The organism is Herbaspirillum lusitanum (assembly GCF_026127345.1).
Lineage (GTDB): Bacteria > Pseudomonadota > Gammaproteobacteria > Burkholderiales > Burkholderiaceae_D > Herbaspirillum > Herbaspirillum lusitanum.
Genome location: NZ_QXFG01000005.1, coordinates 1 through 461373 on the forward strand (window position 1 = coordinate 1; position 461373 = coordinate 461373).

The following is a 461373-nucleotide window of genomic DNA, read 5'->3' on the forward strand; positions in this document are numbered from 1 at the left end:
ATCGGCCAGAGGCGGCCATCCTGAGAACGAGAATGAAATGAATGCAGGAATATGTTTCACCAAGATATGGTCGGATGACGATCTGCTGGAACTACGAATCGAAATCAATGAAGGCCGCTCCCGATTTCAGACTGAAGTCTATGCAGGGCACGAACAACTAGGCCAGCTTGTTTTAGCCTTGGAGGCATTCAAGGGGGAGGCTCCTGGCAGCCAATATGACTTACGGTTCGGAGAGTTTGATCCGCAATTCGCTGCAGGGGCTTGTCATTTTCTGCTGAAATTCAATGCGCGAGGGATGCTGATCATCACCGCACATTTGCAGTCGCAATTTTTCGACTGTGACGGGAAGAAAGTTGCCAACGAAGGAAAACTTCATCTGCGATCCCATCCTGCGCAACTAGATGATTTTTTACGAGGTTTGGCAGCAATTCACAATCAACATAGTGATACCGCAGTGTTGAATATCGAGTGACTGCAATCGGCCAGAAGCGGGCATTCGGAACTGTCGCTATCGCGGATATGAAGCGTTGACTGGTTTTGTGTGGAAGGTAGTGACGCCGGCAACTAGCCTATCGCTTCCCTTCCTTCTTGCGCATCTCCTTCAACCGTACAGCCGCGCGCTCCACGGTCATTTTCTGCGCCTTGTGCTTCATGCTCTTCCATTCCGTGATTTCAGACTTGGAGCGACCACATCCAGTGCAGACATCGTGTTTCAAATGACAGAGTGAGACGCAAGGGCTCTTAACTTCTTTACTCACCTTGGATTCCTGGATGTTTCGATTGAGATATCTACAGACATGCTAGCGGAAAATAGTTTTTCAATAGTAAGTCCAGAGTGGCGCTGGATGCCAGGCGAGTGCTCGAAGTTGGTACATCATTCGGCATCCGGCGATTTTTCCCACGCGTCGTCGGCTGACTTCCCGCCCGATTTCAGTGAGTGTCACGGCGCGCGTGAGGTCTTGAGCCATCTTGCCGCGGCCAAGTCCTGGACCGGGTGGAGTGAACCCCTCGGGCTGGAGCAAGGCCACCCGAGAGATTCACGCTATCGCGATTATGCTATTTACGGCCGCCAACTTTTCGTTTCGATTTGATATCACGCTGGTATTTCGACTGAAGCTGGGTTAGGGCGAGCCTCAATTCTATGCAGGAACGTGCGAGCAGCTGATTCGCATTTTGCACATCCTTAAGGTTCTTCTTCAGACCATCTATCGTTATGCTTTTTTGTTTTTTACGAGCAGCGCGAGCAGTAGCACTGAATTCATCAATAAGTTGAGGAAACGATGCATAGACGTGGGCCCGGCTGATCGCTGCTTCTTTACATATTGCACTGACGGAAGGCGCTTTTCCTCCTTTTTTTTGAAGCACTTTTTTCGCACTAATCAGAGATTTTCTGACGTTTTCTTCCGTCATTTTTGGTTTTGACATCACTAAGGCCTTTATGAGATGCAAGCGAATTAAGAAGATCTTTTGATTGCGAAGCCCTTATTGCTGAAATGGACCGAGTCATTTCCGGCAGGTCGGTACGCTTTAAAAATTCTATATTCACGTCAAGCCGATCCTTCCACCAAGATTCGTGTTTTTCGGTAATGCAAAAATTCTGGCAATCACCGCATGTGCCTGGTTCGCGATTGACAACGTTGGGGCCACTGTCGTCACCTCGACAGGCAGATAAAGTCTTGCGGTAAAGGCAATAGCCATAATTGCACGGGGCGAGCGTAACGCCGTTTTTAATCATTCGTTCCACCTCTGCTCGGATATGCGTCTGCCCTCTGAATTTTTTCCGATAGAACGCACTCTCTCGAATATGTTCGCTAGCTTTACCTCCTATACGTGGAGAGGTTATGAGATCTTCTAGGCCGGCAGCTAGATCGTTTAATCCTTCCTCTTCCAAAATAGTATTAAGGTCAATATCTGTACCGATATATCCTTGGTCAGTAATGCCTTCTTGTGCATGTCCATAGTATCCAGCCAACGCGCCAAGAGCGGATTTGTCTCTCGCTCCCACGAACTTGGCAAATGATTTTCGACCTTGATGAGCGTGAATCCTGGTAGTTTTTGGCAGTTTTCTTGTTCGATGTTCAGAGAGACAAAAATATTTGAGTAAATCATTGATGTCACGAGAACCTTTTAGGTTGAAATTTGTTTCAGGTCTCGGAAGTATTGTGGAGCCTTTCATCGATGTGAAAAGTGCAGTCATTCCAGACAGTTCGCGTAGCGGCAAGGAAATGCGGGATAGCAGATTTATCGCCTCAACTACCAATTCATTTGCAATCCAACGATGCTGTCGTTTTGTGTTCTTCCATAGGTTGCCCACTAAATACGGATAACTGGTGCCGTCAGAATGAGGGTGATGCATTATGCAATTAACATCTAATTTGATCAGGCTGCCGACGCGCAATCCAGTCATATAAAAAATTATGAAGATACATGCTCCATACGTTTCTCTTTTTCCACTAAGGAGAAGCTTGCCAATTTTTATCGTAGGAGGACGTTTAAGAAGTGAACACAAGTAAATTTTCTGCTCATCGCTGATAGCAGATTTAAAAATCTTGAAGTCATTATCGTGATTCAATGCATTTCCTCCCCGTGCTTTCTTCAAGGCGGCGCATTCATCTATCGCATCGAGAAACTTCAGCCCAGGAGAGCGTATCCAGTTTATCGCGTCGTGCAGATGGGATAGAACGACGTCTTCTGGAAGAGATGTGTACTGGTCTCTTGGCGCTTTGGCATGAAGATGGTCAAGATCGACTTCGACTTCGGGATCGAACGATAAACCGAAAGAGCGATGTAAATAAAATTGATGTAGATACTTCAATAACTGGAAGCGACCGCTGATACTCCGTCTTTGCAGCTTTTGCTTAGAGAAAAATCTGCTCGCTTCAACTCGAAAAGAGAAAAATTGCTCTATCCGATCCGGGGCAATATCGTCAAAGCGACCATATTTCATTGATGCCATCCATTTTAAGAGGGATCGGAGTTCATCAAATTTATGCACGATTGTCGATATTTTGTTGCGACGACGTCGAGATCCAAGCGATATTATTAGCCAAGCAAAAAATTCCTTTGCTTTTTCTATAAGCTGAGAGCGGGCCGATGGGGATAGATGCGACTTAGCAAGAATCGGCGCCCAATGAAATGAAATAGTAGAGGTTTGCCCGTCCTCCGTTTTTTCGCTGTGAACCCATGCATCGGCACTCCGCCGAAGATTGGGATAAAGCTTTGCGAGATGTCGGATATCTTGCTGTTTCACGTGGCTACTCCAGATCTGGAAGCGGCGGTAACGAGTCGACCATTGATTTAGCTAGTGGGCGAGTGTGCATCGGTACCAGCGGAAGTATTTCTCTATCAATAATGTCGAACGTGTCTTGGTATATTTTTATAAAACGCGTCCCCCATCCCCTCGCATTTGCAATAGACCGCCAATTCGTTAAATGTGAATGTGCTTGAAGAAGCTTTGCGATGATGAGTGGGTCATCTAATACAACAATAGATCCTGAGCACTCCGCGCAATTTTTGAACTGATTGCATTTTTCTCCTTTTCTAGAGCCAGGAGCGATTCCAGCAAGCGGGTCTTTGCAGTCAAATCCAAAAGTCGTCGCACGACGACCGTCGGTGGCGATGCGTTCTGAATTTGAGCTGTGTAATTTCTGTGCACTATCTACGAGAATGCCTTGGAACTTCCAAATTAGTTTGTCTTGCGCTTCTTCAACGCGCTCTTTGTTCAAATATCTCTCTGTAGTGGTTACCTTCTTCTGGTTGAGAACTTTCTTGGCCGCATGGATGCCGGCGACCTGTGCATGTAAATCTCCTACCGACGGACGAAGGTCATTCGGGTCAAAATTAGGAAGCTTATGTTTTTTTATGAAAGTTTCGAGTCGTTGATGAATTGTCGCCCACGATAATTGCTTAGATCCCGTGGCACCGTAATAGTGAAGAAAGACTTTGTTCGCATCTTGTGGCGGTGCAAGTTTCACCAACGACTCCGTCATCATGAACAACTTACGGAGTAAGTTTGGAGCGGCATTTTTCTTTCTTTTGTCAAACGCTCTGCTTTGATGCTTACTTCTTCCCTTGGCCCAGGTAACTATTTCACTGTTTTCGAGAATTTCGTGATTGATAATGCAATCTCTGCTGATGTCAAAGACCGCAAGAGCATTGCCAGCTAGTTGTGCCGTTATATGCAGATAAAACGGAAGGGCGGAATCAGCCGTTAGATGGATAAAAGTCCTTAAGTAGTCAATTCCCCCTGCTTTCCCAGCTTGATAAGCAAGGCCATGAGCCGCTATATCCTTTTGCCTAGGAATAAATCCGTTTCCGATAGTTGTCAGTGTCGATAACAGCTCTGCCAGCTGCTCTTCTTCGCGATTACTGAATTTCCCCTTGAGCAGTTTCTTTCCAAGTTGAAACCGCTCCCAATACATATCAATTTCTTCTTCGCACGCGCGCATGATGCGGCGTAGCACTTCGTCGCTATGATGGGTTTTTTTTCGGCCGATAGTGCCGTCATCTGTGAATGACTCGACGGTAAGAATGGCGTTCCGCGCAATAGACTTATTGCGATGTCGATGTATCCATGTCAGAACCGCTGCGCATCGATGCACTATTACGTTTCTTGAGCTCCAATGTAGATTCCCTTCTTCGGCTTTTTCTCGAAGACGATTAAGAATGTCGCCCGGAAAGACTTTGGCTGTTCGGAGTTGAGTGTCGTCTTCCATCATCTTTACGAGCACGTTCACTCCATACATCAAAGTCATTAAGGTTTTTCTTCTATAGCCGCCTCCGATGCTGCAGATTGCAGAAAATATTGCCTCTTTTAGAGTGGCCGAGAAAGATGCTTGTGAAAGGTCGACCGTGTAATCATTTGCAGTTTCGAACCGGAATGTTTTGATAAAGGGGGAGTTCGATTTAGTCATCGGAAACTCCGGCTGCCAAATCAACATTTTTGAGCGTGCTTCCATATAAATAGTCGAGCACCTTTACCACTTCTGCTGAATTTATATCCAACGCTTTGAGGTATATTTCTACTGAAGATATTTGGCTGTGTCCTAAGAGGATCTGCAGAATTTTTAAGGGGTTTATCTGACGCCCTTTTCTGGCCATGTCATCTAACATTTTTAACGCGCAGGTAGCATACGTATGTCGAAGATCATGGGGGGTGCAATCGATATTGCATTGACGAGCATATGCTCTGAAGCGAGCCCCAAAGTGATCGCCAGAAAATCTATTCCCCTGTGAGTTTACGAATACCGGTTGCGCGTCAATTTCTCGATCTGATATTTTTCTTCTTTTCAGCTCCGGCAATCGTTCTAAGGCGATATACCAATTCAATTCTTCGATCAAATGAAAAGGAACTTTTAACGGGGCGTATTTTCCACCTTTACGCCGTATTCGAATGTCAAATATTGGTGTGATTGAGGGGTCAGCGTCGCTGACATCTGGGACGTCTCCAATGTTAAATGCGCATGTTTCAGAACGCCGCGCTCCCGTGCATAGCATCCAGCGGTATGCCAAGCGCTCCGACTTCGTGGCCAATGAGAGAATTCTGTGAAAAGTGGAAGTCGGGACTAATTGCGGTATTTGTTCGTCTTGGTTTAACTTCAATCTGTAGCTTTCATTGGCTTGATTTTCCAGATAGCCAGAGTAGTACTGGCTCGGGGAATATCTAAGCCTCGACGAGAAAAATCCTTTCTTATCGGCCCAAATATAAAAGCGTTCTATGGCCGAAGTGCGATCGTTAATTGTGGAGGTCTCCAGCGGTTTGCCTGTTCGCTCAGAAATTCCATCACGCATTCCATTTCGCAGAGCGAGTAGCGTCTCTTCGGTCGCATCCTCAATACGGCCTTCTAATGAATCTATGGTTGACTCGGAGATATTTGACGGGTGCCTTTCTAGGAATCTCAACCAACAAACCATGTGCTCGGTATACGTTTGAATGGTTTTCTTCGAGCCACTGGCCGATTTGATGCCTGCTGAATGAACCCAAATGGTGGCTGACCAAATTATTTCCCCTAATGCGGAAATGAATATTGGAAAGCGTCGGTCGTTAGGCAGGTCGAACGCAATGTCGAGGGCCTTTAGCTCATTCAAGACGGTTAGTGCTGGCCTGCCGAAGGTGCCTGCAGGAGGTGAAGATAAGCTTGAGTAGACAACCGTAACCATAAGTGGACAATTTTTGCAAAAAAATTGATATTGATGGAGGGTAAATGCCAGACATTTTTATCTTATCCTAATTGAATGCGGTCGAGGTGGCGCCGCTGCTGGTGGCTTGCTGGTAGGGAATTTCTTCGCCCTGTTCGATCAATGCCGGTTGCTGGTCGGCGGTGACCACGCGCGGACTGGAGACGATCTTGCCTTTGCCGTCGGCTTCCAGCGCCGACAGTTCGAGCGTGAGGAAACGATTGGCGGCGGCATTGAACAGGCTCAGCGCGAAACTGCCCGCCGCTGCACCGCCGATCCCTTGCGCCGGCAGATTGACGGCGTGGTTGGCGCTGTACGAATTGGCCGCCGCCGGGGTCAGGCCGGCTACCTCGCCGACCTGGTTGTAGCTGCTGCCGGCGGCGATGCCGTTGGCCTTGGCGGAAAATCCCAGGCGCGCGCCGAGGTTGCGGCTGAAGCTGTCGTCGGCTTCGACAATGCGTGCTTCGATCAGCACCTGGCGCGAGGCGACGTCGATCTTTTCCAGCAGTTTGCGAATGTTGTCGAGCACCGATGGCGTGTCGGTTACGAACAACTGGTTGGTGCGTTGATCGACCACCGCGCTGCCGCGGCGCGACAGTAGCGTGGGACGGCGTTCGCTGGCCGGACTGATGCCGGCGGCAACGTCTTCGCCGAATATTTTGCGGAAAGCTTCGGCCTTCTGGTAGTTGAGCTGGAACACTTCGGCGCGCAGCGGCTCCAGCTCGGCGATCTGGGCGCGCTGTTCCAGTTCGAGCCGCTCGCGCGTCAGCAGTTCTTCGCGCGGCGCCACCCACATGACGTTGCCGTTGCGACGCATGTCCAGCCCGCGCGCCTGCAGCACGATATCCAGCGCCTGATCCCACGGCACCTCCTTCAGGCGCAGCGTCAGTGCACCGCCGACGCCGTCGCTGGCGATGATGTTGATGCCGGTGAAATCGGCCAGCACCTGCAGGATGGCGCGCACTTCGATGTTCTGGAATTGCAGCGACAGCTTGTCGCCGCGATAGGGTTGCTGGCGTTGCGCCGCCCGTTTTTCTGCGTCGGCCGGGTTGCGCACTTCAATCACCAGTTGCGCCTCCTTCTGGTAGGCGTGGTACTCCGCCAGCGCCTCGGTGTCGATCAGCAGCCGCACATCCGCGCCGCGGTCGCTGCTGGCGATGGTCTTGACCGGTGTTCCGAAATCGCTGACGTCCAGGCGTCGCGGCGCGCGCGCCGGAACGCCGGCATTGAGAATGTCGGCGACGATCTGTCGGCCTTGCTGGCGGATGTCGAGTGCTGTTTCCGGTCCGGGCAGATCGATGATGATGCGGCCTTCGCCTTGTGCGCCGCGACGGAAGTCGATGCTGCCGATCAAGGGCCTGGCGCCGGTCGGAGGGGCCTCATTGCCGGCGCTGGCGGCAATGGTGGTAATGGTGGCAATGACGGTGTCGCCTTCGGTACGTACGGAGTAGGGCGGCATGTGCCTGAGGTTGAGCACGACGCGGCTGCGGCCCGCGGACGAGGCGATCGTGACGCCGCGCAAGGCGCCGGAGTTGTTGCCGGCGCCTGGAGTCTGCACATCGGCGCTGTTGTCGGTGTCGGCAAGGTCGATGACGATGCGAGCCGGCGAGGCAGTTGAAAAATGCGCGGGCGAGGTTGCGGGCGGCGTACGCAGCTTGATGCGGACCTCGATGCGCGCATCGCGTTGCGCGACGTCAATCGCGACGATGGCATTGCGCTGCGCCTGCGCATGTACATGTATATGTGCGCCGCTGCCTGCCAGCAAACAGAACATCGTCAGCAGCGCCAGCCGACGGATCGAATGCGTCATTTTCCGCGTCCTTGCAGTTCCAGTGTGGTCATGCGCTTTTCCCAGTCGCCGTTGCTGCGGATAAGTTCCTCCAGTTCGACGCGCCCCTCCGCGACACGGCGGATGACGCCGAAATTCTGTCCCAGGTAATCGCCGGTGCGCGAGGGATGCACAATCTTGTCAACCTGCAGCAAGGCGTCAGTACGGCCATCGCGCGACAGCGTACCGACCATGCGTATCGATTCCAGCGGGACGTCTTCGAGCGGCTGCTTCGTGCCGCGCTGCCGGGGGCGTTCGTCAGCAGTCGCGTCGATGGGGGCAATGGCAGGCCGGCCAAATGGCGTCATGGCATTTTCATCCGCTGCGACGGCGTACGTGTAGGGGACGACATCATTTTCCGGCAGGATGGGCGGCGCTGGTGCAGGCGTGTCGCGACGGATCGTTTCAAGTTGCGCGCGTAACTGATCCGGTGTCTCGCGCTCGGCGCAACTTGCCAGCAGCAGTGCAAGAAGGAGTGCGGATGACGACGTGCATGCCGATTTTCGGTTCATGATTTTTCTTCTTTGCGGGGAGCCATGCGATAGGCCAGGGCGATCGCTTCCAGCCTTACCTGGCCGGGACGGTCGGCGCTGCTCACGCGCATGTCGCCCAGGATCACGAGATGCGTCATCGCGGCGATGTCGGCGGTAAAGCGGACGACGTCGTGATAATCGCCGCTCAGGCGGATGGCGATCGGCGCCTCGACGTAACCGTGTTTCGTCTCGGTATGCCCCGGTCTTGCGAACTCGAATTGCAGCCGGTTTTGCAGCGCGGCGTCGCCGATGCCGTCCAGCACCAGATCAACGTCGATGAAAGTCTTCAGTTGCTGTTCGAGCGTCTTCACGCGTTGTTCCAGATCCTGAATACGCCGTGCGGAGTGCGCGAACGCCATGGCCCGGCGATGCTTTTCCGGATAGGTGGATTTCACTGCGGCGTAATCATGTTCGCTGCGTTCCAACGCAGCGATTTCCGGCATCAGATAAAGTTGCCAACCCGTCAGCACGATCGCCACGAACAGCATCAGCAACAAGGCGTTGCGCCACGCGCGCGGCCAGCTTGATGGATGGCTGCCGTTGAGCTCGCGCCACTGCACGATCAGCGCCGTGGCGTTCATTGCGTCGCCCCGGCGAGATGGCCGACGATCACGAAATCATGGAGCCGACCCGGAGCGATCGCTGACGGTGCGGCATTTGTCGGGACTGCGCTCGCGGCACTGCGCGCCTCCTGCAATTCAATCTGCTGGAAGAATTGCGCGCCCTCGGCGTCGCGCAATGCGTCCAGCAATTGCATGACATGCCGATGCGACGGAGCCGATCCGTTGAGCGTAAAGTTGCGTCCTTGCTGGACCAGCGTGGTGAGGAAGACTTGCGGCGGCATGCGCTGTGCAAGTTCGCCCAGCAATTGCGGCGCATCGTTGCGTTGCTGTTGCAGCGTTTCAAGATGGCGCCGCTTGCGTTCAAGTTCGTCGATTTTTTCGTCTTGCTGCCTGCCGAGGCTGATCGCGGCATCAAGCCGCGCGTGTTCGGTGCGCAACAGATTGAGCAATTGCTGCTGTTGTGCGGCTTGACCGGCGATGTGCCATGCCAGGGCCAGAACGACTGCGAGCCCACCGGTCGCCGTCGCAGCCAGCAGCAGGTGGAAGCGTCGATGCGCGCCTGCTGCCTGATGGCGCTGCGCCAGAAAGTTGAGGCCGCTCATCGGTCGAAGCGCCGCAAGGCCAGGCCGCATGCCGTTGCGCAAGCGGGGCCGTCCATCGCAATTTGCGCGCGGTCAATGGCGGGCGGCGGCACCATGCCGGCGAAAGGTGTCGCTACGGCGGTGCTGATGGTCGTGCGCTTGTGCACGGCTTCCTCCATGCCGGAAATGGTCGCTCCGGCGCCGGTCAATACGATATGCGTCGGCACGCACGATGTCTGCTGCTGCAGCGTCTGCAAGGCCCCGGCAAGGTGAGCAGCTGCCTGCGCCAGATAACCGGCGAGAACATCGGACTGGTCGCCGTCGTATTGCTGCAAGTCGTGCTGCAATTGCCGGTGGCCGATGTCCAGTTGCCGTTCTCCGACGACGCGGCCGGCGCAACACAGCGACAGGAGCGCTCCGTGCGTCTCGAGGTTCGCCATAGCGAAGACGGAAGAAGCCGGCGCCGCGGGCAGCGTTCTGTTCAGTGCCGCCGCTGCCGCATGGCTTTCGATGTCGGCAACCACGGTCTGCAAACCCAGCGACTCCGCCACGGCGATGCGGTCTTCGACGTCATCCCGGCGTACTGCGGCGATCAGCATATCGAGCTGGTCGGGCGCATTGTGCGTCGGTCCGATGATGCGGAAATCCAGCAAGGCCTGCGCCGGAGGATAAGGCAGCAGGCTTTCGGCATGTCGCTCGGCCAAGGCCGCACGCTGTGCCTGGCTGCTGTGCGCGGGGATGGCGACTATTTGCGTGAGCGCGCGCGAGGAGGGGATCGCGATGGCGACTTGCCTGGCCTGCGATCCGCTTTTTCCCCACAGACGCGACACGGCTTCCATGACCTGACGCAGATTGCCGATGCCTTCATCGCCGATGGCGCCGTCGGGCAGCGCTTCACGCGCGCAGCATGCGAGTTGCGCGGTCTGTATGCGGCTTCCGGAGAATTCGACCATCCTGACCTCGGACCGGCCGATATCCAGGCCGGCCATTGGAGAAACATCGCGGGACAGGACGCGGAAAAAGGCGGGGGAAAAGAATCGGGCGAGCTTGGACAAGATTGCATTTCGGAAACAGGTATTCGCATGGCGCAGTTGCGAACTACCCCGACCGGGCAACTGAGAATGATTGTTGTTAAGACAACATGCGGCATCCTAGCAACAACGTTTGTTGTCTGTAAAGCAATTTTCGGGGCGGCATCACATCAGGCTTAAAACGGCCCGTGCGAAACTTCCCCGCGCAAACGGTTTCAGAGCAACGATTCCGCGGCGGCGGGAATTTCGTGCGCACGCCCCGACGCCGGGGTTCAGTCCGTTTCCGGAGAATTGCCGGATTTCACCTTCCCGCAAGTCGTTATAATGCGGGGATTGTCTTTCTCACCAGTCTCACACGCATGACCACCCCAGAAAACAACGGCAAAGCGCCAGCTTCGCAACCCGCTGACGCAACACCGAATCCTGCGAGTGCTTCCGCACCTGCAGCTACTGCCGCCTCCGCTCCCGTCAAGAAAGTCAGAAAGCGCCTGCACCCTGTCCTGCGCGTGCTGCTGGGCGGCATCGGTGTGCTGGTGGCGCTGGTGCTGATGGCGGTGCTGGTGCTGGGGTTTGTCGTCACGCTGGCGTATCCCAAGCTGCCTGACCTCGACACGCTGACCGACTATCGTCCCAAGATTCCGCTGCGCGTGTTCTCCGCAGATGGCGTGCTGATCGGCGAGTTCGGCGAAGAGCGCCGCAACCTGGTGCACATCAAGGACATCCCCGACATCATGAAGAAGGCGGTGCTGGCGATTGAAGATGATCGCTTCTATGAGCACGGCGGTGTCGACTATCAAGGCATCGTGCGGGCATCGGTCGCCAATCTGTCGGGCGGCGGCGGCGGCGCCAGCACCATCACGCAGCAGGTGGCGCGCAATTTCTTCCTGACCAGCAACGAGCCGACTTTCCTGCAAAAGGCTTCGCGCAAATTCCTCTACGAAATTCCGCTGGCCTGGAAAATCGAACGCAACCTGACCAAGGACCAGATCCTTGAGGTTTACATGAACCAGATTTATCTGGGGCAGCGCGCCTACGGTTTTTCTTCGGCGGCGCAGATCTACTTCGGCAAGCAGCTCAAGGAGCTGACCATTGCCGAATCCGCCATGCTGGCCGGTTTGCCGAAGGCGCCGTCGGCCTACAATCCGGTGGTCAATCCGAAACGCGCCCATGCGCGCCAGCAATACATCTTGCTGCGCATGCGCCAGCTGGGCTACATCACCGACGCGCAATACACCCAGGCCAAGGATGAGGAACTGAAGGTCAAGACCGACAGCACCGCCTTCGGCGTGCATGCGGAATACGTCTCGGAAATGGCGCGCCAGCTGGTCTACGCGCAGTTCAAGGACGACACTTACACACGCGGCCTGAATGTTTTCACCACCATCACCAAGGCCGACCAGGACGCCGCCTACCTGGCGCTGCGCCGCGGCATCATCGACTACGAACGCCGGCATGGCTACCGCGGTCCGGAAGGCTACATGGAGATCCCGACCGCGTCGAAGGAAGAAGCCGACGACGCCATCGAATCCGAACTGGCCGACCATCCCGACAGCGACGACCTGATCGCCGCCGTCGTGCTGGAAGCCACCACCAAGGAAATCACCGCCGTGCTGGCGACCGGCGACGAGATCAAGATTTCCGGCGCCGGTCTCGGCTTTGCCGGCAACCTGCTCAGCGAAAAAGCGCCACCGCAGAAAAAGATCAAGCGCGGCGCCATCATCCGCGTGTTCCAGGACGGCAAGAACTGGATCGTCACGCAAATGCCCGAAGTCGAATCGGCATTCATCTCGCTTGATCCCAACGACGGTTCGATCCGTTCGCTGGTGGGCGGCTTCGACTTCAACCGCAACAAGTTCAATCACGTGATCCAGGCGTGGCGTCAGCCGGGCTCGTCGTTCAAGCCGTTCATCTATTCGTCTTCGCTGGAAAAAGGTTTGTCGCCGGCCACCATCATCAACGATGCGCCGCTGACGTTCACCCAGACCGGCGGCCAGGTGTGGCAGCCGAAGAACTACGGCGGCAAGTTCGAAGGTCCGATCTCGATGCGCCGCGCGCTGCAGAAGTCGATCAACCTGGTGTCGATCCGCATCCTCGAACGCGTCGGCGTCAAGTATGCGCAGGAGTACATCACGCGCTTCGGTTTCGACGCCGACAAGAACCCGCCTTACCTGACGCTGGCGCTGGGCGCCGGCGCGGTGACGCCGCTGCAGATGGTGGGCGCCTATTCGGTGTTCGCCAATGGCGGCTACAAGATCAATCCTTACCTGATCTCGAAGATCACCGACAACAACGGCAACACCTTGTCCGAAGCGCATCCCGCCCGTTCCGGCGATGAAGCCAACCGTGTCATCGACCCGCGCAACGCCTTCGTGATGGACAGCATGCTGCGCGACGTCGTGCGTCATGGCACCGCCGTCAAGGCGCTCTCGCTCAAGCGCACCGACCTGGCCGGCAAGACCGGCACCACCAACGATTCGATGGACGCCTGGTTCGCCGGTTATCAACCGAACCTGGTCGGCATCGCGTGGATGGGCTACGACCAGCCGAAGAGCCTGGGCGACCGCGAAACCGGCGGCGGCCTGGCGTTGCCGATCTGGATCAGCTACATGCAGAAGGCGCTCAAGGATGTGCCGATGGTTGACCGTACGGTGCCGGGCGGTCTGATCGAATCAGGCGGCGAATACTATTATTCGGAATATCCGCCGAGCGCCAGCGTGCGCGATCTGGGCCTGGGCGAGCATGGTGCTGCAGCGTCGCCGGAAGAAGAAAAAGCCAAGAACCAGATGAAGAACGAATTGTTCTGACGGCCGCCATATCGGCAATTCGACAGTGCAAAAAAAACGGCAGGGGCGACCCTGCCGTTTTTTTACGCCTGAGATGTCGGCATCAGGTGCTCATGCGGCCTGCACGTATTGCTGGTAACCGCGCGCCCGCAGGTCGCAGGCCGGACATGTGCCGCAACCGTAACCCCAGTCGTGCAAGGCACCGCGCTCGCCCAGATAACAGGTGTGCGTATCCGCGCGGATCAGGTCGACCAGCGCCTTGCCGCCGAGTTCTTCCGACAGGCGCCAGGTGGCTGCCTTGTCGATCCACATGAGCGGCGTCTCGACTTTGAGCTGCGTCGCCATGCCGAGGTTGAGCGCAACCTGCAAGGCCTTCATGGTGTCATCGCGGCAATCCGGATAACCCGAGAAGTCGGTCTCGCACATGCCGCCCACCAGCACATCCAGTCCGCGTCGATAGGCCACCGTCGCCGCCACCGTCATGAACAGCAGATTGCGGCCCGGCACGAAGGTGTTGGGCAAGCCGTTTTCCTGCATCGAGATGGCAACGTCGCGCGTCAGCGCGGTGTCGGAAATCTTGCTGATCAGGGACAGATCGACCATGTGATCTTCGCCGAGCTTGTTGTTCCACTCGTCCGAAAAGCCACGCATTTTTTCCAGCAGCGCCGGGCGCACTGTCAGTTCGATGGCGTGACGCTGGCCATAGTCGAAGCCGATGGTTTCGACTTTTTCATAGCGCGAGAGCGCCCACGCGAGGCAGGTGGCGGAGTCCTGGCCGCCGCTGAAAAGGACCAGCGCGCGGTGCGGCAGGGAGGGACGTGGTGTTGTTGCGATGTTCATGTTTCCGTCTTTTTATTGATGGGGTGTGGATGCCGTTGCCGTTATTTTTTGCTGACGTTATCGAGCGTCTGTTCGATGAAGTCGCCATCCGGATCGGTGAAGCGCAGGCGCACCGGATACCAGTCCGACGACGGCGCCAGCCAGATGTCGAGCTTCTGGCTCTTGTCGTCCGGCGGCGGCGCGCGGAAGATGTGCACGGCGTTGACCTCGCCTTGTTTCGTCTTGATCTTTTCGCGGCCGACCACCTTGAAGCTCCATTGTTCGGCGTCGCGCGGACCGGCCACGAAGAACTGCCATTCGGAACCGTTGGTGAACTTGTCCGGCGCACCGCGCGCCACCGAGATCAGTTGCCAGATGATGCTGGTGCGATCCTGTTCTCCTCCCTTGAGGGGATAGGTTTCAGTCGATTGCGTGAAATTGATGGCGTGCGTTTCGCGGTTGAAGGTGGTGGTGGACGCTTCGCGGCGGAAGCGTTTTTCCACGAAGCGCGCCGGCGCCAGGCCGAACGCATCGATGTCGCCTTCGCTGGTGGCTTCGAGAATTTTGCCGACCAGCATCGCGCGCGTTTCGGCGTTGACGCTGTATTTGCCGTTGGCGTTGCTCCACTTGACCGTCGATTCGCCGGTGACTTGCAGGCCGCTTTGCTTGGCTTCGATGTTGTAGTGGAGGTCGGCCGACGGCGGCAGGCTGACCTTGCGCTTGAGCACCGGATGTTCGGCCGGATCGGCTGCCAGCGCGAGGGGGCCGATGGCGGCGGTGGCGCTCAGCAGCAAGGCGCAGACCAGGCGCGACAGGAAGCGCTGCGAGGAAGTGTTGACGGTTTGACTATGCATGTGGGATCACTTGAAAATTCGGCAACTGTCCGGCGGCGATGTCGATGTATCTGCCGGGACGATGCATGCCTACGGTTTTTCGGAGCGTTGCTGGTTTGTTCGACCACGCTCGATGGCGCTAGTTTATAGAGTTTTTTATAGAGTTTTTATTGCCGGGTTTTTGCCGTAGAGTTTTTCGTCACGGCGTCTTGAGCTTGGACAGCGACAGTTCCAGATAGTCTCCGTTGGTTTCGGTAAAGCGCAGCCGCGCCGGATACCATTGCCGGCCCGGTTCCAGCCAGATGTCGAGGCGCTGCTCGTACGATCCCGGGCGCGGCTGGCGCACGACGTGCCAGACCTGGGCGGCGCCGGTGATGAGGCGGATTTCTTCCTGGCCGACGACTTGCATGCGCCACACTTCACCATCGCGCACGCCGGCTACGAACATGTCGATGACCGCGCCGGGCGCGAATTTGGCACTGTCGCCGCGGCCGATGGCGGCCAGTTGCCAGATCAGGCTGGCGCGGTCCTGTTCGCCGCCGGCGCGCGGATAATTGGTGGTCGAGGCGGAAAAGCTGACAAGATTGCGTTCGCGGTTGAAGTGCGTATTGGTGACGGGGCGATTGCGTTTCTTCTCGGTGTACAGCTCGGGCTCGACGCCGAACGTGCCGATCTCGCCGCTGCTGGTGAAGTTCAGGAAGGCGATCTTGGCGAACAGGCGCGTATACACCTCGCCGTCGACTGTGTAGCGGCTGCCGTCGGTTTTCCAGTCCAGCGTGCTGGTGCCATGCCAGGTGAGGTTGTCGGAGAACGCCAGCACGTCGTATTCGAGTTCGGCGGAGGGTGGCGGATCGATGTGATATTGCGTACCCTGAACGGCGGGCGGGCTGTCGTCTGTGGGAGGTGCGGATGCGGGCGCGGGTTCGGCAGAGGCGGCGGCGTGCACCGGTTCCGGCGCAACTGCGTTCACGGTCGACGGCGTGTCGCTGATGGCGTCGACGGCAGCAACGGCATTGGAGACCTCTGGTGCCGGTGAGGCCGGCGGACGCGGCTTGACGGTTTTCGGCAGCTTCCGTGCGGCAGCCACCGGCAACGACACCGGCTGCCTGGGCAACTCCAGCGGACGCAGCGTGACGCTCACGCTGGACGTCGCGTGTGCATCGGTGTCGGTCGCGTTGAAATACGCCTTGCCCCAGTGGATGGCCAGTACGTGCAGCACGATGGTGAGCAGGATCAGCGCGGCAATGCGCCAGCGCCTGGTGGGTGGAAAAGCCGTTGCTTCTGTCATGGCGCAAGTGTATCGCGCCCTCGCGATCGGGAGGCGAGGAATGCGTTGCTCGCCTGTGCAAACCACGTACAATCGTCGCAACCCTTACGTGATCATTTTGCCGATTGGAGACTGCAATGCTGAACCACAACAACATGCCCGGCGCCGGATCGATTTCCGACACCATGGAATTCATGCGCAAGATGTGGGGCAGCATGGGCACGCCGGCGATCGGCATCCCGTCGCTGTCGGTGGAAGAAATCAACAAGAAGATCTCCGACCTCAAGACGGTCGCCTCCTGGCTCGAACTCAACATGAACATGTTGCGCGCCACGATACAAACGCTGGAAGTGCAAAGCGCCACGCTGACGACGTTGCAGGCGATGGGCGCGATCCTGACGGCGCGTGAAGGCGAGGGCGCAGCAGCCGCGAAGACGGGCTCGCCGTTCGGCTTCCCGGCATGGCCGCCGCAAGGCAAGCCGGCGGCGGAAGCTGCACCGGCCCCTGCGCCCCAATCCGAACCGGAAGTTGCACCTGAAAAGGCGCCTCAGCCTGACGCCGCCGCGCCGGCCGCTTCAGAAGCCAAGCCCGACCCCGCCGCGCCCGATTTCCAGGCGTCGATGGCCAATCCGACGGCATGGTGGAACTTGCTGCAGGAGCAATTCCAGCAGGCGGTCGGCAACGTGCTGGCCGATCAGCCGCCAGCCGGGAAAGATGCCAAAGCACCAGCCCCGGCCGCTCAGAAAAAAACAACAAAAGCCAAGCCCGCAGCCAAACCGCGAACACGCGCCAAATCGACTGTTGTACAATCTCGCAAACCCAAGCCAGCCCCCCGCAAGCCAAAATCCCCTTGATCGGCGCAAAACAACAACATTTGTCCGCATAATTTGCGAGACTTTGCCGCTTGTCATCATTCTGAAATGAAGCCGTTTTAGTATGGGGACGGGGAAAATTCTTGGTAAAATCAACAAGTTAAATCATAGGCAAGGTCAGAATGCTGTACCCAGAACTGTTTAAATCGCTCGAGCAAGTCCGCTGGAACATGGATAAAGATATTCCTTGGGACAAATTCGACGCTTCTCTGCTCTCCGACGAGCAAGCCCAGACCATTCGCATGAATGCGATCACTGAATGGTCGGCGTTGCCCGCGACGGAAATGTTCCTGCGCGACAATCGCGGCGACAGCGACTTTTCCGCCTTCATGTCGGTATGGTTCTTCGAAGAGCAAAAACACTCGCTGGTGCTGATGGAATACCTGCGCCGCTTCAAGCCGGAGTTCGCACCGACCGAAGAAGAGCTGCACAACGTGCGCTTCGAATTCGATCCGGCGCCGCCGCTGGAAACGCTGATGATGCACTTCTGCGGCGAAATCCGCCTGAACCACTGGTATCGCTGCGCCTCCGACTGGCACACCGAGCCGGTCATCAAGCAAATCTACAAGATCATCAGCCAGGATGAAGCGCGCCACGGCGGCGCTTACCTGCGCTACATGAAAAAAGCCCTGGTCGAAGTCGGCGACACCGCGCGTGCCGCCTTCGCCAAGATCGGTGTGCTGATGGCCTCCGCCCGCCGTACCGAAAAGCCGCTGCACCCGACCAACCTGCACGTCAATCAGGCGCTGTTCCCGAACGACACCGTGCAGAGCCGTCTGCCGGATCCGGAGTGGCTGGAGCATTGGCTCGACACGCAGATCAAGTTCGACAGCGAGTGGGAAAAGAAGGTCGTCGACCGCATTCTGCACAACATGTCGCTGCTGTTTGAGCGCACGTTCGAGACCGTGCAGGAGCTCAACCGCTATCGCAAGGAAATCGTCACGCGCATGGCGCCGCCGGCACGTCCCGCCGCCGCCTGACCGGGTCGCTTCCGAATCGGCAAAGCCGCACTCAGGTGCGGCTTTTTTACATGTGAATGTGACTGTGCAACGCAACCTAAGCAATCGTTAAGCAACCGTACAACGCAACTGTTATCTGGAATTTCCCATGAGTGATTTCGAGAAGAAAATCTGCAGCCGCGCCGATCTGCAAGCGCGCGTCGCCGCCTTGCCGCAGCCGGTGGTGCTGACCAATGGCGTGTTCGACATCCTGCATCGCGGCCACGTGACCTACCTTGCGCAGGCGCGCGCCGAAGGCGCCTCGCTGGTGGTGGCGGCCAACACCGATGCCTCGGTCAAACGTCTCGGCAAGGGCGATGATCGTCCGATCAATACCTGCGAAGACCGCATGGCCGTGCTGGCCGCGCTGGAGTCGGTGTCGCTGGTGGTGCCCTTCGATGAAGACACGGCGTTGGAAGTGGTTCAGGAGGCGCGCCCACAGATTTACGTCAAGGGCGGCGATTACGACATGTCGGCGATTCCGGAAGGGCAGGCCGTGGCGGCCTACGGCGGAAAATCCGTGGCGATCGCGTTCGAACACGATCGCTCGACCACCAAGCTGCTGGCCAAGGTACGCAAGTAAAAGTCAGCCCGGCGCTGCGGCGCTCAGGGCGCGGATGAAAAAAGCGGCCCGTGGGCCGCTTTTTTTCTGGTCGCGGTCAGCGCACGCGGCACATCAGTGATGCATGTGCTCCATCCCGTCTTTGGCGTCCTTCGCGTCCTTGCCGGCGGTCTTGTCTTCGACGTAGATCGACACCTCCAGCTTGCCGGCTTTTTCAAACGTCAGCGTCAGCGGAATCTTGTCGCCCAGCTTGAGCGGCTGGCTCAGGCCGATCAGCATGATGTGATAACCGTTGCCGGGCTGCATGGCGATTTTCTCGGATGGCTTGATGTCGATGCTGCCGACTTCGCGCATCTTCATGACGTTGCCGTCCATGGACATGGTGTGGATTTCAGAGGATTTTGCAACAGGCGAGCTGACCGACAGCAGCTTGTCGCCGGCCTTGCCCTTGTTTTCGATGCTCAAATAAGCGCCGCCGGACGGCTGGCCGGGCACGGTCGGACGTGCCCACGGGTGGCCGACCTGAAGGTCGCCGGCTTTGTAATCATGAGCGGAAGCGGCGCCGCTCAGCGCGATGCCGGCGATCAGGGCCAGGCGGGAAAATAAATGACGATGGGACATGGATATCCTTGGAAAGTGAAAGAGGGAGGTCGGTCTTGCGGTGCGTCCCTCAGGCTGGCGGCGCGCGCGCCCAGCTGTCTTCGCGCAATCGCTGCAGTTGCGACACGCGTTGGCGCACCGGCGCCGTGGTGTAGACCAAAGCAGCGCGGAAGGCATCCACATTGCTGTCCGGAAAATCCAGGTGATATGGCTGGCCGCCGCTGCAGTACAGGCAATGCGCATGCGTCATCTGCCCGGGCGTCCCGGACTGGCTTTGCCATGAAGCAGAAGTCGAGCAGATCGCCATGGCCATGTCGGGCGAGGACTTGACCGCAGCGACCGACGCCAGCGGCAGCAGGCTGCCAATCGCCAGGCAGGCGATGGCGATCCAGGCAGCGACGGGGCGGAGGAAGCTCGGCATAGGGCGCAGATTATAGCAAGCGGGTTTTTCTTGCACGGCGGCAGCACCCTGGCGGTAAGGCGTTTCGCCGTAGACAACGCGCCGCCGGGATGGATTTCGGGGAAATACGAACGGATGTGCGAAAGATCGCATCGGATGAAGTCTTTTGATCGAATCGGCCCGCTTTTATGTGATTTCATGCGATTTTGCCGCAGCGCCGAAATCGCCGACGCAAATTGATTGTTGGCAGGCGCTAGGCTAGACTTACCGTCTTTTGCCGGTTTCATCTAATAATTTTGAGGAGACATTCATGTCCAGCATGAAAAAACTGTCGTTGAGCACCCTGGTTGGCACCCTTGTATTGGCTGCGGTTTGCTCCGCGCCGGCGCTGGCTGCGGACAAGGCAGTTCTGGTTACCGCGATCGTCGAGCATCCTGCTCTGGATGCCGTCCGCGACGGCGTCAAGGACGAGCTGAAGGATGAAGGCTTCGAAGCCGGCAAGAACCTCAAGTGGGAATACCAAAGCGCCCAGGGCAACACCGGCACTGCGGCACAGATCGCCCGCAAATTCGTCGGCGACAAGCCTGACGCCATCGTCGCCATCGCCACGCCTTCGGCCCAGGCCCTGGTCAGCGCCACCAAGACCATCCCGGTCGTCTATTCCGGCGTGACCGATCCGGTCGCTGCACAACTGGTCAAGGACTGGAAGCCGTCCGGCACCAATGTCACCGGCGTGTCCGACCTGCTGGAACTGGAAAAGCAAGTCGACCTGATCAAGCGCGTCGTGCCCAGCGTCAAGCGCGTCGGCATGGTCTACAACCCGGGCGAAGCCAATTCCGCCGTGGTCGTGAAGGCCATGAAGGAATTGCTCGGCAAGTCCGGCATCACGCTGGTCGAAGCCGCTGCGCCGCGCACGGTCGATGTCGGCTCCGCCGCCAAGAGCCTGATCGGCAAGGTCGACGTGATCTATACCAACACCGACAACAACGTCGTGTCCGCTTATGAAGCGCTGGTCAAGGTCGGCAACGACGCCAAGATCCCGCTGGTCGCCTCCGACACCGACAGCGTCAAGCGCGGCGCGATTGCTGCGCTGGGCGTGAACTACTATGACCTGGGCCGCCAGACCGGCAAGGTCGTCGCACGCATCCTGAAGGGCGAAAAACCGGGCGACATCGCTTCGGCCACCAGCAGCAAGCTGGAACTGTTCGTCAATACGACCGCTGCGCAAAAACAAGGCGTGACCTTGTCGGCTGACCTGATCAAGTCGGCCAAGACAGTCATCAAATAAATCGGTCATCAGCGAAAAAGCAAGCGCCCGCCTAGAGGCGCTTTTTCATACACAGCATCACAGAGGAGAGGATATGTTCACATTGAGTAAAACTTTGCGCGCCATTACCGGCGCACTTGCACTGGCGGCTGTCTGCGCTGCGCCGGCATTGGCCGCGGACAAGAGCGTCATGGTCACATCGATCGTCGAGCATCCGGCGCTGGACGCCGTACGCGACGGCACCCGCGACGAGCTCAAGGCCGAAGGCTACGAGGGCGGCAAGGGTTTCAAATTCGAGTTCCAGAGCGCCCAGGGCAATGCCGGCACCGCCGGCCAGATCGCCAAGAAATTCGTCGGCGACAACCCTGACGTGATCGTCGCCATCGGCACCCCGTCGGCGCAGCCGCTGGTGGCGTCGACCAAGACCATCCCTATCGTCTACTCCGGCATCGCCGATCCGATCGCGGCGCAACTGGTCAAGGACTGGGGCCCGTCCGGCACCAACGTGACCGGCCTGTCGCACATGCTGGATCCGGTCAAGCAGGTCGAGATCATCAAGAAGGTCCTGCCAAGCGCCAAGCGCATCGGGATCGTCTACAATCCGGGCGAATCGAATTCCGTCTCGGCGCTCAACGCCATCAAGGCCGTGCTGGAAAAGCAGGGCATGACGCTGGTGGAGGCCGCTGCGCCGCGCTCGGTTGACGTCGCGCCGGCCGCCAAGAGCCTGATCGGCAAGATCGACCTGATGTACACCACCACCGACAACGTGGTCGTCTCGACCTTCGAGTCGCTGGCCAAGGTCTGCAACGACGCCAGGATTCCGCTGCTGGCTTCCGACACGGGCAGCGTCAAGCGCGGCGCCGTGGCTGCACTGGGCGTGAATTTCTACGACCTGGGCCGCCAGACCGGTAAAATCGTGGCGCGCATCCTCAAGGGTGAAAAGCCGGGCGACATCCCATCGTCGACCAGCAAGAACCTGGAGTTGTACATCAACACTTCCGCCGCACAGAAACAAGGCGTGACACTGTCGCCTGAGTTCCTCAAGTCGGCAACCAAGGTCATCAACTGATCGGAGCAATCCGTTCGGCGCAGTAATCTTGAAGCACGGCATGCGGCGTTACCGACGGCGCATGCCGTGATTTTCAGAGGACATTCGGCATTGGCGTGTATTTACCCATACGTGCCCATGCCGAATGTGTTTTTTTAGAAAGACCTTTTTATGTCGCTGTATACGCTGTTGGGCGCACTGGAAATCGGCCTGATTTTCAGCCTGGTCGCCCTCGGGGTGCTGATTTCCTTCCGCATCCTCACCTTTCCCGACCTGACCGTCGACGGCAGTTTTCCGCTCGGCGGCGCTGTTGCAGCCACCATGATCGCCGCCGGCTACAACCCGTTCCTGGCCACCGGCGTGGCCATCCTGGCCGGCGCGCTGGCCGGTTTCACCACCGCGTGGCTGAACGTGCGCCTGAAGATCATGGATCTGCTGGCCAGTATTCTCATGATGATTGCGCTGTATTCCATCAACCTGCGCGTGATGGGCAAGCCTAACGTGCCGCTGATCAACGAACCGACCATTTTCAGCATTCTGTTGCCGGACTGGATGCCCGACTATGTCGAGCGTCCGCTGGTGTTGCTGGTCGTGGTGATTGTCGCCAAGCTGCTGCTGGACTGGTTCTTCTCTTCCGAAATCGGCCTGGCCATGCGCGCCACCGGCGCCAACGCCCGCATGGCGCGCGCCCAGGGTATCGCCACCGGCCGCGCCACGCTGGCCGGCATGGCGCTGGCCAACGCATTGGTCGCATTGGGCGGCGCGCTGTTTGCGCAGACCCAGGGCGGCGCCGACATTTCCATGGGCATCGGCACCATCGTGATCGGCCTGGCGGCCGTCATCATCGGCGAGAACATCCTGCCGGCGCGACGTCTGGTGCTGACCACGCTGGCCGTGATCCTCGGCGCGATCCTGTATCGTTTCTTCATCGCGCTGGCGTTGAACAGCGATTTCATCGGCCTGCAAGCGCAAGACCTGAACCTGGTCACCGCCGTGCTGGTCATGCTGGCGCTGGTGCTGCCGATGGGCAAGCGCAAGCTGAAACTGCTGCGCAAGGGAGCCTGACATGTTGAAGGCCAAAGAACTCAAGATCACCTTCAATCCGGGCACTCCGATTGAAAACCCCGCCCTGCGCGGCCTCAACCTGGAAATCCCGACCGGCCAGTTCGTCGCCGTGATCGGTTCCAACGGCGCCGGCAAGTCGACTTTCCTCAATGCGATTTCGGGCGACTTGCTGGTGGATACCGGCAGCGTTGAAATCGACGGCGTCGACGTCACCAGAAAGCAAGCCTGGGATCGCGCCGGCATGGTGGCGCGCGTGTTCCAGGATCCGATGGCCGGCACCTGCGAGGCGCTGACCATCGAAGAAAACATGGCGCTGGCGATGGCGCGCGGCAAGCGCCGCGGCTTCGGTTTCGCCATCAAGCGCAACATGCGCGAGCTGTTCCGCGAAAAACTGTCGATCCTGAACCTCGGTCTGGAAAAACGCCTGACCGACCGCATCGGCCTCTTGTCCGGCGGCCAGCGCCAGGCCGTCAGCCTGCTGATGGCGTCGTTGCAGCCGTCGCGCATCCTGCTGCTGGATGAGCACACCGCCGCGCTCGATCCGAAGACCGCCGCGTTTGTGCTGGAGCTGACCGCCAAGATCGTCGCCGAAAGCAAGCTGACCACCATGATGGTGACCCACAGCATGCGCCAGGCACTCGACTACGGCGACCGCACCGTGATGCTGCACCAGGGGCAGGTGGTGCTGGATGTGTCGGGTGAAGAACGCGCCGGCCTGGACGTGCCGGACTTGCTGAAGATGTTCGAGCGTACGCGCGGCGAAGTCTTGTCCGACGACGCATTGCTGCTCGGCTGAGCTTAGTCTCTGCACAATGAAAAAGGCCGCGATTGCGGCCTTTTTCATTGGGCGCTCACATTCTATGCGCCGCCGGCAAAGCCGTTCTGCCGCCATGCCTCATAGACCACCACGGCTACCGTGTTGGACAGGTTGAGGCTGCGGTTGTCGGGCCGCATCGGCAAGCGGATGCGCTGGGTGGCCGGGAAGGATTCGCGCAGTTCCGGCGCCAGGCCGCGCGTTTCGGCGCCGAACACGAACACGTCGCCGGGACGGAACGCCACGCTCGCAAACGGCGTCGACCCATGCGTGGTGAGCGCAAACATGCGCGCAGAGTCGAAGTCCGGATCGGATTTGCGTTTCTCGATGAAGGCATCCCAGTCCGGATGCACCTGCATGCTGGCGTAGTCGTGGTAATCCAGTCCGGCGCGTCGCATCTTGGCGTCGTCGAGCGGGAAGCCGAGTGGTTCGATCAGATGCAATTGCGCGCCGGTATTGGCGCACAGGCGGATGATGTTGCCGGTGTTGGGCGGGATTTCCGGTTCTACCAGGACGACGTGGAACAAATAACTCTCCTTGATGAGGTGACTACTTCGCCGCGGTGCGGGCGAACACGATATTGGTCACGCGCCGCGCACCGAAGCGCTTGAGGGTTTCGGCAATTTCATTGAGCGTCTCGCCGGTGGTGATGACGTCGTCGACCACGCCGATGTGCGCGCCGCGCACGTGATTCATGGCGGTGGTAGGCACCACGAAGGCGCGCCGCATGTTGCGTTTGCGCTCGTCGTTGGGCAGCGTCGCCTGCGCCTGGGTGTCGCGCAGGCGCACCAGCAATTGCGGCTCCAGGCGGACATCCAGTGCGTGCGCCAGCGGCCGCGCGATTTCCAGCGACTGGTTGAAGCCGCGCTCCTGCAGGCGTCCCGGGCCTAGCGGCACGGCCGTCATCAAGGTCGGCAGCGGCAGGCCGCGTTCAGTGTAATGACCCAGCGCCTCGCGCAGCATGTCGGCCAGCAGCGGCGCCAGCGGCAGCGTGGCGCCGAATTTCAGCGCCAGCACCAGCTGGTCGGCCGGTGCGGCATAGTCGCCGGCGACCACGGTGGCGTCGAAGGCGGGCTTGTGCCTGAGGCAGTCGCCGCAGCGGATTTCCCTGGCGGTGGTCGGGATCGGCGTCGCGCACTGCACGCAGCGCCGCGGCCGGATCGAAAAATAGCGCGTCCGGCACGACTGGCACAGCGCTTCACGGTCGGTCTGCCCGCACAGCACGCAAGACGACGGCAGCAGGCGTCCGAAGGGAAGCAGGCGGCGGGAAATCGTCAGCAGGCGCGAGAGCATGGGTTGTGGATTGCGTGAGTGTGCGTATGTGCGTACGTGCGAGGAACCGGTCCGGATTTGGGGCCGCGTCGCGGCGGCGGCGCACCCGAAAAGAGGAATTGGACTAAACTAGCGCCGATTATCTCATCTTGTCCGTCCGAATTTTTCATGTCTTTGCCACCGCCCAATGCCAGCGCCAAATTGAGCGCGCCCATCGATTTGCCCCTGGTGCGCCGCCTGTTCTCGACACCGGCGCGCGTGGCGGAATCCGATTTCCTGCGCCGCGAGGTATCGGCGCGCATGCTCGAGCGCCTGCTGCTGATCAAGATCGAGCCGCAGCGCGTGCTGGATGCAGGCTGCGGCGAGGGCGCCGACATCGCCGCGCTGCAAAAGCGCTTTTCGGACGCCCAGGTCGTCGGTCTCGACGGCGCCTTCAACATGGTGGCCCTGGCGCGCGAGCACCAGCTTGCCGCGCAGTCCGCCGTCAATCGCCTGCTCAACAAATGGCTGCCCGCGGCCAATCCGGGCGGCGGCGCCAGCCTCGCCTGTGCCGATTTCGCGCAGCTGCCGTTTGCGCCCAACGCGCTCGACATGGTCTGGTCCAACCTGGCGTTGCACTGGCATCCGCAGCCGGACCGGGTCTTCGCCGAATGGCGCCGGGTCTTGCGGGTCGAGGGTTTGCTGATGTTTTCCTGCTTCGGGCCGGATACCTTCAAGGAACTGCGCACGGCCTTCGAGGCCGTCGATGCCGATCCGCACAGCCTGCCCTTCGTGGACATGCACGATTTCGGCGACATGCTGGTCAATGCCGGCTTTTCGACGCCGGTCATGGATATGGAGGCCATTACGGTCACGTATGACTCTCCGCAACGCCTGCTGGCCGATTTGCGCGCCTGGGGCGGCAATCCGCTGGAAAGCCGGCGGCGCGGCCTGCTCGGCCGCGCCGGCCACGCCCGCCTGCTGCAGGCGCTTGACCGGCAGCGCGGCGCCGACGGCAAGATACCGCTGAGCTTCGAGGTGATTTACGGCCATGCCTTCCGGCCCGTGCCCAAGACCACGGCCGGCGGCGAAGCCATCATCCGCTTCGATTTGCCCAGAAAGTAGCCGGGCCGCCGCCGAAGGAGCCGCCGATGAATGCCGTGAAGTCGAACTGCCGAGTCATTGCAGGGCGCGCCGAAGGTGGATTTCGGGACGCGGAATTGATTGTTTCAGGGCCTGAAAAGGCATTGTGTCAAGAGCGAAAAAGCGACTTTATTCCGCTTGATAACATTTACTGTTACCCCTTATACTCCGAGGGTTTTAGCTTGTGCGGACGTGCTCGGCCCAACGGCCTGGAGAATGTCCGATGGTAAAGCGGGAGTGGCTGTTGAAGCGCAACTGTTCGATTGCGCCGCGCCAATTGGGGCAGGTTTTCGCGATCCTCTGCGCGGTTTCACTGACAGCAGCGTTGGTTTTCACTTTGCGTGGAGCCTGGTACATATTGGTTTTTTCCGTACTTGAGTTGTCCGCAGTCGGTTTTGCTTTTCTGATTTATGCACGTCATGCGACTGATCGCGAATATATCGCGCTGGTCGAAGATTGTTTGCTGGTCGAATGCGTACAGGCAGGAAAAACGAGTCGTTACAGGCTCGATCTGCAGCATGTGCATATTGGGCCGGCAGGGTCTCACTCAGCTGGGAAACTGGTGAGGCTGGAGTCCTCTGGAATACGAGTCGATGTAGGTCGGCACCTGACGGAATGGAAGAGACGCGAATTCGCACTGGAGCTGGAACGCGAGTTATCAGCAAGCAGTAACGTCAGGTAGTCGGCACAATTCTTATAATTATTTTGGGCTTTTGAGGAAATCATGATAATTGCGAAGCGCCTTCACTCTTTGCTACTTGGTGCATCGCTCCTGGCGGCTTCCGTGCCGTCATGGGCGTGGGGTGATAAAGTCGTCGACAGCCAGGGTGGTCCGGCCGTGTTGCAGACCAATTTCCAACCGCCGGTCACGCAGATCGCGGAACAGATCTACGATTTGCATCATCTGATGCTGATTATCTGTCTGGTCATTTTCGTCGCCGTGTTCGGCGTCATGTTTTACTCCATCCTCAAGCACCGCAAGTCCCTTGGCCACAAGTCGGCCAGTTTCCACGAAAGCACCACCGTTGAAATCGCCTGGACCGTGGTTCCGTTCCTGATCGTGATCGGCATGGCGCTGCCGGCGACCAAGACCGTGGTCGCGATGAAAGACACCTCCAACGCCGACCTGACCATCAAGGCCACCGGCATGCAATGGAAGTGGGGCTACGACTACCTCAAGGGCGAAGGCGAAGGCATTTCCTTCCTGTCCAACCTGGCCACGCCGCGTGAACAGATCACCGATGCTTCGCTGAAGAAAAACGACAATTACCTGCTCGAAGTCGACAACCCCGTCGTCGTGCCGGTCAACAAGAAAGTCCGCATCATCACCACCGCCAACGACGTGATCCACTCGTGGACCATTCCGGCGTTCGGCGTGAAGCAGGATGCGATCCCCGGTTTCGTGCGCGACACCTGGTTCAAGGCTGAAAAGATCGGCACCTACCGCGGTCAATGCGTTGAACTGTGCGGCAAGGATCACGCCTTCATGCCTATCGTGGTCAATGTCGTCAGCGACGCCGACTACAAGACCTGGGTCGACGGCAAGAAGAAGGAAATGGCTGCCAAGGCTGACGATCCGACCAAGGTCTGGACCATCGACGAACTCAAGCAGCGCGGCGAAAAAGTTTACACCTCCAATTGCGTAGTCTGCCACCAGGCCAACGGCAAGGGCGTGCCGGGCGCGTTCCCTGCACTGGACGGCGATCCGGTCGTGAACGGACCGAAGGCTGCGCAGATCGCGGTCGTGCTGAACGGCAAGAACGCCATGCCGGCATGGAAATCGGTCTTGAACGACACCGAAATCGCTGCCGTGATCACCTACACACGCAACAGCTGGTCCAACAAAGCACAAGAAAACATCGTCCAACCGGCCGAGGTCCTGGCTGCGCGCAAGTAACTGAACTAAGTGAGAACCTGCGCGCCGGGAAGGCGCACATGTATCGAATTGGGAGACTGAAATGAGCACAACAGTAGTCGATCACGGCCACGATCATTCGCATGCACATGATCACGGCGCACACAGCCATGATGATCACGGACATCACGATCATCCGCACGGCTGGCGCCGCTGGATCTTTGCAACCAACCACAAGGACATCGGTACGCTGTACCTGTGGTTCTCGTTCACCATGCTGCTGTCCGGCGGCGTGCTGGCACTGCTGATCCGCGCCGAACTGTTCCAGCCCGGCCTGCAATTCTTCCGTCCTGAATTCTTCAACCAGCTGACCACGATGCACGGCCTGGTGATGGTGTTCGGCGCGATCATGCCGGCCTTCGTCGGCTTCGCCAACTGGATGATTCCGCTGCAGATCGGCGCCTCCGACATGGCGTTCGCCCGCATGAACAACTTCTCGTTCTGGCTGCTGCCGCCTGCGGCGCTGCTGCTGGCCAGTTCCTTCCTGGTGCCGGGCGGCGCGACTGCCGCCGGCTGGACCCTGTATGCGCCGCTGTCGACGCAAATGGGCCCGGGCATGGACATGGGCATCTTCGCGATGCACATCATGGGCGCCTCGTCGATCATGGGTTCGATCAACATCATCGTCACCATCCTCAACATGCGCGCTCCCGGCATGACGCTGATGAAGATGCCGATGTTCTGCTGGACCTGGCTGATCACCGCCTACCTGCTGATCGCCGTGATGCCGGTGCTGGCAGGCGCGATCACCATGACGCTGACCGACCGCCACTTCGGCACTTCCTTCTTCAACGCAGCCGGCGGCGGCGATCCGGTGATGTATCAGCACATCTTCTGGTTCTTCGGCCATCCCGAGGTCTACATCATGATTCTGCCGGCCTTCGGCATCGTGTCGCAGATCATCCCGGCCTTCGCCCGCAAGCAATTGTTCGGTTATGCATCGATGGTCTACGCGACCGCATCGATCGCGATCCTGTCGTTCATCGTCTGGGCCCATCACATGTTCACCACCGGCATGCCGGTGACTGCGCAGCTGTTCTTCATGTACGCCACGATGCTGATCGCCGTGCCGACCGGCGTGAAGATCTTCAACTGGATCGCCACCATGTGGCGCGGTTCGATGACATTTGAAACACCGATGCTGTTCTCGGTCGGCTTCATCTTCGTGTTCACCATGGGCGGTTTCACCGGCCTGATCCTGGCCGTGACCCCGATCGACATCCAGATGCAGGATACCTACTACGTGGTGGCCCATTTCCATTACGTGCTGGTGGCCGGTTCGCTGTTCGCGCTGTTCGCCGGTTTCTACTACTGGGGTCCGAAGTGGACAGGCTTCATGTACAACGAATGGCGCGGCAAGTTCCACTTCTGGGCTTCGCTGATCACCTTCAACGTGACCTTCTTCCCGATGCACTTCCTGGGTCTTGCCGGCATGCCGCGTCGCTACGCCGACTATCCGGCACAGTTCACCGACTTCAACATGGTGGCCTCGATCGGCGCGCTCGGTTTCGGTTTGTCGCAAGTGTACTTCCTGTTCTTCGTGGTGATCCCGTCGATCAAGGGCGGCGTCAAAGCCGAAGCCAAGCCATGGGAAGGCGCCGAAGGGTTGGAGTGGACCGTGCCGAGCCCGGCGCCGTTCCATACATTCGAAACGCCACCGACAGTTAAGTAAAAAAGGAGCGGCGGGCTGGTCCCGCCCACTTTGTATGACAGATCGTAAAAAGCCGAATAATCTGCGCACGGGTTTGTTGCTGGCGCTGGTGGCGTTTGTATTCTTTGCCGGCATCTTCATCAACCGCATCTGGTTCCGCTGATGAGCGATTCCGACAAGAACGATGCCTCGCCGGAGCGCAGCCTGAACCGCCGGATGCTCGGCAAGCTGCTGGTGATTGCGGTGTTGATGTTCGGTTTCGGCTATGCGCTGATCCCGGTGTATAAAAAGATTTGCGAAGTGACCGGCGTCAATTTCCTGACGCCCAAGGATGTGACGGTCGAAGCGCCGAGCAACAGCCAGATCGACAAGAGCCGCACCGTGACGATCGAGTTCGACGGCAATTCGCAGGGACCGTGGCGTTTCCGCCCGACCGTGGCCAGCATGAAGGTCCATCCGGGCGAGATGACACAGGTGGTGTACGAGGTGGTCAATACCCAGGCGCGCAGCGTCGACGCCCAGGCCATCCCGAGTTACGCGCCGCAACAGTCGGCAGCCTTCTTCAAGAAGGTGGAATGTTTCTGTTTCACGCAGCAGACGCTGGGTCCGAACCAGGCCAAGCAAATGCCGGTGGTGTTCTACATCGATCCGGCGCTGCCCAAGGATGTAACGACGATCACGCTGTCTTATACGTTCTTCGAGATCGGTGGGCAGGCCAAAAAGGCCAGCTGAATCAAGGCCGAAAAGGTCGATAACGTAAGCTGAAGTCGTAGGCAACAGGAAGGAAACGGCACATGAGCGACTTGAAGGATGCATCACAGCGCAAGGCGTCATTTGCGGCAACGATGAAGGCGGTGTTCTGGTCGTTCTTCGGTGTGCGCAAGCGCAGCGATTACGAAAGTGACGCAGCCAAGCTGAATCCGCTGCACGTCATCATCGCCGGCGTCATCGGCGCGGCGATTTTTGTGACGGTATTGGTATTGATCGTGAAAATGGTAGTGGGCTCGGCGGTTTCTTCGTGAAGCAGCCGCAGTCGGGCAGCAAGTCATGGCAGGTCATAACGGATGTGGCAGTGCAGGTCAGAAGCAGTCATTTATAAAAGATCCGAATTTTGTATTGGGAGATGGAGATGAGTTCTCAACACGCTAAAGCGCCGTACTATTTTGTACCTGGTCCCTCGCAGTGGCCGGTGCTGGCGGGTATTGCAATGCTGGCCACCATGGCCGGCGCATCGGCATGGGTCAACAGCTATTCCTGGGGCATGCCGCTCAACCTGATCGGCATTGTCGCCGTGCTGGTGGTGCTGTACAAATGGTTCGGCCAGGCCATCGGCGAGTCCGAATCCGGTCAGTACAGCGCGCGCATCGATGCCTCGTTCCGCTGGAGCATGGGCTGGTTCATCTTCTCCGAAGTGATGTTCTTCGCGGCGTTCTTCGGTGCGTTGTTCTATGCCCGCAGCATCACCATGCCGTGGCTGGCCGATCTGGATCACAAGGTGATCTGGCCCGACTTCGCTGCGCACTGGGGCAACATCGGTCCGGCCCGCACGATCGAATCGTTCCAGACCATGGGCCCGTTCCCGATCCCGACCATCAACACCGCATTGTTGCTGACTTCCGGCGTGACGCTGACGATTTCGCACCATGCGCTGCGCGCCGGCCATCGTGCGCAAACCGCGATCTGGCTGTTCGCCACCGTGCTGCTGGGTGCGATTTTCATGGGCTTCCAGGCTTACGAATACATGCATGCCTACAGCGAGCTGAACCTCAAGCTCACCTCCGGCATCTACGGTTCGACCTTCTTCATGCTGACCGGCTTCCATGGCTTCCACGTGACCATGGGCGCGATCATGTTGTCGGTGGTGCTGTACCGCGTGCTGCGCGGCCACTTCACGCCGGAACACCACTTCGCCTTCGAAGGCGCCGCCTGGTACTGGCACTTTGTGGACGTGGTCTGGCTGGGTCTGTACGTCGTCGTCTACTGGCTGTAACGACTACCCGCTCGGCCAACAAAAAAGCCGCACTTCGGTGCGGCTTTTTTACGGGCCAAACATTCGTCGAAAAATCAGGAAAGCGCGCGCGGCATCGTGTAAGCTGTGGCGGCTCGGGCAGTAGTGGCAGTATTGGTGGCAGCGGCGACAGCAGTCAGCGAATGCCGGTCGGCTGTATCCAGCCCAGGCGATAAGCGATCAGCAGCAGGATGAACAGCAGCACCGAAAATCCCACGCGCATCGTCAGCGCGTACACCGTGCGATTGCTCTTGCCCTTGTCGCGCATCATGAACAGCAGGGCCGATGCAAGGCTGCCGATGATGAGCACGAAAGCGATGGCGACGATGATTTTCATGGCGGGTGCAGGTGAGTAAAGAGGAAGGCGCCGCAGCGTGCGGAGCGGGTTGAATAAAGTGACATTGTAATGCCAATCAGATTCCGTATTCGATGGATTCCGCTGTTGGCCACCCTGATCGTGGCGGCCATCGGCGTGTCGCTGGGCCAGTGGCAGACCAGGCGCGGCGACGAGAAGCAGGCGATCCAGGCGAAGATGGCGGCGCGCCAGTCGGCCCCGGCCATGACGCTGGAAAACGCCGCCGGGATCGCCGTCGCCGAGGCCGAATTCCGCCACGTCAAACTGCGCGGCCGCTTCGTGCCCGCGTGGGTAACTTACCTGGAAAATCGCCCCTACAATGGCGTGCCCGGATTCTATGTGCTGATGCCGTTTAAAATAGCCGGCTCCGCAGAGTCGGCAATCCTGATCGAACGCGGCTGGACGCCGCGCGATGCAAATGACCGCACGCGCGTGCCGACGGTGCCGACACCGGCGGATGAAGTTGAAATTGAAGGCGTGATCCGCAGCGACGCCGGCCACTTGCTGCAGCTCGGCACGGCCGAGGCGCCGCGTCCCGGTGCGATCATGCAGAACCTCGACATCGCCGCCTACGCGCGCGCCAGCCAATTGCCGCTGGCGCCGTTCGTGGTGGAACAGTCGGGCGAGATCAAGGATGGCTTGGTGCGCGATTGGCCGGCGCCGTCGCTGGGAATAGACCGTCATCGCGGCTACGCCGTGCAATGGTATGCACTGGCCTTGATGGCCGTGATTTTTTTCGTTGTCACAGGATTCCGAAGTGGAAAAAAACAAAGAGCAGAGTAAGGATCTATCGCGGGATCAACCGCAGGATCAACAACGCAAGAGCGGCCGCTGGAAGCTGCTGCTGGTGGTGGCGGTGTGCGCCGCGCCGATGATCGCATCGTATTTGACCTATTACGTAATCAAGCCGGAGAGCCGCACCAATTACGGCACGTTGCTCGACCCGCGCGAATATCCGATCCCGCCGCTGGGCAGTACCGCACTCGACGGCAAGCCGGCCAGGCTGGAAGACTACAAGGGCAAGTGGGTCCTGTTGCAGGTGTCAGGCGGCGAATGCGACAACGCCTGCAAGACCCGCTTGTTTGCCATGCGCCAGCTGCGCCTGATGCAGGGCAAGGAAATGGAGCGCATCGAGCGCGTCTGGCTGATCACCGACGCCCAGCCGCTCGACACCATGCTCATGCGCGAATACGACGGCACCGACATGCTGCGCGTGGATCCGAAACTGCTCAAGGCCTGGCTGCCGACCGACGCCGGCACCAGTGTGGAAGACCATCTCTACATGATCGACCCGCGCGGCAATCTGATGATGCGCTTCCCCAAGGACGCCGACCCCAACAAGGTCAAGAAGGACATCAGCAAACTGCTGCGCGCATCGAGCATAGGATAAGGTTGTCATGCTGATTCAACTTGCCGTCATGGGCCTGCTGGTCGCGCTGATTCCGCTGACGCTGACCTGGGTGTCCAACGATGCCGACAAATACCGCAAGCTGGTCTGGATCACGCTGTTCCTGACCTTCGACCTGATCATGTTCGGCGCCTTCACGCGGCTGACCGATTCCGGCCTGGGCTGTCCCGACTGGCCGGGTTGCTATGGCCATTCCAATCCGCTGCTGGCGCATGAACATATCAGCGCCGCACAGGAAGCCATGCCGACCGGGCCGGTGACGGTTGCCAAGGCCTGGATAGAAATGATCCATCGCTACCTGGCGATGGCGGTCGGCGTGCTGATCATCACGCTGATGGTGATTGCATGGCGGCGCTGGATCAAGTCGGGGCGGACCGAGCTCAAGTTCCGGCCTTGGTTTCCGACGCTGCTGTTCCTGTTCGTCTGCCTGCAGGGCGCGTTCGGCGCCTGGACCGTGACGATGAAGCTGCAGCCGGTGATCGTCACGATACATTTGCTGCTCGGCCTGACGCTGCTGGCCATGCTGACCTGGTTGGGCGCGCGCCAGAATGTGCATGCGCCGGTGTCGTCGCCCGGCCGTGCGCTGGCGTTGCCGGCGCTGCTCGGCCTGTTGCTGCTGACGGTGCAGGTTGCGCTGGGCGGCTGGGTCAGCACCAACTATGCGGCGCTGGCGTGCAACGATTTCCCGCTGTGCCACGGCGCGCTGATTCCGCAGATGGATTTCGACAACGGCTTCACGCTGTGGCGTCACCTGGGCAAGACTGCCGACGGCGAATACCTGCCGTTTCCGGCGCTGACCGCGATCCATTGGGTGCATCGCACGTTCGCCTTCGTGGTGGTCGCCTACATCGCCTGGCTGGCGCACAAGGCGCTCAGCGACGGCGGCTTGCGCAAGACCGGACGCGGGCTGCTGATCGTGATCGCGTTGCAGCTGGTCACCGGATTGGCGACAATTTACCTGAACTGGCCACTGGCCATTGCCGTCGTGCACAACGGCGGTGCGGCGCTGCTGCTGCTTTTGCTGGTCATGTTAAACTACAAGACCAGACATGCCCCCGCCGTCGAGGCCGTACGCGTCGTTCCCGCACCGTTTTGAAGACATGACCACATTGACCGCACAACCCAATCGCATCGCCCAGTACTGGGCCTTGACCAAGCCGCGCGTGACGCAGCTGGCGGTATTCTGCGCCGTCATCGGCATGTTCCTGGCGACGCCGGAATTGCCCGACTGGCGCAAGGTCGTGTTCGCCACCATCGGCATCTGGCTGTTGGCCGGCGCCGCTTTCGCCATCAATTGCCTGGTGGAACGCGAGATCGATTCGCGCATGGCGCGCACCGCACGCCGTCCGATGGCGCGCGGCGAAATCACCGTGGCGCAGACGCTGGTGTTTTCCGGCGTGATCGGCGGCATGGGCATGTGGGTCCTGTACAGCCTGGTCAATCCGCTCACCATGTGGCTGACGCTGGCGACCTTTGTCGGCTACGCCATCATCTACACCATCATCCTCAAGCCGTCGACGCCGCAGAACATCGTCATCGGCGGCCTGTCGGGCGCCATGCCGCCGGCGCTGGGCTGGGCCGCGATTGCCAACGACGTGCCGATGCAGGCATGGATCCTGGTGCTGATCATCTTCATCTGGACGCCGCCGCACTTCTGGGCGCTGGCGATGTACCGCCGCGACGACTACGCCAAATCCGGCCTGCCGATGCTGCCCATCACGCACGGCATGAAGCTGACGCAATTCCATATCCTGCTCTATACCATCGCGCTGATCGCCACCACCATGCTGCCGTTCGCGGTCGGCATGAGCGGCTTGATCTACCTGGGTACGGCGATTGTGCTGGGATTGATTTTCTTCCATTACGCCTGGCAGATCTACCGCCACTACACCGATCTGATCGCGCGCAAGGCTTTCACATTCTCGATCATCTACCTGTCGATCCTGTTCGCCGCGCTGCTGGTCGACCATTACCTGCTGTTCAGGACTTTCTGATGAAACGTTTGCTGTCTTTCCTGCCGGCCGCGCTGCTGGCCCTCGGCATGCTGTCGCTGGCTGGTTGCCAGCAAAGCGCTGCCGAAAAATTCGTCAACACCGACGTCACCGGCCTGGAATACGCCAAGGACTTCGCGCTCACCGACCACAACGGCAAGCCGCGTACGCTGGCCGATTTCAAGGGCAAGGCGGTGGTCATGTTCTTCGGCTATACGCAATGCCCGGACGTCTGCCCGACCACCATGGCCGAGATGGCGAACGTGATGAAGGAACTCGGCCCGCAAGCCGACAAGGTGCAGGTGCTGTTCGTGACTGTCGATCCGGCGCGCGATACGCCGCAGATCCTGTCGCAGTATGTACCGGCCTTCGACAAGCGCTTCCTCGGCCTGTACGGCGACGAGGCCGCTACCGCCAAGGTGGCCAAGGAATTCAAGGTGTTCTACCAGAAGGTGCCGGGCAAGACGGCGGGCAGCTACACGATGGACCACACCGCCGGCAGCTACGTGTTCGATCCGCAGGGACATATCCGCCTGTTCGTGCGGCACGGCCAGGGTGCCGAGCCCATCGTGCATGACCTGAAATTGCTGCTGTCCTGAACGGACTTTGCGGACAAAAGAAAAGGCGCTCAATCGAGCGCCTTTTTCATTGCTGCGGGTTTGCCTGCTGATCAGTATCAGGCAAAAGCCTGCAGCGAACCCTTCATCTTCTTCAACGCCACCGCTTCGATCTGACGGATACGCTCGGCGGACACGCCGAACTCGTCAGCCAGTTCGTGCAAGGTAGCACCGCTACCGTCGTCATTGGCCAGCCAGCGTGCTTCCACGATGCGGCGTGAGCGGTCGTCGAGCTTGCTCAGCGCGGCTTCCAGGCCTTCCGATTGCAGCCGGTCGTATTGCTTGGCTTCCATCACGCGGGTCGGTTCGTTGTTGTCCGAAGACAGGTAAGCGATCGGAGCGAACTTGTCGTCGTCATCGTCGGTCGGCGCTTCCAGCGCAACATCGCGACCGGACAAGCGGGTTTCCATTTCAATGACTTCTTCGCGCTTGACATCCAGCGTCTTGGCCAATGCGTCGACTTGCGCCGGCGTCATGGCGTCGAGGCCCGTCTTGTGGCTGCGCAGGTTGAAGAACAGCTTGCGTTGGGCCTTGGTCGTCGCGACCTTGACCAGACGCCAGTTCTTCAGGATGTACTCGTGCATTTCGGCCTTGATCCAGTGCATCGCGTAGGAAACGAGACGAACGTTTTGATCGGGGTCGAAGCGCTTGACCGCCTTCATCAGGCCGATATTGCCTTCCTGGATCAGGTCGGCGTGCGGCAGGCCGTAGCCGAGATAGCCACGGGCGATCGACACCACCAGGCGCAGATGGGAAAGCACCAGCTTTTGAGCGGCGCCAAGGTCATTCTTTTCGCGCAGGGCGCGGGCCAGCGACACTTCTTCAGCTTGCGTCAGCATCGGCAGGCGATTGACGGCCGAAATGTAGGCGTCAATGTTGCCCAGGCTGCCGGAGAAGCCGAGCGCAAGCGCATTGGTCTCGACGGGCATGAGTGCAGTAGCTGATTTCATTGATTCTCCTTGGTTCCTGTGAGGAAGCGATGCGTAAATTTGGCAGTTGCCTTAAAGCCGCACTATTTCTATCAACTATTCTAGCACTCCTCAATTGAGAGTGCTAATAACGAATCTGGAAGAAAGAAATAGCTAATTTCTATGGCTGTTTTTTTGCCAATTGGCATTTCATCGCAAGAATTAGAGGAAATCTGGGGGCCAAAGTTGCTTGTTTCAAGCATAAAGCTGTAACAAATTTTGCAGAGCAACATTGAAAAATGGCAACAACTCCATCAAAGGAGCTGTTGCCATTTCAAGAGGAGATTGGACGAGGGCTCAGGCCAGCCGCGACAAGTGCCGTTTGACCGACAGCATGGCGCCGATCAGGCCGAGCAGGGCGCTGACGCCGAGCAGGAAACCGATGGCCGAGAGGCTGGGTGGCGCCAGGCGGAATTCGGAGGCATACAGGCGGGCGAAGTCGGTGATCGCCAGGTTTAGCGGCTGCAGCGCCAGCACCACCAGGCCCAGCGCCACTCCGCCCGCGCACACGCCGAGCAGGGCGCCGGTGTAATAAAACGGCCGGTGAATGAAGGCGTTGGTGGCACCCAGCAGGCGCGAGACTTCGATTTCCTCGTATTGCGTCATGACCTGCAGGCGAATGGTGTTGAACACCACGGCCACCACCACCGCACCCAGCGTGATGCCCAGGAACAGCAGCACCAGCCGCAAGATGCGCAGCAGCGCAGCCAGCCGCTTGACCCAGGCCGAATCGATCTGCACCGTGTCGACGCCTGGCATGGCCTTGAGCTTTTGCGCGATGTCGTCGACGCGGGTGGCGTCCATGGCGTCCTGGAAGCCGGACATCTTAAGCACATAGCTGTCAGGCAAGGGATTGGCGCCCAGCGTCGCCAGCACGTCGTTGAGGCCGGTCTTGCTCTTGAGCGTGTCAAAGGCCTTTTCGCGCGGGGTAAAACTGACGCGTGCGGCGCTGCCATTGTCGGCCAGCACGGCGCGGATGTTGCCGGCCAGCGCGATGGCCTTGTCGCGCGAGACGTCCATTTTCAGGAAGATGCTGATCTCGGGCTCGACCGCGAGTTGTTCCGAGACCGGACGCACGTTTTCAAGCACGGTCAGGCCGGCGAACGGCAGTGCCAGCGCGATCGACACCACCAGCACGTTGAGGATGAAGTTGCCGGGCGAGCGCAGCAGATGGTGGAAGGCGTCGGCGAAGGCGAAGAAATGTTGGCGCAGCCAGTTCATTGCGAAATCTCCACCGGATTGCTGACGCCGTTGTGCCAGCCGTCGACGATGCGGCCGCGGTCGAGATAAATGATGCGATCCGCGCCGGTCAGGTATTGCTCGTCATGGGTCGAGATCAGGCAGGTCACGCCGACGCCGTGGAAGGACTTGAGCGCAGCCAGCACCTTGTTGGCGTTGTCGCGGTCGAGGTTGGCGGTCGGCTCGTCGGCCAGGATGATCTGCGGGCGGTTGACGATGGCGCGCGCGATCGCCACGCGCTGCTGTTCGCCGCCGGACAGTTCCTGCGGGCCGGAAGTCGCCTTGTCGAGCAGGTCGACCTTGTCCAGCGCCGCGCGGGCGCGCTTTTCAGCGTCCGAACGCGACGCGCCGGTAACGATCAGCGGCAGCATCACGTTGGCCAGGATGTTGCGATCCTGCAGCAGGCGTTGTTGCTGGAAAATCAGGCCGAGGTTGCGGCGCAGGTAGGGCATGCCCGAAGGCTTGATGGTGTTGATGCTCTGGCCGTTGACGCTGAGCGTGCCGGCGCTGGGGCGTTCCATCGCGGCGATCATCTTGAGCAGGGTCGACTTGCCGGCGCCGGACGGGCCGGCCAGGAACAGCAGCTCGCCCTTCTGAACCGAAAGCGTGATGTCGCGCAACGCAAAGACGTCGCGCGAATATTGTTTGGAGACCTTGGCGAATTCGATCATCGGCGGTGGTGGATTTGTTTTTCCTGGGCGTGGTTCAATTTTGCTTAGCTTAGCAAGGCGTCTACGAATTCTTCAGCGTCGAATGCCTGCAGGTCGTCGATCGACTCGCCCACCCCGATGAAATACAGCGGCACCGGGCGCGTCCTGGCGATGGCCGCCAGGATGCCGCCCTTGGCGGTGCCGTCCAGCTTGGTCACGACCAGGCCGGTCAGGCCGAGCGCGTCGTCGAATGCCTTGACCTGCGCCAGCGCATTCTGGCCGGTATTGCCGTCGATGACCAGCAGTACTTCATGCGGCGCCGTATCCATGGCCTTGCCGATGACGCGCTTGATCTTCTTGAGCTCGTCCATCAGGTGCAACTGGGTCGGCAGGCGGCCGGCGGTGTCGACCATGACGACGTTGGTGCTGCGCGCCGTAGCCGAATGCACGGCGTCGTAGGCCACCGCCGCCGGATCACCCGACTCCTGCGAAATCACGGTGATATTGTTGCGCTCGCCCCAGATCGTCAACTGCTCGCGCGCGGCGGCGCGGAAGGTGTCGCCCGCAGCGAGCAGCACCGATTGATCGTGCGCCTGCAGATGCTTGGCCAGCTTGCCGATGGTGGTGGTTTTGCCGGCGCCGTTGACGCCCGCGATCATCATCACCAGCGGTTGATGGCGACCCAGCACCAGCGGCTTCTGCAATGGGCGCAGCATCTCGATGAGCAGCGCGCGCAAGGCCTGGCGCACCTGATCGGCCTCGGTCAGCTTCTCGTCCCTGACTTTTTTCTTGAGCGCATCGAGCAGGAACCGGGTCGCGTCGACGCCGGCGTCGGACACCAGCAAGGCCGATTCCAGTTCTTCATACAGCTCGTCGCCGATCTTGGCGCCGACGAACAGCGTGGTCAGGTTGCTGGACGTTTTGGACAGGCCGCTCTTGAGGCGGGCCAGCCAGGAACGCTTGGCCTCGGCCGATGGTGGTGCGGCTTCGACGATCTCTTCGGGCGTAGGCGGAACCGTTGCAGCCGGCGCCGGGATGGATGCGGCAGGAGGCGCTGCTTCTTTGGCAACGGCGGGTTCGGGCTGGGGTTTTTTCTTGAAGAAACTAAACATCGGATGCTGGGCTGGCTCTGTCGAAAGTGGCTGCGGTGTCTGATGGAGGGCGTTTCCGGCCGTTTTCCAGGCGGGAAATCGCAATGAACAAGGTACAATTGGCCAGCCTCATGCCCGGATACTGCCGTCCGGGCGGTCCTTGGCCAGCCCCCGCATTCTATCAGAGCACAGCGCATGAAATTGAAGATCAGAGCAATCCTGTCGACCGGTTTGGTGTTTGCGTCCCTGGCGGGCTACGGCCTGGCGGTCCGGGCCCAGTCTTCCGGCCCGGCGACGGCTCAGGCGTCCACGCCGGCAGCCGCGCAGGCTACTGAATTCACGCTTAAAAACGGCATGAAAATCATCGTCAAGGAAGACCATCGCGCGCCCACCGCGGTCCAGATGGTCTGGTACAAGGTCGGCTCAATCGACGAGACCAACGGCACCACCGGCATCGCCCACGCGCTGGAACACATGATGTTCAAGGGCACCAGAAAGCACAAGGTCGGCGAGTTCAGCCGCCTGGTCGCCGAACTCGGCGGTCGCGAGAACGCCTTCACCAACCGCGACTACACCGCCTACTTCCAGCAGGTCGAGCACGGTCGCCTGGAAGCGGTGATGGCGCTGGAAGCCGACCGCATGCGCAACCTGCAGTTCGACCAGAACGAGTTCGCCAAGGAAATCCGCGTCGTCATGGAGGAGCGCCGCTGGCGCACCGACGACCAGCCGCAAGGCCTGATGAACGAAGCGCTGCACGCCGCCGCCTTCGTGGCCCATCCCTATCATCATCCGGTGGTCGGCTGGATGGACGACCTGCAGCACATGACCATCCGCGACATCGAAGACTGGTATCGCCGCTGGTACGCGCCCAACAACGCCACGCTGGTGGTCAGCGGCGACGTCAGCGCGCCAAAGGTGGCGGCGCTGGCGGAGAAATACTTCGGGCCGATTCCGTCCAGAACCATCGTGCGCGGCAAGCCGCAGAACGAACCCGAACAGAACGGCCTTCGCCGCGTGACAGTCAAGGCGCCGGCGGAGAATCCCTACGTCATCCTGGCGTTCAAGGTGCCCACGCTGCGCGAAGTCGAGAAAGACCAGGACGTCTATGCGCTCGACGTGCTGTCGGCGGTGCTCGACGGCTACGACAACGCGCGCCTGAACGACAAGCTGGTGCGCACCGACAAGGTCGCCAACAGTGTCGGCGCGGGCTACGACGACATCACGCGCGGCCCGACCCTGTTCACGCTGGAAGGCAGTCCGGCCGCCGGCACCACCACCGCGCAACTGGAAACCCTGCTGCGCGCCGAAGTTGAACGCATCGCTCGCGACGGCGTGTCGGAGCCGGAATTGCAGCGTGTCAAAACGCAATTGATTGCATCGCAGGTCTACAAGCGCGACTCCATTTTCGGCCAGGCCATGGAAATCGGCGTGATGGAAATGTCCGGCCTGTCGCACAAGAACATCGACCGCATCGTCGAGCGCCTCAAGTCGGTCACGCCGCAGCAGGTGCAGGCAGTGGCGCAGAAGTATTTCAGCGACGACAAGCTGACCGTGGCGACGCTGGAACCCTTGCCTCTGTCCGGCAAGAAGACGGGGCCGCCGCCAGGTCCGCTGCGCTGAACGCAGTTTGGCCAGGTCAAGCTGCAATACACGAACACCCTGACCTGCAGATTGATCTTCAGTTGCACTCTTACGGAGGAATAGCATGCCAGTGATCGTCGTTGCGAACCCCAAAGGCGGCGTAGGTAAAAGCACTCTCTCGACCAACCTCGCCGGCTACTTCGCCAGCCGCGGCCACGGCGTGCTGCTGGGCGATACCGATCGCCAGCAGTCGGCGCGTGCGTGGCTCAACATCCGGCCGCCGGCAGCGCCGCCGATCGCCACCTGGGAGATCAGCGAAGACTACATCGCCAAGCCGCCCAAAGGCACCACGCACGTCGTGCTGGACACGCCCGCAGGCTTGCATGGTTGGCGCCTGAACGACGTCCTCAAAATGGCGGACAAGGTGATCGTGCCTTTGCAGCCGTCGATTTTCGACATCCTGGCGACACAGGATTTCCTGCGTCGGCTGGCGGACGAAAAAGCCGTGCGCCAGGGCGACATCGACGTCGGCATCGTCGGCATGCGCGTCGACGCACGCACGCGTTCGGCCGATCAGCTGCATCGCTTCATCGAAGGCCTTAACCTGCCGGTGCTGAGTTATCTGCGCGACACGCAGAACTACGTGCAACTGGCGGCGCACGGCCTGACCCTGTGGGACATCGCGCCGTCGCGCGTGCAGCGCGATATCGAGCAATGGCAGCCGATCATTGAATGGGTGGATGGCAAGGCTGTCGCCGCTCCTGTCGGCGCAGCGGCCGCTCCGGCCGGGCAGGATGGATGAGCAAGAGTGCAGGTCGTTTCCGTTTATTTTGAAGTAGATTGGTCCGGTATCAAGATGAAAAAATACTTGTTGTTGTGCGCTGTTGTTCTCGGCGGCTTTGCAGTGCAGGCGCAAGCGGCCCTGCAGATCCAGTCGTGGTCGCTGCCCAATGGCGCGCGCGTGCTGTTCGTGGAAAACCACGCGATTCCAATGCTCGATCTGAGCGTGGAATTCGACGCCGGTGCGCGCCGCGATCCCGACGGCAAATCCGGACTGGCCGCGCTGGCCAACGCTCAACTCACGCGTGGCGTAGCCGCTTCAGGCGACAAGCCTGGGTTGACTGAAGCGCAGATACTCGACGGCCTCGCCGACGTCGCCGCCCAGCGCGGCGGCGGCGCCAGCATGGATCGCGCCGGCGTGACCATGCGCATGTTGTCGAGTGCCGCCGAACGCGACGCTGCGATCGGCTTGCTGGCGCGCACGCTGGCGCAGCCGAGCTTCCCCGAGGCGTTGTTCGCCCGCGACAAGGCACGCACCATCGCCGACGTGCGCGAGTCGCAGACCAAGGCCGAAGATATCGCCGCCAAGGCATTCTGGGCGGCGCTCTACGGAACGCATCCCTACGCGCGCCAGGAAAGCGAAGACAGCGTTGCCGCCATTACGCGCGACGACCTGGTCGCCTTCCATCGCACGCACTATGTCGCCAACCGCGCCGTGGTCGCCATGATCGGCGACGTCACGCGCGCCCAAGCCGACCAGATCGCGCAAAGGCTGACGCAGCAGTTGCCGCAAGGCCTGGCGTTGCCGGCCTTGCCGGAAGTCGCGCTCGCCGCGCCCAAGGACCAGCGCATCAGCCATCCCGCTTCGCAGTCGCATATCCTGATCGGCATGCCGGCGCTGGTGCGCGGCGATCCGGATTTCTTCGCGCTGACGGTCGGCAACTACATCCTCGGCGGCGGCGGTTTCGTCTCGCGCCTGACCAATGAAGTGCGCGAGAAGCGCGCGCTGACCTACAGCGTCTACAGCTACTTCTCGCCGCTGGCGCAGAAAGGGCCGTTCCAGATCGGCCTGCAGACCAAGCAGGAGCAGACCGCCGAAGCGCTCGGGGTAGTGCGCCGCACGCTGGCCGACTACCTGCGCGACGGTCCGACCGCGGCAGAGCTCAAGGCGGCCAAGGACAACCTGGTCGGCGGCTTCGCGCTGCGCATCGACAACAATCGCAAGATTCTCGACAACCTCGCGGTGATCGGCTATTACGGCCTGCCGCTGGACTATCTCGACACCTGGACCGCCAATATCGGCAAAGTCACCGTGGCGCAAATCCGCGCTGCTTTCAAACGTAAAATCGCCCTCGATCAACTCAGTACGGTCGTGGTCGGCGAGGCAAAATAAAAACATGAGCAAGACAGCAAGAAAACATGGCGTGGCCGCCGGCGGCCACCACAGCAATCGCGCTCCGCACCAGGTGCGCATCATTGGAGGATTGTGGAAGCGCACGCCGCTGCCGGTGCTTGACGCCGAAGGCCTGCGTCCGACGCCGGACCGCGTGCGCGAGACGGTGTTCAACTGGATCACGCACCTGATCGACGCCGACTGGCAAGGCGTGCGCTGCCTCGACCTGTTCGCCGGCACCGGCGCGCTCGGCTTCGAAGCCGCCAGCCGCGGGGCCCAGCGCGTGGTCATGGTGGAGAGTTACGGTCCCGCCGCCCGTCAGCTCGACGCCAGCAAGGAAAAATTGAAAGCCGCGCAGGTCGAAGTACGGCGCGGCGATGCGCTGGCCCTGCTGCAGGGATACAAGGCGCCAAGCCTGACGCCGGCAAATTCAACCGCGGGATTCAACCTCATCTTCGCCGATCCGCCGTATCATCAGGATTGGCTCGCCAGGATCTTGCCCGTATGCGAGCAAGTGCTGGCCGACGGCGGCCTGGTGTATGTCGAATCGGAGCACGCGCTGGAAGGCGAGGATCTGCCCGCCTGGATGGCGCCGTGGGAAGTTGTCCGGGCCGACAAGGCGGGCATGGTGTTTTATCATTTATTGCGGCGCAAAAACATCGACTAATTCAGGCATAATGCGCGTTCTGATTGCTTAGCTGGTGAGGAGAGACCCTGATGGTGACAGCTGTTTATCCGGGAACATTCGATCCGTTGACGCGTGGCCATGAAGATCTGGTAAGACGCGCATCGGGATTGTTTGACAAGTTGGTCGTAGGCGTAGCGGACAGCAAAAACAAGAAGCCGTTTTTCTCCCTCGAGGAGCGCCTGTCGATAGCAAATGAAATACTCGGACACTACCCGAATGTCCAGGTGGAAAGTTTTTCCGGGCTGCTCAAGGATTTCGTGCGGCAAAACAATGCCCGCGTGATCGTGCGCGGCCTGCGCGCGGTATCGGATTTCGAATACGAATTCCAGATGGCCGGCATGAATCGTTATCTGTTGCCCGACGTGGAAACCTTGTTTCTGACGCCGTCGGACCAATATCAATTCATATCGGGCACCATCGTGCGCGAAATCGCCCTGCTGGGCGGCGACGTGTCGAAGTTTGTATTTCCCTCGGTCGAAAAATGGCTGAAGGAAAAGATGGCCAAGATGGATTTGTAATGTCTGCATTGCCTGCCGGAACGAAACCGGTCGGCAGTCCGACGGCATGCTGCATGTAAAGGAAGCGTTTGTATGGCACTGATGATCACCGATGATTGCATCAATTGCGACGTCTGCGAGCCCGAGTGCCCGAACGAGGCGATTTACATGGGGCCGCAGATCTATGAAATCGACCACAACAAGTGCACCGAATGCGTCGGCCACTTCGATGAGCCGCAATGCCAGCAGGTCTGCCCGGTCGCCTGCATCCCGTTCGATCCCGCCTGGCGCGAATCCAAAGAGCAACTGATGCTCAAGTATGAAACGTTGCAGGCCGCGGCCAAGAGCTGATCGTTCCTCCCGCACTTCCTTTCTTCTTTTCCTTTCTTCTTTTCCTTCGTCTCATAAGAAAAACCTGCTTGCATATAGGCAGTTGGTATTTCTGCCGTGCGCTGCTGGCGCGGTATCATCGTCGCTCGCCACTTTTTTCGCAGTTTCACGCGCGCGCCGATGGATTCCAGCGGCCGCCCCGCCGGGAAAACAGCCATGCCCAATCATCAGCGCCTGCGTCATTTCATCACTTCCTTTTCTGCCTTGCTCGAGCGTGAACACGGCGAAGCGGCGATACTGCGCGACGGCGCCGAGCTCCTGCGCGACCTGGTCGCAGTCGACGACTGGCTGCCGGAAGCCTATGCCCAACCTGATCCGGAACGCTATCGCCAATACCTGCTGCATGTCGATTCGGCCCAGCGTTTTTCGGTGGTCAGCTTCGTCTGGGGACCGGGCCAGCAAACGCCGGTGCACGACCATACCGTATGGGGCCTGATCGGCATGCTGCGCGGCTCGGAATATTCGCAGTCCTACCGTTGGGACGAGGGTGACGGCAAGCGCTCGCTCGCGCCGCACGGAGAACCGATACAATTGACGCCCGGCATGGTGGAGCCGATTTCGCCCAATGTCGACGGCCTCGACGATATCCACCGCGTGCACAATGCGCATGCGGACCAGGTGTCGATCAGCGTGCACGTCTACGGCGCCAACATCGGCGCGGTGCATCGTTCGGTGTATCAGCCGGACGGCACGCGCAAGGCCTTCATCTCGGGTTATTCGAACGACACGCTGCCCAACATCTGGGATTTATCCAAGGAGACGAAGACGACATGAGCAGCATCCGCATCCCCATTGGCGTTGATACACGAAACTTTCAACAAGTCCGCGACGATCTCCTGGCGCGCCGTGAAATTGCACTGCTCGACGTGCGCGAAGAAGCGCCGCACGCCGAAGCGCATCCGCTGTTCGCCTCCAATCTGTCGTTCTCGCACCTGGAGCTGCTGGCCTACGCGCGCATCCCGCGGCGCGACACCGCGATTGTCGTGCTCGACGACGGCGAAGGCCTGGCGCAGAAGGCTGCCGGCCGTTTCGTCGCGCTCGGTTACAGCAACGTCAGCGTGCTCGACGGCGGCGTGGCGGGGTGGAAGGCCGCCGGCGGCGAACTGTTCCAGGACGTCAACGTGCCTAGCAAATCCTTCGGCGAACTGGTGGAAAGCAAGCGTCACACGCCTTCGCTGTCGGCGCCCGAGGTAAAGGCTCTGCTCGACGCGAAGGAAAACGTGGTGGTGCTCGATGCGCGCCGCTTCGACGAATACCAGAACATGAACATCCCGACCTCGATCAGCGTGCCCGGCGCCGAGCTGGTCTTGCGCGTGCGCGAGCTGGCGCCGGATCCGAACACGCGCGTGATCGTCAACTGCGCCGGCCGTACGCGCAGCATCATCGGCACGCAATCGCTGGTCAACGCCGGCATTCCCAACCCGGTCCACGCGCTGCGCAACGGCACCATCGGCTGGACGCTGGCCGGGCAAGAGCTCGAACACGGCAACAGCCGCCAATTCCCGGTTGAGCTGACGGCGGCAACGCGCGTACAGGCGGCGGCCGACGCTCTCGCCGTGGCGGAGCGCGCCGGCGTCAAGCGGCTGGATGCGCAGGGTTTGCAAGCGCTGCGCGCCGACACCGCGCGCACCACCTATCGCTTCGACGTGCGCACGCCGCAGGAGTATGAGGCAGGTCATCTGCCCGGCTTCCTCAGCGCGCCCGGCGGCCAGCTGGTGCAGGAGACCGAATCCAACGCCGCCGTGCGCGGCGCCCGCATCGTGCTGGTCGACGACGACGGCGTACGCGCCAACATGACGGCGTCGTGGCTGGCGCAAATGGCGTGGGAAGTCTACGTGCTCGATGGCGCGACCGCGCCGCAGTTCAGCGAGCAAGGCCCGGCGCCGCGTGAATTGCCGCCGGCGCCGTCCTCTGAAAAAATTACGCCGCAGACATTGGCCGGCTGGCTGGAACAAGACAAAGCCAAAGGCAAGGCAGGCAAGGGTACTGTGGTGCTGGATTTCTCCACCAGCGCGAATTACGTCAAACAGCATATTCCCGGCGCCTGGTTTGCCTTGCGCTCGCAACTGGCGCAAGCCTTGCAGAAGGTACCGGCAGCCGAGCGTTACGTGGTTACCTGCGGCAGCAGCCTGTTGGCGGCATTCGTCATCGGCGACCTGGCGGCGCTGACCGACAAGCCGGTGTTCCTGCTGGAAGGCGGCAACAACGGCTGGAAGGTCGCCGGCCTGCCGCTTGAGACCGGCGCGACCTCGCTGGCCTCGCCGCGCATCGACCGCTACCGTCGTCCCTACGAAGGCACCGACAATCCCGCCTCCGCCATGCAGGCCTACCTCGACTGGGAGTTCGGCCTGGTCGAGCAGCTCGGCCGCGACGGCACTCATGGGTTCCAGGTCATATGAGGTATTGCTGAGCAACAGACGAAGAAAGCACGCGACCCGATTACAATGACGGTCGCGTTTTCTTTTGAAACGGTATTCATGCAACACATCCCGCCGCGCGCAGTCGGCGCACTGCTCGTCAACACCACCATCTGGGGCTTGTCCTGGATCGCCTTCAAATCGCTCCAGCAGCAGGGCATCCATCCGCTGTGGGCGACCGCGATCATCTTTTCCTGCTGCACGATCTGGATGCTGCTGCTCAAGCGCAAATCGCTGCGCGAGATCGGCAAGCATCCCGAGCTGGTTTACGTGGCGATTGCATCCGGCCTGACCAACACCGCCTTCAACGGCGCGGTGGCGTTCGGCGACGTGGTGCGCGTGGTGCTGCTGTTTTACCTGATGCCGATCTGGGCCGTGATCCTGGCGCGACTGGTGCTGCACGAGCCGATCACGCAGCGCGCCTTGCTACGGATTGCACTGGGCCTCACCGGCGCCGTCATCGTGTTGTATCAGCCGGCCATCGGTGTGCCCTTGCCGCACGATCTGGCCGACTGGGTAGCGCTGGCCGGCGGTTTCTTCTTCGCCGTCAACAACATCATGTTGCGTCGCCTGCATGGGGTTGCCGACGGCGCCCGTGCGGTCGCCATGCTGAGCGGCGGCGCGCTGCTCTCGATTATCCTGGGTGCGGCGCTGGCGGCATCCGGATTGATCGCCTGGCCCGGCGCCATCGGCGCGCCGTCGGTGCCGACGCTGGCCTTGTGGTCGGTGCTGTTCATGGTGTCCAACCTGTGCCTGCAATACGGCGTGGCGCGGCTGCCGGCGAACATCACGGCGGTGGTCATGCTGGTGGAAATCATCATCGCCTCGGTATCGGCGTGGCTGTTCGGGGCGGCGGAATTGCGCGTCCAGGATCTGATCGGCGGCGCCTTGATCATCGCCACGCCGTGGCTGGTGCGTGACCGCGCAGCGAGATCCGGCTGAGGCGTTTTCAGCCGGCCAGCATCACCCGGTTGCGGCCGCCTTCCTTGGCGCGGTAGAGCGCTTCGTCGGCGCTGGCGATCAGTTTCTGGCGCGCCTGGTCGGCCGGCATGCTGCGGTCGGGCGGTGTTTGTGAGGCGGCGCCGATGGAGACGGTGACTTGCAGCGCTTCGTCGGCGCCGACGATCTCAATGGCTTGCTGGGCCACACTGGCGCGGATGCGTTCGGCGATGCGTTCGGCATCGTGCAAGGTCGCCTGGGTCAGCAGCACGATGAATTCTTCGCCGCCGTAACGGCCGAGCGAATCGCTCAGGCGCAATTCCTTCTTGATGCGTGTGGCCACTTCGCGCAACACGTCGTCGCCGCTCTGGTGGCCGAACTTGTCGTTGACGCGTTTGAAGTGGTCGATGTCGATGAACAGGCAGGACAGCGCCGAGCGGTCGCGTTGGGCGCGGCCGATTTCTTCCTGCATGCGTTGTTCGATGTAGCGGCGGTTGTTGACGCCGGTGAGCGGGTCGGTCAATCCGATGTGCTTGAGGCGCTCATTGTTGATGACGTTTTCCAGGCAGATCGCCACCACCGAGGCCAGCCGTTCGATGAAGTCGGTCGCCAGGTTGCCGGTGAAGCGGCCTTCATGGGCGCTGCCCAGGGCCAGGTAGCCGATCAGTGTCTGATGACGCGTCAGCGGCAGGATCGCCACGCTGGCGGGCCGGTAGGTCGGGAACAGCGATTGGTGCACGTCATCCTGATAGGGGCCGAGCGTGGGTTTTTCCAGCGGCAGGGCGGGGCCGTCTTCGGCCCGGAACAGCAGGTTGGGATATTCGTCGAGGCCGATTTGCAGGTCGTGCAGGATGCGGCGCACGTCGAACGCGTAGTCGACCAGCGAGAGCGTGACGATTTCCAGGTTGAAGGTGTTGGGCATCAAGAGCGACACCGTTTCGATCAGGTCGCGGAATTCGCTTGAGCCGATCAGGCGCAGGTCGAAAGCCTGGTGGCGCTGCATGATTTGCTGGTTGATCCGGGCCTGCTCCAGCAGGTCCTGCAACTCGGCGTGCAACTGCTGGTTTTCTTCCATCAGTGCCTGGGTGTCGACAGCGCTATTCATCGTGGTCCGGTCTTGTGCCGTTTTTGCTTGTTTCCCTTGATACCCTCAACGCTGGCCTGAGCCGCGTTCCCCTTGCCCGGCAGCGGATTTGCTGCGGACGCACAAGCTTACCACCAGCGCGCCGCGATTGGCTTACAGCGTGCTGAAAAAACGCTCGCCCATCTCTTCCAGACCGAGCGACTGCAACACGTCCTGCAGGCGTTCGGTTGGCCGCTTGCGCGGCAGGTCCTTGTAGCGGGCGATGATCAGTTCATTTTTCATCGAGTGTTCCCAGCCGACCAGTTCCGTGACGCTGACCTGGTAGCCGTGCGCCTCCAGTTGCAGGCAGCGCAGCACGTTGGTGACCTGGCTGCCGAATTCGCGCGTGTGCAGCGGATGGCGCCATAGCTCGGTCAGCGAAGTGCGGCCCAGCGAGGCGCCCTTGTTGCGGTTGAGCACGGAGGCGACTTCGGCCTGGCAGCACGGCACCAGCACGATGAACTGCGCGTGTTTTTTCAGCGCGAAATGGATGGCGTCGTCGGTCGCCGTGTCGCAGGCGTGCAGTGCGGTGACGACGTCAATCTGTTCGGGCAGGGCGGTCGAGCCGATCGAGTCCGCCACCGACAGGTTGAGGAAGGACATGCCCGGGAAGCCCAGGCGTTTGGCCAGCGCGGTCGATTTCTGCACCAGTTCTTCGCGCGTCTCGATGCCGTAGATGCGCGAATTGCCTTCCAGCGCCTTGAAGAACAGGTCGTACAGAATGAAGCCGAGGTAAGACTTGCCGGCGCCATGATCGACCACGCTGACATCGGGATGCGTGTTGCGTATTTCCTGCAGCAGCGGTTCGATGAACTGATACAGGTGATAGACCTGCTTGAGCTTGCGGCGGCTGTCCTGGTTGAGCTTGCCGTCGCGCGTCAGGATGTGCAATTCCTTGAGCAGTTCGACCGACTGGCCCGGCCGGATTTCCGGGATCGTTGCGACAGGGCTGGCGCCGCTGGAACCTGCGGCGCCAGTGGCAGGCGCCGCCGCAGGTTTGTTGTGCTTCTTGCTGCTCATAAGAACGACGCTGACTCAGACGTTGAACAGGAAGTTCATCACGTCGCCGTCCCTGACCACGTATTCCTTGCCTTCGGCGCGCATCTTGCCCGCTTCCTTGGCGCCGTTTTCACCCTTGTAGGCGATGAAGTCTTCATAGGCGATGGTCTGCGCGCGGATGAAGCCGCGTTCAAAGTCGGTGTGGATCACGCCGGCGGCTTGCGGGCCGGTGGCGCCGACCGGCACGGTCCAGGCGCGCACTTCCTTGACGCCTGCGGTGAAGTAGGTCTGCAGGCCGAGCAGCTTGAAGGCGGCGCGGATCAGGCGATCCAGACCCGGTTCTTCCATGCCCATGTCGGCCAGGAACTCGGCCTTGTCGGCGTCGTCGAGGTCGGCGATTTCCGATTCGATGGAGGCGCAGATGGCGACGATCGGAGCGCCTTGTTCCGCCGCGTATTTGGTCAACAGGTCCAGCAGCGGGTTGTCGGTGAAGCCGGTGTCGGAGACGTTGGCCACATACATGGCCGGCTTGGCCGTGATCAGGCACAGCGGTTTGATCAGCGCCATTTCTTCAGCGTCGAGGCCGAGTGCGCGCACCGGCTGGGCATCGTCCAACGCCGGCATGATGCGTTCCAGCAGCGCCACCAGCTTGGCGGCGTCCTTGTCGCCCGAACGGGCTTTTTTCTGTTCGCGGTGGATTGCCTTCTCGACGGTGCCCATGTCGGCCAGCGCCAGTTCGGTCTGGATCACGGCGATGTCGTCCAGCGGGCTGACCTTGCCGGCCACGTGGATCACGTTCGGATCTTCGAAGCAGCGCACCACGTTGACGATGGCGTCGGTTTCGCGGATGTGGGACAGGAACTGGTTGCCCAGGCCTTCGCCCTTGGAGGCGCCCGCCACCAGGCCGGCGATGTCGACGAACTCCACGGTTGCCGAAAGAATGCGTTCCGGCTTGACGATTTCTGCCAGCGCCTGCAGGCGCGGATCGGGCACTTCGACCATGCCGACGTTCGGTTCGATGGTGCAGAACGGGTAGTTTTCAGCGGGAATGCCCGCCTTGGTCAAGGCATTGAACAGGGTCGATTTACCGACGTTGGGCAGGCCGACGATGCCGCATTTGAGGCTCATGACAAAATTCTTTCTTAATCAAAAGCGGTATTGTATCAAGTCGGGCGGCCGGTCCGCAGCTTTGCTGTGGCCGGAGCGGCATCCTTGGCAAGCTTTGTGCTGCGGCGCGGAAACATAAAAAGCGTATCTCAAGTCGCTGGAATTGGTCAGTTAAAGTGTTGCCTGTTTGTTTCAAGACGTTAAATGCCCAGCTTGCCGTTGGATTGTATTTACACTGCCTATTGTCTCGCCGAAAGCAATTGCTGTTTTTGCTCTACAATGTCGCCTTTGGAGAATTCTTGGTATTCGTCTTGCCTAACATCGTAGAAATCCGCGACTTGCACTTTGGTTATGGGGACCGCCCGATCCTGTCGGGCCTCCGCATGGACTTCCCGCGTGGAAAAGTGATTGCCGTCATGGGCGGATCCGGCTCCGGCAAGACCACCATCCTGCGCCTGATCGGCGGTCAGTTGCGCCCGCAGTCGGGCACGCTGACGGTGGACGGCGAGAACGTGCCGTCGCTCGACACGCGCGACCTGTACCGCCTGCGCCGCAAGATGGGCATGCTGTTCCAGAACGGCGCGCTGTTTACCGACATGACGGTGTTCGACAACGTCGCCTTCCCGCTGCATGAACACACCGACCTGCCGGAAGAACTGATCCGCGACCTGGTGCTGCTCAAGCTCAATGCGGTCGGCCTGCGCAATGCCGCATCGCTCAAGCCGGCCGAGATTTCCGGCGGCATGGCGCGCCGTGTGGCGCTGGCGCGCGCGATCGCGCTGGATCCCGCGCTGATCATGTATGACGAGCCGTTCGCCGGGCTCGATCCGATTTCCATGGGCGTCACCGCCAACCTGATCCGCAAGCTCAACGACGCGCTCGGCTCGACCTCGATCCTGGTGTCGCATGACGTCAACGAGTCGTTCGGCATCGCCGACTACGTCTACTTCCTGTCGGCAGGCAAGATCGTCGCGCAAGGCACTCCTGATGAAATGCGCGCCTCGCAAGACCCGTATGTGAAGCAATTCGTGCACGCCGAGGCCGACGGCCCGGTGCCGTTCCATTATCCGGGCCGCTCGTTGGCAGAGGACGTCGGCCTGGGAGGTCGTCAATGATCGCTGGTTTCCTGGGCGGCATCGGCCGCTCCGTGCGCGAATTCGTGCTCGGCCTCGGTTTCGCCGCGCGCATGTTCTGGACCGTGATCCGCTCGTCGGGCGGCCTGTGGCGGCGTCCGCGTCTGATCACCGACCAGATCCACTTCATCGGTAATTATTCGCTGGTCATCATCGCCGTGTCGGGCCTGTTCGTCGGCTTCGTGCTGGGCCTGCAAGGTTATTACACGCTCAACAAATACGGTTCCGAACAGGCGTTGGGCCTGCTGGTGGCTCTGTCGCTGACGCGCGAGCTGGGGCCGGTCGTGACGGCCTTGCTGTTCGCCGGCCGCGCAGGCACGTCGCTGACGGCGGAGATCGGCCTGATGAAGGCCGGCGAGCAATTGTCGGCAATGGAAATGATGGCCGTCGATCCGCTGCAGCGCGTGGTCGCGCCGCGCTTCTGGGCCGGTGTTGTTGCCATGCCAGTGCTGGCCGCGATTTTTAGTGCCGTCGGTGTGATCGGTGGTTATATTGTGGGTGTACTGATGATCGGCGTCGACGAAGGCGCGTTCTGGTCGCAGATGCAGGGCGGCGTGGATGTGTGGAACGACATCGCCAACGGCGTGCTCAAGAGCATCGTTTTCGGTATTGCGGTAACCTTTGTTGCCCTGTATCAGGGCTATGAAGCCAAGCCGACCCCCGAAGGCGTCTCGCGCGCCACCACGCGCACGGTCGTGATCGCTTCGCTGATGGTGTTGGGATTGGACTTCCTGCTGACGGCGCTGATGTTCAGCTAAGGCAGGGCGGTCAGGATAATGAGGGCAAGTCCGCAACGAACTTCATCGCGGGCTTCGGATTGATTTTTAGGATGGCAGTGTATGCAACGTAAAACATTAGACGTGTGGGTGGGTTTGTTTGTCTTGCTGGGAGCGGCCGCGCTGGTTTTCCTCGCGCTCAAGGCGGGCAACATGAGCTCGTTCTCGTTCAGCCAGAAGACCTATTCGATTACCACCAAGTTCGACAACATCGGCGGCCTCAAGCCGCGCGCAGCGGTCAAGAGCGCCGGCGTGGTGGTCGGACGTGTGGACGCGATCCGCTTCGACGACAAGACATTTCAGGCATCGGTGACGCTCAACATGGACGAGCGCTACCAGTTTCCAAAGGATAGTTCCGCCAAGATCCTGACTTCAGGCCTGCTTGGCGAGCAATACGTCGGTATCGAACCGGGGGGTGATGTAAAAAATCTGGCGGCAGGCGACACGATCAAGATGACGCAATCGGCGATCGTGCTGGAGAACCTGATCAGCCAGTTCTTATATAGCAAGGCAGCAGAGGGAAAGGATAATTCAAAATGAAAATAGCAGCTCGCATTGCGGCGCTGGCCATGGTCGCCGCGCTCAGTGGTTGCGCGACGTCGCAAAACCCGAACGACCCGCTTGAAGGCTTCAACCGCGCGATGTTCAGCTTCAACGACACCGTCGACAAGGTGGCGCTGAAGCCGGCCGCGCAGGCATATCAGTTCGTCCTGCCGAATTTTGTGCAGACCGGCATCGGCAATTTCTTCGGCAATATCGGCGATCTCTGGTCGGCGGTGAACCAGGTACTGCAAGGCCGCATTGAAACCGGCGTCACCAGCTTCATGCGTGTGGCGGTCAACACCACCTTCGGTCTGGTCGGCGTGCTCGACGTCAGTACCGAGGCCCGCCTGCCGAAGCAAAAGTCCGACTTTGGTCAGACACTGGGCAAATGGGGCGTAGGCTCCGGTCCGTACGTCGTGCTGCCGTTGCTGGGACCGTCGACGATTCGCGACACTGCAGCGCTGCCTGCCGATTTCTACGGCGATCTGTGGTCGTACAAGAAGCCGGTGCGCTGGCGTAACGTCGGTTCGGTGGTGCGCGTGATCGACAAGCGTGCGCAGTTGCTGGACGCTTCCAACCTGCTGGAAGACGCCGCGCTGGACAAGTATGACTTTGTGCGCGACACCTATCTGCAAAGCCGTCAGTCGCAGATCGACGGCACCAAGGACGATCATCGCAGCAAGGAAGAAGTCGTCAAGCCGTAACCGGCGAGCGACCTGCATTACAGGTGAAACCGGCCGGGCGCGTTCATCGCGCCCGGCCTCACTTGAAAATCCGGAGAATGCAACCACGTTGTATATCCGGTATCCGTTTGGATGCCTGCCGGACACGCGCCGTATTTTTATGGCAAAGTGGACCGACAACAGCGCGCCGGATCATGTCCGGGGCGGCTTGAGCGGTAACGAGAAACGGATCGTGGCGCCTTATTTATGAATGGATCGTAGATTATGAACATGCTTACCAAATTCCTGGCGATTGCCGTGTCGGCTTCCGCGCTAACGTTTGCCTTCGCTTCCACCGCTTCGGCGCAGGAAGCGCCTGACGCGCTGGTCAAGCGCATCAGCGACGACGTCATCAACACCGCCAAGAGCGACAAGGAAATCCAGGCCGGCAACATCAACCGCATCGTTGCGCTGGTGGAAGAAAAAATCCTGCCGTACGTCGATTCCGAGCGCATGACTTCGCTGGCGGCCGGCCGCTACTGGCGTCAGGCCACACCGGAACAGCAAAAACAGCTGATCACCGAATTCCGCAGCCTGTTGATCTACACCTATTCCGGCGCGCTGTCGCAAATCCGCGACCAGAAGGTCGAATACAAGCCGCTGCGCGCCGATCCGGCCGACACCGAAGTGGAAGTGCGTTCGCAAGTGATCCAGTCGCGCGGCGAACCGATCCAGCTGAGCTATCGTCTCGAGAAGCTGTCGTCGGGATGGAAAATGTACGACGTCAACGTGATGGGCGCCTGGCTGGTTGAGGCCTACAAGGGCACCTTCAACAGTGAAATCACCAAGGGCGGCATCGACGGCCTGATCAAGAGCCTGTCCGACAAGAACAAGCAGCTGGCTGCGCGTTCGGGCAAGAAGTAACCGGGACCGACAGGGAACCGACATGTTCAAACCCGGCACCACCCTTACCGCCGACAACGCCAGCGCCACGCTGGCGGCAGGCCTGCAGGCGATTGCCGGCGGCCAGTCGGCAATCGACCTGAGCGGCGTCGCGACCGTCGATTCGTCCGCTGTCGCCACCTTGCTGGCATGGCAACGCGCCGCCCGGCAAAAGGGCCTGGCACTGCAATTCGGCCCGCTGCCGGCCAACCTGCAAAGCCTGGTCGACCTGTACGGCGCCGCGTCGCTGCTGGGTGCGCCGACTTCTGCATCCGACCGACACCACTGATCTCCTGAAGGCCGCCGGCAATGCCGGCAGCCGCTTCCCCCCATTCCGGCTGCAAGAGCGGAAATCCCCTATAATCCAACGTTTCGCTGCATCGCTTGTTGCCTTGATGCAAAAGGCCGGCAGCCTGATTCGTTCCCTTTTGCTTACTCTGACGCGTCCCGAATGCGGACCAAATAATGGCAGCTCTACAGATCAATAATGTCGAAAAACGCTATCAGTCGCTACAGGCGCTGGGCGGTGTTTCGCTCTCGATAGAAGAGGGTGAATTTTTCGGCTTGCTCGGCCCCAATGGCGCCGGCAAAACCACGCTGATTTCCATCGTGGCCGGCCTCAATCGCGCCGACTCCGGTTCGGTCACCATTCATGGCCACGACGTCGTCACCGATTACCGCGCGGCGCGCACCAAGCTCGGCGTAGTGCCGCAGGAGCTGGTGTTCGACCCGTTCTTCACCGTGCGTGAAACGCTGCGCATGCAGTCCGGTTATTTCGGCCTGAAGAACAATGACCGCTGGATCGACGAGGTGATGGACAACCTGGACCTGACCAACAAGGCCGACACCAACATGCGCGCGCTGTCCGGCGGCATGAAGCGGCGCGTGCTGGTGGCCCAGGCGCTGGTGCACAAGCCGCCGGTGATCGTGCTCGACGAGCCGACCGCAGGCGTCGACGTCGAGTTGCGCCAGACCTTGTGGAAATTCATCGGCCGCCTCAATCGCGAAGGTCACACCATCGTGCTGACCACGCATTATCTGGAAGAAGCCCAGGCGCTGTGCAATCGCATCGCCATGCTGAAGTTCGGCAAGGTGGTGGCGCTCGATTCGACGGATGCGCTGATCAAGCGCATTTCCGGTTCGCAACTGGTGTTGCGTTTGAAGTCGGGCAGCTTGCCCGACAGCCTGCGTCCGCTGGTGACGCATCCCGAAGAATTGTTGTCCGGCCTGAAATACACGCTGCGCGTCAACGACTACAACGATGTCGAGCCGATCCTGTCGGCGCTGCGCGAAGGCGGTGCGGTGATCGACGACATGCAGTTGCAACAGGCCGATCTGGAAGATGTCTTCATCCAGATCATGGGAGGCGTTAAATGACCGGTTTTCAAACCCTGTTTTACAAGGAAGTGCTGCGTTTCTGGAAGGTCGCCACGCAAACCGTGACGGCGCCGATCATGACGGCCATGCTGTACCTGCTGATCTTCGGCCACGTGCTGCAAGACCGCGTGCAGGTGTATCCGGGCGTGCAATACACCGGTTTCCTGGTGCCCGGCCTGGTGATGATGAGCGTGCTGCAGAATGCCTTCGCCAACAGCTCGTCCTCGCTGATCCAGTCCAAGATCACCGGCAACCTGGTGTTCGTGCTGTTGACGCCGCTGTCGCACTGGGAGATGTTCGGCGGCTACGTGCTGGCGGCGGTCGTGCGCGGCCTGATCGTCGGCGCCGGCGTATTCGTGGTGACGGCGTGGTTCGGGCACCTGAGCTTCGTGGCGCCGTGGTGGATCGTGATCTTCGCTTTGCTGGGCGCGGCCATCCTCGGCACCATGGGATTGGTCGCCGGCATCTGGGCGGAGAAGTTCGACCAGTTGGCGGCGTTCCAGAATTTCCTGATCGTGCCGCTGACCTTCCTGGCCGGCGTGTTCTATTCGATCCACTCGCTGCCGCCATTCTGGCAAACGGTCTCGCATTTCAACCCGTTCTTTTATATGATTGACGGTTTCCGCTACGGCTTTTTCGGGCAGTCCGACATCAATCCCTTTATCAGCCTGGCGATTGTCTCGGTGTTCTTCATTGCGCTGTCGACGCTGGCCGTACGGATGTTGAAGAGCGGCTACAAACTGCGCGCGGGCGCACATTGACGCATATTGATGGCAACGTCCGACGTTTGCCATTTACCTTGATTACCTAGTGAAGAGCCGCCTCATGCTACCCACACCTGAACTCGTTAAAAATTACATTGCTGCCGGCCTGGCCTGCTCGCACCTCGAAGTCGAGGGCGACGGCCAGCACTTTACCGCCGTCATCGTGTCCGACTCCTTCGCCGGCAAACGCCTGATCCAGCGCCATCAACTGGTCTACGCAGCGCTCGGCGATCGCATGCGCGAGGAAATTCACGCTCTGTCGATGAAGACCCTCACTCCCGAAGAATTCCAGAAATAAGGCCCAGGTTTCCCTATGGACAAGCTCTTAATCCGCGGCGGCAACCGCCTTTCCGGCGACGTCGTCATCTCCGGCGCCAAGAATGCAGCGCTGCCAATTCTGTGCGCAGGCCTGCTGACTGCCGACAACCTGCACCTGTCGAATATCCCCAACCTGCAGGACGTCAGCACCATGCTCAAGCTGATGCGCCAGATGGGTTTGCGTATCGAGCAGGAACAGGACGGCAACACGGTCACGCTCAACGGCGGCGACATCACCAGGCTGGAAGCGCCGTATGAACTGGTGAAGACCATGCGCGCCTCGATCCTGGTGCTTGGTCCGCTGCTGGCGCGCTTCGGTGAAGCCAAGGTCTCGCTGCCGGGCGGCTGCGCCATCGGTTCGCGTCCGGTCGATCAGCACATCAAGGGTTTGCAGGCGATGGGCGCGGAAATCACCATCGACGCCGGCTACATCTACGCCAAGGCCAAGCGCCTCAAGGGCACCCGCATCGTGACCGACATGATCACCGTCACCGGCACCGAAAACCTGCTGATGGCGGCGGTGCTGGCCGAAGGCGAAACCGTACTGGAAAACGCCGCGCGCGAACCTGAAGTCAGCGACCTGGCGCACCTGCTGGTCGCGATGGGCGCCAAGATCGACGGCATCGGCACCGACCGCCTGGTGATCCAGGGCGTCGACAAGCTGCACGGCGCTTCGCATACCGTGATCGCCGACCGCATCGAAACCGGCACTTTCCTGTGCGCGGTGGCGGCCGTGGGCGGCGACGTCACGCTCAAGAACACCCGCAGCAACCTGCTCGACGCCGCGCTCGACAAGCTGCGCGAAGCCGGCGCCATCCTGACTACCGGCGAGGACTGGATCCGCGTGCAGATGGCGCGCCGTCCGAAAGCAGTCAGCTTCCGCACCACCGAATACCCAGGCTTCCCGACCGACATGCAGGCGCAATTCATGGCGCTGAACTGCATCGCTGAAGGCACCAGCCACGTCACTGAAACGATCTTTGAAAACCGCTTCATGCACGTGCAGGAAATGAATCGTCTGGGCGCCGCTATCGACGTCGAAGGCAACACGGCGATCGTCAAGGGCGTGGAAAAATTCATCGGCGCGCCGGTGATGGCGACCGATCTGCGCGCATCGGCCTCGCTGGTGATTGCCGGCCTGGCCGCGCAAGGCGAGACGCTGATTGAGCGCATCTATCACCTTGATCGCGGCTACGATCGCATGGAAAACAAACTGTCGTCGATCGGCGCACAGATCGAACGCGTTAAATAATCGATAGCAAAAAATGACTCAGCAACTCACTCTCGCTCTGTCCAAGGGCCGCATCTTCGAAGAAACACTGCCGCTGCTCAAGGCCGCCGGCATCGAAGTCACCGAGGATCCCGAGACCTCGCGCAAGCTGATCCTGCCGACCAACGATCCGGCCGTGCGCGTGATCATCGTGCGCGCTTCCGATGTACCGACCTACGTGCAATACGGCGCCGCCGATTTCGGCGTGGCCGGCAAGGACGTGTTGCTCGAGCATGGCGGCGAAGGCCTGTACCAGCCGATCGACCTGAACATCGCCAGGTGCCGCCTGTCGGTGGCGGTGCAGGACGGTTTCGACTACGCCAGCGCGGTGCGCCAGGGTGCGCGCCTGCGCGTGGTCACCAAGTACGTCAAGACCGCGCGTGAACATTTTGCGTCCAAGGGCGTGCACGTCGACCTGATCAAGCTGTACGGCTCGATGGAGCTGGGCCCGCTGGTCGGCCTGTCCGACGCCATCGTCGACCTCGTCAGCACCGGCGGCACGCTGCGCGCCAACAAGCTGGTTGAAGTCGAACACATCATGGAAATTTCCTCGCGTCTGGTCGTGAACCAGGCCGCGCTGAAACTGAAGCGCGAACGTCTGCAACCGATCCTGGAAGCATTTGAAAAAGCGTCGCAGGCAAACGCATAACAGACGCATACGCAGAACACGACAGCACTGAAAGCAACGAAGGCGACATCATGGGCATAGCAATCCGAAAACTCGATTCCACCGACGCCGGCTTCAGGCAAACGCTGTCGTCCGTGCTGGCCTTTGAAGCCGGCGAAGACGAGGCCATCGATCGCGCCGCCGCCGGCATCCTGGCCGACGTCAAGGCGCGCGGCGATGCCGCCGTGCTGGAATACACCAACCGCTTCGATCGCCTGTCCGCTACCGCCGTGTCCGCACTGGAAATCGGCCAGGACGAGTTGAAAAAAGCATTGGACGGTTTGCCCGCCGCGCGCCGCGCCGCCTTGCAGACCGCCGCCGACCGCGTGCGCGCCTACCATGAGCGCCAGAAGAAGGAATGCGGTTCCGACGGTTTCCTCTATACCGAAGCCGACGGCACCGTGCTGGGCCAGAAGGTCACGCCGCTGGATCGCGTCGGTATCTATGTGCCGGGCGGCAAGGCCGCCTATCCGTCGTCCGTGCTGATGAACGCCATCCCGGCCAAGGTGGCCGGCGTGCAGGAAGTCATCATGGTGGTGCCGACCCCGGACGGCGTGAAGAACGAACTGGTGCTGGCTGCTGCGGCGATTGCCGGCGTCGACCGCGTGTTCACCATCGGCGGCGCCCAAGCCGTCGGTGCGCTGGCCTACGGCACCGGCACGATTCCGCAGGTCGACAAGATCGTCGGTCCTGGCAACGCCTACGTCGCCGCCGCCAAGCGCCGCGTGTTCGGCACGGTCGGCATCGACATGATCGCCGGTCCGTCCGAGATCCTCGTGATCTGCGACGGCAGCACCGATCCCGACTGGATCGCCATGGACTTGTTCTCGCAGGCCGAGCACGACGAACTGGCGCAATCGATCCTGCTGTGCCCGGATGCCGATTACATCGCCAAAGTTGAAGCCAGCATCAACAAGCAACTCGACGCCATGCCGCGCAAGGACGTGATCCGCACTTCGCTGACCGATCGCGGCGCGCTGGTCAAAGTGCGCGACATGGACGAAGCCTGCGAGATCGCCAACGCGATCGCCGCCGAGCATCTTGAAATCTCCACCGAGCAGCCGCAGCAATGGGCTGACAAGATCCGCCACGCCGGCGCCATGTTCCTCGGCCGTTTTTCATCCGAAGCGCTGGGCGATTACTGCGCCGGTCCCAACCACGTGTTGCCGACCTCGCGCACCGCGCGTTTCTCGTCGCCGCTGGGTGTCTACGATTTCCAGAAGCGTTCCAGCATCATCCAGGTCAGCGAAGCCGGCGCCCAGGCATTGGGCAAGGTCGCCGCCGAACTGGCTTATGGCGAAGGCTTGCAGGCGCATGCCCGCTCCGCCGAGTTGCGCTTCAAATGACGACACTGCGCGTCCAGCCAATCCAGCCCGCCCTGCCAGGTCGGCGATGATCTGGCGCGACCGCGTTTTTTGCGAAGATGCGCTGGACGGCCTGGCGCGCATTCCCGATGGCGAGATCGACCTGCTGATCGCCGATCCCCCTTACGGTCTCGGCAAGGACTACGGCAACGACTCCGACAAGCTCGACAACGACGCTTACCTGGCCTGGACCGAGCAGTGGATCGATGTCGCGCTTCCCAAGCTCAAGCCGAACGGCAGCCTTTACATTTTCCTGACCTGGCGTTACTCGCCGGAAATTTTCGTCATGCTCAAGCGGCGCATGACCATGCTCAATGAAATCGTCTGGGACCGTCGCGTGCCGTCCATGGGCGGCAGCACGCGCAAGTATTCCTCGGTGCATGACACGATCGGTTTCTTCGCGCGCGCAAAAGATTATTACTTTGACCTCGACGCCATCCGCATTCCTTACGATGCCCAGACCAAGAAGGCGCGCTCGCGCTCCATTTTCGTTGGCGCCAAATGGCTGGAGATGGGCTACAACCCGAAAGACGTCTGGAGCGTGTCGCGCCTGCATCGCGAGCACAAGGAGCGCGCCGACCATCCGACCCAGAAGCCGCTCGAAATCGTCGAGCGCATGATCAAGGCGTCGTGTCCGCCCGGCGGCGTGGTGCTGGATCCCTTCATGGGCAGCGGCACCACGGCGGTGGCGGCAAGACGCTGCGGCCGCCAGTTTGTCGGCTTTGAACTGAACCCGGCCTATTGCGCGCTGATCGATCAGCGCGTGGCCGACCTTGACCCTATTTCGACACAGACCTCCGATGAGCAAGTCCCTGGTTGAACGCATCATCCGCGCCGACGTGCGCGCGCTGTCCGCCTATCCGGTGCCGGACGCCGCCGGCTTCGTCAAACTCGACGCCATGGAAAACCCGTACACGCTGCCGCAGGCCTTGCGCGACGAGCTCGGGCAACGACTGTCCGCAGTGGCGCTGAACCGGTATCCGGTGCCGTCCTACACGCTGCTCAAGGAAAAGCTGTGCCGCCACATGGGCGTGCCGACAGGTTTCGACGTGCTGCTGGGCAATGGTTCGGATGAGCTGATTTCCATTCTCTCGGTGGCATGCGCTCAAGCCGGCGCCAAGGTCCTGGCGCCCGAGCCGGGCTTCGTGATGTACGCCGTGTCGGCGAAATTCGCCGGGCTGGAGTACATCGGCGTGCCGCTCAAGACTGACTTCACGCTCGACCGCGACGCCATGCTGGCGGCGATCGCCGCGCACCGGCCGGCGATTACCTATCTGGCTTATCCGAACAATCCGACCGGCACCTTGTATGACGCCGCCGACATCGAAGCGGTGATCCGCGCGGTGGGTAACGACGGCATCGTGGTGGTCGATGAGGCCTACCAGCCGTTCGCGCAGGAGAGCTTCATGCCGCGCTTGCCGGAATTCAATAATCTGGTGGTGATGCGCACCGTCTCCAAGCTCGGCCTGGCCGGCATCCGGCTCGGCTATATGGCTGCCGGCGCAGCTTTGTTGCAGGAATTCGACAAGGTGCGGCCGCCCTATAACATCAATGTGCTGACGCAGGCAGCGGCCGAGTTCGTACTTGATCACACCGCCGAACTGGACCGTCAGGCGGCGGCATTGCGCAATGCGCGCACCGATCTGGCGGCGACGCTGGCGGGGCTCGGCGGTGTTGAAGTGTTCCCCTCCGCCGCCAATTTCCTGCTGATCCGGCTGGCAAATGCGGATAAAGTATTCGCCGGGCTGCTGCAACGTAAGGTATTAGTCAAAAATGCCGGTAAAATGCATCCATCGCTGCAAAATTGCCTGAGAGTCAATGTCAGTACGCCCGAAGAGAATTCCCTGTTCCTGATCGCCTTGAAAGAAACGCTTCAAGAGCGCGTCCAGGAATCACCTTTGTCATTTTTGTAATGTCTGTTTTACCCTGATCATGTCAACTCCACGAACTGCAGAAGTCGTCCGCAACACCAACGAGACGCAAATCCGCGTCGCGATCAACCTGGATGGCACCGGCCGGCAAAAGCTGGACACCGGCGTGCCTTTCCTCGATCACATGCTGGACCAGATCGCGCGTCACGGTTTGATCGACCTCGACATTGAGGCCAAGGGCGACCTGCACATTGACGCGCATCACACCGTGGAAGACGTCGGCATCACGCTCGGCCAGGCTTTCGCCAAGGCCATCGGCGACAAGAAGGGCATCCGCCGTTACGGCCACGCCTACGTGCCGCTGGACGAGGCGCTGTCGCGCGTGGTGATCGACTTCTCCGGCCGTCCCGGCCTGGAATATCACATCCCCTTTACCCGTTCGATGATCGGCGGCTTCGACGTCGACCTGACCAGCGAGTTCTTCCATGGTTTTGTCAATCATGCGCAAGTCACGCTGCATGTGGACAATCTGCGCGGCATCAACGCGCACCATCAGTGCGAAACCGTATTCAAGGCTTTTGGCCGCGCCCTGCGCATGGCGATCGAACTCGATCCGCGTTCGGCGGGAACGATTCCTTCCACCAAAGGCAGCCTGTAATGTGAGCCGGGCGGGACAGTCCGTTCCGCCATTGACACTTTCCATGCGTTTGCATTTTTCGATATGAATAAAATTGTTGTAGTGGATTACGGAATGGGCAACCTGCGCTCGGTCGCGCAAGCCCTGCGTCATGTCGCGCCCGAAGCCGACGTGCGCATCTCCGGTGAAGTCGCCGACATCGAAGCGGCCGACCGCGTGGTGCTGCCGGGCCAGGGCGCCATGCCGGACTGCATGCGCAGCCTGCGCGAGTCCGGCGTGCAGGACGCGGTGATTGCCGCCGCGCGCAGCAAGCCCCTGTTCGGCGTGTGCGTCGGCGAGCAGATGTTGTTCGACTGGAGTGAAGAAGGCGATACGCCCGGCCTCGGCTTGTTGCCCGGCAAGGTGGTGCGCTTCCGGCTCGACGGTCAGGTCCAGGAAGACGGTTCGCGTTTCAAGGTGCCGCAAATGGGCTGGAACCGCGTGCATCAGAAAGTCGCCCATCCGCTGTGGCAGGGTGTCGACGAGCAGGCTTACTTCTATTTCGTGCACAGCTACTACGCGCAGCCCGGCGAGAGCGCGCACACCGTCGGCGAGACCGTCTACGGCGCGCCGTTCGCTTGCGCCGTGGCCCGCGATAATATTTTTGCAACACAATTCCATCCGGAAAAAAGTGCCGCTGCGGGTTTGCAGCTGTACCGGAATTTCGTACACTGGAAACCCTGATTTTTGCTTAATTTTTGCGCAGTACTTTTTTCACCGCCAGGCCACGCGCATCGTGAACATCTTGCGCTGATCTGTCCCTTTACTTACTCAACGTCATTACCGTAGCCATGCTGCTGATACCTGCCATCGACCTGAAAGACGGTCATTGCGTTCGCCTGAAGCAAGGCGATATGGACCAAGCCACCGTATTCTCCCAGGACCCCGCCGAAATGGCGCGGCACTGGCTGCTGCAGGGCGCGCGTCGCCTGCATCTGGTCGACCTCAACGGCGCCTTCGCCGGCAAGCCGAAGAACGAATCGGCCGTCAAGGCCATCCTCAAGGCGGTGCGTGATTTCGCCGTCGAGAACGAGGTCGAGGAAATCCCCGTGCAACTGGGCGGCGGCATCCGCGACCTCGACACCATCGAGCGCTATCTCGACGACGGCCTGTCCTACATCATCATCGGCACCGCCGCGGTGAAGAATCCCGGCTTCCTGCACGATGCCTGCAGCGCGTTCCCGGGCCAGATCATCGTCGGCCTCGACGCCAAGGACGGCAAGGTCGCCACCGACGGCTGGAGCAAACTGTCCGGCCATGAAGTGATCGACCTGGCGAAGAAGTTCGAAGGCTACGGCTGCGAAGCCATTGTCTACACCGACATCGGCCGCGACGGCATGATGGGCGGCGTCAACATCGAAGCCACCGTGCGCCTGGCGCAGGCGGTCGCGATCCCGATCATCGCCTCCGGCGGCGTGCACAACATCAAGGACGTCGAAGCCCTGTGCGGCGTGCAGGACGAAGGCATCGAAGCGGTCATCTGCGGCCGCTCGATCTATGAAGGCACGCTGGACCTGAGCTCGGCGCAGGATCGCGCCGATGAATTGACGGCGTCCGAAGGGTCCGACAGCGAACCATCATGACACTCGCAAAACGCATCATCCCTTGTCTCGACGTGACGGCCGGACGGGTCGTCAAGGGCGTCAATTTCCTCGAGTTGCGCGACGCCGGCGACCCGGTTGAAATCGCACGCCGCTACGACGAGCAGGGCGCGGACGAAATCACCTTCCTCGACATCACCGCTTCTTCGGACGGCCGCGGCTTGCTCCTCGACATCATCGAAGCGGTGGCGTCGCAGGTCTTCATTCCGCTGACGGTCGGCGGCGGCGTGCGCGCGGTCGACGACGTGCGACGCTTGCTCAACGCGGGCGCGGACAAGGTCGGCATCAACACTTCTGCGGTAACCAATCCGCAACTGGTGGAAGACGCGGCGAGCAAATACGGTTCACAATGCATCGTGGTGGCGATCGATGCCAAACGTACCGGCGAAGGCAAGTGGGAAGTCTTCACGCACGGCGGCCGCAACGCCACCGGGCTGGACGCAGTCGAGTGGGCGCGCAAGATGGCGCAACTCGGCGCCGGCGAAATTCTGCTGACCAGCATGGACCGCGACGGCACCCGCAGCGGCTTCGACCTGGCGCTCACGCGCGCGGTGTCGGATGCGGTGGCGATTCCCGTGATTGCCTCGGGCGGCGTCGGCGGCCTGCAGGATCTGGCTGACGGCATCAAGCAGGGCAAGGCCGATGCCGTTCTGGCGGCGAGTATTTTTCACTATGGCCAACACACCGTGCAGGAAGCGAAACGTTTTATGGCGGATCAGAACATCCCGATGAGGCTGGCATGAGCATCAGTGCAAAATGGCTGAACAAGGTGAAATGGGATGAGGTCGGCCTGGTGCCGGTGATCGCCCAGGAAGTCGGCTCCAACGACGTGCTGATGTTCGCCTGGATGAACCGCGAAGCATTGGCCCGCACCGTGCAGACCGGCGAAGCGGTGTACTGGAGCCGCTCGCGCAAGAAGCTGTGGCACAAGGGCGAGGAATCCGGCCATTTTCAGAAGGTGCATGAAATCCGCCTCGACTGCGACGAAGACGTGGTTTTGCTCAAGGTTGAACAGGTGGCCGGCATCGCCTGCCACACCGGCCGTCATTCCTGCTTCTTCCAGAAGTTCGAAGGCAATGCCGAGACCGGCGAATGGCAGACCGTCGAGCCGGTGCTGAAAGACGAAGCCGCGCCCGAAAAAGAAAAGCCGAAGCGCGTGCGCAAGACAATGACCAAGACAGATCCCAAGGTAACGCCATGAGTGAAACACTGCGCCGCCTGGCCGAGGTGATCGAGTCGCGCAAGCTGGCCAACGGCGGCGACCCCGCCACGTCGTACGTCGCCAAACTGTTCTCCAAGGGCGACGACGCCATCCTGAAAAAGATCGGTGAAGAAGCCGCAGAAACCATCATGGCCGCCAAGGATGCGCGCGTCAGCGGCGATGCATCGAAAGTGCTCTACGAGTGCGCCGACCTGTGGTTCCACTCGATGGTCATGCTGGCGCATTTCGATCTCAAGCCGCAAGACGTGCTCAACGAACTGGCGCGCCGCGAAGGCTTGTCCGGCCTCGAAGAGAAGGCTGCTCGTCCGGCGGACGCATAACGATCATCAGCAGAATCAACGCCTAAGAATTCACGACCGTAAAACGGCAATTGACCGGGACACCCCAGGAGGAGCAGCTTTGGATAACTGTATTTTTTGCAAGATCGCCGCCGGGGAGATTCCGTCGAAGAAGGTTTACGAAGACGACGACGTGCTGGCGTTCCACGACATCAACCCGGCCGCGCCGGTGCATTTCCTGATCATCCCGAAACTGCACGTCGCCACGCTGGCCGATTGCGGCGAGAAACATGCGGCGCTATTGGGTAAAATGGCCTTGCTTGCGCCAAAGCTGGCGCAGGAACAGGGATGCGGTTACCAGCTTGACGCGACCGGCAACAAGACCGGCGGTTTCAAGACGCTTTTCAATACAGGCCCGGACGGCGGCCAAGAGGTGTACCATCTCCACATGCATGTCATTGGCGGCGCCCATCCGTGGCGCACCAAGTCCGTGCTGCAGGGATAAGGACAACGCATCCGGCCTGGCAGGAATATTGCAACAAAGATTTATTTGAATACAGGGCACGCGTGTCCGCTTAGGAGAGAAAAATGGGTTCGTTCAGTATCTGGCATTGGTTGATTGTTCTGGTAATCGTCATGGTGGTGTTCGGCACGAAGAAGCTGGGCAATATGGGTTCCGATCTCGGCAAGGCCGTCAAGGGTTTCAAGGATGGCGTCAAGGGCGAAGAAGAAGACAAAGACAAGCCTGTCGCCAAGGATCAGACCATCATCGACGTGCAAGCCAAAGACAAAGAAAAATCCGGCAGCTGAGTCTTCCGCCGACGCCCGCACCGCTTCGCCGCTTGTGGTTTGGCGAGGTTGCGCGGGCTATCGTTGTTCCTGATGCCCCGCCAGCCCGGCCTCGCGCACGCTGATTTTTTCGGCATTCACTTTCGATTGTTACCCTCGCAATGATTGATATCGGTCTTTCCAAGCTGGCTCTCATCGGCGTTGTCGCGCTGGTCGTGATTGGTCCTGAGCGCCTGCCCAAGGTGGCGCGCATGGCCGGTTCGCTGTTCGGTCGCGCGCAACGCTACATCAACGAGGTAAAGACGGAAGTCAGCCGCGAGATCGAGCTGGAAGAATTGCGCAAGATGCAAAAGGACGTGCAGGACGCCGCCGGCGATGTCCACAATAGCATCTCCAAAAGCGTCGCCGACGCCGAGAATTCCATCCACGACGCCTGGAACGACAGCAGCTCCGGCAGCAGCACGAGCTGGAGCACCGCGTCTGGCAGCGGCGCCAGCCCGGAAGCGCTGATCATCAAGGCAAAGAATTTCCGCAAGAAGAAACTGGCGCGCACTTCCGGCGTTCCTTCCTGGTACAAGAACCAGAGCGGTCGCCGCACCCGCGTGATTTCCGCCGCGGCGCGCGTAGCCAAATATCGTCCTATCGGCGCCGGCAAATCGGCCGGTTTTTTCTAATCCCGATGGACTTGTTTTCCATCCCATTCCTGCAGTAATTCCATGGCCGAAGAACAGAAAACGTCAGGTAGCGAAGAGTCCTTCATTTCGCATCTGATCGAATTGCGCAGCCGCGTGGTGAAAGCGTCGGCAGCGGTGCTCATCATTTTCCTGTGCATGATGCCGTGGTCCGCGCATATCTTCGACCTGCTGGCGGCGCCGATGATCAGCGCCTTGCCGGTCGGCAGCAAGATGATCGCCACCGGCGTCATCACGCCGTTCCTGATCCCGGTCAAGGTCACCATGCTGATGGCCTTCATGATCGCGCTGCCGTGGGTGCTGTACCAGATGTGGGCCTTCGTCGCGCCGGGTTTGTATTCGCACGAGAAGCGCCTGGTGGCGCCGTTGGTGATTTCGTCCTCGCTGCTGTTTCTGATGGGCGTGGCGTTCTGCTACTTCTTCGTTTTCGGCGTGGTGTTTCCGTTCATCAACAATTTCGCGCCGAAGTCGGTCTCGGTGGCGCCGGATATCGACAGCTACGTCGACTTCGTGCTGACCATGTTCCTGGCGTTCGGTATTACCTTCGAAGTACCGATCATCGTGATTGTGCTGGTGCGCATGGGCCTGGTTCCGCTGGCCAAGCTCAAGCAGATCCGTCCTTACGTGGTGGTTGGCGCTTTCGTCATCGCCGCCGTGGTGACGCCGCCGGACATCATGAGCCAGCTGATGCTGGCCGTGCCGCTGTGCCTGCTGTATGAAGTCGGCCTGCTGGTGGCGCCGATCTTCGAGAAGGCGACACGCGCGCCGGAAGAACGGGAAGACGCCGTCGGCAGCTGACCGGCGCAAACCTCAGGCATTAAAAAGGCCACTGCATGCAGTGGCCTTTTTGTTTTTTGTTGGCGGCGGAAGCAGATCTTTCTCAGCTTCACTCCGCAATGATCAGTGGCACCTGGCGCAACCAGCTCACCAGCGGATACGCATCCTTGAATCCGGCCAGCACTTCCTTGCCGATATCGGCCGGAATTTTTTTCTTGATGCTCGATTCCTTCCAGACGATGAAGTTCTTGAGTTTGATGTATTCGAGATGCGGGCTGTCGGCGTCGAAGCCCTTGGGAGGACGGGTCAGCTTGCCTTCTTCCTGCAAGCCGCCATAGTTGTCCTTGATGGCCTTGTTCCTGAGCACCTTGCTGAAGCCGGCGGCGTCTTCGATGACGCGTTGGCGAATCGCGCGCAGGCGGTCCGACGGCGGCATGTATTCGCCGCCCGCGATCAGCAACTGGCCGTCGGCGTCAATGTGGAAGTAGTAGGCCGGGCCGCCGCCCGAACTCGGCTTCTTCAGGCCGCTCGCCGTCAGCGAAGCGGAGAAGTGCGTCTTGTATGGGCTCTTGTCATGCGAGAAGCGCATGTCGCGGTTGATGCGGAACAGCGCTTTTTTCGGATTGCAGCTGGCCATGATGGGGTCGAACTTGCTGATGTCGGCGATCAGTTGCGTCACCAGTTCGAGGAACTCCGCACGCAGGATGTCGTAGCGCGGCTTGTTCATCACGAACCACGCGCGGTTGTTGTTCTCCGACAGCTCGGCGAGGAATTGCGTCAGGTCACGGATATGCATGTTGCGTTCTTTCCTTACTCTCGTTCTTCGCGTTTCAGCGGAGGGCGTTTGCCGACGACGATTTCCAGCGTGGTCTCCTGCGCCTTGCGCAGCACTGTCATCCTGGCCTTCTGGCCCGGAATCAGTTGGGCGATGAGATTCAGCATTTCAGTGGTGTCGGTGACCGCTTTGTTTTCCACGCTGATGAGAATGTCGCCCGGCTTCATGCCGGCCTTGTCGGCAGGACCGTTCTTGAGCACGCCGGCGATGATGGCGCCGGTCTTCTTGGTCAGGCCGAAGCTTTCGGCCAGCTCAGGCGTGATGTCCTGCGGTTCGACGCCGATCCAGCCGCGCACCACCTGGCCGTGGTTGATGATGGCTTCCATCACGGTCTTCGCGGTCGACACGGGAATCGCAAAGCCGATCCCGAGATTGCCGCCGGTACGCGAATAGATTGCCGTGTTGATGCCCAGCAGGTTGCCGTTGGTGTCGACCAGCGCGCCGCCGGAGTTGCCGGGATTGATGGCTGCATCGGTTTGGATGAAGTTCTCGAAGGTGTTGATGCCGAGGTGATTGCGGCCCAGCGCCGAGATGATGCCCATGGTCACGGTCTGGCCGACGCCGAACGGATTGCCGATGGCCAGCACGATGTCGCCGACCGTGGCTTGTTCGACGTGCGCCAGCGTGATCGCAGGCAGGTTCGGCAGGTCGACCTTGATGACGGCGAGATCGGTCTCGGGATCGGTGCCGACCACCTTGGCGGAGGCCTTGCGGCCGTCGGCCAGGGCTACCTCGATTTCATCGGCGGCTTCGACCACGTGATTGTTGGTCAGGATGTAACCCTGCGGGCTGACGATTACGCCTGAGCCGAGGCTGGACTGCTTGTCGTCCTGTTGCTGGTCCTCGAACTGATCGCCGAAGAACTTCTTGAAGAACGGGTCATCCATGAACGGATTTTTTTGCGGCCGCGCTTCGGTCGTGGTGAAGATGTTGACCACCGAAGGCATGGCCTGGCGGGCGGCGTCCCGATAGGAGTTTGGCGTTGGCGTGCCCGATGCGGCTTCCTGCATTTGTACGGTGGAGGAGGCGGGTCGGACCCGGGAACCGAGCGTACCGCTCGCCCAATCGGGCTTCAAGGTAGCTACAATGAACCAGACCGCCAAACCGACAGTCACGGTTTGAGCAAACAACAGCCAAAAACGTCGCATATTGAAATAAAGATGAGGATGAAAGATGACCCTGCGCACAGCAAATAGGGACGAGCTTGCCAAGTACCTGGCGCAAACGCTGAATATCGCACAATACCGCGATTATTGCCCAAATGGGCTACAGGTGGAAGGGCGCGGGGAAATCGGCCTGGTCGTCAGCGGCGTCACCGCCAGCCAGGCGCTGATTGAAGCGGCGCTTGATCTCAAGGCCGACGCCATCCTGGTGCACCACGGTTATTTTTGGCGCGGCGAGGATGCGCGCGTGACCGGCACCAAGCACAAGCGCCTCAAAGCGCTGCTGGCCAACGACGTCAACCTGTTTGCTTACCATCTGCCGTTGGACGGCCATCCGGAACTGGGCAACAACGCGCAACTGGCGCGCCACTTGAGCCTGGTCGGCAGCGATCGTTTCGGCGAAGACAAGCTGGGTTGGCTCGGTGTGCCCGAAGCCGACGCCAACATCGTCACGGTCGGCGACCTGGCGCGCCTGATCGAACGCCGTCTCGGTCGCGCGCCGCTGTTGATAGGGGATGCCGGCCAGCCGCTCGGCAAGATCGCCTGGTGCACCGGCGCCGCACAAGGTTTCCTGGGCGACGCCATCGCCGCCGGCGCTTCGGTGTACATCAGCGGCGAAATCTCCGAACCGACCGTGCATCTGGCGCGCGAGACCGGCGTCGCCTACATCGCTGCCGGCCATCATGCGACCGAGCGCTACGGTGTACAGGCGCTGGGCGCACATGTGGCGGACCACTTCGGTATCCGGCACCAGTTCGTCGATATCGACAATCCGGTCTGATTTCCGGCGTCGGGGCGTGGAATGGAAAAAGCCCGCAGCGTGCGGGCTTTTTCATTGGAGCAGCGTCAGCGTGCGCTTATTTCTTCAGCGAATCGCGGATTTCACGCAGCAGCACGATATCTTCCGGCGGTGCGACGGGTGCTGCTGGTTCTGCCGCCTTTTCGTGCGTGGCCAGGTCGCGCGCCTTGTTGATCATGCGCACCATCTGGAAGATGATGAATGCCAGAATCAGGAAATTGATCAAAATAGTCAGGAAATTGCCGTAGGCGAACACCGCACCGGCTTTCTTCGCTTCAATCAGCGTCAGTTGGGTTCCCTGGCCGTTGAGCGGCAGATAATAGTTGGCGAAATCCAGTCCGCCGAAGATACGGCCCACCACCGGCATGATGATGTCTTGCACCAGCGACTCGACAATTTTGCCGAATGCGCCGCCGATAATCACGCCCACGGCCAGGTCGACGACGTTTCCCTTCAGCGCGAAAGTGCGGAATTCTTGCATCATGCCCATCTTTTTCTCCTAGAAATTGTTGCAAAACAATGCAGTCGGTTATATCGTGCTTCGATTAAAAAGTAAATTGCTGGCAATTTATTGCACAATATAAAGCACGAGACATTCCCTGTGGAAGACTTGAAATATTAATAAAATTCCATAAATTGCGTTTCCCGAATTTTATTCGCTTCAAAAGGCATCCCAGGTTAGTTATAATCTAGGGTTGCTGGAAGTTCCGTGCAGTTTTCGTATTTTCACTAATTGGGGTTGGTATGAGTAACGAAAAACAGGTCGACTCCAGTCGACGCGGATTGCTCGTCGCGACTTGTGCGGCGGGCGGTGTGGCTGGATTGGCTACAGCGGGGGCGTTTGTTTCCACCTTTCAACCATCCGAGCGCGCCAAAGCCGCCGGTGCACCGGTTGAAGTAGACATTTCCACGCTCGTGCCGGGCGAAATGCGCACCGTAGAGTGGCGCGGTAAGCCGGTGTGGATCCTCAAGCGTACGCCTGAAATGCTCGAGACCCTGAAGAAGGTCGACGCCCAGGTGGCCGACCCGGAATCCAAGCGCACGGAATTCTCGACCACGCCTGAATATGCGCTCAACGAATGGCGCTCGATCAAGAAGGACGTGCTGGTCGTGGTCGGCATCTGCCCGCACCTCGGCTGCTCGCCCAGCTCCAAATTCCAGACCGGCGCACAGCCGTCGCTGCCTGACGACTGGCAGGGCGGTTTCCTGTGTCCCTGCCACGGTTCGACGTTCGACCTGGCGGGCCGGGTCTACAAAAACAAACCGTCCCCAGACAACCTCCAGGTTCCACGGTATATGTTTGAAGGTGACACCAAGCTGGTCATCGGCAAAGATGAGAAAGGCGAGGCGTAATCATGGCTGCATTCCAAGAAAAACAATTGCCCAAAGACGCACCGGTATCCGCCAAAGCATTGAACTGGGTTGACGCCCGCTTCCCCCTGACTTCCACTTGGAAAGCACACCTTTCCGAGTACTACGCTCCCAAGAATTTCAACTTCTGGTACGCCTTCGGTTCGCTGGCGCTGCTGGTGCTGGTCATTCAGATCGTGACCGGGATTTTCCTGGTGATGCATTACAAGCCCGACGCCACGCTGGCGTTCGCTTCGGTCGAATACATCATGCGCGACGTCCCGTGGGGCTGGCTGGTGCGCTACATGCACTCCACCGGCGCCTCGGCGTTCTTCATCGTGGTCTACCTGCACATGGTGCGCGGCCTGCTGTACGGCTCCTATCGCAAACCACGCGAACTGGTCTGGCTGTTCGGCGTCGCCATCTTCCTGTGTCTGATGGGCGAAGCCTTCATGGGCTACCTGCTGCCGTGGGGTCAGATGTCCTACTGGGGCGCACAGGTGATCGTCAATCTGTTCGGCGCGATTCCATTCATCGGCCCTGACCTGTCGCTCTGGATCCGCGGCGACTACGTTGTTTCCGACGCCACGCTGAACCGCTTCTTCTCGTTCCACGTGATCGCGATTCCGCTGGTGCTGATCGGCCTGGTCGTGGCGCACATCATCGCGCTGCACGAAGTCGGTTCGAACAACCCCGACGGCGTTGAAATCAAGGAAAAGCTGGACGCCAACGGCATCCCGCTGGACGGCGTGCCGTTCCATCCTTACTACTCCGTGCATGACATCATGGCCGTTGCCGTGTTCCTGATCGTGTTCACCGCCGTCGTGTTCTTCGCGCCGGAAATGGGTGGCTACTTCCTCGAATACAACAACTTCGTCCCGGCCGATTCGCTGAAGACGCCGCCGCACATCGCGCCGGTCTGGTACTTCACGCCGTTTTACTCGATCCTGCGTGCAACCACGTCGGACTTCATGGCCTACCTGATGGCCGGTGTCGCCGCCTACGTCGCGCTGCTGGTGTTCCGCTCCCAGCGCAGCAGCATCTTCAAGATCGCCGCCATCGTGATCGGCGTGGCCGTGATCGCCGGCATGGCCATCTTCGACGCCAAGTTCTGGGGCGTGGTCCTGATGGGCGTGTCCGTCATGATCCTCGGCGGCCTGCCGTGGCTCGATCATTCGCAAGTCAAGTCGATCCGCTATCGTCCAAGCTGGCACAAATATGTCTACCTGGTCTTCGGCGTCGCTTTCGTGGCCCTCGGCTACCTCGGCGTGCAACCGCCGACCGCCGTCGGCACCACGATCGCCCAGATCGGCACCTTCATCTATTTCGGCTTCTTCCTGTTGATGCCATGGTGGAGCGCATTGGGCCGGTTCAAGCCGGTTCCCGACCGCGTTACCTATCATCCGCACTAAGCCAGCCGCCAAGAGGATAAAAATGACATTGCTGAAAAGACTGATCGCGACTCTCGTGCTGCTGCCGGCGCTGGCTTACGCCAACGAAGGCGGCTACCCGCTGGACAAGGCGCCGAATCGCACCACCGATGTATCGTCGCTGCAAAACGGCGCCAAGCTGTTCGTCAACTACTGCCTGAACTGCCACTCGGCGTCGGCCATGCGTTACAACCGCCTGCGCGACCTGGGCCTGACCGAAGACCAGATCAAGAACAACCTGCTCTTCACCGGTGAAAAAGTCGGCGACCTGATGAAGACCACCATGCTGCCGCAAGACGCCAAGGCATGGTTCGGCGCGGTTCCTCCGGACTTGTCCGTGATCGCCCGCGCCAAGGCTTCCGACGCCGGTTCCGGTCCTGACTGGATCTACACTTACCTGCGCACCTACTACAAGGACGACACCCGTCCGACTGGTTGGAACAACATGGTTTTCCCCAACGTCGGCATGCCGCACGTCCTGTGGGAACTGCAAGGCATTCGTGCGCCGAAGTTTGCAGAAGAGAAAGATCCGCATGAAGAAGGCAAGACCATTCACAAATTTGTGGGTTTTGAACAGTTGAAACCAGGCAAGTTGTCCGCGGTCGAATACGACAATGCGGTGGCTGATCTGGTCGGCTACTTGCAATGGATGGGCGAACCCGCGCAAAATACGCGTAAACGCCTCGGCGTCTGGGTTTTGCTGTTCCTCGGCTTGTTCCTCGTGTTGGCATGGCGTCTGAACGCTTCCTTCTGGAAAGAAGTCAAGTAAAGCAGAGTTTTTCGTGCCCGCGCAGTCTGCGGGTGTACGTATCGGGGTGAGGCGTACGGCGTCTCGCCCCTTTGTTTCTAAGGCACTACAAAAATGATGGTTCTCTACTCGGGCACAACCTGCCCATTCTCGCAACGTTGCCGCCTTGTCCTGTTCGAAAAGGGCATGGACTTTGAAATTCGCGACGTCGACCTGTTCAACAAGCCGGAAGATATTTCGGTCATGAACCCATACGGTCAGGTGCCCATCCTGGTCGAACGCGACCTGGTGCTGTACGAATCCAACATCATCAACGAATACATCGACGAACGTTTCCCGCATCCGCAACTGATGCCGGCTGATCCGCTGATGCGCGCGCGTGCACGCCTGATGCTGTTCAATTTCGAAAAGGAATTGTTCATCCACGTCCACACGCTGGAAAACGAAAAGACCAAGGGCGCAGAAAAAGCCCACGAAAAGGCCCGCTCGGAAATCCGCGATCGCCTGACCACATTGGCGCCGCTGTTCCTGAAGAACAAGTACATGCTCGGCGACGAGTTCTCCATGCTCGACGTCGCCCTGGCGCCGTTGCTCTGGCGTCTCGACCACTACGGCATCGAACTGTCGAAGACCGCGGCGCCGCTGATGAAATACGCCGAACGCATCTTCTCGCGTCCGGCCTACATCGAAGCACTGACGCCTTCCGAAAAGGTCATGCGTCGTTAATCTGTAGCCGAGCAACACGCAGCATCCAGCATCATCGCGCCTCGCCGGTTGATCCACACAAGGGACAATCGGCGAACGCATTTAAGACTGTCGCCTGAGCGCAAGCAAGCGCAGTCCGTCTTTCCGGATCGGTTTACGTCATGCCAGAAGTGTCTACCAAACCCTATCTCCTGCGCGCCATTTACGAATGGTGCACGGACAACGGCTATACGCCGCACATTGCAGTTGTCGTGGACGCCAGCACGCGTGTCCCCATGCAATTCGTCAAGAACGGCGAGATCGTCCTGAACATCAGTTTCGAAGCCACCAGCGGCCTCAAGATGGACAACGACTTCATCAATTTCAGCGCCCGTTTCGGCGGCGTCTCGCGCGACATCTCGGTCCCGGTCGAAAACGTCATCGCGATTTACGCTCGTGAAAACGGCCAGGGCATGGCCTTCGAAGCCCCGGCCGTGCTGGCCGTCGGCGACACCGAAGACGCCCCTGAATCCGCGCCGGGATCCGTGCAGGCGCCCGGCCTGGCATCGGTCCCGACCGCTGACAAAGCCAACGCAGGCAGCAAGTCCGCACCCGACGATGAGCCGGAACCACCAAAAAAAGGTGGAAGGCCTGTACTAACCAGAATTAAATAGGTTATAATCGCCGTCTCAGTTTTTGCTGGCTTAGCTCATCTGGTAGAGCACCTGACTTGTAATCAGGGGGTGGCGGGTTCAAGTCCTGCAGCCAGCACCAGTATTCAAAAGAAAAGGCCCACCGCTCGGTGGGCCTTTTTCGTTTTGCTTCGCAAGCGCATGGTTGCTCCGCAATTCCAAATCCTCCCGTTGTTTTTCCTATCCTCGCTCGTATTTCGCAATAGCCGTCATTGCATCGCTAAGGCATGCAATAACTTGTGCTAAAGTACATACTATAGGGGGGTATGGTATGTCTCACGTGAGAAGTAACAAAGAAAGTTTGCTGAAACGAGTGCGTCGGATTCAGGGGCAAATGCAAGCCATTGAGCGAGCGCTCGAATCCGATGCCGACTGTGCAAAGACATTGCACTTGGTTGCAGCTACGCGCGGTGCGATGAATGGCCTGACCGACGAAATCATCGAGGCGCACGCACGCGAGCATGTCGCCGATCCAAAACTATCTGATGCCGAGCGCGCTCAAGGCGTCGAGGAATTGCTCGAAGCTATTCGCCGCTATTCCAAATGAAAAGAAATTCCATGGCCAACACACACACAAGCTACGCACACGAGCACGTCTTTTTGAGCCCGGCGCACGACGAAAGCGCCCGGCGCACCCGATGGGTCGTCATACTGACAGCTGCGATGATGATTGCTGAGATTGCCGCTGGATACATCACAGGCTCTATGGCGCTGCTAGCCGACGGCTTCCATATGGCGACGCACGCCGGTGCGCTTGCTATCGCTGCGATGGCCTACAGTTTTGCGAAGCGCAACGCCGCCAGTGCAAAATACAGTTTCGGAACGGGAAAGGTCGGAGACTTGGCCGGATTTGCATCGGCGCTCATCCTCGGCATGGTGTCGATAGGAATCGCAGTTGAGTCAGTCATGCGCGTTATAACGCCGACTACCGTCGCCTTTGACGAGGCGATCTTTGTTGCCGTTATCGGTCTGCTGGTCAATATCGTAAGTGCATTCATGCTGTCCGGCGGATCGCACGGCCACCACGATCACGGCCATGCGCACGACCACCACCACCACCACCACCACCACCACCACGGCCATGACAACAACTTGCGGTCTGCTTACGTGCATGTCTTGGCCGATGCGCTGACCTCCGTTCTTGCCATCGCCGCTCTGCTGGCGGGACGCTACTACGGCATGATTTGGCTCGATCCGGCAATGGGTATTGTCGGCGCGATTGTTATCGCACGATGGGCATATACCCTCATGAAGGACACGGCAAAGATGCTGCTCGACACGACTGACGAAAGTGTCGCTGACAGTATCCGCCGCAAGCTGGCTGCATTCGACGGCACAGCAATTACCGATCTTCATGTTTGGAAGGTAGGGCCACAGGCCCGCGCTGCGATCGTCAGCTTAACCATCTCAGCGCCGGAAGTGGAACCGGAGATTCGCGCCGCGCTGCTGACGATAGACAACCTCGATCACCTCACCATAGAAGCGCACAAGTAAACAGGCGTAGGGCATGGCAGGTAAGCGGCTGAGCATCTTCATTCACGATCAGCCGTACTACAGGCATCGCCGGAGTCGCGGCATCAGGTCCTGGGACGATTTCGGCCTCGGGCTCGCGGCCTTTTTTTGCTGCCGGACTGATGCCGGCATGAGACTCTCTGCCGTCGGCTTGATGCAAGGCATCAACGCCGTGTCATCACGCAACAGCCCCTGATCGTTTTCGGGACAACCAATAACGCTTTGGGGACAAGCGCCGCCGGCGACGAATCAAGCCTGCGGCGCTCATGCAGAATCCAGACATCCGGTGACACACCGCATCCCACATGGAGTCTGTATGGAAACTGCCTCAACCAGCCGCGCCGCGATCCCGGCAGCGCGCACGCAATCTGTTCGCCACTTGCCGATCAGCCTGTTCGGTTCCGTCATGAGCATCGCCGGCCTCGCGCTGGCCTGGCGCCTCGCCGGCAAGGCCTACGGCGTGAACCTTGCCGTGTCGGACGCTATCGGCGTCGTTGCGTTGGCCTTGTTCGTCGTGCTGGCGCTGTCCTATCTCGGTAAACTGGTCCTGCATCCGGAGATTGTGAAGGCAGAATTTTCGCATCCGGTCATCGGCAGTTTTTTCGGCACCGTCGGCATCAGCATCATGCTGCTCTCGAGCGTGATCGGCAGTTACAGCAGCGCGACGCAACTGGTGGTCTGGTGCATCGGCAGCCTGATCACACTGGCCTTGAGCGTGCTCATGATCTCGCGCCTGCTGAATGGCAACGCCGCGCCGGCGAGCGTGGTGCCGGCGTGGCTGATCGGCGGCGTCGGCAGCCTCGACATCGTGGTGACGGGCGGCAGCTTCACGGCGAGCTGGACGCATGAAGTGAACCTGTTGGCGGCCGCCATCGGCAGCGTCAGCGCGATTGTCTTCTTCATCCTGATCTTTTCGCGGCTGATTCATCACGATCCGCTCGGCGCGGCCATGCGTCCGTCGAAGATGATCCTGATGGCGCCGTTCGCGGTGGGCTTCATCGCCTACGTCAACCTGGCGCAGAAGGTGGACATGTTCGCCGCGCTGTTGTTCTACTTCGGGCTGTTCCTGTTTGCGATCATCCTGTATCGACTGCTGGTGAAGCCGGCGCCATTCTCGTCGACATGGTGGGGCATCGGCTTCCCGATGGCGGCGATGACCAACGCAGCGTTCATCTACGCCGGTGCGGTGGGAGGAAAGGGACTGGGATTCATCGCGGCGCTGCTGCTGTTCGTGCTCACGACCTCGATCATCGTGCTGTCATTCCGCACGCTGCATGCCTTGCTTGCCGGCCGCTTGCTGAGCGCTTAGTTTCAGTTCCAGTTTCAGGTGCGATTCGCGCGAAAGCCGTCTCTGTATGTTCTCGGCGTAGTGTTCAGCTGACGCGAAAAAATCATGCGCATCTGCGTCGCATTGCTGAAGCCGCAGCGGAACGCCACGGTCTTCAGCGGCACGTCGGTTTCCTCCAGCAGCTTGCGCGCGAAGTCGATGCGGACCTGCTCGACGAACACCGACGGCGTCACGTTTGCGTGCTTGGCGAAGGCGCGTGAAAAGGTGCGGCGGCTGACGCCGACCGCATCGGCGATTTCCTCGATAGTGAGGGCGTCGCTGATGTGGTCGGTGACGTATTTGAGGACCTTGGCAACCAGCGAATCCTCATCCGGCCCGACGGCGAGATAAGGGCTGTATTGCGATTGCCCACCCTCGCGGCGGATGTAGACGATCAGGCGCTTGGCCACCTTGATGGCAAGTTCGTGGCCCCAGTCTTCAGCTACCAGCGCCAGGCATAAATCGATGCCGGCGGTGACCCCGCCGCAGGTGAACAGATTGCCGTCGCGCACGAAAATCTTGTCGGGCCGGACGTTCAGTTCGGGAAATTGTCTGGCGAGGCGCTCGGCGTGATCCCAATGCGTCGTCACTTCGCGCCCGGCCAGCAACCCGGCGTGTCCCAGCAGGAAGACGCCGTTGCAGACCGCGCCGAACTTCGCGGCGCCGCGCACGCGTTCATTGAGCCAGTTCATGAAGGCCGGATCAGGCCGATATTCCGGCACGCGAGGTCCGCCCGCCACCAGCAGCAAGTCGCTGTCGGCGTGGAAATTCGGATAGTCGACATGCACCCGGAACTCCATGCCGCTGGAACACATGACGCTGTCGGGACGTTCGCCCACCAGCGTGATCTGGTAATGATCCTTGGCCGGCAGCAACAGGTTGGCCTCCGAGAACACATCCAGGGGACCGGCCACGTCCAGCGCTTGCACGCCGTCAAAGACAACCAGGGTCAGCTTCTTCATCACATCGTTCCTTGCGGCTTTGCATGCCGGGTTTTTATTGTTGGTTCGGCGCACGTATGCGGCCGGGGTCCGACTTTATCAGGAATCGGCAGCGTTTTTCTCTTGCTTCTTTCATTTCTCCCAGCCGCGCGGACGCGACAATGCAAAGTTGGCGTCGCTGCGCGTGCGGCCATACCAGTCGCCGCCCATGCGCGCCAGCAGATTGAGTTTGGCCGGGTCGGGCAGTTGCTTGTCGTTGAGGATGCTCTCGTCGAAATGCGCGGCCAGCACGCGGCCCAGCAGGATGTGGCAGGACGGCGCATCGGCGGGGTAGGGCGTGCAGCTGACCAGTTCGCATTCGAGGCTGACCGGCGCTGCCGCGACGCGCGCCGGCCGCACCAGCGTCGAGGGAGCGGCAGCAACGCCGCAGCGTTCGAATTCGCTGATGTCGGCGTCGTACGAAAAAGAAGTTTCGTTCATGGCGTCGGCCATGTCGAAGCCGACCAGGTTGACCACCAGCTGGCCGGTTTCCTGCGCGTTGCGCACGGTGTCCTTGATGCCGCCGTCGCGCTGCACCAGCGGCGAAATCATCACCGTCGGCGGCTTGCCGGTGATCATCTGGAAGAAGCTGAACGGCGCCAGATTGCTCACGCCCGCCGCCGATACGGTAGACACCCAGGCCACCGGGCGCGGGATGACGGCCGAGGCCAGCCAGCTATACGCCTGGCGCGGATCAACCTGGGAAAAATCAAGGTACATGCAGACTCCATTGTTGTTGTGACGGGCGCACGGGACGTTTGGCGGCGCGGCATCGTATACTCTAGCCCAATATTCGCCGACGGCGTACCTGCACGCCGCGTCGCCGTCCTCCGGTAAATGCATGCAATGACTTTTTCCAGCCTCGCAGTACAACTGATCAACGGCCTCGCCGATGCCTCCGCCATGTTCCTGGTGGCGGCCGGCTTGTCGCTGATTTTCGGCGTGACGCGCATCGTCAACTTCGCCCACGGTTCGTTCTACATGCTCGGCGTGTTCATCGCCTATACGCTGGTGAGCCTGATCGGCGCCAGCGGCGTCGGCTTCTGGAGTGCGGTGCTGTTGTCGGCCTGCGCGGTGGCGCTGCTCGGTGCGCTGGTCGAGATCACCATCCTGCGCCGGATTTATCGCGCGCCCGAGCTGTTCCAGTTGCTGGCGACATTTGCCGTGGTGCTGGTGCTCAAAGACGCCGCCCTGTACCTGTGGGGACCGGAGGACCTGTTCGGTCCGCGCGCCCCGGGTCTGGCCGGATCGGTGGAGTTGCTCGGGCGTCGCCTGCCGCAATACGACCTGGTGCTGATCGTCATCGGCCCGGTCGTGCTCGGCCTGTTGTGGCTGCTGCTCAACCGCACGCGCTGGGGCACGCTGATCCGCGCGGCGACCCAGGATCGCGAAATGGCCGGCGCGCTCGGCATCAACCAGTCGTGGCTGTTCACCGGCGTGTTCGCGCTCGGCTGCTTCCTCGCCGGCCTCGGCGGCGCGCTGCAGGGGCCGCGCATGCCGGCCACCCTGGCGCTCGACCTGGAAACCATCGGCAACGCCTTCGTGGTGGTCGTGGTGGGCGGCATGGGCTCAATCGGCGGCGCCTTCCTGGCGGCCTTGCTGATCGCTGAAATCAAGGCGTTGTGCGTGGCCTTCGGCCAGGTCTCGATTGCCGGCGTGGCGGTCTCGCTGTCCAAGTTGACGCTGGTGGCCGAATTCCTTGTCATGGCGCTGATCCTGGTGCTGCGCCCGTGGGGCCTGCTCGGCAAACCGCAGGTCGCCAATCGTGTCGCCGGTCCGCCGGAAGCGCCGCTGCGCCCGGCAAACACCATGCAACGCCGTCTCGGTCTGGCTGGTCTGGTCTTGCTGCTGGCGGCGCCGCTGCTGGCCGGCAGCTTTCCTTACCTGAGCGTCTTGCTGGTGGAAATATTGATCGCGGTGCTGTTCGCCGCCAGCCTGCATTTCATCATGGGGCCGGGCGGCATGCATTCCTTCGGCCATGCGGCGTATTTCGGGCTCGGCGCCTATGCGGCGGCGCTGGTGCTGACCGGCCTGCGCCTGCCGATGGAGATAGCGCTGATCGCCGGCCCGCTGGCGGGCGCGTTTGGCGCGTTGCTGTTCGGCTGGTTCTGCGTGCGGCTGTCGGGCGTCTACCTCGCGATGCTGACGCTGGCTTTCGCGCAGATCGTCTGGGCCATCGTGTTCCAGTGGGATGAGTTCACCGGCGGCAGCAACGGCCTGGTCGGCATCTGGCCTTCGGCCTGGGCTGCGTCGCCGACAGCGTTCTACTATTTGGCGCTTGCCTTCAGCGTGGCCGGTGTACTGCTGCTGCGGCGCGTGCTGTTTGCGCCGTTCGGCTACGCCATGCGCGCCGGCCGAGATTCGTCTCTGCGCGCGGAAGCGATCGGCATCGACGTCAAGCGCGTGCAATGGATGGCCTTCATCGTCGCGGGCCTGTTCTGCGGCATGGCCGGCGCGTTGTTTGCATTTTCCAAGGGCAGCATTTCACCGGAAGCGATCAGCGTGAGCCGCTCAGTCGACGGCCTCGTGATGGTCATGCTGGGCGGCATCCAGACGCTGTTCGGGCCGGTCGCCGGTGCGGCGGTGTTCACCTGGCTGCAGGACGTCGTCGCGCGCGAGACGGATTATTGGCGCGCCCTGCTGGGAGCGGTCATCCTGGCGCTGGTGCTGTTGTTCCCCGCAGGGATCGCCGGCTTCTCAGGTAAATCCTCAGGCAGATTCTCAGGCAGATGGCGCAAGAACCCAGGGGAGGTCGCATGAGCCTGCTGCAAGTACGCGACCTCGGCAAGAGTTTCGGCGGCGTCAAGGCGCTCGATGATGTGTCGTTCGACCTGCCCGAAGGTCAGCTACTGGCCTTGCTCGGACCGAACGGCGCGGGCAAGTCGACCTGTTTCAACATCCTTAACGGCCAGTACAAGCCGGACGCCGGCTCGGTGCATTTCGACGGGCGCGAGATCAGCAATGCACGCAGCAGCATGAAGCCGCGCGAGGTCTGGCGTCTCGGCGTTGGCCGCACCTTCCAGATCTCCGCCACCTTCAGCTCCATGACGGTAGTCGACAACATCCGGATGGCGCTGATCTCGCGCGAGCGCAAGCTGTTCAGTCTGTGGCGTCCGGCGGCCAGCATGTATCGCGATGAAGCGATGGAACTGCTGGCCCAGGTCGGCATGGCCGCGCAGGCGCAGCGTCCTTGCGGCGTGCTGGCCTACGGCGACGTCAAGCGCGTCGAGCTGGCGATCGCGCTGGCCAATCGTCCGCGCCTGTTGCTGATGGACGAACCCACCGCCGGCATGGCGCCCGGCGAGCGCAACGACCTGATGGCCTTGACCAAGGAGCTGGTGGTCGCACGCAAGCTCTCGGTGCTGTTTACCGAGCACAGCATGGACGTGGTGTTCGCCTTCGCCGATCGCATGATCGTGCTGGCGCGCGGTCGCATCATCGCGCAAGGCGACGGCGAAACCATCCGCAATCATCCGCAAGTACAGGAGGTCTATCTGGGCACCGGCAAGACGTTCGGGAAGGAAGCGCGATGAGCGGCGTGCAGGCAGACATCTTGCTGCGCGTGGAGCATCTCAACGCCTGGTACGGCCAGGCCCATATCCTGTTCGATGTCGGTTTCGAGGTCGGTCGCGGCGAAGTGGTGGCGCTGATGGGCCGCAATGGCGCCGGCAAGTCGACCACGATGAAGGCCGTCATGGGATTGCTCGACCATGCCGACGGCAAGGTCAACTTTCGCGGCCGGGACATCAGCCGTGCGCAACCGCACAAGATCGCGCGCATGGGCATGGGCTACGTGCCGGAAGACCGCCGCATCTTTTCCGAGCTGAGCGTGCTGGAAAATCTCGAAGTCGGCCGCCAGCCGCCGCGTCCCGATGCCTTCGCCTGGACGCCGCAGCAGCTGTTCGAATTGTTCCCCAACCTCGGTGAAATGCCGCAGCGCGCCGGCGGTCGCATGAGCGGCGGCGAGCAGCAGATGCTGACCGTCGCGCGCACGCTGATGGGCAATCCCTATCTGGTGCTGCTGGATGAACCGTCCGAAGGCGTGGCGCCGGTGATCGTCGAGCAGATGGCCGAGATGATCCTGCGCCTGAAGCAGGCCGGCATGGCGATCCTGTTGTCCGAACAGAACCTGCATTTCGCCGGATTGGTCAGCGACCGCGCCTACATCCTTGAGAACGGCCACATCCGCTATCAAGGCACGATGGCGGAACTGGCGCGCGACGAAGCGGTGCGGCGCGCTTACCTGGCGGTGTAGATTTGCCAGGCTGCGCAGTTGTCAAAACTACGTATCAAAACTACGTATACTTCCGCTCATGACTACGCATACTTCCTCGGCCTCTTCTCTTGCATCTTCTTCAATCTCAGCTGCGCGCCATGTTGTCGTCATCGGCGCCGGCGCAGTCGGCCTGATGAGTGCGCTGCATGCACTCGACCAGAGGTTCCAGGTGACCATCGTCGATCCGGGCCAACCCGACGGCGAGCAGGCGTCAAGCTACGGCAACGCCGGCTGGCTGTCTTCGCATTCGGTGCTGCCGCCGTCCGAGCCGGGCGTGTGGAAGAAGGTGCCCGGTTTCCTCGCCGATCCGCTCGGGCCGCTCTCGGTGCGCTGGCGCTACCTGCCGCGCACCTTGCCGTGGCTGCTCCGCTATCTGGTGGCCGGTTCCACCACCGCGCGCATCAGCGCGACTGCGGCGGCATTGCGGCCGCTGCTGCATGGCGCCGCACCGCTGCACAAGGCGATCGCGGAGCAGGCCGGCGTCGGCGATCTGATCGACCTCGGCGGTTTGCTGCACATCTATCGTTCGCGCGCGCATTTCGAAGCCGATGCAAGAGGCTGGGGCATCCGTCGCAAGCTCGGTATCGGCTGGCAGGAATTGTCGGCGCAGGAACTGCATGCACGCGAGCCGGATCTCGATCCGGCCTACGGCTTCGGCGTGCTGATTCCGGAAGCCGGACATTGCCGCAATCCCGGCGCGTATATCGCAGCGCTGGCGGCGCATGCCTGTGCGCGCGGCGCCCGTCTGACGGCGGTGACGGCAACGGGTTTTCGTTTTGAAGGGAATGGACTGGCGGCCGTGCAGACCGACGCCGGCGACATCCTTTGCGATGCCGCCGTCATCGCCGCCGGCGCACAGTCAAAAGCATTGGCCGCGAAAGCCGGCGACAAGGTGCCGCTGGAAACCGAGCGCGGCTACCACGCCATGGTGCTCGCGCCCGAAGGCCGGCCGCGTACGCCGATGATGATCATGGACCGCAAGGTCATCGCCACGCAGACGGAAGAAGGTTTGCGCGTGGCGGGACAGGTCGAGATCGCTTCCTTCGACGCCGCGCCGGACTGGCGTCGCGCCGAGATCATGCGTGACCTCGCATTGAAATTGTTCCCGGCGCTGCCGCGCGACCTGCCTGCAAATCGCGTGCGCTATTGGCTGGGTCGTCGTCCCAGCATGCCGGACGGCTTGCCCTGCATCGGGCGATCGTCGCGCAGCGTGGACATCATCCACGCTTTCGGCCACGGCCATATCGGACTCGGTTCATCGGCACGCACCGGTCGCCTGGTCGGCCAGTTGCTGGCCGGGCAATTGCCCGAGATCGACATGGCGCCGTTCAGTGCGCAGCGCTTCTGATCCGTTACTGATCGGAAGCGCCGGTTTCAATTCAGGTAAGAAAAAAATTCTTCCGCCGCCACCGGCCGCGCGAAGAAGCATCCCTGCACTTCATCGCAGCTCCATTCCTTCACCAGACCCATGATCTCTTCCGCATCGACGCCTTCGGCGACGATGCGGTGGTCGAGGTCCTTGGCCATGTCAAAAAAACACTGATTTCCCTGAAGAAATCATGTTGTTTCATCCACTCAGGAAAAGCCCGATATTTGCTCGCGTCGATTTATCTGAAAATCGGTTCACCCACTAGCAACACCCGGAAGTCCCAGCCAGTCCCCTCACACAATCCAGAGAGAACAACATGAAGAATTGGAAAATCGGCATCCGTCTTACCATCGGTTTTGGCATCGTCCTGGCATTGCTGGTCGCTGGAGCCATGTTCGGACTGCGTCAGGTCGCGAAGCTGAACGACCGCGTCGAATTCATTACCTCTGTCGACGAAGGCAAGCTGTTGACGTTGAGCAAAGTCCAGTTCGCCGTCGGCCTGCGCGCCATCGCCGCCCGCAACCTGGTGCTGGTGACTGACCCGGCACTGCAAAAAAGCGACATCGAACTGGTCGCCAAGGCACAGAAAGACATCGACAGCGGCATGGCAGAGCTGACCGCGCTGATGAAGAATCCTGCTGACGCCACGGCCCAGGAGCGCAACATGCTCGAACAGCTGCGCGCGCTGGAAGCCAAATACCTGCCGATCGCCACAAAGATCGGCGCATTGGCGACCACCCAACAGACGGAAGCGGCCAAGGCCGCGCTGGTCGCCGATTGCATGCCGCTGCTCAAGCAAGTGATCGCCCATATCAATGAATTCAATGTCGTCATGCGTGCCAGCACCACCGAGAGCGTTACGGCGGCGCAAGAAGCCTACGAAGTATCGAAGTGGACCATGCTTACCCTGAGCGCCGTCTCGCTGCTGCTCGGTTCGCTGATCGCCTGGTGGCTGACCCGCTCGATCTCGGGTCCCCTGAAGGAAGCCGTGACGATTGCACAAAACGTCAGCGCCGGCGACCTGACCAGCACCATCACGGTCGACAGCAAGGATGAACTGGGTCAACTGAAACTGGCGCTCAAGGAAATGAACGACAACCTGTTGCGCATCGTCGGCGATGTCCGCCACGGCACCGACACCATCGCCACCGCTTCGGGCGAAATCGCCAGCGGCAACCTGGACCTGTCGTCCCGTACCGAACAACAAGCCGGCTCGCTGCAGGAAACTGCTTCGGCGATGGAAGAACTGACCGCCACAGTCAGGCAAAACGCCGAGAACGCGCAACAAGCCAACAAGTTGGCGACAACCGCCTCCGACATCGCCGTCAAGGGGGGCGCGGTGGTGGCCCGCGTAGTCGAAACCATGGCCTCGATCAACGAATCGTCGAAGAAAGTGGTCGACATCATCGGCGTCATCGACGGCATCGCTTTCCAGACCAACATCCTGGCGCTCAACGCGGCAGTTGAGGCAGCGCGTGCCGGTGAACAAGGCCGCGGTTTTGCGGTGGTTGCTTCGGAAGTGCGCAGCCTGGCCCAGCGCTCGGCCTCGGCAGCCAAGGAAATCAAGCAACTGATCGGCACCTCGGTGGCCAAGGTCGACGCCGGCGCAGCGCTGGTGGATGAAGCCGGCGCCACCATGGGCGAGATCCTCGACAGCATCCAGCGCGTCACCGGCATCATGGGCGATATCAGCTCGGCCAGCGACGAACAGACGCGCGGCATCGAACAGATCAACCAGGCCATCACCCAAATGGATCAGGTCACGCAGCAAAACGCCGCGCTGGTGGAAGAAGCCGCCGCCGCAGCAGCATCGATGCAAAGCCAGACCAGCAGCCTGGCCGAACTGGTCAGCGTGTTCAAGCTCGACGAGCAGCACATGCAGTACGAAACAGCGCAGGCGGCGCCGTCCATCGCGCTCAAGCCTGGCCGCCATGCCGTGTCGGCTCCGGCGACCCAGGTGCATCACCTGCCCAAGCCGGTCAGCGCACCGTCCTTGTCGATGGATCACCTGAGCTACGCCGCATGAGGCGACAGGCGCAGAAGGCAGGCCAATGAATTTGTAGTGGGGGTAGTAGCAGTGAGTAGTGGGGTGAGGGAATGAGGTGCAGCATGCGCAAGCAAGGCCTCATGAACCGACGTGATGAACGTCGGTGTGCAGGCGGTTCGCAGCGATGCGATCCGCCTTTTTTTTGGCGCCGACGGCCGGGCCGGATCAGCGCGGCAGGTTGCCCAGCGGCAGCGCGGTCTTGTACTTGACCTGCTTGAGCGCGAAGCTGGAGCGGATGTTCTTGATGCCGGGAATCTTGGTCAGATGGTCCAGCACGAAATGCTCGAGCGCCTGCAGGTCCGGCACCACCAGGCGCAGCAGATAGTCTTCGTCGCCGGTCATCAGGTAGACCTCCATGACTTCGTCGAAGGCGCTCACCGCTTGTTCGAACTGCGCCAGCGTGGCCGACTCCTGTTTCTCGAGACTGATCTTGATGAAGACGTTGACCTTGAGCCCGAGCAGGTGCGGATTGCCCAGCGCGACGTAGCGCGAGATGATGCCTTCATTCTCCAGCCGCTTGACGCGCGCCAGCGTCGGCGACGGGGAGAGGTTAATCTTGGAGGACAGTTCGAGATTGCTCAGTGCGCTGTTTTGCTGCAGCGTGCTCAGAATACGTAAATCGATGGCGTCGAGTTCCATATGCAGAATTTATCTCCGTGAATTTTCGGTGGGCGGCATATTGTACTGTTTATTGTATGTCAAAGCATCGATTTCAGTGACTCATGCGGCCTGGTCAGGCGTACAGTCGTCAATTCACCCGGAGGAGACCAGAAAGTGGATCTGTCATCAGCAAGCGGCATCGCCAAAGACATCGATATCGACGCCCAAGAAACCCAGGAATGGCTGCAGGCGCTGCAAGGCGTATTGCAGGAAGTCGGACCCGACCGCGCGCGCTTCCTGCTGTCGCGCATGTCGGCCGCAGCCCAGCAATGGGGCATCAACTGGCGTGACGCCCGCAACACCCCCTATATCAATACCATTCGCCCTGAACAGGAGCCGCCGTTTCCGGGCGGATCCGACGCCCAGGCGATTGAAGAACACCTGGCCTCGGTCATGCGCTGGAACGCGCTGGCGATGGTGGTGCGCGCCAACCGCGCCTATGGCGAACTGGGCGGCCACATCGCCAGTTATGCTTCCGCCGCGGACTTGTTCGAAGTCGGCTTCAACCATTTCTTCCGCGCACGCGACGCGCAGTTTGCCGGCGACCTGGTCTACTTCCAGCCGCATTCCGCGCCCGGCATTTATGCACGGGCTTTCCTCGAAGGCGCACTGACTGAAGACGACCTCGGGTTCTACCGCCGCGAGATCGAAGCCAAGAAGCACGGCAAGCAAGGCTTGTCGTCGTATCCGCATCCGTGGCTGATGCCGAACTTCTGGCAGTTTCCGACCGGCTCGATGGGCATCGGTCCGATCAATGCGATTTACCAGGCGCGTTTCCTGCGCTATCTCGAACATCGCGGCCTTCTGCAAGACCAGGGCCGCAAGGTGTGGGGCGTGTTCGGCGACGGCGAAATGGACGAGCCGGAATCGCTGGCCGCCCTGAGCCTGGCCTCGCGTGAAAAACTCGACAACCTGATCTTCGTGGTCAACTGCAATCTGCAGCGCCTGGACGGGCCGGTGCGCGGTAACGGCCACATCGTCGACGAACTGGAAACCATCTTCGCCGGCGCCGGCTGGAACGTCGTCAAGCTGCTGTGGGGTTCTGACTGGGACAGCCTGTTCGCGCGCGACAAGGACGGCGAACTGATCGATGCGCTCAACCGCACCGTCGACGGCCAGCTGCAGACTTTCGCCGCCAACGACGGCGCCTTCAACCGCGAGCACTTCTTCGGCCAGACCGCCGGCACGCGCCGCATCGCCGAGACGCTCACCGACGAAGAGATCAATCGCCTGCGCCGCGGCGGCCACGACATGAAGAAGATCCATGCCGCCTATCACGCCGCCGCCAGCCATCGCGGCCAGCCGACCGTGATCCTGGCGCAGACCAAGAAGGGCTACGGCATGGGCGCGGCCGGCGAAGGCAAGATGACCACGCACCAGCAAAAGAAGCTCGACGAAGAAGTGCTGATCGCCTTCCGCAATCGCTTCAAGCTGCCGATCAGCGACGAGCAATGCAAGAGCCTGGCGTTCTACAAGCCGGCCGCCGACAGCGCCGAGATGAAGCATCTGCTGGCGCGCCGCGCCTCGCTGGGCGGACGCATGCCGCGCCGCGTCGCCAACGCCGACGACAAGGCCCAGCTGCGCGTGCCGCCCATCGAGACCCACGCCAGGTTCGCGCTCGACGCCGAAGGCAAGGAAATGTCGAGCACCATGGCGCTGGTGCGCATGCTCGGCAGCATGCTCAAGGACGCCGACCTCGGCCGCTACGTGGTGCCGATCGTCGCCGACGAAGCGCGCACCTTCGGCATGGCCAACCTGTTCCGCCAGGTCGGCATCTATTCTTCGCAAGGCCAGTTATATGAGCCGGAAGACATCGGCTCCATCCTGTCCTACCGCGAAGCCAAGGATGGCCAGATCCTCGAAGAAGGCATCACCGAAGCCGGCGCGATTTCGTCGTGGACGGCGGCGGCAACCAGCTATTCGGTGCACGGCCTGCCGATGCTGCCGTTCTACATCTACTATTCGATGTTCGGCTTCCAGCGCATCGGCGACCTGATCTGGGCTGCCGCCGACCAGCGTGCGCGCGGCTTCCTGATCGGCGCCACCTCGGGGCGCACCACGCTCGGCGGCGAAGGCCTGCAACACCAGGACGGCAGCAGCCACGTGACTGCCGCCGGCATTCCCAATTGCGTCTCCTACGATCCGGCCTACGCCTATGAAATGGCGGTGATCGTCGACGACGGCATGCGCCGCATGTTGGAGCGCAACGAAGACGTGTTCTATTACGTCACCGTCACCAACGAAAACGAAAATCAGCCGAGCTTGCCGCAAGGCCGCGACGTCAAGGACGGCATCTTGCGCGGCATGTATTGCCTCGCACCGCAAGCCGATGCGCAGGTGCGCCTGCTGGCGGCCGGACCGATGCTCAAGGAAGCGCTGTCGGCAGCACGCATGCTGCAGGAGCAGTTCGGCGTCACGGCCGAGGTGTGGAGCGTCACCAGCTTTACCGAGCTGGCGCGCGACGGCATCGCTGCCGAACGCCAGGCGCGTTTGCAACCGGGCGCCAAGGGCGCACTTCCGTATGTCACGCAACAGTTGACGCAGCAGCTGCAATCCGGCCAGGCGCCCGTCATCGCCGTCAGCGACTACGTACGCACCTTGTCCGAAAGCATCCGCGCCTACGTGCCGGCGCGCTACGTCACGCTGGGCACCGACGGCTTCGGCCGCAGCGACACGCGCGCCAACCTGCGCGATTTCTTCGAAGTCGACGCACGCTGGATCGCCTACACCGCGCTGACCGAAGTCTTCGGCGCCGATGCCGCCAGGCTCAAGGACGCAGCGGCAAAGCTGGGCGTCGACCTGGACAAGCCTTTATCGACCTCGGTCTGAACGTTTTCCAGCTGCAACCGGATTCGCCGCTTACCCGAGCGGCGAAGTGAACGCCACCTGTCGCCACGAGCGCAGGTGGCGATTTTCTTTGCTGACGCCGGCCTGACTTAATTCGAGAAAGTCCCGCCCAGGAAGCGGACTTTGGCGCAAAACCCCCACCTTCCGCGCCAAGCCAGTAAAATGCTGAATTCGCCCGGTCTTGCCGCCGGCAAACACGGATTTCCACTCATTTACTTTCCCTTACTCTCCCTCAGCATGGATACTCTCCTCGCGCTCAAAGCGCTCATCATGGGCATCGTAGAAGGCCTGACCGAATTTCTGCCGATTTCTTCCACCGGACACCTGATCCTGGCGGGCAGCCTGCTCAATTTCGCGGGTCCGGGCTTCTCCAAGGAGAAGGTCGACGTCTTCGAAATCGTCATCCAGGCCGGCGCCATCCTCGCCGTGTGCTGGGAATACCGCGTGCGCATCGCATCGGTGCTGGTCGGCATGTTTTCGGACCGCAAGGCGCAGCGGCTGGTGATCAACCTCATCATCGCCTTCCTGCCGGCGGCGATCCTCGGTTTCCTGTTCAGCAAGAAGATCAAGGCAGTGCTGTTCGCGCCGGTGCCGGTGGCGATCGCCTTCATCGTCGGCGGCCTGGTCATCCTGTGGGTCGAGCGTCGCAACAAGGGCCGCATGGGCTACGCGTCGTCGCGCATCGATTCGGTCGACGACATGACGCCGCTGGACGCCTTCAAGGTCGGCTGCGCGCAAGCCTTCGCGCTGATTCCCGGCACCAGCCGTTCCGGCGCCACCATCATCGGCGGGATGATGTTCGGCCTGTCGCGCAAGGCCGCCACGGAGTTCTCGTTCTTCCTGGCGATCCCGACGCTGTTCGCCGCCACCATCTATTCGCTGTACAAGGAGCGCGCGCTACTGAGCGCTGCCGACGTACCGCTGTTCACGGTCGGCACCGTGGCCGCCTTCGTCTCGGCCTTCCTGTGCGTGCGCTGGCTGCTGCGCTACATCAGCTCGCATGATTTCACCGTGTTCGCGTGGTACCGCATCCTGTTCGGCCTGGTGATTCTCGGTACGGCATACACCGGCGTGGTGGCCTGGGTGGAATAAGCGAGACGAACAGGCAAGCAACAAGGAAAGCATCGTGGCAAATGTGTGCAGCGCCGGTCTGGATATCGGCTTCGCTTCTCTGGATTATCTGCAGATCGGTTTTCTCGGCGTGGTGCAAGGCATCACCGAGCTGCTACCGATCTCGTCGACTGCGCACATGCGCATCGTGCCGGCGGTGCTGGGCTGGCACGATCCGGGCTCGGCGTTTTCGGCGGCGATGCAACTGGCGGCGCTGGCCGCAGTGGTCAGCTATTTTTGGCGCGACGTTACGGCGGTGACCAGTGGCAGCATCACCGCGTGGAGGCAGCGCGATTTCAACAGCCCGATGTTTCGTCTGGCGGTCGCCATCGTCCTCGCGACGATTCCGATCGGCATCGCCGGGCTTGTCTTGTCGCATGTGCTCAACGCCTGCGGTTCGCCGTTGCGCAGCCTGTCGGTCATCGGCTGGTCGTGTATCGCCATGGCGATCCTGCTGGCGATTGCCGAGCTGGTGTGCCGCCATCGCCGCACCGTCGACCAGATGCGTTTGTCCGATGCGCTGATCGTCGGTATCGCGCAAGTCGGCGCGCTGATTCCAGGCGTGTCGCGCTCGGGTTCGACCTTGACGGCGGCGCTCTTCCTCAATTTCAAACGCGAAGAAGCGGCGCGCTTTTCCTTCCTGCTGGGTTTGCCGGCCATTGCGCTGGCCGGCCTCAAGGAACTGGCCGTGCTGCTGCACGCGCATATCCCGCTGCACGCATGGTCGCTATTGTTGTTCGGCCTGCTCGTCGCGAGCGTCTCGGCGTTTTGCGCCATCTGGGGATTGATGAAATTCCTGGAGCGTTTCTCCACCTGGCCTTTCATTGTTTACCGCGCCGCACTTGGCGTGTTTTTGCTGGTTGCGGTCAGCAAGGGATTTTTGCAATAAATGTCAGAACTCGTTCAGGAGCAGCAAGGCAAAGCGCTGCACATACTCGAAACCGTCTTCGGCTACTCGTCGTTCCGCGGCCAACAGGACGAGATCGTCCAGCACGTCGTGCAAGGCGGCGATGCGCTGGTGCTGATGCCGACCGGCGGCGGCAAGTCGCTGTGCTATCAGGTGCCGGCGCTGGTGCGCGACGGCGTGGGCGTGGTGGTGTCGCCGCTGATCGCGCTGATGCAGGATCAGGTCGATGCGCTCGCTGAAGTCGGCGTGCGCGCCGCCTTCCTCAATTCCACCCAGACCTTCGACGAAGCGATGCAGATCGAACGGCGCGTGCGCAGCGGCGATATCGACCTGCTCTACGTCGCCCCTGAACGGCTGATGACGCCGCGCTGCCTCGAACTGCTGGAAGCCGCGCACATCGCGCTGTTCGCCATTGACGAAGCGCATTGCGTATCGCAGTGGGGCCACGATTTCCGTCCTGAATACATCAAGCTGTCGGTGCTGCACGAGCGTTTTCCGAACGTGCCGCGCATTGCGCTGACCGCAACCGCCGACCAGCAGACCCGCGAAGAAATCATCCATCGCCTGCAGCTCGAAGACGCACGCCAGTTCGTCTCGTCCTTCGACCGTCCCAACATCCGCTACCAGATCGTCGAAAAGGCCAACGGCCGCAAGCAGCTGCTCGACTTCATCGAGAGCGAACATGCCGACGATGCCGGCGTGGTGTATTGCCTGTCGCGCAAGAAGGTCGAAGAGACCGCCGAATTCCTCAAGCAGAGCGGCATCAACGCGCTGCCGTATCACGCCGGCATGGACTACGCCAAGCGCACCGCCAACCAGGCGCGCTTCCTGCGTGAAGACAAGATCGTGATGGTCGCCACCATCGCCTTCGGCATGGGCATCGACAAGCCCGACGTGCGCTTCGTCGCTCATCTGGACCTGCCCAAGAGCATCGAAGGCTACTACCAGGAAACCGGCCGCGCCGGCCGCGACGGCTTGCCCGCGAATGCCTGGATGGCCTACGGCCTGCAAGACGTGGTGCAGCAGCGCCGCATGATTTCCGAATCCGAAGCCGACGAAACCTTCAAGCGCGTGCTCGGCGTCAAGCTCGACGCCATGCTCGGCCTGTGCGAGACCCTGCATTGCCGCCGCGTGCGCCTGCTCGACTATTTCGGCCAGCACGGCCAGCAAGCTTGCGGCAACTGCGACATCTGCCTGACGCCGCCGGTCTCCTTCGACGGCACGCTGATGGCGCAAAAGCTGTTGTCGACCGTCTATCGCGTCGAGCAGCGTTTTGCCGCCGGCCACGTGCTGGATGTCTTGCGCGGCATTGACGGCGAGCGGGTCAAGCAATGGCGCCACGACCAATTGTCGGTGTTCGGCATCGGCAGCGAGTACGGCGAAGCCGAATGGCGCGCCGTGCTGCGCCAGGTCATCGCCCTCGGCCTGCTGACCGTCGACCATGAAAACTACAGTTCGCTCAAGCTGACCGAAGAAGCCAAGCCGGTCTTGCGCGGCGAGCAAAAAATCCAGCTGCGCCAATACCAGAAACCGGTCAAGCCCAAGCGCAGCTCCAGCTCCTCCAAATCCAACTACGTCGAGACCGATCTCTCGACCGAAGAACAGACCATCTTCGACAAGCTGCGCTGGTGGCGCGTCGAGACCGCGCGCAAGCACAACGTGCCGGCCTACGTCATCTTCCACGACGCCACCATGCGCGAAATCGCCAAGGCCAAGCCGTCCTCGCTGGACGACTTGCGTGGCGTCACGGGAGTTGGAGAGAAGAAACTCGAAACCTACGGCGCTGAAATTATTTCCCTGATTCGGGAAATTTCAGGCTAGAGCCTTCAGCGGCGCACTCGTCCTGCCGTTAATCCCTATATTCTGACAACCAACCGTTGGCCATCGCGCAGCCGACGGTTTTCGTGCGTCGCCCTGGTTCCGCGCTAACAAGCATGGGGGGATATATGAAGCTGACCAATTTAAGGATAGGCACACGTCTCGGTTTGCTGGCGGCATTGCTGCTGCTGGCGACCATCTTCGTCGGGGTGAGAGGCTGGATGACGCTCAACGAAAGCTTTGAGCAAAACACGCAGGCGATGCAAAAAGCCGGCACCATCGAAAAAGCCATCGACTCCGCCCGCAGCGCCCAGGTGCAATTCAAGATCCAGGTGCAGGAGTGGAAGAATACCTTGCTGCGCGGCAAGGATGACGCCACCTTCAATAAATACCGCCAGGCCTTCATCGACGAAGGCAAAGCCACGCAGATTAATCTCGATAAGCTCACTACCTTGTTGCCGGCGCTCGGCATCAGCATCGACAAGCTCAAGCAGGCGCAGCAGGCGCACGCCGAGCTCGGCGCCCACTACCTCGCCGCACTCCAGAAAGAATACAAACCGGAAGACCGCGACAGCGTCGCTCGCGTCGATGAAGCCGTCAAAGGAGCGGATCGCCTGCCCACGCAGATGATCGACGACATCGTCGCCGAAGTGCGCAAGTCCGCCGACAGATTCCGTGAAGAGATCGCCCTCGATGCAGCCGCCGATTATCGCGAGGCGCGCCTGACGCTGGTGGTGTCGATCGTACTGGCGCTAATCCTCGGCAGCATCGTCACGGTCTGGCTGGTGACCAGCATCACGCGTCCACTCAACACCGCCGTCCTGATCGCGCAGACCGTGGCCGCGGGCGACCTGCGCTCCGAAGTCATCGTCAGCGGCAAGGACGAGACCGCGCAACTGCTGCAAGCGCTCAAGGACATGAACGACAACCTGGTGCGCATCGTCAGCGAGGTACGCAGCGGCACCGACACCATCGCCACCGCCTCCACCGAGATCGCCACCGGCAACCAGGACTTGTCCTCGCGCACCGAACAGCAGGCCGGTTCGCTCGAAGAAACCGCCGCCTCGATGGAAGAGATCACCGCCACCGTGCAAAAGAACGCCGAGAACACGCAGCAGGCCAACAAGCTCGCCGCCGATGCCTCGGGCGTCGCCGTCAAGGGCGGCGAAATGGTCGCCGCAGTGGTCGACACCATGAACGCCATTGAGCAGAGTTCGCACAAGATCGTCGACATCATCGGCGTCATCGACGGCATCGCCTTCCAGACCAACATCCTGGCGCTCAATGCTGCTGTTGAAGCAGCACGTGCCGGCGAACAGGGCAGGGGCTTCGCCGTGGTTGCATCGGAAGTGCGCACGCTGGCCCAACGCAGTGCCACCGCCGCCAAGGAAATCAAGGAACTCATCGGCGACTCCGTCGCCAAGATCAATAGCGGCACCAGCCTGGTCGGCAACGCCGGCCAGACCATGCAGGAAATCGTCGGTGCGGTCGCGCAGGTGGCCGGCATCATGGACCAGATCACGCGCGCCAACCGCGAGCAAAGCGCCGGTATCGACGAAGTCAATCGTGCGGTGGTGCAAATGGATATGGTCACGCAGCAGAACGCGGCGCTGGTGGAACAAGCCGCCGCCGCTGCAGAAAGCCTGCAGGATCAGGCGGCCGGATTGGCGCGCACAGTCAGCGTATTCAAACTGCGCACGGCATGAAGCGAAAGAGAATGCAGGTCAGAGGCCTGATCAGCCCTGTTTGATGAAAACCAGGTCCCACACCCCGTGGCCGAGTCGCAGGCCGCGGTTTTCAAACTTGGTGACGGGACGATAGTCGGGACGTGGCGCATAACCTTCGGCGGCATCGGTGCTGTTCTTCAGCGCCGGTTCCGCGCCCAGCACTTCCAGCATCTGGATCGCATACTCTTCCCAGTCGGTCGCGCAATGCAGGTACCCGCCCGGCGCCAGACGCGACGCCAGCAGGCTCACCAGCGGCCCCTGGATCAGGCGGCGCTTGTTGTGACGCGCCTTGTGCCACGGATCGGGGAAAAACACATGCACGCCCGCCAGCGAGCCCGGCGCAATCATGTTGGTCAGCACTTCCACCGCATCATGCTGGATCAGACGCATATTGGAGAGGCCCTGCTCGCCGATCTGCTTCAGCAGACTGCCCACGCCCGGCGTATGCACTTCCACGCCGATGAAATTCTTCTCCGGCATATCCGCCGCAATCTTCGCACTGGTGTCGCCCATGCCGAAACCGATCTCGAACACCGTCGGCGCCGAGCGTCCGAAAGCCGCATCGATATCCAGCGTCTCCTTCGCATACGGCAACAGGAACTTCGGACCAAGTTCCTCAATGGCGCGCGCCTGCGCACCGGATAAGCGCCCCGCACGCGTGACGAAGCTGCGGATGCGATGTTCGGTCGGATCGTAAAAAAGCGGTTTGCCGGATTTGTTTTCTGACATGAATGACTCGTGAAGCGAAAGATCGGAAGATGGATTGTTATGCGGCGTGCAAAAGGCAGGCAAAAGGCAAGTAGAGCAGCGAAGAAAAACGCCTGATCCTCTAGCACCCTGGAGCGGGTGAAGGGGATCGAACCCTCGTCGTAAGCTTGGGAAGCTTCTGCTCTACCATTGAGCTACACCCGCGAACCCCGCATTTTACGCGGGATTTGGGGTGTTTTGTGAACTTGAAGGTTGTTCAGTGTGATGGATTCTGTGGTGGCCGATTGCTTTAAGCTGTTATCGCTTTCCCAAAGCACTGCAGGGAAGTGTTGTTGTAAGACCGAGAGCCAAGAAGCTTATTCGAAATATGTTCGTTCACAACGTTCCGTAATGCTATTTTGCATTACCCCTTCGTCGTCTCGAGCTTTATTTACGAGTCCCATGTCTTTTAATTTTCCAGTACGCCGGCCAATGAGTTGATGAGTTGTGTCCAGAAGCGCTGCAATTTCTCCTGCTCGCATCTCTCTTCCTTCATCATTAATTGTGGAAACGATTTCAAGCTCGATCGGTTCCAGCATGATGCCTTTGTCTAACAACTCGACTTCATGTTTAAAATTATCAGATAGGTTCACAACCGAGCACGTTCCATCCCCACATTCTGGGCAACGCCATTTGTATAAGGCAATGCTGTCTTTGCTGTCCATCGGAAAACACTGAGAGCAATCGGCACACTTGATTGTTTGGCTCAACGATAGATATTCATAAACGGCCCTCGTATAATCGAAACAGCGCTGAACAAAATAATTTCTAAACTCTCTTCCATCGGGAAATCCCCAAGACATTCGTTCGGTCTCTGTCATCCCCATAAAAAAAGCATAGACGATAACTGGCTGTCCTTCTTTATCTCTGGTATTTTTATATCTGCTAACAAAAAAATTTGATTCAAGAGACGAAAATACATCCTCGAGCTCGGGCTTCACAATAAAATGGCTTGTAGGTGGGTTCGTCAGTCCAGAAAAATAGCGGCCACCCACATCCCCGTCGATAATTTTTTTTCTGATACCACGGGCTTCTTTAAGCAGGTGGTCTAATATTTGTTTTTGATTGTGCCGATCCAATTTATTTTCAAATGGTTCAAGCGCAAATCTATTCATTTTTTCGAAATATTTAAGCACCGTATTTTCGAAATATTTTCTTGCTGCGAGTCTAATAGACGCGACTGTGATTTTTTGCCCTTTCGAAACTCGATCCAAATAGCATTGATGTAGTAAATGTCCCATGATTCGTGGAACATTAAAAGATGCTTTGAACATCATGTTCATATGATCGTCTACGTTTACTGAAGAACTCGTTTCAAAATAATCGGCCAAGGTTAGGCCAAATGCCTTAAACCTTGCAGCGAGCAGTCGTGAAGTGTAATCCGTAGCTGAACGTTCCATTTCCTGAACTTCGGCAGCTTCATACAGTGCTGAGAAATCGAGTGGAATCGTATCGGTTTTTCCTGGATCAATGCGGCCGTAATAAACACGCCCTGGATAACCAGCGACTTTTAACTTTACTGATTCATTGCTCGAATTGTTGAGTGGCGACAAAATTACATCTACGAATAGTCGCTGATCCAACAGTTTTAATTCCGAAAAATCGTCGAAAAATATTACTAATCTTGTTAGTCCAGATTCTGCAAGAATCGTTTTTATTTCAAATAAGATTTCGTTAAAAGGAAAAGAGCGGATAACGATGTCGGAATATTCGTTATAGACATCATTATCATCTAGGGTTTTATCGAAATCGGAAGTCGAGTCGTCGCCCCCAATGGCGGCTTCAACACCTTTGTTGCTGACTTTGATTCCTACGTTGTCTTTGGAGGTATTCGTAATGGATTTTTCTTGTTGACGTTTTACCCGAAGCTGCCGAGTAATTTTTTGCAAAATTGGTATTTCATGAGTTTCTAACTTTGCATTTTTTACCTGAGTAGCAATATTCTTCATCGAGGTTTTCAGCTCGTCGTATTGCCGTTTTGAACCTAACCATCGATCAAGAAGGGACATGTTGTCGCAGACTGTTCCAATTTCCTTCAAGAGCTCAGCAATTAGGTTCCCAAGTAGCACTTTACGAAGCATGTGCGCGCGGTACGTGCCGAGTGAAATTCCATAGCCCGTAACGTCAATATCCTCTATGTCGTTTGACGCCAAGATGTCATAGAGCGATTTGACGTCGATGTAGATAGAAATAACGTCTTTTTTCTGTCTAATAATAGACTGCGCTTTGGCAAATACTGTGCTTTTCCCCGTTCCTTTTCGGCCTAGTAGAAAAGTTGTGTTGCCTGATAAAACTGAATTTAAAATGGCATTTCCTGGCAACGGATCAACATATAGCTGATCAATCGGTTTCGTTCCGATTTCTGCTTCAAAATCTTTAAGTTCTGCTCTTCTGTATTGCCGAAGCGACTCGGCGACTTTGGCAAATTTCTCGATGTTCATTCAAATTCCTATTTTTGATATGTTGAGTTGCCGTCTCTATCGACAGCCAAAAAGGATGCGTTCAAATTGCTTCGCTAAGCGGGAATTTCATGTGAGCGTGCATCGACTTCGTATGGTGCATTTGCATATTCATAGTCAACGATCTGTTGGAGATAAACAGGAAGAAAAGCCGCTATTGATCCCATTTGTTCATATTGATGAACGTGACGAAGTTCATGTGATAACAAACGTATAGATTCATGGGGGCGGCAAATGCAAATGCTGTGGCCGAGAGTGATGCCTGCCATGTGGGGGCCAAATAGGCCTGTAGCTAAACCTGCCTGCCGAAGGGCCAAATCTGATGGCAATGGGAGTTGCCCGTGTACTATGGAAATACGAACTTTCTCTGGTTCAGAAACACCCACACGCTTTGCCAGAGAAATTTCGTATTCGGTAAGAGGAATTCCGGTATTCAGAATTTCTTTTTCTCGTTCTTGAGCCCAAGAAATCGCTTTGGGTAAAAGGAACGGCAATGCTGATCGTAAATCGAAAGTCATAATTGCCTTCGGCTATGTGGGAGGTTAAGTGCGCGTATAGAGCACTCTAAGATGTAGACGCTGTAGCTCGGCACCATTACTTCGTGAGTGAAGTTGATAGCCTCTTTTTTGCAGTCGAAACTTGCTTCTTTGCTTTTTCAAATTGTTCTTCCGCAACAGCAAGTTCAGCCATGCAGGCTTCAATCTCAGACCCTTTTAACCATGCGAGTATTTTGGGGATTTGGTCTAGGCTTCCACCAATAATTCCGGGGTCAGACCCTGCCAATATCGACAGACGGTGTTTGCATGCAGTGCCACTAGTCCCGGCAGCGCAAGTACAAAACGCACCTAGTCTCTTTTCTTCGTATATAAAGCTGACCGTATAAGGTGTCGCAGATGAACCTTGAACGGTGAATTCAACTGATTCCATTTCTTCCCCTTCGGCTTTGTTTTTTGGTTTTTAATTAATAGCCACGAATAATTCTTTTTCCCTTGTTGCCGTTTCTCACAACTATAGGGAATGTGTCTGGATCATTCCTAACGACAATGCGTGATGCAAACATTATCACTAGAACAAAAGAATACACTGGTCCAAGCTATCGCGGAAGATAGCGGTTTGAATTTGGACTACTACGGTTTTTTTGAAATACTACTCGGGATGTTTGAGGATGTTCCAGGCTTCGAAATCGACAAGCCGAAAGTTAGCTTGCTCAACGAAATGTGGTAAATGTATAGCTTGCTGAAGTCGCCATCGGCATAAGCAAGTCTTATTTTTTTGCAGCTAACTTTTAGCCCAGACCTGCAACTGTTCCACCAAGACAGGATAGAGCCAAGTTGAGCTGATTTTCTATAAGCTAATAATAGATTCATCACTACTAATAAAGAAGCAATGGGAAAGATGAAATTGATCGCACGAGTTGTGTTTCTGAGTTTATCTGCGTTGTACGTCGCGGCTTGTGCGCCACTCGCAGGTCATGGGGTGCTTAAGCCTGGAGAGACTGCGGTCGCCGAGGATGAGTCTATTGTCGTCATCGGAGTTCGACAGCCATACTATGAAGTCAACTTCAAGACCATCGATTACAACGGTCCCAAAAACACCCCCTCCAACAGATGGCTCATAGGCGCACCAAGCGATGGCTATCTGGTTGGTCGCGTCGCAGCTGGAATTACCATGGAAGGGACATCCGTACGTCGTACTCTCAACTCTGAAAAGGGACTTTTTGGGAAGGTATATTATCCCTGCGGAGGAGGCGATAAAGCGGTGTTTGATATTCCTCGGGGCAAGGTGCTTTATATCGGTGATTTTGACTTTAGTCGGTCGGAGAGCGAAGAGGTATTGCCCAATTCAGTTCTTAGGTTGTTTTTTGAGTACGACAGCAATATCGTGGCGGCCAGAGCTTATTTGAAGAAAGCTTATCCAGATCTAGCCGAACGTTTGGAGAGCGCAGATGTTCAGATTATGAAGGCGCGAAATCCTTGTCCGAAAACGACTACGCAAATGCTGATTCTGATCCCCTCAAAAAAATGACTTCGGCACGTTTATCAATCTGAACAAGCCGGATCTATAGCAGCTTTACTTCCTGTTGATCTTCAACAGATTGTTGGCTATGAATACGTAAATGCAGCAGTCGTGAAGAGTCCCCAATAACCTCCGCCCGTCAGTGCCGGAGATTGAAACGACCTATACCTAAACGTCTGGCAATCTGTGCCATGCCCCCTTTATCCGAGAGGCCGGCTTTCAATTTTTCTTTCACCAGTTGTCGGGCTGCCGGTTCTGTAGGTAAGTTTTCAAGCCGCACAAGAGCCTATCCCACTTCGAACAATTGGGCTGTAAGCAGTAAAAATGAGAAGCATTCTTAGAAAACATTTACAATGCGGCTTCCAGTTTTTCTTCAATAGCCAGCCCGGTTCCGGTTGCCGCAATTATCTGCGGTGTGCTTGAACATTCACTGCCAGCGACTTCATTTCTTAAAGGAAGCGACATGGCAGAACGGACGACAAAGCAACACCACGCATATCGGCAACAGGGCATCGGGTATCGGGGCAGGCAACAGCGTGCTTGGCGCCCCGGCCTCTTGCCGGTGACATTTTCTGCACTGCTGGCCGGGGCCGTATTGCCGCAGGCGCAGGCGCAAGAAACTTTGCCGCAGATCGACGTCACGGCAGAAAGCGACAAGGAAACCGCCAAAGGCCCGGTGCGCGGCTATGTGGCGCGGCGCAGCGCCACCGGTTCCAAGACCGACTCCGCCCTGATCGAAACGCCGCAGGCCATCAGCGTCATCACGCGCGATCAGATCGAAGACCACGGCGCGCTCAACCTGCAGGAAACCATGCGCTACAGCGCCGGTATTCGCGCCGAGGCTTACGGCTTTGACAATCGCGGCGACTGGAGCACTGTGCGCGGTGTCGCGCCGGTGATTTATCTGGATGGTCTGCAGATGTCCTTCGGCAGCTATACCAATATTCGTCCCGACGTCTACATGCTTGAGCGGGTCGAAGTCTTGCACGGCCCGTCTTCGGTGTTGTACGGCCAGGGCAGCGTCGGCGGCATCGTCAACATGACGTCGAAGATGCCGCAGGCCGAGCGCATGAACGAGATCGGCCTACAGCTCGGCCTGAACAATCGCAAGCAGATATCGGGCGACTTCACCGGCGCCTTTGATGACGACGGCAAGCTGCTGTACCGGCTGGTGGTGGTCGGTCGCGAGAGCGATACCGATGTCGATTATGTACCCGACAACCGCACCCTGGTTGCGCCTTCGCTGACCTGGCGGCCGAACGCCGATACCTCGCTGACGCTGTATGCACGCTATCAGAAAGATGTCAGCGGCTCGTCGGTGGGGTTCTTCCCGTGGCGCGGCACCTTGTACGCTGCACCCAATGGCCAGATCTCCACCAGCCGCTTCATCAGTGAGCCCGGCTTTGACGATTTCACCGCCAAGCAGCGTTCGGCCGGCTATCAGTTCGAACACAAGTTCAGTCCCAATCTGGCGTTTCGCCAGAACTTGCGTTATACCAACAGCGAGGTGAATTACCAGAGCATCTACGCGCGCTTCAGTCCGGCGCCAGCGCTCAATGCAGACAATCGCAGCATCAACCGCACGGTTTACATCAATCGTCCGCAAGTCATCAGCGCGGTGGCCGATACGCAGATGGAAGCGCGCCTCAATAGCGGCGCCCTGCAACACACCGTGCTGGCCGGGCTCGACTATCAGCGCGCCGTGACCAATGGCGTCAGCGGTTCCGGCAACACCACGGCGATCGATGTCTACACCCCTGTCTATGGTAATTACACGTTGCCGGTGCTGCGCCGCGCAGCCGAGGCAACCCAGCGCCAGACCGGCGTCTATCTGCAGGATCAGATCAAGTTCGGCGCCTGGACCGCCTTGCTGGCGGTGCGTCGCGACTGGTCCAAGTCGGACACCGCCAATACGCCGAGCGCCGCGCGTGACGACACCGCACTGACCAAGCGCGCCGGTCTGGTGTATCAGTTCGAGAACGGCATTGCGCCTTATATCAGCTATGCCGAATCGTTCCAGCCGCTGGGCGGCTTCGACTTTTACAATACGCCGTACAAGCCTACGCGCGGCAAGCAGACCGAAGTCGGCGTCAAGTTCCAGCCGGCCGGCAGCCGCTCCTCATACACTGCCGCGCTATACGATCTGAGCGAGCTCAATCGCAAGACCACCGACCCGACCAACCCCAGCAACAGCATTCAGATCGGTGAAGCGCAGGTGCGCGGACTGGAGCTGGAGGCGACCACCGAGCTGAACCGGCAGTGGACCATGACGGCCGGCTACAGCTATACCGACGCCAAAGTGGCGCGCAGCAACGGCACCGATAACGGCAAGCGTCTGGCTGGTATTCCTGAACACATGGCCTCGCTGTGGGCGACCTATCGTTTCAACGGAGCGTTGGCCGGCCTGACGCTGGGTGGTGGCGCACGTTATGTCGGCACATCCTATGACGGCATGGACAACAATCCGATTCCATCGGTCACATTGGCCGATGCGATGATGTCGTATAACGCGGGTTCATGGATGTACCGCTTCAACGTCAACAATCTCTTCGACAAGACTTATGTCAGCGTCTGTTTGGCGCGTGGCGACTGTTTCTACGGCGCCCGTCGCAGCGCGGTGCTGAGCGCCACCTATCGCTTCTGATCGGTTGCTGCCGACATGAACGAGGCCGTCTGCGGACGGCCTCGTTTTTTTGCGCGGTGAAATTCCGTCCCACGTTGACCAGTTTGGCAACAGGCCTGGAAAGAGTCGGAAATATTCAATCCTTGATTACTACATCAAGGCAGGTGGGTGCTTTCGCTGTGCAAAATTCATTGTGACTGTGTTCCCGAAGCCTCGATGTTCGCACCCGTCACTGATGTCATAATATCGACCCTCAGACATGCATCGCGCATTCCGCGTTCCAACCACAGAAAGCACCACGATGACACGTGCGGCCCAAGAAACCAAGCCTGCCAAAACAGCATGGATCAGCTTGCCCGACAGAAAGATCAGCGCCAACCGGATGACCATTGCCTATGCCGTTGGCGTGGCGGTGACGGTGCTTCTGTTCCTGGCGGCGTACTTTCTGCTCGACAACATCATCATCGAGCAACGCAGCGCCGCACAGCGCGTTCATGTCGTCGAACAGCAGCGCGTGCTGTCGCAACGTATCGCGCTGCTCAGCACGGACCTGTATGTCGGCGACACGTCCACCAGCGAGGCCTTGCAGGATGCCGTCACCCAGATGGAGCGCTTGCAAGATACGCTCAGCGGCAAGGCGAACACTGCCGGCTATCAGCTCACCGCTGCTGAACATGAACTGTATTTTGGCGGCAGCACTCCGCTTGATGCCGACGTCCGCGGTTTCCTGGACGACACGCGCCGTTTCATTGGTGCAACGAACATGAACACCGGCAACGAGGCTTATCGGGCGTTGCAACACCATTCCCGCGATCTGCTGTTGCCTGCGCTCGATCGTGCGGCTGCGTTGTTCTCCGGGGAAGCGGATGGGCGCATTGAACAGGCACGTATGGGGCAACGGGTTTTGCTGGTCGTGCTGCTCATTGCACTGGTGCTGGAAGCGTTGCTGATCTTCCGTCCCCTGATCACGAAAATCCGCCTCTACAATGCGCACCTCTACGAGATGGCTACCCGCGATCCGCTCACCGGGCTCGCCAACCGGCGTCAATTCGATGAATATTCCAATCGCGAATTCCGGCTGGCGCGCCGCACGGCAAAGCCCTTGTCGATGGCGGTCTGCGATATCGATCAGTTCCAACAGATCAACGACAAGCATGGACGCGCTGTCGGCGATGCCGTGCTGCGCCGCTTCGGCGAACTGGCGTCGCGCATCTTGCGCGACACGGACATCATCAGCCGCGTCGGGGGTGAAGAATTTGCCTTGGCGCTGCCGGTCATGAATCTGCACGGCGCGATGATCATCGCCGAAAAACTGCGTCGCGGCATCGCCGAGGATCGCAGCGACAATCTGCCGCCTTTCACCATCTGCGTGGGCGTCGCCGTCAGTGAGCACGGCGACAAGAAAATGGATGACCTCTTGCAGCGTGCCGACAGCGCGTTGCAGATGGCCAAATCAGAAGGACAGAATCGGATTTCCTGTTTGAACAGACCGATGACGGAAAGACCAACACCCAGCGACGCTGCGCCTCAAAATACCGAGATTACATCCTGATTCTGACGTAGCAGCAGAGTCTTGCGGGATGGTCCGGCACACAGCTATTGCCGCCGGCCGTCCCATCGATTTGGTTTCAGGCATAGCGGTTGCGCCGCGCAGGCGTTTTCTCCGGAGAAGGATTTATTCGAAACCGCGAATGTCCTTGTCGTTGAATTTCGGCAGCGTCCAGTGATAGCGGATCGCCAGCAGCCGGAACAGAAATCCCACGCCCAGCGCCGTCAGCGTCGACACCGATGCATCGGTGTTCAGCCATAGCATGCCGACGTACAAGCCGCCCGTAACGAGCGAGACGCTGGCATACACTTCGCGTTGCAGCACCAGCGGGATTTCATTGCACAGCACGTCGCGCAACAGGCCGCCGAAGACGCCGGTGATCATGCCGAATATCACCACGACAAAGGGATTGAAATGCGCGAAGCCGCGCGCGATGTCGCAGCCGATGATGGTGAAGGCGACCAGGCCGAGCGCGTCGACGACCAGGAAGGCGGATTTGAAATGATGCATCTTGCGCGCGGCCACGGCGGTGACGACAGCGGCGCAGATGGTGAAGGCGAGGTATTCCGGATGCGCCACCCAGCCCAGCGGATAGTGGCCGATCAATATGTCGCGCACGGTGCCGCCGCCGAGCGCGGCGACCGTGCCGATGAGACAGATGCCGAACAGGTCCATCTCGCGGCGGATGCCCATGATGGCGCCCGACATGGCTTCGGCGGAGATGGCGATCAGGTAGATGGTGTATAGCAGCATCGGCGTTGGCCTCGTTTTGTCATGATCAAAGAATACCGGAGATGCCGGTTCTGCACCGCCTCACGTTCGGATCACGCCAGCAAGTCCTGCCGCTCCTGCACGACCTCCGCCACCAGCTCGGCGATGCGTTGCACGCGCGGCGAGCGGCGCAGGTCGGGGTGCACGGTGAGCCACAACTCACGCTGCCACGGCGGCTGGCCGCTGTCGAACCCGGTCAGTTCGGCGTCGCCGCGCGCGATGAAGTGGGGCAAGATGGTCAGGCCGAGTCCGGCGCGGCAAGCCTGGTGCAACAGGGAAAAATCATTGGCCGTCATGACATATGGCGCGCCGTCGGCGTACTGCGCCAGCCAGGCTTGGTGCGGGCCGCCTTGCAACGCTTCGCCGTAACCGATGAACTGGCGTTTGTTGCGGGCAGTGCGCTTCCAGCGCACGTGGCCGTACAAGCCATAGCCGGCGTTGCCGAGGCGGCGCGCCATCAGGCCCGGATCGTCCGGACGCGACAGCCGCAGCGCCAGGTCGGCGTCGCGCCGGTGCAGGTTGGCGGCGCGGATTTCGCCGACCACGTCGAGATGGATTCCTTCCCAGCGTTTAAATTGCTGCGCCATCAACGGCATCAGGAAGTGACTGGCCAGCGCCGGCGGCGCCGACAACCGGACCGTGCCCTGCATCGCCGTCATGCCTTGCACGGCGCGACCGAAGGCGTGCGCTTCCAGCTCAATGCGTTCGGCGGCGTCGAGCAGGGTCTTGCCTTCATCGGTCAGTTGCCAGCCGCGCGGCAGGCGGTCGAACAGGCGCAACTGGATCGCGCCTTCCAGCGCGCCGATGCGGCGCGACACGGTGGAGTGTTCCACCGCGAGTTCGCGCGCCGCCGCCGACAAGCTGCCGCCGCGCGCGAGGCTGAGGAAATAGCGCACGTCGTCCCATGAGAGCTGTTCCAGGGAAAGCACGGATTTCGATGATTTTTGCACAGGACTTGCGCCTAAATAGGGGATTCCGTTCGATTTTGCACGAAGTTATTCTGAGCGTCCACTTTCCTCATTCAACACAGGAGCACAGACATGACTACTACCGCCACCGCCACCGCCACCGCCACCGCCACCGCCACCTCAACCGCCACCCAGCTCATCGAACTGACCGCCTATGGCGATGCCGCCAACTTCGAACTCGTCACGCGCACCTTGCCTCCACTTGCAGCGGGTGCGGTGCGGGTGCGCCAGCACGTTGCCGGCGTCAACTATGTCGACGTGTACCAGCGCGTCGGCCGCTACCCTTTGCCTTTGCCGGCGGTGCTCGGTGTTGAAGGCAGCGGCGTGATCGTGGAGGTCGGCGGAGGAGTGGATGCTTCGCGCGTCGGCCAGCGCGTAGCGTGGTCGGCGACCAACGGCAGTTACGCGAAGCTGGTCGACGTTGCCGCCGAACGCGCCATCGTCTTGCCGGATGAGGTCTCGTTCGAGCAGGGCGGCGCCGGCTTGTTGCGCAGCATGACCGCCTACCTCCTGCTGAATCATTACGGCCGCCTGCAATCGGGGCAGACGGTGCTGGTGCATGCCGCCGCCGGCGGACTCGGGCTGGTGCTCACGCAATGGGCCAAGGCCATGGGCGCGCACGTGATCGGCACCGTCAGCAGCGACGAAAAAGCGGCATTGGCGCAGTCGCGCGGACTCGACCAGGCGATCAATTATCGCGAGCAGGATTTCGTTGCGGCGGTGCGCGAGTACACCGGCGGCCTCGGTGCGGACATCGTGGTGGACGGCATCGGCGGCGCGCATTTCCTGCGCAGCATCGAGGCGACCAGGAGCGGCGGCATGGCCGTCACGATCGGTTCGATTTCAGGCGAAGGCGCACCGGCCGAGGCGCTGGCGGCAGCGCAGTTGCGCGGCGTATTGATGGAGCGTCCGAGCATCCTGGCCTTCAGCAAGGACCTTCCGCAATATCGTCTCGCCACCGCGGCCGCGATGATGCAATTGCAAGCAGGACTGGTCATCGACGTCGCCGGACGTCTGCCGTTGGCGCAGGTTGCCGAGGCGCACCGTTTGCTGGAAACGGGTGCGGCGCAGGGCGCATTGTTGCTTGAGATGAATTGAGCGCAGACGGTACCAGCGTGCAGTTGTGATTGTTGTGGTCGTTGTGGTCGTTGTGGTTGTTGCACAACGCTGCGTGCGGGGCGCAGCTTCAGAATAGAAGGAGCAATACCGCGTTCATTGTCGTAAAGACAATTCGCGGCGCGCGCACAATGAATCGATTACCAATGAGGCCGCAGTTCTAAAGCGCGGAAGCGGGGGAATTCGATGAAACTGAGCATCTTGTTGCCGGCGCTCTTCTTGGCCGGCGCGGCGCACGCCCAATCTATTGGCGCGAATGAACAGCTGGTGCTGGTGGGTGTCGCCGCGCCGCTGACATCGCCGCGTACGGAGAGCGGCATCGCCGCCGTCAGGTTGGCGTTCGATGAAGCCAACCGCCGCGCCATTCGCATCGGCGGCAAGCAACTGGTGTTTCGCCTGCTGGTGGAGGACGACAAGGGCGACGCCATGTTCGCTGCGCCCATCGCGCAATACTTCATCCGTTCCAAAGTGGTGGGTGTGATCGGCCATTGGAACAGCGGCCCCAGCATCGCCGTGGCGGGGCTCTATAGCGCGGCCGGCATTCCGCAGATTCCGATGGCGACCACCAGCAGCCGCTTCACTCAGGACGGTCTGCGCAGCATCTTCCAGGTGCAGGGACACGATGGCGTCGGCGCCGTGCGCCTGGCGGAATTCGTGGTCCGGCATCTGCAGGCCGCCCGGATAGCCGTGATCGAGGACGGGACCGCATACGGCACCGATTTCGCCGATTCTTTTGTCTCCGGAGTGCGGCGCGCCGGCGGCCTCATCGTCAGCCGCGAGGCCATCAGCAGCAAGACCTCGGATTTCAATCCTGCGCTGAACAACGTGCAGAAAGCCAATGCCGATGTGATCGTGTTCGGCGGCGTCGTGACGCAAAGCGCCTTGCTCGCGCGCAGCATGATGCGGCGGGACATGAACATCCGGCTGGTGGGCACCGGCGGTACTGCGACCGGCCTGTTCCTGCAACTGGCGGAAGGGGTGCAAGGCAATGTATGGGCGCTGGAGACCGGCGTGCCGCGCGATCGTCTTCCGGGCTGGCGCGAGTTCAACGACAAGATGCACAGCCGCTTCCAGGGCGAGATCACGCATTATGCCCTGTTCGCCTACGATGCCGCCAACGTCCTCGTCGCCGCCATCCAGAAGGCCGGCTCGCTCGACCCGAAAGCCGTCACGATCGCCTTGCACGAAATCCGCTACCCCGGATTGACCGGCATCCTGTCCTTCGATGCGAACGGCGCGCTGATCAACCCGGTGTACACGATCTATCGCCTGGATCAGGGCAAATGGTCGGTGGAAAAAATGCTGCAGGAAAAATGAAGCACTGAGGGAGGCAGAGAAGCAATCAGCCCGCGCGCGTGAGGCGCTGCAAACCGCGCCATGTGGCCTGTGGCGACAAGCGCACCGGATGCTCGATCTGTGCTGCTTCGATGCACAGCATGCGCGTCCAGTCCTTCGCCGGCATGTCGCCGAGCTGGGCGGCCTTGGCCGGACCGGGATTCCAGATTACGCTGTCGGCGAAACCTTGCTGTTCGAGTTGCAGGAACGGCTTGCCGTCTTGTTGCAGCGCCAGAGCCGCCGGCGCAGCCCAATAGATGTTGTCGGTTTCGTCAGCGATGCGCAGCACGCTGCCGTCGTGGATCGCTTCATCATTGCCGGCGGTGGTGTCGGTAAACCGCACCTTGCCGAGTTGCGTCACGCCGGCGTTGCGTACGTCGGGCGTGGCCAGATAGGTATGCAGCGCCGTGGTGAAATCGAAGGCGCCGGCGCCGGTGTTGGTGACGTTGAACGCGATGCTGACCCAGCCGGCGCCGAGTTCGATCTGCAGTTGCAAGGCGAAGCTGTGCGGCCACAGTGCGCGCGTGGCGTCCGAGTCCGACAGCGACAGGCGTGCACAGGCGACGTCCTGGCCGGCGCCGCTCAATACCTCGCCATCGATCTGCCAGACCAGGTTGCGCACCAGGCCGTGCTTGGGCAACGCGCCGCGTCCGGAAAATTGCGGGAAGCAGACCGGCACGCCGCCGCGGATGGAAGCACCGGCTTTGAGCGAAGGCTCGGGTGTGCAATACAAGTGTTCGCGGCCGTCGGCGCTTTGCCACGACAGCAATTGAGCACCATACAGGCTGATGACGGCGCTGTCGCCGTGGGCATTATGTAACTGAAGCAGGCCGGCGACGTCGGGAAGTTTGGCGGTAGGCAAGGGAAGTCTCCGTAATGAAAGCATGAGTGCAAGCCCGTATTTTTACACATGGGTGGTTGTGACGTGCCGGAGCTTGTCGTAAAGTGGCTGCTCCGCATTGCCGGACCCAGCACAATCAAACAATCCGGAGACGACTTCATGACCCTTGTTCGCCGCGCGTTCTGCTCATTGACGTTTTTTGTTGCGCTGTCAGCCTTTTCCGGCGCGGCCTTTTCCACGCAGCAGTTGCAAGCACGACAACCGCAGCCGCCGCTGTCTCAATCGCCGCAATCGCCGCAGCCGCCGCAAGTGCAACCGGCGCACAGTCCGGCGCCGTTGCCGCTGGTGACCAAACAGGTTTTCACGCTGCCGTCCTACACCACCGTCGGCGGCCAGGAAATCCGCAACGTGCGCGTCGGCTATGAAACCTATGGCAAGTTGAACGAGGTCGGCGACAACGCCATCTTCGTCGCGCACTTCTATTCGGGCACTTCGCATGCCGCCGGCAAATACAAGGACAGCGACGCCGCACCCGGCTACTGGGACAGTCTGATTGGTCCCGGCAAGGCGATCGACACCGACAAGTATTTCGTGATCAGCGCCGACACGCTGGTCAACATCAACACCAAGGACCCGATGGTGACCACCACCGGTCCGGCTTCGATCAACGCCGCCACCGGCAAGCCCTACGGCATGAGCTTCCCGGTGGTGGCGATGCGCGATTCGGTGCGCGTGCACAAGCAACTGCTCGACAAGCTCGGCGTGCGCCAGCTGGTGGCGGCGGTGGGTGCGTCGGGCGGTTCCATCCAGGCGATGGAATGGGCGGCGCTGTATCCGGATTTCGTCAAGCGTGTGGTGCATGTCATCGGTCCCGGATTCGACATCAGTCCTTACGTGATCAGCCTGCTTGACGTCTGGTCGCTGCCGGTGCGGCTCGATCCGAAATGGCGGCAGGGGGATTACTACGGTAGTGGCGATCCGGACGACGGCGTGGCCGCCGCGCTCAAGGTGGTGACGGTGCAGACGCGTCACTGGGACTGGGCGCAAGCCGCGTTCGGCTACGCCCCGGCCGATGCCGCCAAGCCGCCCGGCGCCGCCATGGGCAACCAGTTCAAGATCGAGGCGGCGCTGGAAGCCGGCGCCCGCGCACGCGCCAGGGTGGCCGACGGCAACAGCATCATCTACATGTCGAAGGCGAACCAGCTGTACCACCTCAGCGACGACGAGGTCAAAGGCATCAAGGCCAAGATCCTGTTCATCCCGAGTTCGACCGACCTGGTGTTCCCGCTCAAACTGTCATCGGAGGCGCTGCAGCGCTTCAAGAAACTGGGCGGGCGCGGCACGCTGTATTTGCTGCAAGGGCCGGGCGGTCATCTGGAAGGTGTGCTCAATATCGACAAGGCGGCCGCCATGATCGAACGCTTCATCAACACACCTTGATCCTGACGATCTTCAGGTTTACAAATCTTTAAATGGTTTTACCTGGAATGACGCCTGCGCGGGTTCCGGTCCGCGCAGCGAATGGCTATGCTGAATGCAGAAAAAATCATCAACAACCTGCAGGGAGTCAGCCATGAGCATTTCATCAGTCACCTCGTCCTACAGCAACGCCATTTACGACAACGTCGTTGCGCCCGTAAAAAACGCCGTCGCCAAAGTCGGCGATGAAATCAGCGGCACCGTCGACACCGCAGTCGACGCCGTCAAGTCCGCCGCGCACACCGTGGTCGATGAAGTGTCGGACGGTTTCAAGGCGATCGGCAGCATCATCGATACATCAGCTTGAATACGTCGGCCTGAATACTTCCGACTGAGCACGGATGCGCAGCGATGGTAGTTGATGCGCATCCGTGAATTATTTTCAATGCGGCAAAAGCGGCGATTTCTGTATGATGTGGCATCCATTGCCAAGAGGAAATCCCGTGAAAAATCTCTCCCGCCGTTCGTTGCCTCGTTCGCTGTCTCTCTCCTTGTCCGCTGCCTGTGTTGCCGCAGCGATGCTGTGCTCCGCACCGCTGCAAGCCGCTGAAGTCAGCGTCGCGCAAACCGCTGCCGCCGCCAAAGGCACGTTCAAGGAATGGGTCGAAGCGATTGCCATCCCCAACGATTCCATCGTCGCGGCCGACATCCAGCGCAACACGGCCTGGTTCGAGCAGGCGTTCCAGCGCCGCGGTTTCCGCACGCGCCAACTGGCCAACGACGGCAAGCCGATGCTGTTCGCCGAACTGCCGGGCAACAAGGCAGGCGCCACTACGGTGCTGTTTTATGCCCACCTCGACGGCCAGGCGGTGACGCCGTCCGAGTGGCAGCAGGAAAGCCCGTGGAAGCCGACGCTCAAGCAACGCAACGCCGCCGGCCAGTGGGAAGCGCTGCCGATCGAGCAACTCTACGGCGCCAATCCGAATCCGGAATGGCGCTTGTTCGGCCGTGCAGCGGCTGACGACAAGGCGCCGATCCTGATGATGCTGGCTGCCTTCGATGCGCTGAAGGCGAGCGGCGTGACGCCGTCGGTCAACGTCAAGATCATCCTCGATGCGGAAGAAGAAAAAGGTTCGCCCTCGCTGGGCAAGGTGATCGACCAGAACCAGGCGCTGCTCAAGGCCGACCTGCTGGTGGTGCTGGACGGCCCGATGCACGCCAGCAATTTGCCGACGCTGGTGTTCGGCAATCGCGGCGTCGCCCAAGCCACATTGAAGGTGTTCGGCCCGCGCCAGGACAGCCATAGCGGCCACTACGGCAACTACGCCGCCAATCCGGCGCAGACCATGGCGCGCCTGCTGGCGTCGATGAAGGATGAAGACGGCCGCGTGACGGTTGCCGGCTACTACGACGCCGTCAAGCTCGACGACGAATCGCGCCGCGTCATGCGCGCGGTGCCCGACGATGAAGTCGCGCTGCGCAAGCGCCTCGGCATCGCTCAGGCCGAGAAGGTCGGACAGAATTACCAGGAAGCGATGCAGTATCCGACGCTCAACGTGCGCGGCATGCAGGCTGCCGATGTCGGCGCCAAGGCGCGCACCATCGTGCCGGGCGAAGCGATCGCCGAGCTCGATCTGCGCACCGTGCCCGAGACCGATCCGCAAGTGCTGCTCGGCCTGGTCAAGGCGCATATCGAGAAGCAGGGCTTCCACCTCGTCAACGGTCAGCCCACCGACGATGAGCGCGCGCGCTATCCAAAACTGGCCTCGTTCGATTACGCTCGCGTGTCGGCGTCCAGCATGGCGGTGCGTACCGACCTGGCGTCGCCGATCGGCAAATGGCTGCGCGGCGCCTTCGTTAAGACCTACGGCAAGGAACCGGTGCAGATCCGCATGATGGGCGGCACCGTACCGACCGGCGCCATGGTCGGCGCGCTGAAGATTCCATTCGTGATCGTGCCGCTGGTGAACGCCGACAACAACCAGCACAGCGCCAACGAGAACATGCGCCTGGGCAACTACATCGACGGCGTGCAAAGCCTGACCGGCATCCTCACCGAACTGTTCCCGGCAAAATAGCACGCGAGGAAACGGACAGCCGGCGAAACAAAATGTCGTCGCCGACGCAGTATTTCGTGGTTGCGCTAGAATCCCCTGAGGCTCAAATACTTCGGGGGATTTATTTTGCAGGTCGACGCACAGATCGTTAACGCCTTCATCGATGGTGTAGCCGGTGGCAATCCTGCCGGTGTTGTCCTCGACGCCGATGCACTCACGACCGAACAGAAACTCCACATCGCCCGCCAGCTCGGCTTGTCCGAGACCGCTTTCGTGTCTGCCTCGCAAAGCGCCACCGTCAAGCTCGACTTCTTCACACCGACGCGGCAGATCCCGCATTGCGGCCACGCCACCATCGCCACCTTCTCGCTGCTGCGCAAGCTCGGCATCGTCGGCGAAGGCAATTTTTCCAAAGAGTCCATCGACGGCAACCTCGATATCCTGATTGCCGGCGAGATGGTGTTCATGGAACAGCGCGCACCGCAGTACCGTGTGCTCGATGCCGGCACGGGACTGATTGCGCGCATCGCGGGCTCGCTCGGCCTTGCGCCCGGACAGTTGCACGCCGACCTGGCGCCGACCGTGGTCAACACCGGCAACGCTTTCCTGATCGTGGCCTTGCCGGATGAACAGACGGTCTCGGGCGTGCGCCCGGACATGGCGCTGATCGAAGCGCTCAGCGACGAACTCGACGTGATCGGTTATTACGTGTACTCGGACATGACTACGGTGAGCGGACGCCATGCCGGCGTACGCATGTTTTCACCGCGTTTCGGCATTCCGGAAGAATCGGCCACCGGCACCGCGGCCGGACCGCTGGCCTGTTACCTGCATGAACACGGCGGCGTGAAGGATTGCGAAATCATCATCGAGCAGGGCTACCTGATGCAGCCGCCCTCGCCGAGCGTGATCAAGGTCAAGCTGACCGTCGCCGACGGCCGCATCACGCAGCTGATGGCAGGCGGAATCGCCAAGGCGACGCGCCTGATCAGGCTGGACGTATAAAAATCTTCTTATTGGCTCCGTTCCACCTGGAACATCAATCCCTGTTGAATAATCTCTGCCGACAACAAACGCTGGCCGACGGCGATCGTCATGCGCTGGCCGGGATTGTTGATGGCGTTGTTGACCAGGCGCTTGAGCTGGTCGGGCAGCTTGGCCTTGTCGCTGTCGGTGACGATGCGGGCCACCGTTTCGGCGCACAGGAAGAATTCATCGCGCGCGCCTTCGGTGCGGCTGGCCAGCAAGACGCCGATGGTCTTGAGGTCGCCGTCCTTGGCCAGGCTGCCCATCAGCGACGTTTGCGCCGGCCCCACCTGGGTCTGGAAGGTATGCTTCTCGCCGCCCTTGTGCAGTTGCGTGACGTCGATCGCATACAGCGGCGCCATGCGTGCGGCGTTGTCGTCCTTGCGGTCTTCCAGTACGTCGCGCACGCTGCGGTTGAATTTTGTGGCGAACAGCGTTGGCGAAATCTCCAGCGATTTTTCGGCGCTTGCCTGCGCGCTCAGCTTCTCATCGACCGAGCGGTCGCAGGCGCTCAGCAAGGCCAGCGGCGGTAGCAAAGTCAGCAAAGCCAGCAGCACCGGCGTGCCGCGGCGGATGATATTGTTCTTCATGATTTCCCCTCATCGATTTTTCTTCCTCTTTCCTGCCGTTCGTCACTGTCATGCCTCAATCCAGTCGAAATGCAGGCTCCCTTCAAGCATACTCAAATTTCAGGAGTTTTATTGCTGAAAATAAACATGCTTTCCCATGCGGCCGTGCTCAGAGTCGCAGGGACGCTCTGATATGCAATACGAATTACAGGTCATCGAATCATATATTGGACAACTTGCCGATGGCACGGCATTCTTGCGCTCTTGATTCATAGGCAATTTCCATTTTCATTCCACCCTGCATTCTGAGGAGACACCCACCATGCCCGTCTATCGTTCCCGCACCACCACCCAAGGCCGCAACATGGCCGGCGCCCGCGCATTGTGGCGCGCCACCGGCATGAAAGACGGCGACTTCGACAAGCCGATCGTCGCGGTGGTCAACTCGTTTACCCAGTTCGTGCCGGGCCACGTGCATCTGAAGGACCTGGGCCAACTGGTGGCGCGCGAGATCGAAGCATCCGGCGGCGTCGCCAAGGAATTCAACACCATTGCCGTCGATGACGGCATCGCCATGGGCCACGGCGGCATGCTCTACTCGCTGCCGTCGCGCGACCTGATCGCCGATTCGGTGGAATACATGGTCAACGCGCACTGCGCCGACGCCATGGTGTGCATCTCCAACTGCGACAAGATCACCCCCGGCATGCTGATGGCGGCCATGCGCTTGAACATCCCGGTCGTGTTCGTCTCCGGCGGTCCGATGGAAGCCGGCAAGGTGGTCAAGGTCGTCAACAATGATCGCAAGGTCATCAAGCTCGATCTGATCGACGCCATGATCAAGGCCGGCGACAGCACCGTGTCGGACGCCGACGTCGCCGAAATCGAACGCTCCGCCTGTCCTACCTGCGGTTCGTGCTCGGGCATGTTCACCGCCAACTCGATGAACTGCCTGGCCGAAGCGCTGGGCCTGGCGTTGCCGGGCAACGGCACCATCGTCGCCACCCACGCCGACCGCAAGGAACTGTTCCTGGGCGCCGGCCGCCTGATCGTCGAACTGGCCAGGCGCCACTATGAGCAGGACGACTACTCGGTCCTGCCGCGCAGCATCGCCAGCAAGGCCGCGTTCGAAAACGCCATGGCGCTGGACGTCTCGATGGGCGGCTCCACCAATACCGTGTTGCACTTGCTGGCCGCCGCGCATGAAGCGCAGGTCGAATTCACCATGGCCGACATCGATCGCATTTCGCGCAAGGTGCCGTGCCTGTGCAAGGTCGCGCCGATGACCGACAAGTACCACATCGAAGACGTGCATCGTGCCGGCGGCATCCTCGGCATCCTGGGCGAGCTGGCGCGCGCCGGCCTGCTCGACACTTCGCTGCCGACCGTGCACAGCAAGACCATGGGCGAAGCGATCGAAAAATACGACATCCGCGTCAGCAGCGACGCCGCCGTCCACAAGCTGTTCCGCGCAGCGCCGGGCGGCGTGCCGTCGCAGACTGCGTTCTCGCAGGCCGAGCGTTACGAGCACGGCGACCTCGACCGCAGCGCCGGTTGCATCCGCGATCTGGCGCACGCGTATTCGAAGGACGGCGGCCTGGCGGTCCTGTACGGCAACATCGCCGAAAAGGGTTGCATCGTGAAGACCGCCGGCGTGGACGAAAGCATCCTCAGGTTCTCCGGCAAGGCGCGCGTGTTCGAGAGCCAGGACGCCGCTGTCGAAGGCATCCTCGGCGACAGCGTGCATGCCGGCGACGTCGTCATCATCCGTTACGAAGGTCCCAAGGGCGGCCCGGGCATGCAAGAGATGCTGTACCCGACCTCGTACATCAAGTCCAAGGGGCTCGGCAAGGCGTGCGCACTGTTCACCGACGGTCGTTTCTCGGGCGGTTCGTCCGGCCTGGTGATCGGCCACGCGTCGCCGGAAGCGGCCGAAGGCGGCGCCATCGGCCTGGTGGAAGAGGGCGACATGATCGACATCGACATCCCGGCGCGCACCATCAACCTGCGCGTGAGCGCTGAAGTCCTGGCGCAACGCCGTGCTGCGATGGAAGCGCTTGGCCATGATGCTTGGCAGCCGCTGGGCCGCGAACGCGTGGTGTCGCAGGCGCTGCAAGCCTATGCCGCGCTGACTACCTCGGCCGACCGCGGCGCCGTGCGCGACTTGTCGCAACTCAAGCGCTGAGCCCAGCAACTGAATGCAGCAACTGAATGCAGCAACTGAATGGCAACTGAGCAGTAGGTCAACAGCAGTTGAATAGCTGACCCGCATCCAGCCGCGTGATTTCACGGCGCGGATGCGGGCAGTGCAGTCCATCCCCCATCGTTTATTTTCAAGTCGTCTCAGCGATGCGTCAGCCGATTTGAACGTGTCGTCGGCGCGGCGCGGCTGTCGGCCGGCTGTTCCCGGCGGACCCGCATTGAAAAAACGGAGAGGATGCGCTTAGTGACGATATTTCCGCTGCAGCGGCAGCAGCATGTCGAGCAGTGCGGCGAAGGCGCCGCTGCCATGATGGGAATGCTGTTTCTTGTCTTCGTACATGCGCGCATCGGCGCGCTGCATCAATTCTGCGATCGGGGTCGCGGCGTCGCTGTCGACGTGGCCGACGCTGTAGCACAGCTTGTAAGCGCGTTTGGCGCTGCGGTTGTGCAGCTTCACGGCCTTTTCCAGGAAGCGCAGCGCGACTTCGGCCTGCTGCTTGCCGGTGTTCGGCAGCAGCACCGCGAACTCGTCGCCGCCGAGCCGTCCGACAATGTCGGACTGGCGGAAGTTGCGCGACAGGATCGCGCTGAAATCCTGCAGTGCGCGATCGCCTTCGGCGTGGCCGAAACGATCATTGATCTGCTTGAACAGGTCGAGGTCGAAGTAGAACAGCGAGACCGGCTTGTCGAGCCGTTTGCACAGGCTCAGCGCTTGCTCCGACATGGCTTCGAAGCCGCGCCGGTTGGGAATGCGGGTAAGTTCATCGACAGTCGCCAGTTCCATGGCGAACAATTCCTGCTCGGCCATTTTGGCGAGATCGCGCAGCAGCGCCTGGTCGTCATCGTCGAACGCGCGCGGCTGGTCGTCGATCAGGCATAGCGTGCCGAGCTGGTCGCCATTGCCGACCCGGATCGGGCAGCCGGCGTAAAAGCGCACGCGCGATTCGCCCATGCGCAGCGGATTGCCCTGGAAGCGCTGGTCCAGCACCGTGTCCTGCATCACCAGCAGATCGGCGGCGGCGAAGGCGTGCCGGCCGTCATCATGTTTTTGCAGCGGCCACCGGCGATGCGCCTCCACCAGGCTGACGAACGCCACCGGCACGTTGAACAGCCGCTTGGCCAGGCGCGTCAGGCGCTCGAAGCGTAGTTCCGCGGACGAAGCGAGCAGGCCGAATGCATGCGATGCGTTCACTTGATAAAAATCATGCGGCGACATGTCAGGCATCTTCATGGGCTGTACTCGATTCATGGCAACGGGCTAATCAAACTTGTCTTTTGCTCTGCATGTTTTGCAACATTCTGAGCAGAAGGTATTCCCGGTAACGACAGGCTTGCCGTTTTCTGAAGCGAGACGGATGAAATTTACACTTGTAGCGACGGCATGTTTTTATGGAAATATTTTTAAAAGGAAATTATTTGCCGCCATGAAATGATGCGCTGATGCGATTCAGTCAGGCGCGAAGCGCCGCAGCACCGCGAACGCTTCATCACCCATCAGCGGCCCATCCACGGTCATTGCCGGCGTGGCCGCGGCCAGCACCTCGGCGCTGCGCAGCGGCAGCAGCGGACCGCCGAGCGCTTCGGCGATCTGCGCGGTCGACGCGGCATACACCACGCGCCGCACGCCGCCCCAGAACATCGCGCCGCAACACATGGCGCAGGGTTCGCCGCTGGCGTAGACGGTGCTGCCGCGCAGGGCGCCGAGGCCCAGCTGTTTTTGCGCGGTGCGCACCAGCACCATTTCTGCGTGGCCGGTGCAATCGGCGGCGCTGTTCTGGTTGTTGGCGGAGATCAGCAGGATCTCGCCCCGGGCCGACACCAGCGTCGCGCCGAACGGCATGTCGCCGTTGGCCAGCGCCTCCCCGGATGCTTCGATGGCCAGTCGCATGGCCTTGCTGTCGCTGTCGTTGAATGTCATTTTATTGGTCCCATTATTCTTCTCACATTTCGTCGATGGGAGTGGAACTGGCCTGCGCCTTCTCCAGCGAAAACCGCTCGCCGGTCTTGATGTAAAAACTGGCGCCGAAACGGCCGACCGGATGATAGTCCTGCAAACGCACGCGCCACAGTTCGGTGTCCACCAAGCCGTCGCGCGCCGCCAGCCATTGTACGCGGCCGATGAAAATGTAGCGGCTGGCGGTCTCCAGCTTCTCATGCAGCACGCATTCGAAAGCCACCGGCGCTTCGGCGATGCGCGGCGGCGCCACGCTTTGCGACGGCACCGCATGCAGTCCCGCATGCGCCAGTTCGCTCACGCTCGACGGCAGCGCATCGCCGCAGGCATGCATCTGTTCGCACATGGCCTCGTCGGTCAGGTGGACGACGAATTCTCCGCTCCTGAGGATGTTCGCAGCGGTATCCTTCAAGCCGCCGTCCTGCAGGCGATTGATGCTCACCATCACGATCGGCGGATCTTCGCCGACCATGTTGAACATGCTGAACGGCGCCGCGTTGATGGTGCCGTCTTCGCCCAGCGTGGTGATCAGCGCGATCGGCCGCGGCACGATCAGGCTGGCCATCAGCTTGTAGCGCTGGTAGACGCCGAGCGCGGAGAAATCGATTTCCGTCATGGTTGTTTTCCCTGTATGCCTTCCACGTACCACTTCATGGTCCATAGCTCCGACTCGGGCACGGTCTTGCCGGCCGCGACTTGCAGCTGTCCGGCCTGGTTGTTGACCGGACCGGCGAACGGTTGCAGCGTGCCCGCGATGATGGCCTTGCGGCGTTGTTCCACCAGCGCGACGACATCCTTGGGCAGCGCCGGATTGAGCGGCGCCAGTTGCACGATGCCTTCTTTCATGCCCCATTTTGTATCTTCGGATTTCCATTTTCCTTCCAGCACCTGGCGCACCTTGTGAACGTAGTACACGCCCCAGTTCAGCACGTTGCCGGTCAGGTGCGCATCGGGGCCGAAGCGCGTCATGTCCGAGTCCTGGCCGAAGGCGTACAGCTTGCGGCTTTGCGCGACCTGCACCGGCGCCGGCGAATCGGTGTTCTGGTACAGCGTGTCGACGCCTTGCGCCACCAGCGTCTGCGCGGCGTCGCGTTCCAGTCCGGGGTCGTACCAGGAGTTGATCCACACCACCTTGGCGGTCACTTTGGGATTGACGCTGCGCGCCCCCAGCACGAAGGCGTCGAGGTTGCGGATCACTTCCGGGATCGGGATCGGCGCGACGTAGCCGAGCGTGTTGGTCTTGGTCATGCGGCCGGCGATGGTGCCGAGCAGGTAAGCGCCTTCGTAGAAGCGCGTCTGGTAAATGCCGACATTGCGCGCGCTCTTGTAACCGGAGCAGTGCTCGAAGATCACGTCGGGATATTCCGCCGCCACCTTGATCACCGGATTCATGAAGCCGAACGAGGTCGCGAAGATCATCTTGCAACCATCGTCGATCAGCTGGCGCATCACGCGTTCGGCTTCGGGGCTTTCCGGCACGCGCTCGACGAACACGGTTTCAATGCGCGTGCCGAATTCGCGCTCGAGCATGCGACGGCCGAGATCGTGCTGGAACGACCAGCCGATGTCGGCCACCGGACCGGGATAGATGAAGCCGATCTTGAGGCGCGGTGTACTGGTGGCGGCAATGGTCGGTGCGGACAAGGTTGACAGGGCTGACAGTGCAGTTGCGCCCGAGGCGAACAGAAATTGACGGCGTTTCATGGCGGGAAGCTCCTTGCATGGATGGACAATGGTCGGGGCTGGGTTGCCCTTGAATTGTATACATGCAAATTAAATGCCAGCCATTATATGTATTTAACTATTTGATTTATATATGATTATTTTAATATTATAAATTGTATACATTTGTTGAATTTGGTGCAAAAGACGTGTTTGCACCAAGCGCGGGCGCGCAAATGGGGCGAAGCGGGAGAACGTGAACGTGAAAAGGCAGAAGAGACGAAATCAGGCCGGCAATTGCAGCCGCGCTTCCAGCGCCAGCAGATGGCGCTCCATTTCGTCGGCGGCGGCGTTGCCGTCGCGCAGCGACAGCAGCTCGACCAGGCGTGCATGTTCGTCGTGTTCGCAACTGGCTTCGCCGGGCGTTTCGTACAGGGCCACGATCAGCGAGCAGCGCGTCATCAGTTCGGTCAGCATGCGTTGCAGCACCGCATTGCCCGACAACTCCGCCAGCGCCAGATGGAAGCCGCCGGCCAGCGCTACCCAGCGCGGATGGTCCTGCTCGTGCAGCGCATCGTGTTCGGCGCGCAGGCGCTGCTTGAGGCGTTCGATGTCGCCATGTTCAATGCGGCGTGCCGCTTCGCGCACGATGGCGCCTTCGATGGCGCGGCGGGCGGCAAAGACGTCGCGGGTTTCCCTGGGACCGGGCGTGGCGACGGCGGCGCCTTTGTTGGCAACGATCTCGACGATCTGCGCTTCCGACAAGCGGCGCAGCGCCTGGCGCACCACCGTACGGCTGACGCCGAACTGTTCGCACAGACTGGCTTCCTGCAGGCGCGTGCCGGGCTTCAGGCGGCCGTGCATGACGCCGTTGAAGATGGCTTCGTAGACGCCCTGGTCGAGCGTTTCAGGCGGTTCGGCGGGACGCGATGCTTTCATGGGGACGGACTGAGGTGCAAATGATTGGGTGCCATCATAGCCTGATTCAACCTGCGTAACGGTTTCAGGACTTGGCCTCGTAAAACGCGCCGCCCATGCCGTCGACAGTAAACTGCATGCGCAAGACGCGTTCGGCGCCGCAGAAGTATACGTGCCAGTTTTCAGTCCAGCTGCCCTGCACCGGATAGGTGCCGGCCACCAGCGGTTGTTTGAGCGGCAGCCAGACGGCGTCGCCGACTGCGCTGACGTCCTTGATCGACATCAGGCGGAAATCCTTGCACAGCGTCGAGTTCGGCGTTCCGCTGCGTTCCGCCGCCAGTCCTGCCGCCGTCATGACGGTGGGGATGGCGTCGGCGATCAGCTTGGGCGCGGCACGCGATGGTCCAAGCGTGTCCACCTGCTGCGCCAGCGCCAGGTATTTCCGGTGATCGGGCGACAAGTTGGGAATGCCGTCAAGCAACGTGCGGATCTGCTTGGTGGTGCCGGCGCCGCTTTGCTCCAGCAGCAAGGTCGCCAGCATCAGTCGCGCCGGCAGGTAGCCGGCGGCAGCGGCGCCGGCCAGGCCGTCGATGGCTTCGATCTGGTCGCCGCGCTCGGCGATGCTGCGGCGGGCGATGGCGTTGTACTTGCGGTCGTCGGCCTTGCCGTTGACCATGAACTGGTTGGCCGGATCGAGCGTGTAGGCCTGCCACAAGCCGTAGCCGGCGCGCTGGTCGCCGCCGGCGATGGCCTTGCGCGTCCACGCGCGCGCTTCGGGGAAGTTGACCGGCAAGCCCTTGCCCGGCAGGTTGAGGTCGCCATAGATCGCGGCGCAGGTCGGCTCGCCGCCTTCGGCGCATTCGCGCGCCAGCTTCGCGCCTTGCTTGACGTCGCGCGCGGTGCCGAGGCCGCGCAAGGTCATCAGCGCGAGGAAGGACTTGGCGCGGTTGTCGCCCTGTGCGGCGAGTTGCGAAAACTCGCGGTAGGCGGCTTCGTACTTTTGTTCGCCGTAGGCGTTGACGGCGCTGTTGATGTCGGCGTGCGCCGGCAGTGCGGCAATGGACAGCAAGCCGCACAACAAGGAGGGCAAGGCGGCGCGGATGAAGGACTGCTTCATGGTGATTCCCGGAGAGGCGAAACCGTCTATTCTAATCCGGCTCGGAGATCGAGCTCCGGTTGCGCTTCAATACTGGTCGTACTTGCGCGATTGGCCCCTGACCTTGTCGGCCGGATATTTCTCGCGGTTGAGTTGCATCTTCTCGATCACGGCGTCGTAGAGGTCGACGTCGAGGCGATCGGCCAGGCGGATCAGATAGACCAGCGAATCGGCCAGCTCATGGCGCACGCCGGTGCGGCGCGCGTCGTCTAGCTCATCCTGTTCGCCGGTCTTGAGCCACTGGAAGTGCTCGACCAGTTCGGCCACTTCGACCGACAAGGCCATGGCGAGATTTTTAGGCGTGTGGAATTGCTGCCAGTCGCGTTCTTCCGCGAACTGGCGCACGATGTCGCGCAGGGCGACGAGGTCGGAAGAAGGAGTGGGAGAGGGGGAAGGAGAGGGCATCGGGCTGATTGATCCGGTTGAAGTGAAGAAGGATCAGAGACTATAGCGCCGATTGCATCCGGCGGCGCAATGATCATTGCTACCGCCGGACAATCTTCAGAACGTATAGTTGACGGCAGCCATGGTGCCGTAGTTGGTGCGCGCCTTCACGATCGGGCTGTCGCCGGCTTTCGTCATGTAGCGGGTCGCTTCGGTAGCGGCCAGCAGCGACCAGTTGTCGTCGAAACGATGGGTCCAGGTGATCGCGGCCTTGACGGCGTACAGCCCGGAGCCCGGCGTATATTTTTTGTAGCCGCTGGTCGCGCTCTGGTTGGCGGTGACGCCGAAATAACTCTGGTTGTAATCGTTGCTGCCGAAGAGCGCGCTGCCGGCCACGGCGAGTTTGTCCCTGGGCATGGTCATCACCGTGGCGTCGACCTTGGCGTAATAGTTGCGGCCACGGTCGCGATTGCTCAGCGGCTGCGAAGCGCCGGCACTGAGCGTCAGGTTTTGCGTGAGACGATAGCCGAGGCTGAGGTTGAGCAGCGTCGCGCCCTTGACCTCGCCCATGCCCCTCAATTTGTCGGAACCGGGCTTGAGGCTCTGGTTGGAATCCTTGCGGCCGGCATCGTAGCCGAGCGCCGCCGAGGCGATGAACTTGTCGCCGAAGCCGTGGCGATAACCGATGCCTTCGCCGGCGTCGATGAAGCCGCCCCACGGGGTGACCACGTTGATGACAGGCAATGCGATAGCCTTGTATTCATCGCTGCCGGCGTAGCGCGGCATGTAGGCGGCGCCCAGGCCCAGCGTGATTTTGGTTTCGCTGCCGGCAGCAGCAGTCTGTTGCGCCGATGCCGGAATGGCGACGGCCGCGGCAAGCGCGGCCGCTGCGGCTGCATTCGCTGCGATGGCGATGCGGCGATGTGAAGATGTCATGGTTTCTCCTGTGATGAATGAGCGCCATTGTCGGCATCTGCAGCGTTGCGGTCTGTGGGAGTTTGGTGAGGAAAATGTGTGGCCGTGTGTCAACATGTGTTTGTTTGTAATGCGCCGGCACACGTGCTTGCGACGCAGCTATCATGCGCACGGGAAGCACATTGGAAAGCCATCGGGGATGAAGAAAATACTGTTGATCGAAGACGATGTACGTCTTGCCGAATTGATATCGGAATATCTGTGCCGCTACGATTTTGAAGTGGCGGTGGTGCTGCGCGGCGACCAGGCACTGGCCGCGGTCGCGCGCGAGAAACCGGACGTGGTGATCCTCGACCTGATGCTGCCGGGCATGGACGGCATGGATATCTGCCGCCAGTTGCGCAAGGATTCTTCGCTGCCGGTGATGATGCTGACCGCGCGCGCCGACATTTTCGATCAAGTCGCCGGCCTTGAAATCGGCGCCGACGATTACATGCTCAAGCCGGTGCAGCCGCGTCTGCTGCTGGCGCATCTGCGCGCCATCCTGCGCCGTCACGAAGGCCAGTCCGAAGCGGTCGAAGTGCGCCAATTGCAATTCGGCGAACTGCAGATCGATCTCGCCGCGCGCCAGGTGTGCTGGAAGGGCGAAGAGATTGATCTCAAGACTTCCGACTACAACCTGTTCGTGATCCTGGTGCAGGCCGCCGGCAAGGTGCTCAGCCGTGACGAACTGCTGCGCCGTTGGCGCGGCATCGACTTCGACGGCATGGACCGGACTGTCGACGTCAGCATTTCGCGCCTGCGCAAACGCTTCAACGACGATGCGCAGGAACCGCGCAAGATCAAGACGGTGTGGGGGCGCGGTTACCTGTTCAGTCCGATCGCCTGGGAGGAGTAAGTGCTCCGCAATCTGGTTCGCTTGTATCTGGTTATCGCTGCCCTGGTGGTGGCCTCCATTCTTGTCGTCAACTACGGTTTCCCGCATCTGTTCGCGGGCCAGTTCGCCAAGGCCGTGCGCGCCGGTTTCAATGGCGAAAGCTTCATGCTCAATCGCCTGTTGTCCGGCCGCAGCCAGGCAGATCAGGAAGCGTTGCTGGCGCAGTTGCGCGCGGCAGCTCCTGAACGTTACAGCCGCCCAGTGCAGACGCTGGAGCAATTGCCGCCGTCCGTGCGCGAACAGCTGGCGCAGTATCCCGTCGGCTGGGAACTCACCGGCAGCAAATGCTGTGTGGTCTACGTCAGACTCGACGACGGCGGACTGGTGCGGGTGCAGTCGCTGGAAGAATTGCCGATGGTGGAAGTAGTAGCCTACGTGCTGGTCTTCAGCACCATCCTGGCGGCGGTGTGCATCTGGCTGATCCCGCATTGGCGCGACCTGGAAAAGCTGCGGCTGGCGGCGGCGCGTTTCGGCGGCGGCAGGCTCGACGCCCGCGTCGGGTTGTCGGGACGCTCGTCAATCCGGCAATTGAGCAGCCACTTCGACCGCATGGCGGATCGCATCGGCAAGCTGATTCATGCGCAGCGCGACATGGTCAACGCGGTCTCGCACGAGTTGCGCACGCCCTTGTCGCGACTCGAATTCGGCCTCGACATCCTGCAGCATCACGCACAGGATGCCGCCACGGAAAATCGCATCCTCGGTCTGCGCAAGGATGTTGAAGAGCTCGAGGCGCTGGTGGCCGAGCTGCTGACGCTGGGCATGCTGGAGCACGACCGCCAAGGTGTTTTCACCGAGACCGTGGCCTTGCCGGAATTCCTGCGCGATACCTGCGGCGTCACTGCCGAAGCGCTGGCGTTGGGCAAGCTCGAACTGCGCTGCAGCGTCGACGCGCAACTCGCGACCGTGGTTACCGAAGCGCGCACCCTGGCGCGCGCCTATTCCAACCTGGTGCGCAATGCGGCGCAACACGCGAATTCAGTCATCCGCATCCGCGCCGAGATGGCGGCGCCGGATGCATGGACGCTGGTGGTGGAAGATGACGGCGCCGGCATTCCGGAGGCTGAGCGCGAGCGCGTGTTCGAATCTTTTTACCGGCTCGACCAGAGTCGCGATCGCGCTACCGGCGGCTACGGCCTCGGCTTGTCGATCGTGAAAAAAATCGTTGCGCGCCACGGCGGCAGCATCAGCGTCGGCGGCAGCGAACTGGGCGGAGCGATGTTCATCATGCGTTTACCGCTGCGGCAACTGCCGCCCTGAATACGGACCCGCGCAGAATCCAAATCAAATCAGAAGCCGAATTCCGGACGGAGGTAGGCGGCCAGCCAGATCAGCATGGCAATCGTGGCGGCAAGCAGAATCTTGTTGCTCGGCATGGCGAGGGTTTTTGTTGTTGGGGTGCCCGGCATTCTAGGCTGGTAAAGGCCGCGCAGGTATGTCTATCTGTGGGCTAACTGTTTAAATTTGTGCGAACCGGGGCATTCCTGCGTCCTTTTCAAGAAAATTGGTCTGACCTTTTTACCTTCCCGTCGGTATCTCGCTGGCAGCGCCGGCAGCACGTTCAGCGCGCCGTCAGGGGCGGTGACAATCGCCGGATACCAGACCGTGGCAGGGCGTCGCCGGAGAGAAAGACGCAAGCCGCCGATTCTGCGACACTGCGGGTTCTGCCAACCAGCGAAAACAGACCCATGAACGGCAACTGGACCGACGGCTATGTCACCGACATCGGCTATACCCACGGCTACTATCCGCAACTCAATCCGGCGCGGCTGCAACTGGCGTTCGCCGCCGCCGGCCTCGACAGTCCGCTGGTGCGCACTGCCTGCGAACTCGGCTTCGGCCAAGGCCTGAGCATCAACATCCATGCCGCTGCATCGCCGGTGACCTGGTACGGCAACGACTTCAACGCGGCCCAGGCCGCGCATGCGCAGACGCTGGCGCAGGCGGCCTGCAGCGGCGCGCAACTGGAGCAGGCCAGCTTCGCCGAATTCTGCACGCGCGAGGATCTGCCGCAGTTCGATTTCATCGCCATGCACGGCATCTGGAGCTGGGTCTCGCCCGACAACCGCGCACTCATCCGCGACTTCGTCGACCGTCGCCTCAAGCGCGGCGGCGTACTCTACGCCAGCTATAACACCCAGCCCGGCTGGGCTGCGTTCATGCCCTTGCGCGACCTGCTGCTGCGCCATTTCGATATGCCGTCCAACGCCGGCAAAGGCAGCGCCGAACGCATCGATGCGGCGCTCGATTTCGCCGAGCGCATGTTCGCCGCCGAACCGGTCTACGCACGCGCCAATCCTTTCATGCAGGAGCGCATCGCGATCCTCAGGAAACAGAGCCGGCATTACCTCGCGCATGAGTATTTCAACCGCAACTGGCACGTCGAGTCCTTCGCCGACATGGCGGCGACCTGGTCCGGCGCCGGGCTGGAGTTCGCTTGCTCGGCGGATTTTCGCGACCATCTCGACATGGCCAACCTGACCCCGGCGCAGCGCGAATTCTGCGACGCCGTCGACGATCGTCACCTGCGCCAGAGCGTGCGCGACTTCATGGTGAACCAGCAATTCCGTCGCGACTACTGGGTGCGCGGTGCGCAGGCGCTGGACGCCGCCAGCCACCAGGCGCTGCTGGCGCAACAACGGGTGACCTTGCTGACCGTACCCGGGCAGATCCCGATGACGCTCAAGACGGTGTCTTCCGAGATCACGCTGAACCAGCATATCTACGGCCCGGTCATCGCCGTGCTGGCCGACGGGCTGCCGCATTCGCTGGGCGAGATCGCCGGCATCGTCGGCAGCCGCAACCTCGGCCTGCAGCAGGTGCTCGACACGCTGATGATGCTGATCGGCAACGGCCACGCGGCGCCGGTGCAGGCGGATGCCGACATCCTGCACGGCCGCGGCGGCAGCGCCGCGTTGAACCGTCACCTGATCGCGCAGGCCGTGCACGGCAACGCCGACGGCGACATCGAACACCTGTGCAGTCCGGTCACCGGCGGCGGCGTGCCGGCCGATCGCATCCAGCAACTGTTCATGCTGGCGGTGCTGGAAGGGCAAGAGGCGCCGGACGCCATCGTCGGTTTCGTCTGGCGGCACATCTCGGCCGGCGGCAAGAGGATCGTGCGCGACGGCATCCGCCTGGAGGACGAACAGGCGAACATCGACGAACTGAGCCTGCAGGCGCAGCGTTTCTTCGTCGAGCGGCTGCCTTTGCTGCAAGCGTTGCAGGTGATCTGAGATAACCTGTTTCTTTTTGGAAACTCGCAAAGTCATGAATTTTTTGCAAGGTCTTCCGGGGATAGGGGCCTGCAAACTCGGGTAACATTGAGCCGGTTTCTGGACAGAATCCATCTGCATTTCCGAGAAGAAAAAATATTTTGAACAATCTGTTGCGAGTCAAATGGACGCTCAAAGCCAAGGTCATTATGGTCGTGGTTGCCGCCGTCCTGGTGACGACCGCCGTGATCGTGGCGGTCTCGCTGACCATCATGCAGCGCGACATCAAGACCCTGATCGGCGCGCAGCAGTACACCACGATCAAGATGATCGCCACCGCCCTCGATGAAAGTTTCAATACGCGTCGTGTCGCCCTGCGGTCGTTGTCGCAGGGCTTGCCGCCGGAAGGGCGGCATGACGCACATCAGCTACAGGTCTATCTCGCCAGCCACACCAGTTTGACCGAGATGTTCTTCAACCTCTCGGTGTTCGACTCCAACGGCCAGCTGGTCGCCAACTTCAATGACACCAGCGCCATCGGCCGCTTCAACGTGGCCGACCGCGAATACATGCGACGCACGCTGGAGCTGAAGCACGGTGTGATTTCCGAGCCGCTGCGCAGCCAGATATCCAAGCGCGCCATCGTGCTGATGACCGAGCCGGTATTCGACGACAGCGGCAACATCGCGATGGTGTTCGTCGCCAGCATCGACCTGCAACAAGCCAACTTCCTCGGCCAGTTCACCAACACCAGGATTGGCAGGACCGGCTTCATCTACATCATTACCTCCAAGGGCATCATCGTCGACCACGTCGACAAGGCGCGCATCCTGCAGCATGTCGACCACGTCGGCGGCAAGAGCGGCGGCACCGAACAGGCGCTGGCCGGTTTCGAAGGCAGCATGGAAGGCCTCAGCCGCAGCAACCAGCCGGCGCTGTTCTCGTTCAAGCGCATGAAAACGGTGGACTGGATCATCGGCTCAATCTACCTGCGGGAGGAGGCCTTCGTGCCGGTCCGCGACATGCAGAACAAGGCGTTGCTGGTGTCGTTGTCGCTGGCGGCGCTGGCCGGCTGGCTGGCCTGGCTGATCATGTCGCGCCTGATCGATCCCTTGCTCCGGCTGCACGGCCACATCCAGAAAATCCGCACCTCCAAGACCTATGACGAAGTGCCGCTGTCGTATCGCGACGATGAGATCGGCGACCTCGGCAGCGCCTTCAACTCGCTCATGCGCGAACGCAAGGACGCCGAGATGGATCTCGACCAGGCACGCGTCAACCTGGAAAGCATGAACAAGGCGCTCGAACGGCTGGCGCTGGAAGACGATCTCACGGGGCTGGCCAACCGCCGCCAGTTCGATCTGAGCCTGCAAGAAGAATTCAGCCGCGCCATGCGCAACGGCGTGTCGCTGGCGCTCGTGATGATCGACGTCGACCACTTCAAGCAATACAACGACATCTACGGCCACCTCGCCGGCGATCAGTGCTTGCGCAAGGTCGGGCGTGTGATCAAGGCGCAGCAGACGCGTCCGGGCGACCTGATGGCGCGTTACGGCGGTGAGGAAGTAGGCATCCTGCTGCCCGGCGCCGACGAGGCCGGCGCGATGGCGGTGGCCGAACGCATCCGCCTGGCGGTGCGCCAGCTCGGTCTGCTGCATGAAGGCAATGACGCAGGCATCGTCACCATCAGCGCCGGCGTCAGCGCGTTCGTGCCGATCCGCGACATCGACGCCGCCGACAAGCTCATGCGCGCGGCCGACAAGGCGCTGTACCTGGCCAAGGCGCAGGGCCGTGATCGCATCTGCAGCAGCAGCGAACTGTCGACATCCGCGTAAGGCTTCTTTCAGTTTTTCTTGTACTGGCGTGTGATCTTCTTCGCCAGGTCGAGGAAATTCTTTTCCGCCGGCGAGATGCTGGCGGTGCGACTCACCAGGGTGATCGGCGCCACCAGCGCCGGTTTTGCATCGCGGATACGGCAATACACCACGCTGTCGCGATGGAAATCCTTCATCGACGCCGGGACCACCGAGATGCCGCCGCCGGCTGCGACCAGGCTGATGTTGGTCAGCATGCGTTCGACTTCGGAGGCGATGTACGGAGTGAATCCAGCGTTCTCGCACGCCTCGATCAGGCGTGAATACATGCCCGGCGCACCGTGCCGTCGCACCAGGATGAATTGTTCGTCGGCCAGTGCGCGCAGCGACACGGTCGGCATGTCGCCTTTCTGCTGCTTCTCCAGCAGCGCATGTCCCATTGGCAGGATCAGCAGCATTTCTTCATCCAGCAATTGCAGGAAGCCGATGCCGCGTGGCTGGCTGACCGGTGCACGCAGGAAGCCGAGGTTGACCTTGCCTTGTTCGATCTCTTCGGTGAGTTCCGCCGCATTGCCTTCGCGCAGGTCGAGGTGCACGCCGGGGTAGGCGTCGCGATACGCGCGGATGATGCCGGGGATCAGCGGATGCGCGGCGGCCGAGCTGGTGAAGCCGATGACGATGGTGCCTTCGAAGCCTTGCGCGGCGCGTGCGGCCTTGGCCGAGGCCAGTTCGACGCTGCGCAGGATGGCTTTGGCTTCCTGCAGGAACGCGGCGCCGCCGGCGGTCAGCTCTGCGCCTTTCGGGTGTCGCCGGAACAGGTCGAAGCCGAGTTCCTTCTCCAGCATCCTGATCTGGTGGCTCAACGGGGGTTGCTGCATCTCCAGCCGTTCCGCGGCGCGGGTGAAGTGCTGTTCTTCGGCGACGACGAGGAAGTAGCGGAGGTGGCGGAGTTCCATTGTTGTTATCTCTTTTTGGTTTGGAAGTCGGGATGTGGATACATTTTACATCTGGTGTGTATGCAGTCGGCCCGTGCATTGTTGATGACTATTTTTCTTCGGTCTGCCAAGCCGGGCTATCCCCGGCGAAGGGTGATCGAAGAAAGAACCACCCAAGCTACCGATAAACGGCAAGTCGGAACAAAACAAGAACCACAATAGCGGATAACCCTAATCCCCTCCATTCCCCGCACCTCCCTCCAAACGTATAAAATTTCACCCAATCAATAAATCACAATCTGGAGACCGCCTGCCGCCCAACCAGCCAGGCCGCCCATGAAGCAACCCCTCTATAAAAACGCCTTTCTGCACATGGTCGTCGCCATCGCCATCGGCATTGCGCTGGGCCACGCCGATCCGCAACTGGCGGTGCAGATGAAGCCGCTCAGCGACGGCTTCGTGCGCCTGATCGGCATGCTGATCGGTGTGGTCATGTTCGCGCTGGTGGTGTCGGGCATCGCCGGCATGCAGGACAAGAGGCATGCCGCCAAGGTCGGCGGCAAGGCCATCGTCTATTTTGAAATCATGACCTTCGTCTCGCTCGGCTTCGGCATGCTCGCCGCCGACCTGCTGCAACCGGGTGCCGGCTCCCATCTCGATCTGTCGCATGTCGCCGACGGCGCGCACTATGCGGCAAGGCTGTCGACCTCGGGCGTGGCGGACTTCCTGCTCAACATCATTCCCAACAGCTTCTTCGAAGCATTCACGCGCAACAGCAGCCTGCAGATTCTGCTGCTGGCGGTGTTGTTCGGCGTCGCGCTGTCGCGCATGGGCGAGCGCGGCCGCAGCCTGCTCAATTTCATCGAAGCCAATCTGCGCATCCTGTTCGGGATGATCAACATCATTCTCAAGGTTGCGCCGCTGGCCGCGTTCGGCGCCATGGCCTACACCATCGGACGCTACGGCGTGGCGTCGGTGCTGCCGCTGCTGCATTTCGTCGGGGCGATCTATCTCGCCAGCATCGCCTTCATCTGCGTGGTGATGGGACTGATCGCACGCGTGGCTGGCGTCAACATCTTCCGCCTGATCATCTTCATCAAGGAAGAACTGCTGCTGGTGTTTTTCACCACCTCGTCCATGGCGGCGTTGCCGGGACTGACAGAAAAGATGGAACGGCTCGGCTGTTCGCGTGCGGTGGTGCGGCTGGTGCTGCCGACAGGCTATACCTTCAATCTCAACGGCACCAACATCTATCTCACCATGGCGGCGCTGTTCCTGGCGCAGGCCGGCGGCATCGAGGTGAGCCTGTGGCAGCAACTGTCGCTGCTGGCGATTTGCATGCTGACGTCCAAGGGCGCCACCAGCGTGACGGGCTCCGGCTTCATCGCGTTGGCGGCGACGCTGAGCACGTTGCAAATCGTGCCGGTGGGCGGCATCGTGCTGCTGCTCGGTGTGGAGCGGCTGATGAAATGCCGCTCGCTGAGCAACGTGATCGGCAATTGCCTGGCCTGCGTGGTGGTTTGTGCGTGGGACAAGGCGCTCGATCGTGAACGCATGACGCGAGCCTTGCGCGCGTGAGAAAGTCCCGGACTGGCCGGGACTGGGAACCTGCTCCTGTTTCTGCTCTGAGAATCTTCCGATTCGTCGTGCCGACTTATTTGCCCAGCTTGTAGAACGTCTGATCCAGCTTGGCAGATGCCGCCGCCAGCTTCTGGCGCTGCTGCGCCAGCCATGCCTGATCCTTGGCCAGCTTGTTCTTTTCCACACCGAGCATGCGCTCGACTTCGGCGCGTTGCGGACCGCCCAGGCCCTTGCTTGAGTCCAGCATGTTCTGCGCCGTCAGCGACTTCTTGTACTGTTCCTGCGTCAGCGGGAATTGGTTGCGCTCGAAGTCGAATTTCTTGACCGCTTCGGTATAAATCTGCTGCACCACGTCGAACGGAATGTCGGCCGGTTTCATCTTGTTGGTGCGGCCGTAGGTCACCAGGTCGGAGGCGAAATGGTGGCCTACGCGGAACGGCACATCGGAGTCGCGTTGCAGGATGTCGGCCAGCTCGGTGGTGGTCGAATAATCGGCATCGACTTCCTGCAATGCACGGGCCTTGTCGATGACCAGGTTGTCGAGCAAATCGGCCAGCTTGACGAAGGCGTTGGAAGTCAGCTCCAGGGTCTTCTCGACCTGGTCGCGCTTGTAGTCGGGCATGCCGGGTGAAACGTTGTGCGCCTCCAGCTGGAAGGTCATGGCGCCGCCTACGATATCGCTGGCCTGCAGGCGCAGCACGTTCAGTCCATAGGGATTGCGCTTCTGCGGCATGATGCTGCTGGTGCCGGTGAGGCGGCCTTCCTGGATCATGATCCACGGATAGGGCTGGTGATATTGGGTGTGGAAGTCCTGTATCAGGATACCGATGGTCAACGCGGCGTTGCTGCACAGGCTGACCAGTTCCATGCCTTGGTCGAGCGCGCCGAGTTGCGCGGCGTCGTAGGAGTTTTCAATCGGACCATCGAAGCCGAGCAGTTCCGCCAGGCGCTTGCGGTCGACCGGGAAGCTCGAGGTGCCCAATGCGCCGGCGCCGAGCGGACTCAGGTTCAGGCGCGCATAGGATTCCTGAAGACGAGCGCTGTCGCGACCGAACGCCGAGGAGAACGCCAGCAGGTAGTGGGCAAACGTGGTCGGCTGCGCCTGCACGCCATTGGTGTAGGCCGGCACGATGGTGTCGAGGTTTTTTTCGGCCAGCTCCAGCACTTCCGCCTTTGACTTGTTCATCGCTTCCATCAGATCCAGCGTACGCTCGCGCTGCATCAGGCGGCGGTTGGTCGACAGGATGTCCTGGCGGCTGCGGCCGGAGTGCATGCGCGAACCGTCGGGGCCGGCGATGGCCAGGATCAGCGGTTCATATTGCAGGTAATCGGACGGCCGCTTGGCGTTGGGCAGGTCGCCGTTCTTGATGACCTGGTCCACCGCCGAGACGATCTTCTTGCCGAGCTCGGGCGGCACGATCTTGTTCTCGATCACCATCACCGTTGACGCCTTGTTCATCTCGCCGAGGAAGTAGAAGTAATCGTGGTACGGCGACTTCTTGCCGGCCGGCGCGGCATGGGCCGCACTGGCCATCGTCATGGCCGCCAGCGCCAGTGTGGCGATGCGAAGGGAAAAAGGTTTATTGAGCATTGTCGTTACCTTGAGTGCTGGAGTTGGATGAGGAAGAATTGCCTGCCGGTTCGCTCGCCTGGCCGGCCGTGGCGACATCAATGGTCAGACGGCGCACGCTTTCGTTGAACGGCGAGAACACGTTGCTGTTGCCGCTCGGCCGGTTCCAGGCGTTGGCGACCTGATCGGTTTGCAGCGCGGCGGTGACTGGCGCGGTGGCGGCGTTGGTGAGCAGGTTGCTGATGCCGCGGCCGAAGTTGTAGATCACCACGCCGCTGCCGCTGGCGGCGAAGGTGGTGGCGTCGCCGCTTTGCACGATCGGCGAGCCGTTGGGTGCATTGACGTTGACCAGCAAGACGCCGTCGACCACCTTCAGGGAATTGGTGCCGCCGGTGAAGCGTATCCCGGCGGCGCCGTTGCTGCTGACGTTGAGCGTCATGCCAGCGCTGCCGCCGGTGCTGAGGGTATTGAAGCCGTTGGTGCTGCTGCCGACGAAGGCGATGCCGTCGCCGCCGCCTTTGGCGGTGCCGTTGAGCGCAATGGCGCCGCTGTTCGATGAGATATTTACTCCGGCCGCGGCGCCCGAACTCGGACTGCGGATCGTGATGCCGGCGCTGCCCGACGCACTGCCGCTGGTGCCGTCCAGCGTCAGCTTGCCGGTATTGGTGGAGATGCTTGTGCTGCTGGCATTGGTGGACGGATAGATGGTGATGCCGCCGGCGTTGGTCGACATGCCGGTCACGGTGACCGAGCCGCTGCCGGTGGCGCGCAGCGAGTTGGTGCCGGTCAGGATGCTCACGCCGTCGCCGTAGACGCTGGAGCCGGTCACGTTCAGGGCCCCGTTCTCCACGCTCACCAGCGCGTTGCCGCTGCTGTAGAAGCTGACGCCGTCGCCCTGGTCGGCGGCATTGCCGATCAGCGTGACATTGCCGGAACCGGTGGTCTGGATCTTGTTGGTCACGCCGAGGATGGCGATGCCGTGATCCAGCTCGGGCACGTTGGGTGAATGGAAGTTGCCGTTGAGCGTGATGTTGCCGCCCTGCGACGAGATATTGTTGACTGAGGCGGTGCCGTTGCCGCCCAGCGCGATGGCGTCCGAAGTGCCGACCGAGTCTCCGCGCAGCGTGATGTCGCCGCTGACCGTGGTGACGCTGACGCCGATGGCGCTGCCGCTTGAATTGAAGAAGATGCCGTAACCGCCGAAGCTATTGGTGCTGTTGCCGTTGATGGCGACGTTGCCGCTGGTGGCGCCGATATTGACGACGGCGTTCAGCGCCGACGGCGCGATATCGACGCCGCGTCCCGATGCGCTGGTGCCGTTGAGGCTGATGTTGCCGGTGGTGGTCTTGACGTTGACTGCGGCATATTGGCCGCCGACATCGATCGACAGCGCCTTGAACGAGCCGCTCGAATTGTTGATCACCGTGTTGTTGCCGGTCATCGTGATGTTGCCGGCGGTGCTGGTGACATTGACCTGCGCACCGGCCGCCGAGCTGGAGCCATTGCCGGATGCAATCAGCGCCAGCGCCGGCGTGGTGCCGCCCGAGGTGTTGCCGGTCAGGTTGATGTTCCCAGAGGATGAGAGATTGATCAGCGAACTGGCGCCGGTGGAGTTGAGCACCGTGCCATAGCTGCCGGTGCTGCTGCCGTTGATGTTGATGGCGCCGCCAGCGGTGGCGTTGAGCGTGACCGAACCGGTGCCGCTGGCTGCCAGGTAGACGCCGCGGCTGGCGCCGGCGAAGCCGCCGCTGTTGGCCTTGACTGTCAGGTTGCCGCTGCCGACGGTGAGCGTCTGCGACGACGTTGCCGCAGTCGAGCAGACCAGCACGCCGAAGCCCGAACTGGCGTTGCCGCTGACGGTCAGGTTGCCGGAGCCGGTGGCGGCGATGGTGTTGTTGGTGCTGAAGATGCGCGTACCGTTGCCGCTGCCCAGCGTGGTGCCGTCGACCACGATCGAGCCGCTGCCGTTGGTGACAATGCGGCTGCCGCCGGTCACCACGAACGCATCGGTGGCGACGGAGACGTTGGCCTGGTTGGCGACCATGTTGATGTTACCGCCGCCGGCGTCAATGGTCGATCCGGAAACGTTGATCGTGTTGCTGCTGGTCGTGAGGTTGCCGCCGTTGGTCGAGATGGTGCTGCCGGAGAGCGCGATCGAACCGTTGCCGGTATTGCCGAAGTTGGCGATCAGGGAGACGTTGAGCAACTTGCCGGTGGCGTTGCTGATCACATGATTGCTCATGTTGATACTGCGATGCGCCTGCAAGGTCAGCGACGAATTGCCGACCGCCTTGACGTCGTCGAGCACGTTGATGTCGCCGCCATTGGTGGGACTGCCTGCTGCGGTGAGGACAACCACGTTGGCGCCTTCCGACAAGGAGGCGTTAAGCGTCGCCGAGCTCAGGGTGGAGTTGGCCGCGCCGCTCGAAGTGAAGGGGGAGGACGCCGTCATGTTGACGCTGGCGGCGCTGGTGATGTTGAGGTTGTACGGATCGATGAGCCAGTCGCCGCCCTGTCCGGATACGGCGCCAACGTGCACCAGGCCGCTGGCCTGGAGATCGTGGCCGGAGGTTTCCACCGTGCCGCCGCGCCCCGTCGCGCCGCCAGCCTGCGCACTGATGTCGCCATGGAAGCGCGTGCTGCCGGTCGACCACAACACCACCGTGCCACCGTTGCCGCTGTGGACGGCGTCGGCCTTGATGGTGGCGTCGCCGCCCATGAAGACGGCGTCGGACTGATGCTCCGTGCCGTTGCCCTGGTAGTTGCCGCCAACCAGCACGGTGCCGCCGCCGGCGTCGCCGGACGCGTCGATGCGAGTGCCGTCGAACAGGCCGACGTACTGGCCGAGGACTTTGGCACTGCCGCCGGTTTCGCCGCTGCCGAGGCCGGATACATTCAGCGTGCCGCTGTTGGCGACTACGCCGCTGTTGTCACCCGTACCGCCGTCGAGCAGGATGCTGCCGTTGCGGTTCCGCAGGCTGCGGGCTTCGATCACACCGCTGTTGTTGACCACGTTGGACAACATCGCATCGGTGGCGCGCGCGGTCATGATCACGGCGCCGCCGTCGGCTTGCAGCAAACCGCTGTTGAGCACGTTGGCGTTGAGGGTGGCGTTGTTGACTTCGACGTTGATGAGGCCGTCGCCGTTGAAGTCGAGTGTCATCTTTTCACCGGCCGCGAGCACCACGCGGCCGAGCCGCGCGATGATGTTGCCTTCGTTGCGCACCTGCGCGCCAAGCAAGGCGACGTAGCCGCCGTCGGCGGCAGTGATGTTGCCCTGGTTGATGACCGAACCGGTTGCGCCTTCCAGATCGAAGGCGTTCTTGCCGGCCATGAAGTTGGCGTCGGAAATGTTCAGCGTCGACGCCACCAGGCCGCCGACGTTGACCGAGGAACCGGCGCCGAACAGGATGCCGGATGGGTTGATCAGGTAGACCTGGCCGTTGGCGTTGAGCTGGCCGAGGATCTGCGAGGCGTCACCGCTGGTGACGCGATTCAGCGCTACCGACGACGAAGTCGGCTGGACGAAATTCACGGTTGCATTGGCGCCGATATTGAAGGTGTTCCAGGTCGCGGCCATGCGGTCGCTGGTTTGCGTGACCGTCATGGTGGTGCCGCTCTGGCCGATGCTGCCGCTGCCGGCGGTGATCTGGCCGTTGGTCGGCAGCGCGCCGGCGTCGAGCGCGTGCGCCGGCAACACCGTCAGGCCGCACCAGGCGGTGAGCACGGCGACGCACGCCGGCTTCAGCGCCGGGTGGATCTTTTTATTGCGATTGTTTCGGGAAGCTTGTGTCATCGCACACCTCAGAACGTGTAGTTGAAGCCCACGCCGAGGGCGCGGATCGTGGTGCCCACGCCAGCCGACAGGCCGGTGGCGCCGAGCACGCCGGAGACGGCGTAGTTGTAGTTCGCCAGCGCTTCATTGCGCAGGATCACGTACTGGCCGAAGAAGCGCGTTTGCTTGCTGTACTTGTACGAGAAGCCGACCGCCTGCGATGTCGCCCCCATGCCGTCGGTGGAGCATTTGACATTGTTTCCTGAAATCATGCTGCAGTCGCCGGCCAGCGCCTTGGCCGTGCTGGCGCGCAATTCGAGCGCGCCGATCTGATGCGAGATGCCGACCATATACGCGCGGCGGCGATAGTTGGACATGTCGGTCGAGGTCGTGCTGGTGTTGACCACGCCGGATTCCGAATACGACAGATCGTCGGCGATCAGCGAGATCTTGGTCTTGCCGAAATCGTAGGCGACGCCGTAGCGGAAGCTGAAGTCGCTCGACGAGGTGCCGGCGGTCACATGCGTGCTGCTGCCGACGCCGCGGGCGTCGCGGCCGAGACTGGCGATGCCGAAGTAATTGACGTGCTGTTCCGCTGCGACCACGGCGGAGAAGCCGCCGTTTTCATACGCCAGGCTGCCGCCGTAGAGGTAGCCGGTGGCGACGTCCGAGGCTGCCTTCATGCTGTTGTTGGAGTACGCCAGCTTGAGCTGGAAGCCGTATAGCTTCGGCGACCAGTAACCGATCAGGCCGTCCTGGCGACGGTTGAAGGCGGCGTCGTCGTTGTTGGAATTGATGGCGTCGCCGGCGGGGCCCGAGTTCTTGGTGATGCTGGTGACGAAGCCGGGCGAGCCGATGATGTTGTAGTGCGCCGCGCTGGTCAGGCCCTGGAACGGATCGAAGGAGGTGGTGCTCTCCTTCATCGGCGTATCCCAGCGGCCGTACATCAGCGTACCTGCCGACGGATGATTGAACGCCACGCCGGTGTTGCGCAGGTCCTGCGAGTGGGTCCAGTCGGGTACGGCTTCGGCGCTGCGGTTGGTGTAGTTCAGCGACAGGCCCATTTCGAGCTGCCACAGGAACTTCCATTGGTCGTACAGCTGGATGCCGCTGTGCGCACCGATGTAGGAGACGTTGTCGCGCACGCGCCAGAAGCCCGGCATGTTGCGGCCGTTGGGCGTGGCCAGTTTGCTCTGGTCCGCGGCGGCCGCCGGTGTGGCGCCATCGCGGTTTACGTATTCCGGCACCAGGCCGAGCGAGCCGTAGATAACGAAAGCGGTTTCCGGTTCTTCGAAATCCTCGCCCTTGCCGGTGGTGTCGGAACCGAACGCCGAGAAGGCCTGCGGCGAACCCGAGACCGAGATCCACAGGCGGCGTGCATTGCGTTGCTCGGTGGTCGGATTGACGCCGGGCGAGTACGCTGCAGCGGCGTTGAAGACCAGGTCCTTGTTGTAGACGTTGACGCCGACGCCGTAGCCCGAGCGCGACTGATGGTTTTCGCTGGAGTCCCAGGGATTCTTGTTGACGGTGACGCGGCCGGCATCGGCGAACAGCGCCGCTTCGACGACGGAGTTGCCGTACACCCCGATCAGCTTGCGCAGCTCGATGCGGCCCACTATGCCTTCGTCGCCGGCGGCTTCGCCGACCGGATAGGCGCGCACGCCGTTGGGGCCGCCCAGGCTCATTTTTTCGGAAGCGTCGAGGTTCTTGTTGGCGAACTGCGCGTTGACCGCCGCCAGCAGCGAATAACCGCCGCCCAGTTGCTGCAGGCGGCTGAACGAGACATTGCTCTTGCTGTAGTTGCCGGCGGCCTTGGACGTGATGGCGTCGAGCGCAGCGTCGTTGGCGGTTTCCTTGTCGAGCTGGCCGCGCCCGTAGCGCAGGCTCCACATGTTGTTGCCTTGCGCGCCGAGCAGGTTGTCGCGCCAGTCGCCGTACAGCGTGGCGCTCCAGAAGCGCGCCGACTTGCCGACCACCGTGGCTGAAGTGATGTCCTGGAAGTGGCGGAATTCCGCCGCCAGCGACAGGTTGACGTTGGCCTTGCGGCTGCGGTACAGCGCGTCGTTGATGAAGAAGCTGGACACCTTGGCCGAACCGCTGGCTTGCGCATCCTTGAGATTCTTGCCGACGTTGTATTGCAGTTCGGCGACGCTGGCGCCGACCGATACGCCGCTGGCGCCGATCGGCATGGCGAAGCTGAGGCCGGCGATGCGCAGGCCTTCGAACGAGTTCTGGGTATTGATGCCGAAGCTCTCGCCGAGGCCCAGCGCATCGTTCAGGTTGATGTTGGCGGACAGGCGATTGGCGCCGGTGTAATAGTTGCCGTAGTTGTCGATGGAGACGCGCGACGTAATTGCAGTCATTTCGCTGACGCGGATCACGATGTCGGTCGCACCGGCTTGCGTCGATGGGCGCAGCACTGCTCGCACCGAGACGCCGGCCAGGTCGGCCAGGCGTAGCAGGGTGCCTTCCAGTTCGCTCTCGCGGATGACCGTGCCGGGCTGGAGTTCGTCGAGGTAGCGCTGCAGCACCGCCTTGTTCAGGCGCACGTTGTTGTCGGTGTCGGCGCTGACCTGGCCGATGACGCCTTCGCGCACCGCGATGGCGATCTTGCCGTCGCGGATTTCCTGCGCCGGCAGATAGGCGCGCGCAACGATGTAGCCGCGTTCGCGGTACAGGTTGGTGACCTTGGAGGCGGCGCGGCGCAGGCCGTTGAAATCCAGCTCCTGGCCGATGAATTCCTGCAGTTCGGTTTGCAGGCGGGCATCGTCGATGGCGGCGTTGCCGCTGAGCGTGAAGCCGCTCACCTTGACGTTGACGGCGGGCTGCTGTTCCGGTGTCGGCGCAGGAGCAGGAGTAGAGGCATCGTCGGCGTCCTGGGTTTCCTTCTCGATCTGCACGCGGCGGCGCGGTTGTTCCTGCGTTTGCAGGCGCTCGCGGTCGTTCGGCGTGAGTTGTTGGCGATTGGCGTCGAAGATGCTGCCGGAGCTCGGTGGCGGCGTCTGTGCATGAGCGGCCAGCGGCGCTGCGGCCAGCATGGTCATGACCTGTAGCGCCAGCATTTGCCGGCGTTGCGCGGCAAAACGTGGTTTGTTCATTTCCCTGTCTCCTGATTTTTATCTTTGCGGCGGTTTGTCGAACCGGCTTTATTGTTGTTGTGCCGTGTTCACCGCTCCATGCTTGTTGCGTTTTCTCGATGCCTTACTGCGCCGGGAAGATCTTTTCCACGGCGATATCCGAGTTGAACAGTCCCGCCGCCTCGTGACCGACGCCAGGTACTTCGAAGTCGGGGTGATGCACCGGCGTCTTCCATTTCTGCGCCAGGAATTGTTCGTAGCGCACGTAGTTGTCGTGCCGCTCGACGCGCGTGGCGCCTTGCAGGCGCGCGCCGCAGGCCTTGTCGAGGAAACGGTGGTTGGGGTTGTTGTCCTTGCTGCCGACCATGTAGATGACGTCGCGTGCAGCGTAGCGCCTGAACAGTTGCTCGCCGCTGATCTTGCCGTCGGCGCCGAGGCCGTAGGGGATCATCTCGCCGAGGCCGTAGCGGTAATTGTCGTAACCGGGACAGAGGATGCCGCCGGCCGGTGCGAAGCCGTTGTCGCCGGGGCGGTTGTTGTCGAAGTAGAGATAGGACGAGGGGCTGGAGATCACGTAGCGCACCTTGATGCCGGCCTGTTTCAGTTTCTCGTCGCTGTTGTTGAGCACGGCGTAACGCTGCATCAGCTGGCCGCCGGCCGAGTGGCCGATGAAGACGATTTCCTTCAGCGCCGGGAAACGTCCCGAGCTCAGGTAGGTGGCGATGTCGTCGAACACGCGAAACGAGCTGATGCCGGTCTTGCCGTGCGTGGAATCTTGCCCCTGCATCCAGTTGTCGCCGCGCCAGAGGGCCATCTTGTTGTCGGACAGGGCGTCGCCTTCGGTCAGGAAGTTGGGCGTGAGCAGCAGCGTCTGCGTCGGGTCGAGTCTGGCCTTGCGCAGGAAGGCCAGGCCGGTTTCAAAGTAATGGTCGCCGTCGCGCTTGACGCCGTGTTCGAGGATGACGGCGCGGGTGATGGAACTATTCGCGCTGTTTTCCTGCGTCAGTGAATTGTTGGCGTAGATCGCGAAAGCGTATTGCTGCGCGCCGGCGCCGAGCGTGACGACTTGCGGCGGACCGGCTTCGTCCGTGGTTTTTTTTGCATGCGCCACAGGAGGCAGCGCCGACGACATGGCGGCTGCCAGCAATGCGGTATTCCAGAATTTTGCGCCAACGGCCATGATCGACTTCCCTTGCATCTGTGCGGAGCGGAACGGCAGGGACGATCATTGGCGGACTGCGGCGGGCGGGAGTCTGGCGCACAGATGCTGCTGCGCGGTTACGGTCTCCTGCTCATGCCACCGGTCACCGGCGCTGTATCCATCCCTGAGCATGCTTGTTCTTCTTTTGGCCCGATTATAGGAGTCGTATATTGCTATGTAAAATATCTTGATTTATATATGTCGATACTAAATAAGTATCGAGTGATGCGGAGATTGCCACCCTGATTCAATCCGGACGCGCCTGTCGCCGATGCTGGCCGGGGCCGATGCCGAAATGGCGCTTGAAGATGCGGTTGAACGAGGCTTCGGATTGGTAGCCGACCGCTTCGGCGACGGCGGCCACGGTCTGCTGGCGGCCGGCCAGCAATTGTGCCGCCTGCGCCATGCGGGTGCGCGTGAGGATCTCGCCGGGTGTGGCCCCGGCCGCCGCCCGGAACAGCCGGGCAAAGGTGGTGCGCGACAGATGGCAGGCCTCGGCCAACTGGTCCAGCGACCAGGCCCGGCCCGGTTCGGCCAGCATGCAGTGCAGCGCGCGTTGCAGGCGCGGCGAGGCCAGCAGCGTGAACAGTCCGGGTGTTGCCGCAGTTTCCTGTTGTTCCAGCCAGGCGCGCATCAGCAGCGCAAACAGCGCCGACGACAATTGCGTGACCACCGCATGCGCGCCGGGGCGGGCAGGGTCGGCTTCGATCTCGACCTGCAGCATCTTCATCAGCGCCTGCAGCCCGGCAAAATCGGCGCGTCCCGCGGTGCGCACCAGCAGCGTTGCCGGCAGCGACGGTAACAGCGCGGCCGAGGCCGCGGCGTCGAAATGGAACTGGCCGCACAGGATGTCGGTGGCCGCGCCGGCGCCGCCATTTTCCATGCGTATCAATAAATCATCGCTGCGCGTGGCGACCTGCTGCGCGATCGCCTTTCCCCGCCCCGCGTGCAGCTTGTGCGCGCTGCCGCGCGGAAACACCACGATGTCGCCGGCCTGCAGCGCCACGCCGCGTTCGCCGTTGGCTTCCATCAGCGCGTCGCCGGACACGATCATGTGATAGCGCACCACGCCGGGCGCCGACGTCGGTTCGGGCAACTGCCACGGCGCGCCGAAGTGGCAGCGAATGTCGAGCGTGGTGCGTACGGGATAGAGCTGGAGCAGGCGGCTCAGGGTGTCGGTGGCGTGGTTCATGGCGGAAAGATCCGGAAAAGTCTGATTGGTACGATTGGTCAATTAATTGGCGTATTTTGCCATTAAAAATTCCATTCGGTCTCCTTATACTTCTTCCATACCGCGCTCGATTGCAACGGCGCCGGTTGTGAACACATTCCAATTAATTTGTTTGCTCTTATTTTTTCTTACTGAAAGGAAGCATCATGCCCCGTCTCCATACTCAAGATATCTCCACCGCCACCGGCCCGGCCGCGCAACTGTTTACCGCCATCAAGGGTGCGGTCGGCAAGGTGCCGAACGCCTACGCCGACATCGGCTCCAACAGCCCGGTAGCGCTGGAAGCCGCACTCAACCTGGATACAGCGCTGCGCAAGAGCTCGCTCAAGGGCAAGCAGGTCGAAGCCATCAAGCTGGCGGTCAGCGAAGCAGTGGAGTGCGATTACTGTCTCGCTGCGCACTCGCTGATGGCCAAGAAGTTGGGCTTCTCGGCCGAAGCCGTGATCGGCCTGCGCCGCGCCGAAGCATCCGGCGACGCGCAACTGGATGCATTGACCTTGTTCGTGCGGGAGCTGGTGACCACTCGCGGCACCGTGCCGGCGGCATCCGTCGCCGCGGTCAAGGCGGCCGGCTACAGCGACGCGCAGATCGTCGACACCTTGCTGGCGGTGACCGCGATCACCTTCACCAACCTGTTCAATCGCGTCAACGACACGGTGCTGGATTTCCCGGCAGCGGATTGATCGGTATTGCAGAAAAGAAAACGGCCTCAGCATGAAGCGAGGCCGTTTTTTTGCATTCTGAGTGCGCAAGCGTTATTGCTTGCCCGGCACCAGGTACTTGGATTTGGCGCAGTAGATCTTGGCCTTGGTATCGGCGTAGGCGATCACGCTGCCGGCCTGCGACTGGCGCAGCGAATATTTGGTGGCGTCATCCAGCGTGAAGCGGATGCCGACGCTCTTGGTGATGGCATCGCTCAGTGCTTGCGGCGTGCCGTTGATATTGGCGCCGATGAAATCGGCCGGGCTGCTGCTGTCGTTGACCAGGATATCGGTGACTTCCATGCCCCAGAGATTGCTGCCGGCGGCCTTGAACCAGTAGGCGCCGCCTTCGGTCTTGTACGGCTTGCCGAAGGCTTCGAAAAGATAATCGTAGAAATATTTGCTGTTGAGCTGATTGAGGCACAACAGCGCGTTGCCGACTTCAATGCCGAAGGTCGCCGCGGGCGCCGCGTGGGCGACGCCGTTCATGCCGGCAAGGCCCGGCGCCAGCAGCGCGCAGGCAAGCGCGATGCGATGGATGGTTTTCAAACAGACTCCCTGGTGCGCGTGGCGTCGCTAGCTGATGCTCCGACGCCATCGAATAATCGAAACGGTGATGATGCGTTGCGCAGATTGTAGGGGGCTTTTGAGTTTTTGGCTAACGGCCTCGCAGGGAGAGATGGATCAGGCGTGCCGTCCGGATTTGAGCACGGTCTCGCCGCGTTGCGAAGACGACAACTTGCCGCTCAGGCTGCCGAGTCCGTCGATGAAGGAGGCGATGCCGGTGCCCTTGACCATGACGCAGGGCTTGCCCAGTTTCTTGCAGAGTTGTTTGACCAGGTGGTAGGCGTTGTGGCTGATGTTGCCGGAAGCGCACAGCACCATGTCGGCGCCGTTCAGCATCGGTTGCAGGCGGTGCAGGCTGTCTTCGCGGCCGCCGTCGTGGTGGATGAACTTGCCATGGCGCTCTTCGATGGCGACGCGATAATGATTGCGCGCGCCGGTCAGGCCGCCGACGCACAAGACACAGCGGTCGGCCAGGCTGAAGCCGGCGTTGGCTGCCATCGCGGATGAAGAGATTGGCGAAGAAGCGGATGCAGTAACCGGATTGTTCTTGTTCGTCGCGCGGTGCATGGAGACCTCGGCCTGGTTGTCGTGACTTGCAGACTAAACCGAAGCCGCGCCGATGCGAACGAAGAAATCGGCATCTGGTTATGCGGAATCCTGATACTGCGATTTACGTACGGCGCGCACGAAGTCGGCCAGGCGCTTGCCGCTCTCGTCCGGATAGGTGTGCGCCGGCGTCATCGCGCGCACGCGATCGAGCCGGAACGAACGAAAGTCGCTGCGCGTTTCGCACCACGCGGCGATTGACCAGCCGCCGCCCCAGAAGTACAGCGCCAGCGGCCACACGATGCGCTGCGTGGCCTGGCCGCGCGCGTCGACGTAATCGAGTTGCAGCGTGCAACGCTTGCCGATGGCCTGGCGGATTTCTTCCAGCCGCTCGCCATGGGCCTGGTCGATGTGGAAGCTGGGCGCAAACAAGGCGGTGTTTTCGACGAAGTCGCGTTTGTCCTTGGGCAGCGCCAGCACGATCTTGGCCAGCGAGGCCGCCGCCGACGCGGCCAGTTGCGGACCGCCCCAGGCCTGCACCATGCGCATGCCGATCACCAGCGCGTCGATTTCGTCAGGCGAGAACATGAGCGGAGGGAGATCGAAACCGGTCTTGTTGATGCGATAGCCGACACCCGCCTCGCCCTGCACCGGCACGCCCGACAGCGACAGGTCGCGGATGTCGCGATACACCGTGCGCTCCGACACCGACAGCCATTCGGCCAGCTGACGCGCCGTGGTGAGACGGCGCCCGCGCAGGTACTGGGTGATCTGGAACAGGCGGTCGGCTCGGCGCATGGATTTTGGCAACAGGGGAAATGGCTGCCATTCTGGCATGAGTCGCAGGCGCCGCCCACCACGATCTGTTGATGCAGGTGGGCATGGTTGCAGGCGCTTATTGTTTCTTTTACTTCATCGCGTGCAATGCGACGCGGTTGCCTTCGGTGTCGATGAAGTGGGCGATGTAGCCGAGCTGCTTCGGCAGTTCCAGCTTGTCGAGTACGACCTTGCCGCCGGCCGGCGCGATGCGGTCGATGGCTTGCTGGATCGATGCGCCGGCGTCGAGATACACCAGCACGCCGTCGGTGCTGGCCTTGAAGGCCTGGGTTTCGGTCAGGCAGCCGCAGCTTTCCTTGGCGGCGTTGTGGAAGATCGCCATCGGCGCCGCGTCGAAATCGGTTTCGACGTGCAGCTTGGCATCGAATACGGCTTCGTAGAACTTGGTCGCACGCGACAGGTTGGTGACGGGGATTTCGAACCAGTTGATTTGCGTTGTCATGATGTCTTCCTTTTTGGTTGAGAGATATGCCGGAGGGCATGGAAGACATCATGATCCAGGGCTACTGACACCATCCTGTCAGTAGCCTTTGGAGGAGGCAAGCGATCAGGCGGTTTGCGCCTTGCCGTCGGCGGCGGCCTGCAACAAATCATCGGCATCCTGACGTTCCGCATAGCGCCGCGCCAGTATCGCGCACAGCATCAGCTGCATCTGGTGGAATACCATAATGGGCAGCAGCACGATGCCCACGCCGCTGCTGCTGAACAGCACCGACGCCATCGGGATGCCCGAGGCCAGCGATTTTTTCGAGCCGCAGAACACCAGCACGATTTCATCGGCGCGCGCAAAGCCCAGCGCGCGGCTGCCGAAGGTGGTCAGCGTCAGCACGCCGCCCAGCAGAATGGCGTTGACCAGCACCAGCAGCGCCAGCTGTTGCGGCGGAAACAGATGCCACACGCCCTGCGCCACCGCCACGCTGAACGCGGCATACACCGCCAGCAGGATGCCGCCGCGATCGACCACCGCCAGCAAGCCTTTTTTGCGCAGCACCCAGTCGCCGATCCACGGCCGCAGCACGTTGCCCAGCACGAACGGTAGCAACAGTTGCAGCAGGATGCCGCTGACTTGTTGCAAGCCGCCGCCGTCGTGATGGCGGTGCAGCAGCAGCGTCACCAGGACGGGCGTGAAGACGATGCCCAGCAGGTTCGAGGCGGTGGCGCCGCAGATCGCCGCCGGCACGTTGCCGCGCGCAATCGAGGTGAAGGCGATCGACGATTGCACGGTCGACGACAGCGTGCAGACGAACAGCACGCCCAGCCACAACTCCTGCGTCAGCAAGCCGGGAAACAGGTGCTGCAGGGCCAGCCCGAGCAGTGGAAACAGCACGAAGGTACAGGCCAGCGTCAGCAGGTGCAGGCGCGGCTGCTTGAAACCGGACAGCGCCGCTTCGCGCGACAGCCGCGCGCCGTGCAGGAAGAACAGCAGCGCGATGGCGGTGTTGCTGGCCAGGTGCATGAGTTCTTCGAAGCGGCCGGTGGCCGGCAGCAGCGTGGCGAGCAGGACGGTGCCGAGCAGCATCCGGGTGAAGGTGTCGGGGAAGTAGCGTTTCATGATGGCAAGAAGGAAGAAGGAAGAAGGCCGAAGCAGCCTTTGCCACATGATAGGAAAAAGGCCTATCATCGGGAACCCCTTTAATCATCCGAACTGTAATCGGATATGCCGATAAGCGGATGCATATGTGTCAGGAGCACCCATGTTCAATCCGGTCTGGCTCAAGACCTTCACCACCGTGGCCGCTTCCAGCAGCTTCAGCGAGGCCGGTCGCCGGCTCGGGCTGACGCAGTCGAGCGTGAGCGACCACATCCGCCGTCTCGAGGACGGCAGCGGCCGACGGTTGTTCGTGCGCGACACGCATTCGCTGGCGCTGACCGCGGACGGCGAGAGCCTGCTGGTGCACGCGCGCCTGATTCTCGAAGCGCACGCCCGCGCCGAGGCCCAGTTCACCGCGCCCAGGCTGCGCGGGCGGGTGCGCTTCGGCGCCCCGGACGATCTGGCGATGGGACCTTTGCCGGACATGCTGGCGGCGTTCCGCAACAAGCATCCCGAAGTCGAGCTGGAAATCACCATCGGCCTCACCGGCGAGCTGTACCAGCGCCTCGACAACGGCGACCTCGACCTGATCGTCGGCAAGCGCCGTCCCGGCGAGCAGCGCGGGCAGGCCATGTTCCGCGTACCGCTGGTCTGGCTGGCGCGGCCGGAAACCGTGGTCGACCTGGCGCAACCGCTGCCGCTGATCCTGCTGCCCGAGCCGAGCGTGACGCGCGCGGCGATCCTGGCCACCCTGGGGGCGGCAGGACGTCACTGGCGCATCGTCTGCACCAGCGGCAGCCACGCCGGCTGCATGGCGGCGGCGCGCGGCGGCCTCGGGCTGACCGTGCTGCCGCAGCACCTGGCGTCACGCGAACTGAGCCTGCCGGTCAACCATGCCAGCCTGCCGGTGTTTCCCGATGTCGAGTATGTGGCCTTGGCGGCAAAACGCCTGAGCCGTCCGGCCGACACGCTGTTCCAGATATTGATGGCGAGCGAACTGCATGCGCGGAAGTGACGAAATGAGTTAGCATCGACGAACAAAAAATACAGGAGACAACGATGACAGGAACGCTTGTGGAAGCAGTGGATGCGGACATGATCCGCCGCGTCGAAGAGAGTTTTTCACGGCAGGGCGCGCTGCGCACCATCGGCGCGCGGCTGCACAGCGTGACGCCGGGACTGGTCGAGATCCGTCTCGATTTTCGTCCCGAGCTGGGCCAGCAGAACGGTTTCCTGCACGCCGGCATGAGCACCACGATTGCCGACACTGCGGGCGGCTATGCCGCGATGAGCCTGTTCGATGCCGGCGAAGAAGTGCTGACCACGGAGCTCAAGCTGAATCTGCTGGCGCCGGCGCAGGGGGAGTATTTCATCGGCCGCGGCAGGGTGGTCAAGAGCGGCAGGACGCTGACCATTTGCCAGATCGAAGTGGGCGCGGTGCGCGACGGAAAGGAAACGCTGTGCGCCTACGGCATCATCACCGCGATGCGCATGAAGGCTTAAGAAAGCGCCAGGGCGGCGTCGACCACCAAGGCCGGCCGGTTCAGCGCACGGATGCGGCGGTCGACAAAATAGCCTCCCGCTTCGGTATAGCGCAGATAGCAGCGGCCGCAGACCTTGCAGGCGGCGACATTGCAGCGGTTGTAGGGAAAGTGGCGCGGCGCCACCGGCGCGTCGGCCGATTCGTAGCGGGTGCCGCCGGGATGGTATTCGGCGAAGCCGGGTTCATCGTAGGGATCGGGCAGCAGCGTGCCGATGTCTTGCAGCAGGGTTTCGGGAAAGGACAGCGGCGTGCTGGTCCACGCTGCGAGGCTTGCTTCGTTGCAGGCGCAGGCGACCGTCACGGCCGCGCTGCGTTCGGCCAGGGCACGCAAGCCGGCGCCGTCCAGCACGGGTAAATCAACCATCGCTTGCTTCCTTATTTTCCGCCGAAGGAAATCTTGCCGCCCTGCAGCTGCGCGGTACCGCCGCCGAGGTCGCTGAGCACTTGCCAGACCTGTTTTGCGATGCGCATTTCCACGCCTTCGTAGACGGCCTTGACGGCGACGATGCGCGCCGATTCCGCTGCGACCAGATCTTCCTTCATCTCGTTTTGCTCGGCCACCAGGTCCTTGACCTCTTGTGCCAGCAGCTTGCGATTGAGTTCGGCTTCTTCGCCGGCGCCGTTGCGCGCTTTCTCGGGATTCTGCTTGTAATGGGCCAGCTGCTTGATGACGCGGTTGAGGTCGTCGAGTTTGCGCTGGAATTCCTGTTCCTTGGCGCGCAGCTTTTCTTCCAGATAGGGATCGAGGCCGACCTGGATCCTGGTGGTGGCGGCGCTTGACGAGCCGAACGCGACCGCCTTGATCAGCATGGTGGCCTGGGCGCGGCCACCGATGATCTGGCCCAGCTTCGGATTGGTCTTGCCGACCAGGATCTCGTTGCCGGCGAGCATTTCGCACTGGCGCGCATTGCCGGCCAGCATGATGCTGTCGCCCGCTTCGATGTGCGCGCTTTCGGCGAACAGCGCCTGCACGCAACCTTCCGCCTTGACCTTGGCGACGATGGACGCCATGCCGGGTTGGGTTTCGGCGTGGCCGATGATGCCGCCTTTGACGGTGATGTTGCCGCCGGCAATGATCTCGGCCGCTTCCACCGTGCCGCCGACGAAGACATCGCCGGACACGCGCAGGCGCATGCCGGTCTTGACGTCGCCCTTGATCTTGACCGTGCCGGAAAACTCGACGTTGCCGGTGCTCAGGTCGACATCCTCGATCTCGACGATGGGGTTGATCTTGACGCCGTTGGTGATCAGCTGCGGTTGGCCGGCGATGGCCGCGACCAGCAGGTCGGGGTCGTCCTTGGAGGGTTCGGCGCCGACGCAATCCTTGTTGAAACCGAGATCCGGAACCGGCAGCGCAGGCACCGCCTGGCCCTTGATGTTGACGCCGTTGACGCCCGGCACCGGCGGCGTGCGCCGCATCAGCGGGTCGCCGACGTTGATCAGCAGCAGGTGACCGAGGTCGGCATAATGCACCACGGCATCGTCGTCGATTTCGGCGAGTTCTTCTTCCTTCTTGTCGAGCAAGGATTCGAAGCGGGCGTGTTCGCCCTGCACCGGATCCTCGCCGCGCGCGATCAGCAGCCTGGAACAGTGACCGACGCCGAGCGCGCCGCGCAGCTTTTCGTGCAGGATGCCTTGCGTGATGCCCTGGGCGCGGATTTCATTGACGACGTCGACGGCGCGCGCGCGTCCGCCTTGCGGCGGCACCAGTGTCAGGTATGCTTCCATGAGGTCGTCGGAGATTTCAATCACGAACTCGCCGTCGCGCCGTTCGCCGATCTTTTGCGAGTGCGCTTCCTTGCCGTCGGCGATCTTGGCGGCAAAATCGCCGAGAGCCGCTTCATCGATGTACAGCTTGGTGAAGCCGCCATCGGCAAGGGTCTGTTTCAGCATCACGAGATTGGGGACTTGAACACCCGCCACCGGGGTGAATGCAGCGACCAGTTCTCCGCTGACTCTGTCGAAGTTGAGCGACAGCGATTGCGGGCTTGTTTGTTCCATGTTATTTCTCGGAAGTCCTTGTGCAGAACTCATCGGCAGGATTCCCGGTTCCTTTAGGTGAATTGTTATGTGGCAAGATGATCCTGTAAATCGCGGTGAAGTACAAGGGTTGTTTAAGCTCAAAAGTACAAATTGTCAATATGCTAATTATCGATAAGAACGACACCGCAAGTGCCGACCGCCGCTATCTCGCGGGGCGCCAAAGCACCTTGGTCAGCATCGTCGTCAACGTCGTGCTGACCACGTTGCAGATCATCACCGGACTGTTTTCCGGCTCGCAGGCGCTGGTCGCCGACGGCATTCATTCGCTGTCGGATTTGGTGGCCGATTTCGTCGTGCTGTTCGCCGCGCGCCAGAGCCGCAGCCCGGCCGACGCCGATCATCAGTACGGCCATCAGCGCTTCGAGACCGCCGCGTCGCTGGCGCTGGGCGGCGCGCTGCTGGCGGTCGGCATCGGCATGCTGGTGTCGGCCGTCTTCAAGCTGCAGGCGCCCAATGTCCCGCAGGTGCATCTGGCGGCCTTGTGGGTGGCGGTGGCCACGCTCGTCAGCAAGGAGGTGCTGTTCCGTTACATGCTGGGCGTCGCCGAGCGCGTGCGTTCCAGCATGCTGGTGGCCAACGCCTGGCATGCGCGTTCGGACGCGGTGTCGTCGCTGGTGGTGGCGCTGGGGATTGCCGGCAACCTGCTCGGTTTCCCCTTGCTTGATCCGATTGCGGCGCTGATCGTCGGTCTCATGATCGTGCGCACCGGCGCGGTGTTTTTCTGGCGCGCGCTCAACGACCTGATGGACAAGGCTGTGTCGGAAGAAGAATCGCAGGCGATCCGCCGCACGCTGCTGGAAACGCCCGGCGTCTTCGGCCTGCATGATCTGCGCACGCGCAAGATGGGTGACCTCACCATCGTCGACGTGCATCTCGAACTGGACGGCGAACAGACCGTCACGCAAGGCCACGCCATCGCCACGCTGGCGCGCCGGCGCGTCATGGAACAGCATCACGTGCTCGACGTCATGACCCACGTCGATCCGGTGCAGCAAAGCGCTGCTGCGGACCTCGGATAAACAGTACATGGACTCTCTCATTGCCGCGTCCGCGCGGGCGCTCGCGCAAGGCGATGCGCTCGGCGCCCTCAAGCGCGTCGCCTTGCGCGACGATCCGCCGGCGCTGGCCTTGCGCGGCATCGCCATGGCCCAGCTCGGCGAGCATCCGCGCGCACGGGAACTGTTGCGCCGCGCCGCCCGCGGTTTCGGCGCGCATGAAGAACTGGCGCGCGCCCGTTGCATCGTCGCCGAAGCCGAGGTGGCGCTAGCCGTACGCGACATCGGCAGTTCGCCGCGTGCACTGGCGGCGGCCACGGTCGCGCTGGACGCCCACGGCGATCGCGCCAACGCCGTGCAGGCGCGGCTGATTGCGGTGCGGCGACTGGTATTGCTGGGTCGTCTCGAGCAGGCCGAAGCCGCGCTGGCGCGGCTCGATGCGCGCGGCTTGTCGCCGGCGCTTGCCGCGGTGGCTGCGTTGACGGCGGCGGAACTGGCTCTGCGTTCGCTGCATATCGATGCCGCCCACGCGGCGCTGACGCGTGCGCATGATGCAGCGATGCAGGCCGGCGTGCCGGCTTTGCTGGCCGAGGTGAAGGAAACGCGGTCGGCGCTTGCTCGTCCCGCGGCCCGGCGTGTTTCCGCAGGTCGCGAGCAGACTTTACGGCTGGATCAGGTTGCTGCACTGTTGGCGTCGGAGGCGTTGGTGATCGATGCTTGCCGACGCGGTGTGGCGGTAGGGGATGGGGATGGGTCTGGATCAGGATCAGGATCAGCGTGGAAACCGCTGGCGCGCAGGCCGGTGTTGTTCACGCTGGTGCGCGCACTGGCGGAAGCCTGGCCTGGCGACGTCGATCGCGAAGCCTTGATCGCCCGCGCCTTCAATACACGCCGTCCGGACGAATCGCACCGCGCACGTTTGCGCGTGGAAATCGGTCGCTTGCGTGCGCTGGTCGCGACGCTGGCGCAGATCGAGGCCACCCCGCGCGGCTTCGTGCTCAAGCCGCTGGACGAACGCGAAGTCGTGGTGCTGGCGCCGCCCATTGCCGGCGACCAGGCCGCGTTGCTGGCTTTGCTTGCCGACGGTGAAGCATGGTCGACGTCATCTCTGGCGTTGGCGCTTGGCGTCAGTCAGCGCACCTTGCAGCGCGCACTGGCCGGACTGGAAGCGGCTGGCCATGTACGCGCCATCGGCCAGGCGCGCACGCGCCGCTGGCTGTCGACGCCGCTGGCCGGAGGCGCTGGAATCACGACAATCTTGTTACTCCCTGCTGCGCTGGCGATGGACTAAAGTTGTCTTGCCGCGCCGATCACGGCGCATCAACAGGAGACCGCAATGACCAGCAACACCACTCTGAAAACCAAACCTGAAGCGGGCGTGCATGCCGCCGAGATCGTGCGCGAGTACGGCCCCTTTCCCGGCGTCGAGCGCGTGCACGGCGTCACCTGGGATGGAAGCAATGTCTGGGCCGCTACCGGCGCCAGCCTGATCGCCTTCGATCCCGCCAGCGGCGACGCCACGCGCACGTTGCAGCGCGCCTGCGACGCCGGCACCGCCTTCGACGGCACCTATCTGTACCAGATCGCCGAGCAGCGCATCGACAAGATCGATCCCGCCAGCGGCAAGGTGCTGGCATCTATTCCGGCGCCCGGTCAGGGCTTCGACTCCGGCTTGACCTGGGCCGAAGGCAGTTTGTGGGTGGGGCAGTATCGCGACCGCAAGATCCACCAGATCGATCCGGCCACGGGCAAGCTGATCCGCAGCATCGATTCCAACCGCTTCGTCACGGGCGTGACCTGGGTCGATGGCGAACTCTGGCACGGTACCTGGGAGGGAGAAGAGAGTGAAATCCGCCGTATCGATCCGGCCAGCGGCGCCGTCATCGAACGGCTGGCGATGCCGCGCGACACCGGCGTCAGCGGTCTTGAGTCGAACGGGGCGGATCTGTTCTATTGCGGCGGCGGAGCCAGCGGCAAGGTGCGTGCGGTGCGGCGTCCGAAAGGCGCGGCCGCCTGAGGCCGCGGGAGGCAAGGTAAGAGCGGTTACTGCGCCAGGATCGCCGTCAGCAGTCCCGGAAAGCGGCTGTCGATGTCGGCCCGGCGCAGCGTATTCATGTGGCTGGTGCCGGTGGTTTCGGTCAGCACCAGGCCGGCTTCGCGCAACACCTTGAAATGATGCGACACGGTCGATTTCGGCCGGCCGCCGTCCAGTTCGCCGCAGGTCGCGGCTTCCACGCGCGCCAGATGCCGCACGATGTCCAGGCGGATGGAGTCGCTCAAGGCATACAGCACGCGCTCAAGGGCCAATTCGCTGACGGCAGGGTGTTTGTAGGGACGCATGTGCGCATGATACACCTTGGGGTATAATTGTTCCATTGTTCGTATATATTCGAAATAACGAACAAATTGGCCAATCTCATTCCCCCCTATTTTGTTTAATAAAGGTGTTCCATGTCCGCATTGTTCCAGCCCTTCAAGCTCAAAGACGTCGCCTTGCGCAATCGCATCGCGGTGCCGCCGATGTGCCAGTACTCCGCCATCGACGGCAAGGTTACCGACTGGCACCTGTCGCATTACGCCGGCATGGCGCGCGGCGGCGCCGGTCTGGTGATCGTCGAAGCGACCGGCGTGTCTCCCGAAGGCCGCATCACCCCGGGCTGCACCGGCATCTGGTCGGACGAACTGGCGCAGGCTTTCGCGCCGATCGTGCGGGAAATCAAGGCAGCCGGCGCGGTGCCTGGCATCCAGATCGGCCATGCCGGCCGCAAGGCCAGCGCCAACCGTCCATGGGAAGGCGACGACCATATCGCAGCGGACGACGCGCGCGGCTGGGACACCATCGCGCCGTCGGCAATTGCTTACGGCAAGGATCTGGCCAAAGTGCCGCGCGCTATGACGCTGGACGATATCGCCCGCGTACGCCAGGACTTCGTCAATGCCGCCGTGCGTGCGCGCGACGTCGGTTTCGAATGGCTGGAACTGCATTTCTCGCATGGCTACCTGGCGCAGACTTTCTTCTCGGCGCACTCGAACCGGCGCGACGACATCTACGGCGGCAGCGTCGAAAACCGCAGCCGCTTCCTGCTCGAAACCCTGCGCGCGGTGCGTGAAGTGTGGCCGGAAAACCTGCCGCTGACCGTGCGTTTCGGCGTGCTCGAATACGACGGCCGCGATGAGCAGACATTGGCGGAATCGATCGGCCTGGTGCGCGAATTCAAGGCCTCCGGCATGGACATGATCAGCGTCACGATGGGCTTCACCATTCCCGAGACTTCGATTCCCTGGGGCCCGGCTTTCCTCGCGCCGATCGTCGAACGCGTGCGCCGCGAAGCGGATGTGCCGGTATCGTCGGCCTGGGGTTTCGGTACGCCGGAGATCGCCGAGCGCGTGGTCAAGGAGCAGCAGCTCGACCTCGTCATGGTCGGTCGCGCGCATCTGGCCAACCCGCACTGGGCGTATTTCGCGGCGAAGGAGCTGGGTGTGGAACGCGCCTCGTGGACGTTGCCGGCGCCGTACGCGCACTGGCTCGAGCGCTATTGATTATGGATTGTTGATGTGACGGGTGAGCGGCACTCTGCAGCGCCGGTTGCGCGTCCTTCAGTGCATCAGTCCAGCGGCGGAGCGTCGCGCTCAACGCGATTGCGTCCGCCGTGCTTGGCCTTGTACAGCGCCGCGTCTGCGCGCGCATAGGCATTTTCAAAGTCACTGCCGGCCTTGCTCCAGGACACGCCGAAGCTGGCCGTCACGGGACGCGACGGCAGACCGGAAAACAATTCCCCCGCAATCGTCAGCCGCACCTTCTCCGCCAATTGCACCGCTTCGTCCAGCGAGGCATTGCGCAGCAGCACCGTGAACTCTTCACCGCCGACGCGGCCGATTTCACCTTTGCCGTCGAGCGACTTGCGCAGGCGGTTCACCAGTTCGCGGATCACGGCGTCGCCCGCAGGATGGCCGAACTCGTCGTTGATGCGCTTGAAAAAATCGATGTCGAGCACGATCAGCGACAGCGACGAATCTTGCAGGAAGCGATGCGCCAGATCGAACACCGCGCCGCGATTGAGCGCGCCGGTCAGGTTGTCGTGCCTGGCCTTGTAATCGAGCTCGTCGCTGAGTTGCTTGAGGCGTGAATTGAGCAGGTTGAGCTCGCGCTCGGTGCGGTCGCTGCGCGCAATCAGGCGGCGGCTTTCGCGCATCAGCCGGCCGTAGCCCTGCACCAACTCCTTGAGCGCGACGCGATATTCATTGGCGCTGACGACATCGCTGGCCAGCACATCGTTGGCGTTGGCCAGCACTGCCGTTTCGGCTTCAAACAGGTCGATGTCGCTCATCAGCTTTTCACCGCATGGTCGTTGAACACCAGATCGGGAAAGTCTTCCTTCAACTCCTGGCCGAACTCGAAAATGGTGTCGTCGTCTTCGTCGTGGTACCAGTTGAGTACGACTTCAGTGCCGGCCTTGGCCTTGTCGTTAAGCGTGCCGAACAGCGAGAACAGCATCTTGGTGCTGGAACTGTTGAAGTAGGCCAGCGCAACGTTGATCGTCACTGCCGTGGTGCCGGCGTCTTCGGACAGGAAGCTGCGCAGCGCGGCAATGATGTCGCCCCAGAACTGCGCCGCGTTCTCCGGATAGGATTCGCCCTTCAGTGATAGTTGCCGTTCGTCGAAACGAAAATCGACTTCGGGGGAACTCGGGCTTGCCGCTATAAATAAATTGTCCATATACTCATTCTTGATAGGCAGACAGGCGATGGCGCCCGTCGCTGTTTTTCGTTTTCTGATGTGTCCTGCACGTCTTCAGATGGTCGCCCGCAAATAGAACATCGAGGTGCCGCTGTCCTTGCCTTCGCCGCTGGCCGGTGACAATTCAAATTCCAGCGGTGCGCTGGCGTCGCGCGCCATGGTCAGGAATCCCAGTCCCGCACCCTTGCTGTCGGCCGGCGTTTCGGCGCGCAGCGTTTCCTTGTACTCGAGCTTGATCTCGTCAATGGTCAACGAGCGCAGGTGCTCCAGCTTCTCACGCAATTTCTCCGCCACGACCGCATTGACGGGGTTGGCGCAGTGCAGGTAATAGCGCTCGTCGGTCAGTGAAATGAACACTGCGCCATGTCGCATGGAGGCCTCGCTGTTGCCTTCTTTTTCATATGAATCCGCCGAGTAGTGCACGATATTCTGGGCCATCTCGATGAATGAAGAAAACAGTTTGCGCCGCGTCTGCGCCACCGCGCCGGCATGCTCGACGCGCAGCTTCACCGCGTCGGCCATGGCCGCAATGATGGTTTGCGAAAAATAGCCGACGTAATAAAAGATGACGTCGCGTCTCTCGACGTAACTGTGGAAATCGTCCCATTGTCGCTGAATGCCGTTCATGCCGCTCATGCCGTTCCACTGCGTTGTTGATGATTGATGAAGGATCCGCCCACGCGGAAACCGAAAAAGGTCAGGTCGTCGCGACGGCGTTGCTGGCCTTGATAGAGGCGCTGTTCCTCCATGATTCTTTTGCCGACCTCCGCCATCGGGAAATCACGATGTTCCAGCAATGACTTGCGCAGGCGCTGTTTGCCGAAGGCGATATTTTTCGGACCGCCGATCTGGTCGATGATGCCATCAGTGGCGATCATGACGATGGCGCCGTCACCCAGCTGCACCTCGCGGTTGCTCCATTGCATGTCGTCGGGCGTGTCGACGTAGCCGAGTCCGGTGCGCTCGCCGTCGAATGTCTGCACGGCGTCTTCACCCGACTGCAGCGTGAGCAGCGACATTTTGGCGTTGGCGCAGGTGAGCCGGTGCGACGCCGCATCGAACCAGAAGAAGCAGGCATCCATGCCGTCGTCGGATTCGGACAATTGCGTCGCGGAGGCGTGCTGCCCCAGCACCTGCTTCATGCTGCGATTGACTTCGCCCATGACCAGCGCCGGATCGCGCGGACCGTGTTGCTCCAGCGCCTGCTTGATGGCCGACGAGGCGATCAGCGTGAGGAAGGCGCCCGGTACGCCGTGGCCGGTGCAATCCGCGACCGCGGCAAACCAGCCGTCGGGGAAACATTCAAGATGATAAAAATCTCCGCCGACCACGTCGCGCGGTTCCCAGACCAGGCAGGCATCGCCGATGGCCTGCGCCATTGCCGTGCGCGAGGCGCTCAGCATGGCGCGCTGGATCACGCTGGCGTAATCGATGCTTTGCATCACCTGGCGATTTTTTTCGGCTTGCAGGTCGACCAGCATGCGCATCAATCCGAGACCGGAACCGAGACCGGCGAACTTGCCGCCGTCGACGATGAGGAACCCGTCGGCCAGCGTCTTGTCGCCCGAGGCAACCGCCAGCGCGCCGAGCATTTCGATTGGCGTATCGGCTTCGACGATCAGCGGATCCTTGTCCATGAAGGCGATGCAACTCTTCTTTTCATAGAGCTCGCGGTGATACGGCTTGGACATCTGCGACATGAAGATATTGCGGCTGATCAATCCGATCGGACGGTCGTTCTCGAGCACCGGCAGACTCACCAGTTCGCGATGACAGCCGAAAATTTCCAGCACCCTGGCGTTGTTTTCCTCGAAGGTAATCACCGGCACGTCCACTGCCAGGGCCTCGGCTGTCGGCTGCTGCAGGTGGCGCCCCATCATCGGTGCGAGGCTGAAATCGATCTGAGGCTGGTTCATATCCGGGGGGTAAATAAGCTAAGCGAGCGAGGCAAGCATGTTGTTCAACATGCAATCTTAGTGCGCTTGTATGACAGCGATATGACGTTCACTGGCGCCAGGGGCATCAGGCGATGGGCGACCGGAAACGGAAAGGTACGGAAATAAGCGGATATGAAGAAATGTGGTGCCGGTATGTTTCCCGACCGCCGGCTCCGGTAGGTGCAATGCAAATTGCGCTTGATCGGGATTGTAGGGAGCGATTTTGACAGGCATGTGACAGCATTCCCCGGCGGGATGCCCATCGGGGGGAGATTCAGACAACAGCTTAGGCTGGTTTCGGCGTGATCACGATTTCAGGCAATTTGTCGTCATAAAACGCCAGCCGCCCCTTGAGCGCCTGGTGCTCATCGTACGGCTGCTCGTACGACCAGACGGCATCATTCAGGACTTTGCCGTCGAGCACCAGATGATAGTAAGTTGCGGCACCCTTGAACGGGCATGCCGAGGTGGTGTCCGAACGCTGCAGCAACTCGCTTCTGACGGCCGACCGCGGAAAATAATAGCGCGGCGGGTTGCCATCTTCTCGTACGAAGATGACGTCGCCCGAATCGACGAGCATTTGCGTGCCCACCGCGACCCTGACGTTTCCCTCGACAGCGGTTTCTTCCACCTTGTGGTTGGGATGCTGCTGATGTCCTGGGGATTTGCTCATGCTGATCTCCTCGGTTGATGACGTTCTCTGCAGTGTGCAGAGAAGTGAATGGATGCAAGGACTCGGAGGGCGATTCACGCCCTTGCTGCTCAGGCGGTGCGGTCCTTGATGTCGCTATGACCGGCATGCCCCGCGCAATGCGCGCAGCAATAGAACTTGCCGGCTGCTTCGATGCCATGGCCGATGATGCGGCATTGGCAATGTGCGCACTGCGGAGCCATGGCGTGTATTGCACATTCAAAGCTGTCGAAAATGCGGCTCTCGCTACCTCTCTGAATCGTGAAGGCCTTGTCGTAGTCGTTGCCGCAGACGGAACAGATTGCCATGATGCTTCTCCTTCAAAAAAGATCGGAACAGGAAGCGGCGCATGTCGTATCACGAACATGGGCCACGCACGCAACGACGATTGGATGCGAAGCCATCGGCGGCTGCAAGCCTGCCTAGTCGTCGTCACAGATGTTGTAGCCGATGCCGTGCGGCATGTTTTCCCGGGCGAACGCCGACGTTGCGTCAGGCTTGGACGACAGCGCCGTTTTACCTGCCTCGCCGGTGGGGCGCTGGTCGCTGTTCCGCTCAGCCGCGTCAGCCTGTTCGGAGCGGCCGTCACGGGGATCCCGGGGCGGATTCCGGTCGGGAGAGTTGGCGGGTTGATTCCTGCGGCCATCCTGCTCCGCCTTGGCGTGGCCCTGGTAACTGCTGCCACGGGTATTTTCGCTGGACATGTTTTTTCCTCCACAGATGATCGCGCCTGAACGACGTGGCTTCATCAGCCTAGAAAGAAACAGTCAGTTTTTGAAGGTGGTAATTTTCTCTTTTGCTTGTAGGTTATCGCTGTCGGCGTTGTCAGCGAGCCCGTCTTCGCGCCGGTTTTACCTTGGTTCGCTGCGGAAAATATTCTTGACGATCTCGGCAAAATTCTTCAAATCGATGGGTTTCTGCAGATGCGCGGTGAAGCCGCTTTCCATGGCCGTCTGAACATCAATCGCACGGCCGAAGCCCGTCAAGGCGATCACCGGAACGGCACCGCCCTGCGGCTGTTGTCGGAGCAACGCGATGAACTGATACCCATCCATTTTTGGCATGGCGATATCGGAGACGACCAGATCGAATTGCCGGCGCGCTGTTTCCGCCAGTGCTTCGACGCCGCTGGATTTGGCGGTGACGATAGCGCCATGCGAGCTCAGCAGGTCGCGCAGTGTTTCCAGGTTCTCGATATGGTCATCGATCAACAGCAGTGTTTTCCCTTGCAGCAGGTCGAGGTCTTCGTCAATCGGCTGCAAGGGCGCGTCGGCATGGTCGCCATCATACAGCGGTAGCCAAACGGAAAATTTCGCCCCTTTCTCCAGTCCGTCGGACTCGACCTCGACACGCCCGCCGTGACTCTCGGCAAGCTGGCGCACAAGGGCCAGGCCGATACCCAGGCCGCCGTGTTCGCGTGTTGTCACGGCATCAGCCTGCTCAAACATTCTGAAGATATGCGGCAGGAAGTGCGAGGAAATCCCTTTTCCGGAATCCGATACCGTAATCAACGCATTGCTACCCTCTACGCCCAGAGTGACGAAAATCTTGCCGCCGGACGGCGTGAATTTGACTGCATTGCTCAACAGATTCCAAAGAATCTGTTCCAGCCGGGTCGTATCCCCGAAAACCAGCAGCGAGGGAACCGCGCTTTGATAGCGTAATTCAATGCCCTTGTTTTGCGTGTCCGTCTCAAAAACACGGGTAATTTTTTCTGTGATGCCGACAATGTCGACCAGGGTCTTCCTGAGGGTGAGTTTCCCGGTTTGTGCTCGGGACAGATCAAGCAGGTCGTCAATGATTTTTGCCTGTGTCTGTACGGTCGAACGGATGACGTCGGCAATGCGCGTTATTTTCCCCTGATCCTGCGTCAATGGAATGCGCTTGAGCAGTTCAGCGTTGAGCTGGATCAGATTCAGCGGATGCTTCAGCTCATGGGACAGCACCGCCAGGAATTCTTCGCGCAGGCGCACTGCTTCCTCGGCCTTCAACCTGGTCGCTGTTTCCAGCGCCAGCCGGGCTTCGCGCTTGGTTTCCAGCTCCTTGCTGCTGGTGAGATCCCGGGCTATTTTGGCATAGCCCTTCATTTCCTCATCGTCGAGCCTGGTGAGAATGCCGCTGCAGAATACCTTGGTGCCGTCTTTGCGCAGATGCCAGCGCTCGTCCGAGGCGTGTCCTTCTTTTTTTGCGGTGGTCAGTTCCTGCGCCGGCACCATGTTATCCCGGTCTTCCGGCGTAAAGATGCGATCCAGGTGCTGTCCGAGGATTTCTTCCTCGCTGTAACCGAAAATACGCTCGGCGCCGTTGTTCCAGAACGTGATCTTCCCCGTCGGATCCATTGTGATGATGGCGTAGTCGCGCGTACTTGCCGCTACTACCCGCATACGCAATTCTTCCGCCGCAAGTTTGCTTTGCGCCAGGTGCAGGCTGGTGATGTCAATGAAAGTCAGCACCAGTCCGCTGATCTGGTCTTCATTCGTGCGATAGGGGATCAGCCGCGCGATGTAGCGATGGCCGGTATCGCTCTTTACCTCGCGTTCACAGGGACGCAAGGTTTCGAAGACACGGGCAGCATCCTCTTCCAGCAATTCATACTCAAGGCGATGGCTGATGTCCAGCAACGGCCGGCCGACATCCGTTGGAATCAGCTTGAAAATGTCCGCCGAGCGCGGAGTATAGCGTTTGATGCGCATCGACCGGTCAACAAATATCGTGGCGATCTCCGTGGCCGAGATGAAGTTCTGAAGATCGTCGTTGCTCTTCCCGGTTTCGTCGACCTTCATTTTCAATTCGTGATTGACGGTGATCAGTTCTTCATTGATGGACTGCAGCTCTTCCTTGCTTGTTTCCAGCTCTTCGGTGGTCGATCTCAGTTCTTCGTTGATCGCCTGCAATTCCTCGTTGGACGCCTTCAGTTCTTCGGCGGATGTTTCATATTGCTCAATGGTCGTTTGCAGTTGTCCCTTGGTGATGAAAAGTTCGTTTTCAAGCTGCTTGGCAATGAACGAGGTCCCCGATTCTTCGTGGTGGTCAATCGGCTCGTCCGTTGCGGACTCATTGAACAGGATCAGGATGAACTGATTCTGCAGGCCTTCATCGGGAATGATCCGCAGGGTCAATGCAATATTCGAGCGCTTGCCATCGCGCTCGACGGAGACTTGCCTGGTTTCCGCATTGGTGTTGTTTTGCTGGACTTGAAACAAGGCCGTCCGCAGTTCCAGCCGCAATTCGGGAATGATCAGCGCCACCAGATCGTGCGACGGTTCGCCGGTCGGATAGCGCAGATATATTCCTGCCGTCTTGGAAACATGCACCACCTCTCCCGTGCGATTGATGAGCACGCTGGGCGGCGCGTATTGCTCGATGAGCCGCTGGTGCAACTCAGCGTAACGCACGGCGGGACGCGACTCGACCTCGATGTAATTGCGGATCTCGGGAGCGCCATGACGGCGATAAGGCAGCGGCGGCACGTAGTGCGCACCGGGCGTCATGACGACGGCGCGATAGATGCGGTTCTTCTTGTCGACCGGGGTGAAGTACTTGGACGCCACCTCTGCGGACTCCGAACTGCCCAAATAAAGATAGCCGCCGGGAACGAGTGCGAAATGAAACATTTCGAACACTTTTTCCTGCACCTCCCGATTGAGATAGATCAACAGGTTGCGGCAACTGATGAGGTGCACCCGCGAAAAGGGCGGATCCCTCAGGATGTTATGCGCCGCAAAGAGCACTTTCTCGCGCAGCGTTTTCTTGATGCGGTAATGCCCGTCTTCGCGGATGAAGAATTGCCGGAGCTTGCCAGGAGCGACATCAGTCACGATCGACTCCGGATAGAGTCCCTGGCGCGCGATGCTGATGGCGCGATCATCGATGTCGGTGGCGAAGACCTGGATATCGACCGACGAATTCAACAACGCGCGCTGTTCCGCCAGCAGCATGCCCAGCGAATACGCCTCCTCGCCGCTGGCGCAGCCCGCAGACCAGACGCGGATTGGCGCGCCTTTCTCGGCGCCGGCGAAGATGGCCGGAATGTATTCGCGTTCCAGTGTCTCGAAGCTTTCCCGGTCACGGAAAAAATTGGTGACGCTGATCAGCATGTCCTGCAGCAGGGATGGCGTCTCGTCCGGATGCGTCGTCAAATATCGAAAATATTCCTGCAACGATGCCGTCCTGCTGACTTGCATGCGTCGTTCGATTCGCCTGAGGACCGTTGCTTTTTTATAATGAGAAAAATCATGGCCGCTGCGCGTCCTGAGGAGATCCATGATGGAAATCAATGTATCTTCAGCCGATTTTTCGTCGTGCGGATTCTCATCTGAACATCGATGTTCAGAGCGGAAGCAGATGGCAGCTTGATCTGAACGCGATTGTCGGCTACTTCCATCAGGCGCTGCGGGATTTCCGTCACCGGAAGCACGAAATCGATCGCCCTGGTTTCGATGGCGTTCTGCGGCATGCCGTCGTATACCGCATCTTTGGGATCTTGCGCGATGGTGATGCCGCCGGCTTCCTTGATGCGAGCGATGCCGACCGCACCGTCGGAGCCGGTCCCGGACAAAATGATGCCGACGCTGCGTACCGTGTGCGTGTCAGCCAATGTGCGGAAAAACATGTCGATGGCGACCGCGCGTCCACGCGGCCGGACCATCGGTTCCACCACCAATTGGCCGTCGCGCATTAAAAGGCTTTTGGATGGGGGAATGACGTAGACATTATTGTTCTGGATGGTGATCGGTTCATTGACCTGTCGCACCGGCATTTTTGTACTCTTTTGCAAGAGCAGCGCAATGTTGCTTTCGTGTTTCGGGGACAGATGAAGAACGATGACAAACGCCATCCCGTTTGCCGCCGGCATATTCTCGAAAAGACGCAACAATGCATCCAGTCCGCCGGCGGATGCGCCAATGCCGACAATGGGAAACTGCAGCGAGGAGGGAGGAGTCAGGGTTTGTTCTAAATCATTCATTGCTAGCCTCGATGGGGACGACTTCATTTTTTTTAAACGTCGTCGGAGCGCCAAAGAGGCGATGACTTTGTCTTTTCATTATTTTATCGGATTCGGAGAGGACGTCTGGATAACAGCCCGTCCCGCAAGAAAAAGCGAAAGGCTTTTCACCCCGAAAATAGTCTTTTTCAAGAAAAATACTTGTAGGTCGAATGCTTAAACGATCGTCAGAAAAAGACGACAGGCAGATCCCGGCCGCCGGTGTATCTGCCATTCAGGCTGCCCGGGAAGATCCCGGCGTTTTCCGTTAGGTATTCGTCCTACATATCTCTGCGAATTTCGCTGCTGGCCGCTTGCCTTGTGACGCTCGACAATAGTCATTCCCGATATGGCGGAGGATGCCATGAATATTGACTGGTCCGAGCTCTTTCGTTTTAGCGTTCCGATTGAAGAGATCGTGGTGCGGGGGACCTTGATGTATGTCTTCCTGTTTGTTCTATTTCGCCTGGTTCTGCGACGCGATGTGGGCAACGTCGGCATCAGCGACTTTCTGCTCGTGGTCATCATCGCCGATGCCTCGCAAAACGGAATGAGCGGAGACGCCAACAGTGTGCCCGATGCCATGCTGCTTGTGCTTACCCTTACCTTCTGGAACTATGCCATCGATTTCGCCAGTTACTACTCCAGGCCATTGCGACGCCTGCTTGAACCAAGACCGCTGGTGCTGATTCGGGATGGAAAGGTCCTTCGCCGCAACATGCGCAAGGAGTTCGTCACGATGGATGAGATCGAATCGAAGCTGCGGGAGAACGGCGTTACCCAGATCTCTCATGTCCGCGAAATGATCATGGAACGCGATGGAGAAATAAGCGTCATCAAGAAGGATTGAAAAATGAACTCGTTCCTGCAAGTTGCCAACTATCTGCATGCCAATTCAATACGCCTGGCGACCGCGGAATCCTGTACGGCGGGTCTTGTGGCTTCCATGCTGGGAGCAATCGACGGTTGCGGAGATTGGCTGGAGTGCGGCTTCGTCACTTACTCCCCGGCCGCCAAGATCCGCGTGCTCGGCGTGAACCCGGCAACCATTGAACGATACGGACTCAGCAGCGAGGAAGTGGCGCGAGAAATGGCGGAAGGAGCGCTGAAGAAAAGTGGCGCTAACGTCGCTATTGCCAACACGGGAGTGGCGGGGCCCGACGATGCGCCCGATGGAACCAGGGCCGGCACGGTCTGTTTTGCATGGGGCTTGCAACGCGAAGATGGCGCGATTCGGATTCATTCGGAAACGAGACTGTTTGAGGGCGACAGGAATGCCGTACGGCACGCAGCCGCCACATACGCCATTGAAAATCTCCGACGGCATTGTTGACCTGTCACCAACTGGTGTCGCGCTCCGCCGTCGACGAAATCTTGTGGATCGACAGATCGGCGCCTTCGAATTCCTGCTCCGGATCGAGGCGGATGCCGATGGCTTTCTTGAGCAGGCCGTAGACGATCCAGCCGCCGATGACGGCGATGCCGATGCCGAGCAGCGAGCCGCACAATTGCGCCATGAAGGACACGCCGCCGAGGCCGCCCAGCGCTTTCATGCCGAAGATGCCGGCCGCCAGTCCGCCCCAGGCGCCGCACAGGCCGTGCAGCGGCCAGACGCCGAGCACGTCGTCGATTTTCCATTTGTTTTGCGTGCGGGTGAACATCCACACGAAGATCGCGCCGGCGATGCCGCCGGTGACCAGTGCGCCTAGCGGATGCATCAGGTCGGAACCGGCGCATACCGCCACCAGTCCCGCCAGCGGACCGTTGTAGACGAAGCCGGGATCGTTCTTGCCCATCACCAGCGCCACCAGCGTGCCGCCGGCCATCGCCATGAGCGAGTTGAGCGCAACCAGGCCGTTCATCTTGTCGAGGGTTTGCGCGCTCATCACGTTGAAACCGAACCAGCCGACCGTCAGGATCCATGCGCCCAGCGCGAGGAAGGGAATGTTCGACGGCGGATGCGCGGCGATCGCCCCTTCGCGCGTGTAGCGGCCACGGCGTGCACCCAGCAACAGCACCGCAGGCAGCGCGATCCAGCCGCCGACCGCATGCACGACGATGGAGCCGGCGAAGTCGTGGAACTCGGCGCCGAATGCGTCCTTGAGCCAGGCTTGCACGCCGAAGTGCTGGTTCCAGGCGATGCCTTCGAAGAAGGGATACACCAGGCCGACCAGCACCGCCGTGGCGATCAGTTGCGGATGGAATTTGGAGCGCTCGGCGATGCCGCCGGAGATGATCGCCGGGATGGCGGCCGCGAAGGTCAGCAGGAAGAAGAACTTCACCAGTTCAAAGCCGCTGCGGGCCGACAGGACTTCGGCGCCGCTGAAAAAGCTGACGCCGTAGGCGACGTAATAACCGACGAAAAAGTAAGCGATGGTCGATACCGCGAAGTCGGCCAGGATCTTGACCAGCGCATTGACCTGATTCTTGCGCCGCACCGTGCCTAGTTCGAGGAACGCAAAGCCGGCATGCATCGCCAGAATCATGATTGCGCCGAGCAAAACGAAAAGCGCATCGGCACCATTTTTGTGATCGTCCACGGAAAAATCTCCCAATAATTGTGCAAAAATATTTTAAAAGCACTTTATTAAGCAAAATTCATTCCATTTCGGTGCAAATTATTAAGCGCCTGAATTTAAAAGGGATTTTTTCGAGGTTTTGGAAACCATTTGAAAATTGCACGTAAATCGTGCGAAATGGTGCGTCTGCTTGGTGCGCGGCAAAGACGAGCAGTTTGCGCTGATGTTGGCGTCCCGCTGGATTTATGGGAAGGGAGTGGAAGTAATTCAGGGTTTGCGTGGAGCAACATCGAGAATCCGAACACGAGTGGACTTGGGGCTGCACAGCCAGCATTTGTTCATGGAACGGTCACATTGCATTGCTACATTGCAATTTTCCATGTCATCAGCCAAGGAGTCCGCCATGTCCGACGATGCAGCGTCATCCTCTTCGCCGTCTTCCCCCTCATTGCCTTCGTCCCCCTCATTGCCTTTGTCTCCGTCCTCCCGTCGCGATTTTCTGCGTGATGCGGCGCTCGGCGCCGGCACACTGTTGACCGCGGGTTCGCTGACGCCCGCGTTCGCCCAGCAGGCGCCTGCGGTCGTGACGTCGGAGCGCTTGCGCCCGCAGGTCGACAGCGGCGCCATGAGCGGCGACATCACGCGCGATACGGCGATGCTGTGGAGCCGCACCGATCGCGCGGCGCGCATGGTGGTGGAGTATTCGGTCCACGAGAATTTCAAGAACGCGGTCACCATGGTCGGTCCTGCGGCGCTGGTGCGCAACGATTACACCGCGCGCGTGGATCTGCGCGGTTTACCGGTGTCGCAGCGGTTGTATTACCGCCTGCGCTTCCAGGACCTGCAGCATGAGTCGGCATGGAGTGCGCCGGTGACCGGTAGCCTGATCATTCCCGGCGGCGGTGAACTCGACATCAGCTTCGCGTTTTCCGGCGACGAGGCCGGGCAGGGGTGGGGCATCAACGAAGCCTGGGGCGGCTATCGCGTGTATGAAACCATGCGCCGCTTCAAGCCGGATTTCTTCATCCATTCGGGCGACCAGATTTATGCCGACGGGCCGATCCAGGCCGAAGTGAAGCTCGATGACGGCAGCATCTGGCGCAATCTGGTGACGCCGGCCAAGTCCAAAGTCGCGCAGACGCTCGACGACTATCGCGGCAACTTCGCCTACAACCTGATGGACGTCAACAAGAAGCGCTTCATGGCCGAGGTGCCGTTCCTGGTGCAATGGGATGACCACGAAGTGCGCAACAACTGGTATCCGGGCCAGGTGATCGGCGCAGCGGAGAAGCGCTATCAGGAGCGCGAGCTGGATGTGCTCAGACAGCGTGCACGGCAGGCGATGTTCGAGTACAACCCTTTCCGCATCGACGTCGCCGATCCTGAGCGCATCTATCGTTCCTTCAACTACGGACCCTTGCTGGAAGTGTTCATGCTCGACGAGCGCAGCTATCGCGGCGCCAATTCGCCGAATCGCCAGCCGCTGCAAGGACCGGATGCGGCTTTCCTCGGGGCGGCGCAAATGCGCTGGATCAAGCAGGCGTTGCTGCGCTCACGCTCGACATGGAAAGTGATCGCCAGCGACATGCCGATTTCCATCGTCGTACCCGATCTGAATGCGGATGTGCCGCAGGGCACCTTCGAGGCGTGGGCCAATGCCGACAACGGCAAGCCGTCCGGACGCGAGCTGGAAGTCGCAGAGCTGCTGCGCTTCATCAAGCGCCACAACATCAGGAACGTGGTGTGGGTGACGGCCGACGTGCACTACGCGTCGGCGACTTACTACATGCCGGAGAAGGCGCAGTTCACCGACTTCAAACCGTTCTGGGAATTTGTCGGCGGGCCGCTGCATGCCGGCACTTTCGGTCCCGGCGAGATCGACCGCACGTTCGGTCCGGACGTGCGCTATGTGAGCATTCCCGCCGACATGAAACAGAACCGCTCGCCGGCGGATCTGTATCAATTCTTCGGCATAGCCAAGATCGACGCCAGGACCAAGGTCATGACGGTGTCTTTGCACAATGTCGAGGGAAGCAAATTGTATGGCGTGGAGATCGCGCCGGAGGCGTGAGCGGATGGCGTGATCAGCGTCAGCGGGGGGCCGCGTCAGGGGCGGCGTTAGCGTTAACGTCAGCGACCAGGGCCGGACAGTTTCTGCGTGATCAGCTTGCAGGTTGACAGCAGTGGATCGATCAGCGCCTGCTGCAATTGAGCCGGCTTGCGGAACAGCGGAATGCTGACGCTGATGCAGGCGACCGGCGTGCCTTCGGCGCCGAAGATGGGCGCGCCGACGCAGAAGATCTGCGCTTCGTTCTCTTCGCGGTCTTCGGTGTAGCCGCGCTGCTGCGCCACGGCGAGTTCGGCGCGCAGGACCTCGAGGTCGGTGATGGTGTGTTCGGTGAACTTCTGCATCCTGATGGAGCGCAGCAGGCGGTTGCGGGTGGCCTCGTCAAGCGCCGCCAGATAAGCCTTGCCGACCGAACTGGAATACAGCGTTACGCGCGTGCCGACGCGCGAGGTCATGCGCACGGCTTGCGGGCTTTCCAGCTTCTCGATGTAGACCATGCCATTGTCGCTGGGTACGGCCAGGTGGACGGTTTCGCGCGTGGTGTCGCGCAACTGCTGGAGGGCGTCGATGGCGGCGGTACGCACGTCCGAACGCGACCACGATTTGCTGGCGAGATTGATCAGGCGCGGGCCGAGTTCGAAATGGCGCGTGCGCGGATTTTCCACCACCATGCCTTCGGCCGTCAGCGCCGCCAGGATGCGATAGACGGTCGGACGCGGATAGCCGCTCAGGGCGCTGAGCCGGGCAATCGACAGCGGCTCGTCCTGGTCTGCGATCAGCTGCAGCACGACCATGAACTTGGAGAACGCAGCGGTGCCGGCGATCTTCGGATTGTCTTCGGCGGCGGTGTCGGATGACAGCATGGGCGGCATGGGCGTCGGTTATAAAGCGGGGGATAAAAGAATCCGGGGGATGGCCGAAACAGCAGAGGGGCATTATAGCCGAGAGGTTTCCCGGCGCCGCCGATAGAACTGCAGCAGTGGCGGCGCCGGGAAGCTAATACGTTACTGCAGGATCAGGACACCAGGTAGCCGCCGTCGACCGGCACCACGGCGCCGGTCATGAACGAGGCTGCCGGCGTGCACAGGAAAGCCGCGACATTGCCGATGTCTTCCGGCGTGCCCCAGCGATTGAGCGGCGTGCGTTGCAGGATCGGGCCGGAACGCGCAGGATCTTCCTGCAGCGCCTTGGTCAATGGCGTCGCAATCCAGCCCGGCGCCACTGCGTTGACGCGGATGCCGTCGACGGCGTAGGCAATCGCCAGCGACTTGGTCAGTTGCGCCACGCCGCCTTTGCTGGAACTGTACGCCGGCACCAGGCCGCCGCCGAAGAAGCTCAGCATCGACGCCAGGTTGACGATGCAACCCTTGCTCTCTTTCAGCAGCGCGCGCGCCGCCGAACAGACGCGCATGGTGCCGGTCAGGTTGACCGCGATCACCTGTTCGAAAACGTCGACTTCGTGTTCGGCGCCGCGCTTGATGATGCCGGCGCAGTTGATCACGATGTCGAGTTGCTGGATGCCGGCGAACAGATTCCTGACGCTGTCTTCCGACGCCACGTTGAGTTCGGCCAGCGTGACGCCGGTGCCGTTGAACTCTTCCGTGGCGAACGGCGGCAAGCCTGCCGCGATGACCTTGGCGCCCATGGCGGCGAGCTGGCGCGCCACCGCGCCGCCAATGCCTTGGGTGCCGCCGGTGACCAGCGCGGTTTTACCCTGGAACAGGTTGGGAGTGAATGTCATGTGCTTTCCTTCAGGTCGAAAATAAAATTACGCCGCTACCCGGTCGCCTTCGATCGGCTTGTTCACCACGAACATGTACACCAGCGCGGCAGCGAACGCGACGGCGGCGCTGATCAGCAGGGCATTGACGAACGAGTGGGTCTTGTCGACCACGATGCCGGTGATGAGCGGAGCCAGCGAGCCGCCGAGGTAGCCGCCAAAGTTTTGCAGGCTGCCCAGCGAAGCCACCAGACGGCGTGGAATCGCCACGCTGACCAGCGCCCATGCGCCGCCGCTTGCCATGTTCACGAATGCCATCGCCAGCGAGATGTAGACGATCGCCATCGTTGTACTTGGCGTGTAGGCGGCAGGAATGGTGAACGCGCCCGCACCGATCAGGCCGGCGCAGATCGGCCACTTGCGGCTGCGGATCGGCGCCATGCCGCGCTTCATCAAACCGTCGGCGATGTAGCCGGAAGACAGCATGCCCAGCGTGCCGAAGATGTACGGGATCACCACCACCCAGCCGGTGCGCGCGATGCTCAGGTGACGTTCATGTTCCAGATAGGCAGGCAACCATGTCAGGTACAGCCACACCATGTAGATCACGCCCATGAAGCCGAACAGCATGCCCCAGGTGGTGCGGTATTTGAACAGTCCTTTCCACTCGTGCCAGGTCAGCTTGGCGTTGGCGTTCGGATCGTTGTCGGTGCCGTCGGCCAGGTAGAGCATTTCGGAGGGCGTCAGTTCGACTTCATTGCGGTTGCGGTAGAAAATGTACCAGCCCACTGCGACGGCGATACCGGCGATACCCATGATGACGAACATCATGCGCCAGCCGAACGACAGCATCAGCACGGTCAGGATCGGCGGCGCGAGGGCCGGGCCGATGGTCGACGAGGCGACGAAGATGCCGGTCGGGCCGCCGCGTTCGCGCACGGCGAACCATTCGGAAACCACCTTGGCGCCGGCCGGGAACTGCGGCGCTTCACCGAGGCCGAGGAACACGCGCGCCACCAGGAACTGATGCAGCGAACCGACGAAGCCGCCGGCCAGCTGCGCCACCGACCATACCAGCATGCCGGCGCCGAGCATCACGCGCGCGCCGAACTTGTCGAGCATCGCGCCGATCGGCAATTGCGAGAAGGCGTAAGCGAGGGAAAATGCGGACAGCAGCAGGCCCATTTCCGATGCGCTCAATCCCAGTTCCTGGCTGACGGAATGGTTGGCGATGGACAGCGTGCTGCGGTCGAGGTAATTGACGATGCCGGCAAGCATCAGGAACGTCAGTGCGACCCACTGAATGCGTTTGAGCTTGCTGCTCTTTTGGACTTCCATGTTGTCTCCAATGTGAATATGAGCGCGGCAGGTGTGCTGCAAAAAATTCACCTGCCTGCGCCGTCTCTGCGGTGCTTGTTGCAGTTTGATAAAACATCCGACGGCTTGTGGCTGCCGGATGGGTATTGCTAATAAGTCGCGCGTCCTCCGGACAAATCAAAGACTGCACCGGTGTTGAACGTGCACGAACCGGAACACAGCCACGCCACCATCTCGGCGACTTCCTCGACATGGCCGAGACGGCCCATCGGGCTCTTGGCGATCATGGTGGCCACGTGCGCCGGACTCATCTGTTCCAGCAGCGTGGTCTTCACCGCCGCCGGGGCCAGTGCGTTGACGAGGATGCCGGCGTTGGCCAGTTCCTTGCCGAGCGACTTGGTCAGCGCCAGCACGCCGGCTTTCGAGGCGCTGTAGGCGGAGGCGTTGGGCGTGCCTTCCTTGCCGGCCAGCGAGGCGATGTTGACGATGCGGCCCTGGCCGGCGGCGCGCATGGCAGGCACCACCGAACGGCAGGTGTGGAACACGCCCATCAGGTTGACGTTGACGATGCGGTGCCACTCCGCGACGTCGTACTCGTCCAGCGGCACGGTGGAACCGGCAAAGCCGGCGTTGTTGATCAGGAAATCGATATGCCCGCGCGAGGCCAGCAGGTGTTGCGTGGCGGCGTCCACCGAAGCGGCGCTGGTGACATCGACGGTGTCCTGTCCGTACGGCGAGCCGGCGACCGGCGTGAGGTCCCAGCACACCACTTCGGCGCCAGCCTGCGCCAGGCGCGCACTGATGGCTGCGCCGATGCCACCGGAGCCGCCGGTGACAATTGCGACGGCGCCCTGAAAGTTGTAATCGGCTTGTACGTAGCTCATGGGTTTGCTCACGTCTTCAGCGCACGAACTGCTGCACGAAATCGGCGCCCAGGCCGACCTTCTCGTAATGCGCCTTGCACATCTCGAGCTTGGTGAAGACGTCTTCATAGCCTTCGAACTTGCCGAACGGATCGCAGTAGTACATCACGCCGGTGATGTGGAAATAGGTGATCATTTCTTCCACGTTTTCCGGTACGTACAGGGTGTGGGTTTCGCCGGGCGGCTCGAACACGTAGCTGCCTTGCTCGGCGATCCAGTTGTGTTCCAGATAGCGCCAGCGGCCCTTGAGCACCATGCCATGCACGGGAGCCGGATGGCGATGGCGGCTCAGCACGCCGGACTTGCGCACGCGCAGCAGGTTGGTCCAGTAGCCTTGCGAGACGTTCAGGCACAGCGGACGGAACCAGACGTTCTCGGCTTGCGGCACCCAGACTTTTTCGTCGTCGGGAATGGCGGAGTTGACCACGATTTCCAGTGGCGCTTCCTTTGGATTCGGGTATTGGTAGGGCATCATTTTCGATGCTTCCGGCGTGGTGGGTTGCATGCCTATTCTCCTCAGGTTTCAGTAACGGTATGAGTGGCGACTACGGCCTTTTATTATTTTGTCGTCCAATATATGGACATGTAGTCTGTAATGTGGTCACTTTGAAGTAATCTGAAAAGTATGTCAAGTCGCCGGTCCACCACGGAAGCGCTCTGAATGCGAGTCCGACAGGCATTTTTTACAGGTATCCCACGCCGGGTTTGAATTGGTCAGACCATTCAGCGCGGCGAGCGCGGATTGTGCGCCTTAAGCCGTGCGATGAAAAGGGAGATGAAAAAAAATCCGCGAGTGCGCGGATTTTTTCATGTCGTCAGCTCGCGGTCAGCAAGCTTCGATTTGTGGGGCGGCGATGATCAGTGATCGTCCCATGTCACTTCCTCAAAAGCGTGCACGAGAAAGTCGATGGTGGCGCGCACCTTGGCCGGCAGATGCGTGCGGCTCGGGTAGACCGCATAGATGCCCAGTTCAACGGCGGTGTAGTCGGGCATCACGCGCACCAGTTTGCCGCTGCGGATGTGGTCGTTGAGCATGAAGGTCGGCTGGCGCGTGATGCCGATTCCGGCCAGCGCGGCGGCCACGCAGGTGTCGCCATTGTTGGCGTGCATGCGCACGTTGGTCTTGACGCTGACGGGGCCGTCCGGACCGTCGAAATGCCATTCATCCTTGTCGGCCGAATAGCTGTAGCCGAGCACCATGTGGTCCTTGAGATCTTCCGGATGCAGCGGCGTGCCGTGGCGTTCCAGATACTCGGGCGAGGCGCACACGACAATGCGCGTCGAGGCCAGCTTGCGATAGATCAAGGAAGAACTCGGCAGGCGCGCGATGCGGATCGCCATGTCGTAGCCTTCTTCGATGATGTCGACGATGCGGTCCGACAGCGTGATGTCGAGCTTGATGCCGGGATAGCGTTGCAGCAGGCAGGGCCAGACCTTGACCAGGTGCAGCACGCCGAAGGTCTGCGGCACGTTGATGCGCAGCAGGCCGGCCGGATCGGTGTTGCCGGCGGTGAGCATCTGGTCGGCGTCTTCCAGCGCGGAGACGATCTGCTTGCAGCGATCCAGGTACAGCACGCCGGCTTCGGTGAGCGAAAGCCGGCGCGTCGTGCGTTGCATCAGGCGCGCGCCGAGACGCGCTTCCAGTTCAAGAATCGTGCGCGACACCGCCGCCTTCGACACATTCAGCGCGTCGGCCGCCTTGACGAAGCTGCCCAGTTCGGCCACGGCGATGAAGCATTCGATTTCGCGCAGTTTGTTCAAGCGATGTCTTTCAGGACGGGTTATGCCGCAGCAGGCAAATCGGCGAGGATGGACGACTGCGAACCGAATGCGAAGGCGTCCATGCGCAGACTATGATACGTCGAACCGCTGTCCAGATGCACCGATTGCGTCCAGTCGTCGGCCGCGCCCATGGCGAAGAACAGCGTCAGCAGATGTTCATCGGTCGGATGGGTGCGCACCGAATGCGGCGCCGATTCGCGATAGCCCAGCACCGCTTCCAGATTGCCGCCCTGCATTTGCGTCAGGAACCACTGCAGGAACTCCATCGTGTGCGGAGCGCTGTCCGCGCCAAGCGCGGCATCCGCATCGTTGCGGCGCAGTTCGCGCAGGTTATGCGTGAAGCTGCCCGAGCCGATCAGCAGGATGCCTTCCTTCGCCAGCGGCGCCAGCAACTGGCCGATGCGGTAGTGATAGGCCGGCGGCTGATGCGGCTGCAGCGACAATTGCAGCACCGGGATATCGGCTTGCGGATACAGGTAGCGCAGCGGCACCCAGGCGCCGTGATCGAGCCCCCAGCCGTCGTCGGTTTGCGCATGCAGTCCTGCCTCCTGCAGCAGGCCGGCGACGCGTTCGGCCAGTTCCGGCGAACCGGAGGCCGGATAACCGAGCTCGTACAACGCTTGCGGAAAACCGCCGAAGTCGTGGATCACGCGTTGCTTTGCCAGGCTGCCGACGCGCGGCGTCTGGGTTTCCCAGTGCGGCGAGACGATCACGATGGCTTTCGGCGTCGGCAGGCTTGCGCCGATGCTGCGCAACAGCGGCCCGGTCCTGCCGGGTTCCACCGCCAGCATGGGCGACCCGTGAGAAACGAAAAGCGATGGCAGTGCGGTAGGCATGGCAATACTCCGGAAAAGGGAAGAAACCTGCGAGGGCATTAGCCTCGCAAGGGTTTCAGGATAAGGATTATGCAGCGTTGTTCAGGCTCTTGCGCTTGACGGCGAACGCGCCGTTGCCGAGCAGATAGACCGCGATCAAGGCAACGATCCACATGGCCAGGTATTCCCAGCCGCCCTTGGGGTTGCTGAAGAAGAAGCCGTTCTTGCCATGCACCGTAAAGATGGCGCCGGCCAGGTCGATCGCAAGGGGAATGGCCAGCAGGTCGCCGTAGAAACCGATCACCAGGGCGATGCCGCCGACCACTTCCAGCAGGATGATCAGATACGCGAGGAAACCGGGCAAGCCCAGCGACTCAAAGAACGCGGCAGTGCCGGGCAGCGTGAAGACGAAAATCTTCATCGCGGCGTGCGCCAGGAAGAACAGGCCCGAGGTGACGCGCAGCAGGAAGGCGGCGTAGTCGGCCTTGGTGTTGAGGATGGTAGTGGTCATGGCGGCTCCCAAAATGAATGAGGCCACGATTGGCCTCGATGGGAGCAACTGTAAGGAAAAGCGAGTCTGGGATAAATACGTCGCAGCGGGATGAATTGTTTCGGTGACGTTGACAATCATCCCGCCGGCGGCGCTTAACCCTGATCAGGCTTGGGCTTGGCGGCCTCGCGACGATTGAAGCCTTCCACCATGTCGAAGCGGAACAAACGGCATTCCAGCGCACCGTTGAAGAACGGCGTCTTGCGAGCTTCCTTCAGGCGCAACAATTTCGGCAGCCCGAGGTCGGCCGAGAACAGGAACACGCTCCAGCCGGCGAAGCGCTGCTTGAGCGTGGTGCCGAAGGCGCTGAAGAAGGCGACGAACAGCTCATCGGTCGGCACGGCGGCATCGCCGCGCACGCTCAGACGCTCGCCATAGGGTGGGTTGGTCAGCATGATGCCGATGGTCGGATTGCCTTCTGCGTCCACCGGCGGTTTGACTTCCTGCGCTTCGATCTGTTTGAGAGGCACGTCGAACTGAATGCCGGCCTTGCGCAGGTTGCTGCGTGCGATGTTGACCATGTCGCCGGAAATATCGCTGCCGAAAATCGTCGGGACGATCGGCAATGGATTCGGCTTGAAGTCGCCCTTGATCGCCAGCCACGCTTCGGCGTCGAAGTTGTCGAATTTTTCAAACGCGAAACGGCGGCGCGCGCCCGGCGGAATGCCGGCCAGCATTTGCGCCGCTTCAGCCAGGATGGTGCCGGAGCCGCACATGGGGTCGAACAGCACCATGCCCGGCTTCCATCCGCTGGTGCGCAGCAAGCCGGCTGCAAGGTTTTCGCGCAGCGGCGCTTCGCCGGTGTCGTCGCGCCAGCCGCGCTTGAACAGCGCTTCGCCGGAGGTGTCGATATAGAGGGTGAAGGTGTGCGCGTCGAGGAAGCCCGAGATGCGCATGTCCGGCGTCTTGGTGTTCACCGACGGGCGCTCATCGAAACGTTCGCGGAAACGGTCGCAGATGGCGTCCTTGATTTTCAGCGTGGCGAACTCGAGGCTGCGCAGCGGCGACTTGACCGCGGTGACGTCGACGCGAATCGTGTGCGACACCTCGAACCAGTTTTCCCATTCCTGCTCGAGGGTCATGTCGTAGATGTCGTTTTCGTTCTTGTAGGAACCGTGCGCCAGGCGCAGCAGCACGCGGCTGGCGATGCGCGAGCGCAGATTCAGCTGATAGGCGCCGATCATGCTGCCGGAGCAATGCACGCCGCCGGGAACCTGCGTGTGCACCTTCAGGTTGGCGTCGGGGCCGGCCAGCTGGGCGATTTCGTTGAGTTCTTCCGCGAGGGCAGTTTCGAGGCCGCGCGGGCAAGGGCAGAAATAGGAATAGTTGGTGCTCATGAGGGGTACCTTTTGTCCGTTGGGGGTTGATGCCTGGTGCGCGACATGACCTGATGTCATGTCGCGGGTGTTTCTTCCGGCGGCGTTGACGGCATCTTGCTATCGACGCCGCCGGATTCCCGCTTGCGCGGGAATGACGAATCTTTACTGCGATGACTACGACTGCAAATTACTTTCCTGCAAACGCGCGTTCGACGAAATCGAGACGGTCCTGGCCCCAGTAACCTTCGCCGTCCACGATGAACCACGGCGCGCCGAATACGTTGGCGGTGGTGGCTTCTTCGCTGAAACGGTCGAACTCGGCCTGCACGCTGGCGGTTTCCGCCGACTTCAGCAGGCTGGCGCCGTCGTGGCCGAGGCCGTTGGCGATCGCCAGCAGCGTGTCGGTATCGGCGATGTTCTTTTCTTCTTCCCAGATCGCGCGCATCACGGCGCCGGTCAGATCGAGCGCGGCATTGGTGCCGTGCGCCAGTTGCGTGGCGATGATCAGGCGCGCGGCGACGTCGCTTTGCACCGGGAAGTAGGTCGGCTGCAGGTTCATCGGCAAGCCGAGGAATTTGCTCCAGCGTTCCAGTTCCTTGAGACGGTACGCCTGGCGCTGCGGTGCGCGCTTGGCCAGCGGCAAGCCGCCGGACTGGCCGAAAATCTTGCTCAGGTCGAACGGCTTGAGCACGACCTGGACGTCGTACTGCCTGGCCAGAGCGACGAAACGCGCATGTCCCAGATAGGCGAAAGGAGAGTGCGGCGCGAAGAAGTATTCACATACTTTGCCCATGAAGGACTCCGTAAAAAAATAGATCGGGGATGGATCAGAAAGGTTTCACAACGACCAGAATCACAATGGCCAGCAACAATAATACCGGGACTTCATTGAACCAGCGGAACCACTTGTGGCTGCGCTGGTTTTTGCCATTTTCAAACTTCTTGAGCAGCGAACCGCAGGCGTGGTGGTAGCCGATCACCAGAATCACCAGCGCCAGCTTGGCATGCATCCAGCCGTTGCCGGGACCTTTGCCGATGCCGATGACCAGATACAGGTACAAGCCCAGCGCGATGGCAGGAATCGCCAGCACAGTGGTGAAACGGTACAGGCGGCGCGCCATGCCGAGCAGGCGCTCTTTGGCGACGGTCTCGGTTTCCTGCGCCAGGTTGACGAAGATGCGCGGCAGGTAAAACAGGCCGGCGAACCACGAGGCGATGAATACGATGTGCAGGGCTTTGATCCAGAGCATGCGATTCCTTTGGCGATTGACTGTTCAGGGTAAAGAGACGGCTTACTGACGCACTTGTCCTTGCCCCAGCACTACATACTTGAGCGAGGTCAGGCCTTCCAGCCCGACCGGGCCGCGCGCGTGCAGCTTGTCGTTGGAGATGCCGATCTCGGCGCCGAGACCGTATTCGAAACCGTCGGCAAAACGCGTCGATGCATTGACCATCACCGAGGCCGAATCCACTTCGCGCAGGAAACGCATGGCGCGCGTGTAATCTTCGGTAACGATGGCGTCGGTGTGCTGCGACGAGTACGTGTTGATGTGGTCGATCGCTTCATCCATGCCGGCGACGATCTTGACGGACAGGATCGGCGCCAGGTATTCGGTGCTCCAGTCTTCTTCCACGGCTTCCTTCAGCAGCGGATAGCCGGCCAGGATGCGACGGCTTTCGGCGTCGCCGCGCAGTTCGACGTCCTTGGCGCGGTACAGCTCCGCCAGCTTCGGTAGCACCTCGGCGGCGATGGCGCGCGCCACCAGCAAGGTTTCCATGGTGTTGCAGGTGCCGTAGCGATGGCACTTGGCATTGAAGGCGACGTCCAGCGCTTTTTGCAGCTCGGCCTTGTCGTCGATGTAGACGTGGCAGATGCCGTCCAGGTGCTTGATCATCGGCACCTTGGATTCCTTGATCAGGCGTTCGATCAGTCCCTTGCCGCCGCGCGGCACGATGACGTCGACGTACTCGGTCATGGTGATCAGCGCGCCGACGGCAGCGCGGTCGGTGGTCTCGACCACTTGCACGGCGTCTTCGGGCAAACCGGCGCCGGCCAGGCCTTCCTTGACCAGCTTTGCCAGCGCCTGGTTGCAGTGGATCGCTTCGGAGCCGCCGCGCAGGATCGTGGCGTTGCCGCTCTTGATGCACAGGCCGGCGGCGTCCACCGTGACGTTCGGACGGGCTTCGTAGATGATGCCGATGACGCCCAGCGGCACGCGCATCTGGCCGACCTGGATGCCGGTCGGACGGTACTTCATGTTGGAGATTTCACCAATCGGATCGGGCAGGGCGACGATCTGTTCCAGGCCTTCGGCCATGGTGGCGATGGCTTTGTCGGACAGCGTCAGGCGATCCAGCATGGCGTCCGACAAACCATTGGCGCGGGCGGCGGCCAGGTCTTGCTGGTTGGCGGCGCGCAGCGTGTCGGCGTCGCGGCGGATGGCCGTGGCGATCAGCGCCAGCGCACGGTTCTTCGCCGCCGTGTCGGCACGGGCCATGGCGCGCGATGCCTTGCGGGCGCGCTGGCCGATGTCGTTCATGTAGTGTTCGATGTTGAGCGTCATGGTAAATTTTAAGCTTGGGTATTCTTCGGTGGCCTTCTTTGCCTTCATTGCCTTCAATAGCCGCGCGCGACTTTGAGCCCGAGCTGCGCCAACGCATCCCAGGCGTCGCCCGAGAAGGCCTTGGCGCGCAAGCCCTTGACCATCTTGTCAATCTGCGCGGCTTCCTGCAACGCGGTCTGCAGCGTCGCCAGGCTGATGCGGCGCAGCGCCGGGTCCATCAGTTTTTCGCGCGGGCCCCAGATGCGGTATTCCTTGAGCAGCATGCCGAGCTGCTTGCCTTGCGAGACGCCGGATTTGAGCTTGAGCAGCGTGCGCACTTCTTCGGCCACGGCCCACAGCACCAGCGGCAGCGCTTCGCCTTCGCCCTTGAGCCCATCCATCATGCGCATGAGGCGGGCGGCGTCGCCCGACAGCATCGCTTCGTTGAGCTTGAAGACATCGTAGCGCGCGACGTTCAGCACGGCGTCGTGCACCTGTTCAAACGTCAGCTTGCCGGTCGGGTAGAGCAGGCCGAGCTTCTGGATTTCCTGATGCGCGGCGAGCAGGTTGCCTTCAACGCGGTCGGCGATGAAATCCATGCACTGGCGATCTGCACTCTGTTGCTGGACCGCGAGCCGGTTGCCGATCCAGCCGGGAAGATGCGCGCGCTCGACCAGCGGGATGTCGATGTACACGCCGGCCTGCTGCAAGGTGCCGACCCAGGCTGCCTTGGCCGTCGCCCAGTCGAGCTTGGGCAGGCTGATGATGGTCAGGTTGTCGGGGTTCAGGTTGGCGGCATATTCCTGCAGCGCCTGGCCGCCGTCCTTGCCGGGTTTGCCGGTGGGGATGCGCAGCTCGATCAGTTTCTTGTCGCCGAACAGCGATTGCGACTGGTTGGCGGCGAGCAGTTCGCCCCATTTGAAGCTGCGTTCGACCACCAGGACGTCGCGCTCGGTATAGCCGTTGGCGCGCGCGGTCTTGCGGATCTTGTCGGCGGCTTCCAGCGCCAGCAGATGTTCGTCGCTGGCGATGACGTACAGCGACGACAGCGATTTCGTCAGATGGGTGTCGAGCGCGTCCAGCCGCAGTTGCATCGATTATTCCTTGACGGCGTCTGCCGTGCCCGCCGTGGCGGTTTTGCTGGCGGACAGGCGGCGCAGGATCTGCTGCACCAGGTCGCTCTGCATGTCGCGATACAGCAGCACTTCTTCAGCCTGCTTGGCCAGCTCCTGGTTTTCGTCGTAGGTGATGTCGCGCTTGAGCGTGATGTCGGCCGGCGGAATCAGGATGCCGCCCTTGTTGTCCTTGACCAGAAAGCTGAAGCGTTGGTACAGCGAGTATTCGCGTACGCGGCCGTTGGTGTTCAGGGTCAGGATCTTCTTTTCACGGGCGTCGGCGAGCACTTGCAGCACGGCTTCCGCTTCCGCCTGGTCGGACACCACTTCAGCACCGCTGGCGCGGATGTAGCGCTTGAGTTCCGTGCCCAGTTGCGAGTTGTCCGCAAAGCCGAGGTAAATCGTCTTGAACGGCAGATTCGCCGGCCCGCGCATGTGAAAGCCGCAGGCGCTGAGCATGACCGCTGCCAGCAGCATCAGGAACCATTGCAGTACTTTGCGTTGGTGGAGTTGAAATGGCATGTGTGTGTCCGTGGTCAGGTTCGTGAGCGAATGAATCGGCGTAGAAGCATCAGGCAACGATGTTGATCAGCTTGCCGGGGACGACGATGATTTTCTTCGGCGCGCCGGTCAGGAATTTCTGCACGCTTTCATTGGCCAGCGCGGCCGCTTCGATGCTGGCCTTGTCGGCATCCTTGGCGACGGTGATGCTGCCGCGCAGTTTGCCGTTGACCTGGATCATCATTTCGATCTCGCTTTGTTCCAGCGCGGCGGCATCGACTTGCGGCCAGTCGGCGTCGAGGATGTCGCCCTGTTGCTTGGCGAAGCCCAGTTCCTGCCACAGCGCGTGCGTGATGTGCGGTGTGATCGGATTGAGGATGCGCAGGAAGATCGAGGTGCATTCGGCCAGCACGGCGTTGGCGACCGGGCTGTCTTCCAGCTTGGCGGCCTCGAGCGTGTTGAGCATCTTCATGCAGGCCGATACGACCGTGTTGTACTGGATGCGCTTCAGGTCATGATCGGCTTGTTGCAGGATCTTGTGCACTTCGCGGCGCAGCGTCTTCAGCGCGTCGGTCAGTTGCGATGCATCTACCGCAGCGGCGCCTTCGATGCGCGCAGCGTTGTTATGGGCAAATGCCCAGACGCGGCGCAGGAAACGGTTGGCGCCTTCGACGCCGGTGCCCGACCATTCCAGAGTCTGTTCCGGCGGCGAAGCGAACATGGTGAACAGGCGCGCGGTGTCGGCGCCGTACTGGTCGATCTGCGCTTGCGGGTCGATGCCGTTGTTCTTCGACTTCGACATCTTCTCGGTGCCGCCGATGATGACCGGCTGGCCGTCTTCCTTGAGGATGGCGGTGACCGGACGACCCTTGTCGTCATGGGTCAGTTCGACGTCGGCCGGATTGATCCAGGTCTTCTTGCCGGCGGCGTCTTCGCGATAGTAGGTCTCGTTGAGCACCATGCCTTGCGTGAGCAGGTTGGTGAACGGCTCGTCGAATTTCACCAGGCCGAAGTCGCGCATGACCTTGGTCCAGAAGCGTGCATACAGCAAGTGCAACACGGCGTGTTCGATGCCGCCGATGTACTGGTCCATCGGCATCCAGTAATCGTTGCGCGAATCGACCATCGCATCATTGCTCTGCGGTGATGTGTAGCGCATGTAGTACCACGAGGAGTCGACGAAGGTGTCCATCGTGTCGGTCTCGCGGCGCGCCGGCTTGCCGCAGCTCGGGCAATCGACGTGCAGGAATTTTTCATGCTTGTTGAGCGGGTTGCCGCTGCCGTCCGGCACGCAGTCTTCCGGCAGCACTACCGGCAGGTCTTTTTCCGGCACCGGCACGTCGCCGCAATCGGCGCAGTGGATGATCGGGATCGGCGTGCCCCAGTAACGCTGGCGTGAAATACCCCAGTCGCGCAGGCGGAAGGTGACTTTCTTTTCGCCCAGCCCCTTGGCGGCCAGGTCGGCGGCGACCGCATCGACTGCAGCCTGATAGCCGAGGCCGTCGTATTTGCCGGAGTCGACGGTCTTGCCGCCTTCCTTGTCGCCGTACCATTCTTCCCACGCGTCGGTGGAGTAGGTCTTGCCGTCGACGGCGACAACCTGCCTGATCGCCAGATTGTATTTCTTGGCGAAGGCGAAGTCGCGCTCGTCATGCGCAGGCACGCCCATCACGGCGCCGTCGCCGTAGGTAATCAGCACGTAGTTGCCGACCCACACTTCGACTTGCGCGCCGGTCAATGGATGCGTGACGAACAGGCCGGTCGGCATGCCCTTCTTTTCCATCGTCGCCATGTCGGCTTCGATGACGCTGCCCTTCTTGCATTCGGCGATGAAGTCTTGCAGCGCAGGATTGTTCTTCGCGGCGAAGCTTGCCAGCGCATGTTCCGGCGCCACGGCGCAGAAGGTCACGCCCATGACGGTGTCGGCGCGCGTGGTGAAGACCCACAGCTTGCCGTCGTTGATCAGCTTGCCGTCGTCTTTAATGTCATGCGGGAAGGCGAAACGCACGCCGGTCGACTTGCCGATCCAGTTGGCCTGCATCAGGCGCACGCGTTCCGGCCAGCCCGGCAATTTGGTTTCGACGTGTTCCAGCAGCTCGTCGGCGTAGTCGGTGATCTTGGCGTAGTACATCGGGATTTCACGCTTCTCGATGACCGCGCCCGAGCGCCAGCCTTTGCCGTCGATGACCTGTTCGTTGGCCAGCACGGTCTGGTCGATCGGATCCCAGTTCACGGTGCCGGTCTTCTTGTAGATGATGCCCTTCTCGAGCATCTTCAGGAACATCCACTGGTTCCACTTGTAATACTCGGGCGAGCAGGCCGTCATCTCGCGCGACCAGTCGATCGCCAGGCCCATCGAGGCCATCTGCTTCTTCATGTACTCGATGTTCGAGTAAGTCCATTGCGCCGGCGGCACGCCGTTGGCCATCGCCGCGTTTTCCGCAGGCATGCCGAAGGCATCCCAGCCCATCGGCATGAGCACGTTGTAGCCGCTCATGCGCAGGTAGCGATACATCACGTCGTTGATCGTGTAATTGCGGACGTGGCCCATGTGCAGCTTGCCCGATGGGTAAGGCAGCATGGAGCAGGCATAGAACTTCTTCTTGTCGCGGCCGTGCTTGTCCTTGGCGTGCTCGACGGTCTTGTACGCGTCGGTCGCGATCCAGTGTTGTTGCGCGGATTGTTCTACTTCTGCTGGGCTGTATTTATCTTGCATGTCGGGTTGAGGCAAAGGAAAGATCGAAACCCGGCATTATACCGGCTCGCCAGAGGGGAGACCTAGTTCTGTGTCGATGTCAATCCGACCATGAATTGCACGAGGGAAATAAAAAACCGCCCCACTTGAAGCCGGAGCGGCGTCGGGGATCCGGCGGGCTGATTCAGAGATAAAGCATCTCAATGCTGATCGAACCGTCCAGCTGGATGTCGTCGGCCAGCAACTGGTAGGCCACGCGGCTCAGTTTGGCGCTGATGTCGAGGCCGGCGACCAGTTCGCTGAAGGCCACCGGCGTGTTGCCGGCGCCAAACGATATCTGGCTGCCGTCCTGGCGCAGGCCGCGCAGGGGGCTGCTGCGCCAGGCGGCGCTGCCGTTGGGGCGACCCAGAATGCCGACCGATTGGCCGTCCGCGACTGCCGTGCCGAAGCGCACGGCATAGCCGCCGATGCTTTTGCCGCGATACAGGCCCAGGCCGAAGTTGTCGCCGGCGTCGATGCCGGGAATATCCTTCTCACGCGTGGCTTCGCGATTGTCGACCGCCTTGACGGCGATCTTGGTGGGGCCGTCGCAGGAAATGCGCATGTCCACGCGCTGCGAAGGCAGGTCCTTGAAGCGTTCTTTCAGGTGCGGATCCGATTTGATGGTGCCGAAATCGATCACGCTGTTGCCGGGAAAGCTGGCCAGGCAGGCGGAAGGGCGGATCGTGCCCTTGACCACCAGTTCTGCGGTATCGGCGGCGTGGACGCCTGCGGCTGCGCTCAATAGCAGGGATGCAAAGGCAGAAAACGCAAGGGGGCGGAAAGGGGGTCTCATGAAGCCTCTCTGGAAAAGCAGTCTGCAGGCGGGATGGTGCGCAGACGGCAAGACTATTCTGAAGCAAAGTTCCTCGGATTTATATAAGAAAACTCTCAAAAATAGCGCGTTAATGAATTGCAATATTTCTATTTAAATACGGAAGTAGCGCGCTGATGTAATACGAAATTGTTTGGATGGTCATAGGCCGGTAACAATGCGCTGGCACGATGTAATCGTTTTCATGCGATCCCATCTTCGCCAACCAGCCATCCATCATCGTGCCGCCTTCCATCAAACAAGTCGCCCTGCAAGCCGGCGTGTCCACCGCGACGGTGTCGCGCCTGCTCAACAAGCCGGAATCGGTCAGTTCCGACACGGCCGGCAAGATCAATGAGGCGATTGCCGCGCTCGGTTTTCGCCCCAATTTCAACGGCCGCAACTTGCGTGCGGGACGTTCGCGTACGGTGGGCGTGGTGGTGCCGACGCTGTCCAACACGGTGTTCGCGCAATGCCTGCAGGGCATCGAACTGGCGGCGCGGGCGCTCGATTACTCGGTGATGTTCACGGCCACCGAATACCGCCAGGAAGACGAAGCGGCGGCGGTCAACCTCTTGCTCAGCCATCGCGTCGACGGCGTCATCCTGACCGTTGCCGACGCCAGCGCCAGCGGCACGCTGGATGTGCTCGACCGTGAAGGCATTCCTTACGTATTGACCTACAACCAGCCGCAGCAGGCTTCGCGCCTGTCGGTCTCGGTCGACAACCGCGCCGCCGCGCATGATGCCGTGGCGCACCTGATTGCACTCGGCCATACACGCATCCGGATGCTTGCCGGTCAATTCAATGCGTCCGACCGCGCCATCCAGCGCTACCACGGCTATCTCGACGCCATGCGCGCGCATGGCTTGGCGCCGATGGCGCCGATCGCAGTGCCGCGCCATACCGGACTTACCAGCGCGCATCTGCAGGCATTCGCCGACCCGCAGCAACGCCCGAGCGCCTTGTTCTGTTCCAACGACCTGCTCGCACTGGCGGCGATGCGCGATCTGCGCGCACTGGGTTTGCGCGTGCCGGAAGACATCTCCGTCATGGGTTTCGACGGCATCCCGCTGGGCGAGATGATGTCACCGGTGCTGGCCAGCGCCGTGCAGCCGTCCGAACAGATCGGCGAAGTCGCCCTGCGTACGCTGGTGGCCGCCATCGGACAGGCCGAAGGCAGCGCCGGTCCGGTCTCGCAAACACTTGCGCACACGATCCGCAACGGCGGCACAGTGCGGGTTTTCTCCTGACGCTTCTTTAGATTTTACTCGTTCACATCAACAGCAATAGAAAGGAAACGACATGCGCTCACATCCACGTTTGTCCCGGATTCTCCAGACGGTGGCGGCAGCCGCCGCTTTCGCAGGTCTTACTGCTTCGTTCAGCGCCGCGGCGCAAAACGTCATCTGCTACAACTGTCCTCCGGAATGGGCCGACTGGGCTACCCAGATCAAGATCATCAAGGAAAAGACCGGCATCACCGTGCCGCCCGACAACAAGAACAGCGGCCAGGCGCTGGCGCAGATCATGGCTGAAAAGGCCAGCCCGGTCGCCGACTTCACCTACGTCGGCGTGACCTTCGGCATCGAAGCGAAGAAGAACGACATCGTCACGCCCTACAAGCCGGCCGGCTGGAATGACGTGCCTGCAGGCCTGAAAGATCCGGAAGGCTACTGGACCACGATCCACTCCGGCACCATGGGCCTGATGGTCAACGTCGATGCACTGAAGGGCAAGCCGGTGCCGCGTTCGTGGGCGGACCTGCTCAAGCCTGAATACAAGGGCCTGATCGGCTACCTCGACCCGGCCAGCGCCTTCGTCGGCTATGTCGGCGCGGTCGCCGTGAACCAGGCATTGGGCGGCACGCTGGACAACTTCACGCCCGGCATCAACTACTTCAAGGCGCTGCAAAAAAATCAACCCATCGTGCCGAAGCAGACCTCCTACGCGCGTCTGATCTCGGGTGAAATCCCGATCCTGTTCGGCTACGACTTCGACGCCTATCGCGCCAAGTACAAGGACAAGGCCAACGTCGCGTTCGTGATCCCGGCCGAAGGCAGCGTCACCGTGCCGTACGTCGTCAGCCTCGTGAAGAACGGTCCGAACCAGGCCAACGCAAAAAAGGTGCTGGACTTCCTGTTGTCCAATGAAGGCCAGGCCATCTGGGCCAATGCTTACCTGCGCCCGGTGCGCGCCTCGGCGATTTCGAAGGAGGCCGAAGCCCGCTTCCTGCCGGCCGCCGACTATGCCCGCGCCAAGCCGGTCGACTACGGCAAGATGGCTGAGGTGCAGCGTCAGTTCAGCGAACGCTATCTGGCGGAAGTGAAATAAGCATGTCGCTGCATTTGTCTCAATCGCGCCAACTGCATCGCAAGCGTCCCGGCCGCAAGGTCTGGACGTTTGCCGTGCCGGGCATGACGCTGTTCGCCGCGTTCTGGCTGTTGCCGATGCTGCGCCTGGTCGGTGTCGGCGCCAGCGGTCCGACCGGTGCAATGGCCTATCTGGCCGTGCTGACCAATCGCCATTATCTGTGGAGCCTGGTGTCGACGCTGTTGTTGTCGGGCGCGGTCACGGTGGCGACGCTGGTAATTTCGTCGCTGGTCGGCCTGTTCCTGCAGCGCAATCGTTTCCCCGGCAAGCCGCTGCTGCTGGCGATGCTGACGTTTCCGCTGGCATTCCCGGGCGTGGTGGTCGGCTTCATGGTGATCATGCTGGCCGGACGCCAGGGACTGATCGGCGCGCTGACCGACAAGCTGTTCGGCGAGTCGCTGGTGTTTGCGTATTCGCTGGCCGGCCTGTTCATCGGTTATCTGTACTTCTCGATTCCGCGCGTCATCCTGACGGTGATGGCCGCCGCCGAGAAGCTCGATCCTGCGCTCGAAGAAGCGGCGCGGTCGCTCGGCGCCAATCCGCTGCGGGTGTTCTTCGACGTGGTGGCGCCGGCATTGATGCCGGCCCTGATTTCGTCGGGGGCGATCTGCTTCGCCACCAGCGTCGGCGCCTTCGGCACTGCATTTACGCTGGCCACCAACATTGATGTCTTGCCGATGGCGATCTATAACGAATTCACCAGCTACGCGAATTTCGCGATGGCGGCGGCTTTATCCATCGTGCTTGGCGTGATTACCTGGATCGCCCTGGCGCTGGCGCGTTCGCTGTCGGGCAGCAGTGTCCCCGCGACGGCATGAAGAAGGGAAACCAAATGAAACACTCCCTGCGGTTTTATCTGCAACTGACGTTCACGCTGCTGGTGTGCGCTTTCCTGATCGTGCCGGTGGTGCTGTCGGTGCTGGCCGGCGTGACGGACAATTTCTTCGTCGGCTTGTCGAGCGGCTTCACGCTGCGCTGGGTCGCTCAGGTGTGGGACACCTATCAGATGACCATCTGGCGTTCCATCGCGATTGCACTGGCCTGTCTGGCGGTGACGCTGGTTGTCGGCGTGCCGCTGGCTTACATGCTGGCGCGCCATCAGGGCGGCAACAGCCGGCTGGCGCGCGTGTTCGAAGAGCTGCTCATGATGCCGGTGGCGGTGCCCGGGCTGGCGACCTCGCTGGCGCTGATCATGGCTTACGGCCAGTATCGCGCCTTCCGCGGCAGCCTGTTGTTCATCCTGGTCGGGCATGTGTTGTTCACGCTGCCGTTCATGGTGCGACCGGTGCTGGCGGTGATGCAGTCGTCGCAATTGGCGGTGCTGGAAGAAGCCGCCGCCAGCCTCGGCGCCGGCATGCGCCAGCGCTTCTTCGGCGTGGTGATCCCGAACGCCGCCTCGGGCATCCTGGCCGGTGCGCTGATGGTGGTGACCTTGTCGATCGGCGAGTTCAACATCACCTGGATGCTGCATACGCCGCTGACCATGACCCTGCCGGTGGGACTGGCCGACGCCTACGCTTCGATGCGGCTGGAAGTCGGTTCCGCCTATACCCTGATTTTTCTTTTGATGATCGTGCCGCTGCTGGTCGCCATGCAATGGGCAACCCAGACCACGCGCACACGCGTACGCCTATGAACTCTTCTCTTTCCATCAGACTGCTTCAATGCGCCAAGACCTTCGGCAGCGGCGCACCCGCGCTGGAGCCGATCGACCTTGAAATCCATCCCGGCGAAACGCTGGTGCTGCTGGGGCCGTCCGGCTGCGGCAAGACCACCACGCTGCGGCTGATTGCCGGGCTGGAATTTCCCGACGACGGCGGCCGCGTGCTGTTCGGCGACGATGACGTCACCGACCTGCCGATTGAAAAACGCGGCGTCGGCATGGTATTCCAGAACTATGCCTTGTTCCCCAACATGACGGTCGGCGAGAATATCGCCTATGGTCTGAAAATCCGCAAGATGGCTGCAGCCGAACGCGCCGAACGGATCGATACGCTGCTCGACATGGTGCACCTGCAAGGCCTCGGCCATCGCCGCATCGACCAGCTTTCGGGCGGGCAAAGGCAGCGCGTGGCGCTGGCGCGCGCACTGGCGGTGGAGCCGCGCGTGCTGTTGCTCGATGAGCCGCTCACGGCGCTTGACGCCAAGCTGCGCGAAACCTTGCGCACCGACCTCAACCAACTGCTGCGCAAACTCGGCATCACTGCGATCTACGTCACGCACGACCAGGGCGAGGCGATGGCGCTGGGCGATCGCATCGTCGTGATGGAGCGCGGCAAGATCGCGCAGATCGGCACGCCGCAGGATATCTACTATCGCCCGGCGTCGGAATTCGTGGCCGACTTCATCGGCACCATGAATCGGGTGAGCGGCGTGACGCGCGTTGGTCACCTGCAGATTCCGGGCGGCATCGTGCCGTTGGCGAATGCGAATGGGGGAGCGAATGGGGCTGCGGACCAACTGGCGACGGCGATGTTCCGTCCGGAAGACGTCGAGATCGTGCCGCTCGATACCGCCGGCGCGGAAATGTTCGGCGACGTCATGTCGACATTTTTCATGGGCGACCGCACGCGTTTGCTGGTGGACATCGGCGCCGACATGCCGGTGATCGTCGAGACGCGCCGACGCGGCGTCTGGCACGCCGGCGAGCGCATCGGCCTGCGCGTGCCGGAGCACGCGGTGATGCAATTGCCGGTGCAATATTTTTCCGGGGAAACGCGCTCATGATCCTGTGCCAGGTTTCCGACCTGCACATCAAGGCGCAGGGTAAAAAATCCTATCGTGTGGTCGACACCGCCGAGAGCCTGCGGCGCTGCGTGGCGCAGGTCAACCGCCTGAAACAGCGGCCCGATGCGGTGGTGTTCACGGGCGACCTGGTCGACTTCGGCCTGGCCGATGAATACGCGGTCTTGCGCGAATTGCTGGCGCCGCTGACGATGCCGTATTACCTGTTGCCCGGCAATCACGACGAGCGCGGCGCACTGCGTCGGGCGTTCCCGGATCATGCCTATTTGCAGAGCGCTTCCGATGCGGCGCGCATCGAATACGTGATCGAGGATCATCCGCTGCGCATCGTCACGCTCGATACCGTGATCCCGCGCTCCAGCAAAGGCGAACTGGCGGCGACCAGCATGGACTGGCTGGACCGGGTGCTGGGCGAGCAGCCGCAACGGCCGACCGTGATCGCCATGCATCATCCGCCATTCACTACCGGCATCGGACACATGGACGACATCGGTCTTGTCAATCCGCAATTGCTGGAGCCGGTGGTGCGTCGTCATCCACAGGTGGAACGGGTCCTGTGCGGCCACCTGCATCGCTCGATACAGGCGCGCTTCGGCGGCACGATGGCGTCAACCTGTCCGGGCGTGTCGCATCAGGTGGTGCTGGATCTGGATCCGCAGGCGCCGTCGCAATTCGTGATGGAGCCGCCGGGATTCCAGTTGCATTGGTGGGGCGGCAAGACGGGGCTGATCAGTCATACGGCTTACGTCGGTGAATTCGACGGGCCGTATCCGTTCTATGACGGCGATCAGTTGATCGATTGAGCCGGAGGGGGATTCAGAGCAGCGCCAGCTTCAGCGTGGCGGCTTCTTCGTAGTCTTCGCAGCGGTCGTTGATCATGGCGACGCAGAATTGCAGCTCTTCGATGATGTCCGGTGCGGCGGCGCGCAGCTTGTCGCTGTGCTGGACTTCGATGGTCAGCGCTTCGTTTTCCTTGAGCACGAATTTGCTCATGCCGTCGTCGTCGCGCAGGTAGCTCAGGCAATCGACCCAGGCGTTCATGTTGTTGCCGTAAAAATCGGGGAAGCCGAATACGCTCGCGCATTGGCTGTGGAAGCTGTCCCAGTCGGTGATGAGTTCGCCGTTCAGGCGTGCTGTTGCCATGATTACTTCTTCTCTGTACTTGTTGTGTTTGGTTTCGGATCGGTCACAAAACCGAGTTTGTTCAAGCCGTTGTTTTGCGCTGCCGACATGACGTCGGCAATCACTTCATAACGGGTCGCCTTGTCGGCGCGCAACTGCACTTCGGGCTGCGGCTTCTTGCCGGCTGCCTCGGCCATGCGCCGCGTCAATTCTTCCAGTGTGACCGCCTGATCTTGCCAATACAGCTTGCCGGCGGCGTCGATGGCGACGCTGACGGTTTGCGGTTTCTCGGGAGCCGGCGCCGATTTTGCGGTCGGCAGATCGAGTTGCAGCGAATGCGTGAACAGCGGCGCCGAAAGGATGAAGATCACCAGCAGCACCAGCATCACGTCGACCATCGGGGTGACGTTGATTTCGGCCATCGGGCCGGCCTGGTGGTTGTCGTTGAAGCCGCCGAAACTCATGCTTCCCCCTTGCCGACGCGCTCGCCGGTGGTGAGGTAAGCGTGCAGGTCATGCGCGAAGCCGTCGAGTTCAGCCAGCGTCAGGCGGTTCAGGCGTGTGAAGGCGTTGTAGGCCAGCACCGCGGGAATCGCCACCACCAGACCCAGCGCCGTCATGATCAATGCTTCGCCGACCGGACCGGCGACCTTGTCGATCTGCACCGTGCCGCTGGCCGAGACCGCCGCCAGCGCGTGGTAGATGCCCCAGACGGTGCCGAACAGGCCGACGAACGGCGCGGTCGAGCCGACCGAAGCCAGCAGCGTCAGGCCGCGTTCCAGCCGGGCCGAAACGCGGTTGATTTCACGGCGCAGCGTGCGCGTGATCAGTTCGCCGGGATCGGTGGCGGCATTGAGCGAGGGCGTATTTTGTTTGGAGGAAATGCCGGCGGCTTCGGATGAGCGTTGCGCCAGCGGGGTGAAGATTTCTTCGCTGTCGACGGTGCGCATGACGGCGATGGCGTCGGTCAGCGTGGGCGCTTTCCAGAAGCCTTCGAGCGCATTGCTGCCGCGACGGATGCGCCACGAGCTCCAGGTCTTGGAAAGAATGTAATACCAGCTGGCGACGGACATCAGCAGCAGAACATAGGCGACGGCATGCGAAACGGCATCGCCTTGCGCCCAGTAATGGGCGAATCCAACGGTTTGTTCCATATCGTGTTCTCTAGGTTGGGAGCAGAAATAAATGGCAATCCGTTGGAGTAGGCATCCGCAAAAAGATTCGCTGCATCCGTTGATCAGATGCAGCGGCGGAAGACTACTTCAGTCCGAGCACGTCCTGCATGTCGTACAGGCCGGTTTTCTTGTCGGCCAGGAAACGCGCGGCGCGCAGGCTGCCGTGGGCGTAGGTGACGCGGCTCGAGGATTTGTGCGTGATTTCGATGCGCTCGCCGATGCCGGCAAACAGCACGGTGTGGTCGCCGACGATGTCGCCGCCACGGATGGCGGAGAAGCCGATCGACGACGGATCGCGTTCGCCGGTGATGCCTTCGCGGGCATAGACGGCAACGTCGTCGAGCTTGACGCCGACGGCGTCGGCGATGACTTCACCCATCTTCAGGGCCGTGCCGGACGGCGCGTCGACCTTGTGGCGGTGATGCGCTTCGATGATTTCGATGTCATAGCCGTGCGAGAAGCTCTTGGCGGCCAACTCCAGCAACTTGAGCGTGACATTGACGCCGATGCTCATGTTGGGGGCCAGCATGATCGCGGTCTTTTGCGCGGCGGCGGCGATCGCGTCCTTGGCTTCCTGTTCCAGGCCGGTGGTGCCGATGATCATCTTGACGCCATGCGCGGCGCAGTATTCGGCGTGCCTGAGCGTGCCTTCCGGACGCGTGAAGTCGATCAGGAAGTCGGCGTTGGCGAGGCCTTTGGCCAAGTCCGATTCGATCGCGACGTTGGCTGGTTTACCGAGGAAGGAGGCCGCGTCGGTGCCGATGCTGGGCGAACCCGGCACGTCCAGGGCGCCGGCCAGCACCATGTCGTCGGCGTTCCGGATGGCTTCGATCAGCATGCGGCCCATGCGGCCGGATGCGCCGGCGACGGCGATTTTCAATGCGCTCATAGTGCTTGTACTTGTACTTGTGGTTGCGGGTATTGCTGTACTGGCCAGCTTACTTGGAGGAGGACGGCGGAGCCGTGGTCGTCGGCGTATCCGACAGTTCCGGCATGGCGCCCTTCTTGGAACCGGCGATCAGGGACAGATATTCCTGTTCGGTCGGCAAGTCGTTGCCGCCTTCGTAGCGTTCCATCAGGTTGTCCTTGAAGAACACCGACACGCGGCTGCTCATCAGTTCACCGTTGCCCTTGGCCAGGCGGAATTCATAATCCCAGCGATCCGAATGGAACACGTCGGCCAGCAGCGGCGTGCCGAGCACGAAACGCACCTGGTCGCGGGTCATGCCCGGCTTCAGTTGCGCCACCATCTCCTTGGAGACGAAATTGCCCTGCTGGATATCGATGCGATAAGGCTTGAGGAAGCCGAACAGGCTGCTCTTCTTCGAAACCTGCACGCCGGTCGCGTCGGGCGCAGCTGCGCCTTCCGCCGGTTTTTTGGATGCACAGCCGGACAGCAGGGTGCTCAGCGCGATCAGCGCCAGAGCGGTAGTACGGTAGGAAGGCAACATTCGCATAAAGATTTCAATTGGTTGAGCAATTGTGCTAAAACGCTATATGATAAAGCAGATAACCTGATTTTTACTGAAACATGCCTAATAATCCATCCGAACTGAAAGCCAGCGGCCTCAAGGCTACTTTGCCGCGTCTAAAAATCCTGGAAATCTTCCAAAACACCGAGGTGCGTCACCTCAGCGCGGAAGATGTCTACAAAATGCTGCTGGCGGACAATCTGGACGTCGGTCTGGCCACGGTCTACCGCGTGCTCACGCAGTTCGAGCAAGCCGGCCTGCTGCAGCGCAATCACTTTGAAACCGGCAAGGCCGTATTCGAACTCAACGAAGGCTCGCACCATGACCATCTGGTTTGCCTGGATTGCGGCAAGGTCGAGGAATTCTTCGACGCCGAAATCGAGAAGCGCCAGCTCAAGATTGCCCAGGAGCACGGTTTCGAGATTGCCGATCATGCGCTGGCCTTGTACGGCCATTGCAAGGATTGCCGCAAGACCAAGAAATAGGCATCCATGCCGGCCGGATTCAATCCGGACGCAGTTTGCAAAGAACCATCCCGCCATCGCCGGATGGTTTTTTTATTGCCGCTTCGATGATGGCGGCCAGGGGTGTAAAGAAGGGTAAGCGGTGTGCAACAGTTCGCTGCAGTCCTCAATCCTGTTCAGCCGGACTCAGTTGTTGTTGCCGCTGAGTGCGCTCGACAGCAATTTGGCGGTGATGTCGACGATGGGAATCACGCGCTCGTAAGCCATGCGGGTGGGACCGATCACGCCCAGCGTGCCGACGATCTTGCCGTTGACTTCATACGGCGCGGTGACGATGCTCATGTCGTCCATCGGCACCAGCTGCGATTCGCCGCCGATGAAGATCTGCACGCCGGTGGCCTTGCTCGACACATCCAGCAACTGCATCAGGCTGGTCTTTTGCTCGAACATGTCGAACAGCTTGCGCAGCGAGGTCATGTTCGACGACAGGTCCGAGACGCTGAGCAGATTGCGCTCGCCGGAAATAACGACGTTGTCCGATTCGTCGGCCATCGCATCGCTGCCGGCTTCGACCGCCGCCTGCATCAGGCTGGTCATGTCGTCGCGCAACTGGCGCAGTTCGTTCTGCAGGCGCAGGCGCACCTCGTCGAAGCCGAGGCCGCCATAGTGCTGGTTGATGTAATTGGCGGCCTGCACCAATTGCGAAGGCGTGTAGTCGACCTCGGTCAGCAGCAGGCGGTTTTGCACATCGCCGCCGGGGCCGACGATGACCAGCAGGATGCGTTTTTCGGACAGGCGCAGGAATTCGATCTGCTTGAAGATCGACTCGCGCTTGGGCGTCATCACCACGCCGGCAAATTGCGACAGCGACGACAGCACTTGCGCCGCATTGGAAATGATTTTTTGCGGCGAGTTGATCTGCGAGCGTGATTGCAGTTTGGTTTCCAGCGTGGCCTCGTCAATCGCATCCATCGATTCGATCGTCAGCAGCGTGTCGACGAACACGCGGTAACCGCGCGGCGTCGGAATGCGCCCGGCGGAAGTGTGCGGACTGGCGACGAAGCCCATTTCTTCGAGATCAGCCATGACGTTGCGGATGGTCGCCGGCGACAGTTCCAGTCCCGAAATCTTGGAGAGCGCGCGCGAGCCGACCGGCTGGCCGTCGGCGATGTACCGTTCGACCAGGGCCTTGAGCAGGGTTTGAGCGCGATTATCTAGTTGCATGTCTTCATTCTAACGAGCAGGAAGCAGGCGTGCCAATATCCTGCCATATATATTACGCCGCCAGCCAGTACGCCAGTTCGTTGAGATCGGTGCATACCGCATCGGGACGCACATGCGCCGGCAACTCGCGCTGGAAGCGGTTCATCCAGACTGCGCGCAAGCCGGCTTGCTGCGCCCCCAGCACATCCAGCGCCAGGTCGTCGCCGACATAGACAGTGTGTTCCGGCGCGACGCCGAGCGCAGTGCAGGCGGCGTGGAAGATGGCCGGGTCGGGTTTGGCGGTGCCGAACTGATGCGCGGCGATGGAGATTTCAAAATGTTCGGCCAGGCCGATGCGCGCCAGATCGGCGAAACCGTTCGACACCGTGCCCAGCTTCAGGCGCAGCTTCAACTGCTGCAGGCCGGGGACGACGTCGTCGAAGGGCGTGACGGCATTGCGGCCGGTGGTGAAAATCTCCATGGCAGGATCCGCCAGCGCGGGGTCTTCGCCATGCTCGGCCAGCACCGTGGTCAGCGCCGCATGGCGCAGCGCCCACAGGTTGATCTTGTAGGCCGGGTTGGTCTGCGCCAGCACCTGCCGGCGTGCGCGCAGGCTGAGGATGCTTTCGCGTTGCACCACGCCGGGCGCATGTTGCGTCAGCCATTCGTACAGCCGGGTTTCGGCAAGATGCAGCACCGGCTCGATCGCCCACAGCGTATCGTCGAGGTCGAACAGGACTGCCTGGATGTTGGTTTTGTTCATGAAATCGGTTCGGAATAGTCTGGGGGCCTGTTAACAATGAATTTGCGAGGTGCGTTTCAGCCAGGCAGTGTGCTGGCAAGCCATGCAACGCGGCCAGCGCACTGCCTGGCTGAAACCCTTCGGGAACGGCTGCAGGCGTCGCCTGCCGTTGTTGCAGCTCCTTGCCGTAGCACCGCTACGCCGCGTCGCTGCGCCTAGGCAGTCAACACCTGCCCCGCGTTCGCACTCGCAAATTCATTGTTAACAGGCCCCGAATTATGCTTTAATCCGCAGCATGTGGCCCATCAAATTACCCGTGCAGGCGGCAACGCCCAAAACCATTGCAATCGTCGGCAAATATCATGCCGCCGGCATCGCGCAATCCCTTTCCGATATCGCCGCCTTCCTGGAAGCGCACGGCCATACCATCGTGTTCGAAGCCGAGACCGCGCAGAACATCGCGCTGGAAGGCTATGACGCCATGTCGCCGGAACAGATCGGCCAGTTCGCCGATGCCGCCATCGTGGTCGGCGGCGACGGCACCATGCTCGGCATCGCACGGCAACTGGCGCCGTTCAACGTGCCGCTGATCGGGATCAATCAGGGGCGGTTGGGCTTCATGACGGATATTTCGCTAGACCGCATGATACCGGTATTGGCCGACATGCTGGACGGCAAGGTCGACGTCGAAACGCGCTCGCTGCTGGAAGCCACGGTATTTCGCGATGGCGAACAGATTTTCAACGCGCTCGCTTTCAATGACGTGGTGGTCGCGCGCGGCGCGTCTTCCGGCATGGTCGAACTGACCGTGGAAGTGGATGGCCGCTTCATGTACAACCAGCGCTCCGATGGTCTGATCGTGGCCACCCCGACCGGCTCGACCGCCTATGCCTTGTCGGCCGGCGGCCCGCTTTTGCATCCGAGCCTGCACGGCATCGTGCTGGTGCCGATTGCGCCGCATGCCTTGTCGAACCGGCCGATCGTGATTCCGGACTCCTGCGAGATCTCAATCCAGGTCGTCAACGGCCGCGACATCAGCGCCAACTTCGACATGCAGTCGCTGACCAGCCTGTCGCACGGCGACCGCATCGTGATCCGGCGCTCGGCGCACAAGATCACCTTCCTGCATCCGGAAGGCTGGAGCTACTACGACACCTTGCGGCAAAAGCTGCACTGGAACGAATACCCGTCGGTTGAAGGCCGCCTGCAATAAGCGGGCTATCTAAAAGTACAATAGGCGCCTCGGGTGTCTTTTCCATGCGGTTCTCCGTACGGAAAGACGCTGCCGATATTGATAAAACACCAAGTCCATCATCCCATGCTGCGTACCCTGTCGATTCGTGATTTCGTTATCGTCGATGCCATCGAACTCGAGTTCGCTCCCGGATTTTCCGTCTTCACCGGCGAAACCGGCGCCGGCAAATCCATCCTCATCGACGCCCTGGCGCTGGCGTTGGGTGGTCGCGGCGACGCCAGCGTGGTGCGCGAAGGCGCGGCCAAGGCCGACATCACGGCCGATTTCAGCGCCGGTCCCGATGTTGCCGCCTGGCTCGAAGCGCATGAGTTTTTCGACGAGGACGGCGGCGTGCTGCTGCGCCGCGTGATCGACAATGCCGGCCGTTCCAAGGCCTTCATCAACGGCATTGCCGCCACCGCGACGCAATTGCGCGAACTCGGCGAGCTGCTGGTCGACATCCACGGCCAGCACGCACATCAGTCGCTGCTCAAGTCAGACGCCCAGCGCCAGTTGCTGGACAGCCAGGCGGGATTGCTGGAGGAAGCCAAAGCCGTCGCCGCTGCCTACAAAACCTGGCGCGCGCTGGCGAAGCAGCGTGAAGAATTCGAAGTCAACGCCAAGAACGTCCTCCTCGAACGCGAGCGCCTCGAATGGCAGGTCAGCGAGCTCGAAAAACTGGCAGTCAAGCCGGGCGAATGGAGCGACATCAGCAACGAACACAGTCGCCTGTCGCACGCCGCCAGCCTGATCGACGGCGCGCAGGAAGCGCTGAGCGCGATCTCCGAATCGGACTCGCCGATCCTGTCGCAGCTGTCTTCGCTGACGCAGAAACTGGGCAAATTGACCGACGTCGATGCCGCGCTCAAGCCGGTCATGGAGGCGCTGGAGCCGGCGCAGATCCAGTTGCAGGAAGCGGTCTACGCGCTCAATGATTACCTCGGCCGGGTCGAGCTTGATCCGGCGCGGTTGAAGCTGGTGGAAGGGCGGCTGGAAGCGATCCATTCGACCGCGCGAAAATTCCGCGTGGCGCCGGACGACTTGCCGCAGGAGCACGCCAAGCTGGCGGAAGAATTGAAGCAGCTGGCCGATGCCAGCGACCTCGATGCCTTGCGTGCGCAGGAAGCAAAACTGCAGGCCGCCTACACCGGCGCCGCGCAGAAATTGTCGAAAGGCCGCATCAAGGCGGCCAAGGCGCTGGGCGAAGCGGTCACTGCCGCCATGCAGGACCTGAGCATGTCGGGCGGACGTTTCGCCATCGCATTGGAAGCATGCGAACCGGCGGCGTATGGTGTGGAGCAAGTGGAATTCCTGGTGGCGGGGCACGCCGGCGTAGCGCCGCGGCCGCTGGCGAAAGTCGCTTCCGGCGGCGAACTGGCGCGCATCGCCCTGGCGATTTCGGTGATTGCATCGAGTTCGACCGCGACGCCGACCCTGATCTTCGACGAAGTCGACAGCGGCATCGGCGGCGGTGTGGCCGAAGTGGTCGGGCGCCTGTTGAAACGCCTCGGCCAGGATCGCCAGGTCTTGTGCGTAACGCACTTGCCGCAAGTCGCCAGCCAAGGCAACCAGCACTTCCAGGTCAGCAAGCGCAACGAGGCCGGCAAGACCGTGTCCCAGATCGAAGCGCTCGACGTCAAGTCGCGCGTGGAAGAAATCGCACGCATGCTGGGCGGCCTGGAAATTACCGCCACCACGCGCAAGCACGCGCGCGAGCTGCTGGCGCTGTAACGCCCCGCCAGCACCGCTTCCTTCCAGCCAATCCAGCCAACGCCAGACCTTCACGGATTTCCATGTCATTTCGCAAAGAACCTCCTTACCTCCACGGCAGCCAGCAGGCGCAGGCTGCCGTCGTGCTGGTCAACCTCGGCACGCCGGACGCGCCGACTGCACGTGCGGTGCGGCGTTACCTGAAGCAGTTTTTGTCGGACCCGCGCGTGGTGGAAATCCCGCGTGCCATCTGGTGGTTTATCCTCAACGGCATCATCCTGCCGTTCCGCTCCGGCAAGTCGGCTGAAAAATACGCCTCCATCTGGGACGCCGAAGGCTCGCCGCTCAGGCTTAACACCGAGCGCCAGGCCGCCTTGTTGCGCGCGCGCCTGCTCGAACGCGGCCACCGCGTCCACGTCACTCATGCGATGCGCTACGGCAGTCCGGCGGTGTCGGACGTGCTCGACGAACTCAAGGCGCAGGGGTGCGACCGCATCCTCGTTCTGCCCGCCTATCCGCAGTATTCCGGGACCACGACTGCCTCGATTTTCGACGCCGTATTCCAGCATTTCGCCAAGGTGCGCAATGTCCCTGAACTGCGCCTGATCAAGCATTACCACGACCACGACGGCTACATCCAGGCGCTCAAGCGCTCGGTGCAGACGCATTGGGACGCCAACGGCCAGCCGGACAAGCTGGTCATGAGTTTCCACGGCGTGCCCAAGCGCACGCTGCTGCTGGGCGATCCTTATCATTGCGAATGCTACAAGACTGCGCGGCTGCTGGCCGAAGCGCTGGGCTTGAGCGAGGCGGAATACGTGGTGACGTTCCAGTCGCGTTTCGGCAAGGCTGAGTGGCTCCAGCCCTACACCGCGCCGACCTTGCAGGAGCTGGCGCGCCAGGGAGTGCAGCGCGTCGATGTCATGTGTCCGGGCTTTACCAGCGACTGCCTCGAGACATTGGAAGAAATCGCGATGGAAGCCAAGGCCGAATTCCTGCATGCCGGCGGCCGCGAATTTCATTTCATCCCGTGCCTGAACGATGCGCCCGCCTGGGGCCAGGGCATGATGGAAATCGCCGAGCAGCACCTCATCGGCTGGCCGACTTTTGCCGGCGCCGCACAGCGCGAAGAAGAACAGAAACAGGCTGCCATCTCAGCCGAACAGGCCCGCCGCCACGGCGCCACGCAATAGCCTGTGCGCCGCAAACTGGACGAAACGGGACTGCAGCCTGTTAAAATAGCGGGCTGCGCTGGTCTTGCATGGCGGAAATAAAGTGCGAGTCAGATGCGCCGTTCGGCGCGGCGGGAAAGAGACTCCTGCCGGCTTCAGTACAGCGCAACCAGTTGCGAATAGCTGATCCACGCTGCTGCCAGCAAGGTATAGGCGAGGACGGTGGCGGAGATAAGCGGCAATTTCATGACGTCTCCTTGAAAATTGGCGGGGGAAACTTAAATCAAGTTCGATTGCACCATCATAAATGGTGCATCGCAAACGCCTATTTCAAGTGTAGTAAATTCTGTAACAAAGCGTTAGAACGTTTTTGGATGTCATAGGACTTCTGGATATGGCATCTGCACGTAATAACCATTGAAAAACTAAGGTTAAGCCTCATGTGCAGCCCCAAGCGCCATAAGGCGCGCAAAACCTACCATACGTACCATGTCGGAGAGTATTAACTATGCAAGATACGGAAAAGCCAGCGGAAAACGAAGCAGTGCAGGACGCGCAAGCGCAGACGCAGGCGTCTGAAGCCGTGGAGCCGGGCCTGGAAGAGCAGTTGATCGCCGCCGAAGCCAAGATCGCCGAGATGCAGGATGCTTTCCTGCGCGCCAAGGCCGAAGCCGAGAACATCCGACGCCGCGCCCAGGACGATATCAGCCGCGCCCACAAGTTTGCGATCGAAGGCTTTGCCGAATCGCTGCTGTCGGTCAAGGACAGTCTGGAAATGGCGCTGAAGATCGAAACACCCTCGGTCGAATCGCTCAAGGAAGGCGTCGACATGACATTGAAGCAACTGTCGGCCGCGTTCGAGAAGAACAAATTGCTGGAAATCAGTCCGGAAGCCGGGGAAAAGCTGGATCCGATGAAGCATCAGGCAATTTCGGCCGTGCCGGCCGAGCAGGAAGCCAATACTGTCGTGACCGTCCTGCAAAAGGGTTACACCATCTCCGAACGCCTGTTGCGTCCGGCCCTGGTGACTGTGGCGCAGGGCAAGTAAGCTGGCGCTGTACAGATAAAAACGATAAACGGCACAAAATTTGCTTTTAAGTGGCACTCGCCGCTTGAAAGTCAGATTTTTCTCCACATATTAAAACTATCAAAACTATTGTTGTTCCCTAACGGGACTTAAGGATCGAAGGAAAAATCATGGGCAAAATCATCGGTATTGACTTGGGTACTACCAACTCGTGCGTCTCCGTCATGGAAGGCGGCCAGCCGAAAGTCATCGAGAACTCCGAAGGCGCGCGTACCACGCCTTCCATCATCGCGTATCAGGAAGACGGCGAAGTGCTGGTTGGCGCACCTGCCAAACGCCAGGCCGTCACCAATCCTAAAAACACCATCTACGCCGCCAAGCGTTTGATCGGCCGCAAGTTCGACGAAAAAGAAGTGCAGAAGGACATCTCCCTGATGCCTTACGCCATCGTCAAGGCCGACAACGGCGACGCCTGGATCGGCGTGCGCGACAACAAGCTGGCGCCGCCGCAAATCTCCGCAGAAGTGCTGCGCAAGATGAAGAAGACCGCCGAAGACTACCTCGGCGAAGAAGTCACCGAAGCGGTCATCACCGTGCCGGCCTACTTCAACGACGCGCAACGTCAGGCGACCAAGGATGCCGGCCGTATCGCCGGCCTGGAAGTCAAGCGCATCATCAACGAACCGACCGCCGCTGCGCTGGCGTTCGGCCTCGACAAGACCGAAAAGGGCGACCGCAAGATCGCGGTGTATGACTTGGGCGGCGGTACGTTCGACGTCTCGATCATTGAAATCGCCGATGTCGATGGCGAGAAGCAATTCGAAGTGCTGTCCACCAACGGCGACACCTTCCTCGGCGGCGAAGATTTTGACCAACGCATCATCGATTACATCATCGACGAGTTCAAGAAGATCAACGGCCTCGACCTGTCGAAGGACGCGATCGCTCTGCAACGCATCAAGGCCTCGGCCGAGCGCGCCAAGATCGAACTGTCGTCGTCGCAGCAAACCGAAATCAACGAACCGTACATCGCCATGGCCAATGGCGCGCCGGTCCACCTGAACCTGAAGATCACCCGCGCCAAGCTGGAATCGCTGGTGGAAGAGCTGATCGCCAAGACCATCGATCCATGCCGCACCGCGATCAAGGATGCGGGCGTCAAGGTTACCGACATTGACGACATCATTCTGGTCGGCGGCATGACCCGTATGCCGAAGGTGCAGGAAAAGGTCAAGGAGTTCTTCGGCAAGGAACCGCGCAAGGACGTCAACCCTGACGAAGCGGTCGCCGTCGGCGCTGCGATCCAGGGTTCGGTGCTGTCGGGCGAGCGCAAGGATTTGCTGCTGCTGGACGTCACGCCACTGTCGCTGGGTATCGAAACCATGGGCGGCGTGATGACCAAGATGATCAAGAAGAACACGACCATCCCGACCAAGTTCAGCCAGGTGTTCTCGACTGCCGACGACAACCAGCCTGCCGTGACCATCAAGGTTTTCCAGGGTGAGCGCGAAATGGCGGCCGGCAACAAGGGCCTGGGCGAATTCAATCTGGAAGGCATTCCGCCTTCGCCACGCGGCACGCCGCAAATCGAAGTGACCTTCGACATCGACGCCAACGGCATTTTGCACGTCGGCGCCAAGGACAAGGCCACCGGCAAGGAAAACAAGATCACCATCAAGGCCAACTCCGGCCTGAGCGAAGATGAGATCGAAAAGATGGTGCGCGACGCCGAAGCCAACGCCGAAGAAGACAAGCGCCTGAAGGAACTGGCCGAAACCCGCAACCAGGGCGACGCGCTGGTCCACTCGACACGCAAGGCATTGACCGAATACGGCGACAAGCTGGAAGCCGGTGAGAAGGACGCCATCGAAGCCGCCATCAAGGAGCTGGAAGAAGTCCTGAAGGCGAACGACAAGGCCGCCATCGACGCCAAGACGGCAGCATTGTCCGTGGCTGCGCAAAAGCTGGGCGAAAAGATGTACGCCGACCAGCAGGCGCAACAGGCTGCCGCCGGCGGTGCAGCTGGTGCGGCGGGTGGTTCTGCTGGTGCCGGCGAATCGCGTCCGAAGGACGACGACGTGGTCGATGCCGACTTCAAGGAAGTGAAGTAATCCGGATTGCGGGCGAGAGAGATTTTCTTTCGCCCGCAGCCCGACGAAGTCATTCAGGATCTGGCTTCAGATTCAGCTTCAGATTCAGACACACGTCGGCCGGCTTTACCGCCCGACACGCCGAGCAAGATGGTCGCAAGATCGTCTCTCGGCTTTTTCACATTGTTGGTTCTCGCGCAAGTGCGGGGAAGCCCAATAACAAGGTGTTATAAAACATGGCAAAACGTGACTTTTACGAAATCCTTGGTTTAGCAAAAAATGCGACCGACGATGAGATCAAGAAGGCTTATCGCAAGCTTGCGATGAAATACCATCCTGACCGCAACCCTGACAGCAAGGGCGCGGAAGAGAAATTCAAGGAGGTCAAGGAAGCCTACGAGATGTTGTCCGACGCGCAAAAGCGCGACGCCTACGATCGTTACGGTCATGCCGGCGTTGATCCCAACATGGGTGGCGGCGGCGGCGCGGGTGCAGGCGGCTTTGCCGATGCCTTCGGTGATATCTTCGGCGACATTTTCGGCGGCGGCGGCGGTGGCCGTGGTCGCGGCGCAGGTCCGCAGGTGTACCGCGGCGCCGACTTGCGTTACAACCTCGAGATCACGCTGGAACAAGCGGCGCACGGTTTCGACACCACCATCCGCGTACCGTCCTGGGACGAGTGCGATACCTGCCATGGGTCCGGCGCCAAGCCTGGTACTTCGCCAACCACCTGCGGCACTTGCGGCGGCCACGGCCAGGTACGCATGCAGCAAGGTTTCTTCAGCATCCAGCAGACTTGCCCGAAGTGTCACGGCAGCGGCAAGGTGATTCCCGAGCCATGTCCGACTTGCGCCGGCGCCGGTCGCCTCAAGCGCAACAAGACGCTGGAAGTGAAGATTCCGGAAGGCATCGACGACGGCATGCGCATCCGTTCGTCCGGCAACGGCGAACCGGGCATGAACGGCGGTCCTCCGGGCGATCTGTATGTGGAAATCCACATCAGGCAACACGAAGTGTTCCAGCGCGATGGCGACGATCTGCATTGCGAAATGCCGATCTCGTTCGCCAAGGCGGCATTGGGCGGCGACATCGAAGCGCCGACCTTGAGCGGCAAGGCTTCCTTCACGATTCCGGAAGGCACGCAATCCGGCAAGACCTTCCGCCTGCGCGGCAAGGGCATCAAGGGCGTGCGCTCCGGCTATGCCGGCGACCTGTTCTGCCACGTCGTGGTGGAAACGCCGGTCAAGCTGACCGAACGCCAGAAGGACCTGCTGCGCGAATTTGAAAAACTGACTGCCGAAGGCGGCGCCAAGCACAGCCCGCAAACCAAGACCTGGAAAGACAAGGTCAAGGAATTCTTCGAGTAATTCGGCTCAGACCGGCGTCGCCGTTTCAGGCGCGCCGGTTTTTGCGGCGTTTTTTCTATACAATGCAGTCGCGGCGCATGGTGCTGGTAACACAGTGCTCAGAACATGCGCCGCGCATTTCCGGAAGACATCGTTAGCATGCGCCATCGGCCGTCCGGCCGTATCCAGCGCCCGCCGTGGCAAACACGGCGAACGTCCGGTCTTCTTTTCATTCATCCTCATGCCTGCCGCGATCGGCCCTTTCGGGTGCGATGCGACGACAAGCGTGAAACTCGATCTTGCCGACTATGACCATACCAAGCCAACAAGACCAGGTTCAGCTGCAACTGCTGCAAGGCAACCGCCGCTGGGCAAGTGAAATTACCGCGCGGGACCCGGATTTCTTTTTGAAGCTCGGCTCGCAGCGTTCTCCCGAATATTTCTGGATCGGCTGTTCGGACAATCGCGTTCCGGCCAACGATCTGCTCGGCCTGTTGCCGGGTGAACTGTTCGTCCACCGCAATATCGCCAACGTGGTCGTGCACACCGATCTGAATTGCCTGTCGGTGCTGCAGTTCGCGGTCGACGTGCTGAAGGTCAAGCACATCATCATCTGCGGCCACTACGGTTGCGCCGGCGTCCAGGCGGCGCTTACCAAGCGCCGCGTCGGTCTCGCCGACAACTGGTTGCAGCACGTCCAGGACGTCCATGAAAAGCACATCGGTTGTTTCCACGACCACATGTCGCAGGGCGACCAGCATGATCGTCTGTGCGAGCTCAACGTGCTGGAACAGGTCGCCAACATCTGCCGCACCACCATCGTCACCGATGCCTGGGAACGCGGTCAGGAATTGAGCATCCATGCTCTGGTCTACGGCGTGCACGACGGATTGCTCGAAGCCTTGTCGCCGACCATCAGCAATGTCGATGAATGCAGCAAGAACCTGGCAGTCAGCCTGGATCGCTACAAGGACATCAAGGACATTCGCTGAAGCGGAGCCTGCCTGTTCCTGAAAAGAAAAAAGCCTGCGCGAGCAGGCTTTTTTTCGTCTGCCGATATCCGGAGAAAGCGCTCAGAAGCAATGCTCGGCTGCCGGGAAGCTGCCGTCCTTGACCGCCGCCACATAGCCGCGCACGGCCTCTTCCACACTGGCTGCGCCGTCCATGAAATTCTTCACGAAGCGCGCCTTGTGGCCCGGGAACACGCCCAGCATGTCGTGCATCACCAGCACCTGGCCGGAACAGTCCGGACCCGCGCCGATGCCGATGGTGGGGATGCGCAACTGCGCCGTCACGTCAGCGCCGAGCGTCGCCGGAATCGCTTCCAGCACCAGTAGCGAAGCCCCGGCCGCCTGCACGGCCCTGGCGTCGGCGTGCAGCAATTCGGCGCCTTCCAGCGTCTTGCCCTGCACCTTGAAACCACCCATCTGATGCACCGATTGCGGCGTCAGGCCGAGGTGCGCGCAAACCGGGATGCCGCGTTCGGTCAACAGGCGAATGGTGTCGGCCAGCCAGGCGCCGCCTTCGATTTTCACCATGTGTGCGCCGGCCTGCATGAGCTTGACGGCATTGTCGAATGCTGCGAGCGGCGACCCGTAGGCGCCGAACGGCATGTCGGCGATGATCAGCATGGACTGGTTGCCGCGCGCCACACTGGCCGTGTGATAGGCGATGTCCGTGACGGTCACCGGCAAGGTCGATTGGTGGCCCTGGCATACCATGCCCAATGAATCGCCAATCAGCACCGTGTCGACGCCGCTGCGATCCATCAACGCCGAAAAACTGGCGTCATAACAGGTCAGCATGGTGATTTTGTCGCCCTTGTCGCGCATGGCTTGCAGGGTGTGGATGGTGACGGCTTTCTTGCGTGTTGCGGGAACGTCCTGCAGATAGGCGGCCATGGTTATTCTCCTCGGTTCAGGAATGCGCGCTTGCCGCGCATCTCGATGATGTGCGACAGCAGCAGCTCAAAATCTTCGTCGCTGTCGGCCATGTTCATGTGCTCGTTGTTGACGATCAGCAGCGGTGCGGCATCGTAGTTGTAGAAAAAGCGACTGTAGCTGTCGCCCAGGCGCCGCAGGTAATCGTGTGAGATCGAGGCTTCCATCGGAATGCCGCGCTTGCGAATGCGCTCGATCAGCGTTTCCACCGGCGCCTGCAGATAGATCACCAGATCCGGCTGCACGGCGTGCGTGCGCATGTGCTGATAAAGCTGTTCGTAGAGTTTCAGCTCTTCATCGGCCAGCGTCAGGCGCGCGAACAGCGGATCTTTTTCCAGCAGGAAGTCGCCGACGAAACGGGTGTTGAACAGATCCGATTGCGCCAGCTCCTGCAATTGCTGGATACGCTGGAACAGGAAGAACATTTGTGTCTGCAGCGCATAGCGGCCGGCGTCGCGGTAGAACTTTTCGAGGAAAGGGTTTTCCTGCGGCTGTTCCAGCACTGCCTGCACGCCGAGACGGTCGGCCAGCTTGCGCGCCAGCGTAGTCTTGCCGACGCCGATCGGGCCTTCGATGACGATGTAGTGGTAACTGTCTAAATCCATTCTCGCTCTTGACGGCTATTGCACCGCACACAGTGGATGGGAGTCCGCATTGTACGAGAGTGGCGCTGCGCTGTCAGCGCTGTGTCAGAACCGGTTCCGCAGAACGAGCGGCAGATCAGCTGCGGAAAATGAAATACACCGCGCCGACCAGACATAGCGCCGCCCACACATAGTCGAGCTTGAACGGCTGCTGCATGTAAATCATTGCAAACGGCACGAACACCGTCAGCGTGATCGCCTCTTGCATGATCTTCAGTTGCGCCAGGCTGAACTGCGTGTAGCCGATGCGGTTGGCGGGCACCTGCAACAGGTACTCGAACAGCGCGATCGACCAGCTGATCAACGCGGCGATCCACCAGGGTTTGGAGGCCAGGCTCTTGAGATGGCCGTACCAGGCCACGGTCATGAAAACGTTCGACAGCGCCAGCAAGCCGACGGTCTGTAAAGCAACAGGAATTTGCATGGGGGTTATGAGGGTAGTGAAGCTTGTTTCTTGATGGCAACGCATACTCTGACAAATCAAGCTGAATTCTGCCTCTATTCCGCCCACAGACCAAGCCTTCGACGGTCCAGAATAAAGAACACAGAATATGACCGGTGATACGGGTGTTGTTTTGTGGAAATTTTAATTATTCGCTGCGAATGTATAAAAAGCGGCCGCATGTTGCCGTTAATGCAAGGAAAGGCGGCATGTGGAGACGAGAAGGGGATCGTCCCGCCTGAACTACCAAAAATCAAACATTCTGATTGGACCATCGTGAAGTCGAACTATCGCGCCTTGCTTGCGTTGTGGGGGATCAATGCTCTTTTGCTTGCTTTGCTGGCACCACGATGGTGGCAGGGCATCATCGCCGGCGCGCTGATCGCAGGCGTGGCGTGGGTGCTTGGCGCAGGTCCGGCGAAAACCGGCGCGGCGTCGGTTGCAGGTATCCCTTCGGCACGAACAAATGAACAGGCGGCCGGTCCGACGGACCTGCCCGTGCTGGTGCAAGCGGTAGTGCCGGCCTGGCGCAACAACGTACAGCTGGCGCGCACCCAGACGCAGGAAGCAATCGACAAGCTCACGCAGCGCTTCGTCGGCATCCATCAACGCCTCGGCGGCGCAGTCAGCCTGGCCGAAGGCGGCAAGAACGGCGACGTCCTGCAAGTCATCCAGAATGCTGCACAGCAGCTCGGCGGTATCGCTGATGCCCTGGAGCAAGTACTGACCACGCGCGACGCCTTGCTGCGCAAGATTGCAGCGCTCAGCCAGCACAACGAAGACATCCGTCAGCTCGGCCTGCAGGTCGAGCAAATCGCCGGCCGCACCGGCGTCACCGACCTGTTCTCGGGCCAGGCAAGCTGGACCGAACTGGCGGCGCGTTCGGCCGAGGCTGGTCGCCAGATCGTCAGCAAGACCAAGGCGGTCCAGCAGCAGATCCAGGCCACGCATTTATCCGCAAACCAGCTCGACGCCGATGCCGGTCGAATGGTGGACGATTCGCGCATGGTGATCGATTCGGTCATCGCCGATTTTCGCCAATCCGCGCTCAAGCTTAGCGGCACCGTCGGCCAGCTCGAAGAAGAAAACCGCGAAGTCGACCAGGAAGTCTGCGACATCCTCGTCAATCTGCAATTCCAGGATCGCATCAGCCAGATCCTTGATCACGTCCAGCTCGACATGATCAAGCTGACCGGTGCAGTGGAGAGCGCCGCACCCTTGCCCCCCAGCGCGGCATGGCTGGCCGATCTCGAGAAAACCTATACCACGCACGAGCAACGCCAGGTACACGCCGGCCAGCAGGCCGACAAGTCATTGCAATCGCAAGTTGATTTCTTTTGAAGAGGATGGCATGCATGCACGCACTGAATTACTTCCTTGCCGCCGGCAGCGCGGACGCTTCTGCAATGATCTTTTGCGGGGATCGCTGACATGAGTCCAAAGACCATTCTCATCGTCGACGATTCATTCAGCCTGCGCCAGACGATCAGCATTGCGCTCAAGGCCGCCGGCTACGACGTCGTCGAAGCGATCGACGGTCGCGACGCGCTGAATAAACTCGACGGCCGCAAGTACAACCTGATTATCTCCGACGTCAACATGCCCAACCTGGACGGGCTCAGTTTCGTGCGTGAAGCCAAACAAAAGCCGAACTACAAGTTCACCCCGGTACTCATGCTGACCACCGAAAGCGGCGACACCCGCAAACAGGAAGGCAAGGCCATCGGCGTGCGCGCCTGGGTGCACAAGCCGTTCCTGCCGCCGGTGCTGCTCGACGCAGTGGCCAAGCTGGTTACTCCTTAGGATCTGACATGTCATTGACGCAAAGCACGCGCGACGGACATTTGCTGCTGCAGGTGAGCGGAGGCCTCACCATATTCCAGGCAGCCGAATACAAGCCGCAACTGCTGGGCGTGCTCGACAACGCCGACGACGTGCTGGAACTGGACCTGAGCGGCTGCGACGAGATCGACACCGCCGGGGTGCAACTGTTGCTGCTGCTCAGGCGCGAGGCGACCGTGCAGTACAAGCAGCTGTCGCTGTACGCCAGCCCGGCCGTGCAAAACGTGTTGGACATGTTGCACCTGCAGGATTTCATGCGCACCGAATCAACTTCGCCGCAGGGGCCGGCATGAAGAAGGACGCCGCCCGCGATGCACTGGTGCAGGAAGCGCGCGAGTTGCTCGTCGCGATGGAGGCGGCGTTGCTGCAGATCGAAAGCGACGGCGCCAGCCGCGATGCGATCAACGCCATTTTCCGCGCGGCGCATACGATCAAGGGTTCGGCCGGGTTGTTCGCTTTCGACAGCATCGTCAGCTTCACTCATCTGTTGGAAAATGTCCTCGAGAAGGTGCGCAACGGCATCGTCAAACTTGATGACGGGATGATGTCGCTGCTGCTCAACTGTGGCGATTACATGGGCGAGCTGGTCGACGCCATCGCCGAACGGAAGGAAGACCAGGATCCGGATCCGGTCCGGCGCGCGGAGCTGGAAGCCAGACTGAATGGATATCTGGAGCAAGCCGCGCAGCCGCAGCCGGACAACATTGTGGCGGCCACCGTCGCCTCGGCCACGGCCGTTGCCGCCGCCGTGTCAAATGCAGCAGATGCAGCAGATGCACCGATTGCAGTCGCAGAGGATGGCGCAAATGCAGGCGCAGTCGCCAATCCGAACTGGCATCTGTCGTTGCGTTTCAGCCCCGACGTCTTGCGCGACGGCCTCGATCCGTTGTCCTTCCTGCGCTATCTGCTGACGATGGGCAGCATGGTGTATGCACATGTGATCGATCTCGCCATCCCCGCCGCCGACGACATGGATGCGGAGCTGTGCTATCTCGGTTTTGAAATCGGCTTCGCCAGCACCGCCGGGCGGGAGGAGATCGATAGCGTATTCGAGTTCGTGCGTGAGGGCAGCGACATCGTCATTCTGGCGCCGCACAGCCAACTGACGACATATGGCCATTGGTTGCAAGGCTTGCCGGAGCGCGCGGAAGTCGCCCTGCATCTGTTGCAATCGGGAGCGCTCACCGCTGCGGAATGGCGCCAGTTGCAGCTTGATGCCGCCGAGGCTGATGATCTGGTCACGACTGAGAAGAGGCCCGGCGTCGTGCCGTCGCAGATACGGGCGGCTATCCCGGCTCTGCGCCAGCGCGGCGGCGAAGAAAAGAAAAGCCATGAACAGAAATTCATCAAGATCGAAGTCTCCAAACTCGATCAGCTGATCGATCTGGTGGGTGAGCTGGTGATTGCCGGCGCCGGCGCCAGCCTGGTGGCAAAGCGCAAGAAGGATCAGCGTTTCGAAGAAGCCACGCAGGTGATTTCCGGATTGGTGGAGCAGATACGCGACGCCGCGCTGACGCTGCGCATGGTGCAGATCAACGAAGTGTTCCAGCGCTTTCCGCGCGTGGTGCGCGACATGTCGCGCGAGATCGGCAAGAACATCGAACTGATCGTCACCGGCGCCGACACTGAACTCGACAAGTCGATGGTGGAGAAGATATCCGATCCGCTCATGCATATCGTACGCAATGCCATGGACCATGGCATCGAATCGGCTGAGGCGCGCCGGGAGGCCGGCAAGCCCGAAATTGGCGTGCTGCGTCTGAACGCAACGCATGAATCGGGCAGCGTAGTGATCGATGTATTCGACGACGGCCGCGGCCTGGACAAGGAACGGATCCTGCGCAAGGCGGTTCAGCAGGGACTGGTAACGCCGGATGCCGGTTTGTCGGAGCGTGAAATTTTCCGCCTGATATTCGAACCAGGTTTTTCGACCGCCGAACAGGTGACGTCGCTGTCCGGCCGTGGCGTCGGAATGGACGTGGTCAAGCGTAACATCGACGCGCTGCAAGGCGAGGTCGAGATCTACAGCAATCCCGGCCAGGGCACCATGGTGCGCATCCGTCTGCCGTTGACGCTGGCCATCATTGCCGGTTTCCAGGTCGTGGTCGGTGGCGCCGTTTTCGTCATTCCGCTCGACCTGGTGGTGGAATGCATCAACCTCTCCAGCCATCAGGTGCACAACAACGTGGTGACGTTGCGCGACGAGCCGTTGCCCTTCATTCCTTTGCGTGAACTGTTTGATTTGCCGCAGCGCGAATCGTCGCGCAAGAGCCTGGTGATCGTGCAATACGGACCGCTACGTGCCGGCCTGCTGGTCGACAACCTGCTGGGCGAATGCCAGGCGGTGATCAAGCCGCTCGGCAAGCTGTTCAGCAAGGTGAAGGGGCTGAGCGGCTCGACCATTCTCGGCGATGGTCGTGTCGCATTGATTCTGGATGTGCCGCATCTGATTGCGCATACGGGAAGAATGGAGCAGGCCGAGGTACGCCGCGCCGAGAACCGGATGAGCGCGGCGAATGACTGATGGAAACAAGCAGGCGCAACGGCAGGACTCCATCCACCGCGACGCCGACAAGGAAGACAGAATGCAGAACAGGGGAGTAGTCATGAAAAACAAACTGACGCAACGAATGAGTATCCGGCAACTCTTTGTCTGGCTGGTGATCGTTCTGGCCGTACTGATGGGATCGATCGTCAGCGTTACGCGCGCACTCAAGGAGGCCAACACCAACCTCGACCTGGCGCATGAATCGCGCTACTACTCCTTCATGCTGGCCAATGAAATGCGGCGCAGTTCGGAAGACCTGACCAAGTTCGGTCGCGCCTACGTGACGACGGGCGACCCCAACGACGAAGAGCGTTACTACATCGTTCTCGACATCCGCAATGGGAAGCGTCCACGTCCGAAAAGCTATGAGCGCGTGAATCTGGACCTGGTAATGGCCAAGCAGCTCAACGCCATGCCGGCCGACCCGGCGGTGCCGCTGATCGACCTGATGAAACAGGCCGGATTCACCACGCAAGAGCTGGCGAAAATGCAGGAAGCCAAGGTCAATTCGGATACGCTGACCAAAATCGAGATTACGGCTTTCAATGCAGTCAAGGGGCAGTTCGATGACGGTGCCGGCAACTTCACCGTGACCGGCGCACCCAACCAGGCGATGGCGCAGGAGCTGATGTTCGATCAGAACTACCGCACCATGGTGGGGCGCATCATGGTGCCGATCAACGATTTCCTGCGCATGGTGGACGAGCGCACGCAGAAACGCGTGAGCGTGGCGCAGACTCGTTACTCCGAGCTGGAGATGGTGATATTTTCCTTGCTCGGCGCATCGATGCTGCTGTTGCTGGTATGCCTGTTCTTCACCTACCGCGTGATTCGTTCGCAGCTCGGCGGCGAGCCGCGCGACGCCATGAATGTACTGCGCAAGGTGGCGGAGGGCGACCTGACCGTCAAGGTGCCGGTTTCGCAAAAAGACACCGGCAGTGTTTTGCACAGCACGCAGCAGATGATCGCCAAATGGACCGCGGTGATCGGCGACGTCAACGGTACCGCCAGTTCGCTGGCTTCGGCGTCGGAGCAGATTTCGGCGTCGTCGCAGGCGCTCAGCAAGAACGCTTCGCAGCAGGCCTCCAACGTGGAAGAGACCAGCGCTTCGGTGGAGGAGATCACCGCCACGATTGCGCAGAACGCCGAGAACGCCCGCGTTACCGACAGCATCGCCAGCAAGTCCGCCAGTGCTGCAGTGGAGGGCGGCGAAGTGGTGCGCGAAACGGTGTTGGCCATGAAGCAGATCGCCGGCAAGATCGGCATCATCGACGACATCGCCTACCAGACCAACCTGCTGGCGCTGAATGCGGCTATTGAAGCGGCGCGCGCCGGCGAGCACGGCAAGGGCTTCGCGGTGGTGGCGGCCGAGGTGCGCAAGCTGGCGGAACGTTCGCAGACCGCCGCGCAGGAAATCATTGCGGTCGCCGAGAACAGCGTCAGCCTGGCCGAAAAAGCCGGCCATTTGCTGGACCAGATGGTGCCGTCGATTCGCAAGACCGCCGATCTGGTGCAAGAAATTTCAGCTGCTTCGCGCGAGCAGTCGGCGGGACTTGAGCAGATCAACGATGCCGTGCATCAAATGGCGCAGACCACGCAACTGACCGCGTCTGCTTCCGAAGAATTATCATCAACCTCCGAAGAAATGAGCGCGCAGGCCATGCAATTGCAGGAGCTGATCCTGTTCTTTCAGGTCGGTGAAGAAAAGCGCCCGCAGTCGAAGAAGGCAACGAATGCCGGCAAGATGATCAATGAGTCGCCGGCGATCAGCACCAAGTTCGTCAAGCCGGCCCGCATCTCGATGCTGGACGGCGGCGACGATCCGATTGACGAATCTTCGTTCAAGCGCTTTTGACCGGCATGCCGGGATCGGTTGAGGCAAGGAGGAATTGTGATGAAGCTTTCCAGCAAGCTCGCAGTCTGTTTTGCTTTCGGCGCCCTGCTCACAGCCGCGGTCGGGGCCGATGGCGTGCTCAACCTGCTTCGCGTCAACGCCATGTTGCAGGAAGTTTATACCGCCAACCTGTTGACGATCGTCAATCTCAACAATGCCAACAAAATCGCCGTCGACATCGCCACCTCCATGCAAAACATGGAAAAATCCGAAGAACGCGTGGAGCGGCAGCGCATCGCGGATGTGCTGAAATATCGCCTGAAGGACCTTGGCCAGGCTTATGACGGCTACAAATCGACCACCGTCACGAGCGAGCTGGAGCGCACCTTGCAACAGCAGGCCGATGTGCTGCTCGACGCTTACGTCAAACGCGTCAATCAGCGGCGCGAGCAGTTGTTGCGCGACGAAGACGCCAAAGGCAATCCCGATTCCCTGCGGATAGAGTCCGACAGCCTGCGTTCGCAATTGGCGGCGCTGGTGGACGAAAACGTGCATCAGGCGACGGCGAATAAAAGCCGGGCCGCCATACTCGAACGCAAGACGTTCGGGGAAGTGGTTGCCGTCACCGCGCTGGCGCTGCTGATTGCTGTGGCACTGACGCTATATATGCGCCGCATCTTTGCACGTCAGATCGGCGGCGATCCGCGGGAAGTCATGCGCATACTGCGCAAGATCGCCGACGGCGACCTGACGGTGCAGTTTGCCGTCGGCAAGCATGGACAAGGCAGCGTTCTGCACAGCGCTCAACGCATGCTGAGTCAACTTTCGCAGGTGCTCAGGGACGTCAACACGGCTGCGGCGACGCTGGCGTCGGCGTCGGGACAGCTGACCGCAGCCGCCGAACAGCTCAGCAAGAATTCATCGCAACAAGCAGTCGATTCCGAAGAGACCAGCTGCTCCATCGGCCAGATTTCGGCGACGGTCAGCCAGAACACCGCCAACGCCAACCACACCAACGTCATCGCCAATGAATCCGCACGCGCCGCCACGGAAGGACGCGAGGCCGTACGCGAGACGCTGGAAGCGATGCACCAGATCGTCGCCAAGATCGGCGTGATCGACGACATCGCCTATCAGACCAATCTGCTGGCGCTCAATGCCGCCATCGAAGCGGCGCGCGCCGGCGAAAACGGCAAGGGCTTTGCCGTCGTCGCCAACGAAGTGCGCAAGCTGGCCGAGCGTTCGCAGATCGCCGCTCAGGAAATCGTTTCGGTATCGGACCACAGCGTCGGCCTGGCTGAAAAGGCAGGTACGCTGCTCGAAGGCATGCTGCCGTCGATCCAGCAAACTGCCGATCTGGTCGACGCGATCTCGCTGTCGGCGCGCGACCAGAACGCCAGCCTGGTGCAGATACACAGCGCCATCGGCCAGATCACGCAAGCCATCCAGCTCAATGCGGTGGCCTCCGAAGAATTGTCGGCGACCTCGGAGGAGATGAACGAGCAAGCCCATCAGTTGCGTGAACTGATGGGCTATTTTTCGCTGGATGTGTCTGATCATGAGAATGAATCGGAGACGCCGAAGGGGCCTGTACACGAAGGAAAATACCGCGTCGCTGCCGCTGCAGCTGCCGACGGAAAAATGGCAACGGTGTTGTCGGATGTTTGAGGAGTACATGCATGCCAAGTTTATCGCTTAACGGCGAGTTGTCGTTCGCCAGGACGCAGTATCAGGAATCGGTGCAGAGCCGCCAGTTCCTGACCTTCGTACTGGGCGAAGAAATGTTCGCCATGCCAATTGAAGATATCCGCGAAATCATTGAATTCAGCAGCCTCACCGAAGTGCCGCTGATGCCGAGTTTTTTGCGCGGCGTGATCAACCTGCGCGGCGCCGTGGTGCCGGTGATCGATTTGTCGGTGCGCTTCGGCAGGGCGCAGACGGCGGTCGCCAAGCGTACCTGCATCGTCATCATGGAACTGATGCAGGAGCAGCAGGGTTTGCTGCTGGGCGTGATGGTCGATGCGGTGCGCGCGGTGCTGACCGTCGAGGATGAAAAGATAGAGCCGCCGCTGTCGTTCGGCGCCCGCCTGCGTGCGGACTTCATTGAGGGCATGATCAACATCAAGGATCGTTTCGTGGTGGTGCTCGATGTCAAAGCGGTGCTGTCGGTGGACGAGTTGTCGACGCTGATCGGCGTGGCTGCCGTGGAAGAACTGTCGGTGCCGCCCGGACAGTAATAATTGACAAGGCGCCGCCTGTCGTCGGCGGCGTCGTGAAGTGGCAGAAACAATCAAAGCAACCGTAGCAACCGTAGCGACCGTCAACCGGGGATCATACAGATGAGTTCCAGCATCGAGTCAATGGCACTGGATGTCAGCGATCAGGAAATGCTGTTGTTCCAGCAGCTTTTCAGGGAGCACATCGGACTGTACCTGCCGTTTTCAAAAAAAGCGCTGCTCTGCAGCCGCCTTTCGCGCCGTCTGGGCGAACTGAGTTTGTCCAGCCTGAAGGAATACCACTCAATGATCTCGCGGCCGCAGGAAGAGGCGGAGCGGCAACGTGCGATCGACCTGATCACCACCAACGAGACTTACTTCTTCCGCGAGCAAAAACACTTCGACGCCTTGCGCGACCAGATCCTGCCGCAGATCGACCGGCGTCATCCGCTCAAGGTATGGAGCGCCGCCAGCGCGACCGGTGAAGAAGCCTATTCCATCGCCATGTTGCTGGACGATCAGCGCAGTCAGCATCCGTGGAGCGTCCTCGCCTCCGACATCAGCCTGCGTGTGCTGTCGTTCGGTCGCCGCGCCTTGTATCCGATGGTGCGGGGTGAGTTGATTCCGCCGCCGTATCTGTCGCGCTATTGCCTGCGCGGAACCGGCGAGTACGAGGGTCATTTTCTGATTGACCAGAAGATACGCAAACGCGTGACCTTCGAGCAGCGTAATCTGCTGAGCTTGCCGGCCGAGATGGATGGGCAGTTCGACGTGGTGTTCCTGCGCAACGTCATCATTTATTTCGATTTCCCGACCAAGGTCGATGTCCTGCGTTCCGTGGTCAGCAAACTGCGTCCGGGCGGCTGGCTCGTCGTCGGCCATTCCGAGTCGCTGCACGGCATGCCGCTGGAGTTGCAGATGCATGCGCCTTCCATCTACCGGCGGCTGCCATGAGGCTGCCATGACGCAACGCATCTTCGTCAATTTGGGAGAAGTGTATTTCGGCCAGGGCGACCTGCAGGTCGAGACACTGCTCGGCTCATGCGTGGCCATCACGTTGTGGCATCCGGTGCGGCATTTTGGCGGGCTATGCCATTTCGTTTTGCCGGAGCGTCGCTACGCGGTGAGACCGGATGCGAACGGCGAACACTTGCATGAAACGCCTGACGGTCGTTACGGTGACGAAGCGCTGTCGCGCTTGCTGGAGCAGGTGCGGCAACACGGCACGCGCATCGCCGATTACACGGTCAAGGTATTCGGCGGCGGCAACGTGCTGGGCTTGCCGCCGACCAAGCTCAGGATCGGCCAGGCCAATGCCGACTTCGCGCTCGACATTCTGCGCCAGCATCACATTCCGGTAACCGCGCAGGACGTTGCAGGCGAAGGCTATCGCTATCTGCGCTTCGATCTCAACAACGGCGACGTCTGGGTCAGGCGCGGCCACGGCGTATCGCACGACATGGAAAAAGTCCCTGCTGCAGCTGTAGCTGCAGGCAGACCGCAGCGCACTGCAGTGTCTGGCAAGGAGCGGACATGACGATCAAGGTCATGATAGTCGACGACTCGTCGGTCGTACGCCAGGTCATCCAGGATCTGCTGGAGCCCTGTCCTGACATCAACGTCATCGCGACGGCGCCGGACCCGATTTTTGCGATGGCGAAAATGCGCGCCAACTGGCCTGACGTCATCGTGCTCGACATTGAAATGCCGCGCATGGACGGCATCACCTTCTTGCGCCAGATCATGGCGATACGGCCGACGCCGGTGGTGATCTGTTCGTCGCTGGCCGAGCGTAGCGCGAGGGTGACGATGGAGGCGCTGGCGGCCGGCGCGGTCGGCATCATCACCAAGCCGCAGTTGGGCATACGCGATTTCCTGCAGGACAGTTCGGATGAGCTGATCGCGGCGATTCGTGCTGCTGCGCATGTTCGCTTGCGACATGCGCCGACTGCGGTGAATGCCGCAAATGTGGTGAATGCGGCGGGCGGCGTGAATTTTGGCAATGAGGCCGAGCGCAACGCGCGTCACGATGCCGTCGCAGCGGGCATCGTCGACGGCAGCCGCTTCACGGCTGACGCCGTCCTGGATCCGCCCGGCTACCTCGACGGACTGATTCCCGTCACGCCGAGAATCATCGCCATCGGCGCCTCGACCGGCGGTCCGCAAGCGCTTGAGAAAGTATTGCGCGATTTGTCCGTGGATTGTCCGGGTCTGATCATCGTGCAACACATGCCGGAAAAATTCACGCTCAGTTTCGCCAAGCGCCTGAATGCCATTTCCGTCATCGAGGTCAAGGAAGCCGAGCACCACGACCTGGTGTTGCCAGGACGCGCACTTGTTGCACCGGGCGGCTCGCATGTGATGGTCAGGCGGGATGGCGTGCAGTACTATGTAGAAGTGGTCAACGGCCCTCTCGTCAGCCGTCACAAGCCATCGGTGGACGTCTTGTTCCGCTCCGTCGCCAAAACTGCCGGCAAGAATGCAGTCGGCATCATCATGACCGGAATGGGCGACGACGGCGCGCGTGGCATGAAAGAACTGCGCGACGCGGGCGCGTCGACGTATGCACAGGATGAAAGCAGTTGCGTGGTCTTCGGCATGCCCAAAGAGGCGGTGTTGCAAGGCGGCGTAAGCGACGTGATTTCTCTCGAGACCATGTCTTCCGTGATCAACCACTATGGCCACTAACATGATGCCCTATACCATTGAGACCTTGCTGATTGTCGACGACAGTTCCTTGCAACGTTTGCATACCGTGGGCCTGATGCGCGAGCTCGGTGTGGAAATGATCTATGAAGCCGGCGACGGCCAGGAGGCGCTCGATCTGCTGGCCTTGCTGAAGCTGCCGCCGAGCCTGGTGATCGTTGATCTGGAGATGCCCGGCATGGATGGCGTCGAATTCATCCAGCACCTGCAGGAACGCAAACTGAACTTCCCCATCATCGTCGCTTCCAGCCGCGAGACTTCCTTGCTGGCGTCGGTCGAGACCATGATCGAGGCGCTCGGCATGCATGTGCTGGGTGCGCTGCAAAAACCGCTTAACCAGGAAAAGATCCTCGGCGCGCTGAAGTCGTTCGACGGCAACCTGGCGCTGCCGGCCAAAGACGACGCGTTGCCCTCCGTGTGCGAAACCGAATTGGCGGCGGCGATCCGCAACGGCGACATCGTTGCCTTCTATCAACCCAAGGTGGATATCCGCACCGGCATGCTCAAGGGCGTCGAGGCGCTGGCGCGCTGGATGCATCCGACCAACGGCATGGTGCCGCCCGATCGCTTCATTCCGCTGGCGGAACAGAGCGGCCTGATTCACGAACTGACCTTGTCGATGCTGACCCAGGCGATGGCGCAGGCAGCTTTGTGGAACGAGCGCGGACTGCCGCTGAAGGTGGCGGTGAACCTGTCGCCGTTGTCGCTCGACATTCCCGGCTTCGCGCAAAAGATCGTTGACCTGTTGGCGCAGCATGACTTGCAGGCGGACCAGATGGTGCTGGAAATTACTGAAGGTTCGGTGGTGGCCAATCTTGGCATGGCGCTCGGTACGCTGGCGCGACTGCGTCTGAAGGGTTTCGGCCTGTCGATTGACGACTACGGCACCGGCTTCTCGTCGATGCAGCAACTGGCGCGCATTCCGTTTACCGAACTCAAGATTGATCGCTCGTTTGTGCATGGCGCGCATTCGCGCCAGAACTTGCGCGTGATCCTGCAATCGGCGCTGGACATGGCCAAACGCCTGGAGCTGGTGACGGTTGCCGAGGGTATCGAGACGATCGAGGACTGGCGTTTGCTGCAGGAGTCGGGGTGCTCGATAGGCCAGGGCTACCTGATCGCCAGGCCGATGCCGGCCAACGATCTGCCGGTATGGCTCAAAGGGCATCATCGCCGTTTGGGAGAACTGCGTCCTCTTGCGGGCAGCGCCGAGACCTGAGCTCTTTGCTCAGATCAACTCAGGCGAGTTCAGATAAGTTCAGATAAGCAAGTCGATCGCCTGATCCCGCACTTGCACGAGCAGGTCGCGGGTCGCGCCGACGCCGGGAATGCTGGCGTCCGGGGCAATTTCCGACAAGGGCACCAAGACGAAGGCGCGCTGCGCCATGCGCGGATGCGGCAGCGTCAGCACGTCGTCCGCAAGCTGCAGTTCACCGTACAACAGGATATCGAGATCGAGGGTGCGTGGCGCATTGCGGTAAGGACGTTCACGCCCGTGCGCCAGTTCGATGGCTTGCAAGGCCGCCAGCAGTGCATGCGGCGTGAGTGTGGTGTCGAGCTGCGCGACGGCATTGACGTAATCGTCGCCGCCGGCGTCAACCGGTGCGGTGCGGTACAGGTGCGATTGTGCGCTGAGGGTTGTGTCGGGCAACAACGCCAGGCGGCGCAATGCATCTTCCACCGTGGCGCGGGCGTCGCCCAGGTTGCCGCCGATGCCGATGAAAGCGCGCACCGCTACGGCTGTTGCCGCAGACGTCATGCGTCGCCGTCAGAAGAGGACGACTTGCCTCCGCCTTCGCCGCCTTCGCCAGCGCCGCTCTTGCTGCGATTACGGCCGCCGCGGCGCTTGCGCTTGCGGGCCGCCGGGACCGGGCCTGTACCTGCACCTGCGGGGCCTGACGAGCCTGCGCCGGCAGCGCTGCTCACAGTCGGCTTGCGCGCCAGCAGCGATTCGCGTCCGGAACTGTCGGCTTCCATGAAGTCGGTCCACCAGTCGCCCAGTTCGGCATCGATTTCGCCGGACGCGCAACGCAGCAGCAGGAAGTCGTAGCCGGCGCGCAGGCGCAGATGTTCCAGCAACTTATAGGGAGCCTTGCCGGTGCGGCGTTCGAAGCGCGGTTGCATGGCCCAGATGTCGCGCATGTCGGAAGCGATCTTGCGCTGCAGGGCGAGCTTTTCGGTCTGCGCATTGAGCACGTCGTCGGCGGCCAGATGCAGGGCCGGGATCGGGTATTCGCCGGAGGCCTGGTAGGCGCGCCATTTTTCCAGCACCTGATGCCACAGCAACGAGGCGAACAGGAAGCCCGGCGAGACCGGCTTGCCCTGTTTGATGCGGGCGTCCGTATTGGCCAGCGCCAGCGTGACGAATTTTTCGCCGAGCGGCTGTTCCAGCACCACGTCGAGTAGCGGCAACAAGCCGTGATGCAGGCCTTCCTTGCGCAGCTGTTGCAGGCAGGCCAGCGCGTGGCCGCTCATGAGCAGCTTGAGCATTTCATCGAATACGCGCGCCGCCGGCACGTTGTTGATGAGCGGCGCCATGACCGGAATCGGCGCGCTGGTGGCGGCGTCGATGCTGAACTTGAGCTTGGCGGCGAAGCGCACCACGCGCAGCATGCGCACCGGATCTTCGCGGTAACGTGCTTCCGGCACGCCGATGATGCGCAAGGTCTTGGCGCGGATGTCGGCAATGCCGCCATGGTAATCAAGCACCGTTTGCGCGGCCGGATCGTAATACATGGCGTTGATGGTGAAGTCGCGGCGCACGGCGTCTTCATGTTGTTCGCCGAAGGTGTTGTCGCGCAGCACGCGACCGTGTTCATCCTTGGGCGCAGCGTCGGCCGAGCTGCCGCGGAAGGTGGTGACCTCGATCAGCTCCTGGCCGAACATCACGTGCACGATCTGGAAACGGCGGCCGATGATGAAGGCGCGCCGGAACAATTGCTTGATCTCTTCGGGGGTGGCGTTGGTGGCGACGTCGAAATCCTTGGGCTTGACCGACAGCAGCAGATCGCGCACCGCGCCGCCGACGATGAAGGCCTTGAAGCCGGCTTGCTGCAAGGTCTGCGTGACGCGGATCGCGTTCGGCGAGACCAGCTGCAGATCGATGCCGTGCTGCTTCTGGCTCAGTACGGTGGGCTCGGTGGTGTCGAGCTCTTTTTTCTTGCCCAGGAAGGAGCGGATGAATTTTTTGATCATTGCGCGTGGGCGTCGAAGAGATTCAGGATGGGCCAGCCTTGGGCAATCGCATGTGCCCTGAGCTTGTCGTTCGGATTGGTGGCGACCGGGTGGGTGACGGCTGCCAGCAGCGGGATGTCGTTTTGTGAATCGCTGTAGAAATGGCTTTGCGGGAAATCGGCGATGCTCTTGCCTTGCCCCTGCAGCCAGGCCTGGGTATGCACGATCTTGCCCGGACCGAAGGTCGGCGTGCCGACCAGGCGGCCGGTGATGTTGCCTTCCCCGTCGAACTCCGGCAGCGCGGCGATCAGGTGATGCACCTTGAACAGTTTGGCGATCGGTTCGGTGACGAAACTGTTGGTGGCGGTGATGATGGCCACCAGGTCGCCGGCGTCGAGATGCTTTTGCACCAGCGCGAGGGCGGCGGGGACCATGGCCGGCTTGATGACTTCGTCCATGAATTGCACATGCCAGGCGTCCAGCTGGGTGCGCGGGAATTTCGACAGCGTGCCGAAGGCGAATTCGAGATATTTCACCGGGTCCAGCGTGCCGGCCTGGTAGTGCGCAAACCATTCGTCGTTGGCCTTGCGGAAAGCGGCCGCGTCGATGGCGCCGGTACGCGCCAGAAACTCGCCCCACTCATGGTCGGAGTCGATCGGGATCAGCGTATGGTCGAGGTCAAATAAGGCGAGATTCATGGCGTTTCGTTTTCAGCTTCCTGTTGAAGAAGGTCGCGTAGCAGCGGCAGGGTAATGGGGCGCTTGGTTTCCAGCGAATAGCGGTCGAGCGCGTCGAGCATGCGCGACAGCGAAGGCATGTCGCGCCGGTAATGGGTGAGCAGGTAAGACAGGATGCCGGGCGATACGGTCATGCCGCGCGCCTGCGCCGATTGCGTCAGCGCGGCGATCTTCTCGTCGTCGGTGAGACCGTGCAATTGATAGATCAGGCCCCAGCCGAGGCGCGTGCGCAAGTCTTCGCGCACCTGCAGCTGCGCCGGCGGCTGTGCGCCTGCGCTGACCAGGTAGCCGCCCAGTTCGCGGATCTGGTTGAACAGGGCGAAGGCGGCAATTTGCGATGCCGGCGGCAATTGCTCGCAATCGTCGAGCAGGTAGCATTGGATGGCGGGGTCGTAGTCGAAAGCGCTGTCGTCGGCGTCGGCGGGAATCAGGCGGGAGCCGATTGCGCCTTCCTGCGCGCCGGCGGGCGCCAGAGAATGCAGCACGGAATGCAATAAATGCGTTTTACCCGCGCCGGTTTCACCCCACAGATAGATGAAGCGGTCATTCAAGGTCGGTTGCGCCTGCCCCGCGGCGATGTCTTGCAGGCGTTGCAGCAATTCTGCATTCTGGCCTGTCACAAACGTATCGAAAGTCGGCGGCTGCTGCGCGCTCAGATCGAGCAGAAGTTGTCTCATGTCTCGCTATTGTAGAAACTGCTGCTCAGGTAATGCTGGCGCAGGTGGCGCACCACCACCGACATGATCGCCGAGGCGGGCAGGGCCAGCAGCACGCCGACAAAACCGAACAGCTGACCGAACGCCAGCAGCGCGAAGATCACCATCAGCGGATGCAGGCCGATGCGCTCGCCCACCAGTTGCGGCGTCAGGATGAAGCTTTCCAGCACCTGGCCGATGCCGTAGATGATGGCCACGGCGACCAGGCCGTACAGGCCGGTGAATTGCAATACGGCGGCGATCAGCGCCAGCACCAGGCCGAGGCCGAAGCCGACGTACGGGATGAACACCAGCAGGCCGGTCAGGATGCCGACCGGCAAGGCGATGTCGAAACCGGCAATCGCCAGCGCAACTGAATAATAGGTCGCCAGGATCAACATGACCAGCAATTGGCCGCGCAGGTATTGCGCCAGCAGGTCATCGACTTCCTCGGTCATGGCGCTGATCTTGCCGACCCAGCGGCGCGGGATCATGCCGCTCAGGCGCTTGATGAAGGGATGCCAGTCTTGCAACAGATAGAACAGCACCATCGGAATGAACAGCAGGTTGGCCGCCCAGGTCAGCAGCGCGGTGCCGCCGATTTTGGCCGAGGCCAGCACCGAGGCCCAGATTTCATCGCCGCTGGTGGCCAGTTGCTGGGTCAGGATCCGCTTGATGCCGGTGATGTCGAGGCGCACGTGGATGCCGAATTCGCTCAGGCGCGGCGCCACCTTGGCGTTGAGCTTGTCGAGGAAGTTCGGAATCTGTTGTTGCAGCAGCGGGATTTCCTTCACCAGCACCGGCACGACGACCAGGACCAGCGCCAGCCCGGCCAGCAGCAGCAGCAGGACGACAATCAGCACCGCCAGCACACGCGGCAGCAGGAAGGGCCCGATGCGGCGGCGCGCCAGCCAGTCGACGCCCGGATTGAGGGCGTAGGCCAGGATGGCGGCGGTCACGAACGGGGTCAGCATCGGCCCCAGCAAGATCAGGAGGCCTACCAACAAGAGCCCTAAGGTGAGCCACAACAAGCTTTGTTTTTGCTCATCCGTTAAAGAAAAAGGCATGGAAATAGGGCTTTAGATGAATCGGTTTGTTAAAATCACGGTTTACTTCAGGTTTCAGCGGTCTTGTTGCCGCAGATACTCCTCTATTTTACCGCCTCCAGTGCCAATATCATCATGACTTCATCATCCAATGTTTCCCTCTCCTACCGCGACGCGGGCGTCGACATCGATGCGGGCGACGCTTTAGTCGAGGCTATCAAGCCGTTTGCCAAGCGTACGACCCGCGAAGGCGTGCTGGGCGGCATCGGCGGTTTCGGCGCGTTGTTTGAAATCAGCAAGAAATTCAAGGAGCCCGTGCTGGTGTCCGGCACCGACGGCGTCGGCACCAAGCTGAAACTGGCTTTCCTCCTGAACAAGCATGACACCGTCGGCATCGACCTGGTTGCAATGAGCGTCAACGACATCCTGGTGCAAGGCGCCGAGCCGCTGTTCTTCCTGGATTACTTTGCCTGCGGCAAGCTTGACGTGGCCAGCGCCACCGATGTCATCAAAGGCATCGCCAAGGGTTGCGAACAAGCCGGCTGTGCGCTGATCGGCGGCGAAACCGCTGAAATGCCGAGCATGTATCCGGATGGCGAATACGACCTGGCCGGCTTCGCCGTCGGCGCGGTTGAAAAGTCCAAACTGATCGACGGCACCAAGATCATCCCGGGCGACGTCGTGCTGGGCCTGGCCTCGTCGGGCGCGCATTCCAACGGTTATTCGCTGGTGCGCAAGATCCTGGAAGTCGCCAAGCCTGATCTGAACGCCGATTTCCACGGCCGCAAGCTGGCCGACGTGCTGCTCGAACCGACCCGCATCTACGTCAAGCCGCTGCTGGCCTTGATGGAATCGATGGAAGTCAAGGGCATGGTCCACATCACCGGCGGCGGCCTGGTTGAAAACATCCCGCGCGTCCTGCAGGACAACCTGACTGCCGTGCTGGACAGCAAAGCCTGGACCATGCCGCCGCTGTTCACCTGGCTGCAGCAGCACGGCGGCGTGGCTGACGCCGAAATGCACCGTGTCTTCAACTGCGGCATCGGCATGACCGTGATCGTGTCGAAAGAAAACGCCGCCGCCGCCGAAGCGCAACTGAAGGCAGCCGGCGAGACCGTGTTCCGCATCGGCGAAATCCGCGCCCGCGCCGAAGGCGAAGCGCAGACGATCGTCGAGTAAGTCTCGCAATATTGCCGCCCGGTTGACGCCGGGCAATAAAAAACGGCTGCAAGCAATTGCAGCCGTTTTTGTTTGGCCGATCCGGACGCGCGATCAGTTCGGTTGCTGCGCCGCATCCGCCTCGCCGTCGCCGGCCAGCGTCTGGCGGGTGACCGGCGGGACATCGCGGGCCACTGCTTCGGGCGGTTGCACGCGCACCGGCTGGCTGTGGTCGACGGAGGACGACAACACGTTGAGCGTCGCTTCAGGGGCTGCGTCCCAGACCGGATCGTCAATCGCCTCGAACACGCGTTTCAATTGCGAGCCCCAGCTGCGGCGGATCATCTGGAAATACTGGTTGTGCTCGTCGATGGTGACGAAGCGCGTCACCGCCAGATCATTGCTGTTGTAGACCAGCAAGTCCAGCGGCAGGCCGACCGAGATGTTCGACTTCAGCGTCGAATCCATCGAGATCAGCGCACACTTGGCAGCCTCGTCGAGCGAGGTCTGCGGCGTGACGACGCGGTCGATGATCGGTTTGCCGTACTTGGCTTCGCCGATCTGGAAATAGGTATTCTCGTCGTGCGATTCAATGAAGTTACCGGCCGAATACATCTGGAACAGGCGGCAGCGCTCGCCCTTGATCTGGCCGCCGAAGATGATGCTGACATTGAAGTCGATGCCGAACTTGGCCAGTTCTTCCGCATCGCGCTGGTGCACGGTGCGGATGGCGTCGCCGAGAATCTTTGCGGCTTCGTACATCGAGGTCGCGGTCCAGATGGTGTGGCCTTCGGCGTTGGTCTTCTCGGACACGATCTGGCGGATCGATTGCGAAATGGAAAGATTTCCTGCCGTCATCATCACCATGACACGTTCGCCCGGGTTCTCGTAGACGTTCATCTTGCGGAACGTGCCGATATGATCGACGCCCGCATTGGTCCTCGAGTCGGATAAAAAGACCAGGCCTTCGTCCAGGCGCATGGCGACGCAATAAGTCATGATGTGAGCTAAAAATGTAAAAGCCGGATTTTACAGGAAGCCCCGCCGGCACTGAGTGCGGGCGGGGCCCAAATGTCGTGGACCTGACACATTATCGGCAAATTCCAGACAATTCTTAACCGTCAGGTTGGCAATTAATAAATTTTTTACGATTTACGCTGCCAAAGGAACAAGAAAATCCTTGCTGATACGATTGCCCAGCTCAAAGATGCGCTCCAGAAACACCGTCAGGTAATCGTGCAGGCCGGCGTCGAAGACTTCTTCAATGCGGCTGAACTTGAGGTCGGCGTCCAGTTTGCCGGCAAAGCGTTCGGTATCGGCCGAGACATCGTTGCGGACGTGTTTCAGATTGCTCAGCACGTGGTCCATGCAGGCGGCCAGCGAACGCGGCATGTCGGCGCGCAGGATCAGCAGTTCGGCAACACGTTCCGGGGTGATGACGTCGCGATAGACCTTGCGGTAAATCTCGAAGCCCGACACCGAGCGCAGGATCGCGGCCCAGTAATAAAAATCGATCTGACTGTCCTGAGCCTTGATGTTCGTGCTCAGCAGGCTTTGCTGCTGGCTTTGACCCGGCTTGACGGTTTCCTTGGCGCCGTGGAACTTGACGTCGATGATGCGTGCGGTGTTGTCGGCGCGTTCGAGGAAGGTGCCGAGGCGGATGAAGTGAAAGGCTTCGTCCTTGAGCATGGTGCCGATGGTGACGCCGCGCGACAGATGGGAGCGATGCTTGACCCATTCAAAGAAGTCGCTCGGATTCTGTTCCAGCGCATTGGTCTGCAGGTAGCCCTGCATCTTGATCCAGGTGGCGTTCTGGATTTCCCATGCTTCGGTGGTCAACGCGCCGCGCACTGCGCGGGCGTTCTCGCGCGCCTGCTTGAGGCAAGAGGCGATCGACGACGAATTGCTGGGGTCGCGCACCATGAAGTCGATGACATCCTTTTGCGTCAGCGCATCGTACTTCTTGTTATAGCCATACTGCAGCTCGGAAATGCCGAGCAGCGCGCGCCAGCCTTGCTCGGCGTCGTCGGTTGATTGCGGCAGCAGGGCGGTCTGCACGTGCACGTCAAGCATGCGGGCGGTATTTTCGGCGCGTTCGGTGTAACGCGCCATCCAGAACAGGTGGTCAGCGGTGCGGCTCAACATGATTTATTTCTCCAGAATCCAGGTGTCCTTGGTGCCGCCGCCTTGCGACGAATTCACCACCAGCGAGCCTTCCTTGAGCGCCACGCGCGTGAGGCCGCCCTTGACCATCGAGACGGTCTTGCCGGACAACACGAAGGGTCGCAGATCGAGATGGCGCGGCGCGATGCCGGCATCGACATAGGTCGGGCAGACGGACAGCGCCAGCGTCGGCTGGGCGATGTAGCCATCGGGTTTGGCGATCACGCGCTGGCGGAAATCCTCGATCTCCTGCCTGGTCGACGCCGGGCCGACCAGCATGCCGTAGCCGCCGGCGCCGTGCACTTCCTTGACCACCAGTTTTTCGAGATTGGCCAGCGTGTAGGAAAGGTCTTCCTTCTTGCGGCACTGGTAGGTCGGGACGTTGTTGAGGATGGGTTCCTCGGACAGGTAAAACTTGATCATGTCCGGCACGTACGGATAGATCGATTTGTCGTCGGCGACGCCGGTGCCGATGGCGTTGGTCAGCGTGACCTTGCCGGCGCGATAGGCCGACAGCAGGCCCGGCACGCCCAGCGAGGAATCGGCGCGGAACGCCAGCGGATCGAGGTAGTCGTCGTCGATGCGGCGATAGATCACGTCGACGCGTTTCGGTCCGCGCGTGGTGCGCATGTAGACGGTGTCGTCCTTGACGAACAAGTCTTGCCCCTCGACCAGTTCGACGCCCATTTGCTGCGCCAGGAAAGCGTGTTCGAAATACGCCGAGTTGTACATGCCCGGCGTCATCACGACCACGGTCGGATCGACCACGCCGACCGGCGCGACCGAACGCAGATTGTCGAGCAGCATGTCGGGATAGTGATCGACCGGCGCGATCTTGTGGCGCGTGAACAGTTCGGGGAACAGCCGCATCATCATCTTGCGGTTTTCCAGCATGTAGGACACGCCGGACGGCACGCGCAGGTTGTCTTCCAGCACATAAAATTCACCCTCGCCGGCGCGCACGATATCGACGCCGGCGATGTGGGCATAGATGTCGGAGGCAACGTCGACGTCCTGCATTTCGGGACGGTATTGCGCGTTCTTCAGAACCTGCTCGGCCGGAATGACGCCGGCCTTGATGATTTTCTGGCCGTGATAAATGTCGTGGATGAACATGTTGAGCGCTTTGACGCGCTGCACCAGGCCCGCTTCCAGCTTGGCCCATTCGGCGGCATGAATGATGCGCGGAATGATGTCGAAGGGGATCAGCCGCTCCGTGCCTGCATCGTTGCCGTAGACCGCGAAGGTGATGCCGACGCGGCGAAAAATCAGATCGGACTCTGCGCGTTTCCGGACGATCGTCTCAGCAGTTTGGGAAGACAGCCACGCCGCGAATTCATCGTAATGCTTGCGGACGGAAACGGTGCCATCGGAGTACATCTCATCGAAAAAATTTGCCATAAATTTGCTTCGTTTTCTGGTGCTGATGCGGAGGAGTTTTAGCTTGAGACTTTAGCTTGAGACTTCAGCTTGAGCTGGGCGGATATTATTTGTTCATTTGGCGTGCCGGCATCCTCATCGCTGGTGAAGGTAGGTACAGACTATCACGCCATTTCTGTTTTTGGACAGCGAAAATTGCATGCGCGTCCGGTCCTGAATTGCGCCAGCGATGGCGGGTCCCACTTGATGCATGGTTTGCTGAGGCGGCTGGAAAATGATGTAACCCTCCTGGTTCAGGCCCACGGCGTCGGTGCCGGAACGGCAGCCGGCGCGGGCATGTCGATGGTGGTGAAATCGGCCGGGCTGACGATTTCAAGATACTCCATGTCCGGTGAATAATCGAACAGGAAGTGCACGATGCCCGGCCGCTGGTGAACGCAATCGCCGGTCTTCACCAGCGTTACCTGATCTTCGTACATGAAGCGCGCCCAGCCCTTGAGCATGATGACGATATGGAAATTCGCTTCGTGCCGGTGCCAACCGGTGCCGGCCTCCGGCGCCATGTTGGCCTTGACCAGCTGGGCCACGACCTGGCCGCCGGTGGCCGCGGCGATGCCGAGGTCGCGGTACAGAAAGAAGTCGCGCAGGCCGCCCGGTTCGTATTGCGTGTCGCCTTCGCTGACGTGGGAGAACACATTCAGGGCGGCCGGCTTTGTTTCGGCTATCGTATCCATGACACTGATCCTTTCTGCGGCGAGCCGCATGATTGGCTGATGAAATACCTTGGCTTGCGTCTCCTGATCCACTCTTCTTTTCTTAGAATTCCACGTCCAGTTCGTCGATATCTTCCGGCTCCTTCTGCGCGGCGGCAATCCATTCCTTCATTTCCGGCATCGCCATGATGCGCTTGCTGTAGGCGGCGCAGATCGGTTCCAGCTTGACGTCATAGGTGATGAAGCGGGTGATCACCGGTGCATACATGGCGTCGGCCATGGTGCGCTCGCCGAACAGATAAGGCCCGCCGTAAGTTGCCAGGCATTCCTTCCAGATGGTGGTGATGCGCTGGATGTCGGCCTGCGCGCGCGACCAGACTTTGAAATTGGGGAAGTGCGCCTTGAGGTTCATCGGCAGCGCCGAGCGCAGGGCGCTGAAGCCGGAATGCATCTCGCCGCAGATCGCGCGGCAATGCGCGCGCGCCGCCTGGTCGTCGGGCAGCAGTTTGGCGGCCGGGCGGATTTCGTTGAGGTATTCGGCGATCGCCAGCGTATCCCAGACAAAGATCTCGCCATGTTTCAGGCTCGGCACCAGGATCGATGAGGACAGCAACAGGATTTCTGCGCGCGCCTCGGGATCGTCCGGCGACACGATGTCTTCCTGAAACGGCAACCCGGCAAATTTTGCGAGCAGCCAGCCACGCATGGACCAGGAAGAGTAGTTCTTGCTGGTGATGCGCAAAGTCGTTTTAGGCATGTCAGTCCTTTATGTGTATGGGTGCTCTTGACTTTGGCGCGTCAATCTTTGACGCGCGGTTTGCGTGGACGCGTCCGTACGGGCAGACCGCCATTTCCCGGCCTGCATATGTTGCGAGTCTTCTACTTGCAAAGGGCGTGCCAGCGACGCTGCGGATGCGATGCGGGGTTCATGTGCAGCCGACGGTCAATGGCATGCATATTGCATCGAAGGAGATACTGGTGAAACCGAGGGAGTGGGTTGTATATGACAAATATTTACCAGGCCTACCAGCAATACGCCGACGCCACCGATCCGCTGCGCGCTTCGGCCCGGGCGGCAGCGCCGTTCCTGGGGCACTCCTGGCCGGGTTTGCCGTCCAGCCCCATGCTGCGCAAAATGGCCGCAGCCTACGAAGTATTTGCACGCACGCAATTGACGCATGTGCGTCCTCCTTTCGATATCGACAGCGTTCAGGACGGCGGGCGCACCGTTGCGGTGCGTGAGGAAGTCATTGACCGCACACCGTTTTGCACGCTCCTGCGTTTCCGCAAGGAAACTGCGGCCGAACAACCGGCGGTGTTGCTGGTGGCGCCGATGTCGGGCCACTTTGCGACGCTGCTGCGCGGCACCGTCAAAACCCTGCTGCGCGACCACGACGTCTACATCACCGACTGGCACAATGCGCGCGACATTGCGCTGGAACACGGCCGCTTCGGTCTCGACGAATACGTCGGTCACCTGATTCGCTTCCTGCAAGTGATCGGCCCCGGTGCGCATCTCGTCGCGGTGTGCCAGCCGACTGTGGCAGCCATCACCGCCGCTGCCGTGATGGCCGAGGCCGAGGACCCGGCCCAGCCCCGCACCATGACGCTGATGGCCGGGCCGCTCGACACGCGCGTCAATCCGACCACGGTCAACGAGCTTGCCAAGAGCAAGCCGATCGAATGGTTCGAGAAGAATCTGGTCAGCACCGTGCCGGCGCGCCACCCGGGCGGCGGCCGCAAAGTCTATCCGGGCTTCATGCAACTGGCCGCGTTCATGAACATGAACCTCAATCGCCACGTCGATGCCTTCCGCAACCTCTACACGTATTTGATCGAGGAAGAGCACGACAAAGCCGAAGCGATCAAGGTGTTCTACGAAGAATACTTCGCGATGTCGGATCTGCCGGCGGAGTTTTACCTGGAAACGGTGCGGGTGGTGTTTCAGGAACACGCCCTGCCGCTGGGTTTGCTGCAATTCCAGGGGCGTCCGGTCAACCTCAAGGCGATCCGGCGTACCGCACTGTTCACCGTGGAAGGCGAGAAGGACGACATCTGCGCCGTTGGCCAGACTGTCGCTGCACAGGATATGTGCAGCAGCATCCGTCCGTACATGCGCCTGCACCATGTGCAGACGGCGGTGGGCCATTATGGCGTCTTCAACGGGCGCCGCTGGGAAAATGAAATCTATCCACGCCTGAGGGATTTCATTAATATGCACCACAGGTGAACGTTTCCCGGCCTGGTGCAACCCTGGCAGCAATAGGACATCACAGCAGTCCATCACAGCAGTCCATCAGCTCAACTTGTTTGTAGTAAAGGATCTTCATGTCAATTCATGTGGCGCTGAACCATGTCACGTCTTATCGTTACGACCGTGCTATCAACCTGGGGCCTCAAATCGTGCGCCTGCGTCCGGCGCCGCATTGCCGTACGCGGATCCTGAGCTATTCGCTGCGCATCCTTCCCGAACCGCATTACATCAACTGGCAGCAGGACCCGCAGGCCAACTACATGGCGCGGCTGGTGTTTCCCGAGAAGACCGAAGAATTCCGCATCGAGGTCGACCTGGTGGCCGAAATGTCGGTCATCAATCCTTTCGATTTTTTCCTTGAACCGTATGCCGAACAGATTCCGTTCAAGTACGCCGAGGAGCTGCTCAATGAGTTGTCGCCGTATCGCAAGACGCTGCCGTTAAGCTCCGATATGCCGCGCTTCCAGAAATTCCTCGACGGCATTTCACGCGAGAAGATGAACAGCGCCGACTTCCTGGTCGCGCTCAACCAGAAGCTGGCCGACGCCGTCGCCTACACCATCCGCATGGAGCCGGGCGTGCAGACGCCGGAAGAAACGCTCGAGATCGGTTCCGGTTCCTGCCGCGATTCGTCCTGGCTGCTGGTGCAGCTGCTGCGCCATCTGGGCCTGGCGTCGCGCTTCGTCTCCGGCTACCTGATCCAGCTCACGGCCGACCAGAAATCGCTCGACGGCCCGTCCGGACCGGAAGCCGATTTCACCGACCTGCACGCCTGGTGCGAAGTCTATCTGCCGGGCGCCGGCTGGGTTGGCCTCGATCCGACCTCGGGCCTGTTCGCCGGCGAAGGCCACATCCCGCTATCGTGCACGCCCGAACCATCCTCGGCGGCGCCGGTCAGCGGCATGGTCGATCCCTGCGAAGTGGAGTTCGAACATTCGATGAGCGTGTCGCGCTTCTGGGAAGCGCCGCGCGTCACCAAGCCGTACACCGAAGCGCAATGGAGCGAGATCGAAGAACTCGGCCACGCCATCGACGACGACCTCGACGCGCTCGACGTGCGCCTGACCATGGGCGGCGAGCCGACCTTCGTGTCGCTCGATTATCCCGATGAACCTGAATGGGCCACCGCCGCACTGGGCGCCACCAAGAAGCCGCTGGCGGCCGACCTGTACCATCGCATGCGCGAAAAATACGCCGTGCAGGGCCTGCCGCATTTCGGCCAGGGCAAGTGGTATCCGGGAGAACAATTACCGCGCTGGGCGCTCAACTGCTACTGGCGCCGCGACGGCCAGCCGATCTGGCACAACCGCGATCTGATCGGCGACGAAACCACGCCGAACGTCAAGGACGACGACATCCCGGAGCGCTTCCTCAAGGGCGTGGCCGCGCGTCTGGCGCTCGACGGCAAGCATATCTTCCCGGCCTATGAGGACGTGTTTTATTACATGTGGCGCGAGCGCCGCCTGCCGGGCAACGTCGATCCTTTCGATTCCAAGCTGGACGACAAGCAGGAGCGCGCACGTCTCATGCGGGTCTTTTCGCAAGGACTCGACAAGGTTGCCGGCCACGTCTTGCCGGTGGCGCGCCGTCCTGACGACCTCGGCTGGCAAAGCGGCGACTGGTTTCTGCGCAGCGAGCGCTGCTACCTGTATCCGGGCGATTCGCCGCTGGGCTATCGTCTGCCGCTGGATTCGCAGCCGTGGGTCAAGTCGACCGACTATCCCTACGTGCATGCAGCCGATCCGACGCAGCAGTTCGCTCCGTTGACGCCGGCGAGCGATGTGCGTCTCAAATTCATCCAGCGGCCCGCGCTCACCGGCGCGACGTCGGTGGCGTTCCAGCCGAATCACTTCGGCACGCGTCGCGGCAGTCCGGTGACAGGACCGGGCAAGGGCGCGCCAGGACCGGCAGGCGGCGCGCCGGCGCTATTCCAGTCGGCCGACTGGATCACGCGCACCGCGTTGTGCGCCGAAGTGCGCAACGGCGTGCTGTACCTGTTCATGCCGCCGCTGGCCGAGCTCGAAAATTATCTCGAACTGGTCGCCGCCATCGAAGCCACCGCCGAGGAACTCGGCCAGCCGGTGCTGATGGAAGGCTATGAGCCGCCCAACGATCCGCGCGTGCGCAAGTTCAGCGTCACGCCGGACCCCGGCGTGATCGAAGTCAACATCCAGCCGGCCTACAACTGGCGCGAGCTGGTCGACCAGACCACGCACCTCTACGAAGCCGGCCGCGAATCGCGCCTGACCACCGAGAAGTTCATGCTCGACGGCCATCATTCCGGCACCGGCGGCGGCAACCACATGGTGATGGGCGGCGCCACCACGGCTGATTCGCCGTTCCTGCGCCGGCCCGATCTGCTGCGCAGCCTGATCAGCTACTGGCACAACCATCCGTCGCTGTCCTATCTGTTCTCGGGCATGTTCATCGGCCCGACTTCGCAGGCGCCGCGCATCGATGAAGCGCGCAACGATTCCACCGTGGAAATCGAACTGGCCTTCGCCGAAATGGAAAAGCAGATCGCCCAGGGCGGCTGCGCGCCGTGGCTGGTCGACCGCCTGCTGCGCAACTTGCTGATCGACGTCACAGGCAACACGCACCGCGCCGAGTTCTGCATCGACAAGCTGTATTCGCCGGACAGCTCCACCGGTCGCCTCGGCCTGCTGGAACTGCGCGCCTTTGAAATGCCGCCGCATGCGCGCATGAGCCTGACCCAGCAGTTGCTGCTGCGCGCGCTGGTGGCGCGTTTCTGGAAGACGCCGTACAAGCCGCAACGCCTGGTGCGCTGGGGAACCGAGTTGCACGATCGTTTCCTGTTGCCGCACTTCATCTGGCAGGATTTCAACGACATCATGGACGACATGCAGGAAGCCGGTTATCCGATGCAGGCCGAGTGGTTCGCGCCGCATTTCGAATTCCGCTTCCCCAAGATCGGCGACTTGGCGGTCAAGGGCATGCAACTCGAATTGCGCACTGCGCTGGAACCATGGCACGTCCTCGGCGAAGAAGGCAGCTCGACCGGCACCGCGCGCTATGTCGATTCGTCGGTGGAACGGCTGGAGGTCAAGGTCAGCGGCATGGCCAAGGACCGCTATGTGCTGACCTGCAACGGCGTTGCCGTGCCGCTGCAACCGACCGGCGTGGTCGGCGAATTCGTCACCGGCGTGCGTTACCGCGCCTGGCAGCCGCCGTCGGCGCTGCATCCGACCATCGGCATCGATTCGCCGCTAACCTTCGACCTGGTCGATACCTGGAATGGCCGCAGCCTGGGCGGATGTCAATATCACGTGGTGCATCCGGGTGGACGCGGCTACGAGACCTTCCCGGTGAATGCCTTCGAAGCCGAGAGCCGGCGTCTGACGCGTTATCTGCGTCTCAACCACACGCCGGGAAAGATGGAAGTAAGCGCTGCGCGACCATCAATCGAGTTCCCATTTACGTTAGACTTGCGACATTACTAATTAATAACGCACGCAGTTCTGCCGTTGCCGCAGATCATCGCCAGCCTGGGTGATTGCAGCAACGGCGCCCTCGAAAATCTATGTATCAGCGCCTCCTGCAAAGCTATACCGCCGACGCCGATCGTTACGATGAGATGCTGGCTGCCGACGGTCGCTTGCGACCGCACTGGCGCACGCTGATCGATCAGCTGGAAAATCTTTCGCCCGAGATGATGCGCCGCCGCGCCGACGAAGTGCGCGACGCCATCGCCTCCGACGGCATGACCTACAACGTCTATGCCGATCCGCAAGGCGTCAGCCGTCCATGGGAGCTGGACCTGCTGCCGCAGATCGTCGCCGCCGACGAATGGCGGCAGCTCTCGTCCGCCGTGGCCCAGCGTGCGCGTTTGCTCAACGCCGTGCTCGATGATCTCTACGGCGAACAACACCTGCTGGCCGAAGGCTTGTTGCCGCCGGCGCTGGTGTTCGGCCAGCACGGCTATCTGTGGCCATGCCGCGACGTGCGTCCGCCGGGCGGCGTGCACCTGCATCTGTACGCCATCGACCTGGCGCGCTCGGCCGACGGCAACTGGTGGGTGATTGCCGACCGTACGCAAGGACCTTCAGGCACCGGCTACGCCTTGCAGAACCGCCAGATCATGACGCGTGCCTTGCCCGAAGCGATGCGCGACATGCACGTGCAGCCGCTGCTGAATTATTTCCACGCGCTGCATCAATGCCTGACGCGGCTCGCACCCAAGAGCAGCGAACCGCCGATGGTGGTGCTGCTGACGCCGGGGCCGTACAACGAAACCTATTCCGAACACGCTTTCCTGGCGCATACGCTGGGCTTCCCGCTGGTCGAGGGTGTCGACCTCACGGTGCGCGGCGACATGGTCTACCTGAAGACCCTGACCGGCCTGCGTCGCGTGCACGCGATCATGCGCCGCCTCGATGACGATTATTGCGACCCGCTTGAATTGCGTTCGGATTCCGCGCTCGGCATTCCGGGCCTGACGCAGGCTGCGCGCTCCGGCAACGTGCTGATCGCCAACGCACTCGGCAGCGGCGTGCTGGAGTCGACCGCGCTGCACGGCTTCCTGCCCGCGATCAGCCAACGCCTGCTGGGCGAAGAACTGGCATTGCCGGCGGTGGCGTCGTGGTGGTGCGGCGAAAAACCGGCGCTGGAATACACGCTGGCGCATCTGGAAGAGCTGGTGATCATGCCGGCTTTCCCATCAATGCGCATGCAGCCGGTGTTCGGCCATACGCTCAATGCCGCCGCGCGCCGTCGCTTGGTCGAAAGCCTGCAGTTGCAGCCGCACGCCTACGTCGCGCAGGAGTGGGTGCGGCTGTCGCAGGCGCCGGTGCTGTCGCGCAGCGGCGAGTATCACCTGACCAACCGTACCGTCAGCCTGCGCGTGTTTGCTGCCGCCGACGGCGAGGGCGGCTATCACGTGATGCCGGGCGGCCTCACGCGCGTGGCGCCACGCCAGCGCCGCGACGTCGTCTCGATGCAGCAGGGCGGCACCAGCAAGGATGTCTGGGTGCTGAGCGAAAAGACCGACACGGAGGATGCCGCCGGCGTCGCCACCGCCATGGCCGCCGCAGAAACCAGCGTCGCGGTCGGTCCCGGCGCAATGACCGATCCGGTGTCGCGCACGTCGGAACTGATCCGCACTACCGTCGACGTGTCTTCGCATGCCGGTGAAAACCTGTTCTGGATGGGCCGCTACGCCGAGCGCACCGACAATCTCGCACGCCTGTTGCGCACCACCTTGCAATGCACGATCGAGCCGCAATCCGACAATCGCGTGATCCTGCGCAGCGTCAGCGAAATCGGTATCCGCCTCGGCATCCTGATGCCGAAATCGGAACAGGCGCATCCCACCATCACCGCCCTGCAGCAAAGCCTGCAAGCGGCGATCTCGGATCCCAGCGCCGCGGTCAGCATCTCCACGCACCTGCGCCATTTGCATCATTCGGGCTACCAGGTGCGCGAGCATCTGTCGCTGGACAACTGGCATGCGCTCAATCGCATGCCGCCGATGGTGCAGGAAAAAATCAATTCGCCGACCGCCATGCTGCACGTCCTCAACAACGTCATCCAGGGTTGCTCGGGCCTGGCCGGCCATGCGCTGGACGACATGACGCGCGATGAAGGCTGGCAGTTCCTGATGATCGGTCGCCACATCGAACGCATGGTGCACCTGGCGGCCTTGTTCGACCAGTTCATGCAACTCGAGCCGGCGCGCCAGAACGCGGCGCTGACCTGGCTGCTGGAATCGTCGAGCAGCATCGTCACCTATCGCGTGCGTTACCGGCGTACGCCGGAATGGCTGCAGGTGCTGCACCTGCTGGTGTTCGACGTCAGCAATCCGCACAGCATCGCCTACCAGTTCCGCATGCTGCAGCATTACCTGACCGACATCGCGCAGCAGCTCGGCATCCTCAGCATGAATATCCCGGCGCACCTGAGCGAGCAGCTCAACAGTTTTGCGCTGCCCGATTTCGCGCGCGACGCGGCCACCTCGGAAGCTGCCGGCGAACGCCTGATCCAGCTCATGCGCGAAGCGCGCAGCGCCGGCTTCTCCTTGACCGACGATCTGTCGCGGCATTTCTTCACGCCGCTCAGCGCGCCGGTCAGCCAGGGAGTATGACGATGAACGACGCTACCTATCACATCGTCCACGAGACCAATTACCAATATGCGGCGCCGGTGCGGCTGTCGCATCAGGTGTTGCGCCTGACGCCGCGCTCGCTGCCGTGGCAGACCTGCACCTCCCATTTCATCAACATCCTGCCGGGTCCGACCAACCTGATCAACCTGTATACCGATAGCTTCGGCAACGCGCTGCAGTCGTTCTCGCTGGACCAGGATCACGCCAGCCTCGACGTCTATGCCGAGTCGTGGGTGGAGATTTCGTCGCGCCTGTTGCCGACCGTAACGCCGCCCTGGGAGCAGGTCGCCGAGACGCTGTCGTATCACGCCGGGCGCAGCCTGCCGGACGACAGGCTGGACGCGTCGCGCTTCCTGTTCGAGTCTTCGCACGTCAGGATCAAGCGTGAATTCGCGCGCTACGCCGCCGAATGCTTCACGCCCGGATTGCCTTTGCTGCACGGCGTCGAGGCGCTAATGAAACGCATCTTCAATGAATTCACCTTCGACCCGGAGGCGACCACGGTATCGACGCCGGTGACCGACGTCTTCGTCAGCAAGCGCGGCGTGTGCCAGGACTATGCGCACTTCATGCTGTCCTGCCTGCGTTCGCTGGGTTTGTCGGCGCGCTACGTCAGCGGCTATCTGCTGACGCAGCCGCCGCCGGGCCAGCCGCGCCTGATCGGCGCCGATGCATCGCATGCATGGGTATCGGTATATTGCCCGGGCCGGGACGGCCAGCCGGGCTGCTGGATCGACGCCGATCCGACCAACGGCATCTTCCCGGACATCAGCCACATCACGCTGGGATGGGGCCGTGACTTCCTCGACATCTCGCCTTTGCGCGGCGTGCTGATCGGCGGCGGCCAGCAGACCATGCAGGTGGCCGTCACGGTGATGCCGTCGCAGGAAGTGCCGGGTTTGCCGTTCGCGCGCTGACGAATTTCGACGACTACGGCGTGCGGATGTGATCGATCAGCGCAATGGTTCGTTCATCGGGCGGCGGCGTCAGCAAACTGACGATCACCAATGCGGCGATGCCGACCGGCACGCCGAACAGCCCGGCCGAGATCGGCGCAATGTGGAACCACTGGTTCGCAGCATTGCCGCCGAAGGCCGGATGCGTGGTCAGCATGTAGTACACGCACATCACGAAGCCGGCGACGATGCCGGCGATGGCGCCGGGCTGGTTGGCGCGCTTCCAGAAAATCCCGAACACCAGCGCCGGGAACAGCGTCGACGCCGCCAGTGAAAACGCCACCCCCACCATCGACAGGATGTCGCCCGGTTTGAGCGACGCCGCATAGGCGGCCAGCAAGGCCACCACCAGCAACAGCAACTTGGAAATCGTCACGCGCTTCTGCGTCGAGGCGGCCGGATCGATCACCTTGTAATACACGTCGTGCGACAGCGCATTGGAAATGGTCAGCAGCAGGCCGTCGGCAGTCGACAGCGCCGCCGCCAGACCGCCCGCCGCCACCAGTCCCGAAATGAAATAAGGCAGGCCGGCGATCTCCGGCGTGGCCAGCACGATGATGTCGCCGTCGAGTGCAATCTCGCCGAGCTGCACCACGTTGTCGTGGTTGAGGTCAGTGATGCTGACCAGCGGATTGACCTTGTCGATGTTGGCCCAGTAGTAGACCCAATCCGGCAAGTGCGCATAGTTGCTGCCGACCAGCGAGGTATAGATGTCGTACTTCACCAGGATCGCCAGCGCCGGCACCGTGATGTAGATCAGCATGATGAAGAACAGCGTCCAGAACACCGACTTGCGCGCCTCGTGCACCGACGGCGTGGTGTAGTAGCGCATCAGGATGTGCGGCAGCGCGGCGGTGCCGACCATCAGGCAAAACACCAGCGCCAGGAAGTTGTTGCGCTTGATGTTGGCCGCTCCTTCGTCCTTGCCGGGGAAGGGCTCGGTCTGCGACACCGGCGGTTGCGCGCGTGCGATGTTGTAGGCCTTGGCGTCGGTCCATTTGCGCTCGGCGTCCTCGGCGCTCTTTGGGTAGGCCGTCAGCGCGCGACTGGCGCTCTTGATCTCGGCCAGCGAGGCATGACTGTTGCGTTTGACCTCCTCGATGTGATGCTGGGCGTCGATGCGTCCTTCTTCCCAAGAACGCGGCAGGCTGCGCAGCTTCTTTTCATAGTCGTCGGCGTGCGCCTGGAAGATCGCGCTGACTTCCTTTTCCTTGGGATCGTCGGCGATGCGTTTCTCGGCCGCATTCAGTTTCGGCAGCACCGAACCGTAGGCCACCTGCGGCACCGGCACGCTGGTGTGCTTGGCCGATAGCCAGATCACCGGGATCAGGTAGGCGAACAGGATGATGATGTATTGCGCCACCTGGGTCCAGGTGATCGCGCGCATGCCGCCAAGGAAGGAGCACACCAGGATGCTGGCCAGCCCGAGGAAGATGCCGATCGAAAAGTCGATCCCCGTGAAGCGCGAGGTGATCAGGCCGACGCCATAGATCTGCGCCACCACGTAGGTGAACGAAATGATGATGGTGGCGATCACCGCGAGGATGCGCACCAGGTTGCCGCTGTAGCGTCCGGGATAACGTTCGGCCAGGAAATCGGGAATGGTGTACTGGCCGAACTTGCGCAGGTAGGGCGCGATCAGCAACGCCACCAGGCAATAGCCGCCGGTCCAGCCCATGATGTAGGCGAGGCCGTCGAAGCCTTGCAGATAGAGGCCGCCGGCCAGGCTGATGAAGGTCGCCGCCGAGATCCAGTCGGCCGCCGTCGCCATGCCGTTGAACAGCGCCGGCACACGTCGTCCGGCGACGTAATATTCAGGCACGTCGGAGGTGCGGCTGACCACGCCGATGCCGGCGTACAGCGCGATGGTCACGAACATGAACAGGTAGCCGATCCAGGCGCGCGGCATGCCTTCGTGTTCCAGCACCGCCAATACCAGCAGGAACAGGATGAAGCCGACCGTGTACCACGAGTAGTAGCGCGTCAGCCGCCAGAAAAAACTCTTGTCACTCTCCATGCGTGTGCTCGCCGGTTTGTTGTAGTTGTCGTTCCGCACGGCCCATCCGGGTCGTGTAGACCACCACGATCGCCAGGTAGACCAGCATGATGCCTTGCGCCGCCATGTAAAACGACAGCGGCCAGCCGAACAGATTGACGCGATCCAGCTCGCGCGCGAAGAACACGGCGCCGAAGGTGACCACGAACCACAGTCCCAGCAGCGTCATGGTCAGGCGACGCGTCTTGTCCCAGAAATTGGATGCAGTCTTGTTTTCCATATCAGCCGATGTCGTCCATGTAGGTCTGGCGCGGCGTCATGCGCAGCGTCACGCGGAACAGGCAGCCCGGCGCTTTCGGGTCAGTGCTGCGTGGGTTGTTGGAGATGTCGACCGTGGCCTCATGCTGCTGCGCGATTTCGCGCACGATGGCCAGGCCCAGGCCGCTGCCGGCGGTATGGGTGCCGAGGATGCGGTAAAAGCGTTCGAATACGTGGCCGCGTTCGGTCGGCGCAATGCCGGGACCGGTATCTTCCACTTCCAGGAATGCCTGCCCGGTTTCTTCATCGGCGCGTGCGCGCACGGTCACGCTGCCGAGCGCCGGCGTGTAATGCAAGGCATTGTCGAGCAGGTTGCTGAGCAACTCGCGCAGCATGATCGGATTGCCCGAAATCATGATGGGATGACCAGGCTGTTCGAAGCCGAGATCGATGCGCTGCGTAAAGGACATCGGCACCCAGTCCTGCACGACGTTACGCGCCAGTTCAGACAATTCGATCGGTTCGAACGGTGCGGTCGCCGGCGTCTGGTTTTCGGCGCGCGCCAGCGACAGCAATTGATTGACCAGGCGCGTGGCCGATTCCGAACTCTTGGCCAGTTGTTCCAGCGAGCGATGGATATCGGCCTGGTCGGTCTGGCGCAGGGCAAGCTCGGATTGCATGCGCATGCCGGCCAATGGCGTTTTCATCTGGTGCGCGGCGTCGGCGATGAAGCGTTTTTGCAGCGCGATGGTTTGCGACAGCCGCGCCAGCATGTCGTTGAGCGAGCGCACCAGCGGCGAGATTTCTTCCGGCACCTGGCCCGAGTCGATCGGGCTGAGGTCGTCGGGACGGCGTGCCCGAATGCGCTGCTGCAACTCCGACAGCGGCGACAAGCCGCGCGACAAGGCAAACCAGACCAGCGCCAGCGCCACCGGCAGGATCACGAACTGCGGCAGGATCACGCCCTTGATGATTTCGTTGGCGAGCTGGGCGCGTTTTTCCAGAGTTTCACCGACCTGCACCGTGGCCAGACGCGGCTCTTTTGATGACGCGGCGCGCTGTTCCGACGTGCGGCGCAGATCGACTTGGGTGTAAGCAATGCGCACGTCATTGCCGTGCAGGATGTCATTGCGAAATTGCACCGAACCGATGGTCTTGTCTTCGTCGAGCGGCGGCTGCGGCATGTCGCGATCGCCTTCGACGAATTCCCCGCGCGGGCCGGTGATCTGGAAATAGATGTTGTCGATGTCGTCGGCGCGCAGCAGGTCGCGCGCCGAGACCGGCAGCCGCGCCACGGTCTTGCCGTTGACTTCGGAGACTTGCTGGGCCAGCACGGTGACGCTGTCCTCCAGCGCGCGGTCGAACGGCTGGTTGGCGATCGATTGCGCGATCAGGTAGGTGATCGCGATGCTCATCGGCCACAGCAGCAGCAGCGGCGCCAGCATCCAGTCGAGGATTTCGCCGAACAGCGAACGCTGGATGCGCTCTTCCGGCTGCGTGGCGATGACGGCGCGGCGCTTGCCTTTGGCTGGGGGCGTTGCTTGAGGATCGATCGGTCGGGCGTCAGGCATGGGCTCAGGCCTGCGCGACGCAGGATGGAAACGCGGCGTGCTCAGGCGTTGCTGGCAACGCCGGCGCTCGCGATGGACTCGGGCAGTTTTTCCAGGCAATAGCCGAGGCCGCGCACGGTGGCGATGCGGATGCCGCCGACTTCGATTTTCTTGCGCAGGCGGTGGACATAGACTTCGATCGCATTATTGCTGACTTCCTCGCCCCATTCGCATAGATGATCCACCAGCTGTTCCTTGGAAACCAGCCGCCCGGTACGCTGCAATAATACTTCGAGCAGTCCCAGTTCGCGTGCGGAAAGATCAAGCATTTGTTCGCCGATGTAGGCGATGCGGCCGACCTGGTCATAACTGAGCGAGCCGTGCCGGATGACGGTCGGACCGCCGCCGGCGCCGCGGCGGGTCAGGGCGCGCACGCGCGCTTCCAGTTCGGACAGGGCAAACGGCTTGGCCATGTAATCGTCGGCGCCCAGATCGAGGCCCTGCACGCGCTGCTCGACCGAGTCGGCGGCGGTGAGGATCAATACCGGCAAGCGGGAATTGCGCGCGCGCAGGCGGCGCAGTACTTCCAGGCCGGACATCTTGGGCAGGCCGAGGTCGAGGATCAGCAAATCGAAATCCTGGGTCGACAGCGCGGAGTCGGCCTCGACGCCGTTCTTGACGCAATCGGCGGCATAGCCTGAATGGCGCAGCGAGCGCGTCAAACCATCGGCCAGAACACTGTCATCTTCTGCAAGCAGGATACGCATGGTGGTAATCCGCGCAGGTGGCGGCCATTGTCTCGAGTTATTTTAGGAATTTTTGCAATATTTTTCTGCATATTCTACTAAATCGAAGCCTATTGCAATGCATAATCAGGCTTGTTCTTGCGTTCGCGCAAACTAGCTTATTTTTCTGTAAGCCCTTGATAAATCAGCTTAACGCCCGCACTTGGGGCTACTGTTGGTATAATTTTCGAGTTGATTGTCCTAAAATTGCGATGAAGCGTCTTTTTGCCATTTTGCTGATCTGTTTGCTGCCTGTGCAAGTCTTTGCAGGGATGCTCACGTACAAGACCGCCATCGACTCGGTGGCGCTTGAGCAGCAAGTGCAGCAACAGGAGCAATTGCGCCAGGCATTGGAGCTCGCCGCTGCTGCCGGCAACGATGTTGGTGCCGACGATGCCGCCGCCGACAAGGCTGCGCAGGAGCAGGCGCTGGCCGACGCCACCGATGGCGACGACGATTTGTCGTATGCCGACACCGAAGATTTTTCCAGCCATGCCGGCGTGGGCGACGAAACCGTGCTCAATCCGGCCCTGGCCTTTGTTTCCGACTCGGCTACATTAGCGCCTGCGCTTCGCAGCGACGATGCGCGCCAACCGCCTTTCCTCCCTCTCGCCGGCCGTCCGCCGCGCGTTTAAGTCTCCTTTTGCCGTTCGCGGCATGCACCGGTTTTTCGTCCTTTGTGTGGCGATAGCTGATTGCGCGCGTCTTGTGTTGTCTTGCGTTGCAACCCCGCCATCTGCTGCATCCGACCCGAACCGGCGCCGGCACCGACGCCAACCCGTTTCCATTGCAGTTTCCATTGTTTCACGGCCGATGCGACCGCCTTCGCATCACATTCCATCTCAGGAGATAGCATGAAAAAAGTATTTGTCGCGCTGATAGTGGCTGCGATGACCCTCGCGATCGGCGTCACCAGCGTTGAGGCCAAGCGCCTCGGCGGCGGCGGTTCGATCGGCAAGCAGTCGTCGGGCGCCAGCCGCCAGGCGCAGAGCCCCATGCAGCAGAACCAGGCCGCGGCGGCCAAGCCGGCTGCGCCAGCCGCAGCCCCTGCAGCAGCGGCGCCGAAGCCTAGCCCGTGGAAGGGCATCCTCGGCGGCGCCTTGCTGGGTCTCGGCCTCGGCGCATTGTTGTCGCACTTCGGCCTTGGCGGCGCCATGGCCAGCATGATCAGCACCATTCTGATGGTCGCCTTGCTGGCTTTCGCCGCCATGTTCATCTACCGCATGTTCCGCCGCAAATCGGAAGCCGGCAGCAACAGCAATGAGCGTCCGGCCTACGCCGCCAATCAGGGCGACTTCAGCAACCAGACGCCGGCCATCGGCTCGCAACTGGAAGCCGGACAACCGAAGGCGCTGCAAGGCAACACCTTCGGCAGCGGCGCTGCTGCCGTCGGCGGCGTCGGTGGCGCGGCGTTTGAGCCATCGTCCTACGGCGTTCCTGCGGACTTCGATACGGTCGGTTTTGTGCGTAATGCCAAGACTTACTTTATCCGTCTGCAAGCGGCCTGGGACAAGGGCGATGCCAATGACATCCGCGAATTCACGACACCGGAAATGTTCGGCGAACTGAAGATGCAATTGACCGAGCGCGGCGCCTCGGCCAACCACACCGACGTGGTGTCGCTGGATGCGGACATGCTGGGCGTCGAGACGGTCGGCAACGACTATCTGGCAAGCGTGAAATTCTTCGGCTTCATCAAGGAAGACCAGAACGCTTCGCCGACCCAGTTCAACGAAATCTGGAACCTGTCCAAGCCTGTCACCGGCAACGGCGGCTGGGTATTGGCCGGTATTCAGCAACTGTCCTGATCGATGTTTCGATCTGACTGGAAAGCCGCTCTTCGGAGCGGCTTTTTTTTGTCCCACGATGTCAGCGTCAACGCCGATGTCCTCAACTCCTACGCCCGCTTGCGCGCTTGTCCTATGTCGCTGTCCCGGTAGCCGTCGCATGATGATCGTTTAGTCCGACCATGCCAAAGGAGAACACCATGCAACGACAAGCTTCCGCCGTCTGGAACGGCAGCCTGAGAGACGGCAAGGGCGCGCTGACCACCGAGAGCAAGACGCTGGACGCGACGCAGTATTCATTTTCCACGCGCTTTGAAAACGGTGTCGGCACCAATCCCGAAGAACTGATCGCCGCCGCCCATGCGGGTTGTTTTTCGATGGATTTGTCCAGCCGCCTCGGCAAGGCCGGACTCACCGTCGAACGCATCGACACCAACGCCACGCTGACGTTGGAAAAAGTGGAAGACGGCTTTTCCATCACCGCCATCGTGCTGGATGTAAAGGCGAAACTGCAGAATCCGGATCAGGCCAAGTTCGACGAAGCAGTCGATGCGGCGAAGAAGGGCTGTCCGGTGTCGAAGGTGTTGAAGGCCGACATCAGCGTGCGCGCCAGCCTCGTTTAAGCGTTTATCCCGACCTGCGTGACGGACTTACGCCGGCTTCCAGATCGCTACTTCGGTGGCGTCGACCTTCTTCGGCAGCAGGCCTGCGGCGAAGAAGGCATCGGCGATGCGCTGCTGTTCACCGAGCGCATTTACCACCACCGCACGCACGTCGTAGCTGCGGCGGCTATTCGCCAGTTCAATTGTCGGCGCGTCCAGGCCCCAGATCGGCGCCAGGAAAGCGGCCGCTTCCTTCGGATTCCGGCGCACCCACAATCCCGTTTTTTTCAATTCATCGAATACGATCGCCAGCACGTCGGGATGCGCTTCGGCGAACGGCGTAGAGGCCAGGTAATAGCGCTGGTAGTCGGCAACATTGCGACCGTCTGACAAGATGCGCACTTGCGTCTGCTTCTGCACGCCCGCGAGGAACGGATCCCAGGTCACCCAGGCGTCCACGCTGCCGCGTTCGAATGCGGCGCGGCCGTCGGCCGGGGTCAGGTAGGCGGCATCGATGTCGCTGAATTTCAGACCGGCTTTTTCCAGTGTCGCGATCAACAGGTAATGCACGCCGGCCGCCTTGGTCACGGCGATTTTTTTGCGCTTGAGATCGGCCACGGTCCTGATCGGCGAGTCGGCGCGCACGATGATCGCTTGCGCCGATGGCGACGGCGCTTCCTGCGCCACGTAGGTCAGTTTTGCGCCGGCTGCCTGGGCGAATACCGGCACGGTATCGGCAACGTCGGCGCTGAGGTCGACACCGCCGACATTGAGCGCTTCCAGCAGCGGCAGGCCGCTGGAGAATTCATGCCAGCTGATCTTGACATTGAGCGGCGCCAGCAGTTTTTCGAGCGTGCCGTTGGTCTTGAGCACGGTCAGCAGCGTCGAGGATTTTTGATAGCCGATGCGCGCCTGCACCGGCTTGCCGGTTTGTGCGAAGGCGGGCAGGGCGACGCTGCCGGCAGCAGCGGCGGAAGTCATTGTGGCGATGGCCTGGAGCAGGCGGCGGCGTTGCAATTGAGTTGTCATGATAGAGAAAATCAAGGTCGAAAAATGGTCAGTCGGGTCGCGAAGCCAGCACGTCGCGCCAACGCAATTTGCGCGTCTCGATATGCTTGAGCAGGCTGTCGGAAAGTTTTCCCAGCGTGGCCAGGATGATGATGGCGGCCAGCACGATGTCGGGACGGCTGCTTTCGCGGCCGTCGGACAACAGGTAGCCGACGCCCTTGGTGGCGGCGATCAGTTCGGCCGCGACCAGGAACATCCAGGACAGGCTGAGGCCGGTACGCAATCCCGTGAACAGGTTCGGCAAGGCGGCCGGCAACAGGATGCGGCGAATCAGGTCGCGTGATGAAAGACCATGGATTTTGCCGACTTCGAGCAGTTTGCGATCGACGTTGTGAATGCCGGCCACCAGGTTGATGTAGACCGGGAAGAAAGCGCCGATGGCGATCAACACAATCTTGGGCGTCTCGTCGATGCCCAGCCACAGCAGCAGCAAGGGAATCCAGGCCAGGCTGGGAATCGCGCGCAGCGCTTGGAACGACGGTTCCAGCAGCGACTCGGCGCGGCGATGCATGCCGACCAATACGCCGAAGGCGACCGCCAGCAGCGCGCCGATCGAGAAGCCGGCGGCCACGCGCGCCACGCTGACGGCGATGTGGGCGAACAGGTCGCGCTTGGCCAGCGCGTAGATGGTCTGCGCAATCTCGCTCGGCGGCGGCAGCAGCCGTGAAGGGATCAGATCTAACGCCGAGCCGATTTCCAAGGCGCCCAGAAAAGCCACGGGCAGCAGGGCTCCCCAAGGCCAGTTGAAGGACTTGCGTCTGGCGTTGCGTTGTTGCGCGACGTCCTCAATGCGGTCATCGCCCTGATGCGCGAAGTCTGCCTGATGTGCTTGCAGCGACAGCAGCGAGTGCGACTCTTTCATGGCCTCATGCCTGGCGGATCAGGCCTTGCGAGTACGCAGGATCGATCAGCGCGGTGATGGTTCTGGAGAGATCCGTTCCGCTCCTGACCAGTTCCTCGTCGAGCAGGATAGGCGCGGCGGCGCGCAGCGCATCGATGTGTTCCTTGCCGATTTGCGGATTGGAAAAATCGTTGCGTTTGAGTTGCAGCTGCGCCACCGGCAGCGACAGCTTGGCTTCTTCGGCGATCAGTTTGGCGGTCTCGTCGGGGTTCTTGATGATCCACAGGCGTGCGCGTTCGTAAGCGCGGATCACGCGCTTGACCTCGTCCGGATATTTGGCGGCGAAGCTATCGCTGACGTTGAGGAACCCGTAGGTATTGAAATTGACGTTGCGATAGATCAGCTTGGAACCGGCTTCCAGTTCACTGGCCGCCAGATGCGGATCGAGTCCGGCCCAGGCGTCGACGCGTTTCTGTTCCAGCGCGACGCGGCCGTCGGGATGTTGCAGGTGGAGGATTTCTACGTCGCTCTTGGCCAGGCCGTTTTCATGCAGCGCGCGCAGCAGGAACAGGTAGGGATCGGTGCCTTTGGTGGCGGCGATTTTCTTGCCCTTGAGTTCCTTCACCGATTTGATGGTGGAATCTTTTTGCACCGCCAGCGCGGTCCACTCCGGGCGCGAAAACACATACACGGCCTTGGCCGGATTGCCGTTGGCGCGTGCCAGCAGGGCGGCCAGGCCGGCAGTGCTGCCGAAGTCGACGCTATCGCTGTTGAGGTATTCGAGCGCGCGATTGCTGCCCTGGCTCAGCACCCATTTGACCGAGCCGCCGGAGGACTTCAGGTCTTCTTCCAGCCAGCCGAATTTCTTCAGCACCAGGCTGGGTGGCGAATACGTCGCGTAGTCGAGGCGGATGGTCTTGGGCGCGTCGGCGGCGCGGCCGGTCAGCGGCAGGCCCAAAGCGGCGGAGCCGAAGGTTGCTGCACTGGCAGTGCTCAACTGGAGGAAGTGGCGGCGTTGCATGATGTCCTTTTCTTGTTCGAGTCTGTCAGGCTGCATCGTGTACGTGTAGACGAGGCCGGCCTGTCCCTGTCGGGATGACTTTACGGACGAAGTCCGGGGAAAAGAACGATTTTTTTCGCGCTTGCTTATGCGCTCAACGCATGCCGGGCAAGGAAAGGATCGGGGAAAAGTCGGGGAAAAATCAGGGCAAATGCAGCTCGAACTGGGCGCCGCCGTCGGGGTGGTTGGCCAGCAGCGCTTCGCCTTTCTTGTCGCCTTTTTGGTGGGCGGCGGCGATCGCCTGGCACAAATCCATGCCGAGACCGGTGGACGGTTTGACTTCGTGCGTGCCGATGCCGGGGCCGTCATCGCGGATGCTGAAGACCACGCCGTTGCCATCCTTGCGGCAGGCCAGTTCGATATGCGAGCGGGCAAAGCGCGTGGCGTTCTGCAACGCCGCTTCGAGCGCCAGGCCGACCAGGTTTTCATCGAAGAAGGCAATCAGCGGCATGCCTTCGCTGTTGATCGAAACCTCGAGGCCGGATTGGCCGATGGTCAGGTGGCGCCGCAGGCCTTCGAGGAAATCCTGCGGCGACAATGCTTCGATCTGCGCCGTCAGTCCTTGCGAGGATGCTTTATACAGCGTCAGGAAGCCGATCAGCTTTTCCTGCAGCGTGAGGCAGGTCAGGTGCGCATGGCCGGCGCGTTCGTCGGGCGACTCGGCGGCAAGCACGCGCAACTCACCCTCCAGTACGCCGAGCGAATTCTTGATGTCGTGAACAATGATGGCGGCCAGTTTTGCGTCCATGGATCAGCTCTTCTGCGCCGCTTTGGCGACCGCGTCTCGCAGGAATTTATGCATCTTGCTGACACGGTCGTTGCCCGGGATCAGGCGGTCCAGCGTATTGAGGTAGCGGTTGACGCGCTTGACGTAGTCCTGGTTGATGCCGCGCTGGCTCATCCACAACAGATGCAGCTGGGCTGCCGCCATCAGCACGCCGGTGTTTTCCGGCATGCTGTGCAATGCTTCTTCCAGTTTGGCCAGCGATTCGTCCGGCTTGGCGCTGCGCATCAGCGTATTGGCTTCGGCGATGATGCCCATGCACTGCTTGACGGCGCCGTCGACCAGTTCGTCGGTCATGCTTTCCTTGCCGCAATCGGCCAGCACCTTGCGCGCCAGTGTCAGCAGCGTCTTGTTTTCGTGGTCGGACTTCACCGCCTGCGAAATCAGCTGCGCGCCTTCTTCGTCACGGCCGACCGAGAAAGCCGCCTTGGCCAGCGCGAGCGTCCCCATTTCCGACGGCGTACCTTCGGCGGCGTTGCGCGCCGCTTCGAACGCCATCTCGGCGGAAATCATGTCGCCCAGCTGGACATACGCCTGCGCCGCCACGGCCGATTGCGTCGAGATGAACATCTTCGATTCAGCATAACGCTTGGGTGCATTGGCCAGCAGCGCCAGCGCAGCATCACCGTCGCCGGTGTCGACATGCACCTGCGCCAACGTCAGCAGGTCGCCCGGCTGCGCGGTCAGCGAACCCTTGGTGTGCTTGAGCACCTTGTCGAACGCTTCCTTGGCCTGGTCCAGGTCGCCGACGCGATAGGCGGCATCACCGACCAGGCGGCTGCGGCGCGCCGACGGGATGATTTCGGAAGAGCGGGCGAGAGCGTCCAGCGCCTGTTGCTGATTGCCTTGCGCGTCTTCGATCTGCGCCAGCAAGTCATAGGCTTCAATATATTGCGAATTTTGTGCGAGTACAGCTTGCACCAGCACCTTGGCGTCGTCGTATTGGCCGGCCACGATATTGCAGCGCGCCATGCCGACCTTGGCCCATACCTGGTCGTCGCGCATTTCCAGCGCTTGCGCGTAGACCGCGCGCGCCTCTTCGATGCGGCGCAATTCGACCAGCAGGCTGCCCTTGATCTTGAGGATGTCGACGATCCATTTGGGTGCGACCTTCACCACGTTGTCGCATTCGACGATGGCGCCGGCCTGGTCCTTGCGCTTGAGCTTTTCATTGATCGGCAGCAGCGCGTTCTGTTTTTCCAACAGGCGGTCGATGCGATCGGCCAGCTTGGATGCCGTCAGCGGCTTGAGCATGTAGGCGTCGGGCTGGAACTCGGCGGCGCTGGCGACCAGGTTGTAGCCGCTTTCGGCCGTGACCATGATGAACATGGTGGTGGGCGACAACATGTGCTGGGTGCGGAAAAATTCCAGCAGCTGCTGACCGTTGGTTTCCTTGTTCAGGTTGTAGTCGCAGACGATGAGGTCATAGGTGCTGCCCCCCTGGACGGCGCGAATCGCTTCGTCGGGCGTGCCGGCCTGGTCGACTTTGGTAATGCCGAGCTGGCCCAGATGCATGCGAATGTTTTGGCGCATGGCCGGCATGTCGTCAATGATGAGCGAGCGCAGGCTGGAAATGCGGCTGAATGGAACCAGGGTCATAGGGGGAAAGCAGAAAACTCGTAATATTACTGGCTAGAAATGTATATCAAATACGTCGAATATCCGTAATAAATCTAGGATATTCCTTGAAATCATTTGCATTATCGCTGAAAGACGCTACAGCCGTCGCTCTCGAAAGGTCGGGAGCCGACGTTGTGCACGCATGAACCGTACCGGCGGGACCGTTATAATCGGAATTTCGGCAATCGGGGATCGGCGGCATACTAACAGACTATCGAAGATTTTTTGTCTGCAACCGTATTCCTTGTGCTGCCGGGCCATTTCGGCCCATTCCGCTATTCCAGATTGCAACAGCAGAAAAAGAACTTGCACAAACAACTGTTTTTTTATACAGTGCTGCTTAGTTGATCTCTGACTGATCCGAACGAACACTTTGTTGAAAGAACCCTATGGACGATAAAAAATCCGCGAACAATACTGAGAAGGGCAAAGCGCTGGCCGCAGCCCTTGCTCAGATCGAGAAGCAATTCGGCAAGGGCTCGGTCATGCGCATGGAAGACGGCGCGGTCCTCGAGGAAATCCAGGTCGTCTCGACCGGTTCCCTCGGCCTGGACATCGCGTTGGGCGTCGGCGGTCTGCCGCGCGGCCGCGTGATCGAAATCTACGGTCCGGAATCCTCGGGTAAGACGACGCTGACGCTGCAAGCCATTGCTGAAATGCAAAAGATCGGCGGCACCTGCGCCTTCATCGACGCGGAACACGCATTGGACGTGACCTACGCGCAGAAGCTGGGCGTCAATCTGTCCGATCTGCTGATTTCGCAACCCGACACCGGCGAACAAGCGCTGGAAATCACCGACGCGCTGGTACGTTCCGGCGGCGTTGACCTGATCGTCATCGACTCGGTCGCCGCATTGACGCCGCGCGCCGAAATCGAAGGCGACATGGGCGACTCCCTGCCGGGCCTGCAGGCACGCCTGATGTCGCAAGCGCTGCGCAAGCTGACCGGCAGCATCAACCGCACCAGCACCACCGTGATCTTCATCAATCAGATCCGCATGAAGATCGGCGTCATGTTCGGTAATCCCGAAACGACCACCGGTGGCAATGCGCTCAAGTTTTACGCCTCTGTGCGCCTGGATATCCGCCGCACCGGTTCGATCAAGTCCGGCGACGAAGTCATCGGCAGCGAAACCAAGGTCAAGGTCGTCAAGAACAAGGTGGCGCCGCCATTCCGCGAAGCCCACTTCGATATTCTTTATGGCGAAGGCACATCGCGCGAAGGTGAAATCCTCGATCTGGGCTCTGACGCCAAGATCGTGGAAAAGTCCGGCGCCTGGTACAGCTATAACGGCGAACGTATCGGCCAAGGCAAGGACAATGCACGCAATTTCCTGAAAGAACGTCCGGAACTGGCGCGCGAAATCGAAAACAAGGTACGTGCTTCCCTCGGCGTTCCTGAGTTGGCTGCAAGTGGCGCTGGTGCTGCTGCAACACCGGCACCGACTGGCAAAGGTTCTGCAAAGAACGTAGCAGCAGAAGAATCCTGATGCCGTTGTACTTCGCTCGCGTCTTGTCGGTCGCAACGATCGCGACGGTGTGACCGATGCCCAGGCCGCAAATCAGCCTGAAGGCGCGAGCGCTCAAATATCTCTCTTCACGTGAGCATAGTCGTCTGGAACTTGCGCGTAAGTTAACCCCTTACGCGCAAGATGGCGACGATATCGAAGCCCTGCTCAACTGGCTGCAAGAGTCCAAATTCCTTTCCCAAGAACGTTTTTCCGAATCATTGGTGAATCGTCGCGTCGGTCGTTACGGCAACAATCGCATCCTTTCCGAATTGAAAAGCCACGGTATCACCGGCGAAGCGCTGGGCGACGCCAAAATCGGCCTGACCCAAGGTGAAAACGAACGGGCGCGCGAGGTCTTGCGGCGCAAGTTCGACGAAGCGCCGGCCGACGGCATGGCGCGCGCCAAGTGCATGCGGTTTCTGCAGCAGCGCGGATTTTCGCATCGGGCAATTCAGGCCGCGGTCAAAACCGCCTGGAGTGATGGCGAGCACGACGATTTTGATTGATCGATCGGTAGATTAATTGCGATTTCTCCTCATTACGTACAGCGCAGCCGGGATTTTTGTCCGCACGCCAATCCCTCAAAAATAGTCTCCATAAGCCCATCCCGCTGCCGAGGCGGGGCCAGATGTGCTAAAATCTCCGGGTTTTTGCTGCGCCGCATTAGCGGCTGTCATGGCAATCTTTGCGATGACGACACGCAATGCGACAACGATTAAATGTTGATCAAATGGCATTCTCTATGCCCAATGCACTGTCCGCACCTTCTACTAAGCAATCCGCCCGGCTGCATCAGCCGCGCGTCTCCTCGTTCGGAGAAGGCGCGCCAGCGCGGATTCTTGCCTTCATTCGCGCCGCGCGGTGTTGCCGCCAGCCGGATTTCAATCCAGTAAGTTTTATTTAATAGTGTCTTAAAGGGAAGCTCCCATGAAAATCCATGAGTATCAGGGCAAAGAAATCCTCCGCCAATTCGGCGTGACCGTTCCACGCGGCATTCCATGCCAATCCGTTGAAGATGCCGTCAAGGCAGCTGAAACGCTGGGCGGTCCGGTGTGGGTCGTCAAGGCGCAAATCCATGCGGGTGGCCGCGGCAAGGGCGGCGGCGTGAAAGTTGCCAAGTCCCTCGAGCAAGTCAGGGAATACGCCAACCAGATCCTCGGCATGCAACTGATCACGCACCAGACCGGCCCGGAAGGCCAAAAAGTGCGTCGCCTGCTGATCGAAGAAGGCGCGGACATCAAGAAGGAACTGTACGTTTCCATGGTCACCGACCGCGTCAGCCAACGCGTGGTCCTGATGGCTTCCAGCGAAGGCGGCATGGACATCGAAGAAGTTGCTGAAAGCCACCCTGAACTGATTCACCAGATCGCCATCGATCCGTCGACCGGCCTGACCGATGCCGACGCTGACAGCATCGCCACCAAGATCGGCGTTCCAGCCGCGTCCGTGGTTGACGCGCGCAAGCAATTGCAAGGTCTGTACAAGGCATACTGGGACACCGATGCATCGCTGGCCGAAATCAACCCGCTGATCCTGACCGGCGACGGCAAGGTCATCGCTCTGGACGCGAAGTTCAACTTCGACTCCAACGCCCTGTTCCGCCATCCTGAAATCGTCGCCTACCGCGATCTGGACGAAGAAGATCCGGCTGAAGTCGAAGCTTCCAAGTTCGACCTGGCCTACATCTCCCTCGACGGCAACATCGGTTGCCTGGTCAACGGCGCCGGTCTGGCCATGGCCACCATGGACACCATCAAGCTGTTCGGCGGCGAGCCTGCCAACTTCCTGGACGTCGGCGGCGGCGCAACCACAGAGAAGGTTACCGAAGCATTCAAGATCATGCTGAAGAACCCGGAACTGAAAGCCATCCTGGTCAACATCTTCGGCGGCATCATGCGCTGTGACGTGATCGCCGAAGGCGTGATCGCTGCGTCCAAGGCCGTTTCCCTGAAAGTGCCGCTGGTCGTGCGCATGAAGGGCACCAACGAAGAAATCGGCAAGAAGCTGCTGGCCGACTCCGGCCTGCCGATCATCTCGGCAGACAGCATGGAAGAAGCTGCGCAAAAAGTTGTTGCTGCAGCCAACGGTAAATAATAGGACAAGGAATAGCTATGTCGATTCTGATCAATAAAGACACCAAAGTCATCACCCAAGGCATCACCGGTAAAACCGGTCAATTCCATACCCGCATGTGCCGCGAATACGCGAACGGCAAGAACGCCTTCGTTGCAGGCGTGAACCCGAAGAAGGCCGGCGAAGATTTCGAAGGCATTCCAATTTTCGCGAATGTGTCCGAAGCCAAGAAGGCCACCGGCGCAAATGTTTCCGTGATCTACGTGCCACCTGCAGGCGCTGCTGCTGCCATCTGGGAAGCCGTTGAAGCCGAGCTGGACCTGGCCATCTGTATCACTGAAGGCATCCCTGTCCGCGACATGCTGGAACTGAAAAACCGCATGGCAAAGTCCGGCAGCAAGACGCTGCTGCTGGGTCCTAACTGCCCAGGTCTGATCACTCCGGACGAAATCAAGATCGGCATCATGCCGGGTCACATCCACAAAAAGGGCCGCATCGGCGTGGTTTCCCGTTCGGGCACACTGACTTACGAAGCCGTCGGTCAACTGACAGCGCTGGGTCTGGGTCAATCGTCCGCAGTCGGTATCGGCGGCGACCCGATCAACGGTCTGAAGCACATCGACATCATGAAGGCCTTCAATGATGATCCAGACACCGACGCCGTCATCATGATCGGTGAAATCGGCGGCCCTGACGAAGCCAACGCTTCGTACTGGGTCAAGGACAACATGAAGAAACCGGTCATCGGCTTCATCGCCGGCGTGACTGCACCTCCAGGCAAGCGCATGGGCCACGCCGGCGCGCTGATCTCCGGTGGCGCCGACACGGCTGAAGCCAAGCTGGCGATCATGGAAGAATGCGGCATCAAGGCAACACGCAATCCTTCGGAAATGGCGCGTCTGCTGAAGTCGGTTCTGTAATTCATTGACCGCAACAGCAAGCAAAACGGCAGGCTGGAAGCATTTGTCTGAGCGTCGACAGAACTTCCCGGCCTGACCGGTGACATACCAATATGGGGAGCTCCGGCTCCCCATATTGTTTTAGTGTTCACGAATATCTTGGGGGTTGTATGGAATTTTTGACGGAATTGAACTGGCTCGCAGTCGGCCAGATCATCCTGATCGATATTTTGCTCGGTGGCGACAATGCCATCGTGATCGCGCTGGCATGTCGCAATCTGCCGGACAACCTGCGCTTGCGCGGCATCCTGTGGGGCACTTTCGGCGCCATCGCCATCCGCATTGTCCTGATCGCTTTCGCGGTGACCTTGCTGCAGATGCCGTTCATCAAATTGGTCGGCGGCGTGCTGCTGTTCTGGATCGGCACCAAGCTGCTCAGCGATGACGACGGACACGGCGAAATCAGCGGCAGCGACAAGTTGCTGTCGGCGATCAAGACCATCGTCGTCGCCGACCTGGTGATGAGCCTGGACAACGTCATCGCCATCGCCAGCGCCGCCGAACAGGCGGCCGGCGAGCATCAGTTGCTGCTGGTGATTTTCGGCATCCTGGTCAGCATTCCCATCATCGTCTGGGGCAGCACGCTGGTGCTCAAGTTGATGGAAAAAGTGCCGCTGATCATCACGCTCGGCGCGGCCTTGCTTGGATATCTCGCGGGCGGCATGATCATCTCCGACGTGGCGATCAGGGACTGGGTGCAGACCTATCTGCCGCACCATGAGTTCGTGGTGCCGGGCATGCAATTGCACCTGAGTCTGCCGGGCGTGGCCGGCGCCATCGGCGTTGTGGTCGTCGGCAGCTGGCTGGCGCGCAGGGCGCAAAAGCGGGCGGCATAAAGAAGGAATAAAGCAGCCGGGCGAGGCCGGATGATGAATCCCGCCTTGCCCGTACGGTTATAAAGATGTTCACAAAATCGCCGTTGGCGAATATGATCCATGCGGGGAGTCTGGCGTTGCCCGAGAGAAAACGACGGCCATGGACAGATGACCAGGCAACGCTCCCGAAAACTCGATTTTTTTGTAATAGGAAAACAATATGCAAGCGAAGCGGTCTGCACGTTACTCACCCACCGGTTTCACCCTGATTGAATTGATGATCGTCATCGCCATTGTGGGTGTTCTCGCGATGGTGGCGATTCCGCAATACCGGGACTACTTGGTCCGTACCAAAGTAGCCGAAGGGCTGAACCTCGCGACGCCGGCGAAGATGGCCGTGTCCGAGACAATTGCCTCCAAGGGGAGCGCAGACTTTGAACAAGCCGCGACAGGCTATACATTTACGCCGTCGAAAGAAATCACATCGGTTTCCGACATCAAAATCGAAAAAGGCGGCGCGATCACCATTACCTTTGGCGATATTGGCGGCGAGGCAAAAGGCAAGACGCTGAAGCTGGTGCCATCGGCAGCTAACCCGAGCGCCATTACCTGGCTGTGCCAAACGGCACCTGCCAAGGCTGCTGCGGACTCACCCTTGCTGCCGGCAAAATATGCACCGGAAGTCTGTCGCGGCTGATTCATCCGGCGACAATAAAAAAGCGTGCACTGAGCACGCTTTTTTTACGTCCGCAGCAAACGCCTCAAGCCTGCGACCAAGACCCCGATTTTCCGCCATGCTTTTCCTGCACGCGAATATCCGACATCACCATGCCGCGATCGATTGCCTTGGACATGTCGTAAATCGTCAGCAGCCCGACCTGCACTGCCGTCAGCGCTTCCATCTCGACTCCCGTCTTGCCGTTGGTTTCGACACGCACGGTGCAGCTGATGCGCGACTGCCCTGCATCGACGGCGAACTCCACCGATACATGCGTCAGCGCCAGCGGATGGCACAACGGAATCAGGTCGCTGGTGCGTTTGGACGCCATGATGGCGGCGATGCGGGCGATGCCGAGGACGTCGCCTTTCTTCGCGGTGCCGGACTGGATTACGGCCAGCGTTTGGGGCTTCATGGAAATGACGCCGCTGGCGACGGCGACGCGATGGGTATCATGCTTGGCGCCGACATCGACCATGTGCGCTTGTCCACCCTGATCGAAATGGGTCAGGCCCTGGTTGGCGTCGGCCGGTGAATTTGCGGTTTTGGAATCGGTCATGGCGGCGGAAAGTGAAAGTCGGTCATTACTGCAGGTATCATAGCAGGCATTGAAAGAGCCCTTCACGCTCCACGCCACCCCATCTATTACCCAGTGCCCGTCTATGCGTCAGTCCGTATCTTCTGTACACACACGTCGTCGTAGTTCTCTGTTGCGTCCCGTGTTGCGTCCAGCTTTGCGCTCCCTGTTCGCAGCACTCGCGCTGACTGTAGCGATCCTGCCGCTGGCCGTCGCGCCGACCACAGGTGTGGCGCAGGCTTTGCCGACGCTGGGAGACACCGAGCGCGAAGGATTGTCGCCGCTGATGGAGCGCAAACTCGGCGAGCAGATCATGCGCGATATCCGGCGCGATCCGGACTATCTCGACGACGGTCCGGTATTGGAATACCTCAACAACTTCGGCTCCAACCTGGTCTCCGTGCGGCCCGACGTGCGCGGTGAAGCCGGCTACGATTTCTTTTTCTTCGCGGTCCGCGATCCGGTGCTGAACGCCTTCGCCTTGCCGGGCGGCTTTATCGCCGTGCACTCCGGTTTGCTGCTGGCGGCGCAAAGCGAGTCCGAATTGGCCTCCGTACTTGCGCATGAAATCGGTCACGTCGCGCAGCGCCACATCGCGCGCATGATCGGCCAGCAAAAGCAGAATTCCATGATTCAACTGGCCTCCATCGTTCTCGGTGCATTGGCCGGTGTCTCGCGCGTGGGTGGCGACGCCGCCATGGCGACGATGATGGGCGGCACCGGCCTGGCGATGCAACGGCAATTGAATTTCAGTCGCGATGCCGAACGCGAAGCAGACCGCGTCGGTTTGCAAATCCTGCGCGACGGTGGCTTCGACACCTCGGGCATGGTGGCGTTTTTCGGTCGCCTGCAAAGCGCGTCGCGCGGTTTTGGCGATGCGGTGCCGCCGTATCTGCTGACGCACCCGCTGACCACCGAACGTATCGCCGACATCGAGGCGCGCATCCGCGACCAGCGCTACAAGCAGCGCGCCGATAATCCCGATTTTCAGCTGATCCGCGCGCGCGTGCGTTTGCTGCAGAACAATACGTCGCAAGGCATCCGTGACGCCCAGGCGTATTTTGAATCGCAACTGCGCCAGAACACCAAGATGCAGATCATGGTGTCGAAGTACGGGCTGGCGTACGCGGCTTACCTGCAACGCTCTTACGACAAGGCCGAGGGTTTGCTGCAGGAAGCGCGCGCAGCCTCGCAGCCGATGGTGCCGAGCATCCTGTTCACCAACCTCGACATCGACATCAAGCTGGCTAAAAAGCAGGGTGCGCAGGCGCTCAAGGAAGCCGACGCCGCGCGCAAGCAATTCCCGTTGTCGCGCGTGGTGGCGCATCAGTACGCGGACGCGTTGATCGAGGGGCAGCGCAACGATGCCGCCGTCGCCTATTTGCGCGACCAGGCGCAGCTGTACCGTCACGAAGTCGCCGTGCAGGATCTGCTCGCCAAGGCCTATGCGGCGCAGGGCAAGCAAGCGCTGCAGCATATGGCGCTGGCGGAATCCTATGTGCTGCAAGGCAGTTTGCCGGCGGCGCTGGAGCAGCTCGGCATCGCGCGCAAGGCGCCGGATGCCACCTTCTACGATCAGGCCATGATCGACGCGCGCGAGCGTGATCTCAAGGAGCAGTGGAAAGAAGAGATGAAGGAAACCAAGGGGCGCGGATAGTCGTCGCTGCTCAAACCCTTGTCAGGCCGTCGCGCGAGGGTGCGTGACAAAACCGAATTGTCCGGCCAGCTTGTCCGCACTGATTCGTTGCAAGGGAAGTTCATTGCCGCCCTGTGAGAAAACCAGAGCGACCTTATCGCTTCCTTCCAGCCACTCCATGATTTCTTCGTCGCTCGCCGGCCGTCCTGCAACCGTCAGCGTCGCCAGCACGGCGGCGGCGTCGCGGTCGTCCAGCGCGGCGACGATAGCGCTCGATGCCAGCACCAGTTGACCTTCCCGCGTCAGCCAGGCTTGTGAAACCGCTTCCAGCGTGACGCCGGTCTGGGTGATGAATCCTGCGACCGGATCGGTACGCACGATATGCGGCGTCAGTTCCAGATCAACATAGACCCGCTGCGGACCGTTCTGGAAATACCAGCGGCCTTCCTCGTCGTGCGTGTAATTGCGATTGATGAAGCCGAGCAGCGCCGGATGCGCGATCTTGTCGCCGGGAAGATCAAGATGCTGGGCGCGCTCGTCGCGCATGCGCCAGTGTCCGCGCGCATCCAGCTTCAGCCAGCCGAAACAGTGCGGCACATTCGGCCACTTGGCCATCGCTTGCCTGACGACGTCATCCATTGCCTATTTACCTTCCAGAAAATGCAGCATGCGTTGCGGCAGCCAGCCCAGATCGCCCGGCGGCGCACCGGTGGGAAAGCCGACATGGCCGCCTTCTTCAGGATATTCCAGTTTGACGCATGCGGCAGCGCTTTTCGGCAAATACTGCGGCGGCAGGAACGGATCGTTCTTGGCGTTGAGCACCAGCGTTGGCACCGTGATGTCGTGCAGGATGTGCTTGGCGCTGGCGCGGTCCCAGTAGTCTTCGGTGTTGCGGTAGCCATGCAGCGGCGCCGTGACGATATTGTCGAAGGTGTACAGGTCGCGCGCCTGCAGCAGCGCGTCGCGGCTGAACAGGCCGGGGAACTGATCCAGCTTGACCAGGCATTTGGGGCGCATGGTGCGCAGGAACACATGCGAATAAATCCGGTTGAAGCCATGCGCCAGCGCCGCGCCGCCGCCGGCCAGGTCGAGCGGCGCCGACACTGCGCATGCGGCATCGATGAAATCGGCCTGGTGCTGCGATTCGCCGAGCCAGCGCAGCAAGGCGTTGGCGCCGAGCGATACGCCGGTGGCGTAGAACTTGCCGGCGCCGATGGCGGCACGGTGCGTGCCCAGACGGCGCAAGATCCAGTCGAGTTCGCTGCTGTCGCCGGAATGGTAGAAGCGCGGCGCCAGGTTGATTTCGCCCGAGCAGCCGCGGAAATGCGGCACCACGCCGGTCCAGCCGCGCGCAGCCACTGCCGCCATCAGGGCGCGGCAATAATGACTGTCGGATGAACCCTCGAGGCCGTGGAACAGCACCACCAGCGGTTGTCCCGGCTGGCCGTCGACGAAGTCGACATCGATGAAGTCGTCGTCGGGCGTGTCCCAGCGCTCGCGCCGGAAGCGCACCGGCGGCTTGGCGATGAAGGTCGACGGATAAATCGTTTGAAGATTACCGCCGGGAAGCCAGCGAGGCGCGATGTATTGCATGGATGAAGAACAGTGGATGCGCCGCCGCAGGACAGGATGCAAAGCGGGCGGCGCAGGAAAAATATCAATGCAGCATGGTCTCGGCGATGGGTTCCGACGGCGCCGGTCCCGGCGCGACCGAGGCGTGGTGCGTGACGATGCGCCAGCCTTGCGCGGTCTTCATGTAAACATTGGTGGCGATGACGTGCACGTCCGGTTGGCTGTTGTCGGGATGGTGGATCTCCTCGATCACGTTGTGCACGGCGGTGGTGATGGTGTGCGCCGCATGCAACTGGCGCGGCTGGATGTGCAGGCCTCCGCGCGCGAGGATTTCTTCCCAGCTGTTGCGGATGGCGACATGGCCGACCAGGCGCGCTGCGCCGGGATGGATGCAGACGATTTCTTCGTCGTCGGCCCACAGCGCCATCAGCGCATCGAGGTCGGCGCGGGACAGCGCATCGTAATACGCTGCTTCGATTTCATCGGGTGAACCATGTAACAGTTTGGCGCGCGGCATGTTTTCTCCAGGAGGAAAAAGCAAAGAGGACCAATCATTTCCTGGTGGTCCTCTTTATCGGTGTTGCGGCTGCTTGCGGCGGCAATGATCTGCGGCCTTAGTGCGCCTTGACGACGGCGCCCGGCTTGAGCTGGTATTGCGTGCCGCAGTACGGACACTTGGCGGCGCCGTGGTCGTCGAGCTCCAGGAACACGCGCGGGTGCGACGACCAGTGCGGCATGTTCGGGTTGGGGCAGTGGGCCGGCAGGTCTTTGCCGTCGAGTTGAACTGGCTGGGTTTGTTGGACTTGGCTCATGGTGTTTCTCCGTTGCGATATTGTGCTTATTTAAATTAAACCAGTGTCAGCCAATGCTGATATTGGGGCGCCTTGCCCGACACGACGTCGAAGAACAAGGATTGCAGTTTTTCCGTGATCGGACCGCGGCCACCGTTGCCGATGGTGCGGTTGTCGAGCTCGCGGATGGGGGTGATTTCTGCGGCGGTGCCGGTGAAGAAGGCTTCGTCGCAGCAATACATTTCGTCGCGCGTGATGCGCTTTTCAATGACTTCGATGCCAAGGTCGCGCGCCATCGTCAGCACTGCATCGCGCGTGATGCCGTCGAGGCAGGAGGCGAGGTCGGGCGTATAGAGTTTGCCGTCGCGGATGATGAAGACGTTTTCGCCCGAGCCTTCCGAGACGTAGCCGTCGGTGTCCAGCAGCAGCGCCTCGTCGTAGCCGTCGGCCAGCGCTTCCTGATTGGCCAGGATCGAGTTGATGTAGTAGCCCGAGGCCTTGGCGCGCACCAGCGAGACGTTGACGTGGTGGCGGCTGAACGACGAGGTCTTGACGCGGATGCCCTTGTTGATGCCGTCTTCGCCGAGGTAGGCGCCCCACGGCCATGCAGCGATGGCGACATGGATCTTGTTGCCCTTGGCAGAGACGCCGAGCTTCTCCGAGCCGATCCAGATCAGCGGACGGATGTAGCAGGACTCGAGCTGGTTTTCGCGCACCACCTGGCATTGCGCTTCGAGGATGGTGGCTTGGTCGAACGGCACTTCCATCTGGAAGATCTTGGCCGAATTGAACAGGCGCCGGGTGTGTTCCTTCAGCCGGAAGATCGCCGTGCCCTGCGGCGTCTTGTAGGCACGCACGCCCTCGAACACGCCCATGCCGTAATGCAACGTATGGGTCAGCACGTGGATGGTCGCATCGCGCCAGTCGATCAATGCGCCGTCTTTCCAGATTTTTCCGTCGCGGTCGTCCATGGACATGGGAGGTCTCCGATGGGGTTCAAGAGGCAAAGACCACATTTTAACGGAACAAGCGCGTAAAAAGTTTCATCTGTAAAATGGCCGGACTGAGTAAAAATGCCGTATTGCAAGTTCATCGCATTCAATAAAAGCGGACCAGGGCAAGAATGAATAAGGAGACGGACGCCGGGGACAGTCGACCTGACCCGGCAGTCAAAGGAGCATCTGCGGATGTTGCCGCTGTTGTTGCCGCAACTGCTACCGCGGCACTCGCGGCGCGGCGCATCGAAAAGGAAGCGTTTCAGGAGGGCTGGCGTGCAAGCGCCTCGACGATTCCGGCCGTGGCCGCCTGGGGCGTGGTTTCCGGCATGGCGATGGTCAAATCCGGCATGACCCTCTGGCAATCGCTGGCGATGACGCTGACGGTCTATGCCGGTTCCGCCCAGTTTGCGGTGCTGCCTTTGCTGGCGGCGCATACGCCGCTGATCGTGATCTTCCTGACGGCCATGATCGTCAACCTCCGTTTCGTCATCTTCTCCGCCGCCGTGGCGCCGCATTTCGCCCATCTGCCGTGGTACCGGCGGGTTTGGTACGGCTACTTCAACGGCGACATCTCGATGGGATTCTTCCCGCGGCGCTTTCCCGCCCACACGGTACATCAGCCGGCCGGCAAGATCGGCTTTTTCGAAGCGATCTGCTATCCGGGCTGGTTTGCTTGGCAGATCGGCGCGATCGTCGGCATCCTGCTGGCCAGCCAGATCCCGGAAAGCTGGAACATCGGCTTCGCCGGCACCCTGGCGCTGATCGCCATCACCATCCCGATGATCATCAACCGCGCGGCGCTGGCGGGCGTGGTGGTCTCCGGGGCGGTCGCGGTAGTGGCGATCAGCCTGCCTTACCGGCTCGGCCTGCTGCTGGCGGTGGTGATCGGCATGGCGGCGGCGATGGTGGCCGACAAATTCATCGGGAAGGAAAAAGAATGAACGCCTTCGACGTTTGGGTTTCTATAGTCTTGTTGGTTGTGTCGACATTGATCACGCGCAGCGGTTTTTTCCTGTTCGGCCATGCGGTCAAGCTGCCGCCCAAGCTCCAGCATGCGCTCGGTTATGCGCCGGCCGCGGCAATGGCGGCGATCGTCTTGCCGGACCTGGTGACGACGGGTGGCGCGATTGACATCAACTGGGCCAATCCCAAATTGCTGGCCGGCATCGGCGGCGGCGTGTTTTTCTTGGCAACACGACATCTTTTGGGGACGATTGTTGCCGGGATGGCACTATTCACCGTGCTGCGCCTGGCGTTGTAAGCCCTTCCCGGAAGGCCTTGCCCGGCCACCGGACCGATTACTGCGGGAATGCGGCGCCGAATGCTTCATTCCTCTCTGAAAACCATGCTGGTGGCAGGGCGGGTAGAGTAAAATAACGCCTTTTTGCCCCACCTTAGATTCTGCGAAAAATGAAATTCAATCGATTCAGCGACCTCCTCTCCGCCAACCAACTTCAAGGCAAGCGCGTCTTCATTCGCGCCGATCTGAACGTGCCGCAGGACGATGCCGGCAATATCACCGAAGATACGCGCATCCGCGCCTCGGTGCCGGCCATCCGCCAGGCGCGCGACGCCGGCGCGGCGGTGATGGTGACATCGCATCTGGGGCGTCCGGTCGAGGGCGAATTCAAGCCGGAAGATTCGCTGGCGCCGGTCGCCAAGCGCCTGTCAGAACTGTTGGGCGCAGAAGTCAAACTGGTCTCGGACTGGACCGAAGGCGTTGACGTCGCGCCCGGCCAGGTCGTGTTGCTGGAAAACTGCCGCCTCAACAAGGGCGAAAAGAAGAACAGCGACGAGCTGGCGCAAAAGATCGCCAAGCTGTGCGACGTCTATGTCAACGACGCTTTCGGTACTGCCCACCGCGCTGAAGCCACCACGTACGGTATCGCCAAATTTGCCCCGGTCGCTTGCGCCGGCCCGCTGCTGGCAGCCGAACTCGATGCGCTGGGCAAGGCCCTGAACCAGCCGGCGCGTCCGCTGGTGGCGATTGTCGCCGGCTCGAAAGTCTCCAGCAAATTGACTATCCTGAAAGCACTGGCCGACAAGGTCGACAACCTGATCGTCGGCGGCGGCATTGCCAACACCTTCATGCTGGCGTCCGGCCTGAAGATCGGCAAGTCGCTGGTCGAAGCCGATCTGGTCGACGAAGCCAAGGCCATCATCGATATGATGGCCAAGCGCGGCGCATCGGTGCCGATCCCGGTCGATGTGGTGTGCGGCAAGGAGTTTTCGCCGACTGCGGTCGCGACCGTCAAGGACGCCAGGGATGTGGCGGACGACGACATGATTTTCGACATCGGTCCGAAGACCGCAGCAACGCTGGCGGCGCAACTGGCGAAAGCCGGCACCATCGTCTGGAACGGCCCGGTGGGCGTGTTTGAATTCGACCAGTTCGGCGGCGGCACCAAGGCGCTGGCGCAGGCGATTGCGGATTCAGACGGCTTTTCGATTGCGGGCGGCGGCGACACGCTGGCGGCAATCGCCAAATACGGCATTACCGACAAGGTCGGCTATATTTCGACCGGCGGCGGCGCTTTCCTCGAATTCCTCGAAGGCAAGACTTTGCCGGCCGTGGAAATCCTGATGCAGCGCGCGCAATAAAAACAGCGAAAACAACGAGACACCAAGCTTTACCACCACGTCAGAGAAAGATTTTCATGCAAAGAGCCACCAAGATTGTTGCCACCATCGGCCCCGCTTCCAGCGACCGAGACACGCTGACGCGCATGATCAAGGCGGGCGTTAACGTGGTGCGCCTGAACTTCTCTCACGGTAAGGCGCAGGATCATATCGACCGTGCCGTATTGGTGCGTGAAGTGGCCGACGCCTGTGGCGTCAAGGTCGCCATCATGGCCGACCTGCAAGGTCCGAAGATCCGCGTCGGCAAGTTTGAAAACGGCAAGATCAATCTCGAAAATGGCGACAAGTTCATCCTCGACGCCGATTGCGCCATGGGCAACCAGGAACGCGTCGGTCTCGACTACAAGGCATTGCCGCGCGACCTCAGGGGCGACGACGTGCTGTTGCTCAACGACGGCCTGATCGTGCTGGTGGTCGAGCGTGTGCTGGGCAATGAGATCCACACCGTCGTCAAGATCGGCGGCGAGCTGTCCAACAACAAGGGCATCAACCGCCAGGGCGGCGGTTTGTCGGCGCCGGCGCTGACAGCCAAGGACATGGACGACATCAAGACGGCGATGAGCTTCCAGGCCGACTACGTCGCGGTATCGTTTCCGAAGAATGCGACCGACATGGAAATGGCGCGCCAGCTCGGCAATGTCGCCGGTGAACCGTTCGGCCACAAGCCGCTGATGATCGCCAAGATCGAGCGCGCTGAAGCGATCCCGCTGCTGCAGGAAATCCTCGACGCCTCCGACGGCATCATGGTGGCGCGCGGCGATCTGGCCGTGGAAGTCGGCAACGCCGCCGTGCCTGGTCTGCAAAAGCGCATGATCAAGATGGCGCGCGCTTCCAACAAGCTGACCATCACCGCTACCCAGATGATGGAATCGATGATCGTCAACGCCGTGCCGACGCGCGCGGAAGTGTCCGACGTCGCCAACGCGGTGCTGGACGGCACCGACGCCGTAATGACTTCGGCTGAAACTGCATCGGGCAAGTATCCGGTGGAAACCGTCGAAGCCATGTCGGCCATCTGCCTGGCCGCGGAAAAATCCGAAGACTGCAAGCTCGACGCCGATTTCCTGAATCTGCAATTCACCCGCGTCGACCAGTCGATCGCGTACGGTGCGCTGTTCACTGCGCATCACCTGCGCGTGAAGGCGATTGCCGCGCTGACCGAGTCCGGCTCCACTGCGTTGTGGATGAGCCGGCACAACATCGATATCCCTATTTTTGCCATCACCCCCAACGTCGCGACGCGCCAGAAGGCTGCGCTGTTCCGCAATGTACGCACGTTCGAGCTGGCGCAGTCCACCGACACCGAAGTGGTGTTGAAGGCCGTGCAGGACTTGCTGCTGGCGCAAGGCGTCGTGCAAAAGGGTGATTTGATCGTCGTGACCTGGGGCGAGCCGATTGGACAAGTCGGCGGCACCAACGCCCTGAAGATCCTCAGGGTCGGCGAGTACTGATTTTCATTGTTCTGGAGTTTTATCATGCCTCTCGTATCCATGCGTCAATTGCTGGACCACGCCGCCGAAAACGGCTACGGTCTGCCAGCCTTCAACGTCAACAATCTGGAGCAAGTCACTGCGATCATGCAGGCTGCCGACGAAGTTGGCGCGCCAGTCATCATGCAAGCTTCCGCCGGCGCCCGTAAATATGCCGGTGAAGCGTTCCTGCGCCACCTGATCGAAGCCGCGGTCGAAGCGTACCCGCATATCCCCGTCGTCATGCACCAGGACCACGGCCAGTCGCCGGCAGTCTGCATGGCCGCGATCAAATCGGGTTTCACTTCGGTGATGATGGACGGTTCGCTGATGGAAGACGGCAAGTCCGTCGCCAGCTACGAATACAACGTCGAAGTCTCGCGCAAGGTGGTCGAGTTCTCGCACGCCATCGGCGTCACGGTGGAAGCCGAACTGGGCGTACTCGGTTCGCTGGAAACCATGATGGGCGACAAGGAAGACGGCCACGGCGCCGACGGCAAGATGACGCGTGAGCAGTTGCTGACCGACGTCGCGCAAGCCGCCGACTTCGTCAAGCAAACGCAATGCGACGCGCTGGCCATCGCCATCGGTACTTCGCACGGCGCCTACAAGTTCTCGCGCAAGCCGACCGGCGATATCCTCGCCATCGACCGCATCAAGGAAATCCACGCACGCATCCCCAACACCCATCTGGTGATGCACGGTTCGTCTTCCGTTCCGCAAGAGCTGCTGGCCGAGATCCGCCAGTTCGGCGGCGACATGAAGGAAACCTACGGCGTGCCGGTCGAAGAGATCCAGGAAGGCATCAAGCACGGCGTGCGCAAGATCAACATCGACACCGACATCCGTCTGGCGATGACCGGCGCGATCCGTCGCTACCTGATGGAAAATCCAGGCAAGTTCGATCCGCGCGATTACCTCAAGCCGGCCCGCGAAGCTGCGAAGCTGGTGTGCAAGGCGCGCTACCTGTCGTTCGGCTGCGAAGGCCAGGCCGGCAAGATCAAGGCAGTCCCGCTGGAAAAGATTGCAGAGAAATACAAGAAGGGCGAGCTGTCGCAGATTGTGCAGTAACTGCGTAAGCGCTAGCCAAGCGACCGACCGGGACTAAGCATCAGCAGTCCCGGTTTTTTGACTTTAAAGGTGGGAAGAAAAACGGCAGTCTTGCCGTTTTCGCATAGCCCACAGATTGACCGGAATCAACATGACCAGCCTCTACAAAACTTCCATCACTTCACTCCCTTTGCTGGGCAACGGCAAGGTGCGCGACAACTACGCCGTCGGCGACGACAAGCTGCTGATCGTGACGACCGACCGCCTGTCGGCATTCGACGTCATCATGAACGAACCGATTCCGGGCAAGGGCAAAGTGTTGAACCAGATGTCGGATTTCTGGTTCGAGAAGCTGGGCGACATCGTGCCGAATCATTTGACCGGCATCGCACCGGAAACCGTGGTTGCCGCCAATGAAGTCGAACAGGTGCGCGGTCGCGCCGTGGTCGCCAAGCGCTTGAAGCCGATCCTGGTGGAAGCGGTGGTGCGCGGTTACATCATCGGCTCCGGCTGGAAGGATTATCAGGATACCGGTTCGATCTGCGGCATCAAATTGCCGGAAGGCCTGCAGCAAGCAGCCAAGCTGGCCGAGCCTATCTTTACTCCGGCCGCCAAGGCCGATCTCGGCGAGCACGACGAAAACATCAGCTTCGCCGAGATGGAAAAGCGCATCGGCAGCGAACTGGCCAACAAGATGCGCGACATCAGCATCAAGCTGTACAAGACCGCCGCCGACTACGCCGCCACGCGCGGCATCATCATCGCCGACACCAAGTTCGAATTCGGCCTCGACGACAACGGCGTGCTGCACCTGATGGACGAAGTGCTGACTGCCGACTCGTCGCGCTTCTGGCCGGCGGACAGCTACAAGGTCGGCATCTCGCCGCCGTCGTTCGACAAGCAATTCGTGCGCGACTATCTGGAAACCGTCGACGGCTGGAAGAAGACGCCGCCTGCCCCCGCATTGCCTGCTGAAGTGATCGAAAAGACCGGCGCCAAGTACCGTGAAGCGCTGGAGCGTCTGACCGGCAATTCGCTCAAGGACTGATGATGAGCCAGAACAACGCACAAGCCAATGCACAAGCGCCGGTCGTCGGCGTCGTCATGGGATCGTCGTCCGACTGGGATGTGATGCAACATGCCGTGGCGATCCTGAAGGAATTCGGCATCCCGCATGAGGCTCAGGTCGTTTCGGCGCACCGCATGCCGGACCAGATGTTTGACTACGCCGAAAAAGCACGTGGACGCGGCCTGCGCGCCATCATCGCCGGCGCCGGCGGAGCAGCGCATCTGCCGGGCATGATTGCCGCCAAGACCATCGTGCCGGTGCTCGGCGTGCCGGTACCGTCCAAATATCTGCGCGGCGAAGATTCGCTGTTATCCATCGTGCAAATGCCCAAGGGCATCCCGGTCGCGACTTACGCCATCGGCGAAGCCGGCGCCGCCAACGCCGCCTTGTCGGCGATCGCCATGCTGGCCACCACCGACGAGGCGCTGGCGGCGAAGCTGGAAGCCTTCCGCGTCAAGCAGACGCAAGTTGCCCTGGATATGAAGTTGCCGTTATGAGTCAGAAGCAGTCTCCGTTGAACACAGTTTCGATTCCCACCACGACACCGGCCACCTGGCTGGGCGTGATGGGCGGCGGCCAGCTCGGCCGCATGTTCGCCCACGCCGCACAGGCGATGGGCTTCAAGGTCGCCGTGCTGGAGCAGGAAGAAGATTGTCCGGCCGGGCAAGTTGCAGATCGCCTGATTCGCACGTCTTATACCGACGCCAGGGGTTTGGAAGAATTGGCGTCGCTGTGCGGTGCGGTCACGACAGAATTTGAAAACGTTTCTGCCGACAGTCTTGCTGCCTTGGCCGAAAAAACCTATGTCGCGCCGTCGGCTGCCGGTGTTTCGATTGCGCAGGACCGCATTGCCGAGAAGCGCTTCTTCGTCGATTGCGGCGCCAGTTCCGACGTGCAGCCTGCGCCGCACAAGGTCATTGCTTCTGAGGCGGACATCGATGCGATCCCCGCCGATTTGCTGCCGGGGATTTTGAAGACCGTACGCATGGGGTACGACGGCAAGGGCCAGGTGCGCGTGCACAGCATCGCCGACGTCAAGGCTGCGTTCGCCGAGATGAAGGGGGTGACCTGCCTGCTGGAAAAAATGCTGCCGCTCGCCTATGAAGTATCGGTTCTGGTCGCACGCGGCGCCGACGGCGCTGCCGTGGTGTATCCGATTGCCGAGAACGTTCATCGCGACGGCATTCTGTTCACCACGACCGTGCCTTCCGGCCACGTCTCCGACGCCGTCGCCAGGAAAGCGCAGGACGCGGCACTGGCGATCATCGCCAGGCTCGATTATGTCGGCGTGCTGTGCATCGAATTCTTCGTCCTGACGGATGGTTCGCTGGTCGTCAACGAAATGGCGCCGCGTCCGCATAACAGCGGTCACTACACCATCGACGCTTGCATCACCAGCCAGTTCGAGCAACAGGCGCGCGCCATGGCGCGTTTGCCGCTGGGCGATGTGCGTCAGCATTCTCCTGCCGTCATGCTGAATATTCTTGGCGATGTCTGGTACGAAGGCGAGAGCGACACGATGCGCGAGCCGGCCTGGAACAAGATTCTGGCGCTGCCCGGTGCGCATCTGCATCTGTATGGCAAGGCACGCGCGCGCCGCGCACGCAAGATGGGCCACGTCACCTTCGTCGCGCCGACCATGGCGCAGGCGCAGACGCAACTGGCTGCCGCTTGCGCCATTCTCGGCATTGCGCTGTAAGGAGTTGGCAATGACGACGATCGACATGGATGCGGTACGGCTCGCCGCGCGCAAGCTGGAAGCCGGCAAGCTGGTGGCGTTCCCTACCGAGACGGTATACGGTCTCGGTGGCGACGCCGAGAATGCTGCGGCGATTGCCGACATCTATGCCGCCAAAGGTCGTCCCGCCAATCATCCGGTCATCGTTCACGTCGCTCCTGAAGCAGACATTTCGTATTGGGCCGCCGACGTGCCGCCGCAGGCGCGGGCATTGATCGACGCATTCTGGCCCGGTCCGCTGACGCTGATTCTCAAGCGTGCCGCACACGTTCCGGCAGCAGCTTCCGGCGGTCAGGATTCGATCGGCGTGCGTTGTCCGTCGCATCCGGTTGCGCAGGCGCTGCTGCGTGAATTCAAGGGCGGCAAGGGCGGCGTCGCCGGGCCTTCGGCCAACAAATTCGGTCATGTAAGTCCGACCACCGCGCAACATGTGCGCGAAGAATTCGGCGAAGCCGACAGCCTGCTCGACTACGTCCTGGATGGCGGGCAAAGCGAAGTCGGCATCGAATCAACCATCGTCGATCTGTCGCGCGTGGAAACCCACGGCGCGGTTTTGTTGCGTCCAGGCCAGATCAGCGTGGACCAGATTGCTGCCGTGCTGGGTGTCGCGCCGCGCGCTCCCGATGCGGCCGCGCCGCGCGCCTCCGGCACGCTCGATGCGCACTATGCGCCGCATACGCCGGTGGCTCAGGTGGCGCCGGAACAACTCGCCGGCGTGCTGCAACAGCTCGCTGCAGGCGGTTACAAAGTGGCGTTTATTTATCGCACCGCCGCAATGCCGGTGCATGCTTCAGTAGCCATGTCGACGGACGCCGACCGCTACGCCCACGGCTTGTATGCTGCGCTGCGGGATATGGATCACAAGGGCGCCGACGTGATCGTGGTGGAGTCGTTGCCGCAGACTGCGGAATGGCAAGGTATCAACGATCGCTTGCGCCGCGCGGCCTTCGATTCGACTGGAATTCTGTCGCGCTTATTGGCGACCTGACGTTCTTTTTCTCTCTTCTTCCGCACTGATTTTGGCCTGGAAATCATTTCCAGTTGCCAAAAAAATACACGTCTATACAAAGCGAATTAAAGCTGGCATAGTATCGCAAAAGAATAGCACGCACGTTCTTTTTGTCAGACGAGTGTAAGGCGGGAGGCAGTCGTTCCCAATGTGCATTCAACAAGAACAGGCGACGAACAACGTTGCCGGCACTTCCCGAACCATAGTCGGAATAATTTATAAAACAGGGCGCAGCCCTTCACATTTGGAGACGACACATGAAGCAACAATTTTCCCTTTTGCCAAAAATCGCTGCGCTGTCCATCGCTGCCGCTTTCGCTGCACCGGCAATGGCGCAATCGGCTGGCAGCAATATTGTGAATCTGGGCTGGTTCCATTTCGCACCTCAAGACTCCAGCGAAGGTCTGACCAAGTCGAATGGCCCGGGCGCCGGATTTTTTCCTAACAGCCATTCGTCGGTTGGCAGCGCAGATACGGTTGGTATCGCATTTACGCACTTCTTCACCGACAATGTTGCATTGACTGCTGACCTGGGTCTGCCGCCAAAATTCAAGCTGTCCGGCCAAGGCGATTTGGCTGCACTGGGTGAATTGGGCACTGCGAAGCAATGGAGTCCTGCACTTGTCGCCAAGTATTTCTTTGGCGACGCGACCAGCAAGTTCCGTCCGTTCCTCGGCGCTGGTGTGACTTATGTCTGGTACTCGGACGTTAAGCTGTCGAGCGCTTTCCAGAATCGTGCAGCACTCGGTACAGGCGCCCTCGGCGGCAACGCGAGCGCCAATCTGAGCTCGTCGTGGGCGCCGGTGCTGAATGTGGGTGCGACTTATAACTTCAATGACCGCTGGTCGGCGAGCTTGTCGGTTTCGTATATTCCTCTGAAGACCGATGCTGATATCACAGGTAACCCAGGTGGTCCCGCAGCCGCGCTGGGACCGCAACGTTACAAGACAAGCATCACGCTCGACCCGATCGTCAGCTTCCTGTCGGTTGGCTATAAGTTCTAAGTTTTTTTCATCTGCAAAACAAAAAGCGCCTTCCAGGCGCTTTTTGTTTTTGGTTCCGTCGCAGCGAGCTTATCGCGTGCCCATACCGAGGAAACGTCCGTTATGAAAAACCAATGGAGCTTGTGGAGAAACCTCGCAATGTTCGACTTCACCAACGAAAATCACATGATCCCCTTCCGGATAGCGGCTGCGGTTATGGCATTCGAACCAAGCCGAGACGCCTTTCAGCACCGGTTGGCCGGTACGCGACAAGGTGTAGTCGACGCCGTCGAAACGATCGGCGGACTTGCGCGAAAATTGTTCCGCCAGCGCAGCCTGTTCGGCGCCAAGGATATTGATCACGTAGTGCGAATTGCCGGAGAAAACCGGCATGCTGCTGGCTTGTTCGGACAGGCTCCACAGCACCAGCGGCGGCGACAGCGACACTGAATTGAACGAGCTCGCGGTCAGTCCGAGCAAGGTGCCGTCGTCCAGGCGCGTAGTGATGACGGTGACGCCGGTCGCGAACTGAGACAATGCCTTGCGGAAATGAGTTGAGTCGAAAGCACGCGTGGTAGCGCGTGGGGAGCGAGAATGCATCTAAGACCTGTGTAAACGGTTCTGACAAGTAGGACATTATGCCCAAAAAATCATCGGACGTAACCCAAGGCCTGCTTGAGACAGGCCGGGGGTATTTTCTGAATGTAATTGTTGAGTACGGCCAATTGTTAATTATTGATGTATCTGCCAATGCCGAAATACCTCGCCTGAGCCTCGGTTTCGGCAGCGGCATTTGCCGACGCTAGGTTTTTGTTCGCGAGCAATGGTATAAACGTAGCTATGCGGCATGAATTGCAAAGCGTGTGCCGCAAGATCCATTTGAATCCAGACGCAGGAGCGATCGTGAGTACTTCAACTGAAACAGCAGTTCTCGGCGGCGGGTGTTTTTGGTGCCTCGAAGCGGTATACCAGCAACTCAAGGGCGTGCAGCACGTAGAGTCTGGCTACACCGGCGGCCATGTAAAGAATCCGACCTACGAACAGGTTTGCGCCGGCGATACCGGCCATGCGGAGGTCGTGAAGCTGAGCTTCGATCCGGCACTTATCAGCTTCAGGGAAATTCTGGAAGTCTTCTTCACCATCCATGACCCTACTACGCTGAATCGCCAGGGCAACGACGTTGGCACGCAATACCGTTCGGTGATTTACTACAATTCGCCTGCCCAGTACGATACGGCCAAGCACATCATCGCCGAGATGGCACTGGTATGGGATGCGCCGCTCGTGACGGAACTGAGCCCGGTGGAAACGTATTACAAAGCTGAGGATTACCATCAGAATTACTTTCAGCAACATCCGTTCCAAGGGTATTGCGCATTCGTGGTGGCGCCGAAACTGGCCAAATTCCGTGAAGTGTTTGCTGCCAAGAGCAAGCAGGAATAAGCGGAGACAAGGGCGAGCAAAAACAAGATCAAGCGACAAGATCAAGCAAAAGAAACAGCCGGCTACACGCCGGCTGTTTTCATTGGGATCGCAGGTGTTTCCGACTACTGCGCGTCGTAGATATAACGGCGCGATTGCGGCAATGTCGCCGCAGGACGATTCGCTTTGCCGCAGACGACCTGATAGAGCGAGATCCAGTCCTTGTCGAAGCCATGCGAGCTGCCCGCAAGATAAACGCGCCAGATGCGATAGCGCTTTTCGTCGGTTAGTTTCTTGATTTCTTCTGAGCGTGCTTCAAAGTTATCGGCCCAGATAGCGCAGGTCCTGGCGTAATGACGACGCAGGTTTTCCACGTCGAACACTTCCAATCCGCCCTGTTGCATGGTTTTCAACACCAGACTGACATGCGGCAACTCACCGGCGGGGAAAACGTATTTGTCGACAAACTCACCTCCACCATAGGGGGATTCGCCATTTTCAATATCCGTGCTGGTGATACCGTGGTTCATCACCAGGCCGTCATCGGCGAGCAGCGCGTTGATATGCGAAAAATACAGCGGCAAATTCTTCAGGCCGACGTGTTCGAACATGCCGACGCTGGTGATGCGGTCGAAGGTGCCGGTGACGTCGCGATAATCCTGCAACCGGATTTCAATGCGCTCGCTCAGGCCGGCTTTTTCGACGCGCTCCCTGGCCAGCGCGTACTGGTTCTCGGACAAGGTGACGCCGACGCATTGCGCGCCGAATTTCTGTGCCGCGCGCAGCACCAGCGCACCCCAGCCACAGCCAATGTCGAGCAGCCTGTCGCCGGGACGCACCTTGATCTTGGTCAGGATGTGGTCGATCTTCTTGATCTGCGCGGTGGCGAGATCTTCGTCGCCGTTCTCGAAGTAGGCACAGGAATACACCATGTTCTCGTCCAGGAAGAGTTTGTAAAACTCGTTCGAAACGTCATAGTGGTAGCGGATCGCTTCGGCATCCTTTTCCTTGCTGTGGCGCACCGTGCGGACGATGCGCGACAGTTTTCCTTCCGCCTTCAGGGTTTTTGCGGCAAGCAGGTTGGCGACGTTGATGATGCTGGCGACGGGGCCGTCGACGTCAATCTTGCCTTCGACGTAGGCCTCTCCCAAATTGGAGAGCGAGGGGCGGAACAGGTAGGGCAGCGCCGAGACGTGCGGCACGCGCAAAGTGACTTGCGGCGCGTTGTCGCTGAAATCGAATTGGCGGCCGTTCCATAACTCAAGGCGCAACGGCAGTGCGGTTGCGTGTCGGACGTCGTCTACCCAAGCTGCTAGCTTCTTTTCCCAAAACACGATGTTTTCCTCCGTGCGAGTAATGATGCTGTAGCGCGGCCCTTTCCGATAGCGTCGTCAACAGGGACGAGCTAGGGCTGCAGGCGCTGCCGGCTCCATGCACCGTCTGCACCGCGCGTATAGACAACACGGTCATGCAGGCGCGAGGGCCGGCCTTGCCAGAATTCAATCTTATCCGGTATCACGCGGTAGCCGCCCCAATGCGCGGGACGGACCGGATGAGTGCCGTACTTTTGTTCCGCCGCGGCAAACTGCGTTTCCAGCGTTTCGCGCTGGTCGACCGGTGCGCTTTGTTCGGAAGCGATGGCGCCCAGTTGGCTGAGCAGCGGACGGCTGGAAAAATAGGCGTCGCTTTCGGCGGCAGCGACCTGCTCTATCCTTCCTTCGATGCGAACCTGGCGTTCTAGTTCTACCCAATGGAATAACAAGGCGACATAAGGATGTTCCTCAATGTCGCGCCCCTTGCGGCTGTGATAGTTGGTGAACCAGGTAAAACCGCCGGCGTCGACCTGCTTGAGCAGCACGATACGCGATGAAGGGCGGCCGTCGGCGCCGACCGTGGCGATGCTCATGGCGTTGGGTTCCGGAATTTCCGCTTTCAGCGCTTCATCGAACCATGTTGAAAATTGAACAACAGGATCGGCGGCGACGTCGTTTTCCGACAAGCTGGCGCGGCTGTAATCCTTGCGAAGATCTGCTATCGACATTCTTGCTTCTTCCTAAATGGGTAGTGCGGGGGGCTGCGTTAGAGTAGCGCGTTTTTAAAAAACTTGCACCGGAGCAGCACTTTTCATCGCAATGAAGGGCCGGCGGGGGAGTGCTTTCAGGCGCATGCACATTATGTGCGGAAGCGCCGGCGCGGCCCATGACATAAAGCAAAAAAAGGCCGATGCGCATGACACGCATCGGCCTTTCCGGAAGAGAGAAAAAATCAGTTGGACTTGATCGCTTCGACCTGGATCGCCAGCTTGATTTCCGGTGCGAACGGCGGCACGGCGTAGTTGATGCCGAAATCGGTACGGTTGAAGGTAGCCGATGCATCGGCGCCGCAGACTTCGCGCTTGAGCATGGGATGCTGGATGCAAGTGAACTTGTTGATCTTCAGTTGCACAGGCTTGGTCACGCCATGCAACGTCAGCTCGCCGTCAACGGCAACCGGCTTGTCGCCTTCGAACTTGATCGAGGTGCCCTTGTAGGTGGCGGTCGGGAATTTCTGCACGTCGAACACGTCGGGGCCCTTGACGTGATCGTTGAGCTTGGCGTGGCCGAAGTCGACCGACGACGCGTCAATGGTGATGTCCAGCGAGCCGGTCTTGGCGGCGCGATCCAGCGTCACGGTGCCGGAAGTCTTGGTGAACTTGCCGCGCCACACGGAAATGCCCATGTGATCCGCTTCGAAGCTTGGATAGGTGTGGCTTGGATCGATGGTATAGGTGTCGGCGGCGAAGGCCGGGACGGATGTCGCGGCCAGCAGGGAAATCAGGGCGAGTTTCAGTTTCATGGTGAATCCTTTTCAATAAGCGGTAATAAGCAGTTGGTTGAGTATCGGTTGAGTATCGAAACGCTTTGTGATGAGCAAGTCTTAAGGCGTGGTGACGACGTGGAACTTGATCGTCACTTCGTCGGCGACCATGCCGGTGTCTTTCCATTCGCCTTCGCCGATGTTGAACGCCAGACGCTTGATCGGCAAGGCGCCGTCAAAAGTCTGGCCGCTGCCTTCTTTCCTGACCGTCAGCGGGAAGTGCACATCCGCAGTCTTGCCCTTGATGGTCAGCTTGCCGGCGACGTCATACTTGGTGCCGGCCGGTGCGCCCGCCGTCGGCTTGATCGAGTTGGCGACGAAGGTGGCCTTGGGGAATTGTGCGGCGTTGAACCATTCCTTTTTCAGCACTTCCTTGTTGTACTCGGCTTCACCCAGGTCGAAGCTGGCGATGTCGATGTCCACGCTGGCCTTGGCAACATCGGGTTTGGCGCTGTCGAAATCAATTTGCGCGACGAATTTCTTGAATTTCGCTTCGACCGGCACGTTCAGTTGCTTGAACACGGCGCTGACCGTGCTTTTGGCGGCATCGACTTTGAGTGGGGCTGCAACTGCAGCGGTGGAGGCAACCAGGCCGAAGACGACGATGCCGCCGACCATGGCATGGACCAATGTAGTACGCAGAGTCATGAGATTTCCTTGGAAAGAGAGTCAGGGCAGGATACGTCTGAGCACACCGTCGCGATCAATGAACTGATGCTTCAGGGCGGCCAGCACATGCAGGCAGAAAGCGGCTAGCAAAGTCATGTTCAGCCAGTAATGCACCAGCTTGAGCAAAGGTTTGAGTTCGGGATTCGGATCGATGATCACCGGCAGCGGCAGCACGCCGAGATAGACCACGGGGATGCCGGCGGCAAGACTGTACAGATAGCCGGAAACCGGAATCGCGAAAATCAGGATGTAGAGCAGAAAATGCAGCGCGTGCGCGGCGCTTTGCTGCCAGCGCGGCATCTGCACCGGGTATGGCGGCGCCGCATGCGTCAGGCGCCAGAGCAAGCGCAGGCAAGCCAGGCCGAGCACGGTGACGCCCAGCCATTTATGCCAGGAAAAATATTTGAGCTTGGTCGGGGTCAGACCGGGAATGTTGGTCATCGTCAGGCCGAGCGCAAAGGCGGCAATGATCAGCAGAGCAATGAGCCAGTGCAGCAGCACGGCGGGTTTGGTGTAGCGTTCCATGGCGATTGCTGGTGGAGTATCAGGTTGGACGGCAAGCGGTGCCGGATCGTACAGGCACCGGCGCGACTGCGTGCGGAGCCTGCTCTTTCGCAGTGGCGCCGTAGCGGCAGGCTAACTCAGCAGAATAAGGTGTTTTCATCGGCGGCAATAGATAGGCATATTTGATTTCACTCATCCATTGATGTTGTGAATGACGCTGACTGCCGCGCGATTGGAGTGGATCGGGCGGCTTTGGTTTCCGCCCGATCGTTGCTGCGATTAAATATTTTTGGCCAGAGCGATCGCTTCGCCGATGTAATTTGCCGGCGTCATCGCCAGCAAATGGTCCTTGGCGTTTTGCGGAATGGCCAGGCCGTTGATGAAGTCGCGCAACGCATCCTTGGAAATCCCTTTGCCGCGCGTCAGTTCCTTCAGTTGCTCATACGGATTTTCGATGCCGTAGCGGCGCATCACGGTTTGCACCGGCTCGGCCAGCACTTCCCAGGTGTTGTCCAGATCGGCTGCCAGGCGCGTCGGATTGACTTCCAGCTTGTTCAGGCCGCGCAGGCAGCTGTCATAGGCCAGCACCGCATAGCCGAACGCTACGCCGATGTTGCGCAGCACGGTGGAGTCGGTCAGGTCGCGCTGCCAGCGCGAGACCGGCAGTTTTTCCGACAGATGCTTGAGCACGGCGTTGGCCATGCCGAGGTTGCCTTCGGAATTCTCGAAGTCGATCGGATTGACCTTGTGCGGCATGGTCGACGAACCGATCTCGCCGGCCTTGGTGCGCTGCTTGAAGTAACCCAGCGAAATGTAGCCCCAGACGTCGCGGTTCAGATCCAGCAGGATGGTGTTGGCGCGCGCCACGGCGTCGAACAGTTCAGCCATGTAGTCGTGCGGTTCGATCTGGATGGTGTACGGATTGAACACCAGGCCCAGGCGTTGTTCGATGACGTTTTTGGAGAACGCCGCCCAGTCGGTTTCCGGATAGGCGGACAGGTGGGCGTTGTAGTTGCCGACCGCACCGTTCATCTTGCCGAGGATTTCGACGGCGGCGATGCGTTTGACGGCGCGCTGCAGACGGGCGACGACGTTGGCGATTTCCTTGCCCAGCGTGGTCGGACTGGCCGGCTGGCCGTGGGTGCGCGACATCATCGGCACGGCGGCGTGTTCATGCGCCAGTTCGGTCAGCTTGGCGACCAGGCCTTGCAGCGCCGGCAACACGACCGTGTCGCGCGCAGACTTGAGCATCATGCCGTGCGAGGTGTTGTTGATGTCTTCGGAGGTGCAGGCGAAATGGATGAATTCGGAGGCGGCCACCAGTTCCGGCACGTCCTTGACCTTTTCCTTGAGCCAGTACTCGACAGCCTTGACGTCATGGTTGGTGACGGCTTCGATTTCCTTGATGCGGGCGGCGTCGGCTTCGGTGAAGTCGGCTGCCAGCTTGTCCAGCAACGCGGTGGCGCTGGCGGAAAATGGCTTGATCTCGGCAAAACCTGCAGCCGACAGAGCTTGCAGCCAGGCAATTTCCACTTTCACCCGATGGTGCATGAAACCTGCTTCGGACAGGATGGGACGCAGCTTGTCGGTTTTGGCGGCGTAACGGCCGTCGAGCGGGGAGAGAGCGGAAAGTGCGGAAAGTGACATGATATGCGGATGAAAAGACGTTGAAATGACGTGGAAAATTCGTTGAAAATACGACGCGCAAGGCTTGCGATGCGTGTTGCCGTCATCCGGCAGCGGAGCAAACCTGCATTGACTCGCGATTTTACCATTGCCCGGGGCCGTAACCCGTAACGTTGCCGCTTGTCCTCCGGACGGTCGTCTCGGACGTTGACGGTAAATACCCGATGCTATAATCGGGCCGGATTATTACAAGAAATGTTATGAAACTGATCGCCTCGCTGGTAAGCCCTTACGCTCGCAAAGTCCGCATTGTCATGGCGGAAAAAAAGATCGATTTCGAATTGGTGCTGGAAGACGTATGGAGTGAGACCACCACGATCCAGCAATTCAATCCGCTCGGCAAAGTACCGTGCCTGATGATGGACGATGGCGGCGCCATGTTCGACTCGCGCGTGATTTCCGAATACCTCGATATTCTGACCCCGGTGGGCAAGTTGATGCCGACCAGTGGTCGTGAGCGCGCTGAAGTCAAATGCTGGGAAGCGCTGGCCGATGGCCTGCTCGAAGCCGCCATCCTGGTGCGTCTCGAGAAGAAGCGCCCGACGCGCCAGCAAAGCCCGGAATGGATCAAGCGGCAATGGAGCAAGGTCGAGGCGGGTCTGAAGGCGATGTCGGTCGGTCTGGGCGAAAAGAATTATTGCGTCGGCAACCATTACACTCTGGCCGACGTCGCCGTCGGCTGTGCGTTGGGTTGGCTGGAATTCCGTTTTCCGGAGACTCAGTGGAAAGACAGCTATCCGGAGTTGCTGCGCTTGTACGAGAAGCTGTCCGAACGCCAGTCCTTCAAGGATACGTTCCCGCAGTAAGAACGATGCGCCGTTGCACATTGCCGTGCATCCCGGCGCCTTCAAAATAAAAAACGCGACCGGCAAGGGTCGCGTTTTTTTGTGCCGCGGCTTCGCAGAGGAGGCGACTTCTGCAGTCAGCTTACTCCGCGATGATCTGCGTTTGCAGGTAATTCTGGATGCCGATTTTATCGATGATGTCGAGCTGCGTTTCGAGCCAGTCGATGTGTTCTTCGGTGTCGTCGAGGATCATCTGGAACAGTTCGCGCGAGACATAGTCGCCATGCTGTTCGCAAGTGGCGATGCCTTCCTTGACTGTTTTGTGCGCAGCTCTCTCCAGGTTCAGGTCACATTGCAGCATCTCGGGCGTGTTCTCGCCGATCATCAGCTTGTGCAACGCCTGCAGGTTAGGCAAGCCGTCCAGCATCAGGATGCGGTCGATCAGCTTGTCGGCATGTTTCATTTCACCGATGGATTCGGCGTACTCTTTCTTTGCAATCTTTTCGAAACCCCAATGCTTGTACATGCGGGCGTGCAAAAAATACTGGTTGATCGCTGTCAGTTCGTTGGTTAACTGAGCATTGAGCAGTTTGATGACCGCTGGATCGCCTTTCATAGGTGCCTCTGAGAATAGTGGGATTGTGGGAGAAGGCAGGCTGGCAGGGCGGGAGGGCGCAATAGCTGCGATACGCAATCCGGCGCACATGAAGTTCAGCCGCGTGAACGGACGGATCATAGCGCAGTGGGGTACAGACTTCACCTTAAATTAGCGCGAATCATTCTTACTTTATTTCTGGCGCGCAATGAGATTTGTTCCAAAGCGCAAAAAACAAAAGCCCCCGCCGGGGAGGGCGGAGGCTTTGTGCGCAGCGAAACAGCTGAAACTTATTTCGCTTGCGGGTCGGTAACGAAACCGATTTTGGACAGACCGCCTGACTGAGCTGCCGCCATGACCTGAGCGACCTTTTCGTATTGCGTCGTACGCTCGGCGCGAAGGTGCAATTCAGGTTGCGGCTGCTTCCTGGCAGCTTCGGCGATACGGGCGGTCAGCTGCTCGCTGTCGATCGCTTCCTCGTTCCAGAACACCTTGCCGCCGGCATCGATCGAGAGACTGATGTTTTGCGGTTTCGGCTCATCCGGCTGATTGGTGGCGCGCGGCAGATCGATCTTGACCGCATGGTTCATGACCGGAATGGTGATGATGAAAATGATCAGCAGCACCAGCATCACGTCGACCAACGGCGTGGTGTTGATTTCCGGGTTGAAGTCGTCGTCCGAATCGGACAGGGAACCCATCGCCATTACGCTCTCCCGACAGCCGTCAGCTTGGCGCTTTTGGTGGCGCCCGTTTCGGCGTCCTCGGTGGCAGAGCGGGCGCCGGTGACGAACAGGGCGTGCAGGTCGAAACCGAACTTGTTCAGCTTGGCGATCGTGGTCTTGTTACCGCGCACCAGGGCGTTGTAGCCGAAGGTTGCCGGAATCGCGACCGCCAGGCCCAGCGCGGTCATGATCAGCGCTTCTCCGACCGGACCGGCGACCTTGTCGATGCTGGCCTGGCCGGATGTGCCGATCGACACGAGTGCGTGGTAAATGCCCCAGACGGTGCCAAACAGGCCGACAAACGGTGCCGTCGAACCGACCGACGCCAGCACGGCCATTCCGGTTTGCAGCTTGCCCGATGCTTCGTCGATTGCCTGACGCAGCGACAGCGTCACCCAGTCGCTGACCGACAACTGGTCATGCAGGTGGCCCTTGTGGGCGGTGTGGTGGCTCATCGAGGTGACGCCGGCTTTGGCGACTTCGGCGAACGGGTTGTCGTTGCCCAATGTGGCGACGCCTTCCGGCAGACTGGTGGTGTCCCAGAATGCATGGCCGGCCGCATCGGATGCGCGACGGAAGCGCAGCAGTTGCAGCGCCTTGGTGACGATGACATACCAGGACGCGATCGACATGGCGACCAGCAGCACTGCGACGCCTTTAGTGACGAAATCCCCTTGCGCCCACAGGCTTTCCAATCCGTACGGACTTACTTCCATGATGACTTCCTTTGCTTATTGACTTGAATGAATAGACGAATGAATCAGCGATCGAGCTTGAAATTGATGACGCCGGTGGCGGACACGACAATCGCCTTGCCGTCTTCAATGTAGGGTTTGAACACCGCACGCATGACTGCGCGTCGCGCTTCATCGTCCAGGCGGGACGAACCGGAGCCCTTGATGATGTCAACTTTTTCGGCTCTGCCGCCGGTATTGACCAGTACCCGGAACTGTACGACGCCTTCTTCGCCCATGCGCTTGGAGGCTGCAGGGTAGCTGACGCGAGGCGGTTCAATGTATTCGATGCCGGAGGTAATCTGCTTGATCGGCGGCGGACCCGGCGGCGATGCCGGGGCCTGCGCGGGAGCGGCGGCGGGCGGCGACGGTTCGGCTGGTTGTGGCGGCGTCGGCGGCGCGCTGATGGCGGTTGGCGCCGGCGCTTGCGTAACCGGGATCGGCGGCGGTGGCGTCACCGACTTCCTGACCACGGGAACGGCTTTGGGTGGTGCCGGCGGTGCTTTCGGCGGTGCCGGTTCAGGGGCGCGTTCAGGCGTGATGAAGGTCGCGATCACTTCCTTCGGAATCGCGCTGGCGACCTGATGGATGAGGCCGCTTTGCAGCGCATAGAAGAAGGCGATATGCAGCAGGATGATGAAGCCGAGCGGGCCGATTTTCTTGACCTGGCGCCAGGCGGCGCCAGCAGGATTGGACGAGCTGCTACTCATAGTAGGCGATAAAGCATTCATGAATGAAGTGATCTTTAGGCAATCATGGTATTCGCACGGAATACCAGAGTCTGCACTGTGTTGCGTGTTTGATTGGAGTTGCTCAGACATTCGCGGAGGACATGTTTGGCGCAGGTATGGCATTTGCCGCAGGAAGTGCCAATACCGAGCTCCTTGCGAAGCTCGGACATAGTGGTCATGCCTGCGTTCACTGCCTGGTGAATCTTGCCTTCGGAAATGTTGTTACAAACACATACGATCATTGTACGCCTTGCCGCCCGGGTATGTAGGCTCTTAAATGGATCTCGCTCCTGAAACGATGCGAGCGAACAGATTGAATTTCTCGGGTTGCGGCATCGTTCGTTCCACTACGGTACCCCACTGTTCCGACAATTGTTGGCAAGTTGCCCGCAATACCGGCGCCAGATTCGGCAAATCCGCCAGCGCTTTCAGGTGTCGTTCAATCACTGACGCCAATTTGACGCAGCTTTTGGTTTCCTGATTACTGGCAGTGTAATGAGACATCAAATGCAGCACTGCTGAGACCAGCAGCTCTGGCTGTGCCGGTGCGTTATTGGGTTCCACGAAAGCGGAATCCATTTTGTCGGTAACCATCAAACTCTCCTTAATCGGCTAGCTTGGCTGGCTAACGCGTAACGCATGGCATCACCGTTGGCTGGCTGGTTTTTACATCGCTTCACTACGAATCCTGAAGCGACTCCTTAATATAGTTACGCCGTCAGAATCAATTTGTTCAACTGCGTCAGACGCAATTTATAAATACGGCCGCCATGGTCGATTTCCAACTCGCGCATTTGCCGGAACAAATCCTGGCTCTTGATGCGCGTAATGGGGGAGCCATTGGCTGCTGTGGCCGGTTTGTTGCGACGCTCGGTTCCGTGCTCGATCAGTTGGTTCATCATGAACTCCTATTAAATACGAACAATTCTTATTTAGATTATTCGTCATTTGATCCAAGACTGCAAGCTCTTTTATGATTTGTTGCGAGTTTCTTGCTGCGGGGAAATCGGCACGCCGGGTTTCGTTGCCAAAAAAGCAAAAGCGCCCCGCTGCGCAAGGCAAGCGGGGCGCTTCAAAGGAGCGGAAGTGTCTAAACGGACTCGATAATGCCGCCGCCAAGGCAAACGTCGCCTTGGTACAGCACGGCCGATTGACCTGGCGTCACGGCCCATTGCGGGTCGCTGAAGCGCAGATCGAAGCGGCCGCCGGCATCGCTGAACGAGCAGGGCACGTCAGCCTGGCGGTAGCGCGTCTTGGCGCTCAGTCCGGCCCCGCTCATATTGGGCGCCTCGCCGGCGACCCAGCTGATCTGGCTGGCGCCGAGTTGCGACGACAGCAGCCATGGATGCTCATGACCCTGCACGATATAAAGTGTGTTGGTGTCGACGTCCTTGCGGGCGACATACCAGGCGTCGCTGTTGCCGTCGGCGTTCTGATGCGCCTTGATGCCGCCCAGTCCGATGCCCTTGCGCTGGCCCAGAGTATAAAAGCTCAGGCCGACATGTTCGCCGACGATGTCGCCGTCAGGCGTCTTCATCGGACCGGGTTTGTAGGACAGGTAGCGGTTCAGGAATTCCCGGAACGGCCGTTCGCCGATGAAGCAAATGCCGGTCGAGTCCTTTTTTGTCGCGTTCGGCAGTTTCAGTTGCTCGGCGATCCTGCGCACCTCGGTCTTGTGGATTTCGCCCAGCGGAAACAGCGTTTTCGACAATTGCGCCTGGTTCAGCCGATGCAGGAAATAACTCTGGTCCTTGCTGGCGTCCACCGCTTTCATCAGCTCGAACTTGCCGACCGGATTTTCGCGTACGCGCGCATAGTGGCCGGTGGCGATCAGGTCCGCGCCCAGATGCATGGCATGGTCGAGGAAGGCCTTGAACTTGATCTCGGCGTTGCACAGCACGTCGGGGTTGGGCGTACGGCCGGCCTGGTATTCGCGCAAAAATTCCGCAAACACGCGGTCCTTGTATTCAGAGGCGAAGTTGACGGCTTCGATGTCGACGCCGACCACATCGGCGACGCTGACCGCGTCGATCCAGTCCTGGCGTGTCGAGCAGTACTCGGAATCGTCGTCGTCTTCCCAGTTCTTCATGAACAGGCCGATTACCTCGTAGCCCTGTTCCTGCAGCAGCCAGGCGGAGACCGACGAATCGACGCCGCCGGACATGCCGATCACCACTTTTTTCTTAGCCATGAGCGACTCCTGCGGCGATTTCCGTCGATGCCGTCACGCTGGGGTCCGTATGGAGCAGCGACAGCGGCGCGCGCTGGCCGCTGAGGTAGTCGTCCACGCAACGCAGCACCAGCGGGCTGCGATGGCGTTCGCGGCAGGCGGCGATCTCGTCGCGCGTCATCCACAGCGTGCGCACGATGCCGTCATCCAGCGGGCGATCATGCTGCAGGCCCAGCGTGCCGGCAAACGCAAAACGCAAGTAGGTCGTGTCGGCGCCGCCGCGCGAGGACGAGACATTGCGCGACATGTACATGCCGACCAGCGCGGTCGGCTCGAAATCGTGGGCGGATTCTTCCAGCGCCTCGCGCACCACCGCCTGCGTCAGCGTCTCGCCCTGGTCGAGATGGCCAGCCGGCTGGTTCAGGCGCAAGCCGTCGCCGGCCTGCTCTTCTATCATCAAAAAACGGCCCTCGCGCTCGATGATCGCTGCGACCGTGACGGAGGGTTTCCAGACTTCAGACATAATATTCCTTACAAGAGCCGACATTTTACCGTGGCTGGACAAAGGCTTCAGCGCGGCGGCCCGGAACACATCGCATATGCGAGTCCCGGCTCCTGCAATGCTTTTGCGCAAAGTTGTTGATCTTCAAATTTTACGTGTAAGATTCCGGTAAGAATTTACAACTATAGGAGCTCTGAATGAGGCTAGGCATCCCCGTCGAAAGTCGGGACGGAGAAACACGCGTTGCGGCAACCCCGGAAACGGTCAAGAAACTGGTTGCCGCCAAACATGAGGTGTTGGTGGAGTCGGGGGCCGGCACCAAATCCAGCATTACGGACGAAGCCTATGTCGCCGCCGGCGCGGTCATTGCCGCCGCGGCCGACGTCTATGGCGCCGAAGCCTTGCTCAAGGTGCGCGCGCCGAGTGCGGACGAACGTGCACGCCTGAAGTCCGGCACCGTCGTGGTCGGTATCCTGAATCCGTTCGATGCCGACAACCTGGCCGCGATGGCCGCCGCCGGATTGACCGCTTTCGCGCTGGAAGCTGCGCCGCGCACCACCCGCGCGCAGTCGATGGACGTGCTGTCCTCGCAGGCGAACATTGCCGGCTACAAGGCCGTGTTGATGGCTGCCAATACCTACCAGCGTTTCATGCCGATGCTGATGACCGCCGCGGGCACCGTCAAGGCCGCGCGCATGCTGATCATGGGCGCCGGCGTCGCCGGTTTGCAGGCGATTGCGACGGCCAAGCGTCTTGGTGCCGTGATCGAGGCATCCGACGTGCGTCCGGCCGTCAAGGAACAGATTGAATCGCTGGGCGCCAAATTCCTCGATGTACCCTTCATCACCGATGAAGAAAAGGAAATCGCCCAGGGCGTCGGCGGCTATGCACGTCCGATGCCGGCCGACTGGATGCGCCGTCAGGCCGAGCTGGTGCATGAGCGCGCCAAGCAAGCCGACATCATCATCACGACTGCGCTGATTCCGGGCCGCAAGGCGCCGGTGCTGATCAGCGAAGAAACCGTCAAGGCCATGAAGCCGGGTTCGGTCATCCTCGACATGGCGGTCGACCAGGGCGGCAACTGTCCGTTGTCCGAGCCGGGCAAGACGGTGATCAAGCACGGCGTGCACATCATTGGCGAAGGCAATCTGGCGGCGCTGGTGGCGGCTGATGCCTCGGCCCTGTATTCACGCAACGTGCTTGATTTCCTCAAGCTGATCGTCGATACCGAAGGCAAGCTGGTCATCAACCGCGAAGACGACATCGTCGCGGCGACTCTGCTGTGCAGCGGCGGCGAAGTGCTGCGCAAATAAGGCAGCATCAACGTAACGTCAATGCGTCGCATCATCCATGCCGGTTCGCGCCAGCGTTCCGGAGCAGAACAAGAGAATTAAAGAGTAAAGCCTTATGCAACGAATCATGCTGCGCGCGAAGATCCACCGCGCGACTGTGACCGAATGTGACCTGAACTACGAAGGTTCCTGCGGTATCGACGAAGACCTGCTGGAAGCCGCCGATATCCGGGAGTTTGAAAAGATCGAGCTGTACAACGTCAACAACGGCGAACGCTTCTCCACCTACGCTATCCGCGGCAGGCGTGGCAGCGGCGAGATTTCCCTGAACGGCGCGGCAGCCCGCCGCGCGCACCTGGGCGATCTGCTGATCATCTGCACCTATGCACCCATGACGGACGCAGAAATCGCCAGCTATGTACCGAAGATCGTTTTCGTCGACGACAAGAATCACATCACCAGCCTGAAAGCCATATAAAACCAAACAGGTCGCGGCACCGATAAATCAACTCATGCCGCAGCCACAGAAAGGAATGACATCATGGAAGTCAGTCACACCATCATCAACCTGATCATCTTCGTACTGGCGATCTACGTCGGCTACCACGTGGTCTGGACCGTTACGCCGGCCTTGCACACGCCGCTGATGGCGGTCACCAACGCCATCTCGGCGATCATCATCATCGGCGCCATGCTGGCCGCCGGCCTGACAGAAGGACCGGTCGGCCGCATCGCCGGCACGCTGGCCGTGGCGCTGGCGGCGGTCAACGTCTTCGGCGGCTTCATGGTCACGCAGCGCATGCTGGAGATGTTCAAGAAAAAAGAACCTAAAATCAAGACAGACAAGGCGGGGGCATAAGCATGAGCATGAATCTGGTAACCCTGCTGTATCTCGTCGCCTCGGTGTTCTTCATCCAGGCGCTGAAAGGTCTGTCGCATCCGTCGACGGCGCGCCGCGGCAATGCCTTCGGCATCGCCGGCATGGCCATCGCGGTGCTGACGACGATCGCGCTGATCATCAAACTCAAGGGCGACGTGCCCGCGGGCACGGGTAACAGCATCGGCTTCTGGCTGGTGGCCGGCGGCGTGGTGGTTGGTGGCGGTATCGGCGCCTATCTGGCCAAGAGCGTCGAAATGACCAAGATGCCTGAGCTGGTCGCGGCGATGCACTCGCTGATCGGTCTGGCGGCAGTCTGTATCGCCGTCGCTGCAGTTGCAGAGCCATGGGCCTTCAACATCGCCGCGCACGGCGAAGCGATCCCGCTGGGCAATCGCGTCGAATTGTTCATCGGCACCTTCGTCGGCGCGATCACCTTCTCCGGTTCGGTGATTGCGTTCGGCAAGCTGTCGGGCAAGTACAAGTTCCGCCTGTTCCAGGGGGCGCCGGTCAGCTTCTCGGGCCAGCACATGCTGAACCTGTTGCTGGCGGTGGCGATGATCGGCTTCGGCGTGATCTTCGTGCTGACGCAGAACTGGCTGCCGTTCATCATCATGGCGGCAATCGCCTTCGTGCTCGGCGTGCTGATCATCATCCCGATCGGCGGCGCCGACATGCCGGTGGTGGTGTCGATGTTGAACAGCTACTCCGGCTGGGCCGCAGCGGGCATTGGTTTCTCTCTGAATAACTCGATGCTGATCATCGCCGGTTCGCTGGTCGGATCGTCCGGTGCGATCCTGTCGTACATCATGTGCAAGGCGATGAACCGGTCGTTCTTCAATGTGATTCTGGGCGGTTTTGGTGGCGATCCTGCCGCTGCTGCCGCAGTTGGCGGCCAGGCGCAGCGCAACGTCAAGTCGGGTTCGGCTGACGACGCGGCTTTCCTGATGGGCAATGCGGAAACCGTGATCATCGTGCCGGGCTACGGCCTGGCGGTGGCGCGCGCGCAGCATGCACTGAAGGAACTGACCGAGAAGCTGACCCACAAGGGCGTGATCGTGAAGTACGCGATCCATCCCGTGGCCGGCCGCATGCCGGGTCACATGAACGTGCTGTTGGCCGAAGCGGAAGTGCCTTACGACCAGGTCTTTGAAATGGAAGACATCAACAGCGAGTTCGGTCAGGCCGACGTGGTGCTGGTGCTGGGCGCCAACGACGTGGTCAATCCGGCGGCCAAGGATCCGAAGTCCTCGATCGCGGGGATGCCGATTCTTGAGGCATACAAGGCCAAGACGGTCATCGTCAACAAGCGTTCGATGGCAGCCGGTTATGCCGGGTTGGACAACGAACTGTTCTACATGGACAAGACCATGATGGTCTTCGGCGACGCCAAGAAAGTCATTGAGGATATGGTCAAGGCGGTTGAGTAAGCCTTGATTGCATGAAGTAAAAAAGCCGCCGGATTCAACATCCGGCGGCTTTTTTCATGGTGCTGAGATTTATTTGGTGCCGAAAATCCGGTCGCCTGCATCGCCCAGGCCCGGCACGATGTAGGCATGGCTGTCGAGATGCGAATCGAGCGAGGCGACATACAGCTTCACATCGGGATGTGCATCATGGAATACCTGTACGCCTTCGGGTGCCGCCACCAGCGCGACGAAAATGATGTTCTCGGCCGTCACGCCGCGTTTCTTGAGGACGTCGATGGCGTAGACAGCGGAGTTGCCGGTCGCCACCATCGGGTCGCACAGGATCATGGTGCGGTCTTGCAGGTCGGGCAGGCGCACCAGGTATTCCACCGGCTGGTGCTGGTCGTTGCGATACACGCCGATATGGCCGACGCGTGCCGAGGGGATCAATTCCAGCAAACCGTCGCTCATGCCGATGCCGGCGCGCAGCACGGGAACCACGGCCAGTTTCTTGCCGGCGATCACCGGTGCATCGTAGGTGACCAGCGGCGTCTCAATCGACTCGGTGGTCAGCGGCAGGTCGCGCGTGATTTCGTAGCCCATCAGCAAGGTGATCTCGCGCAGCAGGTCGCGGAAGGTGCGCGTCGAAGTGCGCTTGTCGCGCATGTGCGAGAGCTTGTGCTGGATCAGCGGGTGGTTGAGGATGAACAGATTGGGAAAGCGGGGATCTTGTTTCATGATCTTATTTCATGGTCTTGTCAGTCAGGACCGCAAGCGTGCGGCAATGCTGCATTGTCTCATGCCAGACACTGCGGCAAGGGATTCAGGGCAAGCTTAACGCCAGCCGAACATCATCTGTTCGGCCAGGACGCGTTTCGCCGGCGCGGCAACGTCGATCAATCCCAATGACAATCCGAGCAGCGCCTGCGACGGCGCACCGTCCGGCGCGCTGGCGAAAACCCGCGCCATCATGTCGGTCAGCCTGATCGTGGCGTTGCGGTCGCGCAGCCGCTGCGCAGCGAATTGTTCGAGTGCGGCAGGCGCGGAGCTTGTGCGTGTCAGCGTGCTTGCCAATACCGCGGCGTCACGCAGACCCAGGTTGAGTCCCTGGCCCGCGACCGGGTGCAGTGTTTGCGCGGCGTTGCCGATGGCGACCGTGCGTGCGGAGGCGGCGGGTGCGGCGTTCAGGCCCAGTGGGTAACTATGGCGGGCGCTGCAGGAAGCAAAGCGGCCAACCCGTCCGCCGAAGACTTCGCCGAGTTCGTGCAGGAACGCACTTTCTTCGAGCGCCAGCAGGCGCCTTGCCGTGTCCGGACGCACGCACCACACCAGCGCATAACCGTCATCCTGCGGCAACAAAGCCAGCGGCCCTTGCGCGGTAAAGCGTTCGAACGCGCGATGGGCAATCGCGGCCGTGGCGGTGACGTGGGCGACGATGGCGACCTGATCGTAGTCGCGTTGGACGGCCTTGGCGGTTTGTTCCGAGAACACGCCGCCTTCGGCCTGCACCACGACGCCGGCGCTGAGCGTGCGGCCGTCGGCCAGTCGTACATCGGCCTGCAGACCTTGCTCATCGATGGCGGACACTTGCTCCGGGCGCAGCACGGCCACGTTGGTCTTCGTCAGTGCTGCGGACAAGGCCGTCACCAGCGCGCCATACCGCACCACATAACCGAGCGCGGGCAGGGCGTAGTCTTCACGACTGATCAGCGTGCGGCCGAAATGCTTGCGTCGCGACACGTGGATCTGGTTGATCGATGTCACCGATGGCGCCATCAGCGACCAGGCGCCGATTTCCTGCAGGATTTGCTGGCTGCCGTGCGAGAGCGCAATCGTGCGCGGATCCTGCGCCGCCTGCTCGCTCGACTTGGCGTCGATCAGTGCGATGCGGTGCGCCGGCATGCCGCGCTTGTGCAGCAGTGCGGCGGCGCTGAGGCCGACCGGACCGGCGCCGCAGATGATGACGTCGTAATCCGGCTGGGCTGGTGCGGCGGTGTCGGAAGAACTCATGGCAGGCGTGGAAAGATATCCGTAACGATTCACGCCGAACGCATCAGCGCTTCGATGTCGGCCACTTTGTTGGGCACGGCCGTGGTCAGGATTTCGCAGCCGCCCGGCGTGACGTGGGCATCGTCTTCGATACGGATGCCGATGTTCCAGTATTTTTCCGGCACGCCTTCGCCCGGGCGCACGTAGATGCCCGGCTCGACCGTCAGCACCATGCCCGGTTGCAGCGTGCGCCACGGCTTGTCGCCGTCGGCCGTGGCCGGGTCGCGATATTCGCCGACGTCGTGCACGTCCATGCCCAGCCAGTGGCCGGTGCGATGCATGTAGAACTGGCGATAGTCGCCCTTGGCGATCACATCGTCGAGCGAGCCGACCTTGTTCTTGTCGAGCAGGCCGGTGTCGAGCATGCCTTGCGCCAGCACGCGCACGGCGGCGTCGTGGCCGTCCATGAAGCGTTTGCCGGGGCGGGTGTCGGCGATGGCGGCGTCTTGCGCGGCCAGGACGATCTCGTACAGTTCTTTTTGCGGACCGGAGAACTTGCCGTTGGCCGGGAAGGTGCGCGTGATGTCGGAAGCGTAGCTGTCGAGTTCGCAGCCGGCATCGATCAGCACCAGGTCGCCGTCCCTGAGTTCGACGTCGCCGGCGCGGTAGTGCAGCACGCAGGCGTTGGCGCCGGTGGCGACGATGGAGCCGTAGGCCGGATATTGCGAACCGTTGTTGCGGAATTCGTGCAGCAGCTCGGCTTCCAGATGATATTCGCGCAGGCCGGGACGCGACAGGCGCATGGCGCGGCAATGCGCTTCGGCCGAAATGAGTCCGGCGCGTTTCATGACCGCGATTTCGCCGGCGTCCTTGAACAGGCGCATCTCGTCGAGCAGCACGTTGACGTCGACGATGGATGATGGTGCGGTGATGCCCGAGCGACCTAGTGCGCGCACGCTTTGCAGCCATTCCTGCAGCTGCGCATCGCGCTTGACGTCGTGGCCCAACGCATAAAAAACGGCCGGTGCATCGGCCAGCAATTGCGGCATTTCCTTGTTGAGCGTATCGACGGCGAAGGCTTCGTCGAAACCGAATTCCTGGCGCGCGGCATCGGGGCCGTAGCGATAACCGTCCCAGATTTCACGTTCGAGATTTTTGTCGCGGCAGAACAGAATGCTGCGGCTTTCCTTGCCGGGAGCGGCAATCAGGACGATGACCGCTTCCGGTTCCGTGAAACCGGATAGATAGTAGAAATAACTGTCGTGGCGATAAGGATAGTCGGCGTCGCGATTGCGCATGACTTCGTGCGCGGTCGGGATGATGGCGACGCCGCCGCCTTTTGCTTGCATCTGCGCGATCAATCTGGCGCGGCGGGCGATAAAGGAGGCTGTGGTCATCTTGGTGCTTTCTTCCGGGTGATCCGGATTATCTGCCGGCGAGGGGCGTATTCAATTCTTCCAGCTGTTCGACGGTGCCGACGTTGATCCATTCGCCGCGGTAAATTTCTCCGCCGACCTGGCCACGCGCCGCGTATTCGCGCAGCAGGGGGCCGAGCTTGGCATGTTCACCCGGCGCAATGGCGTCGAACATCTGCGGTCGGTACACGCCGATATTGGCGAAGGTGAACAAGGGCGATCCTTCATTGGCGATCGAAAAACTGTTCAGCGCGAAATCGCCGGTGGGATGGTGCGGTGGATTTTTCACCAGATAGATCCAGGCGACGTCGCGCTTGTCCAATGGTATCGGATTTCCCCACAGGTCGTTGTCTTCGAGGACGGTTTTGACCTGTTCGAAATCGAAATGAGGGATGTAGATGTCGCCCGAGATGGCGACGAACGCTTCTTCGCCGAGCAGGTGGCGCGCCTTGGCGATGCCGCCGGCGGTTTCCAGTGCAGTTCCCTCGGCAGAATACTGAATCTGCGCGCCGAACTGCGAACCGTCGCCCAGCGTTTCTTCAAACAGGTGGCCGAGATGCGCGTGGTTGATCACGATTTCAGTGATGCCGGCGCGCACCAGGTTCAGGATCTGCCAGACGATCAGCGGGCGGCCGCGTACTTTCAGCAGAGGTTTGGGGCAGGTATCGGTCAGCGGGCGCATGCGCTCGCCGCGGCCGGCGGCAAAAATCATCGCTTTCATGGCGTAGCCGGCCTCAGAAGGTGTAGCCGACTTGCGGCGCTTTGTCTTCCAGCTTCTCGATCAGTCTGACCAGCGGGATCAGCGCGCTGTAGCGGCGTGCCGCCTTGAGCGTGTATTCCATGACCAGCGGCATGTCCTTCAGGTAGGCGTCCTTGCCGTCGCGATGGTAAAGGCGTGCAAATATGCCCAGCACTTTCAGATGACGCTGCAGGCCCATGAATTCGAAATCGCGATAGAAGGTATCGATGTCCGGCGCCACCGACAGGCCGGCGCGCTTGGCGCGTTCCCAGTAGCGGATGACCCAGTCCAGCACCATTTCTTCGTCCCACTGGATGTAGGCGTCGCGCAGCAGCGAAACCAGATCGTACGTGATCGGGCCGTAGACCGCGTCCTGGAAATCGATGATGCCCGGATTGCCGGTCGGCAGGACCATCAGGTTGCGCGAGTGATAGTCGCGGTGGACGAACACCTGCGTCTGCGACAGGTTGTTGGCCAGCAGCGTGTCGAAGACCTTGCTCAGCGTGTTCTTCTGGTCGTCGGTCAGCGTCACGTTCAGGTGCCTGGCGATGTACCAGTCGGGGAACAACTGCAACTCGCGCGACAGCAGGGCGCGGTCGTATTCCGGCAGCACATCCGGCTTGCTCTGGGTCTGCAGCAGCACCAGCGCATCGATCGCGTCGATGTAGAGCTTGTGGGCGGTGTCGTTGTTGAGCTGATTCAGGTAAGTCGTCGTGCCCAGGTCCGACAACAGCAGGAAGCCGCGTTCGACATCCTGCGCCAGTACGGTCGGCACCGACACGCCGGTTTTGCCGAAGACCTCGGCGACATGGATGAATGGGCGCACGTTTTCTTGCGGTGGCGGCGCGTCCATGACGATCAGCGTTTTACCATCCGGCGTGTCCACGCGGAAATAACGGCGGAAGCTGGCATCGGTCGAAGCGGGACGCAGCGTATCGACATTGGTGGGGGTGGCGAGGGTGGGCAGCCATTCTTGCAGCAGGGACAGGCGCGGATCGGCAGGGGAATTATTTAAAGACATGAACAATCAGAGGAATTCGTTTGATGATGTTGAGTTCCCATATAATAAGGGATTAAATCCAAAAAATCGCCTGCCATGGTGTTTGAACGCTTCTTTACATGATCCGCTTTTTCAAGTTTCCATTTGGTCGTTGTGCCGACTTGCGGATGTCGCGTTTCTTTACGTCCCTGGCCTCTCTCGCCGTCGCGGCGTCGGCAACGACCATTTTGCCGGTCTCCGCGCAGGCGCAGACCATCCAGAATACCCCGGCCACGCCCAGCGCCAAGGCCGATGACAAGGATGCCCCGGTCAACGTCAGCGCCGAGCAGATGACCGGCCGGCCTGATCGACAGATCAACCTTGACCGCGACGTCGAAGTGGTCCGCGGCGAAACCACCATCAAGGCCGACAAGGCCGAATACCGTATCATCAAGGACGAGGTCGAAGCGACCGGGCACGTCTGGATGAAGCGTCTGCAGGATCGCTACACCGGCGACAAGGCGCTGATGAACATGGATTCGGGCAAGGGTTACGTGACCAACCCGACTTACCTGTTCGGCAAGAACGGCGGACGCGGCAAGGCTGAAAAGATCGACTTCCTTTCCGACGACCAGGCCAAGGTCACCGAAGGCACCTACAGCACCTGCGAAGCGCTCGATCCGGACTGGTACATCCAGGCGTCGACCATGGATCTCGACAGCGGCCGCGACGTCGGCACCATGCATAGCGGCGTCGTCTATTTCAAGGGTGTGCCGATCCTCGGTGCACCGCTGATGTCTTTTCCGCTGTCGGGTGAGCGCAAGTCGGGCGTGCTGCCGCCGACTTTCGGCGTCACCAGCACGGGTGGCGCGGAGCTGACGGTACCTTATTATTTCAATATCGCGCCAAATCGGGACCTGACGCTGTATCCGCGTTATATTGCGCGGCGCGGTTTGCAAATGGGTATTGAAGGTCGTTATCTGGGCGAGGACTATTCCGGAACGACCAGAGTTGAAGGCATTCAGGATCGTGTGACCGGTACCGGGCGCTACTCCCTTTCATCCCAGCATTCGCAAACGCTGGCGCCGAATCTGGTGTTCGGCTGGAATGTGAACAAGGCGTCGGACAACGACTATCCGAGCGATTTTTCGCATTCGGTGACGGCCAGTACGCAGCGTTTGCTGATTCGTGATGCCAGTCTGAGTTATTCGAGCACTTATTGGAGCGCCGTCGGACGCGTGACCAAATATCAGTTGCTGCAGGATGTCAACAATCCTATCCAGAAACCGTATGACCGTGTACCGCAGTTGACCTTGACCGCCGCACGTCAGGATGTCGGCGGTTTTGACTTCAATTTTGCTTCTGAATTTGCGCGTTTTTCGAACACTTTCACCGCCGGTACTTCGGCGGGTTCCGAAATGGTTGGCGGCGACCGCATGTATGCCAATCAGTCGATCGCCTATCCGATCATCCGTCCCGGTTATTTCATTACGCCGAAAGCGTCCCTTGATGCGACCACGTACCGCTTGAACAACGTCAGCGTCGGCGCACCGACCAATCTGACGCGCGTGGTGCCGACTTATTCCCTGGATGCCGGCATGACTTTTGAGCGCGACACACGTTTGTTCGGACGCGACATGACGCAAACGCTGGAGCCGCGTTTGTTCTACGTGCGTACGCCTTATCGCGATCAGAGCCAATATCCGAATTTCGACTCGGGTCTGGCAGATTTCAACTACGCGCAGATCTTCAGCGAAAACCGCTTCGTCGGTCACGACCGCATCAGCGACGCGAATCAGATTACCGGGGCGCTGGTGTCTCGCTTCATCGAAGAAGACGGCCTCGAACGGTTGCGTGTGGCGGTTGGTCAGCGTTTCTATTTTGCCGATCCCAAGGTTGTGCTGGATGGCACTTCGGCCACCGTCAACGGTAGCAAATCCGATCTGTTGTTGTCCTTGGGCGGTCAGATCACCAGACAGCTCTCCCTCGACAACACCGTTCAATACAGCGAAACGCTGCGGCAGATGGTGCGTTCCAATTTCGGCGCGCGCTGGCAACCGGCACCCAAGAAAGTGCTGAACCTGACCTATCGTCTCGACCGCACCAATGCCACCGGCATCCTCAAGCAGATGGATATCTCCGGTCAATGGCCGGTGTCGCAACGCTGGTATGCTGTCAGCCGCATCAACTATTCAATCCCTGACAAGACCGTGGCAGAAGGTTTGTTGGGCATGGAATACAAGGCCGATTGCTGGGTGTTCCGCCTCGTGGCGCAGCGCATTCCGACTTCGTCGAGCAAGGCGTCCACTTCGTTCTTCATCCAGCTTGAGCTGAATGGTTTCTCCAAGATTGGCTCGAATCCGCTGGATGCGCTGAGCGCCAGCATTCCCGGCTATCAGATCATCAACAAGCCAGACGATCTCACACGTTATTAAACCGATAATCATATGAACGCTTCCATTTCCTCGCGCCGTCATCCTCTCGCTCGCATCACCTCCGGCATCGTCTTGATGTGCATGTCGTTCGGCATGATCGGCAGCGCCCAGGCGCAATTCGCCGCGACCGCCACGCCTGCCGTTCCCGGATTGCAGCTGCCGCCGACGGCGACACCCGCTCCTGCGCCTGCAGCTGCGACATCGCGTGCGCCGCGTCCGGTCGACTCCATTCTTGTGGTTGTCAACAATGACGTGATCACGCGCCAGGAGCTGTCCGAACGCCTGGCGTCGGTGCAGAAACGTCTCACCGCCCAAGGCGTCGCCTTGCCGCCACGCAACCAGTTGCAAAGCCAACTGTTGGAACGCATGATCGTCGAGCGCGCGCAGACGCAAATGGCAAAAGAAAACGGCATTGTTGTGGATGACGTCATGCTGGATCGCGCGATCCTGCGCATTGCCGAACAGAACAAGATGTCGCTTGCTGATTTCCGCGTCCAGCTCGAGCGCGAAGGCATGGCCTATCCGGCCTTCCGCGAAGACATCCGCCGTGAAATCATCATGCAGCGCCTGCGCGAACGCGAAGTCGACAACAAGGTGCTGGTGTCGGAATCCGAAGTGGACAACTACCTGGCCGCCGAGAACAATACCTCCGTCAAACACGAAGACCTGAACCTGGCGCAAATCCTCGTGCGGGTGCCGGAAAACGCCTCGCCGGAGCAAGTTGCGGCACGCCGCCAGCGCGCGGAAGAAGTGTTGCGCCAATTGAAGACCGGCGCCGATTTCGCCAAGACCGCGGCAACCTATTCCGACAGCAGCGATGCACTCAGCGGCGGCGACCTGGGCTGGCGCGCGCAGGACCGTCTGCCGCAGTTGTTCCTCGACGCGGTGGCGAGCCTGAAGCCGGGCGAAGTCTCCTCCATCGTCAAGAGCGGCAACGGCTTCCATATCCTCAAGCTGATTGATCGCCGTAATGCCAGCGCCACCGGCAAGGCTGGTGCGCCGGCCGTAGAACAAACGCATGCACGCCATATCCTGATCAAGGTCAATCAAGTGGTGTCTGCCGCTGAAGCGCGTCGCAAACTGCTCGAACTGAAAGAACGCCTGGATCACAAGGCGGCGACCTTCGAAGAATTGGCCAAGCTGTATTCCAACGACCTGTCGGCGTCCAAGGGCGGCGACCTGGGCTGGATCTATCCGGGCGACACCGTGCCGGAATTCGAGCGCGCCATGAACGAATTGAAGCCGGGCGAAGTCAGCCAGCCGATCGAATCGCCGTTCGGCTTCCACCTGATCCAGGTGGTCGAACGCAAGACCGACGACGGTTCTCAGGAGCGCGCACGTCTGGCCGCACGCCAGGCGATTCGCGAGCGCAAGATCGACGAAGCGACCGAAGACTGGTTGCGTCAGCTGCGTGACCGCGCCTACGTCGAGTTCCGCACCGACGACAACTGATCCCTCCGATGTCCGCAGCCCTGTCCGCAGTCCCTGAAGTTCAACGCCGGCGCCCCACGCTGGCGATCACCTGCGGAGAGCCGGCCGGCATCGGCCCGGAAATTTCCATCAAGGCCGCCTGGCAGCTGCGTGCAGAAGTGCGCAGCGTGCTGTTCGGCGATGCTGCCTTCCTGGCGCAGACTGCGCAGGCGCTGGACCCGGCCATCGCCTTGTCGGCCTTGTCGCTGCAGGCCTTTCGCAACAGCGGATTGCCCAATTTTCCGCAAGACCGCCTGATCGTCATCGATTGCCCCACCAGTGAGCCGGTAGTTCCCGGCGTGCTCGATGCGCGCAATGGCCGCGCCGTGCTGCAGACGCTCGACGTTGCGGTCGAGTGGGCGCTGCAAGGACAATTCGACGCCATCGTCACTGCGCCGCTGCAGAAGAGCACGATCAATGACGCCGGCGTGCCATTCACCGGTCATACCGAATACCTCGCCGAACGCACCGCCACGCCGCAGGTAGTGATGATGCTGGCCGGAGGCGATGCGCCGCATTTACGGGTGGCGCTGGCGACCACGCATCTGGCGCTCAAGGACGTGTCGGCGGCGATCACTTTTGATGGCCTGAGCCGTACCCTCGATATCATCCATGCCGACCTGCGCGACAAATTCGGCATCGCGCAACCGCGCATCCTGGTTACCGGACTCAATCCGCACGCCGGCGAGAACGGTTACCTGGGGCGCGAAGAAATCGACGTCATCAGTCCAGCTCTGGCCGCGGCCAAGGCGCGCGGCATCGATGTCGCCGGTCCTTATCCGGCGGACACGCTGTTCCAGCACAAATATCTCGAACACGCCGATTGCGTGCTCGCCATGTATCACGACCAGGGCCTGCCGGTATTGAAATTCGCCAGCTTCGGCCAAGGCATCAATATCACGCTGGGCCTGCCCATCATCCGCACCTCCGTCGACCACGGCACCGCGCTCGACCTCGCCGCCCAAGGGCTGGGCCACGCCGACCACGGCAGCATGATCGAAGCCATCAGGACGGCGGCGCTCATGGCCCGCGCCAAGAATTCCGTATGAAACATATCGCCCGCAAACGTTTCGGCCAGAACTTCCTGACCGATCAGTCCGTCCTGCACGACATCATCAGCGCCATCGCACCCCAGAAGGACGACGTCATGGTCGAGATCGGTCCGGGTCTGGCTGCGATGACTCGCCTGTTGCTCGAATCGCTTGACGAGATGCACGTGGTCGAGCTCGACCGCGACCTGGTGGCGCGCCTGCAGAAGCAGTTCGATCCCAAGCGCCTGCATGTGCATTCGGCCGACGCGCTCAAATTCGATTTCACTTCGATTCCGGTGCCTGCCGGCCGCAAGCTGCGCGTGGTCGGCAACCTGCCGTACAACATCTCCAGTCCGCTCATGTTCCATCTGGCCGCGCTGGCGCCGCTGGTGCAGGACCAGCATTTCATGCTGCAGAAGGAAGTAGTCGAGCGCATGGTCGCCGACCCGGGCAGCAAGGCCTTCGGGCGCCTCTCGGTGATGCTGCAGTGGCGCTACCGCATGCAGCTGATGTTTGTGGTGCCGCCGACCGCCTTCGATCCGCCTCCGCGCGTGGAATCGGCGATCGTGCGCATGATCCCGATTGCGCATCCGCTTGACTGCGACCAATCCCTGCTCGAAGAAGTCGTCACCAAGGCGTTTTCCCAACGTCGCAAGGTCATCCGCAATTGCGTCGCCGGCTTGCTCGTCGAAGCCGACCTGATCGCCGCCGGCATCGATCCGCAGGCGCGTCCCGAAGCGGTACCGATGGAACAGTTCGTCGCGCTGGCCAACGTGCTGCGGCAACATCGCGCCGCCTGAACCGGGCGATCGCTGTGCGGTCGTAAATTATTTACGCGCCGATTTCAGCAGCAATTCCATGAAGTCCGCCGCCAATTGCTGATCCTGCGGCGCCAGCAGGATGAAGCGTCCCAGCGCGTTTTCGAGACGCGCCGCAGCCGCCTTGTCGGCATCACTGACCGTTTTTCCTGACTGCATGTTCTGTTCGGCGATGAAATAAAGCGACGACACCGGGACGTCGAGCGCTTTGGCGACGTTTTCCAGCATGTCGGGCGTGAGGCGCTGCTTGTCGCGTTCGACGCGCGACAGATTGGCGGCATCGGTGCCTGCGACCAATGCGATTTCTTCCAGGCTCGCTTTTCTTTCCTTGCGAATCTTGCGTAGGACTTGGCCAATATTCATTTATCAATTCTCCTGCCAATATTGCGTGAGGCGCAAAGTCGTGCGGACAAATTTTTTGATAAAATATTGCGTATTGCGCAAATAAACGCGCCAAACCAAGGCTCGCAAGCAAAAAGGAAACTTGCTTTGCGGCGTTGAATAGTTGGTGCTGTCGGAACAGCACCACGAAAGGCGGCAAAAAACATGCGGGAAAACAGATAACAGATTCCGTCGTGGAGCGGCTCGCTTATGACTGCAGGACGTGCGAATGCACTGTTTTCATCATAGTTCGTCGGGCGCAAGATGAAACCTGTATTTGCGCATGTTGCCATTTGACAGGGGGAAGTGGCGCGGCAGTCGTCATCAGGAATTTCCTGATGGCGAAGGGCGGCATTGCGGATTAATCTTGCCGGGATTTTCATACTTCAATATTGCGCCATTGCATCGGCGGTACCTACGCAACACAAAAGGCGATTGAAGCGCAATCCCCCCGGCGCATAGTCGGCACATCCTGATCGGAACAGCCGGGAACGTCTAACCAGTCGTCAGTCAATACGTTTAATTGCACTTTTACATGACAAGGGGAAATGTATGCGCATAGCGAATTTCAGGATCGGGGCACGTCTGGGCATAGGATTCGGTTTCCTGGTGCTGTTGCTGGTCTCCATGGCCGTGCTCGGCGTCACGCGCCTGTCCGGACTCAAGGAGCAGATGGACGAAGTCATCAATGACAAATATCCGAAGACGGTGCTGGCCAACGACATCATCAAGAACGTCAACGTGATTGCACGATCCTCGCGCAACGTGCTGCTCATGACAGATGCCGACGAGATCGGCAAGGAAATGCAGACCATCAAAAAAGCCGGCGACAGCACCAAGGCTACGCTTGAAAAACTCGACAGTCTGATCACCGGCGACAAGGGTCGCGCACTCATGAAGTCGATCATGGACGCGCGCACGCAATACAACGTCGGTCGCGACGAAGTGCTGCGCCTGGTGGTGGCTGGTGCGAAGAACGAGGCCACGATGCTGCTGCTGCAGACGGTGCGGCCGCTGCAACTGACCTACATGTCTGCCGTCGAAACCCTGATCGCGCATCAGAACGAGCTGATGCAAGTCGCCAGCAAGGAAGTCGAAGAAGAGTATATCGAGGCCCGCAATCTGGTGATTGCGCTGAGCGTCATCGCGCTGGTGTTCGCCGGCCTGATCGCCTGGCTGGTCACGCGCAGCATCACGTCGCCGTTGAGCCGTGCAGTCAAGGTTGCAGAGACCGTTGCGGCGGGTGACCTGACCTCGCAGTTCGATGCTTCCGCCAAGGATGAAACAGGCCAGTTGCTACGCGCCTTGCGGGCCATGAACGACAACCTGCTCGACATCGTCAGCCGGGTTCGCCATGGCACCGACACCATCGCCACTGCATCGACCCAGATCGCTGCCGGCAATCTGGACCTGTCCAGCCGTACCGAGCAGCAAGCCAGCTCGCTCGAGGAAACCGCCTCGTCGATGGAGGAACTGACGTCCACCGTCAAGCAAAATGCCGAAAATGCGCGTGAAGCCAACAAGCTGGCCGTCTCGGCGTCTGCCGTCGCGGTCGAAGGCGGCAACGTGGTCGGCAAGGTGGTGCATACGATGGAGTCGATCAATGCGTCCTCGCGCAAGATCGTCGATATCATCAGCGTGATCGACGGCATTGCCTTCCAGACCAACATCCTGGCGCTGAATGCCGCGGTCGAAGCGGCACGCGCCGGTGAGCAGGGCCGCGGCTTCGCGGTGGTGGCCAGCGAAGTGCGCACATTGGCGCAGCGCAGCGCCGCCGCTGCGAAAGAAATCAAGTCGTTGATCGATGATTCGGTGGAAAAAGTGGATTCCGGCAGCAAGCTCGTCGAGCAGGCCGGCCAGACCATGAACGAAGTCGTCAGCAGCGTGCGCCGCGTGACCGACATCGTCGGCGAGATCACCGAAGCCAGCCGCGAACAAAGCGAGGGCATTGAGCAGGTCAACCAGGCAGTGACGCAGATGGACCAGGTCACGCAGCAAAACGCCGCGCTGGTCGAAGAAGCCGCCGCTGCAGCGCAATCGCTGCAGGATCAGGCCACCAGCCTGTCGCAGATCGTCGGCGTCTTCAAGATCGACAGCAATCGCCTGCCGGATAAGGCCGGCGCTTCGTCGTCTGTCCAGCAACGTCCGCATGACGTGACGCCGAAGACGCCATCGCTGGCGCGCAAGCAGGAAGCGCCGCGTCTGCCTGCTGCGGCACGTACCCCCGTCACCGGCAAGGACGACGACTGGGAACAGTTCTGATCGTTGCCTGACGTGATTGCCATCACTGCGCGCCTGCCGTCATCCGACCGCAGGCGCGCGTTATTTGCGGCCTGGAACGCGACGGCAATAATGCGCGCCGGCAAGCCGACGCGAACAGCGCTACAATCCTGCACTCCGATAAGTTCTTAGGCAAAGGCTCATTATGCGCATCCTGCACACCATGCTCCGGGTTGGCGACCTGCAACGCTCCATCGATTTCTACACCAAGGTGCTCGGCATGAAATTGCTGCGCACCAGCGAAAACACCGAATACAAATACACCCTGGCCTTCCTCGGCTACGGCAGCAATCCGGATCACGCCGAACTCGAGCTGACCTACAACCATGGCGTCGACAAATATGAAATGGGCACTGCCTACGGCCATATCGCCATCTCGGTCGACGACGCCTACAAGGCTTGCGACGCGGCGCGCTCCTCGGGCGGCAACGTGACGCGTGAAGCCGGTCCGGTCAAGGGCGGCAGCACGGTGATCGCCTTCGTGACGGATCCCGACGGCTACAAGATCGAGTTCATCGAACGCAAAGACTGAGTCAACGCGGCGTATGAAATGAATCGGCCTGCTGCATGGAGACATGCAGCAGGCCGATGTTTTTGTCGAACAGATTTGCCGGTCAGAAAATCGGCAGGGTCTCGGGTGCGCTGTCGCGCAGGGCACGCTTGGCGGTTTCGAATTCAGGGAAGATCGATTGGACCGTGGCCCAGAAACGCGGGCTGTGGTTCATTTCGCGCAGATGCGACAGCTCGTGCGCGATCACGTAATCGATCAGCGGCAGCGAAAAATGCATCAGGCGCCAGTTCAGGCGGATGCGTCCGTCGGCGGTGCAGGAGCCCCATTGGGTAGTGGCCGACGACAGCGCGAACGACTGATAGGTCACGCCCAGTTTCTCAGCGTAAACCGGCAGGCGCGCTGCAAAGGTTTCCTTGGCGCGGGCTTGCAGCCAGCCTTGCACGCGGTCTTTCAGTTGCTGCTCGCCGGCATCGGCAGGCAGGCCTACGGTCAACTCCAGGGTGTCTTCATCGTAGGCGATTCCGGCCGCCTGATTGGCGCGGATACGCAGGGTGATGTCCTGGCCCAGATAGGGCAGGGTGGCGCCGTCGCGCCATTGCATCTGCGGTTGCAGGCGGCGCGCCGAGCGTTCGCGGCGTTCATTGAGTTTGGTGAAGATCCAGCGCTGCTTTTCGCGGATGGCGTTTTCGATCTCGCCCAGGGTCACCCATTTCGGCGCGGTCACGCGCAAGCCTTCGTCGCTGATCAGGAAGCCGATCGAGCGGCGCTTCGAGCGCAGCAGCGCATAGTCGAGATGATGTTCGCCCAGTTGAATGCGCCGCATGCCGTCGGCGGGACGGCCGATCGGCGGCGACATCGGCGGCAATGGAGTCTGCTGTTTGAGTTCGGGCGCCGGTGCGTAGTCCTGCTGCAAAAGCGGTGGCGGTGGGCTATCCTGCGTCGTCTCCAGAGGCGTCGGCGTGAAGAAATCCAGTTGCAGCGTGAGCTGGTTAGGATCCGGCTGAGAGTGACGAAGCAGTTTCAATGTAGTGGGGCCGATGGTGTCAGTTTCTTTTAGTATCGACGACGGCATAAACCGCCGGGGAAATCACGCGCATTTCGGATTCTATCCAATTTTCAACGCGTTGGCTTAACTGTGCAGGATCCAGGCCTTCCGGCGAGATCGGCTTGCCGATCGATACCGTGATCATACCCGGAGTTTTGATGAATGAGCCCTTCGGCCAGCATTCGCCGGCATTGACCGCAACCGGCACGACCACGGTGTTGGTTTCGACCGCCAGGCGCGAGCCGCCGTGCTTGTACTTGCCGGTCTGGCCGACCGGGATGCGCGTGCCTTCCGGGAACATGATCACCCATTGGCCGTCGGCCAGGCGCTTGCGGCCCTGCTCCACCACTTGCGCGAAGGCGTCGCGGCCCTTGCTGCGGTCGATCGGGATCATGCGCAACAAGGCGATGCCCCAGCCGAAGAACGGGATGTAGGTCAGTTCCTTCTTGAACACGAACACCAGCGGGCGCGGCATGATGATCAGGTAGAAAATCGTTTCCCACGCCGACTGGTGCTTGGACAGGAGGATCACCGGCGCGTCGGGCAGGTTTTCCATGCCCTTGACCTGGTAGCGGATGCCGCAGATGACTCGTGCCGCCCAGATCACGATGACGTTCCAGCGCGAAGTCAGGTAATAGCGCCGGGCGTACGGGAACGGGGCGAACAGGATGCACGCCATCGACCACACCACGGTGGTCACCGTCATCACCAGCGTGAACAGCACGGAACGCAAAAACAGGTTGATACGCAAAATACAGTCTCCCTTTTCAGAGTCGGCGAGGCCGTGTCCGCAATGCGACGGCCTGCTGCCTTCTCACTATCCACTAAACCGACATTTCTACCGGTGCTTTCAATATGAAGTCGACCACCCCGGCGAGGTCCGGATAAATCAACGTGCCGGGCGGCAGGCCGCCTTTCTCGCGGGTCTTTTCGCCCTTGCCGGTGAGCACCAGAAACGGCGCGCAGCCGGCCACGAAACCGGCTTGCAGGTCGCGCAGCGAATCGCCCACGGTGACCACGCCGCCACGCAGGCTGATGCCGAAGCGCTTGGAAATTTCGTTGAACATGCCCGGCTTGGGTTTGCGGCAATCGCAGTTGTCGTCGGCGGCATGCGGGCAGAAGAACACGGCGTCGATATCGGCGCCGACCTGCTGCGCAGCGTTGTGCATCTTCTGATGGATGGCATTGAGCGTCATCATGTCGAACAAGCCGCGGCCCACGCCCGACTGATTGGTGGCGACGACGACGCGATAGCCTGCCTGGTTGAGGCGGGCGATCGCTTCCAGCGAACCCTTGATCGGTATCCATTCCGCGGGCGACTTGATAAAGGCGTCCGAGTCCTGGTTGATCACGCCATCACGATCCAGAATGATCAGCTTCATGTTCTTCTTACCCTATCCCTGAGAACCTGATGGACCTTATGCCGCCAGCTTGGAAATGTCCGCAACCTGGTTGAGCATCTGATGCAATTCAGCCAGCAAAGCCTGGCGGTTGTGGCGCAGTTGTTCGTCTTCGGCGTTGACCATCACGTCGTTGAAGAAGGCATCGACGTTTTGACGCAATTGCGCCAGGGCTTTGAGTGCGCCGCTGAAATTGCCTTGCGCATAAGCGGCATCGACTTGCGGCTTCAGCAACAGCATGGCCGAGTACAGCGCCTGCTCGGCCGCTTCGCGCAGCAAGCCGTTCTGCACGGTGCCGCTCACTCCGCCTTCGATCTTCTTGAGGATATTGGTGATGCGCTTGTTGGCGGCGGCCAGCGCTTCGGCTTCGGGCAGCGCGGCGAAGGCCTGGACCGCATCCAGGCGTTCGGTGATGTTGTCCAGCACTTCCGGCTGTTGCGCCACCACTGCCTCGATTTCGTTGGGCGAATAATTGCGCTCGCGCAGCAGGCCGCGCAGGCGATCGAACAGGAAGGCGCTGACGTCGGCGCTCGGATCCTTGAAATTGCTGTTGCCTGCGAACTGCGCCACGGCTGCCTGCAGCAACGCAGGAATCGCCAGCGGCAGGCGCTTTTCAACCAGCATGCGCAACACGCCCAGCGCGTGACGGCGCAGTGCGAACGGATCCTTGTCGCCGGTCGGTTGCAGGCCGATGCCCCAGATGCCAACCAGGGTTTCGAGCTTGTCGGCCAGCGCCACGGCGGTGCCGGTCGCGGACGCCGGCAAGGCGTCGCCGGCGAAGCGCGGCTGGTAATGTTCGGAAGCGGCCAGCGCGACTTCATCCGGCTCGCCGTCGTGACGCGCGTAGTAGGCGCCCATGATGCCTTGCAGCTCGGGGAATTCGCCCACCATGTCGGTCAGCAGATCGGTCTTGGCCAGCAGCGCGCCGCGTTCGGCCAGCGCCACATCATTACCCAGCAGTTTGGCAATCGCGCCGGCCAGCGCCTTGACGCGCTCGGTGCGTTGCAACTGGTTGCCCAGCTTGTTGTGATAGACGACGTTGGCCAGTTGCGGGACGCGATCGGCCAGCGTCTTCTTCTTGTCTTGCTCGAAGAAGAATTTCGCATCCGACAGACGCGGACGCACCACGCGTTCGTTGCCCTGGATGATGTGCTGCGGGTTGGACGTTTCCAGATTCGAAACGATCAGGAAACGCGACCGCAGCTTGCCGTTGGTATCGGTCAGCGCAAAATATTTCTGGTTGGTCTGCATGGTCAGGATCAGGCATTCCTGCGGCACCGCCAGGAATTGATCGTCGAATTTGCATTCATAGACCACCGGCCATTCGACCAGCGCCGTGACTTCGTCGAGCAGCGCTTCCGGCATCAGCACCTTGTCGTCGCCGGCTTTGCCGAGCAGGTCGAGGCGGATCTTTTCCTTGCGTTCCGTGAAGCCCGGGATGACTTTGCCTTTGCTGATCAGCGTCTCGACATAGGTCTCGGGCGAGTCGATCGCGATCGCGCCTTGCGACAGGAAGCGATGGCCTTGCGTGATCTTGTCGGCGTCGAGACCGAGGATGTTCAGCGCCACCACGCTCGAGCCATGCAGCGCGATCAGGCGGTGTGCGGGACGAACAAAATGAACGGTGTTGCCCGCGTCGCGGCCGTGCTGGCGCTGGTAGCTCATCAGCTTCGGGATCGGCAGCTTGGCAACCGATTCTTCCAGTGCAGCTTGCAGGCCGGATTGCAGCGCGCCGCCCTTGGCGGTGTAGTTGTAGAAGAAGCTCTCGGCCTTGCCGTCCTGGGCACGTTCCAGCTGGTCCGGGGTGATCACGGTGGCGCCGACTTGCGCAGCCAATGCGGCCAGTTTCTTGACCAGCGGCGCTGCCGGACGACCTTCGGCGTCCAGCGCCACGCTGACCGGCAATACCTTTTCGCGGATCGCCTTGTCGAGCGACGTGGCGCGCACGTTGGTGATCGACACTGCCAGGCGACGCGGCGTCGCGTAAGTGGTGGCGGTAGCGCCTTCTTCGAGGAAGTCGCGCGATTTCAGTCCGTTGAAAATGCCGTTGGCAAAGGCGTCGCCCAGTTTGGCGAGCACTTTCGGCGGCAGTTCTTCAGTCAGGAGTTCTACTAAAAGTGTTTGAGTCATTTTCTATCTTCTTGCCGATTTCTTGCTTATTTGGCGCTGCGGCCGGTGTCAGCCGCAGCGCGATCCGGTCAATACGTTATTCAGGCAGCCTGGCGTGCAACATCGGCGCCCGCCATCGGGAAGCCGAGGCGCTCGCGCGATTCGTAATATGCCTGCGCCACGGCGCGCGACAGATTGCGGATGCGGCCGATGTAGGCGGCGCGCTCGGTCACCGAGATGGCGCCGCGTGCATCCAGCAGGTTGAAGGTATGCGCCGCCTTCAGGATCATTTCGTAGGCCGGCAACGCCAGCGGTACTTCCAGCAGGCGCTTGGCTTCGGCTTCGTAGTTGCCGAACAGCGAGAACAGGAAGTCGGTATTCGAATATTCGAAGTTGAAGGTCGACTGCTCGACTTCGTTCTGGTGGAACACGTCGCCGTAGGTCAGCTTTTTCTTGACGCCATTCTCGACCCATTCGGTCCAGACCAGGTCGTAGACGTTTTCAACGTTTTGCAGGTACATCGCCAGGCGCTCGATGCCGTAGGTGATTTCGCCGAGCACCGGTTTGCAGTCGAGGCCGCCGACTTGCTGGAAGTAGGTGAATTGCGTTACTTCCATGCCGTTGAGCCAGACTTCCCAGCCCAGGCCCCAGGCGCCTAGGGTCGGGTTTTCCCAGTCGTCTTCGACGAAACGCACGTCGTTTTGCTTCAGGTCGAGGCCGAGCGCTTCGAGCGAACCGAGGTACAGATCGAGGATGTTCTCAGGCGCCGGCTTCAGCACCACCTGGTATTGGTAGTAGTGCTGCATGCGGTTGGGGTTTTCGCCGTAGCGGCCGTCCTTGGGACGGCGCGACGGCTGCACGTAGGCAGCGCGCCATGGCTCCGGTCCGATCGCGCGCAGGAAGGTCGCGGTGTGCGAGGTGCCGGCGCCGACTTCCATGTCGTAGGGCTGGAGCAATGCGCAACCTTGCGCATCCCAATATTCTTGCAACTTGAGAATGATCTGTTGAAATGTAAGCATCTTTTTATGTTGCCGGTGATGGCGGGCAAGGAATTGCTAAAACCCTGAATTTTAGCGGTTTTTGAGGGGGCCATGCGGCCCAAACGCAGGAACCTGCAGGAAATAACCAGGAAAGGAGCAAAGAAAAACGCCGGAGGCGCTAGCGTTTGCGGCGCGACAGCAGCCAGGCCGCCGCCAGCGCAGCGACCGTCAGCGCCAGCATCAGCTTGTTGCCGAGCAGGATGTAGGGGGTCTGGCCCTGGAACCCCTGCACCGATGCGCTCAGCATGTTGCGCGTGTAAGGCTGCAATTCGGACACCAACTGGCCTTTGGGACCGATGACGGCGGTGGCGCCGGTATTGGTCGCGCGCAGCATCGGGCGGCCGGTTTCCAGCGCGCGCATCTGGGAGATCTGCAAATGCTGCGGCAGGGCGATCGAATTGCCGAACCAGGCGATGTTGGACAGGTTCAGCAGCATGCTGGCCTGCGGCTGGCCGGCGTAGTAGGCGCCGCCGAGCTGGGCGGCGATCTCTTCACCGAACAGATCCTCGTAGCAGATGTTGGGCATGATCCATTGCTGCTTGACCTGGAACGGCAACTGCAAGGGTTTGCCGCGCGTCATGTCGCCCAGCGGAATGTTCATCATGTCGACGAACCAGCGGAAACCGAGCGGGATGAATTCACCGAAAGGCACCAGGTGATGCTTGTCGTAGCGATACGGCGTGCGCTCGCTGGCCGGGTCGGGAGAGAAACCGATCATGCTGTTGGCGTACTGGCCCGGACCGTCCGACAAGGGAATCCCCAGCGCCAGATGGCTGCCCGAGGTCTGTACAAAGCGCGTCAGGCGCGCCAGATAATCCGGCGGCAGTTGCTGCGGCAGCAGCGGTACCGCGGTTTCGGGCGTGGCGATCAGGTCGGCCGGCGCGCTGCGGATCATATCGTCGTACATCATCAGCGACGACAGCAGCGCTTCATTGGAGAACTTCATTTCCTGCGGAATATTTCCTTGCAGCAAACGCACGCTTATCGGCTGTCCCTGTGCATGCGTCCAGTCGACTGCATGCAGCGCCACGCCGGCGCCGGCCAGCAGCAGCGTCAATGCGGCAGGCAGGACACGCGGACCGGTGCGCAGGCTCAGCATGGCGAGGCTGCCGGCGATGATCGCGGCGAACCAGGCCAGGCCGTAGACGCCGACCACGGGCGCGAAGCCGGCCAGCGGACCGACATTGTGCGCATAGCCCGACGTCAGCCATGGAAAACCGGTGAACAACCAGCCGCGCAGCCATTCCGACAAGGCCCACAGCGCCGGCAACAACAGCAGCAGCACGACAAGCGGTGATGCCGCCCAGCGTTGTCGCAGCCAGCTCGCGAGCGTCGCGGTCAATGCCGCATAGAGGCCCAGGTAAGCAGCCAGCAAGCCCACCGCCAGTGCCGCCATCCATCCCGCCATGCCCCCGTAGTCGTGCATGCTGATGTAGAGCCAATGCACACCGCAGGCGGCCCAGCCGAAGCCGTACAGCCAGCCGGTCAGCGCATTGCGACGAAAGGAGGCGGTGCGGGAAATCTGGCGGAACAACCAGGCCAGCGTGAGGATCTGCACCGGCCAGATGTTGAACGGCGCGAACGCCAGCACGTTGGCGACGCCGGCCAGCAAGGCGAACAGCGGCGTCCAGCGTGCAAGGCGTAAGGCCGTCGAACTATTTGCGGCAGCCGCAGCATCGGTAGAGTCAGCAGTGATGGGCGAAGAAGAGTTCACGCGGAAAAACTATTGTTCTTCCTCGACTGCCGGCGCGTCAGGCAGTTTTTCCACCAGCAGCACATGCGCCTGGCGGGCGTCGGCGCGCAACACTTCGAAGCGCATGCCGGCGATGTCGAACTCGTCGCCCTTGCGCGGCACGCGGCCGAGATGGTTGGCGACCAGCCCGCCGATGGTATCGGCGTCTTCATCGGAGAAGGCGGTTTCCAGCGTCTCGTTGAACTGGGCGATTTCGGTCAGTCCCTTGATGCGCCAGCGCGGGCCGTGGGCGCCGTCCTTGATGGCGAGGATATTGTCTTCTTCCTCGTCGAAATCGTATTCGTCTTCGATGTCGCCGACGATTTGTTCCAGCACGTCTTCGATCGTGATCAGGCCGGCGACGCCGCCGTATTCGTCGACCACGATGGCCATGTGGTTGCGGTTGGCGCGGAAGTCGCGCAGTAGCACGTTGAGGCGCTTGGATTCGGGAATGAATACCGCCGGGCGCAGCATGTCGCGCACGTCGAAGGATTCTTCGGCGTAATAGCGCAGCAGGTCTTTCGCCAGCAGCACGCCGACCACCTTGTCGCGCTCGCCTTCGACCGCAGGGAAGCGCGAATGCGAAGTCGACAGCACGTCGGGCATCCAGGTTTCGATCGGTTTGCTGATATCGATGGTGTCCATCTGCGAACGCGGCACCATGATGTCGCGCACGGCGAGATCGGATACCTGGAACACCCCTTCGATCATCGACAGCGCGTCGGCGTCGATCAGGTTGCGTTCATGGGCGTCTTGCAGGACCTCGAGCAACTCTGCTCGGTTTTCTGGTTCGGGGGAGATGAGGGCGGTGAGACGTTCGAACAGGGAACGATGTGGTTTAGCGTCAAGAGATTTGACGCTACTAGAGTGATCTTGCATATGGCGTGAGCCGTGGGTCCGACGTTGTTTCGATGAGCCATAGGATACAACAAATATATGACAAATCTACTAAAACCCGATTTTCACGCCCGTGACGCACAACGAATGCAAGCGGCAGGCTGGATCAAATTGCAACAGTTTCCCGACGGACAAGTCCACTGACGGACATGTCCACGGCGAGGGATGCCGCAGACATGTCGAAAGAAACGAAGATTACTTCTTCATTTCATCTTTTTTCATTTCATCCTTGGCCATGCCGTCCTTGGCCATCCCGTCTTTACCCATGGCATCCTTGCCCATGGAATCTTTCTTCATCTTGTCCTTCTTCATTCCGTCTTTACCCATGCTGTCTTTCTTCATGCCGTCCTTGGACATCGAATCCTTGGACATGTCGTCCTTGGCCATTGTGTCGGCAGCGTAGGCGCCCGATACGGCAGCCATCATCAGACAGGCGAACAGGGTCGAGAGTGCTTTTTTCATGTGAATCTCCTAAGTGTTGAAAATTGGCAAAAGCGCCATGATTACGGCAGGTGCCCGGCACATTGCTAAGCGCCGCCGAACCAGTTGTACCCCTGGTCTTCCCAGTAACCGCCGGGGTAAGTGTTGGTTACTTCGATCGAAACGATATGCTTCGGATTCTTGTAGCCCAGCTTGGTGGGCATGCGCAGCTTCATCGGGAAACCGTATTTCGGCGGCAATATTTCACCGTCATACGTCAGCGTCAGTTGCGTCTGCGGATGCAACGCCGTGGCCATGTCGATGCTGGTGTAATAGTCGTCGGCGCAACGGAAGGCGATGTACTTCGCGCTCAGGTCGGCGCCGATGTGTTTGAGGAAGCCGGCAAACGGCACGCCGCCCCAGCGGCCGATCGCGCTCCAGCCTTCGACGCAGATGTGGCGCGTGATCTGTTCCACCTGCGGCAGGCGGCGCAGCTCGGCCAGCGACCAGGTGCGGCGGATGGCGACCAGGCCTTTGAGTTCGAGGCGATAGGCGTCGCCGTCGACTTCGGTGATTTCGTCCTCGCCATAGAATGCATTGAACGGAAACGGCCGCGTGATCATCGACGCCGGATACGTCGGCGCCAGTTTGTTCGGATCGAACAGCCAGGCCTGCACCCCATCGTTCATGCGTGAAATCCTGGTCAGCATGCGGTTCACCGACTCCTGCTCGGTGAGGTTGCAGCCGCTCAGCAGCGACAGGCCGCCCAGCGTCAGCGCGCGCTTGCCGAACAAGCGCCGAGAGGGCATCGACAATTCCAGTTCGCGGCGCGCATCCTTGAGAATCAATTCGCCGTCGAGCGTGGACGGCAGGCGATTTGGTTTCTTGATCATGGCAATTTCTCCGTTCAGCGTCCGCGCAGCATGGCCAGCAAGGTGCGCGGCACCAGCGCCACCATCGCCACATGGACGGCAATGAACAACACCAGGAAACTCATCGCGAAGAAATGCACGATGCGTGCGTTGTCATAGCCACCCATCAGGTCGCGCAGCAAAGGCAGCTGTACCGATTTCCAGATCGCCAGTCCCGACACCACGATCAGCACCAGGTCGGCGATCACCGAGAGATACGCCAGCTTTTGCACGGCGTTGTAATGATCCAGCGACGCATGCTGCAGCTTGCCTTTGAGCGCCTGGACAAAATCCTGGAAAACTTCCAACGGACGCAGCGGAAAGAACTTGCGCCGTGCACGCCCACTCAGCAGATTAAGCGCCAGATAAATCACGCCGTTGATCGCCAGCAGCCACATCGCCGCGAAATGCCATTGCAATGCACCGCCCAGCCAGCCGCCCAAGGTCCATGCCTTGGGAAACGCAAATGGAAAGATCGGCGAGGCGTTATAGATGCGCCAGCCGCTCAGGATCATGAGCACGACGGCCAGCGCATTGGTCCAATGCGTGACGCGCAGCCACAGCGGATGGATAATCGCGGACGTGGTTGGAAGGATTGGAGCGTGGATCTTCAAGTTCGTCTCCTCAAGGCATGGCAAATAGTTGTTTCATGCAGCTTGGTCGGACGAGCTTGCGGTTTCTTACAAGAAGTTTGAAGAAAATGAAAATTACCGGCGCAATCGTGCTCGCAGCGGTATGAAGACCGCTGCTAAAAATAATTGTCAGTGAACTGTAAGAAACGACGCCCGGCCGCGACCAACATGCAGGGAGCCGGAGAACGGCGCTGAAAGCGCGACTGCGGGCCTGGCTGATTTACAATGCCAACCGAAGCGCCACAGGAGCAATCATATGAACTGCAAGGAAGCACATCGCGTCTTGTGCGAGGCGCAAGACAGCAAATTGTCCTTTGCCCGGCGGCTGACGCTGCGCTGGCATCTGGCCATTTGCGACCATTGCACGCGCTTCGGCCGGCAATTGGATTTCATGCGCAAGGCGGTGCGGCGTTATCGCGACGGCGGGGATGGGAAGTAAGGTAAGAGGGTAATACAGGAAGTAATAGAAAAAAAAAGGCCGTCGCAGCGCAACGCTGCGGCCGGCAATGTACGGTGCTGCAGAGTTCATACCGGCGTTATCGGCGGTCCGCGTAAGGATCGGTGAAACCCAGGCCCGCCAGAATCTCAGTTTCCAGCGTTTCCATTTCGGTCGCTTCTTCTTCGTCTTCGTGATCGTAGCCTTGTGCGTGCAACACGCCGTGCACGATCAGATGCGCCGCGTGATCCAGCAGCGGCTTCTTCTGTTCCAGCGCTTCCTTTTCCAGCACGTCGGTGCACAGGATGATGTCGGCCTGCGTCACTTCGGCGTCTTCATCTTCCGTGTACGCAAACGTCAGCACGTTGGTGGCGTAATCTTTTTCACGGTAGTCGCGGTTCAGCGTGCGGCCTTCTTCGGCGTCGACGAAGCGGATCGTCAGTTCCGCCGGCGCAAACAGCGCTGCCTGGATCCAGCGGCGGATCTGTGGGCGCGGCACGCTTTCCTTCAGGCGTGGATCGGCATACTGGACGGACAGGGTCAGTTTATTTTTTTGCATGGCGTGGCTTGGCTGACTGGGTCAGTCCCTGGCTGAGGCGTTTGACGGCGGTGCTGGAAGTAACCTGGGCGCTGTGGGCGCTGTGGGCATTATGGGAGTTGCCGGCGCCCGACACCGCTTCATAGGCGTCGACGATGCGCGCGACCATCGGATGGCGCACCACGTCGCTGCTGGTGAAGCGCGAGAAGGCGATGCCGCGCACGTCATGCAGCACATTGAGCGCATCGACCAGGCCGCTCTTCTGGCCATGGTGCAAATCAATCTGGGTGACGTCGCCGGTGACTACTGCCTTGCTGCCGAAACCGATGCGCGTGAGGAACATCTTCATCTGTTCCGGCGTGGTGTTCTGCGCTTCGTCGAGGATAATGAAGGCGTGGTTCAGCGTGCGGCCGCGCATGTAGGCCAACGGCGCGATTTCAATCGCCTGTTTCTCGAACAGCTTTTGCGTACGGTCGAAGCCGAGCAGGTCGTACAGCGCGTCATACAGCGGCCGCAAATACGGATCGACCTTCTGCGCCAGGTCGCCCGGCAGGAAGCCCAGGCGTTCGCCGGCTTCCACCGCCGGACGCGTCAGCACGATGCGCTGCACGGCATCGCGTTCCAGCGCGTCGACGGCGCAGGCCACCGCCAGGTAAGTCTTGCCGGTGCCGGCCGGGCCGACGCCAAAGGTGATGTCGTGCTCGAGGATGGCATGCAGGTACTGGCTCTGATGCGGCGTGCGTCCGCGCAGATCGTGCTTGCGCGTCTTCAGCACCGGGCTTTCGATTTCGGTCTTGTCTTTCTTGTCGACCGCGATATCCGCATCGTCGAGCTCGGCGTCGATGGTCGCGGTGGCGCGTTGTTCGACCAGCGCCAGTTGAACATCTTCCACCGACACAGGCTTGTCCGCCCGCGTGTAGAAACGATCGAGGACCGCGACCGCGCGCTCGGCGTTGGTGCCGCTGACGATGAACTTCTCGCCGCGACGGAAAATCGTCACGTCGAGGGCGGACGAGATCTGCCTCAGGTTTTCATCGAGCGGACCGCACAGATGCGCCAGGCGCTTGTTGTCGAGCGGTTGCGGGATGAAGTAGTGAGGCTGGTTGGGTGATTTTTTCAATCTGGCTCGGTGTCGTCAGTTGGAAGTTAAACAGCGGATGGCGATGGCGTCATTGCTTGACGATGATCTCGCCGCGCAGCGAAAACGCGAAAGTCTGCACGATGGTGACGTCGATCATTTCGCCGATCAGGCGGGCGCCGTTCGGGCCACCGTCGAAATTCACCACGCGGTTGTTTTCCGTGCGGCCTTGCAATTCGTTCGGATCCTTCTTCGAAGGACCTTCGACCAGGATGCGCTGGACCGTGCCGAGCATGGCCTGGCTGATCTTGCTTGCATTGTCCTGCACCACCGCCTGCAAGTGTTGCAGGCGCTTCAGCTTGACGTCGGCCGGCGTGTCGTCGGCCAGGTTGGCGGCCGGCGTGCCGGGCCGCGGGCTGAAGACAAAGCTGAAGCTGCTGTCGAAACCGATATCCGTAATCAGCTTCATCAGCGCGTTGAAATCTTCGTCCGTCTCGCCCGGGAAGCCGACGATGAAATCGCTCGAAATCGTGATATTGGGACGCACTTCGCGCAGGCGGCGCAGTACCGATTTGTATTCCAGCGACGTGTAGCCGCGCTTCATCGCCGCCAGGATGCGGTCGGAACCGTGCTGCGCCGGCAGGTACAGGTGATCGACCAGCTTGGGCACCTTGGCATAGGTGTCGATCAGACGCTGGGTGAATTCCTTGGGATGGCTGGTGACGAAACGGATGCGCTGGATACCGGGCATCTCGGCGATGTATTCGATCAGCAGCGCAAAGTCGGCGATCTCGCCGTCTTCCATGACGCCGCGGAAGGCATTGACGTTCTGGCCCAGCAACGTGATTTCCTTGACGCCTTGTGCGGCCAGTCCGGCCACTTCGGTCAGCACGTCCTCGAAGCGGCGCGACACTTCTTCGCCGCGGGTGTACGGCACCACGCAGTAGCTGCAATACTTGCTGCAACCTTCCATGATCGACACATAAGCCGTCGCGCCTTCGACGCGGGCCGGCGGCATGTGATCGAACTTCTCGATTTCAGGGAAGCTGATGTCAACCTGCGGACGGCCGGTAAAGCGGCGCTCGCTGATCATCTGCGGCAAGCGATGCAGGGTTTGCGGGCCGAACACCATGTCGACGAAGGGCGCGCGCTTGACGATGGCTTCGCCTTCCTGCGAGGCCACGCAACCGCCCACGCCGATCAGCAGGTCGGGATTTTTCTTCTTCAGCTCACGCAGGCGACCGAGATCCGAGAACACTTTTTCCTGCGCTTTTTCACGCACCGAACAGGTGTTGAGCAGGATCACGTCGGCGTCTTCCGGACGATCGGTCTTGATCAGTCCGTCGGAAAGGTTCAGCACGTCGGCCATCTTGTCCGAGTCGTACTCGTTCATCTGGCAGCCGAAGGTTTTGATGAATACTTTTTTCTGCATAAATGTCATTCAGGCATGAGGGCGCGGCGGGAGGCTTGGTTCTGCGCACATGTGAGGCGCGTCGGCCAAGCGCCGGCAAGAGGAAGCCGATCGTGAAAACTTCAGTCGCAAAGGCCGGAAAGGCGGTTTGTGCAGCGCGATCCGGAGCGCCTGCAGTCGGTGCTTCCAAGGTCCGCGATTATAGCACCGGATGCCGCGCGAAGCCGCTGGCGGGCGCTGATCCCGGCATACCGGCAACGGTGGTGAAAATACCGAAAAATGCCTTTCCGGCAACGCTTTGGCCACGCTCAGACGGGCGATTCGCCGGCGAAGCAGCCTTCCAGCCAGTCCAGCACGGCCCGCAGACGCGGCAGCGCCCGCAGATCGCGGTGATACACCGCCCATGCTTCGCGCTGCAACTGCGGCTGCGACGTCGCGCCTCCATCCGGCGCCGCCAGTTCCAGCTCCGGCGCCAGCAGGAAGTGCGGCAGCAACGCCATGCCGACGCCGGCGCGCGCGGCCATGCATTGCGTCACCAGGCTGGTGCTGCGAAAGCGCACCGGATTGCCGCCGGCATGGTCGGCCAGCCATTGCGTTTCGGGGATATCCGGCACGCCGTCGTCAAAGCCGATGAAAGGCGCCGAACCCGGCGCGGCGCGCCATTCGGCCACGCGTTCACGGCTGCCGCACAGGAAATAGCTGATCTTGCCCAGCTTGCGCGCGATCAGGTCGCCGTCTTGCGGCCGCGCGAAGCGGATCGCCAAATCGGCGTCGCGGCGCGCCAGACTGACGGTCTGGTGGCTCATACTGAATTCGATGTCGAGTTGCGGCCAGCGCTCCAGCAGCGCGGGCAGGCGCGGCGCCAGGAACATGGTGGCCATGGCCTCGGTGCTGGCGATGCGCAGCTTGCCTTCCATGCGGATGTCTTCACCGGCCAGGCGGCGCGCCAGCTGTGCGGTCTGCGCCTGCATTTCGCGCGCCGCGGACAGCACGGTTTCACCCAGCCTGGTCAGCTCGGTATCGTCGCCGCGTCGCGTGAACAGCGGGCCGTGCAAGGCATGCTCCAGCGTCTGCAGGCGCCGGCTGACGGTGGCGTGGGTCACGCCCAGCACGCGCGCCGCACCGGAAAAGCTGCCCGATTCGATGAAGGCGGCAAAGGTGCGCAGACCTTCCCAGTCGGCGGCAAGGAGTGCAGGCGAGTTGGGTTGATCTGTTAATTTATTCACGGATGGCTCTCTATTTTTGCGAATTGATGAACATATTTTAACCATCTAGGATGATCTCATCGTTCATCACCATCAAGGAGAAAACCATGTCCATACCGAAAACCCTGCTGCAAATCGCCGGCGCCGCGCCGCGCTCGCCGAAGTGGCAAGACGCCGCGCTGGTGCTGATCGACCACCAGACCGAATACACCGCCGGCGGCGTGCCACTGGCCGGCATCGACGCCGCCGTCGGCGAGATCGCCGCCTTGCTCAGGCAGGCGCGCGCCGCCGGCGCACCGGTATTCCATGTGGTCCACCACGCCAAGCCGGGCGCGGCGCTGTTCGATCCGCAGCGCGAATTCGTCGGCATCATCGATGGGCTGCAACCGCAGGACGGCGAAGTCACGGTGGTCAAGGCGCTACCGAATTCCTTCGCCGGCACCACGCTGGACGCCGAGCTGAAGAAAGCCGGTAAGAAGGAGTTGATCATCGCCGGCTTCGCCACGCACATGTGCATCAGCGCCACCACGCGCTCGGCGCTGGATCACGGCTATGCGTCGACGGTGGTGGCGGCAGCGTGCGCCACGCGTGATCTGCCGGATGTGCTGGGCAAGGGCGTGGTGCCGGCGGCGGAGGTGCAGCGCGCGGCGCTGGCGGCCTTGGCCGATCGGTTTGCGACGGTCGTGCCGGATGCTGCTGCATTGAATTGACGGGGACGCTTACGGGACGGTCGGATTGCTAGGGTTGATCCGCAGATTCTTGAGGATGTCGCGCCACGTCACGATGCCGACCGGCCTGAAGTTCAGGTCGACCACCGGCAGGCAGGAAATGCCGTGGGTGTTGAAGGCATGGATCGCGTCATCGACCGTGGCGCTTTCCTGTAGCACGATCGGACGCCGCGTCATGATCTGGTGCACGCGCTTGTTCAGGCTGGCGATGTCCTGGTAGGTTTCCCGGGCCGAGCCGATGTTCGGACTCAGCGCCTTGAGCAGGTCGCGGTCGGACACCACGCCCAGCAGCTTGTGCTCTTCCACCACCAGCAGGTGATGGAATTTCAGGTTGTCGAAAATCTCCTTGACCGTTTCCAGCTTGTCGTCCAGGCCGACGGTGATGAGCTTCGCGGTCATGATCTTCTTGATGCTGACTCCAGCCATTGCTCCTCCGTTGATATGTCGGATTGTCCTCCAAGCCAGGCGGGGGAGGCAATTGACGCAGGTCAAGTTCTCCGCAAAAACAAAAAAGGCCCGTGCGAACACGGGCCTTCAGATGTCTTTGGTGGTGATAGGTGGACTTGAACCACCGACCCCAGCATTATGAGTGCTGTGCTCTAACCAACTGAGCTATATCACCAAAAGCAAGCCCGTGATTATGCTGTCCGATCGAGCTTGTGTCAAGAGATTTAAGCCAGGGCTTGCTGTTTCATCAAGCCGCGCTTGCCGCTCCCTTCCAATCAATGTCCCAGCGCCTTGCGCACATGCGCCATCACGGCTTGCGTGGCGTCGGCCGCGTTGCAGTCGATGACGATGCGCTCCGGCGTCGAGCGCAGCCAGGTGATCTGGCGCTTGGCCAGTTGTCGCGTGGCAATGATGCCGCGTTCGCGCATTTCGGCGTGATCGTACTGGCCGTCGAGATATTCCCAGGCCTGGCGGTAGCCGACGCAGCGCATCGAGGGCAGGCCCAGGTGCAGGTCGCCGCGGGCGCGCAGCCTGCGGACTTCGGCTAGCAGGCCGTCGTTTTCCAGCATGAGGTCGAAGCGGCGCGCAATGCGCTCGTGCAGCACGGCGCGGTCGGACGGCTCCAGCGCCAGCGGCAGCAGCGTGAAGGGCAGCGCTGCCGCGGTCTTTTGCGTCAGCAAGGCCGACATCGGCTTGCCGGTCAGTTCGATGATTTCGAGCGCGCGCTGGATGCGTTGGCTGTCGTTGGGTTTGAGACGGGCGGCGGTTTCCGGATCGAGCGTGGCAAGGCGCGCGTGCTGGGCCGGCACGCCGTCGCGCGCGGCTTCTTCGTCGAGGCGTGCGCGCACGACGGGATCGGCTTCAGGCAGATCGTCGAGGCCGTCGCGCAAGACCTTGAAGTACAGCATGGTGCCGCCTACCAGCAACGGCAGCTTGCCGCGCGCGCGGATATCCTGCGCCAGGCGCAGCGCGTCGTTGCGGAACTGCATGGCCGAGTAGGCTTCGGTCGGGTCGAGGATGTCGATCAGGTGGTGCGGCACGCTCGCGAGTTCTTCGGCGTTGGGCTTGGCGGTGCCGATGTCCATCTGGCGATACACCAGCGCCGAATCGACCGAGATGATTTCGCAGGGGATGTGTCTGGCGATTTCCAGCGCCGCCGCGGTCTTGCCGGAAGCGGTCGGTCCCATGATGGCGACCGCAAGGGGTGCCAAGGGTACTACTGGTGGAGCAACCATCCTATTGACCGCGCAAGAACAGTTTGTCCATGTCGGACAGGGCCAGCTGGCTCCAGGTCGGGCGACCGTGGTTGCACTGGTCTGCGCGCTCGGTGGCTTCCATCTGGCGCAGCAGCGCGTTCATTTCCGGTACGGTCAGGCTGCGGTTGGCGCGCACGGCCGTGTGGCAGGCCAGTGTGCCGAGCAGCTCGTTGCGGCGCTCCAGCAGCACGCGCGAGCCGCCGAATTCGCGCACGTCGCGCAACACGTCGCGCGCCAGCGTCTGGGCATCGGCGTTCTTGAGCAGCGCCGGCACCGCGCGCACGGCCAGCGTGGTTGGCGACATCGCCGCGATGTCGAAGCCGAGTGCGCTCAGGGTTTCCTGATGCTCTTCGACGGTGCCGACCTCGACGGCGTCGGCGTAGAAGGTCACCGGGATCAGCAGCGGTTGCACGAACATGCTGTTGTCGTCGAGCGCATTCTTCAGTTGCTCATACAGGATGCGCTCGTGGGCGGCGTGCATGTCGACTACCACCAGACCCTTGCTGTTTTGCGCCAGCACGTAGATTCCATGCAGTTGCGCCAGCGCGAAGCCGAGCGGGAAGTCGTCGGCCGGCAGCGTTTGCATGGGGGCCCCGGCCGAGACAGGCATGGCGAAAGCGCCCGGCGCTGCTTCGCTACCAAAGGTCGACGCCATGTCCAGATTGGTCTGCACGCCGGGCTGGAACATCGCTCCGTATTCAGCCGTGTTCTGCGCCACGCCAAAATTACCGGCGGAGAAATTCGGCCGCAGCTGTGCGCCGAACGCGTTCTGGTACTGCGGCTGAGGCTGCCCTTGCTGGTCGCGCATCCACGGCAGCGGACCGTTGCCCGCGGCTTGCGGCGCCGGCGCGTTGCCGAAGGAGGTGGCCGAGGTCGCAGCCAGCGCGCGGCTGACCGCGTGGAAAACAAATTGATGCACGCTGCGGCTGTCGCGGAAGCGCACTTCGATCTTGGACGGATGGACGTTGACGTCAACCAGCGCCGGATCGAGATCAAGCGACAGCGCGTATGACGGATAGCGGTCGCCGTGCAGCACGTCCTGATAGGCGGCGCGCACTGCGTGCACCAGCAGCTTGTCGCGCACGAAGCGGCCGTTGACGTAAAAATACTGGCCGTCGGCGCGCGCCTTGGACGCGGTCGGCAAGCCGACGAAGCCATGCAGGCGCAGCGGACCGGCGCTCTCGTCGAGCGGCAGGCGCGCGTTGGCGAACTCGTCGCCGAGGATGTGGGCGCTGCGCTTGGCGAATTCGCCGGTGTTCCAGTGATCGACGGTCTTGCCGTTGTGGGTCAGCGAAAACGTCACGTCCGGGCGCGCCAGCGCAATGCGGCGCACGACTTCGGCGCAGTGGCCGTATTCGGTCTGTTCGGATTTCAGGAACTTGCGCCGCGCCGGTGTATTGAAATACAGATCCTGCACGTCGATGGTGGTGCCGGGCGCGCCGGAAGCGGGCACGACGCTGCCTTCCTGCGAGCCGATGATTTCCCAGGCGTGCGCGGCGTCGGCGGTGCGCGTGGTCAGGGTCAGCTGCGCGACCGAGGCGATCGAAGCCAGTGCTTCACCGCGAAAACCCAGGGTGCCGACGTTTTCCAGATCGGTCAGCGACGCGATCTTGGAGGTGGCGTGACGCGCCAGCGCCAGCGGCATCTGTTCCGGGGGGATGCCGCGGCCGTTGTCGGTGATGGCGATGCGTTTGACGCCACCCTGTTCCAGTCGCACGGTGATGTGCGTGGCGCCGGCATCAAGCGCGTTCTCCAGCAATTCCTTGACGACGGCGGAAGGACGCTCGATGACTTCGCCGGCAGCGATCTGTGAAATCAGCTGGTCGGGCAGGGCCTGAATCGGGCGAAGAGGGCGGGACGGGCGATCTGGTGCGTTCATCCGGCGATTATACCGCCAGCCGGCTCGGGGCAATCCCTGAGCCGGCTGTGCCGGCTAATGACGGCCAGGCTCAGAACTGTTCCCAGTCGTCGTCTTTGGATGGCGCCGGCAGGGATTTCCCGGAAGGCGGGAGTTTGGCGACGGGCGCGGCTTTCGGTGCAGCAGCCGGCTTCGGCGCGGGAGACGTCCTGGCGACGACTTTGCGCACCGGGGCTGCAGTTCCAGTTCCTGCAGCGCCGAATTCCATGGCATGCGTTTCGTCCAGCTTGAAGGTGCTGACCGACGCGGTCAATTTGTGCGCCTGGTCTTGCAATGATTGCGCGGCGGCGGCGGCTTGTTCCACCAGTGCGGCGTTTTGCTGCGTGGTTTGTTCCATCTGCACGATGGCATGGTTGACCTGCTCGATGCCGGCGCGTTGTTCCTGGCTGGCCGAACTGATTTCGCCGACGATGTCGGTCACGCGCTTGACGCTGGCAACCACTTCGCCCATGGTGGCGCCGGCTTGTTCCACCAGCTTGCTGCCGGCTTCGACCTTCTCGACCGAGTCGTCGATGAGGCCCTTGATTTCCTTGGCGGCGGCGGCCGAGCGTTGCGCCAGGCTGCGCACTTCCGAGGCGACCACCGCAAAGCCGCGGCCTTGTTCGCCGGCGCGTGCGGCTTCCACCGCAGCGTTCAGGGCGAGGATGTTGGTCTGGAAGGCGATGCCGTCGATCACGCTGATGATGTCGACGATCTTGCGTGATGATTCATTGATCGATCCCATGGTGTCGATCACCTTGCCGACCACCGCGCCGCCTTGCGAGGCCACTTCCGAGGCGGACAGCGCGAGCTGGTTGGCCTGGCCGGCGTTGTCGGCGTTCTGCTTCACGGTCGAGGTCAGTTCTTCCATGGCGGAGGCGGTTTCTTCCAGCGAACCGGCTTGCTGTTCGGTACGACTCGACAAGTCGAGATTGCCGGTGGCGATTTCGCTGGAGGCCGTGGTGATCTGCTCGGTGCCTTGGCGCACGTCGGCGACCACATGGGCGAGGCCTTCGCTGATGCCGTTGACGGCGCGCATCAACTGGCCGATTTCATCCTGCTGGCCGTCGCTGACGCGCACGCGTGCAGTCAGGTCGCCGCTCGCCAGCATGTCGGCGGCGGCGCGGGCGCGCGCCAGCGGACGCGTCACGACCCGCTTGATCACCATCGTCAGGACCACGCCAACCAGCAGCAGGAAGGCGGCGCCGAACAGCATGAAGCGGTTGCGCATGGCGGCGATTTCCCTGGTCACTTCGTTGGTGTAGGTTTCGCCGACGATGACCCAGTTCCAGGCCGGGAATTGCGAGAAAGCGACGATCTTCTCTTCGCCGCTGTGGCCGGCGGTGTCTGGGTTGTCCCACATGTAGCGCATCACGCCTTGCTTCTTGGCGAGCATGTCCTTGATGAATTCCTTGCCGTCGACGTCTTTCAATCCCAGCAGGTTCTTGCCTTCATCCTTCGGGCCCGCCAGCAGGGTGCCGAAATCCTTGCCTTCCTTGGCGTTGAGGACGTAGAAGAAACCGGTCTCGCCGATCTTCAGCGCCTTGATCTTGTCCTTGAGCGCCTTGATGTCGTCCGAGATATCGACGCCCACATAGAGCACGCCGATAAGCTGGCCGGCGGCGTCCTTGATCGGCACGTACTTGGTGATGTATTGCTTGCCGAACAGCGTGGCGATGCCGCTATACGATTTGTCCGCCTTCAGCGCGGCGTAACCGGGATGCGCGCGGTCGAGCATGGTGCCCACGGCGCGTTCGCCGTCTTCCTTCTTGACCGAGGTCGAGACCCGCACGAAGTCATCGCCGCTCTTGGCGAAGATGGTGGCGGTCACGCCGGTCTGGGCGGTGAAGCGGTCGGGAATGGCGAAGTCGAGATTGAGATCGGTGTCGCCGTTGCGCAGCACCGGCGTCGCCTTGTCGCCGATCTGTACGGTACGGCTGGCGTCCAGCGTGAACTTGCCCGGGAAAGCGTTGGAGAACATGTTGGAGAAACGTTCCACCTGGCTGTTCACCGAACGGTCGAACATCTCGACCATGTTGACCACTGCACGCGTTTCGCCGCTGATCTGGTTCATCGAGCGCTGCTCGAGCATGGCTGACGTGGTGAGGTCGATCAGCAGGATGGCCGCGACGAACAGCGTGCCGACCAGTGCAAGGGTAAGGGAGGTGAGCTTGGTGCCGACGGCCCAGCTGCGATAGTGAAAGGCAGAGGTTTGCATGGTGTGGTTTTCTTTTTGTTGAGGCGCAAGGCGCCGGATACCGCGAGCAAATGTTGTGTTGCGAACTTAAGCAAACGTTTGCGCGTGCGCGGCCGGTTAGAAATACTTCAGTTTTTTGAACGCGAGCAAGTATAGCCAACTTCGCTTTTCATGCGGTCTCATTTGAGCCAAAAAACAACGTAACTCGTTGTTTATGAACCAGTTTTAGCGGTAAGACCAATGAAAAATGATGTAAAAATGCTATGCAATATTGTTGCCCTGATAAAACTTTTAGAGAAAATTGTCGATTTTGAAATTTTTCAGCCAGTGCTCGAAAACCGTGGCCAGCATCGGTCGTGAAAACAGGTAGCCTTGCGCCACATCGCATCCCTGTTGTTTCAGCAAATCGTATTGCCGTTTGTCTTCGACGCCTTCGGCCACCACGATCAGGTCGAGGCTTTCACCGATGCGGATGACCGCGTTGGTCAGCGCCAGCACCGTCTGGTCGCGATCCATGTCGCGCACGAAACTCTGGTCCAGCTTGAGCTCGCATACCGGCAGGTTGCGCAGGTAGCCGAGACTTGAATAACCGGTGCCGAAATCGTCCATCGCCAGCTTCACGCCTTGCGCATGCACTTCGCGGATGGTGCGCGTGGTGCTGGGGTTGGTATCCATCATCACTGTTTCGGTGATTTCCAGCGTCAGGTCGCCCGGCGCCAGCGCGAAGCGCTGCAGCAGGCCGGCGATGAACTGCGGCAGCTCCAGGTCATGGAAGTTGGTCGAGGACAAATTGACCGACACCGACGGCACGTTGATGCCGCGCCGGCGCCAGTCGTGAAGCTGGAAGCAGGCTTCTTCCAGCGCCCATTTGCCGAGCTCGCCGATCAGGCCGCATTCTTCCGCAATCGGGATGAAGCGCGCCGGAGAGATCTGACCGAGCTGGTCGTGATGCCAACGCGCCAGCGCCTCCACGCCATGCAACAGACCGGTGTGGAAATTGATTTGCGGCTGGTAGTGCAACTCGAAATCGCCGCCGCGCAATGCGTCCCGCAGCGCGCCTTCGAGCGCCAGGCGTTCCTGCGCCTGGGTGTTCATCTCATCGCTGAAGAAACTGAAGCGGTCGCGGTTGTTGGCCTTGGTCTGGTACATCGCCATGTCGGCGCGATGCAGCAGGATTTCGATGGTTTCGCCATTGTCGGGAAACAGGCTGATCCCGATGCTGGCCGAGGGCGTCAGCGTCACGCCGGCGATATGGCAGGGCATCGACAGACTGGTCTGGATGCGTTTGACGACGTCAGTGACGCGGTTCAGATCGCATTGCGCCAGCACGATGACGAACTCGTCGCCCGACAAGCGGCCGACGATGTCCGACTTGCGCGCCTCGGTCTGCAGGCGGCTGGCGACGGTGCACAGCAATTCGTCGCCGGCCTGATGACCGAGCGAATCGTTGATCTGCTTGAAGCGGTCGAGGTCGATGAACAGCACCGCCAGCGGAATCTGGGTGCGCGCCGCGTTGGCGATGGCTTGGTTGGCGCTGACCAGCAACAGGCTGCGGTTTGGCAGACCGGTCAGCGAATCGTAGAACGCCAGGCGATGGATGCGCGAGCGCGCCTCTTCGCGTTCCAGCGCCAGTGCGCACAAATGCAGGCTGACGTCCACCAGCCGGTGGTGGAAGGGATCGGGACGGCGCTTGCCATGGTAGTAGAACGCGAACGTGCCGATGACGCGGCCATCGGCCGACTTGATCGGCGTCGACCAGCACGATTCCAATCCGGTCGGCAGCAACAGGTCGCGATAATCGGTCCACAGCGGGTCGGTGGCGATGTCGACCACTTCCACCGGCTCGGCTCGGAATGCCGCAGTGCCGCAGGAGCCGACGCACGGACCGATCGCCACGCCTTCGATGGCGCGGTTGTATGCATCCGGCAGGCTGGGGCCGGCGACCGGATGCAGCAGGCCATTCTCATCGACGCGCAGGATCGACGCCACTATGTCCGGCGCAATGCGTTCGAGTTCCACGCACACCATGGTCAGCACTTCCTGCAGGCTGGCTTCGCGCACCATGGCGTTGAGCGTCTTGTACTGCAAGACTTCGTGCATCTTGGTGTTGGTGATGTCGGTCAGGATGCAGACCGCGTTGATCAGTTTGCCGTCACCGTCGAGGATGGGGTTGACCACGGTCGACACCCACAGCGGATGGCCTTGCTTGTCGACCATCATTTCCTCGCCGTGGAAGCTGCGGCCCTCGGCGATTACCGCGTAGCAATCCTCGATCAGCTTGAGGATGGCGGTCTGTCCTTCGAACAACTCACGCGGCCGGCGGCCGATGACTTCCTCCGCAGTGAAGCCGAGCATGCGGCTGAAGCCGGTGTTGTGGAAGACGATGTGATTGGCGTCGTTGGTGATGAACACCGCGTTGTCGGTTTCATTGATGCCCAGCGACAGCAAATGCTGGTATTCGCGGTCGCGCTGCTCGCGCACCATGCGGTACGACACGTCCGAGCCGATGCTGATGATCTTGATCGGCTCGCCTTCGAGATCGAACACCGGCGTATAGGTGGCTTCCCACCAGACCGGCCGGCCGTCGCGTGCGATGCGTTTGAAACGGCCGGAAAAGAACCGGCCCTGGTTGACGTCGCGCCAGAAGTTTTCATACTCCTGACTGTCGACGTAATCCGGTTCGCACAGGAAGCGATGGTGCTTGCCGACGATCTCTTCGGGCAGGTAGCCCATGGTCTTGAGGTAGTTGCCGTTGGCGCCGACGATGATGCCGTCGGCGGAAAATTCAATTACCCCGAGCGAGCGGTTGAGCGCGCGCAGCACGCTGTGTTTTTCCTGCGAATCATCAATATGGGCGGTGATGTCGGCAGCGATCGAGACCACGCGCAGCAAGCGCCCTTCGGCGTCGAACACCGGATTGCAGGTGGCTTCCAGCCACAGTCGCGAGCCGTCGCTGCGCATGCGTTGCAAGGTGCCGGACACTACTTCGCCCTGATGCAGGCGCCGCCAGAACTCGGCGTATTCGGGCGATTCGGCATGGGTGGGATTGCACAGCATGCGGTGATGGTGGCCGACGATATCGCTGTGCCGGTACGCCATCAGCGTGAGGAAGTTGTCGTTGGCGGACAAGATGGTGCCGTCCGGCGCCAGTTCGAGGATGGCCATCGAGCGGGAAAACGCCGCCAGCAGCGCCTCCTTTTCTTCAAGGGAGCTGCGGCATTGCTGAAGCTCAAGGCCGATGCGTTCGGCGTCCATCATGGAGTTGTTCCTCTCCCGTTCCTTGACTGCACTCATACGCGTCAATTCTCCGCTCGGTATGATTATGTTGCGTCTGTCTTGCGTCCGGTTTGAACCTGATCTGAATCTATCCTGAAACTTGCCCCCCCCGCTTTGAGCGAGGGGGTAAAACGGTCGGGATCCTTTGTTATCGGAAAAAAAGCTGTTGTTCTTGAGCATGCAGATCAAATAAGTTCTTTCTTTGAAATGCTTTGCCTGTTGAGCAGACCGTCTCCGGGTATCTCCGCGCACCTTGCCGCCCAACTCGCCGCCAAACCAGCCTCGCCATCCTGCGGCCGACCGTCCGGTCGAGTAGTGTATGATTCCGGCGCAGCCTGAGCGGCGTCAAAAACGAAATGAGTGTATGGATTACTTGCAGTTACTGGACGTGCTGTTGCACGTCGACAAGTCCCTCGGCCTCCTGATAGAGCAATACGGCACGATGATTTATGTGGTGCTGTTCCTGATCATCTTCTGCGAAACCGGTCTGGTGGTGCTGCCCTTCCTTCCCGGCGATTCGCTGCTATTCATCGCCGGCACGTTTTGCGCCACCGGCGCGATGAACATCTGGCTGCTGATGTTCCTGCTGGTGGTTGCCGCGGTGACCGGCAACACACTTAACTATTGGATCGGCAGCGCCATCGGCCACCGCGTCTTCACCCACAATTACCGCTGGCTCAATCCCGCCGCGCTGGCCAAGACGCACGCCTTCTACGAGAAACACGGCGGCAAGACCATCATCCTGGCGCGCTTCACGCCGATCGTGCGGACCTTCGCCCCGTTCATCGCCGGCGTGTCGGAGATGACGTTCATCCGGTTCCAGTTCTTCAACATCATCGGCGCCCTGTTATGGGTGGTCGGCTTGCTGGCGTTCGGTTACCTGTTCGGCAACTTGCCGTGGGTGCGCCAGAACCTCAACACGCTGGTCCTGATCGGCATCGTCGCCGCCATTCTGCCGATCGTGCTTGGCGGGTTGTGGCAGTTCTACCGCAAGTTCCTTTCCAGACGTCAATAATCGACCAGACGCGGCCGGCCCGGCCTTTCCGCGGCCACCCTTCAGAACTTTCCCGACTCGTCCCGATGCATCTCGTGCATGCGGTGCACGCCGATGAGAGCAGGTTCCGCGGCGGACTGTTCCACCAGTGCCGCGTCCTGTTCAATTCATCATACGGCCGCGCGGCCCCGCCGTGATGGGCGGAAATGAGGTGGGAATACGGGTCTGTTCGGCCTTGGAGGCTGGTTCCGATGCCGTCCGGCAAAAAACACGGCCCAAATGAAAACTCCCGGCGCGATGTCCGGGAGCGGAAGGGGAGGTACTTGAGGTGCGCCGACCGGCTCAGGTCAGCTTGTTCTTGGCCAGCGGCGGATTCTTGGAGAAGTACTTTTTGATGCCGGTCATGATGGCGTCGGCCATGTCGTCCTGATAACTGTTGTCGGTGAGCTTGGCTTCTTCTTCCGGATTGGAGATGAAGGCCGTCTCGATCAGGATGCTGGGGATGTCCGGCGCCTTCAGCACGGCAAAGCCGGCTTGTTCCACGGCGCCCTTGTGCAGCTTGTTGATGCCGCCGATTTCCTTGAGCACGGCGTTGCCGATGCGCAGGCTGTCGTTGATCTGGGCGGTGGTCGACAAGTCCAGCAAGACGCTCGCCAATTGCTTGTCGTGGGTCTTGATGTTGACGCCGCCGATCATGTCGGCCGCATTCTCTTTGTTGGCGAGCCAGCGCGCTGCGGTCGAGCTGGCGCCTTTTTCCGACAGGGCAAACACCGAGGAGCCGCGCGCGGTCGGTTGCACGAAGGCGTCGGCGTGGATCGAAATGAACAGGTCGGCCTGCACCTTGCGCGCCTTTTGCACGCGCATGCCGAGCGGCACGAAGAAGTCGGCGTCGCGGGTCAGCATGACACGCATGTTCGGCTGTTCTTCGATCTTCTTCTTGAGGCGCTTGGCGATCGACAGCACCACGTCTTTTTCACGATTGCCGCGGCTGCCGATGGCGCCGGGGTCTTCACCGCCATGGCCGGGGTCGAGCGCGATGGTGATCATGCGCGTGAGCTGCAGCTTGGTGTCGTCCTGCGGTTTGGCCTTGGCGGCGAACGGCGGATCTTCATCCTGTACTTGCGGTGCAGCTTTCGGGTCCGGCCTGGCTTCGGCCAGCGGCGGTCTGACTTCGGCCTGCTGATCCTTGGGCCAGTTGCCCTTCTGGATCAGCGCGGCGATCGGGTCCGGCGGGTTGGCCGGGTAGAGGTCGATGACGAAACGGTATTTGTATTCGCCGACCGGCTCCAGCGTGAACACCTGCGGCTTGATCTCATCCTTGAGGTCGAACACCAGCCGCACCACGCTGGGGCGGTTCTGGCCGACGCGGACTTGCTTGATGTAGGGATCGTTGGGCTGGATCTTGGCGACCAGGTCCTTCAGCGTCGAATTCAGGTCGATGCCTTCGATGTCGACCACCAGGCGCTCCGGATTCTTGACGATGAAATGGGTGACCTTGAGGTTGCTGTCGTTTTCCAGCGTGACGCGGGTATAGTCGTCGGACGGCCATACGCGCACCGCGAGGATTTGCGATGCCAGCGCCGGCAGGGGAGTCAATACGGAGACGAGGAGCGTGCCGCCTGCCTTGAGGATGGTGCGGCGAGTCTTGGATGTCACAGATTTGGAGCGAATTTCAGTCGAGCGAGGCATTGATGACCCTTGTCAGACAACGCTCGTAATTCTACATCACGTCCGTGTCCTGCAACCGTTAGCGAGATATTGATATCCGGGGGAGGCAACACGGGGTCGCCCTTTTCCGGCCATTCGATGATGCAGATGCTGTTTTCGTTGAAGTGTTCGCGAAAACCCGCGTCCAGGAACTCTTCCGGGCTGGCCATGCGGTAGAGGTCGAAGTGGATAACGGTTACCATGCGGTCTGCCAGCTTTACTTCATAGGGTTCGGCCAGCGTGTAAGTCGGGCTTTTGACGCGGCCCGGGTAGCCGGCGGCATGCAACAGCGCGCGCGTGAGCGCGGTCTTGCCGGCGCCGAGATCGCCGTGCAGGTAGATCGCCATGCCGGGTTCCAGCACCTGGGCCAGCGACGCGCCCAGGGCTGCGGTGCCGGCCTCGTCCTGCAAATGGGTGTGACGCGATGGCTGCATAAATTAATTGAGCTTGTTTGAAGCGACGTATTGAAAACGATTGATGACTGACCTTGTAGCACTTGCCGACACCATCAAAGCCTGGGGGCGCGAACTCGGGTTCGCCGACCTGCGCATTGCCGATGTCGATCTGTCGCATCGGGAGGCGGGTTTCCAGGCGTGGCTGGACAAGGGTTACCACGGCGAGATGGATTATATGGCAAGCCACGGCATGAAGCGCGCCCGGCCCGCCGAATTGGTGCCCGGCACGGTGCGGGTGATCACCGCGCGCATGCCGTATCTGCCGCGCGATACCGCCGCCGGCTGGCGTGAGCGCGAAGAAGCGCGCGGCGCCGACGGCAGCGCTGCAGTGGTCTCGCTGTATGCGCGTGGCCGCGACTACCACAAGGTCTTGCGCGCGCGGCTGCAGCAACTGGCCGGACGCATCGAGAAGGAAATCGGCGCTTTCGGCTATCGCGTCTTCACCGATTCGGCGCCCGTGATGGAAGTCGCACTGGCGGAAAAATCCGGCCTCGGCTGGCGCGGAAAACACACGCTGCTGCTCAACCGCGAAGCCGGCTCGATGTTCTTCCTCGGCGAACTGTTCACCGACCTGGCGCTACCGGTCGATGAGCCGGTCACACCGCATTGCGGCCAGTGCAGCGCCTGCATTGACGTCTGCCCGACCCAGGCCATCGTCGCCCCTTACGAACTCGATGCGCGCCGTTGCATTTCCTACCTCACCATCGAACTCAAGGGCAGCATCCCGGTCGAGCTGCGCAGCCTGATCGGCAACCGCGTCTACGGCTGCGATGACTGCCAGCTGTATTGTCCCTGGAACAAGTTCGCCCAGACCTCGACCTTGCCCGACTTCGACGCGCGCCACGGTCTCGGCAGCGCCTCGCTGATTGAGTTGCTGAACTGGAGCGAAGAAGATTTCAACCGCAACACCGAAGGCAGCGCAATCCGCCGCATCGGTCACGAGCGCTGGTTGCGCAACATGGCGGTCGGCCTCGGCAACGCGGCCGGCACGCACAAGGGCGACGCGGAAATCGTCGCCGCTTTGCGTGCGCGCCTCGACCATCCTTCCGAACTGGTGCGCGAACATGTCGAGTGGGCGCTCGCACACCATTCCTTGTAAAGTGTTGTCTCCACAAAAAACCAAAATGGAGACAAGCGATGTCAAAAATGAAACCCCTGTCGCTGGCGCTGCTGCTCTCGGGCTGCGCTGCGATGTCGCTGGCGCATGCAGCACCGGAGAATGCCGCCACCGAAACCCTGCGCATCCCCGGCCTGCACAAGAAGGCCGAGATCCTCGTCGACAAATGGGGCGTGCCGCACATCTACGCCGCCAGCCAGGACGACGCGTTCTTCGTGCAGGGCTTCAATGCCGCGCGCGACCGTCTGTTCCAGATCGATTTATGGCGCCGTCGCGGACTGGGCCAGTTGTCCGAAGTGTTCGGCCCGGCCTACGTCGCGCAAGACCAGGCGACTCGCTTGTTCCTCTATCGCGGCGACATGCAGCGCGAGTGGAAATCCTACGGCAAGCATTCCGAACACGTGGCGACCGCTTTCGTCGCCGGCATCAACGCCTATGTCGACTACGTCACGGCGCATCCCGAGCGGCTGCCGTACGAATTCAAACAACTGGCCTACCTGCCGGCCCGATGGCAGGCCGAGGACGTGGTGCGCATCCGCAGCCACGGCCTGACGCGCAACCTCACCAGCGAAGTCGCGCGCGCCAACGTCGCCTGCAAGGCCGATCTCAAGTCCGATGAAATCCGCTTCGGCCTGACGCCGAAGTGGGAGGCGATCATGCCGCAAGGCCTCGATCCCTGCCTGCCAAAAGACTTGCTCAAGGTGTTCGGGCTGGCCACGCAAAACGTCAAGATCACCAAAGAAAGTCTGAGCACCGCAGCCGATGACCACGGCGCGGCTATCCGCATTGCCGCCGCCGAGAATCTGGAAGAGACCATGGAAGGCAGCAACAACTGGGTGGTCTCGCCAGTCAGATCCGCCACCGGCCGCGCCATCATGGCCAACGATCCGCACCGCGCCTATTCCGCACCATCGCTGCGCTACATCACGCACCTCAGCGCACCCGGCCTCAACGTCATCGGCGCCGGCGAACCGGCCTTGCCGGGCGTGTCCATCGGTCACAACGGCACCATCGCATTCGGCCTGACGATCTTCAACATCGATCAGGAAGACCTGTACGTCTACGAGCTCAATCCCGCCAATCCGGACGAGTACAAATACCAGGGCAAGTGGGAGCGCTTCACCGTCCTGCGCGAACCGATCAAGGTCAAGGGCGGCGCTGGCTCGGCGACTGCCGAGCTGAAGTTCACGCGACACGGTCCGGTGATCTTCGTCGAGAAGGAAAAGAACCGCGCCTTCGCCGTGCGTTCCGGCTGGCTGGAACCGGGCATGTCGCCGTACTTCGGCAGCATCGATTACATGCGCGCCAAGAATTTCAAATCCTTCAAACGCGCCATGCTGAACTGGGGCGCGCCGACCGAGAACCAGGTCTACGCCGACGTCAAGGGCAACATCGGCTGGGTGCCGGGCGGCCTCGCGCCGAAGCGTCCGAACTGGGACGGCTTGCTGCCGGTGCCGGGCGACGGTCGTTATGAATGGGCCGGATTCTGGACCGGCGACCAGCTGCCGTCGACCTACAATCCCAAGCAGGGCTGGTTCGCTTCGGCCAACCAGATGAACCTGCCGGACGATTATCCATACCGCGAGCGCAAGCTCGGCTTCGAGTGGACCAACAACTCGCGCTTCTCGCGCATCAGCGAAGTGCTGGCGTCGTTGCCGAAGGTATCGCTGGAAGATTCGATGCGCCTGCAAAACGACGACCTGGCGATTCCGGCGCGTCGTCTCGGCGCGCTGCTCAAACCGCTGACCTCGACCGATGCGCAGACGCAGGCGGCGCTCGATATTTTCAACAGCTGGGATTACGTCGAGCGCGTCGATTCGCCGCAAGCCGCGCTGTATGAAGTCTGGCTCTCGCGCCACCTGGGCAAGGCCTTCAAGGAGGCGGTACTGAGCAAGGAAGCGGCCGCCGCGATGGGCGCGCCCGATGTCGCCGTGCTGCTCGACACGCTGGAGCAGCCGCAGGCCAGGTTCGGCGCCGACGCCGCAAAGAAGCGCGACGACGTCCTGCTGAACAGCCTCGGCGGCGCCTATGCCGAGATGGTGAAGTTGCAGGGTGAAGACGCGAGTAAATGGCAGTGGGGCAAGCTGCATCACAACCTGATGGAGCATCCGCTGGCCGGCGTGGTGGACGAGGCGACGCGCGCCAAACTGAACGTCGGCCCGTTGCCGAAACACGGCGGCGCTTATTCACCGAACCAGTCGACTTATCGCCCGAGCGACTTCCGCCAGACCAATGGCCCGTCGTTCCGGGTGGTGGTCGACGTCGGCAACTGGGATAACTCCAGGGCGGTCAATTCACCAGGGCAATCGGGCGATCCGGACAGCCCGCATTATCGCGACCTGGCCGACAAGTGGCTGAACGGCGAATACTTCCCGCTGCTGTATTCGCGCAAGGCGGTGGAGCAGGCGACGGTGCAGAGGATTGTGCTGGAGCCGGGCAAGTAAGCAGCAAGTTTGAACTGTCGCCCCGGCGCCAGCCGGGGCGACGACGATTTCAATGCACCAGCATCAACCAGAACGGAATCGTCAACGCCGACACCAGCGTGCCGAGTGAAATCAGGAAGGCCGTCATCGGTCCGTTGCCGCCCATGCGCGCGGCGAGGATGTAGCAGCTCGAGGCCGTCGGCAGCGAGCAGAACAGCACGACGATCTGCAACTGCAGCGTTGGCAGTTCGAACCAGCGTCCCAGCACATAGGCGACAGCCGGCACCGCCAGCAATTTGATGGCGGTGAAGTAGGTCGTCATCAGTTTGTCTTCGCGTATTCCCGCCAGGCGCAGACCCGCGCCGACCATCAGGAGGCCCAAGGCAATCGAGGCGCTGCCGAGGCGCGACAAGACCGCACTCGCCACTTCCGGCAAGGTGAAGCCGCACAGCGCAAACAACAGGCCGGAACCGGTGGCGATCAGCAGGGGATTGCGCGCCAGCTCGCTGAACAGGTTGCCGCTGCGATGGGCCAGCGCATGCACTGCGGCCATGTTGCACAGGGGGACGCCGAAGCCGATCAACAGCGCCATCAGTCCCACGCCTTTTTCACCCGCCAGGCGCGACGCCAGCGCGAGCGCAATATAGGAATTGAAGCGGAACGCGGTCTGCATGCCCGACTCGTAGGTCATCGGGCCGGCCTTGATGAAGGGTTTGCCGATCCAGGTCAGGGCCACGCCGGACAGCAGCGCCAGCACGCCGACTTGGACGAACTTGCCGGTGGTGGCGAGGTTGAGCTGCAGGCGCGCGGTGGAATAAAACAGCAGCGCCGGAAACAGCAGGTAATAGACCATCTTTTCCATACCCGCCCAGAACGCTCCGCCCCAGTCGGTGATGCGGAAGATGATGACTCCCATCAGGATCAGGATGAAATCGGGCAGCAGAAGCGAGATGACTTGCATGGGCAATAAGAGAATGACGAGAGGGCGTTATTTCAAGGAAGTGTTTATTTCAGCAGGCGCGCGAGTTCGACGGCGGTCTTGACGTTCATCTTGTCGAAGATATGGGCGCGGTGCACTTCCACCGTGCGCATGCTGATGCCGAGTTCGTCGGCGATGATCTTGTTCATTTTTCCGGCCAGGATCAGGTCCAGCACTTCGCGCTCGCGCGAAGACAGCGCTTCCAGGCGGGTGCGCACGGCATCCTGTTCGCCGGCCTCGCGCGAGGCCTGCAGCGCTTCCAGCACGCGGTCCATGAGCTGGTTGTCGTTGAACGGCTTTTCAAAGAAATCGAAGGCGCCGTTCTTGAGCATGTCGACCGCCATCGGCACGTCGCCATGGCCGGTCAGGAAAATCACCGGACGCCGCCGTGTGATGCCGCGGCTCTTGAGCGTGTCGAACAGCGCCACGCCGCTTTGGTCCGGCATGCGCACGTCGAGCAGGATGCATTCGCCGTCGACGTCGAAACTGTCGGGGTCGGCTTGTTCCATCGCGGCCAGGAGCGCCGCAGCGCCGGCGTAGGCGATGGCGGGAATGGCGCGCGATTGCGCCAGCCATGTGAGCGAATCGCGGATGATCTCTTCGTCGTCAACAATGTGCAGCATCGATGCCATGTGAAATAGTGACGCTTGGCCGAAGGCGCGCGTTTTTGTTCTGGTTCAAACCGCGGAGTCCTGCACGGGCAGGGAAGGCAAGGAAAACCGGAAGATTGTACCCCCGGCAGGGTTGTTGGCATAGGTCAGCGTGCCGCCGTGGAATTCAATGGTGGTGCGGCAGATGTTGAGCCCCATACCCATGCCTTCGGCCTTGGTCGAGAAGAACGGCGAGAACAGGGCGGCCGCGACTTCCGGCGGTATGCCGTGGCCCTGGTCGATGACCGACACCACCATGGATTGTTGCGACGAGGTCTGCCGGTCAAGCGCGGCGGCGATGCGCAGGATGCGGCGCTCCGGCGCGATCGCCGCCATCGCCTGGATGGCGTTGCGGGTGAGGTTGAGCAGCACCTGCTCCAGCAGCACGGCGTCGCCCAGCACGTTGGGCAGATCGGCCGGGATCGCGGTCTGCACCACCACCAGGAATTGCTGCGCCTGCAGTTCGACCAATGGCGCGATGTTGTCGACGATGCCCTTGATCGACACCGGCTGGCGCGTCGGTTCGCGCTTCTTGACGAACTGGTGCACGCTGCGGATGACGTTGCCGGCGCGCTGCGCCTGGGTATTGATTTTTTCGAGCGCGGGTTGCAGCGAGGCCGGATCGATGGCGCCGCTCTGCATCATGTTGAGCGCGCCCGTGGTGTAGCTGGAGATCGCCGCCAGCGGCTGGTTCAGCTCATGCGCCAGGGTCGAGGCGATCTCGCCCATGCTGGCCAGGCGCGCGCCGGTCTGCAATTTCTCTTCCTGCATGCGATTGAGGTCTTCCGCGCGCTTGCGGTCGGTGACGTCGAGGATCGATCCCATCCAGCCGGTCTGCTTGCCGTTCTGGTCCACCAGCGGCGATTCGAAAATCAGCACCGGAAAACGCTCGCCGTCCTTGCGCTGGAAGATGGTTTCGAACTGCGGCGTGACGCGGCCGGCCAGCACCTTGGAGAAGCGTTCCTGGTATTCGTCCATCGCTTCCGGCGCCCAGTAAGGCATCGGCGGGATCTTGCCGACCAGTTCGTCGGCGGGGATGCCGACCATGGTGCAGAAGGCCGGGTTGACGTAGGTGATGCGGCCTTCGAGGTCGCGTGCGCGCATGCCGGTGACCAGCGAGTTTTCCATCGCGCTGCGGAACGAGACTTCATGCACCAGTGCTTCTTCCGCCGTCATGCGGCGGTTGATGTCGCGCCACAGCGCCCACAGGCTCCACAGCAAGCCGAGCGACAACACGATGACCGAGCCGACCAGCAGATTGGGCAGCAGCTTCGGCGCGCTCTTGGTGCTGTTGGTGTGCAGCCGCAGCGTCAGGCCGGGCAGCTCCAGCTCGCGCCGGTGCGTATAGACGTTGAGGCCGGGACCGCCGGCGGTGCGTCGTGCGACCACCTTGTCGTCGGTGTCGGTGAGGACGATTTCGTTGTCCTGGGCGAACCACCACGGCACCATTTCGTTGAGCACGCGCGCCACCGAATAACTGGCGACGACGCTGCCGAGGTAATGGTTTTCGCGGAACAACGGGATGTGGTAATCCATCACCACGGGTTCGGCGATGCCGGGCGGCACTGCGGGGGCGCTGTAGATCGGGCGGCGAATGGTGCGCGCCTGTTCTTCGGCCTGCTGTGACGGCGTCGACAATTCGTGGCGCGGGACCGGGAAGTCATCGGTCGAGGCGATCGGCTTGCCCTCGGCGCTGAGCCAGGTGACGCGATAGAACTCGCGGTTGTTGCGCAGCAGCGCGTTGAGGCGGCTGCGGAACTGGTCCTTTTTCAGATGCTCGTTGACGATCTCGCGTGCGATCAGGCGCATGCTTTCATCGTCGCGGCTGAGTTGGAAACGGATCGCCTGTTCCACCCACAGCGAGTCGGCGATGAGCTGTTCCTGGCGTTCGCTCGACTCCATCTGCTGCGCCTGGCGCGGCAGCCAGATCAGCGTCATCAGGAATAGCAGCACCAGCAGGATCGGCATGACCCAGCGCAACAGGTGACGGCGTCCCGGCGACAGCAGATGGGAAGGAGAGGAAGTGTGCTGCTGGGTCATGAGGTCCGGTAAAGAGGCGATGGCGTGGTGCGCGTAGTTTATCGCGAGCGACGGCACAGGAGCGGATGTTGCGGCGCGTCATGCAAATTGTGGTTATCCACAATTGTGTCAGCATTTTGTCATGGCAAAATGCGCTCAGTCAGAATTGCGACCACGCCTTTTCCATATTTTTCAAAACCAAAAAAGGGGACAACCATGAAACTCAAGTCATTAGTTTTTGCACTTGCCGCTGCAACCATCATCGCCGGCAATGCATTTGCCCAGGCGCCGATCATCATCAAATTCAGCCACGTCGTCGCCAACGACACGCCCAAGGGCAAAGGCGCCGAACGCTTCAAGGAGCTGGCCGAAAAAGCCACCAAAGGCCGCGTGAAGGTCGAGGTTTATCCGAACAGCACGCTGTACAAGGACAAGGAAGAACTGGAAGCGCTGCAACTGGGCGCGGTGCAGATGCTGGCGCCGTCGCTGGCCAAGTTCGGTCCGCTGGGCGTGAAGGAATTCGAAGTATTCGACCTGCCGTATATCTTCCCGAGCAAGGAAGTGCTGTATCGCGTGACCGAAGGTCCGATCGGCAAGGACCTGTTCAAGAAGCTGGAGCCCAAGGGCATCACCGGCCTGGCGTACTGGGATAACGGTTTCAAGGGCATGTCGGCCAACAAGCCGTTGCACGTGCCGGCCGATTTCCGCGGCCTGAAGATGCGCATCCAGTCGTCCAAGGTGCTCGACGCGCAAATGCGCGCGCTCGGCGCCAATCCGCAAGTGCTGGCTTTCTCCGAGGTTTATCAGGCGCTGCAGACCGGCGTGGTCGACGGCACCGAGAATCCGCCATCGAACCTGTACACCCAGAAGATGCATGAAGTGCAGAAGCACGTGACGGTCTCCGATCACGGCTACCTGGGCTATGCGGTCATCGTCAACAAGAAGTTCTGGGACGGCCTGCCGGCCGACATCCGCACCGCGCTGGAAGGTGCGATGAAGGACGCCACCAAGTATGCCAACGCCATCGCCCAGCAAGAGAACGACGCCGCGCTGGCTGCCGTGCAAAAGACCGGCAAGACCACCATCTATCGTCTGAACGACAAGGAAAAGGCCGAATGGCGCAAAGCCCTGTTGCCGGTGCAGACCCAGATGGCCGACCGCATCGGCAAGGATCTGATCGCCGCGGTCAACAAGGAAGCTGCAGCATTGGGTCAGAAGTAATCGCGTCGGATATAACAACGACCGATGCAGGCGTGCCGCGTGCCGCCTGCGTCTGAAAAAAAACTGACAGGGATGGAATCCGGCGGCGCTCGCTCGCCGGTTTTTTCATCCCAATGAGGAGACGCAATGTTGAAATTTCTGGACCACCTGGAAGAGTGGCTGATCGCCTTCCTGATGGCGGCGGCGACCGTCATCATCTTCGTGGCGGTGTTGCACCGCTATGCCTCCGGCCTGCCGATTCCCTGGCTGCAGGATGAACTGATACAAATCAACACCAGCTGGGCGCAGGAGCTGTGCATTTTCATGTTCGTGTGGATGGCCAAGTTCGGCGCCGCCTACGGCGTGCGCACCGGCATCCACGTCGGCGTCGACGTGCTGATCAATCGCATGAATACGCCATGGCGCAACAAGTTCGTGGTGCTGGGCCTGCTGGCCGGCGCGCTGTTCACCGGCATCGTCGGCACGCTGGGCGCTCAGTTCGTCTGGGAAATCTCGCAGCATTCCAGCACCTCCGAAGTGCTGGAAATACCGATGTGGATGGTCTACATGGCCGTGCCGCTGGGTTCTTACCTGATGTGCTTCCGTTTCCTGCAGGTCTGCTGGGCCTTCATCAAGACTGGTGAATTGCCGAAACACGACCACGCCTACGTCGAAGGCCTCGACGAAGAAATCGCAGGAGGAAAAGCATGAACGCAGCCATTATCTTCGTCCTGCTGTTCGGCCTGATGCTGACCGGGATGCCGATCTCGATCTCGCTCGGCCTGACGGTGTTGACCTTCCTGTTCACCATGACCGACGTGCCGATCCAGTCGGTGGCGCTGAAGCTGTTCACCGGCATCGAGAAGTTCGAGATCATGGCGATCCCGTTCTTCATCCTGGCCGGCAACTTCCTCACGCACGGCGGCGTCGCCCGGCGCATGATCAACTTCGCCACGGCGATGGTCGGGCACTGGCACGGCGGCCTGGCGCTGGCGGGCGTGATGGCGTGCGCCTTGTTCGCGGCGGTGTCCGGTTCGTCGCCGGCCACCGTGGTGGCGATCGGTTCGATCATCCTGCCGGCGATGGTGCGCCAGGGTTTCCCCAACAAATTCGGCGCGGGCGTCATCACGACCTCGGGCGCGTTGGGGATCCTGATTCCGCCGTCGATCGTGATGGTGATGTATTCGGTCTCCACCAACACCTCCGTGGGCAAGCTGTTCATGGCCGGCGTGGTGCCGGGTCTGATGCTGGCCTTCCTGCTCGGTGCGACCACCTGGTACCTGGCGCGCAAGCATAACTACCCGCGTCTGCCGAAGGCGAGCTGGGCCGAGCGCGGTGCGGCCTTCCGCAAGAGCGGCTGGGGCCTGTTCCTGATCGTCATCGTGATGGGCGGCATCTATACCGGTATCTTCACGCCGACGGAAGCGGCGGCGATGGCGGCGGTGTACGCCTTCATCATCGCGGTGTTCGTCTACAAGGACATGGGCCTGAAGCAAGTGCCCAAGGTCTTGCTGGACTCCGCATCGATGTCGGCCATGCTGTTGTACATCATCACCAATGCGGTGCTGTTCTCCTTCCTGGTGACCAGCGAAAACATCCCGCAGGCGATGGCGGCGATGATCACCGACAGCGGCCTCGGCCCGATCACCTTCCTGCTGGTGGTGAACGTCCTGCTGCTGTTGGCGGGCAACGTGATGGAGCCGTCGTCGATCGTGCTGATCATGGCGCCGATCCTGTTCCCGGTGGCGATGAAGCTGGGCATCGATCCGGTCCACTTCGGCATCCTGATCGTGGTCAACATGGAAGTCGGCATGTGCCATCCGCCGGTCGGCCTGAACCTGTACGTGGCCTCGGGCATTACCAAGATGGGGATTACCGAGCTGACGATTGCGGTGATGCCGTGGTTGCTGACGATGCTGGTGTTCCTTGCCCTGATAACGTACGTGCCGCAGATTTCGCTGTGGTTGCCTAACCTGGTTTTTGACTGATCCAGGACGGAAGCAGGCAGCCGCCGCCGCAGGCTGGAAGCGGCGGCGACGGCAATATTGTCAGGTTGAAATGTTGCTGGAAAACATGTTTTAAATTTGCGCAAAAAGTACTTTTAATGCCGGGCAAGTACTGTTAAAGTGCGACCTCGTCTGCAAGGACAACAGAATTTCAGTCGCAGTATTGTCGGTGGTTCATGGCTTTAAAAACAAGATTTAAAGTGGGTGATGATGCACATAACAAACGGTATTGATACCGAGGATACTGAGGAGACGTGAGTTCAAGAAGCTGTTTAAACGGCCGGGACGCACAAGGGTAATTTCAAGGCGCATCGCAAGATGCGCCTTTTTTATTTTCTGCGCGTATTTGCTTGCTCGTGTCGGCTATTCCGCCATCCCCAGCGGATGCAGGCCGGTCGGCGTCTGGATCAGCGCCAGCATGTGCGGTTTCTGTCCCGGCGCCGGCTGGTGCATGTCGACGTGGCTTTGCAGGCCGATTTGCGCCAGGCTGGCGGCGATTGCCGCGGCTTGCGGATGGCATCCCTCCAGTTTGACCAGGCTGCAACCGAGATCGGCCATGTTGTCGGTCGGGTGGCTGGAGCTGTTCCACTGGATCAGGCTGGGCATCACGCCGTCCAGGATCAGCTTGCCGTCGGAGGGAATGGTGATGCGCCATTGCAGCGCGCCGCGGCTCATTTCTTCGACGATGCCGGGCGAGATGGCGGACGCCGCCGTCGCCGTCTCGATGTCGTCGGTGCGCACCACCCAGGTCGCCAGGCGCGGCTTGCTGCCGGCGGCCACGTAGTCCAGCCCGAACCAGCGCGCACGTTGTGGGACAGGAGCTGCCGGATTGACCGCGATGACTTCCAGATAAAAGCCGCGACCCAGCTTGAGCAGGGCGTTGTGGGTGCCGAGGCGCACGTGCTCCCCGCCGGCTTGCGGCGACACGCCGAGGGTCTGCTCGATGTAGGCAATGCCTTCGGCCAGCGAGGGGGCGGTGACGACGAGGTGATCGGCGTGGCTGGTAGGTGTTGTCATGTATCTGGTTCCTCGATTGCAGCAGGGTGAAGGTGGAAGTGGAGTGGCGGCGGGTTGGCAGCCGACTGCGGCGATGTGCTTAAATAGCGTATTCCCTCAATGTTTCCGAGTCATGAAGAATACACAAGCGGGCGATATTTTCTCCGCCATCGTACACGTACCGTTCGGCGGCATCGGCATTCGCACCTCCGCCGGCGTGATTGTGGAGATGGTTACGCTGCCCAGGCACTTCGGCGAAAAGGATGCCACCGATGCCGTGGCCGACAAGGCCGTCAAACAGATCCTGCGTTATATCGACAAACCGGACTACCGCTTCAAGTTGCCGCTGGCCGAGGTCGGTTCGGATTTCCAGCGCCGCGTCTGGGATGCGATCGCCTCGATTCCGCGCGGTGAAGTGCGCACCTACGGCCAGATCGCCAAATTCATCCGCTCAGCGCCGCGTGCGGTGGGGCAGGCTTGCGGCGCCAACTGGTTTTCGCTGGTCATACCCTGCCATCGCGTGACGGCGGCGGGCGGACTGGGCGGCTATTCGCATCGCGACGACGAGGATGGCTTCCCGCTCAGCGTCAAGCGCTGGCTGTTGGCGCATGAAGGCGTCGATGGCTACTGACGCATCTGCTGGCGCAGCCAAGCCCGCCAGAAAAAGCGTCGCCGGGCGGGCGCCCAAGGTCCAAGCCACCGGCGCCAGCCTGGCAGCCATCGATGAATTCTGCGATACGCTGTGGCTGGAAGACGGTCTCGCCAAGAATTCGCTGGAAGCCTACCGGCGCGACATGACGCTGTTTGCACACTGGCTGCAGACGGAGCGCCGCAAGGATTTGCTGGCTACACAGGCAGAAGACCTGAACGCTTATTTCGCCGCACGCCACGCCGACACCAAGGCCAGTTCCTCCAATCGCCGGCTGGCGGTGCTCAAGCGCTTCTTCCTGCTGGCGCTGCGGCAGAACCGCATCAGCGAAGATCCCTGCCTGCGGCTGCGCTCGGCCAAGCAGCCGCCGCGCTTTCCCAAGGTGTTGTCGGAAGGCCAGGTCGAAGCCTTGCTGGCCGCGCCTGACGTTACGACCCCGCTGGGCCTGCGCGACCGCACCATGCTCGAACTGATGTACGCCAGCGGCCTGCGCGTATCCGAACTGGTGTTGCTGAAGTCGGTGGAAGTCGGCATGAACGAAGGCGTGCTGCGCATCACCGGCAAGGGCAACAAGACGCGCCTGGTGCCGTTCGGGGAAGAGGCGCGCAGCTGGATCGAGCGCTACCTGCGCGAAGCCCGCCTGCTGATCCTGGAGGGCCAGGTCGACGACGCCCTGTTCGTCACCGCCCGCGGCGGCGCCATGACGCGCCAGATGTTCTGGACGCTGATCAAGAAATACGCGCTGCAAGGCGACATCCGTGCGCCGCTGTCGCCGCACACCTTGCGCCACGCCTTCGCCACGCATTTGCTCAACCATGGCGCCGACCTGCGCGTGGTGCAGCTGCTGCTCGGCCACGCCGATATTTCGACCACCCAGATCTACACCCATGTGGCGCGCGAGCGCCTGAAGAAATTGCATGCGGAACATCATCCGCGTGGATAACCCATTTCAGCCGTTTCAAGTTGCGGCATAATGTGCGCCAAATGAGCTCCAAAAAAGACCATATTTCCGAAACCCAGGCGACGCAATTCCTGCGCAAGCACGGCATTTCCTTTACCGAACATCCCTATCCCTACGAAGAGCACGGCGGCACCAGCGTGTCGGCGCGCGAACTCGGCGTGGACGAGCATCACGTCGTCAAGACGCTGGTGATGCAGGATGAAGCGGCCAAGCCGATGCTGGTGCTGATGCACGGCGACCGCAAGGTCTCGACCAAGAACCTGGCGCGGCAAATCGGCTGCAAGTCGGTGGAGCCGTGCAAGCCGGAAGTGGCCAATCGCCATTCCGGCTTCCTGATCGGCGGCACCTCGCCGTTCGGCACGCGCAAGGCAATGCCGGTCTACGTCGAAGAAAGCATCCTGGCGATTCCGAAGATTTACATCAATGGCGGCCGACGCGGTTTCCTGATCGGGATTGCGCCGGACGTCATCGTCAAAGTCCTGCCCGGCAAGCCTGTACACTGCGCGCTGGAAGAATAAACAAGCGTCAAGAAAGAGAATTCAATGAATACAGTACTGTTTGCAATCGCCGCCTACCTGATCGGCTCCATTTCATTCGCCGTGGTGGTGAGCAAGGCCTTCGGCCTGTCCGATCCGCGCACCTACGGCTCGAAAAATCCCGGCGCCACCAACGTGCTGCGCAGCGGCAACAAGAAGGCCGCGGCGCTGACCTTGCTGGGCGATGGTTTCAAAGGCTGGCTGGCGGTATGGCTGACAATTAAACTGGGGCCGCAATTCGGCGTTGGCGACACCGGCGTCGCGTTGGCGACCATCGCCGTCTTCCTCGGTCATCTGTGGCCGGTGTTCTTCCGCTTCGTCGGCGGCAAGGGCGTGGCGACCGCACTCGGCATCCTGCTGGCGCTGAACGTCTGGCTCGGCGTGGCGACGCTGGTCACCTGGCTGGCGATCGCCTATGCATTCCGTTACTCCTCGCTGGCGGCGCTGATCGCCAGCGTGTTCGCGCCGTTCTACTACGGCCTCCTGTTCGGCAGCGCCGACGGCATCCTGCTGGCGGTGCTGGCGATGAGCGTGCTGCTGATCTTCCGCCACCGCAAGAACATCGCCAATCTGTTGGCCGGCAAGGAAAGCAAGATCGGCGCTAAGAAAAAATAGAAAAAAATAGAAAAATGGAAGAAGCAAGCAGCCATTCGCGAAAGTAAAAAGCCCGGTTTGTACCGGGCTTTTTCATGGCTTACACTGCCGTGCGCAATTCATCCAGCGGCCAGCGCGGCCGCACGCTGAACGCATAGTCGCGCTTTGCCGCTTCGGGGTGCTGCTGCAGGCGCATGGCGCCGGCGAAGGCGATCATGGCGCCGTTGTCGGTGCAGAATTCCAGTTCCGGATAAAACACCTGATAGCGCCGTTTGGCGGCAGCGGCGTTGAGACCTTCGCGCAGCTGCTTGTTGGCGCCGACGCCGCCGGCGATGACCAGGCGCTTCATGCCGGTGTGCTTGAGCGCGTTCATGCATTTGGCCACCAGCACGTCGACGATGGCGTCGACGAAAGCGCGCGCGATGTTGGCCTTGTCCTGTTCGCAGATGTTGGTGGTCTGGTTCTTGACCACGGTCAGCACGGCCGTCTTCAGGCCGGAGAAGCTGAAGTCGAAATTCTTGGAATGCAGCATCGGGCGCGGCAGCTGATACACACCCGGATCGCCGAATTCGGCCAGCCGCGAAATCGCCGGGCCGCCCGGATAGCTGAGGCCGAGCAGCTTGGCCGACTTGTCGAAGGCTTCGCCGGCGGCATCGTCCAGGGTTTCGCCGAGCAGTTCGTACTGACCGACGCCGTCCACGCGCATCAATTGCGTATGGCCGCCCGACACCAGCAGCGCCACGAAGGGGAACTGCGGCGGGTTGGCCGACAGCAGCGGCGACAGCAGGTGGCCTTCGAGGTGATGCACCCCGAGCACCGGCTTGTCGAGAGAGAGACCGAGGCCGCAGGCTACCGAGGCGCCCACCAGCAGCGCGCCGGCCAGTCCGGGGCCTTGGGTGTAGGCGATGGCGTCGATGTCGTTGTGGGCGATGCCGCTGCGTTCGAAGACTTGCCGGAGCAGGGGAATCGCACGCCGTACATGGTCGCGCGAGGCCAGTTCGGGGACGACGCCGCCGTATTCCTGATGCATCGCGATTTGCGAATGCAGGGCATGGGCGAGCAGGCCTTTTTGCGTGTCGTATAACGCCAGGCCGGTTTCATCGCAGGAGGATTCGACGCCGAGAACTATCATGTGTTGCAGAAGGGAAAACAGTGGGAACGCGCAGGCGTCCGAAGGCGCTATTGTAAAGGAAAGGCGTGCGCCGCCGCGGCGGCGCGCAAGACGCGTCGCATGGTACTCTTGCGCACATCAAAAACGGCAGCAATAACGGCAGCAATAACGGCAGTAATACGAGAGCGCGATCATGACGGAATCAGGCAAGGAAATGCTGGCTGCGGCCCGCTTCATCAAGGAAATCGGACGCGGCAAGGATGGTGCGCGCAGCTTGTCGCGCGAGGATGCGCAACTGCTTTACGGCGCCATGCTGGAGGGCCGAGTGAGCGACCTCGAACTCGGGGCGATCCTGCTGGCCATGCGCGTCAAGGGCGAATCGGTGGAAGAAATCGCCGGCTTCCTGGATGCCGCCGAAGCCTCTTTTACGCCGCTGCAGGCGCCGCTGGGCGACTACGCGCCGGTGGTGATTCCGAGCTACAACGGCTCGCGCCACATGGCCAACCTGACGCCGTTGCCGGCCTTGCTGCTGGCGCGTGAAGGCGTGCCGGTGCTGATGCATGGCGTAACCCAGGATCCGCAACGCGTCACCAGCGCAGAGATTTTCGAAGCGCTCGGCATTCATCACGCGATCGGTCCGCACGAAGCCGAGGCCGCGTTGGCCAACCGGCAGCCGGCATTCATCCCGATCCAGGTGCTGGCGCCGCAAATGGCGCGCCTGCTGGCGATGCGGCGCGTCCTCGGTGTGCGCAATTCAACGCATACGCTGGTCAAGATCATGCAGCCGTTTGCGGCGCCCGCTTTACGTCTGACCTCGTACACGCATCCCGAATATCTGGAAATGCTCGGCAAATATTTTGTCGACGCTGCGCCGCCTCAGCGCGGGGACGCTTTCCTGATGCGCGGCACCGAAGGCGAAACCGTCGCCAACGCGCGGCGCGCGCAGCAGATCGACTGGTTCCATGGCGGTGAGCGCACGGTGCTGGTGGAGAAGCAAAAAGTGGCGGAAGAGATTCCGGACTTGCCGGAGGGCAGGGATGCGGCCGTGACGGCGCGCTGGATCGAGGCGGTATTGCGCGGCGAGAAAACCGTGCCGATTGCGATCGCCGAACAGGTCGAGCATTGCATGACTGTGTCCAAAGCGGTCAAGGCGCGCACGCCCTGAGCTCGCTCATTGTCACTTGAGCGGCATCGCGAGGCGTCTCTTCAGGCTTTGGGTTTGACAACCTTTACGGGTAGCGCTGCAGTGACTTGCGCGAAGGCGAAAATGACTTCCTTGACGATCTTGCGTTGCGGCGCGGGCAGGTTGATGAAGGCTTCGAAGGCCTCGCGCTCGCGGTAGCCGATGGCTTCTTCCCAGCGGGCACGGCGCTTGTCGATGCGCTTGCCGATTTCTTCGCCGAAGCGCAAATGTTGCGGCGTGACAATGAGCCATTCGGCGAGCGTCTCGAGCTTGTCCTGGTTCGGCATGGACTCACCGAGAAGCCAGCGTCGCACGCCATGCAAGGTCATCGGTTTTCCCCAATAGCGCAAATTGAACTCGCGTTCCAGAACAGCGGGTTTTGGTTCATAACCCGCTTTTTCCATCGAGGCGCGCAGTCGTTTTGCAAATTTCTCGTTCGCGTTTTCCATGACTGGAACTTACTGCCTAGTGGGTGAGGATTGGGTACTTTTACTTTTTGGAATAATTACGCGGAGGATGTGACTTATAATCAACGCCGCTTAACGTCACCAAGTTGTAGCTATCTTGTCTTATTTTTAACTTGACTGATAGATAACAATTGTAATGTGTCTGAATCTCCCAACATGACGCCCAGCAAGCCTTTCAGGCTATTCTCGGTGTTTGCGCGAACCTTGCTCGAAGCATTTCGAGAAGGCAAAAAGCGCTTTTGCGACCAGATTTGCAAAGCGCCGCGCGGGAGCTGTCGTATTGTCAGAAAATCCAGTTCTTTTCACCTCGTGAAAACAGCGGGGAAGAAGCCGGGATTTTTTGGTTCAAACCAGCTAGAATAGGCGCGGATAAAGGGATTGCGCCGGATTGCGCCGATTGTCGCGAATGAATAAAGAGCAAACGACAAACGGCAGCGCATGCAAAAACACGAGCGTTTGCGACGCTTTTTTCTCCTGATTTTGTTTGTGAAAATCGATGCGTTATCGCGCATCGATGAAGCTTTGTTTGTCGTCGTGGTTTCACGGGATTCATTTTCGTAACACGCAGTTCGAACGGAAGATGCAGACGGATTTCTCAGATCATGGCCGGCTCCTATAACCTTTTGCTGATTTGCTTTTCCCTATTTGTTGCGACGCTTGCTTCGTACACGGTATTGGAAATCGCTGAACGCATCTCATCGCAGGAAACCGCGCGCTACCGCCGCATGTGGCTGGCTGGCGGCGCGCTGGTGTTCGGCGTCGGCATCTGGTCCACGCATTTCACCGGCATGCTGGCGTTCCAGTTGCCGATCAACATCGGCTACAACGCCTTCTTCACCGGGATCTCGTTGCTGCTGTGCATCGGCCTGTCGTTCTATCTGCTGCACCGCTCCACCCAACGCCGCTTGCGCTGGCCGCGCATGCTGGGCGACGGCGTCGCCCTGGGCGGCGGCATGGCGGTGGTGCACTGGATCGGCCTGCACTCGATGCAGATCATGCCGGCGGTGCGTTACACGCCGTGGCTGGAAATCCTGTCGGTGCTGGCGACGATGGCCGTCGCGGTGCTCAACATCTGGATCATCTATACGCTCAACGCGCGCAAGAGCGATCATTTCTGGCGCCGCGTGATTTTTGCCGGCATGCTCGGCCTGGGCATCTTCTTCATGCACTGCCTGAACATGGCGGCGGCCAATTTTTCGCCCGACAGCATCAGCAGCACTTACGCCAGCATCGACAGCGACAACCTGATGAGCGCGGTGGTGCTCGGCACCTTGTTCGTGCTGATCGCTGCGCTGATTTTCAGCGGCGCGCAAAAGACCAAGCTGCTCAGGAAAATCGTCGGCCGCACCAACGACAAGCTGCTGCACTTCGCCACGCACGACGTACTCACCGGCCTGCCCAATCGGGCCTTGTTGGCCGAGCGCATCCAGCATGCGATCCACGTTTCCAAACGCAGCGGCCTGTCGTTTGCGGTGCTGTTCATGGACCTGGATGGCTTCAAGGCCATCAACGATTCGCTCGGCCACTCGGTCGGCGACGGTTTGCTGATCGCCGTCGGGCAGCGCATCCGCGCCTGCATCCGCAGTGAAGACATGGTGTCGCGCATCGGCGGCGACGAGTTCGTGGCGGTGATGGGCAACCTGGCTTCGCCCGAAGTGGTGGAAAACCTGGCGGAAAATATCCTGAGCGTGCTGCGCCAGGATTTTCGCGTCGACGAGGCGACGCTGCGCGTGACGTCGAGCATCGGCATCGCGGTGTATCCCAACAGCGGCGACACCGTCGAGGCGCTGATGAAGAACGCCGACGCGGCGATGTACGAGGCCAAGCAGAACGGCCGCAATACCTATCGTTTCTTCGAGCCGGCCATGCACGCCAGCGCGATGCGGCATCTGACGGTGCGCCATGCGCTGCAACTGGCGGTGGAGCACAACCAGTTGTCGCTGCATTTCCAGCCCAAATTCGAAGGCCGCCAGCGTACCCTGACCGGCGTCGAGGCCTTGCTGCGCTGGGATCATCCGGAGCTGGGCAGCATGAGTCCGACCGAGTTCATCCCGATCGCCGAGCGCTCGGGCCAGATCATTCCGATCGGCGACTGGGTGTTGCGCGAAGTGTGCGCGCAGATCGTGCGCTGGGATGCGGCCGGCATGCCGCCGGTCAAGGTGGCGCTCAATCTGTCGCCGCTGCAAATGCGTCCCGATCTGGTCGACAGCGTTACCGCCATCGTCAGTCAGGCCGGCATTGCGCCGCAGCGCCTGATGTTTGAAATCACTGAAACCGCGGCGATGAAGAACGTCGAAAAGAGCGCGCGCATCATCACCGATTTGCAGCAGCTCGGCTACGACATCGCCATCGACGATTTCGGCGCCGGTTATTCCAGTCTGGCGTATCTGCAGCAGTTCCATTGCCGCCAGCTCAAGATCGACAAGTTCTTTACGTCGCGCCTGGATCAGGGCGGCGACTCCGGGCCGGCCATCGTATCGGCCATCATCGCGTTGGCGCATGCGCTGAACATGGAAGTGGTGGCCGAAGGGGTGGAGACGGAAGCTCAGCTCGCCGCGCTGCAAAAACTCAACTGCGACCAGGTGCAGGGATTCCTGCTGGCGCGTCCGGGCGCAGCGGGAGACGTGCAGCATTTTTTGGGTCAGGGCAGGGCGTTCGCCTGATGTCCTGAAGCGTTTGGCGGCCCTCGGCTGCTCTACGCCACGCTCCGCTGGATGACGCGCAAATACCAGATCAGGAAGAACGCCACCAGTCCCAGGCTGGCGCTGTTGCCGAGCCAGAAGCCGGCGGCGCCGTGCAGCCATGCCGGCGATATGCCGAACGGATCGAGGCCGAGGATGTAGCCGCCGCCGAGTCCGATACCCCACAGCGCCACCGCATAAATCACCGTCGGGATCACCGCCACCTTGTAGGCGCGCAGCACGAACGCCGTGGTCACCTGCAGCGAGTCGAACAACTGGTAGAACGCGATGAACAGGAACAGCGGCAAGGCCGACGCGATGATGACTTCGTCGGGCGTATAGGCGCGGATGATCTGCTCGCGCGCGAACCATACCGCCACGCCGATCAGCACCGACAGGATCGCCGACAGGCGGATGCCGGCGCGGGAAATCTTCTTTGCCGTCTGCCAGTCGCGCGCGCCGATGGCCTGCGCCACCAGCGTGCCGGTGGCGTTCGCCAGCGACAGCGGCAGCATGTACAGCACGGTGCCGACGTTGGCGGTGATCTGGTGACCGGCGACCGCAACCGCGCCGAGACGCGCAATGAAGATCGCCATCAGCGTGAACGCCGTGACTTCGATGAAATAGCTCAGGCCCATCGGAATGCCGAGTTTCAGCAGGCTGCGTTGGGCTTTCCATTGCGGTGCGACGAAACCGCTGCCGAACACGCGCAGTTCGCGGTAGATCGGCGCGCCGCGCACCAGCATCCAGCCGGTCAGCAGCATCAGCCATGCAATCAGGCTGGTGGCGATGGCGCAACCCGGCCCGCCGAAGGCCGGCAAGCCGAGGCCGCCGAAGATGAACCAGGCGTTGAGCGGAATCTTCAGCAGCAAGGCGCCGATCTGGATCGCCATCACCATCTTGGGACGCGAGATCGCGTTGTTGAGCGCGGCATACACGCGGAAACCCAGCGTTGCCGGCAGCGCCAGCGCTTCGATGCGCAGGTAGAGGGTGGCTTTTTCAGCCAGCTCCGGCGAGGCTTGCGCGAACGACAGGAACACCGGCGAAAACAGCAGCGCCAGGCAGCCTATGCAACTGAGGAAAAAGGCCAGCCACAATCCCTGCTTCACTTCGCGGCCGATGTCGCCGAAGCGGCGCGCGCCGTACAACTGGCCGATGGTCGGCAACAATGCCTGCAGCACGCCCGACAAGCCGACGAATACGCTCACGTAAATCGACACCCCGAGCGACAGCGCCGCCAGATCCATCGCCGAGAAGCGCGACACCATCGCCGTGTCGATCACGCCGTTGGCGATCAGCGCCAGTTGGCCGATCAGGATCGGCCAGGCCAGCGAAGCAATGCGGAATGTATGGATGCGTGATGTCATGCTGTTCAAAAGTCGACGCCGGCCTGGCCTGGGTCAGGCCGCCGGCATCGCTTCGTTTGTTGCTTCGTTTGTCGCTTCGTCTATCGCTTCAATTGCCGATGCGGCGATACAGGCGGAAGCGCTCGTCGCGGTCGGAGGGGCGCCGGCCTTCCCACAGCAGTTGCCAGCGGCCTTCATACTGGCGCAGCATCTGCTCGGCGTTCTGGTTGTCGATACTGTCCTGCAGCAGCAGGAAGTCGCAGCGCATATCCGGGCGGTCTTCGAAATGGACGTGGCCGAAGTAGGCGAACGACGCGCGCTGCGCCGGGCCGACGTTGGATTCCACGCATTGCTTGACTGCCGACATGCGTTCTTCGATCTGTTGCGCCACGCCGGCGTAGCTCTTGCCGTAGTTGACCCATGGCAGCCACAAGGTCATCAGCAGCACCCAGCACAGCACTACGCCGCCAGACGACAGCACCACCGCGCGCCACAGCACCGAAGGCCGGCGCGAAATGCGCCAGTGCACCAGCAGGATCCAGAAAATCGTGGTCAGCACGGCAATCGCCAGCGCGATCGCATTGAAGCCGGGTTTGTAGCCGGGAGCGAGCTTGAAGGCGTTCTTGGCGATCTGTGCCGGCCAGCCGGTTTCCTTGGCGATCCAGCCGATCCAGATGAAGGCCGCGCAGGTGGTCAGCGTCATCACCGAGAACCAGTCCACCGCATTGATGGCGCCGCGCTTCATGGTCGGCAGGCCGAAGGCAGCCAGTATCGCCAATGCCGGCAGCAGCGGCAGCAGGATGCCTTCTTCGCTGTGCACGTTGAGCAGCACCAGCAGCGTCAGCGGGATGAAGAAGGCGAGCGGCAGCGAAATGTGCAGCGACTGCAACTGACGGCGCCAGGCGTACACGGCCCAGCCGGCGAACGGCCATGCCGGCCAGGCGAACCAGACGCCGTACTTGCCGAAGAACTTCAGCGAGGCCATGGTCGGCCAGTTGATTTGATAGATGTTCCAGCTGAGCCAGGTCGAAAATTGCGCGCTGGCCTCGGGCAGCAGGGCGCGGATCGAAAAGACCCAGATCAGGCAGATCGCCAGCGCCGTCGGCAGCGACAGGCCGATCAGCGACTTGAACACCGGACGATAGTGCAGGCCCGACAACACCAGCAATCCCAGCAGCACGCCGGCCGGCAGCAGCCAGCCGTGCGTCAGCACCAGCAGGCCCAGCACCGCGCCCAGAGACAGCGCCTGATGTGGCTTGTTGGTATCGAACACGCGCGCGGCGCTGTACATGGCATAAGCCACCAATGCGATTTGCAGGGTTTTGGCGCTGGTCTCGTGGCTGTGCAGCAGCAGACCCAGGAAGCCGAGGTAAATCAGGAAAGCGCCGTCGGCCAGGGTACGGCCAAAATCGCGCGGTTCCGGCTGGCCGCCGAAGGCCAGTTTGAGCGGCTGCGCTTCGCTGCGACGGCCGAGCAGATAGGTGGCGTACCAGATTGACAGCGAGCCGATCAGGAAGCAACCCACGGTCGAAATGCGCGCCGCCAGCGGATCGCCCAGCAGCCAGCCGAACAGCTTGATGCAGATGGCGCCGAACCAGTAGGCCAGCGGACTCTCGGCGGGCATCGCCATGCCGGCGATGTTGGGCGCCAGCCAGTCCATCAGGTTGCCGTGCGCCATGGTCCACATGATGCCGAAACTGGCGGCGTCGTCGTTCTTCCAAGGATCGCGGCCGATGAGGCCGGGCAGGATATACAGCAAGCCGAGCGCGAGCAGGCCCCAGCGAGGCAGAGCGTTGGTCGCGGCGGCAGGGAGGCGGACTGGCTTCATCAAGGTGTTATTGCTCTTGTACGTGTTGCTGCACTGCGAGTGCAATTATCGGGTAGCCGATATTGTGCAGCAAAATTCCGTTAAAGGATGTATTGGATGGTAACGGCGGGCAACCGTGCAGCGGTAAAGCTGCGCCCGTTCCGCAAAAAACAAAAAAGGCAGCCTCAGCTGCCTTTTTTGACATCGTGCAGAAATTATTCTGCTGCGATTGCAGTCTTGGAACCGACTGTGCCGAACTTCTGGCGGAACTTCTCGACGCGACCTGCGGTGTCGACGATCTTGTGCTTGCCGGTGTAGAACGGGTGCGATTCGGAAGAAACTTCAATCTTCACGAGTGGGTATTCCTTGCCTTCGAATTCGGCCTTTTCGCGTGTGCCGATAGTCGAACGGGTGATGAACTTGAAGTCGTTCGAAACGTCGTGGAACAGAACTTCGCGGTAATCCGGGTGAATGCCTGGTTTCATTTTTTTGCCTTGAAAAGTAGTGGTAGCCAATCGTCACTTCGTCGGTCGCCTTGCTTCTTGACCCGATTGTCGATCACTTGCCGGTGAAAAGTCCGAAATTATACAATGAAATCATGGATTTGCACCAAATCTAAATGGCCGAGGGCGGGGCCGGGATGTTGTTTTTTGCCAATCCGAGGCCGTTTTCCGGGCCGGTGAGACGCTGCCGGCGGGGGAGAAGCCCCGCGCCGGCAGGTTTGTCAGCGCACGCTTATTTCCACAGGGAACACTTGGATTCCGCCTTGGTGGTCCATGCCTGTTCGGCAGGAATGGTCTGCACCACCTTGTAGTAGTCCCACGGATACTTCGATTCGGACGGTTTCTTCACTTCCATCAGGTACATGTCGTGCACCATGCGGCCGTCGGGACGGATATAGCCGTTCTTGGCGAAGAAGTCGTTGATCTTGGTCTTGTGCATCTGCGCGATGACCTTGTCCGGATCGTCGGTGCCGCTGGCTTTCACCGCGTTCAGGTACTGGGTCGTTGCCGAATAGTCCGCCGCCTGCAGCATCGACGGCATGCGTTTCATCTTGGCGAAGTAGCGCTTGGACCAGTCGCGGGTTTCCTGGTTCATGTCCCAGTACCAGCCGTCGGTCAGGTACATGCCCTGCGTGACCTGCAGCGTCAGCGCATGCACGTCGTTGATGAACATCAGCAGGCCGGCCAGCTTCATCGTCTTGTTGATGCCGAACTCGTTGGCCGCCTTGATCGAGTTGATGGTGTCGCCGCCCGCATTGGCCAGGCCCAGGATCTGCGCCTTCGAAGCCTGCGCCTGCAACATGAAGGACGAGAAGTCGGACGCACCCAGCGGGTGCTTGACCGCACCCGTCACCGTGCCGCCATTGGCCTTGACGATGTCGGAGGTATCCTTTTCCAGCGAGGCGCCGAAGGCATAATCGGCGGTCAGGAAGTACCAGCTCTTGCCGCCGTTCTTGACGATGGCCGAACCGGTGCCCTTGGCCAGCGCGACCGTATCGTAGGCATAGTGGATGGTGTAGGGCGTGCATTCTTCATTGGTCAGGCGCGCGGTGGCGCCGCCGACGGCGATGAAGGTTTTCTTCTTTTCGCCGGCAACCTTGGCCATGGCCAGGCTGGTGCCGGAATTGGTGCCGCCGATCAGCATGTCCACGCCTTGCTGGTCGAACCATTCACGCGCCTTGGAGGCGGCAATGTCGGCCTTGTTTTGATGGTCGGCGGTGATCAGTTCGATCTTCTTGCCGTTGACGCTGCCGCCGAAGTCGGCAATCGCCATCTTGATCGCTTCGACGCCGCCCTGGCCGTCAATGTCGATGTAGACGCCCGACAAGTCGGTAATCAGGCCGATCTTGACCACATCCCCCGAAATCTGCGCTGCCGCCGGTCCGGCAAATCCTGCTGCACATGCGGCGACCACGGTCGCCGCGATGGCTGTCATCTTGACCTTCATCTTTTGCTCCTCCTGATTGGTTGTGTCTGCGTTGCTGTTTTTATGCCGTCTGGTGGACGGTGATGTGAAACCCCGGCATGGATCCATGACCGGCAGTACTGCGGTGCTCTACAACGTACAACGGTGCTGCGCTTGCGATGAATGCCCGGCAGCAGGAACGATGCCGGGAAAATGTCTGGAACGGTTGGAACGATCTGGTCTTGTCGGTCCGATGCTGTCTCTTGGTTTAATTTTTATTGCCGGATCCGTCTTTGCGCAGAGCGCGGCGTGGCTGAAATAGTAGTGTAGGAAGAAAATTGCGGTCAAGCGGTATTTCCAAACCGGCGAAAAATGCGAATAAGGCCGTGCGGGCATAAAAAAATCCGCCAGGTCGCCCGGGCGGATTTTTCTGATTGTTAGCCCTAAACGGTGGCTAACACGGCGTCGCTGGCAAGGAGTTGCAACGCAGCCAGCGGCGTTGTGTTGGTCAGCGTTCGCTGCCGCGACGCATCATGTCGAAGAACTCGGCATTGTTCTTGGTCGACTTCATCTTGTCGAGGATGAACTCCATCGCTTCGATTTCATCCATGTCGTACATCAGCTTGCGCAGGACCCAGATCTTTTGCAGCTGGTCCGGCTTGATCAGCAGTTCTTCGCGGCGGGTGCCGGACTTGCTGAGGTTGATGGCCGGGTAGACGCGCTTCTCGGCGAGGCGGCGCTCCAGGTGGACTTCCATGTTGCCGGTACCCTTGAATTCTTCGTAGATCACGTCATCCATGCGGCTGCCGGTTTCGATCAGGGCCGTCGCGATGATGGTCAGCGAACCGCCTTCTTCGATGTTGCGCGCGGCGCCGAAGAAGCGCTTCGGACGTTGCAGCGCGTTGGCGTCGACACCGCCGGTCAGGACCTTGCCGGAGGCCGGGATCACGGTGTTGTAGGCGCGTGCCAGACGGGTGATCGAGTCCAGCAGGATGACCACGTCCTTCTTCATTTCAACCAGGCGCTTGGCTTTTTCCAGCACCATTTCGGCGACCTGGACGTGACGCGTGGCCGGTTCGTCGAAGGTCGATGCAACGACTTCGCCGCGCACCGAGCGCTGCATTTCGGTCACTTCTTCCGGACGTTCGTCGATCAGCAGGACGATCATCACGGTGTCGGGATGGTTGGTCGTAATGGCGTGGGCGATGTGTTGCAGCATGACCGATTTACCGGACTTCGGCGACGCCACCAGCAGGCCGCGCTGGCCGCGGCCGATCGGCGCGATCAGGTCGATGATGCGGCCGGTGATGTTTTCCTCGCCGCGCATTTCGCGCTCCAGCTGCATGATCTTGTTCGGATGCAGCGGCGTGAGGTTTTCAAACAGGATGCGGTGCTTGGAGGCTTCCGGCGCTTCGCCGTTGACCTTGTCGACCTTGACCAGCGCAAAGTAGCGCTCGCCGTCTTTTGGGGTGCGTACTTCGCCTTCAATCGAGTCGCCGGTGTGCAGGTTGAAGCGGCGGATTTGCGAGGGCGAAATGTAAATGTCGTCGGTGGACGCCATGTAGCTGGCGTCAGGCGAGCGCAGGAAGCCGAAGCCGTCAGGCAACACTTCAAGGGCGCCGTCGCCGAAAATTTGTTCTCCCGATTTCGCGCGTTTTTTGAGGATCGCGAACATCAGTTCTTGTTTGCGCAGGCGCGCGGCGTTATCGATGTCCAGGCCAATTGCCATTTCAAGCAATGCGGAGACGTGTAACGCCTTTAATTCTGATAAGTGCATAAGAGTGTCCCGGGATGGGAATAGTAAAAGGTGGGGGAGGGAATTGCGTGGCGTGTTAAAGAGAAACTGGAAACTTGCGAAACCAAAAAAGAACGAGCCTGCAAGTCGATTCAACCGCAGGCACAGGCGGCGCTGCGAGCGCAGCGCCGCCGTGAATCTTAGATGTTGCTGTCGATGAACGAGGTCAGCTGGCCTTTTGCCAGAGCGCCGACTTTTTGCGCTGCTGCTGCGCCGTTCTTGAACAGGATCAGCGTCGGAATGCCGCGGATGCCGAACTTGGCAGGGATGGCCTGGTTTGCATCGACGTCCAGCTTGGCGATCTGCAGCTTGCCGTCATATTCCTTGGCGACTTCTTCCAGAATCGGGGCGATCGCTTTGCAAGGACCGCACCATTCAGCCCAGAAGTCCACCAGGACGGGCTTGTCGGATTTCAGGACGTCTGCTTCAAAAGAGGCGTCGGAGATGTGTTTGATGTTTTCGCTCATGGTAGATCCTCGATCTGAGGGAATATATAAGTAAGTGGTCAAATAGCGCCGGGGGAACATACCATTTGCTTGGCGTATGCCATCAACGCTTCCGGAGTTGCTTCATTGCGTAACTTTGCTTAAAGCAGATGGAGTCGTTGTGCCCTGATTCAAGTTATTTTGAAGCGCGGCAACGGGTATTCGGCGGGGTACGGAGGCAATCATAACCCATTTTCGGGAAAAGTGTGCCCCGCCGCCGCCGATAGGCCGCCATCCGGCAAAGCCTGTTGCAGGGCGGTTGCCAAGGTTGGCAATTGACCCGGCCGGTCGCATACAATGCCGCAAAGACGTGCCGGATCGATAGATTCCGGCAATCATTTCGATAAATATATTTTTCTCCCCGGCCCCTTTTCATGTTGCATTCGCCCCTGCTGATCAGCCCTTCCGTCGATTTCTGGCCGCAGACCGCAGTCGCCTTGCTCGAGGTGGATCACATGCTGGGAGCAGCCGTGGGTGCGGGGTCGCGCGATTTTTCCGGCTATCAGGTGGTGGTGCCGGCGTTTTCGCACGCGGTGCACTGGCGTGCGGCGCTGGCCCGGGCGATACAGCGCCGGTCGCCGCAGCAGGCCGGCTTCATCCCGCCGCGTATCAACACCATGGCGGGCTGGCTGGCCATGCAGGCGCCCCAGCCGCAGCAGGACGACAGCGAACGCCTGATGCAGTTGTATGCGCAATTGCGTCAGCACGGCTGGCTCAAGAAGATGTTTACGGCGCGCCGCAACACCGACCTGCTGCCGCTGGCGCAGACGCTGCTGTCGCTGTCGGATGAATTGACCCAGGCATTGCTGCCCGCCATGGAACGCGCGCCGGGAGACGCGGACGAGCGCTGGCAAGCCGCGCTGGCGCAGTTGCCGCCGTCGGCGCGCAGCATGCTCTCGGATGAGGCGCAACTGGTGTGGTCGATCTGGCAGAGCCAGCTCGACGGCAACGACAAGACCGTGCAGCGCTACAAGCGCATGCTGGAGCTGGCCAGGCCGGGCGCGCACGCGCCATTGGCGCCGCTGATGTGGATCAGCCCGGTCGCGCCCGAGCCGATGGAACTGGCTTTCCTCGAGGCCTACGGCGAACACGCCGAAGTGCAGCCGGTGCAGATCGACTGGCGCGGCCCGGATATCCCGTTGCTGTATCAGACTGCGTGGCCGGAATTGTGCGATGCGCCGTTGGCGCCGGCGCCTGACGATCTGTTTGCGCCGCAGATGGACGCGCCGACGCTGGCGCTGTGTCCGGCCGCCAGCCTCGAAGACGCGTCGCTGCAGAGTGCGCAGATCGTGCTCGACTGGCTGCGGCAAGGCAAGGACGACATCGCCATCGTCGCCCAGGACCGCGTCAGCGCGCGCCGCCTGCGCGCCTTGCTGGAGCGTGCGCAAGTCTCGGTAGCCGACGAAACCGGCTGGAAGCTGTCGACCACCCGCGCCGCAGCAGCAATGGCTGCGTGGTGCGACGTCGTCACTTCGCGCGGCGAAACCACCGCACTGCTCGACCTGCTGAAGTCGCCGTTCATCTTCGCCGGCATGGCGGACAAGAGCGCGGCGGTGATGCAGATCGAATGGCAATTGCGGCGCGAGAATGTTTCCGGTGAATGGCGCAGCGTGCAGGCGGTATTCAAGGACGGTTCGCTTGCCGCGGAGGTTTTGCAGGCAGTGGCTGCGCAGGCCGCACTGTTCGACGGCCGCAAGAGCCTGATCGACTGGAGCGCATGCGCACAACAATTGCTGGATGCGCTCGACATGCGCGGCGCGTTCGCGCAGGACATCGCCGGCCAGCAGGTGCTGCAATTGCTGGACGACCTCGGCGCCCGCCAGACGGATGCCGATGGCGGTGAACTGTTTTCCTTCTCGGAATGGCGCGCGCTGCTGAACCTGCAGCTCGACGCCGTTACCTTCATGCCGCCGATCGCCGATCGCCGCATCGTCATGCTGCCGCTCAACGGCGCGCGCCTGCGCAACTTCGATGCGGTGCTGGTGATCGGCGCCGACGCCGAGCATCTGCCGTCGCAACCGCAGGAAACGCTGTTCTTCTCGAACGCCGTGCGCCATGAACTCGGATTGCCCACGCGACTGTCGCGCCAGCACCAGCAATTGCGCGACCTGACCGAACTGCTGTGCGCCAATCGCGAAGTGGTGCTGTGCTGGCAGACCCACAAGGACGGCGAACCGAATCCCAAGAGTCCGTGGCTGGAGCGTCTCGAACTGTGCCTCGCCAAGGCCGGCATGGAACCGCTGCGCGAACTGCGTCACGATTTGCCGCTGCACGAGCTGCTTGCCGCGCCATCCATCATGCCGGCGCCGTCCGCCGCGGAATTGACGCCGGCGCGGCTGTCGGCCAGCGCTTACAACCGGCTGGTGGCGTGTCCGTATCAATTCTTCGCCCAGCACATGCTGCGCGTGAACGTCATGGACGAGCTTTCCGACATGCCAGAGAAGCGCGATTACGGCGGCTGGCTGCATGAAATCCTGATGAAATACCATGAAGCGCTGCGCGATGCGAAGACGCCTGTCGGGCAGCGTGCCGCCTTGCTGGCGACCATCTCGGATGACGTCTTCGGCAAGGCGATCCGCGAACATCCCGCCGCGCTCGGTTACGAAGCGCGCTGGCGCAAGGTGATGCCGGCGTATCTGGTCTGGGCCAACGAGCGTGAAGCGCAGGGCTGGCATTTCGTGCTCGGCGAATTGCCCTTGCAGCATGCGTTGGCGTGGCCGGACGGCGGCATCGAGCTGTACGGCCGTCTCGACCGTGTCGATGAAAATGCGGAAGGCGAACGCGCGGTGCTCGACTACAAGACCAGCTCGCTGCCCTCGCTGGTCGCCAAGTTGAAGAATGCCGAAGATCTCCAGTTGCCGTTCTACGGTTTGTTGTCGGGCCGGACCATGGCGGCCGCGCATTACGTCGCGCTGGAGCCGTCCAGGGACAAGACCGGCGATGTCGCCGCACCTGATTTCGAAGCCCGGCAGCAGGCCTTGCAGCAGCAGATCATCACCGTCGTGCAGGCCATAGGCAACGACGCACCACTGCCGGCCAACGGCATCGAATCGGTTTGCCAGTATTGCGATGTGCGCGGACTGTGCCGCAAGGGAGTCTGGCAATGAGCGCCTTGAATAACACGGGCAGCAACGGTCCGATCGCCGCTTACGAAATCAACGGCCGTCCCGCGGAAGCGGCGGCGTTCACCGCGGCCGCCTGCGACCCGCGCCAGTCGGTCGTGGTGGAAGCCTGTGCCGGCAGCGGCAAGACCTGGCTGCTGGTGGCGCGCATGTTGCGATTGCTGCTGGCGGGCGCGCAGCCGGCCGAACTGCTGGCGATCACCTTCACGCGCAAGGCCGCGCAGGAAATGCGCGAGCGCCTGATGGAACTGCTGCGCGAACTGACGCTGGCGCCGGCCGACCAGGCGCGCCAGTTGCTACTGGAACGCGGCGTCGATGCCGACGATCTGCCGCGCCTGATGCCGCTGGCGCGCTCGCTGTACGAACAGATCCTGGCCGGGCAGCAGGGTTTGTCGATCGATACTTTCCACAGCTGGTTTGCGCGGTTGCTGCAGATCGCGCCGCTGGCGTCGGGCGTGCCGCACGGCTATGCGCTGACCGAGAAAAACGGTGAGATCATGAACGAGGCGTACCGCCGCTTCATGCAGGCGGTGCAAAAACCGGCGCAGCAAGCGATCAAGCTGGCTCTGCTTGAGTTGTACGACCTGGCCGGCGACAGCGGCGCGCGCAATCTGCTGGATTCCTTCCTCGACAAGCGCGCCGAATGGTGGGCCGCCACCATGCCGCCGCTGTCGTCGGAGGAGGCGCCGCTGCAATGGCTGGAGGAGCTATGCGGGCCCGACGCCGCGCGCGATGCGCGACTGACCGTCTGGAGCGACGAAGGCTTGAAGGCGCGGCTGTATGAGATTTCCTCCTTGCTCGGCAAAGGAACGGCAACCAACCAGAAACGTGCGGTCGCTATCGAAACCCTGGTGAGCGGTGAAGCGTCGGCGGAACAGTTCGTCGCATTGGCGACGCAGTTCTATGACGACAACGGCAAACCGCGCGGCAACACCAAGACCAAGGATTTGAAGGCGGCATTGAGCAAGCATTACGGCGTCGACGAAGACGTCGCCGTGTCGCTGTTCGATGAAGTGTTCGAACTGACCGGCAATGAACTGCGGCAGTTGCAGCGACGCAGCGCGGAAGGCATTGTTCTCAAGCTCAATCGCGCCCTGTTCACGGCCGGACGCGCCTATCTCGACGCCTACCAGGAAGTGAAGGCCGAGCAGCGCGTGTTCGATTTCGCCGATCTGGAATGGCACGCCTACCGCCTGCTCACCAACGAGGAAAGCGCGGCCTATCTGCAAAGCCGCCTCGACGCGCGCTACAAGCACATCCTGCTGGACGAATTCCAGGACACAAACCCGCTGCAGTGGAGCATCGTGCGCGCCTGGTTGCGGGCCTATGGCGGCGATGCGGCGCAGCCGAGCGTGTTCGTGGTGGGTGATCCCAAGCAATCGATTTACCGTTTCCGCCGCGCCGAGCCGCGCGTGTTCGCCGCCGCGCGCGCCTTGCTGGAAGAGCAGGGCGCGACGGTCTTGCGCGCCAACCAGACGCGCCGCAATGCCAGCGTCATCGTCGATGTGCTCAACGCCAGTTTCAGCGGCCGCAATGATTTGTTCGCAGCGCAGACCACGCTGGGCATGGACGGCGGAGCGGTATGGCGCTTGCCGTTGGTGCAGGCGCCCGAGGCGGTGGAAGAAGACGCTCCCGACGGCGCGCCATCGGCGCTGCGCAATCCGCTGATCACGCCGCGCGAGGAAGAAGACGATGCGCGCCGGCGCGACGAAGGCCGCCAGGTGGCGCAGGCGATCCTGCTCGCCCGCCAACGCATTCAGGTCGGCGGGCGGGCGCTCAAGTGGGGCGACGTCATGCTGCTGGTGAAGAAGCGCCGCCACCTGATCGCCTATGAAAGCGCATTGCGCGAGGCCGGTATTCCTTTTGTCTCCGACAAGCGCGGCGGCCTGCTTGATTCGCTCGAGATCGCCGATCTGATTGCGCTGCTGACTTTCCTGATCACGCCCAATGACACGCGGGCTTTGGCCCATGTGCTGAAGAGTCCGATCATCGGGGCGGCCGACGAGGACCTCATCGCGCTGGCGCAACGTAGTGAATCCGACTGGTGGAAACGTGTGCTCGCTGCGCAGCAATCCGGATCGGCGTCGGCCGCCATCGCGCGCGCCGCGCACTTGCTGGCGCAATGGCTGGACGCCGCGCCGCATTATCCGGTGCACGATCTGCTCGACCGCATCCTGCACGAAGGCCAGTTGGCGGCGCGCTATGCCCAGGCCGTCGCGCCGTCCATGCGCAACCAGGCGCTCGGTAACATCGAGGCCTTCGTCGAACTGGCGCTCAACCTCGACGCCGGCCGTTATCCCAGCCTGCCGAAATTCATCGATGCGCTGCGCGTATTGCAGCGCCATGCCGAAAGCGACGCGCCCGACGAGGCCAGCATCGATGCCGCCGCCGACGCCGTGCGTATCCTCACCGTGCATAGCGCCAAGGGCCTGGAAGCGCCTGTGGTGGTGGTGATGGACACCAACCACAGCGACCCCGCCAACGACAACATCGGCATCCTGTGCGATTGGCCGCAGGATGAAGACGCACCGACGCATTTCTCCGCCTTCGGCCGCAAGAGCGAGCGCGGCACGGCCCGCGACCGCTGGTTCGACGCCGAAGAACATTTCAAGATGCAGGAAGACTGGAATTTGCTCTACGTCGCGCTGACACGCGCCAAGCAATTGCTGATCGTCAGCGGCGTGGCCGGCGCCAAGGGAGCACTCGAAGGCGGCATCCAGGAAGGCAGCTGGTACAGCCGGCTGTTCGACCGCGCCGGCGAAGAGCAGGGCGTGGAACAGATCGTGCCGGCGGTGCAGGCCAACGACGCTGCGCAACAGCGCGAAGAACGTTTCACGCTGCGCCTGTTCATTCCGACACCGCTGCCGGCGCCGGCGGTCGATGTGCCGGAGAGTTACAGCAACGACGCCATCGACGAAGGCGTGGCCTTGCATGCGCTGCTCGAGCGTTCGCTGCACGCGCGCACCTGGCCGGTCGCATTGCCCGACGAGGCGGCTATCGCCCGCTGGTTGCCATGCCCGCGTCCGCTGGCGGCGGTGATCCGCGCCCAGGCCGTCAACATGCTGGCGCAACCGGCGCTGGAGCGTTTCTTCAATCCCGCCCTGCATCGCCACGCCCGCGATGAAATGGAGATTGTCACAGCCGACGGCGTATTACGCTGCGACCGCGTGGTGGTGTTCGATGACGAGGTGTGGGTGCTCGACTACAAGCGCAATCTGCTCGACAGCGAGCGCGTGGCTTACCAGGCGCAACTTGCACGATATCGCACGGCATTGTTGTCGGTGTTTTCTGACAAGCAAATAAGGTCTGCGCTGATTACTGCCGATGGTCGCCTTTGGGAATAATGGTACGGCATTCGCCACTCAACCGCAAACAAAACGACGATCAGATCACAGGAAAAAATTTCGTTTAATATAAAAATGGTTTAACCTCGGGTTCCCTACCGCGGTTAATGTTCAGGAAGCGTTCAAAAAGCATCGCTTCAACTCAATCATCAGTGCGTGTCCAACAGCGTCGCCAGGAACAGGCGAAGCGCGCGCACCGTCAAAATAAATATGTCAGGAGGAGCTATGCAGTGGACTCTTCCGTCTTTCGCCCTTGCACAACCGGTCCAATGGAACGCGTTGCTGCTGTTCGGCAGCTTGTTGCTGTTCGGGCTGATAGCCGGTCATATCGTGTCGAAGTCGCCATGGGTGCCGCGCATCACGGGTTATCTGATCGTCGGTTTCATCCTCGGCGGCGGCGGCCTGAACTGGCTGTCAGGCGACGTGCTGAGCGTGACCAATATCTTTGCCGACATCGCTGTCGCGCTGGTGGTGTATCAACTGGGCCGCTACGTCGACATCGGCTGGCTGCGCCGCGAGAAGTGGCTGCTGGCTACCGTCGTCACCTCGGCCGTGCTGTGCTTCACCTTCGTCAGCCTGGCCTTGCTGTGGTTTGGCACCTCCAACGTGCTGGCCTTGCTGGGCGGCGTGTGGGCCATCGCCACGGCGCCGGCCGTGGTGCTGGTGGTGCTGCGCGACCTCAAGGCTGAAGGCCAGGTCACGCGTCGCCTGGCGACCATGACCGCGCTCAACAATTTCGTCGCCATCCTGGCCGCCTATGCCTTGCTGCCGGTGATCGCGCATGAATCCGGTACGCCGGTGCTGACGCTGGTCGAACACACCGCGTATTCATTGATCGGCTCGCTGGTGCTGGCCTACCTGACTTACTGGCTGATGATGCCGCTGGCGCGCCTGCTCGGTCGCCAGGGCAGCCGCCAGTTCGTGCTGGTGATTTCGGTCATCGCGCTGGCCATCGGCGTGGCGCACGCACTGCATTTGCCGGTGATGCTGACGATGCTGATCTTCGCCATCATGTCGAAGAACCTGGATCGCCAGTACGACCTGATGGAACTGGAATTCGGCGTCGCCAACGAATTGTTCGTGGTGATGCTGTTCGTCACGGTGGGCGCCTCGATGCGCCTGTCGGACCTGAGCATGGTCGGCCTGTCGGTGCTGATCCTGATCGCCGCGCGGTTCGTGGCGATGGGCTGCGGCGTGTTCCTGTTCGCCCGCTTTGCGCGCATGAACTGGAAGCAGGCCGGCTTGCTCACGTTGGGCACCTTGCCGATGACCGAGGCGGGACTCGGGTTGATGCAGACGATTTCCAACCTGTACCCGCATACCACGTCCGATGTCGTGCCCTTGCTGGCGGGATGTCTGATCGTGCTGGAATTGTTTGGCCCTGTCGCCACCCAATTCGCCCTGATCAAATCTGGTGAAAGCGGACGCGAATGACTAATACCACTCTCCACGAAGAACAAGGACTGACGCATTATCCGACGTCCAGCGCAGGCATCCTGCCGTTCACGTCGTCCACGCCATTCACGATGGGCATCGAGCTGGAACTCCAGCTGGTCAATCGCCGCAACTACAACCTCGCCAGCGACGCCGTCGACCTGCTGACCTGGATCGAGCCGCGCGAGCTGCAAAAGCAGATCAAGCTGGAAATGACGCAAGGCATGATCGAGCTCAACTCGGGCATCCACACCCGCGTCGATGAGCTGATCGAAGAGCTGAAGGACTTGCGCGGCGCCCTGAACAACGGCGCGCAGTATCTCAACATCGACGTCTCCGGCGGCGGCGCGCATCCGTTCCAGCACTGGAACGAGCAGCGCATCACGCCGAGCGAACGCTTCTATCACCTGCACGAGAAGTACGGCTATCTCGCCAAGACCTTCACCGTGTTCGGCCAGCACATCCACATCGGCGTGGCCAACGGCGACGATGCGCTGTATCTGACGCATGCGTTCTCGCGTTTCGTGCCGCACTTCATCGCGCTGTCGGCGGCGTCGCCGTTCTACCAGGGCGCCGATACCAAATTCGACTCGTCGCGCAGCAACGTGGTGCGCGCGTTCCCGCTGTCGGGCACGGCGCCGGTGCAGACCCGATGGGCCGAGTTCGAGACCTATTACGACGAGCTGCTGCAGATGGGCATCGTCGCCAGCATGAAGGATTTCTATTGGGACATCCGCCCCAAGCCGGAATACGGCACCGTCGAAATCCGCGTCTGCGACACCCCGCTGACCATCGAGCACGCCGCGCACCTGGGCGCTTACGCGCAGCTGCTGGCGCGCTGGATACTGACCGAGCGGCCGTTCGTGATGCGCGACGATTTTTACCTGCTGTACCAGTACAACCGTTTCGAGGCCAGCCGCTTCGGATTGAACGGCATGCTGGCCTTGCATGGCGAGACGCCGGCGACTTCGAGTAAACTGCCGATCTTCGAGCATTTGCTGTTGCAATTGCAGTTGCTGCAACCGTATGTGCAAAACGAGGTCGAGGAACTGACCCTGAAACGCCTGCGCCACATGGCGCACAACCGGCTCAGCGACGCCGGCTGGCTGCGCCAGGCATTTGCCCAGCGCGGCTCGCTCAACGATATGATGCGTCTGTCGTCCGAACTGTGGATGGACCGGTCGCCGCCTTCTTATTTCCAATGATGCCGCCTGCTTTCGCCAGTGAAAGAGGCTGGCGAAAGCAAACATGACAACACCATTCGATGTAGCAGTAATCGGCGCCGGCGCCGCCGGCATGATGTGCGCGGCCGTGGCCGGCCAGCGCGGCAAGTCGGTGGTGCTGATCGACCACGCGTCCAAGCTGGCCGAGAAGATCCGCATCTCCGGCGGCGGCCGTTGCAACTTCACCAACATCGGCGCGACGCCGCAGAACTTCCTCTCGCAAAATCCCCATTTCTGCAAAAGCGCCTTGTCGCGCTACACGCCGCAGGACTTCCTCGCGCTGGTCAAACGCTACCAGATCAGCTTCCATGAGAAGCACAAGGGTCAGTTGTTCTGCAGCGACTCGTCCGAAGAAATCATCGCCATGCTCAAGGCGGAGTGCGATTCCGGCCACGTCGAGTGGCGCATGCCGTGCGGCGTGGCCTCGGTGGGCAAGGACGGCGAGTTGTTCCGGCTGGAGACCGATTCCGGCGAAATCCTGGCGCGCCACGTGGTGATCGCCACGGGCGGCCTGTCGATTCCCAAGATCGGCGCCACCGACTTTGCCTATCGCATCGCCAAGCAGTTCGAGGTCAAGCTGGTCGAGACGCGTCCGGGCCTGGTGCCGCTGACTTTCGACGGCGCCGGCTGGCAGCCTTTCGTCGATCTGGCCGGCATCGCGCTGGAAGTCGAGGTCGAGACCGGCGTCAAGAAAGAGCGCGGCTATTTCCTCGAAGACCTGTTGTTTACCCATCGCGGCCTGTCCGGCCCGGCAATCCTGCAGATTTCCAGCTTCTGGCAGCAGGGCGCCTCGCTGACGCTGAACCTGCTGCCGCAGATCGACGTCGCCGACACTCTCATCGAAGGCAAGACCACGCTCAAGAAGAATCTCGGCAACCTGCTGGGGCAATGGCTGCCGGCGCGGCTGGCCGACGGCCTGCTCAAAGCCAACGGATTCGACGGCACGGCGCGCATCGCCGACATGCCGGACAAGCAATTGCGCCAGGTGGGCGAAGCGCTCAATCGCTGGACCATCAAGCCGAACGGTTCGGAGGGCTACCGCAAGGCAGAAGTCACCATGGGCGGTATCGATACGCGCGAACTGTCGCAGCAGAGCATGATGGTGAACAAGGTGCCGGGCCTGCATTTCATCGGCGAGGCGGTCGACGTGACCGGCTGGCTGGGCGGCTACAACTTCCAGTGGGCCTGGGCGTCGGGCGTGGCGGCGGGGCAGGCTATTGAATAGAGGGAGTGTATGTTTCCGGCACGCATCCCAAATCGTTGATTTATTTGGATTTTTTGCCGCTCGGTTGGAAAAAAGCCACGGTAAAGCTTCCATTTGCCGCTTCGGTCTGCTAAAATCGCGTTCTTTCCGTATCCAACCTAACCTCTTTGGTTTGAATCTACATGACCACTATTCGTCTTAAAGAAAACGAGCCGTTCGAAGTCGCCATGCGCCGCTTCAAGCGCACTATTGAAAAAACCGGTCTGTTGACCGAGTTGCGCGCGCGCGAGTTTTACGAAAAGCCGACAGCAGAACGCAAGCGCAAGCTGGCAGCTGCAGTGAAGCGTCACTACAAGCGCATCCGCAGCCAGCAACTGCCTAAGAAGCTGTACTAAGAAATTCCCGTCGCGCCGCCTCGTTGCGAGGTGCGCGCGACCACGTTAAACCCGCTCTGGTACACGCCACAGCGGGTTTTCGCATTCGTAGGCCGTCGCTAAGCTACTGCGCGAACCGGCATGCGGTCTGCGGTGCTCATCGTACATTCGTACGATTCCGCTCCTCGATCCACATGTCGGTCCTGTTCGCTACGCTTATCGACGGCCTACGTGGTCTCATATAAGTCCTTTGCGACGCACTTCAGCGACCGGGATTTGAGGCTTGTGCTAGATTGAATCAATCGCTTATCTCTGGAGAATGCAATGGGTCTGAAAGAGCAAATCACCGAAGACATGAAGGCGGCGATGCGCGCCAAAGAGGCGACCAGGCTGGGTACGATTCGCCTGATCACCGCGGCGATGAAGCAAAAGGAAGTCGACGAGCGCGTTGAGCTCGACGATGCGATGGTGCTGGCGATCATCGACAAGATGGTCAAGCAGCGCAAGGATTCCATCAGCCAGTTCGAAGCCGGCGGTCGCCAGGATCTGGCCGACATCGAGAAGGCCGAACTGGCCATTCTGACCGCGTACATGCCTGCCGGCCTGTCCGATGACGAGATCAAGGCTGAAGTGCAAGCCGCCGTGGCCGCCACCGGCGCCGCCGGTCCGCAGGACATGGGCAAGGTCATGGGCGTGCTGAAGCCGAAGCTGGCCGGTCGCGCCGACATGACCGCCGTGTCCGCTTTGGTCAAGGCTGCCTTGGCCGCTGCCTGAATCTTGTCGGGACGCTGACTCCTTGTGATTCCACAGTCGTTCATTCAGGATTTGCTCAACCGCGTCGATATAGTCGATGTGGTTGGCAAGTACGTGCAGCTCAAAAAGGGCGGCGCCAACTTCATGGGCCTGTGCCCGTTCCATAACGAAAAATCGCCAAGCTTCACGGTCAGTCCGACCAAGCAGTTCTATCACTGCTTCGGCTGCGGCGCGCATGGAACGGCCATCAGTTTCCTGATCGAATATTCCGGCCTGGGTTTTGTCGAGGCGGTCAAGGACCTGGCCCAGGGCGTCGGCATGACGGTGCCGGACAACGACGACCGCATCCCGCCAGCGCAACGCGCCGAGCAGCAGGCCAAGAGCATGGCCTTGTCGGATGCGATGTCGGCGGCTTGCGATTTTTATCGCCAGCAGCTGCGGGCGGCGCCGAATGCCGTCGAGTATTTGAAGGGCCGCGGCCTGACCGGCGAAATCGCCGCAAAGTTCGGTCTCGGCTACTCGCCTGATGAATGGGACAGCCTGCGCAAGGTGTTCCCGGATTATGAAGTGCCGGCGCTGGTCGAAGCCGGCCTGGTGATCGACAAGAGCGACGAGGACGGCGGCCAGCGCATGGGGCGCAAGCGTTACGACCGCTTCCGTCATCGCGTCATGTTTCCGATCCGCAATACCAAGGGCCAGGTCATCGGCTTCGGCGGCCGCGTCATGGACGGCGGCGAACCGAAGTACTTGAACTCCCCGGAAACGCCGCTATTTCAAAAGGGTAGCGAGCTGTACGGTTTGTTCGAGGCGCGCCAGGCGATCCGCGAAGCGGGCTATGTGCTGGTGACCGAAGGCTACATGGATGTAGTGGCGCTGGCGCAGCTGGGTTTCCCGCAGGCGGTGGCGACGCTGGGTACGGCATGCACGCCGATCCACGTGCAGAAATTATTGCGTCAGACCGACGAAGTGGTGTTCAGCTTCGACGGCGACTCGGCCGGACGACGCGCCGCACGGCGCGCGCTGGACGCGTGCCTGATCCATGCCTCGGACAACAAGATCATCAAGTTCCTGTTCCTGCCGAAGGAGCACGACCCGGACAGCTACGTGCGCGAAAAAGGCGCCGAAGCATTCGAGCAGCAGATTAAAGAAGCGATGCCGCTGTCGCAGTTCCTGATCAAGGAAGTGGTCGGCGACAACGATATGACCACGCCGGAAGGCCGCGCCCGCGCGCAGTTCGACGCCAAGCCGATGTTGCAGGCATTGCCGCCGTCGTCCTTGCGTCTGCAGATCGTGCGCAGTCTGGCGCAGGTCACGCAGACCACGCCGGCTGAAATCGAGGCGTTGTTCGAATTGTCCAGGCCGGTGGTGCAGGCAAGTACGCGCCGGCCGCCGCCGCGCAGCAAGCGCATGGCGCCGGTCGGGCTGGAACGTCAGATCGTGCGGCTGCTGGTGGCGCATCCGGCCTTGGCGAGCGACTTGGACAACGACACCCTGATGGTGGTCGGTCACCATGCGCCCGATCATGCGCAGATGGTGACGCAACTGGTTGAAGCCTGCCGCAGCATGGGCGAGCAGGCCAATTTCGCGACGCTGGTCGAACTGCTGCGCGACGGCGGGGCGGATTTTGAAAGCCTGATCGCCGAAATCGCGGCCGAGACCGAGGCCGAATCCGAATTCGATGTCGTCCGGCAAGAGATGGCCGGTGCGGTGCGCCAGATGAAAATGCGCCAGGTCGAGGATGAAATGAAGCAGTTGTCGATTGCCGGCCTGAGGGATGAAATCGCCCAAAGCCGCTACCGGGAATTGATGCAGAGGAAGGAACATCTGAAACGTCTCACGGGAGCCGATTTCGGATGATTTTGAGAGGTGTTGAGGGACGATCGGGGCTGGATGTTACGCAGGATTGCCTTGATCTCCGGGAAAAACACCCTATATATGTTATAATCCAAGGCTTTAATTCCGCGGCGAAACATAACTCGTGATGCGGCAAAGATTCATTGAACCATCGGTCCATAGAGCGAATGAAGGCAAATAAGCCATCGCATTGGACAAGAAATGCAGGGGACGAAAGATTTAGGAACGTTGCGCGGGCAAATCGTATCCAAGTGATATGAGATGCAGGAAAAGCATGGTTTGAATGGCGCAATGAGTTTGACTCACTTGGCTTTGATTCTATGGCAGATGCAATGAAGAAAACCGCAAAAACTCCGACACCTTCCGCTAAAAACACCAAGCCGGCCGTCAAGCCGGCAAGCAAGTCGACCCCTGTATCACGATCGGTCCCGAAGAAAACAGCTGCTGCAAAGCCTACCGGCAAAGCAACGGCGACGGCAGTAAGGGCAACAAGCTCGCCAGCGAAAGCTGCATCGACAGCCTCGGCGAAAAAATCCAGTGCCAAACCTGCTTCTACGGCGGTTCGCGCTGCAGTGCCGGTAGTCGCCAAAGCGACGACCAAAGCGGCTGCAACGCCAACAAAGAAGAACTTATCTCAAGCCAGCATCAAGCCGGCTTCTGTGCAATCGAAAGCTTCTGTGACAACCAAGAAACCTGAACCGAAAACCGCCAAGCCTGCAGCCAAAGCAGCAGTCAAGAGCGAAGTCAAAGACGTCAGCGTCATGATCGCGCCTGGCGTAAGCCAGACGACCGACGCCGCCGCACTGGCCGCCATCGACACGTCCGGCTACATTTTGCCGTCCGTCAAGGTGCCGGGCCGCCGTGGCCGCAAGCCGAAGGAATTCCAGCCGGAGAACGACGAAATCGCCGCACTGAATGCGGTTGAGCGCGCCGAACTCAAGGCCGTCGACAAAGCCAAGGCCAAGGATCGCAAAGCCAAGGAAAAGGCGCTGCTGAAAGACGCCTTTTCGTCCGACACCGAAGCCACCGAAGAAGAACTCGAGCGTCGCCGCCAAAAGCTCAAGACCCTGATCAAGCAGGGTAAGGAGCGCGGCTACCTCACCTTCTCCGAAATCAACGATCACCTGCCGGAAAACATCGTCGATCCGGAAGCCATCGAAGGCATCATCGGCACGTTCAATGACATGGGCATCTCCGTGTACGAACACGCGCCTGATGCTGAAACCTTGCTGCTCTCCGACAACGTCGCCAACGTCGCCAGCGACGACGACGCCGAAGCTGCGGCTGAAGCTGCGCTGTCGACCGTCGACTCCGATTTCGGCCGCACCACCGACCCGGTCCGCATGTACATGCGCGAAATGGGCTCGGTCGAACTGCTGACCCGCGAAGGCGAAATCGAAATCGCCAAGCGCATCGAAGACGGCCTGAAGGACATGATCCAGGCGATCTCCGCTTGCCCGACCACGATCGCTGAAATCCTGGTCGCCGCCGACAAGATCTCGAAAGACGAAATCAAGGTCGACGAAATCGTCGATGGCCTGGTGGACATGAGCGAAGGCGAAGTCGTTGTCGCCGCCGCTTCGGATGAAGAAGACGACGAGGACGACGAAGAAGACGGCGAGGAAGAGGAAGAAGAAGGCGAAAGCAGCAACACCGGCGGCGCCGCAGGTTTCTCCGCCGAGCAGCTGGAACAGCTCAAGCGCGATGCGCTGGGCAAGTTCGCCACCATCTCGACCCAGTTCGACAACATGCGCAAGGCCTTCGAAAAAGAAGGCTACAACTCCAAGCCGTACGTCAAGGCGCAGGAAATCATTTCCAACGAGTTGCTCGGCATCCGCTTCACCGCCAAGGTCGTTGAAAAACTGTGCGACACGCTGCGTGCGCAAGTCGACGAAGTGCGCCAGATCGAGCGTCAGATCCTCGACGTCGCCGTCAACAAGTGCAACATGCCGCGCGCGCATTTCATCAAGGTTTTCCCGGGCAACGAAAGCAACCTGGACTGGGTTGACGGTGAAGTCAACGGCAACCACGCCTACAGCGTCGTGCTGGCGCGTAACGTACCGGCCATCAAGGAACTGCAACAGAAGCTGATCGACCTGCAAGCGCGTGTCGTGCTGCCATTGCCTGACCTGCGCGGCATCAACAAGAAGATGGGCGCCGGCGAGAAGAAGGCGCGCATGGCCAAGCGTGAAATGACCGAGGCCAACCTGCGTCTCGTGATCTCGATCGCCAAGAAGTACACCAACCGCGGCCTGCAATTCCTTGATCTGATCCAGGAAGGCAACATCGGCCTGATGAAGGCCGTGGACAAGTTCGAATACCGTCGCGGCTACAAGTTCTCGACCTATGCGACATGGTGGATTCGCCAGGCAATTACACGTTCGATCGCCGACCAGGCACGCACCATCCGTATCCCGGTGCACATGATCGAAACCATCAACAAGATGAACCGCATCTCGCGTCAGATCCTGCAGGAAACTGGTGCAGAACCTGACCCGGCGACGCTGGCCATCAAGATGGAAATGCCGGAAGACAAGATCCGCAAGATCATGAAGATCGCGAAAGAACCGATCTCCATGGAAACGCCGATCGGCGACGACGACGATTCGCACCTGGGCGACTTCATCGAAGACAACAACACATTGGCCCCGGCCGATGCGGCGTTGCACGCTTCGATGCGCGGCGTGGTCAAGGACATCCTCGATTCCCTGACGCCACGCGAAGCCAAGGTGCTGCGCATGCGTTTCGGCATCGAAATGTCGACCGACCACACGCTGGAAGAAGTCGGCAAGCAATTCGACGTCACGCGCGAGCGCATTCGTCAAATAGAGGCAAAAGCGCTGCGCAAGCTGCGCCATCCGTCGCGCTCCGACAAGCTGAAGAGCTTCCTGGAAGGTAACTAAGTCAGACCGGGACTTCGGTCCCGGCCAGACTCAGGCCCCCTAGCTCATGCTTGGTTAGAGCAGCGGACTCATAATCCGTTGGTGCCGTGTTCGACTCACGGGGGGGCCACCAGTATTGATAAGGGTTACAAGCCGATTGGTTTGTAACCCTTTTTTCATTTTTTCTCCATGTAACCGCTATGTAACCAAACGAAGTCAACGTGAAGCCATGCTTCTGTCGGCGCTGCCCGACTAACGGCCACGATTGATGTAGTAATTCGATGCGCCAAAGCTGGAAAAAGACAATTAATGCATAATTGCCAAACCGCAATCTAGCTGCGGATTTAGCCCATTCAACATTATTCAGATCTACCTATGTATACCGGCAGCATCGAGGCGTTAAAGTCCCCATTCATTGACGTTACCCATTTCCTGCAGCTAATTTGTATGGGTGCGATCAAGCCCCTCGAAGAGCGGACAGGCATTGATTGTGTACTTAATGCAATGCATTACCACGCACCCACTTGGGTCTCACATATGCTCAGTTCGGAAGATTCGAAAAGGATTGAGCAGCTATTGCCAGAGCTCCCTCCTCTTCACGGTTATATGACCGAGGAAGATTGGGTAGAGTTTTCTGAGAAGTGGTTCAAACTTTGCAAGGATGAGCCTAAATGGTCTCCTAGGGTGGGTGCTGAAATCAAGGATCGACCACGCGTTGGAATGGGGTGTATCTTGTCAAAAAAAGACGTCTTGCTAGACGAATGGTGGATGCCGACCCTAGTCTCGCTTGAAGACAAAATGATTCTGACTAAGCTTCTGCCACGGTTGCCAGAGCTTCACGGGAAAATGAGTGAGGGCGAAATTCAAAGTTTTCTAAGTAAATACCGAGACTTGCCGGATCGGCCAGCTTGGGAGCCATATATTATTAATGAAAAAGCTAGAAAGAATGATTTAGACAAACAGAGAGAAACACGTCGTGATCATGCTAATCGGCTAGAGGAGGCGATTCAAGCCGGTCGTCTGGCGGCGGTTTCCGAGGACCATCAGCCAAGAAAGCATTTCACTAGAGGTGTTTATATTTCTCAACAGGAAGCGCTTGACTACTTATCTCAGCTGAATCTTCTACATGTACTGGAAAAGAAGTTCTCTAGCGAAGAGGACATCCGAAAAATTATTACGATTTCCGCGTCTGATAATACGGTGAACGCGGAGGTCGGTGGCATGCTTGAGCGCGCAGAGTCTCAAGTCGGTGAGCTTTCCGGTGATGAACAGGTAGAGGGCGACGTCGAGCGTAACAACGACACCAGCAGCCCAGAGGAATTGGCCTCCGGGCAGCGCGAGCCAACATATGAAGAGATGATTATTGCTGCGCGCGAAGGGCGGCAGATGGACGATTTGGTCGAATATATCGCATTAGCGATGGAGGCCAGGAAATCTAATTTTCCAGGAAAAATTTGGGCTTGGCTCAAGGCCCGCGCAAATGACAAAGATTATAGCGTCCTCAAAGGCGTTGTATCTAACGGCATTCAGTATGTTCCTCGAGAAGGAGAGTCCGTGGAAACGCTGACAAGGACGCATCTGAAGGATCGACTTTATCGTTTACGAAAAAAGGTACGAGAACAATGGTTGTTGACGTAAACATGTATCGAAAAGAGAGCGCCTGGCGCTCTCTTTTGTTGCCGATTGGAACTTTTAGTCGCGCGAAGCAAATAGTATCGCGCGAAAGGCGCGGTAAGTAGCGCGAAGGAAAATTCCAGTTTCAGCGAGATTACCTTACGCATCGTTGATCGAGGTTGAGCAGCACCACTCCGAGGTGCCGACGTCGGTCACGACTACTGAAGGAGAATTTTGCTGTGAATAATCTCACTGACAATGAGTCGCGAGCACATACCCGTATGCTGACGACCAACGAACTGGCTTTTAAGTTGGCGATGGAGCCGCAATCGATTCGTAAGCGCTGGTCTCAAACAGGCTCTTATTTCAGCATTCGCCCACTGAAATTGCCCAACGGTAAACTCCGCTGGCCTGCGAATGCCATCGACATGTTGTTCAACATCAACTGCGTCGCTTAAGGGGGGAGAAGCATGGCTGTCATTTATGAAGGCGAAAACGGCAAGCGTATGACCTATCCTAACCCTAATAAACCTATCGAGCGCGCCGTCGGCGCCAAGGCAAATATGGCGCCAGAAACTCAGCATGCCAAGGCGAGCGACGAGGCACATCAAGGCAAGGGCGCGATCGACACCAGCAAGCTGCCACAAGTGCAAAATGCGGATCTCGAAAACACCGAGCAAGGTTCGGACACCGATCCGGAGCAACGCATTTTCGATCAATTGAACGACGTTTCGGATCAAACAGCACTCCCGCTGACATCGAAAATCTGCTTGCCCGAAAAGAATTCGGAGATCAACGACATCATTGCCGGCCTCAAGTTGTTGCAGCCGAATTCGCGTCAGGTGAAGGTCGAGAAATTCCGTGTGCTGTTCCCTGTGATTAAAGAGGTTTTGGACGATAACGTCCCTCAGCGCGCGGTCATTGACTATTTGGCGAGCCAAGGACTGAAACTGTCTCCGAATACTTTCCGCGCCATGTTTGAGGCGGAGTCTCAGCGCATGCAGAATCCTGGTACTTTGCCGGCAAGCTGAGCGATCTGAGTTGTTGTGCAGGGATTGCATGCACTAGATTTAGTCATTTGAAGTGGCGACTGAGATCAGGTGCATGCTAATCCAGCTCAAATTCATCTTCACTAAACAACTAATTTATACCAACCCAAGTCAGATCTAGATCAGCGAGATGCAAGTCGCGCTTGTCCGGTTCGACTGAAATGAAGGACAAACAATTTGAAGTAGAACAGGAGATCGGGATCTGACCGTAAAGGACAGAAAATGTTAAATCCCTGCTATATCCCCGTACCCTCGTATCCGACGCACGTGTTTTCTTCGATGCTTCGCTCGACCATTCAAGAGTTGCAGCGCAACACTTTGGCTCCCGAAGCAATGATTGGCATGGAGGTTTTGTCGGCAATGTCGGCCGTAGCTCAAGGGCTGTATGACTACGAATCGGCAACCGGCTCAGTGCGCCCCGTTTCTTTGAACACTTTGGTGATCGCAGATTCCGGGGAGCGCAAAACATCTGTGCACAATCTCGTGGCTAAGCCTATCTACGCCTTTGACGAGGCAAGGATGGTGCAGTACAAGAAAGAACTCGCAGAATTCGATACGCAGCAGCATATCTGGACGACCAGGAATACTGGCCTCCATCGTCAGTTGCGCAAATTGGTCGAAAACCAAAAGCCAACTGAGGAGTTGGAGCTGGCAATCGTGGCGCATGGGAACGACAAGCCGATCAAGCCGCAGTTGCGCCGGTTCATCCGGCAAAACCTGACGGAGCGCGCCTTCATAGAATCGATTGCAGGCGATGGTGAAGCCATCACCTGCATGTCAGACGAAGGTGAGATCTTGATCAAAGGCGGTATTTTCCGATTTATGGGGCTGATGAACAAAGGGTGGGATGGTGCGTCCATGCTCACAATGGATCGCAGCGATGGCATCAGCATCGTGGCGAGAAATCCGCGCGTGGCAGTGTCGATCTTGGTGCAGCACTCAGTCTTCAAGGAACTTATTGAAGGCCGCGGTGAACAATTGCGTGGTTCCGGTCACTGGGCTCGATACCTGGTGGGCTTTCCGGAATCGACTCAGGGTCGTCGCTTCACCAACAAGTTGAATCATGACTGGGTTGATCTGCCTATTTTTCACGCCAAGATGAAGTCGATCTTGGACGAATATGCAGAGAAAAAGAAGGCGGGTAACAACAAGCGTAAAGTGTTGCAATTTTCAAATGACGCAAAATATCGTTGCCTTGAGTTGGTTAATCAAACTGAAAAATTGATTAGTCCTTGGGGATATTTCTTCGATATCAAAGATGCCGCCTCTAAAGCGGTTGAAGTGATAGGGCGCATCGCGGCATTGCTTCATATTTTTTCGGATAACGAGGGCGCGATCTCGTTGGCGTCGCTCGATAGCGCAGTGCAGATTTACGATTGGCACGCAGGCGAATTCAAACGTCTGTTTTCCTCCGCACCTGAACTGTCTGAAGCCGAGCAAGATGCGGAGGCAATAACAGATTTCTTGGTGCGGGACGTCTGGAACAGCGGCGCAAACTGGATCAAGAAAAATGACCTGCGTAATTATGGGCCGGCGCGTTCGAAGGTTCGTCTTAACGATGCATTGGCAATACTGACGCAACGCAATTTGGTATGGCTTACTAAGGACAACAGCCGTACCACTATCGTAAATTTGGTGCCCAATTCATTTCCGTATCGTTTGATGTACTAATGGAACTTTACGCGGGCTGTTAATTTCGAAAGTTGTATTTGGCAGGTGAGAGGAAACTCTTACCTGCCATTTTTTATGTTAATTTTTCATTGAGGCGCATTTTTATATCCAATAACTGGTTGGGCTAACAAAAATAGATCTGAGAGGCTTTTAGGGTCTGCTGTTTTTGCTGCGAACAGCAAGAACAGCACGGATTCTTGAGTGCCGGCAGCCGAGATAAAAAATCTGCTCAATGTCTAGATATTTTTCCCGTGTGACGATTTTTAGGGGCTCTGACGATTTAAGGAGGAAATATACCTATACGGGGTTACCATCAACTATTTCGCCTGTTCTCGCTTCTTCACAAACGCAAGCTTCTCTTCCGCTAACATGTTTCGGACTTTTCCTGGGCCGAGGTGACGTTCTGGCTCGCGTTCAATGCCTTGTTCCTTGAGGCTGCGGTGATCCACTCTTGCGCTATGTCCTCTTGCTTCCAGCTTCGCGTTGATGATGCCCGCCATTAACTCGCGCTTGGCTTGAACCTCTTGACGAAGTGTGGCGGGGTTGCGGCCACCTGACTCTTTTCGGCAGCCCCCTCGTTCGGGATGGTCTGGGTTGAAGCGACGAAATATCTGATCTAAGGGGCGGTCGATCTGATCTTGAATTCGATCCGACTCGAGCAGGTGTACGTGGGTGTTAGGCTGCTGGCTCAGTTTTCCGATTGATCGATGGATGGCAAACTGGTAGGGCTTTCCACTGTTGCTCCGCTCAATATATTCCATCACGATGGCCACATGATCTTGAGTATCAAGTTCATTCGGTAGGGCGATTTCCTGTTCACGTGACGCGCATCCGTTTGCACGTTCGTTCTTGTCAGCGCTCTTCCACACTGCTAATGGATCGCCATTTGCAACAGCAGGAAGATTTCCGTGACCCTCTGTCACCACATCATCTGCATAGTTGGCGTACTTGCCTTCTCGCGCGATATACCTCGATCGATCTGCTGCTTGTCCTTTCTTGTGACTCTTCAGTTTCATGTGGAAAATTGCCATTGATCTCTCCCTGGAGGTGCATAGTCAGAATGCGGTTCTGATTGATACCGGGAGTGAAGAAGGGGTCATTTCGACGAGTTTTTTGAGAAAGGGTAATTGCGCACACTCAATTCCCCTCACTACTATGTCTATTGACTATTCTGCTAGCTGTTCTCTCTGATAACGATGCTTCACTCCATACAAATACAGAGCTCAGTAAATAATTACTAGAGATGACTTATCCTGTTCGCTGGAGACAGTGGTTCATCGGATGTAGATCTCTCCCTAGGATCGTTCTGGGTGACTCTCCGTCTGTATATGCTTTAAATATTCCCTACTGCATTTGCTACGCCGCTGAAAAGAGAGAATCTTCCAGTATTTTTCTTAATCAGAAGTTACGTACGGAGTGGTATCTTGTTTTCTATGTAGTACTCTGTTTCCTCGACAATCATAAAAATACGAGGCTATGACATACAAAGTAATCATGACCAAGTCGTTCAATGGGGACTTGCGAAAAATACAGAATCAAGGACATAAGAAGATTGTCCAGGCAGTTCGGGCATCAATGACGGAGGCCGGGCTTAGCGGAGAGATCGTATCGTTACCTCGTACTAAACACGGCGAGTCCCGTATCCCTAACGTTGAAAAGTATGATCTTCCAGAGGCATACCGACTTGTAGTGCAACTGGTCGACGGTGTTGAGAAGTCACGTGCTTTCTTGTTTGTTGGAAATCATGACGATGCTGAACATTGGCTGGACACACATCGCAACTATCGTTGGACTAAAAGTGATTCAGACGGCACTCTCAACTTTGTCCTGGTGACGACAGAGGCGCCCCAGCGACATGTGCCAGCTGATCGTATGGATCTGGAGTCGCCTGAGGAGTTGCTTGCATTGCCTGTGCTTCGGACTCTTTCTGACGGAGACTGGAAGATCGTCAGCATCGACGCTAAGACGCGCAGCTTTGTTGATTCGATTACGGGGGAGAAATTCGAGCAGGATGCTGAAAGCATGATTGAGGCATTAGATCGAGATGTCGGCTACGAAAAGGCGAGCCTCATCTACGATCTGATGTGGCATGCTCATGCTAGAGAATGGACTGAGTTGACTCGCCGGCTGGAGCTTGAGAACGGGAAGTCGGCTGTGGTTCCACCAGAGGTTGCGGCCTTGGCTATGTCCTCAGCTGACAATAGCGAATCATTCTTTACCTTCGACGATAAAGACTTGTTGAGCGAGTTCATGAAAAAGAACACGCTTGCCGACTGGATGCTCTTTTTGCATCCGGAGCAAAAGCGGATTGTCGAAAGAGATCTCCGCGGTGCCGCACGACTCAGAGGGGTATCTGGAAGTGGGAAGACCTGTATCTTGGTACATCGTGCACGCAACCTGGCAAAGAAATATCAAGCGCCGGTGGTACTGGTAACGTTGACCGAGAGCATGCGTCGTCTACTTGATCGTCTCGCCGATGACCTATGCGGTGTGGAGCGGTCATTGATCGAGACTAAGACCATGAGCATGTTGGTTAAGGATACGCTGAATGATATCGGCGGGCGAGCGGCCTTTCCTCAGCAGATTCCGGCTGACAGGCACGATGAATTTGTTCACTCGATAGCTTCGACATTGCGTGAGTCAGGGACGCTTGATGGAACCTCGCTGGCATCTATGTCTGATTTGGTAGGTTTCTTGAACGATGAGATCTCCTACGTGCGCGGCAGATTGAAAGAGGCAGACCTCGAGCAGTATCTCGACGCACAAAGATTTCAGCGAACGGGAAGGGGCATTCCACTGAGCCAACCTGAACGGCGTATTGTCTTAGGGGCGATTGGCAGCTATCTGGATAGGTTAAAGGCTGGAAACTTGCAAGACCATGAAGGTTTTGTGTCATTGGCTGTGACGAGGCTAAATGAAGCCGCAGTTACTAAGCATCACTATCGCTGCGTTTTGTGCGACGAGGTTCAGGATTTATCAGAGCTTGATGTCACGTTCATTGGAAAACTCGTTACGTCAACTGGTGAACCGATATCCAGTATTGAAAATGGATTGTTCCTTGCTGGCGATGGTACGCAGAGTATTTACAAGAGAGGTTTTGCATTAAGGCGTGTGGGTATTGATATTCTTGGCCGAAGCTTTAGTCTCAAGAAGAATTATCGCAATACACATGAGATTCTGAAGGCTGCTTTTGGACTGGTGTCTGAATATGAGTTTGCTGACGTAGACGAAGAGAATATTAGCCGTCCCTCTACACCGGACTTCGCAAAGCGTCACGGTGCGAGACCGCTGTTGCTTCGCTGTGCGACACTGCAAGAAGAAGCGTCTGCTGTTGCACGATCGATTCATTCCTTGTTAGTCATGGGACAGACGCCAGGCCAAATCTGTGTGATTGGGCCTAATGTGAGAAGTCGCGACGAAATCAAGAAAATGCTTGATGCAATGGGAGTTCCCTCTATTGAGTTGCGGCAGGACGTGGACTATGAGAGTGACCGTGTGAAGATCAGTACTATTGAATCTGCAAAAGGTCATGAATTTAGTGCGGTATTTATCATGGGATTGGTGGAGGGTGTGTTGCCATTTGCAGGCATCGCACCCGACGGATTACCCCGGGAAGCCGCGCGCCTCTATGTGGCGATGACCAGAGCTCGCGATACTCTGACTATCACATATAGTCCTCGAGCAGGTCAGGGAGCGTCTCGCTTTTTGGCAGCGATCCAGGCTGATTGCGACGAAGGCCATCTGCGCAATGGAGAAATGCGAAGGGTCAGTTAACGCGGGGCAGTCAACGGAAACACCGGGAAAAATTATAGGAGGCATTCATCTAACGATGAGTCTCCTATTTTTTATTCGCGATGGTATGGGAGGTGGTAAAGAAAGACGTACAGGCTTGTCTGTTTTCTTTGACAACATCAAATGCAATCGGCTGGAGCCTGTGCCATTGAAGCGCCGTTGAAAAAAAACATAAAAACCTAATTCTTAGTATCTTCAAACTCCGAGATTGCTCGAAGATTTTATGCTCCATCTCATTCATTCAGATGAGGGAAATGCAGAGGGACTAGACGATACTAAAAAGGTAGCATGAGCATAAAAATCGAAAAATAATGTTCTAAAAAGGGGCGGGTGAAATGACATATAAAAAGAACTTAAAATTGCTTTTCATTGGACTTGTTATTGCACTACTGTCGGGCTGCTCGACTGTTCGTACCTACCAGGAGCGTGTAGATCTCATCAATAATGGGCCTGGAATTAATGTCAATGCGGAAGATATTGCGGCATATCAAAAGGCGCAAGCAGAAACACTAAAAACTCTCCTGGGATTGGCCAATTTGAGCACTGAACCGGGAGACAGCGCAGCCACATGGGATAAAGTTCTATCCGCAGGAATGACTTATAGCGATAGCCAGTGCGAGAAATACCTGCACGCCTTGTTTCGCTTGAATCGAAATCGACGCACGTCAACCGCTGAGCTAGGCCTACTGGGCGGAGCTACGGCAGGTATCATGGCCGCATTACATTCTGCCGCAAGAGAAATCGCGGTGACTGCCATTGCATTTGGCCTGGCAAGTAGCAGCATCGATACGATGAGTAATAACGTTTTATATGACTTGGATCCCTCCTCTGTTCGAACCATGGTGAAATCCATGCAAACTCGTTTCCGAAAGGATCTCGTTCAAAATACTTCCTTCCGAAACAGACCAGCGGTATTCGGGGTGCTTCAGGCGTATGCGGTGCTTTGTATGCCAGCCAATATCGAGGCTGAAGTTAATTTGGCGATAAAAAATGCACAACCAACATCGTCTTCTGTGGCGCCAGGGCAGCCTCCCACCATCACAAACAATGCAGAAGCCAGGCCTAGCCAAAGTCCTAAGTTAACCGCGGAAATAACAGCCGCTACACGATCTATTGAGTTGACTGAAGCTCAAAAGCAGAAGGCAGCAGCAGATGCCGCCGTGACTGCTCTCGGAAAATAGCTGGAGCTGAATCAGAAGCTATCTGATTTAAGATGCCGGCACATACGCCAGAAAATACACGTGTGCCGGCGCTCTAACTCGTCTAGTCCCTCAAGTCGCTTCTCGATCTAGCTTGTTAGACAGAGGTCAGAGTGGCTAACGCTATTCTGGCTTTGAAGTGTTTGATTACAAGAGAAGTAGTCTGAATTACGTAGCAAGACTTATTGAGATCATGTGGAACGATACTTATAAAACAGCAGTGGCGCCAATATTGGAGGATCTACTCAATGATGAACGGCTAGCACGGCTGTTCTCAGCGGCACCCCGTCACTGCGCACTGCAGTTATGGATTTTGCGGATTGACTCCGGGCAGTCTCTTGAAAATCGAGTGATCTATGGTCGCTTGCTTCCATACAGTCATTCCAGCGACCGTTGGTTCTCTAGCGACGACAATAAATTTCTTCGTTTTGGGGCGATCAAGGCGGAAGTCGCTCGGCTCAATCTTTACGTCAAAAGTGCTCACTGTGCGGATCTCTTACGAAAACTCACCGCGGGAAGAAGCATTTCGGAAGTCAGTAAGGAAATGAAGCTTGAGCTATCGAACGATTTGGTTACTCGATTCGGTAGCACTGTGCTCCCCTCCAACGATCTCATCTATCGCCCAGTTGCCTATCTGATCAACGGTGATGCGTATCACCTGAACTCACCCTCGAGCCCTCATGGTGGAGCCGGGGCGTTCAGTGCCTCGATTACGCAGACCAACAAAAGGACGTTGTTTGATTTGGAGCAGGGCCATGACATTGCCTTGGCAAAGGCGATCGTCAAGCGGTTGAATGCGGACACTGGCCTAGAATTCAACGGTGCCGATACTACACGTTTCGGAGATCTCGAACTGCTGGTATTTCCTGCGCTTGATGACCGAGAACGGCGCTTGTTGGAGGTAAACTGGCTCACTCTTCCGCATGCCTTGGTAGCCCGATTTAATCCCCTACAAGTGCCGCACTTCGGCGCATTCCAGTTTCGCTTGTGCATTGAGAACGATGGACAAGTTGTCTATTCTGCGTTCTCTATTGCAGAACGTGACGCGGAGGGCGTATTCGAATGTCGGTTCGAGTTGAGCGACCAACTGCATGCCAGAACCGATACCACTGAGTTGGAAATTTTCGGATTGCAGAACGGAAATTCTCGTGGTGGAACACTATGTTGCCGATGGCGGATCAACTATGTTCGGGAGATCCATTTTCAAGGGTACGCAGTGGGCCAAGGGGCCAGCCCAGTAAAATTCGACTGGTTGGAGAAAGGCGCTCGGTCCTCCGCGTCAACCCGATTAAAGACAGCTTTAACGATCAAGCGGGACAACCACGGATTCGCAAGTCGTGTCGGAGGACGTGGGGTGGATTCTTGGGTGCCCGTCAATCGGGATCTCCTCTCTCTCTTTTCTAGATTTCATCCTCCGAAATCAGAAGGGCAATTTTTCCTGCGCCGGAGTCAAGGAGACGGAGAAGGGCGGCTGCAGTTTGTGGAGTGGTTCAGGGCTCTGTTGGCAAAATATCCGCAGCAGCAGATAGTTATTTTCGATCCCTACTTTGATACCGCAGGGCTTGGCCTGCTATTCCTCTATGCGCAGTCCGACGCGGACTATGTCGTATTTACATCCTTACCTAAACTGTCTAAAGAAGAGAGTGTTTCGCAGGAAACGTCTGACAAGCCTACGCCTGAGCGGATTAATAACTTGGTGGCAGGATGTGAACGCAATGGGCATCTACTGAGACGGGGAAAACTACGTATTTTTGGCTTGAGGGAAGGCAGACTGCATGATCGCTATATATTGATCGTCGGGGAAGATGCTTTACCAGTCGCGGGTTTTAATCTATCCAATTCATTCCAGACTGTTGCTGAAAATCACCCCCTGCTTGTAACTCCGATTCCTGCGGATGTCTTACTAAAAGTCGAACAATATCAGTCAGGATTGATAGAGGAGGCTGAGTCAAAGCAGTCCCAAGGTCAGGCCGAGAATGCTGCGATGAAGCTTCTCTTTGATTCTACGAAGCTGTCAGTAACACCTAGGCGCTTTGAACCACTACGTTTTCTCGAAGAAGCTCACGCGGGGAACGTGCTCAGCATGTGGACTGGAGAGTTGTCGCTCCAAGGTTTGAGTGGGAATCTACTGAAGGAGCAGCTGGCAGCACTCGGAATGATCGAGGAAAACTCAATCACGTTGCCAGAGGCGGCGGGATTGTTCAACTGTATCCATCGCCAATCGGGGGATTTCTCCGATTTTTCTGCAACGTGGGAAATACTCGGAGAGGTACTTGCACATTCGCGTGACGGTGATAGCGGCCTTTCCAGAATCGAATCAGAGGGCATTTTTTTAGAATTCTTGGCTCAGTTTCTTGAAGCATCGTTTGGCCGGCTGCATGACACATTGGGGGGAGATATTTTTGTAACAGGGGCCGAATTTTTCCGAATGCCGATTGAGCGTTTGCTACATAGTTCGTATCATCCTCATCACATATCCCATACGACTAAATACGCAGGATTGAGTTGGTCGGAATACTATGCGGTCAAGCTCCTGTGGTTGTTTTCGCCGAATATTCTGGTGGAGATTGTCGAAGCCAAAATCATTGATGTGCCAATGGAGCCCCAAGGATCGGATGCAGTGCGGTTGTTAATGCTGAGTCAGATAGTCAGCCAGATTGCGCGGACGGTGCAGTTTGGCGTCACCGATTATCAACGAGATCGGCTTCTTCGTAGTAGTAGCGGCTTGCTGACGTGGATGGGACTCATTGCAGTAGAGATGCGGTTGGCAATGCCTGGAGGATTGGAAGAAGTACGTCGAATAGTCGCGGCTTTTTCCGATGATGAGCAGGTAAAAGCCTTGGGTTGGATGATTAACCGTGCGGCAAAAGATCAAGGGAACGTTGAGATCTATAAAGCGCTTGTCGAGGCGCTGCAAGATGCGTTGCCGAAAGTCATTCCCGCGCAAGGTCTGAAGAATTTGGTCGACTCCATGCGCGGCCATATGACCCGGTTGAGTTGGGCTGAGCCTTGGATGTTCCAGGATGTAATTTCTCCTTTACTGCAAAATGAACGCGTAAAAACTGACGACGCCAGTGAGATCTGGATTCAGGAATTAGCTATCTTTCTCGAGCCGGAAGTGAAGACTCAATCTCTACTATTTGAACTGGAACGTGAGGGTGAGACGACCAACATAGCAGCGTTTCTTTTCGCCCGAAGTAGCTCCGCCCGTCAATTGGTTAGTCTGGAATTACTGCGAGAAATTCTTAAAAAACAAAGAAAGATTATTCAACAGCCTCTTGCCAGCACTTCTGATTGGTCATTATGGGACAGGGCGTTGACAGTCTCAATGTGGCTTCTTGCCTTTGCTCGATGGAGCCAATATTACCTACGTGGGAGCGGAAGATCATTTCCTGAATTGGATGCTTTCGCGTTTGACGTTCACGAGCTCGCAATGGTCAAGCCAATCGATGAATGGCGCTCGGCGCATGTGGGAGAAGAGGGAGGGCTGGCTACATTCCTTGATCACGCCGAAAAGCTATTGGCCTCAATGGGAGAAGGCGAAATTTTGTAGTTTATTCAGTGAACAACAACGTTTTTCGATCAGTCGGTTCGAAGTCCAAGTCCAGGACGACGTAGTTCTCGAGCAAGGTATGTGGCGGCCTGGACAGTCGTTTTCTGCTAAATTAATGCAGGCAGCTGATCTTGCTCAGTGAGTGGAAGCCGCCGCAACAAGGGTGAGCCATCTGCAGTTTGATAGCCAACCTCTCAATCACTTCATATAAAAAAAGAGGGTGTCATGGGAATCTTAGTTGCAAAAAAATATAAAACCCAAATGTTCCTGAATTTTGCCGACCATACTTATGTCGAATGTGGAACTGGGGCGAAGGCTTGGTCTTGCTGGGGAGGGAAGAGTGGAGGCACTGCATTCAATCAAGGTATTGGAAGCACGAAGCGCGCGAATGCGATTGCCAAACCGAATGAGCGGGCCGGGATAACGACGTATCTTATCGACGGAGTTTGTCATCAAGCAGCAAACAGAATACTGTTTCCTTCGGGAATTCAGGTCGCTGGCGCCAGAGGCTATGGGCTGTCGCTTCAACTATTCGGGATTTATGGTCGTTCGACTTTTGATTTTCATCCTCATGTGTCCGGAGATTTGGTAGCTTGCGCCCAACCCAATAATTTATCGGAACACCAGCAAATTAAGCGAGCAATTGATATTAAATTAATTGAAAGTGCAAGACGCTTCAATATGACTGGCTTACGCCGTTTTGGCCGTGCCCAGCAATTTCATCGCTCACAAAATTTGAAGAGCTATCATGCTCTTATTCAGATTTTGTTTGCAGATAAGCTTTCGCTCAAACGCCAAGAGGGTCTAATGCAAGCGAAGTTCGATGCAGAAACGAGATTGTTCATTTTGGAGAAAGAATTAAAAACAGAACAAATTGGAGCGGTGGAATTCGTGAAGGAATTCAATAAGATGACAGAGGTATTCCAGGATGACTCAGCTAACGTGCTTACCTCAAAACAATATGAGACTGCGTTTGGCAACGATGTCGACAAAAGAATTATTCTCGCGGATCCCCAAGCACTGAACGACGCGTTTGGCCCAGGAACAAGTGAGCAAGTTTATGGCGATTCACCAAAAAATACGATTTCTCCGTAAATAATCTCAGAATGCCCTCAGATCTCAACCACGGCCCGAAATTAACCCGACAGCAGTTTGATCGGGCCGTTGTTGAGCTTTATGAGCGCCAAGGGCACACCCTTGGAACGCCACACGACGCAGAATTACGTCAACGAGAACTGAATCTACTTATCGACTATCGGTTGGGGCGGGATTTTCCTGCTGATCGTCGTATCCAGCTTTGGAAAATTCAACAAAGAATTGAACAGAGAAGATTTCGGACGCTAGCTCAGAGCGTACTTGTAAAAATTCTGCCCCGCGTCAAAATCAACAGATTTAACGTTTTGCTCGGCTTTGCCCGACAAAGCTACTCTGAAGTATTGACCTCTCAGGAAATCGCAGCCTTTCTTTCCGACGAATGATGGCTAAAGGAAACCTGATGGATGAGCTTGCCAAGGACGAGTGAATTGCGCTTCTCTGATGATATTGAATTGCTCATCCAGCTTTCTTAGTCCTAAGTACTAAGTTACTTCCTCTTTTTAAAAAATAAAAATATGTCTGAAACTCCTCCTTCTATTATTAAGATCATTGAGAGCGGTCGCTGGCGACGAGCTCTGTTTACAAGCTTCACCCTGTCACTTACCTACTTTGAGTGCTATATCCTTCCCAGGCTACGTGCTCAAGGTTGCAGCGCAATCGACATCTATGTTGATTCCTTAGGCTACCGAGATTCTTTAGTAGAACAGCGCAGTAGATATGCAGGTCGGGATTACACCGTCCACCCAGTAGACGTTAGCCCGGGAATTTTTCACCCCAAGCTGATCTATCTTTGGCCTGAAGATGGTGAGGACGATGTGTTTATGGTTGGTAGTGGCAATCTCACCTATGCTGGGCACGGAGGAAGCCTCGAGGTGTTCGAAGTTTTACGACCGCAGCTACATAGTTTGGCTTACGCCCAAGCAGCAGCCTTCTTCGGAGATTTACTTAATATAGGCAAGGACCGCGTCGATATTGGTGAAACTACTGAGCCGCTTGAGGGTCTGCAGCGCCGCATGTCCAGTCTTTCTGGAAAATACGCTAACGTAGAAGACGTCCAATTTATTCATTGTCTAAGGGAGTCAGGACTGCAGCAGCTCGTGCGGGAAGTACCGAACAAGAAGATCGACGAACTGCTAGTCCTTTCTCCGTATCACCATCCTGAAGGGGAACCAATTCGGTCCTTGGTCCAAGCGTTTAGACCTAAAGCACTGGCCATCGCCGTTGATGCTAGCGAAAAAACCTCCGCTTTTCCATTTGAGATCAGCGAGGAATGGGGCTTGCCAGTGCGTGCAGTTGTGGCGGAACCCTCGATAAAGCGCTCTGTCCATGCGAAATGGTATGAATGGCGTAGCCAAGGTAAGGCAACTCTGTTTACGGGGAGCTTCAATGCCACGATGGAGTCATTGACCACCACCAACAATATTGAATGTGGCGTTCTTCGACGCGATGCATCGCCATCAGAAAACTGGATTGATACTGAGTCACCGCCGTTTAGGAAACAGCCTTTCCCACGTACAAACCAAGCCGGCGGTGCGATAGTGACGGCATCCTTGTCCGGGATATCTTTGTCGGGCAAGTTCCTAGGCAAGATTCGCCAGATTCCACGTGACTGGACATTTAAACTACAAATCACTGGCCTGCCCGCGACGTCGGAACAAGAGATCACGATAGCGGAAGACGGTAGCTTTAAGAGCTCTCTTGAAAAAAGGATCGATGTAGATCAAGAGAATGCAGTTCAAATCTTGATGGAGTCCGGGGTCTTCCGTGCGCGAGGTTGGGTAAGCCTGCCTCAGCTATTGCACATTGGTGCCCAGCGCCGTTCCCTACTATCGTCTCTAGGCCCCATAGACCGTGGCTCCGAAAGTACGGCTGGTTTTGCAGAATTGTTAGCAATCGTGATGGACGAAATCCGGAGCTTTACTTCGGTACCTCCGCCCGTTCTTAACACGACAAGCAGCCAACCAAAGAAACCATCAGCGGAAAATCCGTCCAATAACGATGCCAGCTCAACCGGAGCCCCACGTGCAGAGATTGTCGATAGGCCATCCTTTGGGAGCGGCTCCTCACGAGATCGTCTCTTGGAGGCGTTAGCTAACGGCCAAAGTGGTTGGGCAGTCTGGGGAAAAATGGCGCACGTCTTTTTAGGTCTCCCCATTGACACGCAAGTTGATACGCCCCCAGAGAAGTCCGGTAACAAAAAGCGTTCCTCACGCCCTCCACGCGATCCTATTGTTCATCCGCCACTTGATGACGACATAGATCCGACAGCATACGATGAAGAAAAAAATGCGTTAGTAGAAATGCTGAGCCATTTTGACCTTCTCATCGAAAATTGCCGTGAAGAGTTAAAAAGACAGTTGAGTCGGAGTGAAATCACTGCCGAAGAACGTAGTCAGATTCTCTTGAATTTGGCAAACTTGGAGCGTACTTGGCTTCATCTGACCTTACGTGCGTATGTCGGGCCAATTGATGATGCGCCAGTCGCATTCCAAAAGATTGGGGAGTGGCTTCATAGCGCGGTAGATATCGCGTTCACCGGCCCATCGCAGGAGTTGATGTTATTCGAGTATGCCGGTTGCTCTTCTATTTTGGCCTATCAAAATGCTGCCCGCCCTGATGCGTTGACGGAAGCACTGGCGCAACTCCAGTCATCGACAACACCTGTTCCGAAATCTGTTCGAGCGGTGCAATATCTTGAAGCAGCCTTCGGAGGATCTCCCGATATCGAACGCATCCTGGATTTAGCTGTTGACTGGCTTAATTCACAAGTCGGGCACGCCCTTGTACGTGGAGAGGTCGAGCAAGCGCTTACGGCGCTCGCGCGTTCTTTAGCTCAGCCCACACCTAGATCACAGGTGGCTCGTTACTTCAAAGACCGACCTATAGTTTCTGACGTCAAGGAGTGGTATCCGCTTAATCCTACGATGCTAGATCTCTTGCGTAGGGCGGCTCAACCAAAAATAGGGAGAAAATCATTTGGTGCGGTTGATGTGCGCACCATTCTCGGCTGTCCTGTCTGCTACCAAGACTTACGAACGACAAGCTCTGGACAAGATGTAAAGCGACCAGACCCTACGTTACTGGCGCAGCTAAAGCTCTTCTGTGTAGCGGCATGCCCAAGATGTCAGGCGCCTTTAATCAACCATATTGCCGTATCAGAGTGACTCATGAATGCTATTGCTCACGCCCCCTTCTTTCTCCCGCCTCATAAAGGCGAACCAGGTGGAGTCGATTATTTAGGACTACGTGCCATCAACTTGGAGATGATGGACGAACTGCTCCCTGGGTTAAACAACGTAGCGAATCGCATTCGGCCATTCTCGTTACTCGCCTGGACTATCTGGGCCTATGAGGACTCTCATCGAGAGCATGGCACTCTAATGGCGGCCAAGGAGTACGCTTTATTTCGAGAGAAAATCGAAGCCCTTTTCATTATGAGTCATCAACTCGCTGGCATCTCGTTGACGGGCACCGCTGGGGCCCAGCAACGTATTGATCAACGTAAATTAACGACGTTGAAGTTTCCCAGTATGGGGCGGCAACATGCGAATTCATTGATCAACGCTGTCAATTATGGTCCCGGTTTAAAAGGTAATAGTGGCTATCAATTCGCCTATTCCCATCCAGAAATTCCTCAAGCTTTTCTTGTAACCAAAGCAGGAGCGCGTCTCGCACTGGCATTGGACGAGCGGCTTCGCAAGAAATTGTCTGATACGAATTACGCATTCTTACGTGCACTCGATGACTTTGAGATCTCTACGGAGAACGTCGAAGCTTTTGCGACCGCCTGGAATATCGAAAAACCGTCGAAACAGGAAAAAATTCAATTCTTCTCTCGTTTTTACCCAACCAATTCTTCTGTACCTCAAGAGCAAGAACGCAGCGCTACTCTTGATTTGATTCTGGCAGTGGTAAATTCGAACTCGGAATATCAAACCGTTGGTGATATTCGTCGCACGATGACCATGAGTAATTCTTTGGATCTTCCCGACGATGTGGTGCGAGCGCAGTGGCGTTGGCGTGCCTTGCAGCTGCGACAGGCACAGAGACTCGCCTTGGAATCGTTGTTCGGGTATATAGAACGCTGCATCTGGCAAGAGGACATGCATAGCACTTTGCAATACGCGGCACGTATGACTGAAGCTGTAAGCAGCTCTCGTCCCACTTGGGATGTTAATAGCGTGCTTGCGGATCGTCTTGCTCAATTCTCAGGAATGGCCGCCTCAGCACATGCTTTATTCGAGTCTGGCTGGACGAATTCAGAATGCGATATCGTCAGCTTGTCGGCGGACCTGGCTCAAGAGATGAAAAATCTCTCGCTGAAGGATGATGTCATTGCCCAAGCACTTGATCTATTAATTCTCGTGAGCGTATTTACTGAACACTTTCTTAGCGATCACGACCTTAAAAAGTATGTGATCAATCGGTCGACAACGCGCTTACCATTAGATGCGTGGGCAATAATGGTTCGTAGCCGATCCGGGGAATCATTGCAGGTATTCCTTGAACAACTTATCGAGACATGGCTTATTTCACAGCATCTTGGCGTCGCTGCGTCGCGGTCATCATTAGATAGCAGCCGTATGCGGCTAAGCATTGATGATGCAGGGATCAGTTCTCTGTTAGAGGCAGAGAGCCAATGTTGGTCGCCGGGATTAACCGCTGACCGAGTTATCACAGCGCTGTCTCTGCTGAGTGAGTGCGGAAAAATAGAAAGCTACTTAGGTGAGGACAACCAAATTTATTATTTGGGCTCAACGTGACCCTTACTCGAAGACCATAGCTCTCAGACAGATGCTGTCAAGCTTGTTCTCTATAAAGTCTTCGATGTCGGAAATCGGCCAGAAGCGGACAAGTCAAGAAAATGAAGTGCGTCAGATTTAATTGGATATTGCCACGGAATCTACTGTCAGCATTGTGGATGCGCAACGGAGAAATTGGGAGTTGTTGGACTATGATCACATTGATGCTCGTCGAACTGTGCTCATCCTTTGGAACTTTCACCTTGTGACCATGCCTAGGCACCGACCTGCGGGCTGCCCATTGATGCGTATCACTCGCGGGCAGTAGAAAGACGAAGGTCCTCCAGCCCTTTTCCAGTCCAGCGCCTTAACGCTCTGCGGAAGTTCGCCGTATCGGAAAATCCCAGTAGCATTCCGATATCATCAGTACTCATCCTTGAGCTTTGCAAATACTCGAGCGCTAACGTACGCCGCACATCGTCCAGAATTTGTTGGAACGAAGTGTCTTCAAGCGCCAACTTTCGACGCAGTGTCCGAGGCGTCGTATTCATGCGCTCCGCCACTTCTTCCATCGATGGGAAATTGCCGGGAACCGCCATCAAGACGCGATACACCTCTCCTGTTGCGCCTTCCGATATCTTAGCCTGGCCTAACAAGCGATCACATGTCTCCTGGACCAAGGACGCGGTCAGCTGATGTGCCATCTTGGGCTTTCTGTCCAAAATGGCACTGTCATAAAATAATTGCGTCTCTACTTTCCCGAATTCGCATACGCAGCCAAGGTATTTCTTGTAGAGCGCCGCATGTTTGGGCCGATCGTATGGAATTTTTGCTCCCATGGGCGGGCAGTCGAAACCGGCAACCTCCTGCACATGCGTCACGGTAATGGCGAGCTGTAGCTCGAACAAGAACCGCCTCAGCTCAGCGGATGGTGGAGAAACAAAATTACCTGGAAAGCGCCATGTCACGACCTGATCTCCCTCTTCCCAAATGGCCGGGAATGGTGGTGTTGCCAGTCGGCGGTATTTCACCGCGAGACGAAAATATTCGCGAAGCGAGAGGCACGACATCAGCGCATAGCCGTACATCCCATAGGCTGACAAGTGCAAGCGGCTACCAACCTCGAACGGCGTGGCCGGATCTTCGCTCAAAGCGATCGCGTTCTCACAAACGGTTAGAAACTGTTTGATCGAAGTAAGCGCATTGGGATTGTGCAACTGCCCAGGCGACAGACTTGTCCCTGCAAGCACCGATTGAGCAGGAATGCCCTGCTCTGCCAATACCTCCACGACCGCATTGATCTTGTACGGCGCATAAATGCGCTCAGTTGCCTTCGGCAGAATTCCCGACATTAGCGCCTCTTCACGTTGTCCCTTGATGACCTGCATGATGGCCGAAAATGACCTTTCTGGTTTCAGCGTATCTCATTACTATTCTGGATACAAGGCTTGACGGTTCTACGTCCTGGCCATTCAAAACAAAATATCGGAGACAATCATGCCCTCTATTCCGCCTACCTCCTAGATTAGCTCGTCGCCGTCGATGTCCGGAAAGTAGTGGCGTTATCCATCGCTCATCCATAGCCGGAATTCTTTGAACGGGTTGCTGCCTGCGCAGCAGCCAGGGGGTCTCATTTTTTCTTTTTTTCCTTGTCCATTCGGACCTGGAGAATCCAGGAGCAGCAGAAATGCGTACAGCTATCGTTGGCGCCGGATCGCTCGGCACCATCATTGGAGCGTTCATCAGCAAGGCCGGACGTGACGTCCATCTGATCGACAGCAACAGAGATCACGTTGATGCACTCAACGAGCATGGCGCCACGGTGACTGGATCGATTAGCTTCAATGCCCCTGTCACGGCTTTCACGCCCGATTCGGTTTCCGGCATGTATGACCTGATCTTTCTGCTGACAAAGCAAACTCACACGCAGGAAACGCTATCCCGTTTGCAGAAGCATCTGCATTCGGAAAGCACGGTTTGCACGTTGCAAAACGGCATACCCGAACTGCTGGTCGAGAAGATGGTGGGAAAGTCTCGCACAGTGGGTGGCGCCGTGGGCTTTGGCGCGACGTGGCTGCGACCGGGTGTGTCGTCCTTGACATCCAGCACGGAAGCGTTGGAAAAATCAGCGTTTGAGATCGGGGAGATTGACGGCGTCGAACGGCCCAGGCTCGCCCTCATCAAGGAGTATCTGGAATGCGTAGGAAGCACCAAGATCCTGACCAATCTGATGGGTATCCGGTATTCCAAGCTGCTGATGAATGCAACGTTCAGCGGTATGTCGGCCGCCTTGGGTTGTACCTTCGGTGAAGTACTCCAACATCCGCAAGCCATGACGTGCCTGGCGTTCATCGCCGATGAGTGCATCAAGGTCGCCCATGCCCAGGCCATCCGGTTGGTTCCGATGCAAGGAGAGGATTTTGAGCACTTCGAGCTGAGCAGCGCTCTCGACATCCCGATCAAGATACCTCTCTATCAAAAGATCTGGTCTCAACATGTCGCCCTCAAGGCCAGCATGCTGCAGGACCTGGAAAAGGGGCGCGCCACGGAGATTGACTATATCAACGGCGTCGTCTGCCGCCAGGGCCGGGAGCACGGCGTTGCAACCCCGTTCAATGACAAAGTTGTAGAGATCGTTTCCTCTGCCCAACGTCAGAAAACCCTGACCTCATTCGGCAATCTCCAGCAATTCAATGGCCTGCTGGAGCGGCACGCTGCCGCGCTCCCAAGCGCTGCAGCCTGGGTAGCTTAAACCCTCCCGCTTGTTATTCGTCCATTCATTACCGCCATTGCGATTGGAGCTGTTTCATGTCTCGTAAAAACAAGAAAATCATTATTACCTGTGCCATCACTGGCGCGATTCACACACCTACTATGTCCGACGCGCTTCCCTACAAGCCGGAGGACATTGCCAGGCAAGCGATCGATGCCGCAGAGGCCGGAGCTGCGGTGCTTCATCTTCATGCACGTCATCCGGAAAACGGGTCTGTATCAATCAATCCCGACCATTTCATGCAGTTCCTGCCGCAAATCAAGGCAGCGACCAATGCGGTCGTCAACCTGTCCACGGGCGGCAGCCTGACCAACACGATGGAAGAGCGCATCGCGCCCGCCCAACGCGTATCGCCAGAGATGACCTCACTCAACATGGGCAGCATGAACTTCTCGATGCATCCCCTGGCGGATCGCTACAAGGACTGGAAATTCGACTGGGAAGAAGCGTATCTGCGCAATTCCGATTCCTATATCTTCCGCAACACCTTCCGGGATATCGCCTTCAGCGCCAAGGAGTTGGGAGAGAAACATCACATCAAGTTCGAGCACGAGTGCTACGACGTCGGCCACCTGTACAACCTGAAGTTCTGCATGGACGTCGGCATGTTCAAGGCCCCGGTCTTCATTCAATTCATCTTCGGCATCCTGGGCGGCATTGGCGCCGATATCGAGAACCTTGTCTTCATGAAGCGTACCGCTGATCGCCTCTTTGGCGACCAGTATCAATGGTCTGTACTAGGGGCCGGCGCCGCCCAGATCAACTTCGCCACAACGGCTGCAACGATGGGAGGCCATGTTCGCGTGGGCTTGGAAGACTCTCTTTTCATTTCTCGCGGCAAGCTGGCGACGTCAAATGCGGAACAAGTCACCAAGATCAGAAGGATCCTGGAGGACCTCGGCCACGAAATCGCAACCCCGGACGAAGCACGAGAAATTTTGGGCCTGAAGGGAGCAGACAAGGTCACTTTTTAGTAGTCAGCTGATTTATCCATAAAAATCAAAGGAGACATGATGAACCATTCCGTTACCCGGCGCCCTGGCCCTTCCGCGCATGCTGCGGCAATACGCTGCGCCATAAACCAAGCGACGCTCGCGGCGTCTTTGTTCGTGATCGGGGCTACTGCTGCGCAGGCCCAGATTTCAGATGACAAGATCAAGATCGGATTCGTGACCGACATATCGGGGCCGCTTGCCGACAACGACGGGCCAGGCAGCCTGGAAGCCATCCGCATGGCAGTCGCTGACTTCGGTGGAAATATCAACGGAAGGCCCGTCGAAATTCTGTGGGGCGATCACCAGAATAAGGCTGACAACGCCTCGGCGAAGGTACGGGAGTGGGCTGACGTGCAGCATGTCGACATGGTCATTGGCGGCGCCAATTCTGCTGCCATGCTGGCGGTGAACCGACTGGTGGAGAGCAAAAAGTTTGCCTTCCTGGTCGTGTCCGCCGGCGCCACTCAGTTCACCAACGAAGAATGCACACCCTATACCGTGCAATACGCCTACAACACCACGGCAGTTTCCAGGGCACTGACCACTGCCGCAATGAAGCAAGGGGGCAAGTCGTGGTATTTCCTGACGAGTGACTATACGTTTGGCCACTCCCTGGAAGCTGAGGCGACCAAGATCGTCAATGAACAAGGCGGAAAAGTCCTTGGCCGGGTTCGGCATCCCCTTAATTCTGAAGACTTCTCGTCCTTCTTGCTCCAGGCCCAAGGATCCAAGGCTGATGTACTGGCGCTGGCATCATCCGGCAGCGACACCTTGAATGCGATCAAGGGTGCACGTGAGTTTGGATTGACGAAAACCATGAGGATCGCCGGACTGCTGCTGTTCATGAACAATATCGACAGCATTGGCTTGAAGAACGCCCAGGGGCTCTTGCTCTCGGAACCTTGGTACTGGGATCAAAGCGACGCATCACGTGCTTTTGCGAAGCGGTACTTTGCGAAGACCAAGCGCATGCCCAATAGCCTGCAGGCAGCTAGCTACTCTGCAACTGCCAACTATCTGGCGGCAGTGAAGGCTGTCGGCAGCGATGACCCTGCCAAGGTTCTCAAGCACATGCGTTCCGTAGGTGTGAACGATATGTACGCGAAAGGTGAAATCCGCCCTGACGGCCAGATGGTGCACGATTTCTATCTGTACGAAGTCAAGAAACCAAGCGAATCCAAAGGGCAATGGGATTATTTGAAGCTCGTCTCCACTACTCCAGGCAATGATGCTTTTGCGCCGCTGTCGGAGTCCAGGTGCCCAGCGTCCAAGCGTCCGTAGTCGCTGTAAAAATCCTTCTTGCCACGGTGTTCTCAGTTTCCCGTGGGGCAGAACGTGCTTTGCCTTGGATGCAAAAAAGTCGCTTAGTGGCGACTTTTTTTTGGTGTTCACTGATGCAGGCGGCAAGCCGCCGTTATCAGCGCCAGATATTCTATGTTTTCCTTCAATCGTTCTAATTTTTCATTGTCGGCTTCCGGCAAGAACAGACATCATGCATTACGCCTCGCACAACTCTCACCTGACTATCAATGCTCAAACTGCTTAGTAAACTTTTGGGACGAGACGTGGCCGCCCCACCTGTGCGGCTAGATTCCTATTTCGCTTTTTTAGCAATAACTGCTTGTGTGCGTTTTGTATTTGCGTGACGCTTAGCCGGGATTTTCTCAGGCTTTATATCGCCTCCTATGATGGTCGCGGCCGTCTCTTGGAAAAGCTGGCGTAACCATAAAACCGAAGGGTCGTTGTCGCGGAATTTGTGCCACTGAACATTCTCCGTAAAGTGGGGAATATCTGCAGGACAGGGTAAGAGCTTCAGTGGGAACTGCTTTGCAATCTTCGTTGCGAGTCTGTGCGGAAGAGTTGCAATCATGTTGGTTCCGACGAGCAACTCGGGAACAAGGGAGAAGCTTGGCGCCACAATAGTCTGCTTCCGATGCTTGTTGCTGGCAGAGATTACGCGGGTGTCGAAGGTTATTCTGCGGCCTCCACCCCATTCCACACTGATGTGATTCGCATCGAAATATTCATCAGTGGTCAGTTCTTCCTTGTCTTTGAACACTCCGTTCGCACAAACCAAACAAGAAAATTTGTCTTCGAATAGCTCTTCTTTCGGATGACCCTGGACAGTTGCATAGTGCGGAATGATAAGAATCTCTGCATCGCCATTCTCCAAGTTGTTCGGCGTCTGGGGGCTGATTGACCGCAGGTCGAATTCCATCATCGGCGCCAAGACCGAGGCGCGCCTGATGACCTCTGACAAGAAGATATTTATGACGTAGTCGGACGACTCGATAGTGAATTTACGAGTCGACGTCGACGGGTCGAATGACGGGCGTGCGCGGGTGATTGTCTGCACCTGCAAAAGCACGTCTCGCACCGGCTTGATGAGGCTTGAGCCCAGCGGCGTCAGCGCATTTGTTTTCCCAACAGATACGAGTAAGTCGTCTTCGAAATACTCGCGAAGTCTCGCAAGAGCGCAGCTGGTGGCCGGTTGGCTGAGGAATAGGCGCTCCGCCGACTTGCTTACGCTAAGGGTCGAGAGCAGCGCATCGAGGACAACCAACTGGTTCAAATCGAGCTTATTGAATCTCATGGCAATGTATTTACACCGTAAATGTATGGGATTTAAACAATCAATTATACAAATGTAATGCCAAACCTATAATCCACTCAAGCGGTGAAGAACAACCGTCAGCATTCAACTACAACAGGAGAGAGACGGTGATTGTTCAAAATGGAAGTCCACGTTCGAAATTCGGACAGTGGGGGCTTGTCGTCACCCTGACGATACTGAGCATGCTGGCGCAGCTCGATAAAAACATCCTTGTGCTGATGGTCGCGCCGATTCAAAAGACCTACGGTGTCAGTGACGTCGAAATAAGTTTCCTGATTGGTGCAGCATTCGCAATTGCTAACATCGCTGTTGGCATCCCAGCAGGCTGGATGGCAGATAAGTGGAATCGCCGTGTAGTCATCGCTGCCGGTGTCGTTATTTGGTCCTTGGCATTGTCGGCGAATGCGGTGGCAGCAACCTTCTTGGGCCTCGTGGTCGCTCGTGTGATTGTCGGCGGTGCTGAAGCGCTCATCCCACCCTCGTCATATTCGCTTATCCGTGACGGTGTTGATGAAGACCGCCGAGCGCGTGCTCTCTCCATCTACACGATGGCCCTGATGCTGGGCACCGGCCTGTCGCTGGTCTTGGGTGGCCCGTTGCTTGCTGCAGTTCACAACGCAGGATGGACGTACATCCCGGTGCTGGGCCACGTCACCTCGTGGCAATTCACACTGTTCCTGATTGGCGCAGTGGGCCTGCCGTTGGCACTGACTGTGTTCCTGAATCGTGACCCAGGGCGGTCGGCTGCCGCGCCGGCTGAGCTGGCCGCCTCGAATGCACGCGCATCGTCGTTACCCAACTATCTGTGGATGAACCGCACTTTCTTCATTCCCATTCTGCTGTTTGTCGTCGCCAACGCGATTATCACCTTCGGTATGGCGGCGTGGTTGCCGGCAATGGCGGGTCGCAAGTTCATGCTCGAGATGCGTACGTTTGGTCTTTCGCAAGGCATCATCATGCTGACCGCCGGCCCACTGGGCCTCTGGCTAGCCGGTATCGCGATGCAGAAGAAGAATGCCAATAACCCGCTCGGTCGCATCATGTCCGTCGGCCTGGTGTCGAGCCTGGCGATGGCCGTTATGCCAACCGCGCTGGTCTTGTCTACGAGCTTGCAGTGGTTCTGGACCATCAACTGCTTCGTCGTCTTGAGCTCCTGGACCTTCATGTCTGTCACCTCTGTGGTCATCGCACGCACCGTGCCGGCTGCATCTGTTGGCCTGGTAATGGCGATTGTGCTCTTCCTCAACGGCCTGGTCGGCCAAGGTTTCTCGCCGACGTTGATTGCACTGGTCGGTCGCTATGTCTACGGCGGTGGCGAGCATGCGCTGCCCTATGCGATGGCAACGGTGTTCGTTGCGGCTGGATGCATCGCCTGCTTGGCGGCGCTGAGATTGGTTTTTGTAGTGCAACGCAGATTTACAGGCGGAATCACAGCCGAACCTCAGAATTCGGCCGCCTGACTAAATAAAAAACAGGGAGACATGACATGTTGAAGAAGACTTTATTTGCAGGAGCAGTGACGCTCGTCGCCGCGTCGGCACATGGCCAGACGCAGAACGTGACGATTTCGGGTGTGTTGGGTGCAGGAGTGTCCTACACGAACAACGCAAGCTACCCCAATGGCGGTGGCCGCATGCAGCAAGGCAATACCCATGCCGTTCCGTTCATCGCATTTACTGGCCGTGAAGACCTTGGCGGAGGCGCGTCCGCCATCTTCAAGTGGGCCAATTACGTGCAACTCGATACCGGTGGCTTCAGCCCCTTCGAGACCTTCGTGGGATTGAATTCGAGGGATTGGGGCACCGTGACGCTAGGCAATCAATACGACTTGTTGGCCGATTTGGTCCCCTACACATCTGAGCGCTTCACCTCGAACCTTGCGACGCATCCGGGCAACCTGGACCGCACGGTCGGCAATCCGCTGAACAGCCTGGTCAAGTACAAGTCGCCGGAGCTCAATGGCTTCCAGTTTGGCGCCCAATATGGCTATGGCACACCGACATCGACTACCAATAATGGCAATACGATGGGTTTCAGCGCCAGCTATTCAGCCAACCCGTGGCAGTTCTTGGCCGTGTGGGAAACGGTCCACGACGTGCCTTACTCGCCGCGTAGCTCTTTGGGTGTGCCTACGCTGTATGGAATAGACCTGGTGAAGAACCCTGCCACCAAGGTAGCGCAGAACCAGAACACGGCCAGCGCCGGCGTGGTGTATTCCGACGCCGGTTGGCGTCTGATGAGCAACTACAGCTACACCAAGCTGTCCGCACTGGGTGTCTCGGCAAAGGCCCAGAGCATCGACCTGGGCGCTTACAAATATGTCACCACGGCCCTGCGATTGGGCGGTGGCTACGGTTACACCAAGCTTGAGAACTACAAGTGGAACATGGTCCATGCCCACGCAGATTATGCCCTGTCGAAGCGTACCAGCCTCTATGCGTTGAGCGTCTTCCAGGCAGCTGGCCAGGGACAAGTCGCCGCCATGCGGCTCCAGCCTATCGCTTCTACGAACAGGCAGGTCGTGTTTGAGGTCGGCATCACGCATGTGTTCTGACCCAAGTTAAATAGTTTTTGTTCGTTCAACTCATTCATACGGAGAGTGAAAATGCAGTGGGATGTGGTCGTAGTCGGGGCAGGGCCCTCGGGTTTAACAATGGCGGGTGAGCTCGCAGGCGCCGGCGTGAAAACCCTGGTAGTTGAGAGGCGCACCGCAGGCGTCCAGTCGCGCGCAGGAACTATTCTTCCTCGTGTGCTTGAGTTGTTCGACGCCCGCGGTATTGCTGACCGTTTCATCAACAAGACGAAGCAAATCGCTCCGTATCCCTTCCGGCCGTCGCACATCTGGTCTGGATTCCATCCCATTGACTGGAAGTATCTGGATTCGCGATTTGGCTTCACGCTGGGCCTTCCGCAGAATCACACCGAGGAAATCCTCTGGGAATGGGCGAAGGAGTGCGGTGCCGAAGTCGTCTCGGACAGTGAACTCATCGACCTTCGCCAAGATGCCGAGGGGGTAACGATTCTGGTGCGCTCGTCCGCCGGCGAAGAGAAGGAAATCCGCGCGCGCTATGTCGTGGGCGCCGACGGCGGCCGCAGTGCCGTCAGAACAAAGCTGGGCCTCGACTTCGAGGGCCATTCAGGCACCTTCCGCGGCATAGTGGTGGACGCACATCTGGAAGCGCCGTGGCCGGGCGGCCGTATCAACGTCGATAACGAGATGGGTTGGATTCGTGGCTACACGTTCGGTGAAGGCATTACCCGCTTCAATATCGTCCACCGCGACAGGCGCCATGCCCCCAAAGAGGAGCCGGTCGAGCTGCCGGAGGTGCTCCAGTGCCTGCAAGATGTGCACGGCACCGACTATGGGATTACCTCCTATCACTGGGCTTCGCGCTTCGATGACCAGATGCGCAGCGTGAAGAAACTCCGTCAAGGCCGTGTGTTCCTGGTCGGCGAGTCGGCACGCATCCACTACCCGGCCAGCGGCGTGGGCATGAACTTCTGCCTGCAGGACGCCTTCAACTTGGGATGGAAGCTGGCGAACGTGGTGAAGGGCCACGCCAGCCATGAAACCTTGGATACCTATGAATCCGAGCGTCTGCCGGTCATGCAGCGGCTTCTGGAGAGTGTGAAGGCGCAATGTGCGCTGCAGTTCAACTTTTCCGAGGACGCCGTCGTCCTGAAGCGCCGCATGCAGGAACACATCATCCCGCTGCCGGATGTCCAGAAGAAGCTGGTGCTGGAGCTATGCGGCCTGGAGTCTCCGTATCCCCGAGCCGAAAGCGCACACCCGGCGGAAGGGTTGCGTTGCCCCGACATCCTGCTGACGTTGCTGGATGGCTCCACGTCCAGCATGCTGTCGCTGCTGCGCTCGCGCAAGTTTCTGCTGCTGGACTTGGAGGGCTTCAGCAGCCAGTTCGCGGACCTCGATGTCTCGAAGTACCCCGTCGACGTAGTTCAGGCGCGCCTGGCGAAGATTCCTGATGTGCTCGGCGACGTGAAAGCCCTGCTGGTCAGGCCTGACGGCTATGTCGCATGGGCCGGCAGCAAAACCGGTCTGGCGGACGAAGTCGAAGGCCGGCTTTCGAAATGGTTTAAAGGGGGGCTCTGATGCAAACGCAGCGGAAGCTTTTGAAGGGCGGCTGGGTCATCAGTATGGACCCGAAGGTAGGTAACCACCGTTCGGCCGATATCTTGGTCGAGGGCGAGAAAATCATGGATGTCGCTCCCAATCTGGACGTGGCAGATGCCGAGCAGATTGATGCTACCGGGATGCTTGTCATCCCGGGCTTTGTGGATACCCATCGGCACACCTGGCAGACTTGCGTCCGCCATCGCTATGCCGACATAGACCCGCAAATCTACTTCGCCGAGATGTTGGGGGCGAAGGGCGCCGCCTATCGTCCGGAAGACGTGTATATCGGCACATTGTTGGGTGCGGTCTCCGCTCTCGACTCCGGCATCACCACGATGCTGGACTGGTCGCACATCCAGAACAGCGCCGAGCACACGGACGCTGCGGTTATCGCCCTGCAAGACTCCGGCATGCGCGCCATCTTCGCCCACGGCTGGCCGCTAGTCGATGGCGCGTCATGGATGTTCAACAGCCAGCGCGGCCACCTGGAAGACATCCGCCGCCTGCGCCAACAGTTCTTCTCGTCCGATGACCGGCTGGTCACTCTGGCGATGGCGGGCCGCGGCCCTGAAATGGCCACCCGGGACGTCTGGTTGGGCGACCTGCGTCTTGCTCGCGAGCTGGGCATTCGCTCCAGCATTCACATGGGCGCCTATGCGCGAAACGCCAAGGTACGCGCAATCGCGCAGATGCATGAAGCTGGCGTCTTGGGCGAGGATTTGACGTTCGTCCACTGCTGCTGCTCCCACGACGACGAGATTTCGATGATGGCCGACGCCGGTGTCACGGCCTCCCTCGGGGTGCACTGTGAGCTGAATGCGCAGGGTATCGGAGACATTCCCTTTGACCGTCTGCTGGCGGCCGGCATCCGTCCCAGCCTGAGCGGCGACACGGAAACGAAATGCGCCGGCGACATGTTCACTCAGATGCGGCACGCGTTCGCCTACTACCGCTCGTGGATGGGTGGTGGGCATTCCAAGGCCAAGGGAGCTCCGGAAACGATGACGATGAGGGACGTGCTTGAATTTGCGACTTTGGCTGGTGCGAAGGCGACAGGCCTGGACAGCAAAATCGGCTCCCTGACACCCGGCAAGCAGGCGGACATCGTCATGATTCGTGCTGATGACATCAACCTGGCGCCGGTCTCGGATGCAGTCGGCGCAATTGTCCTGGCAGCCCATTCCGGCAACGTGGACTCGGTGTACGTTGCGGGACGCGCGGTTAAGAAGGCGGGCAAGTTGCTGTCCGTGGATGTTAGCCAGGTGCGCGCCCGGGCCTTGAGCTCGCAGCAGTTCGTCCTGGGGCTGCCGTGATGTCGACTCAGTCCATGCCGGCGCTGGACCCGCAGCTGGCGGAAATTGTCCGCAAAGTGACGGAAGCCGGCGCACCCCCACCGTTTTCTGGAACGCCGGAGCAAGCCCGGGGCCGCATGCGCCAGGCAATCGAGCGAGGCAGGGCGGGGAAAACCCTCCCGCAAGTGCTCTCGACGCAGGATGTTCTGGTTTCCGGCTTGGTCAATGGCCAGCTTGTCGAGGTGCCAGTTCGCGTTTATCGACCAAAGGCTAGCCAGGGGAAGGTGCCGACCATCGTGTTCTTCCACGGCGGGGGCTTTGTCCTGGGCAGCATTGAGCTCATGGATGACGTTGCTCGCAAGATGTGCCGTGATACCGGAGCAGTTGTCGTCTCTGTCGATTATCGGCTGGCACCAGAAAATCCCTTCCCCGCCGCCCACGATGACGCCCTGGCTGCAACCAATTGGGTGGTGGATAACGTGGAGTTGCTCGGTGGTGACGCAACTCGGGTGGCAGTAGCTGGAGAGAGTGCCGGCGCCAACTTGGCTACGACCGCAGCAATTCTGTTGTCACGAGAGCGTCCCAAGAGCCTGGTTGCCCAGTTACTGGTTGTGCCCGGTGTCGATATGGCTCGCGACGTATCCGAGATTGAGGACCGTGGAATCGACTATCCCATGCTCAAGCCCAGCGATTTGCGCGACATATCGAGGCTGTACATGGGGGACCAAGCATCTCGAGCGAAAGGTTTTCCTCCCTCACCGCTTCGTGCATTTTCCCTCGATGGAGCCCCGCCAGCGCTCGTCGCAGTGGCAGGCCACGACCCGCTGAGGCAAGAAGGATTGGCCTATGCGGAAAAACTGTCGCAGAACGGTGTTCCTGTGAAGGTGCTCAACTTCGACAGCATGTTCCACCTCTTCTTCGGGATGTTTGAAGCGTCGGCCGGGGCATGCCTCGCCAATGACGAGATTTGCCAGGCTTTCTCTCGCTGGATTGAGGCCCATTCCAGCGAGGACGCGGGATGCAGCGCCGCTAATTTCAGCTGATTTTTTCTTAGGAGTTTTGTAATGCGTTACGTATCGGTTTTGTATCAAGGCAAAAAGGCCCTCGGTGTTCGCGAAAGCAAGGGCATCCGCATCATCGGGGAAGAATCCCTGGAAGAGCTGCTGGCGCGCGGCGTCGGTCTCGATAACTATGGCGACACCTTCAAGGATGGCGTGGTCGTCACGGAAAAGGACGTCACTTACCTGCCGCCACTTTCCCGTCCGCCAAAAATTATCTGTGTGGGCCTGAACTATGCTGACCACACCAAGGAAAGCAACTTCGCACAGCCGGACTATCCGACACTGTTCTTCCGTGTGAACACAAGCTTGGTGGCGCATGCTGAGCCGATGATTCGTCCCGCAGTCAAGGACAGCGAAGGCCTGGACTTTGAAGGTGAGATTGCTGCGGTAATTGGAAAGGGCGGCCGTCACATTGCTCCTGCTGACGCGTTGTCGCACGTCGCCGGCTACAGTCTCTTCAACGATGGCTCCGTACGCGAATACCAGTTCAAGACCCCGCAGTGGACGGTAGGTAAGAACTTCGACGCTACTGGTGCCTTCGGCCCCGACCTCGTCACGGCCGATGAGCTGCCAGCTGGTGCCAAGGGCCTGCGCTTGGAAACCATCCTGAACGGTCAAGTGGTTCAATCGGCCAGCACGGACGAGATGGTCTTCGATGTCGCGACCGTCATCAGCATCGTCAGCCAGGCCATCACCCTGGAACCGGGCGACGTGATTGTCACCGGCACCCCCTCGGGCATCGGCTGGGCGCGTTCGCCGAAGCTACTGATGAAGGCCGGCGATGTGTGCGAGGTTCGCGTCGAGGGTATTGGCACGCTGCGCAACGTCATCGAAGACGAAGCACGTTAAAGCAGTCGTGGAGTTAAACGGGCCTCCGGTAACGCTTCGTGAGGCTCGTTGTTTAGGAGATATCGTCGTGGCAGCAATTCATTCGATTGACCATTTCGCGCTGGCTGTACCTGATTTGAACTTGGCAAGGACGTTCTTTTCTACATTCGGACTAGAAATTCAAGAGAATACGGCCGCCGAAGGCGGCCTGAATGTCCTCGCAGCCGACGGCCACCGTTGGGCGCGCGTCGTGGAGGGTGAACGGAAGCATCTGGACTACTTGAGCTTCAATGCTTATCAGGGGGACATCTTCCGGATGCACAGCCAGGTGATTGAGGCGGGCGCGACCAATGTGTCGGCCGTTTCGCAAGGTGACGAGGCCTCTTTCTGGTTCCGCGACCCGGACGGTAACCGCATTCAGGTACGAGCGGGGCCCAAGACCACATTAGATGAAAAGCCGACCAGGATGAGCGAGAGCACGCCAGCGGACAAGCGTGGGGCATGCACCCGCTCGCAGGCGGTGACTGTGCACCCCTCTAGGCTTTCGCACGTGCTGCTGTTTACACCCGATGTACTCGCATCGGTAGCGTTCTATGAGCGTGCTCTAGGGCTACGCCTTTCGGACAAGTCACGCGACATCATAGCCTTCATGCACGCTCCCCATGGTTGTGACCACCATCTGGTGGCATTTGCCAAGAGCAGCGCCCGCGGCTGGCATCACTCTTCCTGGGATGTTCCCGACGTTAATGCAGTGGGTGCCGGCGCTGCCCAGATGGCTGCGGCAGGATATACGAAGGGCTGGGGCACCGGGCGCCATGTCCTTGGCTCCAACTACTTCCACTACGTGGAAGACCCGTGGGGCTCTTTCTGCGAGTATTCGGCCGACATCGACTATGTATCGGCAGACAAGCCGTGGCTGGCCGGCGACTTCCCGCCTGAGGACTCCTTGTACCTTTGGGGGCCAAGCGTGCCGGAGAACTTTATCTTCAATACCGAAGCATGAGCCCGTAGGAAAAAAGCATCCACTTTAAGGAAGTGTAACTTGAGCACCAGACTGCCCGAATTCTCCGTCGAAAATGCATCTCCAGAGCAGAAGGACGTGTTGCAGACGATTCTCTCCGGCCCGCGCGGCAACTTGAATGGTCCATTCCTGTCATGGATTCATAGCCCTGAGCTGGCTAGCCGCGCACAGGAGCTGGGTGCCTTCTGCCGCTATGGAACGGGACTGTCCTTGCGGCTATCCGAGCTTGCCATCCTGTGCACTGCCGCCAAGTGGAAGTCGCAAGCCGAGTGGTACATCCACTATCCGATAGGCGTCGAAGCCGGTCTCAATCCCGAAGTGCTCGAAGGCATCCGACAAGACAAGGTGCCCAAATTCGAGAACAGCGACGAATCACTAATTTGGCGGTTCGTTGACGACCTGTACGAGAAGAAGCGGGTCTCCGACGAGATCTACCACGAGGCAGCCGCCGGCTTCGGCGTCAAGACGGTCGTGAATCTGGTGGGACTGCTGGGATACTACACTCTGGTGGCGATGAGCTTGAACGTATTCGACGTTAGGGCGGATGGGCAGGTCGAGCTGCCTTTCCCTGAAACCCCGTAACGGTCTGCTTCAACTTGGACGGTCCTTTTTCGAGCGGATAACTAGCCATGACCCGTTATCGCGTCAGCAGATTTCTGAACTAACGAAGGCAATAGAAATGATGAATACAATTTTGCAGACGAAATTCATGCACGTGAAGCCCGGTGACACCCAGTACGTTGAGGGTGGCCTGCGCGATTTTTTCGTTTATCGGGACCTGGGCATTGCCGAGGCCACCCACGGAAAAGTCATCGCTCAGTTGGTGCGTGCGAACGCGGCGCCTGAGGCCGGCACCGGATGGCACGTGCACGAGGCTGAATTCCACATCGTCTACATGCTGAAGGGTTGGGCCAAATTCATGTACGAGGACCAAAAGACGCTCGTCAGCGCCGGCGACTGTGTGCACCAGGCGCCTGGCATTCGGCACTTTTTGTTCGACTACTCGCCCGACATGGAATATCTGGAGGTGGTCGGCCCGGCCGATTTCACCAGTGTCGGAGTAGAGGGGCCGTGTACGGTACCGCAACCCGCACCCTGGGCATAAGTCCTGACAGTCTCATTTCCTTTGCTGCCCGCAGAGGTTGTGCCCCGAGCGCATCCCGGGGCTTTTTTGTGGAATGGGACCGTGGTGAACTCGCTGGTGTTCAGAACCGGTCGAAAGACTAGCTAACTAGAGGTTGCGGCTGACTCGCCCCCTTTTGTATTCTGTTCACTCAGGGCTTTGTTTCGGCGCACTACCGATGGTCGGTACTTATCTACACTCGCCCTTTTTCAAAAGGCGGACATCTTCAACCTTCGCGTGCACTATCTTTCCGTCAGTCTCCGTTAATCTGTCGATAGAAATGCGGCACATTTGACTATTCGCGATGTAGGTCATTTCGTATTGCTCATCCTTTTTGGGATTGAATGCAACCTCGACGTAACATTGAACTCCGGCTCCTTGATACGCGGTAAAGATTTGCATTTCTTTGCCGGCTTCAATTACTCGCTCCACGACGTTCTTGTTTCCGTCATTCGGCTGTGAGCCATACATATCTGCTCTACTGATATCCGACTTGAGAAATGAGCTGAATCCCGCTAGCACTTTGGCAGAGTCGACCTGACAGGCCGTGCTCGCATAAAGGAGCGCTGTCCCCGCACTGTGGTTCACCACCCGAATTTTTGCGGTATCCCCAGAGATTGGTGATATGTATGGATTTTTTACGGCACAGCCAGAGATGGTCGTCAGAGCTAGGAGAGTCGCGCTCGTAAAGAATATAAATTTTCTCATTTTTATTTTAATAAATTCCTTGTGGAAACTTAATTATATTCAAGTTCCGCCGATCCAAAAAAAGTATCTTTAGTAGGATGTTTTGAAACTTGATTGCTAGCCGTAACAATTAAAGTATGCTTTTGACAAACAACTTGAATAACTAAGGAAGGGGAAATTATGGCGGTCGTTTGTTCAAAAAAATAACGAAGCTTCTATTCATGACGGTCATCAGTGCGGCTGTTGTTTTGCATCGAAAATTGACCCACTCAACATCCAATCGCGGATGAAGAAAGTAGATCGAAGTAGAGGGGCCTCATCGATTACTTTTCGATCTTCCTATTTTTTCTGCGTCGAATTGGTTGTCTTCTGGAGTTTTCATTTTCCGCGACCGACCTTATCAATGATGCGAAATAGCGTGCAGCCACATTTCTCGATCCTTCTCTTTTCCAGAGCAATCCAGGGGTTCTGACGGGAGTTGGACTTTCCAGTGGGACTATCCTCAAATCGTTTCTGGTTACGGCATGTTCCGATACGATTGCTGCAATCTCTGTTGCACTGACAAGTTCGATCATCGGTGCGATCGCATTCATTTCTGCAATGACTATTGGTTCGGCATTGGCTGTGCGAAAGCATTCTTCCAGGATCGCACGCGTGACAAATGTGTGTGGAAGAAGCACCAGCTTCTGCCGATGCAGTTCAGCCATTCTTACAAACCTTCTCCTGAAAAATGGATGCCGCTCTCCGACTAGCAGTGTCATTTCTTCGTTGTAAAGAGGTTCGAATCTCAATGAACGCAAACTTGCGGGGCGATACGCAACGCCGATGTCCAATTCCCCGGTAAGAAGCCGGCTGGCAATTTCGTCGCCGGGAAGCTCCAATACTTGCACTTTCACCGAGGTATGCTTCTCAAAAAAAAGCGCCATACAGTGTGGAATCAGACGCATATTGAAAGTTTGCGTCGCGCCGATACGGATCTCGCCGCTGAGCGCATCAAATGCCGTACGGACAATACCCATACCCTCGTCGACTTCGCGCAGGGCGTTTTGCACATGTTCGAGAAAAGCCTCTCCGGTTTCCGTAATTTGGATACGTCTTCCAATTCGATGAAAGAGCTGGCATCCAACTTCGTCTTCCAACTGCTTGATCTGGTGGGATAAAGTTGATTGAGTAACGTGGACCTTTTCCGCTGCGTTGGTGAAACTCAGTTCCTCTGCCACGGCGACAAAGTATCGGAGATGGCGTAGTTCCATAATTCATTCTTCTCTCTATTTAATCTATCGATACCATCGATGGAATATTGCATGAAAACTTCATTTTCATTCATGTATCAACGAACGTAAACTCCTTTCCCAATTACAGATGAGATTCAATCTGGCAGCTAACAATTAACTAGAGAAACCACCTACCAAATGAAAATCGGTAAAGAAACGATTCCGAAAACCTCTATTTCGACATCCAACGCAGACACGATTATTGTTCGCGGTAAAAACTTATCGACAGAACTTATTGGAAAAACTTCGTTTGTAGATTATTTTCACCTCCTGGTGACAGGTAACGCACCTACACCAGCAGCAAGCGCCATTCTCAATGCGACACTTGTGGCTATTGCCGAACATGGTTTGGTCCCGAGTGTTCAAGCCAGCCGCATGACGCTTGCGGCTGCGCCCGAAGTATTCCAAGGTGCGGTGGCGGCAGGGATTCTTGGTTGCGGCTCCGTCATCTTGGGCGCTTCTGAAACTGCCGGCCGGCTTTTTTGGGAAATACGTGAGCGGGCAGGGGCGGCCAAAAATTACCATGAGGCGGCCAGAGAAGTGGCGACGGAATACAGGAATGCACGTATACCCATTCCCGGCTATGGGCATCCACTTCACAAGGAGGGCGATGCCCGAGTCAAGGCGTTGTTTGACGTTGCTGTTGTTGAAGGAATTGATTTGTCGTTCGTGCACATTGCACAGGCGCTTGAGAACGTTCTGCCGGAAGTCACAGGAAAGAAATTGTTACTCAATGTGTCCGCAGCAATTCCAGCTGTTTTACTAGGCATCGGCTTCCCCCTGCGCGCCTTGAAAGGCGTTCCCATTCTTGCCCGGACTGCGGGTCTGATTGCGCATCTTGCGGAAGAGCTTGAGCAACCTATCGGTTTTGCGCTGTCCTATCAGGCGACTCGTGAAGTCCAATATGCAGGCAGTACTCCGGAGGATTTCATCCCCTCGCATTGATATCAGGTCCTTCGATTCAACGGATCGGCCATTGTGCGAAGGGCTCGTAGTCTATTTCTTCCCACGAAGTGCTCTGCGGAGAACGCAGAAAATTCAGGGATGTAGTTATTTTATTCAGGTCATCTCACGGTCTCGTGGGAATGGCTGGAGAAGCATATGGCAAAAGTGTTAAGCGGAGTTCGTGTTCTTGAGCAGGGAACATTCATTACCGGTCCTGCGGCAGGTATGTTGCTGGGTGATCTGGGGGCAGATGTGATCAAGATCGAACAGCCGGAGACGGGGGATCCATTCAGAGCCTTCAAAGGCGGCCTATATAGTCCGCACTATCAAACGTACAACCGAAACAAGCGCAGCATTACGCTCAACACGAAGAATGCTGAGGATTTGGCTGCGTTTGACGAGCTGATCAAGGGGGCTGATGTCTATATTCAGAATTTCCGTCCTGGTGCTGCGGAAAGGCTCAATGCGGGCGAGGAGCGGCTGAGAAAGATTAATCCACGCTTGATTTATTGTTCAATCAGTGGTTTTGGACAGACAGGGCCTGCGGCAGGCCGTCCAGCCTATGACTCGGTGGCGCAGGCGGCAAGTGGCTTTCTCGGACTCTTAATCAATCCGGAAAATCCTCGCGTAGTAGGCCCGGCGATCGCTGATTCGCTCACTGGGTTCTACGCAGCCTATGGAATTCTAGGAGCATTGCACGAGAGGAATACAACGGGCGTGGGCCGTAAAGTTGAAGTCTCTATGCTCGAGGCAATGAGCCACTTCAATCTGGATGCTTTTACTCACTATTATTCTGCCGGCGAAGTGATGGGGCCGTATTCGCGTCCAAGTGTCTCGCAATCCTACGTGATGCAATGTGCTGATGGTAAATGGCTCGCACTGCATATGTCTTCTCCGGAGAAGTTTTGGCAAGGCTTGGCCGACGCCATTGAGCGGCTAGATCTGTTTCAAGACCTGCGCTTCTCGAGCCGCGAAAAACGCATTGAAAATCAAGGGGAATTGATTCTTGTTCTATCGGAGATATTCGCGACCAGAACGAGAATGGAATGGTGTCTTCGCTTAGAAAAAAATGATGTTCCGCATGCACCGATGTATGACGCAAGCGAGGCATTGGAGGATCCGCAAGCCCGCCATCTGGAACTGCTTGTCAGTACCGAACACAAGACCATGGGGACATTCAGAACCGTGCGCTCTCCGGTTACCTTTGACGATGAGCGAAGTCTCGATGTCGTGGCCCCACCTACGCTAGGAGAGCATAACGATCAGATTCTTGGTCCTATTCGAGCGCAAGTAAAAGAAAAAGAAGAAATCAGATAGCGTTCTCTCATATCAGCACAGCCTGAAACGACATGCTATCGGAACGTAACATTCAAGCCAACGCTAAGATTGGCAATGACAATAACCAAAGCCCCGAACAAATCCGCGGCTGGAGGAGGAAGATGAGTCTCACTATCCACGAAATTGACGTTGGCCCAGGCCGTGCCTGGGCACCGACGAATCCATCTCACTCGCTTTGCATCGGTCGCTACCTGGTCAACGAAGCAAGCGTCACTCAAGGATCGCCATCACGGCACCTCGGCACAAAACAGAATGTTCGCGAGCCTGATCGGTCGCATGAAATTATTGGAAAGGTGTCACATGAACCAATCCTGGAATTTCGCCCGAAATGGTCACTGTATTTTGCGTCAATTCTGATGTCGACAGTACGACCGAGCTATTCCCAATAGTTTCAAAAAACACGCTCTGTTTGTTGCGCTCAAGGTTACCCAATGAAAATAGCCGCCTCTTCACGAAACGGAAGATGTCGCGGCAGCGTTGAAGTATGCAGAGCAAATATCTCGTTTTGAAATATCACCTTAAAGGTAAATCATGGCTCTAGACATCGCTACCGGCTCAAGCGATCCGGATCGAAAAACGGCAAAAGAAGGGATCGCAGCGCACGGAGAAGTGCAGATTGAGGAGATGGACAAATTATTCAAAAAAGTCGCCTTTCGTCTTATCCCATTCCTGTTTTTTTGCTACGTATTAAATTACATCGATCGCGTAAACATCAGCTTTGCGCATCTTCAGTTTAAAGACGATCTAGGGATGAGTGACGCTGCATACGGATTCGGCGTCGGAATTTTCTATGTTGGTTACATCCTTTTTGAGGTGCCTAGTAATCTGTTGCTGAGGAAGATCGGCGCACGAAAGACGATCGCTCGCATTATGGTGTTGTGGGGAGTGACTTCGCTGTGCATGATGTTTGTTAAAACGCCGACGCATTTTTATCTGGCTCGGGTGGCATTGGGGATTGCGGAAGCTGGATTTTTCCCAGGCATCGTGTACTACCTCACCTCGTGGTTTCCTGACCGCCTGCGTGCACGGGTGATGTCGGCATTCGTATTGGGTATTGCTGTTGCAGGAATTACCGGAGGACCTATCTCCGGCTGGATCCTTACTTTTGCGGATGGTTGGTATTCGCTGCATGGATGGCAATGGCTGTTTCTTCTTGAAGGATTGCCGCCTGTGGCAATGGGGATAGTCGCTTGGCATTTTTTACCTGACTCTCCTTCCGACGCCAAATGGCTTACTGCCGAAGAACGGGCTTTGCTCGAGGCCAATTCAGGCCAGAAGATGACATCTGCGGGGAAGTCGGTAACCAGCCATTTTGGCTCTGCTCTTCGCAATCCCAAGCTATACCTCTGCGCATTCGGCTATTTCACCATCACCTGGGCCGGTAGCGTCATCAACTTTTGGGCGCCGGGAATCATTCGTCAGGCCGGAGTGCAAAGCGCCTGGCATATAGGGTTGGTCTCTGCTGTGCCTTACCTGCTTGGGGCCACCGTGATGATCTGTGCCAGCCGACATTCTGATGCGAAAAACGAACGTGTGCTGCATTTCAGTTTTCTGGCTTTGGTCTCGTCGGCAGGTGCCCTGGGGCTTGGATTTTTCCACCTGGATTTTTTCCCGGCGATGATCTGTTTAGTCATGGTGGCGATTGGCTACCTGTCCTGCACCGCTATTTTCTGGACGATCCCGGCAACGTTTCTTGCCGGTACTGCATCGGCCGGAGCAATTGCATTCATCAGCAGTGTCGGCCAAATTGGCAGCCTAACCGCCCCTATCGCCATCGGTTGGCTGACAACGCGTACTCACAAGGTCACTGCGGGGTTGTATTTGGCTAGTGCGGTATTGGCCTTGGGTGCCTTTTGTATTGCTTACTTCATGCGCAAAAAGGGTGGGCCGGCCAGAGGATAGCGGCGCCATGCGATGGCAATTCCGGCAAAGCGTTTGGATTTCTCTTGTCAGAAATCTGCATGATTGAAAATGATAAAACGAGGAGATCTTCATGTTGTGTACGACGCTTGGAAAACGAGCAGTAGTTTTATCGATCTTGGTTCTCGCAACAGCCGTATCCGTGGCGCAGAACATCAATATTCAGACACCCTTGGTGCTTCAGAAGCAAGGAAGTTTTTTTGTCGGGGGGCGGGATGTCGCCTCGGATACCTTGTCCACTTTGCCTCAGGCAGACGCCAAAGGTACGGTCAGCATCGAGCAGATGTACGTGCAGTATCAGGTGCCGGTCGCAGCAGCAAAGGATGCGGTTGTCTTTGTGCATGGATGCTGCTTGACCGGAGCCGAATGGGAAACCACGCCGGACGGACGCATTGGCTGGGCGGAATACTTCGTCAGAAAGGGCTTTCCTTCTTATGTAGTTGATCAAGCCGCTCGGGGCAGATCCGCGAGCAATGCGAGCGCAATTGGGGCCGTCAAGACGGGGAAGTTACCTCCGGATAAGCTTCCTGGCGGGTTCCAGGTCGGCAGGGAGTTCGCCTGGTTGTTGTTCCGGTTCGGGCCGCGCTATCCGGAGTCGTATCCGGGCATGCAATTCCCGCTGGAGGCGCAAGGCCAGTTCTGGAAACAAATGGTCCCGGACTGGGCGTATTCGATGGGGACGCCTAATCCGACGGTCTCTTCGCTCTCGCTTCTTTCTGCCCAATTGGCCAAAACCATCCTGGTCAGCCATTCCCAGTCCGGCATCTATCCGTTCCAGGTACTGGCGCAGGGCGGCACCGGCGTTGAGGCCGTCGTTGCGGTGGAGCCCACGGCATGTCCGGCCGCCAGCGCGGACCCGGACCCTTATCGGAAAGTGCCTGTTCTTTTGCTTTACGGAGACTTCATCGCGGATTCTCCCGGATGGTCGGCACGCTTCCAGGCGTGCAAGGCTTTCGCCGCAACGGTCAATGCGGCCGGCGGTCATGTGTCAATCATGGAAACGACAGCGCTGGGCATGCACGGCAATTCACATATGCTGATGCAGGATCGCAATAATCTGGATATTGCCGACGCTGTCATTGCGTGGATAAAGGATCAGAGCTTGTCGCGCTAAGCAAGCCGGACGTTGGGGCGGCCATCCAAAAAAAATCCCGCGAAGGAATCAATTCCAATTCGCGGGATGAGATGGAGAAAATTCTCCTTTAGTTGCTGCGTTCGACCGTCTCAGGCAAGAACCAGGGGACGATCAGGCCGATCACGTAGATCGATCCGAATGCCAGGGCCGTAGGAGCGATGCCGCCAAAGGCTTTGATCATTGCGCCGGCGGCGATGGGAAAGAGGCACGCTAGTAATCGCGCCGAGTTGAAGACAAAGCTCACCGCGGTCGATCTCACCGAGGTGTTGAACAACTCGGAGGGATAAATCGCCAGCCACGCAAATGCACAACCCAGCGTGAAGAAACCGTTGATCGGCGAAAAGATCAGGATTTCCATCGGTGTCGAGGCATAGCTGTAAATTAGAAACGTGGTTGCCAGCGATCCCGCAAAGGTGAGGAAGAGAAACCAGCGCCGGCCAATGCTGTCAGCGATGAAACCCGACGCCATGTAGGCCACGATTGCGCCGGCGGTGTAGAGCAGCGAGACATAAGAATCCCAATGGAACTGGCCTCCTTGCGCCGCACTGAGAATGCGCGTGTACTCAGTCAGCCAGCTCGACACCGCCCACCAGCCGGCAATGCTCACCACCGACAACAAGGACGTCAGCAGAATGCGGCGGACTGCTTCGCGTTCGGTGAAAACCTGCTTCAGGGTGAACGGACGCTTGCCGCCCTTTTCGGTGGATTGTTCGGTGGCGCCCCATTCCTGGCTCTTGAGCGCGGTAATCCATTCTTCCGATTCGTCGACATCCTTGCGGATATAGAGGACGAAGAACGCCGGCAGCGCGCCGACCACGAACATCACACGCCAGCTGTCGACGCCGATGGGGCCGATCAATTGCAGGACGTACCAGATGAAGGCGGCGGCGAGTGTGCCCCAGCCAAAGCCGGATTGCAGGAAGCCGGCGCCTTTTGCCTTGGCTTCTGGCGGCCACGTTTCGGCTACCAGCGCAATGCCGGTGCTCCATTCGCTTCCCATGGCCAGGCCTGTGATGAAGCGCAGGACGCACAGCGTTACGATGGTGTCGGAAAACGCGGTCAGTCCGGTAAAGAGTGCATACAGGAAGACGGACCACATCATGACGGTCTTGCGGCCGATGTAGTCAGCCAGCACGCCGCCCACCAAGCCGCCAATCCCCCATCCGAGTAGCGTGATTCCGATCACCAGGCCGGCATAGAATGGCTTGGACGCAGCCTGGCTTGTCGTCAGCAGGGAATTGAGCAACGGTGACAGGACGACAATCAGGGCCAGCGCTTCATAGCCGTCGAAGATCCAGCCGAGAAATGCTCCTTTCAATGTCTTCCAGTGTTTCGGGGTCAATCGTGCGTTCCATTTTCTGGACGCGGGTGATACGGCGTTTGTCGCTTCTAGCATTGTCTGCTCCTCATCTTATTGAACGAATATTTTTACTTTAGCCAACTCTCTTCAACGAACCGTCGCGCCTCCAGTTTCTCAAGTGCTGTCCGGTTTTCCGCCAGAATCCGTCCGATTTCATCCAGCCCTAGCAAGAGCGAAGATTTGTGCCGCGCCTCGATCTCGAAAGAACAGGCGATTTCAGCGTGCTGATTGGCGACGCGTACCTGCTGGGCTTTCAGGTCTATGGTCGTTTCCACCCGGCCATGCTGCCTGACCAGATCGAACAGCGCCGCCACGGTCTCTGCGGGAAGCGAGATTGGAAGCACGCCGTTGCGAATGCAATTTCCATAAAAGATGTCGGCAAAGCTGCTGGCGATCAGAGCGCGAATGCCATGTTGCTGAATCGCCCAGACCGCGTGCTCGCGGCTGGATCCGCATCCGAAATTTCTTCCTCCCAGTAAGATCTGTGCACCTTCGTATACCGGCATGTTCAAAGGGAAGTCGGGATAGGGCGTGCGATGGGAATTATCCTGGCCGGGAGCGCCGGCTTCCCGGTAGCGCCAACTGTCGAACAGGTAGGCGCCGTAGCCCTGGCGCGTGATCATCGCCATGTACTGTTTCGGCAGGATCGCATCGGTGTCGACATTCTCGCGCTCAATCGGCACCAGATGGGAAGTGAGTTGGACAAAGGGCGTCATCAGTATTCTCCCGGCAAGCAGAAATGTCCTGCGATGGCGCTCGCGGCGGCAAGCGCCGGACTCACCAGATGGCTGCGGCCGCCATGGCCTTGCCGTCCTTCGAAGTTGCGGTTGGAGGTCGAGGCGCAACGCTCACCATCGGAAAGACGGTCGTTGTTCATTCCCAGGCACATAGAGCAGCCGGCATCCCGCCACTCAAATCCGGCATCCATGAAAATCTTGTCCAGGCCTTCGCTTTCAGCCTGTTTTTTCACCAGACCGGAGCCGGGAACGACCAGGGCCTGACGGATGTTGGCAGCCACTTTTTTTCCTTCCACGATCCCGGCGGCGACGCGCAAATCCTCGATGCGCGAATTGGTGCAGGAGCCGATGAAGATCTTGTCCAGCAGCAGGGATCGGATCGGCGTACCGTCGGTAAGCCCCATGTACTTCAACGCGTTTTCGGCAGCCTTGCGCGCAGCCGGATCGGAGAAGCTTGCGAGCGATGGAATCGATTCATTGATGCCGACGGACATGGCCGGAGTGGTGCCCCAGGTGATTTGCGGAGTCAAGGCATCGATATTGAAGCGGAGCACTTTGTCGTAGCGTGCGCCGGGGTCGGACTGCAGGGTCTTCCAGTATGCGACGGCGGCGGCCCATTGTTCGCCGGTCGGCGCCAACGGACGTCCTTCAAGATAATTGATCGTAATGTCGTCCACCGCGATCAGTCCGGCTCTGGCGCCGGCTTCTGTTGCCATGTTGCAGAGTGTCATCCGCGCTTCCATACTCAGGCCGGAAACCACATTTCCGGCAAATTCCAGCACGTGGCCCACGGCGCAGTCCGTGCCGAATTCGCGGATGAATCCAAGCGCGACGTCTTTGGCGTAGACCCCGGGCGGAAGCGTTCCGTCGATCTCAACGCGCAAGGATTTCAGCTTGGGCACGGTGAGTGTCTGGGTTGCCAGGACCTGCTCGATATCCGAGGTGCCGACGCCAAATGCAAGCGCGGCAAAGGCCCCGTGCGTGGTGGTATGAGAGTCTCCGCATGCAATCGTGGTGCCGGGTAGCGTATCGCCCAGTTCGGGCGCGACCACGTGCAGAATTCCCTGGCGGGGATCGTTGAGCGAGAAATAGGTCAGGTCGAACTGGGTGCAGTTTTCTTCCAGGGCTTGCAACTGTTCCTGCGCCGCACGGTTATGCATGCCCTGCTGTCGGTTCAGGGTGGGAATGTTATGATCGGCCGTCGCGACGACGGAGCTCGCCCGCCATAGTTTCCTGCCGGCAGCACGAATGCCGTCGAATGCCTGCGGACTGGTGACTTCATTGACCAGATGTTTGTCGATATAGAGCAGCACAGACGACTTGTAGTCTGCGACGACGTGGCGCTCCCAAAGCTTCTCGAAAAGTGTTTTGCTGTCCGGCATGCCTGCAGTCTCCTGTTTTGACCGTGCAGGCTAACAGGACGGGTATGATCCAGCCGTGATCATTTGCTAGGGGAGCTATCGCAAACCGGAAAATCAGTCAGGCCCTTATGCGTTTCGATCTGGATACATTGAAGTTGTTTGTGCTGGTGGTGGAGCACGGCAGCATTTCCGCTGCCTCCGAACCGGGCAACATCGTCACTTCCGCCATCAGTCGCCGGCTCTCCGATCTGGAGGAGGAGGCCGGCGTACCGCTTCTGCGCCGCCGCAGCAGGGGTGTGGAGCCGACCGCAGCCGGCCTCTCCATTTACCAGCACGCCAAAAGCATACTCGGTCAACTGCGCCAGATAGACTGCGACATCAGCGAGCATCGCTCCGGGATCAAAGGCAATGTCCGCATATGGGTCAACATGACCGCACTGTGCTATTACCTTCCGGCCCAGCTTCATACCTTCATGGCCGAATACCCGGACGTGAGCATCGAGCTGGTTGAGAAACTGAGTGACGCCATTCCTCATGCCGTAAAAGCAGGGGAGGCGGACCTTGGGATATGCGCGCCGACCGATAGCGTGGCAGGCGTGTCCGAAGCAATTTACGTCACCGATCCGCTGGTGCTGATCGTGCCCCGCGATCACAAGTTCGCATCGCGTAAACGCATCCGCTTTGAGGACACGCTCGATGAAAAGCACATCATGATGCAGAGCGGCGCTTCCATTCACACGATGTCGCAGATGGCAGCCAGGGCGCTGAAGCGAAAAATTCCCCTATCTGTGCTCGTTACCAGCTTTGATGCCGTTCGAAACATGGTGTCAGAAGGAATGGGGATTGCGATTATTCCAGAGCTTGCGCTCAAAGGGGTCGATGCCACGCGCTACAACGTAGTCAGGCTCACCGACAAGTGGTGCTGGCGAAAATTCAAAATTCTCTGGAACGACCAACTACCGCAATCTCCAGCAACTATGCGGCTTCTCAAACATTTGAGAAACGATATTCTTTGAGGTTGTGGTATCGAACTTACCCAGATGGAGATGCAAACTGTAGCGCAGAGTCGACACCAAACAACCTTTGGTCTCAATCTTCGTCAGTCATTGGCAACTATCGAGAATGAATCCGCGGTCATCATTAATTAACTTGAGGGGTTTGGGGAAATGGACGTTAACAAGAATATTGCCAAGCTGAGCCTTGTCATCGGTCTTGCGGCAATTGCAGCAACAAGTGGCGCCAGTGAAATCTATTCGGCTAAGTTCAGAACCATAAAAACGTGTCTGGCCAGCATTCAGAAATCAACGAAGCAAAAATTGGAAATTATCCGAGATAAGCCTACGATCGTCACAGGTTCTCTGACAAATGGCGAAACCTTTGCATGTGAAGTCAAGGAGACTGGGTCGGAAGGTGTCTACGTTGAAGGTTGGTATACCTCGAAATGACAACTCGCCAGCGCCGACAAATACTGGCGAGGCAGGATTTCAATTAGGAAGTTTTTATTTTTTGGGGAATATTTTTGCACATTGCCATCGTTGAACATCTGACTGATATCCAAAATCCATTCCTCCGTGAGAGGGCAGTTAAAGGCACCAACGCAAGAGTAACTAATTATCTGGCATGGAAAGATGATGTGGAGATTGCCTTTCTCTCTTATGAAGATTGGTCTGAAAAGGGAATCGGTTTTGTATATGAAATTAATGTACTACCAGAGTTCAGATCCAAGGGAGCCGGATCAAAATTGCTTTCGTTTGCGGAAGCGCGTGCAATTGATCTGGGATGCAAAAGAATTCAATTGAAACCTTATAGCCTTGATTTGAATATATCCAATGAGTGGATATTGGCGTGGTACACGAGCAAAGGTTATTTATCTACTGCAGACAATTCTGAGTATCTAGAGAAGACGCTTACATCACTACGATAAAAATAAAATGATCACATTCACAGATAGTGACTTACTTAAACTTGATGAACGGTATGCCATTGAAGGCATACCATTCCATGCTCGCCCGGCACATGCTGCTATGGACATTCTTGGCGTGCAGTTTTCAATGGGGTTCAACAGTAATCCGCAAATAGCCGAACTAGAACTTGCGTATGCTCGATTGATCCCTGAAGTCGAATATACATGGCCGGGTATGGGGACGGGCTTGGCGGCGTCGATTGATCGCGTTAGAAAAGTGACTATCGGTGTCGTCTTCGGCGTCGTCACTATCGCCGTGGATCAAGGACTAGGCTTTTCGAATCATCGTGAGTGGGCTGAATGGTGTCGTAACGATCGTATGATCGCTGAAAAATCGGCGTTTGCTTTTGCAGATATGCATGACCTAGTCTATGGCATCGAGCGTGGAACGCGATCACACAACGCATCCGTATTCTGGGGGCTCGCCGCAGAGCAGTTGAAGCTGGTTGCAGAAAGTCTCTCCCAGTCTGGATCCGCAAACAGTGCCATATTGCAGCCCATATGCTTAACGGCAGAATTGGCGCTCAAGGGGACCCTGCTGAATCTTGGTGTCTCAGAAAGAGATTTGAAAGATCGTAAATTGTTTGGGCATGATTTGACTAAACTTGGGCAGAAAATGACTCTAGAAAGAGGGCATAGAGACGATCATTTACTGCTTGCCGCTCTCAAGAAGTTTCCAGATTATGTTGACGAGCGCTACCGAGAAACAAAATTAAGCCGTCTGGAAATTATCGCATTGGCTCTAGATGCTCAGTTTGTGGCAGCGTCTGCTGTACGGCGCATTTCAGGAGAAGACTTGGCCGGTCAAATGGAAGCTATCGGGCCGGGGCCAAGAGCGGATTTCTTCCGCTAACTGTCGCGATGGAAGTATGGAAACTGAAGACGATTTTGAAGATGAGGATAACGAAGGACGAGATCCTCCGAGGTATGAGGGTCCCGAAGAAATAGATTTTATGGCGCTTCCAAGATCCTTGGGTAAGCTTCATTTCTTTTGGGACGACATGTTTTTACGCTCCCAAGCGATTAATTTAGCACTTGTAGATCAATTTCTGACGGAGATTGAGTATCAAAACCTACGAGTATATTTGCTAGAGGAGCGAACGCCTGGGGAGACCTATTTTCTTCTCGCACAATCTCAAATGTGGATCTTCGCTGCTTATGAATTGGTACGAACGTGGGACCAGCGAATAAGAGAACTGATTAAATGGCACGCGAATTCAGGACTCGAAGTAAAGCTGAAGTTTCTAAAGGAGAAATTCGCGGAGGATGATCGATATGGCGTAACTATACGTATCAAACAGATTGAAAAAATTCTCAGCGGAGAAATCCCAATCAGCGAAGTTGATGCACATCGTCGGCATCTTCATATCCAATTTAAGCGACTGGAGTGGCTTAGGGTTGCCTTGGCAAAGCATGAAGTCAGTGGAAGTCCAAATACTCCGGCACGCATGCCCGGATATGGGCGTATAAATCAGTGGTGCGGCTCGCTCGACTTTGAGCTGGAGAACGAAAAATATGGGATGGGATATGTGAACCGTCGCGATGTTGCGAATGGACTGCGATACCTCGACCTGACATTGCCAGCCCCATCAAAGACAGAGTTGGACCTTTACGATGATTTTATGTCAGGGAAAATCTCAAAGTAAGCATCTACGAGATGTCGCGAGCAACAGATAGATATTTCGCCACGCTGACACGGTTATTTTTTCAAAATCGGATCCCGCAGTGGCGCCCTTTGGATGTGCCCAGGGCGTAGCAACTCCTGGTGGCATATCCTTTCTAATAAATGAAAGAGGAGCCGGCATGGAAAATGCCAACGTTAAAACCAGTGGCATACGAGAATTTCAACTCTTTGTCGTCGACGGGGCACTTACCGTGGCGGGTATCCTCTCTGTTGCGGGCGGCCTATGGTCAATTTACCGCGACAATGCGGCGCTAGCAGCTACTTGCATGGCGGCAGGTCTTATCCTGCTGTTTGCAGCGACGCTGCATCGTTTCGAATTGCTGAAGGGTTTTGGGATAGAAGCGAAGATGAAGAAGTTGGACGATACGATCGATAAAGCGGAAGTCGCTCTCGCCCAATTGAAGGACCTGACGAAGGTGACCTCTGTCGCTCTAGTAACGCTCTACAGCCGGATAGGCCGCACGGGTGGGCCGCCAACGTTTGAGGAAGAATACGAGACGATGCAAGGCGTCAAGCGTAATTTATTGTCCAGCAAGTATTCGTTACTTGAGATATCCGCAATTTTACGTCCCTGGATACAGCGAAGTTCAATAAAACTAATACTTGTCGGGCTCAAAAAATATGACTCGCTTGTACGTGACACGGCAATGGAATTGACCTTTGAATTTAACACTATGGGCGCAAATATCCCGCCGGAATTGGTGGAGAGCTATCAAGAGAAAGTCCGTCGTTCGGGAAATCTCACCAGATATAACGATTTATTTAGAGACACGTTATGGACTGTTACCCCGGACAAATTGGAGCAACATATTCGCACCCAAATATCGGGTACGCCAGAACTAAGTGATCAACAAAAGAGGGAGTCTCTCGCCGGCATACAGATCTATTTAAATGAATTGCTCTACTTCCATCAAAACCTCGAAGCTCTTGATATGCAGTTTTGGCTTACCCAGTTTTATCGACATTAATCAGTGATTTTCATCCCATATATTTATGGAATCCATTCTTTATCACTACTGCACATCTCAAACATTCGTATCAATTACCAGTAGTTCGTCTGTCCGACTCTCTTCATTATCATTGTCAAATGATTCGATGAAGGAAAGCATGTAATTGAAACTTTTCTGAATATGGCGCAGCGAGAAAATTTCTCTTCTGAAGTGATGACAGCGCTCAAAAATTCTCTTTCCATTTTTGCGAAGATTAGTGATGGGCTGGGATTTTGCCTATCTGCAGAAGGGGATCTCTTAAGCCAGTGGCGTGGATACGCTCAAGATGGGGCCGGCGTCGCTATTGGTTTTTCAGGCGAGTATTTACGGTCTATGGGGCGGCAACACAATAAGGGGCCGCATGGTGGCTTTTTACTCGAACCCGTGATCTATGATTCGGCTACACAAGAAGAGAGTCTTCGCGAAATTGTTGAGAAAATTTCAGAACATATCCATGACGGCGCGTTTAGAGACCTCTCACTGTCCTTATTGGCGAGTGGATGCCTGACGAAGAAAAGAAGCGTTATGAAAAAGAGACGCAGGCAGCACATGTTCGATTATGGGAATTGTTTCCGATTCTTTATCGACACAAGTCAATGGCGTTTGCAGAAGAAAAGGAATGGCGATTGCTGCATCATTTAGTCCTAGGTGGTGACGATCCCTGCGAATATCGCACTGTCGTGGATCGTGTCATACCGTTTAAAACATACAAGCTCGTGGAGCCCAAGGAAGATGCCATAGCTGAGGTCATTTTGGGACCGAAACACATTACTCCTGTCGACCAGATTCAAGACTTTTTACGTAGACAGGGCTTTGCAAAGGCTTTTGTACGTCGTTCTGCGTCCACTTACAGATAGCTTCGATCATGCATCAAAATGGGGCGTTCTTGTTAGTTACATGCGCTCCTCCATTACCGACGACAGGCGTTTTATCGCAATATAGAGCCCGTGAACTGCTCATCAATGACCCCAACTGTGCTTAAGCTTTTAAAGGGGGTTTTTATGTGGATTGTTTTCATTCTGGCAACATTGGGGGCGTATTTGTCTACGTACAGACGTATTTTCTGTATTTAAAACTCAGTCCATACGTTTTTCTCTCTATGCCGGGCGATGTCGGTGTGTAGGTGCAATTTCGATACAACCCGCGCAGGGCTTGGCATCCAGGCTGGGCGGAGGTGCTATAATTCGCGCGAGATAAAAGTACAAAAATATTATGCTTAATTCCGTCTTAGCCACGCGTTTCGTCCGTCGAATGGGGAGCGGTCGAAATATTCCCAGCTTATTTGATTGCGAACTCGAGGATGGCACTTCTGTCGAACTGGTGGTCAAGTGCTCAGCAAAGCTCTTCGAGGGCCCCAAGGGGCTTGCATATGAAGCGATAGCCGCAATGTTAGCGGCTGACCTGGGTTTGCCCGTACCAGAACCGTTTATCGTGGAATTTGAATCTGAGTTTGCAGATTTAATTGGCGACAACGAGGTGAAGACAATCATCAAGAGTAGCTGTAAGTATGCGTTTGGATCGCGATTAGTTACTGGTCACGCTGCTTGGCAAAACGGACAAATTATTCCCGAAGGGCTTACTCAATCTGCGGCCGAAGTAGCGGTCTTCGACCACATCATCATCAACAGCGACCGACGTCCCGTAAATCCCAACTGCCAAGTGTTGGGAGAGCAGTTGGTCTTGTTCGATCATGAGCTTACTTTTACGAAATACTTATTCTGGACTGAGCCGTGGAGTGCCAATGGGGTAGACCAGCTGAGGGATGCCGAGAAGCATATATTTGCGGGGCCTTACTTCTCAAGCCCACCCATGGACTTTGATCGCTTTGTGGATGCATGGGATGCCATTACTGAGCAACGGATTGACGAATACGGTACTGCAATTCCGGACGAATGGGTTCCAGATCAGAGCCAGCTTCAAGAAACCTTGTCCTACCTTAAAGATGTTAAACGTAACATTCGTACAATCACGGAGAATGCCTTAAAGGTGTTGAGATGAAAAATAGGAAAACGTACTTTTTTTCAGTGCTTCGGTATGTCCACGATGTCGCGACAGGAGAATTTATTAACGTAGGCTTCGCTCTGCACTGTCCTGAAGATAAGTTTCTCAAAGTGGCTTGCAGGCGAACTGCTCGACGTGTCTCCGAAACTTTTCCGGATTTAGATACTGAAGCGTTTAAGTCAATGCTTAGAAATGTCGCAGATCGATTTAGGGATCTAAGCGATATTTGTGGGAAATCGCATCTAGAGCTTTCAGAGGTGACTCAATTAATGAGTTTAGACGACATGCTTAGGTCGATTAATCCACCCGACGACAGTGCACTCGTATGGACACCCTCGCAACCAGGGAGGGCGATAGACCCTGAGGCAAAATTTTCTGAGCTATTTGCTCGATATGTGACTAAGTACGACGTTGATAATTCATCTTTGCAAAAGAGCGATGCGGACGTATGGAGAAACTTCCACAAAGGGCTAGAGCAGCGAAGAATCGATCAATACTTTGTCGAGAAGACTATTGGAGTGGAAGACGATTCAGTCAAGTTCAAATCTGCTTGGAAGAATGGCATATGGCATTGTGTTGAGCCCATTTCATTTGATCTAAAGTCTTCTGAGACAATTAAGAAAAAGGCACATCGAATTTTGGGGCAAATAACGAGTATCCAAAGCTCCTCCGAAAAATTTAAAATTTACTTAGTGTTGTCCCAACCTTCTAAACTCGAGTTACGAGATGCTTTCGAAAACGCGCAAGATATCTTGAAAAAGATGCCTATCGAAAGTGAGTTTTACTTAGAATCTCAAGCGGATCAATTACTTGATTCTTTCGAGTCTCGAATTTCAGAACACGGCATACACTAGAAAAAAGCCCGCATCTGCGGGCTTTTGTATATCTAGCGCTGTTCCTTTGCTCGCAGCATTGACCCTATCTAACTGATCCACTTTCCATTGCCGGGCGAACGCAGCAACGCGATCATAAGAGCCTTCAAATCCCAACAAACACAAGTCCGCGTGCATCTGTGTAGATTTGCACCGAAAACTGACCCACTTTTGGAGTGAACCCCTCGGGCTGGACCAAGGTTGATGGAGAAACTAAGCCGCTTGCCGAGCGAGTTGTGCTTCGAAATGGTTGGGTGATTGATAGCCCAGCGCTGAGTGCATACGCCGTTCGTTGTAAATCTCTTCGATGAAGTATGGCAGCCTGCCGGCCACATCGTCGAATTTCTCATAACCAGCCAGATAGACCTCTTCCACCTTGAGCGTCTTCATGAAGCTCTCCGCCTGCGCGTTGTGATATGGGTTGGCTGGTGCGCTCATCGAACCAATCAGGCCGAATTCTTCCAGCGCCTCTCGGTACAAAGCACTTCCATATTGGCACCCGCGGTCGGTGTGGTGAATGCATGTGTTGGGCGCCGGCTTGCGACTTCTATAAGCCGCCGTCAGCGCGGCCAGGGCCAAGGGCGTGTCGATACGCTTGGATAAGGCGTAGCCAATCACCTTACGACTGCAAGCATCCAGGACAACGGCCAGGTAGATAAAGCCGGAAGCAATTCGGATATAGGTGATATCGACTACCCAAACATGATCTGGCTCCGCTGGAATGACGTTGCGATAGCGATTGGGAAAGACTGCGACATCAGCCTCAGAACCGGCCACCGGCTTGAACCTGCGCCGATGGTGGCCATACACCTTGTGCTCGCGCATGATCCTGGACACGCGCTTGTGATTCACGATGTGTCCGCGCGCCTTCAACTCCAAAGTGATTCGACGATAACCATATCCAGGAAAGACATCATGGATGTCTCCTATTAGTTGAGTCAGATCATGATCGTTAAGTGCCGCCATGGCCGGTTTAGGCTGGTAATAGTAGGTGCTACGCGGCAGGTCGATCATTTGGCATCCCCCTCGGATGGAACAGGCCGGGGGCCGCTGATGATCGATGAGCTCTCGTTGTTGCTGACGAGTTGCAGTCGCGGTGTTTTTTTAAGGAGATCGAGCTCCATCGTGAGCTGGCCGACCTTCCGCTCCAAAGCGGCAATGTGCGCTTCATACTCTGCGACCGTTGATGCCGCCGCATCTTCCCGATCCAGCTCACCACGATCAAACTGCCCCAGCCACATCTGCATGAGATTGGCTGATAAGTTGTGCGTCTTGAGCGCCTCTCGACGTCCAAGCTTCCCGCTGCGAACGTCACTGCAGATCTGAATCTTGAACTGCAGACTGTGCCGCCGGTACAGGCCATTTACTCGGTTCTGCTGGAGGTATCGAAGCCATTTTTACTATTCTGGCACTTCGTGATCAAGTCGCACCTGCAACGTTGAACCTTAAAACAAAAGATGTTGATGCTGACGGTATCGACATCGTTACTGGCGCCGCTCGCAATCTTCAGATCGAACATGCGATGTCGAACGGTTTCGGTTTTGGTGGCGTTAATGCAAGTGTGTTATTCCGGCGTTGGAAAGATTAACCTGGGTTAATCTTAATTCGGTCAAATTTCTGGATGTCCGCTTTGGGTGGCGAGCTCAATCGGTAAGTGCTCCATTCTAACTAAGGTTGTGCGAACAGCAGGAGTGTTGCAATGGGAGGCCGAACAAGGGCCATTTACGCAGATAGTCAGAAGGCAATGACTGATGTGGGATCACTGCAAGACGGGAGCGCTCTTCGGAAAATTGCGGGACTGTTTGATCGTAATCACTCCTCCGTTGCGAATATCTTGGCGGGAAGGTGTCCAAGTTTTGGTATTGGCCCAAGAAAGAAAGCCCCGCTGAAATTCCCATTTCTTCTTGCCAAAGCTGCGGCAAGAAGGAATGAGAGAGTGAGTCAATTCATGGAATTACTGCAATTCAGCAACTTCTGGATACGACGCCAGATCGCTTTACCCAACCTAGGGTTCTTCCGGCATTTGAATTGGTCTCGCGAAGGTGTGCAGCAAAACCATTGGACTCGTTAACGAGGGGAGTGGCGTGAGTAACACCTTGGCGTACCTACTACCGTGTGCGCTATTGAGCGACATCTTGGTGAATAGAACTTACTTGCTAGTCTGGTAAATATTTGTTCAGCCGTTTGGCTGCATTACGTAGATGCGTCTCAGCGGCAAGCGCGGCTGCGGCCGGGTCCCTGTTCTCAATTGCTTTAACGATTGCCTTGTGCTCATCTTGTACGGCTTCTATCAGATTTTGATAGTTGGCAGCTGTATTCGTCCGTGCCTGACGAATCAGGCGTCGGACATGGCGTTCCAGATATTCGTTGAGCATGCAGAAGTGAGGATTCTTCGTCGAGTCGACGATTGCCTGATGAAAGGCATAGTCTTCCTCGTCTCCTAGGCGGTCGTTGATGATCGCGTATTCCATGCCTACCAAAGCCTGTTTGATCCGCTTAAGATCGTCAGGCGTATGGCGTACTGCTGCATAGCGGGCTGCAGCGGCTTCGAGCGTCACCAGTAGCTCAATGACATGTTCCAATCCTTCGGCATCGTTCAGGGCCATAGCATCGAGACGAAACGCTTGCCGTGAGCCGCGCTCGTTCACGAACACGCCGCGTCCTTGCTGAGAATTCACAATCCCTTCTGATTTAAGCTGTGACAGGGCTTCCCGTACGACGGAACGACTCACGCAGAACTGCTCCCCAAGCTGTTTTTCGCTTGGCAGCTTGTCGCCGGGCTTTAAGCGCTGTGAGCGAATTTCGTCATTGAGCCATTCGACGATGTCTTCGGTAAGCGATTGGTTGGGTACTGACGCTGTGTCGTTTCTCATGACTTCTGATTAATTGATATACAAACCACCATTGACCTGCAAAGTTTCTGCAGTGATGAAACCCGCCAAAGGTGAGCACAGAAAGGCGATGCTGCCGGCAACTTCTTCGGCCGTGCCGAGGCGCTTAAGTGGCGTATTTTGTAATAACGTTTGCTCGTTCTTTGCCAGCAAGCCCTTGGTCATCGGCGTGGCAATGATACCCGGAGATAGGGCATTGACTCGTGTTTTTGGCGCCAGTTCAAGAGCCAGGCTACGAGAAAAACTGATTACGGCCCCTTTAGCGGCTGAATAGTGCGCATGGGCATAGCTGCCGCGTTGTGCTGCGACAGACGAAAGCGTCACGATGGAGCTGCCCTCGGTCAGGAAGGGGATGACTGCGCGGCAAATGTAGAACGTGCCGTCCAGATTGATCTGCATGAGTTTGTGCCATTCCTCGTCACTCATGTCAGCCACCAGCTTTTCAGGGTAAATACCTGCAGAGTGCACCAGATGGTCAATCCCGCCAAAGCGCGTAGCGACCTGTTGCGCAACGTCGCGGCAAGCCTGCGCATCGGAGACGTCGGTGACGTGGGTGCTGACCTGAGCCGAAGGTGCCTGTGCTCGCAATTCATTTTGCAAGGTTTCTAAGGCAGATGGATTGACATCGCTCAATGCAACGTTGGCACCATGCTTGACTACCAAAAGGGCGGTCGCGCGGGCAATTCCACCGGCGGCGCCGGTAATCAAAAAAGTCTTGTCGCTGAACGAAATCACATCGTCTCCTTGAATAGGTGGGCAGGCATCGCTCCATATGCGAGTCGATTTCCTGTGTATTTTTATTTGCAGAGCATGTCGGCGGCGATCTGTTGACACTACCCAAACTGCTCGGTAGAATCGCCTGTCAACTTGTCTGACATGTTCAATATCTTATCAGACATCTTTGCAAAATCCTATTCCGTCGACACAAAACTGCGATGGTAAACGAACGATAAAAAGACTGGCCACGTACGATGGCCGGCGCTAGTGAGGAGGCAACATGCTGAGCAATACAGGCAGGCAGATTACCGGCAACACCAAGGTGGTGGCGATCATTGCTGACCCTATCGGTCACGTTCGCACGCCGCCCGCATTCAATGCACTGATGGCGCAACGCGATGTCGATGCGGTGATGGTGCCGTTCAACGTGCGCCCCGACAATTTTCCGCAATTCATCGCGGCAGCCCCCCTGATTCAAAGCCTGGTAGGGCTGGTCGTCACGATTCCCTATAAAGAAATCATTCTCGAACACTGCACGGCGCTGACCGAGCCGGCACAGCGCATGGGCGCCGTCAATATCGTGCGCTTTGAGGATCGGCCAGAGGGCGGTCGCAGCCTGTTGGGCAGCAACTTTGACGGCATCGGTTTCGTCGGCGGTTTGCTGGCGCAAGGCCATGTTCTCAAGGGGCGTCGCGTGTATCTCGCGGGCGCCGGCGGCGCCGCCAAGGCGATCGTGCACGCGCTGGCAGGAGAGGGCGTCGCAGCGATTGGCATTTACAACCGCAGCGCAGCTCGTGCAGAGCAACTGGTTCGCGAGCTGCGCCAGTGTTATCCGGAGCTGGATACGCATCTGGCCGATGCAACGCCGCAGGACTACACCCTCGCGATCAATTCCACTTCGCTCGGATTGCAAGCATCCGACCCGTTGCCGTTTGCAACGGATGGCTTGCCGCCTGGCGCTGTCGTCGCCGAAGTCGTCATGAAGACGGATATCACCCCCTTGCTGGCGAAAGCCGGAGCGTGCGGCTTCGCCGTGCATCTTGGGCGCCACATGATGGAAGTACAGATTGAGCGTATGGGGCAGTTCCTGGGCCTCATCTGATCTTTATAAATTTTGCAGTTGTCTTTTTGCAGTGCCGGATGTCATTTCAAAATCATAATGGAGATGTATCAATGAACAAGAAACAAATCAGTCTATCGTTCTGCGCTTTGATCGCAGCGGGAGCAGCTCAGGCAGGCGCGCCTCTGAAGATCGCGTTGGTGGAGACGCTGTCGGGACCGCAAGCCTCTACAGGCTTGCTGTATCGTGCCGCGGTCAAATATGAGCTTGATCGTCTGAACGCTGCGGGCGGCTGGAACGGCGCGCCTATTCAGATGACGGAATACGACAACCAAGGTGGTCCTGCCGGTGCGTCCGATAAAGTGAAAGCGGCAATCGCCGGTGGCGCACAAGTGATCATCCAGGGTTCGTCCTCCGCGGTGTCGGGCCAGATCACGGAAGACGTGCGCAAGTACAACCTGCGCAACGCCGGCAAGGAAGTGCTGTTCCTTAACATGGGCGGCGAGGCGTTGGAGCTGACGGGCGACAAGTGCCACTTTTATCACTTCCGTTTCACCACCAATGCCGTGATGCGTGTCAAAACGCTGGTGCCGGCAATGAAGGAAACCAAAGAGCTGGGCACCAAGATCTATGCCATGAATCAGAACTATTCCTGGGGTGCCGACATGGACAAGGCCATCAAGGAATTCGCTCCGACCGGTGGCTATACCGTCGTGGAAAGCACGCTGCATGACGTCAACAAGATCCAGGATTTCTCGCCCTATGTCGCCAAAATCAAGGCCAGCGGCGCCGAGACAGTTCTGACTGGTAACTGGTCCAACGACTTGCTGTTGCTAATGAAAGCAACGCGCGCCGCCGGTCTGAAGATCCGCTTTGGTACTGTGTTCCTGGATCAGCCGGGCAACATCGGCAACGCTGGAGATACCGCGCTGGGTCATTACATTTCCCACGCGTTCAACATCGAAACCAACAAGCAAACCGAGCAATTCGGCAACGACTACAAGACCAAGACCGGACACTATCCGACGTTCATTGAGCCCCAAACTGTATTCGGCATGCAGATGCTGGGTGAAGCGCTGAAGCAGACCAAGGCTAGTGGCGATAAAGTCAGCGTGACCGAACTGGCCAAGGCGCTGGAAAAGGTCAGGATCGAAACACCCATGGGCGAAACCTCGATCCGCGCGGCTGACCATCAGGTGCTGTTGCCGGTGGTGGTGTCGCGTGTCGAAAAGAACGTCAAGTACAAGGTTGACGACACCGACATGGGCTTCAAGCTGATCAAGAAGTTCAGCGCGGAAGAAGCTGCCAATCCTGTGCAGAGCTCCTGCAAGATGCAGCGCCCGGCCTAACCCTTCATTGTCATTGCGGTCACAGTCGTCTTCGCTGAGGTGAAATGGCTGTGACCGGTAACTTCAGGCTGCTCAGATTTCTGCGCAGCGTGGGCCCGCTTTACCTGCTCACTCTGGAAAGTACCTATGGAATTTTTCACTGTCTCGCTCATTAACGGCACGATCTACGGCCTCCTGCTGTTCATGGTGTCCGCTGGTCTGACACTCATCTTCGGCATGATGGGTGTGCTCAATTTCGCGCACACTTCGTTTTACATGGTCGGCGCCTATCTGGCGTACAGCCTGCAGAAGGTCATCGGTTTCTGGCCGGCGATCATTGTTGCTCCCATCATCGTCGGATTTCTCGGCGTGATTGTTGAGCGCTACTTCCTGCGTCGTGTGCACAAGCACGGACATGCTCACGAACTTCTTCTGACCTTCGGTTTGTCTTTCATCATCGCCGAAGTGATCAAGCTCTTCTTCGGTAATTACCCGGTCAACTATCAAGTTCCCGCTGCGCTGAGTTTCTCTGCGTTTCGTCTCTTCGGCACGGACTATCCGTTTTATCGACTGATGATGGGGTTGATCTCATTGCTGATGTTCGGCGCGATCTATCTGCTGCTGTCGCGCACCCGTATCGGCATCGTGGTGCGGTCGGCCATCTATCGTCCGGCCATGGCCGAGACGCTCGGTCACAACGTTCCGCTGGTGTTCATGGGCGTGTTCGGCGTCGGCGCTGCACTGGCGGGCCTGGCGGGAGCAATTGCCGGCGCCTTTTATACGACCAATCCCAACATGGCGCTGGAGCTGGGCGTGCTGGTGTTCGTGGTGGTGGTCATCGGTGGCCTGGGCTCGTTGGAGGGCGCCATGTTGTCGTCGATTCTGATTGGCCTGATTTCTTCCTTTGCGGTGGGGATCGATCTGAGCGCAGCGGATCTGCTGGGGTACGTCGGCGCCGGTGACTGGGCGCAGCAAGTCGGCGGCCTGTTGACACTGAAAGTCTCGTCGCTGGCGGCAACCATTCCGTTTGCCCTGATGCTGGTCGTGCTGCTGGTGCGTCCGTCGGGCCTGATGGGCGAGAAGGAATAAACAAATGAACAAACCAATAAATCATTCTCTGCAGGCATCTTTGTCTGCGGCCGAGCCTGTCGGACAAGGCCGCGCCGGCGGCGAGCGGCTGTATCTGCGCCTCTTGCTGGTGGCCGTCCTGCTGTTGCTGGTGGCCTTGCCCGGCTTGTTGTCGCAGGCGCTGGTGAACGCCGCCATTCAGATGCTGATCGGCGCGTTGTTTGCCAGCGCCTTCAACGTGCTGGCCGGACAGGGCGGCATGCTGTCGTTCGGGCACGCAGCGTATTTTGGCATCGGCGCTTTTGCCACGCTGCATGCGATGAACGCGCTCTCCGGGGAAGGCTTGCTGCCGACGCCGCTGATGCCGGTGTTCGGCGCGCTGGGCGGTGCCGCACTGGGGCTGGTCGCCGGCTGGTTTTCGACACAGCGCAGCGGTGTTTATTTTTCCATGATTACCCTGGCGCTGGCCGAGCTGCTGCATGCGCTGGCGCCGCATCTGAAAAGCACCTTCGGCGGCGAAGGCGGGGTGTCGTCCATGCGCATGCCGGCATGGGGCATCTCGTTCGGCAATCCTTCCGAAGTGTATTACCTGACGTTGGCCTGGGTAGTCGCGTCGCTGGCGCTGCTGTATTTCTTCAGCCGTACCCCGCTGGGCCGGTTGACGCTGGGGCTGCGCGAGAACGCGCATCGTCTGAAATTCCTCGGCTACAACGTCCATGTGCTGCGGGTATTGGTGTTCATGATCTCTGCCATGTTTGCCGGCACCGCAGGCGGCTTGCTGGCCATGAACAACGAAGCGGCGAACTATGTGCTGTTCGACGTACGCCTGTCTTCCGAGGTGGTGTTGAACGCCTATATCGGCGGCGTCGGCGTGTTTTTTGGTCCAGCCCTGGGCGCTGCCGTCATGACTTTCTTCGGTTACGCCGTATCCGACCTGACGCGCTCCTGGCTCCTCTATCAAGGCATCATTTTTGTAGCGGTCATGATGTTCATGCCATCCGGGCTGTCCGGGATTTTTGCCTGGTGGAAGAACAGCAAGCATGGCAGCGCCGTGTTGTTGCGCTATGTATCGGGCTGGAGTATTGGGACCTTGCTGTGTGCTGCGGCGACAGTATTTACAGTCGAGTTGCTTCAGCGTGCGCTGGGCGCCGACTATCAGTCTCTGCTGGCAGCAGGACAGGCCTGGCCTGCCATCGATCTGTTCGGCCGGCCATGGTTGCCTGGCGCCTTGCTGACCTGGATCTTGCCTGTGGCCCTGGTCGTTGCGGGAGGATGGGCGCTACGCAGAACAAGTCACGCGTGGGCAGTGCTTAACGAGCAGGAGGCAGCATGAACGCAGTAGCCAATACCAGCGCCCTGAGCCTGCGCGATGTCCACAAATCGTTCGGCGAGGCGCACATCATTCGTGGCGTGAACCTTGAGCTTTTCGAGGGTGAGCGCCATGCCTTCATCGGCCCGAACGGTGCAGGGAAATCAACCTTGTTCCATTTGATCTCGGGACAGTTCAAACCTAGCTCTGGAGAGATCCTGCTGGGGCAGCAGCAGATCGGCGGACTCACTCCGGAACGCATCAATCGGCTGGGTCTGGCGCGCTCGTTCCAGATCACCAATATCTTTCCGAAATTGTCCGTCTACGAAAATCTGCGACTGGGTGTGATGCAGCGCTTCGGTCTGCAATACACCTTGTGGCGCCCGGTCTCCGGTTACGCCAAAGTGCGTGAATTGACGGAGCAACTGCTGGAGCAGGTTCGTTTGACACCGCACCGCGACACCCTGGGAGGAGAACTTTCCTATTCTGAGCAGCGTTCTCTGGAAATCGGCATGACGCTCGCATCGGACCCCAAGGTATTGCTGCTGGACGAGCCGATGGCCGGGATGTCGCGCGAAGAGACCGACTACACCGTCGACTTGCTGCGCGAGTTGTCGGCCGGACGCACGCTGATGATCGTCGAGCACGACATGGATGTGGTGTTTTCACTGTGCGACCGTATCAGCGTGCTGGTATACGGCCAGGTGGTCGCCACCGGCACACCGGAAGAAGTGCGCAGCAATGCGCAAGTACAAGAAGCCTATCTGGGTACCGAGGTAAGCGCATGATGAACAGTCAATCCATTCCATCAACTTCCCGGCATGCGCAGGGTGCGCCGCTGCTGCAAGTGCGCGATCTGCATGCGCACTATGGCAAAAGCCACATCCTCCAGGGCGTCAGTTTCGATGTCGGACACGGCGAAGTGGTCAGCCTCCTGGGACGCAATGGTTCGGGCCGCTCCACAACGGCGCGCGCCATCATGGGGCTGGTGCCGCCGACCGGCGGACAAGTGCTGCTTGACGGAAAAGACCTGGCCGGTTCGCGTCCCTATGCCGTTTGCCGGGCGGGGATCGCCTTCGTGCCTGAAGAGCGCGAGGTGTTCGGCAATCTGAGCGTCGACGAAAACCTGCAGATGGGCATGCAGCCAGGCCACAAAGAGGCGCCGCAGTGGACGGTTGAACACATGTTCGATTTCTTCCCACGTCTCAAGGAGCGTCGCAATACACGCGCCGGTAATCTGTCGGGCGGCGAGCAACAGATGTTGACGATATGCCGGTCGCTGCTGGGCAATCCCAGGGTCATTCTGATCGACGAACCGACCGAAGGTCTGGCGCCGAAGATCGTCACCGTGGTCGGCGAAGCCATCCAGGAAATCCATCGACGCGGTGTTTCCGTCGTGCTGGTTGAACAAAAACTCACCATCGCATTGAAGATTTCAACCGCTGTTTGTTTGCTGGGCCACGGGCACATCGTGTTTCGCGGCACGCCGGACGAATTGACAGGCAACCCCCAACTTTTGAAAGATTGGCTGGCAGTATGACGAACGCAGTAAATACCGTGAACGCAGAACAGCAGGACCTGGACGCGCATGCCTTGCATGCCGTCGCGCAGTACAAGAATTTTTCCGATCTTGCCGGCAAGGTGATTTTCATCACCGGCGCAGGCAGCGGGATCGGCCGTGCGATGGCCGACGCCTTTGCGGTCAACGGTGCGCATCTGGCACTACTGGATATCAATGAAGAATTGCTGGCGCAGGCGCGCGCCGAGCTGTATACCGTATTTCCGCAAATTGAAGTCGAGACCTACCTGGTGTCGATCACCGATGACGTCGCTGTCGAGCAGGCGGTCAACGCTGCGCAGGCCCGCTTCGGGCGCATTGACGTGTTGCTCAACAACGCCGGTATTTCCGCCAACCGTCCGACTCTGGAGCTGGCGCCTGCCGACTGGCGTCGTGCGATCGATATCAATCTCAACGGCGTGTTTTATTGTGGCCAGTCAGTAGCCCGTCACATGGTCAGGCAGGGCAGTGGCGTGATCCTCAATACCGCCTCGATGTATGGCACCGTTGCCGCTCCCGAGCGCGCAGCGTACTGCGCCAGCAAGGCTGCCGTGGTGATGCTCACCAAAGTCATGGCGGTCGAATGGGCACCTTCAGGCTTGCGCGTCAACGCGCTGGCACCGGGCTACGTGCAAACGGCGTTGGTTGATGAGCTGGTGCGAACCGGCCGCATGGATCTGGATGCGCTGGTCAAGCGCACCCCGGCACGGCGTCTGGGACAGCCCCATGAGATCGCAACGCTGGCGCTGTTCCTGGCGTCCGACAGCGCTTCTTATATCAACGGACAGGCCATCGTCGCCGACGGCGGCTGGTCTTCCTACAGCTATATCTAATACCGAACTCACTTCTACCTCTTTCTGGAGATTGACACCATGTCAGACCATATTGCACTCGCCCCGGCATCGAACTGGGTCGAACTGCGCACTACCGATGCCGACTGGGCTGCCGCTGATCCGGCAGTGCTGGGCACTTTGCTGACCCATTCGCACATGATTCGCGCCTTTGAAGAAACCGTTCTGGAACTGGCGATGGACGGCCTGGTACACGGTCCGGCGCACTCCAGTATCGGGCAGGAAGGCGGCGCCGCTGGCTCCATCGTGCCGTTATTGGCCGCTGACCAGGTCAATGGCTCGCACCGCGGCCATCACCAATTTTTGTCCAAGGCCTTGGCCTATCTGACACCGAACGGCATCGATCCGAAATCCGCGCTGACGCCGGAAATCGATACCTTGCTGCAGCGCACGCTGGCAGAGATCCTCGGATTGGCGCAAGGCTTTTGCAGCGGCCGCGGTGGCTCCATGCACTTGCGCTGGCAAGAGGCCGGCGTGCTGGGCACCAATGCGATCGTGGGCGGCGGCGTGCCGCTGGCGGCAGGCGCCGCATGGGCGCATCGTCATGCCGGCACTGAAAATGTCGCGGTGACTTACTTTGGCGACGGCGCCGTCAACATCGGCTCGGTGCTGGAAACCATGAACATTGCCGCAGCGTGGAAACTGCCGCTGTGCTTCTTCATAGAGAACAACGGTTACGCCGTCTCCACTACGGTTGACGAGGCGACGGCAGAGCCGCGTCTGTCGGCGCGGGGCCTGGCGTTCAATATCCCGAGCTGGAAAGTCAACGGCATGGATCCGCTGGCAGTGTATCTGGCCATGAATGAAGCACTGGCACATATGCGCGCCGGCAAAGGACCGACCATTATTGAGGCCGATGTCTATCGCTTCTTCCATCAGAACGGCGGTTTCCCGGGTAGTGCTTTTGGCTATCGCACAAGGGAAGAAGAACAGTCGTGGCGTCAACGCGATCCGCTGGATCTGCTGGGCAGCAAGATGCAGGCGCGTGGCTTGATCGACGAAGCCGGCATTCTGGCCTTGCGCAGCCGTATCAAGGCATCCATGGCCAAGGCCGTGGCGGAGCTGACGGAAGCCGATCCTAACGGCAAGGCCGGCAAGAAACGCATTCGCCCAGAACTGTGGCCGAGCCCGGATTTCCGCAACGTCGGTGTGCGCGGAGATTTGTCTGAGCTGAAAGGCGCACGCACTGAAGAGCAAGAAAGCTTCAGCGGCAAGCTGGATACACGCAAGTTCATTGACGTGGTCGCTGATGTGATGGATCGTCGCATGAGCACCGATGACAGCGTCGTGGTAATGGGCGAAGACGTGCACCGCCTGAAGGGCGGCACCAATGGTGCGACACGCGGCCTCAAGGACAAATTCCCGGACCGTACGCTGGGCACGCCAATCAGTGAAAACGCGTTTTGCGGCCTTGGCGGCGGCCTGGCCATGGACGGCCGTTTCAAGCCGGTGGTGGAATTCATGTATCCCGATTTCATGTGGGTCGCAGCAGATCAGGTATTCAACCAGATCGGCAAGGCGCGCCACATGTTCGGCGGCGACATCGAAGTGCCGTTCGTCTTGCGTACCAAGGTCGCCATGGGCACCGGTTACGGATCGCAGCATTCGATGGACCCGGCGGGTATTTTTGCAACCAGCCCGGGCTGGCGCATCGTGGCGCCGTCGACACCATTTGACTACGTCGGATTGATGAATGCGGCGCTGGCCTTGAAAGATCCTGTGCTGGTCATTGAACACGTTGATCTGTACAACTCGTCGGGTATCGCTCCTGTAGACGATTTTGACTACCAGACTCCATTTGGCAAAGCGGCCGTGCGCCGCGCCGGTAGCGAAGTGACGGTGCTGACCTATCTGTCGATGGTGGCGCATAGCCTGGAAGCGGTTGAGCTGACCGGTATTGACGCCGAAGTGGTGGATTTGCGCTGGCTGGATCGCGCCAGCATTGATTGGGAAACCATCGAAGCCAGTATTCGCAAGACCAACAATGTACTGATCGTCGAACAGGGTGCGGTCGGGACGTCTTACGGCGCTTGGCTGGCCGATGAAATCCAGCGCCGTTATTTCGACTGGCTGGATCAGCCCGTGCAGCGTGTTTCCGGTAGCGAGGCGTCACCAAGTATTTCGAAGGTCCTGGAGCGTGCCGCAGCCGCACGCACCGAGGAAGTCGTGGCGGGCTTGCAGCAAGTCATGCGCGACAAAGGCGCAGTTTAAGGAGACCCGACATGACTATCAACATGATCGTTCCACTCGAGGTGGGCATTGCCTGCCGTGACTTGCCCAAGCTGCGCGCCTTTTATCAGGACGTGATGGGATTTCAGTTTGTCAGTGAGATTGTGGTGCCAGCGGCAAAGGCTGCGCCCTCCGCATTGTCTGCCGACGGTTATACCGTGGTGCGGCTGCAAACGCCTTATGGCGAGCGCGTCAAGTTGCTGGCCCCGAATACGCCGCCGGCGCAGGCAACAGCAACGCCGGCCGAATACATCTTGGATAAACCCAACGCCAGTTATCTGACATTCATCGTCGACGATATCGATGCTGCCATTGCGACGTTGCTGAAAGCCGGCAGCCGGTTCCTGACGGGCGCGGAGCGCGTCGAGGCGCGTCCGGGCGTCTATCTGGCGTTCTGCGAAGACCCGGAAGGCAACCTACTGGAGCTGGTCGAATATACCGATATTGAGGCTTATCGCCCCGATCTGACGGACCTGAAAAAAGGAAGCAACTGAGATGGCTACATTGATTCGTATGCCCGAGATTGCCGCCAACGCGACATCGGCGGTGATCAAGGAATGGTCCAAGAAAGAGGGTGACAGCATCCGTGTCGGCGAAACCCTCGCCGAGATTGAAACCGACAAGGCCCTGATTGAATTCGACGCAGATCAGGCCGGCGTTCTGGGCAAGATCCTGGCGCTCACCGGCAAGGATATCGAAGTCGGAGCGCCTATTGCGGTGCTGTTTGCAGAAGGCGAAACCAATGTCGATATCGCGGCTGTGCTGGCGGCTGCCGGCGTTGAAACAGCGTCAGGCACACCGGCCACAGCCGCTGCTGCGCCTGCGGCGCCCACGGTTCCCGCCGCAGTACCGACGGCTCCTGCAGAAGGACGACTCTTCGTCAGTCCGCTAGCGCGCCGTCTTGCCAAGGATCATGGTATCGATCTGCAAGGTGTCAAGGGCAGTGGCCCACATGGCCGCATCGTCAGGCGCGATGTCGATGCACTGGCGGCTTCGACTGCGGGCAAGAATGCCAATGCCAATGCTGGCGCGGCATCCAAACCGGCAGCGTCGCCCGCGGCTGACCTGAGCGATGCCGCCTACGTGGAAGTTGCACATTCAGGTATGCGCCGTACGATTGCCCGCCGTCTGAGCGAAAGCAAATCGACCATTCCGCATTTCTATCTGAGCGCTGCCTGCAAGATGGACAAGCTGATGGCTTTGCGCGCAGAAATCAATGCCAGCAGCGCCCGCAAGATTTCAATCAACGATTTTATCGTCAAGGCGGTTGCCGCGGCATTGAAGGTCTCGCCGCAGATGAATGTGAGCTGGACCGATAGCGCGCTACGCCAATATGCGCAGGCCGATATTTCGGTCGCGGTGTCGACCGACGGTGGCCTGATTACGCCGGTGGTGCGTGCAGCGGATAGCAAATCGCTCTCCGCCATCAGCGGCGAAGTCGCCGATCTGGCCGCACGTGCGCGCAGCGGCCAGCTGACGCCGCAGGAATATCAGGGCGGCAGCTTCACCATCAGCAATCTGGGCATGTTCGGTGTGCAGGAGTTCTCGGCGATCATTAATCCTCCACAGGCGGCAATCCTGGCGGTGGGCGCTACATCGCAGCAAGCAGTTGTCGTGGACGGCGCGATTGCCGTCGCGTCCGTGATGAATGTGACCCTGTCGGTCGATCATCGCGCCATTGACGGCGCAGTAGCTGCGCAATGGCTGGCGTTGTTCCAGCGTTATATCGAGCATCCCCTGAGCACCCTGATCTGAGGCGACCATGACATTAGCAAATTATGATCTTGTGGTCGTCGGCGGCGGCCCCGGAGGGTATGTGGCGGCCATCCGCGCCGCACAACTGGGTTTGAAAACGGCGCTCGTGGAAAAAGCCCAATTGGGTGGTGTTTGTCTGAACTGGGGTTGTATTCCGACCAAGGCGTTGCTGCGCTCGGCAGATATCCTGCGTCTGGTCAAGGACGCGGGACGTTTTGGCGTCCAGGTAGCGGCACCGCAGATCGATCTTGCCACGATGGTCAAGCGTTCACGCGAGGTTGCCGGGCAGTTGCAAAGCGGCGTGACGTACCTGATGAAAAAAAACAAGGTTACGGTGATTGCCGGACACGCCCGGCTGGCCGGCGGCGGCAAGCTGAACGTCACTACGGCCGATGGTGTCTCGGCACTTTCCGCAAAGCACATCATTCTCGCTACCGGCGCACGCGCACGGCCATTGCCCGGCCTGACGCCGGATGGCGAGAGCGTCTGGTCATACCGTGAGGCGCTCATGCCGAAACGTGTGCCCAAACATCTGGTTGTCATTGGCGCCGGCGCAATCGGCATTGAATTCGCCAGCTTTTATCACGCATTGGGCGCGAAGGTGAGTGTGGTTGAAATGGCTGAGCGTGTCCTGCCGGTGGAAGACGAGGACATTTCCAGACATGTAGGCGATGCCTTGCGCAAGCAGGGCATGCAACTCTACCTGGGTTCACGCCTGACGAGCAGCAGCAAGCGAAGCAGCGGCGGCGGCAGCGGCGCTGAATGGACCCTCCAATTGGATGGCCAGCATAAGGAAAGCCTGACGGCAGACGTGGTGCTGACGGCTGCGGGCATTATCGGCAATGTCGAAGAACTCGGCCTGGAAGCGACCGCCGTCAAGATTGATCGCAGTCATATCGTTACCGATGCCTATGGTGCGACAGGCGAGCCTGGCGTCTACGCCATTGGCGACGTCGCCGGGGCGCCATGGCTGGCCCACAAGGCCAGCCATGAGGCAGTAATCTGCGTAGAAAAGATCGCCGGTCTGAATCCACACACCCTGGATGTCACCAAGATTCCTGCATGCACATACAGTCATCCACAAGTGGCCAGCGTCGGACTGACCGAGGCGCAAGCCAAGGCCGGCGGGCGCAAGGTGCGTGTCGGGAAATTTCCTCTGGCGGTCAACGGCAAGGCCATCGCGCTGGGCGCAACAGGCGGTTTTGCGAAGGTGGTTTTCGATGACGCCAGCGGGGAGCTGCTGGGTGCGCACATGGTCGGTGAAGAGGTAACCGAAATGATTCAGGGCTATACGATCGCCCGCGAACTCGAAAGCACTGAGGCCGAGTTGATGGAGACGGTTTTCCCGCATCCGACAGTCTCAGAAAGCATGCACGAAGCCGTCCTGGCGGCGTATGACCGTGCCTTGCATATCTGACGACCAGCATTTTTCTTTTGAAAGAGATTCACATGCTTACACTGAACAGACCTGAATTATTCCGTCAGCAATGCTACATCGATGGTCAATGGGTGGACGCCAATGACGGAGGCGTTATCTCTGTCAATAACCCGGCCACGGGCGAAGTCATCGGGACGATTCCCAAAATGGGCGGGAGCGAAACGCATCGTGCGATTGATGCTGCCAACGCCAGCTGGCGCGGCTGGCGCAACAAGTCCGCCAAAGAGCGCGCAACGATTCTGCGGCGCTGGTTCGATCTGATGATCGCCAATTCGGATGACCTCGCAAAAATCATGACCGTGGAGCAGGGAAAACCGCTGGCGGAGTCCAAGGGCGAGATCGCTTACGCGGCGTCTTATCTGGAGTGGTTCGGCGAAGAAGGCAAGCGCGCCTATGGCGACACCATCCCGGGCCCGTCGTCCGACCGCCGTATCGTGGTGGTCAAAGAGCCGATCGGGGTATGCGCGGCGATTACGCCCTGGAATTTTCCGTCATCGATGATCACCCGTAAGGTGGGGGCCGCGTTGGCAGCGGGCTGCCCGATGGTGGTCAAGCCTGCTACCCAGACGCCTTACTCGGCATTGGCGTTGGCGGTATTGGCGGAAGAAGCGGGTGTGCCGCCGGGTGTCTTCTCAGTGATTACCGGATCGGCTGCGGCGATCGGCGCTGAAATGACCAGCAACCCGATTGTGCGCAAGCTCAGCTTTACCGGATCGACCGAGGTAGGCCGCATCCTGATGGCGCAAAGCGCCGGAACGATTAAAAAAGTGTCGTTGGAATTGGGCGGTAATGCGCCGTTCATCGTCTTTGACGATGCGGATCTGGATGCCGCCGTAGAGGGCGCGCTGGCAAGCAAATTCCGCAATACCGGACAGACTTGCGTCTGCGCAAACCGGTTGTACGTCCAGGACGGGGTCTACGATGCTTTCGCGGAAAAGCTGGTTGCCGCGGTCAATAAAATGAAGGTGGGAAATGGTTTGACGGCTGACGTCAGCCAAGGGCCATTGATCGATGAAAACGCGGTTGCCAAAATAGAAGAACACATCGCCGACGCGCTGAGCAAGGGCGGCAAAGTCATCGCCGGCGGCAAGCGTCATGCGCTTGGGCAGACGTTCTTTGAACCGACAGTTGTGCGCGACGCGAATTCGAAAATGCTGGTAGCAAAGGAAGAAACCTTCGGCCCGTTGGCGCCATTGTTCCGTTTCAAGTCAGACGAGGAAGTCATCGGCCTCGCCAATGACACCGAGTTTGGTCTGGCCAGCTATTTCTATACACGTGATATCGGCCGTGTCTGGCGCGTTGCTGAAGGTTTGGAATATGGCATGGTTGGCATCAACACCGGCTTGATTTCCAATGAGATGGCACCGTTCGGAGGCGTAAAGCAGTCAGGTATCGGGCGCGAAGGTTCGAAGTATGGACTGGACGACTATCACGTCACGAAGTATCTCTGCATGGGGGGTATTTGACGCATACCCAGCCCATGAAGGCGGCAACGTCTTGCTGCCATCCCCCCAGACTGTTCATTGTGGTGATGCGTACCTGATTGGACGGGCGGCGAGTCACATCTGACACTATGTCGACCGGCGCCGACGGCGAAGCACAGCGGGCCGGAAACAACGTGCAGCCTGTAGACGGTTTCCTCAGTTCTGCGCTGTGTTGGCCATTCTGTTCGATCGGAGAGGGGCGCGTGCGCGGCAGGAATTCAGATCTGTGTGTTTTTCAAGAAAAAAATCCATTCCTTAAACCCCACTCCTTCTCGCCGCTGTTTTGACGAGGAGGAATGGGATAGTGTGTCAGATTAGGAAACTAACTGCAGTTACGCAGTTCCTGAATTCGAAAGCCAGAACGCTTTGCCCAGCCCAGGATTCTTCCTGCATTTGGGTTGGCATCGTTAAAGCCTGCGGTTTCCTTCAACTGAATAAAACCATTGGACTCCTTAACGACGGTATAGCCATTGAGCGACGCGAGTAAAACCTTGTCGCTCGTTTCTGTCGGCGTGGCATAGATATACACGGGTTTCTTGAATTGCAAGTTGCCGTTCTTTGCCGTGCTTGTTTCTGGAAATACGCATTGCCCAGCCAGACCGGCAGCATGGACTGAGGTAATGGCGACGAAGGAGAGACAGAGGGTGCTGATGAGATTTTTCATGCAGTGCCTTTCAAGTAAAAAATGGACGAGGTCCACAAACGAATAAAGCCGGGCAAGCCCGGCAGGAGAGAACAGTTGAAAAAAGGGAGGGGCTACGTAGGTGGGAGGGGCGGCAGAAGGCTTGAATCCAAGACTGGAGCTGCGGTCTTTTGCGGGATAGAACTATCTTCAATGAGCAGCTCGCAAGTACCGTAGCCGCCCGGATTCTTCTGGCTTATGGGACTGAAAATTCCCTTCATCTCCGCGCATGCATCCCGGGAAATTATGAAGACGCGTGACGTTTTCATGTTTTGTTCCGAGCAAAGAAACCATTGCAATACGCGTTCATGGCTAGCCCCTTATGCGGATTAGTACCAAAACAATGAACATGGCCAGGATGACAAATTTGGTGCGTTTGGGAATCGTCTTCAATTCACCGCTCTTCACAAAATAGATGTCCCCGGTGAAGGCAATGACCAAGAAGAGCGGCATAAACAAGAGGACACTGGCAATCGCGAACCAACGTTTTCGATACCAGGAAACCTGTGCATAGGTAGTAGGTATTGTTGCTCCATTGTCGGTTCTTGGGGCGCCGCACTGCGGGCAGCTAGGCGCGCTTTCATGGAGTTGGTGAGAACAATGAGGGCAAGAGATAAGAGAAGTCACGTACGAGGTCTCCAAAGAGAAGTTAAGGAAGATTGCCAAAACAGATCAGCAAACCTAGGCCAGCAAGCACCAGGGCAATGACAGACAAGGTTTGGCCAGGTTTTTTCTGATAGAGAGAAATACTGCCAAGGACGATGCTGACGACACCGAGTAAAACGATCCCCACGATCTGGTCTTTATCGCGGTGATTGAAGTCAAAACTGGCCAGAAAAGCGAGGCCGCCGACGATGACTGCAGTAATTGACATCCAGTGGGGGCGCGATGTCGAGCTATTTGCTTGAGGGGCTCCGCATTGCGGGCAATGCGGAGCCTCGGAGTGGATCTCTTTGCCGCATCCGCGGCAGAATACTGTAGTCAATTCAATGCTCCATATTGAAAGAGGGATTTATGGCTTACACGTGGTTAGTCAGATATTTAAAACGAGATGTATTTTAAACCAATTAAGATATAATTATCTCAATTGGTTGTAATGTGATAGCGCCATGTGCAGCAAAATAGGCACATGCCTACAAATGATGAAAAAGTCGCTTTTTCCAAAAGATTGGAATTAGCGCTTAGACGCAGCCCCGACGCAGTCGAAGGTGCGACAGAACTTGCATTGCAGTTCAGTCTTCGGCATTCAGGTGCTGCTGTCTCCACGCAAACCGCCCATAAGTGGCTAAGCGGTCGGGCGATTCCAACCAATGAAAAACTTGTAACGCTCGCCAAATGGTTAAACGTGGAAGAACATTGGTTGCACTACGGATCGCCGCCGGTGAAAGCCGATGAGGCGTCAAAGAAAAGAACCGGTAAGGCTGGCGATGCTTTGCCCTCTCCGGACGCTATTAAATTGGCGGAGAAAATTCAAGCGTTACCCCCACATAGACGGTATTTGCTTGAAGAATTGGTTAGCCAATTAAAAGATCAAATTTAAATCTCAATTGGAAAGCGTCTTCCGGGATGCTTGTAGTTTTAGTTTTTCGGTAAGTGTCGGTTTAGTTGCATTGCCAGAGGAGCCATTTGGAGTTTCGATGGTTTTTAGTTCATTGTTTAGTGATGGAAAGAACTCCTCCAACACTTCCGGCATTTCCTCTTCCGATTCCTCAAAACTCCCCTTAGCAAATCCTTCCCTGCCGGCAGCATCCAAGGCATCCTGGTCGTAACCAATCTCCCACCGCCGGTCCTGTGTTTCTCGCGCTTCCCTAATTGCCTGCTCCAAGGTCATCCCTTCTCGTACCGTCAGGTCGACGTAGTAGATGGGTGTGCGATGCGATTGCACCGTACTCTTCCCACGTAGACGTAGCTCCAGTGGTAGGCAGGCCAGCAGGTTGCCGGAGACTGCCTGGTAGTAGTGCAGCCGCGCACTAAGTGTACGAATGCTGTTGTAGCCGGTAGTTCGGAAGATGAAGCTGCCTAATTCATCCGCAGCATCGATCTGGACATTGAGCCGGCCATAGGGTTTGCAGCCGCCTTGTCCAAACTCGCAACCTTCCGGCGCTGGGCAAGGAAGCTCAGCTATCCCGGAGGCGGTAAAGCGCTTGCAGGTTTCTCCGTTTCCCATGCACAGTGGCCTCCCGGTCTGACGATCAAACAAAGAATAGGCCGCTCGCAGATTCAGCTCCGGCTCACTGAACATGACCGTGACAGGGATGGCGCGCAGTTTTCCACCCCCCGAGGTTTCTCTAAAAATGCCATCGAGCGGATGCGGAACCCAGCCTTCGTGATGTTGCACTTGGCTGGTGATGGTGAATTGATCGTCCTTCTCAGGAAGGCGACGGCCGTTCTTCTCCACCAAGCGGCCAATGGAAATTCGGCCAAGAAGAGGTGGGGTAATACACAAACCTTTGATCATGATGGTGAGCTCCATGAAATACGCCCGCTCCAATCTTCGCAAAGGGCGGGCATGCTGGTACAGCCCGATGCGAAACGGGCCAGGGGGTGTTGGTGACAAAGAAGGGCGGATGAACTCAGGTAGAAACTAGGAAACGACGGCTGCCAGGTTTGATCAGAGGATATTGCTTGGCCAGCTCAGGGTGGTCGAGAAGAAGGTGCTCCACATCCAGCCCGACACTATCTTTTGCCCGTTTCCAGGAGACAGTGCCGACATCAAATTGAGCTCTGGTGGCGCCGTTCATCCGTTGCTGGATGGTTTGCTTCAGTTGAGATGCATGCTGTTCCAGTAAGGCGATTTCAGACTGCAACGAAATCAAATCCGAAAACGCCGTCGACATACGCGTATCCTGGGTAAAGTCCACAACCGGGTCGATGTTGTGTGGGTACAGGCATTGCAGAGCCTTTCCTGCAGACTCAGAGCCGTCTGCAGGCGGTGGCGTGTCCGTCTCCACGTAATGCCAGAAAGCGCGTTCCAGCATGATGAGGTTTGCGATCAAGGACTCATCGCGATCAACACGAAACACCTGGATTTCTTGGCCGCAAATCAATACACACACATCAGCTGCTGCCTTTCCGGTAACTGCCAATTGATGCTGGACCTGGCAAAGCACATAGTCCGGCACGCCATCCCGCCATAAGCGGGTACCAAACTCCCCCGCAGTCTTGCATTCCAAGATCTGAACGCTCGGTGTTCCCAGTATTTCCCGGTCAATGTTGGCCAGCATCCAGGCCTTGTCCGGATCAGGATGCTGTAAGACGGCATTGATCTTGCGTACTCTGTTGCCGGTGCGACGTGTGTAATGCGCCGCCACGATGGGTTCCAATAAGCTTCCCCAGTAAAGCGGTGTGGATTCATCATTGGGATCTACCTTGGGCAGCAGATGATCACGTCCCGACTTGATCATCCACAGTTCCAAGGGAGACTGGTAGGGGTTAAGGCCAACGGCCGCTGCGGCGTCTGAGCTGCCAATACCGTTCTTACGGACCGTCAGCCATTCATCCCTGGTCAGCGTGGAGGTATTGACCAAGCGTAGCGCAGGGCGGCTGTTCTTGAGTTGTTTCTGATGATGCATCGCGTGTCCTTTCAATAAAAAAGCCCGGTGAGCGAACTCAACCGGGCTTAACAGGGAAAAAATCCACTAGCGCACCAGCAATAGCGCCTGATCCAGGGACTTTTGTTTCAGGGTGGCGCCAGCGCCGAACCATGCAGAATCTAGCCTGTGGTCCGTACTTCGCGTACGCCGTTCGTGATCCACAAACTCTGTCACCGCGTTCAGGAGCCCATAGGCAGTGCCTTTGGCCGAGGCCAACTCCGCGCCACGCCCATTGCCTTGAAACAGATCTAGGATCTTTTTCATGGCACGGTCGTTGGGTAGTGCTGCGGAGCTGGTCATCTCCGCAAACAGGTCCTGTACATAGTGCTGGGCCTCCTGATGAGTGACTTTGCGCTCCGATAGAGTCTTCATGCGGTAGATAAAGCTGTCCCAGCCAGATACCGAGATGTCCAACTGTTTCTTGACAGCCTGCGGGTTGAAGCTGGTGGAGTGGGGGACCTTGACAGCGCCGGCGCCATTGGCGAGTGCCACAGCGAGGGTGTTATTGCAGACCACACGTACACTGGTGAACTGTGCGGTGGTCGCCAACGTGCCATCGCAGGCGGTTGCCAGCAACAGGTAGCCGTTGACGACGTCCTTTCTTTTCAAGGTCGCCGATTGATTGGTCTTGGCCAGCGCCCAGACTTTGCGTCCACCTTTGAGCACGCCAGCCGTTTCCAGCGTAAAGCCGCCAGCCTCGGTGATATCCCGGTAGAACTCCAGAATCTCGCGGGGTTGCACCACCTGATAACGACTCGAGACTACGGACAGCGGCTGCTCCGTATCCGAGCGAAAGAGCACCTTGTGGTCCGGATAGAGCACGCTAGTCTTTTCCCGACTATGGAAATAGACCGGGGACTGTCTGATGTTCCAGTCCATACCGGCTTGTTGCGCCCAGACTTCAATGGGCTGGTTAGGGGAAAGACGATTGCCCAAGCCGTGCCAAGGCGTGGCATTGGCATAGGCCATGGTTTCGATGAGATGTGCCATAAGGCTCCTAAAAGCATAAAGCCCTCCACGCCGCAGCAAGCGCGACATGGACGGCTAAATAGTCATGAGAAAAGAAGAGGGGGATTAGCGCTGTGGCAACCGGAAGACGTATTGGCAATCACGGCACTGATAATTGTCGAGAACGTTCTCGTCAATCATTTCTCCGAGGGCGATGCCGGCGACGCAACCTGTCGTGCCGCCGACGATGGCACCAATGATGGCACCCGCCAGACTTCCAGCGGGACCGGCGACGGCACCGACGACTGCGCCCGCTTCGGCGCCGGTCGTCACACCGCTGATGCCAGCTGCGCAACCAGCGATCGTTCCGACGACACCTCCGGCGCGTTTGCCATAATTTCGAACGTGAACGCGCTCGGACTGGCATTGTGGGCAGGTCAAACTCATAGCAACCTCAGGCGTGGTGATCGGAATGTGTTGCGGGTACGGTACGTGGTGCCCGCACAACGTAGAACGCAGTTTTGGGTGGGACGATTGTTCTCTTGGTGATCAGGCGTTGGCCGATGTGGCAGATGGCTGTCGTCGAGACGCTGGAGATGAGACTGATGAGAATCGTCGTGGCGAACTTTTGCATATAAAGGCTCCTTGAGTGATGGACAACGTAACGAGACAGGCTTCATTACCTAATCTCACTGAAGGAATATATGTTTGAGATTTTTTTGGATCGCTCAAATGCAAAGTGTTAGACGTGCCTAAAAAGAAAAATGGGAGTCAATTGTTCGTCCAAATCACCCGAATGCGTGTAACGTAAATTGAATTGTTCAGGCGCCTTCATTTTCAACATACTTCGCAGGCTTTATGGCGAACGGCAATAAGTAATTTGGCAAAAATTTCAGACCTGTTTACATAAAAACTCTGATGTTATTGGTCGCATACACACGCCTATTTATAAGGCTTTTCGAAGATCCTCAGTATGTTTAGTTTCTATTAAAAAAAGCGTAACAACTCGTTACATCCGCAAAGATTAAAAGATAGAATCTGTCCGCATAGCAATGATTTTTCTCGTTATATGGGAATTTCAGTGTGTTTTGCCGCAGGAAGTTAAAACGGCGTCCAAAAAACAATAGGGGTAGCGTTAGGGGCAATGTCATCCAGTTGATGCGAATTTGTTCGCACGCACTCTCTATGTCTGTCGCAGGGCGGTAAGTTGATTTTTATTTCCATGCCCGAAAGAGCGATAGGCGCATGATGTCTCGCCTGAGTAAATTCGAAACGTGTTCATGCATATGGTGCCGTTGTTTGATAGCAGCGCGGCCTATGAAATGGGTGTCCGTTGAATCTGGTTTGAGTTAGTTAACGCGAGCGGTTGGCTTGAAAACTAACGTAACAAAAGTCGATAGATAACAGAAAAAAATGAATCCAATTTCTTTGATGTCATGTCTCCTGGGAGTCGTAGCGCTTCTTTTTTTTAGTGTGGCTGACGCTGCAGATAAAGTCTTAACACCTGCCCAACTAGAAGCGAAACGTAAATGCCCAACTGGGCCTTATAACCGATGCGGAGAATTGGTTGGTGCGTATCCGAAATTTAAAAATAACCCACCCGCTAAACGCGTTATTGGCGGATTTAACTATCAGATTCCCGCGGATTTTTTTCAGAGTCTTGATCCAACTGGTCAAAACAATCAACTCATCGCTTACTGGATACCTTTGGCTCATAAAGTGGATGGTAGTGAGGTTGCAGGAACGTTGTTTGCACGTGAAAGCATGAAGTACGGATTAATTTGGCCGTTTGGAGTGCGAATTTCGATCCAGAGTAACCGCTATCCGGTTAAGCATCCCAGCAAATATAACACTTGCATGGGGGGGGGAATTCCTGGCGAGAAACTTCCTACAAAGATGTACTTTGATATGACCGCATATAGAAATCGCTCGAAGGATTTTAGTATGGACACCTGTTATGTTTCCGACGATCCGAAATATGAGTATTACCCCGGCATTCCCGTTACGTACATCGTCACTTATCCATACAGTCAAAGAAATGGAGTGACCGACACTCCTGCAGAGGAGCGTGCTGTCGGAGGTTTTGCGATTCGAGATGATAAGGTTTATGTCGAATATATGTTTCAGTCAGCGATGTTCCCTTATTGGAAAGAGATTCATCGTAGCGTTTTAGCTCTCGTTAAATCTTGGGAGCAATGAACATGCCGTATACCTTTAGTACGCAACAACTGGATAAAATCAAGGTACTTTCGGATGCTGCTGCAACTGCGTATAAAAACGACAATAGTACGAAAGGCGCTTATGCCGAGGTGTATCAATATATCGCGGATGTTCTAGTCGGGAAGGTAGATCAAGTAGCTGGTTCTGCGGCACCAGCTACGTTAGGGGCGGACGTACAGCAAGTGCAGTTATGGTTTGCAGGAGCCGCTCGTGCCAATGCTGGAGAGGGGCCATTTTCCGTTTTGATCCGGGAGTATACCCAGGCTCAGGGCGAGCTGCGTGGAATGGGGCGCTTCACCGATGCACAGATGCAAACGGCGTCAAATGCAGTTGGCTTGGCAGCATTAACAGACATACTTGATCCAGACAATGGTGGTGCCCTTTTGAGCATTACAAACATTGCAGATAAGGATGCCACCGCAGTAGGTCGTGTTTTGTTTCCCGATATTCCGAATTCGGAAAAAAACCCCGCTTGGTCAGGGGTCGTATTGTTTGGCATGCTTGGAAGTGATCAGACTTGGCGAGTCTACGGTCCGAACGGAACATATTCGGATGTGACGCAGTGTATGGATACTGGGTACGCCTACCAAGCTCTCAATAAGGCGTTGGGTGTAACAGCATTGGGTAATGACGGTGTGCTCAATCTGAATTTTGGCGAGAAGGATTTGGACATCCTGGGAGGGATGTGGAATCTGCAACACGGTGGAAATGCTGATACCTCAACGCTTTCACCTGGTGCTGTTATTGCGACGACGATACAAGAGTCCCTTGGGCCGCTTGTCGAACCCTTAGTTGGAGCACAACGTGTATTGAGTGCTCTTGCGGCGAATTATGCCGCGTGCAATGCACCTTCGCCCCCTAGTCCCGGGGAGCAAACTCCAGCAGATGACCAATCATCTCCACAGCCTAGCGATTCGCATCAAACTATTCCTGGCGTTCCTGATGGTAAGGACGTTCTGCAGGTATCACCGGGCAACGCTGCGTCCGGGAATAAATTGTTCGTAGTATTCACTTGTTGAACTCAAAGGCTTGTGGAGTCTAGATGCCTTAAAAGGCCCTTGAATATCGCGCCCAAATGATCCGTTTCTGATTTTAATTAAATAGTCTTCAGAAAGAAATTCTCCGTTGTTCCATGCGGCAGGAATACGCAACTTCAACGCATTCGCTTGTTGTTTGAAGAAGATTTTATCCGATGCAGCAGGCCATGTCGGCGTATTCGGAAGTACCCACCCGACGAACGCACCGATATTTTCATATTCACGCTTGTAGCCGATTTTCCCAGATTCTTTAGTCACAAAGCGAGGCTGAAGACGAACAATGCGTCCAGATCTAGTGATGGTTAGCGCGAAGGTGTCCGGAGATATATGAAGATGGACGCCATGTTTTTTCGCCCAATTTTTTATATTTGTTAAATGATTTAACGGCTGAAATAGATAAAACACGGATGGATGAGCGCATGTGTAGAAATCTCAAATTGTACAATATGTTGAAATAGATTAAATTTTAAAAATATCGATTTTGCATGGTCATGGTGTCGTTTTTGGATGCCGTCTTTGCGTGGGTAAAGCGTGGTAGAGAAAGGCAACTAAATCAGCTGACGAGGTAGTTCCGCACATGGGGAATTCAGGGCAAGCACACGAAAGAGAACGAAGCTTACGCTTGAAATCACGGGCCATCGATACGTGACACAACTGCCTGGCTATCGGCAATAATTAGGCGTTATATTCACAGCCGATCCCATGTTAAAAACATTACCTGCGTTGAGTGATACCCGTGTCGCAGAAGCCATGCTCGACGCATTGCCCGGAAATCGAAGATCCTTCAGTGAGCTCGCACATGGGTGGCGTGTCCGTCGTTCTGACTGCCAGATTGCGTCTGGCTATGTCTCAGATAACGCGCAGGGAAATGCGGTTGAATTCGCGTTGAACCATGACCGATTGGTAGATACTCAATCGGAAGTCCTAGCCATGTTGCGCTGGTTACAGTATCAGCGGCAGCACTACGGCGAGCGGGACGTCAATGTCCACCAGCGCAGTGAGGCCGTCAGCTGGTTTCGTATTGGCTTTGCCACGCTTGATGAAGCGTTGAAATTCCTGCAGGAATTCAAGTCCGAGCGACAGCGCTTCGACTTTCGTGCGCGTTGGCAACTACCCGAAGGCGCAGCTATTTCACTCGTCGAAACAGCTGTCACTGCTATTGGCAACCGCAGCAATGAAGAATTGGCTTTGGCCTGCATTCCTGTGCTGATCACGCACGTGTTGGCGCAACGCGACGAGGTCATGACCACGATAACCTATGAGGATCTGGCCGAACGACTCGATCGCCGTGACATGCATGGCGATCCGATGGCGCTAGGGATGGGGGATGTGCTCGGCAGAGCAATGCTACATATTGATCAAGCCGCCAAGCTTATGCGGGAGGAGGTTCCGTACCTAACTACCGTCGTGGTTGACAAGTCCGGTCCTGATCGCGGCCTGCCCGGCATCGGTCTAGGGGGGCGTTGGCCGAACTATCCGACTTTGTCTCGCGAAGAGAAGGCCGATCAGGTTGAACTGGAATATTTGCGGATCCTGCGATTTGGAAGCCACTGGCGAAACGTGTTGTCGGTCCTTCAACTTCCCGGTGATGCACCTGATTCGAACGCGGCTGACGGAAACCGTAGAGACGGCCGCGCAGGCGGCGAGTCTCCACAGCACCGCGCGCTCAAGGAATTTATCGCCGCGCAGCCGGCTCTGGTGGGAGCACAACCAGATATCCAGTCGCATTGCGAATATGGGCTTCGTTCTGGCGATGCCATTGACGTGCTTTTTAAATCCGCTACCGAATGGATCGGAGTGGAAGTTAAGGCGTCTACCTCAGATGGCAATCTCCGCGATTACGAGCGCGGTCTCTACCAAGTCGTGAAATACAAAGCGGTGTTGGAAGCCCAAGCGCGGATTGACCACCCATTGCGACCACCCAAGGTACGTGTTCTCTTGGCGTTGGAATTGGCGCTTCCACTTGAATTGCGTCCTGTAGCTAAAGCATTGGCCGTGGATCTGATTGAGCATATCGGCGAGCAATCCGAATTCGCGATTGCGAAAAACATGCGCTGGTCTGTATAGCTTGGGGAAATCAGTGTCTGTCGATAGGGCGGCCTCGACCATGAGATGTCTTTAAAAGCTGTTGCAGCAACAATTCTTCCTGTTTTCCCGTGTCCGTCCTTAACCTTAGTCAGAGAAACCCGTAAGAGTGGATGTCCTAGTACTTCAGAATACTATTGCCTTCCCAATTACGGAGGTCGTATGGATTTATCTGAAGCGAGTAAACTATTCCTGAAGTATTGCGAAGTAGAAAAAAAATTAAGCCCTCACACAATCAATGCCTATCGGGGAGATTTACAGCAATTTGAGAAGCAGGTTGATTTTCCTAAGTCACTCGATAGATTTACAGAAATATGGATTAATTCTGCGATCCATGTCTGGCGCTCGGATCCAGACCTGAAAGCATCTACGATAAAAAGACGGCTTGCTACTATCAAAGTGTTTGTGCGCTGGCTATTTCAAGAAGAGCTAATAGCATCGAACATCACAGAGCGACTACGGCTAAAAATTAAAATTCCTAAGCGTCTTCCACGTAATGTCCAGACGTTAGAGATGAGGAAACTCGTTGCCGTTGATCCTGAGATGCTTGCAGAGCGGGTACTCGTCAACGGGAAGACTTTATGGGATAGGCGCCAATGGGACCGCCTAACGGCCCGGCTAGCTATTGAAATTCTCACTCTGACCGGCGTGAGAGTAGGGGAGCTGGTGAGTATCAAGATCCAGGATATAGATCATACCGCCAGACAGATTTATATTCTCGGCAAAGGTAATCGAGAGCGCCGGGTCGTTTTTCCTGACCGAGTGACGTCGACAAGAATCCGTGCATATCGGCAAAGCGTGCGACAGCGATTTGGGAATGACGTTACCGACGCTCTTTTTTTAAATGGCCTGGGAAGGCCGGCGACTGATCAGTACATTAGAAGAATAATTCGAACATTTGCCGAGAATGTGGAGCTTATTAAGAGAGTAACGCCCCATATGCTGAGGCACACGGCTGCGACGCAGCTTTTGGAGGCAGGAGTTGATATTCGCTTTGTCCAGAAATTATTGGGACATGCCAGCATTACCACGACAGAAATCTATACGCATGTGGCAGACCATGCGTTGCGAGAACGGATTTCTCGGGTCAACGTCCGAAAGCGCCTAGAAATCAATCGATAACTAGGAATTATCGATGAGAAATTGGCATAACAATTCGGGAAAACCATTAGCATCTGATGACTGGCTTGAGGCTCATCACTACGCCAAACTTCCCGAACGTACAGCATTTGCGCAGCAGATTGCGGCTCACTCTCCCCGGCGCATAGTGGATTTAGGTTGCGGTACAGGCCTCTGGTTAGAACTATGTGCAGAAGCAGTAGATGCTGAATGTGAGCTCATCGGGATTGATTTAGACCCAGAGTGCTTACAAAAGGCAAAGAAGAGGCTTCAGCGGTACTCCAATCCTAAACAGTTCCTGACCGTGGATATCGAGAACAATGCGGCGGCTCTCCCCGATGCCGATATCTATTTGGCTTTCAACATATTTCCTTACATATCCGATTTGCCGGCGCTTCTTCGCGCTCTTCGAAGAAAAATTCTTCCTGGCGGAAGCTTAGTCGTCAGGCAGTACGATGGCGCCTTACTACGAGTGGGCCCAATGGATAACAAGGACCGCCAAATTATTGATACAAGCTTGATGGCGGCCCTCGCAGGAAGCGAACAATTCAAACACTATGATTTGGACCGAGTTTTCGAAACCTTACGTAAAGCTGAATTTTTTGAATGTCAAAACATAGACTTTGAGACTTTCCGGCGAGTATCACCCTATCCGGAGGAATTCAAAGATTATTTCCTGAACACGATGAACTGGACATCTCGTTATGTCAGCGAAGACGCAGCAGAGAGACTAATATCGTGGATGGAAAACAAAAC

Annotated in this window: 440 protein-coding genes, 4 tRNA genes and 1 pseudogene (1 of these 445 only partly in view); 242 read left to right on the forward strand and 203 right to left on the reverse strand. The window is 59.4% G+C overall.

Features of this window, described 5'->3' with window-relative positions; translation table 11 throughout:
• Nucleotides 1–472: hypothetical protein (locus DXT88_RS04095; RefSeq protein WP_265211734.1), on the forward strand; the 472-nt coding region annotated here is incomplete at its 5' end.
• A 97-nt stretch (nt 473–569) separates the two neighbouring features.
• On the opposite strand, the gene DXT88_RS04100 is transcribed toward DXT88_RS04095, so the two are convergent.
• The 10 genes from DXT88_RS04100 to pilM form a co-directional block, all read right to left on the reverse strand.
• Entirely contained in the window at nt 570–758 is a 189-nt protein-coding gene (locus tag DXT88_RS04100; protein ID WP_265211735.1) for a DUF1289 domain-containing protein, read from the reverse strand.
• A gap of 298 nt (nt 759–1056) precedes the next feature.
• Nucleotides 1057–1425, reverse strand: coding sequence for a TetR family transcriptional regulator (locus DXT88_RS04105; RefSeq protein ID WP_265211736.1), 369 nt, complete (start codon nt 1423–1425; stop codon nt 1057–1059).
• On the reverse strand, nt 1376–3250 hold the full coding sequence (locus tag DXT88_RS04110) for a hypothetical protein (protein ID WP_265211737.1): 1875 nt from the start codon (nt 3248–3250) through the stop codon (nt 1376–1378). The genes DXT88_RS04105 and DXT88_RS04110 overlap by 50 nt, the downstream gene beginning before the upstream one ends.
• A 4-nt stretch (nt 3251–3254) precedes the next feature.
• The gene (locus DXT88_RS04115) at nt 3255–4913 is read right to left on the reverse strand and encodes a hypothetical protein (protein WP_265211738.1); all 1659 of its coding nucleotides are present in this window, start codon (nt 4911–4913) and stop codon (nt 3255–3257) included.
• Nucleotides 4906–6159 carry a tyrosine-type recombinase/integrase gene (locus DXT88_RS04120; RefSeq protein ID WP_265211739.1) on the reverse strand — a complete coding sequence of 418 codons (1254 nt, stop codon included), beginning with the start codon at nt 6157–6159 and terminating at the stop codon, nt 4906–4908. The genes DXT88_RS04115 and DXT88_RS04120 overlap by 8 nt, the downstream gene beginning before the upstream one ends.
• Nucleotides 6160–6226: 67 nt before the next feature.
• Entirely contained in the window at nt 6227–7987 is a 1761-nt protein-coding gene (gene pilQ, locus DXT88_RS04125; protein ID WP_265211740.1) for a type IV pilus secretin family protein, read from the reverse strand.
• On the reverse strand, nt 7984–8517 hold the full coding sequence (locus tag DXT88_RS04130) for a pilus assembly protein PilP (protein WP_265211741.1): 534 nt from the start codon (nt 8515–8517) through the stop codon (nt 7984–7986). Before DXT88_RS04130 ends, pilQ begins: the two co-directional genes overlap by 4 nt.
• The gene (locus DXT88_RS04135) at nt 8514–9119 is read right to left on the reverse strand and encodes a type IV pilus inner membrane component PilO (protein WP_016834756.1); all 606 of its coding nucleotides are present in this window, start codon (nt 9117–9119) and stop codon (nt 8514–8516) included. Before DXT88_RS04135 ends, DXT88_RS04130 begins: the two co-directional genes overlap by 4 nt.
• Nucleotides 9116–9703, reverse strand: a complete 588-nt coding sequence (locus tag DXT88_RS04140) for a PilN domain-containing protein (protein ID WP_265211742.1) — start codon at nt 9701–9703, stop codon at nt 9116–9118. Before DXT88_RS04140 ends, DXT88_RS04135 begins: the two co-directional genes overlap by 4 nt.
• Nucleotides 9700–10671, reverse strand: a complete 972-nt coding sequence (pilM, locus tag DXT88_RS04145) for a pilus assembly protein PilM (RefSeq protein ID WP_265212154.1) — start codon at nt 10669–10671, stop codon at nt 9700–9702. The genes DXT88_RS04140 and pilM overlap by 4 nt, the downstream gene beginning before the upstream one ends.
• A 530-nt stretch (nt 10672–11201) precedes the next feature.
• On the opposite strand from pilM, the gene DXT88_RS04150 reads away from it, so the two are divergent.
• Nucleotides 11202–13517 carry a penicillin-binding protein 1A gene (locus DXT88_RS04150; RefSeq protein WP_029363554.1) on the forward strand — a complete coding sequence of 772 codons (2316 nt, stop codon included), beginning with the start codon at nt 11202–11204 and terminating at the stop codon, nt 13515–13517.
• A gap of 90 nt (nt 13518–13607) precedes the next feature.
• Here DXT88_RS04150 and queC read toward each other — a convergent pair whose 3' ends face one another.
• The 3 genes from queC to DXT88_RS04165 form a co-directional block, all read right to left on the reverse strand.
• Nucleotides 13608–14336, reverse strand: coding sequence for a 7-cyano-7-deazaguanine synthase QueC (gene queC, locus DXT88_RS04155; RefSeq protein ID WP_265211743.1), 729 nt, complete (start codon nt 14334–14336; stop codon nt 13608–13610).
• A gap of 41 nt (nt 14337–14377) precedes the next feature.
• Nucleotides 14378–15169, reverse strand: a complete 792-nt coding sequence (locus DXT88_RS04160) for a DUF3108 domain-containing protein (RefSeq protein ID WP_265211744.1) — start codon at nt 15167–15169, stop codon at nt 14378–14380.
• A 178-nt stretch (nt 15170–15347) separates the two neighbouring features.
• A complete protein-coding gene (locus DXT88_RS04165) occupies nt 15348–16436 on the reverse strand; it encodes a DUF3108 domain-containing protein (RefSeq protein ID WP_265211745.1) in 1089 nt (362 codons plus the stop codon).
• 116 nt (nt 16437–16552) lie between these two features.
• Between DXT88_RS04165 and DXT88_RS04170 the strand changes: the two genes are divergently transcribed.
• The 3 genes from DXT88_RS04170 to rfaE2 all read left to right on the forward strand — a co-directional run bounded on the left by DXT88_RS04170 (nt 16553) and on the right by rfaE2 (nt 18868).
• Entirely contained in the window at nt 16553–17269 is a 717-nt protein-coding gene (locus DXT88_RS04170; RefSeq protein ID WP_265211746.1) for a PhaM family polyhydroxyalkanoate granule multifunctional regulatory protein, read from the forward strand.
• 140 nt (nt 17270–17409) lie between these two features.
• Complete coding sequence (locus DXT88_RS04175) at nt 17410–18267, forward strand: ferritin family protein (RefSeq protein ID WP_265211747.1); 858 nt, start codon at nt 17410–17412, stop codon at nt 18265–18267.
• A gap of 127 nt (nt 18268–18394) precedes the next feature.
• On the forward strand, nt 18395–18868 hold the full coding sequence (gene rfaE2 / locus DXT88_RS04180) for a D-glycero-beta-D-manno-heptose 1-phosphate adenylyltransferase (RefSeq protein ID WP_265211748.1): 474 nt from the start codon (nt 18395–18397) through the stop codon (nt 18866–18868).
• Nucleotides 18869–18961: 93 nt separating this feature from the next.
• Here rfaE2 and DXT88_RS04185 read toward each other — a convergent pair whose 3' ends face one another.
• Both DXT88_RS04185 and DXT88_RS04190 read right to left on the reverse strand, forming a co-directional pair.
• Complete coding sequence (locus DXT88_RS04185) at nt 18962–19468, reverse strand: copper chaperone PCu(A)C (protein ID WP_265211749.1); 507 nt, start codon at nt 19466–19468, stop codon at nt 18962–18964.
• A 49-nt stretch (nt 19469–19517) separates the two neighbouring features.
• A complete protein-coding gene (locus tag DXT88_RS04190) occupies nt 19518–19868 on the reverse strand; it encodes a DUF2946 family protein (protein ID WP_265211750.1) in 351 nt (116 codons plus the stop codon).
• Between the two features lie 289 nt (nt 19869–20157).
• Between DXT88_RS04190 and DXT88_RS04195 the strand changes: the two genes are divergently transcribed.
• The 4 genes from DXT88_RS04195 to DXT88_RS04210 all read left to right on the forward strand — a co-directional run bounded on the left by DXT88_RS04195 (nt 20158) and on the right by DXT88_RS04210 (nt 24023).
• Complete coding sequence (locus DXT88_RS04195; RefSeq protein ID WP_265211751.1) at nt 20158–21135, forward strand: ABC transporter substrate-binding protein; 978 nt, start codon at nt 20158–20160, stop codon at nt 21133–21135.
• 73 nt (nt 21136–21208) lie between these two features.
• The gene (locus DXT88_RS04200; protein WP_265211752.1) at nt 21209–22183 is read left to right on the forward strand and encodes an ABC transporter substrate-binding protein; all 975 of its coding nucleotides are present in this window, start codon (nt 21209–21211) and stop codon (nt 22181–22183) included.
• Nucleotides 22184–22333: 150 nt separating this feature from the next.
• A complete protein-coding gene (locus DXT88_RS04205; protein ID WP_265211753.1) occupies nt 22334–23227 on the forward strand; it encodes an ABC transporter permease in 894 nt (297 codons plus the stop codon).
• Nucleotide 23228: 1 nt separating this feature from the next.
• Nucleotides 23229–24023, forward strand: a complete 795-nt coding sequence (locus tag DXT88_RS04210; protein WP_265211754.1) for an ABC transporter ATP-binding protein — start codon at nt 23229–23231, stop codon at nt 24021–24023.
• A 62-nt stretch (nt 24024–24085) separates the two neighbouring features.
• Here the strand turns inward: DXT88_RS04210 and trmL are convergent, their stop codons facing one another.
• Nucleotides 24086–24568: a tRNA (uridine(34)/cytosine(34)/5-carboxymethylaminomethyluridine(34)-2'-O)-methyltransferase TrmL gene (gene trmL, locus DXT88_RS04215; RefSeq protein ID WP_265211755.1), complete on the reverse strand. Its 483-nt coding sequence runs from the start codon at nt 24566–24568 to the stop codon at nt 24086–24088.
• Nucleotides 24569–24590: 22 nt separating this feature from the next.
• Complete coding sequence (locus tag DXT88_RS04220) at nt 24591–25334, reverse strand: double zinc ribbon domain-containing protein (RefSeq protein ID WP_265211756.1); 744 nt, start codon at nt 25332–25334, stop codon at nt 24591–24593.
• Nucleotides 25335–25481: 147 nt separating this feature from the next.
• Here DXT88_RS04220 and DXT88_RS04225 point away from each other — a divergent pair, with 147 nt between their 5' ends.
• From DXT88_RS04225 to DXT88_RS04260, 8 genes are all read left to right on the forward strand, one after another.
• Nucleotides 25482–26417 (forward strand): methyltransferase domain-containing protein, encoded by a 936-nt coding sequence (locus DXT88_RS04225; RefSeq protein ID WP_265211757.1) that lies wholly within the window; start codon nt 25482–25484, stop codon nt 26415–26417.
• A gap of 262 nt (nt 26418–26679) precedes the next feature.
• Nucleotides 26680–27117 (forward strand): DUF2244 domain-containing protein, encoded by a 438-nt coding sequence (locus DXT88_RS04230; RefSeq protein ID WP_321161098.1) that lies wholly within the window; start codon nt 26680–26682, stop codon nt 27115–27117.
• A 42-nt stretch (nt 27118–27159) separates the two neighbouring features.
• A complete protein-coding gene (gene coxB / locus DXT88_RS04235) occupies nt 27160–28332 on the forward strand; it encodes a cytochrome c oxidase subunit II (protein ID WP_265211758.1) in 1173 nt (390 codons plus the stop codon).
• Nucleotides 28333–28393: 61 nt separating this feature from the next.
• Complete coding sequence (gene ctaD, locus DXT88_RS04240) at nt 28394–30022, forward strand: cytochrome c oxidase subunit I (protein ID WP_265211759.1); 1629 nt, start codon at nt 28394–28396, stop codon at nt 30020–30022.
• A 34-nt stretch (nt 30023–30056) separates the two neighbouring features.
• Nucleotides 30057–30164, forward strand: coding sequence for a cytochrome oxidase small assembly protein (locus tag DXT88_RS04245; RefSeq protein WP_016834733.1), 108 nt, complete (start codon nt 30057–30059; stop codon nt 30162–30164).
• Entirely contained in the window at nt 30164–30733 is a 570-nt protein-coding gene (locus DXT88_RS04250; RefSeq protein WP_016834732.1) for a cytochrome c oxidase assembly protein, read from the forward strand. Before DXT88_RS04245 ends, DXT88_RS04250 begins: the two co-directional genes overlap by 1 nt.
• Nucleotides 30734–30795: 62 nt before the next feature.
• Complete coding sequence (locus DXT88_RS04255) at nt 30796–31023, forward strand: DUF2970 domain-containing protein (protein WP_016834731.1); 228 nt, start codon at nt 30796–30798, stop codon at nt 31021–31023.
• A gap of 107 nt (nt 31024–31130) precedes the next feature.
• Nucleotides 31131–31991 carry a cytochrome c oxidase subunit 3 gene (locus DXT88_RS04260; RefSeq protein WP_029363549.1) on the forward strand — a complete coding sequence of 287 codons (861 nt, stop codon included), beginning with the start codon at nt 31131–31133 and terminating at the stop codon, nt 31989–31991.
• A 154-nt stretch (nt 31992–32145) separates the two neighbouring features.
• On the opposite strand, the gene DXT88_RS04265 is transcribed toward DXT88_RS04260, so the two are convergent.
• Nucleotides 32146–32346, reverse strand: coding sequence for a twin transmembrane helix small protein (locus DXT88_RS04265; protein ID WP_016834729.1), 201 nt, complete (start codon nt 32344–32346; stop codon nt 32146–32148).
• 69 nt (nt 32347–32415) lie between these two features.
• Between DXT88_RS04265 and DXT88_RS04270 the strand changes: the two genes are divergently transcribed.
• From DXT88_RS04270 to DXT88_RS04290, 5 genes are all read left to right on the forward strand, one after another.
• Nucleotides 32416–33147: an SURF1 family protein gene (locus DXT88_RS04270; RefSeq protein WP_265211760.1), complete on the forward strand. Its 732-nt coding sequence runs from the start codon at nt 32416–32418 to the stop codon at nt 33145–33147.
• 88 nt (nt 33148–33235) lie between these two features.
• Nucleotides 33236–33754: an SCO family protein gene (locus DXT88_RS04275; RefSeq protein ID WP_265212157.1), complete on the forward strand. Its 519-nt coding sequence runs from the start codon at nt 33236–33238 to the stop codon at nt 33752–33754.
• A 7-nt stretch (nt 33755–33761) separates the two neighbouring features.
• Complete coding sequence (locus DXT88_RS04280; RefSeq protein ID WP_265211761.1) at nt 33762–34868, forward strand: COX15/CtaA family protein; 1107 nt, start codon at nt 33762–33764, stop codon at nt 34866–34868.
• Between the two features lie 4 nt (nt 34869–34872).
• Nucleotides 34873–35766, forward strand: a complete 894-nt coding sequence (gene cyoE / locus DXT88_RS04285; protein ID WP_016834724.1) for a heme o synthase — start codon at nt 34873–34875, stop codon at nt 35764–35766.
• The gene (locus DXT88_RS04290) at nt 35766–36362 is read left to right on the forward strand and encodes an SCO family protein (RefSeq protein WP_016834723.1); all 597 of its coding nucleotides are present in this window, start codon (nt 35766–35768) and stop codon (nt 36360–36362) included. The genes cyoE and DXT88_RS04290 overlap by 1 nt, the downstream gene beginning before the upstream one ends.
• Before the next feature lie 77 nt (nt 36363–36439).
• Here the strand turns inward: DXT88_RS04290 and rpoH are convergent, their stop codons facing one another.
• From rpoH to ftsY, 4 genes are all read right to left on the reverse strand, one after another.
• Nucleotides 36440–37330 carry an RNA polymerase sigma factor RpoH gene (gene rpoH, locus DXT88_RS04295; protein WP_029363548.1) on the reverse strand — a complete coding sequence of 297 codons (891 nt, stop codon included), beginning with the start codon at nt 37328–37330 and terminating at the stop codon, nt 36440–36442.
• 315 nt (nt 37331–37645) lie between these two features.
• Nucleotides 37646–38569, reverse strand: coding sequence for a permease-like cell division protein FtsX (gene ftsX / locus DXT88_RS04300; RefSeq protein ID WP_265211762.1), 924 nt, complete (start codon nt 38567–38569; stop codon nt 37646–37648).
• Complete coding sequence (locus DXT88_RS04305; protein WP_016834718.1) at nt 38566–39258, reverse strand: cell division ATP-binding protein FtsE; 693 nt, start codon at nt 39256–39258, stop codon at nt 38566–38568. The genes ftsX and DXT88_RS04305 overlap by 4 nt, the downstream gene beginning before the upstream one ends.
• 44 nt (nt 39259–39302) lie before the next feature.
• Entirely contained in the window at nt 39303–40349 is a 1047-nt protein-coding gene (ftsY, locus tag DXT88_RS04310) for a signal recognition particle-docking protein FtsY (RefSeq protein ID WP_265211763.1), read from the reverse strand.
• 174 nt (nt 40350–40523) lie between these two features.
• Here ftsY and DXT88_RS04315 point away from each other — a divergent pair, with 174 nt between their 5' ends.
• The 9 genes from DXT88_RS04315 to DXT88_RS04355 all read left to right on the forward strand — a co-directional run bounded on the left by DXT88_RS04315 (nt 40524) and on the right by DXT88_RS04355 (nt 49016).
• Complete coding sequence (locus DXT88_RS04315) at nt 40524–41948, forward strand: M16 family metallopeptidase (RefSeq protein ID WP_265211764.1); 1425 nt, start codon at nt 40524–40526, stop codon at nt 41946–41948.
• An 85-nt stretch (nt 41949–42033) separates the two neighbouring features.
• Entirely contained in the window at nt 42034–42711 is a 678-nt protein-coding gene (locus tag DXT88_RS04320) for a ParA family protein (protein WP_265211765.1), read from the forward strand.
• A gap of 54 nt (nt 42712–42765) precedes the next feature.
• Nucleotides 42766–44082, forward strand: a complete 1317-nt coding sequence (locus tag DXT88_RS04325; protein WP_265211766.1) for a M16 family metallopeptidase — start codon at nt 42766–42768, stop codon at nt 44080–44082.
• 4 nt (nt 44083–44086) lie between these two features.
• On the forward strand, nt 44087–44749 hold the full coding sequence (rsmD, locus tag DXT88_RS04330; RefSeq protein ID WP_265211767.1) for a 16S rRNA (guanine(966)-N(2))-methyltransferase RsmD: 663 nt from the start codon (nt 44087–44089) through the stop codon (nt 44747–44749).
• 50 nt (nt 44750–44799) lie between these two features.
• Nucleotides 44800–45288: a pantetheine-phosphate adenylyltransferase gene (gene coaD, locus DXT88_RS04335; protein WP_029363547.1), complete on the forward strand. Its 489-nt coding sequence runs from the start codon at nt 44800–44802 to the stop codon at nt 45286–45288.
• Nucleotides 45289–45360: 72 nt separating this feature from the next.
• Nucleotides 45361–45618 (forward strand): YfhL family 4Fe-4S dicluster ferredoxin, encoded by a 258-nt coding sequence (locus DXT88_RS04340; protein ID WP_016834711.1) that lies wholly within the window; start codon nt 45361–45363, stop codon nt 45616–45618.
• Between the two features lie 195 nt (nt 45619–45813).
• Entirely contained in the window at nt 45814–46431 is a 618-nt protein-coding gene (locus DXT88_RS04345; RefSeq protein WP_265211768.1) for a cysteine dioxygenase family protein, read from the forward strand.
• Entirely contained in the window at nt 46428–48056 is a 1629-nt protein-coding gene (locus tag DXT88_RS04350) for a rhodanese-related sulfurtransferase (RefSeq protein ID WP_265211770.1), read from the forward strand. The genes DXT88_RS04345 and DXT88_RS04350 overlap by 4 nt, the downstream gene beginning before the upstream one ends.
• A 78-nt stretch (nt 48057–48134) precedes the next feature.
• Nucleotides 48135–49016 (forward strand): DMT family transporter, encoded by an 882-nt coding sequence (locus tag DXT88_RS04355; RefSeq protein WP_265211771.1) that lies wholly within the window; start codon nt 48135–48137, stop codon nt 49014–49016.
• Nucleotides 49017–49023: 7 nt separating this feature from the next.
• Here the strand turns inward: DXT88_RS04355 and DXT88_RS04360 are convergent, their stop codons facing one another.
• From DXT88_RS04360 to ychF, 3 genes are all read right to left on the reverse strand, one after another.
• Nucleotides 49024–50118 carry a GGDEF domain-containing protein gene (locus DXT88_RS04360; protein ID WP_265211772.1) on the reverse strand — a complete coding sequence of 365 codons (1095 nt, stop codon included), beginning with the start codon at nt 50116–50118 and terminating at the stop codon, nt 49024–49026.
• Nucleotides 50119–50250: 132 nt separating this feature from the next.
• Nucleotides 50251–51156, reverse strand: coding sequence for a class I SAM-dependent methyltransferase (locus DXT88_RS04365; protein ID WP_265211773.1), 906 nt, complete (start codon nt 51154–51156; stop codon nt 50251–50253).
• Nucleotides 51157–51171: 15 nt separating this feature from the next.
• Nucleotides 51172–52263 (reverse strand): redox-regulated ATPase YchF, encoded by a 1092-nt coding sequence (gene ychF, locus DXT88_RS04370; RefSeq protein ID WP_016834704.1) that lies wholly within the window; start codon nt 52261–52263, stop codon nt 51172–51174.
• A 290-nt stretch (nt 52264–52553) separates the two neighbouring features.
• Here ychF and DXT88_RS04375 point away from each other — a divergent pair, with 290 nt between their 5' ends.
• The 24 genes from DXT88_RS04375 to tatC all read left to right on the forward strand — a co-directional run bounded on the left by DXT88_RS04375 (nt 52554) and on the right by tatC (nt 69985).
• A complete protein-coding gene (locus DXT88_RS04375; RefSeq protein ID WP_029363543.1) occupies nt 52554–53357 on the forward strand; it encodes an ABC transporter ATP-binding protein in 804 nt (267 codons plus the stop codon).
• The gene (gene mlaE / locus DXT88_RS04380; protein ID WP_016834702.1) at nt 53354–54133 is read left to right on the forward strand and encodes a lipid asymmetry maintenance ABC transporter permease subunit MlaE; all 780 of its coding nucleotides are present in this window, start codon (nt 53354–53356) and stop codon (nt 54131–54133) included. Before DXT88_RS04375 ends, mlaE begins: the two co-directional genes overlap by 4 nt.
• Before the next feature lie 81 nt (nt 54134–54214).
• On the forward strand, nt 54215–54691 hold the full coding sequence (mlaD, locus tag DXT88_RS04385; RefSeq protein WP_029363542.1) for an outer membrane lipid asymmetry maintenance protein MlaD: 477 nt from the start codon (nt 54215–54217) through the stop codon (nt 54689–54691).
• Nucleotides 54688–55398 (forward strand): MlaA family lipoprotein, encoded by a 711-nt coding sequence (locus tag DXT88_RS04390; protein ID WP_265211776.1) that lies wholly within the window; start codon nt 54688–54690, stop codon nt 55396–55398. Before mlaD ends, DXT88_RS04390 begins: the two co-directional genes overlap by 4 nt.
• 243 nt (nt 55399–55641) lie before the next feature.
• Nucleotides 55642–56280 (forward strand): MlaC/ttg2D family ABC transporter substrate-binding protein, encoded by a 639-nt coding sequence (locus DXT88_RS04395; RefSeq protein ID WP_265211777.1) that lies wholly within the window; start codon nt 55642–55644, stop codon nt 56278–56280.
• Between the two features lie 22 nt (nt 56281–56302).
• Entirely contained in the window at nt 56303–56587 is a 285-nt protein-coding gene (locus DXT88_RS04400) for an STAS domain-containing protein (protein WP_265211778.1), read from the forward strand.
• A gap of 176 nt (nt 56588–56763) precedes the next feature.
• The gene (locus DXT88_RS04405; protein WP_265211779.1) at nt 56764–57675 is read left to right on the forward strand and encodes an ABC transporter ATP-binding protein; all 912 of its coding nucleotides are present in this window, start codon (nt 56764–56766) and stop codon (nt 57673–57675) included.
• Nucleotides 57672–58436 (forward strand): ABC transporter permease, encoded by a 765-nt coding sequence (locus DXT88_RS04410; RefSeq protein WP_016834696.1) that lies wholly within the window; start codon nt 57672–57674, stop codon nt 58434–58436. Before DXT88_RS04405 ends, DXT88_RS04410 begins: the two co-directional genes overlap by 4 nt.
• Nucleotides 58437–58500: 64 nt before the next feature.
• Nucleotides 58501–58737 carry a BolA family protein gene (locus tag DXT88_RS04415; RefSeq protein ID WP_029363541.1) on the forward strand — a complete coding sequence of 79 codons (237 nt, stop codon included), beginning with the start codon at nt 58501–58503 and terminating at the stop codon, nt 58735–58737.
• A gap of 15 nt (nt 58738–58752) precedes the next feature.
• A complete protein-coding gene (gene murA, locus DXT88_RS04420) occupies nt 58753–60009 on the forward strand; it encodes a UDP-N-acetylglucosamine 1-carboxyvinyltransferase (RefSeq protein WP_265211780.1) in 1257 nt (418 codons plus the stop codon).
• 13 nt (nt 60010–60022) lie between these two features.
• The gene (hisG, locus tag DXT88_RS04425) at nt 60023–60676 is read left to right on the forward strand and encodes an ATP phosphoribosyltransferase (protein ID WP_016834693.1); all 654 of its coding nucleotides are present in this window, start codon (nt 60023–60025) and stop codon (nt 60674–60676) included.
• A gap of 50 nt (nt 60677–60726) precedes the next feature.
• Nucleotides 60727–62040 carry a histidinol dehydrogenase gene (gene hisD / locus DXT88_RS04430; RefSeq protein WP_016834692.1) on the forward strand — a complete coding sequence of 438 codons (1314 nt, stop codon included), beginning with the start codon at nt 60727–60729 and terminating at the stop codon, nt 62038–62040.
• A 46-nt stretch (nt 62041–62086) separates the two neighbouring features.
• Nucleotides 62087–62878, forward strand: a complete 792-nt coding sequence (locus tag DXT88_RS04435) for a DNA-methyltransferase (RefSeq protein WP_265211782.1) — start codon at nt 62087–62089, stop codon at nt 62876–62878.
• Nucleotides 62859–63971 carry a histidinol-phosphate transaminase gene (hisC, locus tag DXT88_RS04440; RefSeq protein ID WP_265211784.1) on the forward strand — a complete coding sequence of 371 codons (1113 nt, stop codon included), beginning with the start codon at nt 62859–62861 and terminating at the stop codon, nt 63969–63971. The genes DXT88_RS04435 and hisC overlap by 20 nt, the downstream gene beginning before the upstream one ends.
• A 19-nt stretch (nt 63972–63990) precedes the next feature.
• On the forward strand, nt 63991–64587 hold the full coding sequence (gene hisB, locus DXT88_RS04445; protein WP_016834690.1) for an imidazoleglycerol-phosphate dehydratase HisB: 597 nt from the start codon (nt 63991–63993) through the stop codon (nt 64585–64587).
• A 63-nt stretch (nt 64588–64650) separates the two neighbouring features.
• On the forward strand, nt 64651–65289 hold the full coding sequence (gene hisH / locus DXT88_RS04450; protein ID WP_029363540.1) for an imidazole glycerol phosphate synthase subunit HisH: 639 nt from the start codon (nt 64651–64653) through the stop codon (nt 65287–65289).
• 107 nt (nt 65290–65396) lie between these two features.
• A complete protein-coding gene (hisA, locus tag DXT88_RS04455) occupies nt 65397–66188 on the forward strand; it encodes a 1-(5-phosphoribosyl)-5-[(5-phosphoribosylamino)methylideneamino]imidazole-4-carboxamide isomerase (protein WP_016834688.1) in 792 nt (263 codons plus the stop codon).
• Nucleotides 66185–66949, forward strand: a complete 765-nt coding sequence (gene hisF / locus DXT88_RS04460; protein ID WP_016834687.1) for an imidazole glycerol phosphate synthase subunit HisF — start codon at nt 66185–66187, stop codon at nt 66947–66949. The genes hisA and hisF overlap by 4 nt, the downstream gene beginning before the upstream one ends.
• Nucleotides 66946–67407 carry a phosphoribosyl-AMP cyclohydrolase gene (gene hisI, locus DXT88_RS04465; protein ID WP_016834686.1) on the forward strand — a complete coding sequence of 154 codons (462 nt, stop codon included), beginning with the start codon at nt 66946–66948 and terminating at the stop codon, nt 67405–67407. Before hisF ends, hisI begins: the two co-directional genes overlap by 4 nt.
• Complete coding sequence (locus DXT88_RS04470) at nt 67404–67748, forward strand: phosphoribosyl-ATP diphosphatase (RefSeq protein WP_016834685.1); 345 nt, start codon at nt 67404–67406, stop codon at nt 67746–67748. Before hisI ends, DXT88_RS04470 begins: the two co-directional genes overlap by 4 nt.
• 79 nt (nt 67749–67827) lie before the next feature.
• Entirely contained in the window at nt 67828–68211 is a 384-nt protein-coding gene (locus DXT88_RS04475; RefSeq protein WP_116434260.1) for a histidine triad nucleotide-binding protein, read from the forward strand.
• A gap of 83 nt (nt 68212–68294) precedes the next feature.
• Nucleotides 68295–68516 (forward strand): Sec-independent protein translocase subunit TatA, encoded by a 222-nt coding sequence (gene tatA, locus DXT88_RS04480; protein WP_016834683.1) that lies wholly within the window; start codon nt 68295–68297, stop codon nt 68514–68516.
• A 140-nt stretch (nt 68517–68656) separates the two neighbouring features.
• Nucleotides 68657–69169 carry a Sec-independent protein translocase protein TatB gene (gene tatB, locus DXT88_RS04485; protein WP_016834682.1) on the forward strand — a complete coding sequence of 171 codons (513 nt, stop codon included), beginning with the start codon at nt 68657–68659 and terminating at the stop codon, nt 69167–69169.
• Between the two features lie 42 nt (nt 69170–69211).
• The gene (gene tatC, locus DXT88_RS04490; protein ID WP_016834681.1) at nt 69212–69985 is read left to right on the forward strand and encodes a twin-arginine translocase subunit TatC; all 774 of its coding nucleotides are present in this window, start codon (nt 69212–69214) and stop codon (nt 69983–69985) included.
• Between the two features lie 88 nt (nt 69986–70073).
• Here the strand turns inward: tatC and DXT88_RS04495 are convergent, their stop codons facing one another.
• Nucleotides 70074–70760 (reverse strand): DUF2461 domain-containing protein, encoded by a 687-nt coding sequence (locus tag DXT88_RS04495; RefSeq protein ID WP_016834680.1) that lies wholly within the window; start codon nt 70758–70760, stop codon nt 70074–70076.
• Between the two features lie 14 nt (nt 70761–70774).
• Nucleotides 70775–71947: a Do family serine endopeptidase gene (locus tag DXT88_RS04500; RefSeq protein WP_029363539.1), complete on the reverse strand. Its 1173-nt coding sequence runs from the start codon at nt 71945–71947 to the stop codon at nt 70775–70777.
• A gap of 25 nt (nt 71948–71972) precedes the next feature.
• Between DXT88_RS04500 and DXT88_RS04505 the strand changes: the two genes are divergently transcribed.
• Nucleotides 71973–72743: a Nif3-like dinuclear metal center hexameric protein gene (locus tag DXT88_RS04505; RefSeq protein ID WP_265211785.1), complete on the forward strand. Its 771-nt coding sequence runs from the start codon at nt 71973–71975 to the stop codon at nt 72741–72743.
• 76 nt (nt 72744–72819) lie between these two features.
• Here DXT88_RS04505 and mscL read toward each other — a convergent pair whose 3' ends face one another.
• Entirely contained in the window at nt 72820–73251 is a 432-nt protein-coding gene (gene mscL, locus DXT88_RS04510; protein WP_321161099.1) for a large conductance mechanosensitive channel protein MscL, read from the reverse strand.
• Between the two features lie 254 nt (nt 73252–73505).
• On the opposite strand from mscL, the gene petA reads away from it, so the two are divergent.
• The 9 genes from petA (at nt 73506) to DXT88_RS04555 (ending at nt 80486) form a co-directional block, all read left to right on the forward strand.
• Nucleotides 73506–74114 carry a ubiquinol-cytochrome c reductase iron-sulfur subunit gene (gene petA / locus DXT88_RS04515; RefSeq protein WP_029363538.1) on the forward strand — a complete coding sequence of 203 codons (609 nt, stop codon included), beginning with the start codon at nt 73506–73508 and terminating at the stop codon, nt 74112–74114.
• A 2-nt stretch (nt 74115–74116) separates the two neighbouring features.
• Nucleotides 74117–75523 (forward strand): cytochrome b, encoded by a 1407-nt coding sequence (locus tag DXT88_RS04520; RefSeq protein WP_016834675.1) that lies wholly within the window; start codon nt 74117–74119, stop codon nt 75521–75523.
• Nucleotides 75524–75545: 22 nt separating this feature from the next.
• Nucleotides 75546–76310, forward strand: a complete 765-nt coding sequence (locus tag DXT88_RS04525; protein WP_016834674.1) for a cytochrome c1 — start codon at nt 75546–75548, stop codon at nt 76308–76310.
• Between the two features lie 93 nt (nt 76311–76403).
• Nucleotides 76404–77015 (forward strand): glutathione S-transferase N-terminal domain-containing protein, encoded by a 612-nt coding sequence (locus tag DXT88_RS04530; protein ID WP_016834673.1) that lies wholly within the window; start codon nt 76404–76406, stop codon nt 77013–77015.
• Between the two features lie 140 nt (nt 77016–77155).
• Complete coding sequence (locus tag DXT88_RS04535) at nt 77156–77647, forward strand: ClpXP protease specificity-enhancing factor (protein WP_265211786.1); 492 nt, start codon at nt 77156–77158, stop codon at nt 77645–77647.
• 24 nt (nt 77648–77671) lie between these two features.
• Nucleotides 77672–77747, forward strand: a tRNA-Thr gene (locus tag DXT88_RS04540).
• Between the two features lie 189 nt (nt 77748–77936).
• Nucleotides 77937–78212 (forward strand): metal/formaldehyde-sensitive transcriptional repressor, encoded by a 276-nt coding sequence (locus tag DXT88_RS04545; RefSeq protein WP_265211787.1) that lies wholly within the window; start codon nt 77937–77939, stop codon nt 78210–78212.
• An 11-nt stretch (nt 78213–78223) separates the two neighbouring features.
• A complete protein-coding gene (gene dmeF / locus DXT88_RS04550; protein WP_265211788.1) occupies nt 78224–79159 on the forward strand; it encodes a CDF family Co(II)/Ni(II) efflux transporter DmeF in 936 nt (311 codons plus the stop codon).
• Nucleotides 79160–79493: 334 nt separating this feature from the next.
• Complete coding sequence (locus DXT88_RS04555; RefSeq protein ID WP_265211789.1) at nt 79494–80486, forward strand: SLAC1 anion channel family protein; 993 nt, start codon at nt 79494–79496, stop codon at nt 80484–80486.
• 14 nt (nt 80487–80500) lie between these two features.
• Here the strand turns inward: DXT88_RS04555 and DXT88_RS04560 are convergent, their stop codons facing one another.
• The gene (locus DXT88_RS04560; protein WP_265211790.1) at nt 80501–81466 is read right to left on the reverse strand and encodes a GlxA family transcriptional regulator; all 966 of its coding nucleotides are present in this window, start codon (nt 81464–81466) and stop codon (nt 80501–80503) included.
• Between the two features lie 111 nt (nt 81467–81577).
• Nucleotides 81578–82204, reverse strand: a complete 627-nt coding sequence (locus DXT88_RS04565) for a flavin reductase family protein (RefSeq protein WP_265211791.1) — start codon at nt 82202–82204, stop codon at nt 81578–81580.
• Between the two features lie 126 nt (nt 82205–82330).
• Here DXT88_RS04565 and DXT88_RS04570 point away from each other — a divergent pair, with 126 nt between their 5' ends.
• Genes DXT88_RS04570 through DXT88_RS04585 form a run of 4 tightly spaced genes read left to right on the forward strand, consistent with a single transcriptional unit; the run spans nt 82331 to nt 87108 of the window.
• The gene (locus DXT88_RS04570; protein WP_265211792.1) at nt 82331–84244 is read left to right on the forward strand and encodes an ABC transporter permease; all 1914 of its coding nucleotides are present in this window, start codon (nt 82331–82333) and stop codon (nt 84242–84244) included.
• Nucleotides 84241–85017, forward strand: a complete 777-nt coding sequence (locus DXT88_RS04575) for an ABC transporter ATP-binding protein (protein ID WP_265211793.1) — start codon at nt 84241–84243, stop codon at nt 85015–85017. Before DXT88_RS04570 ends, DXT88_RS04575 begins: the two co-directional genes overlap by 4 nt.
• Complete coding sequence (locus DXT88_RS04580) at nt 85014–85739, forward strand: ABC transporter ATP-binding protein (RefSeq protein ID WP_265211794.1); 726 nt, start codon at nt 85014–85016, stop codon at nt 85737–85739. Before DXT88_RS04575 ends, DXT88_RS04580 begins: the two co-directional genes overlap by 4 nt.
• Before the next feature lie 58 nt (nt 85740–85797).
• Nucleotides 85798–87108 (forward strand): NAD(P)/FAD-dependent oxidoreductase, encoded by a 1311-nt coding sequence (locus DXT88_RS04585; RefSeq protein ID WP_265211795.1) that lies wholly within the window; start codon nt 85798–85800, stop codon nt 87106–87108.
• 26 nt (nt 87109–87134) lie between these two features.
• Here DXT88_RS04585 and DXT88_RS04590 read toward each other — a convergent pair whose 3' ends face one another.
• Nucleotides 87135–87287 (reverse strand): EAL domain-containing protein, encoded by a 153-nt coding sequence (locus DXT88_RS04590; protein WP_265211796.1) that lies wholly within the window; start codon nt 87285–87287, stop codon nt 87135–87137.
• A 158-nt stretch (nt 87288–87445) separates the two neighbouring features.
• On the opposite strand from DXT88_RS04590, the gene DXT88_RS04595 reads away from it, so the two are divergent.
• Entirely contained in the window at nt 87446–89155 is a 1710-nt protein-coding gene (locus DXT88_RS04595; protein WP_265211797.1) for a methyl-accepting chemotaxis protein, read from the forward strand.
• A 186-nt stretch (nt 89156–89341) separates the two neighbouring features.
• Here DXT88_RS04595 and DXT88_RS04600 read toward each other — a convergent pair whose 3' ends face one another.
• Nucleotides 89342–89815, reverse strand: a complete 474-nt coding sequence (locus tag DXT88_RS04600; protein ID WP_265211798.1) for an Lrp/AsnC family transcriptional regulator — start codon at nt 89813–89815, stop codon at nt 89342–89344.
• Between the two features lie 135 nt (nt 89816–89950).
• Here DXT88_RS04600 and mdeB point away from each other — a divergent pair, with 135 nt between their 5' ends.
• The 5 genes from mdeB (at nt 89951) to DXT88_RS04625 (ending at nt 98224) form a co-directional block, all read left to right on the forward strand.
• Nucleotides 89951–92665, forward strand: coding sequence for an alpha-ketoglutarate dehydrogenase (gene mdeB, locus DXT88_RS04605; protein ID WP_265211799.1), 2715 nt, complete (start codon nt 89951–89953; stop codon nt 92663–92665).
• A 255-nt stretch (nt 92666–92920) separates the two neighbouring features.
• Nucleotides 92921–93775, forward strand: a complete 855-nt coding sequence (locus DXT88_RS04610; RefSeq protein WP_016834646.1) for an undecaprenyl-diphosphate phosphatase — start codon at nt 92921–92923, stop codon at nt 93773–93775.
• Between the two features lie 34 nt (nt 93776–93809).
• The gene (locus DXT88_RS04615; RefSeq protein WP_016834643.1) at nt 93810–94682 is read left to right on the forward strand and encodes an undecaprenyl-diphosphate phosphatase; all 873 of its coding nucleotides are present in this window, start codon (nt 93810–93812) and stop codon (nt 94680–94682) included.
• The gene (gene recQ / locus DXT88_RS04620) at nt 94683–96521 is read left to right on the forward strand and encodes a DNA helicase RecQ (protein WP_265211800.1); all 1839 of its coding nucleotides are present in this window, start codon (nt 94683–94685) and stop codon (nt 96519–96521) included.
• A 125-nt stretch (nt 96522–96646) separates the two neighbouring features.
• Entirely contained in the window at nt 96647–98224 is a 1578-nt protein-coding gene (locus tag DXT88_RS04625; protein WP_265211801.1) for a methyl-accepting chemotaxis protein, read from the forward strand.
• Between the two features lie 30 nt (nt 98225–98254).
• Here DXT88_RS04625 and trmB read toward each other — a convergent pair whose 3' ends face one another.
• The 5 genes from trmB to DXT88_RS04650 all read right to left on the reverse strand — a co-directional run bounded on the left by trmB (nt 98255) and on the right by DXT88_RS04650 (nt 102378).
• On the reverse strand, nt 98255–98974 hold the full coding sequence (trmB, locus tag DXT88_RS04630; protein WP_265211802.1) for a tRNA (guanosine(46)-N7)-methyltransferase TrmB: 720 nt from the start codon (nt 98972–98974) through the stop codon (nt 98255–98257).
• A 109-nt stretch (nt 98975–99083) separates the two neighbouring features.
• Nucleotides 99084–99157, reverse strand: a tRNA-Gly gene (locus DXT88_RS04635).
• A 152-nt stretch (nt 99158–99309) separates the two neighbouring features.
• On the reverse strand, nt 99310–101433 hold the full coding sequence (locus DXT88_RS04640; protein ID WP_265211803.1) for a MarR family transcriptional regulator: 2124 nt from the start codon (nt 101431–101433) through the stop codon (nt 99310–99312).
• 74 nt (nt 101434–101507) lie between these two features.
• Nucleotides 101508–101969: a hypothetical protein gene (locus DXT88_RS04645; protein ID WP_265211804.1), complete on the reverse strand. Its 462-nt coding sequence runs from the start codon at nt 101967–101969 to the stop codon at nt 101508–101510.
• Nucleotides 101970–102045: 76 nt separating this feature from the next.
• Nucleotides 102046–102378, reverse strand: a complete 333-nt coding sequence (locus DXT88_RS04650) for a hypothetical protein (RefSeq protein WP_265211805.1) — start codon at nt 102376–102378, stop codon at nt 102046–102048.
• 468 nt (nt 102379–102846) lie between these two features.
• On the opposite strand from DXT88_RS04650, the gene DXT88_RS04655 reads away from it, so the two are divergent.
• The 3 genes from DXT88_RS04655 to DXT88_RS04665 all read left to right on the forward strand — a co-directional run bounded on the left by DXT88_RS04655 (nt 102847) and on the right by DXT88_RS04665 (nt 107642).
• Nucleotides 102847–103476 (forward strand): hypothetical protein, encoded by a 630-nt coding sequence (locus DXT88_RS04655; protein WP_265211806.1) that lies wholly within the window; start codon nt 102847–102849, stop codon nt 103474–103476.
• A gap of 547 nt (nt 103477–104023) precedes the next feature.
• Nucleotides 104024–106111 (forward strand): TonB-dependent siderophore receptor, encoded by a 2088-nt coding sequence (locus tag DXT88_RS04660; RefSeq protein ID WP_407649266.1) that lies wholly within the window; start codon nt 104024–104026, stop codon nt 106109–106111.
• Between the two features lie 238 nt (nt 106112–106349).
• Nucleotides 106350–107642 carry a GGDEF domain-containing protein gene (locus tag DXT88_RS04665; protein ID WP_265211808.1) on the forward strand — a complete coding sequence of 431 codons (1293 nt, stop codon included), beginning with the start codon at nt 106350–106352 and terminating at the stop codon, nt 107640–107642.
• A gap of 123 nt (nt 107643–107765) precedes the next feature.
• Here the strand turns inward: DXT88_RS04665 and DXT88_RS04670 are convergent, their stop codons facing one another.
• A complete protein-coding gene (locus DXT88_RS04670; RefSeq protein ID WP_265211809.1) occupies nt 107766–108392 on the reverse strand; it encodes a trimeric intracellular cation channel family protein in 627 nt (208 codons plus the stop codon).
• Between the two features lie 71 nt (nt 108393–108463).
• Nucleotides 108464–109339: a LysR family transcriptional regulator gene (locus DXT88_RS04675; RefSeq protein ID WP_265211810.1), complete on the reverse strand. Its 876-nt coding sequence runs from the start codon at nt 109337–109339 to the stop codon at nt 108464–108466.
• A gap of 111 nt (nt 109340–109450) precedes the next feature.
• On the opposite strand from DXT88_RS04675, the gene DXT88_RS04680 reads away from it, so the two are divergent.
• On the forward strand, nt 109451–110476 hold the full coding sequence (locus tag DXT88_RS04680; protein WP_265211811.1) for a zinc-binding dehydrogenase: 1026 nt from the start codon (nt 109451–109453) through the stop codon (nt 110474–110476).
• Between the two features lie 204 nt (nt 110477–110680).
• Nucleotides 110681–111811, forward strand: a complete 1131-nt coding sequence (locus tag DXT88_RS04685; protein ID WP_265211812.1) for a branched-chain amino acid ABC transporter substrate-binding protein — start codon at nt 110681–110683, stop codon at nt 111809–111811.
• 25 nt (nt 111812–111836) lie between these two features.
• Here the strand turns inward: DXT88_RS04685 and DXT88_RS04690 are convergent, their stop codons facing one another.
• Nucleotides 111837–112691, reverse strand: a complete 855-nt coding sequence (locus DXT88_RS04690) for a D-hexose-6-phosphate mutarotase (RefSeq protein WP_265211813.1) — start codon at nt 112689–112691, stop codon at nt 111837–111839.
• 138 nt (nt 112692–112829) lie between these two features.
• Between DXT88_RS04690 and DXT88_RS04695 the strand changes: the two genes are divergently transcribed.
• From DXT88_RS04695 to DXT88_RS04710, 4 genes are all read left to right on the forward strand, one after another.
• Complete coding sequence (locus DXT88_RS04695) at nt 112830–114110, forward strand: E22 family MetX-like putative esterase (protein WP_265211814.1); 1281 nt, start codon at nt 112830–112832, stop codon at nt 114108–114110.
• A gap of 133 nt (nt 114111–114243) precedes the next feature.
• Nucleotides 114244–114456: a hypothetical protein gene (locus DXT88_RS04700; RefSeq protein ID WP_016834584.1), complete on the forward strand. Its 213-nt coding sequence runs from the start codon at nt 114244–114246 to the stop codon at nt 114454–114456.
• Nucleotides 114457–114667: 211 nt separating this feature from the next.
• A complete protein-coding gene (locus tag DXT88_RS04705; RefSeq protein ID WP_265212161.1) occupies nt 114668–116167 on the forward strand; it encodes a M20/M25/M40 family metallo-hydrolase in 1500 nt (499 codons plus the stop codon).
• Between the two features lie 105 nt (nt 116168–116272).
• A complete protein-coding gene (locus tag DXT88_RS04710; protein WP_265211815.1) occupies nt 116273–117151 on the forward strand; it encodes a PhzF family phenazine biosynthesis protein in 879 nt (292 codons plus the stop codon).
• Between the two features lie 8 nt (nt 117152–117159).
• Here DXT88_RS04710 and DXT88_RS04715 read toward each other — a convergent pair whose 3' ends face one another.
• Nucleotides 117160–117762: an aldehyde dehydrogenase gene (locus tag DXT88_RS04715; RefSeq protein WP_265211816.1), complete on the reverse strand. Its 603-nt coding sequence runs from the start codon at nt 117760–117762 to the stop codon at nt 117160–117162.
• A 301-nt stretch (nt 117763–118063) separates the two neighbouring features.
• On the opposite strand from DXT88_RS04715, the gene ilvD reads away from it, so the two are divergent.
• Complete coding sequence (gene ilvD, locus DXT88_RS04720; RefSeq protein ID WP_016834579.1) at nt 118064–119926, forward strand: dihydroxy-acid dehydratase; 1863 nt, start codon at nt 118064–118066, stop codon at nt 119924–119926.
• Between the two features lie 258 nt (nt 119927–120184).
• Here ilvD and DXT88_RS04725 read toward each other — a convergent pair whose 3' ends face one another.
• The 8 genes from DXT88_RS04725 to DXT88_RS04760 all read right to left on the reverse strand — a co-directional run bounded on the left by DXT88_RS04725 (nt 120185) and on the right by DXT88_RS04760 (nt 126953).
• Nucleotides 120185–121174, reverse strand: a complete 990-nt coding sequence (locus DXT88_RS04725; RefSeq protein ID WP_265211817.1) for a sensor domain-containing diguanylate cyclase — start codon at nt 121172–121174, stop codon at nt 120185–120187.
• A gap of 216 nt (nt 121175–121390) precedes the next feature.
• Nucleotides 121391–121861: a nucleoside deaminase gene (locus DXT88_RS04730; RefSeq protein ID WP_265211818.1), complete on the reverse strand. Its 471-nt coding sequence runs from the start codon at nt 121859–121861 to the stop codon at nt 121391–121393.
• 22 nt (nt 121862–121883) lie between these two features.
• The gene (locus DXT88_RS04735) at nt 121884–122513 is read right to left on the reverse strand and encodes a flavin reductase family protein (protein WP_016834576.1); all 630 of its coding nucleotides are present in this window, start codon (nt 122511–122513) and stop codon (nt 121884–121886) included.
• Complete coding sequence (locus DXT88_RS04740) at nt 122510–123601, reverse strand: BMP family ABC transporter substrate-binding protein (RefSeq protein WP_265211819.1); 1092 nt, start codon at nt 123599–123601, stop codon at nt 122510–122512. The genes DXT88_RS04735 and DXT88_RS04740 overlap by 4 nt, the downstream gene beginning before the upstream one ends.
• Nucleotides 123602–123844: 243 nt before the next feature.
• The gene (locus tag DXT88_RS04745) at nt 123845–124498 is read right to left on the reverse strand and encodes a GntR family transcriptional regulator (RefSeq protein WP_265211820.1); all 654 of its coding nucleotides are present in this window, start codon (nt 124496–124498) and stop codon (nt 123845–123847) included.
• A gap of 64 nt (nt 124499–124562) precedes the next feature.
• Nucleotides 124563–125594 carry a tetratricopeptide repeat protein gene (locus DXT88_RS04750; protein ID WP_265211821.1) on the reverse strand — a complete coding sequence of 344 codons (1032 nt, stop codon included), beginning with the start codon at nt 125592–125594 and terminating at the stop codon, nt 124563–124565.
• Between the two features lie 66 nt (nt 125595–125660).
• Complete coding sequence (locus tag DXT88_RS04755; RefSeq protein WP_265211822.1) at nt 125661–126038, reverse strand: nucleotide pyrophosphohydrolase; 378 nt, start codon at nt 126036–126038, stop codon at nt 125661–125663.
• Nucleotides 126039–126134: 96 nt separating this feature from the next.
• Nucleotides 126135–126953 carry a MipA/OmpV family protein gene (locus DXT88_RS04760; protein ID WP_265211823.1) on the reverse strand — a complete coding sequence of 273 codons (819 nt, stop codon included), beginning with the start codon at nt 126951–126953 and terminating at the stop codon, nt 126135–126137.
• A gap of 178 nt (nt 126954–127131) precedes the next feature.
• Between DXT88_RS04760 and DXT88_RS04765 the strand changes: the two genes are divergently transcribed.
• The 4 genes from DXT88_RS04765 to DXT88_RS04780 all read left to right on the forward strand — a co-directional run bounded on the left by DXT88_RS04765 (nt 127132) and on the right by DXT88_RS04780 (nt 132919).
• A complete protein-coding gene (locus DXT88_RS04765) occupies nt 127132–127830 on the forward strand; it encodes a response regulator (protein ID WP_265211824.1) in 699 nt (232 codons plus the stop codon).
• A complete protein-coding gene (locus tag DXT88_RS04770; RefSeq protein WP_265211825.1) occupies nt 127831–129129 on the forward strand; it encodes an ATP-binding protein in 1299 nt (432 codons plus the stop codon).
• Between the two features lie 428 nt (nt 129130–129557).
• Nucleotides 129558–131105, forward strand: a complete 1548-nt coding sequence (locus DXT88_RS04775; protein WP_265211826.1) for a class I SAM-dependent methyltransferase — start codon at nt 129558–129560, stop codon at nt 131103–131105.
• Nucleotides 131106–131245: 140 nt separating this feature from the next.
• Nucleotides 131246–132919, forward strand: coding sequence for a sensor domain-containing diguanylate cyclase (locus tag DXT88_RS04780; protein WP_016834565.1), 1674 nt, complete (start codon nt 131246–131248; stop codon nt 132917–132919).
• Between the two features lie 8 nt (nt 132920–132927).
• On the opposite strand, the gene DXT88_RS04785 is transcribed toward DXT88_RS04780, so the two are convergent.
• On the reverse strand, nt 132928–133854 hold the full coding sequence (locus DXT88_RS04785; protein WP_265211827.1) for a LysR family transcriptional regulator: 927 nt from the start codon (nt 133852–133854) through the stop codon (nt 132928–132930).
• Nucleotides 133855–134169: 315 nt separating this feature from the next.
• Between DXT88_RS04785 and dctA the strand changes: the two genes are divergently transcribed.
• On the forward strand, nt 134170–135411 hold the full coding sequence (gene dctA / locus DXT88_RS04790; RefSeq protein WP_265211828.1) for a C4-dicarboxylate transporter DctA: 1242 nt from the start codon (nt 134170–134172) through the stop codon (nt 135409–135411).
• Between the two features lie 76 nt (nt 135412–135487).
• On the opposite strand, the gene DXT88_RS04795 is transcribed toward dctA, so the two are convergent.
• From DXT88_RS04795 to DXT88_RS04815, 5 genes are all read right to left on the reverse strand, one after another.
• Nucleotides 135488–137005, reverse strand: coding sequence for an argininosuccinate lyase (locus tag DXT88_RS04795; protein ID WP_265211829.1), 1518 nt, complete (start codon nt 137003–137005; stop codon nt 135488–135490).
• Complete coding sequence (locus DXT88_RS04800) at nt 136995–140780, reverse strand: beta strand repeat-containing protein (RefSeq protein ID WP_265211830.1); 3786 nt, start codon at nt 140778–140780, stop codon at nt 136995–136997. The genes DXT88_RS04795 and DXT88_RS04800 overlap by 11 nt, the downstream gene beginning before the upstream one ends.
• An 8-nt stretch (nt 140781–140788) precedes the next feature.
• Nucleotides 140789–143857, reverse strand: a complete 3069-nt coding sequence (locus DXT88_RS04805; RefSeq protein WP_265211831.1) for a ShlB/FhaC/HecB family hemolysin secretion/activation protein — start codon at nt 143855–143857, stop codon at nt 140789–140791.
• Between the two features lie 103 nt (nt 143858–143960).
• Nucleotides 143961–145016 (reverse strand): alpha/beta fold hydrolase, encoded by a 1056-nt coding sequence (locus DXT88_RS04810; RefSeq protein WP_265211832.1) that lies wholly within the window; start codon nt 145014–145016, stop codon nt 143961–143963.
• Between the two features lie 268 nt (nt 145017–145284).
• Nucleotides 145285–146229 carry an AraC family transcriptional regulator gene (locus DXT88_RS04815; RefSeq protein ID WP_265211833.1) on the reverse strand — a complete coding sequence of 315 codons (945 nt, stop codon included), beginning with the start codon at nt 146227–146229 and terminating at the stop codon, nt 145285–145287.
• A gap of 185 nt (nt 146230–146414) precedes the next feature.
• Here DXT88_RS04815 and DXT88_RS04820 point away from each other — a divergent pair, with 185 nt between their 5' ends.
• Nucleotides 146415–146951, forward strand: coding sequence for a carboxymuconolactone decarboxylase family protein (locus tag DXT88_RS04820; RefSeq protein ID WP_265211834.1), 537 nt, complete (start codon nt 146415–146417; stop codon nt 146949–146951).
• Nucleotides 146952–147023: 72 nt separating this feature from the next.
• Here DXT88_RS04820 and DXT88_RS04825 read toward each other — a convergent pair whose 3' ends face one another.
• The 5 genes from DXT88_RS04825 to DXT88_RS04845 all read right to left on the reverse strand — a co-directional run bounded on the left by DXT88_RS04825 (nt 147024) and on the right by DXT88_RS04845 (nt 150471).
• Complete coding sequence (locus DXT88_RS04825) at nt 147024–147518, reverse strand: hypothetical protein (protein WP_016834562.1); 495 nt, start codon at nt 147516–147518, stop codon at nt 147024–147026.
• Between the two features lie 135 nt (nt 147519–147653).
• A complete protein-coding gene (locus DXT88_RS04830; RefSeq protein ID WP_016834561.1) occupies nt 147654–148103 on the reverse strand; it encodes a DUF2325 domain-containing protein in 450 nt (149 codons plus the stop codon).
• A 78-nt stretch (nt 148104–148181) separates the two neighbouring features.
• A complete protein-coding gene (locus DXT88_RS04835; protein WP_265211835.1) occupies nt 148182–148880 on the reverse strand; it encodes a helix-turn-helix transcriptional regulator in 699 nt (232 codons plus the stop codon).
• A 109-nt stretch (nt 148881–148989) separates the two neighbouring features.
• Nucleotides 148990–149361, reverse strand: coding sequence for a VOC family protein (locus DXT88_RS04840; RefSeq protein ID WP_265211836.1), 372 nt, complete (start codon nt 149359–149361; stop codon nt 148990–148992).
• Between the two features lie 105 nt (nt 149362–149466).
• A complete protein-coding gene (locus DXT88_RS04845) occupies nt 149467–150471 on the reverse strand; it encodes a bile acid:sodium symporter family protein (RefSeq protein ID WP_265211837.1) in 1005 nt (334 codons plus the stop codon).
• A 142-nt stretch (nt 150472–150613) separates the two neighbouring features.
• Here DXT88_RS04845 and DXT88_RS04850 point away from each other — a divergent pair, with 142 nt between their 5' ends.
• Nucleotides 150614–151465 (forward strand): LysR family transcriptional regulator, encoded by an 852-nt coding sequence (locus DXT88_RS04850; protein ID WP_016834557.1) that lies wholly within the window; start codon nt 150614–150616, stop codon nt 151463–151465.
• Nucleotides 151466–151509: 44 nt separating this feature from the next.
• Nucleotides 151510–151953 (forward strand): PaaI family thioesterase, encoded by a 444-nt coding sequence (locus tag DXT88_RS04855; RefSeq protein WP_265211838.1) that lies wholly within the window; start codon nt 151510–151512, stop codon nt 151951–151953.
• On the opposite strand, the gene DXT88_RS04860 is transcribed toward DXT88_RS04855, so the two are convergent.
• Both DXT88_RS04860 and DXT88_RS04865 read right to left on the reverse strand, forming a co-directional pair.
• On the reverse strand, nt 151950–152357 hold the full coding sequence (locus DXT88_RS04860; RefSeq protein WP_265211839.1) for a hypothetical protein: 408 nt from the start codon (nt 152355–152357) through the stop codon (nt 151950–151952). The genes DXT88_RS04855 and DXT88_RS04860 overlap by 4 nt on opposite strands.
• A gap of 11 nt (nt 152358–152368) precedes the next feature.
• Nucleotides 152369–153994 carry a DUF342 domain-containing protein gene (locus tag DXT88_RS04865; protein ID WP_265211840.1) on the reverse strand — a complete coding sequence of 542 codons (1626 nt, stop codon included), beginning with the start codon at nt 153992–153994 and terminating at the stop codon, nt 152369–152371.
• Between the two features lie 140 nt (nt 153995–154134).
• On the opposite strand from DXT88_RS04865, the gene DXT88_RS04870 reads away from it, so the two are divergent.
• From DXT88_RS04870 to DXT88_RS04880, 3 genes are read left to right on the forward strand one after another with little or no spacing between them, the layout of a single operon-like run.
• Entirely contained in the window at nt 154135–155055 is a 921-nt protein-coding gene (locus tag DXT88_RS04870; protein ID WP_265211841.1) for a cation diffusion facilitator family transporter, read from the forward strand.
• A 7-nt stretch (nt 155056–155062) separates the two neighbouring features.
• Nucleotides 155063–156322, forward strand: a complete 1260-nt coding sequence (locus DXT88_RS04875; protein ID WP_265211842.1) for a helix-turn-helix domain-containing protein — start codon at nt 155063–155065, stop codon at nt 156320–156322.
• A gap of 45 nt (nt 156323–156367) precedes the next feature.
• A complete protein-coding gene (locus tag DXT88_RS04880) occupies nt 156368–157048 on the forward strand; it encodes a Vgb family protein (RefSeq protein ID WP_016834552.1) in 681 nt (226 codons plus the stop codon).
• A 26-nt stretch (nt 157049–157074) separates the two neighbouring features.
• Here DXT88_RS04880 and DXT88_RS04885 read toward each other — a convergent pair whose 3' ends face one another.
• The gene (locus tag DXT88_RS04885; RefSeq protein WP_016834551.1) at nt 157075–157371 is read right to left on the reverse strand and encodes an ArsR/SmtB family transcription factor; all 297 of its coding nucleotides are present in this window, start codon (nt 157369–157371) and stop codon (nt 157075–157077) included.
• Between the two features lie 111 nt (nt 157372–157482).
• On the opposite strand from DXT88_RS04885, the gene DXT88_RS04890 reads away from it, so the two are divergent.
• The gene (locus tag DXT88_RS04890) at nt 157483–158571 is read left to right on the forward strand and encodes an NADH:flavin oxidoreductase/NADH oxidase (RefSeq protein WP_016834550.1); all 1089 of its coding nucleotides are present in this window, start codon (nt 157483–157485) and stop codon (nt 158569–158571) included.
• Between the two features lie 65 nt (nt 158572–158636).
• Here the strand turns inward: DXT88_RS04890 and DXT88_RS04895 are convergent, their stop codons facing one another.
• The 10 genes from DXT88_RS04895 to DXT88_RS04935 all read right to left on the reverse strand — a co-directional run bounded on the left by DXT88_RS04895 (nt 158637) and on the right by DXT88_RS04935 (nt 167616).
• Nucleotides 158637–159359 carry a GGDEF domain-containing protein gene (locus DXT88_RS04895; RefSeq protein ID WP_265211843.1) on the reverse strand — a complete coding sequence of 241 codons (723 nt, stop codon included), beginning with the start codon at nt 159357–159359 and terminating at the stop codon, nt 158637–158639.
• On the reverse strand, nt 159359–159748 hold the full coding sequence (locus DXT88_RS04900; protein WP_016834548.1) for a DUF1987 domain-containing protein: 390 nt from the start codon (nt 159746–159748) through the stop codon (nt 159359–159361). Before DXT88_RS04900 ends, DXT88_RS04895 begins: the two co-directional genes overlap by 1 nt.
• A gap of 75 nt (nt 159749–159823) precedes the next feature.
• A complete protein-coding gene (locus tag DXT88_RS04905; protein WP_029363515.1) occupies nt 159824–160396 on the reverse strand; it encodes a SiaB family protein kinase in 573 nt (190 codons plus the stop codon).
• Nucleotides 160397–160401: 5 nt separating this feature from the next.
• Complete coding sequence (locus DXT88_RS04910; RefSeq protein WP_265211844.1) at nt 160402–161685, reverse strand: SpoIIE family protein phosphatase; 1284 nt, start codon at nt 161683–161685, stop codon at nt 160402–160404.
• A 307-nt stretch (nt 161686–161992) separates the two neighbouring features.
• Complete coding sequence (locus DXT88_RS04915) at nt 161993–162379, reverse strand: DUF427 domain-containing protein (RefSeq protein WP_265211845.1); 387 nt, start codon at nt 162377–162379, stop codon at nt 161993–161995.
• 89 nt (nt 162380–162468) lie between these two features.
• The gene (locus DXT88_RS04920; protein ID WP_265211846.1) at nt 162469–162705 is read right to left on the reverse strand and encodes a hypothetical protein; all 237 of its coding nucleotides are present in this window, start codon (nt 162703–162705) and stop codon (nt 162469–162471) included.
• A gap of 114 nt (nt 162706–162819) precedes the next feature.
• Nucleotides 162820–163101 (reverse strand): hypothetical protein, encoded by a 282-nt coding sequence (locus DXT88_RS04925; RefSeq protein ID WP_265211847.1) that lies wholly within the window; start codon nt 163099–163101, stop codon nt 162820–162822.
• A gap of 147 nt (nt 163102–163248) precedes the next feature.
• A complete protein-coding gene (locus DXT88_RS04930; protein ID WP_456152237.1) occupies nt 163249–166662 on the reverse strand; it encodes a CheR family methyltransferase in 3414 nt (1137 codons plus the stop codon).
• A gap of 8 nt (nt 166663–166670) precedes the next feature.
• Nucleotides 166671–167363 carry a chemotaxis protein CheB gene (locus tag DXT88_RS23405; protein ID WP_321161100.1) on the reverse strand — a complete coding sequence of 231 codons (693 nt, stop codon included), beginning with the start codon at nt 167361–167363 and terminating at the stop codon, nt 166671–166673.
• Nucleotides 167356–167616 carry a hypothetical protein gene (locus DXT88_RS04935; protein ID WP_265211848.1) on the reverse strand — a complete coding sequence of 87 codons (261 nt, stop codon included), beginning with the start codon at nt 167614–167616 and terminating at the stop codon, nt 167356–167358. Before DXT88_RS04935 ends, DXT88_RS23405 begins: the two co-directional genes overlap by 8 nt.
• 129 nt (nt 167617–167745) lie before the next feature.
• On the opposite strand from DXT88_RS04935, the gene DXT88_RS04940 reads away from it, so the two are divergent.
• A complete protein-coding gene (locus DXT88_RS04940) occupies nt 167746–168231 on the forward strand; it encodes a DUF421 domain-containing protein (RefSeq protein WP_265211849.1) in 486 nt (161 codons plus the stop codon).
• 3 nt (nt 168232–168234) lie between these two features.
• On the forward strand, nt 168235–168714 hold the full coding sequence (locus DXT88_RS04945; RefSeq protein WP_265211850.1) for a CinA family protein: 480 nt from the start codon (nt 168235–168237) through the stop codon (nt 168712–168714).
• A gap of 4 nt (nt 168715–168718) precedes the next feature.
• Here the strand turns inward: DXT88_RS04945 and DXT88_RS04950 are convergent, their stop codons facing one another.
• Entirely contained in the window at nt 168719–169921 is a 1203-nt protein-coding gene (locus DXT88_RS04950; protein WP_265211851.1) for an ammonium transporter, read from the reverse strand.
• Nucleotides 169922–170303: 382 nt separating this feature from the next.
• Here DXT88_RS04950 and DXT88_RS04955 point away from each other — a divergent pair, with 382 nt between their 5' ends.
• Nucleotides 170304–171971 (forward strand): alkaline phosphatase D family protein, encoded by a 1668-nt coding sequence (locus DXT88_RS04955; protein ID WP_265211852.1) that lies wholly within the window; start codon nt 170304–170306, stop codon nt 171969–171971.
• A gap of 59 nt (nt 171972–172030) precedes the next feature.
• Here DXT88_RS04955 and DXT88_RS04960 read toward each other — a convergent pair whose 3' ends face one another.
• From DXT88_RS04960 to DXT88_RS05035, 16 genes are all read right to left on the reverse strand, one after another.
• On the reverse strand, nt 172031–172831 hold the full coding sequence (locus DXT88_RS04960) for an IclR family transcriptional regulator (RefSeq protein ID WP_265212164.1): 801 nt from the start codon (nt 172829–172831) through the stop codon (nt 172031–172033).
• Between the two features lie 152 nt (nt 172832–172983).
• Nucleotides 172984–173709, reverse strand: a complete 726-nt coding sequence (locus DXT88_RS04965; protein WP_265211853.1) for an SDR family NAD(P)-dependent oxidoreductase — start codon at nt 173707–173709, stop codon at nt 172984–172986.
• A 27-nt stretch (nt 173710–173736) separates the two neighbouring features.
• The gene (locus DXT88_RS04970; RefSeq protein WP_265211854.1) at nt 173737–175026 is read right to left on the reverse strand and encodes an MFS transporter; all 1290 of its coding nucleotides are present in this window, start codon (nt 175024–175026) and stop codon (nt 173737–173739) included.
• Between the two features lie 128 nt (nt 175027–175154).
• Complete coding sequence (locus DXT88_RS04975; RefSeq protein WP_265211855.1) at nt 175155–175889, reverse strand: SDR family NAD(P)-dependent oxidoreductase; 735 nt, start codon at nt 175887–175889, stop codon at nt 175155–175157.
• Between the two features lie 16 nt (nt 175890–175905).
• Nucleotides 175906–176433 (reverse strand): 2,4'-dihydroxyacetophenone dioxygenase family protein, encoded by a 528-nt coding sequence (locus DXT88_RS04980; protein WP_265211856.1) that lies wholly within the window; start codon nt 176431–176433, stop codon nt 175906–175908.
• A gap of 353 nt (nt 176434–176786) precedes the next feature.
• Nucleotides 176787–177689: a LysR family transcriptional regulator gene (locus tag DXT88_RS04985; protein ID WP_265211857.1), complete on the reverse strand. Its 903-nt coding sequence runs from the start codon at nt 177687–177689 to the stop codon at nt 176787–176789.
• Nucleotides 177690–177709: 20 nt separating this feature from the next.
• Nucleotides 177710–178546, reverse strand: coding sequence for a dioxygenase family protein (locus DXT88_RS04990; protein ID WP_265211858.1), 837 nt, complete (start codon nt 178544–178546; stop codon nt 177710–177712).
• A gap of 67 nt (nt 178547–178613) precedes the next feature.
• Nucleotides 178614–179036 carry a DoxX family protein gene (locus DXT88_RS04995; protein WP_265211859.1) on the reverse strand — a complete coding sequence of 141 codons (423 nt, stop codon included), beginning with the start codon at nt 179034–179036 and terminating at the stop codon, nt 178614–178616.
• Nucleotides 179037–179170: 134 nt separating this feature from the next.
• On the reverse strand, nt 179171–180412 hold the full coding sequence (locus DXT88_RS05000) for a THUMP domain-containing class I SAM-dependent RNA methyltransferase (protein ID WP_265211860.1): 1242 nt from the start codon (nt 180410–180412) through the stop codon (nt 179171–179173).
• Between the two features lie 169 nt (nt 180413–180581).
• Nucleotides 180582–181187 (reverse strand): 2-hydroxychromene-2-carboxylate isomerase, encoded by a 606-nt coding sequence (locus DXT88_RS05005; protein WP_265211861.1) that lies wholly within the window; start codon nt 181185–181187, stop codon nt 180582–180584.
• A 34-nt stretch (nt 181188–181221) separates the two neighbouring features.
• A complete protein-coding gene (locus DXT88_RS05010) occupies nt 181222–181644 on the reverse strand; it encodes a CopD family protein (RefSeq protein WP_016832056.1) in 423 nt (140 codons plus the stop codon).
• Between the two features lie 42 nt (nt 181645–181686).
• Nucleotides 181687–182958, reverse strand: coding sequence for a glutamate-5-semialdehyde dehydrogenase (locus DXT88_RS05015; protein WP_265211862.1), 1272 nt, complete (start codon nt 182956–182958; stop codon nt 181687–181689).
• A gap of 53 nt (nt 182959–183011) precedes the next feature.
• A complete protein-coding gene (holA, locus tag DXT88_RS05020) occupies nt 183012–184031 on the reverse strand; it encodes a DNA polymerase III subunit delta (RefSeq protein WP_016832057.1) in 1020 nt (339 codons plus the stop codon).
• Nucleotides 184032–184034: 3 nt separating this feature from the next.
• Nucleotides 184035–184574, reverse strand: a complete 540-nt coding sequence (locus DXT88_RS05025) for an LPS-assembly lipoprotein LptE (protein ID WP_016832058.1) — start codon at nt 184572–184574, stop codon at nt 184035–184037.
• 49 nt (nt 184575–184623) lie between these two features.
• Complete coding sequence (gene leuS / locus DXT88_RS05030; protein WP_265211863.1) at nt 184624–187269, reverse strand: leucine--tRNA ligase; 2646 nt, start codon at nt 187267–187269, stop codon at nt 184624–184626.
• 163 nt (nt 187270–187432) lie between these two features.
• A complete protein-coding gene (locus DXT88_RS05035) occupies nt 187433–188032 on the reverse strand; it encodes a DUF1120 domain-containing protein (protein WP_016832060.1) in 600 nt (199 codons plus the stop codon).
• 311 nt (nt 188033–188343) lie between these two features.
• Between DXT88_RS05035 and DXT88_RS05040 the strand changes: the two genes are divergently transcribed.
• The 6 genes from DXT88_RS05040 to DXT88_RS05070 are packed head-to-tail and all read left to right on the forward strand — an operon-like array spanning nt 188344 to nt 194022.
• Nucleotides 188344–189354 (forward strand): LacI family DNA-binding transcriptional regulator, encoded by a 1011-nt coding sequence (locus DXT88_RS05040; protein WP_265211864.1) that lies wholly within the window; start codon nt 188344–188346, stop codon nt 189352–189354.
• Between the two features lie 52 nt (nt 189355–189406).
• Entirely contained in the window at nt 189407–190435 is a 1029-nt protein-coding gene (locus DXT88_RS05045) for an ABC transporter substrate-binding protein (protein WP_265211865.1), read from the forward strand.
• Nucleotides 190436–190437: 2 nt separating this feature from the next.
• Complete coding sequence (locus tag DXT88_RS05050; protein WP_265211866.1) at nt 190438–191292, forward strand: ABC transporter permease; 855 nt, start codon at nt 190438–190440, stop codon at nt 191290–191292.
• 14 nt (nt 191293–191306) lie between these two features.
• The gene (locus DXT88_RS05055) at nt 191307–192110 is read left to right on the forward strand and encodes an ABC transporter permease (RefSeq protein ID WP_265211867.1); all 804 of its coding nucleotides are present in this window, start codon (nt 191307–191309) and stop codon (nt 192108–192110) included.
• A complete protein-coding gene (locus tag DXT88_RS23440) occupies nt 192107–193201 on the forward strand; it encodes an ABC transporter ATP-binding protein (protein WP_407649267.1) in 1095 nt (364 codons plus the stop codon). The genes DXT88_RS05055 and DXT88_RS23440 overlap by 4 nt, the downstream gene beginning before the upstream one ends.
• Complete coding sequence (locus tag DXT88_RS05070; protein WP_265211868.1) at nt 193198–194022, forward strand: phosphodiesterase; 825 nt, start codon at nt 193198–193200, stop codon at nt 194020–194022. Before DXT88_RS23440 ends, DXT88_RS05070 begins: the two co-directional genes overlap by 4 nt.
• Nucleotides 194023–194035: 13 nt before the next feature.
• Here DXT88_RS05070 and DXT88_RS05075 read toward each other — a convergent pair whose 3' ends face one another.
• The 5 genes from DXT88_RS05075 to DXT88_RS05095 all read right to left on the reverse strand — a co-directional run bounded on the left by DXT88_RS05075 (nt 194036) and on the right by DXT88_RS05095 (nt 196966).
• On the reverse strand, nt 194036–194362 hold the full coding sequence (locus DXT88_RS05075; RefSeq protein ID WP_016832066.1) for a barstar family protein: 327 nt from the start codon (nt 194360–194362) through the stop codon (nt 194036–194038).
• 2 nt (nt 194363–194364) lie between these two features.
• Nucleotides 194365–194805 carry an ExbD/TolR family protein gene (locus DXT88_RS05080; RefSeq protein WP_265211869.1) on the reverse strand — a complete coding sequence of 147 codons (441 nt, stop codon included), beginning with the start codon at nt 194803–194805 and terminating at the stop codon, nt 194365–194367.
• The gene (locus DXT88_RS05085) at nt 194802–195494 is read right to left on the reverse strand and encodes a MotA/TolQ/ExbB proton channel family protein (RefSeq protein WP_016832068.1); all 693 of its coding nucleotides are present in this window, start codon (nt 195492–195494) and stop codon (nt 194802–194804) included. Before DXT88_RS05085 ends, DXT88_RS05080 begins: the two co-directional genes overlap by 4 nt.
• Nucleotides 195495–195597: 103 nt before the next feature.
• Nucleotides 195598–196404 carry a 4-hydroxy-tetrahydrodipicolinate reductase gene (gene dapB / locus DXT88_RS05090; protein WP_265211870.1) on the reverse strand — a complete coding sequence of 269 codons (807 nt, stop codon included), beginning with the start codon at nt 196402–196404 and terminating at the stop codon, nt 195598–195600.
• 49 nt (nt 196405–196453) lie between these two features.
• Nucleotides 196454–196966 (reverse strand): outer membrane protein assembly factor BamE, encoded by a 513-nt coding sequence (locus tag DXT88_RS05095; RefSeq protein WP_265212168.1) that lies wholly within the window; start codon nt 196964–196966, stop codon nt 196454–196456.
• Nucleotides 196967–197046: 80 nt separating this feature from the next.
• Here DXT88_RS05095 and fur point away from each other — a divergent pair, with 80 nt between their 5' ends.
• Nucleotides 197047–197472, forward strand: coding sequence for a ferric iron uptake transcriptional regulator (gene fur / locus DXT88_RS05100; RefSeq protein WP_029362949.1), 426 nt, complete (start codon nt 197047–197049; stop codon nt 197470–197472).
• 165 nt (nt 197473–197637) lie between these two features.
• Here fur and hrcA read toward each other — a convergent pair whose 3' ends face one another.
• Together hrcA and DXT88_RS05110 are read right to left on the reverse strand one after the other, a co-directional pair.
• Complete coding sequence (gene hrcA / locus DXT88_RS05105; protein WP_265211871.1) at nt 197638–198675, reverse strand: heat-inducible transcriptional repressor HrcA; 1038 nt, start codon at nt 198673–198675, stop codon at nt 197638–197640.
• Nucleotides 198676–198727: 52 nt separating this feature from the next.
• Nucleotides 198728–199417 (reverse strand): HAD family hydrolase, encoded by a 690-nt coding sequence (locus DXT88_RS05110; RefSeq protein WP_265211872.1) that lies wholly within the window; start codon nt 199415–199417, stop codon nt 198728–198730.
• Nucleotides 199418–199691: 274 nt separating this feature from the next.
• On the opposite strand from DXT88_RS05110, the gene DXT88_RS05115 reads away from it, so the two are divergent.
• The 7 genes from DXT88_RS05115 (at nt 199692) to can (ending at nt 208967) form a co-directional block, all read left to right on the forward strand.
• Nucleotides 199692–200609 (forward strand): NAD kinase, encoded by a 918-nt coding sequence (locus DXT88_RS05115; protein WP_016832073.1) that lies wholly within the window; start codon nt 199692–199694, stop codon nt 200607–200609.
• A gap of 105 nt (nt 200610–200714) precedes the next feature.
• The gene (gene recN / locus DXT88_RS05120; protein WP_265211873.1) at nt 200715–202361 is read left to right on the forward strand and encodes a DNA repair protein RecN; all 1647 of its coding nucleotides are present in this window, start codon (nt 200715–200717) and stop codon (nt 202359–202361) included.
• A gap of 62 nt (nt 202362–202423) precedes the next feature.
• Entirely contained in the window at nt 202424–203533 is a 1110-nt protein-coding gene (hemH, locus tag DXT88_RS05125) for a ferrochelatase (protein WP_265211874.1), read from the forward strand.
• Between the two features lie 487 nt (nt 203534–204020).
• A complete protein-coding gene (gene grpE / locus DXT88_RS05130) occupies nt 204021–204560 on the forward strand; it encodes a nucleotide exchange factor GrpE (protein WP_016832079.1) in 540 nt (179 codons plus the stop codon).
• A gap of 149 nt (nt 204561–204709) precedes the next feature.
• Nucleotides 204710–206650, forward strand: a complete 1941-nt coding sequence (gene dnaK, locus DXT88_RS05135) for a molecular chaperone DnaK (RefSeq protein ID WP_265211875.1) — start codon at nt 204710–204712, stop codon at nt 206648–206650.
• Nucleotides 206651–206865: 215 nt separating this feature from the next.
• Nucleotides 206866–207996: a molecular chaperone DnaJ gene (gene dnaJ, locus DXT88_RS05140; protein ID WP_265211876.1), complete on the forward strand. Its 1131-nt coding sequence runs from the start codon at nt 206866–206868 to the stop codon at nt 207994–207996.
• 287 nt (nt 207997–208283) lie between these two features.
• The gene (gene can / locus DXT88_RS05145; RefSeq protein ID WP_016832259.1) at nt 208284–208967 is read left to right on the forward strand and encodes a carbonate dehydratase; all 684 of its coding nucleotides are present in this window, start codon (nt 208284–208286) and stop codon (nt 208965–208967) included.
• Nucleotides 208968–209048: 81 nt separating this feature from the next.
• Here can and panB read toward each other — a convergent pair whose 3' ends face one another.
• The 3 genes from panB to DXT88_RS05160 form a co-directional block, all read right to left on the reverse strand.
• Nucleotides 209049–209876 (reverse strand): 3-methyl-2-oxobutanoate hydroxymethyltransferase, encoded by an 828-nt coding sequence (panB, locus tag DXT88_RS05150; RefSeq protein ID WP_016832258.1) that lies wholly within the window; start codon nt 209874–209876, stop codon nt 209049–209051.
• 2 nt (nt 209877–209878) lie between these two features.
• Nucleotides 209879–210520, reverse strand: a complete 642-nt coding sequence (locus tag DXT88_RS05155; protein WP_265211877.1) for a deoxynucleoside kinase — start codon at nt 210518–210520, stop codon at nt 209879–209881.
• Between the two features lie 115 nt (nt 210521–210635).
• A complete protein-coding gene (locus DXT88_RS05160; RefSeq protein ID WP_016832256.1) occupies nt 210636–210983 on the reverse strand; it encodes a DMT family protein in 348 nt (115 codons plus the stop codon).
• 294 nt (nt 210984–211277) lie between these two features.
• Between DXT88_RS05160 and DXT88_RS05165 the strand changes: the two genes are divergently transcribed.
• The 11 genes from DXT88_RS05165 to DXT88_RS05215 all read left to right on the forward strand — a co-directional run bounded on the left by DXT88_RS05165 (nt 211278) and on the right by DXT88_RS05215 (nt 223366).
• Nucleotides 211278–212342 (forward strand): chemotaxis protein, encoded by a 1065-nt coding sequence (locus tag DXT88_RS05165; protein ID WP_265211878.1) that lies wholly within the window; start codon nt 211278–211280, stop codon nt 212340–212342.
• Between the two features lie 90 nt (nt 212343–212432).
• Complete coding sequence (locus DXT88_RS05170; protein WP_016832252.1) at nt 212433–212804, forward strand: response regulator; 372 nt, start codon at nt 212433–212435, stop codon at nt 212802–212804.
• A gap of 8 nt (nt 212805–212812) precedes the next feature.
• Nucleotides 212813–213136, forward strand: coding sequence for an STAS domain-containing protein (locus tag DXT88_RS05175; RefSeq protein ID WP_016832251.1), 324 nt, complete (start codon nt 212813–212815; stop codon nt 213134–213136).
• Complete coding sequence (locus tag DXT88_RS05180) at nt 213133–215367, forward strand: chemotaxis protein CheA (protein ID WP_265211879.1); 2235 nt, start codon at nt 213133–213135, stop codon at nt 215365–215367. Before DXT88_RS05175 ends, DXT88_RS05180 begins: the two co-directional genes overlap by 4 nt.
• An 82-nt stretch (nt 215368–215449) precedes the next feature.
• The gene (locus DXT88_RS05185; RefSeq protein WP_265211880.1) at nt 215450–217246 is read left to right on the forward strand and encodes a methyl-accepting chemotaxis protein; all 1797 of its coding nucleotides are present in this window, start codon (nt 215450–215452) and stop codon (nt 217244–217246) included.
• Between the two features lie 39 nt (nt 217247–217285).
• Nucleotides 217286–218893 carry a methyl-accepting chemotaxis protein gene (locus DXT88_RS05190; protein ID WP_265211881.1) on the forward strand — a complete coding sequence of 536 codons (1608 nt, stop codon included), beginning with the start codon at nt 217286–217288 and terminating at the stop codon, nt 218891–218893.
• Between the two features lie 11 nt (nt 218894–218904).
• Nucleotides 218905–219462, forward strand: a complete 558-nt coding sequence (locus DXT88_RS05195; protein ID WP_040503016.1) for a chemotaxis protein CheW — start codon at nt 218905–218907, stop codon at nt 219460–219462.
• Nucleotides 219463–219564: 102 nt separating this feature from the next.
• Nucleotides 219565–220395, forward strand: coding sequence for a CheR family methyltransferase (locus DXT88_RS05200; protein WP_040503024.1), 831 nt, complete (start codon nt 219565–219567; stop codon nt 220393–220395).
• 7 nt (nt 220396–220402) lie between these two features.
• Complete coding sequence (locus tag DXT88_RS05205; protein ID WP_016832240.1) at nt 220403–220978, forward strand: chemotaxis protein CheD; 576 nt, start codon at nt 220403–220405, stop codon at nt 220976–220978.
• Entirely contained in the window at nt 220975–222129 is a 1155-nt protein-coding gene (locus DXT88_RS05210) for a protein-glutamate methylesterase/protein-glutamine glutaminase (protein WP_016832239.1), read from the forward strand. The genes DXT88_RS05205 and DXT88_RS05210 overlap by 4 nt, the downstream gene beginning before the upstream one ends.
• 1 nt (nt 222130) lies before the next feature.
• Nucleotides 222131–223366, forward strand: a complete 1236-nt coding sequence (locus DXT88_RS05215; RefSeq protein ID WP_016832238.1) for an EAL domain-containing response regulator — start codon at nt 222131–222133, stop codon at nt 223364–223366.
• A 39-nt stretch (nt 223367–223405) separates the two neighbouring features.
• Here the strand turns inward: DXT88_RS05215 and folK are convergent, their stop codons facing one another.
• From folK to DXT88_RS05240, 5 genes are read right to left on the reverse strand one after another with little or no spacing between them, the layout of a single operon-like run.
• Nucleotides 223406–223906, reverse strand: coding sequence for a 2-amino-4-hydroxy-6-hydroxymethyldihydropteridine diphosphokinase (gene folK / locus DXT88_RS05220; RefSeq protein ID WP_265211882.1), 501 nt, complete (start codon nt 223904–223906; stop codon nt 223406–223408).
• Nucleotides 223903–225342 carry a polynucleotide adenylyltransferase PcnB gene (pcnB, locus tag DXT88_RS05225; protein ID WP_265211883.1) on the reverse strand — a complete coding sequence of 480 codons (1440 nt, stop codon included), beginning with the start codon at nt 225340–225342 and terminating at the stop codon, nt 223903–223905. The genes folK and pcnB overlap by 4 nt, the downstream gene beginning before the upstream one ends.
• A complete protein-coding gene (locus tag DXT88_RS05230; protein ID WP_265211884.1) occupies nt 225339–226019 on the reverse strand; it encodes a histidinol-phosphatase in 681 nt (226 codons plus the stop codon). The genes pcnB and DXT88_RS05230 overlap by 4 nt, the downstream gene beginning before the upstream one ends.
• A complete protein-coding gene (hda, locus tag DXT88_RS05235) occupies nt 226016–226735 on the reverse strand; it encodes a DnaA regulatory inactivator Hda (protein WP_265211885.1) in 720 nt (239 codons plus the stop codon). The genes DXT88_RS05230 and hda overlap by 4 nt, the downstream gene beginning before the upstream one ends.
• Entirely contained in the window at nt 226732–227820 is a 1089-nt protein-coding gene (locus DXT88_RS05240; RefSeq protein ID WP_265211886.1) for an AI-2E family transporter, read from the reverse strand. Before DXT88_RS05240 ends, hda begins: the two co-directional genes overlap by 4 nt.
• 114 nt (nt 227821–227934) lie before the next feature.
• Between DXT88_RS05240 and purM the strand changes: the two genes are divergently transcribed.
• Nucleotides 227935–228978: a phosphoribosylformylglycinamidine cyclo-ligase gene (purM, locus tag DXT88_RS05245; RefSeq protein ID WP_029362983.1), complete on the forward strand. Its 1044-nt coding sequence runs from the start codon at nt 227935–227937 to the stop codon at nt 228976–228978.
• 93 nt (nt 228979–229071) lie between these two features.
• Here the strand turns inward: purM and DXT88_RS05250 are convergent, their stop codons facing one another.
• The 5 genes from DXT88_RS05250 to DXT88_RS05270 form a co-directional block, all read right to left on the reverse strand.
• Nucleotides 229072–229956 (reverse strand): peptidase, encoded by an 885-nt coding sequence (locus DXT88_RS05250; protein ID WP_029362982.1) that lies wholly within the window; start codon nt 229954–229956, stop codon nt 229072–229074.
• Nucleotides 229957–230109: 153 nt separating this feature from the next.
• Complete coding sequence (locus DXT88_RS05255; RefSeq protein ID WP_265211887.1) at nt 230110–231102, reverse strand: alpha-E domain-containing protein; 993 nt, start codon at nt 231100–231102, stop codon at nt 230110–230112.
• A gap of 3 nt (nt 231103–231105) precedes the next feature.
• On the reverse strand, nt 231106–232521 hold the full coding sequence (locus DXT88_RS05260) for a circularly permuted type 2 ATP-grasp protein (RefSeq protein WP_016832230.1): 1416 nt from the start codon (nt 232519–232521) through the stop codon (nt 231106–231108).
• Between the two features lie 272 nt (nt 232522–232793).
• The gene (locus DXT88_RS05265) at nt 232794–233234 is read right to left on the reverse strand and encodes a cupin domain-containing protein (protein ID WP_265211888.1); all 441 of its coding nucleotides are present in this window, start codon (nt 233232–233234) and stop codon (nt 232794–232796) included.
• Between the two features lie 82 nt (nt 233235–233316).
• Nucleotides 233317–233970, reverse strand: coding sequence for a glutathione S-transferase family protein (locus tag DXT88_RS05270; RefSeq protein WP_265211889.1), 654 nt, complete (start codon nt 233968–233970; stop codon nt 233317–233319).
• 246 nt (nt 233971–234216) lie between these two features.
• Here DXT88_RS05270 and DXT88_RS05275 point away from each other — a divergent pair, with 246 nt between their 5' ends.
• From DXT88_RS05275 to DXT88_RS05290, 4 genes are all read left to right on the forward strand, one after another.
• A complete protein-coding gene (locus DXT88_RS05275) occupies nt 234217–235443 on the forward strand; it encodes a polyhydroxyalkanoate depolymerase (RefSeq protein ID WP_265211890.1) in 1227 nt (408 codons plus the stop codon).
• Between the two features lie 98 nt (nt 235444–235541).
• On the forward strand, nt 235542–238928 hold the full coding sequence (locus DXT88_RS05280) for a transglutaminase family protein (protein WP_265211891.1): 3387 nt from the start codon (nt 235542–235544) through the stop codon (nt 238926–238928).
• Between the two features lie 80 nt (nt 238929–239008).
• Nucleotides 239009–241567 (forward strand): circularly permuted type 2 ATP-grasp protein, encoded by a 2559-nt coding sequence (locus DXT88_RS05285; RefSeq protein ID WP_265211892.1) that lies wholly within the window; start codon nt 239009–239011, stop codon nt 241565–241567.
• Nucleotides 241564–242505: a transglutaminase family protein gene (locus DXT88_RS05290; RefSeq protein WP_265211893.1), complete on the forward strand. Its 942-nt coding sequence runs from the start codon at nt 241564–241566 to the stop codon at nt 242503–242505. The genes DXT88_RS05285 and DXT88_RS05290 overlap by 4 nt, the downstream gene beginning before the upstream one ends.
• Nucleotides 242506–242518: 13 nt before the next feature.
• Here the strand turns inward: DXT88_RS05290 and DXT88_RS05295 are convergent, their stop codons facing one another.
• The 4 genes from DXT88_RS05295 to DXT88_RS05310 are packed head-to-tail and all read right to left on the reverse strand — an operon-like array spanning nt 242519 to nt 247115.
• A complete protein-coding gene (locus tag DXT88_RS05295) occupies nt 242519–244561 on the reverse strand; it encodes a sodium:solute symporter family protein (protein WP_016832223.1) in 2043 nt (680 codons plus the stop codon).
• Nucleotides 244551–244820, reverse strand: coding sequence for a DUF4212 domain-containing protein (locus tag DXT88_RS05300; RefSeq protein WP_016832222.1), 270 nt, complete (start codon nt 244818–244820; stop codon nt 244551–244553). The genes DXT88_RS05295 and DXT88_RS05300 overlap by 11 nt, the downstream gene beginning before the upstream one ends.
• Before the next feature lies 1 nt (nt 244821).
• Nucleotides 244822–246369: a sensor histidine kinase gene (locus DXT88_RS05305; protein ID WP_265211894.1), complete on the reverse strand. Its 1548-nt coding sequence runs from the start codon at nt 246367–246369 to the stop codon at nt 244822–244824.
• A 41-nt stretch (nt 246370–246410) separates the two neighbouring features.
• Complete coding sequence (locus tag DXT88_RS05310) at nt 246411–247115, reverse strand: response regulator (RefSeq protein ID WP_116434050.1); 705 nt, start codon at nt 247113–247115, stop codon at nt 246411–246413.
• Between the two features lie 230 nt (nt 247116–247345).
• Here DXT88_RS05310 and DXT88_RS05315 point away from each other — a divergent pair, with 230 nt between their 5' ends.
• The 3 genes from DXT88_RS05315 (at nt 247346) to DXT88_RS05325 (ending at nt 249543) form a co-directional block, all read left to right on the forward strand.
• Nucleotides 247346–247768, forward strand: coding sequence for a hypothetical protein (locus DXT88_RS05315; RefSeq protein WP_265211895.1), 423 nt, complete (start codon nt 247346–247348; stop codon nt 247766–247768).
• A 219-nt stretch (nt 247769–247987) separates the two neighbouring features.
• A complete protein-coding gene (locus DXT88_RS05320; RefSeq protein ID WP_265211896.1) occupies nt 247988–248941 on the forward strand; it encodes a Tim44 domain-containing protein in 954 nt (317 codons plus the stop codon).
• 179 nt (nt 248942–249120) lie between these two features.
• Nucleotides 249121–249543 carry an OsmC family protein gene (locus DXT88_RS05325; RefSeq protein ID WP_265211897.1) on the forward strand — a complete coding sequence of 141 codons (423 nt, stop codon included), beginning with the start codon at nt 249121–249123 and terminating at the stop codon, nt 249541–249543.
• 27 nt (nt 249544–249570) lie between these two features.
• Here DXT88_RS05325 and DXT88_RS05330 read toward each other — a convergent pair whose 3' ends face one another.
• The 5 genes from DXT88_RS05330 to DXT88_RS05350 all read right to left on the reverse strand — a co-directional run bounded on the left by DXT88_RS05330 (nt 249571) and on the right by DXT88_RS05350 (nt 254874).
• A complete protein-coding gene (locus DXT88_RS05330) occupies nt 249571–250551 on the reverse strand; it encodes an aliphatic sulfonate ABC transporter substrate-binding protein (RefSeq protein WP_265211898.1) in 981 nt (326 codons plus the stop codon).
• A 28-nt stretch (nt 250552–250579) separates the two neighbouring features.
• Entirely contained in the window at nt 250580–251452 is an 873-nt protein-coding gene (locus DXT88_RS05335) for an ABC transporter permease (protein ID WP_265211899.1), read from the reverse strand.
• Between the two features lie 4 nt (nt 251453–251456).
• Complete coding sequence (locus DXT88_RS05340; protein ID WP_265211900.1) at nt 251457–252452, reverse strand: aliphatic sulfonate ABC transporter substrate-binding protein; 996 nt, start codon at nt 252450–252452, stop codon at nt 251457–251459.
• Nucleotides 252453–252633: 181 nt separating this feature from the next.
• Entirely contained in the window at nt 252634–253239 is a 606-nt protein-coding gene (locus DXT88_RS05345; RefSeq protein WP_016832193.1) for a sensor histidine kinase, read from the reverse strand.
• A 3-nt stretch (nt 253240–253242) separates the two neighbouring features.
• A complete protein-coding gene (locus DXT88_RS05350) occupies nt 253243–254874 on the reverse strand; it encodes a tetratricopeptide repeat protein (protein ID WP_265211901.1) in 1632 nt (543 codons plus the stop codon).
• A 410-nt stretch (nt 254875–255284) separates the two neighbouring features.
• On the opposite strand from DXT88_RS05350, the gene recA reads away from it, so the two are divergent.
• The 6 genes from recA to DXT88_RS05385 all read left to right on the forward strand — a co-directional run bounded on the left by recA (nt 255285) and on the right by DXT88_RS05385 (nt 260950).
• Nucleotides 255285–256385 (forward strand): recombinase RecA, encoded by a 1101-nt coding sequence (recA, locus tag DXT88_RS05355; RefSeq protein ID WP_016832191.1) that lies wholly within the window; start codon nt 255285–255287, stop codon nt 256383–256385.
• A gap of 56 nt (nt 256386–256441) precedes the next feature.
• On the forward strand, nt 256442–256912 hold the full coding sequence (recX, locus tag DXT88_RS05360; RefSeq protein WP_265211902.1) for a recombination regulator RecX: 471 nt from the start codon (nt 256442–256444) through the stop codon (nt 256910–256912).
• Nucleotides 256913–257333: 421 nt separating this feature from the next.
• Nucleotides 257334–258500 (forward strand): ADP-forming succinate--CoA ligase subunit beta, encoded by a 1167-nt coding sequence (gene sucC, locus DXT88_RS05365; protein WP_016832190.1) that lies wholly within the window; start codon nt 257334–257336, stop codon nt 258498–258500.
• Nucleotides 258501–258517: 17 nt separating this feature from the next.
• Nucleotides 258518–259399: a succinate--CoA ligase subunit alpha gene (sucD, locus tag DXT88_RS05370; RefSeq protein WP_116434038.1), complete on the forward strand. Its 882-nt coding sequence runs from the start codon at nt 258518–258520 to the stop codon at nt 259397–259399.
• Nucleotides 259400–259548: 149 nt separating this feature from the next.
• The gene (locus tag DXT88_RS05375) at nt 259549–260274 is read left to right on the forward strand and encodes a TerC family protein (RefSeq protein WP_265211903.1); all 726 of its coding nucleotides are present in this window, start codon (nt 259549–259551) and stop codon (nt 260272–260274) included.
• Between the two features lie 199 nt (nt 260275–260473).
• Nucleotides 260474–260950: a pilin gene (locus tag DXT88_RS05385; RefSeq protein WP_016832188.1), complete on the forward strand. Its 477-nt coding sequence runs from the start codon at nt 260474–260476 to the stop codon at nt 260948–260950.
• 64 nt (nt 260951–261014) lie between these two features.
• On the opposite strand, the gene moaC is transcribed toward DXT88_RS05385, so the two are convergent.
• On the reverse strand, nt 261015–261530 hold the full coding sequence (gene moaC / locus DXT88_RS05390; RefSeq protein ID WP_016832187.1) for a cyclic pyranopterin monophosphate synthase MoaC: 516 nt from the start codon (nt 261528–261530) through the stop codon (nt 261015–261017).
• A 103-nt stretch (nt 261531–261633) separates the two neighbouring features.
• Between moaC and DXT88_RS05395 the strand changes: the two genes are divergently transcribed.
• On the forward strand, nt 261634–263205 hold the full coding sequence (locus DXT88_RS05395; RefSeq protein ID WP_265211904.1) for a M48 family metalloprotease: 1572 nt from the start codon (nt 261634–261636) through the stop codon (nt 263203–263205).
• 21 nt (nt 263206–263226) lie between these two features.
• On the opposite strand, the gene DXT88_RS05400 is transcribed toward DXT88_RS05395, so the two are convergent.
• The 5 genes from DXT88_RS05400 to DXT88_RS05420 all read right to left on the reverse strand — a co-directional run bounded on the left by DXT88_RS05400 (nt 263227) and on the right by DXT88_RS05420 (nt 266524).
• Nucleotides 263227–263823: a DUF2946 family protein gene (locus tag DXT88_RS05400; RefSeq protein ID WP_265211905.1), complete on the reverse strand. Its 597-nt coding sequence runs from the start codon at nt 263821–263823 to the stop codon at nt 263227–263229.
• Between the two features lie 3 nt (nt 263824–263826).
• Complete coding sequence (locus DXT88_RS05405; protein WP_265211906.1) at nt 263827–264777, reverse strand: YheT family hydrolase; 951 nt, start codon at nt 264775–264777, stop codon at nt 263827–263829.
• Nucleotides 264778–264841: 64 nt separating this feature from the next.
• Nucleotides 264842–265273 (reverse strand): YybH family protein, encoded by a 432-nt coding sequence (locus DXT88_RS05410; RefSeq protein ID WP_016832183.1) that lies wholly within the window; start codon nt 265271–265273, stop codon nt 264842–264844.
• A 97-nt stretch (nt 265274–265370) separates the two neighbouring features.
• The gene (locus DXT88_RS05415) at nt 265371–265568 is read right to left on the reverse strand and encodes a zinc-finger domain-containing protein (protein WP_016832182.1); all 198 of its coding nucleotides are present in this window, start codon (nt 265566–265568) and stop codon (nt 265371–265373) included.
• 35 nt (nt 265569–265603) lie between these two features.
• The gene (locus DXT88_RS05420) at nt 265604–266524 is read right to left on the reverse strand and encodes a branched-chain amino acid transaminase (protein ID WP_265211907.1); all 921 of its coding nucleotides are present in this window, start codon (nt 266522–266524) and stop codon (nt 265604–265606) included.
• A gap of 146 nt (nt 266525–266670) precedes the next feature.
• On the opposite strand from DXT88_RS05420, the gene DXT88_RS05425 reads away from it, so the two are divergent.
• The 10 genes from DXT88_RS05425 to DXT88_RS05470 all read left to right on the forward strand — a co-directional run bounded on the left by DXT88_RS05425 (nt 266671) and on the right by DXT88_RS05470 (nt 276524).
• On the forward strand, nt 266671–267486 hold the full coding sequence (locus DXT88_RS05425; protein ID WP_265211908.1) for an AzlC family ABC transporter permease: 816 nt from the start codon (nt 266671–266673) through the stop codon (nt 267484–267486).
• The gene (locus tag DXT88_RS05430; protein ID WP_029362971.1) at nt 267483–267806 is read left to right on the forward strand and encodes an AzlD domain-containing protein; all 324 of its coding nucleotides are present in this window, start codon (nt 267483–267485) and stop codon (nt 267804–267806) included. Before DXT88_RS05425 ends, DXT88_RS05430 begins: the two co-directional genes overlap by 4 nt.
• Nucleotides 267807–267955: 149 nt before the next feature.
• Nucleotides 267956–269146, forward strand: coding sequence for a phosphoglycerate kinase (locus tag DXT88_RS05435; protein ID WP_265211909.1), 1191 nt, complete (start codon nt 267956–267958; stop codon nt 269144–269146).
• A 56-nt stretch (nt 269147–269202) separates the two neighbouring features.
• Nucleotides 269203–270636: a pyruvate kinase gene (gene pyk, locus DXT88_RS05440; RefSeq protein ID WP_016832177.1), complete on the forward strand. Its 1434-nt coding sequence runs from the start codon at nt 269203–269205 to the stop codon at nt 270634–270636.
• 24 nt (nt 270637–270660) lie between these two features.
• Nucleotides 270661–271725 carry a class II fructose-bisphosphate aldolase gene (gene fba, locus DXT88_RS05445; protein WP_029362970.1) on the forward strand — a complete coding sequence of 355 codons (1065 nt, stop codon included), beginning with the start codon at nt 270661–270663 and terminating at the stop codon, nt 271723–271725.
• 130 nt (nt 271726–271855) lie between these two features.
• A complete protein-coding gene (locus tag DXT88_RS05450) occupies nt 271856–272752 on the forward strand; it encodes a phosphoribosylaminoimidazolesuccinocarboxamide synthase (protein WP_016832175.1) in 897 nt (298 codons plus the stop codon).
• 2 nt (nt 272753–272754) lie between these two features.
• On the forward strand, nt 272755–273270 hold the full coding sequence (gene purE / locus DXT88_RS05455; protein WP_040502992.1) for a 5-(carboxyamino)imidazole ribonucleotide mutase: 516 nt from the start codon (nt 272755–272757) through the stop codon (nt 273268–273270).
• The gene (locus DXT88_RS05460) at nt 273267–274472 is read left to right on the forward strand and encodes a 5-(carboxyamino)imidazole ribonucleotide synthase (protein ID WP_265211910.1); all 1206 of its coding nucleotides are present in this window, start codon (nt 273267–273269) and stop codon (nt 274470–274472) included. Before purE ends, DXT88_RS05460 begins: the two co-directional genes overlap by 4 nt.
• Nucleotides 274473–274482: 10 nt before the next feature.
• Entirely contained in the window at nt 274483–275499 is a 1017-nt protein-coding gene (locus DXT88_RS05465; protein WP_265211911.1) for an L-threonylcarbamoyladenylate synthase, read from the forward strand.
• 278 nt (nt 275500–275777) lie between these two features.
• A complete protein-coding gene (locus tag DXT88_RS05470; protein WP_265211912.1) occupies nt 275778–276524 on the forward strand; it encodes an OmpW/AlkL family protein in 747 nt (248 codons plus the stop codon).
• Between the two features lie 69 nt (nt 276525–276593).
• Here DXT88_RS05470 and DXT88_RS05475 read toward each other — a convergent pair whose 3' ends face one another.
• Entirely contained in the window at nt 276594–277103 is a 510-nt protein-coding gene (locus DXT88_RS05475; protein ID WP_265211913.1) for a flavin reductase family protein, read from the reverse strand.
• Nucleotides 277104–277406: 303 nt separating this feature from the next.
• On the opposite strand from DXT88_RS05475, the gene msrA reads away from it, so the two are divergent.
• Nucleotides 277407–277946: a peptide-methionine (S)-S-oxide reductase MsrA gene (gene msrA, locus DXT88_RS05480; RefSeq protein WP_265211914.1), complete on the forward strand. Its 540-nt coding sequence runs from the start codon at nt 277407–277409 to the stop codon at nt 277944–277946.
• 104 nt (nt 277947–278050) lie between these two features.
• Here msrA and DXT88_RS05485 read toward each other — a convergent pair whose 3' ends face one another.
• The 6 genes from DXT88_RS05485 to purB all read right to left on the reverse strand — a co-directional run bounded on the left by DXT88_RS05485 (nt 278051) and on the right by purB (nt 283601).
• Entirely contained in the window at nt 278051–279259 is a 1209-nt protein-coding gene (locus tag DXT88_RS05485) for an SAM-dependent methyltransferase (RefSeq protein ID WP_265211915.1), read from the reverse strand.
• Nucleotides 279260–279330: 71 nt separating this feature from the next.
• Entirely contained in the window at nt 279331–279966 is a 636-nt protein-coding gene (pdxH, locus tag DXT88_RS05490) for a pyridoxamine 5'-phosphate oxidase (RefSeq protein ID WP_265211916.1), read from the reverse strand.
• Between the two features lie 224 nt (nt 279967–280190).
• Nucleotides 280191–280760 carry a YceI family protein gene (locus DXT88_RS05495; RefSeq protein WP_265211917.1) on the reverse strand — a complete coding sequence of 190 codons (570 nt, stop codon included), beginning with the start codon at nt 280758–280760 and terminating at the stop codon, nt 280191–280193.
• Nucleotides 280761–280841: 81 nt separating this feature from the next.
• The gene (locus tag DXT88_RS05500) at nt 280842–281399 is read right to left on the reverse strand and encodes a YceI family protein (protein WP_265212171.1); all 558 of its coding nucleotides are present in this window, start codon (nt 281397–281399) and stop codon (nt 280842–280844) included.
• Nucleotides 281400–281450: 51 nt separating this feature from the next.
• A complete protein-coding gene (locus DXT88_RS05505) occupies nt 281451–281975 on the reverse strand; it encodes a cytochrome b (protein ID WP_016832163.1) in 525 nt (174 codons plus the stop codon).
• 258 nt (nt 281976–282233) lie between these two features.
• On the reverse strand, nt 282234–283601 hold the full coding sequence (gene purB / locus DXT88_RS05510) for an adenylosuccinate lyase (RefSeq protein ID WP_016832162.1): 1368 nt from the start codon (nt 283599–283601) through the stop codon (nt 282234–282236).
• 239 nt (nt 283602–283840) lie between these two features.
• Here purB and DXT88_RS05515 point away from each other — a divergent pair, with 239 nt between their 5' ends.
• Complete coding sequence (locus DXT88_RS05515; protein ID WP_016832161.1) at nt 283841–284446, forward strand: glutathione S-transferase N-terminal domain-containing protein; 606 nt, start codon at nt 283841–283843, stop codon at nt 284444–284446.
• A gap of 121 nt (nt 284447–284567) precedes the next feature.
• Here the strand turns inward: DXT88_RS05515 and bfr are convergent, their stop codons facing one another.
• The 9 genes from bfr to DXT88_RS05560 all read right to left on the reverse strand — a co-directional run bounded on the left by bfr (nt 284568) and on the right by DXT88_RS05560 (nt 289903).
• Nucleotides 284568–285041, reverse strand: coding sequence for a bacterioferritin (bfr, locus tag DXT88_RS05520; protein ID WP_016832160.1), 474 nt, complete (start codon nt 285039–285041; stop codon nt 284568–284570).
• A gap of 269 nt (nt 285042–285310) precedes the next feature.
• Nucleotides 285311–285727: an ExbD/TolR family protein gene (locus DXT88_RS05525; protein ID WP_016832159.1), complete on the reverse strand. Its 417-nt coding sequence runs from the start codon at nt 285725–285727 to the stop codon at nt 285311–285313.
• A complete protein-coding gene (locus tag DXT88_RS05530) occupies nt 285727–286461 on the reverse strand; it encodes a MotA/TolQ/ExbB proton channel family protein (RefSeq protein ID WP_016832158.1) in 735 nt (244 codons plus the stop codon). Before DXT88_RS05530 ends, DXT88_RS05525 begins: the two co-directional genes overlap by 1 nt.
• Nucleotides 286462–286505: 44 nt before the next feature.
• Nucleotides 286506–287189, reverse strand: coding sequence for an energy transducer TonB (locus DXT88_RS05535; protein ID WP_265211918.1), 684 nt, complete (start codon nt 287187–287189; stop codon nt 286506–286508).
• 35 nt (nt 287190–287224) lie between these two features.
• Entirely contained in the window at nt 287225–287452 is a 228-nt protein-coding gene (locus DXT88_RS05540; protein WP_083830777.1) for a (2Fe-2S)-binding protein, read from the reverse strand.
• 31 nt (nt 287453–287483) lie between these two features.
• The gene (locus DXT88_RS05545) at nt 287484–287804 is read right to left on the reverse strand and encodes a hypothetical protein (protein WP_016832156.1); all 321 of its coding nucleotides are present in this window, start codon (nt 287802–287804) and stop codon (nt 287484–287486) included.
• Between the two features lie 116 nt (nt 287805–287920).
• Nucleotides 287921–288109, reverse strand: coding sequence for a hemin uptake protein HemP (gene hemP, locus DXT88_RS05550; protein WP_016832155.1), 189 nt, complete (start codon nt 288107–288109; stop codon nt 287921–287923).
• A gap of 191 nt (nt 288110–288300) precedes the next feature.
• Nucleotides 288301–289401 carry a tRNA 2-thiouridine(34) synthase MnmA gene (mnmA, locus tag DXT88_RS05555; protein ID WP_265211919.1) on the reverse strand — a complete coding sequence of 367 codons (1101 nt, stop codon included), beginning with the start codon at nt 289399–289401 and terminating at the stop codon, nt 288301–288303.
• Nucleotides 289394–289903: an NUDIX hydrolase gene (locus tag DXT88_RS05560; protein ID WP_265211920.1), complete on the reverse strand. Its 510-nt coding sequence runs from the start codon at nt 289901–289903 to the stop codon at nt 289394–289396. Before DXT88_RS05560 ends, mnmA begins: the two co-directional genes overlap by 8 nt.
• Before the next feature lie 176 nt (nt 289904–290079).
• Here DXT88_RS05560 and DXT88_RS05565 point away from each other — a divergent pair, with 176 nt between their 5' ends.
• The 4 genes from DXT88_RS05565 to DXT88_RS05580 all read left to right on the forward strand — a co-directional run bounded on the left by DXT88_RS05565 (nt 290080) and on the right by DXT88_RS05580 (nt 293481).
• The gene (locus DXT88_RS05565; RefSeq protein ID WP_265211921.1) at nt 290080–291195 is read left to right on the forward strand and encodes a Re/Si-specific NAD(P)(+) transhydrogenase subunit alpha; all 1116 of its coding nucleotides are present in this window, start codon (nt 290080–290082) and stop codon (nt 291193–291195) included.
• A gap of 94 nt (nt 291196–291289) precedes the next feature.
• Entirely contained in the window at nt 291290–291652 is a 363-nt protein-coding gene (panD, locus tag DXT88_RS05570) for an aspartate 1-decarboxylase (RefSeq protein WP_029362964.1), read from the forward strand.
• A 63-nt stretch (nt 291653–291715) separates the two neighbouring features.
• Entirely contained in the window at nt 291716–292033 is a 318-nt protein-coding gene (locus tag DXT88_RS05575; RefSeq protein WP_116434005.1) for an NAD(P) transhydrogenase subunit alpha, read from the forward strand.
• A 2-nt stretch (nt 292034–292035) separates the two neighbouring features.
• Nucleotides 292036–293481, forward strand: a complete 1446-nt coding sequence (locus DXT88_RS05580) for an NAD(P)(+) transhydrogenase (Re/Si-specific) subunit beta (protein WP_265211922.1) — start codon at nt 292036–292038, stop codon at nt 293479–293481.
• A gap of 69 nt (nt 293482–293550) precedes the next feature.
• On the opposite strand, the gene upp is transcribed toward DXT88_RS05580, so the two are convergent.
• The 5 genes from upp to DXT88_RS05605 form a co-directional block, all read right to left on the reverse strand.
• The gene (gene upp / locus DXT88_RS05585) at nt 293551–294198 is read right to left on the reverse strand and encodes a uracil phosphoribosyltransferase (RefSeq protein WP_016832149.1); all 648 of its coding nucleotides are present in this window, start codon (nt 294196–294198) and stop codon (nt 293551–293553) included.
• Between the two features lie 96 nt (nt 294199–294294).
• Nucleotides 294295–295470 (reverse strand): FAD-dependent monooxygenase, encoded by a 1176-nt coding sequence (locus DXT88_RS05590; RefSeq protein WP_265211923.1) that lies wholly within the window; start codon nt 295468–295470, stop codon nt 294295–294297.
• Between the two features lie 29 nt (nt 295471–295499).
• The gene (gene pepP, locus DXT88_RS05595) at nt 295500–296846 is read right to left on the reverse strand and encodes a Xaa-Pro aminopeptidase (RefSeq protein WP_265211924.1); all 1347 of its coding nucleotides are present in this window, start codon (nt 296844–296846) and stop codon (nt 295500–295502) included.
• A 28-nt stretch (nt 296847–296874) separates the two neighbouring features.
• Nucleotides 296875–297585 (reverse strand): N-acetylmuramate alpha-1-phosphate uridylyltransferase MurU, encoded by a 711-nt coding sequence (gene murU / locus DXT88_RS05600; protein ID WP_265211925.1) that lies wholly within the window; start codon nt 297583–297585, stop codon nt 296875–296877.
• A gap of 13 nt (nt 297586–297598) precedes the next feature.
• On the reverse strand, nt 297599–298624 hold the full coding sequence (locus DXT88_RS05605; RefSeq protein WP_265211926.1) for an aminoglycoside phosphotransferase family protein: 1026 nt from the start codon (nt 298622–298624) through the stop codon (nt 297599–297601).
• A 98-nt stretch (nt 298625–298722) separates the two neighbouring features.
• On the opposite strand from DXT88_RS05605, the gene DXT88_RS05610 reads away from it, so the two are divergent.
• Genes DXT88_RS05610 through rsmA form a run of 4 tightly spaced genes read left to right on the forward strand, consistent with a single transcriptional unit; the run spans nt 298723 to nt 304318 of the window.
• Nucleotides 298723–301017 carry an LPS-assembly protein LptD gene (locus DXT88_RS05610; RefSeq protein ID WP_265211927.1) on the forward strand — a complete coding sequence of 765 codons (2295 nt, stop codon included), beginning with the start codon at nt 298723–298725 and terminating at the stop codon, nt 301015–301017.
• 12 nt (nt 301018–301029) lie between these two features.
• Complete coding sequence (locus DXT88_RS05615; protein ID WP_265211928.1) at nt 301030–302469, forward strand: peptidylprolyl isomerase; 1440 nt, start codon at nt 301030–301032, stop codon at nt 302467–302469.
• An 8-nt stretch (nt 302470–302477) separates the two neighbouring features.
• Entirely contained in the window at nt 302478–303536 is a 1059-nt protein-coding gene (gene pdxA / locus DXT88_RS05620) for a 4-hydroxythreonine-4-phosphate dehydrogenase PdxA (RefSeq protein WP_265211929.1), read from the forward strand.
• Nucleotides 303533–304318, forward strand: coding sequence for a 16S rRNA (adenine(1518)-N(6)/adenine(1519)-N(6))-dimethyltransferase RsmA (gene rsmA, locus DXT88_RS05625; RefSeq protein ID WP_265211930.1), 786 nt, complete (start codon nt 303533–303535; stop codon nt 304316–304318). The genes pdxA and rsmA overlap by 4 nt, the downstream gene beginning before the upstream one ends.
• Before the next feature lie 27 nt (nt 304319–304345).
• On the opposite strand, the gene DXT88_RS05630 is transcribed toward rsmA, so the two are convergent.
• Entirely contained in the window at nt 304346–304699 is a 354-nt protein-coding gene (locus DXT88_RS05630) for a helix-turn-helix domain-containing protein (RefSeq protein ID WP_265211931.1), read from the reverse strand.
• Entirely contained in the window at nt 304696–305100 is a 405-nt protein-coding gene (locus tag DXT88_RS05635; protein ID WP_265211932.1) for a hypothetical protein, read from the reverse strand. The genes DXT88_RS05630 and DXT88_RS05635 overlap by 4 nt, the downstream gene beginning before the upstream one ends.
• A 169-nt stretch (nt 305101–305269) precedes the next feature.
• On the opposite strand from DXT88_RS05635, the gene DXT88_RS05640 reads away from it, so the two are divergent.
• Complete coding sequence (locus tag DXT88_RS05640; RefSeq protein ID WP_265211933.1) at nt 305270–306979, forward strand: methyl-accepting chemotaxis protein; 1710 nt, start codon at nt 305270–305272, stop codon at nt 306977–306979.
• A gap of 163 nt (nt 306980–307142) precedes the next feature.
• The gene (gene gloA, locus DXT88_RS05645) at nt 307143–307529 is read left to right on the forward strand and encodes a lactoylglutathione lyase (protein WP_016832138.1); all 387 of its coding nucleotides are present in this window, start codon (nt 307143–307145) and stop codon (nt 307527–307529) included.
• A gap of 82 nt (nt 307530–307611) precedes the next feature.
• Here gloA and DXT88_RS05650 read toward each other — a convergent pair whose 3' ends face one another.
• The 10 genes from DXT88_RS05650 to DXT88_RS05695 all read right to left on the reverse strand — a co-directional run bounded on the left by DXT88_RS05650 (nt 307612) and on the right by DXT88_RS05695 (nt 317676).
• Entirely contained in the window at nt 307612–308532 is a 921-nt protein-coding gene (locus tag DXT88_RS05650; protein WP_029362959.1) for a M48 family metallopeptidase, read from the reverse strand.
• A gap of 19 nt (nt 308533–308551) precedes the next feature.
• A complete protein-coding gene (locus tag DXT88_RS05655) occupies nt 308552–309304 on the reverse strand; it encodes a lysophospholipid acyltransferase family protein (RefSeq protein ID WP_265211934.1) in 753 nt (250 codons plus the stop codon).
• A gap of 73 nt (nt 309305–309377) precedes the next feature.
• Nucleotides 309378–309935: a D-glycero-beta-D-manno-heptose 1,7-bisphosphate 7-phosphatase gene (gene gmhB / locus DXT88_RS05660; RefSeq protein WP_016832135.1), complete on the reverse strand. Its 558-nt coding sequence runs from the start codon at nt 309933–309935 to the stop codon at nt 309378–309380.
• Between the two features lie 36 nt (nt 309936–309971).
• Entirely contained in the window at nt 309972–312083 is a 2112-nt protein-coding gene (gene glyS / locus DXT88_RS05665; RefSeq protein WP_265211935.1) for a glycine--tRNA ligase subunit beta, read from the reverse strand.
• Nucleotides 312084–312163: 80 nt separating this feature from the next.
• Complete coding sequence (gene glyQ / locus DXT88_RS05670) at nt 312164–313081, reverse strand: glycine--tRNA ligase subunit alpha (protein WP_016832133.1); 918 nt, start codon at nt 313079–313081, stop codon at nt 312164–312166.
• Between the two features lie 139 nt (nt 313082–313220).
• Entirely contained in the window at nt 313221–314816 is a 1596-nt protein-coding gene (lnt, locus tag DXT88_RS05675; RefSeq protein WP_407649268.1) for an apolipoprotein N-acyltransferase, read from the reverse strand.
• A gap of 9 nt (nt 314817–314825) precedes the next feature.
• The gene (locus DXT88_RS05680; protein ID WP_265211936.1) at nt 314826–315713 is read right to left on the reverse strand and encodes an HlyC/CorC family transporter; all 888 of its coding nucleotides are present in this window, start codon (nt 315711–315713) and stop codon (nt 314826–314828) included.
• A 213-nt stretch (nt 315714–315926) separates the two neighbouring features.
• On the reverse strand, nt 315927–316193 hold the full coding sequence (locus DXT88_RS05685) for a pentapeptide MXKDX repeat protein (RefSeq protein WP_265211937.1): 267 nt from the start codon (nt 316191–316193) through the stop codon (nt 315927–315929).
• Between the two features lie 65 nt (nt 316194–316258).
• Nucleotides 316259–317044 (reverse strand): molybdopterin-dependent oxidoreductase, encoded by a 786-nt coding sequence (locus DXT88_RS05690; protein WP_265211938.1) that lies wholly within the window; start codon nt 317042–317044, stop codon nt 316259–316261.
• 14 nt (nt 317045–317058) lie between these two features.
• The gene (locus DXT88_RS05695) at nt 317059–317676 is read right to left on the reverse strand and encodes a cytochrome b/b6 domain-containing protein (RefSeq protein ID WP_016832128.1); all 618 of its coding nucleotides are present in this window, start codon (nt 317674–317676) and stop codon (nt 317059–317061) included.
• A gap of 274 nt (nt 317677–317950) precedes the next feature.
• Between DXT88_RS05695 and DXT88_RS23450 the strand changes: the two genes are divergently transcribed.
• Nucleotides 317951–318133, forward strand: a complete 183-nt coding sequence (locus DXT88_RS23450; RefSeq protein WP_016832127.1) for an anti-sigma factor family protein — start codon at nt 317951–317953, stop codon at nt 318131–318133.
• A 97-nt stretch (nt 318134–318230) separates the two neighbouring features.
• Here DXT88_RS23450 and ybeY read toward each other — a convergent pair whose 3' ends face one another.
• The 4 genes from ybeY to DXT88_RS05720 all read right to left on the reverse strand — a co-directional run bounded on the left by ybeY (nt 318231) and on the right by DXT88_RS05720 (nt 322383).
• Nucleotides 318231–318689: an rRNA maturation RNase YbeY gene (ybeY, locus tag DXT88_RS05705; protein ID WP_265211940.1), complete on the reverse strand. Its 459-nt coding sequence runs from the start codon at nt 318687–318689 to the stop codon at nt 318231–318233.
• Entirely contained in the window at nt 318676–319788 is a 1113-nt protein-coding gene (locus DXT88_RS05710) for a PhoH family protein (protein WP_265211941.1), read from the reverse strand. Before DXT88_RS05710 ends, ybeY begins: the two co-directional genes overlap by 14 nt.
• A 49-nt stretch (nt 319789–319837) precedes the next feature.
• Nucleotides 319838–321178, reverse strand: a complete 1341-nt coding sequence (gene miaB, locus DXT88_RS05715; protein WP_016832124.1) for a tRNA (N6-isopentenyl adenosine(37)-C2)-methylthiotransferase MiaB — start codon at nt 321176–321178, stop codon at nt 319838–319840.
• A 287-nt stretch (nt 321179–321465) separates the two neighbouring features.
• A complete protein-coding gene (locus DXT88_RS05720; protein ID WP_265211942.1) occupies nt 321466–322383 on the reverse strand; it encodes a LysR family transcriptional regulator in 918 nt (305 codons plus the stop codon).
• 86 nt (nt 322384–322469) lie between these two features.
• Here DXT88_RS05720 and DXT88_RS05725 point away from each other — a divergent pair, with 86 nt between their 5' ends.
• Nucleotides 322470–323072 (forward strand): cysteine hydrolase family protein, encoded by a 603-nt coding sequence (locus DXT88_RS05725; RefSeq protein ID WP_265211943.1) that lies wholly within the window; start codon nt 322470–322472, stop codon nt 323070–323072.
• 9 nt (nt 323073–323081) lie between these two features.
• Here the strand turns inward: DXT88_RS05725 and DXT88_RS05730 are convergent, their stop codons facing one another.
• From DXT88_RS05730 to DXT88_RS05755, 6 genes are all read right to left on the reverse strand, one after another.
• A complete protein-coding gene (locus tag DXT88_RS05730) occupies nt 323082–323516 on the reverse strand; it encodes a CBS domain-containing protein (protein ID WP_265211944.1) in 435 nt (144 codons plus the stop codon).
• Nucleotides 323517–323635: 119 nt separating this feature from the next.
• Nucleotides 323636–323712, reverse strand: a tRNA-Met gene (locus DXT88_RS05735).
• A 100-nt stretch (nt 323713–323812) separates the two neighbouring features.
• On the reverse strand, nt 323813–324772 hold the full coding sequence (gene miaA / locus DXT88_RS05740) for a tRNA (adenosine(37)-N6)-dimethylallyltransferase MiaA (protein WP_265211945.1): 960 nt from the start codon (nt 324770–324772) through the stop codon (nt 323813–323815).
• A 1-nt stretch (nt 324773) separates the two neighbouring features.
• Complete coding sequence (gene mutL, locus DXT88_RS05745) at nt 324774–326672, reverse strand: DNA mismatch repair endonuclease MutL (protein WP_265211946.1); 1899 nt, start codon at nt 326670–326672, stop codon at nt 324774–324776.
• 70 nt (nt 326673–326742) lie between these two features.
• The gene (locus DXT88_RS05750; protein WP_265211947.1) at nt 326743–328908 is read right to left on the reverse strand and encodes a methyl-accepting chemotaxis protein; all 2166 of its coding nucleotides are present in this window, start codon (nt 328906–328908) and stop codon (nt 326743–326745) included.
• A gap of 270 nt (nt 328909–329178) precedes the next feature.
• Nucleotides 329179–332145 carry a sensor domain-containing protein gene (locus DXT88_RS05755; RefSeq protein WP_265211948.1) on the reverse strand — a complete coding sequence of 989 codons (2967 nt, stop codon included), beginning with the start codon at nt 332143–332145 and terminating at the stop codon, nt 329179–329181.
• Between the two features lie 382 nt (nt 332146–332527).
• Here DXT88_RS05755 and DXT88_RS05760 point away from each other — a divergent pair, with 382 nt between their 5' ends.
• Nucleotides 332528–333178, forward strand: a complete 651-nt coding sequence (locus DXT88_RS05760; RefSeq protein ID WP_016832086.1) for a VTT domain-containing protein — start codon at nt 332528–332530, stop codon at nt 333176–333178.
• Between the two features lie 321 nt (nt 333179–333499).
• Here the strand turns inward: DXT88_RS05760 and DXT88_RS05765 are convergent, their stop codons facing one another.
• Both DXT88_RS05765 and tsaE read right to left on the reverse strand, forming a co-directional pair.
• On the reverse strand, nt 333500–334846 hold the full coding sequence (locus tag DXT88_RS05765; protein ID WP_029362950.1) for an N-acetylmuramoyl-L-alanine amidase: 1347 nt from the start codon (nt 334844–334846) through the stop codon (nt 333500–333502).
• A complete protein-coding gene (gene tsaE / locus DXT88_RS05770; RefSeq protein WP_016832084.1) occupies nt 334810–335298 on the reverse strand; it encodes a tRNA (adenosine(37)-N6)-threonylcarbamoyltransferase complex ATPase subunit type 1 TsaE in 489 nt (162 codons plus the stop codon). Before tsaE ends, DXT88_RS05765 begins: the two co-directional genes overlap by 37 nt.
• Before the next feature lie 43 nt (nt 335299–335341).
• Between tsaE and queG the strand changes: the two genes are divergently transcribed.
• Together queG and DXT88_RS05780 are read left to right on the forward strand one after the other, a co-directional pair.
• A complete protein-coding gene (gene queG / locus DXT88_RS05775) occupies nt 335342–336418 on the forward strand; it encodes a tRNA epoxyqueuosine(34) reductase QueG (RefSeq protein WP_265211949.1) in 1077 nt (358 codons plus the stop codon).
• A gap of 38 nt (nt 336419–336456) precedes the next feature.
• A complete protein-coding gene (locus DXT88_RS05780; RefSeq protein ID WP_407649269.1) occupies nt 336457–338880 on the forward strand; it encodes a penicillin acylase family protein in 2424 nt (807 codons plus the stop codon).
• Between the two features lie 49 nt (nt 338881–338929).
• Here DXT88_RS05780 and DXT88_RS05785 read toward each other — a convergent pair whose 3' ends face one another.
• Genes DXT88_RS05785 through DXT88_RS05795 form a run of 3 tightly spaced genes read right to left on the reverse strand, consistent with a single transcriptional unit; the run spans nt 338930 to nt 342528 of the window.
• Nucleotides 338930–339820, reverse strand: a complete 891-nt coding sequence (locus tag DXT88_RS05785; RefSeq protein ID WP_265211950.1) for an AEC family transporter — start codon at nt 339818–339820, stop codon at nt 338930–338932.
• A gap of 44 nt (nt 339821–339864) precedes the next feature.
• Entirely contained in the window at nt 339865–340461 is a 597-nt protein-coding gene (locus DXT88_RS05790) for a response regulator transcription factor (protein WP_265211951.1), read from the reverse strand.
• Nucleotides 340462–340515: 54 nt separating this feature from the next.
• Nucleotides 340516–342528, reverse strand: coding sequence for a PAS domain S-box protein (locus DXT88_RS05795; protein WP_265211952.1), 2013 nt, complete (start codon nt 342526–342528; stop codon nt 340516–340518).
• Between the two features lie 195 nt (nt 342529–342723).
• Here DXT88_RS05795 and DXT88_RS05800 point away from each other — a divergent pair, with 195 nt between their 5' ends.
• The 3 genes from DXT88_RS05800 to DXT88_RS05810 all read left to right on the forward strand — a co-directional run bounded on the left by DXT88_RS05800 (nt 342724) and on the right by DXT88_RS05810 (nt 345695).
• Nucleotides 342724–343728 carry a TRAP transporter substrate-binding protein gene (locus tag DXT88_RS05800; RefSeq protein ID WP_016836542.1) on the forward strand — a complete coding sequence of 335 codons (1005 nt, stop codon included), beginning with the start codon at nt 342724–342726 and terminating at the stop codon, nt 343726–343728.
• A gap of 129 nt (nt 343729–343857) precedes the next feature.
• On the forward strand, nt 343858–344418 hold the full coding sequence (locus DXT88_RS05805) for a TRAP transporter small permease (protein WP_029364012.1): 561 nt from the start codon (nt 343858–343860) through the stop codon (nt 344416–344418).
• Entirely contained in the window at nt 344415–345695 is a 1281-nt protein-coding gene (locus DXT88_RS05810) for a TRAP transporter large permease (RefSeq protein WP_265211953.1), read from the forward strand. The genes DXT88_RS05805 and DXT88_RS05810 overlap by 4 nt, the downstream gene beginning before the upstream one ends.
• Before the next feature lie 381 nt (nt 345696–346076).
• Here the strand turns inward: DXT88_RS05810 and DXT88_RS05815 are convergent, their stop codons facing one another.
• A complete protein-coding gene (locus DXT88_RS05815) occupies nt 346077–346730 on the reverse strand; it encodes a VOC family protein (RefSeq protein ID WP_265211954.1) in 654 nt (217 codons plus the stop codon).
• Between the two features lie 112 nt (nt 346731–346842).
• Here DXT88_RS05815 and DXT88_RS05820 point away from each other — a divergent pair, with 112 nt between their 5' ends.
• From DXT88_RS05820 to plsY, 4 genes are read left to right on the forward strand one after another with little or no spacing between them, the layout of a single operon-like run.
• On the forward strand, nt 346843–347340 hold the full coding sequence (locus DXT88_RS05820) for a methylated-DNA--[protein]-cysteine S-methyltransferase (protein ID WP_265211955.1): 498 nt from the start codon (nt 346843–346845) through the stop codon (nt 347338–347340).
• The gene (gene xerD / locus DXT88_RS05825; RefSeq protein ID WP_050977778.1) at nt 347330–348301 is read left to right on the forward strand and encodes a site-specific tyrosine recombinase XerD; all 972 of its coding nucleotides are present in this window, start codon (nt 347330–347332) and stop codon (nt 348299–348301) included. The genes DXT88_RS05820 and xerD overlap by 11 nt, the downstream gene beginning before the upstream one ends.
• A 41-nt stretch (nt 348302–348342) precedes the next feature.
• The gene (ybaK, locus tag DXT88_RS05830; protein ID WP_265211956.1) at nt 348343–348837 is read left to right on the forward strand and encodes a Cys-tRNA(Pro) deacylase; all 495 of its coding nucleotides are present in this window, start codon (nt 348343–348345) and stop codon (nt 348835–348837) included.
• Nucleotides 348838–348861: 24 nt separating this feature from the next.
• A complete protein-coding gene (plsY, locus tag DXT88_RS05835) occupies nt 348862–349470 on the forward strand; it encodes a glycerol-3-phosphate 1-O-acyltransferase PlsY (RefSeq protein ID WP_016836548.1) in 609 nt (202 codons plus the stop codon).
• A gap of 79 nt (nt 349471–349549) precedes the next feature.
• On the opposite strand, the gene tsaD is transcribed toward plsY, so the two are convergent.
• Nucleotides 349550–350581, reverse strand: a complete 1032-nt coding sequence (gene tsaD / locus DXT88_RS05840) for a tRNA (adenosine(37)-N6)-threonylcarbamoyltransferase complex transferase subunit TsaD (protein WP_265211957.1) — start codon at nt 350579–350581, stop codon at nt 349550–349552.
• 172 nt (nt 350582–350753) lie between these two features.
• Between tsaD and ybiB the strand changes: the two genes are divergently transcribed.
• Entirely contained in the window at nt 350754–351725 is a 972-nt protein-coding gene (gene ybiB / locus DXT88_RS05845) for a DNA-binding protein YbiB (RefSeq protein ID WP_265211958.1), read from the forward strand.
• Nucleotides 351726–351766: 41 nt separating this feature from the next.
• Here the strand turns inward: ybiB and DXT88_RS05850 are convergent, their stop codons facing one another.
• The gene (locus DXT88_RS05850) at nt 351767–352192 is read right to left on the reverse strand and encodes a hypothetical protein (protein WP_016836552.1); all 426 of its coding nucleotides are present in this window, start codon (nt 352190–352192) and stop codon (nt 351767–351769) included.
• Nucleotides 352193–352812: 620 nt separating this feature from the next.
• Here DXT88_RS05850 and DXT88_RS05855 point away from each other — a divergent pair.
• Nucleotides 352813–354873, forward strand: a complete 2061-nt coding sequence (locus DXT88_RS05855; protein WP_016836554.1) for a putative bifunctional diguanylate cyclase/phosphodiesterase — start codon at nt 352813–352815, stop codon at nt 354871–354873.
• Nucleotides 354874–354905: 32 nt separating this feature from the next.
• Here the strand turns inward: DXT88_RS05855 and DXT88_RS05860 are convergent, their stop codons facing one another.
• From DXT88_RS05860 to DXT88_RS05875, 4 genes are all read right to left on the reverse strand, one after another.
• The gene (locus tag DXT88_RS05860) at nt 354906–356258 is read right to left on the reverse strand and encodes an MATE family efflux transporter (RefSeq protein WP_265211959.1); all 1353 of its coding nucleotides are present in this window, start codon (nt 356256–356258) and stop codon (nt 354906–354908) included.
• Nucleotides 356259–356346: 88 nt separating this feature from the next.
• Nucleotides 356347–358065 (reverse strand): ArnT family glycosyltransferase, encoded by a 1719-nt coding sequence (locus tag DXT88_RS05865; protein ID WP_016836556.1) that lies wholly within the window; start codon nt 358063–358065, stop codon nt 356347–356349.
• A 194-nt stretch (nt 358066–358259) separates the two neighbouring features.
• Nucleotides 358260–358529 carry a type B 50S ribosomal protein L31 gene (locus DXT88_RS05870; protein ID WP_016836557.1) on the reverse strand — a complete coding sequence of 90 codons (270 nt, stop codon included), beginning with the start codon at nt 358527–358529 and terminating at the stop codon, nt 358260–358262.
• A gap of 250 nt (nt 358530–358779) precedes the next feature.
• On the reverse strand, nt 358780–359994 hold the full coding sequence (locus DXT88_RS05875) for an ABC transporter substrate-binding protein (RefSeq protein WP_265211960.1): 1215 nt from the start codon (nt 359992–359994) through the stop codon (nt 358780–358782).
• 85 nt (nt 359995–360079) lie between these two features.
• Here DXT88_RS05875 and DXT88_RS05880 point away from each other — a divergent pair, with 85 nt between their 5' ends.
• Complete coding sequence (locus tag DXT88_RS05880) at nt 360080–360274, forward strand: hypothetical protein (protein ID WP_265211961.1); 195 nt, start codon at nt 360080–360082, stop codon at nt 360272–360274.
• 186 nt (nt 360275–360460) lie between these two features.
• Here DXT88_RS05880 and rho read toward each other — a convergent pair whose 3' ends face one another.
• Entirely contained in the window at nt 360461–361729 is a 1269-nt protein-coding gene (rho, locus tag DXT88_RS05885; RefSeq protein ID WP_040503902.1) for a transcription termination factor Rho, read from the reverse strand.
• A 158-nt stretch (nt 361730–361887) separates the two neighbouring features.
• Nucleotides 361888–362214, reverse strand: a complete 327-nt coding sequence (gene trxA / locus DXT88_RS05890; protein ID WP_016836562.1) for a thioredoxin TrxA — start codon at nt 362212–362214, stop codon at nt 361888–361890.
• Between the two features lie 392 nt (nt 362215–362606).
• On the opposite strand from trxA, the gene DXT88_RS05895 reads away from it, so the two are divergent.
• The 8 genes from DXT88_RS05895 to dnaG all read left to right on the forward strand — a co-directional run bounded on the left by DXT88_RS05895 (nt 362607) and on the right by dnaG (nt 375543).
• Nucleotides 362607–365339, forward strand: coding sequence for a PD-(D/E)XK nuclease family protein (locus DXT88_RS05895; RefSeq protein ID WP_265211962.1), 2733 nt, complete (start codon nt 362607–362609; stop codon nt 365337–365339).
• Nucleotides 365336–368698, forward strand: a complete 3363-nt coding sequence (locus DXT88_RS05900) for a UvrD-helicase domain-containing protein (RefSeq protein WP_265211963.1) — start codon at nt 365336–365338, stop codon at nt 368696–368698. The genes DXT88_RS05895 and DXT88_RS05900 overlap by 4 nt, the downstream gene beginning before the upstream one ends.
• 225 nt (nt 368699–368923) lie before the next feature.
• Nucleotides 368924–370132, forward strand: a complete 1209-nt coding sequence (locus DXT88_RS05905; protein ID WP_029364014.1) for a cation:proton antiporter — start codon at nt 368924–368926, stop codon at nt 370130–370132.
• Nucleotides 370129–371337 (forward strand): YbdK family carboxylate-amine ligase, encoded by a 1209-nt coding sequence (locus DXT88_RS05910; protein WP_265211964.1) that lies wholly within the window; start codon nt 370129–370131, stop codon nt 371335–371337. Before DXT88_RS05905 ends, DXT88_RS05910 begins: the two co-directional genes overlap by 4 nt.
• Nucleotides 371338–371380: 43 nt before the next feature.
• Nucleotides 371381–372580, forward strand: coding sequence for a BaiN/RdsA family NAD(P)/FAD-dependent oxidoreductase (locus tag DXT88_RS05915; protein ID WP_265211965.1), 1200 nt, complete (start codon nt 371381–371383; stop codon nt 372578–372580).
• Nucleotides 372581–372741: 161 nt separating this feature from the next.
• Nucleotides 372742–372954, forward strand: coding sequence for a 30S ribosomal protein S21 (gene rpsU / locus DXT88_RS05920; protein ID WP_005665410.1), 213 nt, complete (start codon nt 372742–372744; stop codon nt 372952–372954).
• A gap of 303 nt (nt 372955–373257) precedes the next feature.
• Nucleotides 373258–373707, forward strand: a complete 450-nt coding sequence (locus tag DXT88_RS05925; RefSeq protein WP_016836568.1) for a GatB/YqeY domain-containing protein — start codon at nt 373258–373260, stop codon at nt 373705–373707.
• A 24-nt stretch (nt 373708–373731) separates the two neighbouring features.
• The gene (dnaG, locus tag DXT88_RS05930; RefSeq protein ID WP_265211966.1) at nt 373732–375543 is read left to right on the forward strand and encodes a DNA primase; all 1812 of its coding nucleotides are present in this window, start codon (nt 373732–373734) and stop codon (nt 375541–375543) included.
• On the opposite strand, the gene DXT88_RS05935 is transcribed toward dnaG, so the two are convergent.
• Complete coding sequence (locus DXT88_RS05935; protein ID WP_265211967.1) at nt 375521–376084, reverse strand: hypothetical protein; 564 nt, start codon at nt 376082–376084, stop codon at nt 375521–375523. The genes dnaG and DXT88_RS05935 overlap by 23 nt on opposite strands.
• 133 nt (nt 376085–376217) lie before the next feature.
• Between DXT88_RS05935 and rpoD the strand changes: the two genes are divergently transcribed.
• From rpoD to DXT88_RS05965, 6 genes are all read left to right on the forward strand, one after another.
• Nucleotides 376218–378443 (forward strand): RNA polymerase sigma factor RpoD, encoded by a 2226-nt coding sequence (gene rpoD / locus DXT88_RS05940; protein ID WP_265211968.1) that lies wholly within the window; start codon nt 376218–376220, stop codon nt 378441–378443.
• Between the two features lie 33 nt (nt 378444–378476).
• A tRNA-Ile gene (locus DXT88_RS05945) sits at nt 378477–378555 on the forward strand.
• Between the two features lie 314 nt (nt 378556–378869).
• A complete protein-coding gene (locus DXT88_RS05950) occupies nt 378870–380060 on the forward strand; it encodes a hypothetical protein (protein WP_265211969.1) in 1191 nt (396 codons plus the stop codon).
• A 215-nt stretch (nt 380061–380275) separates the two neighbouring features.
• Nucleotides 380276–380494: a DNA-binding protein gene (locus tag DXT88_RS05955; protein ID WP_321161102.1), complete on the forward strand. Its 219-nt coding sequence runs from the start codon at nt 380276–380278 to the stop codon at nt 380492–380494.
• Between the two features lie 12 nt (nt 380495–380506).
• Nucleotides 380507–381067 carry a hypothetical protein gene (locus tag DXT88_RS05960; protein WP_265211970.1) on the forward strand — a complete coding sequence of 187 codons (561 nt, stop codon included), beginning with the start codon at nt 380507–380509 and terminating at the stop codon, nt 381065–381067.
• Between the two features lie 240 nt (nt 381068–381307).
• Complete coding sequence (locus tag DXT88_RS05965) at nt 381308–382756, forward strand: YfjI family protein (protein ID WP_265211971.1); 1449 nt, start codon at nt 381308–381310, stop codon at nt 382754–382756.
• A gap of 317 nt (nt 382757–383073) precedes the next feature.
• On the opposite strand, the gene DXT88_RS05970 is transcribed toward DXT88_RS05965, so the two are convergent.
• Nucleotides 383074–383787: a MobA/MobL family protein gene (locus DXT88_RS05970; RefSeq protein WP_265211972.1), complete on the reverse strand. Its 714-nt coding sequence runs from the start codon at nt 383785–383787 to the stop codon at nt 383074–383076.
• Nucleotides 383788–384250: 463 nt separating this feature from the next.
• Between DXT88_RS05970 and DXT88_RS05975 the strand changes: the two genes are divergently transcribed.
• The 7 genes from DXT88_RS05975 to DXT88_RS06005 all read left to right on the forward strand — a co-directional run bounded on the left by DXT88_RS05975 (nt 384251) and on the right by DXT88_RS06005 (nt 397158).
• On the forward strand, nt 384251–386530 hold the full coding sequence (locus DXT88_RS05975; RefSeq protein ID WP_265211973.1) for a 3'-5' exonuclease: 2280 nt from the start codon (nt 384251–384253) through the stop codon (nt 386528–386530).
• 353 nt (nt 386531–386883) lie between these two features.
• Entirely contained in the window at nt 386884–387729 is an 846-nt protein-coding gene (locus DXT88_RS05980; RefSeq protein ID WP_265211974.1) for a hypothetical protein, read from the forward strand.
• 211 nt (nt 387730–387940) lie between these two features.
• Nucleotides 387941–391300, forward strand: a complete 3360-nt coding sequence (locus tag DXT88_RS05985; protein ID WP_265211975.1) for a VPA1262 family protein — start codon at nt 387941–387943, stop codon at nt 391298–391300.
• Nucleotides 391301–391525: 225 nt separating this feature from the next.
• Nucleotides 391526–392395, forward strand: coding sequence for a hypothetical protein (locus DXT88_RS05990; RefSeq protein ID WP_265211976.1), 870 nt, complete (start codon nt 391526–391528; stop codon nt 392393–392395).
• 11 nt (nt 392396–392406) lie between these two features.
• Nucleotides 392407–392778, forward strand: a complete 372-nt coding sequence (locus DXT88_RS05995; protein WP_265211977.1) for a hypothetical protein — start codon at nt 392407–392409, stop codon at nt 392776–392778.
• A gap of 132 nt (nt 392779–392910) precedes the next feature.
• On the forward strand, nt 392911–395559 hold the full coding sequence (locus tag DXT88_RS06000; protein ID WP_265211978.1) for a phospholipase D-like domain-containing protein: 2649 nt from the start codon (nt 392911–392913) through the stop codon (nt 395557–395559).
• Between the two features lie 3 nt (nt 395560–395562).
• On the forward strand, nt 395563–397158 hold the full coding sequence (locus DXT88_RS06005) for a hypothetical protein (protein ID WP_265211979.1): 1596 nt from the start codon (nt 395563–395565) through the stop codon (nt 397156–397158).
• Between the two features lie 290 nt (nt 397159–397448).
• Here DXT88_RS06005 and DXT88_RS06010 read toward each other — a convergent pair whose 3' ends face one another.
• A complete protein-coding gene (locus DXT88_RS06010) occupies nt 397449–398489 on the reverse strand; it encodes an AraC family transcriptional regulator (protein ID WP_265212181.1) in 1041 nt (346 codons plus the stop codon).
• A gap of 335 nt (nt 398490–398824) precedes the next feature.
• Between DXT88_RS06010 and DXT88_RS06015 the strand changes: the two genes are divergently transcribed.
• Genes DXT88_RS06015 through DXT88_RS06025 form a run of 3 tightly spaced genes read left to right on the forward strand, consistent with a single transcriptional unit; the run spans nt 398825 to nt 402186 of the window.
• On the forward strand, nt 398825–399889 hold the full coding sequence (locus DXT88_RS06015) for a ketopantoate reductase family protein (RefSeq protein ID WP_265211980.1): 1065 nt from the start codon (nt 398825–398827) through the stop codon (nt 399887–399889).
• A 56-nt stretch (nt 399890–399945) separates the two neighbouring features.
• The gene (locus tag DXT88_RS06020; RefSeq protein ID WP_265211981.1) at nt 399946–400884 is read left to right on the forward strand and encodes a BKACE family enzyme; all 939 of its coding nucleotides are present in this window, start codon (nt 399946–399948) and stop codon (nt 400882–400884) included.
• 39 nt (nt 400885–400923) lie between these two features.
• Nucleotides 400924–402186: an ABC transporter substrate-binding protein gene (locus tag DXT88_RS06025; RefSeq protein ID WP_456152238.1), complete on the forward strand. Its 1263-nt coding sequence runs from the start codon at nt 400924–400926 to the stop codon at nt 402184–402186.
• Nucleotides 402187–402499: 313 nt separating this feature from the next.
• Here the strand turns inward: DXT88_RS06025 and DXT88_RS06030 are convergent, their stop codons facing one another.
• Entirely contained in the window at nt 402500–403498 is a 999-nt protein-coding gene (locus DXT88_RS06030; protein ID WP_265211982.1) for a LysR family transcriptional regulator, read from the reverse strand.
• Nucleotides 403499–403701: 203 nt separating this feature from the next.
• Here DXT88_RS06030 and DXT88_RS06035 point away from each other — a divergent pair, with 203 nt between their 5' ends.
• The 9 genes from DXT88_RS06035 to DXT88_RS06075 all read left to right on the forward strand — a co-directional run bounded on the left by DXT88_RS06035 (nt 403702) and on the right by DXT88_RS06075 (nt 412961).
• On the forward strand, nt 403702–404979 hold the full coding sequence (locus DXT88_RS06035; protein WP_265211983.1) for an MFS transporter: 1278 nt from the start codon (nt 403702–403704) through the stop codon (nt 404977–404979).
• A gap of 26 nt (nt 404980–405005) precedes the next feature.
• Complete coding sequence (locus tag DXT88_RS06040; RefSeq protein WP_265211984.1) at nt 405006–406073, forward strand: porin; 1068 nt, start codon at nt 405006–405008, stop codon at nt 406071–406073.
• A gap of 99 nt (nt 406074–406172) precedes the next feature.
• On the forward strand, nt 406173–407630 hold the full coding sequence (locus DXT88_RS06045; RefSeq protein WP_407649272.1) for an FAD-dependent monooxygenase: 1458 nt from the start codon (nt 406173–406175) through the stop codon (nt 407628–407630).
• Entirely contained in the window at nt 407630–408967 is a 1338-nt protein-coding gene (locus DXT88_RS06050) for an amidohydrolase family protein (protein ID WP_265211986.1), read from the forward strand. The genes DXT88_RS06045 and DXT88_RS06050 overlap by 1 nt, the downstream gene beginning before the upstream one ends.
• Complete coding sequence (locus DXT88_RS06055; RefSeq protein ID WP_265211987.1) at nt 408967–409989, forward strand: alpha/beta hydrolase; 1023 nt, start codon at nt 408967–408969, stop codon at nt 409987–409989. The genes DXT88_RS06050 and DXT88_RS06055 overlap by 1 nt, the downstream gene beginning before the upstream one ends.
• Before the next feature lie 21 nt (nt 409990–410010).
• On the forward strand, nt 410011–410856 hold the full coding sequence (locus DXT88_RS06060) for a fumarylacetoacetate hydrolase family protein (RefSeq protein ID WP_265211988.1): 846 nt from the start codon (nt 410011–410013) through the stop codon (nt 410854–410856).
• A gap of 67 nt (nt 410857–410923) precedes the next feature.
• The gene (locus DXT88_RS06065; RefSeq protein WP_265211989.1) at nt 410924–411838 is read left to right on the forward strand and encodes a VOC family protein; all 915 of its coding nucleotides are present in this window, start codon (nt 410924–410926) and stop codon (nt 411836–411838) included.
• A 39-nt stretch (nt 411839–411877) separates the two neighbouring features.
• A complete protein-coding gene (locus DXT88_RS06070) occupies nt 411878–412438 on the forward strand; it encodes a carboxymuconolactone decarboxylase family protein (RefSeq protein ID WP_265211990.1) in 561 nt (186 codons plus the stop codon).
• A gap of 100 nt (nt 412439–412538) precedes the next feature.
• Complete coding sequence (locus DXT88_RS06075) at nt 412539–412961, forward strand: cupin domain-containing protein (protein ID WP_265212185.1); 423 nt, start codon at nt 412539–412541, stop codon at nt 412959–412961.
• A 207-nt stretch (nt 412962–413168) separates the two neighbouring features.
• On the opposite strand, the gene DXT88_RS06080 is transcribed toward DXT88_RS06075, so the two are convergent.
• Together DXT88_RS06080 and DXT88_RS06085 are read right to left on the reverse strand one after the other, a co-directional pair.
• Nucleotides 413169–413687: a hypothetical protein gene (locus DXT88_RS06080; RefSeq protein WP_265211991.1), complete on the reverse strand. Its 519-nt coding sequence runs from the start codon at nt 413685–413687 to the stop codon at nt 413169–413171.
• A 302-nt stretch (nt 413688–413989) separates the two neighbouring features.
• The gene (locus tag DXT88_RS06085; protein ID WP_265211992.1) at nt 413990–414919 is read right to left on the reverse strand and encodes a LysR substrate-binding domain-containing protein; all 930 of its coding nucleotides are present in this window, start codon (nt 414917–414919) and stop codon (nt 413990–413992) included.
• A 159-nt stretch (nt 414920–415078) separates the two neighbouring features.
• Here DXT88_RS06085 and DXT88_RS06090 point away from each other — a divergent pair, with 159 nt between their 5' ends.
• The 4 genes from DXT88_RS06090 to DXT88_RS06105 all read left to right on the forward strand — a co-directional run bounded on the left by DXT88_RS06090 (nt 415079) and on the right by DXT88_RS06105 (nt 420257).
• Nucleotides 415079–415885, forward strand: a complete 807-nt coding sequence (locus DXT88_RS06090) for a citryl-CoA lyase (protein ID WP_265211993.1) — start codon at nt 415079–415081, stop codon at nt 415883–415885.
• A 156-nt stretch (nt 415886–416041) separates the two neighbouring features.
• The gene (locus DXT88_RS06095; RefSeq protein WP_265211994.1) at nt 416042–417202 is read left to right on the forward strand and encodes a CaiB/BaiF CoA transferase family protein; all 1161 of its coding nucleotides are present in this window, start codon (nt 416042–416044) and stop codon (nt 417200–417202) included.
• 552 nt (nt 417203–417754) lie between these two features.
• On the forward strand, nt 417755–419125 hold the full coding sequence (locus tag DXT88_RS06100; protein ID WP_265211995.1) for an MFS transporter: 1371 nt from the start codon (nt 417755–417757) through the stop codon (nt 419123–419125).
• A gap of 91 nt (nt 419126–419216) precedes the next feature.
• On the forward strand, nt 419217–420257 hold the full coding sequence (locus DXT88_RS06105; RefSeq protein WP_265211996.1) for an alpha/beta hydrolase family protein: 1041 nt from the start codon (nt 419217–419219) through the stop codon (nt 420255–420257).
• Between the two features lie 88 nt (nt 420258–420345).
• Here DXT88_RS06105 and DXT88_RS06110 read toward each other — a convergent pair whose 3' ends face one another.
• From DXT88_RS06110 to leuC, 3 genes are all read right to left on the reverse strand, one after another.
• Entirely contained in the window at nt 420346–421596 is a 1251-nt protein-coding gene (locus DXT88_RS06110; protein WP_265211997.1) for an MFS transporter, read from the reverse strand.
• Between the two features lie 110 nt (nt 421597–421706).
• Nucleotides 421707–422354: a 3-isopropylmalate dehydratase small subunit gene (gene leuD / locus DXT88_RS06115; protein ID WP_265211998.1), complete on the reverse strand. Its 648-nt coding sequence runs from the start codon at nt 422352–422354 to the stop codon at nt 421707–421709.
• Entirely contained in the window at nt 422354–423757 is a 1404-nt protein-coding gene (leuC, locus tag DXT88_RS06120) for a 3-isopropylmalate dehydratase large subunit (RefSeq protein WP_265211999.1), read from the reverse strand. The genes leuD and leuC overlap by 1 nt, the downstream gene beginning before the upstream one ends.
• A gap of 107 nt (nt 423758–423864) precedes the next feature.
• Here leuC and DXT88_RS06125 point away from each other — a divergent pair, with 107 nt between their 5' ends.
• From DXT88_RS06125 to DXT88_RS06165, 9 genes are all read left to right on the forward strand, one after another.
• Nucleotides 423865–424752 carry a LysR family transcriptional regulator gene (locus DXT88_RS06125; RefSeq protein ID WP_265212000.1) on the forward strand — a complete coding sequence of 296 codons (888 nt, stop codon included), beginning with the start codon at nt 423865–423867 and terminating at the stop codon, nt 424750–424752.
• A 150-nt stretch (nt 424753–424902) separates the two neighbouring features.
• A complete protein-coding gene (locus DXT88_RS06130; RefSeq protein WP_265212001.1) occupies nt 424903–425181 on the forward strand; it encodes a hypothetical protein in 279 nt (92 codons plus the stop codon).
• Nucleotides 425182–425255: 74 nt separating this feature from the next.
• Nucleotides 425256–425660: a GNAT family N-acetyltransferase gene (locus DXT88_RS06135; RefSeq protein WP_265212002.1), complete on the forward strand. Its 405-nt coding sequence runs from the start codon at nt 425256–425258 to the stop codon at nt 425658–425660.
• Nucleotides 425661–425667: 7 nt separating this feature from the next.
• Nucleotides 425668–426552, forward strand: coding sequence for a hypothetical protein (locus DXT88_RS06140; protein ID WP_265212003.1), 885 nt, complete (start codon nt 425668–425670; stop codon nt 426550–426552).
• Nucleotides 426553–426568: 16 nt separating this feature from the next.
• On the forward strand, nt 426569–427345 hold the full coding sequence (locus DXT88_RS06145) for a hypothetical protein (protein ID WP_265212004.1): 777 nt from the start codon (nt 426569–426571) through the stop codon (nt 427343–427345).
• A 157-nt stretch (nt 427346–427502) separates the two neighbouring features.
• On the forward strand, nt 427503–428351 hold the full coding sequence (locus DXT88_RS06150) for a hypothetical protein (protein WP_265212005.1): 849 nt from the start codon (nt 427503–427505) through the stop codon (nt 428349–428351).
• A 162-nt stretch (nt 428352–428513) separates the two neighbouring features.
• Nucleotides 428514–429014: a DUF2971 domain-containing protein gene (locus tag DXT88_RS06155; protein ID WP_265212006.1), complete on the forward strand. Its 501-nt coding sequence runs from the start codon at nt 428514–428516 to the stop codon at nt 429012–429014.
• A 570-nt stretch (nt 429015–429584) separates the two neighbouring features.
• Nucleotides 429585–430370: a HipA family kinase gene (locus DXT88_RS06160; protein WP_265212007.1), complete on the forward strand. Its 786-nt coding sequence runs from the start codon at nt 429585–429587 to the stop codon at nt 430368–430370.
• Nucleotides 430367–431227 carry a DUF3037 domain-containing protein gene (locus DXT88_RS06165; RefSeq protein ID WP_265212008.1) on the forward strand — a complete coding sequence of 287 codons (861 nt, stop codon included), beginning with the start codon at nt 430367–430369 and terminating at the stop codon, nt 431225–431227. The genes DXT88_RS06160 and DXT88_RS06165 overlap by 4 nt, the downstream gene beginning before the upstream one ends.
• Before the next feature lie 231 nt (nt 431228–431458).
• Here DXT88_RS06165 and DXT88_RS06170 read toward each other — a convergent pair whose 3' ends face one another.
• Together DXT88_RS06170 and DXT88_RS06175 are read right to left on the reverse strand one after the other, a co-directional pair.
• Entirely contained in the window at nt 431459–432307 is an 849-nt protein-coding gene (locus DXT88_RS06170; protein ID WP_321161106.1) for an IS3 family transposase, read from the reverse strand.
• Nucleotides 432256–432492: a hypothetical protein gene (locus DXT88_RS06175; RefSeq protein ID WP_265212009.1), complete on the reverse strand. Its 237-nt coding sequence runs from the start codon at nt 432490–432492 to the stop codon at nt 432256–432258. Before DXT88_RS06175 ends, DXT88_RS06170 begins: the two co-directional genes overlap by 52 nt.
• Before the next feature lie 101 nt (nt 432493–432593).
• Here DXT88_RS06175 and DXT88_RS06180 point away from each other — a divergent pair.
• A pseudogene (locus tag DXT88_RS06180) lies at nt 432594–432833 on the forward strand (beta-ketoacyl-ACP synthase II); the annotation flags it as partial.
• A gap of 568 nt (nt 432834–433401) precedes the next feature.
• Here the strand turns inward: DXT88_RS06180 and DXT88_RS06185 are convergent.
• The gene (locus tag DXT88_RS06185) at nt 433402–434118 is read right to left on the reverse strand and encodes a FadR/GntR family transcriptional regulator (RefSeq protein WP_265212010.1); all 717 of its coding nucleotides are present in this window, start codon (nt 434116–434118) and stop codon (nt 433402–433404) included.
• A gap of 9 nt (nt 434119–434127) precedes the next feature.
• The gene (locus DXT88_RS06190) at nt 434128–434871 is read right to left on the reverse strand and encodes an SDR family NAD(P)-dependent oxidoreductase (RefSeq protein WP_265212011.1); all 744 of its coding nucleotides are present in this window, start codon (nt 434869–434871) and stop codon (nt 434128–434130) included.
• Nucleotides 434872–435133: 262 nt separating this feature from the next.
• Here DXT88_RS06190 and DXT88_RS06195 point away from each other — a divergent pair, with 262 nt between their 5' ends.
• The 12 genes from DXT88_RS06195 to gabD all read left to right on the forward strand — a co-directional run bounded on the left by DXT88_RS06195 (nt 435134) and on the right by gabD (nt 448915).
• The gene (locus DXT88_RS06195; protein ID WP_265212012.1) at nt 435134–435955 is read left to right on the forward strand and encodes a shikimate dehydrogenase family protein; all 822 of its coding nucleotides are present in this window, start codon (nt 435134–435136) and stop codon (nt 435953–435955) included.
• A 71-nt stretch (nt 435956–436026) separates the two neighbouring features.
• Nucleotides 436027–437262 carry a branched-chain amino acid ABC transporter substrate-binding protein gene (locus DXT88_RS06200; protein ID WP_265212013.1) on the forward strand — a complete coding sequence of 412 codons (1236 nt, stop codon included), beginning with the start codon at nt 436027–436029 and terminating at the stop codon, nt 437260–437262.
• A gap of 126 nt (nt 437263–437388) precedes the next feature.
• A complete protein-coding gene (locus DXT88_RS06205; protein WP_265212014.1) occupies nt 437389–438330 on the forward strand; it encodes a branched-chain amino acid ABC transporter permease in 942 nt (313 codons plus the stop codon).
• 4 nt (nt 438331–438334) lie between these two features.
• A complete protein-coding gene (locus DXT88_RS06210; protein WP_265212015.1) occupies nt 438335–439642 on the forward strand; it encodes a branched-chain amino acid ABC transporter permease in 1308 nt (435 codons plus the stop codon).
• Nucleotides 439639–440406, forward strand: coding sequence for an ABC transporter ATP-binding protein (locus DXT88_RS06215; protein WP_265212016.1), 768 nt, complete (start codon nt 439639–439641; stop codon nt 440404–440406). Before DXT88_RS06210 ends, DXT88_RS06215 begins: the two co-directional genes overlap by 4 nt.
• The gene (locus DXT88_RS06220; RefSeq protein ID WP_265212017.1) at nt 440403–441158 is read left to right on the forward strand and encodes an ABC transporter ATP-binding protein; all 756 of its coding nucleotides are present in this window, start codon (nt 440403–440405) and stop codon (nt 441156–441158) included. The genes DXT88_RS06215 and DXT88_RS06220 overlap by 4 nt, the downstream gene beginning before the upstream one ends.
• 17 nt (nt 441159–441175) lie before the next feature.
• Entirely contained in the window at nt 441176–442009 is an 834-nt protein-coding gene (locus tag DXT88_RS06225) for an SDR family NAD(P)-dependent oxidoreductase (protein WP_407649270.1), read from the forward strand.
• A 39-nt stretch (nt 442010–442048) separates the two neighbouring features.
• The gene (locus tag DXT88_RS06230; RefSeq protein WP_265212018.1) at nt 442049–444238 is read left to right on the forward strand and encodes an alpha-ketoacid dehydrogenase subunit alpha/beta; all 2190 of its coding nucleotides are present in this window, start codon (nt 442049–442051) and stop codon (nt 444236–444238) included.
• 11 nt (nt 444239–444249) lie between these two features.
• Nucleotides 444250–444750, forward strand: coding sequence for a VOC family protein (locus tag DXT88_RS06235; protein ID WP_265212019.1), 501 nt, complete (start codon nt 444250–444252; stop codon nt 444748–444750).
• Between the two features lies 1 nt (nt 444751).
• Entirely contained in the window at nt 444752–446011 is a 1260-nt protein-coding gene (locus DXT88_RS06240; protein ID WP_265212020.1) for a pyruvate dehydrogenase complex dihydrolipoamide acetyltransferase, read from the forward strand.
• Nucleotides 446012–446018: 7 nt separating this feature from the next.
• Nucleotides 446019–447428, forward strand: coding sequence for a dihydrolipoyl dehydrogenase (gene lpdA / locus DXT88_RS06245; RefSeq protein ID WP_265212021.1), 1410 nt, complete (start codon nt 446019–446021; stop codon nt 447426–447428).
• 32 nt (nt 447429–447460) lie between these two features.
• Complete coding sequence (gene gabD, locus DXT88_RS06250; RefSeq protein WP_265212022.1) at nt 447461–448915, forward strand: NADP-dependent succinate-semialdehyde dehydrogenase; 1455 nt, start codon at nt 447461–447463, stop codon at nt 448913–448915.
• Between the two features lie 340 nt (nt 448916–449255).
• Here the strand turns inward: gabD and DXT88_RS06255 are convergent, their stop codons facing one another.
• Nucleotides 449256–449597, reverse strand: a complete 342-nt coding sequence (locus DXT88_RS06255; RefSeq protein ID WP_265212023.1) for a hypothetical protein — start codon at nt 449595–449597, stop codon at nt 449256–449258.
• 667 nt (nt 449598–450264) lie between these two features.
• Nucleotides 450265–450600 (reverse strand): hypothetical protein, encoded by a 336-nt coding sequence (locus DXT88_RS06260; RefSeq protein WP_265212024.1) that lies wholly within the window; start codon nt 450598–450600, stop codon nt 450265–450267.
• A gap of 144 nt (nt 450601–450744) precedes the next feature.
• On the opposite strand from DXT88_RS06260, the gene DXT88_RS06265 reads away from it, so the two are divergent.
• Nucleotides 450745–451155, forward strand: a complete 411-nt coding sequence (locus DXT88_RS06265) for a transcriptional regulator (RefSeq protein ID WP_265212025.1) — start codon at nt 450745–450747, stop codon at nt 451153–451155.
• A 3-nt stretch (nt 451156–451158) separates the two neighbouring features.
• Here the strand turns inward: DXT88_RS06265 and DXT88_RS06270 are convergent, their stop codons facing one another.
• The 5 genes from DXT88_RS06270 to DXT88_RS06290 form a co-directional block, all read right to left on the reverse strand.
• The gene (locus DXT88_RS06270; protein WP_265212188.1) at nt 451159–452073 is read right to left on the reverse strand and encodes a recombination directionality factor; all 915 of its coding nucleotides are present in this window, start codon (nt 452071–452073) and stop codon (nt 451159–451161) included.
• 115 nt (nt 452074–452188) lie between these two features.
• The gene (locus DXT88_RS06275; protein ID WP_265212026.1) at nt 452189–453187 is read right to left on the reverse strand and encodes a YqaJ viral recombinase family nuclease; all 999 of its coding nucleotides are present in this window, start codon (nt 453185–453187) and stop codon (nt 452189–452191) included.
• 66 nt (nt 453188–453253) lie between these two features.
• Nucleotides 453254–454198 (reverse strand): DUF932 domain-containing protein, encoded by a 945-nt coding sequence (locus tag DXT88_RS06280; protein WP_265212027.1) that lies wholly within the window; start codon nt 454196–454198, stop codon nt 453254–453256.
• 84 nt (nt 454199–454282) lie between these two features.
• Nucleotides 454283–454603, reverse strand: a complete 321-nt coding sequence (locus DXT88_RS06285; RefSeq protein ID WP_265212028.1) for a hypothetical protein — start codon at nt 454601–454603, stop codon at nt 454283–454285.
• A gap of 7 nt (nt 454604–454610) precedes the next feature.
• Entirely contained in the window at nt 454611–454790 is a 180-nt protein-coding gene (locus DXT88_RS06290; RefSeq protein WP_265212029.1) for a hypothetical protein, read from the reverse strand.
• Nucleotides 454791–455569: 779 nt separating this feature from the next.
• On the opposite strand from DXT88_RS06290, the gene DXT88_RS06295 reads away from it, so the two are divergent.
• The gene (locus tag DXT88_RS06295) at nt 455570–456355 is read left to right on the forward strand and encodes a hypothetical protein (RefSeq protein ID WP_265212030.1); all 786 of its coding nucleotides are present in this window, start codon (nt 455570–455572) and stop codon (nt 456353–456355) included.
• A gap of 2 nt (nt 456356–456357) precedes the next feature.
• Nucleotides 456358–457395: a hypothetical protein gene (locus DXT88_RS06300; RefSeq protein WP_265212031.1), complete on the forward strand. Its 1038-nt coding sequence runs from the start codon at nt 456358–456360 to the stop codon at nt 457393–457395.
• On the opposite strand, the gene DXT88_RS06305 is transcribed toward DXT88_RS06300, so the two are convergent.
• A complete protein-coding gene (locus DXT88_RS06305; protein WP_265212032.1) occupies nt 457342–457818 on the reverse strand; it encodes a hypothetical protein in 477 nt (158 codons plus the stop codon). The genes DXT88_RS06300 and DXT88_RS06305 overlap by 54 nt on opposite strands.
• Nucleotides 457819–458115: 297 nt before the next feature.
• Between DXT88_RS06305 and DXT88_RS06310 the strand changes: the two genes are divergently transcribed.
• The 3 genes from DXT88_RS06310 to DXT88_RS06320 form a co-directional block, all read left to right on the forward strand.
• Entirely contained in the window at nt 458116–459480 is a 1365-nt protein-coding gene (locus DXT88_RS06310; RefSeq protein WP_265212033.1) for a hypothetical protein, read from the forward strand.
• Nucleotides 459481–459660: 180 nt separating this feature from the next.
• Nucleotides 459661–460620, forward strand: coding sequence for a tyrosine-type recombinase/integrase (locus DXT88_RS06315; protein WP_265212034.1), 960 nt, complete (start codon nt 459661–459663; stop codon nt 460618–460620).
• Nucleotides 460621–460633: 13 nt separating this feature from the next.
• Nucleotides 460634–461373, forward strand: the 5' portion of a protein-coding gene (locus DXT88_RS06320; protein ID WP_265212035.1) for a class I SAM-dependent methyltransferase. 67 nt of this gene lie beyond the right edge of the window; only the first 740 of its 807 coding nucleotides appear in the window; the start codon lies at nt 460634–460636; its stop codon lies off the right edge, out of view.

Coding starts and splice junctions, on each gene's coding strand:
- DXT88_RS05075 (WP_016832066.1), bottom strand. CDS start 194,362: ATGGCAACAGCACGCCTGAACGGCGAACTCATCACCGACTGGGACAGC.
- DXT88_RS04810 (WP_265211832.1), bottom strand. CDS start 145,016: ATGGCCGTTGGCGCAAAATTCTGGAATACCGCATTGCTGGCAGCCGCC.
- DXT88_RS04640 (WP_265211803.1), bottom strand. CDS start 101,433: ATGAACATCGAGAAATTTGCCAAAGTCGCCGAGTCGCTTCGGCAATAC.
- DXT88_RS05925 (WP_016836568.1), top strand. CDS start 373,258: ATGGGTCTGAAAGAGCAAATCACCGAAGACATGAAGGCGGCGATGCGC.
- DXT88_RS05195 (WP_040503016.1), top strand. CDS start 218,905: ATGCCAAGTTTATCGCTTAACGGCGAGTTGTCGTTCGCCAGGACGCAG.
- DXT88_RS06215 (WP_265212016.1), top strand. CDS start 439,639: ATGAACGCAGTAGCCAATACCAGCGCCCTGAGCCTGCGCGATGTCCAC.
- DXT88_RS05950 (WP_265211969.1), top strand. CDS start 378,870: ATGGGTGCGATCAAGCCCCTCGAAGAGCGGACAGGCATTGATTGTGTA.
- trxA (WP_016836562.1), bottom strand. CDS start 362,214: ATGAGCGAAAACATCAAACACATCTCCGACGCCTCTTTTGAAGCAGAC.
- panD (WP_029362964.1), top strand. CDS start 291,290: ATGCAACGAATCATGCTGCGCGCGAAGATCCACCGCGCGACTGTGACC.
- DXT88_RS05070 (WP_265211868.1), top strand. CDS start 193,198: ATGATCCTGTGCCAGGTTTCCGACCTGCACATCAAGGCGCAGGGTAAA.
- leuC (WP_265211999.1), bottom strand. CDS start 423,757: ATGCCGGACAGCAAAACACTTTTCGAGAAGCTTTGGGAGCGCCACGTC.
- DXT88_RS05240 (WP_265211886.1), bottom strand. CDS start 227,820: ATGCCTTTTTCTTTAACGGATGAGCAAAAACAAAGCTTGTTGTGGCTC.
- leuS (WP_265211863.1), bottom strand. CDS start 187,269: ATGCAAGATAAATACAGCCCAGCAGAAGTAGAACAATCCGCGCAACAA.
- DXT88_RS04410 (WP_016834696.1), top strand. CDS start 57,672: ATGACCGGTTTTCAAACCCTGTTTTACAAGGAAGTGCTGCGTTTCTGG.
- DXT88_RS06270 (WP_265212188.1), bottom strand. CDS start 452,073: ATGATCAAAGGTTTGTGTATTACCCCACCTCTTCTTGGCCGAATTTCC.
- DXT88_RS04705 (WP_265212161.1), top strand. CDS start 114,668: ATGCTGTGCTCCGCACCGCTGCAAGCCGCTGAAGTCAGCGTCGCGCAA.
- sucD (WP_116434038.1), top strand. CDS start 258,518: ATGTCGATTCTGATCAATAAAGACACCAAAGTCATCACCCAAGGCATC.
- DXT88_RS04220 (WP_265211756.1), bottom strand. CDS start 25,334: ATGCTCTCGCGCCTGCTGACGATTTCCCGCCGCCTGCTTCCCTTCGGA.
- recQ (WP_265211800.1), top strand. CDS start 94,683: ATGTCAGAACTCGTTCAGGAGCAGCAAGGCAAAGCGCTGCACATACTC.
- DXT88_RS05385 (WP_016832188.1), top strand. CDS start 260,474: ATGCAAGCGAAGCGGTCTGCACGTTACTCACCCACCGGTTTCACCCTG.
- DXT88_RS05410 (WP_016832183.1), bottom strand. CDS start 265,273: ATGCCGCGCGCCAAACTGTTACATGGTTCACCCGATGAAATCGAAGCA.
- DXT88_RS05025 (WP_016832058.1), bottom strand. CDS start 184,574: ATGCCATTTCAACTCCACCAACGCAAAGTACTGCAATGGTTCCTGATG.
- DXT88_RS06145 (WP_265212004.1), top strand. CDS start 426,569: ATGGAAACTGAAGACGATTTTGAAGATGAGGATAACGAAGGACGAGAT.
- DXT88_RS05265 (WP_265211888.1), bottom strand. CDS start 233,234: ATGGATACGATAGCCGAAACAAAGCCGGCCGCCCTGAATGTGTTCTCC.
- hisG (WP_016834693.1), top strand. CDS start 60,023: ATGACTCAGCAACTCACTCTCGCTCTGTCCAAGGGCCGCATCTTCGAA.
- bfr (WP_016832160.1), bottom strand. CDS start 285,041: ATGAAAGGCGATCCAGCGGTCATCAAACTGCTCAATGCTCAGTTAACC.
- DXT88_RS04105 (WP_265211736.1), bottom strand. CDS start 1,425: ATGTCAAAACCAAAAATGACGGAAGAAAACGTCAGAAAATCTCTGATT.
- ilvD (WP_016834579.1), top strand. CDS start 118,064: ATGCCCGTCTATCGTTCCCGCACCACCACCCAAGGCCGCAACATGGCC.
- DXT88_RS05880 (WP_265211961.1), top strand. CDS start 360,080: ATGACCGGCAGTACTGCGGTGCTCTACAACGTACAACGGTGCTGCGCT.
- DXT88_RS04270 (WP_265211760.1), top strand. CDS start 32,416: ATGCCAATCAGATTCCGTATTCGATGGATTCCGCTGTTGGCCACCCTG.
- DXT88_RS06155 (WP_265212006.1), top strand. CDS start 428,514: ATGGCGCAGCGAGAAAATTTCTCTTCTGAAGTGATGACAGCGCTCAAA.
- DXT88_RS05310 (WP_116434050.1), bottom strand. CDS start 247,115: ATGCGTATCCTGCTTGCAGAAGATGACAGTGTTCTGGCCGATGGTTTG.
- miaA (WP_265211945.1), bottom strand. CDS start 324,772: ATGGTTGCTCCACCAGTAGTACCCTTGGCACCCCTTGCGGTCGCCATC.
- DXT88_RS05305 (WP_265211894.1), bottom strand. CDS start 246,369: ATGCCTGACGCCCGACCGATCGATCCTCAAGCAACGCCCCCAGCCAAA.
- DXT88_RS04915 (WP_265211845.1), bottom strand. CDS start 162,379: ATGAGCAAATCCCCAGGACATCAGCAGCATCCCAACCACAAGGTGGAA.
- pilM (WP_265212154.1), bottom strand. CDS start 10,671: ATGGCCGGCCTGGATATCGGCCGGTCCGAGGTCAGGATGGTCGAATTC.
- DXT88_RS06045 (WP_407649272.1), top strand. CDS start 406,173: ATGGCGGGTGAGCTCGCAGGCGCCGGCGTGAAAACCCTGGTAGTTGAG.
- upp (WP_016832149.1), bottom strand. CDS start 294,198: ATGAAACAAGATCCCCGCTTTCCCAATCTGTTCATCCTCAACCACCCG.
- DXT88_RS04870 (WP_265211841.1), top strand. CDS start 154,135: ATGCTAATTATCGATAAGAACGACACCGCAAGTGCCGACCGCCGCTAT.
- DXT88_RS06010 (WP_265212181.1), bottom strand. CDS start 398,489: ATGTCGGGAATTCTGCCGAAGGCAACTGAGCGCATTTATGCGCCGTAC.
- DXT88_RS05795 (WP_265211952.1), bottom strand. CDS start 342,528: ATGACCCAGCAGCACACTTCCTCTCCTTCCCATCTGCTGTCGCCGGGA.
- DXT88_RS04525 (WP_016834674.1), top strand. CDS start 75,546: ATGACATTGCTGAAAAGACTGATCGCGACTCTCGTGCTGCTGCCGGCG.
- DXT88_RS04930 (WP_456152237.1), bottom strand. CDS start 166,662: ATGGATCTCCTCAGGACGCGCAGCGGCCATGATTTTTCTCATTATAAA.
- DXT88_RS05280 (WP_265211891.1), top strand. CDS start 235,542: ATGTCAATTCATGTGGCGCTGAACCATGTCACGTCTTATCGTTACGAC.
- hemP (WP_016832155.1), bottom strand. CDS start 288,109: ATGAACCAACTGATCGAGCACGGAACCGAGCGTCGCAACAAACCGGCC.
- ftsX (WP_265211762.1), bottom strand. CDS start 38,569: ATGAACTGGCTGCGCCAACATTTCTTCGCCTTCGCCGACGCCTTCCAC.
- tatA (WP_016834683.1), top strand. CDS start 68,295: ATGGGTTCGTTCAGTATCTGGCATTGGTTGATTGTTCTGGTAATCGTC.
- DXT88_RS05450 (WP_016832175.1), top strand. CDS start 271,856: ATGACCAGCCTCTACAAAACTTCCATCACTTCACTCCCTTTGCTGGGC.
- DXT88_RS05865 (WP_016836556.1), bottom strand. CDS start 358,065: ATGAAGCCAGTCCGCCTCCCTGCCGCCGCGACCAACGCTCTGCCTCGC.
- DXT88_RS06035 (WP_265211983.1), top strand. CDS start 403,702: ATGCTGGCGCAGCTCGATAAAAACATCCTTGTGCTGATGGTCGCGCCG.
- DXT88_RS04290 (WP_016834723.1), top strand. CDS start 35,766: ATGAAACGTTTGCTGTCTTTCCTGCCGGCCGCGCTGCTGGCCCTCGGC.
- DXT88_RS04970 (WP_265211854.1), bottom strand. CDS start 175,026: ATGGAAGTCCAAAAGAGCAGCAAGCTCAAACGCATTCAGTGGGTCGCA.
- hisB (WP_016834690.1), top strand. CDS start 63,991: ATGTCAACTCCACGAACTGCAGAAGTCGTCCGCAACACCAACGAGACG.
- DXT88_RS04885 (WP_016834551.1), bottom strand. CDS start 157,371: ATGCGTCCCTACAAACACCCTGCCGTCAGCGAATTGGCCCTTGAGCGC.
- DXT88_RS05500 (WP_265212171.1), bottom strand. CDS start 281,399: ATGGTCGGCGGCATCGTCGTCTTCGGCCTGGTTGCCTCCACCGCTGCA.
- DXT88_RS04265 (WP_016834729.1), bottom strand. CDS start 32,346: ATGAAAATCATCGTCGCCATCGCTTTCGTGCTCATCATCGGCAGCCTT.
- DXT88_RS05895 (WP_265211962.1), top strand. CDS start 362,607: ATGTTGCATTCGCCCCTGCTGATCAGCCCTTCCGTCGATTTCTGGCCG.
- DXT88_RS06060 (WP_265211988.1), top strand. CDS start 410,011: ATGCGTTACGTATCGGTTTTGTATCAAGGCAAAAAGGCCCTCGGTGTT.
- DXT88_RS05320 (WP_265211896.1), top strand. CDS start 247,988: ATGAAAAAAGTATTTGTCGCGCTGATAGTGGCTGCGATGACCCTCGCG.
- can (WP_016832259.1), top strand. CDS start 208,284: ATGACCATACCAAGCCAACAAGACCAGGTTCAGCTGCAACTGCTGCAA.
- DXT88_RS05690 (WP_265211938.1), bottom strand. CDS start 317,044: ATGATCAAGAAACCAAATCGCCTGCCGTCCACGCTCGACGGCGAATTG.
- DXT88_RS06040 (WP_265211984.1), top strand. CDS start 405,006: ATGTTGAAGAAGACTTTATTTGCAGGAGCAGTGACGCTCGTCGCCGCG.
- fur (WP_029362949.1), top strand. CDS start 197,047: ATGCCTAATAATCCATCCGAACTGAAAGCCAGCGGCCTCAAGGCTACT.
- DXT88_RS04795 (WP_265211829.1), bottom strand. CDS start 137,005: ATGCTCAATAAACCTTTTTCCCTTCGCATCGCCACACTGGCGCTGGCG.
- DXT88_RS04195 (WP_265211751.1), top strand. CDS start 20,158: ATGTCCAGCATGAAAAAACTGTCGTTGAGCACCCTGGTTGGCACCCTT.
- plsY (WP_016836548.1), top strand. CDS start 348,862: ATGAATACAGTACTGTTTGCAATCGCCGCCTACCTGATCGGCTCCATT.
- DXT88_RS06230 (WP_265212018.1), top strand. CDS start 442,049: ATGTCAGACCATATTGCACTCGCCCCGGCATCGAACTGGGTCGAACTG.
- DXT88_RS06315 (WP_265212034.1), top strand. CDS start 459,661: ATGGATTTATCTGAAGCGAGTAAACTATTCCTGAAGTATTGCGAAGTA.
- DXT88_RS04165 (WP_265211745.1), bottom strand. CDS start 16,436: ATGACAGAAGCAACGGCTTTTCCACCCACCAGGCGCTGGCGCATTGCC.
- DXT88_RS05540 (WP_083830777.1), bottom strand. CDS start 287,452: ATGATCGTATGTGTTTGTAACAACATTTCCGAAGGCAAGATTCACCAG.
- ybiB (WP_265211958.1), top strand. CDS start 350,754: ATGACGGAATCAGGCAAGGAAATGCTGGCTGCGGCCCGCTTCATCAAG.
- DXT88_RS06295 (WP_265212030.1), top strand. CDS start 455,570: ATGAATCCAATTTCTTTGATGTCATGTCTCCTGGGAGTCGTAGCGCTT.
- DXT88_RS04890 (WP_016834550.1), top strand. CDS start 157,483: ATGTCCGCATTGTTCCAGCCCTTCAAGCTCAAAGACGTCGCCTTGCGC.
- DXT88_RS04805 (WP_265211831.1), bottom strand. CDS start 143,857: ATGAACAAACCACGTTTTGCCGCGCAACGCCGGCAAATGCTGGCGCTA.
- dnaK (WP_265211875.1), top strand. CDS start 204,710: ATGGGCAAAATCATCGGTATTGACTTGGGTACTACCAACTCGTGCGTC.
- DXT88_RS04785 (WP_265211827.1), bottom strand. CDS start 133,854: ATGGAACTCCGCCACCTCCGCTACTTCCTCGTCGTCGCCGAAGAACAG.
- DXT88_RS04940 (WP_265211849.1), top strand. CDS start 167,746: ATGAATATTGACTGGTCCGAGCTCTTTCGTTTTAGCGTTCCGATTGAA.
- DXT88_RS06085 (WP_265211992.1), bottom strand. CDS start 414,919: ATGGAACTACGCCATCTCCGATACTTTGTCGCCGTGGCAGAGGAACTG.
- DXT88_RS04530 (WP_016834673.1), top strand. CDS start 76,404: ATGATGGTTCTCTACTCGGGCACAACCTGCCCATTCTCGCAACGTTGC.
- DXT88_RS06080 (WP_265211991.1), bottom strand. CDS start 413,687: ATGAGAAAATTTATATTCTTTACGAGCGCGACTCTCCTAGCTCTGACG.
- DXT88_RS05975 (WP_265211973.1), top strand. CDS start 384,251: ATGACCAAGTCGTTCAATGGGGACTTGCGAAAAATACAGAATCAAGGA.
- DXT88_RS06255 (WP_265212023.1), bottom strand. CDS start 449,597: ATGAAAAATCTCATCAGCACCCTCTGTCTCTCCTTCGTCGCCATTACC.
- DXT88_RS04745 (WP_265211820.1), bottom strand. CDS start 124,498: ATGAAAGCATCGCGTCCCGCCGAACCGCCTGAAACGCTCGACCAGGGC.
- DXT88_RS04470 (WP_016834685.1), top strand. CDS start 67,404: ATGAGTGAAACACTGCGCCGCCTGGCCGAGGTGATCGAGTCGCGCAAG.
- DXT88_RS06095 (WP_265211994.1), top strand. CDS start 416,042: ATGGCAAAAGTGTTAAGCGGAGTTCGTGTTCTTGAGCAGGGAACATTC.
- DXT88_RS05000 (WP_265211860.1), bottom strand. CDS start 180,412: ATGAGCACCAACTATTCCTATTTCTGCCCTTGCCCGCGCGGCCTCGAA.
- recN (WP_265211873.1), top strand. CDS start 200,715: ATGCTGCGTACCCTGTCGATTCGTGATTTCGTTATCGTCGATGCCATC.
- DXT88_RS04495 (WP_016834680.1), bottom strand. CDS start 70,760: ATGCATATCCGTGACCTGACGCAATTCCTCGCCGAGCTGTCGGAGAAC.
- DXT88_RS04170 (WP_265211746.1), top strand. CDS start 16,553: ATGCTGAACCACAACAACATGCCCGGCGCCGGATCGATTTCCGACACC.
- glyS (WP_265211935.1), bottom strand. CDS start 312,083: ATGACTCAAACACTTTTAGTAGAACTCCTGACTGAAGAACTGCCGCCG.
- DXT88_RS04735 (WP_016834576.1), bottom strand. CDS start 122,513: ATGACGGAAATCGATTTCTCCGCGCTCGGCGTCTACCAGCGCTACAAG.
- DXT88_RS04965 (WP_265211853.1), bottom strand. CDS start 173,709: ATGACATTCACTCCCAACCTGTTCCAGGGTAAAACCGCGCTGGTCACC.
- DXT88_RS04575 (WP_265211793.1), top strand. CDS start 84,241: ATGAGCCTGCTGCAAGTACGCGACCTCGGCAAGAGTTTCGGCGGCGTC.
- lpdA (WP_265212021.1), top strand. CDS start 446,019: ATGACATTAGCAAATTATGATCTTGTGGTCGTCGGCGGCGGCCCCGGA.
- DXT88_RS04725 (WP_265211817.1), bottom strand. CDS start 121,174: ATGAAGATGCCTGACATGTCGCCGCATGATTTTTATCAAGTGAACGCA.
- DXT88_RS04850 (WP_016834557.1), top strand. CDS start 150,614: ATGTTCAATCCGGTCTGGCTCAAGACCTTCACCACCGTGGCCGCTTCC.
- DXT88_RS05850 (WP_016836552.1), bottom strand. CDS start 352,192: ATGGAAAACGCGAACGAGAAATTTGCAAAACGACTGCGCGCCTCGATG.
- DXT88_RS04860 (WP_265211839.1), bottom strand. CDS start 152,357: ATGGTTGATTTACCCGTGCTGGACGGCGCCGGCTTGCGTGCCCTGGCC.
- DXT88_RS05965 (WP_265211971.1), top strand. CDS start 381,308: ATGTTAAATCCCTGCTATATCCCCGTACCCTCGTATCCGACGCACGTG.
- DXT88_RS04840 (WP_265211836.1), bottom strand. CDS start 149,361: ATGACAACGCAAATCAACTGGTTCGAAATCCCCGTCACCAACCTGTCG.
- DXT88_RS05300 (WP_016832222.1), bottom strand. CDS start 244,820: ATGGAAAACAAGACTGCATCCAATTTCTGGGACAAGACGCGTCGCCTG.
- hemH (WP_265211874.1), top strand. CDS start 202,424: ATGTCATTTCGCAAAGAACCTCCTTACCTCCACGGCAGCCAGCAGGCG.
- DXT88_RS04655 (WP_265211806.1), top strand. CDS start 102,847: ATGAAATTGATCGCACGAGTTGTGTTTCTGAGTTTATCTGCGTTGTAC.
- recA (WP_016832191.1), top strand. CDS start 255,285: ATGGACGATAAAAAATCCGCGAACAATACTGAGAAGGGCAAAGCGCTG.
- DXT88_RS04600 (WP_265211798.1), bottom strand. CDS start 89,815: ATGGAACTCGACGCCATCGATTTACGTATTCTGAGCACGCTGCAGCAA.
- DXT88_RS05545 (WP_016832156.1), bottom strand. CDS start 287,804: ATGGTTACCGACAAAATGGATTCCGCTTTCGTGGAACCCAATAACGCA.
- gabD (WP_265212022.1), top strand. CDS start 447,461: ATGCTTACACTGAACAGACCTGAATTATTCCGTCAGCAATGCTACATC.
- grpE (WP_016832079.1), top strand. CDS start 204,021: ATGCAAGATACGGAAAAGCCAGCGGAAAACGAAGCAGTGCAGGACGCG.
- DXT88_RS05005 (WP_265211861.1), bottom strand. CDS start 181,187: ATGGGCAAAGTATGTGAATACTTCTTCGCGCCGCACTCTCCTTTCGCC.
- DXT88_RS04255 (WP_016834731.1), top strand. CDS start 30,796: ATGAGCGACTTGAAGGATGCATCACAGCGCAAGGCGTCATTTGCGGCA.
- DXT88_RS05395 (WP_265211904.1), top strand. CDS start 261,634: ATGCGTCAGTCCGTATCTTCTGTACACACACGTCGTCGTAGTTCTCTG.
- DXT88_RS04140 (WP_265211742.1), bottom strand. CDS start 9,703: ATGAGCGGCCTCAACTTTCTGGCGCAGCGCCATCAGGCAGCAGGCGCG.
- DXT88_RS04315 (WP_265211764.1), top strand. CDS start 40,524: ATGAAATTGAAGATCAGAGCAATCCTGTCGACCGGTTTGGTGTTTGCG.
- coxB (WP_265211758.1), top strand. CDS start 27,160: ATGATAATTGCGAAGCGCCTTCACTCTTTGCTACTTGGTGCATCGCTC.
- DXT88_RS06005 (WP_265211979.1), top strand. CDS start 395,563: ATGAATGCTATTGCTCACGCCCCCTTCTTTCTCCCGCCTCATAAAGGC.
- DXT88_RS06310 (WP_265212033.1), top strand. CDS start 458,116: ATGTTAAAAACATTACCTGCGTTGAGTGATACCCGTGTCGCAGAAGCC.
- tsaD (WP_265211957.1), bottom strand. CDS start 350,581: ATGATAGTTCTCGGCGTCGAATCCTCCTGCGATGAAACCGGCCTGGCG.
- DXT88_RS05780 (WP_407649269.1), top strand. CDS start 336,457: ATGTCAAAAATGAAACCCCTGTCGCTGGCGCTGCTGCTCTCGGGCTGC.
- DXT88_RS04395 (WP_265211777.1), top strand. CDS start 55,642: ATGAACATGCTTACCAAATTCCTGGCGATTGCCGTGTCGGCTTCCGCG.
- DXT88_RS05190 (WP_265211881.1), top strand. CDS start 217,286: ATGAAGCTTTCCAGCAAGCTCGCAGTCTGTTTTGCTTTCGGCGCCCTG.
- DXT88_RS06195 (WP_265212012.1), top strand. CDS start 435,134: ATGCTGAGCAATACAGGCAGGCAGATTACCGGCAACACCAAGGTGGTG.
- DXT88_RS04670 (WP_265211809.1), bottom strand. CDS start 108,392: ATGCTGCTATACACCATCTACCTGATCGCCATCTCCGCCGAAGCCATG.
- gmhB (WP_016832135.1), bottom strand. CDS start 309,935: ATGAAGCTGATCATTCTGGATCGTGATGGCGTGATCAACCAGGACTCG.
- DXT88_RS05790 (WP_265211951.1), bottom strand. CDS start 340,461: ATGCTGCACATTGTTGACGACGAAGAGATCATCCGCGATTCGCTCACA.
- DXT88_RS04855 (WP_265211838.1), top strand. CDS start 151,510: ATGACAGGAACGCTTGTGGAAGCAGTGGATGCGGACATGATCCGCCGC.
- DXT88_RS04800 (WP_265211830.1), bottom strand. CDS start 140,780: ATGACACAAGCTTCCCGAAACAATCGCAATAAAAAGATCCACCCGGCG.
- DXT88_RS06055 (WP_265211987.1), top strand. CDS start 408,967: ATGTCGACTCAGTCCATGCCGGCGCTGGACCCGCAGCTGGCGGAAATT.
- DXT88_RS05640 (WP_265211933.1), top strand. CDS start 305,270: ATGCGCATAGCGAATTTCAGGATCGGGGCACGTCTGGGCATAGGATTC.
- DXT88_RS05425 (WP_265211908.1), top strand. CDS start 266,671: ATGAATAAGGAGACGGACGCCGGGGACAGTCGACCTGACCCGGCAGTC.
- DXT88_RS06030 (WP_265211982.1), bottom strand. CDS start 403,498: ATGAGATTCAATAAGCTCGATTTGAACCAGTTGGTTGTCCTCGATGCG.
- DXT88_RS06210 (WP_265212015.1), top strand. CDS start 438,335: ATGAACAAACCAATAAATCATTCTCTGCAGGCATCTTTGTCTGCGGCC.
- DXT88_RS04190 (WP_265211750.1), bottom strand. CDS start 19,868: ATGCCGAGCTTCCTCCGCCCCGTCGCTGCCTGGATCGCCATCGCCTGC.
- DXT88_RS04545 (WP_265211787.1), top strand. CDS start 77,937: ATGTCTCACGTGAGAAGTAACAAAGAAAGTTTGCTGAAACGAGTGCGT.
- trmB (WP_265211802.1), bottom strand. CDS start 98,974: ATGTCAGAAAACAAATCCGGCAAACCGCTTTTTTACGATCCGACCGAA.
- DXT88_RS05610 (WP_265211927.1), top strand. CDS start 298,723: ATGATCCGCTTTTTCAAGTTTCCATTTGGTCGTTGTGCCGACTTGCGG.
- DXT88_RS05815 (WP_265211954.1), bottom strand. CDS start 346,730: ATGACAACACCTACCAGCCACGCCGATCACCTCGTCGTCACCGCCCCC.
- hisA (WP_016834688.1), top strand. CDS start 65,397: ATGCTGCTGATACCTGCCATCGACCTGAAAGACGGTCATTGCGTTCGC.
- DXT88_RS06175 (WP_265212009.1), bottom strand. CDS start 432,492: ATGCAGATGTGGCTGGGGCAGTTTGATCGTGGTGAGCTGGATCGGGAA.
- DXT88_RS04695 (WP_265211814.1), top strand. CDS start 112,830: ATGACCCTTGTTCGCCGCGCGTTCTGCTCATTGACGTTTTTTGTTGCG.
- DXT88_RS05400 (WP_265211905.1), bottom strand. CDS start 263,823: ATGGATGACGTCGTCAGGCAAGCGATGGCCAAGTGGCCGAATGTGCCG.
- sucC (WP_016832190.1), top strand. CDS start 257,334: ATGAAAATCCATGAGTATCAGGGCAAAGAAATCCTCCGCCAATTCGGC.
- pdxA (WP_265211929.1), top strand. CDS start 302,478: ATGTCCGCAGCCCTGTCCGCAGTCCCTGAAGTTCAACGCCGGCGCCCC.
- DXT88_RS05415 (WP_016832182.1), bottom strand. CDS start 265,568: ATGAGCCAAGTCCAACAAACCCAGCCAGTTCAACTCGACGGCAAAGAC.
- DXT88_RS06220 (WP_265212017.1), top strand. CDS start 440,403: ATGATGAACAGTCAATCCATTCCATCAACTTCCCGGCATGCGCAGGGT.
- DXT88_RS04955 (WP_265211852.1), top strand. CDS start 170,304: ATGTCCGACGATGCAGCGTCATCCTCTTCGCCGTCTTCCCCCTCATTG.
- DXT88_RS05350 (WP_265211901.1), bottom strand. CDS start 254,874: ATGACCCTGGTTCCATTCAGCCGCATTTCCAGCCTGCGCTCGCTCATC.
- DXT88_RS05210 (WP_016832239.1), top strand. CDS start 220,975: ATGACGATCAAGGTCATGATAGTCGACGACTCGTCGGTCGTACGCCAG.
- DXT88_RS04130 (WP_265211741.1), bottom strand. CDS start 8,517: ATGAACCGAAAATCGGCATGCACGTCGTCATCCGCACTCCTTCTTGCA.
- DXT88_RS05460 (WP_265211910.1), top strand. CDS start 273,267: ATGAGTCAGAAGCAGTCTCCGTTGAACACAGTTTCGATTCCCACCACG.
- DXT88_RS05630 (WP_265211931.1), bottom strand. CDS start 304,699: ATGAATATTGGCCAAGTCCTACGCAAGATTCGCAAGGAAAGAAAAGCG.
- DXT88_RS05535 (WP_265211918.1), bottom strand. CDS start 287,189: ATGAGTAGCAGCTCGTCCAATCCTGCTGGCGCCGCCTGGCGCCAGGTC.
- DXT88_RS04935 (WP_265211848.1), bottom strand. CDS start 167,616: ATGGCAGATACACCGGCGGCCGGGATCTGCCTGTCGTCTTTTTCTGAC.
- DXT88_RS06165 (WP_265212008.1), top strand. CDS start 430,367: ATGAAAAATAGGAAAACGTACTTTTTTTCAGTGCTTCGGTATGTCCAC.
- DXT88_RS05180 (WP_265211879.1), top strand. CDS start 213,133: ATGAAGAAGGACGCCGCCCGCGATGCACTGGTGCAGGAAGCGCGCGAG.
- DXT88_RS04115 (WP_265211738.1), bottom strand. CDS start 4,913: ATGACTAAATCGAACTCCCCCTTTATCAAAACATTCCGGTTCGAAACT.
- dmeF (WP_265211788.1), top strand. CDS start 78,224: ATGGCCAACACACACACAAGCTACGCACACGAGCACGTCTTTTTGAGC.
- DXT88_RS06200 (WP_265212013.1), top strand. CDS start 436,027: ATGAACAAGAAACAAATCAGTCTATCGTTCTGCGCTTTGATCGCAGCG.
- DXT88_RS04845 (WP_265211837.1), bottom strand. CDS start 150,471: ATGAAACGCTACTTCCCCGACACCTTCACCCGGATGCTGCTCGGCACC.
- glyQ (WP_016832133.1), bottom strand. CDS start 313,081: ATGCTTACATTTCAACAGATCATTCTCAAGTTGCAAGAATATTGGGAT.
- DXT88_RS04990 (WP_265211858.1), bottom strand. CDS start 178,546: ATGCCTACCGCACTGCCATCGCTTTTCGTTTCTCACGGGTCGCCCATG.
- DXT88_RS05565 (WP_265211921.1), top strand. CDS start 290,080: ATGAGGCTAGGCATCCCCGTCGAAAGTCGGGACGGAGAAACACGCGTT.
- DXT88_RS05635 (WP_265211932.1), bottom strand. CDS start 305,100: ATGAAAATCCCGGCAAGATTAATCCGCAATGCCGCCCTTCGCCATCAG.
- DXT88_RS06025 (WP_456152238.1), top strand. CDS start 400,924: ATGAACCATTCCGTTACCCGGCGCCCTGGCCCTTCCGCGCATGCTGCG.
- hisD (WP_016834692.1), top strand. CDS start 60,727: ATGGGCATAGCAATCCGAAAACTCGATTCCACCGACGCCGGCTTCAGG.
- DXT88_RS04715 (WP_265211816.1), bottom strand. CDS start 117,762: ATGAAGAACAATATCATCCGCCGCGGCACGCCGGTGCTGCTGGCTTTG.
- DXT88_RS04260 (WP_029363549.1), top strand. CDS start 31,131: ATGAGTTCTCAACACGCTAAAGCGCCGTACTATTTTGTACCTGGTCCC.
- DXT88_RS05800 (WP_016836542.1), top strand. CDS start 342,724: ATGAAACTCAAGTCATTAGTTTTTGCACTTGCCGCTGCAACCATCATC.
- DXT88_RS04365 (WP_265211773.1), bottom strand. CDS start 51,156: ATGAGCAGCAAGAAGCACAACAAACCTGCGGCGGCGCCTGCCACTGGC.
- DXT88_RS05530 (WP_016832158.1), bottom strand. CDS start 286,461: ATGGAAGTAAGTCCGTACGGATTGGAAAGCCTGTGGGCGCAAGGGGAT.
- dnaJ (WP_265211876.1), top strand. CDS start 206,866: ATGGCAAAACGTGACTTTTACGAAATCCTTGGTTTAGCAAAAAATGCG.
- DXT88_RS05015 (WP_265211862.1), bottom strand. CDS start 182,958: ATGACGCTCAACATCGAACACTACATGAACGACATCGGCCAGCGCGCC.
- DXT88_RS05055 (WP_265211867.1), top strand. CDS start 191,307: ATGAAACACTCCCTGCGGTTTTATCTGCAACTGACGTTCACGCTGCTG.
- DXT88_RS05045 (WP_265211865.1), top strand. CDS start 189,407: ATGCGCTCACATCCACGTTTGTCCCGGATTCTCCAGACGGTGGCGGCA.
- DXT88_RS05335 (WP_265211899.1), bottom strand. CDS start 251,452: ATGAAAGAGTCGCACTCGCTGCTGTCGCTGCAAGCACATCAGGCAGAC.
- DXT88_RS04700 (WP_016834584.1), top strand. CDS start 114,244: ATGAGCATTTCATCAGTCACCTCGTCCTACAGCAACGCCATTTACGAC.
- mlaE (WP_016834702.1), top strand. CDS start 53,354: ATGATCGCTGGTTTCCTGGGCGGCATCGGCCGCTCCGTGCGCGAATTC.
- DXT88_RS04820 (WP_265211834.1), top strand. CDS start 146,415: ATGCCCCGTCTCCATACTCAAGATATCTCCACCGCCACCGGCCCGGCC.
- DXT88_RS05230 (WP_265211884.1), bottom strand. CDS start 226,019: ATGAATCTCGCCTTATTTGACCTCGACCATACGCTGATCCCGATCGAC.
- DXT88_RS04135 (WP_016834756.1), bottom strand. CDS start 9,119: ATGAACGCCACGGCGCTGATCGTGCAGTGGCGCGAGCTCAACGGCAGC.
- fba (WP_029362970.1), top strand. CDS start 270,661: ATGCCTCTCGTATCCATGCGTCAATTGCTGGACCACGCCGCCGAAAAC.
- mlaD (WP_029363542.1), top strand. CDS start 54,215: ATGCAACGTAAAACATTAGACGTGTGGGTGGGTTTGTTTGTCTTGCTG.
- DXT88_RS05290 (WP_265211893.1), top strand. CDS start 241,564: ATGACGATGAACGACGCTACCTATCACATCGTCCACGAGACCAATTAC.
- ybaK (WP_265211956.1), top strand. CDS start 348,343: ATGAGCTCCAAAAAAGACCATATTTCCGAAACCCAGGCGACGCAATTC.
- DXT88_RS04760 (WP_265211823.1), bottom strand. CDS start 126,953: ATGACATCTTCACATCGCCGCATCGCCATCGCAGCGAATGCAGCCGCA.
- DXT88_RS04685 (WP_265211812.1), top strand. CDS start 110,681: ATGAAACTGAGCATCTTGTTGCCGGCGCTCTTCTTGGCCGGCGCGGCG.
- DXT88_RS05875 (WP_265211960.1), bottom strand. CDS start 359,994: ATGAAGGTCAAGATGACAGCCATCGCGGCGACCGTGGTCGCCGCATGT.
- DXT88_RS05155 (WP_265211877.1), bottom strand. CDS start 210,520: ATGGATTTAGACAGTTACCACTACATCGTCATCGAAGGCCCGATCGGC.
- DXT88_RS04625 (WP_265211801.1), top strand. CDS start 96,647: ATGAAGCTGACCAATTTAAGGATAGGCACACGTCTCGGTTTGCTGGCG.
- DXT88_RS05200 (WP_040503024.1), top strand. CDS start 219,565: ATGAGTTCCAGCATCGAGTCAATGGCACTGGATGTCAGCGATCAGGAA.
- DXT88_RS05970 (WP_265211972.1), bottom strand. CDS start 383,787: ATGGCAATTTTCCACATGAAACTGAAGAGTCACAAGAAAGGACAAGCA.
- DXT88_RS04160 (WP_265211744.1), bottom strand. CDS start 15,169: ATGCATAGTCAAACCGTCAACACTTCCTCGCAGCGCTTCCTGTCGCGC.
- purB (WP_016832162.1), bottom strand. CDS start 283,601: ATGTCACTTTCCGCACTTTCCGCTCTCTCCCCGCTCGACGGCCGTTAC.
- DXT88_RS04205 (WP_265211753.1), top strand. CDS start 22,334: ATGTCGCTGTATACGCTGTTGGGCGCACTGGAAATCGGCCTGATTTTC.
- DXT88_RS04945 (WP_265211850.1), top strand. CDS start 168,235: ATGAACTCGTTCCTGCAAGTTGCCAACTATCTGCATGCCAATTCAATA.
- DXT88_RS04750 (WP_265211821.1), bottom strand. CDS start 125,594: ATGAAGCAGTCCTTCATCCGCGCCGCCTTGCCCTCCTTGTTGTGCGGC.
- DXT88_RS04665 (WP_265211808.1), top strand. CDS start 106,350: ATGCATCGCGCATTCCGCGTTCCAACCACAGAAAGCACCACGATGACA.
- DXT88_RS05255 (WP_265211887.1), bottom strand. CDS start 231,102: ATGTTGAGCCGCACCGCTGACCACCTGTTCTGGATGGCGCGTTACACC.
- DXT88_RS06160 (WP_265212007.1), top strand. CDS start 429,585: ATGCTTAATTCCGTCTTAGCCACGCGTTTCGTCCGTCGAATGGGGAGC.
- DXT88_RS05575 (WP_116434005.1), top strand. CDS start 291,716: ATGGAAGTCAGTCACACCATCATCAACCTGATCATCTTCGTACTGGCG.
- DXT88_RS05980 (WP_265211974.1), top strand. CDS start 386,884: ATGACATATAAAAAGAACTTAAAATTGCTTTTCATTGGACTTGTTATT.
- tatC (WP_016834681.1), top strand. CDS start 69,212: ATGGCCGAAGAACAGAAAACGTCAGGTAGCGAAGAGTCCTTCATTTCG.
- DXT88_RS04570 (WP_265211792.1), top strand. CDS start 82,331: ATGACTTTTTCCAGCCTCGCAGTACAACTGATCAACGGCCTCGCCGAT.
- DXT88_RS04925 (WP_265211847.1), bottom strand. CDS start 163,101: ATGTCCAGCGAAAATACCCGTGGCAGCAGTTACCAGGGCCACGCCAAG.
- DXT88_RS05995 (WP_265211977.1), top strand. CDS start 392,407: ATGCCCTCAGATCTCAACCACGGCCCGAAATTAACCCGACAGCAGTTT.
- DXT88_RS04995 (WP_265211859.1), bottom strand. CDS start 179,036: ATGACCACTACCATCCTCAACACCAAGGCCGACTACGCCGCCTTCCTG.
- DXT88_RS04875 (WP_265211842.1), top strand. CDS start 155,063: ATGGACTCTCTCATTGCCGCGTCCGCGCGGGCGCTCGCGCAAGGCGAT.
- DXT88_RS06000 (WP_265211978.1), top strand. CDS start 392,911: ATGTCTGAAACTCCTCCTTCTATTATTAAGATCATTGAGAGCGGTCGC.
- hda (WP_265211885.1), bottom strand. CDS start 226,735: ATGAGACAACTTCTGCTCGATCTGAGCGCGCAGCAGCCGCCGACTTTC.
- leuD (WP_265211998.1), bottom strand. CDS start 422,354: ATGACGCCCTTTGTCCAACTCACTTCCCATCTGGTGCCGATTGAGCGC.
- DXT88_RS05420 (WP_265211907.1), bottom strand. CDS start 266,524: ATGTCCATGGACGACCGCGACGGAAAAATCTGGAAAGACGGCGCATTG.
- DXT88_RS05760 (WP_016832086.1), top strand. CDS start 332,528: ATGGATTACTTGCAGTTACTGGACGTGCTGTTGCACGTCGACAAGTCC.
- DXT88_RS04590 (WP_265211796.1), bottom strand. CDS start 87,287: ATGGCCAAGGACCTCGACCACCGCATCGTCGCCGAAGGCGTCGATGCG.
- DXT88_RS04390 (WP_265211776.1), top strand. CDS start 54,688: ATGAAAATAGCAGCTCGCATTGCGGCGCTGGCCATGGTCGCCGCGCTC.
- DXT88_RS05345 (WP_016832193.1), bottom strand. CDS start 253,239: ATGGACGCAAAACTGGCCGCCATCATTGTTCACGACATCAAGAATTCG.
- DXT88_RS05115 (WP_016832073.1), top strand. CDS start 199,692: ATGTGGCCCATCAAATTACCCGTGCAGGCGGCAACGCCCAAAACCATT.
- DXT88_RS06130 (WP_265212001.1), top strand. CDS start 424,903: ATGGACGTTAACAAGAATATTGCCAAGCTGAGCCTTGTCATCGGTCTT.
- hisC (WP_265211784.1), top strand. CDS start 62,859: ATGAGCAAGTCCCTGGTTGAACGCATCATCCGCGCCGACGTGCGCGCG.
- DXT88_RS05750 (WP_265211947.1), bottom strand. CDS start 328,908: ATGCAAACCTCTGCCTTTCACTATCGCAGCTGGGCCGTCGGCACCAAG.
- DXT88_RS04350 (WP_265211770.1), top strand. CDS start 46,428: ATGAGCAGCATCCGCATCCCCATTGGCGTTGATACACGAAACTTTCAA.
- DXT88_RS05160 (WP_016832256.1), bottom strand. CDS start 210,983: ATGCAAATTCCTGTTGCTTTACAGACCGTCGGCTTGCTGGCGCTGTCG.
- DXT88_RS04895 (WP_265211843.1), bottom strand. CDS start 159,359: ATGAGCGACATCGACCTGTTTGAAGCCGAAACGGCAGTGCTGGCCAAC.
- ftsY (WP_265211763.1), bottom strand. CDS start 40,349: ATGTTTAGTTTCTTCAAGAAAAAACCCCAGCCCGAACCCGCCGTTGCC.
- DXT88_RS05515 (WP_016832161.1), top strand. CDS start 283,841: ATGAAACTGATCGCCTCGCTGGTAAGCCCTTACGCTCGCAAAGTCCGC.
- rsmD (WP_265211767.1), top strand. CDS start 44,087: ATGAGCAAGACAGCAAGAAAACATGGCGTGGCCGCCGGCGGCCACCAC.
- DXT88_RS05430 (WP_029362971.1), top strand. CDS start 267,483: ATGAACGCCTTCGACGTTTGGGTTTCTATAGTCTTGTTGGTTGTGTCG.
- DXT88_RS04520 (WP_016834675.1), top strand. CDS start 74,117: ATGGCTGCATTCCAAGAAAAACAATTGCCCAAAGACGCACCGGTATCC.
- DXT88_RS06205 (WP_265212014.1), top strand. CDS start 437,389: ATGGAATTTTTCACTGTCTCGCTCATTAACGGCACGATCTACGGCCTC.
- mscL (WP_321161099.1), bottom strand. CDS start 73,251: ATGGGCATGATGCAAGAATTCCGCACTTTCGCGCTGAAGGGAAACGTC.
- hisI (WP_016834686.1), top strand. CDS start 66,946: ATGAGCATCAGTGCAAAATGGCTGAACAAGGTGAAATGGGATGAGGTC.
- pyk (WP_016832177.1), top strand. CDS start 269,203: ATGCAAAGAGCCACCAAGATTGTTGCCACCATCGGCCCCGCTTCCAGC.
- DXT88_RS04775 (WP_265211826.1), top strand. CDS start 129,558: ATGAACGGCAACTGGACCGACGGCTATGTCACCGACATCGGCTATACC.
- DXT88_RS06265 (WP_265212025.1), top strand. CDS start 450,745: ATGCCTACAAATGATGAAAAAGTCGCTTTTTCCAAAAGATTGGAATTA.
- DXT88_RS05560 (WP_265211920.1), bottom strand. CDS start 289,903: ATGTCTGAAGTCTGGAAACCCTCCGTCACGGTCGCAGCGATCATCGAG.
- hisF (WP_016834687.1), top strand. CDS start 66,185: ATGACACTCGCAAAACGCATCATCCCTTGTCTCGACGTGACGGCCGGA.
- DXT88_RS04680 (WP_265211811.1), top strand. CDS start 109,451: ATGACTACTACCGCCACCGCCACCGCCACCGCCACCGCCACCGCCACC.
- DXT88_RS04225 (WP_265211757.1), top strand. CDS start 25,482: ATGTCTTTGCCACCGCCCAATGCCAGCGCCAAATTGAGCGCGCCCATC.
- DXT88_RS05405 (WP_265211906.1), bottom strand. CDS start 264,777: ATGCAATACATCGCGCCTCGCTGGCTTCCCGGCGGTAATCTTCAAACG.
- DXT88_RS05580 (WP_265211922.1), top strand. CDS start 292,036: ATGAGCATGAATCTGGTAACCCTGCTGTATCTCGTCGCCTCGGTGTTC.
- pcnB (WP_265211883.1), bottom strand. CDS start 225,342: ATGATCAAAAAATTCATCCGCTCCTTCCTGGGCAAGAAAAAAGAGCTC.
- DXT88_RS04360 (WP_265211772.1), bottom strand. CDS start 50,118: ATGAATAGCGCTGTCGACACCCAGGCACTGATGGAAGAAAACCAGCAG.
- DXT88_RS05080 (WP_265211869.1), bottom strand. CDS start 194,805: ATGAGTTTCGGCGGCTTCAACGACAACCACCAGGCCGGCCCGATGGCC.
- DXT88_RS05375 (WP_265211903.1), top strand. CDS start 259,549: ATGGAATTTTTGACGGAATTGAACTGGCTCGCAGTCGGCCAGATCATC.
- DXT88_RS05820 (WP_265211955.1), top strand. CDS start 346,843: ATGAAGAATACACAAGCGGGCGATATTTTCTCCGCCATCGTACACGTA.
- mutL (WP_265211946.1), bottom strand. CDS start 326,672: ATGAACGCACCAGATCGCCCGTCCCGCCCTCTTCGCCCGATTCAGGCC.
- DXT88_RS04355 (WP_265211771.1), top strand. CDS start 48,135: ATGCAACACATCCCGCCGCGCGCAGTCGGCGCACTGCTCGTCAACACC.
- DXT88_RS05755 (WP_265211948.1), bottom strand. CDS start 332,145: ATGATGGACGCCGAACGCATCGGCCTTGAGCTTCAGCAATGCCGCAGC.
- DXT88_RS05110 (WP_265211872.1), bottom strand. CDS start 199,417: ATGAACAAAACCAACATCCAGGCAGTCCTGTTCGACCTCGACGATACG.
- DXT88_RS06105 (WP_265211996.1), top strand. CDS start 419,217: ATGTTGTGTACGACGCTTGGAAAACGAGCAGTAGTTTTATCGATCTTG.
- DXT88_RS04865 (WP_265211840.1), bottom strand. CDS start 153,994: ATGGAACAAACAAGCCCGCAATCGCTGTCGCTCAACTTCGACAGAGTC.
- DXT88_RS05170 (WP_016832252.1), top strand. CDS start 212,433: ATGAGTCCAAAGACCATTCTCATCGTCGACGATTCATTCAGCCTGCGC.
- DXT88_RS06240 (WP_265212020.1), top strand. CDS start 444,752: ATGGCTACATTGATTCGTATGCCCGAGATTGCCGCCAACGCGACATCG.
- DXT88_RS05295 (WP_016832223.1), bottom strand. CDS start 244,561: ATGGAGAGTGACAAGAGTTTTTTCTGGCGGCTGACGCGCTACTACTCG.
- DXT88_RS04645 (WP_265211804.1), bottom strand. CDS start 101,969: ATGACTTTCGATTTACGATCAGCATTGCCGTTCCTTTTACCCAAAGCG.
- DXT88_RS06140 (WP_265212003.1), top strand. CDS start 425,668: ATGATCACATTCACAGATAGTGACTTACTTAAACTTGATGAACGGTAT.
- DXT88_RS05205 (WP_016832240.1), top strand. CDS start 220,403: ATGACGCAACGCATCTTCGTCAATTTGGGAGAAGTGTATTTCGGCCAG.
- DXT88_RS06235 (WP_265212019.1), top strand. CDS start 444,250: ATGACTATCAACATGATCGTTCCACTCGAGGTGGGCATTGCCTGCCGT.
- DXT88_RS05915 (WP_265211965.1), top strand. CDS start 371,381: ATGACAACACCATTCGATGTAGCAGTAATCGGCGCCGGCGCCGCCGGC.
- DXT88_RS05275 (WP_265211890.1), top strand. CDS start 234,217: ATGACAAATATTTACCAGGCCTACCAGCAATACGCCGACGCCACCGAT.
- DXT88_RS05470 (WP_265211912.1), top strand. CDS start 275,778: ATGAAGCAACAATTTTCCCTTTTGCCAAAAATCGCTGCGCTGTCCATC.
- DXT88_RS06300 (WP_265212031.1), top strand. CDS start 456,358: ATGCCGTATACCTTTAGTACGCAACAACTGGATAAAATCAAGGTACTT.
- DXT88_RS05175 (WP_016832251.1), top strand. CDS start 212,813: ATGTCATTGACGCAAAGCACGCGCGACGGACATTTGCTGCTGCAGGTG.
- DXT88_RS05185 (WP_265211880.1), top strand. CDS start 215,450: ATGAAAAACAAACTGACGCAACGAATGAGTATCCGGCAACTCTTTGTC.
- DXT88_RS04900 (WP_016834548.1), bottom strand. CDS start 159,748: ATGGACAATTTATTTATAGCGGCAAGCCCGAGTTCCCCCGAAGTCGAT.
- panB (WP_016832258.1), bottom strand. CDS start 209,876: ATGGCCGCCTATCTGCAGGACGTTCCCGCAACACGCAAGAAAGCCGTC.
- DXT88_RS05270 (WP_265211889.1), bottom strand. CDS start 233,970: ATGCCTAAAACGACTTTGCGCATCACCAGCAAGAACTACTCTTCCTGG.
- DXT88_RS04960 (WP_265212164.1), bottom strand. CDS start 172,831: ATGCTGTCATCCGACACCGCCGCCGAAGACAATCCGAAGATCGCCGGC.
- DXT88_RS04175 (WP_265211747.1), top strand. CDS start 17,410: ATGCTGTACCCAGAACTGTTTAAATCGCTCGAGCAAGTCCGCTGGAAC.
- DXT88_RS05495 (WP_265211917.1), bottom strand. CDS start 280,760: ATGAAACTGAAACTCGCCCTGATTTCCCTGCTGGCCGCGACATCCGTC.
- DXT88_RS06015 (WP_265211980.1), top strand. CDS start 398,825: ATGCGTACAGCTATCGTTGGCGCCGGATCGCTCGGCACCATCATTGGA.
- queC (WP_265211743.1), bottom strand. CDS start 14,336: ATGAACATCGCAACAACACCACGTCCCTCCCTGCCGCACCGCGCGCTG.
- DXT88_RS05680 (WP_265211936.1), bottom strand. CDS start 315,713: ATGCAAGATCACTCTAGTAGCGTCAAATCTCTTGACGCTAAACCACAT.
- DXT88_RS04980 (WP_265211856.1), bottom strand. CDS start 176,433: ATGCAACCCACCACGCCGGAAGCATCGAAAATGATGCCCTACCAATAC.
- murU (WP_265211925.1), bottom strand. CDS start 297,585: ATGAAAGCGATGATTTTTGCCGCCGGCCGCGGCGAGCGCATGCGCCCG.
- DXT88_RS04730 (WP_265211818.1), bottom strand. CDS start 121,861: ATGACATTCAACGACAGCGACAGCAAGGCCATGCGACTGGCCATCGAA.
- hrcA (WP_265211871.1), bottom strand. CDS start 198,675: ATGCAACTAGATAATCGCGCTCAAACCCTGCTCAAGGCCCTGGTCGAA.
- DXT88_RS04245 (WP_016834733.1), top strand. CDS start 30,057: ATGACAGATCGTAAAAAGCCGAATAATCTGCGCACGGGTTTGTTGCTG.
- DXT88_RS05870 (WP_016836557.1), bottom strand. CDS start 358,529: ATGAAACCAGGCATTCACCCGGATTACCGCGAAGTTCTGTTCCACGAC.
- DXT88_RS05810 (WP_265211953.1), top strand. CDS start 344,415: ATGAACGCAGCCATTATCTTCGTCCTGCTGTTCGGCCTGATGCTGACC.
- DXT88_RS04740 (WP_265211819.1), bottom strand. CDS start 123,601: ATGAAACGCCGTCAATTTCTGTTCGCCTCGGGCGCAACTGCACTGTCA.
- pilQ (WP_265211740.1), bottom strand. CDS start 7,987: ATGACGCATTCGATCCGTCGGCTGGCGCTGCTGACGATGTTCTGTTTG.
- coaD (WP_029363547.1), top strand. CDS start 44,800: ATGGTGACAGCTGTTTATCCGGGAACATTCGATCCGTTGACGCGTGGC.
- DXT88_RS04435 (WP_265211782.1), top strand. CDS start 62,087: ATGATCTGGCGCGACCGCGTTTTTTGCGAAGATGCGCTGGACGGCCTG.
- DXT88_RS04305 (WP_016834718.1), bottom strand. CDS start 39,258: ATGATCGAATTCGCCAAGGTCTCCAAACAATATTCGCGCGACGTCTTT.
- DXT88_RS04405 (WP_265211779.1), top strand. CDS start 56,764: ATGGCAGCTCTACAGATCAATAATGTCGAAAAACGCTATCAGTCGCTA.
- DXT88_RS06275 (WP_265212026.1), bottom strand. CDS start 453,187: ATGCATCATCAGAAACAACTCAAGAACAGCCGCCCTGCGCTACGCTTG.
- DXT88_RS04610 (WP_016834646.1), top strand. CDS start 92,921: ATGGATACTCTCCTCGCGCTCAAAGCGCTCATCATGGGCATCGTAGAA.
- DXT88_RS05725 (WP_265211943.1), top strand. CDS start 322,470: ATGTCCATACCGAAAACCCTGCTGCAAATCGCCGGCGCCGCGCCGCGC.
- rfaE2 (WP_265211748.1), top strand. CDS start 18,395: ATGAGTGATTTCGAGAAGAAAATCTGCAGCCGCGCCGATCTGCAAGCG.
- DXT88_RS05505 (WP_016832163.1), bottom strand. CDS start 281,975: ATGGAACGCTACACCAAACCCGCCGTGCTGCTGCACTGGCTCATTGCT.
- DXT88_RS05985 (WP_265211975.1), top strand. CDS start 387,941: ATGTGGAACGATACTTATAAAACAGCAGTGGCGCCAATATTGGAGGAT.
- hisH (WP_029363540.1), top strand. CDS start 64,651: ATGAATAAAATTGTTGTAGTGGATTACGGAATGGGCAACCTGCGCTCG.
- DXT88_RS05325 (WP_265211897.1), top strand. CDS start 249,121: ATGCAACGACAAGCTTCCGCCGTCTGGAACGGCAGCCTGAGAGACGGC.
- DXT88_RS06285 (WP_265212028.1), bottom strand. CDS start 454,603: ATGAGTTTGACCTGCCCACAATGCCAGTCCGAGCGCGTTCACGTTCGA.
- DXT88_RS05910 (WP_265211964.1), top strand. CDS start 370,129: ATGACTAATACCACTCTCCACGAAGAACAAGGACTGACGCATTATCCG.
- folK (WP_265211882.1), bottom strand. CDS start 223,906: ATGACGTCTGCGGCAACAGCCGTAGCGGTGCGCGCTTTCATCGGCATC.
- DXT88_RS04585 (WP_265211795.1), top strand. CDS start 85,798: ATGACTACGCATACTTCCTCGGCCTCTTCTCTTGCATCTTCTTCAATC.
- DXT88_RS04535 (WP_265211786.1), top strand. CDS start 77,156: ATGCCAGAAGTGTCTACCAAACCCTATCTCCTGCGCGCCATTTACGAA.
- DXT88_RS04500 (WP_029363539.1), bottom strand. CDS start 71,947: ATGCGACGTTTTTGGCTGTTGTTTGCTCAAACCGTGACTGTCGGTTTG.
- DXT88_RS04200 (WP_265211752.1), top strand. CDS start 21,209: ATGTTCACATTGAGTAAAACTTTGCGCGCCATTACCGGCGCACTTGCA.
- DXT88_RS04415 (WP_029363541.1), top strand. CDS start 58,501: ATGCTACCCACACCTGAACTCGTTAAAAATTACATTGCTGCCGGCCTG.
- DXT88_RS04210 (WP_265211754.1), top strand. CDS start 23,229: ATGTTGAAGGCCAAAGAACTCAAGATCACCTTCAATCCGGGCACTCCG.
- DXT88_RS04555 (WP_265211789.1), top strand. CDS start 79,494: ATGGAAACTGCCTCAACCAGCCGCGCCGCGATCCCGGCAGCGCGCACG.
- DXT88_RS06125 (WP_265212000.1), top strand. CDS start 423,865: ATGCGTTTCGATCTGGATACATTGAAGTTGTTTGTGCTGGTGGTGGAG.
- DXT88_RS04340 (WP_016834711.1), top strand. CDS start 45,361: ATGGCACTGATGATCACCGATGATTGCATCAATTGCGACGTCTGCGAG.
- DXT88_RS04275 (WP_265212157.1), top strand. CDS start 33,236: ATGATCGCATCGTATTTGACCTATTACGTAATCAAGCCGGAGAGCCGC.
- DXT88_RS05685 (WP_265211937.1), bottom strand. CDS start 316,193: ATGAAAAAAGCACTCTCGACCCTGTTCGCCTGTCTGATGATGGCTGCC.
- DXT88_RS05860 (WP_265211959.1), bottom strand. CDS start 356,258: ATGACATCACGCATCCATACATTCCGCATTGCTTCGCTGGCCTGGCCG.
- DXT88_RS04320 (WP_265211765.1), top strand. CDS start 42,034: ATGCCAGTGATCGTCGTTGCGAACCCCAAAGGCGGCGTAGGTAAAAGC.
- DXT88_RS05590 (WP_265211923.1), bottom strand. CDS start 295,470: ATGAGTTCTTCCGACACCGCCGCACCAGCCCAGCCGGATTACGACGTC.
- miaB (WP_016832124.1), bottom strand. CDS start 321,178: ATGCAGAAAAAAGTATTCATCAAAACCTTCGGCTGCCAGATGAACGAG.
- DXT88_RS05905 (WP_029364014.1), top strand. CDS start 368,924: ATGCAGTGGACTCTTCCGTCTTTCGCCCTTGCACAACCGGTCCAATGG.
- DXT88_RS06280 (WP_265212027.1), bottom strand. CDS start 454,198: ATGGCACATCTCATCGAAACCATGGCCTATGCCAATGCCACGCCTTGG.
- DXT88_RS05615 (WP_265211928.1), top strand. CDS start 301,030: ATGAACGCTTCCATTTCCTCGCGCCGTCATCCTCTCGCTCGCATCACC.
- DXT88_RS06020 (WP_265211981.1), top strand. CDS start 399,946: ATGTCTCGTAAAAACAAGAAAATCATTATTACCTGTGCCATCACTGGC.
- DXT88_RS04755 (WP_265211822.1), bottom strand. CDS start 126,038: ATGCCCTCTCCTTCCCCCTCTCCCACTCCTTCTTCCGACCTCGTCGCC.
- DXT88_RS04185 (WP_265211749.1), bottom strand. CDS start 19,468: ATGTCCCATCGTCATTTATTTTCCCGCCTGGCCCTGATCGCCGGCATC.
- DXT88_RS05765 (WP_029362950.1), bottom strand. CDS start 334,846: ATGCCTCGCTCGACTGAAATTCGCTCCAAATCTGTGACATCCAAGACT.
- dctA (WP_265211828.1), top strand. CDS start 134,170: ATGAAGCAACCCCTCTATAAAAACGCCTTTCTGCACATGGTCGTCGCC.
- rpsU (WP_005665410.1), top strand. CDS start 372,742: ATGACCACTATTCGTCTTAAAGAAAACGAGCCGTTCGAAGTCGCCATG.
- DXT88_RS04880 (WP_016834552.1), top strand. CDS start 156,368: ATGACCAGCAACACCACTCTGAAAACCAAACCTGAAGCGGGCGTGCAT.
- DXT88_RS05525 (WP_016832159.1), bottom strand. CDS start 285,727: ATGGCGATGGGTTCCCTGTCCGATTCGGACGACGACTTCAACCCGGAA.
- pdxH (WP_265211916.1), bottom strand. CDS start 279,966: ATGTCGATAGCAGATCTTCGCAAGGATTACAGCCGCGCCAGCTTGTCG.
- rpoH (WP_029363548.1), bottom strand. CDS start 37,330: ATGAAATCAGCTACTGCACTCATGCCCGTCGAGACCAATGCGCTTGCG.
- cyoE (WP_016834724.1), top strand. CDS start 34,873: ATGACCACATTGACCGCACAACCCAATCGCATCGCCCAGTACTGGGCC.
- DXT88_RS05960 (WP_265211970.1), top strand. CDS start 380,507: ATGGCTGTCATTTATGAAGGCGAAAACGGCAAGCGTATGACCTATCCT.
- DXT88_RS05855 (WP_016836554.1), top strand. CDS start 352,813: ATGGCCGGCTCCTATAACCTTTTGCTGATTTGCTTTTCCCTATTTGTT.
- petA (WP_029363538.1), top strand. CDS start 73,506: ATGAGTAACGAAAAACAGGTCGACTCCAGTCGACGCGGATTGCTCGTC.
- DXT88_RS04505 (WP_265211785.1), top strand. CDS start 71,973: ATGACCCTGCGCACAGCAAATAGGGACGAGCTTGCCAAGTACCTGGCG.
- DXT88_RS04120 (WP_265211739.1), bottom strand. CDS start 6,159: ATGGTTACGGTTGTCTACTCAAGCTTATCTTCACCTCCTGCAGGCACC.
- DXT88_RS04650 (WP_265211805.1), bottom strand. CDS start 102,378: ATGGAATCAGTTGAATTCACCGTTCAAGGTTCATCTGCGACACCTTAT.
- DXT88_RS04345 (WP_265211768.1), top strand. CDS start 45,814: ATGCCCAATCATCAGCGCCTGCGTCATTTCATCACTTCCTTTTCTGCC.
- DXT88_RS23405 (WP_321161100.1), bottom strand. CDS start 167,363: ATGAATGATTTAGAACAAACCCTGACTCCTCCCTCCTCGCTGCAGTTT.
- DXT88_RS04565 (WP_265211791.1), bottom strand. CDS start 82,204: ATGTACCTTGATTTTTCCCAGGTTGATCCGCGCCAGGCGTATAGCTGG.
- murA (WP_265211780.1), top strand. CDS start 58,753: ATGGACAAGCTCTTAATCCGCGGCGGCAACCGCCTTTCCGGCGACGTC.
- DXT88_RS05215 (WP_016832238.1), top strand. CDS start 222,131: ATGATGCCCTATACCATTGAGACCTTGCTGATTGTCGACGACAGTTCC.
- DXT88_RS04815 (WP_265211833.1), bottom strand. CDS start 146,229: ATGAACCACGCCACCGACACCCTGAGCCGCCTGCTCCAGCTCTATCCC.
- tatB (WP_016834682.1), top strand. CDS start 68,657: ATGATTGATATCGGTCTTTCCAAGCTGGCTCTCATCGGCGTTGTCGCG.
- ybeY (WP_265211940.1), bottom strand. CDS start 318,689: ATGCAAAAAAATAAACTGACCCTGTCCGTCCAGTATGCCGATCCACGC.
- DXT88_RS04595 (WP_265211797.1), top strand. CDS start 87,446: ATGAAGAATTGGAAAATCGGCATCCGTCTTACCATCGGTTTTGGCATC.
- DXT88_RS05330 (WP_265211898.1), bottom strand. CDS start 250,551: ATGACAACTCAATTGCAACGCCGCCGCCTGCTCCAGGCCATCGCCACA.
- DXT88_RS23440 (WP_407649267.1), top strand. CDS start 192,107: ATGAACTCTTCTCTTTCCATCAGACTGCTTCAATGCGCCAAGACCTTC.
- DXT88_RS06185 (WP_265212010.1), bottom strand. CDS start 434,118: ATGAGAAACGACACAGCGTCAGTACCCAACCAATCGCTTACCGAAGAC.
- DXT88_RS05605 (WP_265211926.1), bottom strand. CDS start 298,624: ATGTCTTTAAATAATTCCCCTGCCGATCCGCGCCTGTCCCTGCTGCAA.
- rho (WP_040503902.1), bottom strand. CDS start 361,729: ATGCACTTATCAGAATTAAAGGCGTTACACGTCTCCGCATTGCTTGAA.
- DXT88_RS05050 (WP_265211866.1), top strand. CDS start 190,438: ATGTCGCTGCATTTGTCTCAATCGCGCCAACTGCATCGCAAGCGTCCC.
- holA (WP_016832057.1), bottom strand. CDS start 184,031: ATGCAACTGCGGCTGGACGCGCTCGACACCCATCTGACGAAATCGCTG.
- DXT88_RS04280 (WP_265211761.1), top strand. CDS start 33,762: ATGCTGATTCAACTTGCCGTCATGGGCCTGCTGGTCGCGCTGATTCCG.
- DXT88_RS06290 (WP_265212029.1), bottom strand. CDS start 454,790: ATGCAAAAGTTCGCCACGACGATTCTCATCAGTCTCATCTCCAGCGTC.
- DXT88_RS06075 (WP_265212185.1), top strand. CDS start 412,539: ATGAATACAATTTTGCAGACGAAATTCATGCACGTGAAGCCCGGTGAC.
- DXT88_RS04835 (WP_265211835.1), bottom strand. CDS start 148,880: ATGCGCCGAGCCGACCGCCTGTTCCAGATCACCCAGTACCTGCGCGGG.
- purE (WP_040502992.1), top strand. CDS start 272,755: ATGAGCCAGAACAACGCACAAGCCAATGCACAAGCGCCGGTCGTCGGC.
- DXT88_RS04920 (WP_265211846.1), bottom strand. CDS start 162,705: ATGGCAATCTGTTCCGTCTGCGGCAACGACTACGACAAGGCCTTCACG.
- DXT88_RS06150 (WP_265212005.1), top strand. CDS start 427,503: ATGGAAAATGCCAACGTTAAAACCAGTGGCATACGAGAATTTCAACTC.
- DXT88_RS05260 (WP_016832230.1), bottom strand. CDS start 232,521: ATGGCAAATTTTTTCGATGAGATGTACTCCGATGGCACCGTTTCCGTC.
- DXT88_RS04765 (WP_265211824.1), top strand. CDS start 127,132: ATGAAGAAAATACTGTTGATCGAAGACGATGTACGTCTTGCCGAATTG.
- recX (WP_265211902.1), top strand. CDS start 256,442: ATGCCCAGGCCGCAAATCAGCCTGAAGGCGCGAGCGCTCAAATATCTC.
- ychF (WP_016834704.1), bottom strand. CDS start 52,263: ATGAGCCTCAAATGCGGCATCGTCGGCCTGCCCAACGTCGGTAAATCG.
- purM (WP_029362983.1), top strand. CDS start 227,935: ATGACTTCATCATCCAATGTTTCCCTCTCCTACCGCGACGCGGGCGTC.
- DXT88_RS04905 (WP_029363515.1), bottom strand. CDS start 160,396: ATGAACGGCATTCAGCGACAATGGGACGATTTCCACAGTTACGTCGAG.
- DXT88_RS04400 (WP_265211778.1), top strand. CDS start 56,303: ATGTTCAAACCCGGCACCACCCTTACCGCCGACAACGCCAGCGCCACG.
- DXT88_RS06090 (WP_265211993.1), top strand. CDS start 415,079: ATGAAAATCGGTAAAGAAACGATTCCGAAAACCTCTATTTCGACATCC.
- DXT88_RS05990 (WP_265211976.1), top strand. CDS start 391,526: ATGGGAATCTTAGTTGCAAAAAAATATAAAACCCAAATGTTCCTGAAT.
- DXT88_RS05285 (WP_265211892.1), top strand. CDS start 239,009: ATGTATCAGCGCCTCCTGCAAAGCTATACCGCCGACGCCGATCGTTAC.
- DXT88_RS06050 (WP_265211986.1), top strand. CDS start 407,630: ATGCAAACGCAGCGGAAGCTTTTGAAGGGCGGCTGGGTCATCAGTATG.
- DXT88_RS04975 (WP_265211855.1), bottom strand. CDS start 175,889: ATGAGCTACGTACAAGCCGATTACAACTTTCAGGGCGCCGTCGCAATT.
- DXT88_RS05340 (WP_265211900.1), bottom strand. CDS start 252,452: ATGCAACGCCGCCACTTCCTCCAGTTGAGCACTGCCAGTGCAGCAACC.
- DXT88_RS05010 (WP_016832056.1), bottom strand. CDS start 181,644: ATGCTCTGGATCAAAGCCCTGCACATCGTATTCATCGCCTCGTGGTTC.
- DXT88_RS04560 (WP_265211790.1), bottom strand. CDS start 81,466: ATGAAGAAGCTGACCCTGGTTGTCTTTGACGGCGTGCAAGCGCTGGAC.
- DXT88_RS04250 (WP_016834732.1), top strand. CDS start 30,164: ATGAGCGATTCCGACAAGAACGATGCCTCGCCGGAGCGCAGCCTGAAC.
- DXT88_RS04580 (WP_265211794.1), top strand. CDS start 85,014: ATGAGCGGCGTGCAGGCAGACATCTTGCTGCGCGTGGAGCATCTCAAC.
- mnmA (WP_265211919.1), bottom strand. CDS start 289,401: ATGGCTAAGAAAAAAGTGGTGATCGGCATGTCCGGCGGCGTCGATTCG.
- DXT88_RS05475 (WP_265211913.1), bottom strand. CDS start 277,103: ATGCATTCTCGCTCCCCACGCGCTACCACGCGTGCTTTCGACTCAACT.
- ctaD (WP_265211759.1), top strand. CDS start 28,394: ATGAGCACAACAGTAGTCGATCACGGCCACGATCATTCGCATGCACAT.
- gloA (WP_016832138.1), top strand. CDS start 307,143: ATGCGCATCCTGCACACCATGCTCCGGGTTGGCGACCTGCAACGCTCC.
- DXT88_RS05095 (WP_265212168.1), bottom strand. CDS start 196,966: ATGTTGCCTTCCTACCGTACTACCGCTCTGGCGCTGATCGCGCTGAGC.
- DXT88_RS05315 (WP_265211895.1), top strand. CDS start 247,346: ATGAAGCGTCTTTTTGCCATTTTGCTGATCTGTTTGCTGCCTGTGCAA.
- DXT88_RS05900 (WP_265211963.1), top strand. CDS start 365,336: ATGAGCGCCTTGAATAACACGGGCAGCAACGGTCCGATCGCCGCTTAC.
- queG (WP_265211949.1), top strand. CDS start 335,342: ATGACTGACCTTGTAGCACTTGCCGACACCATCAAAGCCTGGGGGCGC.
- DXT88_RS05435 (WP_265211909.1), top strand. CDS start 267,956: ATGAAATTCAATCGATTCAGCGACCTCCTCTCCGCCAACCAACTTCAA.
- DXT88_RS05785 (WP_265211950.1), bottom strand. CDS start 339,820: ATGCAAGTCATCTCGCTTCTGCTGCCCGATTTCATCCTGATCCTGATG.
- DXT88_RS04910 (WP_265211844.1), bottom strand. CDS start 161,685: ATGAACCAGCCTCAGATCGATTTCAGCCTCGCACCGATGATGGGGCGC.
- DXT88_RS23450 (WP_016832127.1), top strand. CDS start 317,951: ATGAACTGCAAGGAAGCACATCGCGTCTTGTGCGAGGCGCAAGACAGC.
- DXT88_RS05730 (WP_265211944.1), bottom strand. CDS start 323,516: ATGGCTGGAGTCAGCATCAAGAAGATCATGACCGCGAAGCTCATCACC.
- rsmA (WP_265211930.1), top strand. CDS start 303,533: ATGAAACATATCGCCCGCAAACGTTTCGGCCAGAACTTCCTGACCGAT.
- tsaE (WP_016832084.1), bottom strand. CDS start 335,298: ATGCAGCCATCGCGTCACACCCATTTGCAGGACGAGGCCGGCACCGCA.
- moaC (WP_016832187.1), bottom strand. CDS start 261,530: ATGACCGATTCCAAAACCGCAAATTCACCGGCCGACGCCAACCAGGGC.
- DXT88_RS05085 (WP_016832068.1), bottom strand. CDS start 195,494: ATGGAACAAACCGTTGGATTCGCCCATTACTGGGCGCAAGGCGATGCC.
- DXT88_RS05465 (WP_265211911.1), top strand. CDS start 274,483: ATGACGACGATCGACATGGATGCGGTACGGCTCGCCGCGCGCAAGCTG.
- xerD (WP_050977778.1), top strand. CDS start 347,330: ATGGCTACTGACGCATCTGCTGGCGCAGCCAAGCCCGCCAGAAAAAGC.
- DXT88_RS06100 (WP_265211995.1), top strand. CDS start 417,755: ATGGCTCTAGACATCGCTACCGGCTCAAGCGATCCGGATCGAAAAACG.
- DXT88_RS04830 (WP_016834561.1), bottom strand. CDS start 148,103: ATGCACCGCGCGACGAACAAGAACAATCCGGTTACTGCATCCGCTTCT.
- dapB (WP_265211870.1), bottom strand. CDS start 196,404: ATGAGCGCATTGAAAATCGCCGTCGCCGGCGCATCCGGCCGCATGGGC.
- DXT88_RS05250 (WP_029362982.1), bottom strand. CDS start 229,956: ATGACTTATTGCGTCGCCATGCGCCTGGACGAAGGCCTGGTCTTTTTA.
- pepP (WP_265211924.1), bottom strand. CDS start 296,846: ATGACCACAGCCTCCTTTATCGCCCGCCGCGCCAGATTGATCGCGCAG.
- DXT88_RS04325 (WP_265211766.1), top strand. CDS start 42,766: ATGAAAAAATACTTGTTGTTGTGCGCTGTTGTTCTCGGCGGCTTTGCA.